Source organism: Nisaea acidiphila, assembly GCF_024662015.1.
GTDB classification, from domain to species: domain Bacteria; phylum Pseudomonadota; class Alphaproteobacteria; order Thalassobaculales; family Thalassobaculaceae; genus Nisaea; species Nisaea acidiphila.
Genome location: NZ_CP102480.1, coordinates 2333800 through 2782115 on the forward strand (window position 1 = coordinate 2333800; position 448316 = coordinate 2782115).

442 protein-coding genes, 4 tRNA genes, 1 other RNA gene and 3 pseudogenes (2 of these 450 only partly in view) are annotated in these 448316 nt (G+C 63.9%); 265 read left to right on the plus strand and 185 right to left on the minus strand.

The window, feature by feature from the left end; genetic code table 11:
- A protein-coding gene (locus NUH88_RS10695; protein ID WP_257772055.1) for an adenosine kinase crosses the window boundary here: on the minus strand, nucleotides 1–756 show its 5' portion. 237 nt of this gene lie to the left of the window's left edge; 756 of the gene's 993 nt are visible here — the first part of the coding sequence; it begins with the start codon at nucleotides 754–756; its stop codon lies beyond the left edge, outside the window.
- Nucleotides 757–983: 227 nt separating this feature from the next.
- Here NUH88_RS10695 and NUH88_RS10700 point away from each other — a divergent pair, with 227 nt between their 5' ends.
- From NUH88_RS10700 to NUH88_RS10710, 3 genes are all read left to right on the plus strand, one after another.
- Complete coding sequence (locus NUH88_RS10700; protein ID WP_257772057.1) at nucleotides 984–1652, plus strand: EI24 domain-containing protein; 669 nt, start codon at nucleotides 984–986, stop codon at nucleotides 1650–1652.
- Nucleotides 1653–1882: 230 nt separating this feature from the next.
- Nucleotides 1883–2341 (plus strand): bactofilin family protein, encoded by a 459-nt coding sequence (locus tag NUH88_RS10705; protein WP_257772059.1) that lies wholly within the window; start codon nucleotides 1883–1885, stop codon nucleotides 2339–2341.
- 10 nt (nucleotides 2342–2351) lie between these two features.
- Nucleotides 2352–2816, plus strand: coding sequence for a hypothetical protein (locus tag NUH88_RS10710; protein ID WP_257772061.1), 465 nt, complete (start codon nucleotides 2352–2354; stop codon nucleotides 2814–2816).
- Between the two features lie 23 nt (nucleotides 2817–2839).
- Here NUH88_RS10710 and nth read toward each other — a convergent pair whose 3' ends face one another.
- Nucleotides 2840–3481, minus strand: a complete 642-nt coding sequence (gene nth, locus NUH88_RS10715; protein WP_257772186.1) for an endonuclease III — start codon at nucleotides 3479–3481, stop codon at nucleotides 2840–2842.
- 128 nt (nucleotides 3482–3609) lie between these two features.
- Here nth and NUH88_RS10720 point away from each other — a divergent pair, with 128 nt between their 5' ends.
- The gene (locus NUH88_RS10720; protein WP_257772063.1) at nucleotides 3610–4107 is read left to right on the plus strand and encodes a DUF2244 domain-containing protein; all 498 of its coding nucleotides are present in this window, start codon (nucleotides 3610–3612) and stop codon (nucleotides 4105–4107) included.
- Nucleotides 4108–4123: 16 nt separating this feature from the next.
- Here the strand turns inward: NUH88_RS10720 and dapB are convergent, their stop codons facing one another.
- On the minus strand, nucleotides 4124–4921 hold the full coding sequence (gene dapB, locus NUH88_RS10725) for a 4-hydroxy-tetrahydrodipicolinate reductase (RefSeq protein WP_257772188.1): 798 nt from the start codon (nucleotides 4919–4921) through the stop codon (nucleotides 4124–4126).
- A gap of 155 nt (nucleotides 4922–5076) precedes the next feature.
- Between dapB and NUH88_RS10730 the strand changes: the two genes are divergently transcribed.
- The gene (locus NUH88_RS10730) at nucleotides 5077–5616 is read left to right on the plus strand and encodes a PadR family transcriptional regulator (RefSeq protein ID WP_257772065.1); all 540 of its coding nucleotides are present in this window, start codon (nucleotides 5077–5079) and stop codon (nucleotides 5614–5616) included.
- Between the two features lie 140 nt (nucleotides 5617–5756).
- On the opposite strand, the gene dnaJ is transcribed toward NUH88_RS10730, so the two are convergent.
- Both dnaJ and dnaK read right to left on the minus strand, forming a co-directional pair.
- On the minus strand, nucleotides 5757–6884 hold the full coding sequence (dnaJ, locus tag NUH88_RS10735) for a molecular chaperone DnaJ (protein ID WP_257772066.1): 1128 nt from the start codon (nucleotides 6882–6884) through the stop codon (nucleotides 5757–5759).
- 125 nt (nucleotides 6885–7009) lie between these two features.
- Nucleotides 7010–8962, minus strand: coding sequence for a molecular chaperone DnaK (dnaK, locus tag NUH88_RS10740; RefSeq protein ID WP_257772067.1), 1953 nt, complete (start codon nucleotides 8960–8962; stop codon nucleotides 7010–7012).
- Between the two features lie 179 nt (nucleotides 8963–9141).
- Here dnaK and NUH88_RS10745 point away from each other — a divergent pair, with 179 nt between their 5' ends.
- Nucleotides 9142–10032 (plus strand): DUF1848 domain-containing protein, encoded by an 891-nt coding sequence (locus tag NUH88_RS10745; protein WP_257772069.1) that lies wholly within the window; start codon nucleotides 9142–9144, stop codon nucleotides 10030–10032.
- Nucleotides 10033–10043: 11 nt separating this feature from the next.
- Here the strand turns inward: NUH88_RS10745 and grpE are convergent, their stop codons facing one another.
- Both grpE and hrcA read right to left on the minus strand, forming a co-directional pair.
- Nucleotides 10044–10685: a nucleotide exchange factor GrpE gene (gene grpE / locus NUH88_RS10750; RefSeq protein WP_257772071.1), complete on the minus strand. Its 642-nt coding sequence runs from the start codon at nucleotides 10683–10685 to the stop codon at nucleotides 10044–10046.
- A gap of 134 nt (nucleotides 10686–10819) precedes the next feature.
- Nucleotides 10820–11863 (minus strand): heat-inducible transcriptional repressor HrcA, encoded by a 1044-nt coding sequence (gene hrcA / locus NUH88_RS10755; protein WP_372743567.1) that lies wholly within the window; start codon nucleotides 11861–11863, stop codon nucleotides 10820–10822.
- A gap of 204 nt (nucleotides 11864–12067) precedes the next feature.
- Between hrcA and rph the strand changes: the two genes are divergently transcribed.
- Genes rph through hemW form a run of 3 tightly spaced genes read left to right on the plus strand, consistent with a single transcriptional unit; the run spans nucleotide 12068 to nucleotide 14636 of the window.
- Nucleotides 12068–12793: a ribonuclease PH gene (rph, locus tag NUH88_RS10760; RefSeq protein WP_257772075.1), complete on the plus strand. Its 726-nt coding sequence runs from the start codon at nucleotides 12068–12070 to the stop codon at nucleotides 12791–12793.
- 3 nt (nucleotides 12794–12796) lie between these two features.
- Nucleotides 12797–13432 (plus strand): RdgB/HAM1 family non-canonical purine NTP pyrophosphatase, encoded by a 636-nt coding sequence (gene rdgB / locus NUH88_RS10765; protein ID WP_257772077.1) that lies wholly within the window; start codon nucleotides 12797–12799, stop codon nucleotides 13430–13432.
- Nucleotides 13433–13439: 7 nt separating this feature from the next.
- The gene (hemW, locus tag NUH88_RS10770; RefSeq protein WP_257772079.1) at nucleotides 13440–14636 is read left to right on the plus strand and encodes a radical SAM family heme chaperone HemW; all 1197 of its coding nucleotides are present in this window, start codon (nucleotides 13440–13442) and stop codon (nucleotides 14634–14636) included.
- Here hemW and NUH88_RS10775 read toward each other — a convergent pair.
- Nucleotides 14633–16039, minus strand: a complete 1407-nt coding sequence (locus tag NUH88_RS10775; protein ID WP_257772081.1) for a penicillin-binding protein activator — start codon at nucleotides 16037–16039, stop codon at nucleotides 14633–14635. The genes hemW and NUH88_RS10775 overlap by 4 nt on opposite strands.
- A 170-nt stretch (nucleotides 16040–16209) precedes the next feature.
- Between NUH88_RS10775 and rsmI the strand changes: the two genes are divergently transcribed.
- The 5 genes from rsmI to gshB all read left to right on the plus strand — a co-directional run bounded on the left by rsmI (nucleotide 16210) and on the right by gshB (nucleotide 19945).
- Nucleotides 16210–17088, plus strand: a complete 879-nt coding sequence (gene rsmI, locus NUH88_RS10780) for a 16S rRNA (cytidine(1402)-2'-O)-methyltransferase (protein WP_257772083.1) — start codon at nucleotides 16210–16212, stop codon at nucleotides 17086–17088.
- Nucleotides 17085–17480 carry a YraN family protein gene (locus tag NUH88_RS10785; RefSeq protein ID WP_257772085.1) on the plus strand — a complete coding sequence of 132 codons (396 nt, stop codon included), beginning with the start codon at nucleotides 17085–17087 and terminating at the stop codon, nucleotides 17478–17480. The genes rsmI and NUH88_RS10785 overlap by 4 nt, the downstream gene beginning before the upstream one ends.
- Nucleotides 17481–17490: 10 nt before the next feature.
- On the plus strand, nucleotides 17491–18081 hold the full coding sequence (locus NUH88_RS10790; protein ID WP_257772087.1) for a BON domain-containing protein: 591 nt from the start codon (nucleotides 17491–17493) through the stop codon (nucleotides 18079–18081).
- Nucleotides 18082–18084: 3 nt separating this feature from the next.
- On the plus strand, nucleotides 18085–18906 hold the full coding sequence (locus NUH88_RS10795) for a SirB1 family protein (protein ID WP_257772089.1): 822 nt from the start codon (nucleotides 18085–18087) through the stop codon (nucleotides 18904–18906).
- Between the two features lie 97 nt (nucleotides 18907–19003).
- Complete coding sequence (gshB, locus tag NUH88_RS10800; protein ID WP_257772090.1) at nucleotides 19004–19945, plus strand: glutathione synthase; 942 nt, start codon at nucleotides 19004–19006, stop codon at nucleotides 19943–19945.
- Nucleotides 19946–19948: 3 nt separating this feature from the next.
- Here the strand turns inward: gshB and NUH88_RS10805 are convergent, their stop codons facing one another.
- From NUH88_RS10805 to NUH88_RS10815, 3 genes are all read right to left on the minus strand, one after another.
- Nucleotides 19949–20776 (minus strand): DNA/RNA non-specific endonuclease, encoded by an 828-nt coding sequence (locus tag NUH88_RS10805; protein ID WP_257772091.1) that lies wholly within the window; start codon nucleotides 20774–20776, stop codon nucleotides 19949–19951.
- A 75-nt stretch (nucleotides 20777–20851) separates the two neighbouring features.
- Nucleotides 20852–22378 (minus strand): YifB family Mg chelatase-like AAA ATPase, encoded by a 1527-nt coding sequence (locus tag NUH88_RS10810; protein WP_257772092.1) that lies wholly within the window; start codon nucleotides 22376–22378, stop codon nucleotides 20852–20854.
- Between the two features lie 53 nt (nucleotides 22379–22431).
- Nucleotides 22432–23688, minus strand: coding sequence for a pentapeptide repeat-containing protein (locus tag NUH88_RS10815; RefSeq protein ID WP_257772093.1), 1257 nt, complete (start codon nucleotides 23686–23688; stop codon nucleotides 22432–22434).
- A 327-nt stretch (nucleotides 23689–24015) separates the two neighbouring features.
- On the opposite strand from NUH88_RS10815, the gene NUH88_RS10820 reads away from it, so the two are divergent.
- Entirely contained in the window at nucleotides 24016–24414 is a 399-nt protein-coding gene (locus NUH88_RS10820; RefSeq protein ID WP_257772095.1) for a DUF427 domain-containing protein, read from the plus strand.
- 12 nt (nucleotides 24415–24426) lie between these two features.
- On the opposite strand, the gene NUH88_RS10825 is transcribed toward NUH88_RS10820, so the two are convergent.
- The 7 genes from NUH88_RS10825 to hisB are packed head-to-tail and all read right to left on the minus strand — an operon-like array spanning nucleotide 24427 to nucleotide 28495.
- Nucleotides 24427–24792 carry a histidine triad nucleotide-binding protein gene (locus tag NUH88_RS10825; RefSeq protein ID WP_257772097.1) on the minus strand — a complete coding sequence of 122 codons (366 nt, stop codon included), beginning with the start codon at nucleotides 24790–24792 and terminating at the stop codon, nucleotides 24427–24429.
- Nucleotides 24793–24827: 35 nt separating this feature from the next.
- On the minus strand, nucleotides 24828–25148 hold the full coding sequence (locus NUH88_RS10830) for a phosphoribosyl-ATP diphosphatase (RefSeq protein WP_257772099.1): 321 nt from the start codon (nucleotides 25146–25148) through the stop codon (nucleotides 24828–24830).
- The gene (hisF, locus tag NUH88_RS10835; protein ID WP_257772101.1) at nucleotides 25145–25906 is read right to left on the minus strand and encodes an imidazole glycerol phosphate synthase subunit HisF; all 762 of its coding nucleotides are present in this window, start codon (nucleotides 25904–25906) and stop codon (nucleotides 25145–25147) included. Before hisF ends, NUH88_RS10830 begins: the two co-directional genes overlap by 4 nt.
- The gene (gene hisA, locus NUH88_RS10840) at nucleotides 25906–26649 is read right to left on the minus strand and encodes a 1-(5-phosphoribosyl)-5-[(5-phosphoribosylamino)methylideneamino]imidazole-4-carboxamide isomerase (protein WP_257772103.1); all 744 of its coding nucleotides are present in this window, start codon (nucleotides 26647–26649) and stop codon (nucleotides 25906–25908) included. The genes hisF and hisA overlap by 1 nt, the downstream gene beginning before the upstream one ends.
- Entirely contained in the window at nucleotides 26646–27200 is a 555-nt protein-coding gene (locus tag NUH88_RS10845) for a GNAT family N-acetyltransferase (RefSeq protein ID WP_257772105.1), read from the minus strand. The genes hisA and NUH88_RS10845 overlap by 4 nt, the downstream gene beginning before the upstream one ends.
- A gap of 12 nt (nucleotides 27201–27212) precedes the next feature.
- Nucleotides 27213–27890, minus strand: coding sequence for an imidazole glycerol phosphate synthase subunit HisH (hisH, locus tag NUH88_RS10850; RefSeq protein WP_257772107.1), 678 nt, complete (start codon nucleotides 27888–27890; stop codon nucleotides 27213–27215).
- Nucleotides 27887–28495: an imidazoleglycerol-phosphate dehydratase HisB gene (gene hisB / locus NUH88_RS10855; protein WP_257772109.1), complete on the minus strand. Its 609-nt coding sequence runs from the start codon at nucleotides 28493–28495 to the stop codon at nucleotides 27887–27889. Before hisB ends, hisH begins: the two co-directional genes overlap by 4 nt.
- Before the next feature lie 158 nt (nucleotides 28496–28653).
- On the opposite strand from hisB, the gene hslV reads away from it, so the two are divergent.
- Both hslV and hslU read left to right on the plus strand, forming a co-directional pair.
- Nucleotides 28654–29220 carry an ATP-dependent protease subunit HslV gene (gene hslV / locus NUH88_RS10860; RefSeq protein WP_257772111.1) on the plus strand — a complete coding sequence of 189 codons (567 nt, stop codon included), beginning with the start codon at nucleotides 28654–28656 and terminating at the stop codon, nucleotides 29218–29220.
- A gap of 49 nt (nucleotides 29221–29269) precedes the next feature.
- Nucleotides 29270–30580 carry an ATP-dependent protease ATPase subunit HslU gene (gene hslU / locus NUH88_RS10865; RefSeq protein WP_257772112.1) on the plus strand — a complete coding sequence of 437 codons (1311 nt, stop codon included), beginning with the start codon at nucleotides 29270–29272 and terminating at the stop codon, nucleotides 30578–30580.
- Here hslU and NUH88_RS10870 read toward each other — a convergent pair whose 3' ends face one another.
- The 4 genes from NUH88_RS10870 to NUH88_RS10885 all read right to left on the minus strand — a co-directional run bounded on the left by NUH88_RS10870 (nucleotide 30581) and on the right by NUH88_RS10885 (nucleotide 33708).
- The gene (locus tag NUH88_RS10870) at nucleotides 30581–30952 is read right to left on the minus strand and encodes a helix-turn-helix domain-containing protein (protein ID WP_257772114.1); all 372 of its coding nucleotides are present in this window, start codon (nucleotides 30950–30952) and stop codon (nucleotides 30581–30583) included.
- Complete coding sequence (locus NUH88_RS10875) at nucleotides 30949–31557, minus strand: Smr/MutS family protein (protein WP_257772116.1); 609 nt, start codon at nucleotides 31555–31557, stop codon at nucleotides 30949–30951. Before NUH88_RS10875 ends, NUH88_RS10870 begins: the two co-directional genes overlap by 4 nt.
- 261 nt (nucleotides 31558–31818) lie before the next feature.
- Nucleotides 31819–32994, minus strand: coding sequence for a murein transglycosylase A (mltA, locus tag NUH88_RS10880; protein WP_257772117.1), 1176 nt, complete (start codon nucleotides 32992–32994; stop codon nucleotides 31819–31821).
- Between the two features lie 39 nt (nucleotides 32995–33033).
- Nucleotides 33034–33708, minus strand: coding sequence for a Tim44/TimA family putative adaptor protein (locus NUH88_RS10885; protein ID WP_257772118.1), 675 nt, complete (start codon nucleotides 33706–33708; stop codon nucleotides 33034–33036).
- Nucleotides 33709–33870: 162 nt separating this feature from the next.
- Here NUH88_RS10885 and NUH88_RS10890 point away from each other — a divergent pair, with 162 nt between their 5' ends.
- Genes NUH88_RS10890 through secB form a run of 3 tightly spaced genes read left to right on the plus strand, consistent with a single transcriptional unit; the run spans nucleotide 33871 to nucleotide 35548 of the window.
- The gene (locus NUH88_RS10890; RefSeq protein WP_257772119.1) at nucleotides 33871–34392 is read left to right on the plus strand and encodes an FxsA family protein; all 522 of its coding nucleotides are present in this window, start codon (nucleotides 33871–33873) and stop codon (nucleotides 34390–34392) included.
- Between the two features lie 41 nt (nucleotides 34393–34433).
- A complete protein-coding gene (locus tag NUH88_RS10895) occupies nucleotides 34434–34988 on the plus strand; it encodes a histidine phosphatase family protein (protein WP_257772120.1) in 555 nt (184 codons plus the stop codon).
- A 41-nt stretch (nucleotides 34989–35029) separates the two neighbouring features.
- A complete protein-coding gene (gene secB, locus NUH88_RS10900) occupies nucleotides 35030–35548 on the plus strand; it encodes a protein-export chaperone SecB (RefSeq protein ID WP_257772121.1) in 519 nt (172 codons plus the stop codon).
- Between the two features lie 26 nt (nucleotides 35549–35574).
- Here the strand turns inward: secB and dnaQ are convergent, their stop codons facing one another.
- The 4 genes from dnaQ to NUH88_RS10920 are packed head-to-tail and all read right to left on the minus strand — an operon-like array spanning nucleotide 35575 to nucleotide 38323.
- The gene (gene dnaQ / locus NUH88_RS10905) at nucleotides 35575–36267 is read right to left on the minus strand and encodes a DNA polymerase III subunit epsilon (protein WP_257772122.1); all 693 of its coding nucleotides are present in this window, start codon (nucleotides 36265–36267) and stop codon (nucleotides 35575–35577) included.
- Entirely contained in the window at nucleotides 36260–36856 is a 597-nt protein-coding gene (coaE, locus tag NUH88_RS10910) for a dephospho-CoA kinase (protein WP_257772124.1), read from the minus strand. Before coaE ends, dnaQ begins: the two co-directional genes overlap by 8 nt.
- 4 nt (nucleotides 36857–36860) lie before the next feature.
- Nucleotides 36861–37499 (minus strand): Maf family protein, encoded by a 639-nt coding sequence (locus tag NUH88_RS10915; RefSeq protein ID WP_257772126.1) that lies wholly within the window; start codon nucleotides 37497–37499, stop codon nucleotides 36861–36863.
- A complete protein-coding gene (locus NUH88_RS10920) occupies nucleotides 37499–38323 on the minus strand; it encodes a pyruvate, water dikinase regulatory protein (protein WP_257772128.1) in 825 nt (274 codons plus the stop codon). The genes NUH88_RS10915 and NUH88_RS10920 overlap by 1 nt, the downstream gene beginning before the upstream one ends.
- 406 nt (nucleotides 38324–38729) lie before the next feature.
- Here NUH88_RS10920 and hemE point away from each other — a divergent pair, with 406 nt between their 5' ends.
- The 3 genes from hemE (at nucleotide 38730) to rho (ending at nucleotide 41688) form a co-directional block, all read left to right on the plus strand.
- Nucleotides 38730–39758 (plus strand): uroporphyrinogen decarboxylase, encoded by a 1029-nt coding sequence (gene hemE, locus NUH88_RS10925; protein WP_257772130.1) that lies wholly within the window; start codon nucleotides 38730–38732, stop codon nucleotides 39756–39758.
- Between the two features lie 27 nt (nucleotides 39759–39785).
- On the plus strand, nucleotides 39786–40217 hold the full coding sequence (gene hemJ / locus NUH88_RS10930; RefSeq protein ID WP_257766443.1) for a protoporphyrinogen oxidase HemJ: 432 nt from the start codon (nucleotides 39786–39788) through the stop codon (nucleotides 40215–40217).
- 208 nt (nucleotides 40218–40425) lie between these two features.
- Nucleotides 40426–41688 carry a transcription termination factor Rho gene (gene rho, locus NUH88_RS10935; RefSeq protein WP_257766444.1) on the plus strand — a complete coding sequence of 421 codons (1263 nt, stop codon included), beginning with the start codon at nucleotides 40426–40428 and terminating at the stop codon, nucleotides 41686–41688.
- Between the two features lie 68 nt (nucleotides 41689–41756).
- Here rho and NUH88_RS10940 read toward each other — a convergent pair whose 3' ends face one another.
- Nucleotides 41757–42494 (minus strand): SDR family oxidoreductase, encoded by a 738-nt coding sequence (locus NUH88_RS10940; protein ID WP_257766445.1) that lies wholly within the window; start codon nucleotides 42492–42494, stop codon nucleotides 41757–41759.
- A gap of 98 nt (nucleotides 42495–42592) precedes the next feature.
- Here NUH88_RS10940 and NUH88_RS10945 point away from each other — a divergent pair, with 98 nt between their 5' ends.
- Nucleotides 42593–43486 carry a LysR family transcriptional regulator gene (locus NUH88_RS10945; protein WP_257766446.1) on the plus strand — a complete coding sequence of 298 codons (894 nt, stop codon included), beginning with the start codon at nucleotides 42593–42595 and terminating at the stop codon, nucleotides 43484–43486.
- 51 nt (nucleotides 43487–43537) lie between these two features.
- Here NUH88_RS10945 and NUH88_RS10950 read toward each other — a convergent pair whose 3' ends face one another.
- The 4 genes from NUH88_RS10950 to NUH88_RS10965 form a co-directional block, all read right to left on the minus strand.
- On the minus strand, nucleotides 43538–44512 hold the full coding sequence (locus tag NUH88_RS10950) for a quinone oxidoreductase family protein (RefSeq protein ID WP_257766447.1): 975 nt from the start codon (nucleotides 44510–44512) through the stop codon (nucleotides 43538–43540).
- A gap of 26 nt (nucleotides 44513–44538) precedes the next feature.
- Nucleotides 44539–45237, minus strand: coding sequence for a dienelactone hydrolase family protein (locus NUH88_RS10955; protein WP_257766448.1), 699 nt, complete (start codon nucleotides 45235–45237; stop codon nucleotides 44539–44541).
- Between the two features lie 89 nt (nucleotides 45238–45326).
- Entirely contained in the window at nucleotides 45327–45815 is a 489-nt protein-coding gene (locus NUH88_RS10960; RefSeq protein ID WP_257766449.1) for a methylated-DNA--[protein]-cysteine S-methyltransferase, read from the minus strand.
- Entirely contained in the window at nucleotides 45812–47839 is a 2028-nt protein-coding gene (locus tag NUH88_RS10965; protein ID WP_257766450.1) for a thioredoxin domain-containing protein, read from the minus strand. The genes NUH88_RS10960 and NUH88_RS10965 overlap by 4 nt, the downstream gene beginning before the upstream one ends.
- A gap of 101 nt (nucleotides 47840–47940) precedes the next feature.
- Between NUH88_RS10965 and mnmE the strand changes: the two genes are divergently transcribed.
- The 5 genes from mnmE to NUH88_RS10990 all read left to right on the plus strand — a co-directional run bounded on the left by mnmE (nucleotide 47941) and on the right by NUH88_RS10990 (nucleotide 53739).
- Nucleotides 47941–49278 (plus strand): tRNA uridine-5-carboxymethylaminomethyl(34) synthesis GTPase MnmE, encoded by a 1338-nt coding sequence (mnmE, locus tag NUH88_RS10970; protein ID WP_257766451.1) that lies wholly within the window; start codon nucleotides 47941–47943, stop codon nucleotides 49276–49278.
- 118 nt (nucleotides 49279–49396) lie between these two features.
- On the plus strand, nucleotides 49397–51256 hold the full coding sequence (gene mnmG / locus NUH88_RS10975) for a tRNA uridine-5-carboxymethylaminomethyl(34) synthesis enzyme MnmG (RefSeq protein ID WP_257766452.1): 1860 nt from the start codon (nucleotides 49397–49399) through the stop codon (nucleotides 51254–51256).
- Nucleotides 51253–51873 carry a 16S rRNA (guanine(527)-N(7))-methyltransferase RsmG gene (rsmG, locus tag NUH88_RS10980; RefSeq protein WP_257766453.1) on the plus strand — a complete coding sequence of 207 codons (621 nt, stop codon included), beginning with the start codon at nucleotides 51253–51255 and terminating at the stop codon, nucleotides 51871–51873. The genes mnmG and rsmG overlap by 4 nt, the downstream gene beginning before the upstream one ends.
- Nucleotides 51851–52678, plus strand: coding sequence for a ParA family protein (locus NUH88_RS10985; RefSeq protein ID WP_257766454.1), 828 nt, complete (start codon nucleotides 51851–51853; stop codon nucleotides 52676–52678). The genes rsmG and NUH88_RS10985 overlap by 23 nt, the downstream gene beginning before the upstream one ends.
- Before the next feature lie 2 nt (nucleotides 52679–52680).
- On the plus strand, nucleotides 52681–53739 hold the full coding sequence (locus NUH88_RS10990; protein WP_257772190.1) for a ParB/RepB/Spo0J family partition protein: 1059 nt from the start codon (nucleotides 52681–52683) through the stop codon (nucleotides 53737–53739).
- A 27-nt stretch (nucleotides 53740–53766) separates the two neighbouring features.
- On the opposite strand, the gene holA is transcribed toward NUH88_RS10990, so the two are convergent.
- The 4 genes from holA to NUH88_RS11010 all read right to left on the minus strand — a co-directional run bounded on the left by holA (nucleotide 53767) and on the right by NUH88_RS11010 (nucleotide 58525).
- Complete coding sequence (holA, locus tag NUH88_RS10995) at nucleotides 53767–54810, minus strand: DNA polymerase III subunit delta (protein ID WP_257766455.1); 1044 nt, start codon at nucleotides 54808–54810, stop codon at nucleotides 53767–53769.
- Between the two features lie 12 nt (nucleotides 54811–54822).
- Nucleotides 54823–55215, minus strand: a complete 393-nt coding sequence (gene lptE, locus NUH88_RS11000) for an LPS assembly lipoprotein LptE (RefSeq protein ID WP_257766456.1) — start codon at nucleotides 55213–55215, stop codon at nucleotides 54823–54825.
- A 121-nt stretch (nucleotides 55216–55336) separates the two neighbouring features.
- Entirely contained in the window at nucleotides 55337–57898 is a 2562-nt protein-coding gene (gene leuS / locus NUH88_RS11005; protein WP_257766457.1) for a leucine--tRNA ligase, read from the minus strand.
- 96 nt (nucleotides 57899–57994) lie between these two features.
- On the minus strand, nucleotides 57995–58525 hold the full coding sequence (locus tag NUH88_RS11010) for a DUF3576 domain-containing protein (RefSeq protein ID WP_257766458.1): 531 nt from the start codon (nucleotides 58523–58525) through the stop codon (nucleotides 57995–57997).
- A 337-nt stretch (nucleotides 58526–58862) separates the two neighbouring features.
- Here NUH88_RS11010 and NUH88_RS11015 point away from each other — a divergent pair, with 337 nt between their 5' ends.
- From NUH88_RS11015 to NUH88_RS11035, 5 genes are all read left to right on the plus strand, one after another.
- Nucleotides 58863–59969 (plus strand): porin, encoded by a 1107-nt coding sequence (locus NUH88_RS11015; protein ID WP_257766459.1) that lies wholly within the window; start codon nucleotides 58863–58865, stop codon nucleotides 59967–59969.
- Between the two features lie 151 nt (nucleotides 59970–60120).
- Nucleotides 60121–61308: a JmjC domain-containing protein gene (locus NUH88_RS11020; RefSeq protein WP_257766460.1), complete on the plus strand. Its 1188-nt coding sequence runs from the start codon at nucleotides 60121–60123 to the stop codon at nucleotides 61306–61308.
- A 19-nt stretch (nucleotides 61309–61327) separates the two neighbouring features.
- On the plus strand, nucleotides 61328–62173 hold the full coding sequence (locus NUH88_RS11025; RefSeq protein WP_257766461.1) for a sulfotransferase domain-containing protein: 846 nt from the start codon (nucleotides 61328–61330) through the stop codon (nucleotides 62171–62173).
- A 17-nt stretch (nucleotides 62174–62190) separates the two neighbouring features.
- Entirely contained in the window at nucleotides 62191–64101 is a 1911-nt protein-coding gene (locus NUH88_RS11030; protein ID WP_257766462.1) for a tetratricopeptide repeat-containing sulfotransferase family protein, read from the plus strand.
- 4 nt (nucleotides 64102–64105) lie between these two features.
- A complete protein-coding gene (locus tag NUH88_RS11035) occupies nucleotides 64106–64807 on the plus strand; it encodes a YggS family pyridoxal phosphate-dependent enzyme (RefSeq protein WP_257766463.1) in 702 nt (233 codons plus the stop codon).
- Here the strand turns inward: NUH88_RS11035 and NUH88_RS11040 are convergent, their stop codons facing one another.
- The 3 genes from NUH88_RS11040 to ribA all read right to left on the minus strand — a co-directional run bounded on the left by NUH88_RS11040 (nucleotide 64808) and on the right by ribA (nucleotide 67486).
- Nucleotides 64808–65335, minus strand: a complete 528-nt coding sequence (locus NUH88_RS11040; RefSeq protein ID WP_257766464.1) for a L,D-transpeptidase family protein — start codon at nucleotides 65333–65335, stop codon at nucleotides 64808–64810.
- Between the two features lie 36 nt (nucleotides 65336–65371).
- A complete protein-coding gene (locus NUH88_RS11045) occupies nucleotides 65372–66244 on the minus strand; it encodes a hypothetical protein (RefSeq protein WP_257766465.1) in 873 nt (290 codons plus the stop codon).
- A 90-nt stretch (nucleotides 66245–66334) separates the two neighbouring features.
- Nucleotides 66335–67486 (minus strand): GTP cyclohydrolase II, encoded by a 1152-nt coding sequence (gene ribA, locus NUH88_RS11050; protein ID WP_257766466.1) that lies wholly within the window; start codon nucleotides 67484–67486, stop codon nucleotides 66335–66337.
- A 100-nt stretch (nucleotides 67487–67586) separates the two neighbouring features.
- Here ribA and NUH88_RS11055 point away from each other — a divergent pair, with 100 nt between their 5' ends.
- From NUH88_RS11055 to NUH88_RS11080, 6 genes are all read left to right on the plus strand, one after another.
- Nucleotides 67587–68456, plus strand: coding sequence for an alpha/beta hydrolase (locus tag NUH88_RS11055; RefSeq protein WP_257766467.1), 870 nt, complete (start codon nucleotides 67587–67589; stop codon nucleotides 68454–68456).
- 14 nt (nucleotides 68457–68470) lie between these two features.
- Entirely contained in the window at nucleotides 68471–68776 is a 306-nt protein-coding gene (locus tag NUH88_RS11060) for a DUF427 domain-containing protein (protein ID WP_257766468.1), read from the plus strand.
- Between the two features lie 69 nt (nucleotides 68777–68845).
- Nucleotides 68846–69535, plus strand: a complete 690-nt coding sequence (locus NUH88_RS11065; RefSeq protein ID WP_257766469.1) for a response regulator transcription factor — start codon at nucleotides 68846–68848, stop codon at nucleotides 69533–69535.
- A gap of 121 nt (nucleotides 69536–69656) precedes the next feature.
- Nucleotides 69657–70490: an MBL fold metallo-hydrolase gene (locus NUH88_RS11070; protein WP_257766470.1), complete on the plus strand. Its 834-nt coding sequence runs from the start codon at nucleotides 69657–69659 to the stop codon at nucleotides 70488–70490.
- Nucleotides 70491–70575: 85 nt separating this feature from the next.
- The gene (locus NUH88_RS11075; RefSeq protein ID WP_257766471.1) at nucleotides 70576–71355 is read left to right on the plus strand and encodes a class I SAM-dependent methyltransferase; all 780 of its coding nucleotides are present in this window, start codon (nucleotides 70576–70578) and stop codon (nucleotides 71353–71355) included.
- A gap of 11 nt (nucleotides 71356–71366) precedes the next feature.
- Nucleotides 71367–72710, plus strand: a complete 1344-nt coding sequence (locus NUH88_RS11080) for an adenylate/guanylate cyclase domain-containing protein (RefSeq protein ID WP_257766472.1) — start codon at nucleotides 71367–71369, stop codon at nucleotides 72708–72710.
- Between the two features lies 1 nt (nucleotide 72711).
- Here the strand turns inward: NUH88_RS11080 and NUH88_RS11085 are convergent.
- A tRNA-Gln gene (locus tag NUH88_RS11085) sits at nucleotides 72712–72786 on the minus strand.
- A 124-nt stretch (nucleotides 72787–72910) separates the two neighbouring features.
- Here NUH88_RS11085 and NUH88_RS11090 point away from each other — a divergent pair.
- The 3 genes from NUH88_RS11090 (at nucleotide 72911) to NUH88_RS11100 (ending at nucleotide 76734) form a co-directional block, all read left to right on the plus strand.
- Nucleotides 72911–73309, plus strand: a complete 399-nt coding sequence (locus NUH88_RS11090) for a magnesium transporter CorA family protein (RefSeq protein WP_257766473.1) — start codon at nucleotides 72911–72913, stop codon at nucleotides 73307–73309.
- Between the two features lie 174 nt (nucleotides 73310–73483).
- A complete protein-coding gene (locus NUH88_RS11095; protein WP_257766474.1) occupies nucleotides 73484–74302 on the plus strand; it encodes a hypothetical protein in 819 nt (272 codons plus the stop codon).
- 104 nt (nucleotides 74303–74406) lie between these two features.
- Nucleotides 74407–76734 carry a peptidoglycan-binding protein gene (locus tag NUH88_RS11100; protein WP_257766475.1) on the plus strand — a complete coding sequence of 776 codons (2328 nt, stop codon included), beginning with the start codon at nucleotides 74407–74409 and terminating at the stop codon, nucleotides 76732–76734.
- A gap of 7 nt (nucleotides 76735–76741) precedes the next feature.
- Here NUH88_RS11100 and NUH88_RS11105 read toward each other — a convergent pair whose 3' ends face one another.
- Genes NUH88_RS11105 through NUH88_RS11115 form a run of 3 tightly spaced genes read right to left on the minus strand, consistent with a single transcriptional unit; the run spans nucleotide 76742 to nucleotide 81037 of the window.
- On the minus strand, nucleotides 76742–77620 hold the full coding sequence (locus tag NUH88_RS11105) for a 4-(cytidine 5'-diphospho)-2-C-methyl-D-erythritol kinase (protein ID WP_257766476.1): 879 nt from the start codon (nucleotides 77618–77620) through the stop codon (nucleotides 76742–76744).
- Complete coding sequence (locus NUH88_RS11110) at nucleotides 77613–79343, minus strand: tetratricopeptide repeat protein (protein ID WP_257766477.1); 1731 nt, start codon at nucleotides 79341–79343, stop codon at nucleotides 77613–77615. The genes NUH88_RS11105 and NUH88_RS11110 overlap by 8 nt, the downstream gene beginning before the upstream one ends.
- Nucleotides 79344–79402: 59 nt before the next feature.
- On the minus strand, nucleotides 79403–81037 hold the full coding sequence (locus NUH88_RS11115; protein ID WP_257766478.1) for an electron transfer flavoprotein-ubiquinone oxidoreductase: 1635 nt from the start codon (nucleotides 81035–81037) through the stop codon (nucleotides 79403–79405).
- 111 nt (nucleotides 81038–81148) lie between these two features.
- Here NUH88_RS11115 and NUH88_RS11120 point away from each other — a divergent pair, with 111 nt between their 5' ends.
- The 3 genes from NUH88_RS11120 to moaB all read left to right on the plus strand — a co-directional run bounded on the left by NUH88_RS11120 (nucleotide 81149) and on the right by moaB (nucleotide 84626).
- Entirely contained in the window at nucleotides 81149–81985 is an 837-nt protein-coding gene (locus tag NUH88_RS11120) for a uracil-DNA glycosylase (RefSeq protein ID WP_257766479.1), read from the plus strand.
- Nucleotides 81986–82321: 336 nt separating this feature from the next.
- Entirely contained in the window at nucleotides 82322–84088 is a 1767-nt protein-coding gene (locus tag NUH88_RS11125) for a lytic transglycosylase domain-containing protein (RefSeq protein WP_257766480.1), read from the plus strand.
- Nucleotides 84075–84626 carry a molybdenum cofactor biosynthesis protein B gene (gene moaB / locus NUH88_RS11130; protein ID WP_257766481.1) on the plus strand — a complete coding sequence of 184 codons (552 nt, stop codon included), beginning with the start codon at nucleotides 84075–84077 and terminating at the stop codon, nucleotides 84624–84626. The genes NUH88_RS11125 and moaB overlap by 14 nt, the downstream gene beginning before the upstream one ends.
- On the opposite strand, the gene NUH88_RS11135 is transcribed toward moaB, so the two are convergent.
- Entirely contained in the window at nucleotides 84608–85201 is a 594-nt protein-coding gene (locus NUH88_RS11135; protein WP_257766482.1) for a TIGR04282 family arsenosugar biosynthesis glycosyltransferase, read from the minus strand. The two genes, moaB and NUH88_RS11135, sit on opposite strands and share 19 nt — an antisense overlap.
- Nucleotides 85202–85204: 3 nt before the next feature.
- Nucleotides 85205–85999 carry a TIGR04283 family arsenosugar biosynthesis glycosyltransferase gene (locus NUH88_RS11140; RefSeq protein WP_257766483.1) on the minus strand — a complete coding sequence of 265 codons (795 nt, stop codon included), beginning with the start codon at nucleotides 85997–85999 and terminating at the stop codon, nucleotides 85205–85207.
- A gap of 111 nt (nucleotides 86000–86110) precedes the next feature.
- On the opposite strand from NUH88_RS11140, the gene NUH88_RS11145 reads away from it, so the two are divergent.
- The 3 genes from NUH88_RS11145 (at nucleotide 86111) to NUH88_RS11155 (ending at nucleotide 88597) form a co-directional block, all read left to right on the plus strand.
- Entirely contained in the window at nucleotides 86111–87169 is a 1059-nt protein-coding gene (locus NUH88_RS11145; protein WP_257766484.1) for a phosphotransferase, read from the plus strand.
- A 34-nt stretch (nucleotides 87170–87203) separates the two neighbouring features.
- Nucleotides 87204–87413, plus strand: coding sequence for a DUF4169 family protein (locus tag NUH88_RS11150; protein ID WP_257766485.1), 210 nt, complete (start codon nucleotides 87204–87206; stop codon nucleotides 87411–87413).
- Between the two features lie 62 nt (nucleotides 87414–87475).
- A complete protein-coding gene (locus NUH88_RS11155) occupies nucleotides 87476–88597 on the plus strand; it encodes a PA0069 family radical SAM protein (protein ID WP_257766486.1) in 1122 nt (373 codons plus the stop codon).
- Between the two features lie 6 nt (nucleotides 88598–88603).
- Here the strand turns inward: NUH88_RS11155 and NUH88_RS11160 are convergent, their stop codons facing one another.
- On the minus strand, nucleotides 88604–89200 hold the full coding sequence (locus tag NUH88_RS11160; protein WP_257766487.1) for a LysE family translocator: 597 nt from the start codon (nucleotides 89198–89200) through the stop codon (nucleotides 88604–88606).
- Nucleotides 89201–89467: 267 nt separating this feature from the next.
- Here NUH88_RS11160 and rnhB point away from each other — a divergent pair, with 267 nt between their 5' ends.
- Complete coding sequence (gene rnhB / locus NUH88_RS11165; RefSeq protein WP_257766488.1) at nucleotides 89468–90109, plus strand: ribonuclease HII; 642 nt, start codon at nucleotides 89468–89470, stop codon at nucleotides 90107–90109.
- Between the two features lie 147 nt (nucleotides 90110–90256).
- Nucleotides 90257–91345, plus strand: coding sequence for a site-specific DNA-methyltransferase (locus NUH88_RS11170; RefSeq protein ID WP_257766489.1), 1089 nt, complete (start codon nucleotides 90257–90259; stop codon nucleotides 91343–91345).
- Here NUH88_RS11170 and NUH88_RS11175 read toward each other — a convergent pair.
- Entirely contained in the window at nucleotides 91311–92603 is a 1293-nt protein-coding gene (locus tag NUH88_RS11175) for an MFS transporter (RefSeq protein ID WP_257766490.1), read from the minus strand. The genes NUH88_RS11170 and NUH88_RS11175 overlap by 35 nt on opposite strands.
- Nucleotides 92604–92619: 16 nt before the next feature.
- Entirely contained in the window at nucleotides 92620–97479 is a 4860-nt protein-coding gene (locus NUH88_RS11180; protein WP_257766491.1) for an NAD-glutamate dehydrogenase, read from the minus strand.
- Nucleotides 97480–97778: 299 nt separating this feature from the next.
- Here NUH88_RS11180 and NUH88_RS11185 point away from each other — a divergent pair, with 299 nt between their 5' ends.
- Complete coding sequence (locus NUH88_RS11185; protein ID WP_257766492.1) at nucleotides 97779–101087, plus strand: response regulator; 3309 nt, start codon at nucleotides 97779–97781, stop codon at nucleotides 101085–101087.
- Between the two features lie 4 nt (nucleotides 101088–101091).
- On the opposite strand, the gene NUH88_RS11190 is transcribed toward NUH88_RS11185, so the two are convergent.
- Nucleotides 101092–101328: an HP1242/YdcH family protein gene (locus tag NUH88_RS11190; protein WP_257766493.1), complete on the minus strand. Its 237-nt coding sequence runs from the start codon at nucleotides 101326–101328 to the stop codon at nucleotides 101092–101094.
- 179 nt (nucleotides 101329–101507) lie between these two features.
- Here NUH88_RS11190 and NUH88_RS11195 point away from each other — a divergent pair, with 179 nt between their 5' ends.
- Entirely contained in the window at nucleotides 101508–102416 is a 909-nt protein-coding gene (locus NUH88_RS11195) for a DMT family transporter (RefSeq protein ID WP_257766494.1), read from the plus strand.
- 409 nt (nucleotides 102417–102825) lie between these two features.
- On the plus strand, nucleotides 102826–104331 hold the full coding sequence (locus NUH88_RS11200; protein WP_257766495.1) for a DNA cytosine methyltransferase: 1506 nt from the start codon (nucleotides 102826–102828) through the stop codon (nucleotides 104329–104331).
- 1 nt (nucleotide 104332) lies between these two features.
- Here NUH88_RS11200 and NUH88_RS11205 read toward each other — a convergent pair whose 3' ends face one another.
- Nucleotides 104333–105451 (minus strand): hypothetical protein, encoded by a 1119-nt coding sequence (locus NUH88_RS11205; protein ID WP_257766496.1) that lies wholly within the window; start codon nucleotides 105449–105451, stop codon nucleotides 104333–104335.
- A gap of 45 nt (nucleotides 105452–105496) precedes the next feature.
- Between NUH88_RS11205 and NUH88_RS11210 the strand changes: the two genes are divergently transcribed.
- Nucleotides 105497–105991, plus strand: a complete 495-nt coding sequence (locus NUH88_RS11210) for a very short patch repair endonuclease (RefSeq protein WP_257766497.1) — start codon at nucleotides 105497–105499, stop codon at nucleotides 105989–105991.
- A 264-nt stretch (nucleotides 105992–106255) separates the two neighbouring features.
- On the opposite strand, the gene NUH88_RS11215 is transcribed toward NUH88_RS11210, so the two are convergent.
- Nucleotides 106256–106330, minus strand: a tRNA-Gly gene (locus NUH88_RS11215).
- Between the two features lie 213 nt (nucleotides 106331–106543).
- Between NUH88_RS11215 and NUH88_RS11220 the strand changes: the two genes are divergently transcribed.
- From NUH88_RS11220 to NUH88_RS11240, 5 genes and pseudogenes are all read left to right on the plus strand, one after another.
- Complete coding sequence (locus NUH88_RS11220) at nucleotides 106544–107083, plus strand: prolyl-tRNA synthetase associated domain-containing protein (protein WP_257766498.1); 540 nt, start codon at nucleotides 106544–106546, stop codon at nucleotides 107081–107083.
- Between the two features lie 69 nt (nucleotides 107084–107152).
- On the plus strand, nucleotides 107153–108058 hold the full coding sequence (trxA, locus tag NUH88_RS11225; RefSeq protein ID WP_257766499.1) for a thioredoxin: 906 nt from the start codon (nucleotides 107153–107155) through the stop codon (nucleotides 108056–108058).
- Nucleotides 108059–108124: 66 nt separating this feature from the next.
- On the plus strand, nucleotides 108125–108751 hold the full coding sequence (locus NUH88_RS11230) for an LON peptidase substrate-binding domain-containing protein (protein WP_257766500.1): 627 nt from the start codon (nucleotides 108125–108127) through the stop codon (nucleotides 108749–108751).
- Nucleotides 108738–108944, plus strand: a pseudogene (locus tag NUH88_RS11235) (Trm112 family protein); the annotation flags it as partial. The gene NUH88_RS11230 and the pseudogene NUH88_RS11235, both read left to right, overlap by 14 nt.
- A 73-nt stretch (nucleotides 108945–109017) precedes the next feature.
- Complete coding sequence (locus tag NUH88_RS11240; RefSeq protein WP_257766502.1) at nucleotides 109018–109392, plus strand: gamma-butyrobetaine hydroxylase family protein; 375 nt, start codon at nucleotides 109018–109020, stop codon at nucleotides 109390–109392.
- Between the two features lie 10 nt (nucleotides 109393–109402).
- Here NUH88_RS11240 and NUH88_RS11245 read toward each other — a convergent pair whose 3' ends face one another.
- Nucleotides 109403–110635: a UbiH/UbiF/VisC/COQ6 family ubiquinone biosynthesis hydroxylase gene (locus NUH88_RS11245; RefSeq protein WP_257766503.1), complete on the minus strand. Its 1233-nt coding sequence runs from the start codon at nucleotides 110633–110635 to the stop codon at nucleotides 109403–109405.
- A 341-nt stretch (nucleotides 110636–110976) separates the two neighbouring features.
- On the opposite strand from NUH88_RS11245, the gene NUH88_RS11250 reads away from it, so the two are divergent.
- The 5 genes from NUH88_RS11250 to NUH88_RS11270 all read left to right on the plus strand — a co-directional run bounded on the left by NUH88_RS11250 (nucleotide 110977) and on the right by NUH88_RS11270 (nucleotide 117353).
- Nucleotides 110977–111315 (plus strand): P-II family nitrogen regulator, encoded by a 339-nt coding sequence (locus NUH88_RS11250; RefSeq protein ID WP_028466168.1) that lies wholly within the window; start codon nucleotides 110977–110979, stop codon nucleotides 111313–111315.
- Nucleotides 111316–111327: 12 nt separating this feature from the next.
- Nucleotides 111328–112650: an ammonium transporter AmtB gene (gene amtB / locus NUH88_RS11255; RefSeq protein WP_257766504.1), complete on the plus strand. Its 1323-nt coding sequence runs from the start codon at nucleotides 111328–111330 to the stop codon at nucleotides 112648–112650.
- 223 nt (nucleotides 112651–112873) lie between these two features.
- On the plus strand, nucleotides 112874–114064 hold the full coding sequence (locus tag NUH88_RS11260) for an aminotransferase class I/II-fold pyridoxal phosphate-dependent enzyme (protein WP_257766505.1): 1191 nt from the start codon (nucleotides 112874–112876) through the stop codon (nucleotides 114062–114064).
- Nucleotides 114065–114093: 29 nt separating this feature from the next.
- A complete protein-coding gene (locus NUH88_RS11265; RefSeq protein WP_372743517.1) occupies nucleotides 114094–116547 on the plus strand; it encodes a DNA translocase FtsK in 2454 nt (817 codons plus the stop codon).
- Between the two features lie 182 nt (nucleotides 116548–116729).
- Nucleotides 116730–117353, plus strand: a complete 624-nt coding sequence (locus tag NUH88_RS11270; protein ID WP_257766506.1) for a LolA family protein — start codon at nucleotides 116730–116732, stop codon at nucleotides 117351–117353.
- A 9-nt stretch (nucleotides 117354–117362) separates the two neighbouring features.
- Here NUH88_RS11270 and NUH88_RS11275 read toward each other — a convergent pair whose 3' ends face one another.
- Together NUH88_RS11275 and NUH88_RS11280 are read right to left on the minus strand one after the other, a co-directional pair.
- Nucleotides 117363–117806: a hypothetical protein gene (locus tag NUH88_RS11275; RefSeq protein ID WP_257766507.1), complete on the minus strand. Its 444-nt coding sequence runs from the start codon at nucleotides 117804–117806 to the stop codon at nucleotides 117363–117365.
- Nucleotides 117807–117913: 107 nt separating this feature from the next.
- Nucleotides 117914–118684 carry a sterol desaturase family protein gene (locus NUH88_RS11280; protein WP_257766508.1) on the minus strand — a complete coding sequence of 257 codons (771 nt, stop codon included), beginning with the start codon at nucleotides 118682–118684 and terminating at the stop codon, nucleotides 117914–117916.
- Nucleotides 118685–118779: 95 nt separating this feature from the next.
- Between NUH88_RS11280 and NUH88_RS11285 the strand changes: the two genes are divergently transcribed.
- Nucleotides 118780–119568 (plus strand): gamma-glutamyl-gamma-aminobutyrate hydrolase family protein, encoded by a 789-nt coding sequence (locus NUH88_RS11285; protein ID WP_257766509.1) that lies wholly within the window; start codon nucleotides 118780–118782, stop codon nucleotides 119566–119568.
- A 38-nt stretch (nucleotides 119569–119606) separates the two neighbouring features.
- Nucleotides 119607–120395 carry an exodeoxyribonuclease III gene (xth, locus tag NUH88_RS11290; RefSeq protein WP_257766510.1) on the plus strand — a complete coding sequence of 263 codons (789 nt, stop codon included), beginning with the start codon at nucleotides 119607–119609 and terminating at the stop codon, nucleotides 120393–120395.
- Nucleotides 120396–120541: 146 nt separating this feature from the next.
- On the opposite strand, the gene NUH88_RS11295 is transcribed toward xth, so the two are convergent.
- The 4 genes from NUH88_RS11295 to NUH88_RS11310 all read right to left on the minus strand — a co-directional run bounded on the left by NUH88_RS11295 (nucleotide 120542) and on the right by NUH88_RS11310 (nucleotide 125321).
- Entirely contained in the window at nucleotides 120542–121627 is a 1086-nt protein-coding gene (locus NUH88_RS11295) for a metal-dependent hydrolase (protein WP_257766511.1), read from the minus strand.
- 67 nt (nucleotides 121628–121694) lie between these two features.
- Complete coding sequence (locus NUH88_RS11300; RefSeq protein WP_257766512.1) at nucleotides 121695–122189, minus strand: class I SAM-dependent methyltransferase; 495 nt, start codon at nucleotides 122187–122189, stop codon at nucleotides 121695–121697.
- A 9-nt stretch (nucleotides 122190–122198) separates the two neighbouring features.
- A complete protein-coding gene (locus NUH88_RS11305; protein ID WP_257766513.1) occupies nucleotides 122199–122654 on the minus strand; it encodes a cyclic nucleotide-binding domain-containing protein in 456 nt (151 codons plus the stop codon).
- Nucleotides 122655–122684: 30 nt separating this feature from the next.
- On the minus strand, nucleotides 122685–125321 hold the full coding sequence (locus NUH88_RS11310) for an ABC transporter transmembrane domain-containing protein (RefSeq protein ID WP_257766514.1): 2637 nt from the start codon (nucleotides 125319–125321) through the stop codon (nucleotides 122685–122687).
- Between the two features lie 225 nt (nucleotides 125322–125546).
- Between NUH88_RS11310 and NUH88_RS11315 the strand changes: the two genes are divergently transcribed.
- From NUH88_RS11315 to NUH88_RS11380, 14 genes are all read left to right on the plus strand, one after another.
- Complete coding sequence (locus tag NUH88_RS11315) at nucleotides 125547–126776, plus strand: glycosyltransferase family protein (RefSeq protein WP_257766515.1); 1230 nt, start codon at nucleotides 125547–125549, stop codon at nucleotides 126774–126776.
- A gap of 48 nt (nucleotides 126777–126824) precedes the next feature.
- A complete protein-coding gene (locus tag NUH88_RS11320) occupies nucleotides 126825–128090 on the plus strand; it encodes a glycosyltransferase family 4 protein (RefSeq protein ID WP_257766516.1) in 1266 nt (421 codons plus the stop codon).
- Between the two features lie 62 nt (nucleotides 128091–128152).
- The gene (locus tag NUH88_RS11325) at nucleotides 128153–129229 is read left to right on the plus strand and encodes a glycosyltransferase family 4 protein (RefSeq protein ID WP_257766517.1); all 1077 of its coding nucleotides are present in this window, start codon (nucleotides 128153–128155) and stop codon (nucleotides 129227–129229) included.
- Complete coding sequence (locus NUH88_RS11330; protein WP_257766518.1) at nucleotides 129226–129819, plus strand: histidine phosphatase family protein; 594 nt, start codon at nucleotides 129226–129228, stop codon at nucleotides 129817–129819. Before NUH88_RS11325 ends, NUH88_RS11330 begins: the two co-directional genes overlap by 4 nt.
- A complete protein-coding gene (locus tag NUH88_RS11335) occupies nucleotides 129816–130976 on the plus strand; it encodes a glycosyltransferase family protein (RefSeq protein WP_257766519.1) in 1161 nt (386 codons plus the stop codon). Before NUH88_RS11330 ends, NUH88_RS11335 begins: the two co-directional genes overlap by 4 nt.
- Nucleotides 130973–131746 carry a polysaccharide deacetylase family protein gene (locus tag NUH88_RS11340; protein ID WP_257766520.1) on the plus strand — a complete coding sequence of 258 codons (774 nt, stop codon included), beginning with the start codon at nucleotides 130973–130975 and terminating at the stop codon, nucleotides 131744–131746. The genes NUH88_RS11335 and NUH88_RS11340 overlap by 4 nt, the downstream gene beginning before the upstream one ends.
- A gap of 10 nt (nucleotides 131747–131756) precedes the next feature.
- Nucleotides 131757–132257 carry a hypothetical protein gene (locus tag NUH88_RS11345; RefSeq protein ID WP_257766521.1) on the plus strand — a complete coding sequence of 167 codons (501 nt, stop codon included), beginning with the start codon at nucleotides 131757–131759 and terminating at the stop codon, nucleotides 132255–132257.
- Between the two features lie 28 nt (nucleotides 132258–132285).
- Complete coding sequence (locus NUH88_RS11350; RefSeq protein ID WP_257766522.1) at nucleotides 132286–134181, plus strand: ABC transporter ATP-binding protein; 1896 nt, start codon at nucleotides 132286–132288, stop codon at nucleotides 134179–134181.
- Complete coding sequence (locus tag NUH88_RS11355) at nucleotides 134178–136091, plus strand: ABC transporter substrate-binding protein (protein WP_257766523.1); 1914 nt, start codon at nucleotides 134178–134180, stop codon at nucleotides 136089–136091. Before NUH88_RS11350 ends, NUH88_RS11355 begins: the two co-directional genes overlap by 4 nt.
- Before the next feature lie 11 nt (nucleotides 136092–136102).
- Entirely contained in the window at nucleotides 136103–137101 is a 999-nt protein-coding gene (locus NUH88_RS11360; RefSeq protein ID WP_257766524.1) for an ABC transporter permease, read from the plus strand.
- The gene (locus NUH88_RS11365) at nucleotides 137098–138270 is read left to right on the plus strand and encodes an ABC transporter permease (RefSeq protein ID WP_257766525.1); all 1173 of its coding nucleotides are present in this window, start codon (nucleotides 137098–137100) and stop codon (nucleotides 138268–138270) included. Before NUH88_RS11360 ends, NUH88_RS11365 begins: the two co-directional genes overlap by 4 nt.
- Before the next feature lie 79 nt (nucleotides 138271–138349).
- Nucleotides 138350–139552: a phosphoglycerate kinase gene (locus NUH88_RS11370; RefSeq protein WP_257766526.1), complete on the plus strand. Its 1203-nt coding sequence runs from the start codon at nucleotides 138350–138352 to the stop codon at nucleotides 139550–139552.
- Between the two features lie 85 nt (nucleotides 139553–139637).
- A complete protein-coding gene (locus NUH88_RS11375; protein WP_257766527.1) occupies nucleotides 139638–139877 on the plus strand; it encodes a hypothetical protein in 240 nt (79 codons plus the stop codon).
- Between the two features lie 105 nt (nucleotides 139878–139982).
- Nucleotides 139983–140519, plus strand: coding sequence for an NUDIX hydrolase (locus NUH88_RS11380; protein WP_257766528.1), 537 nt, complete (start codon nucleotides 139983–139985; stop codon nucleotides 140517–140519).
- Between the two features lie 134 nt (nucleotides 140520–140653).
- Here NUH88_RS11380 and ftsY read toward each other — a convergent pair whose 3' ends face one another.
- The 3 genes from ftsY to dapF all read right to left on the minus strand — a co-directional run bounded on the left by ftsY (nucleotide 140654) and on the right by dapF (nucleotide 143802).
- Entirely contained in the window at nucleotides 140654–141601 is a 948-nt protein-coding gene (gene ftsY / locus NUH88_RS11385; protein ID WP_257766529.1) for a signal recognition particle-docking protein FtsY, read from the minus strand.
- The gene (gene mtaB / locus NUH88_RS11390; RefSeq protein WP_257766530.1) at nucleotides 141598–142887 is read right to left on the minus strand and encodes a tRNA (N(6)-L-threonylcarbamoyladenosine(37)-C(2))-methylthiotransferase MtaB; all 1290 of its coding nucleotides are present in this window, start codon (nucleotides 142885–142887) and stop codon (nucleotides 141598–141600) included. Before mtaB ends, ftsY begins: the two co-directional genes overlap by 4 nt.
- 84 nt (nucleotides 142888–142971) lie before the next feature.
- Nucleotides 142972–143802: a diaminopimelate epimerase gene (gene dapF, locus NUH88_RS11395; RefSeq protein ID WP_257766531.1), complete on the minus strand. Its 831-nt coding sequence runs from the start codon at nucleotides 143800–143802 to the stop codon at nucleotides 142972–142974.
- A gap of 92 nt (nucleotides 143803–143894) precedes the next feature.
- Here dapF and NUH88_RS11400 point away from each other — a divergent pair, with 92 nt between their 5' ends.
- From NUH88_RS11400 to NUH88_RS11410, 3 genes are read left to right on the plus strand one after another with little or no spacing between them, the layout of a single operon-like run.
- The gene (locus NUH88_RS11400; protein ID WP_257766532.1) at nucleotides 143895–144965 is read left to right on the plus strand and encodes a malate/lactate/ureidoglycolate dehydrogenase; all 1071 of its coding nucleotides are present in this window, start codon (nucleotides 143895–143897) and stop codon (nucleotides 144963–144965) included.
- 39 nt (nucleotides 144966–145004) lie between these two features.
- Nucleotides 145005–145826 carry an FkbM family methyltransferase gene (locus NUH88_RS11405; protein WP_257766533.1) on the plus strand — a complete coding sequence of 274 codons (822 nt, stop codon included), beginning with the start codon at nucleotides 145005–145007 and terminating at the stop codon, nucleotides 145824–145826.
- Between the two features lie 46 nt (nucleotides 145827–145872).
- Nucleotides 145873–146199: a hypothetical protein gene (locus NUH88_RS11410; protein WP_257766534.1), complete on the plus strand. Its 327-nt coding sequence runs from the start codon at nucleotides 145873–145875 to the stop codon at nucleotides 146197–146199.
- 2 nt (nucleotides 146200–146201) lie between these two features.
- Here NUH88_RS11410 and NUH88_RS11415 read toward each other — a convergent pair whose 3' ends face one another.
- Nucleotides 146202–147419 (minus strand): mandelate racemase/muconate lactonizing enzyme family protein, encoded by a 1218-nt coding sequence (locus NUH88_RS11415; RefSeq protein WP_257766535.1) that lies wholly within the window; start codon nucleotides 147417–147419, stop codon nucleotides 146202–146204.
- Between the two features lie 338 nt (nucleotides 147420–147757).
- On the opposite strand from NUH88_RS11415, the gene ffh reads away from it, so the two are divergent.
- From ffh to rplS, 5 genes and pseudogenes are all read left to right on the plus strand, one after another.
- Entirely contained in the window at nucleotides 147758–149206 is a 1449-nt protein-coding gene (gene ffh / locus NUH88_RS11420; protein WP_257766536.1) for a signal recognition particle protein, read from the plus strand.
- A gap of 48 nt (nucleotides 149207–149254) precedes the next feature.
- Nucleotides 149255–149623: pseudogene (rpsP, locus tag NUH88_RS11425) on the plus strand (30S ribosomal protein S16); the annotation flags it as partial.
- Between the two features lie 117 nt (nucleotides 149624–149740).
- The gene (gene rimM, locus NUH88_RS11430) at nucleotides 149741–150286 is read left to right on the plus strand and encodes a ribosome maturation factor RimM (protein WP_257766538.1); all 546 of its coding nucleotides are present in this window, start codon (nucleotides 149741–149743) and stop codon (nucleotides 150284–150286) included.
- Nucleotides 150279–150989: a tRNA (guanosine(37)-N1)-methyltransferase TrmD gene (gene trmD, locus NUH88_RS11435; RefSeq protein ID WP_257766539.1), complete on the plus strand. Its 711-nt coding sequence runs from the start codon at nucleotides 150279–150281 to the stop codon at nucleotides 150987–150989. The genes rimM and trmD overlap by 8 nt, the downstream gene beginning before the upstream one ends.
- A gap of 165 nt (nucleotides 150990–151154) precedes the next feature.
- Nucleotides 151155–151565, plus strand: a complete 411-nt coding sequence (gene rplS / locus NUH88_RS11440; RefSeq protein WP_257766540.1) for a 50S ribosomal protein L19 — start codon at nucleotides 151155–151157, stop codon at nucleotides 151563–151565.
- A 61-nt stretch (nucleotides 151566–151626) separates the two neighbouring features.
- Here the strand turns inward: rplS and NUH88_RS11445 are convergent, their stop codons facing one another.
- Nucleotides 151627–152340 (minus strand): sulfite exporter TauE/SafE family protein, encoded by a 714-nt coding sequence (locus NUH88_RS11445; protein WP_257766541.1) that lies wholly within the window; start codon nucleotides 152338–152340, stop codon nucleotides 151627–151629.
- 248 nt (nucleotides 152341–152588) lie between these two features.
- Between NUH88_RS11445 and leuC the strand changes: the two genes are divergently transcribed.
- The 14 genes from leuC to NUH88_RS11515 all read left to right on the plus strand — a co-directional run bounded on the left by leuC (nucleotide 152589) and on the right by NUH88_RS11515 (nucleotide 162101).
- Nucleotides 152589–153998, plus strand: coding sequence for a 3-isopropylmalate dehydratase large subunit (gene leuC, locus NUH88_RS11450; protein WP_257766542.1), 1410 nt, complete (start codon nucleotides 152589–152591; stop codon nucleotides 153996–153998).
- A gap of 15 nt (nucleotides 153999–154013) precedes the next feature.
- On the plus strand, nucleotides 154014–154631 hold the full coding sequence (gene leuD, locus NUH88_RS11455) for a 3-isopropylmalate dehydratase small subunit (protein WP_257766543.1): 618 nt from the start codon (nucleotides 154014–154016) through the stop codon (nucleotides 154629–154631).
- A gap of 128 nt (nucleotides 154632–154759) precedes the next feature.
- Complete coding sequence (gene leuB / locus NUH88_RS11460) at nucleotides 154760–155878, plus strand: 3-isopropylmalate dehydrogenase (RefSeq protein WP_257766544.1); 1119 nt, start codon at nucleotides 154760–154762, stop codon at nucleotides 155876–155878.
- Nucleotides 155879–155978: 100 nt separating this feature from the next.
- Entirely contained in the window at nucleotides 155979–157004 is a 1026-nt protein-coding gene (locus tag NUH88_RS11465) for an aspartate-semialdehyde dehydrogenase (RefSeq protein ID WP_257766545.1), read from the plus strand.
- Nucleotides 157005–157244: 240 nt separating this feature from the next.
- Complete coding sequence (locus tag NUH88_RS11470; protein WP_257766546.1) at nucleotides 157245–157919, plus strand: RNA polymerase sigma factor; 675 nt, start codon at nucleotides 157245–157247, stop codon at nucleotides 157917–157919.
- Between the two features lie 115 nt (nucleotides 157920–158034).
- Complete coding sequence (locus NUH88_RS11475) at nucleotides 158035–158367, plus strand: RebB family R body protein (protein WP_257766547.1); 333 nt, start codon at nucleotides 158035–158037, stop codon at nucleotides 158365–158367.
- A gap of 209 nt (nucleotides 158368–158576) precedes the next feature.
- Nucleotides 158577–158909 carry a RebB family R body protein gene (locus tag NUH88_RS11480; protein WP_257766548.1) on the plus strand — a complete coding sequence of 111 codons (333 nt, stop codon included), beginning with the start codon at nucleotides 158577–158579 and terminating at the stop codon, nucleotides 158907–158909.
- Nucleotides 158910–158999: 90 nt separating this feature from the next.
- Nucleotides 159000–159350 (plus strand): RebB family R body protein, encoded by a 351-nt coding sequence (locus NUH88_RS11485; protein ID WP_257766549.1) that lies wholly within the window; start codon nucleotides 159000–159002, stop codon nucleotides 159348–159350.
- A gap of 26 nt (nucleotides 159351–159376) precedes the next feature.
- The gene (locus NUH88_RS11490; RefSeq protein WP_257766550.1) at nucleotides 159377–159604 is read left to right on the plus strand and encodes a RebB family R body protein; all 228 of its coding nucleotides are present in this window, start codon (nucleotides 159377–159379) and stop codon (nucleotides 159602–159604) included.
- Between the two features lie 126 nt (nucleotides 159605–159730).
- On the plus strand, nucleotides 159731–160051 hold the full coding sequence (locus NUH88_RS11495) for a RebB family R body protein (protein ID WP_257766551.1): 321 nt from the start codon (nucleotides 159731–159733) through the stop codon (nucleotides 160049–160051).
- Between the two features lie 48 nt (nucleotides 160052–160099).
- Nucleotides 160100–160345: a RebB family R body protein gene (locus NUH88_RS11500; protein WP_257766552.1), complete on the plus strand. Its 246-nt coding sequence runs from the start codon at nucleotides 160100–160102 to the stop codon at nucleotides 160343–160345.
- A 41-nt stretch (nucleotides 160346–160386) separates the two neighbouring features.
- On the plus strand, nucleotides 160387–160881 hold the full coding sequence (locus NUH88_RS11505) for a hypothetical protein (RefSeq protein WP_257766553.1): 495 nt from the start codon (nucleotides 160387–160389) through the stop codon (nucleotides 160879–160881).
- A gap of 172 nt (nucleotides 160882–161053) precedes the next feature.
- A complete protein-coding gene (locus NUH88_RS11510) occupies nucleotides 161054–161428 on the plus strand; it encodes a hypothetical protein (protein WP_257766554.1) in 375 nt (124 codons plus the stop codon).
- A gap of 25 nt (nucleotides 161429–161453) precedes the next feature.
- The gene (locus tag NUH88_RS11515) at nucleotides 161454–162101 is read left to right on the plus strand and encodes a hypothetical protein (RefSeq protein WP_257766555.1); all 648 of its coding nucleotides are present in this window, start codon (nucleotides 161454–161456) and stop codon (nucleotides 162099–162101) included.
- On the opposite strand, the gene pdxY is transcribed toward NUH88_RS11515, so the two are convergent.
- A complete protein-coding gene (pdxY, locus tag NUH88_RS11520) occupies nucleotides 162052–162891 on the minus strand; it encodes a pyridoxal kinase (protein WP_257766556.1) in 840 nt (279 codons plus the stop codon). The genes NUH88_RS11515 and pdxY overlap by 50 nt on opposite strands.
- A 139-nt stretch (nucleotides 162892–163030) precedes the next feature.
- Here pdxY and NUH88_RS11525 point away from each other — a divergent pair, with 139 nt between their 5' ends.
- The gene (locus NUH88_RS11525) at nucleotides 163031–163912 is read left to right on the plus strand and encodes an HpcH/HpaI aldolase/citrate lyase family protein (RefSeq protein WP_257766557.1); all 882 of its coding nucleotides are present in this window, start codon (nucleotides 163031–163033) and stop codon (nucleotides 163910–163912) included.
- Between the two features lie 21 nt (nucleotides 163913–163933).
- On the opposite strand, the gene NUH88_RS11530 is transcribed toward NUH88_RS11525, so the two are convergent.
- Nucleotides 163934–164455, minus strand: coding sequence for a pentapeptide repeat-containing protein (locus tag NUH88_RS11530; RefSeq protein ID WP_257766558.1), 522 nt, complete (start codon nucleotides 164453–164455; stop codon nucleotides 163934–163936).
- A 700-nt stretch (nucleotides 164456–165155) separates the two neighbouring features.
- On the opposite strand from NUH88_RS11530, the gene sdhC reads away from it, so the two are divergent.
- From sdhC to lpdA, 15 genes are all read left to right on the plus strand, one after another.
- Entirely contained in the window at nucleotides 165156–165539 is a 384-nt protein-coding gene (gene sdhC, locus NUH88_RS11535; RefSeq protein WP_257766559.1) for a succinate dehydrogenase, cytochrome b556 subunit, read from the plus strand.
- A 44-nt stretch (nucleotides 165540–165583) separates the two neighbouring features.
- Nucleotides 165584–165973 carry a succinate dehydrogenase, hydrophobic membrane anchor protein gene (gene sdhD / locus NUH88_RS11540; RefSeq protein ID WP_257766560.1) on the plus strand — a complete coding sequence of 130 codons (390 nt, stop codon included), beginning with the start codon at nucleotides 165584–165586 and terminating at the stop codon, nucleotides 165971–165973.
- Nucleotides 165974–165978: 5 nt separating this feature from the next.
- Nucleotides 165979–167769 carry a succinate dehydrogenase flavoprotein subunit gene (gene sdhA / locus NUH88_RS11545; RefSeq protein WP_257766561.1) on the plus strand — a complete coding sequence of 597 codons (1791 nt, stop codon included), beginning with the start codon at nucleotides 165979–165981 and terminating at the stop codon, nucleotides 167767–167769.
- 35 nt (nucleotides 167770–167804) lie between these two features.
- Nucleotides 167805–168587 (plus strand): succinate dehydrogenase iron-sulfur subunit, encoded by a 783-nt coding sequence (locus tag NUH88_RS11550; RefSeq protein ID WP_257766562.1) that lies wholly within the window; start codon nucleotides 167805–167807, stop codon nucleotides 168585–168587.
- A 379-nt stretch (nucleotides 168588–168966) separates the two neighbouring features.
- On the plus strand, nucleotides 168967–169671 hold the full coding sequence (locus NUH88_RS11555) for an SIMPL domain-containing protein (RefSeq protein WP_257766563.1): 705 nt from the start codon (nucleotides 168967–168969) through the stop codon (nucleotides 169669–169671).
- A gap of 45 nt (nucleotides 169672–169716) precedes the next feature.
- Entirely contained in the window at nucleotides 169717–170466 is a 750-nt protein-coding gene (locus NUH88_RS11560) for an SDR family oxidoreductase (protein ID WP_257766564.1), read from the plus strand.
- 103 nt (nucleotides 170467–170569) lie between these two features.
- Entirely contained in the window at nucleotides 170570–171694 is a 1125-nt protein-coding gene (gene zapE, locus NUH88_RS11565; protein WP_257766565.1) for a cell division protein ZapE, read from the plus strand.
- 198 nt (nucleotides 171695–171892) lie between these two features.
- The gene (locus NUH88_RS11570) at nucleotides 171893–172897 is read left to right on the plus strand and encodes a hypothetical protein (RefSeq protein WP_257766566.1); all 1005 of its coding nucleotides are present in this window, start codon (nucleotides 171893–171895) and stop codon (nucleotides 172895–172897) included.
- Nucleotides 172898–172926: 29 nt separating this feature from the next.
- The gene (locus NUH88_RS11575; RefSeq protein WP_257766567.1) at nucleotides 172927–173970 is read left to right on the plus strand and encodes a hypothetical protein; all 1044 of its coding nucleotides are present in this window, start codon (nucleotides 172927–172929) and stop codon (nucleotides 173968–173970) included.
- Between the two features lie 152 nt (nucleotides 173971–174122).
- Nucleotides 174123–175076, plus strand: a complete 954-nt coding sequence (gene mdh / locus NUH88_RS11580; RefSeq protein WP_257766568.1) for a malate dehydrogenase — start codon at nucleotides 174123–174125, stop codon at nucleotides 175074–175076.
- 180 nt (nucleotides 175077–175256) lie between these two features.
- Nucleotides 175257–176453, plus strand: a complete 1197-nt coding sequence (sucC, locus tag NUH88_RS11585) for an ADP-forming succinate--CoA ligase subunit beta (protein WP_257766569.1) — start codon at nucleotides 175257–175259, stop codon at nucleotides 176451–176453.
- Nucleotides 176453–177328, plus strand: a complete 876-nt coding sequence (sucD, locus tag NUH88_RS11590) for a succinate--CoA ligase subunit alpha (protein WP_257766570.1) — start codon at nucleotides 176453–176455, stop codon at nucleotides 177326–177328. Before sucC ends, sucD begins: the two co-directional genes overlap by 1 nt.
- A gap of 228 nt (nucleotides 177329–177556) precedes the next feature.
- Nucleotides 177557–180475 (plus strand): 2-oxoglutarate dehydrogenase E1 component, encoded by a 2919-nt coding sequence (locus NUH88_RS11595; protein WP_257766571.1) that lies wholly within the window; start codon nucleotides 177557–177559, stop codon nucleotides 180473–180475.
- Nucleotides 180476–180566: 91 nt separating this feature from the next.
- The gene (odhB, locus tag NUH88_RS11600) at nucleotides 180567–181844 is read left to right on the plus strand and encodes a 2-oxoglutarate dehydrogenase complex dihydrolipoyllysine-residue succinyltransferase (protein WP_257766572.1); all 1278 of its coding nucleotides are present in this window, start codon (nucleotides 180567–180569) and stop codon (nucleotides 181842–181844) included.
- A gap of 69 nt (nucleotides 181845–181913) precedes the next feature.
- Nucleotides 181914–183320 (plus strand): dihydrolipoyl dehydrogenase, encoded by a 1407-nt coding sequence (gene lpdA / locus NUH88_RS11605; RefSeq protein ID WP_257766573.1) that lies wholly within the window; start codon nucleotides 181914–181916, stop codon nucleotides 183318–183320.
- 167 nt (nucleotides 183321–183487) lie between these two features.
- Here lpdA and NUH88_RS11610 read toward each other — a convergent pair whose 3' ends face one another.
- Nucleotides 183488–184855 carry an NAD(P)/FAD-dependent oxidoreductase gene (locus tag NUH88_RS11610; RefSeq protein ID WP_257766574.1) on the minus strand — a complete coding sequence of 456 codons (1368 nt, stop codon included), beginning with the start codon at nucleotides 184853–184855 and terminating at the stop codon, nucleotides 183488–183490.
- Nucleotides 184856–184981: 126 nt separating this feature from the next.
- On the opposite strand from NUH88_RS11610, the gene NUH88_RS11615 reads away from it, so the two are divergent.
- The gene (locus tag NUH88_RS11615) at nucleotides 184982–185497 is read left to right on the plus strand and encodes a hypothetical protein (protein ID WP_257766575.1); all 516 of its coding nucleotides are present in this window, start codon (nucleotides 184982–184984) and stop codon (nucleotides 185495–185497) included.
- 7 nt (nucleotides 185498–185504) lie between these two features.
- On the opposite strand, the gene NUH88_RS11620 is transcribed toward NUH88_RS11615, so the two are convergent.
- The 4 genes from NUH88_RS11620 to NUH88_RS11635 form a co-directional block, all read right to left on the minus strand.
- Complete coding sequence (locus NUH88_RS11620; protein ID WP_257766576.1) at nucleotides 185505–186452, minus strand: tyrosine recombinase XerC; 948 nt, start codon at nucleotides 186450–186452, stop codon at nucleotides 185505–185507.
- Nucleotides 186431–187177, minus strand: a complete 747-nt coding sequence (locus NUH88_RS11625; RefSeq protein ID WP_257766577.1) for a DUF484 family protein — start codon at nucleotides 187175–187177, stop codon at nucleotides 186431–186433. Before NUH88_RS11625 ends, NUH88_RS11620 begins: the two co-directional genes overlap by 22 nt.
- Before the next feature lie 17 nt (nucleotides 187178–187194).
- On the minus strand, nucleotides 187195–187848 hold the full coding sequence (fsa, locus tag NUH88_RS11630; protein WP_257766578.1) for a fructose-6-phosphate aldolase: 654 nt from the start codon (nucleotides 187846–187848) through the stop codon (nucleotides 187195–187197).
- 160 nt (nucleotides 187849–188008) lie between these two features.
- Nucleotides 188009–188302 (minus strand): YciI family protein, encoded by a 294-nt coding sequence (locus tag NUH88_RS11635; RefSeq protein WP_257766579.1) that lies wholly within the window; start codon nucleotides 188300–188302, stop codon nucleotides 188009–188011.
- Between the two features lie 94 nt (nucleotides 188303–188396).
- On the opposite strand from NUH88_RS11635, the gene NUH88_RS11640 reads away from it, so the two are divergent.
- The 7 genes from NUH88_RS11640 (at nucleotide 188397) to NUH88_RS11670 (ending at nucleotide 196711) form a co-directional block, all read left to right on the plus strand.
- Entirely contained in the window at nucleotides 188397–189260 is an 864-nt protein-coding gene (locus tag NUH88_RS11640) for a LysR family transcriptional regulator (RefSeq protein WP_257766580.1), read from the plus strand.
- A gap of 72 nt (nucleotides 189261–189332) precedes the next feature.
- Nucleotides 189333–191558 carry a primosomal protein N' gene (locus NUH88_RS11645; protein WP_257766581.1) on the plus strand — a complete coding sequence of 742 codons (2226 nt, stop codon included), beginning with the start codon at nucleotides 189333–189335 and terminating at the stop codon, nucleotides 191556–191558.
- Nucleotides 191559–191769: 211 nt separating this feature from the next.
- Nucleotides 191770–192321, plus strand: coding sequence for a F0F1 ATP synthase subunit delta (locus NUH88_RS11650; RefSeq protein WP_257766582.1), 552 nt, complete (start codon nucleotides 191770–191772; stop codon nucleotides 192319–192321).
- Entirely contained in the window at nucleotides 192321–193856 is a 1536-nt protein-coding gene (atpA, locus tag NUH88_RS11655) for a F0F1 ATP synthase subunit alpha (RefSeq protein WP_257766583.1), read from the plus strand. Before NUH88_RS11650 ends, atpA begins: the two co-directional genes overlap by 1 nt.
- A 32-nt stretch (nucleotides 193857–193888) precedes the next feature.
- On the plus strand, nucleotides 193889–194773 hold the full coding sequence (locus NUH88_RS11660; protein ID WP_257766584.1) for a F0F1 ATP synthase subunit gamma: 885 nt from the start codon (nucleotides 193889–193891) through the stop codon (nucleotides 194771–194773).
- 76 nt (nucleotides 194774–194849) lie between these two features.
- Nucleotides 194850–196274: a F0F1 ATP synthase subunit beta gene (atpD, locus tag NUH88_RS11665; protein ID WP_257766585.1), complete on the plus strand. Its 1425-nt coding sequence runs from the start codon at nucleotides 194850–194852 to the stop codon at nucleotides 196272–196274.
- Nucleotides 196275–196306: 32 nt separating this feature from the next.
- Nucleotides 196307–196711, plus strand: coding sequence for a F0F1 ATP synthase subunit epsilon (locus NUH88_RS11670; protein WP_257766586.1), 405 nt, complete (start codon nucleotides 196307–196309; stop codon nucleotides 196709–196711).
- Between the two features lie 53 nt (nucleotides 196712–196764).
- On the opposite strand, the gene NUH88_RS11675 is transcribed toward NUH88_RS11670, so the two are convergent.
- The 14 genes and pseudogenes from NUH88_RS11675 to rplU form a co-directional block, all read right to left on the minus strand.
- Nucleotides 196765–197994 carry a hypothetical protein gene (locus tag NUH88_RS11675; protein WP_257766587.1) on the minus strand — a complete coding sequence of 410 codons (1230 nt, stop codon included), beginning with the start codon at nucleotides 197992–197994 and terminating at the stop codon, nucleotides 196765–196767.
- A gap of 107 nt (nucleotides 197995–198101) precedes the next feature.
- Nucleotides 198102–198581: an RNA pyrophosphohydrolase gene (locus NUH88_RS11680; RefSeq protein ID WP_257766588.1), complete on the minus strand. Its 480-nt coding sequence runs from the start codon at nucleotides 198579–198581 to the stop codon at nucleotides 198102–198104.
- Between the two features lie 27 nt (nucleotides 198582–198608).
- On the minus strand, nucleotides 198609–199850 hold the full coding sequence (locus tag NUH88_RS11685) for a divergent polysaccharide deacetylase family protein (protein WP_257766589.1): 1242 nt from the start codon (nucleotides 199848–199850) through the stop codon (nucleotides 198609–198611).
- Nucleotides 199847–201172, minus strand: coding sequence for a S41 family peptidase (locus NUH88_RS11690; RefSeq protein ID WP_257772194.1), 1326 nt, complete (start codon nucleotides 201170–201172; stop codon nucleotides 199847–199849). Before NUH88_RS11690 ends, NUH88_RS11685 begins: the two co-directional genes overlap by 4 nt.
- Nucleotides 201172–202494: a murein hydrolase activator EnvC family protein gene (locus tag NUH88_RS11695; RefSeq protein WP_257766590.1), complete on the minus strand. Its 1323-nt coding sequence runs from the start codon at nucleotides 202492–202494 to the stop codon at nucleotides 201172–201174. The genes NUH88_RS11690 and NUH88_RS11695 overlap by 1 nt, the downstream gene beginning before the upstream one ends.
- A 9-nt stretch (nucleotides 202495–202503) precedes the next feature.
- Nucleotides 202504–204063, minus strand: a complete 1560-nt coding sequence (gene gpmI, locus NUH88_RS11700; protein WP_257766591.1) for a 2,3-bisphosphoglycerate-independent phosphoglycerate mutase — start codon at nucleotides 204061–204063, stop codon at nucleotides 202504–202506.
- A 34-nt stretch (nucleotides 204064–204097) separates the two neighbouring features.
- Nucleotides 204098–204556 carry a 23S rRNA (pseudouridine(1915)-N(3))-methyltransferase RlmH gene (rlmH, locus tag NUH88_RS11705; RefSeq protein WP_257766592.1) on the minus strand — a complete coding sequence of 153 codons (459 nt, stop codon included), beginning with the start codon at nucleotides 204554–204556 and terminating at the stop codon, nucleotides 204098–204100.
- A gap of 79 nt (nucleotides 204557–204635) precedes the next feature.
- Nucleotides 204636–205046 carry a ribosome silencing factor gene (rsfS, locus tag NUH88_RS11710; RefSeq protein ID WP_257772196.1) on the minus strand — a complete coding sequence of 137 codons (411 nt, stop codon included), beginning with the start codon at nucleotides 205044–205046 and terminating at the stop codon, nucleotides 204636–204638.
- An 88-nt stretch (nucleotides 205047–205134) separates the two neighbouring features.
- Complete coding sequence (locus tag NUH88_RS11715) at nucleotides 205135–205767, minus strand: nicotinate-nucleotide adenylyltransferase (RefSeq protein WP_257766593.1); 633 nt, start codon at nucleotides 205765–205767, stop codon at nucleotides 205135–205137.
- Between the two features lie 33 nt (nucleotides 205768–205800).
- Nucleotides 205801–207090: a glutamate-5-semialdehyde dehydrogenase gene (locus NUH88_RS11720; protein WP_257766594.1), complete on the minus strand. Its 1290-nt coding sequence runs from the start codon at nucleotides 207088–207090 to the stop codon at nucleotides 205801–205803.
- A 38-nt stretch (nucleotides 207091–207128) separates the two neighbouring features.
- Nucleotides 207129–208259 (minus strand): glutamate 5-kinase, encoded by a 1131-nt coding sequence (gene proB, locus NUH88_RS11725; RefSeq protein ID WP_257766595.1) that lies wholly within the window; start codon nucleotides 208257–208259, stop codon nucleotides 207129–207131.
- Between the two features lie 11 nt (nucleotides 208260–208270).
- Nucleotides 208271–209368 (minus strand): GTPase ObgE, encoded by a 1098-nt coding sequence (gene obgE / locus NUH88_RS11730; RefSeq protein ID WP_257766596.1) that lies wholly within the window; start codon nucleotides 209366–209368, stop codon nucleotides 208271–208273.
- Nucleotides 209369–209479: 111 nt separating this feature from the next.
- The gene (gene rpmA, locus NUH88_RS11735) at nucleotides 209480–209746 is read right to left on the minus strand and encodes a 50S ribosomal protein L27 (protein WP_257766597.1); all 267 of its coding nucleotides are present in this window, start codon (nucleotides 209744–209746) and stop codon (nucleotides 209480–209482) included.
- Between the two features lie 111 nt (nucleotides 209747–209857).
- A pseudogene (rplU, locus tag NUH88_RS11740) lies at nucleotides 209858–210166 on the minus strand (50S ribosomal protein L21); the annotation flags it as partial.
- A 286-nt stretch (nucleotides 210167–210452) separates the two neighbouring features.
- On the opposite strand from rplU, the gene NUH88_RS11745 reads away from it, so the two are divergent.
- The 3 genes from NUH88_RS11745 to NUH88_RS11755 all read left to right on the plus strand — a co-directional run bounded on the left by NUH88_RS11745 (nucleotide 210453) and on the right by NUH88_RS11755 (nucleotide 212226).
- Nucleotides 210453–210542, plus strand: a tRNA-Ser gene (locus NUH88_RS11745).
- A gap of 286 nt (nucleotides 210543–210828) precedes the next feature.
- Nucleotides 210829–211053 carry a hypothetical protein gene (locus NUH88_RS11750; RefSeq protein WP_257766598.1) on the plus strand — a complete coding sequence of 75 codons (225 nt, stop codon included), beginning with the start codon at nucleotides 210829–210831 and terminating at the stop codon, nucleotides 211051–211053.
- 270 nt (nucleotides 211054–211323) lie between these two features.
- Nucleotides 211324–212226, plus strand: a complete 903-nt coding sequence (locus tag NUH88_RS11755; protein WP_257766599.1) for a DUF5677 domain-containing protein — start codon at nucleotides 211324–211326, stop codon at nucleotides 212224–212226.
- Nucleotides 212227–212512: 286 nt separating this feature from the next.
- Here NUH88_RS11755 and NUH88_RS11760 read toward each other — a convergent pair whose 3' ends face one another.
- The 3 genes from NUH88_RS11760 to NUH88_RS11770 all read right to left on the minus strand — a co-directional run bounded on the left by NUH88_RS11760 (nucleotide 212513) and on the right by NUH88_RS11770 (nucleotide 214464).
- Entirely contained in the window at nucleotides 212513–213187 is a 675-nt protein-coding gene (locus tag NUH88_RS11760; protein ID WP_257766600.1) for a hypothetical protein, read from the minus strand.
- Between the two features lie 10 nt (nucleotides 213188–213197).
- Nucleotides 213198–213743, minus strand: coding sequence for a recombinase family protein (locus tag NUH88_RS11765; protein ID WP_257766601.1), 546 nt, complete (start codon nucleotides 213741–213743; stop codon nucleotides 213198–213200).
- A 157-nt stretch (nucleotides 213744–213900) separates the two neighbouring features.
- Nucleotides 213901–214464, minus strand: coding sequence for a hypothetical protein (locus tag NUH88_RS11770; protein ID WP_257766602.1), 564 nt, complete (start codon nucleotides 214462–214464; stop codon nucleotides 213901–213903).
- A gap of 98 nt (nucleotides 214465–214562) precedes the next feature.
- Here NUH88_RS11770 and NUH88_RS11775 point away from each other — a divergent pair, with 98 nt between their 5' ends.
- Complete coding sequence (locus tag NUH88_RS11775; protein WP_257766603.1) at nucleotides 214563–215120, plus strand: hypothetical protein; 558 nt, start codon at nucleotides 214563–214565, stop codon at nucleotides 215118–215120.
- 146 nt (nucleotides 215121–215266) lie between these two features.
- Here the strand turns inward: NUH88_RS11775 and NUH88_RS11780 are convergent, their stop codons facing one another.
- Together NUH88_RS11780 and bhcR are read right to left on the minus strand one after the other, a co-directional pair.
- On the minus strand, nucleotides 215267–216697 hold the full coding sequence (locus tag NUH88_RS11780) for a DUF6538 domain-containing protein (protein WP_257766604.1): 1431 nt from the start codon (nucleotides 216695–216697) through the stop codon (nucleotides 215267–215269).
- 170 nt (nucleotides 216698–216867) lie between these two features.
- Nucleotides 216868–217689, minus strand: coding sequence for an HTH-type transcriptional regulator BhcR (gene bhcR / locus NUH88_RS11785; RefSeq protein WP_257766605.1), 822 nt, complete (start codon nucleotides 217687–217689; stop codon nucleotides 216868–216870).
- A gap of 221 nt (nucleotides 217690–217910) precedes the next feature.
- Between bhcR and bhcA the strand changes: the two genes are divergently transcribed.
- The 4 genes from bhcA to bhcD all read left to right on the plus strand — a co-directional run bounded on the left by bhcA (nucleotide 217911) and on the right by bhcD (nucleotide 222288).
- Nucleotides 217911–219101, plus strand: coding sequence for an L-aspartate--glyoxylate aminotransferase BhcA (bhcA, locus tag NUH88_RS11790; RefSeq protein ID WP_257766606.1), 1191 nt, complete (start codon nucleotides 217911–217913; stop codon nucleotides 219099–219101).
- 22 nt (nucleotides 219102–219123) lie between these two features.
- Entirely contained in the window at nucleotides 219124–220077 is a 954-nt protein-coding gene (gene bhcB / locus NUH88_RS11795) for a beta-hydroxyaspartate dehydratase BhcB (RefSeq protein WP_257766607.1), read from the plus strand.
- 15 nt (nucleotides 220078–220092) lie between these two features.
- On the plus strand, nucleotides 220093–221256 hold the full coding sequence (gene bhcC, locus NUH88_RS11800) for a 3-hydroxy-D-aspartate aldolase BhcC (protein WP_257766608.1): 1164 nt from the start codon (nucleotides 220093–220095) through the stop codon (nucleotides 221254–221256).
- 66 nt (nucleotides 221257–221322) lie between these two features.
- A complete protein-coding gene (gene bhcD / locus NUH88_RS11805) occupies nucleotides 221323–222288 on the plus strand; it encodes an iminosuccinate reductase BhcD (RefSeq protein ID WP_257766609.1) in 966 nt (321 codons plus the stop codon).
- A gap of 101 nt (nucleotides 222289–222389) precedes the next feature.
- Here bhcD and NUH88_RS11810 read toward each other — a convergent pair whose 3' ends face one another.
- Nucleotides 222390–222764 carry a DUF1622 domain-containing protein gene (locus tag NUH88_RS11810; protein WP_257766610.1) on the minus strand — a complete coding sequence of 125 codons (375 nt, stop codon included), beginning with the start codon at nucleotides 222762–222764 and terminating at the stop codon, nucleotides 222390–222392.
- Between the two features lie 186 nt (nucleotides 222765–222950).
- On the opposite strand from NUH88_RS11810, the gene NUH88_RS11815 reads away from it, so the two are divergent.
- The 4 genes from NUH88_RS11815 (at nucleotide 222951) to NUH88_RS11830 (ending at nucleotide 226083) form a co-directional block, all read left to right on the plus strand.
- On the plus strand, nucleotides 222951–224117 hold the full coding sequence (locus tag NUH88_RS11815; protein WP_257766611.1) for a pyridoxal-phosphate-dependent aminotransferase family protein: 1167 nt from the start codon (nucleotides 222951–222953) through the stop codon (nucleotides 224115–224117).
- 24 nt (nucleotides 224118–224141) lie between these two features.
- A complete protein-coding gene (locus tag NUH88_RS11820; protein ID WP_257766612.1) occupies nucleotides 224142–224930 on the plus strand; it encodes a maleate cis-trans isomerase family protein in 789 nt (262 codons plus the stop codon).
- A 25-nt stretch (nucleotides 224931–224955) separates the two neighbouring features.
- Nucleotides 224956–225492, plus strand: coding sequence for a PAS domain-containing protein (locus tag NUH88_RS11825; RefSeq protein WP_257766613.1), 537 nt, complete (start codon nucleotides 224956–224958; stop codon nucleotides 225490–225492).
- 138 nt (nucleotides 225493–225630) lie between these two features.
- Nucleotides 225631–226083, plus strand: a complete 453-nt coding sequence (locus NUH88_RS11830; RefSeq protein ID WP_257766614.1) for a hypothetical protein — start codon at nucleotides 225631–225633, stop codon at nucleotides 226081–226083.
- 9 nt (nucleotides 226084–226092) lie between these two features.
- Here the strand turns inward: NUH88_RS11830 and NUH88_RS11835 are convergent, their stop codons facing one another.
- From NUH88_RS11835 to NUH88_RS11860, 6 genes are all read right to left on the minus strand, one after another.
- Nucleotides 226093–227343: an SAM-dependent methyltransferase gene (locus NUH88_RS11835; RefSeq protein WP_257766615.1), complete on the minus strand. Its 1251-nt coding sequence runs from the start codon at nucleotides 227341–227343 to the stop codon at nucleotides 226093–226095.
- 220 nt (nucleotides 227344–227563) lie between these two features.
- A complete protein-coding gene (locus tag NUH88_RS11840; protein WP_257766616.1) occupies nucleotides 227564–228715 on the minus strand; it encodes a TIGR04372 family glycosyltransferase in 1152 nt (383 codons plus the stop codon).
- Nucleotides 228716–228813: 98 nt separating this feature from the next.
- The gene (locus NUH88_RS11845) at nucleotides 228814–230145 is read right to left on the minus strand and encodes a B12-binding domain-containing radical SAM protein (protein WP_257766617.1); all 1332 of its coding nucleotides are present in this window, start codon (nucleotides 230143–230145) and stop codon (nucleotides 228814–228816) included.
- Between the two features lie 376 nt (nucleotides 230146–230521).
- Nucleotides 230522–231328, minus strand: a complete 807-nt coding sequence (gene phnE / locus NUH88_RS11850; RefSeq protein WP_257766618.1) for a phosphonate ABC transporter, permease protein PhnE — start codon at nucleotides 231326–231328, stop codon at nucleotides 230522–230524.
- Complete coding sequence (locus NUH88_RS11855) at nucleotides 231318–232073, minus strand: phosphonate ABC transporter ATP-binding protein (protein ID WP_257766619.1); 756 nt, start codon at nucleotides 232071–232073, stop codon at nucleotides 231318–231320. Before NUH88_RS11855 ends, phnE begins: the two co-directional genes overlap by 11 nt.
- A gap of 51 nt (nucleotides 232074–232124) precedes the next feature.
- Entirely contained in the window at nucleotides 232125–232988 is an 864-nt protein-coding gene (locus tag NUH88_RS11860) for a PhnD/SsuA/transferrin family substrate-binding protein (protein WP_257766620.1), read from the minus strand.
- A gap of 334 nt (nucleotides 232989–233322) precedes the next feature.
- Here NUH88_RS11860 and serA point away from each other — a divergent pair, with 334 nt between their 5' ends.
- Nucleotides 233323–234576, plus strand: a complete 1254-nt coding sequence (gene serA, locus NUH88_RS11865; protein WP_257766621.1) for a phosphoglycerate dehydrogenase — start codon at nucleotides 233323–233325, stop codon at nucleotides 234574–234576.
- A 60-nt stretch (nucleotides 234577–234636) separates the two neighbouring features.
- Nucleotides 234637–235335, plus strand: a complete 699-nt coding sequence (locus NUH88_RS11870; RefSeq protein ID WP_257766622.1) for a DUF599 domain-containing protein — start codon at nucleotides 234637–234639, stop codon at nucleotides 235333–235335.
- Here NUH88_RS11870 and NUH88_RS11875 read toward each other — a convergent pair.
- Nucleotides 235332–237371, minus strand: a complete 2040-nt coding sequence (locus NUH88_RS11875) for an NADH:flavin oxidoreductase (RefSeq protein WP_257766623.1) — start codon at nucleotides 237369–237371, stop codon at nucleotides 235332–235334. The two genes, NUH88_RS11870 and NUH88_RS11875, sit on opposite strands and share 4 nt — an antisense overlap.
- 125 nt (nucleotides 237372–237496) lie before the next feature.
- Nucleotides 237497–237961: a flavodoxin family protein gene (locus NUH88_RS11880; RefSeq protein ID WP_257766624.1), complete on the minus strand. Its 465-nt coding sequence runs from the start codon at nucleotides 237959–237961 to the stop codon at nucleotides 237497–237499.
- Between the two features lie 185 nt (nucleotides 237962–238146).
- On the opposite strand from NUH88_RS11880, the gene NUH88_RS11885 reads away from it, so the two are divergent.
- The 4 genes from NUH88_RS11885 to NUH88_RS11900 all read left to right on the plus strand — a co-directional run bounded on the left by NUH88_RS11885 (nucleotide 238147) and on the right by NUH88_RS11900 (nucleotide 243070).
- A complete protein-coding gene (locus NUH88_RS11885) occupies nucleotides 238147–238920 on the plus strand; it encodes a nitroreductase family protein (protein WP_257766625.1) in 774 nt (257 codons plus the stop codon).
- 42 nt (nucleotides 238921–238962) lie between these two features.
- Entirely contained in the window at nucleotides 238963–239832 is an 870-nt protein-coding gene (locus NUH88_RS11890) for an isocitrate lyase/PEP mutase family protein (protein ID WP_257766626.1), read from the plus strand.
- A 368-nt stretch (nucleotides 239833–240200) separates the two neighbouring features.
- A complete protein-coding gene (locus tag NUH88_RS11895) occupies nucleotides 240201–242195 on the plus strand; it encodes a PAS domain-containing sensor histidine kinase (RefSeq protein WP_257766627.1) in 1995 nt (664 codons plus the stop codon).
- 116 nt (nucleotides 242196–242311) lie between these two features.
- Nucleotides 242312–243070 carry a TVP38/TMEM64 family protein gene (locus NUH88_RS11900; protein ID WP_257766628.1) on the plus strand — a complete coding sequence of 253 codons (759 nt, stop codon included), beginning with the start codon at nucleotides 242312–242314 and terminating at the stop codon, nucleotides 243068–243070.
- Here the strand turns inward: NUH88_RS11900 and NUH88_RS11905 are convergent.
- Nucleotides 243067–243375, minus strand: a complete 309-nt coding sequence (locus tag NUH88_RS11905; RefSeq protein ID WP_257766629.1) for an HNH endonuclease — start codon at nucleotides 243373–243375, stop codon at nucleotides 243067–243069. The two genes, NUH88_RS11900 and NUH88_RS11905, sit on opposite strands and share 4 nt — an antisense overlap.
- A gap of 89 nt (nucleotides 243376–243464) precedes the next feature.
- Between NUH88_RS11905 and NUH88_RS11910 the strand changes: the two genes are divergently transcribed.
- Nucleotides 243465–244442, plus strand: coding sequence for a DUF2333 family protein (locus tag NUH88_RS11910; protein ID WP_257766630.1), 978 nt, complete (start codon nucleotides 243465–243467; stop codon nucleotides 244440–244442).
- Between the two features lie 9 nt (nucleotides 244443–244451).
- Here the strand turns inward: NUH88_RS11910 and phaR are convergent, their stop codons facing one another.
- On the minus strand, nucleotides 244452–245141 hold the full coding sequence (gene phaR, locus NUH88_RS11915; protein ID WP_257766631.1) for a polyhydroxyalkanoate synthesis repressor PhaR: 690 nt from the start codon (nucleotides 245139–245141) through the stop codon (nucleotides 244452–244454).
- 501 nt (nucleotides 245142–245642) lie between these two features.
- Between phaR and NUH88_RS11920 the strand changes: the two genes are divergently transcribed.
- The 5 genes from NUH88_RS11920 to NUH88_RS11940 all read left to right on the plus strand — a co-directional run bounded on the left by NUH88_RS11920 (nucleotide 245643) and on the right by NUH88_RS11940 (nucleotide 250644).
- Complete coding sequence (locus NUH88_RS11920; RefSeq protein ID WP_257766632.1) at nucleotides 245643–246944, plus strand: alpha/beta fold hydrolase; 1302 nt, start codon at nucleotides 245643–245645, stop codon at nucleotides 246942–246944.
- Nucleotides 246941–248062: an alpha-hydroxy acid oxidase gene (locus NUH88_RS11925; protein ID WP_257766633.1), complete on the plus strand. Its 1122-nt coding sequence runs from the start codon at nucleotides 246941–246943 to the stop codon at nucleotides 248060–248062. The genes NUH88_RS11920 and NUH88_RS11925 overlap by 4 nt, the downstream gene beginning before the upstream one ends.
- Before the next feature lie 131 nt (nucleotides 248063–248193).
- Complete coding sequence (locus tag NUH88_RS11930) at nucleotides 248194–249369, plus strand: acetyl-CoA C-acetyltransferase (protein ID WP_257766634.1); 1176 nt, start codon at nucleotides 248194–248196, stop codon at nucleotides 249367–249369.
- Nucleotides 249370–249461: 92 nt separating this feature from the next.
- Nucleotides 249462–250184 (plus strand): acetoacetyl-CoA reductase, encoded by a 723-nt coding sequence (gene phbB / locus NUH88_RS11935; RefSeq protein WP_257766635.1) that lies wholly within the window; start codon nucleotides 249462–249464, stop codon nucleotides 250182–250184.
- A gap of 58 nt (nucleotides 250185–250242) precedes the next feature.
- Complete coding sequence (locus NUH88_RS11940) at nucleotides 250243–250644, plus strand: carboxymuconolactone decarboxylase family protein (protein WP_257766636.1); 402 nt, start codon at nucleotides 250243–250245, stop codon at nucleotides 250642–250644.
- A 24-nt stretch (nucleotides 250645–250668) separates the two neighbouring features.
- On the opposite strand, the gene NUH88_RS11945 is transcribed toward NUH88_RS11940, so the two are convergent.
- A complete protein-coding gene (locus NUH88_RS11945; RefSeq protein ID WP_257766637.1) occupies nucleotides 250669–251472 on the minus strand; it encodes an N-acyl homoserine lactonase family protein in 804 nt (267 codons plus the stop codon).
- A 231-nt stretch (nucleotides 251473–251703) separates the two neighbouring features.
- Between NUH88_RS11945 and NUH88_RS11950 the strand changes: the two genes are divergently transcribed.
- A complete protein-coding gene (locus NUH88_RS11950; protein ID WP_257766638.1) occupies nucleotides 251704–253716 on the plus strand; it encodes a methyl-accepting chemotaxis protein in 2013 nt (670 codons plus the stop codon).
- A gap of 18 nt (nucleotides 253717–253734) precedes the next feature.
- Here the strand turns inward: NUH88_RS11950 and NUH88_RS11955 are convergent, their stop codons facing one another.
- The gene (locus tag NUH88_RS11955; RefSeq protein WP_257766639.1) at nucleotides 253735–254910 is read right to left on the minus strand and encodes an MFS transporter; all 1176 of its coding nucleotides are present in this window, start codon (nucleotides 254908–254910) and stop codon (nucleotides 253735–253737) included.
- Nucleotides 254911–255032: 122 nt separating this feature from the next.
- Here NUH88_RS11955 and NUH88_RS11960 point away from each other — a divergent pair, with 122 nt between their 5' ends.
- Together NUH88_RS11960 and NUH88_RS11965 are read left to right on the plus strand one after the other, a co-directional pair.
- A complete protein-coding gene (locus NUH88_RS11960; RefSeq protein WP_257766640.1) occupies nucleotides 255033–255794 on the plus strand; it encodes an AraC family transcriptional regulator in 762 nt (253 codons plus the stop codon).
- An 86-nt stretch (nucleotides 255795–255880) separates the two neighbouring features.
- Nucleotides 255881–257701 carry a methyl-accepting chemotaxis protein gene (locus NUH88_RS11965; protein ID WP_257766641.1) on the plus strand — a complete coding sequence of 607 codons (1821 nt, stop codon included), beginning with the start codon at nucleotides 255881–255883 and terminating at the stop codon, nucleotides 257699–257701.
- Nucleotides 257702–257718: 17 nt separating this feature from the next.
- Here NUH88_RS11965 and NUH88_RS11970 read toward each other — a convergent pair whose 3' ends face one another.
- Nucleotides 257719–259428 (minus strand): adenylate/guanylate cyclase domain-containing protein, encoded by a 1710-nt coding sequence (locus tag NUH88_RS11970; protein WP_257766642.1) that lies wholly within the window; start codon nucleotides 259426–259428, stop codon nucleotides 257719–257721.
- Nucleotides 259429–259589: 161 nt separating this feature from the next.
- Here NUH88_RS11970 and NUH88_RS11975 point away from each other — a divergent pair, with 161 nt between their 5' ends.
- Genes NUH88_RS11975 through NUH88_RS11990 form a run of 4 tightly spaced genes read left to right on the plus strand, consistent with a single transcriptional unit; the run spans nucleotide 259590 to nucleotide 264094 of the window.
- Complete coding sequence (locus NUH88_RS11975) at nucleotides 259590–260315, plus strand: ABC transporter ATP-binding protein (RefSeq protein ID WP_257766643.1); 726 nt, start codon at nucleotides 259590–259592, stop codon at nucleotides 260313–260315.
- Complete coding sequence (locus NUH88_RS11980) at nucleotides 260308–261042, plus strand: ABC transporter permease subunit (RefSeq protein ID WP_257766644.1); 735 nt, start codon at nucleotides 260308–260310, stop codon at nucleotides 261040–261042. The genes NUH88_RS11975 and NUH88_RS11980 overlap by 8 nt, the downstream gene beginning before the upstream one ends.
- Nucleotide 261043: 1 nt before the next feature.
- Nucleotides 261044–263002 (plus strand): GldG family protein, encoded by a 1959-nt coding sequence (locus NUH88_RS11985; protein ID WP_257766645.1) that lies wholly within the window; start codon nucleotides 261044–261046, stop codon nucleotides 263000–263002.
- Between the two features lie 9 nt (nucleotides 263003–263011).
- A complete protein-coding gene (locus tag NUH88_RS11990; RefSeq protein ID WP_257766646.1) occupies nucleotides 263012–264094 on the plus strand; it encodes a DUF4340 domain-containing protein in 1083 nt (360 codons plus the stop codon).
- Nucleotides 264095–264147: 53 nt separating this feature from the next.
- Here the strand turns inward: NUH88_RS11990 and NUH88_RS11995 are convergent, their stop codons facing one another.
- Together NUH88_RS11995 and NUH88_RS12000 are read right to left on the minus strand one after the other, a co-directional pair.
- Nucleotides 264148–264945 (minus strand): delta-class carbonic anhydrase, encoded by a 798-nt coding sequence (locus NUH88_RS11995; RefSeq protein WP_257766647.1) that lies wholly within the window; start codon nucleotides 264943–264945, stop codon nucleotides 264148–264150.
- A 162-nt stretch (nucleotides 264946–265107) separates the two neighbouring features.
- Nucleotides 265108–266136, minus strand: coding sequence for a trans-3-hydroxy-L-proline dehydratase (locus tag NUH88_RS12000; protein WP_257766648.1), 1029 nt, complete (start codon nucleotides 266134–266136; stop codon nucleotides 265108–265110).
- Between the two features lie 134 nt (nucleotides 266137–266270).
- Between NUH88_RS12000 and greB the strand changes: the two genes are divergently transcribed.
- The 6 genes from greB (at nucleotide 266271) to ffs (ending at nucleotide 270231) form a co-directional block, all read left to right on the plus strand.
- Nucleotides 266271–266825: a transcription elongation factor GreB gene (greB, locus tag NUH88_RS12005; protein ID WP_257766649.1), complete on the plus strand. Its 555-nt coding sequence runs from the start codon at nucleotides 266271–266273 to the stop codon at nucleotides 266823–266825.
- A gap of 28 nt (nucleotides 266826–266853) precedes the next feature.
- Nucleotides 266854–267825 carry an amidoligase family protein gene (locus tag NUH88_RS12010; RefSeq protein ID WP_257766650.1) on the plus strand — a complete coding sequence of 324 codons (972 nt, stop codon included), beginning with the start codon at nucleotides 266854–266856 and terminating at the stop codon, nucleotides 267823–267825.
- Nucleotides 267822–268505 (plus strand): gamma-glutamyl-gamma-aminobutyrate hydrolase family protein, encoded by a 684-nt coding sequence (locus NUH88_RS12015; protein WP_257766651.1) that lies wholly within the window; start codon nucleotides 267822–267824, stop codon nucleotides 268503–268505. Before NUH88_RS12010 ends, NUH88_RS12015 begins: the two co-directional genes overlap by 4 nt.
- 113 nt (nucleotides 268506–268618) lie before the next feature.
- Complete coding sequence (locus tag NUH88_RS12020) at nucleotides 268619–268999, plus strand: carboxymuconolactone decarboxylase family protein (protein ID WP_257766652.1); 381 nt, start codon at nucleotides 268619–268621, stop codon at nucleotides 268997–268999.
- A gap of 3 nt (nucleotides 269000–269002) precedes the next feature.
- On the plus strand, nucleotides 269003–269923 hold the full coding sequence (locus NUH88_RS12025) for an NAD(P)-dependent oxidoreductase (RefSeq protein WP_257766653.1): 921 nt from the start codon (nucleotides 269003–269005) through the stop codon (nucleotides 269921–269923).
- A gap of 210 nt (nucleotides 269924–270133) precedes the next feature.
- An RNA gene (gene ffs / locus NUH88_RS12030) (signal recognition particle sRNA small type) lies at nucleotides 270134–270231 on the plus strand.
- Here the strand turns inward: ffs and NUH88_RS12035 are convergent.
- Together NUH88_RS12035 and NUH88_RS12040 are read right to left on the minus strand one after the other, a co-directional pair.
- Entirely contained in the window at nucleotides 270231–270785 is a 555-nt protein-coding gene (locus NUH88_RS12035) for a GNAT family N-acetyltransferase (protein WP_257766654.1), read from the minus strand. The two genes, ffs and NUH88_RS12035, sit on opposite strands and share 1 nt — an antisense overlap.
- Entirely contained in the window at nucleotides 270782–271957 is a 1176-nt protein-coding gene (locus tag NUH88_RS12040) for a GntT/GntP/DsdX family permease (protein ID WP_257766655.1), read from the minus strand. Before NUH88_RS12040 ends, NUH88_RS12035 begins: the two co-directional genes overlap by 4 nt.
- Nucleotides 271958–272036: 79 nt before the next feature.
- On the opposite strand from NUH88_RS12040, the gene NUH88_RS12045 reads away from it, so the two are divergent.
- From NUH88_RS12045 to NUH88_RS12070, 6 genes are all read left to right on the plus strand, one after another.
- Complete coding sequence (locus NUH88_RS12045; protein ID WP_257766656.1) at nucleotides 272037–272951, plus strand: LysR substrate-binding domain-containing protein; 915 nt, start codon at nucleotides 272037–272039, stop codon at nucleotides 272949–272951.
- A 113-nt stretch (nucleotides 272952–273064) separates the two neighbouring features.
- Nucleotides 273065–274867 carry a DNA polymerase III subunit gamma/tau gene (locus tag NUH88_RS12050; protein WP_257766657.1) on the plus strand — a complete coding sequence of 601 codons (1803 nt, stop codon included), beginning with the start codon at nucleotides 273065–273067 and terminating at the stop codon, nucleotides 274865–274867.
- A gap of 4 nt (nucleotides 274868–274871) precedes the next feature.
- The gene (locus NUH88_RS12055; protein WP_257772198.1) at nucleotides 274872–275195 is read left to right on the plus strand and encodes a YbaB/EbfC family nucleoid-associated protein; all 324 of its coding nucleotides are present in this window, start codon (nucleotides 274872–274874) and stop codon (nucleotides 275193–275195) included.
- Between the two features lie 27 nt (nucleotides 275196–275222).
- Nucleotides 275223–275810 (plus strand): recombination mediator RecR, encoded by a 588-nt coding sequence (recR, locus tag NUH88_RS12060; protein ID WP_257766658.1) that lies wholly within the window; start codon nucleotides 275223–275225, stop codon nucleotides 275808–275810.
- 2 nt (nucleotides 275811–275812) lie between these two features.
- Entirely contained in the window at nucleotides 275813–276730 is a 918-nt protein-coding gene (yddG, locus tag NUH88_RS12065) for an aromatic amino acid exporter YddG (RefSeq protein ID WP_257766659.1), read from the plus strand.
- A complete protein-coding gene (locus NUH88_RS12070) occupies nucleotides 276730–278343 on the plus strand; it encodes a glycosyltransferase family 4 protein (RefSeq protein WP_257766660.1) in 1614 nt (537 codons plus the stop codon). The genes yddG and NUH88_RS12070 overlap by 1 nt, the downstream gene beginning before the upstream one ends.
- Here the strand turns inward: NUH88_RS12070 and NUH88_RS12075 are convergent.
- The 3 genes from NUH88_RS12075 to gloB form a co-directional block, all read right to left on the minus strand.
- On the minus strand, nucleotides 278340–278783 hold the full coding sequence (locus NUH88_RS12075) for a cupin domain-containing protein (RefSeq protein WP_257766661.1): 444 nt from the start codon (nucleotides 278781–278783) through the stop codon (nucleotides 278340–278342). The genes NUH88_RS12070 and NUH88_RS12075 overlap by 4 nt on opposite strands.
- A gap of 5 nt (nucleotides 278784–278788) precedes the next feature.
- Nucleotides 278789–279400 (minus strand): glutathione S-transferase, encoded by a 612-nt coding sequence (locus NUH88_RS12080; RefSeq protein ID WP_257766662.1) that lies wholly within the window; start codon nucleotides 279398–279400, stop codon nucleotides 278789–278791.
- 72 nt (nucleotides 279401–279472) lie between these two features.
- Entirely contained in the window at nucleotides 279473–280243 is a 771-nt protein-coding gene (gene gloB / locus NUH88_RS12085; RefSeq protein WP_257766663.1) for a hydroxyacylglutathione hydrolase, read from the minus strand.
- A gap of 114 nt (nucleotides 280244–280357) precedes the next feature.
- Here gloB and NUH88_RS12090 point away from each other — a divergent pair, with 114 nt between their 5' ends.
- The 5 genes from NUH88_RS12090 (at nucleotide 280358) to NUH88_RS12110 (ending at nucleotide 284579) form a co-directional block, all read left to right on the plus strand.
- Nucleotides 280358–281140 carry a class I SAM-dependent methyltransferase gene (locus NUH88_RS12090; protein WP_257766664.1) on the plus strand — a complete coding sequence of 261 codons (783 nt, stop codon included), beginning with the start codon at nucleotides 280358–280360 and terminating at the stop codon, nucleotides 281138–281140.
- Nucleotides 281137–281454, plus strand: a complete 318-nt coding sequence (locus NUH88_RS12095) for a putative quinol monooxygenase (protein ID WP_257766665.1) — start codon at nucleotides 281137–281139, stop codon at nucleotides 281452–281454. Before NUH88_RS12090 ends, NUH88_RS12095 begins: the two co-directional genes overlap by 4 nt.
- A 195-nt stretch (nucleotides 281455–281649) precedes the next feature.
- Nucleotides 281650–282441, plus strand: a complete 792-nt coding sequence (locus NUH88_RS12100; RefSeq protein ID WP_257766666.1) for a chorismate mutase — start codon at nucleotides 281650–281652, stop codon at nucleotides 282439–282441.
- 60 nt (nucleotides 282442–282501) lie between these two features.
- A complete protein-coding gene (locus NUH88_RS12105) occupies nucleotides 282502–283608 on the plus strand; it encodes a pyridoxal phosphate-dependent aminotransferase (protein ID WP_257766667.1) in 1107 nt (368 codons plus the stop codon).
- Nucleotides 283605–284579, plus strand: a complete 975-nt coding sequence (locus NUH88_RS12110; protein WP_257766668.1) for a prephenate/arogenate dehydrogenase family protein — start codon at nucleotides 283605–283607, stop codon at nucleotides 284577–284579. Before NUH88_RS12105 ends, NUH88_RS12110 begins: the two co-directional genes overlap by 4 nt.
- Here the strand turns inward: NUH88_RS12110 and NUH88_RS12115 are convergent.
- The gene (locus NUH88_RS12115) at nucleotides 284556–285641 is read right to left on the minus strand and encodes a DUF2125 domain-containing protein (protein ID WP_257766669.1); all 1086 of its coding nucleotides are present in this window, start codon (nucleotides 285639–285641) and stop codon (nucleotides 284556–284558) included. The two genes, NUH88_RS12110 and NUH88_RS12115, sit on opposite strands and share 24 nt — an antisense overlap.
- Nucleotides 285642–285677: 36 nt before the next feature.
- Here NUH88_RS12115 and NUH88_RS12120 point away from each other — a divergent pair, with 36 nt between their 5' ends.
- Nucleotides 285678–286304: a gamma-glutamylcyclotransferase gene (locus tag NUH88_RS12120; RefSeq protein ID WP_257766670.1), complete on the plus strand. Its 627-nt coding sequence runs from the start codon at nucleotides 285678–285680 to the stop codon at nucleotides 286302–286304.
- 4 nt (nucleotides 286305–286308) lie between these two features.
- Here the strand turns inward: NUH88_RS12120 and NUH88_RS12125 are convergent, their stop codons facing one another.
- From NUH88_RS12125 to NUH88_RS12135, 3 genes are all read right to left on the minus strand, one after another.
- A complete protein-coding gene (locus tag NUH88_RS12125) occupies nucleotides 286309–287157 on the minus strand; it encodes an NUDIX hydrolase (protein WP_257766671.1) in 849 nt (282 codons plus the stop codon).
- Nucleotides 287158–287185: 28 nt separating this feature from the next.
- Nucleotides 287186–287503, minus strand: a complete 318-nt coding sequence (locus NUH88_RS12130; protein ID WP_257766672.1) for an ACT-like domain-containing protein — start codon at nucleotides 287501–287503, stop codon at nucleotides 287186–287188.
- Between the two features lie 196 nt (nucleotides 287504–287699).
- Nucleotides 287700–288410, minus strand: a complete 711-nt coding sequence (locus NUH88_RS12135) for a J domain-containing protein (RefSeq protein WP_257766673.1) — start codon at nucleotides 288408–288410, stop codon at nucleotides 287700–287702.
- A 287-nt stretch (nucleotides 288411–288697) separates the two neighbouring features.
- Here NUH88_RS12135 and NUH88_RS12140 point away from each other — a divergent pair, with 287 nt between their 5' ends.
- From NUH88_RS12140 to NUH88_RS12165, 6 genes are all read left to right on the plus strand, one after another.
- Complete coding sequence (locus tag NUH88_RS12140) at nucleotides 288698–288892, plus strand: twin transmembrane helix small protein (protein WP_257766674.1); 195 nt, start codon at nucleotides 288698–288700, stop codon at nucleotides 288890–288892.
- Between the two features lie 40 nt (nucleotides 288893–288932).
- The gene (locus tag NUH88_RS12145; protein ID WP_257766675.1) at nucleotides 288933–289502 is read left to right on the plus strand and encodes a cob(I)yrinic acid a,c-diamide adenosyltransferase; all 570 of its coding nucleotides are present in this window, start codon (nucleotides 288933–288935) and stop codon (nucleotides 289500–289502) included.
- A 126-nt stretch (nucleotides 289503–289628) separates the two neighbouring features.
- Complete coding sequence (locus tag NUH88_RS12150; protein WP_257766676.1) at nucleotides 289629–290378, plus strand: electron transfer flavoprotein subunit beta/FixA family protein; 750 nt, start codon at nucleotides 289629–289631, stop codon at nucleotides 290376–290378.
- Nucleotides 290378–291313, plus strand: a complete 936-nt coding sequence (locus tag NUH88_RS12155) for an FAD-binding protein (protein WP_257766677.1) — start codon at nucleotides 290378–290380, stop codon at nucleotides 291311–291313. Before NUH88_RS12150 ends, NUH88_RS12155 begins: the two co-directional genes overlap by 1 nt.
- A gap of 101 nt (nucleotides 291314–291414) precedes the next feature.
- Nucleotides 291415–292290: a 3-hydroxybutyryl-CoA dehydrogenase gene (locus NUH88_RS12160; RefSeq protein ID WP_257766678.1), complete on the plus strand. Its 876-nt coding sequence runs from the start codon at nucleotides 291415–291417 to the stop codon at nucleotides 292288–292290.
- A 136-nt stretch (nucleotides 292291–292426) separates the two neighbouring features.
- Complete coding sequence (locus NUH88_RS12165) at nucleotides 292427–292654, plus strand: hypothetical protein (protein ID WP_257766679.1); 228 nt, start codon at nucleotides 292427–292429, stop codon at nucleotides 292652–292654.
- An 86-nt stretch (nucleotides 292655–292740) separates the two neighbouring features.
- Here the strand turns inward: NUH88_RS12165 and NUH88_RS12170 are convergent, their stop codons facing one another.
- Entirely contained in the window at nucleotides 292741–293775 is a 1035-nt protein-coding gene (locus NUH88_RS12170; RefSeq protein ID WP_257766680.1) for a TAXI family TRAP transporter solute-binding subunit, read from the minus strand.
- Between the two features lie 49 nt (nucleotides 293776–293824).
- A complete protein-coding gene (locus NUH88_RS12175; RefSeq protein WP_257766681.1) occupies nucleotides 293825–294394 on the minus strand; it encodes a TlpA disulfide reductase family protein in 570 nt (189 codons plus the stop codon).
- A 15-nt stretch (nucleotides 294395–294409) separates the two neighbouring features.
- Between NUH88_RS12175 and argH the strand changes: the two genes are divergently transcribed.
- From argH to NUH88_RS12195, 4 genes are all read left to right on the plus strand, one after another.
- Nucleotides 294410–295825 (plus strand): argininosuccinate lyase, encoded by a 1416-nt coding sequence (gene argH / locus NUH88_RS12180; RefSeq protein WP_257766682.1) that lies wholly within the window; start codon nucleotides 294410–294412, stop codon nucleotides 295823–295825.
- A 21-nt stretch (nucleotides 295826–295846) separates the two neighbouring features.
- Nucleotides 295847–295993 carry a hypothetical protein gene (locus NUH88_RS12185; protein ID WP_257766683.1) on the plus strand — a complete coding sequence of 49 codons (147 nt, stop codon included), beginning with the start codon at nucleotides 295847–295849 and terminating at the stop codon, nucleotides 295991–295993.
- A gap of 20 nt (nucleotides 295994–296013) precedes the next feature.
- Nucleotides 296014–297270: a diaminopimelate decarboxylase gene (gene lysA, locus NUH88_RS12190; RefSeq protein WP_257766684.1), complete on the plus strand. Its 1257-nt coding sequence runs from the start codon at nucleotides 296014–296016 to the stop codon at nucleotides 297268–297270.
- Nucleotides 297271–297429: 159 nt separating this feature from the next.
- Nucleotides 297430–300087, plus strand: a complete 2658-nt coding sequence (locus NUH88_RS12195) for a TIGR02302 family protein (protein WP_257766685.1) — start codon at nucleotides 297430–297432, stop codon at nucleotides 300085–300087.
- Here the strand turns inward: NUH88_RS12195 and NUH88_RS12200 are convergent, their stop codons facing one another.
- On the minus strand, nucleotides 300088–300900 hold the full coding sequence (locus NUH88_RS12200; protein ID WP_257766686.1) for a zinc-ribbon domain-containing protein: 813 nt from the start codon (nucleotides 300898–300900) through the stop codon (nucleotides 300088–300090). It abuts the gene before it with no gap.
- A 61-nt stretch (nucleotides 300901–300961) separates the two neighbouring features.
- Here NUH88_RS12200 and ftsE point away from each other — a divergent pair, with 61 nt between their 5' ends.
- The 4 genes from ftsE (at nucleotide 300962) to NUH88_RS12220 (ending at nucleotide 305871) form a co-directional block, all read left to right on the plus strand.
- Nucleotides 300962–301828 (plus strand): cell division ATP-binding protein FtsE, encoded by an 867-nt coding sequence (ftsE, locus tag NUH88_RS12205; protein WP_372743518.1) that lies wholly within the window; start codon nucleotides 300962–300964, stop codon nucleotides 301826–301828.
- A 4-nt stretch (nucleotides 301829–301832) separates the two neighbouring features.
- Nucleotides 301833–302738, plus strand: a complete 906-nt coding sequence (locus NUH88_RS12210; protein WP_257766687.1) for a cell division protein FtsX — start codon at nucleotides 301833–301835, stop codon at nucleotides 302736–302738.
- Nucleotides 302735–303406, plus strand: coding sequence for a YdcF family protein (locus tag NUH88_RS12215; protein ID WP_257766688.1), 672 nt, complete (start codon nucleotides 302735–302737; stop codon nucleotides 303404–303406). Before NUH88_RS12210 ends, NUH88_RS12215 begins: the two co-directional genes overlap by 4 nt.
- A gap of 128 nt (nucleotides 303407–303534) precedes the next feature.
- Nucleotides 303535–305871 (plus strand): adenosylcobalamin-dependent ribonucleoside-diphosphate reductase, encoded by a 2337-nt coding sequence (locus tag NUH88_RS12220; protein ID WP_257766689.1) that lies wholly within the window; start codon nucleotides 303535–303537, stop codon nucleotides 305869–305871.
- 146 nt (nucleotides 305872–306017) lie between these two features.
- Here NUH88_RS12220 and NUH88_RS12225 read toward each other — a convergent pair whose 3' ends face one another.
- Together NUH88_RS12225 and acdA are read right to left on the minus strand one after the other, a co-directional pair.
- On the minus strand, nucleotides 306018–307625 hold the full coding sequence (locus NUH88_RS12225; protein ID WP_257766690.1) for a thiamine pyrophosphate-binding protein: 1608 nt from the start codon (nucleotides 307623–307625) through the stop codon (nucleotides 306018–306020).
- A gap of 10 nt (nucleotides 307626–307635) precedes the next feature.
- Nucleotides 307636–308871, minus strand: a complete 1236-nt coding sequence (acdA, locus tag NUH88_RS12230; RefSeq protein ID WP_257766691.1) for a 3-sulfinopropanoyl-CoA desulfinase — start codon at nucleotides 308869–308871, stop codon at nucleotides 307636–307638.
- A 135-nt stretch (nucleotides 308872–309006) separates the two neighbouring features.
- Between acdA and NUH88_RS12235 the strand changes: the two genes are divergently transcribed.
- Together NUH88_RS12235 and NUH88_RS12240 are read left to right on the plus strand one after the other, a co-directional pair.
- The gene (locus NUH88_RS12235; protein WP_257766692.1) at nucleotides 309007–309891 is read left to right on the plus strand and encodes a LysR substrate-binding domain-containing protein; all 885 of its coding nucleotides are present in this window, start codon (nucleotides 309007–309009) and stop codon (nucleotides 309889–309891) included.
- A gap of 117 nt (nucleotides 309892–310008) precedes the next feature.
- Nucleotides 310009–311112 (plus strand): porin, encoded by a 1104-nt coding sequence (locus NUH88_RS12240; RefSeq protein WP_257766693.1) that lies wholly within the window; start codon nucleotides 310009–310011, stop codon nucleotides 311110–311112.
- Between the two features lie 75 nt (nucleotides 311113–311187).
- On the opposite strand, the gene NUH88_RS12245 is transcribed toward NUH88_RS12240, so the two are convergent.
- Complete coding sequence (locus NUH88_RS12245) at nucleotides 311188–312186, minus strand: 2-hydroxyacid dehydrogenase (RefSeq protein ID WP_257766694.1); 999 nt, start codon at nucleotides 312184–312186, stop codon at nucleotides 311188–311190.
- Nucleotides 312187–312354: 168 nt separating this feature from the next.
- On the opposite strand from NUH88_RS12245, the gene NUH88_RS12250 reads away from it, so the two are divergent.
- Nucleotides 312355–313875, plus strand: a complete 1521-nt coding sequence (locus tag NUH88_RS12250; RefSeq protein WP_257766695.1) for a gamma-glutamyltransferase family protein — start codon at nucleotides 312355–312357, stop codon at nucleotides 313873–313875.
- Nucleotides 313876–313881: 6 nt separating this feature from the next.
- On the opposite strand, the gene NUH88_RS12255 is transcribed toward NUH88_RS12250, so the two are convergent.
- Nucleotides 313882–314088, minus strand: coding sequence for a hypothetical protein (locus tag NUH88_RS12255; RefSeq protein WP_257766696.1), 207 nt, complete (start codon nucleotides 314086–314088; stop codon nucleotides 313882–313884).
- A gap of 101 nt (nucleotides 314089–314189) precedes the next feature.
- Here NUH88_RS12255 and cobU point away from each other — a divergent pair, with 101 nt between their 5' ends.
- Nucleotides 314190–314720, plus strand: a complete 531-nt coding sequence (gene cobU / locus NUH88_RS12260; protein WP_257766697.1) for a bifunctional adenosylcobinamide kinase/adenosylcobinamide-phosphate guanylyltransferase — start codon at nucleotides 314190–314192, stop codon at nucleotides 314718–314720.
- Between the two features lie 15 nt (nucleotides 314721–314735).
- Here cobU and NUH88_RS12265 read toward each other — a convergent pair whose 3' ends face one another.
- Nucleotides 314736–314969, minus strand: coding sequence for a hypothetical protein (locus NUH88_RS12265; RefSeq protein ID WP_257766698.1), 234 nt, complete (start codon nucleotides 314967–314969; stop codon nucleotides 314736–314738).
- Between the two features lie 332 nt (nucleotides 314970–315301).
- Between NUH88_RS12265 and cbiB the strand changes: the two genes are divergently transcribed.
- Entirely contained in the window at nucleotides 315302–316282 is a 981-nt protein-coding gene (gene cbiB / locus NUH88_RS12270; RefSeq protein WP_257766699.1) for an adenosylcobinamide-phosphate synthase CbiB, read from the plus strand.
- A gap of 126 nt (nucleotides 316283–316408) precedes the next feature.
- Nucleotides 316409–317725 (plus strand): MATE family efflux transporter, encoded by a 1317-nt coding sequence (locus NUH88_RS12275; protein ID WP_257766700.1) that lies wholly within the window; start codon nucleotides 316409–316411, stop codon nucleotides 317723–317725.
- On the opposite strand, the gene NUH88_RS12280 is transcribed toward NUH88_RS12275, so the two are convergent.
- Nucleotides 317726–318385: a glutathione S-transferase family protein gene (locus NUH88_RS12280; RefSeq protein ID WP_257766701.1), complete on the minus strand. Its 660-nt coding sequence runs from the start codon at nucleotides 318383–318385 to the stop codon at nucleotides 317726–317728.
- Nucleotides 318386–318543: 158 nt separating this feature from the next.
- Between NUH88_RS12280 and NUH88_RS12285 the strand changes: the two genes are divergently transcribed.
- Both NUH88_RS12285 and NUH88_RS12290 read left to right on the plus strand, forming a co-directional pair.
- A complete protein-coding gene (locus NUH88_RS12285; RefSeq protein ID WP_257766702.1) occupies nucleotides 318544–319932 on the plus strand; it encodes a leucyl aminopeptidase family protein in 1389 nt (462 codons plus the stop codon).
- A gap of 107 nt (nucleotides 319933–320039) precedes the next feature.
- On the plus strand, nucleotides 320040–320405 hold the full coding sequence (locus NUH88_RS12290) for a MarR family transcriptional regulator (RefSeq protein WP_257766703.1): 366 nt from the start codon (nucleotides 320040–320042) through the stop codon (nucleotides 320403–320405).
- A gap of 29 nt (nucleotides 320406–320434) precedes the next feature.
- On the opposite strand, the gene NUH88_RS12295 is transcribed toward NUH88_RS12290, so the two are convergent.
- Nucleotides 320435–321367 (minus strand): 2-hydroxyacid dehydrogenase, encoded by a 933-nt coding sequence (locus tag NUH88_RS12295; RefSeq protein ID WP_257766704.1) that lies wholly within the window; start codon nucleotides 321365–321367, stop codon nucleotides 320435–320437.
- A gap of 161 nt (nucleotides 321368–321528) precedes the next feature.
- Here NUH88_RS12295 and NUH88_RS12300 point away from each other — a divergent pair, with 161 nt between their 5' ends.
- On the plus strand, nucleotides 321529–322035 hold the full coding sequence (locus NUH88_RS12300; protein WP_257766705.1) for an SET domain-containing protein: 507 nt from the start codon (nucleotides 321529–321531) through the stop codon (nucleotides 322033–322035).
- Between the two features lie 90 nt (nucleotides 322036–322125).
- On the opposite strand, the gene NUH88_RS12305 is transcribed toward NUH88_RS12300, so the two are convergent.
- Both NUH88_RS12305 and NUH88_RS12310 read right to left on the minus strand, forming a co-directional pair.
- Nucleotides 322126–322905 (minus strand): inositol monophosphatase family protein, encoded by a 780-nt coding sequence (locus tag NUH88_RS12305; protein ID WP_257766706.1) that lies wholly within the window; start codon nucleotides 322903–322905, stop codon nucleotides 322126–322128.
- A gap of 75 nt (nucleotides 322906–322980) precedes the next feature.
- The gene (locus NUH88_RS12310) at nucleotides 322981–323583 is read right to left on the minus strand and encodes a c-type cytochrome (RefSeq protein ID WP_257766707.1); all 603 of its coding nucleotides are present in this window, start codon (nucleotides 323581–323583) and stop codon (nucleotides 322981–322983) included.
- 249 nt (nucleotides 323584–323832) lie between these two features.
- Here NUH88_RS12310 and NUH88_RS12315 point away from each other — a divergent pair, with 249 nt between their 5' ends.
- The 6 genes from NUH88_RS12315 (at nucleotide 323833) to NUH88_RS12340 (ending at nucleotide 328920) form a co-directional block, all read left to right on the plus strand.
- Nucleotides 323833–324588 carry a 3-deoxy-manno-octulosonate cytidylyltransferase gene (locus NUH88_RS12315; protein WP_257766708.1) on the plus strand — a complete coding sequence of 252 codons (756 nt, stop codon included), beginning with the start codon at nucleotides 323833–323835 and terminating at the stop codon, nucleotides 324586–324588.
- 17 nt (nucleotides 324589–324605) lie between these two features.
- Complete coding sequence (locus NUH88_RS12320) at nucleotides 324606–325481, plus strand: prephenate dehydratase (RefSeq protein ID WP_257766709.1); 876 nt, start codon at nucleotides 324606–324608, stop codon at nucleotides 325479–325481.
- Between the two features lie 35 nt (nucleotides 325482–325516).
- Nucleotides 325517–325813: a YciI family protein gene (locus NUH88_RS12325; RefSeq protein WP_257766710.1), complete on the plus strand. Its 297-nt coding sequence runs from the start codon at nucleotides 325517–325519 to the stop codon at nucleotides 325811–325813.
- Between the two features lie 193 nt (nucleotides 325814–326006).
- Nucleotides 326007–327062, plus strand: a complete 1056-nt coding sequence (locus tag NUH88_RS12330; RefSeq protein WP_257766711.1) for a Gfo/Idh/MocA family protein — start codon at nucleotides 326007–326009, stop codon at nucleotides 327060–327062.
- Between the two features lie 586 nt (nucleotides 327063–327648).
- Nucleotides 327649–328098, plus strand: coding sequence for a winged helix-turn-helix transcriptional regulator (locus NUH88_RS12335; protein WP_257766712.1), 450 nt, complete (start codon nucleotides 327649–327651; stop codon nucleotides 328096–328098).
- A 474-nt stretch (nucleotides 328099–328572) separates the two neighbouring features.
- On the plus strand, nucleotides 328573–328920 hold the full coding sequence (locus NUH88_RS12340) for a hypothetical protein (protein ID WP_257766713.1): 348 nt from the start codon (nucleotides 328573–328575) through the stop codon (nucleotides 328918–328920).
- A gap of 55 nt (nucleotides 328921–328975) precedes the next feature.
- Here NUH88_RS12340 and NUH88_RS12345 read toward each other — a convergent pair whose 3' ends face one another.
- The 10 genes from NUH88_RS12345 to NUH88_RS12390 form a co-directional block, all read right to left on the minus strand.
- A complete protein-coding gene (locus NUH88_RS12345; protein WP_257766714.1) occupies nucleotides 328976–329653 on the minus strand; it encodes a fumarate hydratase C-terminal domain-containing protein in 678 nt (225 codons plus the stop codon).
- The gene (locus NUH88_RS12350) at nucleotides 329617–330579 is read right to left on the minus strand and encodes a fumarate hydratase (RefSeq protein WP_257766715.1); all 963 of its coding nucleotides are present in this window, start codon (nucleotides 330577–330579) and stop codon (nucleotides 329617–329619) included. Before NUH88_RS12350 ends, NUH88_RS12345 begins: the two co-directional genes overlap by 37 nt.
- A 135-nt stretch (nucleotides 330580–330714) precedes the next feature.
- Nucleotides 330715–331320 carry a hypothetical protein gene (locus NUH88_RS12355; protein WP_257772318.1) on the minus strand — a complete coding sequence of 202 codons (606 nt, stop codon included), beginning with the start codon at nucleotides 331318–331320 and terminating at the stop codon, nucleotides 330715–330717.
- A 91-nt stretch (nucleotides 331321–331411) separates the two neighbouring features.
- Nucleotides 331412–332698 (minus strand): DUF3422 family protein, encoded by a 1287-nt coding sequence (locus NUH88_RS12360; protein ID WP_257766716.1) that lies wholly within the window; start codon nucleotides 332696–332698, stop codon nucleotides 331412–331414.
- 114 nt (nucleotides 332699–332812) lie between these two features.
- Complete coding sequence (locus NUH88_RS12365) at nucleotides 332813–334567, minus strand: L-aspartate oxidase (RefSeq protein WP_257766717.1); 1755 nt, start codon at nucleotides 334565–334567, stop codon at nucleotides 332813–332815.
- Nucleotides 334564–334905, minus strand: a complete 342-nt coding sequence (locus NUH88_RS12370; RefSeq protein ID WP_257766718.1) for a succinate dehydrogenase/fumarate reductase transmembrane subunit — start codon at nucleotides 334903–334905, stop codon at nucleotides 334564–334566. The genes NUH88_RS12365 and NUH88_RS12370 overlap by 4 nt, the downstream gene beginning before the upstream one ends.
- Entirely contained in the window at nucleotides 334902–335231 is a 330-nt protein-coding gene (locus tag NUH88_RS12375; protein WP_257766719.1) for a succinate dehydrogenase, read from the minus strand. Before NUH88_RS12375 ends, NUH88_RS12370 begins: the two co-directional genes overlap by 4 nt.
- On the minus strand, nucleotides 335231–335965 hold the full coding sequence (locus tag NUH88_RS12380) for a succinate dehydrogenase/fumarate reductase iron-sulfur subunit (protein WP_257766720.1): 735 nt from the start codon (nucleotides 335963–335965) through the stop codon (nucleotides 335231–335233). The genes NUH88_RS12375 and NUH88_RS12380 overlap by 1 nt, the downstream gene beginning before the upstream one ends.
- Before the next feature lie 93 nt (nucleotides 335966–336058).
- The gene (locus NUH88_RS12385; protein WP_257766721.1) at nucleotides 336059–337483 is read right to left on the minus strand and encodes an amidohydrolase family protein; all 1425 of its coding nucleotides are present in this window, start codon (nucleotides 337481–337483) and stop codon (nucleotides 336059–336061) included.
- Between the two features lie 64 nt (nucleotides 337484–337547).
- Entirely contained in the window at nucleotides 337548–337754 is a 207-nt protein-coding gene (locus NUH88_RS12390; protein WP_257766722.1) for a hypothetical protein, read from the minus strand.
- 181 nt (nucleotides 337755–337935) lie between these two features.
- Between NUH88_RS12390 and NUH88_RS12395 the strand changes: the two genes are divergently transcribed.
- The 6 genes from NUH88_RS12395 (at nucleotide 337936) to NUH88_RS12420 (ending at nucleotide 343876) form a co-directional block, all read left to right on the plus strand.
- Nucleotides 337936–338769, plus strand: coding sequence for a nitroreductase family protein (locus NUH88_RS12395; protein ID WP_257766723.1), 834 nt, complete (start codon nucleotides 337936–337938; stop codon nucleotides 338767–338769).
- 160 nt (nucleotides 338770–338929) lie between these two features.
- Nucleotides 338930–340183: an amino acid ABC transporter substrate-binding protein gene (locus tag NUH88_RS12400; RefSeq protein ID WP_257766724.1), complete on the plus strand. Its 1254-nt coding sequence runs from the start codon at nucleotides 338930–338932 to the stop codon at nucleotides 340181–340183.
- 111 nt (nucleotides 340184–340294) lie between these two features.
- Complete coding sequence (locus NUH88_RS12405) at nucleotides 340295–341191, plus strand: branched-chain amino acid ABC transporter permease (protein WP_257766725.1); 897 nt, start codon at nucleotides 340295–340297, stop codon at nucleotides 341189–341191.
- The gene (locus NUH88_RS12410) at nucleotides 341188–342246 is read left to right on the plus strand and encodes a branched-chain amino acid ABC transporter permease (RefSeq protein WP_257766726.1); all 1059 of its coding nucleotides are present in this window, start codon (nucleotides 341188–341190) and stop codon (nucleotides 342244–342246) included. The genes NUH88_RS12405 and NUH88_RS12410 overlap by 4 nt, the downstream gene beginning before the upstream one ends.
- A complete protein-coding gene (locus NUH88_RS12415; RefSeq protein WP_257766727.1) occupies nucleotides 342243–342992 on the plus strand; it encodes an ABC transporter ATP-binding protein in 750 nt (249 codons plus the stop codon). Before NUH88_RS12410 ends, NUH88_RS12415 begins: the two co-directional genes overlap by 4 nt.
- The gene (locus NUH88_RS12420) at nucleotides 342992–343876 is read left to right on the plus strand and encodes an ABC transporter ATP-binding protein (RefSeq protein WP_257766728.1); all 885 of its coding nucleotides are present in this window, start codon (nucleotides 342992–342994) and stop codon (nucleotides 343874–343876) included. The genes NUH88_RS12415 and NUH88_RS12420 overlap by 1 nt, the downstream gene beginning before the upstream one ends.
- On the opposite strand, the gene NUH88_RS12425 is transcribed toward NUH88_RS12420, so the two are convergent.
- Genes NUH88_RS12425 through NUH88_RS12435 form a run of 3 tightly spaced genes read right to left on the minus strand, consistent with a single transcriptional unit; the run spans nucleotide 343873 to nucleotide 345860 of the window.
- On the minus strand, nucleotides 343873–344343 hold the full coding sequence (locus tag NUH88_RS12425) for a GFA family protein (RefSeq protein WP_257766729.1): 471 nt from the start codon (nucleotides 344341–344343) through the stop codon (nucleotides 343873–343875). The genes NUH88_RS12420 and NUH88_RS12425 overlap by 4 nt on opposite strands.
- The gene (gene rsmD / locus NUH88_RS12430) at nucleotides 344333–344926 is read right to left on the minus strand and encodes a 16S rRNA (guanine(966)-N(2))-methyltransferase RsmD (protein ID WP_257766730.1); all 594 of its coding nucleotides are present in this window, start codon (nucleotides 344924–344926) and stop codon (nucleotides 344333–344335) included. The genes NUH88_RS12425 and rsmD overlap by 11 nt, the downstream gene beginning before the upstream one ends.
- Nucleotides 344877–345860 carry a pseudouridine synthase gene (locus NUH88_RS12435; RefSeq protein WP_257766731.1) on the minus strand — a complete coding sequence of 328 codons (984 nt, stop codon included), beginning with the start codon at nucleotides 345858–345860 and terminating at the stop codon, nucleotides 344877–344879. Before NUH88_RS12435 ends, rsmD begins: the two co-directional genes overlap by 50 nt.
- 87 nt (nucleotides 345861–345947) lie before the next feature.
- Here NUH88_RS12435 and NUH88_RS12440 point away from each other — a divergent pair, with 87 nt between their 5' ends.
- Both NUH88_RS12440 and cobB read left to right on the plus strand, forming a co-directional pair.
- Complete coding sequence (locus NUH88_RS12440) at nucleotides 345948–346415, plus strand: nucleoside deaminase (RefSeq protein ID WP_372743519.1); 468 nt, start codon at nucleotides 345948–345950, stop codon at nucleotides 346413–346415.
- An 11-nt stretch (nucleotides 346416–346426) separates the two neighbouring features.
- The gene (gene cobB / locus NUH88_RS12445; RefSeq protein ID WP_257766732.1) at nucleotides 346427–347152 is read left to right on the plus strand and encodes a Sir2 family NAD+-dependent deacetylase; all 726 of its coding nucleotides are present in this window, start codon (nucleotides 346427–346429) and stop codon (nucleotides 347150–347152) included.
- A gap of 123 nt (nucleotides 347153–347275) precedes the next feature.
- On the opposite strand, the gene NUH88_RS12450 is transcribed toward cobB, so the two are convergent.
- Nucleotides 347276–348037, minus strand: coding sequence for an SDR family NAD(P)-dependent oxidoreductase (locus NUH88_RS12450; protein ID WP_257766733.1), 762 nt, complete (start codon nucleotides 348035–348037; stop codon nucleotides 347276–347278).
- 127 nt (nucleotides 348038–348164) lie between these two features.
- Here NUH88_RS12450 and NUH88_RS12455 point away from each other — a divergent pair, with 127 nt between their 5' ends.
- Together NUH88_RS12455 and NUH88_RS12460 are read left to right on the plus strand one after the other, a co-directional pair.
- The gene (locus NUH88_RS12455; RefSeq protein ID WP_257766734.1) at nucleotides 348165–348662 is read left to right on the plus strand and encodes a DUF3429 domain-containing protein; all 498 of its coding nucleotides are present in this window, start codon (nucleotides 348165–348167) and stop codon (nucleotides 348660–348662) included.
- A 96-nt stretch (nucleotides 348663–348758) separates the two neighbouring features.
- Complete coding sequence (locus tag NUH88_RS12460; RefSeq protein WP_257766735.1) at nucleotides 348759–349781, plus strand: hypothetical protein; 1023 nt, start codon at nucleotides 348759–348761, stop codon at nucleotides 349779–349781.
- Nucleotides 349782–349805: 24 nt separating this feature from the next.
- Here the strand turns inward: NUH88_RS12460 and NUH88_RS12465 are convergent, their stop codons facing one another.
- Together NUH88_RS12465 and NUH88_RS12470 are read right to left on the minus strand one after the other, a co-directional pair.
- Nucleotides 349806–350768 carry a DMT family transporter gene (locus tag NUH88_RS12465; protein ID WP_257766736.1) on the minus strand — a complete coding sequence of 321 codons (963 nt, stop codon included), beginning with the start codon at nucleotides 350766–350768 and terminating at the stop codon, nucleotides 349806–349808.
- A gap of 161 nt (nucleotides 350769–350929) precedes the next feature.
- A complete protein-coding gene (locus NUH88_RS12470) occupies nucleotides 350930–351475 on the minus strand; it encodes a GNAT family N-acetyltransferase (protein ID WP_257766737.1) in 546 nt (181 codons plus the stop codon).
- A 185-nt stretch (nucleotides 351476–351660) separates the two neighbouring features.
- Here NUH88_RS12470 and NUH88_RS12475 point away from each other — a divergent pair, with 185 nt between their 5' ends.
- The 3 genes from NUH88_RS12475 to NUH88_RS12485 all read left to right on the plus strand — a co-directional run bounded on the left by NUH88_RS12475 (nucleotide 351661) and on the right by NUH88_RS12485 (nucleotide 355044).
- The gene (locus tag NUH88_RS12475; RefSeq protein ID WP_257766738.1) at nucleotides 351661–353622 is read left to right on the plus strand and encodes an acetoacetate--CoA ligase; all 1962 of its coding nucleotides are present in this window, start codon (nucleotides 351661–351663) and stop codon (nucleotides 353620–353622) included.
- Between the two features lie 76 nt (nucleotides 353623–353698).
- Nucleotides 353699–354658 carry a diguanylate cyclase gene (locus NUH88_RS12480; protein WP_257766739.1) on the plus strand — a complete coding sequence of 320 codons (960 nt, stop codon included), beginning with the start codon at nucleotides 353699–353701 and terminating at the stop codon, nucleotides 354656–354658.
- Between the two features lie 110 nt (nucleotides 354659–354768).
- Entirely contained in the window at nucleotides 354769–355044 is a 276-nt protein-coding gene (locus tag NUH88_RS12485; RefSeq protein WP_257766740.1) for a hypothetical protein, read from the plus strand.
- Between the two features lie 9 nt (nucleotides 355045–355053).
- Here NUH88_RS12485 and NUH88_RS12490 read toward each other — a convergent pair whose 3' ends face one another.
- Both NUH88_RS12490 and purD read right to left on the minus strand, forming a co-directional pair.
- The gene (locus tag NUH88_RS12490) at nucleotides 355054–356847 is read right to left on the minus strand and encodes a GGDEF domain-containing protein (protein WP_257766741.1); all 1794 of its coding nucleotides are present in this window, start codon (nucleotides 356845–356847) and stop codon (nucleotides 355054–355056) included.
- A gap of 150 nt (nucleotides 356848–356997) precedes the next feature.
- Nucleotides 356998–358278 carry a phosphoribosylamine--glycine ligase gene (gene purD / locus NUH88_RS12495; RefSeq protein ID WP_257766742.1) on the minus strand — a complete coding sequence of 427 codons (1281 nt, stop codon included), beginning with the start codon at nucleotides 358276–358278 and terminating at the stop codon, nucleotides 356998–357000.
- Between the two features lie 51 nt (nucleotides 358279–358329).
- Here purD and xseA point away from each other — a divergent pair, with 51 nt between their 5' ends.
- Both xseA and NUH88_RS12505 read left to right on the plus strand, forming a co-directional pair.
- Nucleotides 358330–359913, plus strand: a complete 1584-nt coding sequence (xseA, locus tag NUH88_RS12500) for an exodeoxyribonuclease VII large subunit (protein ID WP_257766743.1) — start codon at nucleotides 358330–358332, stop codon at nucleotides 359911–359913.
- Nucleotides 359910–360722, plus strand: coding sequence for a M23 family metallopeptidase (locus NUH88_RS12505; protein ID WP_257766744.1), 813 nt, complete (start codon nucleotides 359910–359912; stop codon nucleotides 360720–360722). The genes xseA and NUH88_RS12505 overlap by 4 nt, the downstream gene beginning before the upstream one ends.
- On the opposite strand, the gene lpxK is transcribed toward NUH88_RS12505, so the two are convergent.
- The 5 genes from lpxK to NUH88_RS12530 form a co-directional block, all read right to left on the minus strand.
- Nucleotides 360709–361680: a tetraacyldisaccharide 4'-kinase gene (gene lpxK, locus NUH88_RS12510; protein ID WP_257766745.1), complete on the minus strand. Its 972-nt coding sequence runs from the start codon at nucleotides 361678–361680 to the stop codon at nucleotides 360709–360711. The genes NUH88_RS12505 and lpxK overlap by 14 nt on opposite strands.
- Complete coding sequence (locus NUH88_RS12515; protein ID WP_257766746.1) at nucleotides 361677–362954, minus strand: 3-deoxy-D-manno-octulosonic acid transferase; 1278 nt, start codon at nucleotides 362952–362954, stop codon at nucleotides 361677–361679. Before NUH88_RS12515 ends, lpxK begins: the two co-directional genes overlap by 4 nt.
- Complete coding sequence (locus tag NUH88_RS12520) at nucleotides 362951–363664, minus strand: lysophospholipid acyltransferase family protein (protein WP_257766747.1); 714 nt, start codon at nucleotides 363662–363664, stop codon at nucleotides 362951–362953. Before NUH88_RS12520 ends, NUH88_RS12515 begins: the two co-directional genes overlap by 4 nt.
- 113 nt (nucleotides 363665–363777) lie before the next feature.
- Nucleotides 363778–364824, minus strand: a complete 1047-nt coding sequence (locus tag NUH88_RS12525; RefSeq protein ID WP_257766748.1) for a glycosyltransferase family 4 protein — start codon at nucleotides 364822–364824, stop codon at nucleotides 363778–363780.
- 12 nt (nucleotides 364825–364836) lie between these two features.
- A complete protein-coding gene (locus NUH88_RS12530; RefSeq protein WP_257766749.1) occupies nucleotides 364837–365607 on the minus strand; it encodes a UDP-2,3-diacylglucosamine diphosphatase in 771 nt (256 codons plus the stop codon).
- 227 nt (nucleotides 365608–365834) lie between these two features.
- Between NUH88_RS12530 and NUH88_RS12535 the strand changes: the two genes are divergently transcribed.
- The gene (locus NUH88_RS12535) at nucleotides 365835–366818 is read left to right on the plus strand and encodes a diacylglycerol/lipid kinase family protein (RefSeq protein ID WP_257766750.1); all 984 of its coding nucleotides are present in this window, start codon (nucleotides 365835–365837) and stop codon (nucleotides 366816–366818) included.
- Here NUH88_RS12535 and NUH88_RS12540 read toward each other — a convergent pair.
- Both NUH88_RS12540 and NUH88_RS12545 read right to left on the minus strand, forming a co-directional pair.
- The gene (locus tag NUH88_RS12540) at nucleotides 366815–367300 is read right to left on the minus strand and encodes a YHS domain-containing (seleno)protein (protein WP_257766751.1); all 486 of its coding nucleotides are present in this window, start codon (nucleotides 367298–367300) and stop codon (nucleotides 366815–366817) included. The two genes, NUH88_RS12535 and NUH88_RS12540, sit on opposite strands and share 4 nt — an antisense overlap.
- A 133-nt stretch (nucleotides 367301–367433) precedes the next feature.
- Nucleotides 367434–368780 (minus strand): TldD/PmbA family protein, encoded by a 1347-nt coding sequence (locus tag NUH88_RS12545; protein WP_257766752.1) that lies wholly within the window; start codon nucleotides 368778–368780, stop codon nucleotides 367434–367436.
- Nucleotides 368781–368950: 170 nt separating this feature from the next.
- Here NUH88_RS12545 and NUH88_RS12550 point away from each other — a divergent pair, with 170 nt between their 5' ends.
- Nucleotides 368951–369505 carry a hypothetical protein gene (locus tag NUH88_RS12550; RefSeq protein ID WP_257766753.1) on the plus strand — a complete coding sequence of 185 codons (555 nt, stop codon included), beginning with the start codon at nucleotides 368951–368953 and terminating at the stop codon, nucleotides 369503–369505.
- A 1-nt stretch (nucleotide 369506) separates the two neighbouring features.
- Here NUH88_RS12550 and NUH88_RS12555 read toward each other — a convergent pair whose 3' ends face one another.
- Complete coding sequence (locus NUH88_RS12555; protein WP_257766754.1) at nucleotides 369507–371015, minus strand: UbiD family decarboxylase; 1509 nt, start codon at nucleotides 371013–371015, stop codon at nucleotides 369507–369509.
- 163 nt (nucleotides 371016–371178) lie between these two features.
- Between NUH88_RS12555 and NUH88_RS12560 the strand changes: the two genes are divergently transcribed.
- From NUH88_RS12560 to NUH88_RS12605, 10 genes are all read left to right on the plus strand, one after another.
- Nucleotides 371179–371553 (plus strand): DUF4170 domain-containing protein, encoded by a 375-nt coding sequence (locus NUH88_RS12560; protein WP_257766755.1) that lies wholly within the window; start codon nucleotides 371179–371181, stop codon nucleotides 371551–371553.
- A gap of 6 nt (nucleotides 371554–371559) precedes the next feature.
- Nucleotides 371560–371985: a hypothetical protein gene (locus tag NUH88_RS12565; protein WP_257766756.1), complete on the plus strand. Its 426-nt coding sequence runs from the start codon at nucleotides 371560–371562 to the stop codon at nucleotides 371983–371985.
- Nucleotides 371986–372054: 69 nt separating this feature from the next.
- A complete protein-coding gene (locus NUH88_RS12570) occupies nucleotides 372055–372477 on the plus strand; it encodes a ribonuclease E inhibitor RraB (protein WP_257766757.1) in 423 nt (140 codons plus the stop codon).
- Between the two features lie 75 nt (nucleotides 372478–372552).
- Nucleotides 372553–372981 (plus strand): hypothetical protein, encoded by a 429-nt coding sequence (locus tag NUH88_RS12575; protein ID WP_257766758.1) that lies wholly within the window; start codon nucleotides 372553–372555, stop codon nucleotides 372979–372981.
- An 18-nt stretch (nucleotides 372982–372999) separates the two neighbouring features.
- Nucleotides 373000–373431, plus strand: a complete 432-nt coding sequence (locus NUH88_RS12580) for a hypothetical protein (RefSeq protein WP_257766759.1) — start codon at nucleotides 373000–373002, stop codon at nucleotides 373429–373431.
- Nucleotides 373432–373578: 147 nt separating this feature from the next.
- The gene (locus tag NUH88_RS12585; protein ID WP_257766760.1) at nucleotides 373579–374502 is read left to right on the plus strand and encodes a glycine--tRNA ligase subunit alpha; all 924 of its coding nucleotides are present in this window, start codon (nucleotides 373579–373581) and stop codon (nucleotides 374500–374502) included.
- A complete protein-coding gene (glyS, locus tag NUH88_RS12590; protein ID WP_257766761.1) occupies nucleotides 374495–376561 on the plus strand; it encodes a glycine--tRNA ligase subunit beta in 2067 nt (688 codons plus the stop codon). Before NUH88_RS12585 ends, glyS begins: the two co-directional genes overlap by 8 nt.
- 10 nt (nucleotides 376562–376571) lie before the next feature.
- On the plus strand, nucleotides 376572–379226 hold the full coding sequence (gene ppdK / locus NUH88_RS12595; RefSeq protein WP_257766762.1) for a pyruvate, phosphate dikinase: 2655 nt from the start codon (nucleotides 376572–376574) through the stop codon (nucleotides 379224–379226).
- A gap of 267 nt (nucleotides 379227–379493) precedes the next feature.
- On the plus strand, nucleotides 379494–380468 hold the full coding sequence (locus NUH88_RS12600; protein WP_257772202.1) for a cytochrome-c peroxidase: 975 nt from the start codon (nucleotides 379494–379496) through the stop codon (nucleotides 380466–380468).
- 132 nt (nucleotides 380469–380600) lie between these two features.
- Nucleotides 380601–381653, plus strand: a complete 1053-nt coding sequence (locus NUH88_RS12605) for an SDR family oxidoreductase (RefSeq protein WP_257766763.1) — start codon at nucleotides 380601–380603, stop codon at nucleotides 381651–381653.
- A 111-nt stretch (nucleotides 381654–381764) separates the two neighbouring features.
- Here NUH88_RS12605 and NUH88_RS12610 read toward each other — a convergent pair whose 3' ends face one another.
- Nucleotides 381765–382676: an NAD(P)-dependent oxidoreductase gene (locus NUH88_RS12610; protein ID WP_257766764.1), complete on the minus strand. Its 912-nt coding sequence runs from the start codon at nucleotides 382674–382676 to the stop codon at nucleotides 381765–381767.
- A gap of 23 nt (nucleotides 382677–382699) precedes the next feature.
- Nucleotides 382700–383617: a 2-dehydro-3-deoxygalactonokinase gene (locus NUH88_RS12615; RefSeq protein WP_257766765.1), complete on the minus strand. Its 918-nt coding sequence runs from the start codon at nucleotides 383615–383617 to the stop codon at nucleotides 382700–382702.
- 100 nt (nucleotides 383618–383717) lie between these two features.
- On the opposite strand from NUH88_RS12615, the gene NUH88_RS12620 reads away from it, so the two are divergent.
- From NUH88_RS12620 to NUH88_RS12645, 6 genes are all read left to right on the plus strand, one after another.
- Entirely contained in the window at nucleotides 383718–384566 is an 849-nt protein-coding gene (locus tag NUH88_RS12620) for a fumarylacetoacetate hydrolase family protein (protein ID WP_257766766.1), read from the plus strand.
- A gap of 7 nt (nucleotides 384567–384573) precedes the next feature.
- On the plus strand, nucleotides 384574–385320 hold the full coding sequence (locus NUH88_RS12625; protein ID WP_257766767.1) for an SDR family NAD(P)-dependent oxidoreductase: 747 nt from the start codon (nucleotides 384574–384576) through the stop codon (nucleotides 385318–385320).
- A 39-nt stretch (nucleotides 385321–385359) separates the two neighbouring features.
- Nucleotides 385360–385776 carry a nuclear transport factor 2 family protein gene (locus NUH88_RS12630; RefSeq protein WP_257766768.1) on the plus strand — a complete coding sequence of 139 codons (417 nt, stop codon included), beginning with the start codon at nucleotides 385360–385362 and terminating at the stop codon, nucleotides 385774–385776.
- Between the two features lie 88 nt (nucleotides 385777–385864).
- Nucleotides 385865–386353, plus strand: coding sequence for a DUF302 domain-containing protein (locus tag NUH88_RS12635; protein ID WP_257766769.1), 489 nt, complete (start codon nucleotides 385865–385867; stop codon nucleotides 386351–386353).
- A gap of 10 nt (nucleotides 386354–386363) precedes the next feature.
- Nucleotides 386364–387539 (plus strand): YeeE/YedE family protein, encoded by a 1176-nt coding sequence (locus NUH88_RS12640; RefSeq protein WP_257766770.1) that lies wholly within the window; start codon nucleotides 386364–386366, stop codon nucleotides 387537–387539.
- Nucleotides 387540–387709: 170 nt separating this feature from the next.
- Nucleotides 387710–388627: a DMT family transporter gene (locus tag NUH88_RS12645; RefSeq protein WP_257766771.1), complete on the plus strand. Its 918-nt coding sequence runs from the start codon at nucleotides 387710–387712 to the stop codon at nucleotides 388625–388627.
- A gap of 13 nt (nucleotides 388628–388640) precedes the next feature.
- Here the strand turns inward: NUH88_RS12645 and NUH88_RS12650 are convergent, their stop codons facing one another.
- Nucleotides 388641–390479, minus strand: coding sequence for a metallophosphoesterase family protein (locus NUH88_RS12650; protein WP_257766772.1), 1839 nt, complete (start codon nucleotides 390477–390479; stop codon nucleotides 388641–388643).
- Between the two features lie 146 nt (nucleotides 390480–390625).
- On the opposite strand from NUH88_RS12650, the gene NUH88_RS12655 reads away from it, so the two are divergent.
- Genes NUH88_RS12655 through NUH88_RS12670 form a run of 4 tightly spaced genes read left to right on the plus strand, consistent with a single transcriptional unit; the run spans nucleotide 390626 to nucleotide 394361 of the window.
- On the plus strand, nucleotides 390626–391579 hold the full coding sequence (locus NUH88_RS12655) for a Bug family tripartite tricarboxylate transporter substrate binding protein (protein ID WP_257766773.1): 954 nt from the start codon (nucleotides 390626–390628) through the stop codon (nucleotides 391577–391579).
- Between the two features lie 37 nt (nucleotides 391580–391616).
- Nucleotides 391617–392078, plus strand: a complete 462-nt coding sequence (locus NUH88_RS12660) for a tripartite tricarboxylate transporter TctB family protein (RefSeq protein WP_257766774.1) — start codon at nucleotides 391617–391619, stop codon at nucleotides 392076–392078.
- 2 nt (nucleotides 392079–392080) lie between these two features.
- The gene (locus NUH88_RS12665; protein ID WP_257766775.1) at nucleotides 392081–393589 is read left to right on the plus strand and encodes a tripartite tricarboxylate transporter permease; all 1509 of its coding nucleotides are present in this window, start codon (nucleotides 392081–392083) and stop codon (nucleotides 393587–393589) included.
- A 40-nt stretch (nucleotides 393590–393629) separates the two neighbouring features.
- A complete protein-coding gene (locus NUH88_RS12670; RefSeq protein WP_257766776.1) occupies nucleotides 393630–394361 on the plus strand; it encodes a GntR family transcriptional regulator in 732 nt (243 codons plus the stop codon).
- A gap of 19 nt (nucleotides 394362–394380) precedes the next feature.
- Here the strand turns inward: NUH88_RS12670 and NUH88_RS12675 are convergent, their stop codons facing one another.
- The 10 genes from NUH88_RS12675 to NUH88_RS12720 are packed head-to-tail and all read right to left on the minus strand — an operon-like array spanning nucleotide 394381 to nucleotide 404279.
- Nucleotides 394381–394968: a uracil-DNA glycosylase family protein gene (locus NUH88_RS12675; protein ID WP_257766777.1), complete on the minus strand. Its 588-nt coding sequence runs from the start codon at nucleotides 394966–394968 to the stop codon at nucleotides 394381–394383.
- Entirely contained in the window at nucleotides 394961–395479 is a 519-nt protein-coding gene (locus NUH88_RS12680; protein ID WP_257766778.1) for a DUF2937 family protein, read from the minus strand. Before NUH88_RS12680 ends, NUH88_RS12675 begins: the two co-directional genes overlap by 8 nt.
- An 11-nt stretch (nucleotides 395480–395490) precedes the next feature.
- Nucleotides 395491–396714 (minus strand): phosphopentomutase, encoded by a 1224-nt coding sequence (locus NUH88_RS12685; RefSeq protein ID WP_257766779.1) that lies wholly within the window; start codon nucleotides 396712–396714, stop codon nucleotides 395491–395493.
- A complete protein-coding gene (gene deoA / locus NUH88_RS12690) occupies nucleotides 396711–398024 on the minus strand; it encodes a thymidine phosphorylase (RefSeq protein ID WP_257766780.1) in 1314 nt (437 codons plus the stop codon). The genes NUH88_RS12685 and deoA overlap by 4 nt, the downstream gene beginning before the upstream one ends.
- 10 nt (nucleotides 398025–398034) lie before the next feature.
- Complete coding sequence (gene deoC, locus NUH88_RS12695; protein WP_257766781.1) at nucleotides 398035–398775, minus strand: deoxyribose-phosphate aldolase; 741 nt, start codon at nucleotides 398773–398775, stop codon at nucleotides 398035–398037.
- Nucleotides 398768–399592 carry a purine-nucleoside phosphorylase gene (locus tag NUH88_RS12700; protein ID WP_257766782.1) on the minus strand — a complete coding sequence of 275 codons (825 nt, stop codon included), beginning with the start codon at nucleotides 399590–399592 and terminating at the stop codon, nucleotides 398768–398770. The genes deoC and NUH88_RS12700 overlap by 8 nt, the downstream gene beginning before the upstream one ends.
- Nucleotides 399589–400566: an ABC transporter permease gene (locus NUH88_RS12705; protein ID WP_257766783.1), complete on the minus strand. Its 978-nt coding sequence runs from the start codon at nucleotides 400564–400566 to the stop codon at nucleotides 399589–399591. The genes NUH88_RS12700 and NUH88_RS12705 overlap by 4 nt, the downstream gene beginning before the upstream one ends.
- Nucleotides 400567–401682 carry an ABC transporter permease gene (locus tag NUH88_RS12710; RefSeq protein WP_257766784.1) on the minus strand — a complete coding sequence of 372 codons (1116 nt, stop codon included), beginning with the start codon at nucleotides 401680–401682 and terminating at the stop codon, nucleotides 400567–400569.
- Nucleotides 401679–403241 (minus strand): ABC transporter ATP-binding protein, encoded by a 1563-nt coding sequence (locus tag NUH88_RS12715; RefSeq protein WP_257766785.1) that lies wholly within the window; start codon nucleotides 403239–403241, stop codon nucleotides 401679–401681. Before NUH88_RS12715 ends, NUH88_RS12710 begins: the two co-directional genes overlap by 4 nt.
- Before the next feature lie 45 nt (nucleotides 403242–403286).
- On the minus strand, nucleotides 403287–404279 hold the full coding sequence (locus tag NUH88_RS12720; RefSeq protein WP_257766786.1) for a BMP family lipoprotein: 993 nt from the start codon (nucleotides 404277–404279) through the stop codon (nucleotides 403287–403289).
- Nucleotides 404280–404437: 158 nt separating this feature from the next.
- Here NUH88_RS12720 and NUH88_RS12725 point away from each other — a divergent pair, with 158 nt between their 5' ends.
- Nucleotides 404438–404779 carry a DUF1491 family protein gene (locus NUH88_RS12725; RefSeq protein WP_257766787.1) on the plus strand — a complete coding sequence of 114 codons (342 nt, stop codon included), beginning with the start codon at nucleotides 404438–404440 and terminating at the stop codon, nucleotides 404777–404779.
- 127 nt (nucleotides 404780–404906) lie between these two features.
- Nucleotides 404907–405572: a cupin domain-containing protein gene (locus tag NUH88_RS12730; RefSeq protein ID WP_257766788.1), complete on the plus strand. Its 666-nt coding sequence runs from the start codon at nucleotides 404907–404909 to the stop codon at nucleotides 405570–405572.
- A 12-nt stretch (nucleotides 405573–405584) separates the two neighbouring features.
- Here NUH88_RS12730 and NUH88_RS12735 read toward each other — a convergent pair whose 3' ends face one another.
- The 3 genes from NUH88_RS12735 to NUH88_RS12745 are packed head-to-tail and all read right to left on the minus strand — an operon-like array spanning nucleotide 405585 to nucleotide 408149.
- Nucleotides 405585–406049, minus strand: coding sequence for a peptidylprolyl isomerase (locus NUH88_RS12735; protein WP_257766789.1), 465 nt, complete (start codon nucleotides 406047–406049; stop codon nucleotides 405585–405587).
- A 51-nt stretch (nucleotides 406050–406100) separates the two neighbouring features.
- The gene (locus NUH88_RS12740; RefSeq protein WP_257766790.1) at nucleotides 406101–406631 is read right to left on the minus strand and encodes a peptidylprolyl isomerase; all 531 of its coding nucleotides are present in this window, start codon (nucleotides 406629–406631) and stop codon (nucleotides 406101–406103) included.
- Between the two features lie 48 nt (nucleotides 406632–406679).
- Nucleotides 406680–408149, minus strand: a complete 1470-nt coding sequence (locus NUH88_RS12745) for a cobyric acid synthase (protein WP_257766791.1) — start codon at nucleotides 408147–408149, stop codon at nucleotides 406680–406682.
- Nucleotides 408150–408503: 354 nt separating this feature from the next.
- On the opposite strand from NUH88_RS12745, the gene NUH88_RS12750 reads away from it, so the two are divergent.
- On the plus strand, nucleotides 408504–408698 hold the full coding sequence (locus NUH88_RS12750; RefSeq protein WP_257766792.1) for a (2Fe-2S)-binding protein: 195 nt from the start codon (nucleotides 408504–408506) through the stop codon (nucleotides 408696–408698).
- A 129-nt stretch (nucleotides 408699–408827) separates the two neighbouring features.
- Complete coding sequence (bfr, locus tag NUH88_RS12755) at nucleotides 408828–409310, plus strand: bacterioferritin (protein WP_257766793.1); 483 nt, start codon at nucleotides 408828–408830, stop codon at nucleotides 409308–409310.
- Between the two features lie 72 nt (nucleotides 409311–409382).
- Here bfr and NUH88_RS12760 read toward each other — a convergent pair whose 3' ends face one another.
- Together NUH88_RS12760 and NUH88_RS12765 are read right to left on the minus strand one after the other, a co-directional pair.
- Entirely contained in the window at nucleotides 409383–409817 is a 435-nt protein-coding gene (locus tag NUH88_RS12760; RefSeq protein WP_257766794.1) for a hypothetical protein, read from the minus strand.
- Nucleotides 409818–409953: 136 nt separating this feature from the next.
- A complete protein-coding gene (locus NUH88_RS12765) occupies nucleotides 409954–411186 on the minus strand; it encodes a glycosyltransferase (protein WP_257766795.1) in 1233 nt (410 codons plus the stop codon).
- 81 nt (nucleotides 411187–411267) lie between these two features.
- Between NUH88_RS12765 and NUH88_RS12770 the strand changes: the two genes are divergently transcribed.
- From NUH88_RS12770 to NUH88_RS12780, 3 genes are read left to right on the plus strand one after another with little or no spacing between them, the layout of a single operon-like run.
- Nucleotides 411268–412197 (plus strand): VOC family protein, encoded by a 930-nt coding sequence (locus NUH88_RS12770; RefSeq protein ID WP_257766796.1) that lies wholly within the window; start codon nucleotides 411268–411270, stop codon nucleotides 412195–412197.
- Between the two features lie 60 nt (nucleotides 412198–412257).
- Entirely contained in the window at nucleotides 412258–412551 is a 294-nt protein-coding gene (locus tag NUH88_RS12775; RefSeq protein WP_257766797.1) for a hypothetical protein, read from the plus strand.
- 28 nt (nucleotides 412552–412579) lie between these two features.
- On the plus strand, nucleotides 412580–413278 hold the full coding sequence (locus NUH88_RS12780; RefSeq protein ID WP_257766798.1) for a protein tyrosine phosphatase family protein: 699 nt from the start codon (nucleotides 412580–412582) through the stop codon (nucleotides 413276–413278).
- Nucleotides 413279–413291: 13 nt separating this feature from the next.
- On the opposite strand, the gene denD is transcribed toward NUH88_RS12780, so the two are convergent.
- Entirely contained in the window at nucleotides 413292–414284 is a 993-nt protein-coding gene (gene denD / locus NUH88_RS12785) for a D-erythronate dehydrogenase (protein WP_257766799.1), read from the minus strand.
- Nucleotides 414281–415060, minus strand: a complete 780-nt coding sequence (otnI, locus tag NUH88_RS12790; protein ID WP_257766800.1) for a 2-oxo-tetronate isomerase — start codon at nucleotides 415058–415060, stop codon at nucleotides 414281–414283. The genes denD and otnI overlap by 4 nt, the downstream gene beginning before the upstream one ends.
- A gap of 131 nt (nucleotides 415061–415191) precedes the next feature.
- Between otnI and otnK the strand changes: the two genes are divergently transcribed.
- Nucleotides 415192–416460 carry a 3-oxo-tetronate kinase gene (otnK, locus tag NUH88_RS12795; protein WP_257766801.1) on the plus strand — a complete coding sequence of 423 codons (1269 nt, stop codon included), beginning with the start codon at nucleotides 415192–415194 and terminating at the stop codon, nucleotides 416458–416460.
- 18 nt (nucleotides 416461–416478) lie between these two features.
- On the opposite strand, the gene NUH88_RS12800 is transcribed toward otnK, so the two are convergent.
- From NUH88_RS12800 to NUH88_RS12830, 7 genes are all read right to left on the minus strand, one after another.
- Nucleotides 416479–417219 carry a sensor histidine kinase gene (locus tag NUH88_RS12800; RefSeq protein WP_257766802.1) on the minus strand — a complete coding sequence of 247 codons (741 nt, stop codon included), beginning with the start codon at nucleotides 417217–417219 and terminating at the stop codon, nucleotides 416479–416481.
- A gap of 202 nt (nucleotides 417220–417421) precedes the next feature.
- Nucleotides 417422–419170, minus strand: coding sequence for an L-arabinonate dehydratase (gene araD / locus NUH88_RS12805; protein ID WP_257766803.1), 1749 nt, complete (start codon nucleotides 419168–419170; stop codon nucleotides 417422–417424).
- A 118-nt stretch (nucleotides 419171–419288) separates the two neighbouring features.
- Complete coding sequence (gene argE, locus NUH88_RS12810; RefSeq protein ID WP_257766804.1) at nucleotides 419289–420458, minus strand: acetylornithine deacetylase; 1170 nt, start codon at nucleotides 420456–420458, stop codon at nucleotides 419289–419291.
- Nucleotides 420459–420482: 24 nt separating this feature from the next.
- Complete coding sequence (locus NUH88_RS12815) at nucleotides 420483–421940, minus strand: TrkH family potassium uptake protein (RefSeq protein WP_372743520.1); 1458 nt, start codon at nucleotides 421938–421940, stop codon at nucleotides 420483–420485.
- 115 nt (nucleotides 421941–422055) lie between these two features.
- Nucleotides 422056–422700, minus strand: a complete 645-nt coding sequence (gene folE / locus NUH88_RS12820; RefSeq protein WP_257766806.1) for a GTP cyclohydrolase I FolE — start codon at nucleotides 422698–422700, stop codon at nucleotides 422056–422058.
- A gap of 81 nt (nucleotides 422701–422781) precedes the next feature.
- On the minus strand, nucleotides 422782–423174 hold the full coding sequence (gene apaG, locus NUH88_RS12825) for a Co2+/Mg2+ efflux facilitator ApaG/CorD (RefSeq protein WP_257766807.1): 393 nt from the start codon (nucleotides 423172–423174) through the stop codon (nucleotides 422782–422784).
- Between the two features lie 196 nt (nucleotides 423175–423370).
- Nucleotides 423371–424588 carry a calcium-binding protein gene (locus NUH88_RS12830; RefSeq protein WP_257766808.1) on the minus strand — a complete coding sequence of 406 codons (1218 nt, stop codon included), beginning with the start codon at nucleotides 424586–424588 and terminating at the stop codon, nucleotides 423371–423373.
- Between the two features lie 170 nt (nucleotides 424589–424758).
- Here NUH88_RS12830 and NUH88_RS12835 point away from each other — a divergent pair.
- The 8 genes from NUH88_RS12835 (at nucleotide 424759) to NUH88_RS12870 (ending at nucleotide 430356) form a co-directional block, all read left to right on the plus strand.
- A tRNA-Gly gene (locus NUH88_RS12835) sits at nucleotides 424759–424832 on the plus strand.
- A gap of 322 nt (nucleotides 424833–425154) precedes the next feature.
- Nucleotides 425155–425724 carry a DJ-1/PfpI family protein gene (locus tag NUH88_RS12840; RefSeq protein WP_257766809.1) on the plus strand — a complete coding sequence of 190 codons (570 nt, stop codon included), beginning with the start codon at nucleotides 425155–425157 and terminating at the stop codon, nucleotides 425722–425724.
- A 112-nt stretch (nucleotides 425725–425836) separates the two neighbouring features.
- Complete coding sequence (locus tag NUH88_RS12845) at nucleotides 425837–426082, plus strand: DUF1289 domain-containing protein (RefSeq protein ID WP_257766810.1); 246 nt, start codon at nucleotides 425837–425839, stop codon at nucleotides 426080–426082.
- Nucleotides 426083–426084: 2 nt separating this feature from the next.
- The gene (locus NUH88_RS12850) at nucleotides 426085–426495 is read left to right on the plus strand and encodes a RidA family protein (protein WP_257766811.1); all 411 of its coding nucleotides are present in this window, start codon (nucleotides 426085–426087) and stop codon (nucleotides 426493–426495) included.
- Between the two features lie 270 nt (nucleotides 426496–426765).
- Nucleotides 426766–427278, plus strand: a complete 513-nt coding sequence (gene speD, locus NUH88_RS12855; RefSeq protein WP_257766812.1) for an adenosylmethionine decarboxylase — start codon at nucleotides 426766–426768, stop codon at nucleotides 427276–427278.
- Nucleotides 427275–428129 (plus strand): polyamine aminopropyltransferase, encoded by an 855-nt coding sequence (gene speE, locus NUH88_RS12860; protein WP_257766813.1) that lies wholly within the window; start codon nucleotides 427275–427277, stop codon nucleotides 428127–428129. Before speD ends, speE begins: the two co-directional genes overlap by 4 nt.
- A 267-nt stretch (nucleotides 428130–428396) precedes the next feature.
- Nucleotides 428397–429446 (plus strand): glycosyltransferase family 2 protein, encoded by a 1050-nt coding sequence (locus NUH88_RS12865; RefSeq protein WP_257766814.1) that lies wholly within the window; start codon nucleotides 428397–428399, stop codon nucleotides 429444–429446.
- Nucleotides 429433–430356, plus strand: a complete 924-nt coding sequence (locus NUH88_RS12870; protein ID WP_257766815.1) for a glycosyltransferase family 2 protein — start codon at nucleotides 429433–429435, stop codon at nucleotides 430354–430356. The genes NUH88_RS12865 and NUH88_RS12870 overlap by 14 nt, the downstream gene beginning before the upstream one ends.
- Here the strand turns inward: NUH88_RS12870 and NUH88_RS12875 are convergent.
- From NUH88_RS12875 to NUH88_RS12890, 4 genes are all read right to left on the minus strand, one after another.
- Nucleotides 430353–431636 carry an adenylate/guanylate cyclase domain-containing protein gene (locus tag NUH88_RS12875; protein WP_257766816.1) on the minus strand — a complete coding sequence of 428 codons (1284 nt, stop codon included), beginning with the start codon at nucleotides 431634–431636 and terminating at the stop codon, nucleotides 430353–430355. The two genes, NUH88_RS12870 and NUH88_RS12875, sit on opposite strands and share 4 nt — an antisense overlap.
- A 20-nt stretch (nucleotides 431637–431656) precedes the next feature.
- Nucleotides 431657–432103: a YqaA family protein gene (locus tag NUH88_RS12880; protein ID WP_257766817.1), complete on the minus strand. Its 447-nt coding sequence runs from the start codon at nucleotides 432101–432103 to the stop codon at nucleotides 431657–431659.
- A 66-nt stretch (nucleotides 432104–432169) separates the two neighbouring features.
- Nucleotides 432170–434746: a DUF4347 domain-containing protein gene (locus NUH88_RS12885; protein WP_257766818.1), complete on the minus strand. Its 2577-nt coding sequence runs from the start codon at nucleotides 434744–434746 to the stop codon at nucleotides 432170–432172.
- Between the two features lie 177 nt (nucleotides 434747–434923).
- Nucleotides 434924–435793 (minus strand): glycosyltransferase family 2 protein, encoded by an 870-nt coding sequence (locus NUH88_RS12890; RefSeq protein WP_257766819.1) that lies wholly within the window; start codon nucleotides 435791–435793, stop codon nucleotides 434924–434926.
- A 121-nt stretch (nucleotides 435794–435914) separates the two neighbouring features.
- Here NUH88_RS12890 and rfbC point away from each other — a divergent pair, with 121 nt between their 5' ends.
- The 7 genes from rfbC to asnB all read left to right on the plus strand — a co-directional run bounded on the left by rfbC (nucleotide 435915) and on the right by asnB (nucleotide 443113).
- The gene (gene rfbC / locus NUH88_RS12895; protein WP_257766820.1) at nucleotides 435915–436475 is read left to right on the plus strand and encodes a dTDP-4-dehydrorhamnose 3,5-epimerase; all 561 of its coding nucleotides are present in this window, start codon (nucleotides 435915–435917) and stop codon (nucleotides 436473–436475) included.
- 21 nt (nucleotides 436476–436496) lie between these two features.
- Nucleotides 436497–437561: a dTDP-glucose 4,6-dehydratase gene (rfbB, locus tag NUH88_RS12900; protein ID WP_257772203.1), complete on the plus strand. Its 1065-nt coding sequence runs from the start codon at nucleotides 436497–436499 to the stop codon at nucleotides 437559–437561.
- A 4-nt stretch (nucleotides 437562–437565) separates the two neighbouring features.
- The gene (gene rfbD / locus NUH88_RS12905) at nucleotides 437566–438444 is read left to right on the plus strand and encodes a dTDP-4-dehydrorhamnose reductase (protein ID WP_257766821.1); all 879 of its coding nucleotides are present in this window, start codon (nucleotides 437566–437568) and stop codon (nucleotides 438442–438444) included.
- A gap of 21 nt (nucleotides 438445–438465) precedes the next feature.
- Nucleotides 438466–439332 carry a glucose-1-phosphate thymidylyltransferase RfbA gene (gene rfbA / locus NUH88_RS12910; protein ID WP_257766822.1) on the plus strand — a complete coding sequence of 289 codons (867 nt, stop codon included), beginning with the start codon at nucleotides 438466–438468 and terminating at the stop codon, nucleotides 439330–439332.
- A gap of 21 nt (nucleotides 439333–439353) precedes the next feature.
- On the plus strand, nucleotides 439354–440484 hold the full coding sequence (locus NUH88_RS12915) for a M23 family metallopeptidase (protein WP_257766823.1): 1131 nt from the start codon (nucleotides 439354–439356) through the stop codon (nucleotides 440482–440484).
- An 83-nt stretch (nucleotides 440485–440567) separates the two neighbouring features.
- Nucleotides 440568–441242, plus strand: a complete 675-nt coding sequence (locus tag NUH88_RS12920; protein ID WP_257766824.1) for a hypothetical protein — start codon at nucleotides 440568–440570, stop codon at nucleotides 441240–441242.
- 20 nt (nucleotides 441243–441262) lie between these two features.
- On the plus strand, nucleotides 441263–443113 hold the full coding sequence (asnB, locus tag NUH88_RS12925) for an asparagine synthase (glutamine-hydrolyzing) (RefSeq protein ID WP_257766825.1): 1851 nt from the start codon (nucleotides 441263–441265) through the stop codon (nucleotides 443111–443113).
- Here asnB and NUH88_RS12930 read toward each other — a convergent pair.
- The 3 genes from NUH88_RS12930 to NUH88_RS12940 form a co-directional block, all read right to left on the minus strand.
- The gene (locus NUH88_RS12930; protein ID WP_257766826.1) at nucleotides 443110–445824 is read right to left on the minus strand and encodes a glycosyltransferase; all 2715 of its coding nucleotides are present in this window, start codon (nucleotides 445822–445824) and stop codon (nucleotides 443110–443112) included. The genes asnB and NUH88_RS12930 overlap by 4 nt on opposite strands.
- A 7-nt stretch (nucleotides 445825–445831) precedes the next feature.
- A complete protein-coding gene (gene aspS / locus NUH88_RS12935) occupies nucleotides 445832–447607 on the minus strand; it encodes an aspartate--tRNA ligase (RefSeq protein WP_257766827.1) in 1776 nt (591 codons plus the stop codon).
- Between the two features lie 98 nt (nucleotides 447608–447705).
- Nucleotides 447706–448316, minus strand: partial view of a matrixin family metalloprotease gene (locus tag NUH88_RS12940; protein ID WP_257766828.1) — the 3' end only. Its footprint extends 673 nt past the window's final position; 611 of the gene's 1284 nt are visible here — the last part of the coding sequence; the start codon falls outside the window, past its right edge — the gene reads right to left on this strand; its stop codon occupies nucleotides 447706–447708.

The following is a 448316-nucleotide window of genomic DNA, read 5'->3' on the forward strand; positions in this document are numbered from 1 at the left end:
GGAACCCTTGGGACCGCGCGTCACGCCGGCGGACTCGCAGCTCCAGCGCAGCTTCTGCAGCGCATCGTCGAAATCCTCGGTCTGGTAGAGCGACAGCAGCTCCTGCTCGTTGGCGAACAGGATGTCGATATGGTGGTCGACCAGTTCCATGAAGGCGTCGCGGTGCCGGTCGACGCAGAACGGGTCCGAGAGGGTCAGAGAGACCTTGCCGCCGCTCGCATGGGTCTGCTTCGCGGCCTCGACAAAGGCTTTCTTCGCTTCCGGCGGATCGAACAGGTAGCCTTCGAGATAGACCACCTTGCTGGCGGCGATCCTGTCCTTGTCGATATCCTGCGGGCCGAGCTGCACGCAGGCGCCGAGGAAGGTGTTCATGCTGCGCTGCGCGTCCGGCGTCACCAGGATGAGGCTGCGCGCGGTCGGCGGACCGTCGAGGGTCGGCGGGGTCTCGAAGCTGACGCCCATCGCCGTGATGTCGTGCCGGAAGACCTTGCCGAGCGTGTCGTCATGGACCTTGCCGATATAGGCGGTGGCGCCGCCCAGGGCTGCGATCCCGGCGGCGGTGTTCCCTGCCGATCCGCCGGACATCTCGATCCCGGGGCCCATCTTGCCGTAGAGCGTCTCCGCGCGATCCGCGTCGATCAGGTTCATTGCGCCTTTCTCGATGCCGTTCTCTGTAAGAAACGCGTCATCGGCACGAGTGATGACGTCGACAATGGCGTTTCCGATGCAGGTAACGTCGAGGGACTTGGCTGACATGCGCGGGCGGCTCCCGAAAGCAGGGTGAGGGACTGGATCGCGGAACTTCCGTCCGCCTGAATTCGGCCGACAAGGTACTGGAGCGACGATGGCATTGGAAGACGCTTCACCCGAGAAGCCTTGTACTCACCAGGGCACTGTGCTCTTAGAGGCACGAAATGCTTGGTCCCCGCGCACGCAACCCCATCTATTCCGTCGCGGTTCGGACAGAAGAGAAGAGAGGATCGATGTTTTCAGCCCTGACGGCCACTCTCGGCCAGCTATCCGATCCACGCTTGCGCAATCCCATAATCCTCAGCGTCATCGGCTCGCTCGCGACCATCTTTCTGTTAGGCGCGGCGGTCTGGTTCGTGCTCGACTTCTTCGCCTTTTTCGGCGGCTGGCTCGACGAACTCGCGGCCTGGGTCGCGAGCCTGATCGTCGTCATCCTAGGCCTTGTTTTTTTCCCCGGTGCGTCAAACGCGATATCGAGCCTGTTCCTCGACTCCGTCTCCGGCGCGGTCGAAGCCAAACATTACCCGACGCTTGGCCCGGCACGGCCGCAACCGCTGAGCGAGGCCATCCTTGAGGGCCTGCGCTTCCTCGCGATCACCGTTGCCGTCAACATTTTGTTGCTGCCCGTCTATCTCCTCGTACCGGGGCTCAATATCGTCATCTTCTATGGGGCAAACGGCTATCTGCTCGGCCGAGAATTCTTCGAGATGGTGGCGATGCGGCGGATGGAACCGGCGGAGGCGAAAGCACTCCGAAAACGCAAATCCGGCGCCGTCTTCATCAGCGGCGTATTGATCGCGGCGATCATGACCATCCCGATCCTCAACCTTGCCGGACCGGTTATTGCGACCGCTTTTATGCTCCATCGTTTCGAATACTTGCGGAACGACATGAAGAAATGATAATAAACCATTGAGTATTAAGGTCGATGACCTGAAATTCCTGCAAAAACATATGAGTTGACGATCAGATGTTTCGGCGTAAAAAATCCGGCTCCGAGGCTACGACCGGCAGCAGCGGAGCAACCAATCCCGGCGCGAACGCAGCTATGCCTCGCGCGGAGGACCGCTTGGAACCGGCGGCGCCGTCCTTCACAGGGGTCAAAGCAGACAAGCCGGACGGGGAGTCCATCATGCAGCCGAGCAAACCTTCCTCATCCGGTTTCGTCCCGGAAATCCCGCGCAGGACCCTCGATCTGCCTGGCGCGCAAAGCCGGCGGGCCGCAGCGCCGCGCGGCGGCGAAGCCAAGAAACTGACCGTCGGTCCGGAGATCTCGCTGACCGGCGAAATCACCGCCTGCGACTCTCTCGTCGTCGAGGGCAATGTCGATGCGACGCTGGAAAACAGCCGCCATCTGGAGGTGACCGAATCCGGCCGCTTCAAGGGCAAGGTGATCATCGATGAAGCCGTCATCGGCGGAAAATTCGAAGGCACCCTGACGGTGCGCGACACACTCACCGTCCGCAGCACCGGCCATGTGACAGGGTCGGTCCGCTTCGGCAGGCTCGAAGTCGAGCTCGGCGGCAGGATCGAGGGCGACATCTCGGTTTTCAAGGAAAGCGACAGCTCGGGACCCGCAGCCGCGGAGTGATGAGGTTCCCGTGCGTTTCGTTCCGACCATCCTGATTGCCGCCGCGCTATATGGCTGCGGCGGCGAAGTGCAGAAAGCCTCCGAAACGGGCCGGGCCGAACAGACGGCCGCGGTGAGCCCCGCGCCGGCGGCTGCCGAGCCGGCCGAAACGGCCAGGCGGAATGAACCGGTCGCGCCGGAGAAGCCGAAACGCTTCAGCCAGGCGGAACGCGATCCGAGCCGGCTGCTCGACCTGCATCAGGCGGATCTTTCCGTCATTCTCGGCGAACCGTCCTTCATTCGCCGGGACATGTCGGCGGAAGTCTGGCAATACCGGACGGAAGCCTGCGTGCTCGACCTGTTTCTCTACGAGCTCGACCGGGGCTATGCGGTCACTTACTACGAGTTCCGTGCGCGCAGGGACACCGATGTGGCGCGCGACGAATGCTTCGTGACACTGCTCCGTCAGGGCATCTCACGCGCCGCGCAGAGCTGACCCGCCCGGACCGTGGGCAAGCCCTAGGCCGGCTCGACCGTCTTGTCCTTGAAATTGCAGAGATCGCTGACCGGACAGACCGGGCAAGCGGGCTTGCGCGCCTTGCAGATATAGCGGCCATGCAGGATCAGCCAGTGATGGGCATGGAGCAACCACTTCTCCGGGATCCGCTTCTCCAGCGCCTTCTCGACCGCGAGCGGGGTCTTGCCCGGCGCCATGCCGGTTCGGTTCGAAACCCGGAAGAGATGGGTGTCGACCGCAATGGTCGGCTGTCCGAAGGCGATGTTGAGCACGACATTGGCGGTCTTGCGTCCGACGCCGGGAAGTTGCTCCAGCGTCTCGCGGTCCTCCGGAACCCGGCTCTCATGCTCGCGGATCAGGATCTCGGAGAGAGCGATGACGTTTTTCGCCTTCGAATTGAAGAGGCCGATGGTCTTGATGTAGTCCCGCACCTTCTCGAGCCCGAGCGCGACCATCTTCTCCGGCGTGTCGGCAACCTTGAAAAGCGGACCCGTCGCCTTGTTCACCCCGACATCGGTCGCCTGCGCCGACAGAACCACGGCCACCAGGAGGGTATAGGGATTGACGTAGTCCAGCTCCCCCACCGGCTCCGGATCGCGGTCGCTCAGCCGCTGGAAAAAGGCATCTACCGCCGCGTTGGTCATTCGTTTGGCCATGTGCCAGCACTCTCCTCGGCAAACCGCCGCGCTTTCTTGTCTATTGCCTTTGGTGCGCGGCGGCCACAGGTTAAAGCCTTCGGAAATCGCCATGCAACAGAGCCGGACGCGACAGAGTGAGCCAGTCTGGAAATTCAGTAAGGGACAGGGAAGAAGAGCCGCTCTTCGACGCGGTGCTCTATCCGCACCGGAGCCTCTCCCCCACTGGGTTCCTGATACTGATGCTCGCGATCGCAGCCTGCAGCACCGCAATCGGGATCGTGTTCTGGATCGCCGGCGCCTGGCCGGTGGTCGGCTTCCTCGGGCTCGATGTCCTGCTGATCTATATCGCCTTCCGGCTCAGCTACCGGGATGCACGGCGCTACGAAACCCTGCACCTGACCCGGGAGCGGCTCTCGGTCGAGCGCTTCGTGCGCGGCCGGCGGGTGCTGCAGAAAAATCTTCAGCCCTATTGGCTGAATGTTCTGGTGGAGGAGGAGCGCAGCGGCGCGAACCGGCTCATTCTCCGCAGTCACGGACAGACCCTGGAGATCGGCGCTTTCCTCTCCCCGCCCGAGAAGACGGACCTCGCGGACAATCTGCGATCAGCCCTCGCCGCGTTGCGGCCGGCCTGACGGGCCTTTCTTCCGTCTAAAGCCCCAAAACGTCCGGCATCGCATAGAGACCCGGCTTGCGGCCAGCGGCCCAGAGCGAAGCCTTGACCGCGCCCGCGGCGAAAATCTCACGGCTCGCCGCCTTGTGGGTAAGCTCGATCCGCTCGTTCGGGCCAGCGAAAATCACCGTGTGATCGCCCACCACGTCGCCGCCGCGCAACGTCGCGAAGCCGATCTGCCCGTCTTCCCTGGGTCCGGTCACGCCTTCCCGGGAGAGCACGCCCTTTTCCTCCAGCGTGACCCCGCGCCCCTCCGCCGCCGCCTTGCCGAGACCCAGCGCGGTGCCGGAGGGGGCATCGACTTTACGGCGGTGATGCATCTCGACTATTTCGATATCGAAACTTTCATCCAGTGCAGCCGAAACCTTCTTCACCAGATCGAACAGCAGATTGACGCCAAGGCTCATGTTCGGCGCATAGACCAGAGGGATCGACTTTGCCGCCTCCGCGAGGCGGGCTTCGTCCTCTGCCGTCAGCCCCGTGGTGCCGACCACGAAAGCGGTCCCGCTCTCCGCGGCAAGGCCGGCATGGGCGACGGTCGCCGCGGGCGAGGTGAAATCGATCACCACGTCGGCTGCGGCGAACACCGTAGCGGCGTCGGAAACGGTTGTTGGACTCTCGGCATCGAACCCACAAAGTTTCGCGATTTCAATACCTTCTTCCGCACTACCTGGCAAAACAGTACCGCCCGCGAGGGCTGCGTTTGCGGTCTGGTGGACCTGTTTGGCAATCATCCGGCCCATAATTCCGGCGACGCCCATGATTCCGATCTTCACATTGCCCATCGCGGGCCCTCCCCAGCCTTCCAGCGGTCGAGATACAGGCGTAGCCCGCTTTTCCGGGCCTGTCGAGACCGCAAGGGCGAGCGCGGGAAATTCCTTCCACGAGGTCTCGATTTTCCGGTCTCTGTATGATATATCGAGCTGAGAATATGTTTGAAATCAGTCATATTATCCTTGGCGCACTTGTGAAAGGTCCGGCGAACGGCTACCAGATCCGGCGCCGCATCAACACCGATTTCGCGCACTTCCAGTCGGTCAGCACTGGTGCGCTCTACCCTGCGCTCGCAAAACTGAAAGCCCGCGGCGCGGTGATCGAGGTCGGAGCCCCGACACAGTCTCTGGAACAGCGAAACTTCGAAATCACCGATCTCGGACGCGATGAACTCCGGCGGCAGGTCGAAATGTCCGGTTCCGGGGAACGGCTGAAGTCCGATTTCCTCGCCGCCGTGAATTTCGCCGATCTCGCCGGACCGGACGAGGTCGAGCGACTGCTGGAGGAGCGTGTCGGCGTCCTGAACCAGGAGATCCGGTCGCTGCTGGCCTTACCGCTGCGGGACATGTCCAATACCGAGCGCTTCACGGTACGATACGCATTGGCAGTACGCCGCGCCGCTCTGGAGTTCCTGCGTCACGAGGGTCGTGCCATCGTAACGGCGATTGATATAGAATCAAGAAAATCAATAAGTTAATAGAGGCATACCGGTAGTATGCTCCGGCTTCTCCATGGTCCGCGAGATCCCTGTCGCTATCGTTGTGCTACCGGGTTCAGCACAAAAAACGCCGGCCTAAGGGCCGGCGTCGTCGGTTCAGGATAAGACGGAAAGAGCCGTCACTCCCGCAAGTCGTCCCAGAGTTCCTTCACCCGATCGAAAAATCCGGCCGATTGCGGACTGGTCTTCTCATTCTGCTCGCCGGCGAATTCCTCGAGCAGCTCGCGTTGCTTCTTGGTGAGGTTCACCGGGGTCTCGACCGCGACTTCCACATACTGGTCGCCGCGGGCCGGGCTGCGCAGAACCGACATGCCCTTGCCCTTGAGGCGGAACTGCTTGCCGCTCTGGGTGCCGGAGGTAACGTTGATACGGGCACGGCCGCCCTCGATGGTCGGCACCTCGATCTGGCCGCCGAGCGCCGCCGTCGTCATCGGCAACGGGACGCGGCAATAGATGTCGGCCCCGTCCCGCTTGAAGATCGGATGTTCCGCGATCGTGAGAAAGAGATAGAGATCGCCCGGCGGGGTGCCGCGCGGGCCTGCTTCGCCCTCGCCGCTGAGCCGGATCCGCGTGCCGTCCTCGACGCCGGCCGGAATATTGACCGACAGCGTCTTTTCCTTCTGGGTCCGGCCGGTCCCGCCGCAATTCTTGCACGGCTTCTCGATCCGCGTGCCGTTGCCGCCGCAATGGGGACAGGTGCGTTCGATCGTGAAAAAGCCCTGCTGGGCCCGGACCTTGCCGTGCCCCTGGCAGGTCGTGCAGGTGACCGGCTCGGACCCCTTTTCGGCGCCTGAGCCGTTGCATTCCTCGCACTGGACGGAACTCGGTATGTGGATCTCGGCCTGTTTGCCCTTGAAGGCCTCTTCAAGCGTGATCGCCATATTGTAGCGCAGGTCGGAACCGCGCCGGCTTGCGCCGCGCCGTCCGCCCATGAAGTCGCCGAACATCTCGTCGAAGATATCGGCGAAACCGCCGAAGCCCGCACCGCCGAAACCGGCGCCGCCACCGCCGCCCATGCCGCCCTCGAAAGCATCATGGCCGAAACGGTCATAGGCCGCACGCTTCTGCTCATCCTTCAGGACGTCATAGGCCTCGTTCAGTTCCTTGAACTTGGCTTCGGCTTCGGGATTGTCTGGATTGCGGTCCGGGTGATACTGCATCGCGAGCTTGCGATAGGCGGATTTCATTTCCGCGTCCGAAGCGCCGCGCTGGACCCCCAGAACTTCGTAATAGTCTCTTTTTGCCATAGCGCGTCATCGTCCCCGCAACGGTGTCGGCAGTCCGGCAATGTTATGAGCCGCCTGCCTTTCCGGATCGGAACCGGGCGAAGGGAACCGAATGGTCATCGGCCCCTCCGCCCGAACCGTTGGGATCAGGCGGACTTGTTGTCGCGGTTCTGATCGTCGACTTCCTCGAAATCCGCGTCGACCACGTCGTCGCTGGACGCGCTGCCCTCGCCGCCGCCGGAGCCGCCCGCATCGCCGCCCATGTCCGGGCCGGCTTCGCCGCCGGCAGCATCCTGCTGCGCCTTGTACATCGCTTCGCCGAGCTTCATCGAGGCCTGCTGGAGCGCTTCCATCTTGGCCTTGATCTCAGCGCCGTCCTCGCCTTCCATCGCGGTGCGCAGGGCGGTCATGTGCTCGTCGATCTCGCGCCGGTCCTCCTCGGAGATCTTGTCCCCGTGGTCGGCCAGCATCTTCTCGGTGCCGTGGATCGCGGCATCGGCCTGGTTCTTGGTTTCCACCAGCTCGCGCCGGGCCTTGTCGCTTTCGGAGTTGGCTTCCGCTTCCTGGACCATCCGCTCGATATCGTCGTCGGAGAGACCGCCGGAGGCCTGGATGCGAATCTGCTGCTCCTTGCCGGTCGCCTTGTCCTTGGCCGAAACATTGACGATGCCGTTGGCATCGATGTCGAAGGTGACCTCGATCTGCGGCACGCCGCGCGGTGCGCCCGGGATACCGACCAGATCGAACTGGCCGAGGATCTTGTTGTCCGCCGCCATCTCGCGTTCGCCCTGGAACACCCGGATGGTCACCGCCGTCTGGTTGTCCTCGGCGGTGGAGAAGGTCTGACTCTTCTTCGTCGGGATCGTCGTGTTCCGGTCGATCAGGCGGGTGAAGACACCGCCCAGGGTCTCGATGCCGAGCGACAGCGGGGTCACGTCGAGCAGCAGGACATCCTTGACGTCGCCCTTCAGCACGCCGGCCTGGATCGCCGCGCCGAGCGCCACGACCTCGTCCGGGTTCACGCCGCGATGCGGCTCACGGCCGAAGAAGTCCTTCACCGTTTCGGCGATTTTCGGCATCCGCGTCATGCCACCGACCAGGATAACTTCGTCGATCTCGCCGGCACTGACGCCCGCATCCTTGAGCGCTGCCTTGCACGGATCGACCGTCCGCTGCACCAGATCGTCCACCAGCGCCTCGAGTTTGGCCCGGGTCAGCTTGATGTTGAGGTGCTTCGGACCGGACTGGTCCGCGGTGATGAAGGGAAGGTTCACTTCGGTCTGCATCGAGCTGGAGAGCTCGATCTTGGCCTTCTCGCCGGCTTCCTTCAGACGCTGCAGGGCAAGCTTGTCCTGGCGCAGATCGATGGTGTTCTCTTTCTTGAACTCGTCCGCGAGATAATCGATGACGCGCTGGTCGAAATCCTCACCGCCGAGGAAGGTGTCGCCGTTGGTGGATTTCACCTCGAACACGCCGTCGCCGATCTCCAGAATCGAGACGTCGAAGGTACCGCCGCCGAGGTCATAGACCGCGATGGTACCGGTGTTCTTCTTGTCGAGGCCGTAGGCCAGCGCGGCCGCGGTCGGCTCGTTGATAATGCGCAGCACTTCAAGGCCCGCGATCTTACCGGCATCCTTGGTCGCCTGGCGCTGGGCGTCGTTGAAGTAAGCCGGGACGGTGATCACCGCCTGGTCGACCGTGTCGCCGAGATAGGCTTCCGCGTCTTCCTTCAGCTTGCGCAGGGTGAAGCTGGACACCTGACTCGGGCTGTATTTCTCACCCCGCGCCTCGACCCACGCATCGCCGTTCTCGCCGGCGACGACCTTATAAGGGACAAGATCGTTGAAGCGCTTGGAGGCCTTGTCGTCGAAGCGGCGGCCGATCAGGCGCTTGATCGCGAAAAGGGTGTTTTCCGGGTTCGTAACCGCCTGGCGCTTCGCGGCCTGGCCGACGAGCCGTTCGCCGCTTTCGGCGAAAGCCACCATCGACGGCGTCGTGCGCGCGCCCTCGGCGTTCTCAATCACTTTCGCGTCCTTGCCGTCCATGAACGCGATACAGGAATTGGTCGTTCCCAGGTCGATACCGATAACTTTGCTCATGTTTTCCTCGTCTTTCAGCAAACGCCGACGGCCTCCTCGAAGCGCCGTCCCCGTTCCCGATTGGTTCGTTCAAGCCATCCGCTATATAGGCTTGGTGTGGCCGCGCTGCAACCAAGTGGAATAGGATTCCGCTGCTCAGGAGCCGCAAAAACGCTCATTTTTCGGGAATCGGCGCCGCAATGATCATTTCCGCCAGCTATCGCACCGACATTCCGGCCTTCTATAGCGACTGGCTGCAGGCGCGAATTGCCGCCGGCTCTGCGGTCGTGCGCAATCCTTATGGCGGCAAACCCTCGCGGGTGAGCCTCCGGCCCGAGGACGTGGACGGGTATGTATTCTGGACCCGCAATGCCCGGCCGGCACACGGTATCTTCGATGCCCTGGCGGCAGCCGGCATCCCCTTCGTGATCCAGTATACGGTGACCGGCTATCCAAAAGCGCTGGAGCAGAGCGTGCCGCCGCTCAAGGCCGCGATCGGCGATATCGTTGCTCTCTCGCAACGGTTTGGCCCGCGCGCTGTCGTCTGGCGCTACGATCCGGTCTTCTGGTCCAGTCTGACGCCGCCCGATTTTCACCGCGAACAGGTTGCCGGGCTGACGAAGGCGCTCCGCGGATGCGTCGACGAAGCAACGTTCTCGGCGGCGCACATCTATCGCAAGAGCCGGCGCAACACCGAGGAAAGCGCGCGGCACAGCGGCTTCACCTGGCGGGATCCGGGCCCGGAGGAAAAAGCCGCCTTGCTCGCAGAACTCGGCGCGATCGCGGCCGATGCTGGCCTGAAGCCGACGCTCTGCTGCCAGACCGACTTGCTCGGCGGCGCCCTGGAGCCCGCCCGCTGCATCGACGCCGAGCGACTCGCCGACATTGCCGGCCGGCCATTCAAAGCGCGGCAGAAAGGGAACCGGCCCGGCTGCCTCTGTGCGGAATCCCGGGATATCGGCAGCTATGACAGCTGTCCGCACGGATGTGTCTATTGCTATGCGGTGGAGCGGCGGGAGCGGGCAAAGACCGCCCTGAAGCGCCACGATCCGGCAGGCGAGGCGCTCCTGCCCCTCGACCCGGCCGTCTGATCCGAAAGCGCTCAGGCCGTCGTGTCGACGCTGTCCTGCTTCTCTTCCGGGCTCTTGGAAACACCCACCATCGCGGCGCGCAGCAGACGATCCTGCAGGACGTAACCCGGCTGCATAACCTGGACGACCGTGCCCGGCTCGCTCTTCGCGTCCGGCACCTCGAACATCGCCTGGTGCAGGTTGTAGTCGAACTTCTCTCCGAGCGGCTCGATCTTGCGGATGCCGTGCTTCTCGAAGACGCCGAGCATTTCCTTCTCGGTCATCTCGATGCCGATAACGAGGTTCTTCAGCGTGATGTCCAGCTCGTCCCGGTCTTCCGGCGCGGATTCCAGCGCCCGGCGGAGATTGTCCGAAGCGCTCAGCAGATCGCGCGCGAAATCCGTGATCGCGAACTTGCGCGCCTGGGCAATGTCCCGCTCCGCGCGCTTACGCGTGTTATCGAGCTCGGCAAGCGTCCGCATCAGCTGCTCCCGGAGCTGCTGCGCTTCATCCTCGGCCCCGCCTTCGTCGGCGTCGTCCTCGGCGTCCCGGTTGGCGGCCTCGCCCATCAGCGCGTCCATGTCGAGAATGCCGTCGTCCGGATTGACAAGCGGCTCGTCGCCCGACGCGTCCTGGTTGGCTTGTTGCTCGTTTTTCTTGTCTTCATCGGCCATCGGTCTGGCTCTTTCCCGTCTACAGATCCTGAAAGTCAGGCCCAAATGTGGGCGGCCGGAACGGGAAATCAATCATTCCGGGCCCGGAGCGCCTGCTTTAGCGCGCCTCGGCGCACGGATCAACGCCCGTCTGGTCAACCGATGACGCGACCGATCAGTCGAGCCGTGTAGTCGACCATGGGAATGATACGGGCATAGTTCATGCGCGTTGGGCCGATCACCCCGATCGCGCCGACCACCCGCTTCTTTGTATCGCGATAGGGCGAAAGGATCATCGAGCAGCCGGTATGCTCGAAGAGCTGGTTCTCGGCCCCGATGAAGATTTGGACGCCGTCGGCATCGCCCGTGGCCTGCAGAAGCTTGAGCATTCCCTGCTTCTGCTCCAGCTGGTCGAACAGCAGCCGGATCCGCTCCAGATCCTCGACCGCGGTGACATCCTCCAGCAACCGCGACTGGCCGCGGACAATGAGCGACCCGTCGTCCGGGCCGCCGGAAAGCAGCGCGAGCCCGTCCTCGACCACACGGGCGGTCAGCCCGTCCAGCTCGATCTTGCGCTGATCGATCTCCGCCTTGATGTCCCGCAGCGCCTGATCGAGGGAAGCGCCGTGAAAGCGGGTATTGAGGAAATTGGTCGCCTGGACCAAAGCCGAGGCTGGCAGATCAACGGGCAGTTCGATGACCCGGTTTTCCACCAGACCGAGCTCGTTCACCAGCACGACAAGCGCCCGACCGGCGGCGAGCGGGACGAATTCGATATGGCGCAGCGAGGGCTCGGATTTTGGAGAGATCACGAGACCCGCGCAAGCGGACAATCCGGCCAGCGCGCGCGTCGCCTCGTCGAGCACCTCGTCATAGCCGCGGCCGCTCGCCCCGAGCAGGGAGTCGATCTTGACCCGCTCGTCCTCGGAAAGGTCCCCGCCGATCTCGAGAAGGCCGTCTACCACGATCCGCAAACCGCGCTCGGTCGGCAGCCGCCCGGCCGAAGTATGCGGGGCGTAGAGCAGCCCCGCCTCCTCGAGATCCGCCATCACGTTGCGGATGGTGGCAGGGGACAGCACCTCGCCGAGACGTCTGGAAATGGTGCGGGAGCCGATCGGCTCCCCGGTTTCCACATAAGTGTCGACAATCTGCTGCAGGATTTCCCGCGAACGGGCGTTCAGCGCCCCGATGCCTAACATATGTTCCATGAGGAAAAATTTAGGCAGCACCCGTCGCAGCGTCAATCCGCCACGATGCCGAAGCTCAAGCCTCCGCCTCCGGCAAAGCGATGGACGCACCGGATCGCCGATAGTAGGTTGCGCGCGATTTCACAGAGAGATGCAAATGACCGGACACTTTCCGCACGGTGCGGACACTCGCGGTCATTCGAAAAGGAGACCTCCATGGCCGCCGACCGCCCCTCGGGCCGCAATGCCGACAAGATGCGCGACGTCAGTCTCGAGCCGGGTTTCGCCAAATATGCCGAGGGATCCTGCCTCGCCAGATTCGGCGATACCCACGTGCTCTGCACCGCCTCGATCGAGGACCGCGTACCGCCGTTCCTGCGCAATTCCGGCAGCGGCTGGGTAACCGCGGAATACGGCATGCTACCGCGTTCGACCCACACGCGGACCGACCGCGAAGCCGCACGCGGCAAGCAGAGCGGCCGCACCCAGGAAATCCAGCGCCTGATCGGACGCTCCCTGCGCGCCGTGACGGACCTGAAGGCGATGGGCGAACGGCAGATCAAGGTCGATTGCGACGTGCTGCAAGCCGACGGCGGCACCCGGACCGCCTCCATCACCGGTTCTTTCGTCGCCCTCCATCTCGCATTCCAGAAACTGGTCCAGCTCGGCACCCTGCCGTCGGTCCCGCTGATCGACCATGTCGCCGCCGTTTCCTGCGGCATTTACAAGGGCACGCCGGTACTGGATCTCGATTATGCCGAGGATTCGAGCGCCGAGGCGGACGCGAATTTCGTGCTGACCGGCCGCGCCGGGATCGTCGAGATCCAGGCCACGGCGGAGGAGGATCCTTTCGGAGACGAACCGTTCTTCGAGATGCTCAAGCTCGCACGGGCCGGCATCGCGGAACTGGTCGACCTGCAGAAGACAGCGATCGGAGGCTGATCCATGGGCCGCGCCTTCACGGAGAAAAAGCTGGTCATCGCCAGCCACAATCAGGGCAAGGTCCGTGAAATCCGCGATCTGGTCGGGCCGCTCGGCATCGAGGTGGTCTCCGCGGGAGAACTCGACCTTCCGGAACCGGAAGAGACCGGCACCACCTATATCGAGAATGCGGAACTGAAGGCGCGCGCCGCGGCCGAAGGATCGGGCCTTCCGTGCCTTGCCGACGATTCAGGTCTCAGCGTCACCGCGCTGGACGGCGATCCCGGGATCTATTCGGCACGCTGGGCCGGGCCGGGAAAGGATTTCTCCCTCGCGATGCGCAAGGTCGAGGATGCGCTCCGCGAGAAGGCGGCCGCCGGCAATCCGGACCGCTCCGCCGCCTTCGTCTGCGCGCTGACGATCTGCTGGCCGGACGGGCACACCGAATCCGTCGAGGGCCGTGTCCACGGCGATCTGGTCTGGCCGCCGCGCGGCGAAAACGGCTTCGGCTACGATCCGATGTTCGTGCCCGAAGGCCATGACCGGACCTTCGGCGAGGTCGATTCGGATTGGAAACATTCCGTCAGTCACCGGGCCATCGCTTTCGAGAAGCTGCTCGAACTGGTCGGCCTGGACCGCCGTTCCGCCAAGGCCGGCTAGGGTCCAGATGGACAGCGCCGCGGCGGAGCCGTTCGGGGTCTATGTCCACTGGCCCTTCTGTTTGTCCAAATGCCCCTATTGCGACTTCAACAGCCATGTCTCCTCCCGGATCGACCATGCGCGCTGGCGCGCCGCACTGAAACGGGAACTCGCCCATTTCAGGGAGCTGACGCCTGACCGGACGGTCTCGAGCATCTTTTTCGGCGGCGGCACGCCATCGCTGATGGAACCCGAGACCGTGGCAGAAGTGATCGACGAAGTCCGCCGGCTCTGGCCCTGGACCAACCGGGTCGAGATCTCGCTTGAGGCCAACCCGACTTCCGTCGAGGCGGAGAAATTCGCCGGCTTCCGCCAAGCGGGAGTCAACCGCGTTTCCCTCGGCATCCAGGCGCTGAACGACCGGGATCTCGACTTTCTCGGCCGCGCCCACGACGCGGAGCAGGCGCTCGGCGCGATCGCGATCGCCCGCGAGAACTTCGAGCGCATGTCCTTCGACCTGATCTATTCCCGCCCGAAGCAGACCGTCGCGGCCTGGCGCGCCGAGCTCAAAGAGGCGCTCGCACTGGCGGCCGATCACATTTCGCTCTACCAGCTCACCATCGAGCCGGAGACCCCTTTCTTCGCCCGGCATGCAAGGGGCGAGATCGCCTTGCCGAAAGACACGCGGCAAGCGGAACTCTACGAGACCACCCAGGAAGTGCTCGAAGCGGCGGGCATGCCCGCCTACGAGGTTTCGAACCACGCGCGCACCGGCGCGGAATGCCGGCATAATCTGGTTTATTGGCGCTATCATGATTATGCGGGCATCGGCCCCGGCGCCCATTCCCGGCTCCGCCGCCGCGGACCGGCGGGCGGAACCGTCACCCATGCGATCCAGACCGTCCGTGCGCCCGCGATCTGGCTCGACCGGGTCGACAGGAACGGGCACGGCATCGCCGAACAGGAGCCGGTCGGACGGGCCGGAAGGCTTACGGAAATGCTGATGATGGGGCTCCGGCTCTCCGAGGGGATCGAGCGCGAGCGCCTGGAGGCGGAAGCCGGGACAGAGATCGAGGCCCTGTTCGGCCGCCCCCTGCTGCAGGATCTAGAGGCCGCCGGTTATATCGAGCCTGTGTCGGACCGGCTCGCCGCGACCCTCGAGGGCCGGCAGCGTCTCAACGCGGTGATCGCCGCACTGAGCGCGCGTTTGCCTGAAATCGACTAGTTCGTCAGATCGTCAAACCGTTCCGGCGCCGAATCTATTTGTTCGAGCGCCCGGTCCTTGATCTCGAAGATCGCGAGACCGCGCTGGTTGCTGCCGTCGGCAGCGAAGCGGAAGAGGCCGTTGAGAGCGACGAAACCGCTTTCCGCAGTCAGCGCTGAGCCACCGAAATCCGCGCCCGCTTCACCCCGTTGCAGGGACACCGAAAGCGCGATGGAATCGTAGGCGAGGGCAGCAAGCCCGGACGGCTGACGGCCGAACGCCGCCTCGTAGCGCAGCGCGAAATTCTCCCGGTAGAGCGCCGGCGGGGCGGAAAACCATCCCCCGACCAGGCTCGGCTCAGTGCCGAGGCTCGGATCCTCCCATTGCGCCGTGCCGAGCAGTTTCACCCGGCGCGTGTCGACATCGTAGAATGCGAGCAGCGGCGCGATCGAACGCAGCACATTGCCACCCTCAGGGATTAGAACCGCGTCGTAAGGCGGGTCTCCGAGCGTATCCATGGTCTCCAGCCGGGCGAGGGTCTGCCGGGAAATCTCGTCCGTGCGCCCCGCAAGCTCATCCTTCTGCACCTTGAGGGATTCACGCCGGCTGTCATATTCCGCAAAGGCGCGCGCCGTTTCAGTAAAATCGCTCGCGAGCGAGTCGTAATAGGCGATCCGCGTTATTTCCGCGCCCGAGGCAAAAGCGGCCGACCGCGCGCTCTCCAGCACAAGATCGCCGTACCCGCCATGGGGCAGCAGCAATCCGATCCGCCGGTAGCCCTTTCCGACGGCGTAGCGAATGACGCGCTCGATCTGCTGTGCCGGCATCAGTCCCATCAGATAGACGGGCGGACCGGCCACGCTGCGATCGTTGGAGAAAGCAACGGCATTGATCCCCGCTTCCGCGACAATCGGACGGACCGCCTCCGCCGAACGGCCATAGAGCGGGCCGAGGATCAACCGCGCACCGTCGGCGACCGCGAGGCGCGCCGCGTCCTCGGCGCCGTTCGGCGTGCCTTGTGTGTCGTAGACCATCAGGTTGTAGTCTTCGCCGGCAATATCGAAGAGTGCCATCTGCGCCGCGTCGAGCATGGCCTGGCCGACCGAGGCCCGCTGGCCGCTCAAGGGAAGCAGCAGGGCGATCCCCGCCGGCGCGCCCGGCTCCTGGATCAGCGGAGGTTCCGGTTCCGGCCGCTCGAAGGAAAGTTCTGTATCCGCAATGGCTCCCGGGCCGGATTGCAGGGACTGGTCCGGCGGCAAGCTCTCGGGTCCCGCCGGAGACGGCGCAGACTGGCTGCTCTGCCGGGGCGGGCTGACCGGCTCACGCTGCAATCCCGGCAATCCGGGTGTCTGGCAACCTGCCAGCACCAGCACGATCAGCAGCGCCGGCAGGAGCGCGATCCGGCGACCGGGCGTGAAAAGCACTTGGAGAAAGCCGTCGCTTCCTCCCATAACTCGACTATTGCCCAGAACATCGCTCCGTGGGTTTCCGGTACGGTATGAAAACGCGCGCACCTCAGACCTCCTCCCGCTCGTCGGCGCCAAAGGCTAATCAAGGCGCGGACGAGAGTAAACCGCCGCAAGATGGCACCAATGTGACTTCGGTCCCTGTGGAGATGGCGCAGGAGCCGGAAAAGATTCACATCGACGGTCTCGTTCTGGTCGCCACACCGATCGGCAATCTCGGCGATATCTCGCGCCGCGCGCTGGAAACCCTGGCCGCCGCCGATATCGTCGCCTGCGAGGACACGAGACTGACCGGCCGCCTGTTGCAGCGTTTCGCGATCAGGACCCGCCTGCTCGCCTATCAGGATCACAATGCGGAAAAAAGCCGTCCCGAGCTGCTCCGGATGCTCGCGGAGGGCAAGAGCATCGCGCTGGTAACGGATGCCGGTACGCCCACCATCTCCGATCCCGGTTACAAACTGGTTCGCGAAGCGGCTGCACAAGGCACGCCGGTCACCTCGGTTCCGGGACCGGCCGCGCCGGTGGTCGCGCTGTCTATTTCCGGCCTGCCGACGGACAGGTTCTTTTTCGGCGGCTTCCTGCCGACGAAGAAAGGCGAGCGCCGCCGGGTGCTGGAGGAGGTGGCGCGGTTGCGGGCCACCCTTATATTCTTCGAGGCCCCACGCCGATTGGCGGAATCTCTCGCCGACGCCGCCGAGATCCTCGGTTCGAGGGACATGGCCGTGGCGCGTGAACTGACGAAACGTTTCGAGGATGTAACGCGCGGCCGGACGGACATGCTGGCCCGTCACTATGCGGAAACGGAGCCGCCGAAAGGCGAGGCCGTGCTGCTTTTCGGGCCGCCGGAAGCGGAGGAACGGCCGAGCGCCGAGACGCTCGACGGCATGCTCTCGGACGCCCTCGGCCGGGTCAGCCTCAAGGACGCGGCCAAGGAAATCGCTGCGAAGACCGGAGTGCCGCGCAAGGAAATCTACGAGCGTGCGCTGCGTCTGAAGGAGCCGGGATGAGGCCCCGCGGCGTCAGTGGCGAAGCCGTCGCGCGGCGCAGGGCGCAGCGCTTCGGGATCCTCGCCGAGGCGCTCTGCCGTTTCATCCTGCGGCTGAAGGGATACCGCATTCTGGCCAGCCGGCTGCGCACAAAGGTCGGCGAGATCGACATCCTTGCGGAACGCGGCCGCACCCTCGCCATCGTCGAGGTGAAGGCCCGGCCGACGGAGCGAGCGGCGCGGGAGGCTGTTACGAATGTGCAATGGCGGCGGCTGCAGCGGGCGGCGCTCTGGGTCCAGCGGGGAAATGCACATCTCGCGCAGCACCGTCTCAGATTTGACCTATTCGCAGTGGCACACTGGCGCGTTCCCCGCCATATTCAGAATGTCTGGATCGCCGACCACAATATATAGAGTAACCAGCATGCCGAGAGCCGCTCTCCTTCTTCTGCCTCTGTTCCTTCTCCCGCTCGCCGCCGGTGGCTGCACGCCGGTCGGAGTCGCCGTCGGCGCCGGCGCCACCGCAGCGACCGCCAGCCAGTCCGAGCGCGGCCTCGAAGGCACAGCGCGCGACATCGCGATCAAGACCGAGATCAATCACTATCTCTTTCAAAAGAACGTGGACCTGTTTTCCGCGGTCGGTCTCTCGGTCGAGGACGGACGCGTGCTGCTGACAGGTTCGGTGCCGAGGCCGGAAGACCGGATCGAAGCGGCCCGGCTCGCCTGGAAGGCCGACGGCATCCGCGAAGTGATCAACGAGATCCAGGTGGTCGACAATTCCGACATCGTGGATAAAGCCCGCGACACCTGGATCGAGACCCAGCTGGAAACCCAGATGCTGTTCGACAGCGGCATCAGCTCAATCAATTACGATGTCGATACGGTCAACGGCACGGTCTATCTCTTCGGCATCGCCCAGAGCAATGCCGAACTGCAGCTGGTCATCAACCATGCCCGAAATCTCGACTATGTGCGCAACGTCGTGAGCTACGTCAGGGTCAAGGGCGCCTCCTGATCCATGATCCCCGATCCGGAGAGCACCCGCGCTAGCCTCGAGAGGATCGGCAAGGAGGGCCTCGCGGCAGAGGGTCTCGCCGAAGCGGCACTGCTGCTGGCCTCCCTCGACCGCCCTGGCGTGCCGCTGGACCGCTATCGCGAGCAACTCGACTCCTTCAGCGAGAGCGCGCGGGCCCGCGGCGAAAGCAGCCCTGCCGCGGCGCTCGCTGAGACCTTCGCCGGGGAATTCGGCTTTGCGGGCGACGAGAAGACCTATGACGACCCGCAGAACGCCAACCTGATCCGCGTGATCGACCGGCGCAAGGGCCTGCCGGTCGCGCTCGGCATTCTCTATATCGCGACGGCACGGGCGCTCGGACTCGATGCCGGAGGGCTTAATTTCCCGAACCATTTCCTGATCCGCGTCCAGGACGGCGGTGCCCGGCAGATCATCGACCCCTTCAACGGCGGTGCGGTCCTCGATGCCCGCGATCTCAGGCGCCTGCTGACAAGTTTTCAGGGTGAGCAGGCCGAGTTGAGCCAGGCGCATTACCGCGATGTCAGCGACCTCGATATTTTGTTGCGACTCCAGAACAATATCAAGCTGCGCCTGCTCCGCAACGGCAAGCTGGAGCCGGCACTCCGGGTGATTCGCGACATGCGGCTTCTGGCACCCGGCCTCCCGAGCCTGATGCGCGAGGAAGGCCTGTTGCTGGCCCGCAAGGGCGAGCGCCGCGCCGCGATCGGCTGCCTCAGGGATTTCCTCGCCACGGACAATATCCCCGAGCCGGAACGGCTGGAGGTCGCGCGCATGCTTCAAGTTCTGGAAAGTCAATTGAACTGAGCCGGAAAGGCGGTTGATCGGACGGCGCCAATCGCCACATAGTCGCCGCTCGGAACATTCGCGCCTGCCTGACTGGCGCACCCGCACGGAGGAAAGCATGGGGCTCGGCGTCGCCATCCAGATGGACCCGATCGAGGCAATCGACATCAACGGGGACAGCAGCTTCGTCATGGCGCTCGAGGCCAAGCGCCGGGGCCACAAGCTCTATCATTACCAGCCGAAGGATCTGAGTTTCCGGGACCGCAAGGTGCTGGCCCGGGTCCGCGCGCTCGACGTGCGCCGCGAGCTCGGCAACCATTACAGTCTAGGCGAGCCGGAGACGGTGGATCTCTCGGAGATGGACGTGGTCCTGATGCGTCAGGATCCGCCTTTCGACATGTCCTACATCACCGCGACCCACATCCTGGAGCATATCCACCCGAAGACGCTGGTGGTGAACGACCCGGTGCATGTACGGAACGCACCGGAGAAACTCTTCGTCACCCATTTCGAAGACGTGATGCCGCCCACCCTGATCACCAACGACCGGGAGCAGATCCTGGAGTTCCGGGCCGAGCACGAGGACATCATCGTCAAGCCGCTCTTCGGCAATGGCGGCGCCGGGGTCTTTCACCTGAAGCCCGGCGACGAGAACCTGAACTCCCTGCTTGAGCTTTTCACCGAGATGTATCGCGAGCCGGTGATCGTGCAGCGCTATCTGCCGGAGGTCCGCCAGGGCGACAAGCGGGTGATCCTGATCGACGGCAAGGCGGTCGGCGCGATCAACCGCGTGCCGGCAGCGGGCGAGGCCCGTTCCAACATGCATGTCGGCGGCCGCGCGGAAAAGGCGGAGTTGACCGCGCGCGACCGTGAAATCTGCGAAATCATCGGCCCGACCCTCGCCGAGAAGGGGCTGATCTTCGTCGGCATCGACGTGATCGGCCGCTATCTGACCGAGATCAACGTCACCTCTCCGACCGGCCTGCAGGAGCTCGGCCGTTTCGACGGTCGTTCGATCGAGGCGGAACTCTGGGACGCGATCGAGTCCAAGCTCGGATAAGACTCAGTCCGGCAAGGCACCGACGCTGACAGGGGCAGTGCAGCCAAGACGGGTGCGGAGATCGCCCGCCGGAGCAGAGACCGTTCCGGGGGCGAAGACAAGCCCGCTGCGCCGGGCTATTTCCGATACCGATACGTCGTGGCGTCCGTCGCAGTAATCGGCACGCCTTGACGTTTCCTGGTCCAGTACGAAGCCGGCCGCCAGCACCGTCCCCTCGCGCGTCAGCAGCACGATCTTCCAATATCCGCTCGGCACCCGATGCGGCTCGTCGGCTTCGGGCAGCGCCGGCATCTCGTGCTCGTAGAGCGGCCCGGTGAGGACATGGACCGTTCCCGCGTCCGATTTGGCCAGCGTACGCACCGCGCTTTCCAGGTTCTTCCAGGGGCCCTGATTGAGCGCACTCTTCTGCGGCGTGATGTTGGAGAGATAGTTTGTCGTCGCCCAATCGGGGGCGTTGGAAAAACTGGCGAGCGGCGCTTGGTGGCCGCGGTCGGTCTTCAGCGCCTTGTGGGCCCCCTTATAGTCCGCCGGCTCCAGAGTCTCCTCCGGCGGGATCTCCGGGTCCGCGCGCCAGACCCTCTTCTTCGACTTGCCGATATCGGCAGGCGCGACCTCGTAAGCGACCCAGTCCGCAAATTTGGTCGCCGCGTTGTTCGAGAGCGTGTGGCTCTCGCGGCGGACGAGCAGGTTTTCGCTCTGCGCCTTCGGACAGGCTTGCAGACAGTTCGGGTCCAGGAGCGGCTCCGCCAGAAGCGGCGCGCGGGGAAAAATGAGTAGCAGGAGCAGGGCCGAAAGCCCGGACAGGCGGCACTGCCGCGGAAAGCCGTACATGTCCAATCGCACCGAAGGTTATCGATGCGATTGAATAACATATTACTCTAACGGATGAGTAGAAAATTATTCAACTCATGCAGCCTGCTTCAGCACGATCCCCCGATAGGCAAGCGCCTCGGCCACATGGGTGCGGCGGACCGGTTCCGAGCCTTCCAGATCGGCGATGGTCCGGGCGACCCGGAGGATGCGGTGATATCCGCGGGCGGAGAGCGATAAGCGATGCGCCGCCTCCTCCATCAGCGCCTGTCCCGCCGGCTCGGGCCGCGCCGCCTGCTCCAACAGCCTTCCGTTCAGCCCGGCATTGGTCTGCTGGATGCCCTCTTCCCCCGCCGCCTCGAAGCGGCGTTTCTGCATTTGCCGGGCGCGCGCGACCCGCGCCGCGACGGTTTCGGACGGTTCGGCCTCCGGCGGCGCGGCCAGCGCGCGGGCGGACACGGGTTCGATCTCAATGCGGAGATCGAACCGGTCGAGCAGCGGGCCGGAGAGCCTTGCCTGATAGTCGAGGCCGCATTTCGGCGCCCGGCCGCAGGCGTGCGCCGGGTCGGAGAGATAGCCGCAGCGGCAGGGATTCATCGCCGCGATGAGCTGGAAGCGCGCCGGATAAGTCACCCGGTTGTTGGCCCGGCTGACCACCGCCTGGCCGGTCTCGATAGATTGGCGCAGCGAGTCCAGCACAGTGCGCGGAAATTCCGCCAGCTCGTCGAGAAAGAGCACCCCGCAATGGGCGAGCGACACCTCTCCCGGCCGGGCCTGCAACCCGCCGCCGACCAGGGCCGGTATGGAACTCGAATGATGTGGATCGCGATAGGGGCGGGTGCGCGAAATACGCCCGCCCTTCAGGTCCCCGGCGACGCTTCGGATCATCGCGACCTCCAGTGCCTCCCGCGGCTCCAGCGGCGGCAGCAGGCCGGGCAGCCGTGCGGCGAGCATAGATTTTCCGGCTCCGGGTGGCCCCGTCATCAGGAGATTGTGGCCGCCTGCCGCGGCGATCTCCAGCGCGCGCTTGGCGCTTTCCTGGCCTTTCACGTCGGCGAGGTCCGGCAGCGCGCCCGCCGCCTCCGGCCCCGCCGGATCGGGCGGCGTCAGCACCTGACTGCCTTTGAAATGATTGATCAGCGCCAGCAGGTTCCGTGGTGCCAGGACCTCGATATTGCCCGCCCAGGCCGCCTCGGGCCCACAGCTCTCGGGACAGATGATCCCGGCACCCCGGGCCGAAGCGCCGAGCGCGGCCGGGAGAATGCCGGAGACCTCGGTCAACTGACCGTCCAGCGCCAGCTCCCCCAGCACAAGATAGCCCGCGATCTCGTCCGCCGGCAGCACCCCCATCTGCACCAAGATGCCAACGGCGATCGGCAGGTCGTAATGGCTACCTTCCTTGGTGACGTCCGCGGGCGCCAGATTGACCGTGATCCGCTGCGGCGGCAGGGCGAGGCCGAGCGCACTCAGAGCCGCCCGCACCCGGTCCTTGCTCTCGTCCACCGCCTTGGCCGGCAGGCCGACGATGGAAAAGGCGGGCAGGCCGTTTCCCATATGCACCTGAACGTCGATATCGAGGGTATCCACCCCCCGGAACGCCACCGTCCGAACCCGCGCGACCATAAGACTTCCCCCGAGATTGCCTCCCGGGGGTTATGGAGCGCCTAGAGAAGGTTTTACTGCTCGAGCAGGGCCGGGTCGCCGCCGCGGACATCGTGGAAGGAGCAGGACCGCACCGCCACCTCGGTGAAGCAGGCATGGGTGACGTTGGCATGATCGAAGCAGGTCTGCTCGACCAGGGCGCCGGCGAAATCGGCCCGCTGAAGATCGGCACCGACCAGTTTGGCACCGCGCAGATCGGTCGGCCACTCGCGCAGTACTTCGAGCGTGCCGGGTTTGAGGATGGCAATGCGGGAAAGCCGGGCCGAGACCAGGGTGGCGCCGCTCAGATCCGCGTCTTTCAAATTGGCGCCGCGGAGATCGACCCGGGTGAGATCGGCCTGGGTCATGCAGGCGCCCTCCAGGTTCGACAGCCGGAGGGACGCGCCCTTCAGCTTGGTGCCGTTCAGGTTGGCACGGGAAAGTTCGGACGCGCTCAACTCCGTCCCGCTCAGGTCAAGTCCGGAGAGATCGAGGCCGCGGAAGTCACCGCGCGTGCCTTTGACCCCGCCGGAGGAAACCCAGTGGAAATGCTGCACCAGCCGCTCGCGGACTTCTTCCGGCAGGTTCTCCATGCCGCTGGCGATCCGGCAATCCGTCAGATCCGCATCGGTCAGATCGACGCCGTCGAAATTGCACGAGCGCAGATCGGCACCGGAGAGATCGCTGTCGCGAAGCTGGGCCTGGCTGAGATTGGCGCCCTGGAGATTAGCCCCCTGCAGCACCGCTTCCCGGAAGACCGAGCGGGTGAGATCCGCGTGATGCAGATTGGCGCTTGTCAGTTTCGCGGAGGAGAAATTCGCCCCGACGGCGATCGCGCCCGAAAGATTGGCATTGCTGAGATCGGTGCGGACCAGTTTCGCCTCGGACATGTCGCTGTTCTGCAGATCCGCCACCTGCTCGATCGCGTGGTGCACATCGCGCAGTTTCATCGGCCGGAGATCGGCATTGGTCATGTCCGCCGCCATCAGCTTCGCACCGGCGAGCGAGGCGCCGCGGAGATTGGCGCCGACCAGGCGGCAGCCGGAAAGATCAGAGTTACTGAGACGCGCGGTGATCATCTGCGCGTCGGAAAGATTGGCGCCGGCAAAGACGCCGTTCTGAAGGTTGGCGCCGGCAAGCAACGCCTGGCGCAGATCCGCTCCCGGAAGACGCACGGCGCGCAGATCGCGCTGGCGCAGATCGGCAATCTCGCCGCCCGGATAACGCCTCAGGAAGGCCTCGTGTTTGGAGACAATCTTGGCGAGTTCTTGCTGCAGTTCGTCGACTAGCATAGTCCCGTCCCGGACCACCTGCGGCAGTGCCGCTCTTTCACTCACAACATATAGATAAAACAGCAAAGGTTTTCTCTACATATTGGACGATTATTTATGCCTTTACTCTATCGAAATCAGAACTCTCGTTCAATCAATAAAAACAAAGCCCTACGACCATTCGTAAAAGTTTGTCCTTAATATTTGTATTTTAGGAAAAGTCGGTATGTATGTCGGTGAGTTCCGCCACACCAAAATGTGACGGCCTTGATCGCCGCCGTAAGAGTTGCAACGGCAGGCGGAATGACGAAATGGAATCCCGTATGACACCCGAGGAAGGAGCCGAGCATGTCGACCACGGAAGCCGCCCCGGAGACCGCTCCTGTGGAAGGAGCGATCCGCAATCCGGCCAATGCGGCCCACTTCATGGTCATTCAGCCGGCTGGCCGCCGCGCACGGATCTATATCGGCGACATTCTCGTCGCCGATAGCCGGGATGCAGTGCGTGTCATCGAGATCGGCCGCAAGGTTTACGAACCAAGGCTCTATTTCCCGCCCGCGGCTCTAACGGCCCGGCTGGAGAAGCTTGAGAAAACGACCCATTGCCCGCTGAAAGGCGATGCAGAGTATTACGCACTCGACGGGTGCGAGGTCGGGTGGGCCTACCGAGCGCTCGATTTCGCGGCGGCGCTCGACGGGCTCCATTCCTTCTGGGGCGACGACATGAGGATCGTGGAAGGGGACTGATCCCCTCTCCGGTCAGTCCGCCTTCTGCAGCATCCGGCCGAGACGGCGCCCGCCCAGCACGTGGATATGCAGGTGCGGCACTTCCTGGATGGCATCCTCGCCGTTATTGACGATCAGCCGGTAGCCCGGCTCTTTCGCCTCGACGATCTCCGCCACCTTGCCGATCGCACGCACCCAGGCGACGATCTCGGCGTCGCTCGCCTCGGCGGAGAATTCGTTCATCGACTTGTAAGGACCCTTCGGGATCACCAGCACATGCACCGGCGCCTGCGGCTGGATGTCTTCGAATGCGAGGACGTGATCGTCCTCATAGACGGTCTTGTTCGGAATTTCGCCGCGCAGGATCTTGGCGAAGATATTCTGGTCGTCATAGGACATCGGATTTCCCTCTCCCAACAATCCGGCGCCGGACATCAGGTATTGCGGCGCGCCTTTTCCTCAATCCCGGACATCCCCTGGCGCCGGGCCAATTCCTGCCAGACCGCGTCGGGCTTCACCCCGGCGGCGCTCCAGAGCACCAGCAGATGGTAGAGCAGGTCGGCGCTCTCGGCGGTCAGCTTCTCCGCATCCCCGGTCACCCCCTCGATCACGGTCTCGACCGCTTCCTCGCCGAGCTTCTCGGCGATCTTCTTCTGTCCCTTGGCAAACAGCTTGGCCGTGTATGAGCTCTCCGGATCGGCGCCCTTGCGGCTGTCGATCACCTCGTAAAGCCGGTCCAGGACATGCTCGCTCATTGCAGCCTCACGGGAATGCCTGCCTTCGCCATCGCTTCTTTCGCCTCGGCGATACGGAAGGTGCCGAAATGGAAGACCGAGGCGGCCAGCACCGCGGAGGCATGACCCTCGAGCACCCCCTCGGCGAAATGCTCCAACGTGCCCACGCCGCCGCTGGCAACGACAGGGACGCTGACCGCGTCCGAGATCGCTCGGGTGAGCGGCAGGTTGAACCCTTGTTTCGTACCGTCCCGGTCCATCGAGGTCAGCAGGATCTCGCCCGCGCCGTACGCTGTCATCCGGCGCGACCATTCGACCGCGTCGATCCCGGTCGGCTCGCGGCCGCCATGGGTGAAGATCTCGTAATGGTCCGGCCCGACGCTTTTCGCGTCCACCGCGACGACGATGCACTGGCTGCCGAACTTCTCCGCCGCGCGGCGCACGAAGTCCGGATCCTTCACAGCCGCGGTATTGATCGAGACCTTGTCGGCCCCTGCCAGCAGCAGCTTGCGAATATCCTCGAGAGTTCGCACCCCGCCACCGACGGTGAGCGGCATGAAGCATTGCTCCGCCGTCCGGGCAACCACGTCGAACAGCGTGTCCCGCTCCTCATGGCTCGCGGTGATGTCGAGGAAGCAGAGCTCGTCCGCGCCCTCGCGGTCGTAGATCTTGGCCTGCTCGACCGGATCGCCGGCATCGATCAGGTCGACGAAATTGACGCCCTTGACGACCCGGCCGTCCTTCACGTCGAGGCAGGGGATGACGCGCGCGGTCAGCATCAAGCGCTCTCCTTCGCCGGTTCCGCCAGAAGCTTCACGGCCTCGGCGAGATCGATCCGTCCATCATAGAGTGCCCGGCCGGAAATCGCACCGGCAATGCCGGGAGCCCCCGCTGCCTTGAGCGCGGCGAGGTCCTCCAATGAGGCGACACCGCCGCTGGCGATCACCGGCGTCGAGATCGCATTGGCAAGATCCGCGGTCGCCTGCACATTCACCCCGCCGAGCGCTCCGTCCCGGTCGATATCGGTGAAGATGATGGCGGCGACGCCGCAGCCCTCGAACTTCCGGGCGAGATCCACCGCAGAGAGAGACGAGGTTTCGGCCCAGCCCTCGACGGCGACCATTCCGTTCCGTGCGTCGATGCCGACGGCGATCCGTCCCGGGTGGCGGGCGCAGGCCGCCTTCACCAGCTCCGGCTCGCGCAGTGCGACGGTGCCGAGGATCACCCGGGCGATACCTTTTTCCAGCCAGGCGTCGATCGCCTTCATGTCGCGAATGCCGCCGCCGAGCTGCACCGGCACGTCGACCGCGTCGAGGATGCGCCCGACCGCATCGCCGTTCCGGGTCTCCCCGGCGAAGGCGCCATCGAGATCGACCACGTGGATCCAGGCACAGCCCGCATCCTGAAACAGTTTCGCCTGGGCGCCCGGGTCGTCGTTGAAGACCGTCGCCGAGTCCATCTCGCCTTTCAGAAGACGGACGCACTGGCCCTCCTTCAGATCGATCGCGGGAAACAGGATCATACCGCGTCCAGTTCCTTGTAATAGAAGTGACCGGCGACATAGCCGTCGCGCACATAGGCATAGTGCGGCAGGGTCCCGAAGCGGACGAAACCCAGCCGCTCATAGAGCCGGATCGCCGCATGCTGGGTCTCGCGCACATCGAGGGTCAGCACCTTGAAGCCTTCGTCCCGGGCGTATTTCTCCGCGATCTCAACCAGGTCGCGGGAGAGTCCGTGGCCACGGCCCCAGGGTGCGACGAAGGTCGTCGTCAGATTGCAGGTATGGCGCTGCGCCTCGTTATTCCGGGCCGGGCGCTGGATCTGGCAGGAGCCGGCGATCACGCCATCGAGCCGGCCGACGAAGAGATGACGCTCGGGAATGAGCAGTACCCCGCGCCAGAAAGCTTCCAGCGTCTCGCGCGGCGGCGGGGAGATCCAGCCGAAGCCGCCGCCGTCGATGATCGCAGCCTCGGCGGCGTCCGACAGATCCTGCAGGTCGCCGGGGCCGAACTCGGTCAGCTCCTCCACCGTCGCTTCCGGCGGAGGACGCGTATCAACGTCCGTTTCTTTCATCGCCGTTCTCCCTCAGGGGCGCCAGTCGAGGAAATTGCGGATGAAGGCAAGTCCGTTCGCCTGGCTCTTTTCGGGGTGGAACTGGGTTCCGAAGTAATTTTTCCGGCCGACAATAGCCGCGATCTCGCCGCCGTAATCGCTCACGGCCGCCAGATCCGACCTGTCGGCGACGTCGAAGAGATAGGAATGCACATAGTAAACGAAGGCGCCCTCTTCGATCCCTTTCAGCAGCGGATGCTCCGGTTGTAGCAGGGAAAGGCGGTTCCAGCCCATATGCGGAACCTTGCGCGGCAATCCGTCTTCCGTCGGCGCCGGCTCGATCAGCTTCACTTCGCCGCCGATCCATCCGAGGCCTTCGGAGACCACGTGCTCAAGGCCGCGATCCGCCATCAGCTGCATGCCGACGCAGATCCCGAGGAAGGGCGTGCCCCGCTCGATCACCGCGTCCGTCAGCGCCTCGACCATGCCCGGTAAGCCGTAGAGCCCGCCGCGGCAATCCGCGAATGCGCCAACGCCCGGCAGCACGATCCGCCCGGCCCGGCGGACCACCGCCGGATCGGATGTCACCTGCACGTCCGTTCCCGGTCCGCGTTCCGACGCCACCCGCTCGACGGCTTTCGCCACCGAGCGGAGATTGCCGGACCCGTAATCGACGACCGCGACGGAAGTGGGCCCGCCGGCGGCGGTCACAGGGACCCACCGAGGGTGCCTTTGGTCGAGGGCACGGCATCGGCGCGGCGCGGATCGATCTCGACCGCCTGGCGCAGCGCCCGGCCGACGCCCTTGAAGATGGACTCGACGATATGGTGCGTGTTGTCGCCGTAGAGATTCTCGATATGCAGGGTCAGCCCGGCCGCCTGGGAGAAGGCCTGGAAGAACTCGCGGAACAGCTCGGTATCCATCTCGCCGAGCTTCTGCGCCGGCAGGCTCGCTCGCCAGACCAGGAACGGCCGGTTCGAACAGTCGAGCGCCACCCGGCTGAGGGCCTCGTCCATCGGCAGATAGGAGGAACCGTAGCGGGTGATCCCCTTGCGGTCCCCAAGCGCCTTCGAAAACGCATCGCCGATCGCCCAGCCGCAATCCTCCGTCGTGTGGTGCGCGTCGATATGCAGATCGCCCTCGGCCCGCACTTTCATGTCGATGAGCGAATGCCGCGACAGCTGCTCCAGCATATGGTCAAGGAAACCAACGCCTGTTTCGATATCGAAACGGCCGGTCCCGTCGAGGGTCAGTTCGGCGGAAATGGTGGTCTCATTGGTCACGCGCTTCACGGTCGCGCTGCGGCTGTCGGACATGGATTTCTGCTCCGAGAAAATGCACGGCGGCTATGTAGCAGGAACCACGGGAGAATGCCAATCTCCGGGGCTCTGCCCCCGCGGGTTGCGGAGCGAACCGTCTTGACGTTATTCCCCGCATGCCCCACTTGGACGGGCACGCATTCAATGGAGTTCTCATGGACAGACAGGGCACGGACCCGATCCAGTGGCACGGCACGACAATCCTCTCGGTGCGCAAGAACGGCCGCGTGGTGGTTGCCGGAGACGGCCAGGTCTGTTTCGGCAACACGGTGATGAAGGCCGAGGCGCGCAAGGTGCGCCGGATCGGCGGCGGCGACGTGATCGCCGGCTTCGCCGGTGCCACCGCGGACGCCTTCACGCTTTTCGAGCGGCTTGAGGAGAAGCTGGAGAAGCATCCGGGCCAGCTTACCCGCGCCGCGGTCGAGCTCGCCAAGGACTGGCGCACCGACCGATACCTGCGCCGGCTGGAAGCCATGATGGCGGTCGCCGACAGTTCCGCCTCGCTGGTGCTGACCGGCAACGGCGACGTGCTGGAGCCGGAAGACGGGCTGATCGGCATCGGCTCGGGCGGGTCCTTCGCCCTGGCCGCCGCCCGTGCGCTGGTCGACCGCGACGACATGGATGCCGAGGCGATCGCCCGCAAGGCGATGAAGATCGCCGCCGATATCTGTATCTATACCAACGAGAACCTCACCCTCGAAGCTCTCGACTCCGACAACTGATTGAAAACGCCCGACAGAGTGGCGCTACCGAAAGCTGGTAAATCACCCCATGACCGCCTTTAGCCCGCGTGAGATCGTCTCAGAACTCGACCGCTTCATCATCGGCCAGAAGGACGCCAAGCGCGCCGTCGCGATCGCGCTCCGCAACCGCTGGCGCCGGCAGCAACTCGCGGACGATATCCGCGAGGAGGTACAGCCGAAGAACATCCTGATGATCGGTCCGACCGGCGTCGGCAAAACCGAGATCGCGCGACGCCTCGCCAAGCTGGCCGAGGCACCCTTCATCAAGGTCGAGGCCACCAAGTTCACCGAAGTCGGCTATGTCGGCCGCGACGTGGAGCAGATCATCCGCGACCTTGTCGAGGTTGCTATCGGTCAGGTGCGCGAGAAAATGCGCAAATCCGTGCATGCCAAGGCCGAGCTCGCGGCGGAAGACCGCGTGGTGGATGCCCTTGTCGGCGAGACCGCGAGCGCCGAGACCAAGCAGAAATTCCGCAAGATGCTGCGCGAGGGCCAGCTCGACGACAAGGAAATCGAGATCGAGACCGCCGATCAGGGCGGCGGTGGCATGCCGACCTTCGAGATCCCCGGCATGCCGGGCGCGCAGATGGGCATGCTCAATCTCAACGACATGCTCGGCAAGGCTTTCGGCGGCCGGACCAAAAAGCGCCGCATGACAGTCGCGGAATCCTACAAGGTCCTGGTCGACGAGGAAGCGGACAACCTGCTCGACGAGGAAAAGGTCGTCCGCGAGGCCATCGAGTCCGTCGAGCAGAACGGCATCGTCTTCCTGGACGAGATCGACAAGATCACGGCCCGCGCCGAGCGCAGCGGCGCCGATGTCAGCCGCGAGGGCGTGCAGCGCGACCTGCTGCCGCTGATCGAAGGCACCACGGTGGCGACCAAGCACGGCTCGGTGAAAACCGACTTCATCCTCTTCATCGCCAGCGGCGCTTTCCATCTCGCCAAGCCGTCCGACCTGCTGCCGGAACTGCAGGGACGCCTGCCGAACCGGGTCGAGCTGAAAGCGCTCACCCGCGACGATTTCCGCCAGATCCTGACGGAACCGGAAAACAGCCTGATCCGGCAATACACGGCGCTGATGGCGACGGAGGAAGTGACGCTCGACATCGCCGACGAGGCGATCGACGCGCTTGCCGACCTCACCGTCGACATCAACAAGAATGTCGAGAATATCGGCGCCCGCCGGCTGCACACGGTGATGGAAAAGCTGCTCGACGAGATCAGCTTCACCGCCTCCGACCGCGGCGGCGAGACGGTCAAGATCGACGCCGCCTACGTGAAGGAACATGTCGGCGACCTGGCGCAGGACACCGACCTCAGCAAGTTCATTCTCTGATCAGTACCGCGGCCCCTTGCCGGGCGGGGCCAGTTCGGCGAGCAGGGTATCGATCCTGGGGTCGTCGAGTTCGCGGATCCGGTCAGCCAGTGTGTTGGCGAGCTCCGTCGCCTTCGGGCTGAGCCCGGCGGTGTCGATGACGACGCGCGGGTTGGAGCGTTTGGCGAGCTTCTTCAGATCCTCCGCGTCGTCCCAGATCAGGCCGAAATACTGGCAGATCTGGTGGATCAGCCCGACCGTCGGGCGGCCCTTGCGGCCATGCTCAAGCGCCGAGAGATAGGCCGACGAGACCTGCAGGGCCGCTGCCATCTGCTTCAGGGTAACGCCGCGCTCCGCCCGGAGCGCACGGATCTTCGCGCCGAACGGTGTCATTTCCGCTCCCTCCGCCGCCTCAGCATGACATAGAGCGCGCCGCTGCCGCCGTGCTGCGGCTGGGCCGGGGAGTAAGCGAGGACTTTTTCCTTGTTGCTCCCGTCGGTCAGCCAGCGCGGCGTCATCCGGCGCAGCACCCCGGCCTCGCGTTCGCCGTCACCGGAGCGGCTGCCCTTGCCGGTAATCACCAGCACGCAGCGGTCTCCGCGCTTGTAGGCGCCGTTGATGAAAGCATTGAGCGCGCGGTGCGCCTCGTCCTGGCGCATGCCGTGCAGGTCGATCCGGCCGTCGATCTGCTGCTTGCCGCGCTTGATACGCAGCGAGGTGCGCCGGTCGATGCCTGGCGCCTTACCCGGATCATGCTCGGCAAGTGCGCTCGGGACCTTGATCCGGTCGAGCGCGGGATCTCCGTTCGGGCGGGAATGATGGCGCGGAGCAATCCCGTCTTTGGGCTTTGTGCTCTTTCCGGCCGCTTTCTGCATTATCTGTGGCACCTCGGGCGTTTCCGCATCGAGGGCCTTTCGCCGCTCCGGCGTCAGGGGCTCGGCGTCGGCGACGACCTTACGCCAGAGATCGAGCTCATCCGGTGTCGGCCGCCGCGCCATGCCGCCGCTCAGCCCCGCACCGGGCCGACGGACCGGCAAAAAACAGGTAGCGCCAACTGCTTTTCCGCTCCGGAAATACCGTGGAGCATAAGGCACATGAGGTATGTCCCCGGAGAGGAGTCCGCGGAAAAACCGGGGGTAGTCCCATCGGGTTTCGCGGGTGTCGTCGCGTAGTGGGTCAAATCGAGAACTCGGTGCGCGGTCACGGCTGGGTCCCGGGTCGGTATCGGTCGTCGCGGAGCACCGGCGCGGCTCGGACGGCTACTGCCTTAAGGCAATATCGAGATTTTTCGGCAGAAGCACGAAATATCGTCCCTCCGCAGCCATGGGACCGGCTTTTTCCGCCGCCGATGCGCCATGCCCCCAGAACACGTCGCCGCGCACCGCGCCCTTGATCGCGCCGCCGGTATCCTGCGCGACGACCAGGCGTTTCAGAGGTTTTCCGCTCTCGTCCGGGTAATCGATATCCAGCCAGACAGGCGCGCCGAGCGGGATGTAGCGGCGGTCGACGGCAAGAGAACGTCCGGCTGTGAGCGCCACGCCCTGTGCGCCGATGGGACCCTCGCCATCGATCGCGCGGAAGAAAATGTAAGAGGGGTTGCGGTTCATCACCCCGTGCATCTGCGCGGGATTGGCCTTCAGCCAGGCCCGGATGGTCTGCAGCGAGATCGCGTCCTTGTCGATTTCCCCGCTCTCCACCAGATAGCGGCCGATCGGATAATAGATATGTCCGTTATGGCCGTCATATCCGACACGAAGGATCCGGCCGTCCTCAAGCCGGATTCGTCCGGAGCCCTGGATATGCAGGAAGAAGGCATCGATCGGATCGTCGAGCCAGACCAGCGGCTGCGCGGCCTGGCCCAGCGCCCCGGACTCGATTTCCGCCCGGCTCTCGTACGGCACCAGCCGTCCGCTGCGGAGCCGCCCCGCGATGCGCTCGCCGCGCAGGCCGGAGCGCCAATCGCCGAGATTGACCAGAACGAGATCGTCCGGACGGGCAAGCAGCGGGGTCTCGAAGCCTTGCCGGGGCTGGAGCGCGCCGTTGAGTTCCGGCTCGTAATATCCGGTGAAAAGCCCGGGTCCGGGTTTGACCGCATAAGCGTCGAACCAGTCGCCGAGGAACGCGCGTACCGCGGTGTCGCCGCTGCTGTCCGAGAGGCGGGACAGTGCATCGCAGGCCCCGCGCCAGTCCGCGACCGTGCCGCCGATTTCCGCCGGTGCGACTGTGCTGCTATCGGATTGGCGGCGCATCTTGCCGCAGGACCGTTTCAGCGCCGGGAGCGCTTCCTGCAAACGGTCCTCGGACCAGCCCGGAAGCGAGGAGAGCGCAACCTTCTCATAACTGACCTGTTCCGGCGCCGCAGGCTCCGGGGGCTGTTCCGGCGTGCAGCCGGCCAGTACGAAAAAGATCAGGAGCCAGAGAGTGCGAGCGGACAAAATGTCTTCCCGTCAGTTCCGGACGTGCGCCGGGCGCCGTTACTCGTCTTCCGGCACGCCAGTCGCGACGAGGCGCCAGTTCGGATCACGGGAGCTTATGTCCCGCTCGAAGGTCCAGAGATCGGTCACTGTCTCGATCCTGTCCGGATCGCCGTCGACCACGGAACCGTCCGAAGCATGGGTCACCTTGACCTGGTCTGTGATGAATTCGACGGTCACCCGGGCGACCGAACCGGCCAGCGTGACGTCATTGATCAGCGCGGAGCGGAAGGAGGAGATCGTGGTCTCCTGGCTCTCGCCCGCCTTTTCGCGCTCCTCGACAGCGCCGGCAAAGGCACTCATCAAATCGTCGCCAAGCAACGGACGCAGCCCGTCGAGATCGCCTTTCGCAAAGGCCTCGACGATCCATTCGAACGCGGTCCGGGCACCTTTCAGGAACTCGATCTCGTCGAAGGAGGGATCCGCCATCTTCACGCGCATCAGATCGGAGAGCTCTCCGTTCTCCTGATCTCCGGGCACGGTTTCATGCTCCCGGTCGGGGAGCTTGATGACATTGTCGGAGTTCGCGGGACGCTCGGGTGCCGGGGAGAACGGATCGGTATGCCGTTCCTCATGTCCGGTGCGTTTGCCAAGCACGTTACGCAGCTTGAAAACCAAGTATCCCGCAAGCAGTGCGAAAAGAATTATGTCGAAGAAAGCGAAGCCGTCGCCCATATCGCCCTTAACTACGGGTTCGAAAACCCTTATCCACCCTAGGAGAAGATCACCAACGCCCGGTTCGGCTTACCCTTGCCCGAAAGGCAACGACCTGCCGCTTTTGACCGTCCGGCGACCGTACTACAGCATAGATAGGCTGTCACTTTTGAAAGAACAACTATGGCCCTCGTCTTCCTATTGATCCTGATCGGAATTCCGGTTCTCGAGATCTATGTCTTCGCGGAAGTCGGCGGAATCATCGGCGGCTGGGCGACCGTCGGCCTCACGCTGCTGACCGCGGCCCTCGGCGCGCTGATGTTCCGTAGCCAGGGAACGGCGGTTCTGAGGCGGGCGCAGGAAAATCTGCGCCAGGAACAGACGCCGCTCGCGGAGATCGTCGACGGTGTCGGCCTTCTGCTGGCCGCAGTCTTGCTTTTCATTCCGGGTTTCGTCACGGACATCGCCGGTTTCCTGCTCTTCGTTCCGCCGCTCCGGGTCGTCTTCATCGGCTATCTGTTTCGCGGCCTCGGCCGGTCTGCTCAGTCAAACGTCTGGATCGTCCGCACGGACCCCGGCAAGACGCCAGGCACTGCCGGGAACCGGACCGTCATCGACGGTGACTACGAGGACCTCACCGAAGACGCGGGGGACAGCACATCCCAGCAGGACAAGGATGCAGACAGGAAACTCCCGCCGCGCTAAGCCCACCGCATAGGTACAATCAAAAGGAAAAGACAGGGATCATGCTGTTCGTCCGCCACGGGCAATCCGAATTCAACGTTCACTACGGCGCCACCGGGGAGGATCCGGGGATCGAGGATCCCGCTCTCACGGAACTGGGACATGCGCAGATCCGGCACTCTGCGGAGGCGCTCAAGGGAAGCGCGATCGATCATATCGTTTCCAGCCCCTACCGGCGGGCGCTGGAAACCGCGCATATCCTCTCGGACGCACTGTCTCTTGAGATCCGCATCGACCCCCTGATCCGCGAGCACAAGCATTTCGTCTGCGATATCGGCCGCACCCGGTCGGTCCTGCGGCAGGACTGGCCGCATCTTTCCTTCGACCATATCGACGAGCAATGGTGGACCGATCATCACGAGCAGGAGCACGAGGTCTTTGCCCGGGTCGACGCCTTTCTCGACGGCAATTCCGCGCGCGAAGACTGGGACCGCGTTCTCTGCGTCAGCCACTGGGGCTTCATCCGACGCCTGACCGGCATCCCGGTTCCCAACGGTACCGTGGTCAAGGTCCAGCGGGACGGCGCCGGAGAGGTTGTTCATACCCCCGATCCGTGATACCCACGCGCCTTCGAATTCCTCCGGCAGAGACAAGACCGATGACCGATACCGAGACCGGCAACGCGACCGACGAGGCGGGGAACGCCATCAACACCTTCTCGATGACGGTGAAGGCGCAATACATAAAGGACCTCTCCTTCGAGAATCCAAAGGCGCCGTGGAGCCTGCGTGCCGATATCCGCCCCGAAATCGAGATCGGCGTCGATGTCCGCGCCGAACGCATGGCCGACAATGTCTACGAAGTCATCCTTCAGCTAAACGTGAACGGCATCCATGAAGGCGAGAAAGTCTTCATCGTGGAACTCGCCTATGCCGGGGTCTTCCAGTTCGAAAATGTCCGTGCAGACCAGGTGGAATATGTGTTGATGGTCGAATGCGCGCGACTTCTCTTTCCATTCGCACGGCAGATCATCGGTCAAGTCACGGCGGATGGCGGCTACCCGCCGCTGCATATCCAGCCGATCGATTTTCTCGGCGTGTTCCAGAAGAACGAGCTCCAGCGCGGGGAAAATGGCGGCGTGGATGTCGCCGCGATCGAGCCCGAAGGCAACGCCTGACCGCTCTGTCCAATCACTCGGCCCAATCACCCGGCGGAGTCGGAGCGGTTCCAGATCGGGTCCTTTAGTTTTTCGAGCAGCGCGGCATGGGCCGAGAGTTCATCCGCGCTCGGTGCGTGGGGCCGCGGTGGACGTGCCACGGACGCGCGGATCTCCGGCGCAGCGCTCTCCGCAGAGCTTTCCTCGCGCGCCAGCTCAAGACCGGGCTGCCTCCCGCCGATCAATTCCAGATAAACCGAGGCCAGCAAATCGGCATCGATCAGCGCGCCGTGCAGGTCGCGGTGCGTATTGTTGATTTCGAAACGGCGACAGAGCGCATCCAGGCTCGCCTGCGCGCCGGGAAACTTCCGGCGCGCCATTGCAAGCGTGTCGATCGCACGCTCCATGGGCATTGCGGGATGGCCAAGACGTGTGAGCTCGGCATTCAGAAAGCCCATATCGAACTTCGCGTTATGGATTACGAAGGTGGCGTCGCCGACGAATTCCAGAAACTGGTCGACGATGCCGGCAAAGTTCGGAAAGTCGGCGAGAAACTCCGTCGAGAGGCCATGCACCTCGAAGGCGCCCTGCTCCACCTCGCGTTCCGGGTTGATATAGACGTGATACTTCTGGCCGGTCGGCACATGGTTCACCAGCTCGATGGCCCCGATCTCGATCACCCGATGGCCTTGCTTCGGATCGATCCCGGTGGTTTCCGTATCGAGCACCAGTTCACGCATGTCGCACTCCCAGTCGGTTCAGTATCTTCTTGATCGCCCGCGTCGTGAACGCCCGCCCGAGACCGGTCGGCAGCACGATATCTGCGCGCAGACGCTTTTCCCGGTCCGGCATCTGTTTCTGAAGAATAGAAGAGAGCCGCGACTCTGTCATGCCGGGACGGGCCAGAACCCGCTGACGCTGCAGAAAAGCCGGAGCGGAAACAACGAAGACGTAATCGCAGACAGTCTCGCCGCCGGTCTCGAACAGCAAAGGGACGTCGAGCACGGCCGCTTTGCGGCGGTTCCGCCTTTGCAACGCCAGGAACCGGTCACGGTCCCGCCTCACCAGCGGATGTACGATGGCTTCGAGGTCTTTCAGCGCCGCCGCGTCGCCGAAGACCAGCTTCCCAAGAGTCTCGCGGTCCACCGCGCCGGCCCGGACGGCCTCCGGAAATCTTCGGGAGATCGGCGCCACCGCCGCCCCGCCGTTTCGGAAGAGCTTGTGCACCGCGGCGTCCGCGTCGTGCACCGGCAGGCCAAGGCGGCGGAACAGGTTTGCCGCCGTACTCTTGCCCATGCCGATCGAACCGGTCAGCCCGAAAACCAGCATCGCCTCAGACCCTGAGCGCGCCGTGCGTACGCATGAAATCGAGCAAAGGGAGAAGTGGCAGGCCGAGCACGGTAAAGAAGTCTCCCTCGACCGAGGTAAAAAGCTGGGCGCCGACGGATTCGAGCTGGTAGGCACCGACGGAGTCCAGCGCCCGATCACCGATCGCATCGAGATAAGCCGAGATAAAGTCTTCTGAAAGCGGGCGGACCAGCAGGCTCGCCGTCGCGACATGGTGCCAGATCCGCGTTCCTCCGGCCGAAACCACGACGGAACTGATCAGCGTGTGCCGCTTTCCGGATAGCTTGCGCAGATGGTCCGCCGCACCGTCGCGGGTTTCCGGCTTGTCGAACCAGCTCCCCTCCAGATCGAGCATCTGATCGGCGCCGATCACCAGCGCCTCCGGCCGGGCGCGCGAAATGGTATTGGCCTTCATCTCGGCGAGAAAGGTCGCGACTTCCGCCGCGCTCGCCCCTTCGGCCCGGAGGCTGCGCTTGAATTCGGACTCGTCGACCGACGGTTTCCGGATCTCCACGGGAAGGCCGGCGGCGCGCAGCATCTCGGCGCGGGTCCGGCTGCCGGAAGCCAGGACAACCGGTTTCTCGCCCGCACCGGCAAGGCGTGTCGGATCGATTTCGGCGGACATCAGGACTCCAGCCCGTGGAACTTCGCGTATTTCTGTAGCACCGCCGCTGCCGTCTCCTCGATCGAGCGGCGGGTGACGTCGATCACCGGCCAGCCCGCTTTGGTGAAGGTCTTGCGTGCCTCGACCACTTCCTCGCGCACCTTCTCCGGATCCACATAATCGGTCTCGTTGCTGTGCTGAAGCATCAACATCCGGTTGCGGCGGACCTGGGTCAGCCGATTGGGATCGTTGGTCAGAGCCACCACAAAGGGACGCTTCAAGGAATAGAGCTCCTTCGGCAAGGGAACGCCCGGCACAACGGGAATGTTTGCGGTCGCGTAGCCGCGGTTTGCGAGATAGAGGGAGGTCGGGGTCTTGGAAGTACGCGACACGCCGACGATCACGATATCCGCATCCTCAAGGTCGTGGATCATCTGCCCGTCGTCATGGGCCAGCGTGTAGTCCATCGCCCGGATACGATTGAAATAAGCGGCATCCAATTCGTGCTGACGTCCAGGCCGGCCATGGCTTTCCTGGCCGAGAAAATTGCCAAGTGCGTTGACCACGGTGTCGAGTACCGAGATGCAGGGCACCCGCCTCTGCTGGCAGCCGACCTCCAGCTGCTCGCGCAGTTCCGGATTGACCAGGGTGAAGAGTACCGGTCCCGGATAGACGGTCACCGCAGCCAGGACTTTCTCGATATGCCCGGACGTGCGGACCAGCGACCAGACATGCTCGCGGGCGCGCACACCCTCGAACTGCACCAGGCAGGCGCGGGCCACCTGATGGTTCGTCTCGCCCGTCGCGTCCGAGACCAGATGAAGATGGATGTCCGTATCGGTCACCGTTCACACCCTGCTGGGGATAAATGCGTAGCACCTGTTTACAGAATGCGGATTCCCATCCGAAAGAAAAATTACGCCACGGAACCCATTCGCTTCCGGCCGGATTATCCTTCGGGGGACAACGTTATCCCGTTTTCCCAAGATCGTGAGTAACGGCCCGGCGGATCGAGATATCCCCACAATCCACGCATTCAAGAATGCACGTGCTCCGGGCTCTTGCGACATTTTTACCGCTGCTTGTCCCCGATACCGCACTGTAGACTCTTGCCGTATCCGTTCTGTGGATCACCTGTGTTCAGATGCTAATCCACAGGACTCACAGCACCACAACAATCACTTCCTACTTATTTCTAATAAGATTCTTTGTTAGGGAGTGCCCGCGTCGATGTGAACAGACAGGCGATCCATGACCGAGAAACCGATCCTCAAAGCACTGGCAGGCCAAGTGTCAGACATTCCCCCGATCTGGCTCATGCGGCAGGCCGGACGCTATCTGCCGGAATATCGGGAAGTCAGAAAGCAGGCGGGATCCTTCGTCGATCTCTGTCTCAATCCGGAAATGGCGGCAGAGGTTACCTTGCAGCCGATCCGGCGCTTCGGCATGGACGGTGCCATCCTCTTCTCGGACATCCTGATCGTGCCCTACGGTCTCGGCCAACCCCTGAAGTTCGTCGAGGGCCGGGGGCCGGTGCTCGATCCGGTCAAGGACAGGCAGGCGCTCTCCCGTCTGGACCTCGCGGGCCTTACGAAGCGCGTGGGCAATGTCTATGAGACAGTTTCCAGGGTGCGCGAGGCGCTTCCGGCAGAGACCACCCTGATCGGCTTCTCCGGAAGTCCCTGGACGGTCATCACCTATATGGTCGAAGGGGGAAGCAGCAAGGACTACGCGGCGACGAAGCAGTGGGCCTACAGTGACCCCGAAGGCTTTCAGGCTCTGATCGATATCGTTGTCGAAGGCACGATTACCTATCTGCTCGGCCAGGCGAAGGCGGGGGCCGAGGTTCTGAAGCTTTTTGACTCCTGGGCCGGAGTGCTTTCACCCCGGCTCTTCCGCATGGCCGTGCTGGAGCCGACCAAACGGATCGTTTCCGCGGTCAAATCCGCTTATCCGGATCTTCCGGTGATAGGCTTTCCGCGTGCGGCCGGCGCCAACTATCTGGATTACATCGCAGAAACCGGAGTCGATGCGGTTGCGGTCGATACCGCCATGCCGATCCGCTGGGCGGTCGAGAACATTCAGAGCAAGATGCCGATTCAGGGCAATCTCGATCCGATTGCGCTGCTTGCCGGTGGCGCGGGTCTCGAACAGGAAGTGAAGAGCATCCTCGATGTCGCGGCCGCGGGACCCTTTATCTTCAATCTTGGTCACGGCATCCTGCCGACGACGCCGATCGAGCATGTGGAACAGCTATTGCGGCATGTGCGCGGCAAATAGCCGCCGCCCGCGGAACAGGAGCACGTGATGAGCTACGAATGGGTGAAGGCGCTCCACGTCATCAGCATGGTCGCCTGGATGGCGGGCATGTTCTATTTGCCCCGCCTTTATGTCTATCACGCCGACGCGGCTCCCGGCTCCGATCTCTCCGAAACCCTCAAGGTAATGGAACGGCGGCTTTTGAGAGCGATCATCAATCCGGCGATGATCTCGACCTTTGTGTTCGGAATATGGATGCTTGTGCTGATCCCTGAATTCCTGACGGAAGGCTGGTTTCATGTGAAACTGACTTGCCTTGTCGTCATGACCGGCTTTCACGGATTTATGGCGCGTTGGCGCCGCGATTTCGCCGCGGATGCGAATAAACGTCCCGCCCGTTTCTATCGGATCGCGAACGAAGTTCCGACGATCTTATTGATCGTTATCGTAATCATGGTGATCGTGAAGCCGTTTTCCTGATCTTTTCCATTTTTATCAAATATTGTTGTTTGACACTTGGCGGGAAACTGCTGTATCTCACGATTGCGCTGATCGCCGTGGGGCATGGCATCAGGTCTTTCCCGCACAGAACGAAATTAAACAGTCAGCTAAACAAGCGACACACGTGCGGCCTGTCTACGCGGCCGACCTTCCAGGACAATCGTTTTACCTTGTCATCGACAGGACGATGCATCTTCAAGAATTGAAATCAAAGTCACCCCAAGATCTTCTTGCTTATGCGGAAGAATTGGAGATCGAGAACGCAAGTGTTCTGCGCAAGCAGGACATGATGTTTGCTATTCTCAAGCAGTTGGCCGACAACGATCTTCCCATCTATGGCACAGGAGTTCTCGAAACTCTGCCGGACGGGTTCGGTTTCCTACGATCCCCTGAATCGAATTACCTGCCGGGTCCGGACGACATTTATGTCTCTCCCAGCCAGGTGCGCCGCTTCGGTCTGCGCACCGGTGATACGGTCGAGGGACAGATCCGGGCACCGAAGGATGGCGAGCGGTACTTCGCGCTGCTCAAGGTCAACAAGATCAATTTCGAGGACCCGGATGCGGTTCGCCACCGGATCAATTTCGACAATCTGACACCGCTCTATCCCGAGCAGCGTCTGAATCTCGAACTTGAGAAGGCGGAGAACAAGCAGCAGGACGTGACCACGCGGGTGATCGACCTGATCTCGCCGCTTGGCATGGGTCAGCGCGGTCTGATCGTGGCGCCGCCGCGGACCGGTAAGACGGTCATGCTGCAGAACATCGCCCATGCGATCGCCGAGAACCATCCGGACGCCTACCTTCTCGTGCTCCTGATCGACGAGCGCCCGGAGGAAGTGACGGATATGGACCGGTCCGTGAAGGGGGAGGTTATCAGCTCCACCTTCGACGAGCCGGCCGCGCGTCACGTCCAGGTCGCCGAGATGGTGATCGAGAAGGCCAAGCGCCTCGTGGAGCACAAGCGCGACGTGATCATCCTGCTGGACTCGATCACGCGTCTCGCGCGCGCCTACAACACCGTTGTTCCGTCCTCGGGCAAGGTGCTGACCGGCGGTGTCGACGCGAACGCGCTGCAGCGCCCGAAGCGCTTCTTCGGCGCGGCCCGGAACATCGAGGAGGGCGGCTCGCTGACCATCATCGCGACCGCGCTGATCGATACCGGATCCCGCATGGACGAAGTCATCTTCGAAGAGTTCAAGGGCACCGGTAACTCCGAGATCATTCTCGACCGCAAGCTCGCCGACAAGCGGACCTTCCCGGCCATCGACATCACCCGGTCGGGTACCCGCAAGGAAGAGCTCCTGGTGGATCGTGCGACCCTCAACAAGATGTGGGTCCTGCGCCGCATCCTGACGCAAATGGGCACCGTCGACGCGATGGAGTTCCTGCTCGACAAGCTGAAGGTCTCGAAGAACAACAACGATTTCTTCGACGCGATGAATTCCTGATCCCGGTCTTTGGGATCAAAGGAAAGGGCGGAGCCAGCGGCTCCGCCCTTTCTGTTTGAACAAGGCCGTCAGACCATGCCGCCATTGGCGCGGATCGTCTGGCCATTGATCCACCCGCTATCGGGACCGGCAAGAAAAGCGACGGCGGTGGCTATGTCCTCGGGATCCGCGAGGCGTCCGAGCGGGATTGAGCGGGTGATGGCTGCGACAAGCTCATCGGACTTACCGTCCAGAAAAAATTCGGTCGCCACCGGTCCGGGAGCGATTGCGTTGACGGTGATGCCGCGGGGCCCGAGTTCCTTCGCGAGAACATGGGTCAGGGCTTCGACAGCGGCCTTGGTCGCCGCATAGATTCCGTAGCCAGACTGATAGAGGCCGACCACGCTGGAGGAGAGGCTGATGATGCGCCCGCCGTCCCGTAACCTGCTGGCGCCGGCGCGCATGCCCCGGAACGTGCCGCCGAGATTGACGGCGCATTGCTGCTCGAAATCCTCATCCGAAGCATCCTTGAGCACCGAGAGACGCATGATGCCGGCATTGTTGACCAGAATATCGACCGCGCCGAAGGCGGTTTCGGCGGCGTCGAACAGGCGGTCCATGCCATCGGGTTTGCCGACATCGGCGCGTGCCGCAGCGGCCCTGCCGCCGCCAGCGCGGATTTCCCCGGCGAGTGCTTCTGCGGCACCGGCATTGCCGGCGTAGTTCACCAGGATGGCGCAGCCCTCGTGGGCCAGACGCCGGGCGATCGCGGCGCCGATCCCTTTGCTGCCGCCGGTCACGATCGCTGTCTTTTCTTTCAGAGTCATCTCTTGCTCCAGTCAGGTTCGGACAAGAGATACGCGGGCAAACGAGCTGTATAATCAGGGTATATTCGGAAAGATAATTCGGATAAGACGAACAGATTATGGATCGCCTCGATGCCATGCGTCTCTTTGTCCGGGTCGTCGAGCGCCGCAGCTTTACGGCGGCGGCGGCCGACCGCGCGATCCCGAGATCGACCGCGACGGAGGCCATCCGCCGGCTCGAAGACGTGCTTGGCACCAGGCTGCTCGACCGGACCACCCGGCAGGTGGCTCCCACGCCGGACGGCGACGCCTATTATCAGCGCTGTCTGAAGATCCTCGCGGATGTCGATGAGGCCGAAGGCGTGCTCCGGGGCAGCGCGCCGGCCGGATTGCTGCGGGTGGATGCCCATGGGGCACTGACACGGGCCTTTTTGCTGCCGAGGCTTCCCGAGTTTCTCGAGAGATACCCGCTTCTGAGACTGCAGATTAGGCAGGGTGACCGGCTGGTCGACCTGGTGCGCGAAGGCGTCGATTGCGTGATCCGGGCGGGCGCGCCTGAGGAGAGCGGATTGATCATGCGGCGGCTGGTGGATATCCCGGAGATCACCTGCGCCGCTCCTGCCTATCTGGAGCGCTTCGGCACGCCGGGCGGTCCCGGTGACCTCGCCGGTCACGAGACGGTCGGTTTCGTCTCGTCGCGGACCGGCAGTGTGCTGCCGCTGGAACTGTGTGCCGGAGGCCGGGTAATGGAGTTCGATCTGCCGAGCAGGGTCACCGCCAACGATGCCGAGACGGTTCATCATCTGGCACGGCTCGGTTACGGGCTGATCCAGGCGCCGCGCTACCGGTTCAGGGAAGATCTGGCGCAGGGACGCCTGGTCGAGGTCATGGCCGGTTTCCGGCCGGAACCGCTGCCGCTGGTCGCGCTCTATCCGCAGAACCGCCAGCTCTCGCCGCGCGTGAGAGTGTTTCTGGACTGGGCGGCGGAGGTATTTAGGGACGCAGATCTCTGAGGCGCCCGCCGAATGTCTTCAGCGGACGCCCTGTTGCCTGGAAGTGCAATGTTACGGAAGCAGAATGGTAGAACCTGTTGTCTTACGGGCTTCCAGCGCCTCGTGGGCCGCGCGGGCCTCGGCCAGCGGGAAGGTCTGGTCGATATGGATCTTCACCGCGCCGGATTTGACGGCGTCGAACAGGTCGCTTGCGGTTGCCCGGAGGTCCTCGGCCGTCGAGATGTAGTTGAACAGGGTCGGCCGGGTGAAGAAGAGCGAGCCTTTCTGCGCGAAGATGCCGAGATTGACCGGCGGGATCGGGCCGGCGGCCTGTCCGAAGCTGACCATCAGGCCGCGCGGACGCAAGCAGTCGAGGGATTTCTCAAAGGTGGTGGCGCCGATCGAGTCATAGACCACGGGCAGCATCTTGCCGTCGGTGATCTCCTTTACCCGCTCGACGAAATCCTCGTCGTTGTAGAGCACCGGGTGATGGCAGCCGTTGGCCTTGGCGATCTCCGCCTTTTCCTTGCTGCCCACGGTGCCGATCACGGTCGCTCCGAGGCTGCTGGCCCACTGGCAGACGATCTGCCCGACGCCGCCCGCGGCCGCGTGGATCAGGATCGTGTCGCCCTTTGAGACCTTGTAGATCTGCCGGATCAGATACTGCGCCGTCATGCCTTTCAGCATCATGGCGGCCGCGGTGCGGTCTTCGACCCCGTCCGGGATCTTCACGACCCGGTCGGCGGCGATGTTGCGGGCCTCCGCATAGGAGCCCGGCGGCGGGGAGGCGTATGCCACCCTGTCGCCTTCCTTCAGGTCCGTGACGCCGCTGCCGACGGCCGCGACCGCGCCGGCGCCCTCCATGCCGATGCCGGAAGGCAAAGGCAGGGGATAGAGGCCGCTGCGGTGATAGGTGTCGATGAAGTTGAGCCCGATTGCGGTGTGCTTGACCTGGATCTCGCCCGCGCCCGGCGCCGCGAGGTCGACATCGGTCATTTCGAGAACTTCAGGTCCGCCTGCGCTCTTGAACTGTATTGCCTTGACCATCTTGGTGTTTCCCTTGTGAGCCGTTGTTATCCGAGATTGGCTTTGAAAAAGCCCGCCGTGCGGCCATTGGCGAGCTTTGCAGATGGGTCGTCGTAATGCGCGCCTCCTTGGCGCGCGAAGGCATGATCCTGACCCTCATAGACATGCAGAGTGACCAGCGGATTGCCGGAGAGACCCGCCTTGATCTTCTCCTGCGCCTCTTTCGGCACGAAACCGTCTTCCGAGGCGATGTGGGAAATATAAGGCATTGAAATATTTGATGATTCGCTGAGAAGCTCATCCAGTCCGACACCGTAATAGGAGACGTTGCAGTCCGCGTCCGAACGGGTGGCCATGAGATAGGCGAGCTTGCCGCCGAGGCAGTAGCCGACGGACCCGGCCTTGCCGCTGCAGCCCTCCATGGATTTGAGCTGCGCCAGCGTCGCCTTCAGGTCCTCGACGCCTTTGTCGACATCGAAGGCGTTGAAGAGCTCGAAGGCCTTGTCCCATTCGGCCTGGCTCTGGTCGGTGATGTCGATGCCGGGCTCGATGCGCCAGAAGATGTCGGGGCAGAGCACGTGATAGCCGAGCGCCGCATAGGCGTCCGCCTGGTCACGCATCACCTTGTTCACCCCGAAGATCTCCTGGATGAGGACAATCCCCGGAGCCTTGCCGCCGCCCGGAGGCGCGGCGTGATAGGCCTGGAAGCTGCCGCCGTCGGCGGCGGTCACGGTTACATAGGACACGGGTCTCCCTCCCTTGTGATGCACCGGTTGGCCCGAGACTAGGCGCGGGCATCGCGGCCTGTCCACGGTTCCGGTGGAACGAGTGTTCTTCAAAAGAGGGAGAGTTGATCGGACTCGTGGTCGAGCAGTCTCTGCTTCGTTGCGATGCCGCCGTCGCCGGAGAAGCCCGTCAGCTTTCCGTCGCTGCCGACCACCCGGTGGCAGGGGATGATCAGCGGGATCGGGTTGGCGCCGCAGGCGCCGCCGACGGCGCGGGCGACGCCGCCGATCCGCTCCGCGATATCGCCGTAGGTCAGCACCTTGCCGAACGGGATCTCCTTCATCGCGTCCCAGACGGATTGCTCAAAGGCGGAGCCGCGGTCATAGGCGAGGGGAAGCTCGAAATTCTTCAGGTTCTTGTCGAAATAGGCATGGATCTGTCGCTCGGCCTCAAGCAGGACGGGGCTTGTTTCTGAATCGGAATAGTCGCCGGATGTTTCACGTGAAACCCATGTAAGGCGGGTGATGAATCCGTTTTCCTCCGTCAGATGGATCCTGCCGATCGGGCTGGCGAAGTTGTGGTGGCGGGCAACGCTCATGGCCGGGCCTCCAGGACCCGGCGGAATTGTTCCGGATCCGATTCGGCTGGAGAGCAGGTCTGCCCGGCACAGAGATAGGCGGCCGGCTTGCCGTCAATCATGCCCTTGCCGCGTGCCGGATGACCCTCGGGCAGGCTTTCGTCTCCCGTCACGATGTCGAGCACCCCAAGGGCCCGTCCCGCGGTCCGGGCGGTATCGAGAAGGGCCTGACACACCTCATCCGCCGGATCGCCCGCGACAACGATCTGCCGGCCGTGCCGGAGCCATTCGAGGCCGTTGAGCAATCCGGGGAACCCGAGCGGCTGTTGCCCGAAGGATCCGGCGAAAGCTTTCGTTATTGCCTCCGCCCGCTCGGCATAGGCCGCGTCCCCGGTCTTTAGCCAGAGCCGTGCGAGGACTTCGACCATGGTGCTGTTTCCGGCCGGCGTTACATTGTCGATCGCGGTCTTGGTGCGGATCATCAGATCGGTCTGGTGGTCCGCGGTGAAGAAGTAGGCGCCGTCCTTGAGGTCGAGGAAATGGTCCTCCAGAAGCGCGGCCCATTCGATGGCCTTGTCGAGATAGGGGCGTTTTCCGGTCGCGGCTTCCAAGGCGAGGGCGGCGAGGCTCATATTGGCGTAATCGTCGAGGGTCGCGGTGTGTTTAGCCTGTCCCGCGCGCCAGGAATGCAGGAGCCTTCCGTCCTTTTCCATCTGCGCGACGATGAACGCGAAGGCGGTCTCGGACCGGTCGAGCCATTGAGGCTCCGCCAGGAGGATTGCGGCGTCGGCAAGCGCCGCGATCGTCAGGCCGTTCCAGTCCGCCAGCACCTTGTCGTCCCAGCCGGGCCGGATCCGATCCTCCCGGATCTTGAGGAGGTGCGCCCTTGCGGCTGAGAGCCTTTCCTCGGTCTCCGCGTCGAAAGGCCCCTTGCGATGGCTTCGGTTCAGGATCACGGAACCTTCCCAGTTGCCGCCTTCCGTCACGTCGTAATGGGACGCGAAAAGCGCCGCATCGTGGCCGCCTTCCGTCAGCGCCCGTTCGATCTCCTCGACGCTCCAGACATAGAATTTGCCTTCCTTGCCCTCGCTGTCGGCGTCGAGCGAGGACGCAAAGCCGCCGCCCTCCGAAAGCATTTCCCGGAAAAGCCAGTCCACGGTCTCGCGGATCCGCTGCTCATAGAGCGGGTTCGGCTCCTGGCGCTGCATCTCGGTCATCAGCGCCAAGAGCTGGGCATTGTCGTAGAGCATCTTCTCGAAATGCGGCACCAGCCATTCGGCATCGGTCGAATAGCGTGCGAAACCGCCGCCGAGATGATCGTAGATCCCGCCCTCGCACATCGCGGTCATGGTCGTGCGGACCGCCTGCAGCATCTGGCCGTCGCCGGTGCGCTGGCCGGTACGCCAGAGGAACTTGAGGATCGTCGGCTGGGGAAATTTGGGCGCGTCCCCGATCCCGCCAAGGACCGGGTCGTGGTCGGAGAGGAAATGCCGGGCGACCTCCGGCGCGGCCTCCAGCGGAATCCCGTCGCCCGGATTGGCCGCGAAGACCGCGTCTAGACGCTGCGAGATGGCGGTGACGTTCCCGGCGACGCGGCCCGGCGCCTCGCGATAGACGCCCTCGACCTGGTGCATCACCTCGCGAAAGGACGGCCGGCCGTAGCGTTGTTCCGGCGGGAAATAGGTACCGCCCCAGAAAGGTGCGCCTTCCGGCGTCAGAAACATGGTCAGGGGCCAGCCGCCCTGCTGCCCGGTAATGGCCAGCGCGGTTTGAAAGATCATGTCGAGATCCGGGCGCTCCTCGCGATCGACCTTGACGTTGACGAAGAGCTCGTTCATCACCGCCGCCGTGTCCGGATCCTCGAAGCTCTCGTGGGCCATCACGTGGCACCAGTGGCAGGCCGCATAGCCGACCGAGAGCAGGATCGGCTTGTCGGCGGCGCGGGCGGCGGCGATGGTGTCCTCTGACCAGGTCTGCCAATGCACAGGATTGTCCTTGTGCTGCAGCAGATAGGGGCTGGTTTCCTTGTCGAGCTCGTTGCGCATCGCGGGTCCGGTCCGGAATGAAAGATGGGTCCTTACTCCCAAGGTGAGGGCTTGGGCGTCCGAGGTCCAGCGCCGCGAACGGCAAGGGAGTCCGCCGGCTGATGAATGCATCGCCAACCGATACGATCTACGCGCTCGCTTCGGCGACGGGGCGCGCCGGCGTTGCCGTTTTCCGGGTCTCCGGTCCCGCGGCCTTCGAAGGTCTGCAGCGTCTGACGGGCCTCGTCGGGATCGAGCCGCGATATGCGGTGCGGGCAAGCGTGCGGGACGGGGAGGAGGTCGTCGATGACGGGCTCGTCCTCGCCTTCGCCGCACCGGCGAGCTTCACCGGCGAGGATGTGGTCGAATACCAGCTCCATGGCGGCCGTGCGGTGGAAAGCGCGATGCTCCGGGCCCTCGCACGGATGCCGGGATATCGGATCGCGGAACCCGGGGAATTTTCCCGCCGCGCGGTTCTCAATGGGAAAATGGATCTGACGGCCGCAGAGGGCATCGCGGACCTGGTGGACGCGGAAACGGGCGCGCAGCGCTTGCAGGCGCGGAGGCAGAGCCGCGGCGCGCTGGGTGCTCTTTATCGGGACTGGCGGGCGCAGATCGTCAGGATCCTTGCCTATATCGAAGCGCTGGTGGATTTCCCGGACGAGGATCTGCCGCCCGAGGTCTGGGAGGAGATCCGGCGCCGGATGGATACGCTGGAAAGTGGGATTTCGACCCATCTGGACGATGGCGGGCGCGGGGAGCGCCTCCGGGACGGACTCCGTATGGCCATTGTCGGTCCCCCGAATGCGGGTAAGTCATCCCTGCTGAACTGGCTCTCCAAAAGGGATGCGGCGATAGTGTCCGATGTAGCGGGTACGACTCGCGACGTCATTGAGGTTCATCTCGATATAAAGGGATTCCCCGTGTTGGTAGCGGATACCGCCGGGCTCCGGGAAAGTATGGATTCGGTCGAAACGGAGGGGATACGCCGGGCGCTGGCCTGGGCGGAGAGTGCGGATCTGGTGCTCGATCTTCGTGAGGCGGGCGAGGAGGGGCCTTTGGACCCCGGGGACGGTCCGGAGCGAATCCTGGTGGCCACCAAGATCGATCGCGCAGATCATTTGGAGGCGGGGCCACGGATCGGAATATCCGTAAAGACCGGGGAGGGGACCGATCGGCTGCTCTCCCGGATAGGCGAGGCTGCGTCCCGCCTGATGGATGTCGGCGAAGCGCCGGCTTTGACTCGCGCGCGTCACCGCGAAGGGCTGACGGATTGTCTGGATCATCTGCGGCGCGCGGCGGCCCTGGCGGAATTCGAAGAAGGCGAGGAGGATGTGGAATACGGTCTCGTCGCCGAGGATCTGCGCCTCGCCGCGCGGTCGCTCGGACGGGTGACCGGCGCGGTCGATATTGAAGAGATACTGGATCTTGTGTTTGCGGAGTTCTGCATCGGCAAATAGCCGATCCTGTTTCACGTGAAACATGCAGGGCCGCTATCGCGAATGAGCCGTTGCCTTTTCGGAGGCGGAACCGCATTTTGTGCGGCATCGAATGACATGCGATCCGGAGACGGGATCAATGTATGACGTGATTGTCGTGGGTGGCGGCCATGCGGGCTGCGAGGCGGCGGCAGCGGCGGCCCGGATGGGTGCACGCACGCTTCTTGCCACCCACAAGATCGAGACCATAGGGGAAATGTCCTGCAACCCGGCCATCGGCGGTCTGGGGAAGGGTCATCTCGTGCGCGAGGTCGATGCGCTGGACGGTATCATGGGCCGCGCCATCGACCGTGCCGGTATCCAGTTCCGGATGCTGAACCGGAGCAAGGGCCCGGCCGTGCGCGGTCCGCGTGCCCAGGCGGACCGGGCGCTCTACCGCAAGGCCATTCAGGAGCTCCTGGCGGAGCAGGAGAACCTCACTGTCGAGGCCGCTTCCGTCGAGGATTTGCTGCTGGACGAAAGCGGCGCCATCGCGGGGATCGTCGTCGAGGGCGGGCACGAGATTCCGGCCGAGGCCGTGGTGCTGACGACCGGGACTTTCCTGCGCGGCGAGATCCATCTGGGCGAGGATCGCCGTCCTGCAGGCAGGGTGGGCGATGCGCCCTCCGTCGCGCTGGCCGAGACCCTGGCGCGCTTCGCGTTCCGCCTCGGCCGGCTGAAGACCGGCACGCCTGCGCGGCTCGACGGCACGACCATCGACTGGTCGGGGCTGCAGGAGCAGAAGGCGGACGATCCGCCGGAGCCCTTTTCCTATCTGACGGACCGGATCGAGGTGCCGCAGATCAGTTGCTTCATCACCTATACCAACGAGCGCACGCACCAGCTCATCCGCGACAACCTTCACCGCTCGGCGATGTATGGTGGGCGGATCGAAGGTGTCGGCCCGCGCTATTGCCCCTCGATCGAGGACAAGGTGGTCCGTTTCGAAGACCGCTCGCAGCACCAGATCTTTCTCGAGCCCGAGGGGCTGGACGATCCGACAGTCTATCCGAACGGAATCTCCACTTCTTTGCCGGAAGACGTGCAGCGCGAGATGTTCAAGACCATTCCGGGCCTTGAGAACGCGCGCATCATCCGCCCGGGCTACGCGATCGAGTACGATTACGTGGATCCGCGCGAGCTCTCGCATACGCTGGAAACCAAGCGCGTGCCGGGCCTCTATTTCGCCGGCCAGATCAACGGCACGACCGGCTACGAAGAAGCGGCGGCGCAGGGCCTGATGGCCGGCGTGAACGCCGCGCTCCGCACCGGCGGCCGGGACGAGCGTTTCGTGCTTGACCGGGCCGACGCCTATATCGGCGTGCTGATCGACGATCTCGTCACCAAGGGTGTCAGCGAGCCCTACCGCATGCTGACCTCGCGTGCCGAATACCGGCTGCGGCTGCGGGCCGACAATGCGGATCAGCGGCTGACCGCGAAGGGTGTCTCGATCGGCTGCGTGGGCACCGCGCGGGCAGGGGCTTTTAAGAGGAAGCTGTCCGCGGTGGAAGAGGGACGCGAGCTGGCCCGGACGCTTGGCGGCACGCCGAGCGCGTTGCAGCGGGCCGGTATCAAGGTCAACCAGGACGGCGTCTGGCGCAGTGCCTTCGACATTCTCGGCTACCGCACGGTGAGTTGGGAGAGCCTGACCCAGCTCTGGCCGGAGTTGGGCGGGCTTGAGCCCGCAGTGGCGGAGCAGGTGCGGATCGACGCACAGTACGCGGGTTATATCGAGCGCCAGGAAAGCGACGTTGCCGCCTACCGCCGCGACGAGGCGCTGGAGATCCCGGCGGATCTCGATTACGCCGGCATCCCGGGCCTCTCGAACGAAGTGCGGGAAAAGCTGACCCGCGTCGCGCCCCGCACGATCGGTCAGGCGGCCCGTATAGACGGGGTCACGCCCGCCGCCGTCATCCTGCTGCTGCGCCATGTGCGCCGTCTCGGCAGGTCAGCCGCGTGAGTCCAGAAGAATTTGCCGCACGTGCAGGCGTTTCACGTGAAACGCTGGAGCGGCTGAAAATCTATGCCGGCATGGTGGAGCGCTATCAGCGCGCCATCAATCTCGTCTCCCGGAACACGCTGAAGGATATCTGGCTGCGTCATTTCCTCGATTCCGCGCAAATCTTTCCCGAGCTTCCGCCGCATCATCAAAGATTGCTCGATATCGGCAGCGGCGCGGGCTTCCCGGGACTGGTTCTGGCGATCCTCGGGGCCCGCGACGTCCATCTCTGCGAGTCCGATCAGCGCAAGGCGGTCTTCTTGCGTGAAGCGGCGCGTGCGACCGGCACGGAGATCACCGTTCACGCTAGTAGGGTAGAATCGGTCAGCCCACTAGATGTTGATATTGTTACCGCGAGGGCACTCGCGACCGTCGATGTATTACTCGACTACTCCAGGCCGCATATGAAGGATGACGCGATTTGCCTTTTCTTGAAGGGTAGGGCGGTCGAGAAGGAATTGACTACCGCGCGAGAAAGATGGAATATGGCGGAAACCCTCACCCCGAGCTGGTCGGACCCCGAGGGATGTCTCTTGCGCTTGGAGGGCATATCTTATGTCGGAAGCCATGATGCTTAGGGGTGATGCCGCCGTAGCGCCCCGGATTCTGGCCGTTGTGAACCAGAAAGGCGGGGTCGGCAAGACCACCACCACGATCAACCTCGCGACCGCGCTGGCCGCTTGCCAGAAAAAAGTGCTGGTGATCGATCTCGATCCCCAGGGCAATGCGAGCACCGGGCTCGGCGTGCCGCGGAAGAACCGGGACGAGGATTCCTACTCGGTGCTGATCGGCGCCTCGGCAATCGCCGACGCGACGCTGGAGACCGAGGTGCCGCGTCTTTCCATCGTGCCGTCCTCGCAGGACCTTTCCGGCGCCGAGATAGAACTGGTCACCATCGAGGATCGTGAGTTCCGTCTGCGCGAGGCTCTGGTCCGACACATGGCGCCGGGCACGAACACCTATGACTATATTCTGATCGACTGCCCGCCCTCGCTTGGCCTGCTGACGCTCAATGCGCTGGTCGCCGCTGATGCCGTGCTCGTACCGCTGCAATGCGAGTTCTACGCGCTGGAGGGTCTGAGCCAGCTGATGCGGACGGTGGAGCGGGTCCGCACGGCTTTCAATCCGGATCTCGAGATCCAGGGTGTCGTACTGACGATGTTCGACCGCCGCAACAACCTGTCGCTGGCTGTCGCCGAGGATGTCCGAGAGCATTTTGGCGACAAAGTCTATCGCACCGTGATTCCCCGCAACGTCCGGGTCTCGGAGGCGCCTTCGCACGGACTGCCGGTGATCGTCTATGATATGCGCTGCACCGGGTCGCAGGCCTATATCCACCTGGCCAGCGAGGTCATGAAGCGCGAAAGGAGCATTGCCGCGTGAGTATGGAAAACGGCAGCGCCAAAAACCGCCGTCTCGGCCGCGGGCTCGCTTCGCTACTCGGAGAGGATGCGGCCGAGGGCGGTTCCGTTGACCGGCTGCAGCAGAGCCGGGCCGTTCCGATCGAGAAAGTGCATCCGGGCCGGTTCCAGCCGCGCCGCGTCTTCGACGAGGCGGAACTCGATGCGCTTGCGGACAGCGTGCGCGAGAAGGGCGTCATTCAGCCGATCCTGCTGCGCCGCGACCCGGACCGGGAAGGCACCTTCGAGATCATCGCCGGCGAACGCCGCTGGCGGGCTGCCCAGCGGGCCCAGCTGCACGAGATCCCGGCCCATATCCGCGAGTTCGACGACCGCGAGGCGCTCGAGATCGCGATCATCGAGAACGTCCAGCGCGAGGACCTCAACCCGCTGGAAGAGGCCGAAGGCTATCACCGCCTGGTCGAGGAGCACGGGCACTCCCAGCAGGAGGTGGCAAAGGCCGTCGGCAAGAGCCGAAGCCACATCGCCAACACGATGCGGCTCCTGGCGCTACCGACGGAAGTGCGCGGTTATCTCGATGCGGGCGAGATCACGGCGGGCCACGCCCGGGCTTTGCTGACGGCGGAGAATCCCGCGGCGCTCGCGGCGGAAGTCGTGCGGCGCAAGCTGAATGTCCGCGAGACCGAGCGGCTGGTACAGAAAGAGAAGCAGCCCACGACTTCGGGCGGCTCCAGGCAGCCGCGCCGCAAGGGTTCCGTGGAGAAGGATGCGGATACCCGCGCCCTGGAGAACGATCTCTCGCAGAAGCTGGGCATGCATGTCGAGATCGCGTCCGGAATCGACGGTCAGTCCGGCGCGCTGATGATCCGCTACGAGAGCCTGGAGCAACTTGATGCTTTGCTCGCCATCATGTCCGCGCCCCGAACGGTTGCGGCCGATCTGGGGTCTTCGGCGATGACCGGTTTCCTCGCTGATGTGCCGGACTATGATCAGGAAACGGCCGACGAGATTGCTAAGGCTGACGGCAGCTCGATCGATTTCAGCGAGATTCCCGCGAGCGGCGACACCACCCAACCGGCCTGAACCCGCATAATCCTCTTGAGGAACCTGTCAGCGGGCCGGCGCGCGTGTTCGGCCACGGGATGCGCTATAGGCAAGTCCCAGCAGCGTCTGTCCGGCAACGGATAGATCCGGAGTGCCTGTCGACTTGCATTGGGTTTCCGCTTCGGCAAGCCGGGAGAGGGCAAGTCGCAAGCGCTGGATCGGCCAGGCCCGGAGCTGGGCCATAAAGGCGGGCTTCACGGCGAAAAAAAGCGGCGGACGGAGTTTCTGAACCGCCTGATCCGCACTGTCGCCGGCCGCCATATGGGATGCCGCCTTGTGCAGGCGCTGGAAGTGGCGCAGCACCGCGCGAAGGACGGCAATGGCATTGAGCCCGTCAGCATAGCCGCGCTGCAACAGACGGTCTGCCGCAGCGATATCCCCGTTGGCGACCGCAAGCGCGATCTGGTCGAGGGCCAGCGCACTACTGTCGCCGACAAGCTGTTGCGCGTCTTGCAGGGTGGCTTCGCCGCCAGGCCCAACATAGAGCGCGAGCTTTTCCAGTTCCGAACGGGTGATTCTCCGGTCGCCCCCCAAATGCTCGACCATATAGGCGAGCGCATCCGGCGTAGCGCGGACTTCGAACGCGGAGAGCGTTTCGCGAATTACCGCGTCCAGTCCCGCCCCGCTGTCGAGATAGCAGGGGATCGCGGCCGCCCGGCTTTCGGATTCGAACAGCTTGCGCAGTTTGGAGCGGGCTTCCAGCGCACCGGCCTCCAGAATGACGAGACTGTCCCCGGTCTCGGCCCCAAGCGCCAGTTCCGCTGCCGGGGTGACGACGTCCGTAGCGCCCCGCAGCCGCACCAGCCGCCGCCCGCCGGTGAGCGAGATGGCCGCCGCCTCGTCGGCAATCCTGCTCGGTTCTTCCTTCAGGTTTTCCGGAGTAAGGTCGGCAACCTGAAACGGGTCCGACAGATCCTCGACGACGGTCTTCGCAATCCTGTCCGAAACCTCGCGCACCTGGCCGCCATCCGGTCCGTAGATCAGGACGGCCCGGACATGTTCGGGCGGGCGGCGGATGAAACCGGCAATCTCATTGGATTTCAGCTTCATCGATCCTCCGGATCAGGTGCCGCGGAGACGGTTGAAATAGAGTCCGAGCCGGAGCCGGATGTCCTCGCTGATCTCGTCGGCGGCGCGCCGGCGGGCGTCCTTCTCCGCGGCAAGGTCGGCGAAATCGGAATCCACCCGGTTGAAGGTCGTGGTTGATTCCGACTGGCCGCGCTGCACCGGTTTTCCGGTCTGCAGGTCGACCAGGGCAAAAGTGGCGACCATCCGGAGCTTGGAATAGGTCGAGGTCGCGTCTTTCAGGATGACCAGATTGGTCCGGGTCTCGTTGAGCCCGATATCCAGCCGGTAGCGCGGTTGCGACGGAACTCCGCGCGGCGTCAACTTGTCACGCAGACTGTTCCGCAACAGCTGTCCGGCGCGGTCCGGAATCGGAGAGATTTTGATCACGGCCAGATCCGACGTCACCGCACTCTGCCGCCCGTTCTCTCCGGCCCGCTTTCCGTATACCGGCTGAAAGCCGCAGGCCCCGAGAACCAGGAGCAGCAGGAGGGCGGCGGAGGGAAGAACTCTAGGCAACGATATTCACAATCTTGTTCGGGACCACGATCACCCGGCGCGGCGGCTTGCCATCCAGGATCTTCTGGACATTCTCAAGGCCAAGGGCAGCCTCCTCCACACCGGACTTATCCGCATCGCGTGCAGCTTCTATGGTTCCGCGCAACTTCCCGTTGACCTGTACGGCGATGGTAAGCGTGTCATCGCGTACCAAATCCTCGTTAAAGGCGGGCCAGGCCACGTCCGTCAGCAAGCCTTCGCCGCCGAGTTCGACCCAAAGCTCCTCAGCGATATGCGGAACCATCGGCTCGATCAGGCGAACAAGGGTCTCGTAACCGTAACGGCGGGCCCAGGCGGAACCCTCGTCATCGCCGTCGAGATCGGCGAGCGTGTTGCTGAGCTCGCGGACCTGGGCGACGGCGGTGTTGAAGCGGAACCGTTCGACCGCCTCGCCGATGCCCTTGATTGCCTTGTGCACGGCCTTTTCGGCGGATTCCGCCTTGCCGGACAGCTCGGCCGGTCGAGCTGTCCCATGTGGTGCGAAGGGTTTCGCCGGTTCGGTGATCAGGCGCCAGAGACGGCTGAGATACCGCCACGCGCCCTCAACCCCGGCTTCCGTCCATTCCAGATCCCGCTCGGGCGGGGAGTCGGACAGCATGAAGAGGCGTGCAGTATCGGCACCGTAGGCGCCGATGATATTTTCCGGGTCGACCACGTTGCGCTTCGACTTGCTCATCTTCTCGATGCGGCCGGTCTTGACCGGAGCGCCGTCGGCGACGGTCACATACCCGGAACCTTCCTTGCGCACCTCGGTCGGGAACAGCCAAGCGCCGTTCTGGTCCTTGTAGGTCTCGTGGCAGACCATGCCCTGGGTCATCAGACCCGCGAACGGTTCGTCGAGTTCGAGATATCCGCACTTTCTCAGTGCGCGTGTGAAGAAGCGCGAATAAAGCAGGTGCAGGACCGCATGCTCGATGCCGCCGATATACTGATCGACCGGGAGCCAGTATTCCGCCGCTTCCTTGGAGAAAGCATTCTCCGCCTTGGCATCTGCGAAGCGCGCGAAATACCAGGAGGATTCGAAGAACGTGTCGAAGGTATCGGTCTCGCGCTCGGCCTTGCCGCCGCATTTCGGACAGGAGACATGCTTCCAGGTCGGATGTCTGTCGAGAGGATTGCCGGCTCCCTCGAAATCGACGTCTTCCGGCAGCTCGACCGGCAGGTCGGCTTCCGGAACCGGAACTTCTCCGCAATCCGGGCAATGGATGAACGGTACCGGGCAGCCCCAGTACCGCTGGCGCGAGACGCCCCAGTCGCGCAGCCGGTAGGTCGTGGTCTTCTCGCCCTGACCGTTCTTCTGCAGGCGCTCGGCGACCGCACTTTTCGCCTCGTCGACAGCAAGCCCGTCCAGAAAGTTCGAATTGTAGATTTTGCCAGGCCCCACATAGGCCTCCGTCCCGACCTCGAAGCTCTCCGGATCGGCATCCGGCGGCAGAACCACCGGGGTGACCGTGAGATCGTATTTGCGGGCGAAATCGAGATCGCGCTGATCGTGCGCCGGGCAGCCGAAGATGGCGCCGGTGCCGTAATCCATCAGCACGAAATTCGCCACATAGACCGGCAGCTCCCAGGTGTCGTCGAACGGGTGCACGGCTTTCAATCCGGTATCGAAACCCTTCTTCTCGGCCGTCTCGATCTCGGTCTCACTGGTTCCCATCCGGTTGCACTCGGCGATGAACTCGGCCAGTGCCGGATTGTTCTCGGCAACCTTGGCGGCCAGTGGATGGTTCGCGGCGATGGCGCAGAACGAGGCGCCGAAGAGCGTGTCCGGACGGGTGGTGAAGACCTCGAGCTTCTCGCTGTCATCTTTGATGTCGAAGAAAACGCGCGCGCCGTCCGATTTGCCGATCCAGTTGTGCTGCATCAGCGTGACCCGGTCAGGCCAGCGATCGAGCCCTTCGAGCGCATTCAGAAGATCGTCGGCATATTCGGTGATCTTCAGGAACCATTGCGACAACAGCCGCTTTTCGACCGGCGCGCCGGAGCGCCAGCCCATGCCGTCGATCACCTGCTCGTTGGCGAGCACCGTGTTCTCGACGGGATCCCAGTTGACCCAGCTCTCCTTCTTGTAGGCGAGGCCCGCCTTGTAGAAGTCGAGGAACATCTTCTGCTCGTGCTTATAATAAGAAGGATCGCAAGTCGCGACCTCACGCCGCCAGTCATAGGACAGCCCCATGCTCTTGAGCTGGTCGCGCATGGAGGCGATGTTCTCATGCGTCCATTTGGCCGGATGCACGCCGCGTTCGAACGCGGCATTCTCCGCCGGCAGTCCGAATGCGTCCCAGCCCATCGGATGCAGAACGTTGAAGCCTTTCGCTTTCTTGTAGCGCGCCACGAGGTCGCCGAGGGTGTAGTTGCGCACGTGACCCATATGGATGCGCCCCGACGGATAGGGGAACATCTCAAGCACGTAATATTTCGGCTTGTCCGGGTCTTCGCTTACTTCGAAGCAGTGCTCTTCATCCCAGATGCGCTGCCACTTCGCCTCGGTTTCGCGGAAATTGTAACGGGACATCTCTCGGCCTTGATCATTGGCGCCGGTGCGCCTGCTCGTTCTTGTAGCCCGGTTCCCCGCCGGAACCGGGCAATCTCAGTTGTCACACGGCGGCACTCAGTTTCCGGTGCTGCCGATCCGGAGCTGGCGTGCGCGTGTAAGAATAGCGTCTTCGAGGTCCCGGTGGAGCTTCTCCTGCGTTCCCATATCCTGCCATTGCCCCTCGGCGCCAAGACGCTGCTTGAACACCTTTGCGCGCACACCGTCGGACCGGAGTGCGCGATCGAGAATGAAGATGTTGATCTTGAAGCGCTCGCTCGGGGTATCCGGCGGGGAGTACCAGTCTGTGATGATTACCCCGCCGAACGGGTCCGCGGAGGCAAGCGGCATAAAGGAGATCGTGTCGAGCGAGGCGCGCCAGAGAAAGCTGTTGACCGCGATACCCGAGCCGAGCGCGGCCTGCTGCTGATCGTCATTGTCCTCGCCGAACAGGACGAACCCGTCATCGCCGAAGATCTTCTCGTCTTTCTCGTAAGTCGGTCTGCCGCCCGGACCGGACTGCGGATACTCATATTCGATATCCGCGCCCTCGCAAGCGGCGAGCGCAAACACACCGAGCAGAGCTACGAGCCGTAGCCGTCTGCCCATCACGGAAAATGCCGGAACCCTCAAATCAGCCAAGATTTGTACTCGCCTTTATCATACGGTCGAGACGCCTTTTACCGTTTCTGCTGCCTGTGAACAACTTGCCATATGGTGCATCCGCCCCTGACCGCAAGAAACCGGATAAATCCGTTGTCTGGCACGGGTTTGTGGCATTTTCGCCACATTGAGACAGATTTGCATAAATGCCCGGCGTGTCTTTCTTGACGGTCATTGGGCGACAGAATAGTGATGCTGTGACGTCAGGTTAGGGGGTTAAGCAGATTATCTGCATTCATCTGACCGCGTTACTTCAACCGATGACTCTCGGGAGTAGGGGAAAATGAAAAAGGTTCTTCTCGGAACGACCGCGATTGTTGCCGCTGGCATGATCGCTTCGCCGTCCGCGGACGCTGCTGAAAAGCTCAAAGTGTCCATCGGCGGTTACATGGAACAGTGGTTCGGTTACGTCTCTCAGGACGAGCAGGACAGCAACACCGCTGACTACAGCGGCTTCGACGTCAAGTCCGACGCCGAACTGCACGCCAAAGGCATGACCACCCTGGACAACGGCATCTCTGTCGGCATCAACGTCCAGCTGGAAGCCAACAGCAACACCAGCGACCAGATCGACGAATCGTACATGATCATCAAAGGCAACTTTGGTGAAATCAACATCGGTTCCGAGAACTCCTCGCTGTACAAGATGAACTATGCTCCGGCTGAGTATGGTATCGGCATCAACTCCGGCGACCAGTCTTCCTGGGTCACCAAGCCGTCCAACATCTCCGGCTCGTTCTTCCGCAGCCCGTTCGGCTCCACCAACGTCGAGCCGGCCCGGACCAACGACTCCGAAAAGCTGACCTACTACACGCCGCGTATCGAAGGCTTCCAGCTTGGTGTGTCCTACATCCCGACCACCAGCCAGGACAGCAACGCGCAGCCGGATCGTAACTCCGACATCACCGACGGTTACACCATCGGCGCCAACTTCAAGCGCGACTTCGGTGGCTTCGACCTCGGCATCTCCGGCGGTTACGGCACCTTCACCGATGGCCCGTCCGGTCAGGACGATCCGTCGGCTTGGTCCGCTGGCCTGACCGTTGGCTTCGGTGGCTTCTCCCTCGGCGCTTCCTACGCCGGTTCTGAAGGCACCACCGACGCCGACGAAAACGAAGGCTTCAACATCGGTGCTGCTTACGCGAGCGGCCCGTGGGGCGTCAGCCTCGGCTACTTCCATGGCGAGCGTGACGGTTCCACCACTGCTGGTGTGACCTCCGGCCAGGCCGACCACGACACCTTCGCTCTGTCCGGCAAGTACGCGCTGGGCCCGGGCGTCACCGCCGCCGGTACCCTCGGTTACACCGAGTACGAAACCGACGACACCGGTGTTGCCGACAACTCCACCGACGGCACCTACTTCGTCGTTGGTCTGAAGCTGTCCTTCTAATCCGGCTTCGGATAGAGACTTTCGGAAAGGGGCCGCCTCGCGCGGCCCCTTTTCATTTGGCGCGAAGAAACGAATTACCGCGCGCCCCTATGGAACTCACCGCACCCCTGATATACACATCCCGTCGGGACCGAATTCAGGGGACACAGCCGTGCAGTTCGAGAATTTCTTCAAGAAAATCACGCGCGACCAGTTCTTGAGTGATTACTGGGACAAGGCCTTTTATTTCGAGGAAGGTGCCTTCGATCCGGTCGATGCGCTCTTCAGTTGGGATCAGATGAACGATCTGATCAACCGGTCGAAGCTCTGGAATGCGAATTTCATGGAAATGGCGGTCGACGGCAATGTCTTGCCGTCCGAGCAATATTGCCGTCCCGGCCGCGACCGGCGCGGGGCGAACCTGCCGGTTCCGGATCCCGAGCGCGTCCGTTTCCTGATGTCGAAGGGCGCGAGCCTCGTGCTCGATTTCATCGAAGGCATCCATCCCTCGGTGCAGGATGCGACCCGGTTCATCGAGCGCCTGACGGGTACCCACGCTTCCTGCAATGCCTATTGTTCCTGGAAGAGCGTCCAGGCCTATCATTCGCATTTCGACACCATGTGCGTTTTCGCCATTCAGATCGAGGGCGAGAAGACTTGGAATATCTACCAGGGGCGCGTGAACGAGGCGATCGACGTCCCGCGCGTGCGGCCGGGCGATTTCTCGCGCGAACAGCATGACCAGCAAAAAGGTCCGATCCTGAAGCAGATCGTGATGCGGCCGGGCGACGTCCTCTATCTCCCGCGCGGCCAGTATCATGACGCGATGACGACGGACACCGCCTCGCTGCATCTCTCCTTCGGGGCGACCTATGTGGACGGTCATGCCTCGCTGAACATGCTGATGCCGTTCCTGCACCAGGACGAATTCTGCCGGAAACGAATCCCACATTTTGACGATGGTCAGGAGCTGGAGACTTATATCACGGAGCTCGGCCAAAATGTTGCGGAACATATGGCTCGTCCTGAGTTCCATCAGCAGATCCGCGGCTATCTGATGTCCCAGGTTGCGGACAAGGTGGTGCGGCACACTCTGCCGGACCGCACGCCGGACATCTATTTCATGGTCACGCGCCGACCGGTGAAGCTTACCCGCCGGGGACCGGCTGCGAGCCTCAGCGGCGAGGGCTTCAGCCTCGATATCGCAAAGGAAGATTATCCCGTCGTCGAGCACATTGTCGGCAGCGAGGAGATCTGGCTCTCGGATCTGCGCGCCGCATTTCCGGACAGAGTCCCTCAATTCGAGGCGTTGCTCGGCGCCCTGGTTCAGAACGGCGTGATCTGGCGCTTGCGCGGATGAGCGGGCCCGGTACCACGACATGAGCGGTATTCTCTGGCTCGCCTCCTTCCCGAAGTCGGGGAATACCTGGCTTCGCATCTTCATCGAGAACCTGTTCCGCAACAGTGTGGAGCCGGTCTCGATCAACGATCTCGGAGTCGTCCGCTACGGCGATATGATGGGCCCGCTCTACGAGCAGCTTGCCGGTAAGCCGCTCGACCAGTTGAACGACGCGGAAATTCATGCGCTCCGGGGGCCGTTACAGAAGTCCTGGGCATCGCAGCCGGAAACCGCGATCGCGAAGACTCACAACGCTCTGATGCTGCATGAGGGTGCGCCGCTCATTCACCTGGAACATACTGCGGGCGCAGTCTATGTGGTGCGCAACGTCTATGACGTAACGGTTTCTTATGCCGATCATTACCGGCTCGGCCTCGACGACGCGGTGGAGGCGATGACCTCCGATCTCCAGACCACGAAAACCAGCAAGGCCGCCGTGTTCCAGATTCTTGGAACCTGGACCGACCATTACCGAAGCTGGCATGCCGTGGAGAATTTCGAGCCGCTCACGCTGAAATACGAGAGCATGGCGAGAAGTCCGGTCAAGGCGTTCGGATCCTTCATGCGCTATCTCGGCGTGCCGAAGGATCCGGAGCGACTGAAACGGGCGATCCGCAACAGTAGTTTCTCCGTGGTCGCCGGGCAGGAGAAGAAGACCGGTTTTCGCGAGCGGGTCCATCAGTCGCAGAAATTCTTCCGTACCGGAGGGGTCGGCGGTTATCGCCGGGTCCTGAGCGAGGACCATGTGAAGCGGCTGACCGAGCGCCACTACGACCTCCTGCTGGAACTCGGATATATTTCCAAGTCCGGCACACCTAGGATCTGAGGCCCTGAACCGACGCCATGAGCGATCCCTCGTCCGATTTCGATCCCGTTCGCCGGCTCGCCGCCGCCGGGCGCTGGCGTGAAGCGCGTGAGCGCTATCAGCGGATCCTGAAGAAGGCGGGACGTGACTGGCGGCCTTATTATCTGGCCGGCATGCTCGAGGCGTCCGGCGGCGATTTCGACCGGGCGGAACGTGCGCTGACCAAGGCCAGCGCGCTTGCGCCAGAGGAGCCACAGGTCGCTATCAATTTCGCTCAGGTCCTGATGCATCGCGGAGAGACAGGCCGGGCCCTTGAACTGCTGGATCCCTTCGGGCGCCGGCTGCGCGCGAGTCCGCCGGTTCAAAAGCTCTACGGAACGCTTCTTCTCGAAGCCGGCCGCGAGCCGGAAGCAAAAGAGGCGCTGGAGACCGCCCTTGCCGGGGGAGACGATCCGGCGGTTCTGAACAATCTGGCCTTGATCGCGCGGGCCGGAGGCGATCTGCACCGTGCGGCAACATTGCTGGAGCGGGCGCTTGGAAAGGACGAGGGGTTTGAAGTCCGCAACAACCTCGCGGCCGTCTATGTCGCGCTCGGCAGGTTCGATTCCGCGCGCGCGCTGTTTGACGCGATCCGGGCAATGGCCGGACTCGATCCCAGGGCGCATCGGGCGCTCGCAACCTATCTTCGGGATACCGGGCAGCTGACGGACGCCGTGACGGCGGCGCGACGGGCGGTCGCCGCCGATCCGTCTGCGGCCTCTTCCTATGCGATGCTCGCCGAACTCGAGGATCGGAAATCGTCACTCGACGAGGCGCTTCTGGTGTCCCGACGCGGCCTGAAGCTGTCGCCGTCCGATCAGCATCTGACGGCACTGTCGGGACGTTCGCTGCGTCGCCTGAAACGCGCGGACGAGGCAAGGCAGTTGCTGGAGCCGGCGGCGAAATCTGCAACGCCGGGACCCGATACCCATCGCCTCGGCTTCGAACTGGCACAGAGCCTGGATGCACTCGGCGACTATGACGGCGCCTTTTCGTGGTTCGAGAAGGCGAACCGCGTGCAGCTGGAGCAGGCGAGGGGCGCCCTTGCCGATCCGGCGAAAGCCTTCGCGGAAGTGGCCGCGCTTACGGTCGCATTCGAGAGCGCTCCCACCTGGTCCGGAGCGACGCCGGAAGAGACCGACAGCGAGACGGATCCGGTGTTTCTGGTCGGCTTCCCGCGCTCGGGTACTACCTTGCTCGACCAGGTCCTGGATGCTCATCCCCGGGTCCAGGTGCTGGAGGAGCGGCCGCTGATCACGGGGCTTGCCGCCAATCTCGGTGCGGATGGCGGTCTTTATCCAGGAGCGCTCGAAACGTTGTCCGAGGACCGGCGGAAGGAGCTGCGGGAAGGTTACTTTGCCGCCCGTAACAGGTTCCTCAAACCTGCCGACGGCGCCATTTTCGTCGACAAGATGCCTCTGAACATCGTCCATGCCGGGCTCATCCTGCACATCTTCCCGAAGGCTCGATTCATTCTCGCGTTGCGTCATCCCTGCGACGTGTGCCTGAGTTGCCTGATGCAGAGCTTCGCGCTCAATCACTCGATGGCAGTATTCTGTTCGCTTGAGGATACGGCCCGCTTCTACCGCGGGGTCTTCGCGCTCTGGCAGCTTTATCGGACGCACTTGAACCCGCCGGTGGTCACGGTGAAATATGAGGACATGACGCGGGACCTGCAGGGCGCCGCCGGACCCGTGCTCGAGTTTCTCGGCCTGGACTGGGATGACAGACTGGCCGAGTTCCACATACATGCCCGCTCGCGGGGGCATATCGCGACACCGAGTTATGCCCAGGTGACGCAACCGCTCTACAATCATGCGGTCGCCCGCTGGAAACGTTACGGAACCGTGATGACAGAATTAGCCGCAACCCTGGAGCCTGAAATTGACCGGCTCGGCTATGGAGAGTGACAGGATGGATCAGGCACCCAACGAGGTTGCGGTAGACATTGCGGCGAACCTGCAGACCGTGAGGGATCAGATAGCGGCTGCGGCGAAAACCGCCGGGCGCGCGCCGGACGAAGTCACGCTTGTCGCGGTCGGCAAGGTCCAGCCGGTCGAGCGGGTGGAGGCGGCGCTTGCTGCGGGCCAGCGGATCTTCGGTGAAAACCGGGTACAGGAAGCGCAAGGCAAATGGCCCGCGCTGAAGGAACGATTTCCCGACGTTACGCTTCATCTGATCGGGCCGCTTCAAACCAACAAGGCGGCGGATGCGATAGCGCTGTTCGATGTCATCGAGACCGTGGACCGCCCGAAACTGGCCCGTGTCCTGGCGGCGGAAATGACAAAGCAGGGCCGCGCGCTGGAATGCTTCATTCAGGTCAATACTGGCGAAGAGGAGCAGAAGGCCGGCGTGCTTCCCGCTGAAGCGGATGCGTTCATCGCGACTTGCCGGGATGAGCACGGCCTCAATGTGACCGGGCTGATGTGCATTCCCCCGGCGGACGAGGAGCCGGCGCTGCATTTCGCGCTGCTGCGGGAGATTGCCCGACAGCACGGGCTCGAAAAGCTCAGCATGGGAATGAGCGGCGATTACGAGACTGCCATCGAGTTCGGCGCCACCCATGTCCGGGTCGGCACGGCCATATTCGGGCAGCGTCAGAAACCCGCGGGATAGCTAGCCGGTTGCGAGGTGGGCCGGCACGACGATTGCGCCCGTGCCGCCGCATTGCCTTAGGATATCGAGGAGGTCCGGCAGGGCGAGGGCGATGCAGCCCTCAGTTCCGGAAAAATCGGGACGCGCGACATGCATGAAGATGGCGCTGCCCCGGCCCGGGACCGGCGGATCGTCATTATATCCGAGTTCCACCACCACATCGTAGACCGCATCCTCGCGCATGAGCCGCTCGTGGGAATGCGCGTAAGGCAGGGCGACGAGGCGATTGTAGTTCTCAGGATCTGCCGGATCGTCGCTCCAGCCGTGCGTCTCCCGGATGGCAATCGGGTCCGGACATCCCGCCGGCGGCTGCATGCGGTCTGCGCGAAAGAAGATCCGCTGTAGTGGAAACCGGCCGACCGGTGTGGCGCCGTCGCCTTCCTGCTTTTTCGTGCGGATGCCGCCCTTGCCGGTGGCGCAGCGTAACCGTCTTCCCTCAATCTCAAGTGCATAAGTCCCGCCGTCACAGGCCCTGAGAACGAGGTCCACCGAGTTTCTCCATCATCGGGAAGGGCCGATGCGGCGTTAACCCGTCTGCTGGCCCGGAACCTTCATGGTTTCATATTTGTCGAGGGCCTTCATCATCCAATCGGCCAGGCCGGCACGGTTCGCAGGCGGGGCCGGAGCGACAGAAGCGGTTTCGGTCTGTCCCGCGCCGCGGTTCTTCAGGCCCGGCTGGGTCAGGGAGGGGAGCGAAGGTCCGCGCTTGCGGGTGGCGGCCTTGGCCTGGCTCTCGCGGATCAAAGCGTCGAGGCCGCTGCCGGAAACGCTCTGGAGGGAGGGCCCGGACTCCTGTTTCTGCGTGATCACGCCGCTCGTCCAGTCGACGGCGCCGCCGGCGCGGCCGGGCGTGCCGAGAGCGCTGGCCTGGGCATAGGCGGCAAGGGCCTGCGGGGACGGCAGATTGCCGAGATCGGCTTTGGGCTGCGGTACGGTTTGCGGTTGTGGGGCGATCTCCGCCGGTGCTTCGGCGAGCAATGTTTCCGTCTGCGGAGTTTCGATAGTGGAAGGTGCGGCATCGTCGCCGGTGAGCTGCGCGACCATTGTACTGCCGATATCGGCGCCGGCCTCGGCTTCGACGAAGAGATTGGCCGCGCTTGCGATCAGTCCGGCCGGTCCGCCATAGAGCGTCCCGCCGGCCATGCGTGCCGCGGGTTCGATGGTGTCGCCGGTGATCTCGCGATAGAGCGTGGAGATGAAAGGCAGATGCTGGAGCGGATTGACGATGTCGAGGAAGTCATCGAACCCGAAGCCGTCCGAACCCCAGCCGTCGTCACCGCTCGCGCCGGCGGCGGTCTCGACGTAATCGCTCCGGACATCCTCCTTCACGTCGCGTTCCCCGGACGGGAAGGACTGGGACCACCAGGCAGGTTGTGCCGCAGCTTGAGTGACTTCCATTGCAAGGCTCCTTTTGCCTCGCAGGGAATGCAAGCCTCGTACCAGCTAGCGGAGACTTTTCCGAAGTCTGCGTAGGGTCGGCGGAATCGCTCAGAAAAGATGTCCCGTGCGGGACGCCTTGGTGCGGAGATAGCCTTCGTTGTGACTGTTCGACGGGAAGATATGAGCCACCCGTTCGACGACATCGACACCGCTGTTCCGGAGCTGGGAAATCTTTTCCGGATTGTTGGTCATCAGGCGGACCGATCGCACGCCAAGCTGGCGCAGCATTTCGGCGGCGGTGAGATAGACGCGCTCGTCGGCTTCGAAGCCAAGCTGTTCGTTCGCGTCAACCGTATCGCTGCCGAGGTCCTGTAGCTGGTATGCGCGCAGTTTGTTTATGAGCCCGATATCCCGGCCCTCCTGAGCGAGGTAGAGCAGGATGCCGGAGCCTTGGCTGCCGATTTCCTTAAGTGCTCCACGTAGCTGATCGCCGCAATCGCAACGCAGGCTGCCGAGCAAATCGCCTGTCAGGCATTCGGAATGCAGGCGTACAAGTACGGGGGCTTCCAGGTCCGGGTCGCCGACAATGATCGCAAGATGCTCCTCGCCGCCATCGGCGGGACGGAAGGCGACGATACGGGAATTTTCCGCGTCGGCGAGCGGGACCCGGGCGGTGGCGACCCGACTGAGGCGCCGGGCACTGGCTTCCACGTAGCCCTCGACATCTGATGCGCTCAGAGACAGCAGGCCGCTCGCATGTGCCCAGCGCGCCGCCTCGGCGGCTTTCACGTCGCTCACCCGGGCAACGACGACGGACGGCAGGAGCCGAGCCCATTTCGAGAGCTGCACGGAGGCGGGTCCGAGCCGGCCGGCGCGGACCGGCACGATGGTCAGGCTCTGGCGCAGGGTTCCGAGTTTCTCCGGCTCGAAAAGCGGGTCGGCGATCTGCCGCACCAGGGCCGCGTCCACGCCATGCGGCAGGGCCATGCTGGAATAGGGGGGAATGGTCTCGTTGCCGGTGATGTCGCGCGCCCGATTTTTCGGCACGATCACCGATGGCAGGCTGCCGGCAAGCCGCACCATGGCGGCGAGCGCCACCTCGTTCGCCATCTCGGCGGCGAGTACGAGCAATACGCTCTCGTCGGCGGAACCGTGGAGCAGCACCAGACCGCCCCGGCGGAGTTCCGAGATCGCGCGGTCGACGGAGGTCTGGGTCGAGGCGGCGGCTTTGCCGCCGGCCAAAGGCTGTGTGTCTTCCATGGCCGCATCATCTTCCGCGCGCGGCCAAGGTCAAGTTCCTTGAACCATCGCGGCGCGTAACGCACTGTTTCCGAAAAGCGAGGGGAAAGGTGGGACGGCCATGGCGCTTTTCAAATCCTATGATCGCGCGGGGCTCGATCGGGAATATGACAACCGGAAAAAGGTCGCCAACAGCGCGGAGATCTCGGCCGCCTGGGAGGCGAAGGGCGCCGAGGTGCGCGGGCAGTTCTCCTCCGACCTGGACATTCCCTACGGAACGCACCCCCGCCAGCGTGTCGACATCTTCCCGGCCGCCAAGCGCGATGCGCCGGTTCTGATCTTCATTCATGGCGGTTACTGGCATATGCGCGACAAGAGCATTGCGCATTTCCTGGTTCCGACCTTCATCGCTGCGGATATCCATTTCGTCTCCGTAGGCTACCGGCTGTGCCCGGAGGTTTCGGTTTCGGACATTGCCGACGATATCCGTGCAGCGATCGGATGGGTGTCCGAGAAGGCCGGAAGCTTCGGCGGCAATCCCGCGAGGCTTTACCTCGCCGGGCATTCGGCGGGCGGTCATCTTGCCGCCTTTATGGGAGGCCCGGCGGGCATGGCTCCAGGGGTTCTGAAAGGTGTCTGTTCCGTGAGCGGGCTGCACGATCTGGAGCCGATCCGGCTCAGCTACCTGAACGACGTTCTTTCGCTGACGGAGGGTGAGGCAAAAGCCCTGTCCCCGGTCGCCCGGGTCCGGGAAGCGGAAGGCGCGGGCCTCCGGCTGCCGCCGCATTTGCTCACCGTCGGCGCGAAAGAGGGGCCGGAATATCTGCGTCAGCGCGATGCGCTTGCCGGCGCCCTGAGGGAAAAGCGACAGCCTGTCGAGCTGGTTGATTTGCCGGATCGCGATCATTTTACCGCGCTTGAGGCGTTCGGCGACCCGCACCATCCGCTTTGCCAGAGCATGCTCCGGCTGATCCTCGCGCCGTCCTTCTGAGGAGGGAGACAGTCATGTTCGATCAGGTTCTGGTGGCGCGGATCGGCGATACGGAGATCGCCCGGGCAGCGGAGCGGGAAACGCTGACAATCGAGGGAAGCGTCTATTTTCCGCCGGAAACCGTCAATTTCGAGCTGTTGCGGGAGAGCGAAATGCGGACCCGTTGTCCCTGGCGCGGCGAGGCGCTCTATTATGACGTTTTGGATCAGGACCGTATTGTCACGAATGCCGCGTGGTCCTATCCGAGGCCGACCAAGAAAGCGGCAAGGATCCGGAACTTCGTCAGTTTCTGGAAAGAGGTTATTGTCTCACCACTTTAAGCCTCTGGTATTCGGGCCTCGTTCTACTTAAGTGTGGGTTTCTATTCATTGCATGGGTCGTTGCGGGTGATGGTGAACGGAAAAAAGGTCCTGTTGGTCGAGGATGACGAAGCCCTTCGGGTCACGTTGAGCGAGCAACTGGAACTGCATGAGGAATTTGCGGTGCACGCGGTGGAAAACGGCGCCGAGGCGCTGGAAACCGTCAAATCCGCCCATTTCGATCTCATTTTGCTCGATGTCGGCCTGCCGGACATGGACGGGCGCGATGTCTGCCGCTTGATCCGGCGCAACGGCGTGAAATCTCCGATCGTCATGCTGACCGCCCAGGACGGCGATGCCGATACGATCCTCGGGCTCGATGCCGGGGCGAATGACTATGTCACCAAGCCATTCAAGATCGCAGTGCTTCTGGCCCGCATGCGCGCCCATCTGCGCCAGCACGAGCAGAGCGACGATGCGGTCTTCACCATCGGTCCCTACAGCTTCCGTCCGAGCGCTAAACTGCTGATAGACGAAGCGAAGAACAAGAAGGTGCGCCTGACGGAAAAGGAAACCGCGATCCTTAAATATCTCTACCGGACGGGCGGACGCATGGTGAAGCGCGAGACCCTTCTGAACGAGGTCTGGGGCTACAATGCCGGTGTCACCACGCACACGCTTGAAACCCATGTTTACCGGCTACGGCAGAAGATCGAGACGGATCCGTCAAATGCGCAGATTCTGGTGACCGATCCCGGCGGTTACCGTCTTGTTCCCTAATCCTGCTATGATCAAATAGAGGCTTGTCCCGATTTGATCTTTTCAGGTCGCCGCCGGTCATGCAGACTTCAGCTCCAAATAAACCGGCAATTTAGCCAGAAAGTGGCTGGGGGGATCGATCTTGTCGCCGGGAGCGGAATTTTACGTCCGGATCTGGGGTGCCCGCGGGAGCCTTGCCTGCCCGGGACCGGATTTTGTGCGCTACGGCGGCAACACAGCTTGTCTTGAGGTCCGCTGCGGCGAGCGTCTCTTCATCCTCGATGCCGGCACGGGCCTGCGCAATCTCGGCATTGCGCTCGACAAGGCGGGCCCGGTGGACGCGGACCTGCTCTTTACCCATTCTCATCTCGATCACATCGGCGGCCTCCCGTTCTTCACCTCCGCTTTCAAGAAGGGGAACGTGTTCCGGGTCTGGGCGGGACATCTTTCCGGCGACCAGGATATGCGCGACGTGATCGCCCGGTTGATGTCTTCTCCGCTCTTCCCCGTGCCGCTCGAGGTGTTCCAGTCGGAACTTGCCTTCAACAATTTCGCACCCGGCGACACGCTTGAGTTCGGGCCGGGGATTTCGGTGCGCACGGCCATGCTGAACCATCCGCAAGGCGCCATCGGGTATCGCTTCGATTTCGGCGGCAAGTCGATCTGCTACATCACCGACACGGAGCATCGCCCGGGCGAGCTGGACCGGAATATCCTCGAACTGGTCCAAGATGCGGACGTGATGATCTACGACGCCTGCTACACGGATGAGGAATTTCCGAAATATGTCGGCTGGGGGCACTCGACCTGGCAGGAGGGAATTCGTCTCGCGGACGCGGCAGGCGTCCGGCAGCTGGTCCTCTTTCACCACGATCCGAGTCACACGGACGAGATCATGGACGAGATCGTGCGCCGCGCGGACGAGCGCCGTCCCGGGACCATTGCGGCCCATGAAGGTCTGACGATCACACCTTGATATGACCCAGTTCTCTCGCCTTTCAGCGGGCCATACCTGGCGCCGGCTCAAGCTGGGCCTATGTACAATTCTTGGCATTAAACCAATGGGTTACTTCATGCCCTACCGCTATGCCGCGGAAGTTCCGAATAGCGGTAGTCGGTATGAGTGGGTCGAAGAGCGCTTCAGAGGCGGGGCGCTACCGCACATGATGGCGACGCTGACGGAAATCGAGAGCTACCGGGAGGCGCTCCTCGCGATTGGAAGTTCGCCGCCGCCGGAGCCGCGCTGGGCGCAGGACTGGTTCCCCGCCCTCGACGCGGCGGCGGCCTATGTGTTCGTGCGTACGCGGCGGCCGGCGCGGATCCTTGAGATCGGGTCCGGACACAGCACGCGGTTTCTTGCCCGGGCTGTCCGGGACGGCGGCCTCGCGACGGAGATCACTTGCATCGATCCGGCGCCACGGGCGGATCTCTCCGGCACCGGCGTCCGGTTCCTGAATCAGACCATCCAGCAGACCGCGATGGCGGATCTGCCGGAACTCGGCCCCGGTGACATCCTGTTCCTGGATTCAAGCCACCTGGTGCTGCCGGGCTCGGATGTCGATCTTGTGCTCAATCATCTCCTGCCCACGCTTCCGGCGGGGCTGCTGGTGCATATTCACGACATAGTGTTGCCCGATCCCTATCCCGAAGCCTGGGCCTGGCGCACATATAACGAACAGCAGTTGGTTGCCGCTTTGCTTTCGGGAGGTGGTTTCGAGGCGCTCTTCTCGAGCCACTTCGCGCGCTCGCGGCTGCTCGGCAAGGCGGATTGTCCGGATCTCGGGTGGCTCCCGCTGCCGGATGGCGCGCTGGAGACCTCGCTCTGGCTCGAGAAACGCTAGAAAAGGCCGGAATGGCGGAGACGACGCGACAGCAGGTTCAGGATAAGGCTCAAGACCGTCTGCCCGGCAGGGTGGAGGCCGCGATCCGCGAGCAGGAGGCTCAGAACGAGGTCCTGATCGGCTGGGTCCAGCTGACCGTGGTCTCGATCTGGGCCATCCTTTATGGGCTTTCGCCGAAAACCTTCGCTGAGACCGCGCGTTTCGAGCCCATCCCGTGGGTACTCAGCGCATATTTCGGCTTCACTGTTCTGCGGCTCGTGCTGTCCTATCGCCGGTTGCTGCCGCCTTGGTTCCTCGCACTCTCGGTGATCGGCGACATCGCTCTGCTGATGATCACGATCTGGAGCTTTCACCTGCAATACGAGCAGCCGGCCTCTTTCTATCTGAAAGCGCCGACGGTGCTTTATGTTTTCATCTTCATCGCTCTGCGCTCCTTCCGGCTGGAGGTCGGCTATGTGCTGCTCGCCGGGATCGGCGCGGCTCTCGGCTGGCTGGCGCTGGTCGCTTACGCCATGATCGTCGATCCGTCGGATCCGATGGTCACGCGCGACTATGTGCACTACCTGACTTCCAATTCGGTCCTGATCGGCGCCGAGTTCGACAAGGTGCTCTCGATCCTGATGGTGACGGCGATCCTCGCGGTGGCGATCCATCGCGGCCGGCGCCTTCTGGTGCGGGCCGTGGCGGAAGGCATGGCGGCGCGCGAGCTCTCGCGCTTCTTCGCGCCGGAAGTTGCGCGCAAGATCACCGGTGCGGAGGCGGAACTGGCCGCCGGCAGCGGTGACCATCGCGACGCGACCATTCTCTATATCGATATTCGGGGCTTCACGGCTTTGAGCGCGCGGCTGGAACCGCAACAGATCCTGCGGATTCTAGCGGACTACCAGGCACTGGTCGGTCCTGTCCTGCGGCGGCACCGCGGCAGTATCGACAAGTTTCTAGGCGACGGTGTGCTCGCCACGTTCGGCGCGGCGGTGCCGGATGCCGATCATGCCGCGAACGCCTTGCGGGCAATGCGGGACATGCTGAAGGCCACAAGGGATTGGACGCCCGATTCCGCGCTGCTGGCGCCCGGCGAGCTGCGGATTTGCATGGCGGCCGCAAGCGGACAGGTCGTCTTCGGTGCGGTAGGCGATGCAGAGCGGCTTGAATATACCGTGATCGGGGATGCGGTGAACCGGGCCGCTAAGCTTGAGAAACATACCAAGAGGCTTGGTGTACGTGCTGTCTGTGACCATGCGACGCGCGCGCTCGCCGGAACGGCGCCAGACCTCCCCGTACTTGTCACAAGTGGTGAGCACGCGGTCGAGGGCATTGATGGCGGGGTCGAGATTTTCGAGGTCAGGGAAGCCTGAATGGCTGGGGCGGCAGGATTCGAACCTGCGCATGGCGGTACCAAAAACCGCTGCCTTACCGCTTGGCTACGCCCCAATCGCGGCGGAAGATAGTCAGAAACGGTAATCCTTGCAACTGCTTCGATCCGGGAGCCTTAACATATCGCGGTTGAGCAGTTAGACTCTTCAGATCCTTTGGCTTTTCGAGGTTGAAGACGGAAATGGCCAAGTCGGTACTGCCATGGAGCCTGAAAGGCGTCTCGCCCGAGGCGCGTGAGATCGCAAAGAAGGCTGCCGCACAGCAAGGCATGACGATCGGCGAATGGGTCAGCGCGGCGATCCGCGATGTCGGCCCGAACCACGATGCATCCTCTCCGCCGGTTCCGGTTTCGGCCGTAACCGATGAGGCTGTTCCGGTGGCCGTGGACGAAGACGCGTTGCGTGCCGCCGTCCGTGAACGGATCTATGAGGCGGAGGAGCAGGTCGCTCATATCGTCGGTCCGCTGCAGGATATCATTGAGCAGATGTCCCGCCGCCTGACCCGTCTCGAAGAGCAGGTCGAGGATAGTGCCGGTGAAGAGGACCGGTCTCCGCCACCGCGTCGGCTCGACGGCTGGTAAGCGGCACTTCCGCCGACTCAACGACCGCAAATCTACCCGGTCATATCGAGTGCTGCATATCCTTGCAAAAGCGCGGAATATATTGCGCTACCGGGTAACCTTTGGTATTTTTCCGTCACTTGTTGACCACATGATTGGTCCGGCTCCGGAAATGAGGCAAAGGCGGGTTATCGGTTGTCAGGTAAATCTCCCTGGAGCGTGAAAGGGGTCTCTGCCGAAGATCGCGAGGCGGCGAAGATCGCCGCGCGCAAGGCCGGTATGCCGATCGGTGTCTGGTTGAGCGAACAGATCCGTCTGGCGGCGAGCGATAAGCCGGCGCCCGAGCCTGCAGACATGGCCGAGCCGGAGACCCGCATGGCACCGGAACCGGAACATGATGCGCCGCATCCCGGTACTGGCGGCGGTTCGCGCGAGCGACATCGAGGCGGTCAGGTCGATCCGCGCTTCGCATTCGGGCGCGGGCAGTGGAGCGTTGCGGAAGAAGCGGTCGATAGCGGCATGGTCGCGACCGCGTCGGCCGGGTATCCGTGGCAGTTTCGCGGCCACGCGCAGGCTGCGCCCCCGGCCGTAGCGCATGCGCCGATGCCGGCCAACACCAGCTACGCCCCCCCTGTGCCACAGATGCGGCATCCGGTTCCGGCCCCGGTACAGCCGGGACTTTCCCAGCCGGAGGGCGATGCGCTCGTCAAACGGGTCGAGAGTCTGGAAGGTCGGCTGGAAGATCTCGCATCCCGGATCGATGCCGTGGAAGAGAGGACACTTTCCCGTTTCGAGCCCGTGCTGGGCAAGATCGAAGCGCTTACGGCCGAGGTCGATGAGTTGAATGCCCGCCCTGCTGCCTTGCCCGCATCCGATGAAGCGGCCTTCTCTACTGCCCCGATCGAGCGCGCCGTCATGCGGCTCTCGGAACGCCTCGGGCGCGTCGAACGTCGTGTGATGCCCGGGCAGAAGTCCGGTGGCGGCTTCTTTTCCCGTCTGTTTCGTCGCGGGTAGCGCTACCGCGATTTTGCGTATAAATTGTTTTAAAGCGGCAAGTTAGAGGGTATTGATCTGATCACTACTCATGTGCCTGTCGATTGTGAACCTGAGGAGTGCCGGTGGCACGAAAGGCGACAACCTGGAGCGTGAAGGGCATCGAGGAAGATGTCCGCGACATCGCACGCGCCGCAGCGGAACGGGACGATCAGACGATCGGCTCCTGGATCGACCACGCCATCAGGGTTCACGGCGGTCAGCGTCCTCGGGACGAAAGCCCTGACACTGCGGAAACAGGCTCCCCTCCGGAGCGTATCCTCGCCGAAAGCCAGTCGTCCCCGACGCCCCCGCAAGCGGATATCGGCGCGCTGCTCGATATCATAGACGGTGAACTCGACGCATCCTCTCACAGACTGAACACCGCACTGCGCCCGATGGGACTGGCTCTGCTCGATCTGGCCGAGCGTATGGTCGCGCTCGAACGCGCGGATCCCGGACCCAGTGCAAGCCAAGCCCGGATTGCGTACGAGCCTGATGCGGACGAAAGTTCCGATACCACGCCCGAAGAGGAATTCGACGACGACTTCGGCCCCGAGGCGCCGCCGGACGCGGATATAGCCGATCTCAATGCTCTGAGCGCGCCGATCCCGCAGCCTCCTTCGCGCGAACGGGACGACGAGTTTCCCCCGGAGCCGCTGCACGATCTGGATGAAGGTCTCGACGATCTCGACATGCCGATGGTCGCGGCAGAAAGCTCCGGACAGTCGGATCGCGCGCGGGAGATCGATCGGCGCCTGCGGGCGCTGGCCGGCGTGGTGGACGCGGTAGAGACCGATCCGCCGCCGCCCACGGGAGACCTCGGCCCGACCGAGTTCGACCTGGAACCACCGGCGGAAATCCCGGCAGCGGGAGCGCCGGATCTCCCCAAGGCTTTTCGGGGCGTACAGCAAAGCGGATACGAGTCTCACCCGGGAGAGGCCGCAGCGGAGACGGTTCGCATGCCTCGCCGGGCGCGCCGGGGCCGCGTGCGCAAGGTTCTTCTCGCCGCATCGATCATTCTCGCAGTGACGGCAGGAGGCCTCTATGCAACCGCGGACCGCATCGGTCTCGGGCCGCTCCGCATGGAAATCGACAGAAGAGTGCAGCCGGCGATCGAGCTGGCCGCGTACGAGGCCGCCCATTTCTGGGAAAGTGCCGGCGATATCCTAAAGCCCCTGAGAGCGCAGCTCGAGGCCATATTGTTCGGCCCGGAAACTCCGGACGAGATGCGGAAGGCCGGGGAACCATCCGAACAGGCACGTCCCGAGCAGCCCGGCCCGCCGAGCATGCCCGAAACCGTGACGCCCATGCCGGAGGCGGAACCTGAGCAGGCGTCGAGCCCTGCAAAAGATCCCGTGACGACAGCCGAAATTCCGGCGACCGAACCTGCGACGCCCGCCAGCGAACCCGCGCCTGCCGAAACGGAACCGGCGCCGCCGGAACCGCAGACCGCGGCGGAGATCGCGCCCGAGCCTGCGCCGTCCGCGCCGGTGCCTGTCCCGGAAGCAGCTCCGGCGGAGACGGTGACCGAAGTGGCTCCGCCCGCGGCTCCGGTGCTTCCGCCCAAACCCGCCGAGCCCGCGACCACCGCCACGCCGTCCGGCGGTCAGATCGCAGCTCTGCCGCCGTCCGGCGTGCCCGCGACGGGATCCGGACGGGAAGAGCTGCTGCAGCGGGCCGAGGCGGGGGACGCGACCGCGCAGCACGATCTCGCGATCCTCAATCTGACCGGCAAGGGCGGTCCGAAGGATGTTGTGCGCGCCGCCGAGCTGTTGCGGGAAGCTGCTATTCAGGGACTTGCAAGCGCGCAATACAATCTCGCGGTGCTCTATGAGACCGGTCAGGGCGTGCGCAAGGACGATGTCCGCGCGCTGCTCTGGTATCACAGCGCCGCCGAACAGGGACATCCGAACGCGCAGTACAATCTCGGCGTGATGTATGCAGAAGGCCGCGGGATTCCGCTCAATTTCGAGGAGGCGGCCCGCTGGTTCCGCGCTGCCGCGAACCAGGGGCTGGGCCGAGCGCTTTACAATCTCGCGGTGATGACCGACGAGGGTCTCGGAGTCACACAGGACAAGACGGCGGCGCTCGAACTCTACCGGGCCGCAGCGGGGGCCGGCGACGAGCGGGCGATCGAGCTGTTGGCGGGAAGCGGCGACGGCGGATCCGAGGCGGGCTCGCCCCTCAGCGGTGCCGAGGGCGTGCAGATCGTAACCGCGACACCGGCAAGTCTGGTTGCGGATATCCAGGCCGAACTCGCGCGCCTTGAATTCTATGAGGGCCGTCTCGACGGGCTGATGGGCCCCAAGACCCGTGCCGCGATCCGCGCCTTCCAGAAATCCCAGTCGGTCTCCGAGACCGGCGAGGCGAGTCCGGAGCTGCTCCGGCAGCTGAAGGGCGCGGCTCCCTGAAGCGGCGTCAGGCGACGCTTTCCAGCTCGCCCGCCTCCCAGTTTCTCAGCATCCCGGCATGCAGCCACCAGTCCGGGTGGACCGCTGTGATCTCCGCGGCTGCCCGGTCCCGTGCGGTTTCGTCCGAGAACAGCGCGAAACAGGTCGCGCCGCTGCCGGACAGTCCGACTGCACGTGGCGATGTCAGTCCGCGCAGGACATCAAGGACTTCACCGACCTCCCGCGCCACCTTGCGCGCCGGCATCTCCAGATCGTTCCGTTCTTCCTCTGCAGATAGTGCTGCGAAGCCGTCTGAGAGTGGCCCGGCCCCGAGCACAGTGAAGACGGCTCCGGTAGGCACCGCCACGCCTGGATTGACCAGCAGCACCGGCTGTTCTGGAAAGTCCTCGCGCGGAGGATCAAGCTTCGTTCCGGTTCCGCGCATTGTGCGGGACACCGGCTCCAGGCACACAGGCACATCTGCGCCGAGCGTCGCAGCAATGGCCTGGATACGCGGATTCATCGGATCGCAGTTCGCAAAGCGGGCAAGATGGCGCAGCATCGCGGCTGCGTCCGCCGAGCCGCCACCGAGGCCGGCCGCAACCGGAATGTGCTTCTTGAGGGAGATCCGTAGCGGCGCAAGGCTGGGAAACGCTTCCCGAAAGCGGGCGACGGCGCGGAGGATCAGGTTGTCCGGCTCCAGCGTCCCAGCGAACGGTCCCGAGAGATCGAGGGTGTCCTTCTCGCCGGCCCGGGCGGGGCCGACGACGATCCTGTCATGCAGATCGGCGAAAGCGACGCGGCTGATCAGCTCGTGGTATCCGTCCTGGCGGCGACCGAGGACCCGGAGACTGAGATTTACCTTCGCCGGGGCCAGCAGCAGACGCGCGTCGGAACGCTCAGCCATTTCCCGGCGCGGGTGCCTTGCTCCCGCCGACGAGACCGCCTTGGAGCTTACGCTCGATCTCTGCCGCCAGACCGGGCTCGGGTCCCATCTCCAGGGAGCGGCGCCATTGGTAAGTCGCTTCCAGGCGGCGGCCGACGCGCCAGTAGGCGTCGCCGAGATGGTCGTTGATCACCGCATCTCCCGGCCGGAGCTGAACCGCGCGTTCCAGATGCGGCACGGCCTCGTCATATTGGCCCGTTCGGTAGAGGACCCAGCCAAGGCTGTCGACGATATATCCGTCGTTCGGCCGCTGCTTCACGGCACGCTCGATCAAAGACTGCGCCTCTGCGAGATTACGGCCCTGCTCCACCCAGGAATAGCCGAGATAGTTCATCACATAGGGTTGCTCGGGGGAGAGCTCCAGCGCTTTCAGGAAATCCTTCTCCGCCCGTTCCCAGCGCTTGGCCCGTTCCAGCGCAATGCCGCGCGTGTAGTAGAGCGTCCAGTCGTCCTCGGCCGCCGCGCCCAGTTTTTTAAAGGCGGCGTCATAGGCATTGATGGCCTCGCCCCAGCGTTCGTCGGTGCGCAATGTGTCCGCCAGCCGGACCAGCACGGTGCCGTTATCCGGATAGGCCTTCGCGAGAGCCTTCAGCTCGGATAGCGCTCCCGCCTTTTCGTCGAGCGCATCGAGTGCCGCCGCGGTCCGCAGGCCGGCCATCATGTGATAGATCGAGTCCCGGCCGATCCTCCGATAAATCGCAAGCGCGTCGCCGTGCCGGCCCCGGTCGTCGAGAATTTCGCCGACCAGCAGGCTCGCGAGCGGAAAATCCGGCCGCATATAGAGAGCGAGCTGAGCATAGATCAGAGCGATCTCGCTTCCACGGTCGCGTTGCAGTGCGCTGGCAATATCGAACAGCGCCTCGGCAACGCCGTCCGACGCCGAGGAAACAAGCCCCTTGGCTTTCCCTCCGGTCAGAGCGGCGGCGAGCGCGGCATCGATCGCGGCGCGGTTCTGGTCGGTGAAATCGCCGCCCGACAGAATCTCGCGGGCCTGCGCCTCGCGGCCAAGCTGGGCGTAATGAAGCGCGGCTCCGATTCGCAGGCGCGCCGGAGGACGGTCGATGGCCGAAAGTGCCGCTTGGAACGCCGTGTCGAGAGCCTCCGCATCGCCCTTCAGCGCGGCGATATAGCCAGCATGAAGGTCGGCCAGCAGGACGAATCCGCCTTGCTTGCGGATTGCGTCGAGGTGGATCTCCGTCAACTCCCAGTTTCCGCTCCCGGCCTCGACCCAAGCCAGGAGAAGCGGCCGCAGAATTTGGGTCAGCCGCGACTCCTCCACGGCTTCAAGCTGGCGGCGGGCGGTGTCGTAGTCGCTGTCCTTCAGGGCCGCCAGGGCGAGAACGAGGCGCCCGAAGGCGTAACCGCTCTGCCGCCCGACAAGATCCGCCGCCATCGTGATCGCAGCGTCGGTCTGGCCGTCTGAGATGCGGGCAAGGAAGGTTCTCTGGGTCAGACCCGGGTTTCCCGGATCGGCCTCGAGCACCGCGCTGAAATTCTGCGCCGCGGCACCGAGATCGCTGCTTCGATAGGCGTGCAGGGCCTTCAGATAATCGCCTGAGGTCGTGTCGCGCGTCGGAACTTCCGGGAGATCTCCGCCACCGCCTGTCGCGGCGCAGGCAGAGAGCATCGCCGCCGCCAGAACCGCGCAGATGCGGCGTCCGTTTCGCGAAGCGAACGATTTCATGGGGCGGCCCCCTCTCTCTTCCGGAAGTCAGTCGTCAAAGGCATCGGGCGTCGGTTTGCTTACATGTTCGGGTAGTTGGGTCCGCCTCCGCCTTCGGGAACCACCCAATTGATGTTCTGGGTCGGATCCTTGATGTCGCAGGTTTTGCAATGGACACAGTTCTGCGCGTTGATCTGCAGGCGCGGATTGGTGCCGTCATCGTCGCGCACGATCTCATAGACGCCGGCCGGGCAATAGCGCTGCTCCGGCGCGTCGTAGAGTGCGAGATTGTGTTCCACCGGGACCGACGGGTCCTTCAGCGTCAGATGCGCCGGCTGGTTTTCCTCGTGGTTGGTGTTGGAGAGGAAGACCGAGGAAAGCCGGTCGAAGCTTACTTTCCCGTCCGGGCGCGGATAGGTGATCTTCTCGCAATGATCAGCCGGCTTCAGGCATTCGTGGTCATGATGGTGATGCAGGGTCCAGGGGCTCTTACCCTTGAACAGGGTCTCGAAACCGGCATTGGCCATCCCCATCAGGAAGCCGGCCTTGAAGCCCGGGCGGATATTGCGCACCGCCTTCAGCTCGTCCCAGACCCAGCTGTTTTCCATGCGGGCGCGGTAGTCGGCGATCTCCATGCCGGCGCCGGCGCCGTCCTTCATGGCATCGTACAGCGCTTCGGCGGCGGTCATGCCGGATTTCATCGCGGTGTGCGAGCCTTTGATCTTCGGCACGTTCAGGAAGCCCGCCGAACACCCGAGGATGGCACCGCCCGGGAAGGTGATTTTCGGGATCGACTGGAAACCGCCCTCGTTGATCGCGCGCGCACCGTAGGAGATACGCCGGCCACCCTCGAAGAAGTGCCGGATCTTCGGATGCGTCTTGTAGCGCTGGAATTCCTCGAACGGGCTCAGATGCGGGTTCTCGTAATCGAGGCCGATGACGTAGCCGACCGCCACCTGACAGTTTTCCAGGTGATAGAGGAAGGAGCCGCCATAAGTGCCGCTGTCCATCGGCCAGCCGACCGTATGGACCACGAGGCCCTGCTGGTGCACGGCCGGATCGACCTCCCAGAGTTCCTTGATGCCGATGCCGTAGGTCTGCGGGTCGACGCCGTCGCGGAGACCGAAACGCTCGAACAGGGTCTTGGTCAGCGAGCCGCGCACGCCCTCGGCGAAGAGGGTCTGCTTGGCATGCAGCTCGATCCCCTGAGTGTAGTTGGCCGTCTGCTCTCCGTCCTTGCCGATGCCCATGTCGCCGGTCGCGACGCCGCGCACGGCGCCGTTCTCGTCATAGAGCACCTCGGCGGCGGCGAAGCCCGGATAGATCTCGACGCCCATCCCTTCGGCCTGTTCGGCCAGCCAGCGGCAGACATTGCCGAGGCTGATGATGTAATTGCCATGGTTGTTCATCTGCGGCGGGCAGGGCAATTGGTAGCCGCCGTTCCGCGTCAGATACATGAAGCGGTCCTGGGTGACCGGCGTGTTCAGCGGAGCGCCGCGTTCCTGCCAGTCCGGGAAAAGCTCCATCATGGCCCGCGGTTCCATCACCGCGCCGGACAGGATATGGGCGCCGACTTCGGAGCCTTTTTCGATTACGCAGACACTCAGATCCTGGCCATGCTGCTCACAGAGCTGACGCAACCGGATCGCGGCCGATAGGCCGGCAGGACCGGCCCCGACGATGACGACGTCGTATTCCATCGACTCGCGTTCCATGAACTTCTCCAAATCGTTTCTTACACAGGTTAGTGTCTTACTTGGCACAGCTCCCCGGTCCCGACAAGCGACGCGAGAGGGAGCGAGTCACGATTGAGAGATGAGGATCGCGTGAGCCTATCGTTGAACGAGACAGAACCGGCCCCGGAAGCTCTGCTCCAATTATATGTCGAGTGGGGCGCGGACGAGGCGATCTCCGAGGAGACGGCGGACTGGTTTGCTGCCGCCGGAAAAGCGGAGACGATCCGCCCGGTACCAGCAGATCCGCCACATGTTTCGATCTCGCAACAAACTCCCACGGCACCGGCGGAAGCGCCGAAACGCGCGCCGTCCGTGCCGGAACCGCCGTCGGACAAGGCGGCCCGGGCATTGGCCGGCACGGCGCAGACGCTGGAGGAATTGCGCGCCGCACTTGAGAGCCTGGAAGGATTTCCGCTCAAGGTTACGGCCACCAATCTGGTCTTCGGCGAGGGTGTCGAGCGTCCTGAAGTCATGTTCATCGGCGAGGCTCCGGGAGCGGACGAGGACCGGCAGGGCCGCCCTTTCGTCGGCGCGAGCGGGCGGCTGCTTGACCGGATGATGCAGTCGATCGGCCTCGACCGAGCGGAAAACGCCTACATCACCAATATCTTACCCTGGCGCCCGCCGGGGAACCGCGAGCCGACGCCGGCCGAGATCGCGACCTGCCTGCCTTTCATCCGGCGCCATATCGCGCTGGTGAAGCCGCGCCTTCTGGTCCCGGTCGGAGGCACCTCGGCGAAGACCTTGTTGGATCAGCGCCAGGGCATCATGAGGCTACGCGGACGGCAGTTCGAATACACCGATCCGGCGCTTGAAGCGCCGATACCGGCGGTTCCGTTTTTTCACCCAGCGTTCCTTCTCAGATCGGCGGGTCAGAAGGCCCTTGCATGGCGGGATCTATTGACAATTAAGCAAATTATTCAGTAATTTATGGAATCTTTTTCATTTAAATTGGTGAGAATTTACCGCCTTGGCGTGGTTAAAGAGTTATACCACGTAAGCAATTGAAATATATGAAGGTATTACCCTGTATTCAATCTTTACATCAAAATCCATATTTAAGTAGTTGTGGTGATTGGCGGGATGCAGTTACCCGAAATCGCTGCTTGAGATTGCCTTCTTCTTGCCCTACTTAGCGTGGTCATGAACAGAGCTGAGAAACCGACTCCGCAGCTTCGGAGGTGGCTCTCCGCCCACGCAGTCGCAGGTGCGATTCTGGGCATAGCCGCGGGAATATTAACCAATTTCGGATCTGCCGACGCTGTGGCGCGTGGCGACGCGTCCCTTTCGCGCGCGTCCTCTTATGGCGTTTTGGAGTCCGATTCGGTTGCGCCGCGCATTCGGTTCGACGTTATCGGCGAAAGAGACGTTGCCCGTTACCGCGAAATCTTCGAACTGCAGGACGACGGCAAATGGCGCGCGGCGGACAAACTGATCGCCGACCTCGATGACGACATGCTGATGGGGCACGTTCTTTATCAGCGTTACATGCACCCGACGGCCTATCGCTCCAAATACAAAGAGCTGAAGGACTGGATGGCGCTTTACGCGGATCATCCGGGCGCGCGCAGGATCTATCGGCTGGCCCTGAAGCGGAAGCCGGGCAACTGGAAAGCGCCTGCGCGTCCGCAGAAGGGGTATTTGACCGGCAGCGGCGCATCCCAGGTGAATGGCGCGGTCGAGCCGCAGCAGCACCTGTTCCGCAACGGTCCGAAAGTCTCCCGTCAGGGGCGTGCGGTGATCCGCGAGATCCGCCGCTTCGTTCGCAACGGTTATCCGACGGGCGGTCTGAAATATCTGAATTCGAAAGCGGGCAAGGGGCTCGGCAAAACGGATCGGGCGCATGCGCTGGCCGAAATTGCGCACGGCTATTTCGTCTTTAATGTGGATGAGAAGGCGATCCGCTACGCGAACGAGAGTCTGGAGCTTTCTGGCGACAAGATTCCGACGGCGCACTGGACGGCGGGCCTCGCGCTGTGGCGCCAGGGGAACTATGACGCCGCTTCAAGCCACTTCGAGTCCCTCGGACGCGCGCCGGACGTTTCCCGCTGGGTGAAAGCCGCCGGTGCCTATTGGGCCTCCCGGGCGCATCTCGCCGAACGCCGTCCGCGTCAGGCGACGCTCTGGCTCGCCCAGGCGGCGACCCATTCGGCCACTTTCTACGGCCTTCTCGCGCGCCGGGCGCTTGGCATCGACATGCCGCTCGACTGGACGCTGCCGGAACTGGACGCGGATACCAAGGACGTGCTCCTGAGCGCTCCGGGCGGCCGCCGTACCTTCGCGCTGCTGCAGGCCGGCCAGATGGACCTCGCGGAGAAGGAACTCCGCCGGCTCTATCCCAACCTTCCGGACTATATGCACGGCGCGATCATGACCATCGCGGCCGGCAACGGCATGCCGGGGCTTGCCATGCGGATCGCCGGCATTCTGCGGGCACGCGGCGACCGGCCCTATTACGCGGCCTTCTATCCGCTGCCGGACTGGCAGCTCGACTCCATCGCCGGGATCGACAAGGCCCTGATCTATGCGATTGCCCGCCAGGAATCGAAATTCAACGCCAATGCGCGCAGCGGACGGGGTGCCATCGGGGTGATGCAGATCATGCCGCGGACCGCCGCCTGGGTCGCGAACGACCGCAGCTTCCGCAGCCGCGACGGCCGCAAGGCGCTGATGGACCCGAACCTGAATCTCCGCCTCGGACAGGAATATGTCGGCCACCTGCTGAAGCAGGACAGCGTCAACGAGGGCCTGTTTCAGCTGCTCGCGGCCTACAATGCCGGACCGGGCACCTTGCGCAAATGGACCCGGAACGTCGATTTCAAGGAAGATCCGCTGCTCTTCATCGAGTCCATTCCGCGGCACGAAACGCGCGAGTTCATCGAGCGGGTTCTGACCAATCTCTGGATGTACCGTCTGCGCCTCGGCCAGCCGGCACCGTCGCTGGATCACATTGCCGCCGGGTCCTGGCCGCGCTATGAGTCGATCGACCTTTCAGAGAAGCCAGGCGACCCGAAGCATGCCCGGAATTGACGAGACCCGTCCTTTCGTTCCCGTCCATATCGCCGTCCTGACCGTCTCCGACACCCGCAGTCTGGAGACCGACCGTTCCGGCGACACGCTGGTCGAGCGCCTGACCGGCGCCGGCCACATCCTCGCCGACCGGAAGATCGTGACCGACGATATTCCGGCGATCTCTGATCAGCTGAAGAGCTGGATCGCGGATGACGGGATCGACGCGGTGATTTCAACCGGCGGAACCGGGCTCACCGGCCGGGATGTGACGCCGGAGGCCTTCAGGTCCGTCTTCGAAAAGGAGATCGAGGGCTTCGGGGAACTGTTCCGCTGGATCAGCTTCCAGAAGATCGGCACCTCGACGATCCAGTCCCGCGCCATCGCCGGCGTTGCGCGGGGAACCTATCTCTTCGCTCTTCCGGGCTCGACGGGTGCCTGCAAGGACGCCTGGGACGAGATTCTGAAGAACCAGCTCGATATCCGCTTCCGGCCCTGCAATTTCGTCGAGATCATGCCCCGCCTGCGCGAGCACGAACTCTACGGCCGCTCCGACTGAGCCGCCGCCGAGAGGTCGGCGCCGGTATCCACGTCCCGCAAGGTCCCGATCAAACCGATGCGCCGCCCGGCGGGAAATCCCCGCAGCGTGTCGGCGAGCGCATGTTCGGTCGACCAGCGGACCTCCCCGAAAGGGTTGCCCGCATAACGCGGCGAAAAGCCGACGAGCCAGTAGCCGCCATCCGCGGACGGACCGAAAACCGCGTCGCTTCGCCCGAGTTCCTTGAAGGCCGCCGAAATATGGCGCGGCTCTATGCCGGGAATATCGCTGCCGATCAGCACCGTCGGCCGGTCCTTGAAGGCATGCAGGGCGGCTCCCATGCGGCGCCCGAGATCGCCCCGGACCTGCTGGCGGAAGCCCCAGGGATTCGGCCAGGGCCAGCGCGCGGCATGGTGCGGCGTTCCGAAGACCCAGCAGTCCCAGAGCGCGTGCTTCCCGAGGCGCCGCAGCGTTTGGGCGAGATTGTGCCGGTACCAGCGGGTTGCGGGTCCGAGGCCTATATCGCGGGCGAGGCGGCTTTTCACCAGCCCGGCGCGCGGCGTTTTCGCAAACAGGATCAGGGTTCGGCGGGACATGGCTCAGCTGTAGATACGGGCGATCAGGCGCGGCGGAACGCGGCAGAAGAAGAGGGTGAGGCAGAAAAGGTTGCGCAGCGCCCGGCGCAGATAGCCGGATCGGACATAGCGCTCGGCCGAGGTGATCGCCTTCACGTCGAAAATGGCAAGGCGGCCTATGCCAATGCGGCGGATCATGTCGACATCCTCCATCAGCGGAATCTCCTTGAAGCCGCCGAGCCGGCGGTAAAAGCGCCGGTGGATCAGCAGGCCCTGATCACCATAAGGCAGGCCGAGCCAGCGGTTACGCCAGCGCACCATGGCCTCGAGGCGCCGTGCCGCCCGGCTGTCGTCGTCGAGTGCGAAGCTGAAGACCGCGGCTCGCTCCCGGTTGCGGTCGTTGCTGGCAAAGACCATGACAGTCGCCGCCCAGCCCCGGTCGAGCGCAGTGTCGCCATGCAGGAACAGCAGCCAGTCTCCCTTGGCCGCTCGGGCGCCGGCGGCGAGTTGCTGTCCGCGCCCTGGCGGCGCCTCGACGACCCGGGCGCCGCCTTCGAGGGCGATCTCCCTCGTTCGGTCTGTGGAGCCGCCATCGACGACAACGACCTCCGGCGTAAATCCGGAGCGAGCGGAGGTGGCAAGTGCGTCGAGCGTGCGCTGCAGACCGCGTGCCGCATTCAGACAGGGGATCACAACGCTCAGATTGAGATCCGGCGCGGGCGCGCCGAGCCGGCGGCCGTGTTCGTCGAGCGGCCCGAAGGCACCAGGAGGCGGTACGCGCCAGAGATCCTCTTCTTTCGATGCGCCGGACTTAACCAAGACTCGACCTTATTTTTCCGCAACTTCGCCCGCTGTGCTAACAGAGGGTCCGAGGGACGCTCCGCCGGTGACCGGCAGACCAGAATAGACCATTTAAGAGTTCTTGCGGCCATGACGACCGATCTCGATCTGCGCAATCTCCACGCAGAGCTGATGAAGCTCAATATCTTCCATGGGCTCGCTCTCGAAGATCTGATCAAGCTGCCGGCACGCGGCCTGACCCACGACCATGTCCTGCTCGGCGACCGGGCCTGGAAAGGCCGGCGCCTGCTTGCCCGGGTGCCGCGTCTGGCGCGGCGCGACATGACGCCGGAAGAAGCGCTTTTTCTTCAGGCGGAGAGTTTCCGCCGTGCGGCGCCCAGTCGGCACACGCCGGAGCTTCACTGGTTGCTCGACCCGTGTCCGCGGCTGCCGAACGGGGCGCTTGTCGTGGATGCGGTGGAGGGCAAGCCGGCGCAGCTTCCCCGTGACCTGCGCGAGATCGCAGAGACGCTCGCGAGCGTGCACCGGCTTCCGGTGCCGGAAAAGACGGCCCCGCTGCCCCGCGTGGTCCGACCGATCGAGGCATTGGTGGGATTGATCGAGGCGCAGGCCGAGTTTGTGCCCGCCCTTGTCGCGGGACGGGATGCCCGCGCGATCCTGGAAGAAGAGTGCAAATGGGCCCGGTCCTTTGCTGCCGAGCATGGCGAGACGCCGCTGCCGCCCACCTTGGTGCTGACCGACACCCATCCGGGCAATTACGTGCTGCAGAAGGATGGGCGGGCGATCTTCGTCGATATGGAGAAGACCCAGTATGGCAGCCCGGCGATCGATCTCGCCCATGCCTCGCTTCATACCTCGGTGACCTGGGATCCGGATGTGAGCGGAGAGGTTAGCCGCGACGATGTCGTGGAATTCTACGAAACCTACATGACGGCGGTACCGCCTTCGCTCGCGCGATCCCTTGAGCCCTGGCTGCTGCCGTTCCGGCGGCTGACCTGGCTCAGGACCACGACCTGGGGCTGCAAATGGTACGCGGAAAACGAGGCCCAGGTCTCGCGCAGCGGAGACGGACAGCGGGAACGGATGCTGAAAGGTGTGCTGGAGCGCTTGCGCGCGATGGTCCGGCGCGAGACCATGGAGCGGGTGCGCGGCGAGTGGCTGGGCCCCGACCGGCTGGAGCTGGAGTGAGCCCGGGCGGCATCAGGCAAATCCGGAGGCACGGATGAGCGCCAAGATAGTCAATCTGCGGCAGCACCGAAAACGCAAGGCCCGCGCGGACGAGGCGCGCAAGGCCGAGGAAAACCGCTCGAAATTCGGCCGGAGTCGAGCCGAGCGGGCGGAAGACGAGGCTGCCGCCACACGGCGCGAAAAGCAGGCGGAGCGCCTTGAGGAGCACCGCATCGGCGAAGAGGATCCCGACGGGGAAGCCTGATTGTTCTTGTTTTGTTCCATTCCTTGCTCTACCATCCGGACATGGTCGAGACAGAGCGACATATGCCGGATGCGGCGGATCCAGAGATCCTTTTCCGCACCCCCCTGAAGGGCCGGGGCGCCGTCACCAATCAGACCGGCCGGTTCGAACGGGAGCGGCGGGAAAGGGTGATTGGCGCCTGGCCGGGCGACAATCCGTTTCAGGGCAGCGCGGGAGACTGGGACAAGGAGGCGCGGCCGAAGACGGAGGTCTCGGTGGATGCCTCGCGCACCGTCATCGCCCGCAACCAGTCGCCCGACGTGCCCTTCGACCGCTCGATCAATCCCTATCGCGGCTGCGAGCATGGCTGCATCTACTGTTTCGCCCGCCCGACCCATGCCTATCTCGGTTACTCACCGGGTCTCGATTTCGAGACCAGGCTGCTCGCGAAGCCCGATGCCGCGGGTCTCTTGGATGCAGCGCTCCGAAAGCCCGGTTACCGCCCGGAAGTGATGGCGCTGGGCACCAACACGGATCCCTATCAGCCGATCGAGAAGGAGCGTGGGATCACCCGCGAGATCTTGCAGGTGCTCTCGGAGTTCGGCCATCCCCTCTCCATCGTCACCAAATCCGCCCTGGTGACCCGCGATATCGACATCCTGGCGCCGATGGCGGCACGGGGCCTCGCCTCTGTCGCGATCAGCATCACGACGCTCGACCGGGATCTCGCCCGGATCATGGAGCCGCGGGCGGCAACTCCCTCGCGCCGCCTCGATGCGGTGCATGCGCTGAGATCGGAAGGCGTTCCGGTGCACATGCTCGCCGCTCCGATCATCCCGGCGATCAATGATGGGGAGATCGAGGCGCTGGTCGAGGCGTCGGCGGAAGCGGGGGCGCGCGGGATGGGGCATATCCTTCTGAGGCTGCCTTTGGAAATCAAGGAGCTGTTCCTGGAATGGCTGGAGGAGCACTTCCCCGACCGGGCGGAGCGGGTCTATTCGCTGATCCGGCAGACGCGGGACGGAGCTCTCTACCGCGCCGAATGGGGCGAGCGCATGCGCGGGACAGGACCTTATGCAGCATTGATCCACCGCCGTTTCGAAGTGGCGAAGAAGCGTCTCGGCCTCGCCTCGAAATTTCCGCCGCTCCGGACCGATCGGTTCCGGGTACCGCCGCGCAAGGGCGATCAGTTAAGCCTGCTTTGAGAATCTTCAGGCGAGGAAGAGCGAGGAAAGCAGGAGCAGGGCGAGGGCGATATTCGCGATCCGGAGCCGCGTGCCCTGCAGCCAGCGGGAAAGACCCGCGCCGATCCCGGCCCAGGTGAAGCCGGAGATGATCACCGCGGCAAAGAACAGGATGCACATGACGGGCAGGCGCGCCGCGATCGCCGAAGATCCGTCCGCGAGGGCGCCGCCGAAGGTGGTGATGGCGCCGGCGGCGATCAGCCAGGCTTTCGGATTGACCCACTGGAACGCGGCCGCCTCGTGAAACCGCATCGGCCGCGCAGGCCGGCCGAGATTATCGGCGGAGCCGCCTGCGATCTTCCAGGCGAGATAGACGAGGAATGCCATGGAGGCATAGTGCAATGCTTCCAGAAGACCCGGCACCGCTTCCAGCAGGGACCAGAGGCCGAGCGCCACGGCTGAGATCATGACAGGGAAACCGATCGCCACACCGAGAATGTGCGGCACCGATCGCGCGATGCCGAAATTCACCCCGGACGTGGCGAAGAGCGTGTTGTTCGGACCGGGCGTGATGCTCAGTGTCAGCGCAAAGATGGCAAAGCCGGCAATCCAGTCTTCCAGCATGTCGATATCCCGGTAACAGCCTCGGCGATTATCTCGGCGCGGCGGCGTACCGGAGCAAGCCGAATCATGTCACCAATACAATATTTCGGGGGTAGCAATGGACTGGCACCTATCTGTAGCGCTCGGGCGGACCCTGATGTAAGTCTGGGTCGGAAATGGCGGCGGACCCGGGCTGTCCGGGTCGTGGTCCGCCCGGTAAACCTCATGAAACAAAAGGGTAAACCGGGTAGCTTCGAAAACCGCACTTTGTATCTCAGGAATGAGTTTTTGCCGGACCTGACACTCGAATTTGCCGCCGGGGCGGCGGCCGGAAGGAAGATTGCGGGGATCGACGAAGTCGGACGGGGGCCGCTCGCCGGACCGGTGGTCGCGGTCGCCGCCTGCATTCCGCCGGCGCTCTTCTCCGATTCCCTGATCGCAGAAGTGAACGACTCGAAAAAGCTCTCTCCGGCGAAGCGGGAGCTCATCGCCGCGCAGCTTCGCGAGGCGATCCCGCACGGCATCGGCCTTGTCGAGGTCGCGGAGATCGACCGCATCAACATCCTGCAGGCAACCTTCGCCGCGATGGAGCGCGCGGTCGAGATCCTGGCGGACAGGCTCGGCGCCATGCCGGATCATTGCCTGGTCGACGGCAATCGTCTGCCGAAGCTTCCGGTGCCGGCCGAGCCGGTGATCAAGGGAGACCAACGCTCGGCCAGCATCGCGGCGGCCTCGATCATCGCCAAGGTGCACCGGGACGGGATCATGGCGGCGCTTGCGGAACGGCACCCGGGTTATGGCTGGGAGCGCAATGCGGGCTATGGGACGGCGGAGCATCTGGCCGCGCTCGCAAAGCTCGGGGTGACGCCGCATCACCGCCGTTCCTTTCGGCCGGTCCGCGAAGCCGTTTCGATCGTTCCGGTTCCCTAGAGACGTGCGGATGGTCCACAGCTCACACAAGATCTTGTGTTTATCTCGTAAGTATTTGACTCTATTTAGTAAAAAGACATCGCTGTCTTGACGCGATTCCGCGAATACCGGAGACTCCGCCGATCTTTCCTTGGCACGGACGGAAAAATGACGGCGCAAATCAGGCTGCCGCTGGACCAGATTCTGGTCGGCGACTGCATCGAACAAATCAACAAACTGCCGGAGAATTCGGTGGATCTGGTCTTCGCGGATCCGCCCTACAATCTCCAGCTCCAGGGCGAACTCGTCCGTCCGAACAATTCCGTGGTCGACGCTGTGGACGATCATTGGGACCAGTTCGAGACGTTCCAGGCCTATGACCGCTTCACCCATGACTGGCTCCGGGCCGTGCGCCGCGTGCTGAAGGACGATGGCGGGCTCTGGGTGATCGGCAGCTATCACAATATCTTTCGTGTCGGCGCCGCTTTGCAGGATCTCGGCTTCTGGATCCTGAACGATGTCATCTGGCGCAAGACCAATCCGATGCCGAATTTCCGCGGCAAGCGCTTCACCAACGCGCACGAGACGCTGATCTGGTGTTCCAAGAGCGAGAAGAGCAAGCGCTACACCTTCAATTACGATGCGATGAAGGCGTTCAACGACGATCAGCAGATGCGCAGCGACTGGCTGCTGCCGCTCTGCACCGGTTCCGAGCGCCTGAAGGTCGATGGGCGCAAGGCGCATCCGACACAGAAGCCGGAAAGCCTGCTGGCCCGCGTGCTGCTCTCGACCTCGCAACCCGGCGACGTGGTGCTCGATCCGTTCTTCGGCTCCGGCACCACCGGTGCCGTGGCGAAAAAGCTCGGCCGCCGTTTCATCGGGATCGAGCGGGAGCAGGATTATGCTGAGATCGCGATGGACCGGATTGCCCGGGTCAAGCGGATCGAGGACGAGAGCCTGCTGAAGATCGAGAGCAAGCGGACCGAGCCGAGGGTGCCGTTCGGCAATATCGTCGAGCGCGGCATGCTGCGTCCGGGCGAGGTGCTGTTCGATCAGCGCAAGCGCTGGTTCGCCAAGGTACGGCCGGACGGCTCGCTCGTTTCCGATGCCGCCAAAGGCTCGATCCACTCCGTCGGTGCGGCGGTTCAGGGGGCGCCGGCCTGCAACGGATGGACCTTCTGGCATGTCGACCGCGGCGGCAACACGGTGCCGATCGACGTCTTCAGGCAGCAGGTCCGTGCGGAGATGCGGGCCTGACGAAGGCGAGCAGCGCGAGGCCGGCGATCCAGAACAGCAGGATCGTCGCCATGCCCCAGCGCTGGCTGTCGAACGCGACCGTGGCCCAGCCGAGCAGGGCGGGGCCCAGGAAACTCGTTGCTTTACCAGAGAGCGCGTAGAGGCCGAACATCTGTGCTCGCGCCGCTTCCGGCGCCATCTGCGTCAGCAGCGTGCGGCTCGCCGCCTGTGAGGGGCCGACGAAGATCCCGAGCGCCAGCGCAAAGATCCAGAACCAGGCCACCTCCTCCACCACGAGCACCGCGATCCCGAAACCGATCAGTCCGACGAGCGAGATCGCGATGGTCGGTTTCGGGCCGATCCAATCGTCGATCCAGGCGAAAAGGAAGGCGCCGATCCCGGCGGTCACATTGAGGGCGATACCGAACTGGATGATTTCGGCGAAGCTCATCCCGAAAGTGCCGGCCGCGTAAAGTCCGCCGAACTGGAAGAGCGTGGCGAGCCCGTCCGCGTAAAGCATGCGGGCGATCAGGAAGATCCAGATGTCCCGATGATGGCGCAGCGAGCAGAGCGTTCGCCAGAGAGTCCCCAGGCCCTCGCGGGCGGCTTGCAGCAGCGGTGCCGGCGTATGTTCGTCGTCCGGCACCCAGAGCAGCAGCGGCAGCGAGAAGATCACGAACCAGCCTGCCGCGAGCAGGGCGGTTGCGCGCACATGCTCCGCCTCCGCCTTGTCGAGCCCGAACGGCGGTGTCTCCGCCTGCACGAAACCGAGGAGCGCGATCAGCAAACAGACGATGGCGCCGAGATAGCCGAGCGCCCAGCCCCAGCCGCCGATACGGCCGAGCTTCCCTGGCGGCGCAATCCCGCCGAGCATTGCGTTGTAGAAGATGTTCGCGAACTCGGTGCCGATCAGCACCAGGCCGACCGCGACGAGGGCCAGCAGTGTGTCGCCGGGATCGGGATGGACGTACCAGAGCGCGCCCGCTGCGAGGATCGCCAGCAGCGAGAACCCGGCGATCCAGGGCTTCTTGGGGCCGGAACGGTCGGCGATCGCGCCCAGTACCGGCGCCAGGATCGCGACCGCGAGGCCGGCGATGGTCAGCGCCCGGCTCCAGAGCACGGTGCCCTCGACCTCGTCCCCGACCACACCGCGCGCGAAATAGGCCGAAAAGACGAAGGTGATGATCACCGTCGGCAGCGGCGAATTCGCCCAGTCGAAAAGGCACCAGGACATGGCCGCCCGCCGGCCGCCCGGCTGTCCTGCCTCCGGGGCACTCACCTCCGGTCCCGCCCCTCTAGTGAGCGAGCAGGGAGCGGAACTGGCCGTTGGCGACGGCCAGCATGGAAAGATCGACGCCGTCGGCCGCCCGCAGATCGGCGAGCAGGCGACTCATCCGCTCCGAGGCTTCTTTCCGCGAGTCCGTCCATTTGCCGATCAGCTTGGCGGCGGAAGCCTTCTTGGACTTGCCGCTTGCGCATTCCGCCAGCACGTTCTGGGCGAGTTGGAACTGGTGGTTATAGAGATCGTCGACCACGGCCGAGACCGCCATTTTCTGCCAGTGCGACTCGGCGACCACCTGGTCGGCCCGCTCCCGCAGCCAGTCGATGGAGAACTGGTTGCCGAGGGCGAAATAGACTTCCGCGACGCGCGGCACGGTCTCTCCGGTCTGCCGCGAGAGGCGGACGATGTCGCAGCCCGAGACCAGGATGTCGGCGCCGGCGACCCCGCGCGCGAGTTCCTTCGGCACTCCTGCGGCTTCATGTTTCGCGGCTTTCTTCGCGACGGCCTTGCGATGCGTGTCGGTCAGAACCTTGTCCAGACCCTGGGTCAGCTCCGCGATGCCCTCGATATAGGTACCGGTCAGGCTTTGCAGGTCGAGCGGACGGCGCTCGTTGCGCAGGAACCAGACGGCGGCCCTCTCCACCAGATGCTTGATGTCGAGCAGCATTTCCGTCTGCACCTCGGCGGAGACCTTGTTGTCGAGCGCCTCGACGGCGGACCAGAGCTGGCGGATCGCAAAGACGTCACGGGCCACGATATAGGCGCGGGCAATATCCGGCGAGCCGTCGCCGGTCTGCTCGCGTACCGCATTTACGAAGGTCGCGCCCACGCGGTTGATCATGCTGTTGGAGACGTAGGTTGCGATGATCTCGCGTTTCAGTCTGTGTTCCCGGATCACTTCCGACAGGCCTTTGTGCAGGCGCGCCGGGAAGTAGCGCACCAGATCTTCGGCCAGCATCGGATCGTCCGGCAGTTCCGATGGCAGAATCTCGTCGTATAGTTCCATCTTGGCATAGGCCAGAAGGACGGCGAGTTCCGGCCGGGTGAGGCCGCTTCCGGCCGCCATGCGCTCCGCCAGCGTTTCGTCGTCCGGCAGGAACTCGACATCCCGGTTTAGCTTCAGGTGGCTGCGTTCCAGCTCGCGGATCAGCCGGGTCTCGGCATCGAGCAGGGCAGTACCCTCGACCTGCGCCATGGTGAGTGCCTGGCTCTGGTCGTAATTGTCCTTCAGCACGAGATCGGCGACCTCGTCGGTCATCTCCTCCAGCAACTTGTCGCGTTGCTTGCGGGTCATGTCGCCTTCCGTGACCACTCCGCCAAGCAAGATCTTTATGTTCACCTCGTGGTCCGAGCAGTCCACGCCGGCGGAATTGTCGATCGCGTCGGTGTTGATCCGGCCGCCCTTCAGGGCAAACTCGATGCGGGCGCGTTGAGTGACGCCGAGATTGGCGCCCTCGCCGACGACCTTGGCTCCGACCTCGCTCGCATTGATGCGCAGCGCGTCGTTCGCGCGATCCCCGGCATCGAGATTGTTCTCGCCGCTCTCCTTGATGTAGGTGCCGATACCGCCGAACCAGAGCAGGTCGACCTTGGCCATGAGCATGGCGCGGATCAGGTCGTTCGGCGTGATCTTGTCGCCCTTGATGCCCAGAACTGATTTCATTTCGGCCGTGACGTCGATCGACTTGGCCGAGCGCGGATAGATGCCGCCGCCTTTGGAGATCAGCTTCTCGTCATAGTCGGTCCAGGCGCTGCGCGGCAGATCGAACAGCCTCTTTCGTTCGGCCCAGCTTTTCGCCGCATCGGGCGTCGGATCGAAGAATATGTGCATATGGTTGAACGCGCCGACCAGTTTGATGTGCTTCGAAAGCAGCATGCCGTTTCCGAACACGTCCCCGCTCATATCGCCTACACCGACCACCGAGAAATCGGTGGTCTGGATGTCCACGCCGATTTCCCGGAAATGCCTTTTCACGGATTCCCAGGCCCCCTTGGCGGTGATGCCCATCTTCTTGTGGTCGTAGCCGGCCGACCCACCCGAGGCGAAGGCGTCGTCGAGCCAGAAGCCGTAATCCTGGGAGACGCCGTTGGCGATGTCGGAGAAGGTCGCGGTGCCTTTGTCCGCGGCGACGACGAGATAGGGATCGTCCTCGTCGTGGCGCACGACTAGCTCGGGGGGAATGATATCCGCGCCGGAGATGTTGTCGGTGATGTCCAGCATCCCGCGCATCATCGTCTTGTAGCACTCGATCGCCTCGGCCTGCATTTCCTCGCGGGTGCCGTCGACGGGCGGGCGCTTGACCACGAAACCGCCTTTCGAGCCGACCGGCACGATAACGGCGTTCTTCACCTGCTGCGCCTTCATCAGACCGAGGATCTCGGTTCGGAAATCCTCGCGCCGGTCGGACCAGCGGATGCCACCACGGGCGACCCGGCCGCCGCGCAGATGGACCGCCTCGGCACGCGGCGAATAGACCCAGATCTCCACCAGCGGGCGCGGCAGCGGCAGATCGTCGATCGACTGGCTGTCGAGCTTGAAGGAGATGTACGGCTTTGGCGAACCGCTCTCGTCCGGCTGGTAATAGTTGGTGCGCATCGTGGACTGGATCAGGTTGAGATAGCGGCGAATGATCCGGTCCTGGTCGAGGTTGGCGACATTGTCGAGCGCAGCCTCGATCTCCGCGGTAATCCGCTCGCTTTCCGCGATCCGTTGCGAGTCTTCCACCGACGGGTCGAACCGCGCGTCGAAAAGCTGAGCTAGAAGCTGCGCGATCGCCGCATTCTCCGCCAGGGTTTCCTCCATGTAATCCTGTGAGAAGGTGAAGGCCGCCTGGCGGAGATACTTCGCATAGGCCCGCAGCATGGCGACTTCGCGCCAGGTCAGACCCGCCTGCAGCACGAGGATGTTGAACCCGTCATCCTCCATCTTGCCGGTCCAGACGGCTTCGAAAGCGTCGTGGAAGGGCCTGCGGATCTTCGCGACGTCCACCGCGCCGCTGCTCTTCATCTGCATCTCGAAATCGTGGATCCAGACGGCGTTGCCGAGAAACTTGGAGGAAACCTCGTAGGGCCGCTCGCTCAAGACCCGCACGCCCATATTCTCGATCATGGGCATGACGTCGGAGAGCGGAACCGGTGTGTCGCGGTGAAAGAATTTCAGGTGCAGCCTCCGGTCCTCGGAGCCGACGGGCCGGAAGAGGTTGATCGCCAGCCGTCCGTCGGAAAGCGTTTCCTCGATCCGGTCGATATCGAAGATCGCGCCTTGCGCCGAATAGTCCTCGCGGTAGGAGGACGGGAAGGCGTTGCGGTAACGGCGCAACAGCGCGTTCCCCCGCTCCTCTCCGCGGGCCTCTACAAGTGCCTGGTGCAGTTTGTCGGACCAGGAACGCGCGGCGTCGGCGAGCCGGTGTTCGAGCTCTTCCAGATCGACTTCGGGTACCGCACCTCGTTCCGTTTTGACAATGAAATGCAGCCGCGCCAGAACGGATTCCGAGACCTGCGTGTAGAAAGCCGTGATGCTGCCGTTGAACGCCTTGCCGAGAATGTCGGCGAAGCGTTCGCGGATGGGTGTGTTGTAATGGTCGCGCGGGACGAAAAGGATCGCCGAAATGAAGCGCTCGAACGGATCCGCCCGTATGAACAGGGCTGTCTTCTGGCGCTCCTGGAGATGGAGAATCCCGATCGAGGTGGTCAGCAGTTCGTCTTCGGTCGCCTGGAACAGCTCGTCGCGGGGATAGGTTTCCAGGATATTGAGCAGCGCTTTTCCGTTATGGCTGTCGGGGGCGAAGCCGGCGCGCGCGACAATGTGGCTGATCTTCTGCCGAAGCAGCGGAATGTCGGACGGACTCTGGTTATAGGCGACCGACGTGAACAGACCGATAAAACGGTGTTCCCCGGTCACCTTGCCATGATTGTCGATCTTTTTGACGATGATCGCGTCCATATGGACGGGACGATGGACCCGCGCCTTGTGATTGGCCTTCATGATCAGCAGCAGGTCTGGGCTTGTCAGGAACACGCGGACATCCTCGGGCAGCTCGCCGAGGTTGCGCAGCCCGTCGAACACACCGACTTCCGGAGACCGCAGGATGCCGAGACCGGAGCCGTCGACCACTTGCATCTTCGCGGTTTTTCCGCTGCCGACATAGTCGAGCTCGCGATATCCGAGGAAGGTGAAATGGTTGTCCTCGATCCACCGCAGGAAATCGACGACCTCGCTCACCTCTTCCCGATTATGAGGGGTTTCCCGTACGCCGATCTCGGTCACGACGTCGAGCACCTTTTCCCGCATCGTACGCCAGTCCTCGACGGACGACCGGACGTCCTGAAGCAGCGAATGCAGATCCTGCTCGATCCGCTCAAGCACCGTGGCGGAGGATTGCTCCGAGATGCGAAACTGCATGTAGGATTCCCGGAGCTCCCCGTTGCCCGGTGCTGCGCTATCAAGCACGCGTTCCAGCTCGCCTTTAGAGGAGCGTTCGACCGCGAAGATCGGGTGGATGACGAGGTGGACAGTCAGATCCTGCGAGTTCAGGGCCGTGGTTACAGAGTCCACGAGAAACGGCATGTCGTCGTTGACGATCTCGATCACCGTGTGCGGCGACTGCCAGCCGGTCGAATCGAAGCGGGGATTGTAGGCCCGGATCTTCGCTTTCCCGGGTTCGCGAAGTTTGCCGAATTCCCAGACCGAAAGCACGGCGCCGAGCAGGTCTTCAGGTTCTTCCGAGAGGATGTCCTGTGGCGCGACGTTCGCGTAGAACTGCCGGACGAAACTTTCGGCTTCCGCCTGTTTGTCTTTAGCGATCCGTTCCTGCAGATCTGCGATCAGCCTGTCGATCAGCTCTTGCTTCAGGGTGTGCAACTTATCGCGCATGCGATTTCCTCCCGCGACCATAAGGCAGTCCCCATTGCATCCGAGGCTACTCTATTTGGAGTCGCCTAAGAAGGGGCAAATTATTGAATTTCAGGGACATACCGGTATCCGTGCCCCTGACGAAAGCGGCCGGACACCGTATCCATCGGCGTCGTCCCCGGGCGTGCGGTTCCACGCCTGTTGGTAGTCTACGCATCCAGTCTTAAGGGATTGGTAACGCGCCTTTGTGCACAGTGCCTGGAAATCTTGGATTTATTTCAAACCCGGCACCGGCGCGTTGCGCCGTTGAACGAGACGGAATGAAGGTTCGGATATTAGCTCTGGCGCCGGCCGCGATGATTGTCGCAGCCGCAGTGGGAATTGGGGTCTTTCTTTCGGCGGAGGCTCGCAGGACGCATCTTGCGGAAATCCGTATCGAACTGACGCAGGATCTCACCCTTCTGCGGACCCGGCTGGAAGGCCTGATCACCGCGAACGTTCGCTTGGTGGGCGGGATGGCGGCTGCCGTTTCGGCGGATCCGGATCTGACGGAAGAGCGCTTCGCCCGGATGGGCGAACGGATATTCACGAAGCGCCTGCAACTCCGCAATATCGGCGCTGCGCCGGATCTGGTGCTGCGTTACGTCTATCCGCTGGAAGGCAACGAAGGCGCGATCGGGCTCGACTATCGCAAAAATGAAGTGCAACGCGCGGCGGCGTTAAAAGCGCGCGATGCGCGCGACCTTGTCCTGGCAGGCCCGCTTAAACTTGTGCAGGGGGGCCTTGCCGTCATCGGCCGCTATCCGGTTTTCGTTAAAGAGCCGGACGGAAAGGAATCGTTCTGGGGCCTGGTTTCCGCCGTGATCGACATGGAGGAACTTTACGCCGCGGCGAAAATCGACCGCGACCCCGGCAAGATGGCGTTCGATCTCGCGATCCGGGGCCGTGACGGTCTCGGCATGGATGGCGCGGTGTTTTTCGGAGACGAGACTCTCTTCGAAGGAGAGTCTGTTCTGCAGCTCGTCAATCTGCCGGTCGGGGAGTGGGTTCTGGCGGCACGGCCGAAGGGCGGATGGATCGTGCCGTCTTCTGTCTATTGGCAGATCCTGCTGCCGGTCATGCTCATCGGTCTTTCCATTGCAGTGCCGGTCGCGGGCCTGGGGATATATCACGAGCGTAGACGCCGCGACTTGCAGTTTCTCGCGGCTCAGGAAGCGGTCCTGGTCGAAGCGAAAGAAAAGGCGACCGAAGCCGAGCGGCAGTTGCGCATCGCGCTGGAGGCAATGAACGGAGCGTTCGTGCTGTATGACCGGGACATGCGGTTCGTCCTCTGCAATGAGAGCTTTCTGGAACTCTATCCAAGTACCCGCCGGACCATGGTTCCGGGCCGGAAGCTTGAGGATATTCTGCGCGTTGCGGCCTATGAAGGCGATGTCAAGGAAGCGGCGGGCCGCGAGGAGGAGTGGGTCGCGATGCGGCTGCGGCAGTTCCACGAGCCCGGACCGGCGACCGAGCAGGAGTTGCCCGACGGACGCTGGGTCCGCATCCAGGATTCGAAGACACCGGATGGGGGCTTTCTGTCCTTCCGCGTCGATGTCACGGAATTGAAGCAGCGCCAGGAGGAAGCCGAGGCGGCCAGCCGGACAAAGTCCGCCTTCCTTGCCAATATGAGCCACGAGATCCGGACTCCGCTGAACGGCATCGTCGGGCTGGGGCGCCTTTTGCAACGGACGCAACTGGATACGGCGCAGAAAGACTTCGCCGACAAGATCGTTTCCTCGTCGCAGATCCTGCTCGGCATCATTAACGACATTCTGGACTTCTCGAAGATCGAGGCGGGTCAACTGGAGATCGACGCAACCGACTTCAACCTGAGGCAGGTGATCAATCAGGTGGGAAGCCTCGCCAGGGACAGGGCCGACGAGAAAGGCCTCGAGTTCGCAATCCATATCGATCCGGATACGCCGCTCGACCTCTATGGCGATCCGCTCAGGATCGCACAGATCCTGACGAATTTTTGCAGCAACGCGGTCAAGTTCACCAAAGCCGGGTCGGTAAAACTGTTCGTGCAGCCGGCCAACCTGACGGAACGCAGTGTCGAACTGGATTTCCGGGTCGAGGATACGGGCATCGGCATGACGGCCGAGCAGCGCGACAAGATTTTCAAACCCTTCGCGCAGGCGGACGTTTCGACGACCCGGCAGTATGGCGGAACCGGTCTCGGCCTTTCGATCTGCCTCGATCTCGTCGAGCGCATGGGTGGCAGGATCTGGGTCGAAAGTGCCTTCGGCAAGGGAAGCACGTTCCACGCGAGCCTGCCGCTCACGATCTCCTCCGGACCGGCGCATATGTCGGATCTGGAAAACGCGCCGTTCCATGATTGGCGCGTTCTCGTCGTCGATGACAGTGAAACGGCGCGGCTGGTGCTTATGGGCATGGTGCGCTCTCTTGGCCTCGAGGTGCAGGAAGCCGAGTCGGGCGAAGCGGCCTTGGACCGGATCGACAAGGAGCATTTCGATCTCATTGTGCTGGATTGGCTGATGCCGAATCTCGACGGCATCGATACGGCCCGCCGTATCTGCGAAATGATTCCCGAGGAAGGGGCGCGGCCGAAGATCGTGCTGACTACGGGAGCAAGTGCGGATGGCCTGACGGACGAGGCGCTCAAGGCTGGCGCCAGCGGAGTTCTCACGAAACCGTTTGCCCAGGATCGTTTTCTGCGGCTGTTGAACGTGCTGGGCGCCGACGGCGCCCTGGAAGAGGATGCCGATCAGCCCTTGGCGGCCAGCCTTGCTGGAATGAAGGTTCTCGTTGCCGAGGACAATGCAATCAACCAGCAGGTCGTCGAGGCCCTGCTTCGCCGGGCGGGCGTCGAGGTCGAACTTGTCGGCAACGGGCGGCTTGCGGTGGACGCGGTCTCGAGGGCCGGACCGCTTGGATATGACGCCGTTCTGATGGATATCCAGATGCCGGAAATGGACGGGATCGCGGCAACCCGGGCGATCAGGGAAGATCTTGGATTCGGCGACCTACCGATCGTCGCGGCAACGGCGCACGCGATGATGTCCGAAATCGAACGATGTTTCGAAGCCGGAATGAACGAGCATATCGCAAAACCGATCGATGAAGACAAGCTCTACGACGTGCTTGCCGGCGTTCGTGCCGGTCATTTTGACCAGATGGTCTTCGAGCCGGAAGACAAGGCGGAATCAGGCAGGCCGGAAACAGACGCGGCGGCGCCGGACGGGAAATCGGAGGAATTCGCGCCGTTCGCGCGGATGAAGAATCTTCTCGGCGACGACGAACTGGCCGCGCGCCTCTTCAATGAGTTCTGCCGCCAGAATTCGCGCACAGCCGGAAGGCTCGGGGATCTGCTCGCCGCGAACGACGGGGCCGAGGCGGCACGCCTTGCGCATCAGGTCAAGGGAGTCGCAGGCAACCTGGGACTGACCGCGCTGAGTGCAGCCGCGGCTGAACTGGAAACGCTGCTGCGTGACGAGACACGGACCGGATCGATACTCGACCCGGCCCGTGTTCGTTTCGAGGAAGCGCTTGAAGCCGCGCTTGACGGGGTTCGGACCTGTCTTCTCTCAAAGAACCTGCTCGAAGAAGACTCCTTCGAGGCCTGATCGGTCAGGCGGACAGGAAGCCTGCAACCTCATCCTTGAGCGCCAGACGCTTTTTCTTAAGGTCTTCGGCATAGGCATCGGAGGTGGTTTCGACTTCCGCCTCGATCCGGTGAATCTCCCGGTTCACCTCATGATATTCGTCGGCGAGCTTGGCGAAATGAGCGTTGCTCTGTTTCAGCTCGTGGATCTTCTGGGCCGCATCCGGGAATTCTTCTGCGAGCTCGTGCGGAACGTGGGACATTTTTGCTCCTGAATTTGCCGTTGTCCTCATTGACTGAAGGGATAGGAGCACGCGGCCAAGAGCGTTTCTTTGATCCAGGTCAAGTTGCTGTGCGGAGCGCGACACTTTTCGGCCTGCTGGCCAATCCCGGACCGCCACTATACCCTGCCCGGGTCACCTAGTTCCCGGGCCGCACCGTCATGCAACTCATCGCCGCCTTTTCCGCATTGCCGGCCCCGGTCCGCGCGACCCTGCTGATGTGCTCGGCGATGGTGTTCTTCACCTCGATGGGGATCTTCATCCGGCTCGCCTCGGAACACCTGCATGTTCTCGAGGTCGTGTTCTTCCGCAACTTCCTGGCGGTCGTGCTGATGGCACCCTGGATCATGCGGCAGGGGCTGGGTGCGCTCAGAACCGAGCGTTACGGGCTTTACAGCTTGCGGGCGGCGATCAATCTGGTCGCCATGGCGGCGGGCTTCGCGGCCATCACCATGATCCCGCTCGCCGAGGCGACGGCGCTGGGTTTCACCGCGCCGCTTTTCGCTACCATCGGCGCGGTTCTGGTGCTGGGAGAGGTCATTCGCGTACGCCGCGTCGCGGCACTCGTGGCGGGTTTCGTCGGCATGCTCATCGTGCTCCGGCCGGGCATGGAGGCGATCTCCGCCGGGGCCCTGCTCGCGCTCGGCAACGCGCTCGGAATCTCGGTGACCGCACTGGTGGTGAAGAAACTGACGGCGACGGAACGGCCCGAGGCGATCGTGCTCTGGATGGTCCTGCTGCAGAGCCCGCTTTCGCTGGTTCCCGCGCTCTTCTTCTGGACCTGGCCGGACGCGATGACCTGGCTCTGGCTCTTTTGCCTCGCCGGTGCCGGCACGCTCGGCCACATGTGCTGGACCCGGGCCTGCGGGCTGGCGGAAATCACCCAGCTGCAGCCGCTCGAATTCGTCAAGCTGCCGCTGATCGCGGTGATGGGGTTTCTGTTGTTCGGAGAGGGGCCGACGCTCTGGGTCTGGCTCGGCGGCGCGGTCATCTTCTGTTCAACCGCCTATATCAGCCACCGCGAAGCGGTCATGGCACGGCGCAAGGCCCGCGAGGCTGCCGGGAGGTAAGTGTTTCGTAATGGAACTGTTTATCGGAGTAGGGCCATGACGGCGTGTTTTGCATAGTCGAAGCTAGATGGACGGACGACCGACCTTCGTCTCGAGATCGTTCGGATGGCCGGCCGAAAAACGTCCAACGGCTTCCATAAGGTCCAAGTAGAGGAATCTTTCCAACTGCTCAAAAGTGTGCAGTAATGCGCAGCGTGGCAGTGTGGAAAGAGCCGTGAGCACGACTGAAGGCAAAACCGTTCGTTTGCAGGTCCTGTTGGACGAGGATGAAGCGGCTCGGTTTCAGCGATATTGCGACGAGCGTGGGTTCAAGAAATCCACCTTGGCCGCTCGGCTGATACGTGAGCACCTCGACAGTGAGATTGGGCCAACCCAACGGTCTCTGTTTCGCGTTGGAGAGCAATGAAACATGACTGCTACTGGTCCTGACAATGCGTTGGTGCGGAAGCTGATTCGGGCGAATTCGGGCGGCCAGCTACGTGTCCTCGACCTCTTTTCCGGGTGTGGGGGCCTGTCCCTCGGTTTCGACGCCGCAGGTTTTAACATCGCAGGTGCCGTCGAGTTCGACCCCCACGCAGCTCAGTCACACGGTCTGAATTTTCATGGCGGGGACGCCAAGCACTCGAACCCATATGACATTACCGATACTGACCCAAAGAGGTTCGCTGACGACCTTGAGCTTGGGCCAGTGGATGAGGCTATTGATGTTCTGGTTGGTGGCCCTCCGTGTCAGGCATTTGCAAGAGTGGGAAGAGCTAAGCTTCGAGAAGTGGACGAGCACCCGGAAGCATTTCTTCATGATCCCAGGGCACAACTGTACAAGTCTTACCTGGACTATGTTGAAGCCTTTAAACCTCTGGCACTTCTCATGGAGAATGTTCCGGATGTCCTGAACCACGGCGGGCAGAACATCCCGGAAGAAATTTCCGATGTGCTTGAAGCCAAGGGATATGTCTGTCGGTACACGTTGCTCAATTCGGTCTTCTACGGCGTACCCCAGATGCGGGAACGGATGTTCCTCGTGGCATATCGAAGAGAGCTTGGCATCAATCAACCCAGTTTTCCTGAGCCGACCAATGCACACCGGCTTCCGCCAGGATATGACGGCTCACGTGCTGTCGCACTGAAACTTCTCAATGGTCTGTTTGCAGGTGCTCACGACTATCTGGAGCCCCCCGCATCATCGGGTGATCTTGCCCCGGCTGTGACAGCTCATGAAGCTATAGGGGACCTTCCGCCGATACTTGCGAGGGAGGCTTTGGCTGACGGTAGTCTAAAACGGGGTGCTCGGCGGTTTGATATCCCAACCGTGGGCTACGAGATCGATCGGCCCTTGTCCGACTATGCGGCGATCCTGAAGCAATGGCCTCGGTTCGAAGCTCCGGCGGCCGGACTGTTCGACCACCAAATTCGGTACCTGCCACGAGACTACGATCTGTTCGCCTTGATGCGGGAGGGGGCCGAGTACCCTGAACTTCATCGCATGGCGACGTTGCGGTTCGAGAAGCAAGCCGTGAAACAGGGGCTTCGAGCAAACTCGCCCGAATGGGACGAACTCAAGGCCGCGATGGTGCCACCCTATGACCCTGGAAAGTTCCCGAACAAATGGTGGAAGCTCCAGAGAGACAAACCGGTGCGGACACTGATGGCCCATCTGGGAAAGGACAGCTACAGCCACATCCACTACGACAGTGCTCAGGCTCGGACCATATCGGTTCGTGAGGCTGCCCGCCTTCAGTCGTTCCCGGACGGTTTCCGATTCTGCGGAACCATGAACCCTGCATTTCGTCAGATCGGAAATTCGGTTCCACCTCTTCTGGCCAAACGGGTTGCGGAGGAGATGCGGCGAACGATTAAGAATGCGGTAACCGGACTAGCCTCGCCTCAGACAACAGCGTCTCAGGCAGCTGAGTAGGTCAATCTGTTGGTTCGTCTGGCCGATCCACTCTGATGGGTTCGTTCCACGCCAGTCCACTTGGATGAATGGTGAAGCCCGTTGGCCGAACCTCTGGCGGAAGGGTTTTACTGCTTTCGAGAATGGACTTCGCCAGCTCGTTCATCGGTTCGGAAATCCGGACGTTCGCACCGTCTTCATCCAGATCGAAGACCCGGATGATGCGATAGGGCGTCTCTTCCGCCGCCGCTGCGACTTCTGCACCGGATATGTGGAATGGATTCTCAAATCCATAGGTCGTCGATTTTGCGTCGAAGCGGGTTGGGTCGTCGCCGGTTACCTCGAAGTCCCAGGGTGCGGCAGCGTTCTCCGTGGACGTCCATTCAAATGCAGCAAACTCCCCGTTTTTCTGCATCTGCGTAAGCAATTGGTTCGCCAGCGTTTCACCATCACTCCCGACCCGCTCCGCTTTCTCGCGGGCTGACGTCAACTCCTCTCTTGAGATTATGCGACCTTTACGTGCCCGCAGTCTCCGGGCGGTCTCATCCGTGCCGAGGCTCCCTTCTTCAAGGGTCTTCTGAAGCTCCTCATCTTTCAGAAGTGCCTGAATGGGATGTTCAGGTCCGACGCCTGCGTTGGTCACAATTTCGTCGAGCAATGAGCGAGTTGTTGACCACATTGATCTGGCCGCAGGCTGTGTTGCTTGTAGGCGGGAATGCAGCTCTGCATCGTCTCCAGATTCGATGAGGACGATCCGAACTGCTTCTGGCCTTGCATCTCCGATGAATTCAATGACGGCGATATCGTTCGGAGACAACGAATCGAAGCGTCCGTCGTCTCCCTCCGGATCGGGGACCGCCGCACCGTTCAATCGCCAGTTTTTGTAGGCACTCTTCTTGGTGACTGATCTCGGGAATTTGTACGGATCAGACTCGCCGGGGCCAAATACCGTGACACGAACTGGCAGTTCTACGTCAACTCCATGCGAAGCTTCGGCAAAATCTGGGTAGTGTTCCTTCGCAAACACGTCGGCATTGAGGTTAATGGCCTTCTGATTGCTCTTCTTGTTCTGCTTATAGAAACTGTCAAAAAACGTCAGGTCTGATGCGGTCAGGACCTTGATCGTCAATTTTTCAGGCATTCTGCTCCCCCGAAAGGCCGACCTGGATGAATGCGGGCTTTCTACATGAAACCGTCGAAACCTCTAACGCGTTCTGAGGTCATGTCCCGGATCAGAGGCAAAGACACCCGCCTTGAGGTCCGGCTTCGAACCGCACTGCACGCAAAAGGATTTCGATACCGGCTTCATGATAAACGTTTACCGGGAAAACCTGACCTTGTCTTTCCCGGTAGGAAGGCCGTTGTCTTCATTCACGGCTGTTTCTGGCACGGGCATGATTGCCATCTCTTCAAACTTCCCAAGACCAACAGCGAGTTCTGGAGCGAGAAGATCGCGGCAAACCGTTCACGAGACCGGGATCACCTGAGCCGATTAACGGCAAGTGGATGGAACTGTCTGGTGGTCTGGGAGTGTGCTGTTCGAGGGAAAGATCAGCAATCGTTCGAGCGAGTGATCGACACCCTCGCAGATTGGCTAAACGAATGTGGAAAGGTCAATGGAGGTACCGCACCGTCGGCCACAAGAGCTATTGGAGGGGTTACTGAAGTGCAGGGTCAGTAAGCAAGTGCTGGGAGGCCATGCAAACGATTTCCGCCTCAAACTTAGAAATTGCTGACCCGCAGAATGGATCGCCCTACATAGCGGTAGCCTTGGAAAGGCTCCACCTATGTCGTACGTGTAGAAAGCGAAGTGCTTGGTTGCGGTTGGCCAACACAACAGACCTCGACTACCGACTGGTAGCCCCATGGTAGCCGGACCCACAAGCGAAAAGCGGCCCCCGAAGGAACCGCCTTTTCATATTCTTGACCTCCCTTGGAGGGAGATTGGAGCGGGCGATGAGATTCGAACTCACGACCCCAACCTTGGCAAGGTTGTGCTCTACCCCTGAGCTACGCCCGCGTCCAGCGGCGTCTGACGACACCGTCAAGAGGCCGCGATAATACAAATTGCTCTTCGCAATGCAAGCCTCGAAATGACATTTTTTTTGCCGGCACCGGCGGGGCTGCCGTTCGCCTACGAAACCCTTGGTTTTTCCGGCTTTTCCGGCTATTTCCTGTGCCCTTGGGCAGCGCCCGTCTCGGCGCGCTGGCGGAGCGGCAAGCGGAAGGTTTCATGGCTGAGGGTGAATCCAGCGGCGAAGACGGCAAGCAGGGCCCGATGGCGCCGGACGAATTGCTGGCGCATCTCGATGCATGCGGGATCGCCTACGACCTGCACCGGCATCCGCCGCTTTTCACCGTCGAGGACAGCAAGGCGCTCCGGGGCGAGCTCCCGGGCGGGCACTGCAAGAACCTCTTCCTGCGCGATCGCAAGGGCAAGATGTGGCTGGTGGTGACGCTGGAGGACCGGCCGATCGACCTGAAGCAGCTCGGCGCGGCGTTTGGCGGCGCGCGTCTGTCCTTCGGCAGCCCGGACCGGCTGATGCAGTATCTCGGCATCATCCCCGGAGCGGTCTCGCCTTTCGCGCTGATCAACGATACGGGCCGCGCAGTGAGCGTGGTGCTCGACAAGGACATGCTGGCGCACGATCCGCTGAACTATCATCCGCTTTCGAACGAGATGACGATCGCGGTCTCGCCCGCGGGTCTGCAAGCGTTTCTCGCCGATCTCGGCTATGTCCCGGAGATTCTCGATTTCGGATCGCTCGGCTGATCCGGCCAGGCCCTTGTCAAGCGAAGCCACCGGTCAATCTTTACCCTTAAGCAAAGAACGGACGACCCAATGGAAACCCTCATCAACGCGGCGCCAGATCCCGCCGATCTGATCAAGGACTCTGACCAAAACAGCTTCATGGCCGACGTCATCGAAGCCTCCCGCGAGACCCCGGTCATCGTCGATTTCTGGGCGCCCTGGTGCGGTCCCTGCAAGCAGCTGGGTCCGGCGCTGGAGAAGGTGGTAAAGGATGCGGGCGGTGCGGTCCGCATGGTGAAGGTCAATATCGACGAGAACCCGGCCATTGCGCAGCAAATGCGGGTCCAGTCCATCCCCGCCGTCTTCGCCTTCTTCCAGGGCCGCCCGGTGGACGGTTTCCAGGGGGCATTGCCGGAAAGCCAGATCCGCGAGTTCGTCAAACGCCTGACCGGCGGCGCGGCCGGCGATTCGCCGCTCGACGAGGCGCTGGACGCCGCCGATCAGATGATGGAGGCGGGCGACGCGCAGGGCGCTGGCGGGATCTACAGCCAGGTTGTCCAGCACGACCCGGAGAATATCCGCGGCAATGCCGGTTTGATCCGCGCGCTGGTCGCCATCGGCCAGGTCGAGCAGGCGCAGCAGGTGATCGAGCAGCTGCCTGACGCGGTGAAGAAAGCCCCCGAGGTCCATGCCGCCATCTCCTCGCTCGAACTGGCAAGCGAAAGCGTCGACGCGGGCGAGGAAGCGGAACTGCTGGCCGCAATCGATGCGGATCCCGACAATCATCAGGCGCGCTACGATCTCGCGATGGCCCGATTTGCAGGCGGTGACCGGGAAGGCGCGGTCGAGGCCCTGATCGAAAGCATCCGCCGGGACCGCGAGTGGGAAGAGCAGAAGGCGCGCAAGCAGCTGGTGAAGTTCTTCGAGGCTTTCGGCCATACGGATCCGGTCACCATCCAGGGCCGCCGCAAGCTGTCCGCCGTACTGTTTTCCTGATCCGGGAGGTAAGAGGAAATGCCGGATACCCTGTCGCGCAGCCCTTTTTCTCCAAACCTGGAGGATATGCCTGCCTGCATTCCGGTTTTTCCCCTGCCCGGCGTATTGCTGCTGCCGGGCGGCAAGCTCCCGCTCAATATCTTCGAGCCGCGCTATCTCGTCATGACACAGGATGCGCTGGCGACCGACCGGCTGATCGGGATGATCCAGCCGGCCGAAGCGGGCGAGGCCGATACTCCCTGCCTGCAACGGACCGGATGCGCGGGCCGGATCACATCCTTCTCGGAGACCGAGGACGGGCGTTTCCTGATCACGCTGACGGGTGTCGCGCGCTTCCATGTCGAGCAGGAACTCGAGAGCCGCTCCGGTTACCGGCGCGTGGTGGCGGACTGGTGCAGCTTCGCCGACGACTTCAAGGCCGCGGGGGACAATCTGGTACTGGACCGGCAGCGCTTGATGCGCGGTCTGAAAGAGTATTTCGAGATCCAGGGCATCCGCGCCGACTGGGAGTCGATCCAGAATGCGGAGGATTGCCAGCTCGTGACCACGCTCGCCATGGTCTGTCCCTTCGGACCGTTGGAGAAGCAGGCGCTACTGGAGGCGCCGACCCTGCAGGAACGTGGCGAGACCATGCTGACCCTGCTAGAGATGGCGGTCCACGATCCGAGGGACGAGGATTATGCACGGCACTGACAAGCCCGCCGCCGGCGCGGCCGAGCGCGAGGTCGATCCGAAACTTCTGGAAATTCTTGTCTGCCCCGTGACCAAGGCGCCCCTGACCTATGATCGGGAACGCTCGGAGCTGGTGAGCGAGCAGGCACGGCTGGCCTATCCGATCCGTGACGGCGTGCCGATCATGCTGCCCGACGAGGCACGGCATCTGGACGATGACCGCGATCCGGTCGCCGAGGGCGCGGCGGCGATCAAGATCGTATCGGACCAGTCCGCGGAGGCCTCGCGTGAGTGAGAGTTTCGCGACAGAGATCTGGCCGACGGAGATCCGTGTCCAGTCTGCGGAAAAACGCATCGAGATCGATTTCGATACCGGCGAGAGCTTCAGCATTCCGGCCGAACTGCTGCGCGTCGAAAGCCCGTCGGCGGAAGTCCAGGGGCATGTGCCGTCGCAGAAAAAGCTCGTCTCCGGCCGCGCCCACGTGAACATCATCGGCATGGAACCGGTGGGAAATTACGCCGTGCGGATCAAGTTCGACGATCTGCATGACAGCGGCATCTATACTTGGCGCTATCTGCACAAGCTGGGTGCGGAGAAAGACCAGATCTGGACCCGGTATCTGAAGGAACTGGCCGAGGCCGGCCTCAGCCGGGAACCTTGACGGCTCAGCCTTAGTTCCGCGACGGATCCTGCATCAGGCGCGGCAGGTTGCCGGTCGTCCCCATGGCACTGCGCATAAAGGCCCGTTTCAGAGGGCCGATGCGCTGTACCAGCCCGAGCCCGACATCCCGCAAAAGCTTTATGGGCGCCGAGTTGTTCGAAAACAGCCGGTTGATTCCGTCGGTAGCCGCAATCAGGCTCATTACGTCGAAACGGCGCCAGCGCTGGTACTTCTCCAGCACCGGCGCTGAGCCGAAATCGATCCCGAGCCGCATCGCGTCCTCGATAGTGTCTGTCAGCGCTGCGATGTCTCTTAGGCCGAGATTGAAGCCCTGGCCGGCGATCGGATGGATGCCGTGCGCGGCATCTCCGACCAGCACCAGGCGCGGGCCGATATAGCGTTCGGCATGGATCAGGCCGAGCGGATAGGCCCAGCGCTTACCGGAGACGTGGAGGGTTCCGAGCGTGTCTCCGAATGCCTCCTGCATCTCCAGATCGAACTCGGCATCGGATAGTGACAGCAGGGCGTCGGCGGTCGCGGTCCGCTCGCTCCAGACAAGGCAGGAGCGGTGCGCGCCGTCCTCGTCGTCGAGCAGCGGCAGCATGGCGAAAGGCCCGGCCGGCCGGAAATGCTCGAAGGCGATATTGTCATGCGGGCGGCTGTGCCTGACCGTGCAGGTGATGGCGGTCTGGCCGTAGGAAAGCTCGGTGGTCCGGATCCCCGCCCGGCGGCGGGTCGGCGAGGGCCGTCCGTCCGCTGCGACGGTGAGGCGCGCCGTCAGTTCCGTTCCATCCTTCAGGGTCGCCGTCACGTGGCCGGCGCTCGCCGCGAGGGCGGCGACCGAAGCCGGCGCGACCACCCGGAGCCGTTCCTTTCCGGCGGCCTCGCGGTAGAGACCGGCTTTCAGAGGGCCGTTATCGACGATGAACCCCATTGCATCCGATCCGGCATCCCCGCGGTCGAATTGCAGGAAAAGGGGTGAGCCGCCCTCGCGCACCCGAATATCTCCGATCGGGCAGGGCGGGACCGGCATCGCGTCCCAGACGCCGAGCCGTTCGAGCATTCGTTTGCTACTTTGGGAGATCGCCGTGGTGCGCCCGTCATGCGTCGCTGCGGTCTGAATTTCGGCCGGAACGGGATCGATGACGATGACGTCGAGGCCGATCGCCCGAAGCGCAAGGGCGGCGGACATGCCGGAGAGGCCCCCGCCGACAATCAGAACATCGCAATCCGGTTGAGTCATGACGCCGTTTCTCCGCAGTGATCGCGTCTCGATGGATGGATGCGAAGATACAAGCCGCTGGCACGCAAACAAGGCCTCGCGCGCTTTGTCGCAGGCCTTTTGCGATGCACAAAATTACATCACGGTTACGTTAGTGCCTAAAAAATGTGCATAAAATATATGCTCAAAGTTTCTGAGGATTCAAGGTTTCTCGAATAAGAAATTGATTCTAATTACAAATTCGGCCCGAGAGAATCTCGGCACACAATTTGTAATGTTTCCGCCGATCTGCGTTGAGCAGACAACCGCGCATGCCCGGAAACGGGCTGACGGTAAAGCACAACAGGAGAAGGTTGGGCGGCATGAAACTGATCATGGCAATCGTAAAGCCCTTCAAGCTTGACGAGGTCCGCGAATCACTGACCGCTCTGGGGATCCAGGGGCTGACGGTTAGCGAAGTCAAGGGCTTCGGACGGCAGAAGGGGCAAACTGAAATCTATCGCGGCGCGGAATACGCCGTGAATTTCCTTCCGAAGGTCAAAGTCGAAGTGGCGGTGCCGGACGACTTGGCGGAACAGGTGGTGGAAGCCATCCAGAAGGCAGCGAATACCGGTCGCATCGGCGACGGCAAGGTCTTCGTGCTGGATGTCTCCCAAGCCGTCCGGATCCGCACCGGCGAGACCGGCAACGACGCGCTTTAAGGAGTTCACCAGATGAGAAAATTTTTCGGCTTTTCCGCTCTGGCGGCTGTCACCGCGTCGGTTACGATCGCGCTGACCGAGTCCGCATCCGCGGCTGTTGAACCAGAGACGGCCTTCATCTTCAACACGCTGTCCTTCCTCATGCACGGGTTCCTCGTGATGTGGATGGCGGCCGGTTTCTGCATGCTCGAGGCGGGCCTGGTCCGCACCAAGAACACGACCATGCAGTGCGCCAAGAACATCACCCTCTACTCCGTTGCCGGCATCATGTATTGGCTCGTCGGCTACAACCTGATGTACATGGATGTCAGCGGCTTCATGGGATCCTTCGCGATCTGGTCCGCTTCTGACGACGTGATCACCGACGCCGGCTTCACCGGCGACGGCAGCGGTTATGCGGCGGCGTCCGACTGGTTCTTCCAGATGGTCTTCGTAGCGGCCACCGCCTCCATCGTGTCCGGCACCGTTGCCGAGCGTGTGAAGGTGTTCCCGTTCCTGATCTTCACGGTCCTGCTGACCGGCATCATCTATCCGATTCAGGGCTCCTGGACCTGGGGCGGCGGCTGGCTCAGCGAAATGGGCTTCTCCGACTTCGCCGGTTCCACGATCGTGCACTCCGTCGGTGGCTGGGCGGCGCTTGCCGGTGCCATCATCATCGGTGCGCGTACCGGTAAGTACGGCAGCGACGGTTCCGTCCACCCGATGCCGGGTGCGAACCTGCCGCTGGCGACCCTCGGCACGTTCATCCTGTGGCTCGGCTGGTTCGGCTTCAATGGCGGCTCCCAGCTCGCCATGGGCTCCGCCGCCGACGTTCGTGACATCGCGACCATCTACGTGAACACGAACATGGCTGCTGCCGCCGGCGTCGTTGCCGCGGTCATCCTGACCCAGATCATCTACAAGAAGCTGGACCTGACCATGGCCCTCAACGGTGCCCTCGGCGGTCTGGTCTCCATCACTGCCGAGCCGCTTGCCCCGAGCATCGGTCTGGCCGTGATGATCGGTGCGATCGGCGGCATCCTGGTCGTTGTCACCGTTCCGCTTCTGGACAAGCTGAAGATCGACGACGTTGTCGGTGCGATCCCGGTTCACCTGGTCTGCGGCATCTGGGGCACCATCGCCGTGGTGTTCTCCGGTGCGAGCTTCGCGACCCAGGTGATCGGCATTGTCGCCATCGGCGCCTTCGTCCTGATCACCAGCGCCATTGTCTGGGTGGTCCTCAAGCTGACCATCGGGCTTCGGGCGAGCGACGAAGAGGAAAGCCTCGGCCTCGACCGCGCCGAGTGTGGCCTCGAAGCCTATCCGGAATTCGGTTCGGGCTCCCAGCGGGTCTAAGACTTCCGAGAGTACCTTTCCAGGCGGGCCCGGATGGCAACATCCGGGCCCGTTCTCTATTTAAAACAATATTTTATTCGAATTTCGAACTATATGGCTTGAACGGTTCCTCAGGTGAGGATTTGCATTAAAGTTGCTCCATAACTATCGGGCTTATATTATAGATTCCCGATGAGATACGAACGGCACGGGTCCGAAGCCCGGCCGGACAGGGCAGCAATCGATGATTAACCCGGCGCTTCAACCGCTTAGCGACTATACCTTCGCGCGCCTGAACAGGATGTTGGAGAATGTGGAACCGGCCGCGGACAAGCGGCCGATCCTGCTCTCCGTCGGAGAACCGCAGATCCAGCCGCCGGCCTTCCTCAGCGAGATCGTTGCCGCCAACGGGAACCTCTGGAACAAGTACCCGCCGCCGAAAGGCGATCTCGCCTTTCGGGAGGCGGTCACCGGATGGCTGAACCGGCGTTACGGCATGCCGGACGGGATGCTCGATCCCGAACGCCACGTGACTTCGATCTCCGGGACCCGCGAAGCGCTCTACCAGCTCGGCTTCCTCGCCGTGCCGGAACGGAAGAACGGGCAGCAGCCGGTCATCCTGATGCCCAACCCGCTCTACCACTCCTACCGCGGCGCGGCGATGCTCGGCCGAGCCGAGCCGGTCTATATGAACGCGACCGAGGAGAACAATTTCCTGCCGCATCCGGAGAACGTGGCGCCTGAAATCCTCGAGCGCACAGCGCTCTGCTTCCTCTGCACGCCAAGCAATCCGCAGGGGCGGGTGGCGACGCTTGATTATCTGAAGCGGGCGATCGAACTGGCGCGGCAATACGATTTCATGCTCGCGGTCGACGAATGCTACGCCGAGATTTATCGCGGCGACCCGCCGCCCGGCGGCCTGCAGGCCGCGGCGGCGCTTGGCAGCAGCCTTGAGAATATCGTCGTCCTGCACTCGCTCTCCAAGCGCTCCAGCGCGCCGGGCATGCGTTCCGGCTTTCTTGCGGGCGATCCGGAGCTGGTGAAGCGCTATGGCGAGTACATCATGTTCGGCAGCGCCTCGACACCGCTGCCGGTGCTGCACGCGGCGACGGCGCTTTGGAAGGACGAGGCGCATGTCGAAGCGAACCGCGCGCATTATGCGGAGAACTGGCAGATCGCCAGCCGGGTGCTCGGCAACAAGGCGGGCTACCGGGAGGCGGAGGCCGGCTTTTTCGTCTGCATGCCGGCGGACGACGCGGCCGGGCTGACGAAACAAATCTGGCGCGAGCAGGCGGTGAAGATCGTGCCGGTCGGGCTGATGGCCCGCGAGGATGCGGACTGCGTCAATCCGGGCGATCCTTATGTCCGGATCGCACTGGTCTATGACACGGAAACCACGGAGGAGGGTTTGCGCCGGATCGCGCCTTACTTCTGAGGCGGCGGCGTGCCCGCGGGGACGAACGCATGAGCGCATCGACGAAGAGTGCCGGTAACGAGATGACGGGCGGTTTCCTGCCAGAGAATGTGCGCCTCTATCTGCGCCGTCGGGCGGCGGAGCTTTCCGGACTGCTGCTGCTCGCGCTCGCCGGTCTCGGCGCGGCGCTGCTGTTGAGCTATGCTCCGGCGGACCCATCCCTGAATGCCGCAGGGTCCGCGGAGGCGGCCAATCTGCTCGGCCATGCCGGCGCGATCGTCGCCGACGTGCTGGTGCAGACCATCGGCCTCGTCAGCGCGGTGCCGGTGCTGCTTTTCGCGGTCTGGGGCTGGCGCCTGCTGGCGCACCGGCCGCTGGAGCGGATCGCGCTCCGCATTGCCCTGCTGCCGTTCGCCCTGATCGCAGGCTGTCTCGCGCTTTCGGTGCTGCCGGTACCCGAAAGCTGGCCGCTCCGGGCCGGGCTCGGCGGCGCGGTCGGGACCCTCGTCCTGACCAAGATCTCCGCCCTCGGCGTGCTGGCGGCGTTCGACGCGGTCTGGATCGGCGCGGTTGCCGGGCTGCCCGCGCTCGGCCTGCTGCTCTGGACCTTCGGCGCTTCCTGGCGCGAATGGCTTGCGCTCGCCCGTGGCGCCGGTCGCGGCGTCGGAACCGCGGCCGCTCTTGGCGCGAAGGGTGGCGCGCTCGGCGGACGTGCGCTCGGCTCCGGCCTGGAAGCGACGGCGAGCCTTGCGCGCAAGGGATTCGATTCTGTCGGCCGCAAGGAACCCTCGCTCTCCGGAAAGAAATCGGAAGAGGCGCCGCGTCTCAATCCGGCACCGCGGAAGGCGCCCGAGGTGGAATCCTCCGCTCCCGTCCTGAAAGCGACCCCGGACGAGGCACCGGCCCCGCGCAAGGAGAAGGCGCCGGCGAAGAAGCCGGCCAAGGTCGCGCAGGCCAGCCTCGACCTGCCCAATGCCGGCGATTACGAGTTGCCGGCGATGGACCTCCTCGCCGAAGCGCAGGAAGGTGCCGCCGGCCCCGCGCCGGAAGCGCTGCAGGAGAATGCGCGGATGCTGGAATCCGTGCTCGGCGATTTCGGCGTGAAGGGCGAGATCGGCAAGATTCGTCACGGTCCGGTGGTCACGCTCTACGAGCTGGAGCCGGCGCCGGGGACGAAATCCTCCCGCGTGATCGGACTCTCCGACGATATCGCCCGCTCGATGAGCGCGGTCTCGGTCCGCGTGGCCGTGGTGCCGGGCCGCAACGTGATCGGCATCGAGCTGCCGAACGCGCGGCGCGACACGGTCTATCTGCGCGAGATCCTCGAGTCCGACATCTATGAGCGCTCCGGTGCCAAGCTCGGCATCGCGCTCGGCAAGGATATCGGTGGCACCCCGGTGGTGACCGATCTCGCCCGCATGCCCCACCTGCTGATCGCCGGCACCACCGGGTCCGGTAAATCGGTGGCGGTCAACACCATGATCCTCTCGCTGCTCTACCGGCATTCGCCGGAACGCTGCCGGATGATCATGATCGACCCGAAGATGCTCGAACTCTCGATCTATGACGGGATCCCGCACCTACTCTCGCCGGTCGTGACCGATCCGAAGAAGGCGGTGGTGGCACTTAAATGGACCGTGCGCGAGATGGAGAGCCGCTACCGGGCCATGTCCAAGCTCGGCGTGCGCAATATCGATGGCTACAACGCCCGCCTCGCCGAAGCGCGCAAGAAGGGCGAGGTGCTGAAGCGCCGGGTGCAGACCGGTTTCGACAGCGAGACCGGCAAGCCGGTCTTCGAAGAGGAGCCGCTCGACCTGACGCCGCTGCCCTATATCGTCGTGGTGATCGACGAGGTCGCGGACCTAATGCTGGTCGCCGGCAAGGATATCGAGGGCGCGGTACAGCGTCTCGCCCAGATGGCCCGGGCCGCCGGCATCCACGTCATCATGGCGACACAGCGCCCCTCGGTCGACGTCATCACCGGCACCATCAAGGCCAACTTCCCGACCCGGATCAGCTTCCAGGTCACCTCCAAGATCGACAGCCGCACCATCCTCGGCGAGCAGGGTGCGGAACAGCTCCTCGGCCAGGGTGACATGCTCTACATGGCCGGCGGCGGCCGCATCACCCGCGTGCACGGCCCCTTCGTTTCCGACGAGGAGGTGGAGGACGTGGTGCGCCATCTCCGGGCCCAGGGCGAGCCGGAATATGACGACAGCGTCACCGAGGACGACGGCGAGGGCGGCGGCGACGGCGGCTTCGGCGATCTCTCGGGGCTGGCCGGCGGCAATACCGACAGCGGCGACGCGCTCTACGACCAGGCGGTCGCCATCGTCGCCCGCGAACGCCGCGCCTCCACCAGCTTCATCCAGCGCCACCTGAAAATCGGATATAACCGGGCGGCGACTCTGATCGAGCGGATGGAGAGCGAGGGCGTCGTGAGTTCCGCCAACCATGTGGGCAAGCGCGAGGTTCTGGTGCGGAATCCGAACGAGGACGAGTAGGGGGCGTTCGCTCCTTCCTTATCCAACAATAACCATCGTCATCTCCATGCAAATGGGGACCCAGGGATCGTAGAGCGACCACCTGCATCCCTAGGTCCCCGCATTCGCGGGAATGACGACCGTTGAAGTTGCCCCAAAATCGCCGCTTGCACCCAAGCCTGCCGCCTGCCATTTGAAACCTTATGAAAAAGTTCCTCGTCCTCGCCGCCCTGACCGCCTGCATCCTGCTGCCGCAGCCCTCATGGGCGCCGCCGCTGAGTGCCGCGGACAAGGAAGCGCTGAAAAAGGTCGAGGCCTATTTCAACGGGCTCACAACCCTGCAGGCCCGTTTCCTGCAGGTTTCCAGCCAGGGTGCGACGGCGCAGGGGATCCTCTCGCTGAAGCGGCCGGGGCGGATGCGGTTCGAGTACGATCCGCCCTCGCCGGTGCTGCTGGTCTCTGACGGGATCTGGCTGATCTTCCAAGACAACGAGCTGCAGCAGACCACACACGTGCCGCTCGGCAGCACGCCGCTTGCGGTGCTGGTGGAGGATCCGGTGGATCTGACCGGCAATCTCGAGGTGCTGGACGTGCGTCACGATCCGGGCGTCATCCGCCTTCTGATGCGGATGCGCGACGATCCGGAGGCTGGTTTCATTCAGATGGTGTTCTCAGACGCGCCGATGGAGCTCCGGCAATGGACCATCACCGACGCCCAGGGCATCGAGGTGAAGGTGGCGCTGCTGGAAACCCGCAAGGGGATGAAGCTGGAGGACGACCTCTTCAAGCCGCGGGACTTCGAGAGCGGCAATTTCGTCGATAAATAAGCCTATCTGTCAGTGTGCTGGTTTGCGATCCCGCCAGAAAAAAATTACCAGCAAATACAGAATATTATTGGTGGCCGGGATCGATATCAGCAGGTTCCACCATTTTGAAATGCCGATCCGATTTGTTCGCTGAATTCCGAGATAGATCAGATAAATCTGCCAAGCCATGAAGAGCGAGAGGAACATCCAGAGCGAATTCGGCTGGATCTCCTCGCCGAAGAGCGAACTGGATACGATTTCTGAGAAAGCAAAGCCGATAATCGAGGCGGTGAATGCGCGCGTGAGGAAGCTCTGGCGATCCAGCGTTCGTTTCGTCCGGATCGAGTAGACGAAGATTGAGTGAATCGCAAACCAAGCGGCCATAATCAGCACGAACGTGCCCAAATCATCGAGAAGAACTTGGCTCGCACGCGTCAGTTCCTCGAAGAGATAAGCTAACTTCTCTGATTGCATCCGGAGTTCCCGTAGCCGTTGCCGGTTCCTTCCCGGCGACTGGACGTCAAGCTCACCGTAAGTACATGCTAATGACAATTTTTGTGGGAGGCAAAGCGCCGTTAGCCTCAGTGGCGCTCCCGGAACGGCAAGGCGATCAGCGGCAGCGCCTCCTCGTCCCGCCGGTTCTCCACGCCGATTTTCATCTCCGGCGTGCGCCGCGTGGCGCTGCGGGAGCGGAAGACGAGGTCCCACCAGCTGAAGATCGTCGCGTAGTTCGAATCCGTGTCGCGGCGGATCGCGTGGTGATGGATCCAGTGGATCGACGGCGTGACGATGACGCGGGAGAGCGCGGCCTCGAGGCGCGGGGGCAGTTTCAGGTTCGAATGGTGGAAGATCGCCGAGAGCAGTACCAGCACCTCGAACAGGATCACCGAGGTGAAAGGGATGCCGAGCAGGATGATGACAATCGCCCGCGCCCCGGCGCTCAGCAGCACCTCGCCGAAATGGAAGCGCACGGCCGAGGTGACGTCGAGGAACTCGTCCAGATGGTGCACCTCGTGGAAGCGCCAGAGGAACGGGATCTCGTGGTTCAGCCGATGCCACCAGTAGATCAGCATGTCCAGCACCAGAACGTCGAAAACGAGACCCTGCCAGCCTCCGAGCCAGTCCGGCCGCCAGCCGAGCGCGTGGCTCGCCGCCCAAAGCGAGACCGGCACGACGATCAGCGGCGAGAGCGCGCCGTTCAGGACCCAGAGCACGGCGTTGCGCAACACCCGCACCCAGCCGCCCCGGCGCGGCACGGCCGGCGCCAGCCGTTCGGCGGCGAAGAGCAGCGCGATCCATGCAAGGATCAGCAGGCCTTTATGCTGGAGTAGCTGTTGCGCGGGGAGGTCCATGTGGAGGAATATGGCAACAGCGCTGCCGCGCCGCCAGCGCCATGCTGTCACGGCCGCGAGAGCGCGATGTCAGACACAAACTTGAGGAGCCCCATATGCTGTCCGTCCCGAGCCTGCCCCTGATCGGTGTGACCGCCTGTCACCAGGAGGGCGAGGACCATTCGACGCAGCGGGTTTCCGAGAAATACGTCACCTGCGTTCCGGAGCCGACCGGCGGTCTGCCGCTGATCATCCCGGCGCTCGAAGAAGGCCAGCTCGATCTCGACAGCCTGGTCGCCCATCTCGACGGATTGCTGCTGACCGGCAGCCCCTCCAACGTCGAGCCGCACCATTTCAACGGCCCGGAGAGCGTCGAGGGCACGCAGCACGATCCGCGCCGGGACGGTGTCACCCTCCCGCTGATCCGCAAGGCGATCGAAGCCGGCGTTCCGGTGCTGGGCATCTGCCGCGGGATCCAGGAGATGAACGTCGCGCTCGGCGGCACGCTGCATCAGCGCATTTTCGATTTCGACGATACTTTCGACCATCGCATGCGCCGCGACGTGGAGTTCGACCGCAAATACCGCCCGGCGCACGAGATCCGCATGACCTCCGGCGGGCTGCTGGCGCGGATTGCCGGGTCCGAAACCGCGCTGGTCAATTCCCTGCATGCCCAGGGCATCGACAAGCCGGGCGAGAATGTGGTGGTCGAGGCGGTGGCGCCGGACGGCATCGTCGAGGCGATCAGTATGCCCTCCGCCAAGGCCTTCGTGCTCGGCGTCCAATGGCATCCGGAATGGCCGCGCCCGATCGAGGGGATCAACAGGAAGATCTTCGAAGCCTTCGGCGAGGCCTGCCGCGCCCATCTTCGTGCCCGCCTCGGACTGGCCGACGCCGCCGAATAACGTTTTCCCTTTCCTCCGACCGAGAGAGTTTTCCATCCATGCGGATTGCCACCTGGAACATCAATTCCGTGCGCCTGCGCCTGCCGACGGTGCTGCGCTTCCTCCAGGAACAGGCGCCGGACGTGCTCTGCCTGCAGGAAACCAAGACCGAGGACCAGCATTTCCCGGCCGAGGCGCTGGCGGAGGCCGGTTACGCGCATCAGGCGATCCGCGGCCAGAAGAGCTATAACGGCGTTGCCGTGGTCTCCCGCGTGCCGTTCGCCGAGAGCGACAGCCGCGACTGGTGCGGCAAGAGCGACTGCCGCCATCAGGCGGTCCGGCTCGAGGGCGGGATCGAGGTGCATAATTTCTATGTGCCCGCCGGCGGCGACGAGCCGGACCCGGCGGTGAACGACAAGTTCGCCCACAAGCTCGCCTTCCTCGACGAGATGGTCGAGTGGTTCGGCTCCGCCCGCAAGTCGAGCGAGCCGATGGTGCTGGTCGGCGACCTCAATATCGCGCCGCTGGAGACCGATGTCTGGTCGCACAAGCAGCTTCTGAAGGTGGTCAGCCACACGCCGGTCGAAGTCGAGGCCCTCGCGAAGGTTCAGGACGGGCTCGGCTGGGTCGACGCGGTGCGCCATTTCGTTCCCGAAACGGAAAAACTCTATTCTTGGTGGAGTTACCGCTCCCGCGACTGGGAAAAAGCCGACAAGGGCCGCCGTCTCGACCATGTCTGGGTCACAGAGCCGCTGAAACCGCGGCTGAAAGGCGCCTCGATCGCCAAAGCCCTGCGCGGCGGCGAAAAACCGTCCGACCACGCGCCGGTGATCGTGGATCTGGATTGAGTACAGTTCGCGCAATCCATCAATGCTGAGCTAAATACGGGTCGTCATCCCCACGAAAGTGGGGACCCAGAGAGCGTAGAGCAGTGACCTGGAACCCTGGGTCCCTGCTTGCGCGGGAATTACGGTTGTTTGGGTTGAGTGAACTGTTACCCGCAGCTAGGCACATCGGGCAGGGCGGCAAGAACCTTCCGCTCGGCATCGAACAGGCTCGCGGCCTCGGCCGGACGCACGGCGGTATCGCCGAACATCGCGCTCAGCAGCCAGGCCACATCCCCCTCGGCCGAGCGCGGTGCGCGGATACGCTCCGGCAGGATCTCCTTCCACACCTCTCCCTCCGGCGCCGCCACGCGGAAATCGAACACGAAGCTCGGCGTCACGCCCATGCGGAGATCGGCGATCCGGAGGCCGTCCTCGTCCCGCAACGTGCGGTAATAGCCTTTCGAGAAGGCGGCCACCGTCGCGGCATGGGGCAGGGTGTCGAGGCAGGGGCTTTCCGGCGCAAGGCGCGGATGGGCGTGGATGCGGGCGCTCGCGGCATCGCCGAAGACCGGCTGGTAGATATTGTAATAGACCGCTCCGTCCACGGCGATGGTCCGCCAGAGCAGCGTATTGAATGGCATCGGTGTGGCCAGGACCTGCTCCGCGTCGAGTCCCGCCGCGGCCAGAGCCTCGCGGGCCTTGCCGTCGGCGATCCGCTGGGCGGCGAGCGACCAGCCGAGATAGAGCGTGGAGAGCACCAGTGCGCCAGCGGTAACCCGCTTCAACCGTTCCGACCAGCCGCCAGCCGTCAGCGCCCAGATCGCCGCACCCAGCAGCGGCAGGGTGTAGAGCGGGTCGATGATGAAGACCGAGCCGACACCGAAGGGCGTGTCCGTCAGCGGCCAAAGCAGCCGCGTGCCGTAGATCGTCATGGCATCGAGCAGGGCATGGGTCGTTAGGCAGAGGAAGACGGTGGCATAGGCGGCCATGCGCCGGTCGCGCAGCCCGCGGAAGAGCCGCATCAGAGCTTCGCCGATCAGCGGCGTGAGCGCGGCATGGACCAGCAGCGAATGGCTCCAGCCCCGGTGCAGGACGAAATTGCTGACCGGATCGCCGTGTTTGTAGAGCACGTCGAGGTCGGGAAGCGTGCCGAACACGGCGCCCGCGAGGGCGGCCTTGCGCGCTCCGATCTTCGGTCCTGCGACGGCGACGGAGATCGTGGCTCCAAGTACGGCCTGGGTCAGCGAGTCCAAGAAAGCCACCTTTCGTGCGGAAAATCGACCTGCAAGAGATGTTGCCGGGCGGGTGCCCGATCAAGTGTCACGCGCGACCGATCTCATAGAGATGGATGCGGCCCGGGCCGATGCCGTCCGGCAGCGCGGCCGCTTTCCAGCGCGGCAGATCGACCGGCTGATCGCTCACCACGACAGCCCCGTCCGCGAGCAGGGCATCGACCAGAGGGGCGATGGCGGCGGCCAGCGCCATGCTGGCCTGTTTCTCGCCGGTGCCGATATCGAGATGCGCGAGCAGGGTTTCGCGGCCGAGCCGTTCCGCCGCAGCCGGCAGGGTTTCCCGGAAATCGCCGAGAAAAAGCCTGTCCTCGGCCGGAATGCAATCCGGATGCGCCGCGACCTGCCGGTCGAACACATAGAACGGGCGCTCCGGCATCAGGCTGCGCAAATGGTCGAATGTCCGGCCGTTGCCGAGACCGAGTTCTATTGCGTTACCGGAACGGTCTCCGATGGCCGCAACGGCCCAATCCAGGCTGAGTTTCTGCGCCTGAAGACGGCGGATCGCACTGTCTAAACGGCTCACGGTCCGGCGTTACCCATCCTTGTCGGAGAGGGCCGCCCGCAGACGGATATTCGTCTGCTCAAGGCGGGCCGCCAGCTCGCGCATGATCTCGACGGCGATCTGCGGAAAGTCGGTGACGAGCCGGAAGAACGCTTCCTTGGAGATTTTCAGGGTCGTCAGGGATTCTTTCGCCTGCACCGTCGCGGTGCGCGGCACGTCGCACAGGATGGCGATTTCGCCGACCACGTCTCCCTTGCTGAGCTGGGCCACTTCAAGCTTGCCGTCGTCCGTGTCGATCAGGACCGACGCCGTTCCGCCGATGATGATATAGGCGGCATCTCCCGAATCGCCCTGGTTGAACAGGACCTGACCGTCCGCATAGCTCAAGCGTTCGGAGGTGAAGGCAAGCAACTTCAGCTTCGACGGCTCGATCTTGGCGAAGAGCGGTATGTTTTTCAGCAGCTCGACTTCTTCATTCAGACTCATGGGATGATCCCTTGGATTTCCGGCTCCGGTCTATTCCTCGTCCAGCAGCGCCCGGAACGCGGTGCCTTCCTCGTTGAGACTATCAAAGCTGCCGTCCTCGATCACGCGGCCTCCGCGCATGACCAGAACGCGCCCGAAAGGCTGTGCAAGCCGCGCCCGATGCGCGACGAAGATCACCGTGCGGCCGGCTGCCTCCTCGCAAACTCGCGCAAGCGTCGGTGCCTGCATGCCGGAATCGAGTGCCGCGACGGCCTCGTTGAGGACGATGACGTCCGGCCGGCGGAGCAGCATCCGCGCCATGGCGACCTTTTGCCGCTGCGCGGTCGTGAGGCGCGAGCCGGCAATCCCCGCCTCGGCATCGAGACCGACCTCGATCACCGTGGCTCTCAGCCCTTCCGACTCGATGACTTCCGCAAGCACCTTGCCGACCTGGTTGCCGGCATCGGCCTGGCCGTAGGCGATCTTGCCGAACAGGATATTGTCCTGCACCGAGGCGGCGAGATTGAACTGGTCGACGGAGAAGAATTCGAGATCGGGCTTGCGGTCTTCCGGCAGCTCCTCGCGGAACAGCTTGCGGGCCTCGAGGATGCGGGACTGCAACTCGTCGGAGATCATTCCGAGGCGGTGACGGGCCGGAATGAGTTTGAACGGCAGGTCGAGGAAGCGATCGCGGTCCTCCGTCTCCATGCCGTCGAGACCGAGGCGGTCGGCGCGCTGCAGCAGGAGCTGGAAATCCGGCAGGTCATCGGCCGAAATGAAGGAATACTGCGCGAAGAACTCGTGGTCCGGAGGCAGGTCCTTGAAGAGCTCCACCATGGTCGAAGCGACCTCGCGGCCGATCCGGACGAAATCCTCGGTTAGCCCGACCTTGTCGAGCAGGCTGCGCACATAGGGGTCGGAAGCGAGGTGATCGAGCGCGAAGGCATCGCCGACCGGCGTTCCGAACAGCAGGTTTTCCGCCACGCTTGCATTGGTGTTGAATTTCTCCTCGTCGAAAGCTTCGACCAGGCTGGCGAGACCAAGTTCTTCCAGCCGCGAGCGTAATTGGGTTCTCGCGCCGAGGATACGGTCGCCGATTTCATCCCGGCTTTCGGCACTGAGCGAGCCGCGCAGACCGAATGCATATACCTCGTCCTCGAGCCCGACGACCTTGAGCAGCTGCGCGATCCGGTCTTTCAGGCCCGCCTCGTCGGTTCCGATCGCCTCATAGTCGACCCAGTTGGCAGAGAGCGGGTCGAGAGAATTTCCCGAGGCTTCCGCATCCGCGCGCTGGCTCGGCGAATCGGGGAAGAAGTCAGGATCCGGGTCGCCCGAGGGTGCATGCTGCGCGCCCATCAGAAGGTTCTGCCTGATCGTATTGGAGAAGACGAAAGCGACCGGGCCGACATAACCAATCCGGCGGCCGGTGACGGATTCCGGCAGAGGCGCGATGTCGACACCGTTCATCGTAACGCTGCCGGAGGTCGGCGGCAGCAGGCGGGCGGCGACCATGGCCAGCAGGTCCTTGCCCCCGCCGCCGGGGCCGGTGATCGCGACATGGTCTCCCTTGGTGACTTCGAAGGAGATCCCGTCGAGTAGCACCTCTCCCTCGTCGTCGGTCAGGCCGACATTGCGAAAGGCGACAGGGCCGTCGAGGGAAACCGGCGTCTCCGGTTCCCCAATCTGCTGCGCCTCGGTGAGGCTGCCCGCGGGATCGAACTGCTCGATCACCTGCTCGTACTTGATCCGGGAATCTTCCTTGCGCTGATAGTAGGTCAGCAGCTCCTTCCACGGCGCCGAGAGATCCTTGTAGGCGGCAAGGATGGCAACCAGCGCGCCGAAGGTGAGATCGCCCTGGATCACCAGCACGCCGCCGATCGAGTAGAAGAAGAACGGCGTCAGTTGGGCGATGAAATTATTGAGGAACTTGATGAAGAACTTTCGGCGGTAGATCTCGTAGCGGATCGTGTAGATCTCGCCGAGCCGCGAGGTGAAGCCGGCAAGCGCGAAGCGCGAGGAATCGTTCGCATGGATCTCCTGTACGCCGGAGATGCTCTCGCCGATCCGGTCGGAGAGCTTGCGTACCGCCTTCACGCGTTCCTTGCCGAGCGCGTTCACACGGCGTTGCAGCTTCGGGATGATATAGCCCTGGATCGGATAGAGCGCGATCGCCGCGGTCCCGAGGATCGGGTCCTGCACGAACATGAAGACGAGAATCGTCAGCAGCGTGCCGCCCTGGAAGGCGGGTAGCGAGATCGCGTCGCCGATGAATCCGCCGAGCGGCTCGACCTCGGCAGTGATCATCGGGATCACCTCACCCTGGCTGACCCGGCGGAAATGCGGCAGCGGAAAGCGCAGGACGCGGGCATAGAGATCGTAGCGCAGGCGCCGGAGCATCCGCTCGCCGAGCTGGCCGCGATAGACGTTGATATAATATTTGAACCCGCCATTGACGCAGACCAGTGCCAGGAAGATCCCGCTCAGCAGCAGCAGGTAGGGGATCTGGTCGAGCTGGTATCCGAACACTTCCGCCGGAAACTGCTTCCCGCCGATCGCCTCGTTGATGATGGTCTTGGGCAGATCGAGCGAATAGTAGAGAAACGGAAAGGAGAGACCGGTCAGCACCAGGAGAAAGATCTGCTCTTTCTTGCTGTGCCGGAAGATGAACCGGAAAATCGTGGGTTCCATGCGGAGCGTCTGTCCGTACCGGTTGGCGTTGGCGTCAAAAACCGTTTGCGCGCAAAACAGTAACCGAACAGTGTCGGCAGGTAAACGTGCCTCCGGTCAAACGGGTTTTGCCGCACTGCACTGTGTGGCATAGTGCACAGCCAAGGGGATATGGTGGGGAGCAGCCCCGCTCTTCAGGCGGGACTTTCCATTAAACAAAGGCCGAAGAATCAAGTGGACGGGCGTATGACCTACGCTAGCAGCAAGCGCGGCCAAAAACGTGTCCTGATGTACAGTCACGACACGATGGGTCTGGGCCATCTGCGCCGGTGCCGGGCGATTGCGCATTCGCTCGTCGAAAATCAGTCGGACCTGACGGTTCTGATCCTGTCGGGTTCGCCGATCATCGGCAGTTTCGATTTCAGGACCCGGGTGGACTTCGTCCGCATTCCGGGCGTCATCAAACTGCGCAACGGCGATTACACCTCGCTCAACCTGCATCTCGATATCGAGGAGACGCTCAATCTCCGCTCCTCGATCATCAAGCACACGGCGGATGCCTTCGACCCGGATCTCTTCATCGTCGACAAGGAGCCCTGGGGGCTGCGCGGCGAGGTGCGGCCGACGCTGGAAATGCTGAAGGACCGGGGCACGCCGCTCGTGCTCGGCCTGCGCGACGTGATGGACGAGCCGGAAAAGCTGCTGCCGGAATGGGAGCGCAAAAACGCGGTCGAGGCCCTGCGGGACGTCTATGACGAGATCTGGGCCTACGGATTGCAGTCGGTCTGCGACCCCTATTCGGGCATGCCGATGCCGCAGTCGGTGCATGCCAAGACCCGTTATACCGGCTACCTGAAGCGCAAGGTGCCGAGCCACGTCCATCCGGTCTCCAGCACGGATCTCGACGATCCCTTCATCCTGGTCACGGCCGGCGGCGGCGGCGACGGCGACGGGCTCATGGACTGGGTGCTGAAGGCCTACGAGGCGGACGATCACCTGCCGTATCGCGCTTTGCTCGTGCTCGGCCCGTTCATGCCGGCGGAGCTGCAGAACGATTTCATGGAGCGGGCGGCAGAGCTCGACCGCGTCGACGTGATCACCTTCGACGCGCGGATCGAGAGCATGATGGCGCGTGCCGCGGGGATCGTCGCGATGGGGGGCTACAATACCTTCTGCGAGATCCTGTCCTTCGACAAACGTGCCCTGATCGTGCCGCGGACCGAGCCGCGGCTGGAGCAGTTCATCCGCGCCTCGCGGGCGCAGGAGCTGGGGATGACGGCGATGCTGGTCGACGACGGAAGCCGCGAGCCGCATGTGATGGCCGACGCGCTACGGCGCCTGCCGAGCCAGCCGCGCCCGTCGGAGAGCATGGCGGCCTCGCTACTGGACGGTCTTGACGAAGTGAACCGTCTGACCCATCGCTGGCTCTACGAGCATCCGGGGTCCAACGTCGCCGTGCTGCGCCGCGAGGCGTAGGCGGCACGCTCCGGCAACTCCCCGCGGCCCGACAGCAAGCGAGACGGCATGACCATTCCAGGTGCAAGCGTTCCGACGGCGATCGTGCTGAAAGGCTATCCGCGCCTCTCGGAAACGTTCATTGCTCAGGAGATTCTGGAACTGCAGACGCGCGGCCTCGACTTCACCCTCGTTTCGCTCCGCCATCCGACCGACAAGGCAACCCATCCGGTGCACGGCAGGATCCGTGCTGCGGTGAATTATCTGCCGGAATATCTCTATCAGGAGCCGCTCCGGGTGCTGAGGGCCTGGTGGAAGGTCCGCCGCCTGCCCGGTTACGGCGCCGTGTTCCGGCTCTGGCTGAAGGATCTCCGGCGCGACCCGACTCCGAACCGGGGGCGCCGTTTCGGTCAGGCAATGGTTCTCGCGGCGGAGCTCGACCCGCATTACCGGCATATCTACGCTCATTTCCTGCACACGCCCTCCTCGGTCGCGCGCTACGCCGCGCTGATGACCGGACGGAGTTGGTCGGCCTCGGCGCATGCCAAGGACATCTGGCTCAGCCCCGAATGGGAGAAGCGGGAAAAGCTGGAAGACGCCGCTTGGGCGGTAACCTGTACCCGATACGGTCATGCGCATCTGGACGGGCTGGTGCCGGGAAAGACGCGGCTGGTCTATCACGGGCTGGATCTCTCCAGTTTCGCCTCTCCGGTGAGGGAGCCGTCCGAACGGGACGGCAGCGGCGATCCCGTGCGGCTGCTTTCGGTCGGCCGCGCGGTGCCGAAGAAGGGCTTCGATCGCCTGCTCGAGGCGATGGCCCGCCTGCCGGAGGGACTTGCCTGGCACTGGACCCATATCGGTGGTGGCAAGGAGCTTGGCGCCTTGAAGGAGCAGGCCGGGCGTCTCGGGATCTCCGGCCATGTCACCTGGCGCGGCGCGGCGGCGCAGAGCGCGGTGATCGAGGCCTGCCGGGAGGCGGATCTCTTCGTGCTGCCGAGCCGGGTCGCCGAGGACGGCGACCGCGACGGGTTGCCGAACGTGCTGATGGAGGCCCAGAGCCAGCGGCTTTGCTGTCTCGCGACCGAGGTGTCCGCGATCCCGGAGTTGATCGAGGATGGGGTGACCGGCGCGTTGGTTCCGCCGGATGACGGGACGGCGCTGACCTCGGCGCTCGAGGGGCTGATCCGCGATCCGGTACGGCGCGCGCGGCTCGCCGCCGCCGGCGAGGAGCGGGTCCGCGGCCGGTTCGATCACCGTACGGCCATCGCCACTCTCGCGGATCTGCTGGGGCTCGGGCCGGCCGAAGCGGAGTCCGGCACGGACGCGGCGGCGTGAGGATTGCCTTCTACGCGCCTTTGAAAGCTCCCGACGCGCCAATCCCGTCGGGAGACCGGCGGATGGCCCGTCTTTTGATGGCCGCGCTCTGCCAGGCGGGGCATGAGGTTATTCTCGCTTCCCGGCTGCGCAGCCGGGACGGCAAGGGCGACCCGGATCTGCAGAGGCGGATCGCCGAACGCGGAATCCGCTTCGCCAACCGGTTCGCTGATTGTTGCGAGGGCGGAAAGATCGCGTCTCCGGATCTCTGGTTTACCTACCACCTCTATTACAAGGCGCCCGATCATATCGGCCCGCGCGTGGCGGAGCGGCTCGGCATTCCCTATGTCGCGGCAGAGGCTTCCAACGCCCCGAAACGCGCTGTCGGCCCATGGGCGGCTTCTCACGCGAGGATTATCGACGCGCTCGGGCGAACGGATCTCGTGGTCGGTTTCAACAGCCGGGACAAGGCCTGCCTGCTGCCCTGTCTCGGCCCGAAGGCCGCCTACCTCGACCTGAAACCGTTCGTCGACGGCCTGCCGTATCCGCCGCGCCCGTCATATGGCGCACTCGCGCGGGAGCTTGGCCTGGCGGAGGGAACCCCGATCCTCCTAGCGGTCGGCATGATGAGGCCGGGCGCGAAAACGGAGTCCTATGCCTTGCTCGCGGAAGCGCTCCGCCTGCTACCGCAGGATCGGCGTTGGGCGCTCGTGATCGCCGGCGACGGACCTGCCCGCGTCTCCGTAGAGCGCGCTTTTGCACCGCTTGGTGCGTGCGTGCAGTTTCTTGGCGCCGTCGATCCCGCGCGTCTGACGGGGCTCTATCTCGGCGCCGACATTCTTGCCTGGCCAGCGATCAACGAGGCCTTCGGGATGGCGCTCCTGGAAGCCCAGGCCGCGGGCCTTCCGGTGGTTGCGGGCGATGTCGGCGGGGTTCCCGATATCGTCACGAACGGAGAGACGGGGCTTCTGTCGCCTGAAGGCGATGCGCAAGCGTTCGCAGCCAACCTCGACTTACTCCTGACCGACCCGGCGCGCGCCCGCCGGATGGGAACAGCCGCTCGGGAGCAGGCGAACCGGCTCCACAGCCTGGAGGCGGCCTCGGCCTGCCTTGACGAAGCGCTCGGCGGGGTTTTGGCCAGGCACGGTGCGGGGCGATGAGGATCGGGTTCCTGCGTCACGGGCCGACGGACTGGAACGCGGAGAAGCGTCTTCAGGGACGTGCCGATATCCCGCTTTCCGCTGCCGGCCGGGCACAGGCCGGGCGTTACCGGCTTCCGGTGGATTTTCGCGGCGTTCGCGCATTCGTCTCCCCGCTCTCCCGGGCGCGGGAAACGGCGGAACTTGCAGGGATCGCGGCTTTTTCTGAAGAGTCCCAGTTGATCGAGATGGATTGGGGGCGCTGGGAGGGAGAGCGTCTCGCGACTCTGCGAGAACGTTTCGGTTTAGAAATGGAAGCCAATGAACAGCGCGGCCTCGACTTCCGTCCTGAAGGCGGGGAAAGCCCGCGGGAGGTGCAGGCGCGCCTCATTGAATTCTTCGGCAGGCTGAACCGGCTGGAACCTCGTCCGGAATGCTGCTTAGCCGTGAGCCACAAGGGTGTGATCCGTGCGGCGCTTGCGCTTGCTTACGGTTGGGACATGACGGGAAAGCCGCCGGTGCGGCTTGACTGGAGCGCGTTGCATGTGGTCCGTCTCGGCCCCGACGGGGCGCTCGAGCCCGACGTTATGAATGTGAGCCTGCTTCCATGACGGACAATCGGTCCAGATCGCTCTTCCTATATGTCCAGAACCTCCTCGGGATCGGTCACCTCCGCCGCGCGGCGGCGGTGGCCCGTGCCGCTGCGGAGGACGGTTTCGAAGTGCATTTCGTCTCCGGCGGCATGCCGGTGCCGCATCTCGATATCGGCGCCGCGGCCTTCCACCAGCTGCCGCCGGTCCGGGCCGCGGACAATCTCTTCAAGGTGCTCGCGGACGAGAACGGCCGGGAGATCGACGATGCCTGGCGCGCCGCGCGGCGCGACAAGCTGCTGGCGCTGTTCGAGGATCTCAAGCCGGGCATCCTCTTCACAGAACTCTTTCCCTTCGGCCGCCGGCAGATGCGCTTCGAGTTGCTGCCGCTGCTGGAGAAGGCGAAAGCGGCGTCCTGGCAGCCGAAGATCGTCTCCTCGATGAGGGATATCCTGGTCACCAAGCCCCGGGCCGACCGCAATCGCGAGATCGTGGAGACCGTTGATCGCTATTACGATCTGGTGCTGGTGCATGGAGACGAGAGCGTGATCAGCCTTGCCGACACCTTTCCCATGTATGGCGAGCTGACGCCGCCGGTGCGCTATACCGGCTATGTGCTGAACCCGATCGACACCGGCTCGGCCGACGGGGACGGTGCCGGTGAGATCCTGGTCTCGGCAGGCGGCGGCGCCGTCGGCGGCAATTTCATGACCGCACTGGTGCGCATGCAACCGGAACTCCCATTTTCCGACCGGACCTGGCGTTTCGTCACCGGCCCGCACATGCCCGAAGAGGCCGCGCGCGAGATCGAGGCGCTTGCGGGGCCGGGCGTGATCGTGGAGCGGAGCCGCCCGGATCTCGCAGCGCTCATTTCGCGTGCGTATCTTTCCATCTCCCAGGCCGGCTACAACACGCTTGCCGAGATCCTGACTGCGGGAACCGCCTCGGTGGTGATCCCCTTCGAGGGCGGGGTCGAGACGGAACAGCGCGTGCGGGCGGATCTGCTGGCGGGGCGCGGCCGTCTCTCCGTCGTTCCCGAGGAGGCGCTCGCCGTTGATACGGTGTCCGCCGCGATGGAACAGGCTGTTGCCGGCAAGGATCGTGGCGTCGCAGGCGTGGATCTCGACGGCGCGGCGGGCACCGCGCGTATCCTGGGTGATCTTCTGGAGCAGGCGTGACTGTCGGGCCTGCCTCTGCGGAAGACCTCGTTCGCGCGCTGGATGCGGCCGCGCAGCGGGGCCGCGTGCTCGACTTCTGGTGGCGCGACGACGATTTGCAGGAACCTGCCCCGGCGCTTGAGCCGTTGCTGTCCTTCGCGGCCCGCACCGGCTGGGCACCCGGTCTGGCCGTGGTGCCGGAGGGTATGGACGCGGACGGCCTGGCCGCCCGGCTTGACACCACGGGGGCCGAACTCCTCGTCCACGGCTTTGCGCACCGGAACCACGCCGCGCAGGGCCAGAAGAAATGCGAGTTTCCCGCCGGGCGGAGCGTTGCGGAGATGCGCGCCGATGCGACAGCCGGGCTTCGCGCGCTGATAGCGGTCTTCCCCGATGCCGCCCTGCCGATTTTCGTTCCGCCATGGAACCGAATTGCGCCCGGGTTTGTTGCGGAGCTTACCGCATGCGGCTTCTCGGGGCTTTCCGCCTTCACGCCGCGCCGCAACGCCGAACCGGCGCCGGGTCTCAAATGTGTGAACACTCATATCGATGTTATCGATTGGCGTGGTACCCGTCGCTTCGTCGGCATCGGGGCCGTGCGGGAGGCGATCATCCGTCATCTCGCGGTCTGCGCGGCCGGGGCGGTGGATCCCGAGGAGGCGTGCGGACTCTTGACCCATCATCTGGTAATGGTGGAGGAAGATTGGCGCGAACTCGGCGCGCTCGCCTCGGAGCTTGCGACCCATGAGGCGGTCCGGCTCCGGGCGCCGAGTGACTGTTTTTGTTTCTGAAGGACCGCTCATGAGCCTGCATGCCTACCAGAAAAGCGCACTGACGGCGGACTATCTCCGCGGCGGGCTCGGGTTTGCGGTGACTGCGTTTCCGGTGCTCTTCGCGCCGATGCTGGGCACGTTTCAGATCATCTTCGGCCTGATTTCGCTTGTATTCGCCGGCTTCGTCGTCAAGACATGGCTGCGAGGGCAGAGCCAGGTAGAGCTCGCGCCGGAGGGAATTCGTACACTCGGCCCGCTTGGCAAGGCCATCGCCTGGCCGGATCTGGCGGAAATGGAGTTGCGATACTACTCGACCCAGAAGGACAAGGCGAAAGGCTGGATGCAGCTTGTCCTAAAGGACGGGAACGGCACGAAAATCTCCATCGAATCGACACTTGACGGTTTCGATACGGTGCTTGAGCATGCCGCTGCCGCCGCCGGTCGGAACGGCGTCGCTCTCAACCAGACGACAACGGACAATCTGGCGGCTGCGGGCGTATCCGTGGGGCTTGCCGCGAGGGACCAGTAGGTGCCCGTGGTATCGGGGGATTAAAGGCATGGACGACCAGCTGACACCGCTATTGCGGGTCAGGGATCTGCAAGTGGCATTCGACCTTCCGGGCGGAGAGCTGCTTGCGGTCAACAAGGTTTCCTTCCAAGTGCGCGCGGGCACGACGGTCGCGCTGGTCGGGGAGTCCGGCTCGGGCAAGAGCGTGGTCAGCCAGGCCATCATGGGCCTGTTGCCGCAGATCGCCGAAATCCGCGGCGGCTCAATCCTGTTTTCCGACGACAGGGCCAAGGGCACGATCACCGATATCGCGCGCCTGAAGCGCAACAGCCGGGAAATGCGCGACATTCGCGGCGGCCGCATCTCGCTCATCTTCCAGGAGCCGATGACCTCGCTGTCGCCGCTGCATACGGTGGGCAACCAGATCCGCGAGGCGCTCGAGCTGCATCGGAACGTCTCCGGCCGCGAAGCGGACGAGCTGACCGAGGACATGCTGCGGATGGTCGGTTTCCCGGATCCGGCCCGGGCGCTCCGCACATATCCGTTCGAGCTTTCCGGCGGGCTCCGCCAGCGTGCGATGATCTCGATGGCGCTGATCTGCCGCCCGGCCTTGCTGATCGCCGACGAGCCGACGACCGCTCTGGACGTCACGATCCAGGCGCAAATCCTGAAGCTGATCAAGGATCTGCAGGGTGAGCTCGGCATGGCTGTGCTGATGATCACCCACGATCTCGGTGTTGTCGCCAATATGGCCGACGACGTCGTCGTGATGTATCGCGGCCGGATCATGGAGAGCGGGACCAGGGACGAGCTCTACCGCAATCCGCAGCATCCCTATCTGAAAGCCCTGATGGCAGCGGTTCCGCGTTTCAACATGGAGCCGGGCGAACGTCTGGTGCCGATCCGCGAGATCAAGAGCGAGACCGGCCACCTGCTCGCCCCGACCGGCGAAGAGAAAAAGGCTGCGACGCACAAGCCGATCCTCAAGGTCGATAACCTTTCGAAATGTTTCACCATCCGTAAGGGTTCCTGGCTGTCCAGCGAGGAATCCAAGGTCTATGCGCTGGACGATGTCAGCTTCGAAGTGAAGCCGGGCGAATGCCTTGGGCTCGTCGGCGAGTCGGGCTGCGGCAAGACCACGCTCAGCAAGACCATCATGCGGGCGCTGACGCCTGACCAGGGCTCGGTGAGCTATTGCGATCCGGATGGCGAGATCGATGTGCTGGGGCTTTCCGGCGACGATCTCACCGGTTTCCGGCAGAAGCTTCAGTTCGTCTTTCAGGACCCGTTCAGCTCGCTCAATCCGCGGATGACGGTGTTCGATATCGTCAGCGAGCCGCTTGTCATCCACGGTATCGGCGACGATGCTTACCGCCGGGAGATGGTGTCCGAACTGATGAAGCTGGTCGGGCTCGATGCGCGGCACCTGAACCGTTACCCACACAGTTTCTCCGGCGGCCAGCGCCAGCGCATCGGCATCGCCCGCGCGCTCGCTCTGAAGCCGCGGATGCTGATCTGCGACGAGCCTGTCTCGGCCCTCGACGTCTCGATCCAGGCCCAGGTGCTGAACCTGCTAAAGGACCTGCAGGAAAAGCTGAACCTCACCTATCTCTTCATTTCGCACAATCTGGCGGTGGTCGATTACATCGCCGACCGGATCGCGGTGATGTGTGCCGGGCGGCTGGTGGAGCTGGCGCCGCGCGAGGAGCTGTTCCGCAATCCCGTGCATCCCTACACGAAGGCGCTGCTCCGGGCGGTTCCGGATCCGAGCCTCGACAGCCCGCTTGATTTCGATTCCGTAATGGATGGCCGGTGCTCGGTGCCGTCCGAGTGGCCCGCGCCGTTCACGGTGAGCGAGGAAACCCATCCGCGCCTGATCGATCTCGGCGGCGGACATTTCGTGCGCGCCGATGAATCCGCTCTGACCCTGAGGCTGGCATCGTGAAACTCCGGTACCTGATCCCGGCCCTTGTGATGGCGGTCTGGACCGCAGCCGCTTCCGCCGAAGAAATTCCCTCTCTCGCCGAACAGGTCGCGAACGGCACCCTGCCGCCGCTTGCCGAGCGTCTCCCTCAGCCGCCCATGACGGTCGATTTCGGGAGCCGGGGCAAATCGCTCGGGCGCTATGGCGGCACCATGCGCATGTTGATGGCGCGCAGCAAAGACACGCGGCAGATGACGGTCTACGGCTACGCCCGTCTCGTCAGCTACCGTCCTGGCGATTTCGAGCTCTTCGCCGACATTCTGGAGAAATTCGAGGTCGAGGACGAGAAGGTCTTTACCTTCACGCTCAGAAAGAATCATCGCTGGTCGGACGGCCATCCGTTCACGGCGGAGGACTTCCGCTATTTCTGGGAAGATGTGGCCAATAACGAGGCGCTTTCGCCGTCGGGTCCGCCGAACATCTTGCTGGTGGACGGCGAGGCGCCGCTTTTCCAGGTGCTCGACGAGCGGACGGTGCGCTACAGCTGGTCGAAGCCGAACCCGGATTTCCTGCCGTCCCTCGCCAAAGCGAGTCCGCTCTATCTCTACCGACCGGCGCATTATCTGAAACCGATGCATGCGGCCTTTGCCGATCCGGAGGCGCTCGCCAAGCTCGTGGAGGATGCCCGCCAGAGGAACTGGGCGGCCTTGCACAACAAGATGGACAATCTGTACCGGATGGATAATCCGGATCTTCCGGTCCTCCAGCCCTGGCGGGTGACCGGCAATGCGACCTCGACCCGGTTCCGCTTCGAGCGCAATCCCTATTTCCACCGTGTTGACCCGAAAGGCCGCCAGCTTCCCTATATCGACGAAGTGATCTTCAACGTCGCGAGTCCGGGACTGATCCCCGCCAAGGCGGGCGCCGGCGATACGGATCTCCAAGCGCGTTATCTTTCCTTCGACGATTACACCTTCCTGAAGGAAGCGGAGGACCGCTTCCCCTTCGACACCCGGCTCTGGCGCACCGCCAAGGGCTCGCACATGGCGCTCTTTCCCAACCTGAACGCGGAAGATCCGGCCTGGCGCGGCCTGTTCCGAGACGTGCGGTTCCGCCGGGCACTGTCGCTGGCGATCAACCGCTACGAGATCAACCAGGTGATCTATTACGGGCTGGCCTACGAAGGGAACAACACGGTCCTGCCGGACTCGCCGCTTTTCGAGAAGGATTACCAGACCCGCTGGGCGGGATTCGATCTGAAGCAGGCGAACCGGCTGCTGGACGAGATCGGCCTTGAGCGGGGTGAAGACGGCATTCGGCTCCTTCCGGACGGGCGGCCGCTGGAACTGATTGTCGAGACCGCCGGCGAGAGCACCAAGCAGACGGATATCCTTTCGCTGATTCACGATTCCTGGCTCGATGCCGGGATCAAGCTCTTCACCCGCCCGTCCCAGCGGAACGTCTTCCGCAACCGGATTTTCTCCGGCCAGACTCTGGTTTCCGTTTGGTCGGGCGCCGAAAACGGGTTGGCGACCGCCTTTACCAGCCCGGCGGATTTCGTGCCCTACACCCAGCAGCAGCTGCAATGGCCGCAATGGGGCCAGCATATCGAGACCGGCGGGCAGGCGGGCGCGGCGATCGACATGCCGGCGGCCGAGCGGCTGCGGGATCTCTATTTCACCTGGCGCGACGCCTCGACCCGGGCCGCCAAACTCGCGGCCTGGAAGGAGATCCTCGAGATCAACGCGGATCAGGTTTTCACCATCGGGTTGGTCTCGGGCGTGTTGCAGCCGGTCGTGGTGCACGACAATCTGCAGAACGTGCCGGAAAAGGCGATCTACAACTGGGATCCGGGCGCCCATTTCGGCGTCTATTTGCCGGATACCTTCTGGTACGGCGAGGCGCCGACCAAAAGCGCTAGCGCGGACTAGGGAGAGATTTAGTGCTGACCTACCTTGTCCGCCGCATCCTGATTATGATCCCGACGCTCATTGCGATCAGCGTGATCACCTTCGTCATCATCCAGTTGCCGCCCGGCGACTACCTGACGACGATGATCAACGAGATGCAGAGCCAGGGCGAAAATGTTGATCAGTCGAAGATCGAAGCCCTGCGCGCGCAGTACGGTCTCGACCGGCCGATGTACGAGCAGTACTTCCTCTGGGTGACCGGCCTGCTGCAGGGCGATTATGGTTATTCCTTCGAATACCAGCTGCCGGTAGCGGATGTCGTCGGCGACAGGGTGTTCCTGACCTTCGTGCTCAATTTCGCGACCATCATCTTCATCTGGGCGGTCGCCTTTCCGATCGGCATCTATTCCGCGACCAACCAGTACAGCATCGGCGATTACGGCCTGACCTTCATCGGTTTCATCGGGCTCGCCACGCCGAACTTCCTGCTGGCGCTGATCCTGCTCTACCTTGCCAACATCTGGTTCGGGACCTCGATCGGCGGACTGATGGACCCGAAATATCTCGATCAGCCCTGGAGCGTCGAGAAGGCCCTGTCGGTGCTTGAGCATCTCTGGGTCCCGGTGGTCGTGATCGGGACCTCCGGCACAGCAGCGATGATCCGCCGGCTGCGGGCAAACCTGCTTGACGAGCTGCAGAAGCAATATGTCATTACCGCCCGCGCCAAGGGGCTGCCGCCGTTCCGCGCGCTGATGAAGTATCCGCTCCGGATGTCTCTGAACCCGTTCATCGCCGATATCGGCAATATGCTGCCGCAGGTGATCTCGGGCTCCGCCGTGGTTTCCATGGTGCTCTCGCTGCCGACCACGGGACCGATGCTGATCGGTGCGCTGCAGAGCCAGGACATGTATCTCGCCGGCTCCTTCCTGATGTTCCTGGCGCTGCTGACGGTGATCGGGATGTTCATTTCCGACCTGCTGCTGGCGGTACTCGATCCGAGGATCAGGCTCGGCGGGGGGGCGAACCGATGAGCGTCACCTCGGGCGAGGGTCCGCGCACGGACCATTACGTCAATCGCGAGCCGTTCAACCCGAACGAGGACTCGGTCCTGACGCCGGAGCAAGAACGCTACTACATGGCGTCCCAGTGGCAGATGATGTGGTGGAAGCTGAAGCGCCACCGCGTCGCGGTCATTTCCGGGCTCTTCCTGCTGCTGCTCTATTTCTCGACCATCATCAGCGAGATGATCGCGCCTTACGCTCTAGCGACCCGGCACACCGACCATATCTACGCGCCGCCGCAGCGGGTGCACCTGTTCCACGAGGGCAGCTTCGTCGGCCCCTTCGTCTACGGGCTCGACTACACGCTGAACATGCGCAACCTGAAGCGGGAATACAGTCCGAACCCGGAAAAGGTGCAGGAGCTGCGCTTCTTCTGCTCGGGCGATCCCTACAGGTTCTGGGGCGCGGTGGAGACCGATTTCCATCTGGTCTGTCCGGCGGAGGACGGGACGCTCTTCCTGCTCGGCACCGACCGGCTCGGGCGCGATATGTTTTCGCGTATCGTCTACGGCACCCGGATCTCGCTCACCGTCGGCCTGATCGGCATCGCGGTCAGCTTCGTGCTTGGCATCGTGATCGGAGGCGTCGCCGGCTATTACGGCGGCTGGATCGACAGCCTGACCCAGCGCATCATCGAGATCATCCGCTCCTTCCCGGAACTGCCGCTCTGGATGGCGCTCTCTGCCGCCCTGCCGGTGACCTGGAGCCCGATCCTGATCTATTTCGGCATCACCATCATCCTCGGCTTGCTTGACTGGACCGGTCTCGCGCGGGCGGTGCGCTCCAAGCTGCTGGCGCTGCGCGAGGAGGATTTCGCCGTTGCCGCCCAGCTGATGGGCGCAAAGCCGAAGCGGATTATCGGCCGCCATCTGCTGCCGAGCTTCATGAGCCACCTGATCGCCTCGGCGACGCTCTCGATTCCGTCCATGATCCTCGGCGAGACCGCGCTCAGCTTCCTCGGCCTCGGACTGCGTCCGCCGATCACCTCCTGGGGGGTCCTGTTGACCGAGGCGCAGAACATCAATGCGGTCGAACTCTATCCCTGGATCATGGCGCCCGTGGTGCCGGTGATCCTGGTCGTTCTCGCCTTCAATTTCTTCGGCGACGGGCTTCGGGACGCGGCAGATCCGTACAAGTAGGCCTCACGGTCACGAGCGCGCTTGAAACCGCGCTCCGACTGTGATTGAAAGCGCCGGAAATCCGCGGGGAGTACCAACCATGTCAGCCTATCGCACTCTCGATGCCCTCGATGCCAAGGGCCGCACCGTCCTGCTGCGCGTGGACCTGAACGTTCCGATGAAGGACGGCAAGGTGACCGACGCAACGCGGATCGAACGGGCCGCGCCGACAATCCTGGCGCTGCGCAAAAAAGGCGCGAAGGTCGTGGTGCTGTCCCATTTCGGTCGGCCAAAGGGCGAACGGGTGGCGGAAATGTCTCTGGCACCGGTGGCCGCGCCGCTCGCGCAGGCGCTGGGCGACGTGTCGGTGGCCTTTGCCGACGATTGCGTCGGTGCGCCGGCCGAGACCGCCGTCGCCGCGATGTCCGACGGCGATGTTCTGCTGCTGGAAAATCTCCGCTTCCATAAGGGCGAGGAGAAGAACGAGGCGGAATTCACCAAGGCGCTGGCCAAGCTCGGCGATATCTATGTGAACGACGCCTTTGCCACCGCGCATCGCGCCCATGCCTCGACCGAAGGGCTCGCCCATCACCTGCCGGCCTATGCAGGCCTTCTGATGCAGGCGGAGCTGGAAGCGCTCGGCAATGCGCTCGAATCCCCGAAACGCCCGGTCGCGGCCGTGGTCGGCGGCGCCAAGGTGTCCACCAAGCTGGATCTGCTCGGCAACCTGCTGCCCAAGGTCGATTACCTGATCATCGGCGGGGGCATGGCCAATACCTTCCTCTTCGCCCAGGGCCATGAGGTGGGCAAATCGCTGGCCGAGCGGGATCTCGCGGACACCGCCCGCAAGATCATTGCGAAAGCGGAACAGGAAGGCTGCACGATCTGCCTGCAGACGGATTGCGTGGTGGCCGCCGAGTTCGCCGCGAACGCGCCCTCCGAGGTGGTCCCGGTCACCGCCGTGCCGGACGACAAGATGATCCTCGATGCGGGTCCGGAGAGTGTGGCGGCTTTCGCGGAAATCCTGAAGGACAGCGAGACGCTGGTCTGGAACGGTCCGCTCGGCGCTTTCGAGATCGCGCCCTTCGATGCCGGGACCGTCGCGCTCGCGCGGACGGCGGCGGAGCTGACCGACCAGGGCGCGCTTCTCAGCGTTGCCGGCGGCGGCGACACGGTGGCCGCGCTGGTGCATGCGGGGGTGGCGGACCGTTTCAGCTACGTCTCGACGGCCGGTGGCGCCTTCCTCGAATGGCTCGAGGGCAAGACCCTTCCGGGTGTCGCGGCGCTGATGACGGACCGCTGATCCCAAATCGCGAATCGGCGAAAAACCGGGAGATATTGACTATTTACCCTTTTTAACCCATATTTACGGGAGTTGGAGAAGGTAAATGATACCCGCTGTCCCGGTAACTGTTCCTCTGAATGCGACGCTCCCGACCCTGGTTGCCCCCCGGCCGGTGGAGCAGGAGCGCGACCGGAACAACTCGCCGCTGACGGCGGCTGCCGTATCCAGTTCCGATGAAAACAGCGAAGTTCAGGGCGATAACGAGCGCGCAACGGCGCTGCGGAATCAGGCCCGCAGGGAAACGCAACGCGAACGTGGGGATGCTATCGACATCCTCGTTTGAGTTCGGAATACGCCCGGAAGTTTCAGCGCGGTCCTATACGGGCCGCGCTTTCTTTTGGAGCCGGCTCTGCTAGGCTTTTTCCGGCAGCCTGCGACGGGGAGAAAGATGGTCGACGAGCGGAGCGAAGCGAAAGGGCCGGTTACCAAACTGGTCCCCGAGGGCGACGAGCGGGAACGTCTGGTCTGCACCGATTGCGGCTTCATCAATTACATCAATCCGAAGATCGTCGTGGGCGCGGTGGCAACCTGGGAGGACAGGTTCCTGCTCTGCAAGCGCGCGATCCCGCCGCGGCTCGGTTACTGGACCCTGCCCGCCGGCTTCATGGAGGAAGGCGAGTCGACCCAGGACGGTGCCGCCCGCGAAGCCTGGGAGGAGGCCCGGGCCCGGATCGAGATCGGTCCGCTGCTCGGCGTCTACAACATCCCCCGGATCAGTCAGGTGCAGATGATCTACCGGGCAAGGCTGCTCTCGGACGAGATCTCCGCTGGCCCTGAGAGCGAGGATGTCGGGCTCTTTACCTGGGATGAGATCCCGTGGGACGAGATCGCCTTCCCGACCGTTCACTGGGCCTTCGCGCATTATCGCGAGACGCTGGGCCAGGGCGAGTTCGCGCCGCGCTCGGAAATGCCGATGGGGGTTTGAGCGCTGATCCACCGCTCTCAACCCTTTACTGTCGTCATTCCCGCGAACGCGGGGACCCAGGGAACATAAAGCTGGGTCTGTCATCTCTGGGTCCCCACTTTCGTGGGGATGACAACTGAAGAAATGAGTAGGGCCTACTCAAGCCCCATCAGATCGCGGGCGAAACGATCGGCCTCGAAAGGCTGCAAATCTTCCGCACTCTCGCCGACGCCGACCGCATGGACCGGCAGGCCGACTTGGTCGGCCAGTGCCACCACGACCCCGCCGCGGGTGCTGCCGTCGAGCTTGGTGACGACGAGGCCGCTGACCTCGACCATCTCCTTGAAGGCCTTCACCTGACTGTGCGCGTTCTGACCGACGGTGCCGTCCAGCACCAGCACGCAATCGTGCGGCGCCGTCTCGTCCTGCTTGCGGATGACGCGGATCACCTTGGCGAGCTCTTCCATCAGCTCGGCCCGGTTCTGCAGCCGTCCGGCGGTGTCGATCAGCAGCACGTCGGTCCCGGCGGCTTTCGCCTCGTCGATCGCATCGAAGGCCAGTGCCGCTGCGTCAGATCCTTGCGGTTTCGCAATGACCCGTGTGCCGGTGCGCTCGCCCCAGACCTGGAGCTGCTCGATGGCGGCGGCGCGGAAGGTGTCGCCGGCCGCCATCATCACCGAGAGGCCGCGATCCCGAAACTGTTTGGCGAGCTTGCCGATCGTGGTGGTCTTGCCGCTGCCGTTCACGCCGACCATGAGCACGATATGCGGCTTGCGGCCGGTCGCGACCTCGAGCGGCTTGGCGACGGGACCCAGGATTTCGGCGATATCCTCGGCGAAGGCGGTGCGGACCTCCTCGTCCGTCACGTCCTTGCCGAACTTTTCCTTGGCGAGATTGGCGATCAGTTTGGCGGAAGTCTCGACCCCGAGATCCGCCGTGATCAGGACCTCTTCCAGCTCTTCCAGGCTCTCGCCGTCGAGCCGTTTCTTGGTGAAGACCCCGGAGATGCCGCCGACCAGCTTGCCGGAGGATTTGGCAAGCCCGTCTTTCAGGCGCCGGAACCAGCCGCGGCGCTCTTCCGTTTCCGCTTGTTCTTCGCTCATGCGGCGGATTTCCGTTCGATCTGACCGATAAGGTGGGTGCCGTCGCTGCCGGTGATGCGGACAGGGACGATCTCGCCGGGAACGCCTCCCTCGAGGCGGACCGGCGCGAAATTCTCCGCGCGCCCGAGATCCGGTTTCTCGACCAGCACGGATTGCAGGCTTCCGCTGAGGCCGTCGAGGAACCGGGCGAGGCTGCGTTCTCCGGCAGCGCGGAGCATTGCCGCACGTTCTTTCCGGAGCGGTCCCGGAACCTGCGGCATCTTCGCCGCCGGGGTGCCCGGACGGGCGGAATAGGGGAAGACATGCAGGTAGGAGAGGCCGCATTCCTCGACCAGTGCGAGGCTGTTGGCGAACATCTCCTCACTTTCGGTCGGGAAGCCGGCGATGATGTCGGCGCCAAAGGCGATGTCGGGCCGCGCCGCCCGCATCTCGCGGCAGAACGTTATGATGTCGGAACGGTTGTGCCGGCGCTTCATGCGCTTCAGGATCATGTCGTCCCCCGCCTGCAGGCTGACATGCAGATGCGGCATCAGGCGCGGCTCGTTCCTGACGAGCTGCAAGAGGTCGTCGTCGATCTCGACCGCGTCGATCGAGGAGAGGCGGAGGCGTGGCAGTTCCGGCACCAGTGCCAGCAGGCGGCGCACCATCTGCCCGAGTTCCGGCTTGCCCGGCAGGTCGGCGCCGTAGGAGGTGATGTCGACCCCGGTCAGTACGATCTCGCGGTAGCCGTTCGCCACCAGCTCGCGTATCTGGCGCACGATCTCGCCCATCGGCACCGAGCGGCTGTTGCCGCGGCCGAACGGGATGATGCAGAAGGTGCAGCGATGGTCGCAGCCCTGCTGGACCTGTACGAAGGCCCGGGCGCGCCCTTCGAGACCGGCGACGAGATGCGACGCCGTCTCCTTCACGCTCATGATGTCGTTGACGAGGATCCTGGCCTCCCCTGGAGCGTTCCAGGTCTCGGCTTTCAGCTTCTCCTCGTTGCCGACCACCCGGTCGACCTCTTCCATCGCCGCATAGGCGGCGGGATCGATCTGCGCGGCGCAGCCGGTGACCACGATCTCGGCCGCCGGATTGGCGCGGCGGGCCTTGCGGATCGCCTGGCGGGCCTGGCGCTCGGCTTCGCGTGTGACGGCACAGGTATTGATGACGACGACATCCTCGCGCCCGGCACGGGCGAGATGGTCGCGGATGACCTCGGACTCATAGGCATTCAGACGGCAGCCGAAGGTCTCGACCGGCCGGCCCGTAGTGCGCCCGTCCGTGTTGTCGTCAGTCTCGTTCATGGGGCGAGAAATGGCCGGAAACGCCCCCGAATGCAAGCGTTGCGGGCGGCGGGGTGCCATGCGCGCGCCGCATGGTGCGGGCGCTCAGGTGAGCGTATCGAGGTCGAGCGTGCCTTTGAAACTGAGCGCGACCGGGCCGGTCATCAGCACGTGTCCGTCCTCGCGCCACTCGATCGTGAGGGTGCCGCCGTCGAGTTCCACATCCGCTTTGCGGCCGGAAAGGCCGCGCCGTGCCGCCGCCACCAGCACCGCGCAGGCGCCGGAGCCGCAGGCCTCGGTGATGCCCGCGCCGCGTTCCCAGACCCGCATGCGGATGTCCTCCGGGCCGCGCACGGTAGCGAACTCGATATTGGCCCGGTCCGGGAAGATGTCGCTGGTCTCCAGCTTCGGCCCGATCTCGGAGAGCGGGATCGCGTCCGCGTCCTCGACGAAGATGACCGCGTGGGGATTGCCCATATTCACACAGCAGGCGGGGCCGTAGGGATTGCCCGGGATCTCGACATTCAGCGTGTCGACGCTCTCTGCCAGCGGGATCTCCGCCGCGTCCAGCCGTGCCGGGCCCATATCGACCCGGACCCGCCCGTCGTCCAGGCGCTCGCAGATCAGCGTGCCCGCAACCGTTTCGAGACCGATTCGATCCTTGCCGAGTTCCGCCATCACCAGATCCGCGACGCAGCGCGTGCCGTTGCCGCAGGCGCCGGCTTCGCTGCCGTCCGGATTGTGGATGCGCATGAAGGCGTCGCCGCCGTTCTTCGGCGCCTCGATGGTGAGGAACTGGTCGTAGCCGACGCCCCGCCGCCGGTCGCCCACGGCGCGGTAATCCCGCTCGCTGAGGGCGGGGCCGGGCTCGCGGCCGTCCAGCACGACGAAGTCGTTGCCGAGACCGTTCATCTTGAGGAATGCGATCTGTCTCATGGCGGCATATATATCGGCTGCATCGGGCAATTCCAATAAGCGACGGCGCCCGCTACCGTGTCCGCCGTGAGATTGAGTCGAGGGAGTGGAACATGATCACGGTTGCGCATGACGCGCTCGAGAAACTGGTCGCGGAGATGATCGGCCGGGCGGGCAGCAATCCGGAAGAAGCGGGCAAGGTCGCGCGCAATCTGGTCGAGGCCAACTGTCTCGGGCATGACAGCCACGGCATCGGCCTGGTCGCGCAGTACATGGACCATGCCCGCACCGGCGCGCTGACCGTGAACGGACATATCAGCCTGGTTTCCGACAACGGGGTCTATCTGCTGCTCGACGGCAACATGGCCTACGGGCAGGTCACGGGCATCGAGGCGATGGAACTCGGCATCGACCGGGCGCGCACGGCCGGGGCCGCGATCGTCGGTTTGCGCAACTCGCACCATCTCGGCCGCATCGGCGCCTGGGGCGAGATGTGCGCCAAGGCGGGCTTCATCTCGATCCATTTCGTCAACGTGGTCGGCCACCGCCCGCTCGTCGCCCCATGGGGCGGGGCCGAGGCGCGCTACTCGACCAACCCCTATTGCACCGCCGTTCCGGCGACGGACAGGAACCCGATGTTCGTGCTCGACATGGCGACCAGCCGGGTCGCGCTCGGCAAGGTCCGGGTCGCCTACAATGCCGGCAAGGAAGTGGTCGAGGGGGCGCTGATCGATCACCAGGGCCGGCCGACCCGCGAGGCGGCGGTGATGTACGAGGAGCCGACCGGCGCCCTGCAGGCCTTCGGCGAGCACAAGGGCTACGGCCTCGCCCTGCTCGGCGAGATCCTCGGCGCGGCCCTGCTCGGCGGTCCGGTGACCGATCCGAAGCACCAGGAGCGCAACACGATCTGCAATTCCATGCTGACGGTGATCATCGACCCGAAGGGCTTCGGCAAGGACATCCCGTTCGGCGACCTGATCGACTCCATGCTCGCCTACGTCACCAGCGCGCGCCCAGCGGAGGGCATCGACAAGATCCGCATCGCGGGCGAGCCGGAACGGGAGACCTCGGCGGAGCGCAAGGCGAACGGCGTCCCGATCGATCCCGGCACCTGGGCGCGCCTGGTCGAGGCGGGCGTCAATGCCGGCCTGGACCGGCATCAGTTCGACGGGATCGCGAAGTAAAAGGGTTGAGAGGATCCGGCGCATGAGTCCGGTGCGACAATGACCGCGCAATCCGCACAGATCAGGCGGGAGTTCGAGCATTGCGTTTCGCTGGTCCGCAGCGGGAATTACGCCGAGGCGCAGCCGCTTCTGGAGCGCACCGATTTTCTTGAAAGGTTCCCTCTTGCCAAGAGGATCCGCGAATTTGTCCGGTTCAGGCTGGCAGGGACCTCACTCGCAACGGTAACCCATCTGGGCGAGACCGCGACCTTCCGTGTCAGCGACCGCAATCTGGGCATGGACATCTTTCATGCCGCCGGCGAGTTCTTCGAGATCGAGGAGCTGGAATATTGCCGCCAGCGGGTAAGCCCCGGTGGCGTCATCGTCGATGTCGGTGCGAATGTCGGGAATCACTCAGTCTTTTTCGGGCGGTTCCTCAAGCCGTCGCGCCTGATCCCGGTCGAGCCGAACTCCGAGGCCCTGCCGTTCCTGATGGAGAATCTCACGCTCAACGATATTGATACCGACGAGCGTGGTTTTGGCATCGCGCTCGGCAGGGCGAGTGGTCAGGGCGGGATCACGAGCGACAAGGGCGATTTAGTGGAAAGCCGCATGGCTTCCGGCACGGGCATTCCCGTCGTCGCGCTCGACACGCTGGTCGAGGGACCCGTCCATTTCCTGAAGATCGATGTGGAGGGAATGGAGTTCGAGGTCCTGCGTGGCGCACAGCAGATCATCGCCCGCTCCCGGCCCCATATCCTGATCGAGGTTGCGGATGCGAAAGCGGACGCTTTGAAGCAGGCGTGCGCCGACCTCAACTACCGGATCGACAGGGAGTTCGAGGGATACAGGTACAGGAACTATTTCTTGAGCCCGGTTTGATGCATACGGCTATCGGAAATCCAACGCGATCCGTAACCTGAACCGAATGAAAACGACGCTCAGTCTTCTCACCCTCGTTCTGCCGGCGGCCATCGTCGTCTTTGCCTACGCTGCTTGCCTTTGGCGTGAGGTCCGGGTCTACAAACTGAGGAAAAGATTCAACCGGTTCCACGAGAAGCATGGTGGAACGATCGGGTTGTTCTCGCTCTACTTCTCCCTGAAGCCCCGGGTGAGCAACGAGAACGCGCGCAAATACGGTCTTCTACTCGCTCAATATCGCGTCTGGTCGATCATCCTTTTCGGCGCCTCTCTTATCATCGCAATGATTGTTGCGGTCGGAGGCCCGTTGCTGCTGCAGAAGCTTTTCGGCTGAGATCATCCGCCCGCGAAGGGCTCCCCCGCAACCTCGAACGGCTCCTGGCTCATTTGCAGATGTAGCTGGTCGCCTTCGTAGGGATGCGCCAGCGCGACCTCCTCGTTTAGCTCGACCCCGAGGCCGGGCGTCTTCGGCGGAATGACGTAACCCTCCTCCCAGCGCATCGGAGTTTTGAGGATGTCTGCGTGGAAATCGTCCCATTTGCGGATGCTTTCCAGCACCAGGAAGTTCGGGATCGAGGCGGCGAGCTGGACGTTGGCGGCGCCGACCACCGGGCCGCAATAGAGATGCGGCGCGACCTGGGCGTAGAAGGCTTCCGCCATGCCGGCGATCTTCTTGCCTTCGAGCAGGCCGCCGACCCTTCCCATATTCATCTGCAGGATTGAGGCGGCGCCGGTCTCCAGGACGCGGCGGAATTCCCATTTCGTTGTCAGCCGCTCTCCGGTCGCGACCGGGATCGACGTGGCCGCGGCCACCTTCGCCATCTCCTCCGGCATGTCCGGCGGGGTGGGTTCCTCGAACCAGAGTGGGTCGTAGGGCTCCAGGCGCCGGGCGAGGCGCCTGGCGCCGGCGGCGGTGAATTGGCCGTGGGTGCCGAAGAGCAGGTCCGCCTTGCCGCCGACCGCCTCCCTTATCAGCCGGCAGAAGGCTTCCGAACGGTCGAGGATCTCCATGTCCGGCTGATGCCCGCCGAAGGCGGTATAGGGGCCGGCGGGATCGAACTTCAGGGCGGTGAAGCCCTCGGCGACGCAGGCGGCGGCCGCCTCCGCGCTTTTCTCCGGGCTGTTGTAGAAGGTCGCCGGATCGTCCTCCGGGCGGGGATAGAGATAGGTATAGGTGCGCAGGCGCTCGTTCACCATGCCGCCGAGCAGTTCGTAGACCGGCTTGTCCGCCGCCTTGCCGATAATGTCCCAGCAGGCCATTTCCAGCCCGCTGACGACGCCCATCATCGAGGGGTCGGGGCGCTGGGTGAAGCCGGAGCCGTGGGCGCGGCGCCAGAAGCGCTCGATATGATGCGGGTCGTTTCCTTCGAGATAGCGCGCGAAGACGTCCTCGACCATCGCCGCGACGACCTTGGGCCCGAAGCTGGCGGCATAGACCTCGCCGACGCCCTCGATGCCGCAGGCGGTACGCAGTTTCAGGAAGAGGAAATAGCGCCCGCCGAAGCCCGGCGGCGGGTTGCCGACGATGAAGGTCTTCAGGCTTTCGAGCTTCATGGGAGGTCTCCGGAACGCGCTTTCGGCAAGAGTGAATCCCGCAATCGGGTTGCGGGTCGGAAGCCTAGCGACCACATGGCCTGATGCTAAGGCAAAAGCGACAGATCGCGGTGCTCCCTTGTCCGGAACGGACGAGCGCGGACTCGAACCGCCCGGAACCCGGCGGGAATGCTTGACTCGCAGGCGCGGCGCCCATATGTTCCGGCGCTCTCGGCAAAAACCAGTCTGCTGAGACCTTCACGGGTTCCGTCCGTCCTCGAGTGTTCGAGCACGGGCGCGCAACTGCTTTGGGCCTTCGACCGACTGGCAAACCGGGATGAATTGGAGTTAACGGACGCATGTTCGACAGTTTGCAGAACCGGCTCGGCGACGTTTTCGATCGCCTGAAGAAACGCGGCGCGCTGAAAGAAGCCGACGTGACGGCTGCGCTGCGCGAAGTGCGCGTGGCCCTGCTTGAGGCCGATGTCGCGCTGCCGGTGGTGAAGGACTTCATCGACAAGGTGCGCGAGCGCGCGGTCGGCCAGGAAGTCATCAAGTCCGTCTCCCCCGGCCAGCAGGTGATCAAGATCGTCCACGACAATCTCGTGGAGATGCTCGGCACCGAGGCAGGCACGATCAATCTCAACGCCGTTCCGCCGGTACCGATCCTGATGGTCGGCCTGCAGGGCGGCGGTAAGACCACCAGCACAGCCAAGCTCGCCAAGCGGCTGAAGGAAAAGGACCGCAAGAAGGTCCTGATGGCCTCGCTCGACATCTACCGTCCGGCGGCGCGCGAACAGCTCCGCGTGCTGGGCGAGCAGATCGAGGTCGCGACCCTGCCGATCGCGGAGAACGAGACTCCCGTTTCGATCGCGAAACGGGCGATGGCCGCGGGCAAGCTGCAGGGCTACGACGTGGTCATGCTGGATACCGCCGGCCGGCTCTCCATCGACGAGTCGATGATGGACGAGGTGATCCAGGTCCGCGACGCGGTGAACCCGGTCGAGACCATCCTCGTCGCCGACGCGATGACCGGCCAGGACGCCGTCACCACGGCGCGCAATTTCCACGAGCGGGTCGGGCTGACCGGCATCGTGCTGACCCGGATGGACGGCGATGCGCGCGGCGGCGCGGCGCTCTCCATGCGCGCGGTCACCGGGGTGCCGATCAAAGGCGTCGGCGTCGGCGAGCGGGCCGACGCGCTGGAGGATTTCCACCCGGAACGGGTCGCCGGCCGGATCCTCGGCATGGGCGACGTGGTCAGCCTGGTCGAGAAGGCCGCGGAGACCATCGAGATCGAGGAAGCCGAGCGCATCGCCAAGAAGATGCAGAAAGGCGCCTTCGACCTCGAGGACATGCTCTCCCAGCTCCGGCAGGTGAAGAAGATGGGCGGCCTCGGCGGCGTCATGTCGATGCTCCCGGGCATCGGCAAGCTGCAGAAGCAGATGGCGAACGCCAATGTCGACGAGAACGTCATAAAGAAGCAGGAAGCGATCATCCTCTCCATGACCAAGACGGAGCGGAAGAACGTGAAGCTTATGAATGCCTCGCGCCGCCGCCGCATCGCGGCCGGTTCGGGCACCAGCGTTCAGGAGGTCAACAAGCTCCTGAAGCAGCACCAGGACATGACCCGGGTCATGAAACAGATGGGCAAGATGGGCGGCATGAAAGGCCTCGGGGCCCTGCTCGGCGGTGGTGGAGGCGGCGGTATGCCGGCACCCGGCCAGCTCCCGCCCGGCCTCTCTGGCAAAGGCATGCCGAAGCTTCCGGGAGGCATGCTGCCGCCCGGTTTCCCCGGTAAGAAGTAATCGAATTCAAGCGAACAGCACTGAGTTTACTGGAAAGGAAGAAACCACATGGCACTTCGCATTCGTCTGTCGCGCGGCGGCGCCAAGAAGCGTCCGTTCTACCGCATCGTCGTCGCCGAGGGCACGTCCCCGCGGGACGGCCGCTTCATCGAGAAGCTCGGCACCTACAACCCGATGCTGCCGAAGGATCACGCCGATCGCCTCGTGATCAACGCCGAGCGCATCAAGCACTGGGTCTCCGTCGGCGCGACCCCGACCGACCGCGTCCACAAGATGCTCGCCGCCATCGAGCTGATGGACAAGTTCGAGTATCGCGACCAGCCGAAGAAGTCCGCCCCGGGCCGCAAGCGCCAGGAGCGTGAAGAGGAAGAGGCCGCGAAGGCCGCCGAGGCTGCCGAAGCCGCCGCCGCCGAGGAAGCTGCCGCTGCCGAAGCTGCCGCTGCCGAAGCCGAAGCCCCGGCCGAAGAGGCTCCGGCCGAGGAAGCCGCTGCCGAGGCTCCGGCCGAGGAAGAAAAGTCCGAGGGCTAAGCACCAATGGCCGAGCCGGTCACTCTCGGTGTCATTGTCGGCGTGCATGGCGTGCGCGGCCTGGTCCGGGTGAAAAGTTTCACCGAGGATCCGGACGATATCGCCGCCTACGGCCCGCTGAAGGATGACGCCGGAAAGAGCTACAAGCTCGAGGTGACCGGCCGGGCGAAGGGCGTGCTTCTTGTGCGCATCGCCGGTGTCGGCGACCGGAACGCGGCGGAGGCCCTGAAGGGCACCGAGCTGCTGATCGACCGGGACCGGCTGCCGGAGGCGGACGAGGACGAGTTCTACCATGCGGACCTGATCGGTCTTCAGGCGGATCAGGTCGCGGGCGGGACGCTTGGTACGGTGGCCGCAGTGCAGAATTTCGGTGCCGGCGATCTCCTGGAGATCCGCCTGCCGGACAGCCGCAAGACCGTGCTGGTGCCGTTCGACGAAAGCACGGTGCCGGAGATCGATCTCGAAGGCGGACGGCTTCTGGTCGATCCGCCGGCGGGGCTGCTGGACGAGGCGTCGGACGAGGACCGCAAGGCCGAAGCGGACCATGGCTGACACGCCCGCTCCCTGGCAGGCGACCGTGCTGAGCCTGTTCCCGGAAATGTTTCCGGGGCCGCTCGGGCATTCGATCGCCGAAAAGGCCCGTCAGAGCGGTCTCTGGTCCCTGAAAACGCTGGACATCAGGGACTTTGCGAGCGATAAGCACCGCTCCGTGGACGACACCCCCTTCGGGGGCGGTTCCGGAATGGTGATGCGGCCCGATGTGGTCGACGCGGCTCTGGCCAGCGTCGAGGACGTTCCGGGCCGCAGAATTTATTTGAGCCCGCGCGGCGTCCGGTTCGACCAGGCGATGGCGCGGGAACTCGCGGACGGCCCCGGCGTGGTGCTGCTCTGCGGGCGGTACGAGGGACTGGACCAGCGGGTGATCGACGCCCGCGGCCTTGAGGAGGTCAGTCTCGGGGATTTCGTGCTTTCGGGCGGCGAGATCCCGGCCCTGGCGCTGCTGGATGCCTGCATCCGTCTGCTGCCGGGCGTGCTCGGTACGGCGGCGACGCTGGACGAGGAGAGTTTCGAGGAGGGGCTGCTGGAGTATCCCCTCTTCACGCAGCCTCGGGAGTGGAACGGAATGTCCGTCCCCGAGGTGCTGCTGAGCGGCCACCACGCGAAGATCGCGGAATGGCGGCGGGAGCAGGCGGAAGAGATCACGCGCGAGCGGCGCCCGGACCTCTGGGAACGCTATCGCGGATCGAAAGAGTGAGCGGAGCGGACGGCGCGCCTGTCCAGCCTTCGTTTTTGACATGCGGCATGCCGCTCCTCTGCGGCCCGGTGGTCGGGCAGGTCAAGAGCTGCATGTGTTTCGAGCGCCGGTATTCACCGGGCCCTGGTTGGTCCGGTCGCCACCGGCATGAACTGGAGAAGAAGAATGAACATCGTACAACAGCTCGAAAAAGAGCAGCTTGATAAGCTCGTTGCCGAGCGCCCGGTTCCGGAATTCGGCCCGGGCGACACCGTGAAGGTCAATGTCCGCGTCGTCGAAGGCACGCGCGAGCGTGTGCAGGCCTATGAAGGCGTCTGCATCGCGCGCAAGAATGACGGCCTGAACTCCTCCTTCACCGTGCGCAAGATTTCCTACGGCGAAGGCGTCGAGCGTGTGTTCCCGCTCTACTCGCCGCGTCTCGACAGTATCGAGGTTACCCGCCGCGGTAAGGTCCGCCGCGCGAAGCTCTACTATCTGCGCGGCCGTCGCGGCAAAGCGGCGCGTATCGCCGAGAAGACCATGCGCGCCAAGCCGAGCGCTGCCGCTGCTCCGGAAGCTCCGGCGACCGAAGCGTAAGCTTCCAAGGCATGAGATTTTATGGAACGGGAGCGCTCCGGCGCTCCCGTTTTTCTTTGCCCTAGCCGAACAGCGTGCCGCCGCCGATCACGGCGAGCAGGATATAGGCGATCCGCCGGAAGGTGCGCTCGCTCGCTTTGTAGAACAGCTTTCCCCCGAACCAGATTCCGCCGACATAGCACGGCGCGATGAGCGCGCCGAGCAGCATGCGCTCCGGGGTCAGCACGCCGAACCAGAAATAGCTCGCCACCACGAAGACGAAGCCGATCTGGAAGAAGGCGGTGATGTTGGCGCGCACCGCTGCGGGCGCGTAGGGACCCGATAGCAGGTAGAAGATGATCGGCGGACCGCCGAGCCCGGTCGAGCCGTTGAGAAATCCGGCTACGCTGCCGACCGCGACATCAACGCCGAGCCGGCGCGGGACATTATGCCGGTAGCCGCTTGCCAGCAGTGCCACCAATGCCAGCACGATCACCGAGATCGCCTGCCTCAGGACTTCCTGATCGATGCTGACGAGGATCCAGGTCCCGAGCGGCAGCGCCGCAATGCCGCCGAGCGCCATCGGTGCCGCCTGTTTCCAGTCCGCTTCCCGCCGCGACATGCGCAGGAGCTGGATCTGCGCCGGCATTTCCATCGTCGTCAGGGTCGCGAGCGCGGTCTGCGGGCCGAAAAGCAAGCTCAGCAGCGGGATCGAGATCATCGCCGCACCGAAGCCGGAGAAACCGCGCACCAGTCCGGCGAGTCCGACCGCTCCCGCGGCTAAAGTGAGGTTCAAGAGACCAAATCCTTCCAAAGTGGAAGCAATAGAGCTCAGATCCATTCGAATTTGGCCTTTATCGGTTCATAAATTTCGGAAAAGCCCGTTTTCCCCGCAAGATTCAGCTTTTTTCCGCAGGATCGAGTCGCTATGCTCCGGGCCCGTCCGAGGACGAGAGATATGTCGCGCCATAAACAAGAAGAGCGCTCGCCCGATTTTCCGGCCGAACGCCAACGGCGCTCAAGATGAGAGGAAGCATAGCAGCGATGTCAAAGCCGCGTACGCTGTTCGATAAGATCTGGCAGGACCATCTGGTTGACGTTCAGGACGACGGAACGTGCCTTATCTATATCGACCGCCACCTGGTGCACGAAGTCACCAGCCCGCAGGCCTTCGAGGGACTCCGGAATGCCGGCCGCAAGGTGCGCCGCCCGGAATTCACGCTCGCAGTCGCCGATCACAACGTGCCGACGAAGGATCTCGACAAGGGGATCGCCGACGAGGACTCCCGGATCCAGGTCGCGACGCTTGAGCAGAATGTCTCCGATTTCGGCGTGCCCTATTTCGATATGAAGGACAACCGGCGCGGCATCGTGCACATCATCGGTCCGGAGCAGGGTTTCACCCTGCCGGGCACGACGATCGTCTGCGGCGACAGCCACACCTCGACCCACGGCGCCTTCGGCGCACTCGCCTTCGGCATCGGCACCTCGGAGGTCGAGCATGTGCTCGCCACCCAGACCCTGGTGCAGAAGCCGGCCAAGAACATGCGGATCACGGTCAAGGGAGAGCTGCCCAAGGGCGTGAACTCCAAGGATATCGTGCTCGCCATCATCGGTAAGATCGGCACGGCCGGCGGCACCGGCCATGTGATCGAGTTCGCGGGCGAGGCCGTCCGCGGGCTTTCCATGGAAGCGCGGATGACGATCTGCAACATGTCGATCGAGGCGGGCGCCCGCGCCGGCCTGATTGCGCCGGACGAAACTACCTTCGAATATCTGAAGGGTCGTCCCTTCGCCCCGAAGGCCGGTGCCTGGGAGCAGGCCGTCGCCTACTGGAAGACGCTGCCGTCCGACGAAGGCGCGGTCTACGACACCGAGGTCGAACTGAACGCGGCCGATATCGTGCCGCAGGTGACCTGGGGCACGAACCCGGAAGAGGTCGTTCCGATCACCGCGAACATTCCGGATCCGGAACAGATGTCCGATCCGGTCCGCAAGGCGAAGATCGCCCGCTCGCTCGAATATATGGGCCTCACCGCCGGCACGCCGATCAACGAGGTCAAGATCGACAAGATCTTCATCGGCTCCTGCACCAACGGGCGCCTCGAGGACCTGCGGATCGCCGCCGGCGTTCTCAAGGGCCGCAAACTGGCCGACGGGGTACAGGCAATCATCGTCCCGGGCTCCGGCCTGGTGAAGGAGAAGGCCGAGGAAGAAGGTCTGGACAAGGTCTTCATCGAGGCCGGCTGCGAATGGCGCGAGCCGGGCTGCTCCATGTGCTTGGCGATGAATGCAGACCGGCTGGAGCCGGGCGAGCGTTGCGCCTCGACCTCGAACCGGAACTTCGAAGGCCGGCAGGGTCGCGGCGGGCGAACCCATCTGGTGAGCCCGGCAATGGCGGCAGCGGCCGCCGTGGCCGGTCACCTGACCGATGTCCGCGATCTGCTGAACTAAGGGAGGAGAGAGAAAATGGATAAATTCACCAAGCTCTCCGGTGTCGCCGCGCCGATGAACATCATCAATGTCGACACCGACATGATCATTCCGAAGAACTATCTGAAGACGATCAAGCGGTCGGGCCTCGGCAAGCACGCTTTCGCCGAGATGCGCTATAACGACGACGGCAGCGAGAACCCGGATTTCGTGCTGAACAAGCCGGCCTACCGCAAGGCGCAGGTGATCGTCGCAGGCGACAATTTCGGCTGCGGTTCCTCGCGCGAGCACGCGCCCTGGGCGCTGCTCGATTTCGGCATCCGCTGCGTGATCTCGACCAGCTTCGCCGACATCTTCTTCAACAACTGCTTCAAGAACGGGATCCTGCCGATCAAGGTGACCCAGGAGCAGCTGGACGAGCTGATGGACGATGCCGAGAAAGGCGCGAATGCCGTGCTTGAGATCGACCTGCAAAACCAGCAGATCGGCCGCCCGAACGGCGAGAAGATCGCGTTCGAGGTCGACGAGTTCCGCAAGCACTGCCTGCTGAACGGCCTCGACGATATCGGGCTGACCATGGAAAAGGGCAGCGCGATCGACACGTTCGAGGACAAGGAGAAGACCGAGCGCCCTTGGCTCGCGGCCGCCTCCTGACGGAATTATCGACGGCTTACGGAACCAATCCGGCGCTCGGGGCTTTCCCAAGGGCGCCGGGCTCTCTATAAGAAGCACGCAATATCCGGCCCGCACGAAGGCCGGTCTCATTAGGGTAAGCGGAATTCATGGCCTCCAATCGTAAAATGCTTGTGCTCGGCGGTGACGGGATCGGTCCCGAAGTCGTCAAGGAAGTGCTCCGTGTCGTCGACTGGATGGCGAAGAAGCGGTCCGTCAGCTTCGACCTCCAGGAAGGTCTTGTCGGCGGGGCTGCCTACGACAAGCACGGCACGCCGCTGACCGACGAGACTCTGGCCGACGCGGTGGATTCCGACGCGGTGCTGTTCGGCGCGGTCGGCGGAACGCAATATGACGATCTTCCGTTCGAGGTGAAGCCGGAGCGCGGCCTGCTGCGTCTGCGCAAGGAGATGGACCTTTTCGCCAACCTGCGGCCGGCGATGGTTTTCGACGCGATGGCGGACGCTTCCTCGCTGAAGCGGGACCTCGTCTCAGGCCTGGACATCATGATCCTCCGGGAGCTGACCGGCGGCGTTTATTTCGGCCAGCCGCGCGGGATCGACGATCTGCCGGACGGCACTAAGAAGGGTTACGACACCCAGGTCTACACGACCCCGGAAATCGAGCGCATCGGCCGTGTCGCCTTCGATCTCGCCCGCAAGCGCGACGGCCGGGTGACCTCGGTCGAGAAGGCCAATGTCATGATGTCCGGCGTGCTCTGGCGGGAGGTGATGACCAACCTGCACAAGGCCGAGGGCGAAGGTGTCGTGCTGGATCACATGTATGCCGACAACTGCGCCATGCAGCTGGTGCGCAACCCGAAGCAGTTCGACGTGATCGTCACGGACAACCTGTTTGGTGACATTCTCTCCGATTGCGCGGCAATGCTGACAGGCTCTCTCGGGATGCTGCCGTCCGCCTCGCTCGGCGCGGTGGACGAGGTCACCGGCAAGCGCCATGCGCTTTACGAGCCGGTGCACGGCTCCGCACCGGACATCGCCGGGAAAGGCATTGCCAACCCGATCGCGGAGATGCTTAGTTTCGCCATGGCTTTGCGCTACTCCTTCGATATGGGTGAAGAAGCGGACATGCTCGAACAGGCGATCCAGAACGTTCTGAAATCCGGACTGCGGACTGCGGATATCATGCAGGACGGCATGGCGCGCGTCTCGACTACCGTGATGACTGACAGCCTGCTCAAAGAGCTGGACAAACTCGTATCGGGATAGCCCCCCCAACCAGCATTGCTTGAATTAAGTCGGCGGGGGGCGTAAGTCTCCCGCCGAAGTCGTTTATGGACTTCAACAACCAGAGGAATGGACCAGAACCATGGGCTACAAAGTTGCCGTTGTCGGCGCGACGGGCGCCGTTGGTCGTGAAATGCTTACAACCCTTGCCGAGCGCGATTTTCCGGCGACCGAAGTCGTCGCGCTGGCTTCCGAGAAATCGGCGGGCACCGAGGTGTCCTACGGCGAGGACAAGACACTCAAGGTCCAGAACTTGGCGACTTACGACTTCACCGGCACCGACATCGCGCTGTTCTCGGCCGGCGGCACGATCTCAGAGAAGTTCGCGCCCAAGGCCGCGTCGGCAGGCTGCGTCGTGATTGACAACAGTTCCCATTTCCGGATGGATCCGGACGTGCCGCTGGTCGTGCCGGAAGTGAATGCAGGCGCGCTCTCGCGCTACGGCAAGCGCAACATCATCGCCAATCCGAACTGCTCCACTGCGCAGCTCGTCGTGGCGCTGAAGCCGCTGCACGACGCGGCAAAGATTAAGCGTGTCGTGGTCTCGACCTACCAGTCGGTTTCGGGCGCCGGCAAGGAAGGCATGGACGAACTCTTCACGCAGACCCGGGCGATCTACGTGAACGATCCGGTGGAGAACGAGAAGTTCACTAAGCAGATCGCCTTCAACGTCATTCCGCATATCGACAAGTTCATGGATGACGGCGCGACGAAGGAAGAGTGGAAGATGACCGGCGAGACCAAGAAGATCCTCGACCCGGCCATCGAACTCGTCGCCATGTGCGTCCGCGTGCCGGTCTTTATCGGCCATGCCGAGGCGGTATTCGTCGAGACCGAAAAGTCGCTGAGCGTCGAGGAAGCCCGCGCCGCCATGCAGGACTTCCCCGGTCTCGTGGTGGTCGATCACCGGGCGGACGAAGGCTATGTCACGCCGCATGAATGCGCCGGCGAGGATGCGGTCTATGTCAGCCGGGTCCGCAAGGATCCGACGGTGAAGAACGGCCTCATCTTCTGGTGCGTCTCGGATAACCTTCGCAAAGGGGCGGCGCTCAACGCCGTGCAGATCGCCGAGACCCTGGTGAAGGAGCATCTCGAAAAAGCGGCCTGATCTCCTCCGCATACTCATCTCCGAAAAGGCGGCCGGGCTTTCCCGGCCGTTTTTATTTTCCGAATTTCAACTATTGCGTTCACAATTCGGCCCCGATCCTCGTCCCTCATGCATGGGCGTGAGTAAAAAACTACTCACCCCGTTGCATACCAAGCACAGAGCACTTTCAACGTGTCGGGGCTTCACGTGGGGACTGGAAATCAGGACAGCGGCAATGGCCGGACTGAGCCTGGAGCAGGCTTGTCCGGCGATCTTTTCGCCGAGGCGACGCGCAGCGCGGTCGATCTCATCGCCCGTTCCGCCGAAGGGTTTTCCCGGCAGGTTCCGGTACGCGAAATCCCGCCACCCCCGATATCGCCGAAAGGCGAACGCCGCACCCCCCAACCTCCGGAGGCCTTCTGGGAACTCTGGTCCGAACATCAGAGCCAGCTACTCAGACAATGCATGCGGCTGATGTCCGGCAATATGGCGGATGCCGAAGACGCTCTCGGAAACGCTTTGGTCCGGGCCTCTTCCCACTTTGCCGAGGGCGGCGGCGAGGGGATCGCGAACCAGCGCGCCTGGCTTTCCCGCCTGGTGCATAATTCCTGCATCGACTTCTACCGTGCCCGGTCGCGCCAGAAGCGCTGGACCGACGAGGTGATGGCCATGGCGGACGGGGACGATATTCCCTCCGCGCCGACACCGGAGCCGACGCCTGAAGAAATCGCGGAAACCGGGGAGTCCATGCGGAAGCTGCAGACGGAGCTCAACAAGCTGCCGGAGCTGTTGCGCGTGCCGCTGATCCTCCGTTTTCTCGAGGGCCTTTCCTACGCTGAGATCGCCGAGCGGCTGTGCATCCCGAATTGCACCGCCCGCAAGCGCGTGCAGCTCGCCCGCGAGCGGCTGCGCCGGAACGGCGCCGCGCCAACCTGAGATTTCTTGTTCACACCTATTGCGGGTGGAGCGTCATGGAATTGTTCGCGCCCAGTTGAGAGCAAGGAGAGACGGGGCGGACGGTCCTGAAACCACCAGTATCGAGGAGACAGAGATGGCAATCCCAACTCCGGTCAACGGTCAGATCACCGACTCCGTCACCCAGGCCAATGTGAAGGTTCTGGGCGACTCGCCGGCCATGGCCATGGGGGCGATTTACCAGTCGCTCGCGCATTCCACGGGCATTCTCTACGAGAACGCCGTGAGCTCGCAGCAGCAGCTCGGCATCGCCGCTCAGGCCGCGACCAACCAGGGCGTGATCCAGATCTACAGCATCGACACCATGGCCGACGCGGTCGCGACGTCGAAGATCGGCAACAGCGATGTGCCGAACAACATGCTGTCGCTGCTGACCGCCCTGAAGGCGACCAGCGCCGGTCCGGTCTAAGACCGCGGCCAAGACGCAACCCTCGCGCCCGGGACGATTTCCTGAGGAATGAGTCCCGGTGTGCGGAAATCTCAACCAGCCGAGAGGATCGGACGCACCAGCGCACCCGGTAGCAGGCCAACGGCAATGGGGGGTTTGGTTCCATTGTACGAGCGCATGACAACTGCCGGTGCCCGGATGTCTGCCCCTGCGGCGAATGGAGTGATGCAATGGCAGACAATACACCGGTCAACGGCATGATCACCGACTCCGTTACCCAGGCCAACGTGAAGGTCCTGGGCGACGCACCGGCAATGAGCATGGGAGCGATTTTCCAGTCGCTCGCGCATTCCACCGGCATTCTCTACGAAAATGCCGTGAGCTCGCAGCAGCAGCTGCAGATCGCGGCCCAGGCCTCCACCAACCAGGGTGTGATCCAGATCTACAGTGTGGACACCATGGCCGGGGCGGCCGCGACCTCGAAGATCGGCAACAGCGACGTGCCCAACAATATGCTGGCGCTGCTGTCCTCGCTGAAGGCGGCGTCGCCGGCGGTGTCCTGAGGCCCAACAGTCGAAGAGTGAGGAGGCGGCGCGACGGTGCGGCGCCTCCCCCTTCCCCACACGCTAGACGTGTCATTAGGAGAGAGCGAGATGTCAGACCGAAACCGTGTCAACGACCTGGTCACCGACTCGGTCACACAGACCAACACAATGGATCTGGGAGTCGCGCCGGCGCTGTCGGCACTGCCTGTCTATACCTCTCTCGCGGAAGCGACGAGCGTGCTTTACGCCAACATGGTGGCGAACCAGCAACATAACTCCGTGGTCGGCACAACGTCTTTGGTCGCAAGTGTGGACAAGCTGCTCAGCATTGACCAGCGCTCCGCCGAATCGACTCAGGATCAGATGATGAAGAAGGTTCTGGATACGCTGAACGAGATGGATCGGCGCAGGACGCTCGCGGCTGCGGGCGAGGATGCTTTGAAGACGCTTGTGCAGTGATCCGGCGTTCCCGGAGGTAGCGAGTCATGGCAGAGACGGTCAACGGCCAGATCACGGACGCGGTCACGCAGGCCAACGTCAAGGTGCTTGGCGAAGCGCCGGCGGAGGCGGTGGGCATGTCCTTTCAGGCCCTGTCCCACGCAATAGGCCTTGCAATGGAGAATGCCACCTCGACCCAGGGCGGAATGCAGCAGGTCGCCAATACCGCAACGTCCTCGATCTGCGCCTTGATCGTCGAACAGGCGGGTAAGTGAGGCACGCCGAACGGAAGAATTCACGAGCCGGCCTGCGGGGCCGTCTCCGATATGGCGGGCCGGCTGTCAGCCGGTCCCGGGATCTACCGGCGGTCATGAAGCCGCCGCTCAGGAAGGAGCAAGGATATGGCTATACCGACGCCGGTGAACGGACAGATCACGGATTCCGTTACCCAGAGCAACGTCCAGACCCTGGGCGCGGCCCCGTCAGTCGCGATGGGGGCGATCTACCAGTCGCTCTCACATTCGACGGGAATCCTCTATCAGAACACCGTCCAGCAGCAGCAGCAGGCGGCGATCTGCGCGCAGGCGGCGACGAACCAGGGCGTGCTGCAGATCTACAGCGTCAATTCCATGGCCGCCGCCACGGCGACCAGCAAACTGGCGCAGTCGGATACTACGGACACGCTGATGACGCTGCTCGTGGCGCTTGCGGCTCTGAAATAGGGCGCTAGAGAGCTTGATGATTTTGGCTTGTGAGCAGGGGCAAGAGCAATGGCAGATGAAACGCCCGTCAATTCACAGATTACGGATGCCGTAACCCAGACCAATGTGAAGGTTGTCGGTGAGGCGCCCGCCCAGGCCATGGGCATGGTCTACCAATCGATGGCGCATTCCATCTCGTTGTCGATGCAGAACGCAATGCAGGCGCAAGGCGGCCTGCAGCAAATAGGAAACGCGGTTACGTCGAGCGCCTGCCGGCTCATTCTCGACGCGACCAAGGGCGGGATGGGAAGCTGAACCGGATCTCGATGCCCGCTGCGGAGTTTGGAGATTGACCGATGACCGACGATAGCGAGTTCGGAAGCGAAGACACTATATTCGGCGCTAGCAACAACGACACGGTCTCCGGCGGTGGTGGCAACGATACGGTCTCCGGCGGTGGCGGCAACGACACCGCCTCGGGAGGAGGAGGAACCACGAACTTGCCTGCCGGTCCGGGTGTGAACTCGATGATTCTCGACGCGGTCAAACAGTCAAACAGTGCCGTGCTTGGGGCGTCTGGCGAGAATGGAGCCTCGATCGCCTATCAGAAAGTAGCGCAGGCGGCGGCGTTCGCGGTCCAGGATTCGACTGACTACTTGCGCAATATCATGGCGATGAGCGCGGCCGCGACGGGTGTGGCATTGCAGAAAATGGTCGCGAATCCGTCGGAGGCGACACTGTACGAACCGATCCTGACCCAAGCCAATTTGGCGGTTACCAACGCGAGAACGAATTTTACTGACGTCGGAAGCGCGGCCGGAACGATCGTAAAGGATTTCCCGTCCAGCTGATTTGACATCGAATTTCCGCTGCCTCCGCAGGCCAGCCGACTGGGCTCCGTTAACGGAGCCCGTTTTTTTGTTCACGTCGCGCTTTCCTCGAGCGTCCGCAGAAAGGAGGCGAGACATTCCGCGTCACGAGAGTCTTGGCGCGCCCGCCTTTCAGGGACTCGAGGAGACCGAAATGGCCAAGAAACCGAGCAGTGGACGGCGATCGGTGCGCCAGCGCGTGCGCGACCGTGCCGAGGACTATATCGACAAGAAAATCGACGAGGCGATGGATCGGCTGGATGAGACGCTGGAACCCGATCCCGAAGAGTCTGTCGCGGAAGCATTCATCGAGGCGGAAAGCCAGTCCGTAGAGATCGCCGGACCGGACGCCGTGGAGGCGGTGACTGAAGATGAGACGGTGGAGGTCGTTATCGAGGTCGACGCCGATAACCCGCCCACTCCGGATCCGGAAGCCGCCGCCGCGGCAGCCGAGGTCAGCGAGGCGGAAGCGGTCGAGAAAGAGGCCCGAGCGCTGCAGGACCTGGCGACAAAAGTCTACGGCGCGTGAAAGACCGCCGCCGAAAGGGCGCGTCATGAGCGATGAGGAACATTCGAAGAAGCCGCCGGATCCGGTCGTCGACCAGGTCGCGGCGGCGACCGACGGCGCGCTCCAGGGCGCGCTCAACACGCTTGCGGCCGCTGCCGTAGAGCGGGACCGGATTCTCGACCAGTTCCGGGAGCAGAAAGAACGGCTGGAATTCCAGCTGCAGCAGCAGAGGGCGCACGCAATGAATTATGTCGAGCAAGCGAGAGCGGAGACCCAGCAGCGGACCGGCGGTCCGGCCGGGCAGTCTTCCGGTCAGGCCGATGCGGAAAATGGATTGAATCTCTCACCGGACCAACAATTCATCGCTGGGGTGAAGATGCTGATCTACCAGGATACGCGGCCATTCGAGGTTTCGACCGAGACGCAGAAGCAGGCTGCATTGCTCTTGCTCGACGCACTAAAGAAAATCGTTCATCAGGAAATCAACGTGCTCTTCGAGCGCGCGCAGGCCCAGGAGACGGCGAAGCAGGAAGCCGCGAAACAGGAAGCTGCATCTCCGGCGACGGCAGAGCAGAGCGCCGCGGAACAGTCTGCAGCCGGGAAGACCGAGCCGGACTCGGGGACGGAAGATCCGGCCGGCAATTCTAAGGATGAATTGTCAAAGCAGCCGGACGGCAGCTCTTCAGCCCCTTGAGGATCGCCGGGAGAAAAAGCTCCCGGCGGTCCGCCCGGTCCGTTACGCGCGTTGCCAGCTCAAGTCCCCCGGCGGCGCGGGCAAAGGCCGATCTAGCGTCTTCCGTCTTGACGAACCATGCTGCGAGCAGGGCGGCGAAGAGATCGCCGGTCCCGTTGAAGCCGCGCGCCAGCCGCGGCGAGGATGCCTCGCAGCAATGCTCCGCCGTCACCAGCAGATTGGAGACCCGGTCCGGCCGCTCGATCCCCGTGACGGCGACGGCGGTCAGCCGGTTGGCGGAGATCAGGGAGCGTGCCGCTCCGACAATCGCAGGAAGTTTCTCCTCGATCTCCTGACCGGCAAGCACGCCAAGTTCGAACAGATTCGGCGTTATGATATCCGAGAGCGGCAGCAGCTCGTCGCGGATCGCTTCGGCGACCCCGTCGGCGACGAAGCGTCGCCCATGATCGCCGATCACCGGATCGAGAATATAAGGCAGGTCGGGCCGCACTCGCCGGGTGCGAAGAACGGCGTCGGTTATGGCCCGGGCGCTCCCGGGGTGCCCGAGATAGCCGGAGAGCGCGGCCGAAAGCCCGTCCAAGACACCGAGTGCGTCAAGCCCCTCCAGCTCAGCCTGAAGTTCCGCAGGATCGCGTGTCCGACCGCGGAACTGACCGTGGCCCGGATGGTTCGAGAAGGAGACGGTGTCGAGCGGCCAGACCTCTAGCCCCGCGGCCTGGATCGCAGGCACCGCGATGCTGTTGCCGACATAGCCGTAGCTGACCCGCGACTGGATGGAAAGGATGGCCATGCGATTTTCCCGAGCGGACCCCTTGTCAGTTCCGAGATGATCGCGAGGTTTGCTCCCGGTCAAGGGGCAAGTCACTCATGCCGCTTGGTTTTCGTCCGCTATCCTCTAGGATGGCGGCGGCAGCAAGAGGAGATCTTCCATGGCCGCATCCGTCAGACCGCGCCGCTCGGCGCTCTATATGCCGGGCTCGAATGCGCGGGCGCTCGAGAAGGCGCGGAGCCTGGAGGCAGACGTCGTGATCATGGATCTCGAGGACGCCGTTTCCCCGGACAAGAAAGCGGCGGCGCGTGAGGCGATCGGCGCGGCGCTGTCCGAGGGCGGTTACGGCGATCGCGAACTCGTCATCCGGACCAATGCGCTGGAGGGCGATTGGGGCACGGAGGATCTTGCTTTCGCCGCCAAGGCCGGCGCCGATGCGGTGCTGCTGCCGAAAGTCGAGCATGCGGAGCAGATCTGGCAGGCGGAGGAAATGCTTTCCGCCGCTGGCGCGCCGGACAGTCTTTCGATCTGGTGCATGATGGAAACCCCGCTTGGAATGCTGCATGCCGAGGAGATTGCCGCAGCTAGCCCGCGGCTCGGATGCCTGGTGCTGGGCACCTCTGATCTCGCGAAGGATCTCCATGCACTGCATACCCGAGACCGGTTTCCCTTCATTACCAGCCTCGGGCTCTGCATCCTCGCGGCCCGGGCCTACGGGCTCGCGGTGCTGGACGGGGTGCATCTCGATCTGGACGATGCCGAGGGGTTCGAGGCTTCCTGCCGTCAGGGCTTGGAGCTCGGTTTCGACGGCAAGACGCTGATCCATCCGAAAACGCTAGCCGCCGCCAACCGGATCTTCGCGCCGAGCGGCGAGGAGATCGCCTGGTCGCGCAAGATTATCGACGCCCATGCCGCTGCCGAAGCGGAAGGCAGTGGAGTGGTTCTGGTGAACGGAAAACTGGTCGAGGCCCTGCATGTCGAAAATGCGCGGCGGATCCTTGCGCTCGCCGAGATGATCGAATACCGCGAATCGAACAGCTGAGCGCTTATCGGCGCGGCGCGCCTAGCGGCAAAAGCTGATCGACCCTTCGGCGCAGACTCTATCGCCGTCGGTCCATGTCGCTCCGGACAGGTCCGCCCTGAAAAAATCCGCGTTGCGGATCCGGGCGCCGGTCAGGTTTGCGCCCCTGAGCACCGCGCTCTGAAAACGTACATCGGCGAGATCGGCGCCGGTGAAATCTGCACCGTCCAGCTTGGCCTGACTGAAGTCGGCACCCCGGAAGCTTGCGCCCCGGAAAGTCGCGCCTTTCATGTTCGCACGGGCGAACCTGACCCGGCCGCGCGCGCCGTCGAGATTGGCTCCGCCGAGGTCCGCCCAGTTGAAGCTCGCGTCGTTCAGGTTGGCGCCCGTCAAGTTGACACCGGTCAGTGGATAATTGTCGAAATTGCATCCGCGCCAGTCGACCCGCGGACCCGGCGGATCGGTACAGGCCGCTTCACCGTCGGTCGGCCAGAGCGCGATGGCCACGAGGAAAGCGGCGGCGACGGCAGCGAACGCGAATCTGGATTTATCAGTTGCAGACACGAGACAGTGCATCCAACGGGTTTCTCGGGGCAGCGCGGCGTAACCGTAGCAGATGACCGGACCGAATCCAGCTAACAGTTCGTCGCAGATTCAAACGGATCCGCGCGGCGGGGAGCGGGTGTAACGGGGCGAGAAAGACGGTCCGAAAACGAACGGACCGCGCGTCGGAGACGCACGGTCCGTCGGACACGGGAGGAAGACGCCGATAGTGACCAATGCGACTGTCTTGGCACGGACTCCGCCGGTATATCTGGTGGCGTCCTGTCCGCCGCCTGCCTTGGAACCAGGGCCGGGGCAGACAATGCTCCCATGTCTTGAGTAAAACTATCGCTCTTTCAGTGGCCGAGATCAATAAAAATATTGCTTAACTTTCATATTGAGCGATCGCTTGAAGATATTCAATTTTATTATAAAGTAATCAACAAGTTTTAGCGCTGTAACAATATTTTTTATACACAATATGTGTATCTTAAATTATTGAAAAACAGCAATTTTAAGGGTATCGTGATTGTTGCGCACAAATTATCCACAGTTTAATCAGATTTCTTTCCCGGCGGTTTTGCGCTGGCTGTGAACGACTTGGGCGGAAAATAGCGCTCGGGCTGGACAGTGCGCCGCCGCGACCAAAATGAATTGAGCTCTTGTTCGCACTGCAATATGGTGCGGCCTCATCTTTGATGTTCCTTAGGAAAGGTGCGCTATGAGCGTTTCCAATCGCCCTCTTTCCCCGCATCTTCAGATCTACAGGCTTCCCCTTACCGCTATTACGTCGATCCTTCACCGCGCGACCGGCGTTGCGCTCGGCGCCGGGACGCTCCTGCTGGTCTGGTGGCTGATGGCGACCGCGACCGGCGGGTCCTACTTCGAATTTGTGCAGGGCATCATGGGCTCCTGGATCGGGCTTCTGGTCCTTTTCGGGTTTTCCTTCGCTCTGTTTTTCCATCTCTGCAACGGCATCCGGCACCTCTTTTGGGACGCCGGCTACGGCTTCGAGATCGAGTCCGCGGACCGCGCGACCAAACTGGTCATCGCCGCGTCGGTGGGCCTGACCGCTCTGGCCTGGATACTTGCCTGCGTCCTCTAAGAGGCGCGGCCAACGAAAAAAGAGACTCTTTTGAGAGGCTGGTAATGACTGACAACTCCATGCGTACGCCGATCGGACGTGTGCGGGGCCTTGGCAGCGCCAAGGCCGGGCTGCATCACTGGTGGATGCAGCGGCTCACGGCCATCGCGCTGATCCCGCTCACGCTCTGGTTCGTGGCGTCCCTGATCTCGCTTGCCGGTGCCGGTTACGAGGAAACCGCCGCCTGGCTCGGCTCGCCGCTCGTCGCCGTGCTGATGGTCTCGCTGATCGTGGCGACCTTCTATCACGCCGCCCTCGGTTTGCAGGTTGTGATCGAGGACTATGTCCATCACGAAGGCATCAAGCTGACGCTCTTGATCGGCGTGAAGCTACTCTCCGCCTTTCTCACAATTGCCGCGCTGTTCGCGGTACTGAAACTCGCTTTCGGAGGCTGAGCTCCATGGAGTCCTACGAGATCATCGACCATACCTACGACGTCGTTGTCGTGGGTGCCGGCGGTGCCGGCCTGCGCGCCACGTTCGGCATGGCGCAGGAAGGTCTGAAGACGGCCTGCATCACCAAGGTCTTCCCGACCCGCTCCCATACTGTGGCCGCGCAGGGCGGCGTTGGCGCTGCGCTCAACAATATGGGTGAGGGCGACAACTGGAAGTTCCACATGTACGACACCGTTAAGGGGTCGGACTGGCTGGGTGACCAGGACGCGATCGAATATATGTGCCGCAACGCCATTCCCTCGATCATCGAGCTGGAGCATTTCGGCGTGCCGTTCTCGCGGACCGAGGAGGGCAAGATCTACCAGCGCCCGTTCGGCGGCCACACGCTGGATTTCGGCAAGCGTATGGCAAAGCGCGCCTGCGCGGCGGCGGACCGGACCGGTCATGCCATCCTGCACACTCTCTATCAACAGAGCCTGCGGGCGAACGCCGAATTCTTCATCGAGTATTTCGCCATCGATCTCATCATGGATGAGGAAGGCGCCTGCCGCGGCGTGATGGCGATCGATCTCGCGACCGGTACGATCCACCGTTTCCGCGCCCACCAGACGGTGCTGGCCACCGGCGGATACGGCCGGGCCTATTTCTCCTGCACCTCGGCTCATACCTGCACCGGCGACGGCGGCGGCATGGTTGTGCGCGCGGGTTTGCCGATGCAGGATCTGGAGTTCGTCCAGTTCCACCCGACCGGGATCTACGGCTCCGGCTGTCTGATCACCGAGGGCGCGCGTGGCGAGGGCGGTTACCTCACAAATTCCGAGGGCGAGCGCTTCATGGAGCGTTACGCGCCGACCGCCAAGGATCTCGCCTCTCGTGACGTGGTCAGCCGCGCCATGACCATCGAGATCAACGAGGGCCGGGGCGTCGGACCGCAGAAGGATCACATCTTCCTGCATCTCGAGCATCTGGACCCGGACGTCCTGGCGCTGCGTCTGCCGGGGATATCCGAAACGGCGAAGATCTTCGCCGGCGTCGATGTCACCAAGGAGCCGATCCCGGTACTGCCGACGGTGCATTACAATATGGGCGGCATCCCGACGAACTATCACGGCGAGGTTCTGTCGCCGACGAAGGACGATCCGGACCGCGTCTGCCCGGGCCTGATGGCGATCGGCGAGGCGGCCTGCGTTTCCGTCCACGGCGCCAACCGTCTCGGCACCAACTCGCTGCTCGACATTGTCGTGTTCGGCCGCGCCGCTGCCTTCCGGGCGAAGGAAACCGTGCGTCCGGGCGAGACCCACAAGCCGCTGCCGGCGGATGCGGGCGAATTCGCCATCGCGCGTCTCGACAAGATGCGCCATGCCAAGGGTGAGCGGAAAACCGGCGAGATCCGCCTCGAGATGCAGCGTGCCATGCAGCAGCACGCTGCGGTCTTCCGCACCACCGACCTGATGCAGGAAGGCGTGACGAAGATCCAGGACGTGGCCGCGACGATGCCGGATATCGGCGTCGCCGACCGCTCGCTGATCTGGAACTCCGATCTGGTCGAAGCGCTTGAGCTGGAGAACCTGATGACCCAGGCGGTCATCACCCTGACCTCCGCGGATCTCCGCCACGAGAGCCGCGGCGCCCATGCCCACGAGGACCATCCGGATCGCGACGACGAGAACTGGATGAAGCACACGGTCATGTGGCTCGACGACAAGTACAAGCACGACGTGATGTATCGCGACGTGCACATGTACACGCTGTCGAACGAGGTCGAGGTCGTGCCGCCGGTGGCGCGCGTCTACTGATCGCTAGAGAACAAAGAAAAGATCGGAAGTGAGAGATGGCTGAATTTTCTTTGCCGGCGAACTCGAAGGTCAAGATCGGCAACACGCACAAGGCTCCGGAAGGGGCGAAGCGGGTCAAGGCCTTCAAGATCTACCGCTATGATCCGGACAGCGGTCAGAACCCGCGGGTCGATACCTATGAGATCGATCTCGACGAATGCGGGCCGATGGTTCTGGACGCGCTGATCAAGATCAAGAACGAGGTCGACACAACGGTCACCTTCCGCCGCTCCTGCCGCGAAGGCATCTGCGGTTCCTGCGCGATGAACATTGACGGCACCAACACGCTGGCCTGCCTGAAGAGCATCGACGACGTGCAGGGCGAGGTGAAGGTCTACCCGCTGCCGCACATGCCGGTGGTGAAGGACCTGGTGCCGGACCTGACCCGGCCCTATGCACAGCTCGCCTCGATCGAGCCGTGGCTGAAGTCGAAATCGCCGCCGCCGCCGACGGACGAGGAGCGGCGCCAGAGCATCGAGGAGCGCGAGAAGCTCGACGGTCTCTGGGAATGTGTTCTCTGCTTCTGCTGCTCGACCTCCTGCCCGAGCTACTGGTGGAACGGCGACCGCTATCTCGGCCCGGCCATTCTGCTGCAGGCCTATCGCTGGATCGCGGACAGCCGCGACGAATATACCGGCGAGCGGCTCGACGCTCTGGAGGATCCGTTCCGGCTCTATCGCTGCCACACCATCATGAACTGCACCAAGACTTGCCCGAAGGGCCTCAACCCGGCCAAGGCCATCGGCGAGATCAAGAAGCTGATGGTTCAGCGCATGTAGCGCCAGCAAAGCTTCGCGTGGAAAAGAAAACGGCCGCTGGAAACAGCGGCCGTTTCGATTTCAGGCACTCTGCCCGGCGGTGTCGTCAGGACGAGACCGGCGAGCTTTGCTTCGCAGTCTGGTGACCGCACTGCGCAAAGGCGGCGGGAGCCGTAAAGGCGACCACGGCAGCCACGAGCATCAGCAAACCAATCATCTTACGCATCTCTGAACCTCCACGGTCAGTTGCAAGGATACCTTATCGCGTTTCCGGAGGCGGAGCCAGTCGCGAGTCCGTGAAAGCAGGCAAAAGGATGGAACAAATCGCCCGCAGACGTCATTTTACCGACGCAATTCGCGGCGATGCTGCGCCGGTTCCATGTTTTTCGGAGTCCGATCCATGATCCGAGACTGTCTCTCCCTCGCGCTTGCCGTTCTGATGTTGCTCGCAGCGCCGCAGGTGGTCCATGCCGACACGGTGCGCGACGATATCGTGACCCTTGATCTCAGTTTGGAGAAGTGGGTCGAAACCGACTCCGCGACCGTGACCGTCGCCGCCGACCTCGCGGTGAAGGCCGGCGGGTTCGGTGCGGCCCGGCAGGCCGTAAAGGACGATCTGGCGAAAATCTCCGGCAAGGCGGCCTGGCGGCTTACCGGCTATAACCGGTTGCGCGACGAAGCCGGTTTCGAGCGTTGGCGGATCGTCGCCGAGGCGCGCCTGCCGAGTACCGAACTCGGCGGTCTCGGCGGCACCGTGAAGGGTCTCGGCGAGGCCGGTCGAAGCTATGCCGTTCTGGGGATCGACTTCACGCCGACCCTGGCCGAGCGCGAGGCCGCGATGGCCGATCTCCGGGCGGAAATCTACAGAAGCGCCGCCGAGGAGCTGGAGCGGCTCAAGGCCGTTTACCCCGACCGCGGATATCGTGTGGCGACCATCAATTTCCAGACCAGCGGGGTTCCGCGGCCGATGCCGGCGCAGATGATGCGGGTGGAGTCGGCCCCGAAACTTGCCGCCGACGGCGCAATGGCCGGGGACAGCGTGGCGCAGAGGGCCGAGTTGCGCGCTTCCGTACGTTTCGCCGCCGAAGTTCGCTCCGACGACTGAAGCGCGCTAAGATCTCCCCCAATAAAAGCCTGAGGGGGGAGATCGATGAGCAAGGGACTTTGCATCGTCACCGGTGCGAGCCGTGGCATCGGGGCGGCGACGGCCGTCCGCGCGGCGCGCGACGGCTGGGACATCGCGGTCAATTACGTCGGCAACGAGAGCGCGGCCCGCGCTGTTGCCGGCAAGGTCGAGGCCGAGGGCCGGCGTGCGGTGGTGATTCAGGGCGATACCAGTAGGGAGGCCGATATCGTCGGCCTGTTCGACGCGGCGGAGGCCGCGCTCGGGCCGGTGCGCGGACTCGTGAACAATGCCGGGATCACGGGCAGGATCTCAAAGGTCCGGGACATGAGCGCCGAAGCGATCGCAGAGGTGATGAACCTGAACGTGGTCGGTCTCATCCTCTGCTGCCGGGAGGCGGCACGGCGGATGTCGGTCGCCGACGGCCGAGACGGCGGGGCGATCGTCAATCTTTCCTCCATTGCCGCCCGGCTGGGCGCGCCGAACGAATTCACTCATTACGCCGCCTCCAAGGGGGCGGTGGATTCCTTCACAATCGGATTCGCCCGCGAGGCGATCGCCGACGGGGTCCGGGTCAACGCGGTCGCGCCCGGCATGATCGACACCGACATTCATGCCAGCGCCGGCGCGCCGGACCGCGCGGCCCGTCTCGGCCCGACGACGCCGATCGGCCGGGCGGCTGCGCCGGAAGAGGTGGCTGAGGCCATTGTCTGGCTTCTGAGCGATGCGGCCGGCTATTGCGCAGGGTCTATCCTCGAGGTCTCGGGCGGGCGATGATGTCATATCCGCTCCGCCGCCTGCTTGACCTCGGCGCGCAAAAGCGCGAGTTCTTGGCGCTGGGGGAGCGGGCCGTCCGGCCTGTCCGGCAGGAGAAAGCATTGTGAAACACGATGGGCCCCTGGCCCGCTACGAAGCCTTGGTCGCCGACGGCTCCATCGCGAAGGATCCGGCGCAGGAGGCGGCCGCCGCGAAGCTGCAATGGCTGCACGATCAGCTCATCGATTACCGGCCGCCGCAGGCCAAGACCGGATGGACCGCCAAACTCGGCTTTGCGCGCCGGCGGCCGACCAACCCGCCGAAGGGGCTCTACATCTACGGTTCCGTCGGACGCGGTAAGTCCATGCTCATGGACCTTTTCTTCGACGGCGCTCAGGTCGAGTGCAAGCGCCGGGTGCATTTCCACGAATTCATGCGCGAGGCGCATGAGCTGATCCACCAATGGCGCCAGGAGAACAAGGTAACCAAGACGGCGGAGCCGATCCGCCCGACGGCGCAGAAACTTGCCGACAGTGCCTGGCTGCTCTGTTTCGACGAGTTCGAGGTGCGCGATATTGCCGATGCGATGATCGTATCGCGCCTGTTCTATGCCATGTTCGAGCTTGGCGTCGTCGTCGTCGCGACCTCTAATCGGGCGCCGGACGATCTTTACAAGGACGGTCTGCAGCGCGACTTGTTTCTGCCGTTCATCGGAATTCTGAAGGCCCGGCACGAGATTTTCAGGCTCGATGACGGTGAGGACTATCGGCTCGGAAGGCTCCGCGGGAAGACCGTCTATCACGTGCCGAGCGGGGTCGAGGCGGACCGGGAGCTCGACGAGGCCTTTGCCGATCTGACCGATGCCGCCACGCCCGAGCCGGATGCGATCAAGCTCAAGGGACGCGAGATACCGGTGCCGGCCGCCGCCGCGGGTGTTGCCCGCTTCGGGTTCCGCGATCTTTGCGACACCCCGCTCGCCGCCGCCGATTTCCTTGCGGTAGCGGAACGATTCCATACCGTGATCCTTTCGGACATCCCCGTGCTTGGAGCTTCGAACCGGGATCAGGCGCGGCGCTTCATGACCCTCATCGACGCGCTCTACGACCAGGGCGTACGCCTGATCGCCTCCGCCGCCGCGAGCCCGGAAGAGCTCTATGACGGTGAGGATTGGGGCTTTGAATTTGACCGGACGATATCACGTCTGATGGAAATGCAATCTTCAGATTACTTTGAATCCAGGCGGCGCTGAGCTTGAGAATAGCATTTGGCGCAACGATCTATCCAGATACATAAAAATCAGCATAAATTTAAATCGCAATCTTAAGAGTAACTTAAGATAGAGCGTGATACTCCGCTCTGTGGGCAGAAAGCTTAGGTTCGTTTCCAGACCCACGGGAGAGGTGATATCGCTTACGCTATCGATTATTCCGCCGGGCGCGACGCATTGGTGCCGGACGGAGATAAGGATTCCCTCCATACGCTCGATTGCAGCATCCTGCCTCTGCGAAGCCATGCAGCAATGAAGCTCCGGCTGATCAAGAATGTCCGCATGGAAACGCGCATTGAATTGTACCGTGAGGCCGGCATGGGCAGCGGACAGGTCGCCATCGAGGAGCTGCCGGGTTTCATCGGCGGTACGGACGATCTGACCGAGCACGATATTCCGATGCTGGAACAGATCGGCCAGATGGACAGTTTCGATCCTTACTCGCTGCGGCGTGGACTGCGCGCTGCGGGGATTGAGATGAACGACCTGTCGCCGTTTTCCCTGAGCGATGCGAAGAAGCGCGAGCTGCGCCCGCACATGCGCAATCTCACCCGACCGCTGGTCCAGTATGTTTTCGGTGCTAACGAGGTCGAGCTGAACAATCCAGAAGCGATCCGCGAGGTGATTGGAAATGCGGAAGGAATTGCGGTCCGGATGCGGCTGGAACGCCTCGCCGCATCCTTGAAGACAAGTACGGACCTGTTGCCGGACTTGTTGGAGGATTACGGCGACATTTTTCTCTCGCTCGGTTTCTACAAGCAGCATCTGATCGATCTCGGGCCGCGGATCGCCGCGCTTCAGGACTGGATCGACGAGGCGAGCCGCGCGTCCCATATCGGTAACGATCCGGTCACCGGGCCCGCCTTGCGCAAGACGGTACGTATCCTCGGCGTGCTTTCCCAATCGTTGAAGCTGCGTTTCGAGAATTTCGAGAACAGAACCCAGATCCGCTGGGAGCGAGTAACGATCGGCACCTTCAATCAGGTTCGCACGCTGATCTCGGATCATCAGGCGACGCTTGCAGCCGTGCTCTGCGGCCTGCTGGTGAAAATCTACGAATGGGAAAGCCAGTTTCCCGGTGGAGGCGGAAGCCTGGAGCGGCGGGTCGAGTTTGCGATGACAGATCTTCGCTCGGGGCTTGACCATCTTGCGGGAATCGAGCGGAAAGCGGCGACCTTTGCCTGACGGGCGGAGGCGCTGCGCTGTGGGGATCGATGTCTGAAACGCTCCTTCAGAGCGCCACGACCCGCAAAACGATCGACCGGGAAGACCGCGATTCCATCAACACCTTCGCCTGCGCCGCCCTGCCGGTCCGCAGCAAGGGTCTCTTCAGGCTCCGTCTGATCAAGAACGTCCGATTGGAAACCCGGGTAGAGGCTTTCCGGGGCACCGGCACCGGCAGCGGGCAATTCGACATTGACGAACTGCCGCACTACGTCGATCCGGGCCAGGATTTGACCCGGCACGATGTCCCGATGCTGAAGAAAGTCGGCCAGCTGCCGGCCTTCGACTGCTATTCCCTGCGCCGCGCCGTACGGTCGAGCGGGATCGATGTCGACGCAACCGAGGTCCTCTCTCTTTCCGACGAGAAGAAGCGGGAACTGGCGGGGCATATGCGGAACCTGACCCGTCCGCTGGTCCACCATGTCTTTGGCGACGAAAATCTGGACATCACGGATCCGCGCAACCTGCGCGACATCATGCAGATGGCGGACAAGGACAAGGCGCGAAAGAACCTCGCTCAGCTCTCGGCCGTTCTCGAAACGGATCTCGACGGGCTTCCGGAGTTGCTGGAGGATTACGGCGACGCTTTCCTGTCGCTTGGATATTACCGCAGCTATCTCAATCTCATCATCCCGCGCGTCAAGGAGCTGCACGGCTGGATCGAGGAGGCTGGCGAGCGCGGCTCGTTCCGCCAGGGCGACCCGGCGATGAAACGCCTGAAACAAGTATCCGGCGCCATCGACCTGATCATGAAGAGCGTGACCGAACGCTTCCGGAGGTTCGACGGCACGGCGGCGTTCGACTGGGAGAAGCTCACGCTGAATGAATTCAGAACCAGCCGCGATCTCATTCTCGCGCACCAATCGAGCCTCGCTGAGGTGCTCTGCGGTCTGACCGTAAAGGTCTATGAATGGCGCTCCCGTTTCGCGAAGCCGAATGTGGGAATCCAGCAGCGTGTGGACTTCGTGCAGTCCGATCTTTTTCCGGGCCTCGATCATCTCCTGAAAGTCGAAAGCGGCGCCCCGAATTTCTGAATACCGGCTCCGAAGTCCGCACGGCCCGGCTGAGGCCTTGCGGGGGGTCGGGAAACGCGCTACACCGCGCCTCGGTTTTCCGCCGCCTAGGAGGAGGCCGGAGCCTTGTCGGCGCGGCGGATCTGTCCCGAACCAGAGGAGTGGGGAACAAGATGGCTCGCAACAAGATCGCGCTTGTCGGCGCAGGCAATATCGGCGGCACGCTGGCGCTGCTCGCCGGTCTCAAGGAACTCGGCGACGTAGTGCTGTTCGATATCGTGGAGGGCATCCCCCAGGGCAAGTCTCTGGATATCGCCGAAGCCTCCCCGGTCGAAGGCTTCGATGCCAACATGCTCGGCGCGAACGACTACAGTGCGCTCAAGGGCTCCGACGTCGTCATCGTCACCGCCGGCATCCCGCGCAAGCCGGGTATGAGCCGCGATGACCTGATCGAAACCAACACCAAGGTCATGCAGGCGGTTGCCGACGGCATCAAGGCGAACTGCCCTGACGCGTTCGTCATCTGCATCACCAACCCGCTCGACGTCATGGTCGGCATCCTGCAGAAGCTGAGCGGCCTGCCGGCCAACAAGGTCGTCGGCATGGCCGGTGTGCTCGACAGCGCCCGCTTCCGTTACTTCCTCGCCGAGGAATTCAAGGTCTCCGTCGAGGACGTGACGGCCTTCGTGCTCGGCGGCCACGGCGACACCATGGTCCCGCTGACCCGCTATTCCACCGTCGCCGGCATCCCGGTTCCGGATCTGGTGAAGATGGGTTGGACCACGCAGGAAAAGGTGGATCAGATCGTGCAGCGCACCCGTGACGGCGGTGCCGAGATCGTCGGCCTGCTGAAGACCGGCTCCGCCTTCTACGCGCCGGCCTCGTCCGCCATCCAGATGGCCGACTCCTACCTCAAGGACAAGAAGCGGGTCCTGCCCTGCGCGGCCCAGTGCTCCGGCGAATACGGCCTCGACGGTCTCTATGTCGGCGTGCCGTGCGTGATCGGAGCGAACGGCGTCGAGCGAATCGTCGAGATCGAGATGAACGCCGACGAGAAAGCCATGTTCGACCACTCGGTCAACGCGGTGAAGAGCCTGAACGAAGTCGCGGCGAAGCTCGGTATCTAAGAGAGCGCCGGTGGTATACGGTATACCACCATTTGTGATCTTGGGGTTCGGTGCTACAGTGCGGCTGCGGCACCGGGCCGCTTCCCGCGAGTGGGGGATTGAGCCGGCCTTTCGGGCCGGCTGCCGCAACGAGTTCGGCGCCTGCTGCGCCAGACCCGGGGCAAGGGAAATGGGAGAGCCATGAACATCCACGAGTATCAGGCTAAGCAGCTGCTGGCCAAATTCGGTGTGGCGGTGCCGCGGGGCGGCGTTGCCTACACCCCTGAGGAGGCCGAGAAGGTCGCCAATGACCTTGGCGGTCCGGTTTGGGTCGTGAAGTCTCAGATCCATGCGGGCGGACGCGGTGCCGGCCGTTTCAAGGGAAATGAGAACGGCGCCGGCGGTGTCCGCGTGGTCAAGTCGGTCGACGAGGTGAAGTCGAATGCCGGCGAGATGATCGGGTCTGTCCTCGTCACCAAGCAGACCGGTGCGGAAGGCAAGGAAGTCAGCCGCGTCTATATCGAGGAAGGCTGCGATATCAAGCGCGAGCTTTACCTTAGCCTTCTGGTCGACCGCGATACCAGCCGTGTCACCGTGATGGCCTCGACCGAGGGCGGCATGGAGATCGAGGAAGTCGCCGAGGCGACCCCGGAAAAGATCATCACCATCGCGATCGACCCGGTCACCGGCATGCAGGGCTTCCATGCCCGCCGCATCGCCTTCGCGCTCGGTCTCGAGGGCGACCAGGTGAAGTCGGCGGTCAAGTTCCTGATGGCCATGTACAAGGCGTTCACCGATCTCGACGCCGCCATGGTTGAAGTGAACCCGCTGGTGGTTACCGGCGCCGGCGACGTGATCGCGCTCGATGCCAAGATGGGCTTCGACGACAACGCGCTGTTCCGCCACAAGGACGTGGCCGAGCTGCGGGACGAGACCGAAGAGGATCCGGCCGAGCTCGAAGCCGGCAAGTACGAGCTGAACTACGTGAAGCTCGACGGCTCGATCGGTTGCATGGTCAACGGTGCGGGTCTCGCCATGGCCACCATGGACATCATCAAGCTCTACGGCTCCGAGCCGGCGAACTTCCTCGATGTCGGGGGATCTGCGACGAAGGAGCGGGTCACCGCCGCCTTCAAGATCATCCTTTCCGATCCGAACGTCGAAGGCATTCTGGTCAACATCTTCGGCGGCATCATGCGTTGCGACGTCATTGCCGAAGGCGTGGTCGCAGCGGCCAAGGAAGTCAGCCTGCACGTGCCGCTGGTCGTGCGCCTCGAAGGCACCAACGTCGATCTCGGCAAGCAGATCCTTGCCGATTCGGGCCTGCCCATCACCTCTGCGGACAATCTCGCGGACGCGGCGGAGAAAATTGTCAAAGCGGTGAAGGAGGCAGCCTGATGGCCGTTCTGGTTGACGAGAATACCAAAGTCATCTGCCAGGGCTTCACCGGAAGCCAGGGCACGTTCCACTCCGAGCAGGCGATCGCCTACGGCACAAAGATGGTCGGCGGCGTGACTCCGGGCAAAGGCGGCCAGACCCATCTTGGTCTGCCGGTCTTCAATACCGTGCACGAAGCCCGCGAACGCACTGGTTGCGACGCCTCCGTGATCTATGTTCCGCCGCCGTTCGCCGCGGACTCGATCCTGGAAGCGATCGATGCGGAGATCCCGCTGGTGGTCTGCATCACCGAAGGCATTCCGGTGCTGGACATGGTGAAGGTCAAGCGGGCCCTTGGGAACTCCAAGACGCGCCTGATCGGCCCGAACTGCCCGGGTGTGATCACCCCGGACGCCTGCAAGATCGGTATCATGCCGGGTCATATCCATCGCCGCGGCAAGGTCGGGATCGTTTCCCGCTCCGGTACGCTGACCTATGAGGCGGTGGCCCAGACCACGGCGGCCGGCCTCGGCCAGTCGACCTGCATCGGCATCGGCGGCGATCCGGTGAATGGCACCAACTTCATTGATGCGCTGGACCTGTTCCTCGGCGACCCGGAGACCGAAGCGATCATCATGATCGGTGAGATCGGCGGCTCGGCGGAAGAGGACGCGGCCGAATTCCTCAAGCAAAACAAGGTGAAGAAGCCGATGTGCGGCTTCATCGCCGGCGTCACCGCCCCTCCGGGCCGTCGCATGGGCCATGCCGGTGCGATCATCTCCGGCGGCAAGGGCGACGCGAACTCCAAGATGGACGCCATGCGTTCCGCGGGAATCCTCGTGGCGGACAGCCCGGCATCCCTCGGCACCACTATGGTGAAAGCCATCAAGGGCTAAAATCGACGGTTCGGGCGGCGGATTTTTCCCGCCGCCCGGACTCACCATTGCGATTTTTTGCCATCAGCCATGCAGAACGGCTTCAAGTTCGTAAATTCTTAAGTAGTATAAGAACATGGTTACCGGTGCGGCGGTCTGTCGCAACGGTAACGAGGCCCTGCGCGAGGGGCGCGCGGAGCCGGATCAGACAGAACCGAACAGCCACTTTGCAAAGGGGCAGGTTCCAAAATGGCTACGGCAGTGAGCGATCAATCCTTTCTCTCGGGTGCGAACGCACCTTTTATCGGCGAGCTCTACGAGCGTTTTCTTCAAGATCCTTCCCAGGTAGACGAAAGCTGGCGCGACTATTTCGCGACGCTGCACGACGAAGTCGGCTTCGTTAAAGGCGACGTGCACGGGCCGAGCTGGGCGGACCGGGGCAACCGGGTCATCGGCGGCGAAGGAGAATCCGCCGACGGCAGCGGGCCGGTCGGAGAGGTGAAAAAGGCCAAGGGTGCGGCGCCGTCGGACGGCGCCGATGTACGTCAGGCCACCATGGACTCGCTTCGGGCGATCATGTTGATCCGGGCCTACCGGATCCGTGGCCACCTGAAAGCGAAGCTCGACCCGCTGGGTCTCGAGCCGCCGACCCCGCATCCGGAACTCGACCCCGCCGAATACGGTTTCACCGATGAGGACTGGGATCGCCCGATCTTCATCAACCACGTGCTCGGTCTCGAGACCGCGACCCTGCGCCAGATCATGGATCTGCTGGAACGGACCTATTGCGGTTCGATCGGCGTCGAGTTCATGCATATGCAGGATCCGGCCCAGAAGCTCTGGATCCAGGAGCGGATCGAGCAGATCCGCAACCGCACCGAGTTCACCGAGCGCGGCAAGCACACCATCCTCGAGCGGCTGACGGCAGCCGAGACCTTCGAGCAGTTCCTCGGCCGCAAATATGTCGGCACGAAGCGCTTCGGCCTCGACGGCGGCGAAAGCCTGATCCCGGCAATGGAGCAGATCCTGAAGCGGGGCAGCCAGCTCGGCCTCGAAGAGGTCGTGATCGGCATGCCGCACCGCGGCCGCCTGAACGTGCTCTGCAATTTCATGAGCAAGCCGTTCCGGGCCATCATCTCCGAGTTCCTCGGCAATCCGGCCAACCCGGAAGATGCCGGCGGCTCGGGCGACGTGAAATACCATATGGGCGTCTCGGCGGACCGCGAGTTCGACGACAAGCAGGTCCACCTGACCCTGAACGCGAACCCGTCGCACCTCGAAATCGTCAACCCGGTGGTGATCGGCCGCGTGCGCGCCAAGCAGGCCCAGCGCAAGGATCCGGAGCGCCGCAAGGTGCTCGGCATCCTGCTGCACGGCGACGCCGCCTTCGCCGGCCAGGGCGTGGTGGCGGAGACCTTCGCCTTCTCCGATCTGCGCGGCTACAAGACCGGCGGGACGATGCACATCATCGTCAACAACCAGATCGGATTCACCACGGCACCGGCCTTCTCGCGCTCCTCGCCCTATCCGACGGATGTCGCGAAAATGGTGGCGGCACCGATCTTCCACGTGAACGGGGACGATCCGGAAGCCGTGGTGCATGTCGCCCGCATCGCAACTGAATTCCGTCAGGAATTCGGCGTCGACGTGGTCATCGACATCTTCTGCTACCGCCGTTTCGGCCACAATGAGGGGGATGAGCCGATGTTCACCCAACCCCTCATGTACTCGAAGATCGCGACCCAGAAGACGACCCGGCAGATCTACGCCGAGCAGCTGGAGCGCGAGGGCGTCATCAAGGCCGGCGAGGCGGACAAGATGGTCGAGGACGCGAACAGCTACCTCGACACGGAATTCGAGGCCGGCCTGAACTACAAGCCGAACAAGGCCGACTGGCTCGAAGGCAAATGGTCCGGCTTCACCAAGGCGCACGGCGATGCGCGCCGGGGCGAGACCGCGGTCTCCAAGGAGACGCTGCGCGAGGTCGGCATGAAGCTGACCGAGGTTCCGGACGGCGTGAACGTGAACCGCAAGCTGAAGCGCGTCATCGACCAGCGCCGCAAGGCCATCGAGACCGGAGAGGGCATCGACTGGGCCAATGCCGAAAGCCTCGCTTTCGGCACCCTGCTGGTGCAGGGCGACGGGGTCCGGCTCAGCGGCCAGGATTCCGGCCGCGGAACCTTCTCCCAGCGCCATTCGGTCTGGATCGACCAGAAGTCCGAAGAGCGTCACATCCCGCTCAATCATATTGCGGAGGAGCAGGAACATTACGAGGTTATCGACAGCCCGCTGTCCGAGGCCTCGGTGCTTGGCTTCGAATACGGCTTCAGCCAGGCCGAACCGAACACGCTCACCCTCTGGGAAGCCCAGTTCGGCGACTTCGCCAATGGCGCCCAGGTGGTGGTCGATCAATTCATCAGCTCCGGCGAGCACAAGTGGCTTCGCATGTCCGGTCTGGTGATGCTGCTGCCGCACGGCTACGAAGGCCAGGGTCCGGAGCATTCCTCCGCCCGTCTCGAGCGCTATCTGCAGCTCTGCGGCGAGGACAATATGCAGGTGGTGAACATCACCACACCGGCAAATTATTTCCACGCCCTGCGCCGCCAGCAGTGCCGCGATTTCCGCAAGCCGCTCATCGTGATGTCGCCGAAATCGCTGCTGCGTCACAAGCTTTGCGTCTCGACCCTCGACGAGATGTCGGAAGGCACCACCTTCCACCGGGTCATGTACGACAACGAAGTGCTGTGCGACGATAAGGACGTCAAACGCGTCGTGATCTGCTCCGGCAAGGTCTATTACGACCTCTACGAGGAGCGCGCCCGGCGCGGCCAGACCGACGTCTTCTTCCTGCGTCTGGAACAGCTCTATCCTTTCCCGCGCAAGGCCCTGATGCAGGAGCTTTCCCGGTTCCCGCAGGCCGAGGTGGTCTGGTGCCAGGAAGAGCCCTGGAACATGGGTGCCTGGTCCTTCGTCGATCGGAGGATCGAGAGCGTGCTGCTTGAACTGGACGGCGTCTGCAAGCGCCCGCTTTATGCGGGCCGCGCGGAGGCTGCCTCGCCCGCGACCGGCAACCACGGCCGTCATGTCCGCGAACAGGAGGCCCTGGTGGCGGACGCTCTCGCGGTCGGCGAGGAGATGAGCAAGGGGAGCCGCTTCGCGGCCGAATAACCGGAAATAGAGACATTGCCGCCGGCCCATCCCCGGCGGCAATTCACATGACGCGCCGGTCATGGCGCATTTAAAGGGAATGGACGGAGATATGGCGACGGAAATCAAGGTCCCGGTTCTGGGCGAATCGGTGTCCGAGGCAACGGTGGCGCGCTGGATGAAAGCCGTCGGGGACGCGGTCGCGGCCGACGAGCCCCTGGTCGAGCTGGAAACCGACAAGGTGACCCTTGAGGTGCCCGCTCCCGCCGCGGGAACCCTTCAGGAAATCGTTGCCGATGTGGATGCGACCGTCGGTGTCGACGCGCTGCTCGGCGTGATCGCCGAAGGCGCCGCCCCGGCGAAGAAGGCGGAGCCCGCCGCCAAGCCGGCCGAGGCCAAGAAGGAAGAACCAGCTCCGGCGCCTGCCAAGGAAGCGCCGAAAGCAGCTCCTGCCGCGCCCGCTGCCGCCGCTGGCGCCTACGAGGTGAAGACCCTGTCGCCGGCCGTGCGCAAGCTGGTCGAGGACAACAATCTCGATCCCGCCAAGATCAAGCCGACCGGCAAGGACGGCCGTCTGGTGAAGGGCGACGTGCTGGCGGCGATCGAGGCCGGCACCGCCAAGGCGACCCCGTCGGCCCCGGCCGGCGCGGCGCCGGCTGCCGCGGGTCCGCTGCCGCCGCGCGCCGAGGATCCGCGCGAGGAGCGGGTGCGGATGACGCGCCTGCGCCAGTCCATCGCAAAGCGTCTGAAGGACGCGCAGAACACCGCGGCCATGCTCACCACCTTCAACGAGGTGGACATGACCGAGGTCATGGCGCTGCGCAATCTCTACAAGGACGGCTTCGAGAAGAAGCACGGCGTGAAGCTCGGCTTCATGTCCTTCTTCGTGAAGGCCTGTATCGCCGCCCTGCAGGAACTCCCGGCGGTGAACGCGGAGATCTACGGCGACGAGCTGATCTACAAGAACTACTACGATATCGGCGTCGCGGTCGGCACGCCGCAGGGCCTGGTCGTTCCGGTGCTGCGCGATGCGGACAAGCTGAACTTCGCCGGCGTCGAGAAGGGTATCGGCGATCTCGGCCGTAAGGCCCGCGACGGCAAGCTCACCATGCAGGACATGACGGGCGGCACCTTCACCATCACCAATGGCGGCGTCTACGGCTCGCTGATGTCGACCCCGATCCTGAATCCTCCGCAGTCCGGCATCCTCGGCATGCACAAGATCCAGGAGCGGCCGATGGTCGTGAACGGCAAGGTCGAGGTCCGGCCGATGATGTATCTGGCGCTGAGCTACGATCACCGCATCATCGACGGCCGCGAGGCGGTGACCTTCCTGGTCCGCGTCAAGGACGCGCTGGAAGATCCGCGCCGTCTGCTGATCGACATGTAATCCGGTTCGCGCGCGGGTCCGACCCGCGCGCGTCTTTTCACGAACGCGCTGACAAGAAAGCAATTCATCATGGCTGACAGCTACGATCTCGTCGTCATCGGTGCGGGCCCCGGCGGCTATGTGGCCGCGATCCGCGCCGCGCAACTGGGCATGAAAGTGGCGTGCGTCGAGAAGCGCGCGACCCTCGGGGGCACCTGCCTCAATGTCGGCTGCATCCCCTCGAAGGCATTGCTCTCCTCCTCGGAGAAATTCGCCGAGACCCAGGATCACCTGAAGGAGATCGGCGTCGATGTCGGCTCCGTGAAGCTGAACCTGAAGCAGATGATGGCGAACAAGGCGAGCGTGGTCGAAGGGCTGACCGGCGGCGTCGCCTTCCTCTTCAAGAAGAACAAGATCGACTGGAAGACTGGTACCGCGGTGGTGAAATCCGCGACCGAGGTCGAGGTCACGCCGGCCAAGGGCAAGAAGGAATTGCTCAAGACCGAGCGTATTCTGGTCGCCACCGGCTCCGAGCCGACCCCTTTGCCGGGCCTCGAGATCGACGAGAAAAAGGTCGTCACCTCTACCGGCGCCCTCGAGATCGCCAAGGTCCCGGGTCATCTCGTGGTGATCGGCGGCGGCGTCATCGGGCTCGAGATGGCTTCCGTCTGGTCCCGCCTCGGCGCCAAGGTCACGGTGGTCGAGTTCCTCGACCGGATCGTGCCGGGCATGGATGGCGAGATCGCCAAGAAGTTCCAGCGCGTGCTGCAGAAGCAGGGTATCGAGTTCAAGCTCGGCACCAAGGTGACGGCCTCGAAGAAGACCAAGACCGGCGTCAGCCTGACCGCCGAGCCGGCCAAGGGCGGCGATGCCGAGACCATTAATGCCGACGTGGTGCTGGTCGCCATCGGCCGACGGCCCTTCACCGAAGGCCTCGGCCTCGACAAAGTCGGCGTGAAAATGGACGAGCGCGGCTTCATCGATGTCGACGCGGACTTCGAGACCAATGTCGAGGGCATCTTCGCCATCGGCGACGTCATCAAGGGCCCGATGCTGGCGCACAAGGCCGAGGAAGACGGCGTCGCCGCAGTCGAGACCATGGCGGGCCAGTCCGGCCATGTGGACTATAATCTCGTTCCGGGCATCGTCTACACTTGGCCGGAAGTCGCGAGCATCGGCAAGACCGAGGAGCAGCTGAAGGAGGCGGGCGTCGAATACAAGGCCGGGTCCTTCCCGTTCAGCGCCAATCCGCGCGCCAAGTCCGTCGGCATGACCGAGGGCTTCGTGAAGATCCTCGCCGACAAGAAGACCGACGCGGTGCTCGGCGCCCACATCATGGGCCCGGAAGCCGGCAACCTGATCCACGAGGTCGCCGCCGTGATGGCCTTCGGCGGCTCGGCCGAGGATATCGGCCGGATCTGCCACGGCCACCCGACCCTGGCCGAAGCGGTCAAGGAAGCGGGCCTCGCGGTGAACAAGGCCGCGATCCATATGTGATCCGATAGATCTTTTCGGAACCGAAGCGGAACCGCGGCCGTTTGGCCGCGGTTTTTGTTTGCCCATTCACTCACAAACGGTCGTCATCCCCATGCAAATGGGGACCCAGGGAAGACGGACTCGGCTCTATGATCCCTGGGTCCCCGCGTGCGCGGGAATGACGACCGTTAGTTCGCAGAACCCCTCAAATCCTTCGCATCCTGGCGCCGGCTGAAGGGCAGCCACACCGAGAAGGCGAGTGGCGCCAGCTTCGGCAGGAGCACCGGGTCCGGGTCGGTGACCGGTAGCGGCAGTTCCTCGTTCGAGCCGCCGTCGAGCCAGAGTGCGAGCTTGCGGCCGAGCGCCGTGGTCATGGCGATGCCGCGGCCGTTGCAGGCGATGGCGGAGAACGCGCCGTCGCCGAGCCGCATCAGCCGGGGCATGTAGTCGCGCGCGGCGGCGAGCCGGCCCTGCCAGGCGAATTCGGCATGGAGCTCCGGCAGTTGCGGCAGCAGGGCCTGCAGGCGGCCGAGATGGTGCGTGCGCCCCCGCTCGACGGAGCCGAGCGGATTGGCGAGCAGGCCGCCGGTGACGATCCGGTTGTCGTCGGTCCAGCGGTAGGCGATCAGGTCCTTGCGGGTATCGGCAGAGCAGCGGTCGTTTGGCAGCACGCTTTTCCGGAGCTCCGGGTCGAGCTGCTGGGTCGCGACCTGGAAGAGGGTGATCGGGAACTGGGTGCCCTCCGCTTTCGGCGCGAGCCCTCCGCCGGTGCTGTTGGTGGTCAGCAGCACGCGGTCGGCGACGAGGGTACCGCGATCGGTCGAGAGATGCCATTCGGCGCCCTTTCTCTCGATCCCGTTCGCCCGGCTGTCGCTATAGAGCGTGACGCCCGCCTTGACCGCTGCGCCGGCGAGGCCGCGCACGAAGGCGAGCGGGTTCAGATGCCCGCCGGTCGGATCTAGGAAGGCGCCGTGATAGGCCTCCGAGCCGGTCTCCGCGATCGCCTCCTCGCGGGAGAGCAGCTTCACGGGGCGGCCGAGATCCTGCCACTGCTTCACCCGATCCTTCAGCCATTCGACCTTGTTGGCGGCATGGATCGGCTGCATCCAGCCGGTCTGCTTGCCCCAGCAGTCGATTCCGTGGCGCCGGATCAGGTCGAACACCAGCTCGCCGCCCTCGCCGAGCATGCGGACCAGCAGATCGCCTTTTTCGTCACCGAACTTGGCCTTCGCATAGCGTGGGTCGAGCCCGGTCAGAAGGTTGGGCACAACAAATCCTGTATTGCGGCCCGACGCGCCGAAACCGGCCTCGTCCGCTTCCAGCAGCGTCACCTTGTGGCCCGCCTCGGCCAGATGCAGTGCGGTGGAGAGCCCAAGGAAGCCGCCGCCGACAATGGCGATCTCCGTCCGGTCCTCGCCCTCCAGGCGCATTTGCGCGGGGCCGGCCGGAGCGACGGAATGCCAGAAAGAGCCCTGGAAGCTCAGGGACGGATGCGGCGCGCCGGCGAGGCTTTCCCAGATGGTGGGCGCGTAGCCCTTATGCGCGATTTCCGCCATCGGCTCTTCCCTGTTCGGACCGGTTCGTTAATGTGGCGGCCGAACCGTACGATGCTGACGGCGGCCGCGATGGGATTGACTGGAAAGAGCATGTCGGAGCAGCCGAACGCGCGCAAGAGGAGTGAAATGGGTCAAACGATACGAATGCTCTGTCTCGCGGCGGCAGCGGCCATCTTCTCCGTCTCCGGTGTACTGGCGCAGGATGTCACGGAAGGGGAACTGAATGCCGAAATGCGCTTTCAGGGCGGCCAGCATGTCTTTCACTACGATTGGCAGACCGTGGTCGGCGACGTCACCTGCGACGGGTATCAGGACCGGATCGCGGGCTATGTCGATCTGGACAATCCCGAGGGGGTCAATTTCTTCCTCGTGGTGACCGCGCGGGAGAATGGCGATCTGGTCTCCGAGGCCATGCTCGCCTTTTTCGACGACCGCCATCAGGACGGTCTTTGCGGCGACGGCGATCCGCCGCCCGTGCTGAGCCTCGAACGCTTCACTCCCCGTGAGGCGCGAGTCTTCACCGGTATCGAAGGCGCCTGTCCGCTCGCCATCAAGATCGATGACGGCATGTGCGACGTGCACCGCTATTTCTGGGTGCCGGACTGGGAAGAGGACAGAAAGCTCGTCCTGGTGCGGAACTGACGGCGCGCTAGCGGTCTCGCGGATGGGCCCGGCGGTGGACGTCCATCAGCCGCTCCGCATCGACGCTGGTATAGCGCTGGGTGGTCGCCAGCGAGGCATGTCCGAGCAGTTCCTGGATCGCCCTTAGGTCGCCGCCTCCCGCCAGCAGGTGCGTCGCGAAGGAGTGCCTGAGGGCGTGCGGGGTCGCGCTTTCGGGGAGGGCGAGCCAGCCGCGGGCGTGGCGCATGGTGCGCTGGGCGACGCCGGCCTGCAGGCGTTTGCCGCGCGCGCCGAGAAAGAGCGGGTCATCCGGCCCGCCCTTGTACGGGCAGCGGGCGAGGTAATCCTCGATGGCGGAGCGGACGGCGGGCAGGATCGGTACGATGCGCTGCTTGTTGCCCTTGCCGGTGACGGAGAGCGTGTCGCCTTTCGGCACGTCCCCGCAATTGAGCGAGAGCGCCTCGCCAATGCGCAACCCTGCGCCATAGAGCAGCGAGACCAGGGCGACGTCGCGTGCCGCGATCCAGGGCTCCGAGGCGAGCTCGCCGACCGACTGGAGTGTGTCGGCGGCTTCCCCGACGGTGAGCGCCTTCGGGACCGAGGCGGGAATGCGCGGTCCGCGAATCGCGAAGATCGCGGCGTTGGAGAGCACCTCCCGGCGTTCGAGAAAGCGGAAAAAGCCGCGGACCACGGAGAGTGCCCGGGCCGTCGAGGTCTTGGCATAGCCGCCGCCGGCGCGGCGCGCCAGCCAGGCCCGGAAGTCCGCGGGTTTCAGCGCGGCGAGATCGGCGATCTCCGGCACTTCGCCGAGATGGCCCTGCAGGAAGTCCAGAAAGACTTCCAGATCGCGCTCGTAGGCATCGATGGTATGGGCGGAGGCGCGTTTCTCGCTTGCCAGCCAGTCTCTCCAGGCGCGTACCGCGCCCGTCAATGTGCTGGGGCGGTCGGCGGCCGCTAGCCCGGCAGGTTCAGCCATTGCCGGATGGTCAGTTCCGTGGTGCGGGCGAGGAAGCTGAGGAGCTCGGTCGCCTGGCCGTGGTGATAGGCCTCGCTGTCCCGCGTGCCGAACGCCATCAGACCCATCGGCGAGTGCGGGCTGACCTGGATACGGGCGAGCGCCATGGAGGAGACGAGACCCGCGGCCGAGCCGAAGATCTCCTCGTCGCCTTCCACATTGGCCGCCAGCAGCACGTCCTTGCCGGTGCCGATCTTGCGGTCGATGGTTCCGGCCGGGATTGAGCGTACGCCGGAGGCATAGGCCTTCGGGATCGGCACGTCGCCCGCTTCGATGCAGATCGTCACCACGTCGATGCCGAGCATGACCGGCAGGTCTATGGTGACGGTCTGGATCAGGTTGTCGAAGGAGGTGGCGGCGACGATCCGGAGAATCGCCGCATGGATCCGGTTCTGCGTCGTCTGGTTGCCGCGCGCGGTGGCGATCAGACCGGCATGGGAATCCTTGAGGCGCTGGTTTTCCGAGCGCAGCCGCTCCAGCATGAAATGCTGCATGTCGACCACCGCCTCGCCGCTGGTCCGGCTCGGCGGGGTCAGGATGTCCATCAGTTCCGGATGGCTGACGAGGAAATCCGGATGGGCCGTCAGGTAGTCCGCGACCTGTTCTGCCGTGAGAGGAGAGGCCGGCTGGTTCGCTGCCTGCTTCACGCTCTTGCCCGGCTCCGCCGCGGATCCCTTGCCTGTCATTGGCCCGTCCTTCCTGCTCAGAGGATGCTCTGCCCCGTCTTCGCCCAGTCCTTCAGGAAGGCGTCGAGGCCCTTGTCGGTGAGCGGGTGGTTATAGAGGCTGCGCAGCACGCCCGGCGGCACTGTGGCGACGTCGGCGCCGATCTTGGCGGCCTCGATCACGTGCTGCGGGCCGCGCACGGAAGCTACCAGGATCTCTGTGTCGAAATCGTAATTGGCGTAGATCTCGGCGATCTCGGCGATCAGCTCCATGCCGGGGGTGCCGATATCGTCGAGCCGGCCGACGAAGGGCGAGATGAAGGCGGCGCCCGCCTTGGCGGCGAGCAGGGCCTGGCCGGCGGAGAAGCAGAGCGTCACGTTGACCGGAATGCCGTCGTCGCTGAGTGCCTTGCAGGTCTTCAGGCCGTCGACCGTCAGCGGCACCTTCACCGCGATATTGTCGGCAAGCTTGGAGAGGAACAGACCCTCTTTCAGCATCGTCTCGTAATCGGTCGCCGTCACTTCGGCGCTGACCGGACCCTCGACGATGTCGCAGATCTCCTTGATGACCTCGAGGATCGGGCGGCCGGATTTCGCGATCAGGGAAGGGTTGGTGGTGACCCCGTCAACGAGACCCGTCGCGGCCAGATCCTTGATCTCTGCGACATCGGCGGTGTCGATGAAGAATTTCATGTCGTCCTGTTTCCTCGGCAGGTGGTGAATCCGGGCTCCGTATGACCGAATCGACGAGGCGAGTCTAGCGCATACAAAGGTGCTGTGCCAGAGACGCCAAGCGACGGTCGGAAGCTTTTCGCATTGCCGCTGGGAAACAGGCGCGGGCGGTATCGCCGCGTCAGATCAGGCGCCGGCCGCCGGCGAAGACCTGCTTCCATGCAAGCACCTGGACGGACTTTCTGAGCCCGGTCGGCCAGAACGGGTCGGCATGGACGAGCGCTTCGGCGGCGGCGGCATCCGGTGCCTCCACGATCCAGAGTCCGCCGGAGCCTGCGCCGAACCGGGGGAGCGGCCCGGCCGCTTCGATCCGGTCGCGATGCGTTTCCAGAAAGGCGAGATGGGCCGGCATGTGTTTCGTGCGGATGTCGGGATCGGCGGACGGGTTGTCTTCGAACAATATGGCGAACTTCATGCTGTGCTCCTTTTTGCAGGCGATCGGGGAAGGCGATCCTGTTCCGGCATGTTTGCGAATTGAACTAGGAAGTTTGACGGTTTATTCTGCAAAAGTGCAGATATTGGATTGGTACGAGTTGCAGGTTCTGGCAGCGGTGCGGCGAAGCGGGTCGATTGCCGGTGCGGCGCGTCTGCTCGGCGTCGATCAGACGACGGTGTCGCGCCGTCTCGCCCGGTTGCAGGAGGCGGCGGGGATGGACCTGCTGGTGCGCGGCCCCGGGCGGCGTCTCTCTTTGACCGCGCTCGGCGAGGAACTGGCGGTGCGGGCGCAGCGCATGGAGGCGGAGTCGGAGGCCGCCGCCGCTCTGCTCGGCGAAAGGCACGGTGCCGTCGCCGGAACCGTAAGGCTGACGGCGGTTCCGGTGCTGGTGAACCGGCTGCTGGCGCCCGCCGCCGGTCCGCTTCTCGCGGCCCATCCCGATCTCGCGCTCGAACTCGTGCCGGAGAATCGCGACCTCAGCCTGACCCGGCGCGAAGCCGATCTCGCCCTGCGCCTCGCCCGGCCGGTCACCGGCGGCAGCGAGGTCAAGGCCAGGCGAATCGGAACGTTGTCCTACAAGGTTTATGAAAGGCGGTCCGGAACTCATTCCGAGGGTTGGGTCCTGTATGAAGAGGCGATGGCGCACCTGCCCCACGCCCGCTGGCTCGCGCGGCAGGCGCGGCGTCCTGGCGAAGCGGCTGCCGGGCTGCATGTCGGTGACGCCGAGACCGCGCAGGAAGCGGTCGCCTCGGGTACGGGACGCTCGATTCTCCCCGTTCAGGTCGCTGAAGGCGATGCACGACTCCGCGCCGTGGAGCGTGCCTGGGAGGAGGCTTTGCCGGAGCGCGAAATCTGGCTGCTGTCGCATGCCCGGCAGCCGAACGCGGCGGCAATCGGCGCTGTCTCGGTCTGGCTTGAGACCCTGTTTTCCGCCTGAGCGGACGGGCGCGGCGCAAGGCGGCGCGCGGCGCCGTTGCAGAGCGCCGTCCGGCCCGCCACACTCCGCCCCATGTCCGACCTCTTCGAAGACGATCTCCGCCGCATCCAGGTGCTGATCCCGCTGCCGCTCGCGGGTCCCTACGACTATCTGGCGGACGCCGGGTCCGACCTCGTGCTCGGCAGCATCGTCGAGGTACCGCTGGGCAACCGGCGCACGACCGGCGTGGTCTGGAACGTGGAGGTTCCGGAGGCGCCGGAGAGCGGCCAGGTGGATCGTTCCAGGCTGAAGCCGGTGATCCGCCGGCTGCCGGTCCCGGCTCTTCCGGAGCCCGTCATCAGGCTGGTGGACTGGGTGGCTTCCTATACTCTGTCGGCGCAGGGCGCGGTGCTGCGTATGGCGATTAGCGTGCCTGACGCGTTCGAGCCGGCGAAACCGGTGATCGCCTATACCGCCCTTCCGGGCGGAGCGGATGCGGTTGAGGCACTCGGTCTGAGGATCACCCCGGCGCGCCGCCGGGTGCTGGACTTGCTGGAAGACGGCCCGCCGCGGACGGCGCGGGAGATCGCGGACGAGACCGGCACCGGTACCTCCGTCGTCAAGGGGCTCGCGGACGGGGGCGGACTGGTCTCGGTCGCGCTGCCCGCCGACGCGCCCTTTCCCGAACCGGATCCCGATCGTCTGCGCGAGACGCCGCTCTCGGAAGAGCAGGCAGAGGCGGCCGGTATTTTGACCGAGGCGGTGCGCGCGGAGTCCTTCTCCACAATGTTGCTTGACGGTGAGACCGGGGCGGGCAAGACCGAGGTCTATTTCGAAGCGGTTGCCGAGGCTCTACGCCATGGCAAGCAGGTGCTGGTATTGCTGCCGGAGATTGCGCTCTCGGCGGAATGGCTGAACCGTTTCGAGGCCCGTTTCGGCGTGCGCCCGGCGGAATGGCATTCGGATCTGAAACCGCGCCGCCGTCGCCATACCTGGCGGGCGGTCGCCGAAGGCAAGGCGAAGGTCCTGGTCGGGGCCCGCTCGGCGCTCTTCCTGCCGTTTCCCGATCTCGGCCTGATCGTCGTCGATGAGGAGCACGAGTCCGCCTACAAGCAGGAGGAAGGCGTGGTTTATCACGGCCGGGACATGGCCGTGGTGCGGGCCAACCTGACGCCCTGTCCGGTGGTGCTGGTCTCTGCCACGCCGGCGCTGGAGAGCATGCGCAATGCCGAGCAGGGCCGATACCGCCATCTCCGCCTGACCGCGCGACATGGCGCCGCGACCCTGCCGTCGGTGGAGCTGGTGGATCTCCGCCGCCATCAACCCGAACGCGGCCGCTGGCTTGCCAGGCCGCTGCTCGATGCGATGACGGGCGCGCTGGAGGCGGGGGAGCAGTCGCTGGTCTTCCTCAATCGGCGCGGCTATGCGCCGCTCACCCTCTGCCGTGCTTGCGGGCACCGGCTCGAATGCCCGAGCTGTTCGGCCTGGCTGGTCGAGCATCGGCTGCTCGGCAAGTTGCAGTGTCATCATTGCGGCTACAGCGCGCGTCTGCCGAAAGCCTGTCCGGCCTGCGGCGAGGAGGACAGTTTCATCGCCAGCGGACCTGGCGTGGAACGGATGGCGGAGGAGGTTGCGGCGCTTTTTCCCGAGGCCCGCTTCCAGATCGTTTCCAGCGACACGTTGAACGGGCCGGCGGCGGCGGCGGAGTTCGTGCGCAGCGTCCGCGACGGCGAGGTCGACATCATCCTCGGCACGCAGATCGTGGCCAAGGGCTACCATTTCCCGAAACTGACCGTGGTCGGCGTGGTCGATGCCGATCTCGGGCTCGCCGGCGGCGATCTCCGCGCGGCTGAGCGGACTTACCAGCTGCTGCATCAGGTCGCAGGCAGGGCGGGGCGGGCGGAGCATCCGGGCCGCGTGCTGCTGCAGACCCACCAGCCGGAGAACCCGGTGCTGCGGGCACTGGCCGACTGGGACCGGGACGGCTTTCTTGCCGAGGAGGCGGCGGCCCGGGAGCGGCAGGGCATGCCGCCTTTCGGCCGGCTCGCGGGCCTGATCGTCAGTGCCGCCGACCCGAATCTGGCCGATATGGTGGCGAGCCGGATCGGCCGTGCGGCGCCGGATTTCGATGGCGTTGCGGTACTGGGGCCGGCCCCGGCTCCGCTGGCGCTGCTGCGCGGACGACACCGCCGGCGGCTGCTGGTCAAGACCAGGCGCGACATTAATATCCAGGCGGTGCTCAGGGATTGGCTTGGCCGGATCGACATACCTTCATCGGTACGTCTGACGGTTGATATCGACCCCTATAGTTTCCTCTGAGTTCCGGGTTGCCCGGTACGGGGCTCTGCACCATGCGGGAAGCGGCAAGCGACCGCTTGCACGGTCTGAACCACTATGCTAGAGAACCGCCGCGCTCGGCGGAAACTGCCGTCGACGAGGGTAATTTTTGGTCAATATTCGCCGAGAGCGGCACGGTTCCTCAACGGGCCCCGTAACACGGTGAAATCTCAGGAAGAAGAGGCGTTCTCTGGTGGCTTCCGAAACGACAGGCTTGGCCGGACGATATGCTTCCGCCCTCTACGAGCTGGCGGAAGGCGAGAAGGCTCTGGATGCCGTCGCGGGCGACCTCGCGTCCCTGCGTCAGGCCCTGATCGACAGCCCCGAACTCTCGCGCCTGGTCCGCTCCCCGGTTCTGACCCGGGATGAGCAGACGCGCGGTATCACGGCTGTTCTCGAAAAAATGGGTGCCAACGCGCTGACCCTGAAATTCATGGGTACCGTCGCGGCGAACCGGCGACTCTTCGCGCTGGACTCGATGATCACTGCATTTCTGGCAGAACTCGCCGCGCGCCGCGGCGAGATCACGGCCGATGTGACCTCCGCCGTCGAACTCTCCAAGGAGCAGCTCGATGAAGTGACCGAAGCGCTGAAGAAGGCGGTCGGTCAGAAGGTCGCCGTCAATCTCTCCGTCGATCCGGCTCTGATCGGCGGGCTTATCGTGCGCGTCGGTTCGCGCATGATCGACAATTCAATCCGCTCCAAGCTGCAGCGACTGCAACTTGCCATGAAAGGTGTTGGCTGATGGATATCCGCGCCGCTGAGATTTCTTCGATCCTGAAGGAACAGATCGCGAATTTCGGAACCGAAGCAGAGGTGGCCGAAGTCGGTCAGGTTCTCTCCGTCGGTGACGGTATCGCCCGTGTCTACGGTCTGGACCAGGTGCAGGCCGGCGAAATGGTCGAGTTCCCGGGCGGCGTCCGGGGCATGGCGCTGAACCTCGAAGACGACAATGTCGGTATCGTTATCTTCGGCGAAGACCGCGGCATCAAGGAAGGCGACACCGTCAAGCGGACCGGCGCCATTGTGGACGTGCCGGTCGGCAAGGGTCTGCTCGGCCGCGTGGTCGACGGTCTCGGCAATCCGATCGACGGCAAGGGTCCGCTGGAAAATGTCGAGCGCAAGCGCGTCGAAGTGAAGGCACCGGGCATCATGCCGCGCAAGTCCGTGCACGAGCCGATGCAGACCGGCCTGAAAGCCATCGACAGCCTGATCCCGGTCGGCCGTGGCCAGCGCGAGCTGATCATCGGCGACCGCCAGACCGGAAAGACCGCGATCGCCGTCGACACCTTCATCAACCAGAAGGCCGTCAACGAAGCCGCCGGCGACGACGACAGCAAGAAGCTGTTCTGCGTCTACGTCGCGGTTGGCCAGAAGCGCTCCACTGTCGCCCAGATCGTGAAGACGCTCGAGGATTACGGCGCGATGGAATATTCCATCGTCGTCGCCGCGACCGCCTCCGAATCCGCGCCGATGCAGTACATCGCGCCTTATACCGGCTGCGCCATGGGCGAGTTCTTCCGCGACAACGGCATGCATGCCGTGATCGTGTATGACGATCTCTCCAAGCAGGCCGTCTCCTATCGTCAGATGTCCCTGCTGCTTCGCCGTCCGCCGGGACGTGAAGCGTTCCCGGGCGACGTCTTCTATCTTCACTCCCGCCTGCTCGAGCGCGCGGCGAAGCTGAACGACGACAACGGCGCCGGCTCGCTCACCGCCCTTCCGGTCATCGAGACCCAGGCCGGTGACGTGTCCGCCTATATTCCGACCAACGTGATCTCGATTACCGACGGTCAGATCTTCCTCGAGACCGAGCTGTTCTACCAGGGCATCCGCCCGGCGGTGAACGTCGGCCTTTCGGTCAGCCGTGTCGGCTCCGCCGCTCAGATCAAGGCGATGAAGCAGGTTGCCGGTACCATCAAGCTGGAACTCGCCCAGTATCGTGAAATGGCCGCGTTCGCCCAGTTCGCGTCCGACCTCGATCCGGTGACCCAGAAGCTGCTGGCCCGCGGTTCCCGCCTGACCGAGCTGCTGAAGCAGCCGCAATACTCGCCTCTCAAGGTCGAGGAGCAGGTTGCGGTCATCTTCGCCGGCGTGCGCGGTTACCTCGACAATCTGCCGCTGGGCGACGTGACCCGGTTCGAGCAGGCCTATCTCTCCGAGATCCGTGCCAAGGGTCAGGACATCCTCGATGCGATCCGCACCGAGCAGGCTCTGTCCGCGGAAATCGAAGAGAAGCTGAAGGCGTTTCTCGACGGCTTCGCCAAGACCTTCGCGTAAGGATTGGCATCTAACGAAGCCGGGGAGCAGACATGCCCAGCCTCAAGGACCTAAAAAACCGGATCAACAGCGTCAAGTCGACGCGGAAGATCACGTCGGCCATGAAGATGGTCGCCGCCGCCAAGCTGCGCCGCGCGCAGGAACAGGCGGAAGCGTCCCGTCCCTATGCCGATCGCATGAACCGGATGATCGGCTCGCTTGCCGGTGCCGCGAGCCAGAACGGCGGCCCGAAGCTGCTGTCCGGAACCGGCAAGGACGACACCTATCTTCTCGTCGTCTGCACCGCGGATCGCGGCCTTTGCGGCGGCTTCAACAGCTCGATTATTCGTGCTGCCCGCCGCCGCGTGACTTCGCTTCGCACCCAGGGCAAGACGGTCAAGCTCTATTGCGTCGGCCGCCGTGGCCGGGATGCCCTGAAGCGGGAATTCGGCGATCTGATCGTCGAGTCCGTCCAGGACGTCACCCGCAAGGGCGTCGCCTTCTCGTCGGCGGACGAAATCGCCGCGCACATCCTGAAGATGTACGAGGGCGGCGAGTTCGACATCTGCTCGGTGATCTATAACCGCTTCCAGTCCGCGATGACCCAGATCGTCACCGATCAGCAGATCGTCCCGGCGAGCATTCCGGAAACGGAAGAGGGTGCCGCGGACAGTGAAAGCGGAGCGCTCTACGAGTACGAGCCGGACGAAGAAGCGATTTTGGCGGCGCTGTTGCCGCGCAATGTCGCGACGCAGATCTTCACCGCGCTGCTCGAGAACAATGCGAGCGAGCATGGCGCCCGGATGACTGCGATGGACAATGCCACGCGGAACGCCGGCGACATGATCGACAAGCTGACGCTGAACTACAACCGGGCGCGTCAGGCGGCCATTACGAAAGAACTTATCGAAATCATCTCCGGTGCCGAGGCCGTCTAGGCCGCGCCGGAGAAGAGTTCGATTGACGGAATTAACGAGGATCCGGATTTCCCGGATAGAGGTTTGGAGCTGACTTATGGCTAAGAATGCGACAGGCAAAGTCACACAGGTTATCGGCGCCGTCGTCGACGTTCAGTTCGACGGCGAAATCCCGGCGATCCTGAACGCCCTTCACACGAAAAACGGTGACAACCTGTTGGTTCTCGAGGTCGCTCAGCACCTCGGCGAGAACACTGTCCGTACCATCGCGATGGACGGCACCGAAGGTCTGGTCCGCGGCCAGCCGGTCGAAGACACGGGCGCCCCGATCAACGTTCCGGTCGGACCGGAAACGCTCGGCCGCATCATGAATGTCATCGGCGATCCGGTGGACGAAGGCGCGCCGGTCAAGGCGAAGAAGACCTACCCGATCCACCGTCCGGCCCCGGAATTCGCGGAGCAGTCCACGGAAGCCGAGATCCTGGTCACCGGCATCAAGGTCGTCGACCTTCTCGCCCCATACGCCAAGGGCGGCAAGATCGGCCTGTTCGGCGGCGCCGGCGTGGGCAAGACCGTTCTGATCATGGAGCTCATCAACAACGTCGCGAAGGCGCACGGCGGTTACTCCGTGTTCGCGGGTGTCGGTGAGCGGACCCGTGAAGGTAACGATCTCTATCACGAGATGGTCGAATCCGGCGTTATCGTGCCGGATGGCGAGGGCTCCAAGGCCGCGCTGGTCTACGGCCAGATGAACGAGCCGCCGGGTGCCCGTGCCCGCGTCGCGCTGACCGGTCTGACCCAGGCCGAGTATTTCCGCGACGAGGAAGGTCAGGACGTGCTGTTCTTCGTGGACAACATCTTCCGCTTCACCCAGGCCGGCTCCGAAGTGTCCGCGCTTCTCGGCCGTATCCCGTCGGCGGTGGGCTATCAGCCGACCCTCGCGACCGACATGGGCGCCCTGCAGGAGCGGATCACCACGACCAAGAAGGGTTCGATCACCTCGGTGCAGGCCATTTACGTGCCGGCCGACGACCTGACCGACCCGGCGCCAGCCACGTCCTTCTCGCACCTTGATGCGACCACCGTTCTCAGCCGTCAGATCGCCGAGCTCGGCATCTACCCGGCGGTTGACCCGCTCGACTCCACGTCCCGGATGCTCGACCCGCGGATCATTGGTGACGACCACTACGCGGTCGCCCGTTCGGTGCAGGAAGTGCTGCAGACCTACAAGTCCCTGCAGGACATCATCGCCATTCTCGGCATGGACGAACTGTCGGAAGAAGACCGTCTTACCGTGGCCCGCGCCCGGAAGATCCAGCGCTTCCTCTCCCAGCCGTTCCACGTCGCGGAAATCTTCACCGGTTCCCCGGGCAAGCTTGTTTCCCTCGAAGACACCATCAAGGGCTTCAAGGGCATCGTTGCCGGCGAATACGACGATCTTCCGGAAGCGGCCTTCTACATGGTCGGTACCATCGAGGAAGCTATCGAGAAGGCCAAGAAGATGGCGGCGGAAGCGGCCTGATCGCATCCGCCTAACGGAGTGGAGCCATAAAGATGGCCGAGACGACAGAGTTCGAACTGGTATCGCCGGAAAAGCTTCTCTACTCGGAAGCGACCGAAATGGTCGTGGTCCCGGGAGCGGAAGGCAATTTCGGTGTGCTGCCGCGCCACGCGCCGATGATCTCGACGCTGCGGCCGGGCGTGATCGACATCTATCAGAACGGCTCGGTCGCCGAGCGCATCTTCGTTGCCGGCGGCTTCGCCGAAGTCACCGAAACGCGCTGCACGGTTCTGGCCGAGGAGGCGCTGCCGCTCGCCGATATCGATGCGGCGAAGGTGGATAGCGACATCTCCGACCTGCGGGACGATCTGAAGGATGCGGGTTCCGATCTCGATCGCGAGCGGATCGAGGCACGGATCGTGGTTCTTGAGGCCATGCGCGCCGCGGCGACGCACTGATCCATCCGACAGACTGATTTGAAGCGGCCGGCTTTATAGCCGGCCGTTTTCTTTTAGGAGGCTTCCCAGCGCGACCCTGTCTCCTCGCTCTTGGTCTTGCCTCTCTCGACCCGGTCCTGCAGCTCGAAATCCATCTCGTCCGTTTGCCAGGAATGCATCTGGCTGACCAGTTTGACGCGTGCCCGCTCGACGGAAGACTGTGCGTCGAATGCATCGCCATGCAGTTCCTTGTAGGGGATCATGGGCAGGTGCCAGAGAATGTGGCCGATTGCCCTTTCCATGCCCTGCTCGCCGCCGATCAGGTGGCTGTTCTCGACCGCGTCGAGCCAGATCGAGACAAGATCGTCCCAGCCGTCCAGACCATAGGCCACGTCCCGCCGCAGCTTCTGAAGCTGGTCAAGGGAGTTTCTGACCTGACGGAACATCCCGGCAATGCTTGCGAGCAAGGCGTCCAGACGGACAATTCGCTCGCTCACATAGGTGATGGTCTGATCGAGGACTTTCAGGATCAGCTCGGCCGAATCGGCGACTTCGGGCCGCGCCTGGGTCGCGTAGGCCTTCAGTGAGCCGCGAAATTCCAGCAACCGCAGATGCTGGCGGAAGAGAAAACCGTCGGTCCTCGTCTCCTGTTCCGAAGCGACGGATCCGAACGGCGCGATCAGCCCGACCAGCGGCTCCAGCCAGTCGCGCACGTCTTCTACCGAGCAGCCCGCTCTGAGCGCCGTGTGCGACATCACCTTGGCGATCAGCTCCTCCATTCGAAAGTCGGCGATCGCGCTTTTGCCGGACATCAGGTTGAGCAGGGACTGCGTGCTGGCCCGAGCCATGAACGAATCGCCTTGAGCGACGCCACATTCCCGGGTCATCTGGGCGATGCAGGACATGCGGACGATTTCCTGTTCTTCGAGGTCGCGCTGGGTCTGTTCGCGGGCTTTCCGGCGGCGTTCCTCGTCGGGATTATAGGCGGCGTCCGCGTGCTGCAGGATCGACCTGACATTGATCGGATCGAGGTCGAGCGCGCTGCGCGATTCCATGATTCGGGCATGTACTTCGGAGTCTCGCTCCGAGAGCGTGGCCATAGAGGGAAGCTGCTTCCAGTCGACGATGGCAAACTCGCCGCGCCTCGTGCCGGAGAAATTCGGAATGGTCGCTTCCAGGAGACGGCCGCGGCTTGTGACGTATTCGCGCACGCGTAGGTGGTTGAATGTCGGCACCGATATCAGCGGAACGCAGGTTCCCCGGCGCTCGAAAGTCTGCGGAAGAGTGTCGCTGCCCGCGGCCATCGAACCTCTGTTTCATCTGTCCTGTCGCTGGCCGAAAGCGCAACTCAGCGCGGAGAACGGCTCCTGAAGACATCAGCCTAGCAGCACCGTGACCGAAGGCAAGGAGGCTAACGTTTCAGGTATTCCGCGAATTGCTCCATGATGACTTGATAGACCGGCCGTTTGAAATCGACGATCAGCTCCAGGACATCGTCGGAGCCGGCCCAGCGCCAGGCATCGAACTCAACATTGTCCGCCGCGAGGTCGATGTCGGCGTCCTCTCCGGTGAAGCGGGCGAGGTACCATTTCTGCTTCTGGCCGCGATACTTGCCTTTGAGAGCCTTTCCCATGAGTTCCGCAGGCAGGTCGTAAGTCAGCCAGTCCGGCGTCTCGGCAATGATCTCGCAGTCCGTGACACCGGTTTCTTCGGCGAGTTCGCGTAAGGCAGCTTCCCGTGGAGACTCATCCTCGTCTATCCCGCCCTGGGGCATCTGCCAGGCTGCGGGACGCATATCGGCCCGACGCCCAATGAAGATGCCGCCGTCACTGTTGATCAGGACAATTCCGACGTTCCGCCGGTATGGCAGGGTAGAGGGATCGACGGTCATGCAGCAGCCCCCGGCTGGTTGCGTAGCTTAGCGAAGGCTCTGTTTATTCGCGATTGCCGTGGCCGGCGCAAGCGCGATCCCGCGCTCGGGGAGGGTCTCCGCCCAGGAGGCGATGAGATCGATCGTCAGCGGGAGCGGGGGGACAACACCAAGCGCGAAGCCGGTGCGTTGTGCCGTGCGCTCCAGCGCGGCGAGACGGCGCTGGATCTCGGCGAGTGCGGGACTGTCATCGATCCGCCAGTTGGCGATCGCCCTTGGCAGCTGCAGCGTTCCGGCGAGCTCCAGCGCGATGGTGCGCGAGCTGGCGGCGCTGTCCACATACATGAGGCCGCGTTCCTTAAGAACGGAGAGCACCGGCGTGAGAGCTTCCTCGTCGGTCGTGAACTGAGAGCCTTTCACGCCCATGACGCCGGCGTAGCCGACGGTCCGGCCGAGAACCGTCTCCAGCCGGTTGAGATTGTCGACCGCGCTGAGGGACGTGAGCAGGGTTGTTGGCCCCGGATCGTTCGTCGGATAGCCGAAAGGTTCCATCGGGATGTCGAGAAAGACCTCATGCCCGGCCTTCTGGGCCGCGGCGACCTGATCGTCGAGATCTGCCGCCGTCGCAGCGAAGGAGAAGGAGATTTCCGGAGGCAGGACCTCAATAGCGGCTTCTGTCAGGGAGCGGGAAACCCCCATCCGGGTCATGACGATTGCGATGCGCGGGAGACGGCTGTCGGCTTCGAACGGGCGGGCATAGGTCTCCCAAGCCTTGCGGCCGTCAGGCGCAATCACCGGGAGCATGCCCTTTTCGGTTTCTTCCACCAGCGCGAGCTCGAAGCGTGGGCCTTTTTGTTCCTCGGGCATGATCTCGTCCGGCATACCTTTGCCGGTAGCAGGCGCGCTATTGCCGTCGTCATGGGCCACGTCCTCGCCATGCCCGTCGTTCGGCATCTGGCCATGCTCGTCGGCCATCTTCCTCGCCATGGTGTCGAGGCTCGAATTCGGCGCGGCTTCCTCGCCGTCCCGCAGGATGGAGACCGTCAGCTCCGGCCGCCGCGCCTCACGGTCCGCGACCGTGTCCGCGCCGTTCACCACGAGCCAGCCGACGGTCGCGCCGAGGCCGCCGATCACGGAGATTCCGAGCACGGCCATTCCGGCAATGCGAAGGATATGGCCGACGCGGCTTCCAGGCCGCTCCGGCCCGATCTCGGCCTCGCCATCCGGGCTCCCCTTGCGGAAGGGGAGCGCCGGAAGCTTCAGGCTTATTTTTGGTAGCGGGAGTTTCAATTCACGATGCGTTGGCGATAGAGATCGATCCCACGGAGCAGATCGATCGCCCGGGCGAGCTGGTAGTCGACCTGCTCGGGCGGCTGCGCCGCCGCCTCTTCGCCGTCCTCGGCCGATGTCTGGTTATCGCCGTTTCCGCTCGGATTGTTCAGAGCGCCGCGCAGATCCGCTTCGCGCCGTGATTTACCGTTGTCGAGCTTCTCGATCCGGGCCAGTGGCACGTCGATATCCGGCGCGATGCCGGTCTGCTGGATCGAGCGGCCGGACGGCGTGTAATACCGCGCCGTGGTCAGGCGCATCGCCACCTGTCCCGAGAGCGGGATGATGGTCTGCACGGAGCCTTTGCCGAAGCTCTGGCTGCCGAGCAGGATCGCCCGGCGGTGGTCCTGCAGAGCCCCGGCGACGATTTCGGAGGCCGAGGCGGAGCCGCCGTTGATCAGCACCACCAGCGGCTTGCCGTCGGTCAGATCGCCCGGCTTGGCGTGGACGCGGGAGGCGTTTTCCGGGTCGCGGCCGCGGGTCGAGACAATCTCGCCTTGCTCGAGGAAGGTATCGGATACCGAGATCGCCTCGTCCAGGAGACCGCCCGGATTGTTCCGGAGATCGATCACATAGCCGGTGAGCTCGTCGCCCTTCTCGGCCTTGATCTCCTCGATCGCCTTGTGCAGGCCTGACGTTGTTTGCTCGTTGAAGGTGGTGATCCGGACATAGCCGACATCGTCGATCACGCGCGAGCGCACGGAGCGGATCTTGATGACCGCGCGGGTCAGCGTCACGTCGAACGGCTCGGCGTCCTGGCGGCGGATGGAAATCGTCAGGTCGGAATCCACCGGACCGCGCATCTTTTCGACCGCCTGTCCGAGGGTCAGGCCGAGCACCGGCTCGCCGTCGAGATGGGTGATCAGGTCGCCCGGCTGCAGGCCGGCCTTGGCGGCGGGCGTGTCGTCGATCGGCGAGACCACCTTAACGAGGCCGTTCTCCATCGAGACTTCGATGCCCAGACCCCCGAACTCGCCCTTGGTCTGGACCCGCATGTCGCGGAAACTCTTGGAATTCAGGAAGCTCGAATGGGGGTCGAGCGAGACCAGCATGCCGTTGATCGCGGCCTCGATCAGTTCCTGATCGCTCACTTCCTCGACATATTCCGCACGGACCCGCTCGAAGACGTCGCCGAACAGGCTGAGCTGGCGATAGGTGTCGGTGTCGTTTTGCGACTGGGCGTCGGCACGTTCCATCGAGGGTACCGCCAGCAGGGCGGTAGCGGCGACGGCGCCCAGCAGGGCGGCCCGGGACCAGGATTTCATCTGACGGATCGATTTCATCATCGCCTTACCTTGTTCGTACGCGCGGACCACCATGGTAGCGGATTTATCGGGGCACCATTGTGGCGAAACTCCACATAGAGTCCGTCGGTCCCGTCCGCTCCCGTTCCGGCCGGTCCCATACGGGCAACCGGCTCTCCTGCGAGCACACCCTGTCCAACCTGAACATCAACCGAGGACATACCTGCCATCAAGGTAAGGTAGCCGCCGCCATGTTCAATCATCACGATTTGACCATATCCGCGAAACGGCCCCGCATAAACGACTTTTCCGTCGAAAGGCGCCACGACCTGCGCCTGTTCCCGGGGCGAGATCACGATCCCGCGTTCGGTAAGCCCGAGGGCGTTCGGCGCGCCGAATCGCTGACTGATCCGGCCGGCGGCGGGATAGGTGAGGTTGCCCTTGTTTCGGGCGATATCCGGGCCTTCGGGCAGGCGGGCGACGAATTCCGTCGTGCCGGGCACGGTAGCTGAAGAGGGCGCCGGCACCGATCCGGGCGCGACCGCGCTTTCGTTCGAGGGCTGGTCTGCGCCGACAATCGAATTCAGCCGCTTCCGCGCCGAATCGCTCTCGGCCCGATGCTGCTCGACGCGTTGCATCAGCTCGCGGAGATCGCGCGCCGAGGCGGCGAGTTCGCTCAGCCTTTCGGCCACGGCCGAGCGTTCTTTCGCCATCGAACTTCGCGCGGCCTGCTTCGCCTCCAGCAGAGCGGCGACCCGGGCTCGTTCGCCGGCGAGCGCCGCGCCCGCCGCGGCGAGCCGTTCCTGTTCGCCGCGGATTTCCCGTTCGACCGCCGCATGGCGGGCAATCTCGCCGCTGAGGCGGGCCGCCTCGCTCTGCAGGTCCGGAACCACGGACCCAAGCAGCATGGCGGTATGGACCGTATCGAGCGGATCGGCGGGCGAAGCGATCATGGCGAGCGGCGGCCGCGCGGCCAGCCGCCGCAGCGCGCCGGAAACGCGGGTCAGTTGCAACTTCTTGCCGGCCAGCGACGCGGCGCTCTTCTCCCGCTCGGCCTGCAGGTCCGCGAGTTTGGTTTCGACGGCGGTCAGTTCCGCTTCGCGCTGCTGGGTCGCCTCGGCCGCGAGCACCAGGGCCTGACGCAGCCGTTGCAGTTCCTGCTCGACGCTGTCGGCGAGCTTGTCGAGGTCGCGCTTGCGGGCCGAGCCCTCGTCGAGTGCGCGTTCGACCTTCTTCAGATTCTCGTCGAGCTGTTCCGGATCGGGCAGCGGCTCGGCGGCATGGGCTCCTGGAAAGGCGAGGGCGACCAGAAGCAGTGCGGCCGCGGAGGGCGGGAGCTTGCTGCCGATCGCCGTCCGCATCGGCTGCGGTTACTCCGCCGCGCTTGCGGCGCTGGCGCGGAGCATCGAGCGGCCCGTCATTTCCGCCGGCTGCGTCACGCCGAGCAGCTCAAGCAGGGTGGGTGCCACATCGGCGAGGCGCCCGGTCGCGAGCGCGCCGATTCCGTCAGGCGCATTGACCAGCACGGTCGGCACGAGATTGGTCGTGTGCGCCGTGTGCGGGCCGCCGGTTTCGGGATCCAGCATTTGCTCGCAATTGCCGTGATCCGCCGTCAGGAACGTGCAGCCGCCGACCTTTTTCAGTGCGGCCTCGATCTGCCCGACCGCATCGTCGACGGTCTCCACCGCCTTGATCGCGGCATCGAGGCTGCCCGTATGACCGACCATGTCCGGATTGGCGTAATTGACGACGATCAGGTCGTATTTCCCGCTCTCGATCGCCCCGACCAGCTTCGCGGTCACTTCCGGCGCCGACATTTCCGGCTGCAGGTCGTAGGTCCGGACTTTCGGGGACGGCACCATGATCCGGTCCTCGCCCTCGAAGACCTCCTCGCGGCCGCCATTGAGGAAGAAGGTGACATGCGGGTATTTCTCGGTCTCGGCCATGCGCAGCTGGGTCAGGCCGGCATTCGCCGCGACTTCGCCCAGCGTGTTCTTCAGGTCGATGGCCGGGAACAGCACGGAGAGGAACCGGTCCAGCTCGGATGAGTAGCTCACCATGCCCGCCGCGGCGGCGAATTTCAGGCAGCGGGAGCGTACGAACCCGTCGAAGGCGGGATCCAGCAGGGCGGCGAGGATTTCCCGCATCCGGTCGGCCCGGAAATTGGCGGAGAGCAGGACGTCGCCGTCCTTCACCCCGTCATAGCCCGGCAGCGCTGCCGGGGTGACGAACTCGTCGGTCTCGCCGGCCGCGTAGGATCGGTCGATCTCGGCGAGCGGATCCTCGGCGCGATTTCCTTCCGCTTCCGCAATGACCTTGTAGGCTTGCTCCACGCGTTCCCAGCGCTTGTCCCGGTCCATGGCGTAGAACCGCCCGGAAACAGTGGCGATGCGGGCGCCTTCCGGCAGCTCCGCTAGCAGGCGCTCGATATCGCCTTTGGCGCTTTTCGGCGGCGTGTCGCGGCCGTCGAGGAAAGCATGCACCAGCACTTCGACGCCTTCCGCTGTCAGGATGCGGGCGAGGGCCGCGATATGGGACTGGTGCGCATGCACGCCGCCCGGTGACGTCAGGCCGAGCAGGTGGCAGCGCCCGCTGCCCGCTTTCGCGGCCGCGATCAGTTTCCGCAGCTCCGGATTGGTCGCGAGCGAGCCGTCCGCGACGGCGGCGTCGATCCTCGGCAGGTCCTGCATCACGACACGGCCGGCGCCGAGATTCATGTGCCCGACCTCGGAATTGCCCATCTGCCCATCCGGCAGGCCGACATCGCCGCCGCTGGCGCGCATGAAGCCGCTCGGGCCGGCGGCGGTCAGACGGTCGACATTCGGGGTGTTGGCGAGCTGGACGGCGTTGTTGTCGCGCTCGGCGCGCTGGCCCCAGCCATCCATGATGCAGAGGATAACGGGACGCGGTTTCTGTGTCTGATCTGTCATGATTTGGCGGTTATAACGCGTTCCCCGGCGCCGGTCATTCCCGATGATAGGGATGTCCCGCCAGAATTTGCTGCGCACGGTAGAGCTGCTCGGCGATCATCCCGCGCACCAACATATGCGGCCAGGTGGCGCGGCCGAGCGAGAGCAGCAGGTCGGCGCGCTTGCGGCAGCTTTCGTGATGCCCGTCCGCACCGCCGATCAGGAAGACGATGTCCCGCACGCCGTCGTCCCGCCAGGCGCCGATCCTGTTGGCGAATTCGGCGCTGGAAAGGGTCTTGCCGCGCTCGTCGAGGACCACGGCGATAGCGCCGTCGGGAACCTGGGCGAGTAGCTGGGTTGCCTCTTCCTCCTGCAGCTGCTCCGGCGGCAGCTTGCGGCGGATATCCACTTCCTTGAGGTCCAGCGGCCAGGAGAGGCGGGCGCGGTAATGCGCGAACAGCTCGGCATGCACGTCGCGGCGTGCCTTGCCGACCGCGGCGAGGGTCAATTTCATGCGATCACGCTCCCGGACCGACGCTTTCGGGCGGGCGCCGGTCCGTGCCTCCGGCGCCGCGCCCCATTCCGGTCAGGTCTCAGGCGTGGGCCATCTCGCGGGCCTCGGCGGCATCGCCGATCTGGACGACCCTGCCGCGGGCCGGCGGTTCGCTGCCCCACATTTTCTCAAGCGCATAGAATTCGCGGACTTCCGGGCGGAAGAGATGCACGATGATGTCGCCGGCATCGATCAAAACCCAATCGCCCTGCGACTGGCCCTCGACAGAGATGCCTTTCACGCCAACGGATTTCAGCTTTTCGATGAGATGTTCCGCCATGGCGGCGACTTGACGGGTGGATCGCCCGCTTGCGATCAGCATGTGATCGCTGATGGAGGATTTGCCTTCGAGGTCGATGACCACGATATCCTCTGCCTTACTATCGTCGAGCGAGCGGGAGGCCAGATCGACGAGGCTTTCCCGGGACGGGAGAGCGGCTTTTTTCGGTATGACTGTCTCCTTCCGCGCCTGAGGCGCTTGACCGATGAAGTCTCGGCACCGCCGTTCCGGAGCGGCACCAGTTCTGCATTGTACAGGTTCAGCGTCTCCGGTCCGGCCAGTCCGATCCGTATCGGATGCTGGTCGCGGACAACGGATTCAGCGGGGTGTGAAAGAACACCCACGCCGGTGCCCGTCGCTTACCGAGGCTTTCTCCGGCGCGCTGCCGGATGCGTGCCTTGGCAAAACGGCGGGCCGCCGGGCCCGACAAGGCCCTTAGAGAATAGGTTGGCCGGTCGAAAACTGCAATGACGACACTGTTGAAGATTTGTTTCCATTCCGCCCAGCGGTGGAAGCCGACCAGATTGTCGGCGCCCATGACCCAGATGAAGCGGGTGAACGGCGCGCCGGAAACCAGGGTAGAGAGCGTGTCGGCGGTATAGCGGGTGCCGAGCAGCACCTCTATTTCCGTGACCCGGATCCGGGGATGACCGCGGGCGAGCCGAACGGCAGAGGCCCTGCGTTCCTCGAACGGGGCCATGTCGTCCGCCGTTTTCAGCGGGTTCTGAGGCGAGACCATCCACCAGACCTCGTCCGCACCCAGCTTCTGCAGCGCCAGCAGGGCGATGTCGAGATGGCCGCGATGCGCCGGATTGAAGGAGCCGCCCATCACCGCGACGGTGCGGCCGCGGACAGAGGCGAGGAGGCGGCGTGCCTTTGGATTCTGGATCATGGGGTCACTGCCGGCAGGACGGCCGGACCGCGCTCACGGACGGGTCTGGCCGGTGCCGGTCACGACGTATTTGAAAGAGGTGAGCTGCTCCGCGCCGACAGGTCCGCGGGCGTGCATCTTGCCGGTCGAAATGCCGATCTCCGCCCCCATGCCGAACTCGCCGCCGTCGGCGAACTGGGTCGAGGCGTTGTGCAGCACGATCGCGCTGTCGACACGCGCGGCGAAACGCGCCGCGGCGGCGGCGTCCCCTGTCACGATACTGTCCGTGTGGTGTGAGCCGTAGCGGTTGATATGGTCGATCGCCGCGTCGAGGCCGTCGACCACGCGCACGGACAGGATCGCGTCGAGATATTCGGTCGACCAGTCCTCTTCCGTCGCCTGTTGCATATCCGGAACGATTTTCCGGGCGGCCGCATCCCCCTTGAGCGCACAGCCCGCGCCGCTCAAAGCCGCCGCGATGCCGGGCAGTTGTGTCTCGGCAATCTTCCGATCCACCAGCAAGGTCTCGGCCGCGCCGCAGACGCTGGTCCGGCGCATCTTGGAGTTCAGCACGATCTCACGCGCCATCTCGGGATTGGCGGCGCCGTCCACATAGACATGATTGACGCCGTCGAGATGGGCGATCACCGGAATGCGGCTCTCTTTCTGCACCCGCTCGATCAGGCTCTTGCCGCCGCGCGGCACGATGATGTCGACGGAATCCGTCATGGTCAGTAGGGCGCCGACCGCGGCCCGGTCGCGGGTCGGGACGAGTTGCACCGCCGCTTCCGGCAGGCCCGCGGCCTTCAGGCCCCGGTGCAGGCACTCGACCAGAGCGTTCGAGGAGTGGAAGCTCTCCGAGCCGCCGCGCAGGATCGCCGCGTTGCCCGATTTGAGGCAGAGGCTCCCCGCATCCGCGGTTACGTTCGGACGCGATTCGTAGATGATGCCGATCACGCCGAGCGGCACGCGCACGCGGGCGATCTTCAGCCCGTTCGGCCGCTCCCATTCCGCCATCACGCCGCCGATCGGATCTGGCAGCGCGGCCACATCCTCGATGCCCTTGGCGATGGCCTCGATCCGTCCTTCGTCGAGCTTGAGGCGATCCATCAGGGACTCACGCACGTCTTTCTCGCGGGCGAAGGCGAGGTCCTTCTCGTTCGCCGCGAGAATTTCGGGCAGCGCCTTGCGGATCTCGGCCGCCGCATTGGTCAGGGCGGCGTCCTTCTGCTCCGTGGTGGCGAGCGCAAGCGCTGCCGACGCCGCGCGGGCGGCCTTGCCGAGGCCGGTCATCATCTCCGCGATGCCGGCGTCGTCCGTCCGGTCGAATTCAAGAATGGCCATGGGTCCGTTCGCTCCCAATTCTCTCCGGCGCTCGCGCCTCAGCGCTCCAGCACCAGATCGTCCCTGTGGACCAGTTCGTCGCGGCCACGGTAGCCGAGGATCCGCTCTATTTCACGGGATTTGTGGCCCGCGATTCTTCCGGCGTCGTCCGCGCCGTAGGCCGAAAGGCCACGCGCGACCGGGCGTCCCGCCGGATCGAGGATCTCGATCAGATCGCCGCGCTCGAACTCGCCGGAAACCTTGGTGACGCCCGCCGGCAGCAGGCTCTTGCCCCGCGCGAGCGCTTTCAGGGCGCCCTCGTCGAGGGTGACGCTGCCTTTCGGTGTGAGCGAGCCGGCAATCCAGTTCTTGCGCGCGCCGCGCGGCGAGGTGGCGGCGGCGAACCAGGTGACCCGTGCGCCTTCCTCGATCGCTTTTAGCGGATGCGGATCGTGGCCCTTCGCGATCGCCATGCGGCAGCCGGCCGAGGACGCGATTTTCCCCGCCGCGAGCTTCGTGACCATGCCTCCCGAGGCATGTTCGCTGCCGACGGCGCCGGCCATCGCCTCGACGCCCTCGTCAATTCGTTCCACATGCGGAATATGCTCTGCCGCCGGATTGCTCCGCGGATCGGCGGTATAGAGCCCGTCAATGTCCGAGAGCAAGATCAGCGTGTCGGCGCTCACCATCTGCGCGACGCGGGCGCCGAGCCGGTCGTTGTCGCCGTAGCGGATTTCCTCGGTCGCGACCGTATCGTTCTCGTTGATCACCGGAACCGCGCCGAGGGCGAGCAGGGCGTTCAGCGTCGCGCGGGCATTCAGATGCCGCCGCCGCTCCTCTGTGTCTCCCGGCGAGAGCAGGATCTGCGCCGCCGTGATCCCGTGGCGGGCGAGCGCTTCCTGATAGGCATGGGCGAGGCGGACCTGACCGGTGGCGGCTGCGGCCTGCTTGTCTTCCAGCTTCAGCGCACCTTTCGGCAGGCCGAGCAGGCGGCGGCCGACAGCGATGGCGCCGGAGGAGACCACCAGCACCTGCTTGCCGCGGGCTTTCAGATTGGCGATGTCGTCGGCGAGCGCGTTCAGCCAGTCGCGCCGGATCTCGCCGCCTTTCTCGTCCACCAGCAGGGCGGAGCCGATCTTCACGACCACGCGCTCGGACGTTTCGAGTCCGGAACGGGTGAGGTTTTCCACACCTTCGGGGCTCACAGCGGCGACCAGCCGGGGGCGCTCTCCCCGGTTTCCTTTGTCTCTGCCTCTTCCTCTTCCTCGAAATCCTCGCCGTCGACGGCGGTTTCGACCTTGCGGGCGGCGCGGGCCTCCAGCACGGGTTCGAGAAGGATCTGCAGCGCCTCGTCGAGGCCGGCGCCGGAGATTGCGGAGAGGGTGATGACCTTCTTGCCGATCTCCTGCTCGACCATCTCGATCAGAACGGGGATGTCCTCCTCCGCCATCGCGTCGATCTTGGACAGGGCGACGATCTCGGGCTTGTCGGCGAGGCCGCCCCCGTAATCCTCGAGTTCCTGACGCACGGTGCGGTAGGCCGCCGCCGGGTCGTCCTGGGTCGCGTCGACCAGATGCAGCAGCACGGCGCAGCGCTCGACATGGCCGAGGAAACGGTGGCCGAGGCCGGCGCCTTCGGACGCGCCCTCGATCAGTCCCGGAATGTCGGCGATGACGAATTCCTGCCCGCCGACCGAGGCGACGCCGAGACCGGGATGCAGGGTGGTAAAGGGATAATCGGCGATCTTCGGCCGTGCGCGGGTGACGCTGGAGAGAAAGGTCGACTTGCCGGCGTTCGGCAGGCCGACGAGACCGGCATCGGCGATCAGCTTCAGGCGCAGCCAGACCCACATTTCCTCGCCGGGCCAGCCGGGAAGGGCCTTGCGGGGGGCCTGGTTGGTCGAGGTCTTGTAATGCGCGTTGCCGAAGCCGCCGTCGCCGCCTTTCAGCAGGACGACGCGCTCGCCGACCTTGGTCAGGTCGGCGATCACCTGCTCGCGCTCCTCGTCGAGGATCTGCGTGCCGACCGGCAGACGCAGCACGGCGTCGCCGCCCTTGGCGCCCGAGCGGTTGCGCCCGGCGCCCGGACGGCCGCTCTCGGCCTTGAAATGCTGCTGGTAGCGGTAGTCGATCAGCGTGTTGAGGCCGTCGACGCACTCCGCGATCACAGCGCCTCCGCGGCCGCCGTCGCCGCCGTCCGGCCCGCCATATTCGACGAAGGCTTCGCGCCGGAAACTGACCGATCCGGGGCCGCCGTCGCCGCTCTTCAGAAAGATCTTGGCCTGATCGAGGAACTTCATCTCATGCAATCTCGAAATGCGGGCCCGAAATGCGGGCACGAAAAAAGGGAACAGCCGCAGGACCGTTCCCTCATCCGCTGTCGCTGGGCCCGCACGTTAGCGGGCGCGACGTTATTCCGCTGCTTCGGCCAGCGCCACTTCCACGAAGGTGCGGCCCTTGGCCCTCCGACGGAAGGCAACCTTGCCGTCGGTCAGCGCGAACAGGGTGTGGTCACGTCCCATGCCGACATTCTCGCCCGGATGGAACTTGGTGCCCCGCTGGCGGACGATGATGTTGCCGGCAATCACGGCTTCGCCACCGAACTTCTTCACGCCGAGACGGCGGCCTGCACTGTCGCGGCCGTTACGGGAACTACCGCCTGCCTTTTTATGAGCCATCGATTACTCCTTCGTCTCGGCTTCGGCCGCCGGAGCTGCGTCTTCGGCCTTCGCCTTCGGCGCGGCTTTCTTCGCGGCTGCCTTCTTCGGCGCGGCCTTCTTCTTGCCGTCGGCCAGGATGTCGGTCACGCGCAGTACCGTCAGCTCCTGACGGTGACCGCGGGTCCGGCGATAGCCCTGACGGCGCTTCTTCTTGAAGACGACGACCTTGTCGCCCTTGGTCTGCTCAAGCACTTCGGCGCGGACCACAGCACCCTCGACGGTCGGCGCGCCGACCTTGAGATCGTCACCTTCACCGAGCATCAGGACGTCGGCGAGATCGACGGAAGACCCGGCTTCGCCGGCGAGCTTCTCGACCTTGATGACGTCGTTCGGGGCGACCTTGTACTGCTTACCGCCGGTTTTAACGACTGCGAACATTGTCATTACTCTGGCAATGAAAACTGAGCGCGCGAACATTTCGTCCGCGTCGGAGCGGCGGACTATACTCGCGGCGCCGCCCAAGTCAACAGGGAAACTGGCCGTACAACCATAGAATCTTTCCCTCCCGGAGCGGGCCCGGAATCGTCCCGCCCACACTCCTCGATGCGGCGCTATATATAGTATCTCCGAACGGCCGGCGCCAGAGAGCGCACGGCGTACGGCGAACACGCATTTCCCCTATTGAATCCGGCAACCCACATCGTTATGGTCCGGCCCTCGGTGCGGAGAGGTGCCGGAGTGGTTGAACGGGGCGGTCTCGAAAACCGTTGTGCGCGCAAGCGTACCGAGGGTTCGAATCCCTCTCTCTCCGCCAGTTTCCCTCAAACTGACATGATTGCACAATAAAATCAGTCAGTTATGTGATCCTAAAAATTTGGCCTTGTAGGAACCGTTGTAGGAACGGTTGTGAGTGCTGCTCGATGCGATGCGCGAGACTCGGTGTCCGTGTGGTGGCGTGTCGAATGACGTGGTATTCTTGACTCTCCCTGACACCTCTCGGCTGCTCGTCTTTGACTAGGTCGCACAGATGAGCTGTCGTCGCGTCGCGAAGGCGTGACGAACCTGACAGCCGTTCCGGCCTCGCTTAAGAGGAGATGGTCGTGGGAGTAGAGATCACTGATAGGATCGAAGCTGAAGGCGAAGACGGCACGCTCTACGTTGTCCTAGAGCTGACCACTATGATCGGCGGGAGATCGCTGGACCAGCGTGGGGGAGCGCTCAAAGGAAGTTATCGGTACGTACTGGAGGACGGGGAGCTGGTGAACCGTCTCGATGACGGGAGGTTTCAGGTCTTCCAGACAGACGAGGTCCTCACTCCAATCTAGCCTAGGCCTCAGATATGATGCCGGAATCACAAAAACAGGGGCGTGAAAGTGAACAGGCGTTTCTGCGCCCCCTGAGTACACGTCGCCGCGACGCAGTGACCTCTAGGCGCTGGTGCTTGGTGTGCTGGCAGAGTCCAGCCTCCTCCTCACGGGTGCGAGACGTCTTACTGGGCGCTGCGTCGCGGTTATCGCCGACCACTCGTACGGCATGACTCGGTGAGATGTCCTGATATCCTCTGACTAGTCGAACGAGAGAATGTGAGGCGATCCATGGATGCCGGATTGACCGTTGAGGAAGCCGTTTCCCCGCTACCCCGCGTCGAAGTTGATGCGGACCTGATTGGTGGCTTCTGTTCTGAAGAGGACTTCAACGAGCTTGCCGTGAAGCTGGGAGTAGAGCTGGGCAACTTAGTATGCGTTGTTGGGTCAGTTGTTCCGGGTAACGGATCTCACTGGACGCGCAATGAGGCGATAGTAGTCGGTCTCTTGGTGCGGTTTCAAAAGCTGCTCCAATCTATACTCGATGAAACGTGCCAACACCGACGGGAGACGGCCTACATTCTGTGTAGGCTGGCTTTCGAGAGCCTCGTCAATCTTCGGTACTTGATGGGGACCAGAGATGAGGCCGTATATGACGGCTATGTACTCGCATCGCTCAGGCACGAGAAACGCCTTGTGGAGACCATCGAACGCAATATTGAAGAGCGGGGCGGAGAAGTCTGGCCCATAGAACAGCGGATGATGAGGTCCATCGAGCGCGCTTTTGAAAGATCAGGAGTAACGCGTACTAGCGTAACGCGTGACGGTATGAGGCCGTGGTCTGATACGAACGTCTATCAACGGGCGGAGGCTGTGGGGTGGGGGCCCAACTACCTAGGCCTATTCGCTGGCCCGTCTCATTCTGTGCATGGAAACTGGATGGACCTCTTAGAGTACCACCTGTCCGAGCACGAAGGCGGCTTCATGCCCGACTATGAATGGCACCACCCCAGACCTCAACTTCTACTGGTTCTAGGGCTCTTCGGCTGCACAGCGCTCGGCGAGTACATAGCTCGCTTATCTGAGACGCACGAGGCGGGTCACGAAGCTGCGCCTTTGATGGACTTGGTTCACGATCTCCAAGAACGCATAGCCATCGCCAACGAGGGCCACGAGGCTTTTCTTCAGAGATGACTGTCGCCGCGACTCAGTGAGTCGACCAGAGCAGTAAGGCATGGACGAGCGTCGTCTGATATGAAGGGGGATCTGGATCATGATCCCCTACCTCTTAGTGGCTACATTAGGTCCTCCTAATGATCTCGTAAGGTACCACTAAGTGTTAACTATATGATCCCCGGAGCGTTTCTCATAGGTGTCCATAAACTGGTCGTCACGTCTCTTCGAGCGGCAGGGGGGGCGGTTGGATCGGCGAGGAGCCGTCTTGTCGTATGGTGAGACCGGCCCCTATCGAGGGTGTCCGTTAAGTGGGTCTCTTAGCTGCCTTCGCTAGATCGGCCAGCGCATGAAGTTCAATCAAGATAGGGGTCGGGTAATGTCTCCTGTCGGCATAGAAGCACAGCCCGTGGCCGACCAGCTGATGCAGTACGCCAGCTAGGTCATTCGATGTGGCGAACTCTTTCGGAACCAGTTCGTCGTAGAGCGCTTCAGCTGCTTTGTCCCTGTTATCTTCTCGTCGTCGGTGATCTTCCTTGGTCATGTCGACCCCGTTTAGGTCTGCGTGGCCGACGTACTCGATCAACAGGGTCGCAAGCCGACCCGCTACGAACATCTGGTCGCGGGTCATTCTAGAAAGCAGATCAGCGTATTTACTGAACTCGTCGGCGCTGAGGACGTGGCGGTGCGCCATGTTGGCTATCGCCTCCGACATGACACGAAGGTTCCGTCGCGCTGCGCCGTCCCGAGCGGCTGCGACGTACTTGACAAGAATGGTGGGGAAATCCGGATGTGTGCGTAAGCGCTGTTCATCGACTTCGCCTCGCTCTAGTGCACTAAGGAGTTCGTTCCAGACCTCTTGCTGCTTCTGCTCCCACCAGCGCTGGTAGAGACGCCCGAGCAAGGAAGTAGGGGTTCCGCCAACGACGAGCGCTCCGGCATCGTCGACGAACTCCTTGAGCGGTGGTGGCGAGTTATCCAAAGTCCACCTCCTAGCGGGCTAGCGCCCGGTACACGCTTGCACGTCCAATCCTGAGCCTCTTAGCGATCTCAGTGGGGCCCATGCCTTCCTGAGTCAGTCTCGTGATCTCGTCCTTCTTCTCCATCGCGGTCGGTTTCCGCCCCTTGTACTTGCCCTCGGCCTTCGCCTTTGCGATCCCCTCGCGCTGTCGCTCCAGCATCATTTCGCGCTCGAACTGGGCCACTGAGGCCATGACGTTCAGCATCAGCTTCCCTGTAGCATCGCTCGTGTCCACATTCAGGGCGACGATCTTAAGGTGCACTCCCTTCTCCGTCAGCGCCTCCAAGATCGACCCGAGGTGCACCACGGATCGCGCCAGCCTGTCGAGCTTCGTCACGACAAGCGTGTCGCCTTCCCTGACGAACTCCAGAGCGGCCTCCAGAGCCCGTCTAGTGGCCACTGAGGACACCTGCTCAGAGAAGACCTTCTGGCACCCGAGGGCCTCTAGGTCCCGTCTCTGAGCCTCCAGACCGGCCTCCTGTTCGAGTGTCGAGGTGCGGGCGTATCCGACAAGCATTGCGTTCCCCTGTGAGGCGTTGTATGTCTCACAAGGGTCTATAATGTTATGTATCAAAAATCAAGAGCATGTGTGTGAGACACCCTTGGTGGGCTGTGAGACGTCTCGTTGAGGCAGGGTCGTTTGGGACATCTCAGGCCCGAGTGCGGCACGATGTTTAGCGCATCATCCAGTTGCTTCTTCGCACCCTAACGCCCTTCGAAACCACGCGGCGCTTCTTACGGACTGATTGGTCGAAGTTGATCTCACATCTTGCCGGGATCTGTTTAGGCACTCCGGTTTGGTCGGTCCGGTCGTAGTAATGCACTCTGATGCTAACTTCTTGCGGACCTTCTGACGTGGCGACTGCCAACACCAAAAACTTCCCGCTTTCACCGGGTTCAACAGGCTCCCCAAATCCGACCCGCTCGACCTCGTTATCCTCATGCAGAAAGGTCACAGCTCCGGGATTTAGGAGTTCGACCTCGGCGACCTTGATGCCCACACGCTGGGGATTTCGAACGGTAACAATGAGACGGCGCATCAGTGGTTCCCACGGCACTGAGGAGAGTTCCGCGACGGGCTCCCGCTCGGCGAGGGTGTCGCGGCGGTTCCGGGAGGCGATCCCAGTGTTCCACCCGGATATACCGACATGCATGACCGAGAGAAACAGGGCGAACCACGCCGCCATCGGAGCGTAGTCCGTTAGTGCTTTGAGGACGTCGTCGATGAACTCTGACATCGTTTGATGATGGCCATGAGAGGACTCAGGAGTGTACCTATGATGCGAGGGTGGGTCGGGTTTGACAACCTATATGCGGTATGGCTTCGGAGGAGTGGGTGCTGGGTATCAACGTGGTTGGAGACGCGGGTGTCGATCAGGTGCGTGACGTAGTTGTACCTCTTGCCGCCGCCGGTGTCGGAGCGCTGATCGGTGGTTTGGCGACGTTGGTGGGTACGCTCTTCTCGATGAGAGTGAAGAGGAGAGACGAGCGTCGGTCCATCGCTGCGATGTTGGCTGCCGAGATCGAGTCGGTTGTCAGGGGAGCCATCAACAGGGGCCATATCGAGTACTACGAAGGTTGGGCGAAGGCTCTGGAAGAGGGGACGGTCGATCCGTCTAAACATCGTCCCGGCCTCTTTGGACTGAATGCTGACATGCCTGATATCGCCAAGGCCGTGCTGCCACGAGTGGGATTGCTTGGTTCTGAACTCGTACGGGACGTAACGGTATGGTACGCCGCATATCGGGGCGTACTCCACGACCTTAAATCCATTGACGACGGGACGACGTCCCCCGAGCGTGTGCCTTCCTTGATCCGGGAAGATCTCAGGATTTGGTACGAGGACGTCGAGGGACGAGCTCCTGATCTTGTTCGGCGCCTTCGCAAGGTCTGAGGCCCTCCCCGCCACTCTCGGCCTGCGGCTGATGCCCCGGTACGGGGGCATATGAGGCCGTAGCGGGAGCGGAGGTGGGCAGACAAATCTACGCCAAGATTTTAAGGCGCATGAGAGGCCCTCAGCGAGTCACTGACGGCCGTTCGTCAATCACAGCCTATGTGAGCGCTTGAAGAGTCTGTTGCCGCCTCTGGCGGCTCCTGAGTGCCTCCCGGCGTCAGACCCAAAGCTGCTCTCAGCCAGCGCGCTGACACCTCCAGAGGCAGGCCGTCCCCATAAACCTCTTTAGCGGCCCCCGAGGAGTGCCCCATGATCTCGTCGATGACCGATGCGGGAGCTTCGACGGCCATGAGCTTCTTCTTCATCGTATGCCGGGAGGAGTTCACCGACACGTTCCCGTCTGACAGACCGTTCTCCCTGAGGAACTTGTTCGTCGCTGTGGAGAAGTTCGTGGGGCCGTCCTCGGCATGATACCTAGAGGGACCATCCGGGTACTTGCGGATCAGTTCGAGCGTCTCTGGATCGACGATGGGGACGCGCCGAGCAAAGGAGCCCTTCACCAGCCAGCCGTTGCGCTCGTTGGGCCGGATATGGATATAAGCGATCTCACCATCCAGAACGATATCCTCGGCCACCAAGTGACATGCCTCTGTCTGGCGGCAGCCCGTCGTCATCAGGAGCCGCAGCACTAGCTGAGCATCCTCGTTCATCTTTGGTAGCAGGGATCGAACGTGGTCTTCCTGCGATGGCGTGAACGGCAACCGGTTGTCCCTAGCGAGTCGCTTCTTCGACTTCGGTATGTCGAGGCTCTCGAAGGGGTTGCGTCGGTCGATGTCGTGGGTCTCGTAGAGGCGCCTGAACTGGGCACGGAGGGCCTTCAGGTGCTTATCGACGGTCCCTGTATCCAAGAAACCCAGCGCGTGTGTCCGCCACCGCAGGGCGTCTTCCCTCGTGATCTTGTCTATAGGGGTTCGGTCACCCAGTGGTGTGAGGACCTCTGCCAATACGGTCGCAACGCGATGCTGAAAAGCGCCATACCGTTTGTCCCGTAGGGAAGCGTTCGGCTCCCGCCCACGCTCTACCAGATAGATCTCGATACCTTCGCGAAGCGTCGGGGCAATCTTGAGCGCGCTGTAGCCGTTGATGAGGATCTCGGCTTCCGGCTGCGCGGCCGGATCGTAGAGTCGCCATTCGTCGCGAGGAAGTTGCTCGCCGTCAGGCCCAGACCTGTCGTGTAGGTCCTCGTAAGCCTCGATCCGAAGTTCGCGTTCGAGGGGAGAAACTGCGGGGTCGTTGAGTGGCAAGTCGGCCTTGAAGCCCCTGTTGTTAAGGTGCTCGCGTGCCACCCTCGCTACCGCGCCGGGCGACGACTGGGAGCGGGCATCCTTAAGCAGCCGTTCGGCCTGTTGATGCACAGGATGGTACTTACGGAGCGCAACCGCCCGGTCTTTCGTGCCGAGGCTGTGGTTGATCTCACGGCGCCCGAGGGCCTCGCGGAGGTCCTTTGGAACCGCTCGACGATAGGTGTAGTTGCCTGTCTTGCGGTCGGAGGTCAGGTAGGGAAGCCGGAGGATCATTCAGAGGGGCCGATGTAGGTCGGAATGGGGGATGTGTTGTAGGAACTGGACGCTGATTAAGCAACTAAATCAAGGCTTACGGCCCATTCGGTCGGTTTGGTGGCTCCCTCTCTCTCCGCCAGTTTCCCCAAGATTAAATTTGCCAGCCGCACGCTCCGCCTTTTTCCTGGCTAGCGATCCCGCCCGCCGGCGCCGATCAGATGCGACACTGTCGCCGCCGCGTCCCTCACCGCCTCTCCGAGAGTTTCAATCTTGTCCCCCGGCATCCGTGCCGTCGGTCCCGAGACGGAGATCGCCGCGATGGCTTCGCCGAAATCGTTGTAGATCGGGGCGGCGACGCAGCGCATGCCTTCGGTCCGTTCCTCGTCGTCGACGACATAGCCCCGCGCACGGGACTTATCGAGGTCCGCGGACAGCTCCGCGACCGATGTCAGGGTTTTCTCCGTGAAGCGTTCCAGTTCGGCTGTTTCCAGATAGGCCGCGAGCTTTTCCGCCGGATAGGTGGTGAGCAGCGCCTTGCCGATGCCGGAAGCGTAGAGCGGGGCCACGGTGCCGGGGCGGAAGAAAGCGCGGATCGGCTGGTGGGTTTCCATCTGGCTGACGAACAGGACCCTGTCGTTCCACTCCACGCCCAGATTGGAGGTCTCCCCGGTCCTCTGCATGAGTTCGCGCATGATCGGGCGGCTGCGCTCGACGACGTTCCGCCGGCGCAGGAAGGCCGACCCGACGCGGAAGGCGGCGGGGCCGATATGCCATTCCTGGCTTGCCGCGTTGGTTTCCACGAACTCGCGCGCTTCCAGCGTCGAGAGCACGCGGTGGATGGTGGCGACCGACTGGTCGAGCTCGCGGGCGATCTCGCTCAGGGTGATGCCCTCGCGGGTCTGGAGCAGGATGAGCACGTCGAGCGCCCGGTCGAGCGCCTGGATCGTGGGCTGGCTCGGCTCTCCCGAAAACCGTTTCGGGCGCCCCTTGCGGCGGAGTTCCTCCGGCATGACCTCACCTCGTCTCTGCGAAAAAAATCTGTTGATGAAAAACTTATTCAATCAATGAAAAAAAGAAAAACTATTAAAAACATATGAGTGGCTTATTTTTTCATTCAATAAAAATGTTTTTCAAGAAAATATACCTCCGTTTTGGCCTGTGCTAGAAACCGCTCATCAACGATCGGTTGCCCGGGCGCTCCATGCTGCCGGCGCCGGGTGCGGAGGAAAGAATGAACCAGCAGAACCCTGTTTTCATCCCCGGTCCGACCAACGTGCCGGAAAGCCTGCGCAAGGCGGTGGACATGCCGACGATGGATCATCGGTCCGCCGCGTTCAGCGACATCCTTCACCCGGCATTGCAGGGCGTGAAGCAGGTTCTGAAGACGCGCGAGGCCGAGATGTTCCTGTTTCCGGCAAGCGGAACCGGCGGGTGGGAGGCCGCGATCACCAACACTCTGTCTCCCGGCGACAAGGTCCTCGCCGCGCGCAACGGCGTCTTCAGCCACCGCTGGATCGATCTCTGCCAGCGCCACGGTCTCGAGGTCGAGATCGTCGATACGCCCTGGGGCACGGGCATTCCGGCCGCCCGCTTCGCTGAGATCCTCGCCGCCGACGGCTCCCACGGCATCAAGGCGGTGCTGGCGACGCACAACGAGACCGCGACGGGCGTCTGTTCCAGCATCGCGGCGGTTCGCGAGGCGCTCGACGCGAGCAGGCATCCGGCCCTGCTCCTGGTCGACGGCGTCAGCTCGATCGGCTCGATCGATTTCCGGATGGACGAGTGGGGCGTGGATGTCGCGGTCACCGGCTCGCAAAAGGGTTTCATGCTGCCGAGCGGCCTGGCGATCGCGGCGTTTTCCCCGCGGGCAAGGGCGGCCGTCGAAAGCGCCAAGCTGCCCCGGACGTTCTTCGATATCCGCGACATGGCGGAGAGCTACGCCGGCAACGGTTACCCCTACACCCCGTCGGTCGGGCTGCTGAACGGTCTGAAATGCGCGACGGAGATGCTGCTGGCGGAGGGGCTCGACAATGTCTTCGCTCGCCATCGCCGGATCGCCGACGGGGTGCGTGCCGCGGTCGGTGCCTGGGGACTGGAGCTCTGCGCGAAATCGCCGGATCTCTATTCCGACACGGTCAGCGCCATCTGCACGCCGGAGGGCTTCGACGCAGGGCGGATCGTGAGCCACGCGGCAACGGTCTATGACGTCGCTTTCGGGGCCGGGCTCGGAGAGGTCGCCGGCAAGGTGTTCCGCATCGGGCATCTCGGCAGCCTGAGCGATGTCATGGCGCTCTCCGGAATTGCGACGGCGGAAATGTGCATGGCCGATCTCGGGCTGGATGTCCGGCTTGGCTCCGGCGTTGCCGCGGCGCAGGACGTCTACCGCGCCGGTGCCGACCCCCAGCGCATGGCGGCGCAGTAAGATGCGGGCCATGGAGACGGAGATGTACATCCCGGATCTGGACGACATGCTCGCGACGCATGCGCGGATCCGGCCCCATATCAACAGGACGCCGGTCTTCAGCTCGCGCATGCTCGACGAGATGAGCGGCGCGCAGCTGTTCTTCAAATGCGAGAACCTGCAGAAGGCGGGCGCCTTCAAGGCGCGCGGCGCGTCAAATGCCGTGTTCGGTCTGACTGATGCCCAGGCCGCCAGAGGCGTGGCGACGCATTCCTCGGGCAATCACGGCACCTGCCTCAGCTACGCCGCCGGCCGGCGGGGCATTCCCTGCACGGTGGTGATGCCGCGGACCGCGCCGCAGGCCAAGAAGGATGCCGTGATTGGCTATGGCGGGCGCGTCGTCGAATGCGAGCCCTCCACCTCGTCGCGGGAGGCGGTCTTCGCCGAGGTGGTCGCGGAGACCGGACAGGAATTCGTGCATCCCTACAACGATCATCGCGTGATCGCCGGGCAGGGCACCTGCTCGAAGGAGCTGCTGGAGCAGGTCGAGGGGCTGGACGCGGTTATCGCGCCCATCGGCGGCGGCGGGATGGTCTCCGGCACCTGCCTCACGCTCTCCAATCTCGCGCCGAAGGTGGAGATCTACGCGGCGGAACCGGAGCAGGCGGACGACGCCTATCGCAGTTTCAAGGCCGGGCACATCATCGCCGACGACGCTCCCGAAACCGTGGCGGACGGGCTCAAGGTGCCGCTGAAGGAGCTGACCTGGCATTTCGTCAGCACCTGCGTGACCGACATCCTGACCGCCTCGGAACAGGAAATCGTGGATGCCATGAAGCTCATCTGGAAGCGGATGAAGCTGGTCATGGAACCCTCGAGCGCGGTGCCGCTCGCGACCATCCTCAAGAATCCGGACGTCTTCGCCGGCAAGAGGGTCGGAGTCGTGATTACCGGCGGCAATGTCGATCTGGACAGGCTGCCCTGGATGAACACCTGACGGGAGGAACGCCCCATGAACATGGAATCGAAATTCGCCAATCTGGAAGTCGGCTACGACGTTCCGGCGGTGCCGGGAATGGACGCGGCGGACATCCAGACCCCGTGCCTCGTCCTCGACATGGACGCGCTTGAGCGCAACATCAAAAAGATGGGGGATTACGCGAAGGCCCACGGCATGCGGCATCGCGTTCACGGCAAGATGCACAAGTCGGTCGATGTCGCCAAACTCCAGGAGAAGCTCGGTGGAGCCGTCGGCGTCTGCTGCCAGAAGGTGTCCGAGGCGGAGGTTTTCGCCCGCGGCGGGATCAAGGATGTTCTGGTTTCGAACCAGGTGCGCGATCCGGCCAAGATCGACCGTCTGGCGAAGCTGCCGGGTTACGGCGCGCGGACCATCGTCTGCGTCGACGACATCGCCAATGTCGCCGATCTTTCCGAAGCGGCGGTCCGTCACGGAAACCAGCTCGAATGCTTCGTCGAGATCGATTGCGGCGCCGGCCGATGCGGCGTCGTGACCAGTGGGGACGTGGTCCGGATCGCCAAGGCGATCGACGCGGCGCCGAATCTGAAATTCACCGGCATTCAGGCCTATCAGGGCGCGATGCAGCACCTCGACAGCTACGCGGCCCGCAAGGAAAAGCTCGATGCCGCGATCGCCATGGTCAAGGACGCGGTCGACGCGCTCAAAGCCGAAGGGCTGGAGCCCGAACTGGTCTCCGGCGGCGGCACCGGGTCCTACTATTTCGAGAGCAATTCCGGCGTCTATAACGAACTGCAATGCGGCTCCTACGCCTTCATGGATGCCGATTACGGCCGCATCCTGGACGAACAAGGCAAGCGGATCGACCAGGGCGAATGGGAGAACGCGCTCTTCATCCTGACCAGCGTGATGAGCCACGCCAAACCGGGGATCGCCGTTTGCGACGCGGGCCTGAAAGCCCAGTCCGTCGATAGCGGCCTGCCTTTCGTGTTCGGCCGCGACGACGTCAAATACATCAAGTGCTCGGACGAGCACGGCGTGATCGAGGACCCGGACGGCAAGCTCAGCGTGAACGAGAAGCTCCGTCTCGTACCCGGTCACTGCGATCCGACCTGCAATGTGCATGACTGGTATGTCGGCGTGCGCGACGGCAAGGTCGAAGTGGTCTGGCCGGTTTCGGCGCGCGGCAAGGCCTATTAAGGTTAGCTCCCACTGAACGCCCCGCCCTCGGCGGGGCTCTTTTCTTCAATTGTCTGGTCTGTCCCGATGTATCTGGTTCCCGAACGCGCGATTGCGGAGCTTATCTCTGCCCGCGACTGCTTCACCGCCGTCGAGCAGGTCTTCGCCTCGATGGCCCGGCGCAGCGCCTATAATTTTCCGGTGATACGGGAGGCGATCGGTCACCGGGACGCGCTTTACGGCTTCAAGTCCGGCTTCGACAGGGACAGCCTCGCGCTCGGCCTGAAATCCGGCGGCTACTGGCCGCACAATCACGAGCGGGGCCTGATCAATCACCAGTCGACGATCTTCCTGTTCGATGCCGATACGGGAAAATGCAAGGCGGTGGTGGGCGCGAACCTGATCACGGCCCTGCGAACGGCCGCTGCCGCCGCGGTTTCGGTCGCGCATCTGGCGCGTAAGGACGCGCGGACGCTCGGGATCGTCGGGGCGGGACATCAGGCGGGTTTCCAGCTCCGGGCGGTTCTGGAGCAGCGGCCCTTCGGAAAGGTGGTCGCCTGGAACCGGACGCCCGATAAGCTCGCCGCGCTCGAAAAGATCGCGGTCGATCGCGGCCTGGAGTTCCAAGCGGTCTCCCTTGAGGAATTGGGGGCGCAGTCCGACGTCATCGTAACCATCACGTCGAGTTTCGCGCCCGTCCTCGAGAATGCGGTCGTGAAAGACGGGACGCATGTCGTCTGCATGGGAACCGACACGAAAGGCAAACAGGAAGTGTCCGCGGATCTCGTCGCGCGTGCGGCCACCTTCACGGACGAGGTCGCGCAAGCAGTCACGATCGGCGAATGCCAGCACGCGCTCGCGCTCGGAGCAAAGACGGAAGCGGAAATCATCGAGATCGGTGCCGTCATCAACGGAACCCATCCGGGACGGACATCGGAACGCGAGGTCACCCTGTTCGACGGCACCGGGGTCGGATTGCAGGACCTGGCGGTGGCGGAAGTCGTCCTGCGGAGCGCCATCGAAAAGGGCGCCGCGACCGAAGTCGAGATGTAGCTGCCGGCTCCGGCGGCAAACCGAAAACTGCCGGGTTTCCCGCTTTTACGCTTTCAGACGCCGAATGCCGTCCTTTGCAGGCGTCGTTTCGCCGTTCGTCGTCATTTAGCGCTTTCCTGTTGTTTGCGCGCCGCTTCGTCGCGCTCTTCGACCCGGGTGATCTCGTGGTCGAGGAAATAGGCGAGTGCCGTCCTGATCGCGACGATGGCCCCCAGGATGCCGATCTCTTCCAGGGTACGGCGATAGATCGAGTGCAGGACGTCCGAGACGATCAGCGCTTCCAGGCCGGCCAGAAGCCAGCGTCCGAGCGTGATCCGGAACGTGATGAGGAATGATCCGGACAGCCGTTCGGCCCAGCTCCCTTCGGACCAGAAACACTCGCGCAGCGCGAGAATCGTAGCCATCACGATTCCGGCGAGCAGCAGGCAGACCGCGACGAAATCGATGACTTCTGCGGCAAGTTCCAGAATTTCCACTGAGTAACACCCGTTCCGGGAAAATCAATCGCCTTTCGGTCAATGGATCGTATCGCTGTATGACAGTGGTTCAACGTTAATTTATGTCCGGTGTCGTCGGTGCGATTGCTCTATTGCGTTGCCGGCTCCGCGCTGCTTCCATGGGCCTGCCTCCCGTTCGGGGAGTTCCATTTCAAGAGCACAGCCATGTCCGTTTCCAATTCAGGGGCCTCGCTGCCCTACCGTCTCCGCCTGCCCGGTCCGACCGCGGTTCCGGGCCGTGTCCTCCAGGCCGCCGCGCGGCCGATGGTGGCGCATCGGGGCCCCGAATTTCTCGCCCGCTTCAAATCGATCCAGCAGAGGCTGCAGCCGATCATCGGACGTGGCGGCGTTCCGCCGTTCCTCTTCGCCTCGACCGGGATCGGGGCAATGGAATCGGCGATGGTGAATGTCGCGGGGCCGGGTAAGCGGGTGCTGATCACGACCAACGGACAGTGGGGCCCGGTGTTCCGGCGGCTGGCCGAGGGGATCGGGGCCGAGGCGGACGAGGTGATCTCGCCGCTCGGCGCGCCGGTGGATCTCGACGGCGTGCGCAAGGCGCTCGCCGAAAAGGACTATGCGGCGGTCTTCACGGTGCATAGCGAGAGCTCGACCGGGGCGCTGACGGATCTGGAGGCGCTCGGCGCGATCGTCGCGGAAAGCGATGCCGTGCTCTGCTGCGACAGCGTGAGCGGGCTCGCCGGCACCGAGATGAAGGCGGATGCGTGGGGCGTCGACGTGGTGGTCTCGGCCTCGCAGAAATGCCTGATGTGTCCGCCGGGGATCGGCATCGCCAGCATCAGCGAGAAGGCCTGGGGGGTGATCGACCGCGACGACCGCGGGCCGCGCGGCTATTTCGATTATCGCAAGTTCCGGCCGATGGCGGAGAAGGGCGAGCCGACCTATACCGCGCCGGTCGCGATGCTGAACGCACTCGGCGAGGCGCTGGCGATGATCGGCGAGACCGGTCTCGCGAAGACGCTGGCCCGGCACAAACGGCACAATCGCGCCCTCACCGCCGGCCTCGAAGCGCTCGGCTTCTCCGTCTTCCCGACGGCAACACCGAGTCCGACGCTTGTCGTGGTGCGGACGCCGGAGGGGATATCGGCGCCGACGCTGATCGACCATCTGCTCAAGCGTTACAATTGCGTCGTCGCGGGCAGCCGCTTCGAGGAGCTTAAGGACCGGCTGGTGCGGATCGGCACGATGGGCTGGGTCGGCGACGAGGATATCCGGACCGATCTCGGGCAGATCGCGGCGGCGCTCCGGGATCTCGGCGGCGCGGCGGACGACAAGGACGCCCTCGCGGCGGCCGACGCGGCGCTCGCCGCTTAAAAAAACGACTGGGGGAGACGGCAGGTGACGCAGCGGGACAATTGGGGCTGGAAGGCCCGCTTCGGCATGTTCATCGTCTCCAGCGAAGCCGTTCCGGAAGCGGAATGGTGGGCCATGGCTCCGGAAGGCATCTCCGTCCACGCGGCGCGGGTCACGGCCTCCGCGCCCTGGGTGGCGTGGGACGCGGAGCGGCGCCGGGTGACGCTCGCGGACGATCTCAAGCGCGGGGCAGAGCAGTTCGCGGCGATGCGGCTCTCCGCCGTGGTGCTCGGCCATAGCTCCTCCAGCCTAGTCGGCGGCGCGGGATGGGATGAGGCGGTGATCGAACGTCTCTCGGAAATCCTCGGTCCCGAAATCTCGGTCAGCACGAACGGGCTCGATTGCCTCGCGGCCCTCGGGGCGTCCGGCGTGACGCGCCCGTTTCTTGTCTTCCCGCCCTGGTTCAACGACGCGACCCTGGAGAAGGGCCTCGCCTGGTTCGGCGCGCACGGCGTCACGCGGGCAGGCCACATGCGGCACGATCCGGGGCCCGGCTGGCGCGAGGTGCCGTTCGCGGAGATGTATCCGGAGGGTCTCGGCTTCGAACAGCAGATCGAGCCGCTCTATGCCGCGATCCGGACCGCCTGCCCGGCGGAGGCGGACGGCGTGCTCATCCTTGGCACGGGTTTCCGCTGCGTCGGGATCATCGATGCGCTGGAGCGGGATCTGGCGCGCCCGGCAATCACCGCCAATCAGGCCAGCCTCTGGCAGTGTCTCAGGCTTGCGGGGATTCGGCCGGAGATCGATGGATACGGTAGCCTTTTCGCCCGGTGACTGTTACAGCTCCGGCTGTCGTGGCATGATTGACGCCGTTGCGGCCGACCTCCGCGCCGGTTCGGCCGAGACGGACTCTCTGGCGGCGGGCGCAGGTGTGAGCTGGGAATACGAAACCTTTACGACGAGTGACGATCCGGCGATCAGCCGGTTCATGCAACTTTGGGAGGACCGCCGCCGCCCAGACCAGTCCATTCCATCGCGGCAGGCTTTCGAGATCGAGGACTTGATGGAATGGCTCGGTCATATCCTGATCCTCGACGTAATCGATGGCGGCGCCGATTTTCACTACCGGCTGGTTGGTACCGAAATCGCGACCGCGTTGGGACGTGACTATTCCGGGCGCAGGATGTCCGAATGTACCTTCGGCGTGTCGGCCGCAGATGTGATTGGAGAGTTCGGCGAGGTGGTAGCGGCCCGGCGGCCGCTGGTGCGGCGGGGTCATATCACCTGGGCTCCGGACAAGAGCTGGCGGACCTTCCGCTCTGTCCACGCCCCGCTCGCCACCGATGGGGAGACCGTCGACAAGACGATGGGAGTCCTGCTTATCGGGGATCTCTGACAGGCGCCGCCCGGCGGGGCACCAGCGAGTGTTCCCGAACTCGCCGGAAGATGCGCCCCATGGTCCGCTTCTTGCTTTTCCGTCTCTCCGTGCCCGGTGTAAGCCCGGGCCGATCCAGAAAGGTGAGAACGGGACAGTATGTCGATCGTGTTCAATGCGGACTATCCGGGTTCCGGCTTTGTTGCACCCGCCCGGAGCGTGCAATGGAATATGGGATTTGCACCTGGCGAGGGCGCGGCGGGGATCGTCGAGCGGCAGCTCGCCGGCGCGCGTCCGGCCCGCCGTGCGACCGATCGGGACGGCGCCGATGCCGCTCCCCAAACGCCGGCGGAGATGGCCGGTGCGCCGGACACGCAGGAGGCGATCCGCAGGCTATTGGCAGTCTATGGGGAGGATGAGGCCCGCGACCATTTCGGGGTACGGAGTGTGGAGTCGCGGGATCCGATCGCCAGCTACGATATCGCACTGATCGACCCGGCGCGCGAGTCCGCCGGGAAACTTGAAGGCGGAACCGCCCTCTCCGCATTCGAGTCCGTGCCGGCTCACGCTCAAACGGCGATCATGAGCGCGGAGGATTTCCTGCTTCTCTGAGGCGGAAAATCAATTCGCCTTCGCCTTCGCTTTCGGGTCCGGGACGCTGCGCAGGGCCGGCGTCGAGGCCTTTTCGAACGCGCCGATATAGTCCCGCGTCAGTGGAACGGCCTCGATATCCTTCGCGAGCTGGATCTGAAACACCATATGCCCCATCAGCCGAAAGGAGAGTTCCGAGCCGATCAGGTAGAGCTCCCACATCCGGCAGAACCGCTCGTCGTAGAGCGCGGCCATTTCCGCGCGGTGTTTCTCGAACCGCTCCCTCCAGTGACGCAGGGTCTCCGCGTAATGCAGGCGCAGGATCTCGATGTCTGTCGCCCAGAGCCGTTCCGTCTCGATCACCGGCAACACTTCCGACAGCGCGGGAGAATAGCCACCGGGGAAGATGTAGCGGCGGATCCAGGGATTGGTGACGCCCGGTCCGTCATGCCGGCCGATCGAATGCAGCAGGGCGACACCATCCGGCTTCAGCAGCGTGCGGACCTTACCGAAGAACTCGCCGTAATGGCCGACGCCGACATGCTCGAACATGCCGACCGAGACCACACGGTCGAATTCCTCGTCGAGCAGCCGGTAATCGCGCAGTTCGAACCGGACCCGGTCTTCGAGCCCGGCGGCGCGCGCCCGTTCGGAAGCATATTTGTGCTGTCCGACCGAGAGAGTGACGCCGAGCACCTCGACATCCGCCATGCGGGCCAGCGCCAGCGCGAGCCCGCCCCAGCCGCAGCCGATATCCAGCACCCGTTGCCCCGGTTTCAGCAGCAGCTTGGCGGCGATATGTCGGATTTTCGCCTCCTGCGCTGCGTCCAGTCCCATTTCCGGATGGGTGAAATAGGCGCAGGAATACTGCCGTTGAGGATCGAGGAAGCTTTCATAGAGCCGATCGGAAAGATCGTAGTGGTGCGTCACGTTTCGCTGCGCGCGATGCAGCGGGTTGTGTTGCTGCACCCGGCGCAGGAAGGCGGAGACGCCATCGATCACACGCTGAACCGGGTGCGATGCGAGATCGTCCAGATTCCTTGAGGCGATCTCTACGAAGTCATAGAGGGTGCCGTCCTCGATCGTCAGCCGCCCGTTCATATACGCTTCACCGGCGGCCATTGTCGGATGCACGGCGAGGTGCAGATCTGTGCGCCAGTCATGCACACGCAGCGTGACTTTCGGCATTCCGGATCCCACGGTCCGGGACTTTCCGGCGGGATCGATGACGGAGATCGTTCCCTTGCTGACCACTCGGGCCAGTAGTTTCGCAAAAAACATCTGACCACCCCACCCCTGGATGGCGATGGCGCGGACCGGGACGCAGACGATCGCTCCGGCCTCGCAATCGCATGTTTCACGGATGTGATATGGTTAATATTGCTTTAGTTCGGCCGAAATTTCAAATCGCCATAGCAAATTTGGGGAATCCTGGACGGAGTCCCGGGAGTCATTACCTGTCAATGCCGCCATTCTTGGTTAGGCGCGAAACATGACCCGACTATTGATTATCCGCAAACAGGCTTGTGTTGAATGCAGGTTGTAGGGGTTGCGGCATGTAGTTGGGACGCTTGGCCGGTAACGTGCCTACGGGATCGGGGATGCGCCAACCTGAGCAACCCTCCGTTTTTTCATACATGAGGTCCGCACAGCGGATGATCTCTTCGGCCGTATTCTGGAAGAGCTCAAAACCTTTGCCCGATTTCAATATCTTGTTTTTCAATAAGCCATGATGAAGGAAGCCGGCACGAAAGAATTGCTCGCCGGTCAGCAGCTGTCCGTCTCCGGTACGAAGTGTTTGAGTGAGGCAAATATCGTCGGGATTCCAGACCGCATCCGCTCCCAGCTGATTTGTGATCAGGCTCGGTGTGCCGAAAGCCGACCCCAGTACATTGGGTCCCGTGCAGCTTCCGATGAAATACCTGGCCCGGCTGATTGCAAAACATTGCAGATCGAAAGAGTCCGGGATGTCGGACAGATCAATGACGTTGCCGAGATCGTTCGGCAGCTGGCTCGATCCATGATGCCCGATGCGGACGACTTGCCCGCCCTGTTTCGCGATTATATGCCGTATCGTGTCATGAAAACTGGAAACGTCTTTGACATCTCTCAGTATCTCGTCCGGGCGATCGAGATATCCGGGCTCTCGCCAATGAATAACGGTGAACCATCGATCAGGATCAAGACCTCGGTCTTTCAGGATCTGACTGCTCTGGTCGATCTTGGATTCAGGATAGGCAAATCGGGCCTTGTAGGGGAGGCTGGGTATGATTTCGACACCGACATTGTATCCGGCGAGAAAAACATTGGTGAACCGGCCGCCGAGACGGTTCCACTCCTCGGAATTCACCGTCAATGCTCCGGAATGGACATCGAATGCGGCCATCGGCACACGGTGACCTCTCGGGAGTTCCAGGTGGCAATCAATATGTTGATTATATCCCAGGATTGTCCGTTGGATTGCAGTCGCAACGGTGGCCTCGGCAAGAAGGCTGGCCGTATTGAAAAGGTGCTTGATTGAAGCGGCCGCGATGTGCTGGCCGACCAGGTCGCCGAGATTTCTTGACGTCAGGGATGCGAAAATTCGAACGGGCCGTGGATTAAATCGAACGATACCGCCTTTCTTGGCGCGTGCCTTCGATTGATCATTCACAGTAAAGCTCCAGAATCACTAATGACCGCATCGGAATCTTCCGGCAGCAGGTCGCACTGCCGGTTTTCGGATGGCTCAAGTTATGAGAAGAGGCCCTATCAGGCTGCAAACACGTGCAGGTCCCGACGCTTGAAGTACGCCACATATTCTTTGATTGTTGCCTCGAGCATGGCGCGTTCCTCATCAGGGCGGACGTCCGGCATGATGAAATCTTTCACAGGCTCACGACAGAAGTCGTCCCAATGGTCCCGCTCGAACTTTCCTTCGGAGAGAAGCTGGCTGTAGTAAGGCGTCTCCGCCAGAGGCGAAAGGATATTGAAGTAGGGGATCCGGATATTGAGATCCGCAATAACTCCTGGGAGTTTCTGACGGTACTCTTCGGTTTCACCGGGCGCACCGAGAATGAAATAACCGAGGATATCGATCCCGTGCTTCGCGCAGTGATCGGCGAATTTTTCCACATGTTTAACGCGTTGCGACTTCTTCAAAGTCTGAAGCAGGGTGTCGTCAAGGCACTCGATCCCGACGTGCAGCCGTTTGCAGCCTGCGGCCGCAAGCTCGGCGATGACTTCCTCCCGAACCTCGACAGTGCCGCGCGCGCTCCAGTCGATATCGATGCCCCGAGACGCCAATTCGCGGCTGATATCGACGACGCGGCTTTTACGGATATTGAAAGCGTCGTCGAGAATGTGGATCGAGGTAGCTCCGTACTCAATCAGGTCCTCGAACTCATCCCCCACCCTTTCGGGGGATTTGAAGTTGAAGGTCTTCTGCTGCACGTCGCAATAGATGCAGCTGAACGGGCATCCCTTTGAGGTGAAGAGAGGCAAGCGCAAACGACCGACGTCGAAAAGCAGATCGTCGTTCTTTTCGATGTAGTAATCTTCTTTGTTCAGAAGCTTCCGGGCCGGCATGGGCAGGTTGTTCAGGTCGGCCTGGCCGCCATCGAAAACGCCTTTGGGGCAGCCATCGGCCAGCCACTTGGGAAAGGTAACTTCCGCGTCGTCAATGAACACGGCATCGGCGCCCTGTTCGAGAATATAGGCGGAACTCTTCGTCGCGTGCGGTCCGCCAACGACCTTCACAGGCGCGGTGCAGCGATTCAGGATCTGCACCATCGACCAGGCGCGGTAGGTGACAACGGAAAGCCCCAGGATGTCGGGTTCGAATGCCTCGATCTCTTCGATCGTCTCTTCTAGCGTGAGGCCACGGCTGGCGGCGTCGAGAACCTTGACTTCGTAACTCGGAGGAATGCACGCAGCAATGCTCAGCACGCCGAGCGGCATGTATTTAACAGCGCTGTTCTTATAGAACTTGTCCGTTACCTTGTCGCGCACTTCGCCTTCATAAGGCATTACGGCGAGGAGAATTTTTCTCGGCCGGAGACCCGGTATCCAGCTCACCGGAACGATCGTGGAATCTTGGTTCATGGACTAGGTTTCTCAATCAATCGCTAATTTGTCGCCGACCGTATCAGACGCAACTTAGAACGTTCGTTACTCAAAGCGAGCCTGACCTTCAGGAAACTCTCTCCCAAATACCACTGAGAACGTTGATTCTAAGTAGCTTTCCAAACAGCATAACCTACTCTGCATAGCAAAATCGCGCAACCTGGGAAATTGGGAATCTAAGCAGAACTCTCGGCTCGCCGAGACGTGAAAGTCGGGTTGCGGGTAATTATGACTCGAATGGTGGTCTAGAAGATCGTGCGGGATTTCCGGCGAATGCCGAAATCACCCGGCGGGATTAAGAAAACTTGTTTGGCGCCTTTGAAGAATCGATCTCACCGATAGCTGTGTGACGTGTTCAGCCGATGCGCTGCCGTAACCAGTCCGTAAGCCGTTCCATCACCAGCACGATAACGAAAATCGCGAGAATGATCGCCGAGGCTTTCGGGTATTGGAAGAGCTCGAAGGCGGTCTTCAGTTCCTGTCCGATTCCGCCGGCGCCGACAATCCCGAGCACGACGGAGGAGCGCACTGCCAGCTCGAGGCTGAACAGGCTGGTATTGACGAAGGACGGCATGCAATCCGGCACGACGGCGGAGAAGAGGATGTCGACCTTCCGGGCGCCCGCGGCGTCGAGGGCCTCGCGGGACTGACGGTCGGATTCCTCCATCGCCTCGGCGAAGAAACGCCCGCAAAAGCCGGCGGTATCGACGATGATGGTCAGCGTGCCCGCGACCGCGCCGAGGCCGACGGCGGAGACGAAGAAGAGCGCCCAGACCAGGTCCGGTACCGTGCGGAAAAGCGATACCACGGCACGGGCCGCCCAGCGGAACGGGCCCAGCGGCGAGAGGCCGGCGGCGCCGCACCAGGCGAGCGGAAAGCTCAGCAGAATCCCGAAGAAGGTGCCGGCAATGGCGATTTGGATGGTTTCCAGCAACCGCACCGCCATCCGTCCGAGAAAGGCGGGATCGGTATCCGGGGGCAGCATGCGGTCGAGCAGGGAGCCCATGCGCGGGAAGGCGCCGGCAAGCCTTTCCGGCGACGGCGTGACCTCGGTGATCGAGGCCACGAGAAGCGCGCCGACCGCGACCGCCAGCGCGAAGCGCAGTGGGTCGAGTTTCGCGACGCGGGGCAGGCGTCCGGCGGCGGATTGGTCACTGGCCATGGAAAATTGGCTCCAGATCGCACCGCTTCAGGCTGCCACTTGAGGCATCCAGCACAATGCGGCCCTGGCGCAAGGCAATCACCCGGTCCGAGTAGGCAAGTGCGTGGTCCATATCGTGGGTGGTGAAAAGCAGGGTGCTGCCGCGTTCGACGGCAAGCCTGTGGAAGAGAGTCATGACTTCGGCCCCGGCTGCCGGGTCAAGACTGGCGGCGGGCTCGTCGGCGATCAGCAGCTCGGGCTTGTGGACGATGGCCCGTGCGATGGCGACCCGCTGCGATTGTCCGCCGGAAAGGGTGTCGGCGCGTGCATTCCATTTCTCCTCGAGCCCGACGGCCTCCAGTGCGTTCAGGGCCTCCGCGCGCAATGACGCCGGAGCCAGGGCCTGATGCCAGGCGCGCCAGCCGATGTCCTGTCCGAGATAACCGTTCACCACGTTGGAAAGCGCGCTGGTGCGGCGGACCAGGCCGTGGAACTGAAAGACGAAGCCGAGGCGCTTGCGCAGGGCGCGGCGCTGGCGGGCGCTCGGCTGGGTGGAAAAGTGCTCGTCGAGGATCCCGATCGAGCCGCCGGTAATCGGCAGCAGTCCCGCGAGGCAACGGAGCAGCGTGGATTTCCCGGCGCCGTTCGGGCCGATCAGCGCGACGCGCTCGCCGCGCGCAATGGCGAGGGAGACACCGTGCAGCACCTTGAGACCGCCCGAAAAGATCTTCTCGGCCCGCTCGACCTGGATGATGGATGAAGACATGGGTACTTGCCGGACCCGGCGCAGGAAAAGGCGCCGGGTCGACCGATCCGATCAGTCGCCAACGAAGCTGGTGAAGCTCTCGACCCCGATCGTCTTGTACATGGAGCGGACATAGTCGTAATCCGCGTCATTGACCGAGGAGAGGAAGAAACCGCCCTCGTATTTCTTGTTGTCGTCGCCTTTCAGGACCGCGGCGAGCAGGGACTGACCGTCCTCGGCGAAGGCCTTGCGGACCTTGGCGACGACGTCCTTGTCCGCGCCGGCACGGGCGACGAGGATGTCGTTCGGCAGGTCGCGGCCGCGGGCGATCACCGTGAAGGCAACGTCCGGATAGGCTTTGCGGGCCTTCTGCAGATGTCCGAAATTCATCCCGATGGCGCTGATATCGCCGCGGATCAGGGCTTCGATGGCGACGTTGCGGGAGATGATCTTCGGCTCGTAGTCGCGGCCGTAATCGAGGCCGAGATCGGCGAGCGCCTGCGCCGGGCCGAGATGCTGGGAGGTGGAGCCGACCGAACCGAAGGAGATCACCTTGCCTTTCAGGTCCTGCACCTTCTTCACCGGACCGCTCGCGAGCGTGACGATCTGCGCGAAATAGTCGGGCCGCTGCCAGGCGACGACGATCTCCGGCTTGGTCAGTTCCTTGAGCACGACATATTCGGCCGGGCCGGTCAGCACGAAATCGACCTGGCCCGCATTCATCGCCTCGACGGCGGCGGTGCGGTTGCCGACCGGGAACAGTTCGAGATCGAGACCGGTGCTCTTTTCGATCGCTTTCTCGAAGGCACCGAATTCCTGCTGCAGGGCTTCAAGACCCTCGATATCGGTGACCGCAAAACGGATCGGGTCGGCCGCCTGGGCCAGGGTGGGGAGAGAAACGGCCATGATCGCGGCCGCTAGAATCCTGCGCAGCATCGGTTACGCCTCCATAGTGCGGGCCTTTGCCCGGATTGCCAGATAGGCGGACGGTAGCGAGGCACATGTATCGTCCTGATGTTGGGTGTGTGGCGGCTTGGTGGCGGTTTAATGACTCTTGAGTGTCATCCGGCGGCGGAGCGGACGCGGCCGGTCTAGTCCGGCATAACGAGATCTTCGAACCCGCCGGCGACGTGGAACCCGAAACACCGGTGCCTTGCGAATTGACCGGTGCCTCTATATGTCTACGGCCCCGCTGCGGAGTGCATCGTTTTTTCCGCTGCGAGCGAATGCGTCCCGAAGACGCCGGTAACCGACCCGGACCCGTTGCCAGATGAGCACAATCCAGAATCCGTCTCTTCCCAAAGACAAGATCAAGTTTCTCCTGCTCGAGGGAATTTCCGAAACCGCCGTGCGCCAGCTCGAACTGGCAGGATATCCGTGCATCGAGCGGCACGCGAAGGCGCTTGAGGAAGATGCCCTGAAGGAGGCGCTGGCCGATGTCCGTCTGCTTGGCATCCGCTCCCGGACCAAGATGACGGAGAGCGTGATCGCCTCGACGGACAAACTCATCGCACTCGGTTGTTTCTCTGTCGGAACGAACCAGGTGGATCTCGAGGCGGCGAAGCGCAAGGGCATTCCGGTTTTCAACGCGCCGTTCTCGAACACTCGCAGCGTGGCGGAACTGACAATCGCCGAGATCGTGATGCTGTTCAGGCAGACCTTTCCGCGCTCGGTCGGCGCACATGAGGGGCGCTGGCAGAAATCGGCGGTTGGCAGCCGTGAGGTGCGGGGCAAGACGCTCGGCATCGTCGGTTATGGCAATATCGGAACCCAGCTCGCGGTCCTCGCCGAAGCCATGGGCATGCGGGTGATCTTCTTCGACCGCACCGACAAGCTGCGTCACGGCAACGCGGAGCCGGCGGAGAGCCTGGACGCGCTGCTGGAAGCCTCCGACGTGGTCTCGCTGCATCTGCCGGAAACGCCCGAAACGAAGGACATGATCGGCGCGCGCGAGATCGGCAAGATGAAAAAAGGCGCCCATCTGATCAATAACGCCCGGGGCACCATCCTCGATGTCGATGCGCTCGCGGCGGCGCTGAAGAGCGGCCATCTGGCAGGAGCTGCGGTGGATGTCTTCCCGGTCGAGCCGAAATCGAACGCGGACAGTTTCGCCTCGCCGCTGCAGGGCCTCGACAATGTGATCCTGACGCCGCATGTCGGCGGATCGACCGAGGAAGCGCAGGAGCGGATCGGCGAGGAAGTGATCCGCAAGCTGATCGAATATTCCGACGTCGGGTCGACCGCCGGCGCGGTGAATTTTCCAGAGGTCCAGCTGCCGCCCCGTCCGGCGGGGACCCGTTTCATCCAGGTTCAGCGCAACCTGCCGGGAGAACTCGGGCGTCTGAACGACGTCTTCGCCGCGTACGACATCAATATCGCCGCCCAGCATTACCAGACCGACGGCGAGATCGGTTATGTGGTGCTGGATGCGGAGGGGCATGTCGAGAAGGCGGACGAGGTGATCCGCGCGGTGCGCGCGCTCGACGGCACGATCCGCGCTCGGGTTCTGAACCGGGTCGCCTGACCGAACGGCTTGGTGCCGGGCCTTGCCCGGCGCTAGAATGCCGCCGGGTAGGGGATCTGAATGCAGTCTGTGCTGGACATCCTGCGGCGCGACGATCTGATCGCGCTCGCGCTCTTCATGACCTGCTGGCTCGGCTACGAGACGTTCGTCGCCGTCGCGGTGCGGCGCGGCAAGGGCCTGCCGGCGGCCATGCAGGCCTGGCGGCGGGATTGGTTCAGTGCGGCGGTGGAGCGCGAAAACCGCATCATCGACGTGCAGATCGTGCGTTCTCTCGCGGGAAACTCCGCCTTCATGGCCTCGACCAGCATCTTCGTCGTCGGCGGTCTCGCCGCCGTGTTCGGCGCCTCGGAGCAAGCGGTGGCCGTGCTCAACCGGTTTTCCTTCCTGATCGAGACCACCCAGGACCGCTTCGGTCTGAAGATCGCACTGTTGATCTTCATTTTCACCTTTGCCTTCTTCCGGCTCGCCTGGTCGATCAGGCTGCACAACAACGCGGCGGTGGTGCTCGGTGCGATCCCGCAGCCGGAACTCGCTGATCAGCGGGAGACCGGGATCGCCCGCGCCGCGGTCGCGGCGGAACTCGCGAGCCTCGCGGCCCGGCACTACAACGGCGGTGTGCATTCCTATTATTTCGGGCTAGCGGTCTGCACCTGGTTCCTGCATCCCTTCGCCTTCATGGCGGCCTCGCTCTGGGTCGTGGCGATCCTATATCGCCGGGAGTTCCGCTCCCGAGCGCTGAAGACGGTCCGGCGGGGCTAGAGATCCTTGGCGAAACGCAGCCCGTCGTAGATCGCCGCGTGGATGTTACGCGAGGCGACGGCGTCGCCGATACGGGCCAGAACGAAGGTTCCGTTGGGATTGCGTAGCGGATAGGCGTTTTCCGACCGGATCAGGGCCTTGTAATCGACCGTTCCGAGATTGCTGGAGAGGGGTTTCAGCGCAAAATAAAGTTCGTCCAGCGGAAGCGTGCCGTGCTCGACCACGACATGGTCGACCTCCCGCGCCGTCGTGCCGGGGTCGTAATCGGAGCCGAGCGTCGCGGTCAGAACGTTGCCGTTCCTGGCGACGCCGGTCAGGCGCGTATTGATCGTGATCCGGCTGGCGGAGCGGTGTAGCGCGCCCGCATAGGGTACGTGATTGAGGCCGCCGATCTCCGGCGCGAAAAAGCGCTCCGGCGTTACGATCTCCACCTCGGCGCCTTTCTCGATCAGCATTTCGGCCGCCTGCAGCGCGGGATGGCCGCCATTGTCGTCATAGACCAGGACGCGGCCAGTCGGGCTTACCTCGCCGGAAAGGATGTCCCAGGTCGAATGCACCAGTTCGTTGCCGGCCTCCAGGATATCCGTGTTCGGCAGGCCGCCGGTCGCGACGAAGACCATGTCCGGCGCTTCGGCGGTCACGTCCGTTTCTTCAGCGTAATGATTGAAGCGGATTTCCACGCCCGACGCTTCGAGCTGTTCCAAGCGCCAGTCAACGATGCCGATCAGCTCAGAGCGGCGCTTGCTCTGCGCGGCAAGGCGCACCTGTCCGCCCGCTTCGGGCCCGGCTTCGAAGACAGTCACCTCATGACCGCGCGCGGCGGAGACGCGGGCCGCTTCCAGTCCCGCGGGACCGGCGCCGACAACGACCACGCGCTTGCGAGTCCCGTCGCTCGAGGCAATCACATGCGGCATGGTGAGTTCGCGCCCGGTGGCGGCATTGTGGATGCAGAGTGCCTCGTGCCCCTCATAGATCCGGTCGAGGCAGTAGGTCGCGCCGACGCAGGGGCGGATATCCTGCTCCCGACCCTGGGAGAGCTTCAGCGCGATATGCGGCTCGGCGATATGGGCGCGGGTCATGCCGACCATGTCGAGTTTGCCCTCGGCCACGGCGTGCCGGGCGGTGGCGACGTCCTGAATGCGGGCGGCGTGGAAGACCGGGAACTTGGTCTCGGCGCGGACCTCGCCTGCGAAATCGAGATGCGGGGCGGAGGCCATGCCCTGGACCGGGATCACGCCGGAGAGCGCGGCGTCGGTATCGATATGGCCGCGGATGACGTTCAGGAAATCAACCTGTCCGGTGGCGACGAGGCGGCGGCAGATCTCGATCCCCTCCTCGCGCGAGAGGCCTTTCTCCCACTGCTCGTCGGCGACCAGGCGGAGCCCGACGATGAAGTCCGGCCCGACCCGCTCACGAATGCCGTCGAGAACGTGCCGGGTGAAACGCAGGCGATTGTCCAGGCTGCCGCCATGCTCGTCGGTCCGGAAGTTCGTCGCCGGGGACCAGAACCCGTCGAGCAGATGGCCGTAACATTCGAGCTCGATGCCGTCGAGACCGGCCGCCTGCATGCGCTCGGCGGCGGCGGCATAGTCCCCCGCGATACGGTCGAGATCCCAGTCCTCCGCCTCTTTCGGAAAGGCCCGATGCGCCGGCTCGCGCACCGGCGAAGGGGCGAGCACCGGTAGCCAGTCCGCCTTGTTCCAGTTCGTCCGGCGTCCGAGATGGGTCAGCTGGATCATCACCGCCGTGCCGTATTCGTGGCAGTCGTCGGTAATCCGTTTCAGATGCGGAACGATCTCGTCCTTATAGGCATAGAGATTGCCGAAAGCGGCGGGGCTGTCTTCCGAGACCACGGCTGAGCCCGCCGTCATGGTGAGCGCGATCCCGCCTTTCGCTTTTTCCAGGTGATAGAGCCGGTAGCGGTCCGTCGGCATCCCGTTTTCGGAGTAGGCCGGTTCGTGCGAGGTCGACATCAGCCGGTTGCGCAGGGTCAGGTGCTTCAGCTGATAGGGCTGCAGCAACGGATCGTTGGACATGGCAGATCTCTCCGGCTCGGACACTTCTTGCTTGGCCTTAGGCTAGCAGCCCGGCCAGGGGGGACTCGTTCCGGGCCGACAGTTTGCTGACGTTCCCAGAAAACTCCGGTCCGGAAAACTCCGGCCTAGAAAATTCCGGCTTCCAGCCCGGCGGCCATGCCGGCGCCCAGCTCGCGGCATTGAGCGACGAAACCCGGGTCGAACGGTCCCCGGCAGACCAGCGGCTCCTGTACGGCACGCCAGCGCAATCCCGTGGTGATACTGTCAACCGCCCGGCAGGTTCCGGTGCCGTCATGGCCGGCGCGTACGAAGAGCGCATAGGGGAGGCCCTGGGTTTCCTCGAGGCAGGGATAATAGATCCGGTCGAAGAAATCCTTCAGGGCGCCGCTCATATAGCCGAGATTTTCGGTGGTCCCGAGCAGGATGGCATCGCAGGACATGACCTCTTCCGGACCCGCGTCGAAGGGACTGAGGCCGGTGACGGCGATCTCTCCGCCGCTGGCCTCAACGGCTCCGTGCCGGACCGCTTCAAGCAAGGCGCGCGTGTTCTCGGAGGGCGCGTGGGCGACGATGAGCAGCGATTTTGTCATGCGGGTAATCCTAGCAAATCGGAGGCGCACCGCACGGCTCCATTCGTGCCGTCGCGGAACCGCTGGTTTTCTCGCTCAAGACACTGCATTGCGGGAGCACGGCTTGCGGCCGGCCCGCTTCCAAGTAGAGTCGCGGGCCAAAGGCGCGGCTCGGCCGCGCGACCGGAACCGGAGAAAGACCCGACATGCCCGACTTCCAGAAGATTCCCTCGAACGACGTTATCGATACGCTGCTCAAGCGGGTGAGCGTCCGCAAGTTCACCGACGAGCAGATCAGCGACGAGACCCTCGACCTCATCCTGAAAACCTCTTTCCGCGCCCCGACTTCGTCGAACATTCAGGCCTACAGCGTGGTCGTGGTGCGCGATCAGGAGAAGCTCGACGCGCTTGCGGCGGCTTCGGGCGGGCAGCGTCATGTCGCGCAGGCGCCGGTTTTTCTCGCCTTCTGCGCCGATATCTCGCGGATCGAGGATGCGCTGGTTCGGAATGGCCACAGTATCGACAGCAACAATCTGGAAACCGGTCTGGTTTCGGCGATCGACGCCGCACTGGTCGGAATGTCGGCCTATCTCGTTGCGGACAGTCTCGGGATCAAGGGCGTGATGATCGGCGGAGCCCGCAACAAGCCGCATGAGGTCGCGCACATTCTCGGACTCCCGCAGCGCGTGTTCTGTGTCTTCGGCATGTCTCTCGGCTGGCCGGCGGAGGCGCCGGCGCAGAAACCGCGCATGGACTATGACGGGCTGGTGCATTTCGAGCAGTACGGCAAGAGCCGCAGCGGCGCGGATGCGAAGAAGGTCGTTGACGATTACGACGTTGCGCTTGCGGAACATTATCGCGGGCAGGGACGCCAGACGACGGACGCATCCTGGTCGGACGACATGGACAAGAAGTTCCATCCCTGGCTGCGCGACGATCTGCGCGAACGGCTGAAGGAACTCGGATTCGATTTCCGCTAGAGCGGGCAAACCGCCGGACGGAACATAAGGGGAGGATCGAAAATGGACTGGAAAGACCGCCGCCGGAAGTTCCGGCAGGTGATCGGGAGCGAGCGCTGCATCCGTCCCGGATCGGTACATGACGCGCTGTCAGCGCGGATCGCCGAGGATCTCGGTTTCGAGGCGGGCATGCTCGGCGGCTCGGTCGCCTCGCTCGCCGTGCTCGGCGCACCGGATGTCATGGTGTTGACCCTGAGCGAGCTGGCGGGCCTTGTCCAGCGGATCAACCGGGCGGGAAACCTGCCGCTGATGATCGACGCGGATCACGGCTTCGGCAATGGGCTGAACGTCCGGCGTACGGTTGAAGAACTGGAGACCGCCGGCGCCGCCGGGCTTTCCATCGAGGACACGGACCTTCCGGAACCCTATGGCAGCGGCGGCAAGACCCGGATCCTCTCCATCGAGGAGGGTGTCGGCAAGATGCGCGCGGCACTGGCCGGCCGGCAGGATCCGGATCTGGTCATCGCGGGACGGACCAGCGCCGCCTCGGTGAATGGGCTCGACGACGCGATCGCCCGGGCGAAAGCTTACGAGGCGGCAGGCGTCGACGCGATCTTCCTGATCGGACTCAAGACCCGAGCGGAGCTCGATGCGGCCTCGGAAGCGGTCGGCCTGCCGCTGATCATCGGCGGGGTGCCGCCGGAGCTGAACGACTGGGATTACCTCTCGGCGCGGCGGGTCCGGATTGCCTTGCAGGGACACCAGCCGATTTCCGCCGCGATTGCTGCTGTCGAAAAAACTCTGCGGGCGCTCAAGGAGGGCGCACACCCGTCCGAGATCGACGGACTTGCGGCGCCCGATCTGATCCGGCGCGTGACACGGGCGGACGATTACGAGGCCCTTGCGGAGCGGACGCTCGGCAGGTCCGACTGAGCGGCGGCCGGACCTTCTCCAAGATCGCGGGTTTTCGCCAATATGCAGGCCGTCCTCCGGCGTGCGCTGCTATCACTGCGCGAAGGTCTGCACTTGGCACCGAAAGAAGCGGTCAGGCGCATGCGGGACGGAATGGAGCTCGGCGCGCTTAGGAAAGTTGCCATTCGGTCAGAGGGTTACTTGCTCCGGTCGCCGCCAGCCTGGCCATGTTCTCCAGCAAATGGGGGACAGCCTGGAGTAGGGCTGAAAAAATCTCGGACGGGCGGATTCCCTTTGTGGCCCGGATAAGGCAGTCTGCTCCGTTCGCGCGAGCAGGAAAATCGGGCGCGCGGCGGATTGGATCAAACCTGGGGAATCGAACTCGCGCCATGGACAATATGGCGGATATTGCCGCTCTTTCGCGCCGGGAGGTTTTCGCGGACGCCATTCCGTCGGAGCAGCGTGGACCCGACCTGACGGTTCTGCATCGCACGCCCGGTTTCGAGAGCCTTCTCGGCGAACTTGCCATTCCGGCACTCGAGGACGCGGACCCGGCCTATTTCTCGATGCTGAAATCGGTTCTGGCCAACGGCGAGACACGTAGCCGGACCTTGCGGGTGGATGCCGGCGACAGACAGCGGTTTCTCAGGGTCGATGCCTATCCGTGCCGTGAAGAGAACGGAGCGGTCGCCGCCATTGTTGTGACTGTGTCGGACAATGCATCCGCTGCCCGGCGCGAGAACGCGATCCTGCGCAACCTGGAGCTCGAACGCTCCCGCTTCGACGATTATCCGGTCGCCACCACGGACGAGGACTGGACCGGTGCCCGCCGCGTTCTCGAGCGCCTCGCTCGCGAGGGCCATACCGACATCGAATCCTATGTCCGCGAAAAACCGGAGATCCTGACCGACCTCGTCGCCGGCGCCCGGGTGGTCGACCTGAACGACGCGGCCGTACGCACCTACAGCGCGCCTGATAAACGTGCGCTCATCGATCGTTTCAACGAAGCGCCGGATCTCACGACCTATAACCCGGAAACCGGTTACTCCGACATTTTCGTGTCCCTGCTCGCGCGCTTTCTTGCCGGCGACAACAAAGTCGTGCTGGAAGGTTGGGATCGAACCTTCGACGGTCGGGACATCTATCTGCGCACGACCACGAACGTCATGCCCGGCTTTGAGTCGAGTTGGGGCTGGGTGCTGCAGACGGTCGAGGACATCACCGATCGCAAGCAGATTGAGGATAAGCTGCGGGAGGCGCAGGAGCGCTACGAACTCGCCGTGGAGGGCGCCAGGGACGGACTCTGGGACTGGAATTTCGGTGAGAACGAGTTCTTCGCCTCGGCGCAGATGTGCCGGACCGTCGGATGGGGCGATGAGCCACGCACGATGATGTCGCGGGACTCCGCGAGCCACATCCATCCCGACCAGCGGCGGGCCGTGCGCCGCGCTCTGGTGCGTCACTTGCGATCCGGCGCGGATGCCTTCTCGCTTGAGTATCGTGTGTCGGACAACGACGGCGATCCCGTTTGGGTTTCCAACCATTGCAGGGTGGTGCGCGACAAGGCTGGCAAGGTGGTCCGGATGGCGGGGTCGGTCACCGATGTGACCGCGCGCAAGCGGCACGAGGACGAGCTGCGCGCAGCGAAGGAACAGGCCGAGATCGCCAACCGGGCAAAGACCGAGTTTCTCGCAAATATGAGCCACGAGCTCAGGACACCGCTGAACGCCATACTCGGATTCTCGCAGACGATCGAATCCGAGATGTTCGGAGCCCTGCCTAACGAGAAGTACAAGGAATATGCCGGCGACATTCACAGCAGCGCCGCGCATCTGCTTGAGGTGATCAACGACATTCTGGACATGTCGAAGATCGAGGCGAACGAGTTCGTGGTCGGTGACGACCTGTTCGATGCGACCGCGGCGGCGCAGCGGTGCGTTCGCTTCATGAGCGAGCGCGCGTCCCGAAAGGAAATCGAGATTTCCGTCTCGATCGAGGCCGAGCGGATCGCGATCGAGGCCGACCAGCGGATGTTCCGGCAGATTCTCCTGAATCTGCTGTCGAATGCCGTCAAATTCACAGAGCGGGGCGGGAAGGTCTGGGTCGAAGGTGGTGCGATCGTAGACGGGTATCTTGAGTTCCGGGTCGGCGATACCGGCATCGGCATGGCGCCGGAGGACGTGGATGTCGCGCTGACGCCCTTCGGCCAGGTCGGCCGCGGCCGCATGGTCGCGCAGGAAGGCTCGGGTCTCGGGCTCTCGATCGTCTCCCGGCTCATGGAATTGCATGGCGGCGATCTCGCCATCGACAGCGAGCCGGGCAAGGGTACGCTCGTCACGCTTAGATTCCCGGAAGACCGTTACCGGGCCGATATCTCGGTCTGAGAGTCGCGATTGGCGCGGGTTCAGGTCACGCCGGTGTGAAATCGTTTCATGTGCCGTCCGGTACCGGATGTATTACGTCCAAGCTGAGCCCATCGGCAAAACGGACGAGGTCTGAAGTGGTCGAGGAAACAGAGGTGCGTAACGGTCTCGAAGAGCAACGCGGCGGAAGCGGTTGGCTGTCCCGCCTCCTGCCGGTGCTCCTCCTTGTGCTCGCAACTGGTCTGTTCTTCGGTCTCGGCCTCGACCGCTATGTGAGCCTCGAGCTGCTGCGGGAGAACCGGGACCTTCTGACCGGCTTCGTGACGGATCATTACCTCGTCGCCGCACTCGTCTTCATCGGGCTCTATGCCGTCGTGACAGGCCTTTCCGTTCCGGGTGCGGCCGTACTGACCCTGAGTGGCGGCTTTCTCTTCGGCACGGTCGGCGGGACCGCCTATGCCGTCATCGGTGCCACGCTCGGCGCGACGGCGATCTTCCTTGCGGCCCGCACGGCTTTTGCCGACGTGCTGCGCCGCCGCGCCGGACGGGCGATCGGTATGATGCGCGAAGGCTTCCGCAAGGATGCCTTCAACTATCTGCTTTTCCTGCGGCTGGTCCCGGCCTTTCCATTTTTCCTCGTGAACCTGGTTCCGGCCTTTCTCGGGGTCTCCACGCGGACCTACGTGCTCGCGACGGTGATCGGCATTATCCCGGGCGGTTTCGTCTTCGCCTCTGTTGGGGCCGGCCTCGGCAGTATCTTCGATCAGGAGGGCGAGATCGGGCTCGCCGACGTGATGACGCCGGAGATCATCCTCGCGATGGTCGGTCTCGGAGTTTTGGCCCTGGTGCCTGTCGCGGCCAAGCGTTTCCTCGGCCGCAAGGATCCCCGGGGCTAGCGCCGCCGCCGCGGCCGCTTGTGCCAGTCATTGTATTCCGGCGGCCGCCGTTTCACCCATGCGACGAATTTTTCCATTTCGGGATGGCTCAGGATCTCGCTCGCCGTGCTGTAGCGCCGGGCGAGGTCGCTCTCGCTGAACAGCGCATGGATTTTGCGGTGGCAGATCTGGTGCATCCAGCCCCATTCCCGCCCGCCATACGCGCGCGGGACCCAGTGATGGCGGTCGACCGAGCTTCCGGGGACCATCGGGCGGCCGCAGATCGGGCAGCTTTCCGTCAGTTCCGGTGCCGACCCGGTCCGCATGGCGGACGATCCGCGATTCCTCAAAGCGATTGCGCTCCGTTCAGATCCTTCCCATGTTTAGCGGGAAGTAGAAGGAGCGGAAAATACCGATGGCGCAAAAACACGAGCTCAACTGGGACGACGATGCTCCGGCTCGGCGGGCGCTGACGCCCTGGATCCCCCGTGCCGGCGGCTACGGGTTCGTTCTGCTCATTCTGGCCATCGCCGCCTATTACCTCATCGGCATGGCGCTGACCCACCGGATTTCCGACGATGTCGATCAGGCGCTGAGCGAGACTCCAGCCGGTGCCAGCCGCGCGGTGCAGATGGCGGCGGATCTGATCCATCGCGAGACGGAGCAGAATTCCTGGACCGCCAACAATCCGTTCTTCCTGCCGGGCTCGATGCTCGACAACATGCCGAATTTCCAGCAAGGCGTGATCTACGCAATCAGCCGTTTCGCAATCGAAATGTCCGACCAGCTTGGCCGGACACGCGGATCGAGCGAAGTGGACGGGGACCTGGAGAAGGCGGCCGGTCTGCTGAAATACCCGGGCACGATCTGGCATTTCGACTTCTCGACCACCTGGGCGCCGACGCCGCCGGCGGACCGGCAATATGCCGCCGCCCGGCGCTCGATGATTGCCTATAACGAGCGGCTTGCGGCCGGCGATGCGGTGTTCGAGCGGCGCGCGGACAATCTTCAGGCGACGCTGGAGCGCATGACGGCAGATCTCGGCTCGTCCTCGGCGGTGATCGACCGGCATCTGGAACAGGCCGGCGGCTGGGGCATCGATACCAAGGTCGACGACATCTTCTACAACGTGAAGGGCCGCCTCTACGGCTATTACATGCTGCTGCGCGAACTGGGCGTCGATTTCGAGCGCGTTATCCGGGACCGCGAACTGGGTGCCGCCTGGAACCAGATGCTCGACTCCATGCGCTCCGCCGCAGCGCTCGATCCGCTGATCATCATGAACGGCGCGCCGGACGGAATCGCTTTCCCGAGCCACCTGTCGGTTCAGGGCTTCTACCTGCTCCGCGCCCGTACGCAGTTGCGGGAGATCGTCAATATCCTGCAGAAGTGAGGACCGGAGCTACTTGCCCCCGTCCTTTTTCTGGTTCGCGGTTGCGGAACTGAGCGCCGAGAGTTGCTGCTGCAGCTGCACCACCTGTTCCTGCAGGTTCTGCAGCGCGTCGGTCGCTCCCTTCGCGACGTCCGCGGGCGATTTGGCGGAAGAGCTTTCCGGCGCTCCCGTTCCCTCGGCGTCCTGCGGGCGATAGGGATTGAACAGCCGCATGGTCTGCTCCAGCATCGCCATGTTCTGCTTGCCCATCTCCTCGAAATGGGAGAACGGGAACAGGCCGCCGAGCGCCTCCTGCATGTAGTCCCGGGTGCGGTCCTGCTCTTTCGAGAATGCGGCCATCGCGAATTCCAGATAGCGCGGCACGACCATCTGGAGGTTGTCGCCATAGAAGCTTATGAGCTGCCGCAAGAAACTGATCGGCAACATGTTCTGCCCCTTGGCTTCTTCTTCGACAATGATCTGGGTGAGCACCGGGCGGGTGATGTCCTCGCCGGTCTTGGCGTCGTAGACCACGAAATCCTGACCGTCCTTCACCATCTGGCACAGATGGTCGAGGGTCACGTAACTGCTCGTCGCCGTGTTGTAGAGACGCCTGTTGGCGTACTTCTTGATCGTGATGACCCCGGAGGCATCCTGAGCCGATCCTTGGGCTCCCGTGTCGGGGGTATTATGGGCTGCCCGTTTACGCTGAGTTGCCATGCCGGATTCCCTCTTGCTTCCACCCTTTTTGGACCGCGGTGTTTTCCCGCACCGCGGAAATTGGCGATTTTGCATCGCACAGCGGAAAAGCCTATTCGGAAATTCCTTCGTTGCAATGCGAAATATTGCGACGATCTTTCCGGCAATTGAAATTTTACCGCGGCGATTGCAGAAACCGGGCAGGTCGTTCAGGATTTGCCGCGCACTGCACGGGCGCTCGAAAGCGGCGGACAAATTACGGTTCGGGACGGATGCCGAAACAAATCGACTATGATGCTTTGGCTCGCAGTTTTCTTGATCTGTGGCAGGATCAGGCGAGCCGCATGGCACGCGATCCCGAAATGCGGGCGATGGGCGAGCAATGGATGTCGATGTTCATGCCATTCGTCCACGCTTCGGCCACCCGGCAGGAGCCGGAGCCGCGCCAGGAGGGTTTTTCGCCGGACTACCGTGCCGGCGGTTCGGGCCGCGCCCGGCGCGCGGGCGGAATAGGAGACGCGAGTGTCGACGACGGGAATGGCAGCAGACAAGGCGGCGGCGCCGAACCGGCTGGGACCGCGCCCGCTGCCGCTGTATCTGACGACCGCGATGCTGAACTGGAGCGGCTCGCGGCTCGCGTCCGAGAGCTTGAGGAGCGGCTTGCCGGCCTGGAATCCCGCCCTCGAGAGCGTTCAGCAGGATCTGGAACGGCAGCTGAGAGACAGCGCCGAGGCGATAGCCGGAAGCGGCGCCTCTGACAATTCCGACGAGAAATCCGCTTGGCACGATTTCGTCGCCGCAGTGGACCGGGCGATCCTGGAGCGCAGCCAGGATCTGCTCGATGCGATCCGGATCTACCGGCGTCATCCCTATGCGAGAGAGGTTGAGCCGGCGCCGGTCGCGTGGAGTGCCGGAACCACAACGCTTCTCGATTACGGCACCCGCAATCTGGACGGTCCCCCGGTCCTGGTCATCCCATCCCTGATCAACCGGTTCTATGTACTCGACCTGAAATCCGACCGCTCCCTCCTGCGCTATCTCGAAGCGCGGGGCTTCAGGCCGTTCGTCATCGACTGGGGCCGCCCCGGCGACGACGAGGCGCGCTTCCACATGACCGATTATGTCGCCGGTCGGCTGGAGGAATGCCTCGATGCGGTCCGGGCGATCACGGGGCAGCCGCCGCTGGTGCTGGGCTATTGCATGGGCGGCCTGCTTGCGCTCGCTTTGGCAGCACGGCGACAGCAGGATATGCGCGCGCTGGGTTTGCTGGCGACACCGTGGGACTTTGCAGCGGGGGCGCCACCTGTCGCTTCTTTCCTGCCGCTGATCCGGCCGATGCTGCTGATGGCCTCGGACCAGGGGCGGACGATCGGCACCGATCTGCTGCAGGCGCTTTTCCACATGCTCGACCCGATGCTTGTCATCAAGAAGTTCCTGCGGTTCGGCGAGCTCGAGGCGGATGGCGCGGAGGCGGAGGATTTCGTTGCGCTGGAGGACTGGTTGAACGATGGCGTGCCGCTGTCCGGTCCGGTCGCCGCCGAGGCGTTGCTCGGCTGGTATGGTGAGAACCTTCCCGGCCGCCAGCTCTGGCGGATCGCCGGACGGACGGTGTTGCCGGGCGACATAAACCTGCCTTCGAAGGTCATCATCCCCTCGCGGGACCGGATCGTTTCGCCGTCCTCGGCGGAGCCGCTCGGAGAGCTCTTGCCGCATGCCGAAACTCTGCATGTGCCGCTCGGCCATGTGGGCATGATGGCAAGCACGAATGCGAAGAAAGCGGTCTGGGAACCGCTCGGAGCGTGGATGGAGGAGTACGCACAATGACTATCGCGGTGACCGGCATGAACGAGGCGGACAACACGGATCCGAGCGAACGGTTCCTGTGCCTGCACGAGTTTGTCGCGGCGGCGGAGGAGAGGCTCGACAACAATATCTGGAACTATCTGCGCGGTGCGACCGAAACCGAAACGACCGCGAAACGGAACCGGCAGGCGCTGGACAGCGTCGCGTTCCGGCCGCGGGTCCTTAACGATATGCGCGAGGTATCGGTCACCGGGCGGTTTCTCGGCAGAGAGATGGAGTTGCCGGTGCTGCTCGCGCCGGTCGGTTCGCTTGAGAGTTTCGAGTCCGGCGGCGGCAAGACCGCGATGCGGGCGGCGGCCGGTTTCGGAAATGCGCTGATGCTGAGCAATGTCGGCACCATTCCGATCGAGGAAGTGTCGGCGACAGCCGACGGACTGTTGATCTCGGCGCTCTACAAGCGCGGCGACGACGCTTGGCTCGACGAGCAGGTCCGGCGGGCGAAGGATGCGGGTTGCTTCGCTGTCTCGCTCACGGTCGACAGCGCCTATTACAGCCGCCGAGAGCGCGATATTGCCGCGCGCTTCGTAAAGCCCTGGCGGGCCGGAGCGGGCGCGGACTGGCAGGCGGCGCTGAACTGGAAAGACGTGGAGCGTTTCAAGGAGCGCTACGACCTGCCGTTGATCCTGAAGGGTATTGCCACGGCGGAAGACGCCGCGATGGCGGTCGAGCGCGGTGTCGATGTGGTCTATGTCTCCAATCATGGCGGACGCCAGCTCGATCATGGACGGGGGGCCCTCGATGTCCTGCCCGAAGTGGTGGACGCGGTGGCCGGGCGGGCCGAGATCGTCGTCGATGGCTCGATCCAGCGCGGGACGGATCTGGTGAAAGCGATCGCGCTCGGTGCCAATGCGGTCGGCATGGGCCGGCTGTTCTGCTGTGCGCTGGCGGCCGGTGGCGAAGCGGGCGTCGTACGGATGTTGTCGTTGCTTCGGGACGAGGTGCGGACCGCCGTCGCGCTGCTCGGGGTCAATTCGCTCTCCGAGGTCGGGCCTCGGCATGTGCACGCGGCGGCGCCCGTCAGGGAGGCGAGCGTCTTCAGCGCATTTCCGCTGTTATACCCCGAGACGACACAATTTTGATCTGGCGCAAAGCCGTGGTCATGTATTGCTTGTAAGACGTTCCGGTATGACGGAGCGTCTGAGAGGGACCCGCCGGAAGGCGGTCCCACCTTTGGCTAGGAGCGCCGGGGCCGGCGCGAGGGAGAGACACTATGACCGAAGTGGTGATTGCCGGGGCCGCACGGACCCCGATCGGGGCGTTTGGCGGCGGCCTGAGTTCACTTTCCGGTGCCGATCTTGGCGTCATCGCCATCAAGGAGGCGCTCAGTCGGGCGAAGGTCCAGGCCGAAGAGGTCGACGAGGCGATTCTCGGGCAGGTGCTGACTGCGGCGGCGGGTATGAATCCGGCGCGCCAGGCGGCGATCGGGGCCGGCATTCCGAAGGAGCGCACCGCGCTTACCATTAATCAGGTCTGTGGTTCCGGTCTGCGTGCCGTCGCTCTCGGCGACCAGGCGATCCGCGCCGGCGACAGCAAGATCGTCGTCTGCGGCGGCCAGGAGAGCATGAGCAACGCGCCGCACGCTCAGAGCCTGCGCAACGGCTACAAGATGGGCGACGTCCAGCTGATCGACACCATGATCAAGGACGGGCTCTGGGACCATTTCAACGGCTACCATATGGGCAATACGGCGGAGAATGTCGCCGCTCAGTGGCAGATCACCCGCGAGGAGCAGGACGCCTTCGCTCAGGCCTCCCAGGCGAAGGCTGAAGAGGCGCAGAAAGCCGGCAAGTTCAAGGATGAAATCGTTCCCGTAACGATTGCGACCCGCAAGGGCGAGACGGTCGTCGATACCGACGAGCACCCGCGTCATGGCACGACTCTGGAGGCGCTGGCCAAGCTGCGTCCGGCCTTCTCCAAAGAAGGCACGGTCACGGCCGGCAACGCTTCCGGGATCAATGACGGCGCGGCGATCACGGTTCTTATGACCGCAGACGAGGCGGTGAAGCGCGGCATCACCCCGCTCGCGCGGATCGTTTCTTTCGCCACCCGCGGCGTCGATCCCTCGATCATGGGCACCGGCCCGATCCCGGCGAGCCGGGCCGCTCTGGAAAAGGCCGGCTGGTCTGCCGACGATCTCGATCTGGTCGAGGCGAACGAGGCCTTCGCCGCGCAGGCTTGTGCCGTGAACAAGGACCTCGCCTGGGATCCGGCAAAGGTCAATGTGAACGGCGGTGCGATCGCGCTCGGCCATCCGATCGGCGCCTCGGGCTGCCGCGTGCTGATCACTCTGTTGCACGAGATGCAGAAGCGGGATGCCAAGAAGGGGCTCGCCACGCTCTGCATCGGCGGCGGCATGGGCGTCGCGCTTTGCGTCGCCCGCGACTGATACTGGACAACCGGATTGGACTCGGAACCGGAGGGGCCGGTTCCGTGTTCTGCCAATCTGTGCGTGACTGAAGGAAAAAAACGGAGGGGACAATGGGACGCGTTGCAATCGTTACGGGCGGAACCCGGGGTATCGGTGAAGCCATCAGCCTCGGTCTGAAGGAAGCGGGCTGTACCGTCGCGGCCAATTATGCGGGCAACGACGAGCGGGCGAAGGCCTTCACCGAGCGGACCGGCATCAAGAGCTACAAGTGGGACGTCTCGGATTTCGAGGCCTGCGCCGCCGGCGTACGCCAGGTCGAGGCCGATCTCGGCCCGGTCGACATCGTTGTGAACAACGCCGGTATCACCCGCGACGGCACGATCCACAAGATGGATCACAAGATGTGGCAGGACGTGATCGATACCAATCTCGGCGGCTGCTTCAACATGTGCCGCAATGTGATCGACGGCATGCGCGAGCGCAAATTCGGCCGCATCGTCAATATCGGTTCGATCAACGGTCAGGCAGGCCAGTACGGCCAGGTGAACTACGCCGCCGCCAAGTCCGGTATCCATGGATTCACCAAGGCGCTGGCGCAGGAAGGTGCGCGCTACAACATCACCGTGAATGCCATCGCGCCGGGTTATATCGATACCGACATGGTCGCCGCGGTGCCGGCGAACGTGCTGGAAAAAATCGTCGCACGGGTGCCGGTCGGCCGCCTCGGCCATGCCGACGAGATCGCGCGGGGCGTGGTCTTCCTCTGCGCCGACGATGCCGGATTCGTCACTGGATCGACCATGTCGATCAATGGCGGCCAGCACATGTACTGATCCGGCGGGCGGGCCGTACACCGGCCCGCCGCCCACCTGGAAACCTGGAGAATTAGCGATGAGCGCAACGGTCACGCCGGTGGCGTACGAGGATGCGTCGGACGAGGTGCGCGCGGTCTATGACGACATCATGTCCAGCCGAAACATCGATTTCGTGCCCAATGTCTGGCGCACTCTGGCGAGCCATCCGCCGACCCTGGCGCGGGTTTGGTACGGTCTGGAGGAAATCATGGCGCCGGGCGCGCTCGACGCCCGGACGAAGGAGATGATCGCGGTCGCGGTCTCGGCCACCAACGGCTGCGAGTATTGTATCCGCTCCCATACCAGACAGGCGCGTGGCCACGGCATGACCGAGGAAATGTACGGCGAGCTGATGGCCGTGATCGGCATGTTCAACCAGACCAACAAGCTGATCGAGGGCTACCAGGTCGAGGTCGACGACTTCCTGAAGGAAATATAGGTCCCGGGCTCCCGTCCCGGATCGTCAGGTCTTCGGCATCACGTCCAGCCGGACCACCGCGCCTTCCAGCTCAGGTGAGGGCGCGGGGTAGTAATCCATCACCAGCGGGTCGTGCCCCGGAACGATATGGTCCGGGCTGTCCGCCAGCAGTTCGATGGTGTTGAAGCCGTTCATCATCGCGCCGAGGTCGTAGCAGATCACGAAGGGCTTGCGCTCGCGGATGTTCTCGTAGAAATGCGCGCAGTCCGAGGCGAGCACGACCCAGCCGCGCTCGGTCCAGACGCGCACGCACATCAGGCCCGCCGAATGGCCGCCGATCTTGTGGATCGAGACGCCCGGCGCCAGTTCCGCGTCGCCGTCATGGAACTTCGCCTGTCCGCCATAGATCTTGCGGACCATCGCGACCACGTCCTCGACCTCGAACGGGCGCTGGATCGCCTCGAAACACATGCAGCGGCCGGTGGCGAACGCCATCTCGGAATCCTGGATATGGAAGGTGGCGTTCGGAAATTCGCCGATGCCGCCGGCATGGTCGTAATGCATGTGGGTGAGGATGACGTCCTCGACCGATGCGGCCTCGATACCGAGCAGTGCCAGGGCCTCTGTCGTGGAGCGCAGCAGCGGCGCCCCGCGCTTCAGCGAGGCGACCTCGCCGAACCCGGTGTCGACGACGAAGGTTCTGTTCTGGTTGCGGATGACCCAAACGAAGTAATCGAGCGGCATCGGGACGTCATGCGCGTCCGCGAACACGAAGTTCTCGTTCCGCATGCGCTTGGCATTGTGCGCATACCGTATGGCGAAAACCTCGTAGACTTCCTTACCGCTCATTCCCGTCACTCCCCTATACTTCGTTGCTTGTCCGAATTGTTTTGGGCAGCAGAGCACGTCGTGGCATTGCATGGCGAGAGAAAATATGGGAGAAATCCAGATAATAATTGAAAATCAGTAATTTAGAGCATTTTCATTAAATGTTTTAGACCTGATCGAATCAATGAACGGTATCTAAAAATAAAACGCGTAATACCGGCGCTAAGACCAGCAACGGAGGAGACGGGAGAAATGTTCTCCAAGTTCAACGACATGAAGTTCGGCGTGAAGCTGCTGATCGGCATCGGGGGCATATTGATGCTGCTGGTCCTGAGCAGCCTGGCCTCGTTTTTCGGCCTCTGGGAAGCTGGCAAAGCGTTGTCGCGCTATGAAATCCTGACCGGCCAGGCCGGCCAGGTGACGAGCGCACGGGCCGATCTGTTGCTGGCCGATAGCAGCGTGAAGCAGTTTGTCATCGACGGCCGTGAGGAATCCGCCGACTCCGCGCTTTCCAAGATCTCCGCCGTTCGTCGCGATCTCGAGGTTGCGGAGAACAGCGCGCAGACGGATCGCCGGCGCGAGAGGATGGCAAGTATCCAGACCGGTCTCGGGGAGTATCGAGCCGCGTTCGACACGGTCGTCGAAATCCGCCAGAAGCGGGACGTCGCCATCGGCGAGGTCAACCGGCTCGGTGCCGGACTGGAGCAGCAGCTCTCCGATATCATGGCGGAGGCAAACGAGGCTTACGATGCGGAAGCGGCATATAAGGCGGGCCTCGTGCTTCGGAGCATGCTGATCCAGCGTGCCGACTTGAACCGATACCTGCTCGATAACGACCCGGAAACATTCAAGCTTGTCGAAGCAGAAATCGAGCCGCTCGCTGTCGCCCTTGAGGATCTCATCGGCAATCTTCAGTTCGGACAGGACGAGTCCCTTATCAAGGCGTTGCAGGATCGGGTGGCGGCTTACCAGACTGGTCTGACAACGGTGCGCGACCTGTTTGTCTCTCTCAATAGCGTTCTTGAGGAGCAGCTGAAGCCGGCGGGCGATGCTATTCTCGCGTCCTCCGAAGAGGCGAATGTCGCGATCCGCGACGAGCAGGACGCGCTTGGCTCGGAGGCATTGCAGGGCATCGAGAACACGGAGATTTTGACCGTGGCGGTGACCGCGGTCTGCGTTCTGCTCGGTCTTGTGGCTGCCTTTGTCATCGCGCGCGGAATTTCGCGGCCGGTTAAGGCCCTGACCGAGATCATGGCACGGCTCGCGGACGGCGACTCGAGCACGGAAGTGCCGATGACGGAACGCGGCGACGAGATGGGGGAGATGGCCAAGGCCGTCATGGTATTCCGCGAGGGCATGTTGCGGAACGAGGAGCTGCAGCGGGAAAGCCAGGAGGCGCAGGAGCGCCGGGAGGTACGCACCCGCAAGATCGAGGAACTGACGCGCGATTTCGACAGTACCGCGTCCGAGACCCTCAAATCGGTGTCGGACGCGGCGGAGACGCTACGCGGTTCCGCCAACAGCCTGACCGAGACCGCGGACCGTTCCAGCAATATGGCCGGAATGGCATCCTCGGCGTCTAACCAGGCGACGGAGAACGTGCAGACCGTGGCGAGTGCGGCCGAGGAGCTCTCGGCCTCGATCACGGAAATCTCGCAGCAGGTCACGCGCTCGACCCAGGCCGCCGACAAGGCGGTCTCGGACGCGGAGCAAAGCCGTCAGCTGGTCGGCCGGCTTGTCGACAGTTCCGCCAAGATCGGCGAGGTAGTGAAGCTGATCACCGACATTGCCGAGCAAACCAACCTGCTGGCACTGAACGCCACCATCGAGGCGGCCCGCGCCGGGGAGGCCGGTAAGGGATTCGCGGTCGTGGCGAGCGAGGTGAAGAATCTCGCCAATCAGACGGCGCAGGCAACCGACGAGATCGCGAGCCAGGTGCAGACCATTCAGGACGATACCCAGGAAACCGTTTCCTCGATCCAGCAGATCGCGGAGCAGATCGAGGAGATCAACACGATCTCCGCCGGTGTCGCCGCGGCGGTCGAAGAGCAGAGCGCGGCAACCCAGGAAATCGCCCGCAACGTGGCGGACGCGGCGGCGAGCACCGGGAGCGCCAACGAGAATATCGGCGGGGTCAGCGACGCGACGCGCGAGACCACGGCGATTTCCGGCGAGGTGCTGAGCGCTTCTGAAATGGTCTCCGCCAAGTCGAGCGACCTGGACCAGGTCGTGCAGCGCTTCCTGGCGGAGATGCGGAAGGTCTGACGCGGCGGACCGCGCGGCTTACTCTGCCGCCGCGACGGTCGCCGGCCGGCGGCCGGGGAGAAGCATCACGGTTGCGGTGATGATCGCGGCGGCGGCCGCGCCGGTCAGGAACATCGCCGGGAACCCGCCGCCTTCGTCATAGAGCCAGGACAGGCCCGGCACGACGGCGGCGGAGACCGTGAAGGTGAGCACGTATTTCACCGCATAGACCCGTCCGCGCCAGCGGTCCGGCGTGTAGCGCGCGACCAGCGTGTCGTTGATCGGGATCTGGCCGAACACCAGCACCATCACCGCCGCCGACGCGGCCACCATGGCCCAGCCATCGAGATTGACGGCGATAAAGAGGGCGGCGGCCTGTCCGGCGGTGACGGCCAGGAAGATCGGCTTGATCGCGTGGCGGTCGATGGCGCGGCCGACGACGATCTGCGAGAAGGCGGCGGCAGCGTATACCGCGCTGGCGATCGCGCCGATCTCGGTCGCGGAGAAGGCAAAGCCGGCAAGCCGGTCGTCGAGCACCTTCGGCAGAGCGACCGTCATGGCGTTGAAGATAAAACCGCCGATCGCCGCCGAGATGCCGATAACCAGCAGAACGCGTTGCCAGCCGAGCGCCGGCGGGCCGTGATCCGCGCTCTTCGTCGCCGCGCTCTCGGGCGCCGGCGACGCACCGAGGCGGCTCCAATAGAGTCCGGCGCAGATAGAAACCGCACCGAGCAGGAAAAAGGCGGCGCGCCAGCCGGCGAAATCGGCGAAGGCGCCGATCGCTAGCGCCGAGGCGGCCACGCCCATATTTCCCCAGACGCCGTTGACGCCGAGCCGCCTGCCCACATTGCCGCCGCCCTTGGCGACCATAGCGATGCCGACCGGATGATAAATAGCCGCGAAGACGCCGAGGAGCGTGAGGCTGGCAGCGAGATGCCAGTAAGAGTCGGCCAGTCCCGTCAGGATGCTGGCGCCACCGATGCCGGTGAAGAAGATCGACATCATGCGCTCCCGGCCCCAGCGGTCGCCGAGCCAGCCTGCGGGCAGCGAACAGGCGCCGAAGGCGATGAAACTGCCGGTGGCCAGAACGAGTACGGAGCCGTAGCTGTCCCCGATATCCGCCGCGGCCAGCGCCGCGACCGCCGGAAACAGCAGCATGAACAGGTGGTCGAGCGCGTGCCCCAGATTGAGCAGCAGCAAACGGCGCGAATTCATCGAACTCCTCCCAAAGTGGCTGGTCAAAGGATTGCACAGCCCTTACCGTCTGTCTTGCGATGAAAAGTCAGAAAATATCTGCAAACGGACAAATTTCCCCTATTCGGGCGGCGCTGGACGCGTTGCCTGCGGACTCGCCGCAAATCGTCGTGCTAGGGGCGTTTTTCGCGGCGGGGCACGATACGGGCCTGCACGACCATGACCGCGCGCAGTTCGTGCATGCGAAGAGCGGCATGCTGCAGGTCTGGACAGAGGACGGGCAATGGTCGGTGCCGTCCGGGATGGCGGTCTGGGTCCCGGCCGGCGTGACCCATCGTGTCCGCGCGGTTGGCGATGCGGAGTTTCTCTCACTCTATATTCGACCCGCAGCCCCCGGAGAGCGTGACGTCCCGGTGCCGGATCGCTGCGTCGTCTGCACGGTGCCGCCTCTGGTGAGGCAACTCATCCAGCGCTTGAGCGCTCTTGCCGAAGGCGGCGACCCGGCCCGGGCGGCGCGTGTCGCCGATGTGTTGGCCGACGAACTCGGCGATCTCGAACGCACCGATCTGCATCTTCCCATTCCGTCCGATCGCCGGGCGGCCGGTGTTGCCCGTGCTCTGCTCGACCATCCGGGGGACGATCGCAGCATCGCGGCCTGGGGACGCGAAGTCGGGGCGAGCGGGCGCACCTTGACCCGCCTGTTCCTGGCGGAGACCGGAATGAACTTTTCGGAGTGGAGAGCGCGTTGCCGGCTGATCGCGGCGCTCGAGCTGCTCGCCGCGGGGACGAGCGTGACCTCTGTCGCGCTGGAAATCGGCTACCAGAGCCCCAGCGCCTTTGCCGCCGCCTTCTCCCGCACCTTCGGCATGGTGCCGCGAGAATATCGAGGAGGTAGAATAGGTTAGGAACGATTAAGCGTTGCCCATAAACCAATCGTTAAGTGTCGAATGAGATTATCGTCGGTCTCAGTCTGGCTCCGGAGCAGATAGAAATGTTGAATAACTATTCCATCAGGGCGCGTATGTTCGCGATTTTGGCGATCAGCATCGCCTTTCTGATCGCGCTTGCGGCCTTCTTTTCCGTGCAACTGCGCTCCATCGGGGACGAGATCGAGGAGATCGCCGAACTCGACGTGCCGATGACGGCGATGCTGACTCGGGTCACGACCCATCAGCTCGAGCAGGCAATCCATTTCGAGCGTGCGGTCCGCTATGGCGAAGAGATGAACAATTCTGCGCTCGCGGACGATATCCGGAAGAAAGCCAGAGAGCATTTCGCCCGCGAGGTCGAGGCGTTCCTGAAACACTCCAAGCTGGTCGACGAAGAATCCGAGGCCGCGCACGGGATGCACGACATCGCGGTCGAGCGCACGCTGAACGAGGCGGCTCTCGCACACTATGACAGGGTCGACGAGCGGATTGTCGCGATCTCGGCGGCGCACAAGGAATACGACGCGCATGTCATGGAACTCGTCGGGCGGCTCGAAGCCGGCGAATCGGGCGCCGACATCCTGCAGGCGATCGAGCTCGTGGCCGAGGAGGAAAACGTCTTCATCCGCGATCTGGAGGAGCTCAACCAGTCCGTCATCGCCTTCACCCGGCAGACCGCTGTCAGCGCCGAGGAACATGAGCATCAGACAGAACAGATGCTCCTGATCGCGACGGCGCTCGCGGTTCTCGTCAGCGCCGTGCTCAGCATTCTCGTCGCCAATTCCATCCTCGGTCCGATGAAGGTCGCGGTCGGTCTCATCGACAAGGTAATCTCCGGTGACACCGCCATCAGCGTTCCGTCGGGATACCGCGCGGAGATGGGACGGCTGATGGAGGCGGTTCAGAAGCTGCGGGATTCCACGGCGGAGATCGCTGAAGCGCGTGCCGCGCAGGAAGAGGCCGAACGCGCCGCCGCAAGCCAGCGCAATGCGTCGCTGAACGACATGGCCAACACCGTCGAGATCGAGACCAACACGGTCTGGGAGAAGGTGCAGGGCGAATCCCAGCACCTGAACGACATCGCCGAGCAAATGTCCGGTTCGGCGCAGAGCCTCGGGGAAAACGCGACCGCGGTGAGCGCGGCGTCGGAAGAGTCCCTCGTCAATGCCGAAGCGGTGGCCTCGGCGGCGGAGGAACTGGCGGCTTCGATCACCGAGATCGCGAGCCATGTCGATCAGAGCGCCGAGATCGCGCGGTCCGCGGCTTCCCAGGCCGAGAACTCACGAGCCGTCGTCGAAAGCCTCTCTGAGGCCGCGAACAAGGTTGGCGAGGTGGTCGGGCTGATCAACGACATTGCCGAGCAGACCAATCTGCTGGCGCTCAATGCCACGATCGAGGCGGCCCGCGCGGGCGAGGCCGGCAAGGGGTTTGCCGTCGTCGCTTCGGAAGTGAAGAACCTGGCCACGCAGACGCAGAATTCGACCGCGTCGATCACCGGCGAGGTAAACCGTATGCAGGAGGTAACCTCCGAGGCCGTCCAGACGATCACTCACATCATCGAGACGATCGCGAGCATCAACGAGAAGAGCGACGAGATCTCGGCCGCGGTACAGAGCCAGGATCAGGCAACCCGGGAGATCGCCAGCAACGTGACAGAGGCGGCCGCCGGAGCGCGCGAGGTTTCCGAGCGCATCTCGGTGGTGTCCCGGGATGCCCAGGGCGTCGGTTCGCTCTCGGGAGATGTATCGAGCGCGACCCAACTCCTGGGCAAGCAGGTCGAGCAGCTCAAGGCGACGGTTATCCGCGTCGTGCGGACGGCAACGCCGGAAGTCGACCGCCGCTCGAAATCCGTGCCGGTCGCGCACGACCGCCGGAAGGGTTAAGCGTCACGGACGGCCGTTCAGTCCGCTCTGTGCGGATCCGGTAGTTCGGCCGCATTCTCGATCAGTCGCACGTGGACGCGTTCTTCGCGTCCACGTGCGCTGATTTCTACAGATTCTCCGTTTTCCATCTCCATCCCGGCCGCCGCGATGACGGCTTCCGAGAGGATCAGCTGTACGCCGTGCTCCTTGGTGAGCGCTTCCAGGCGGCTCGCCGTATTGACCGTATCGCCGACGGCCGTGAGCCCGCGTGTCGCCCGGTAGCCGAGTTCTCCGACAATCGCGGGGCCGCCATGGATGCCGATGCCGATGCGCAGCGGCTCGCTCAGATCCGGCGCCAGGCTCTCGTTCAGCCGCTTCAAGTTCTCGCCCATCCCCCGGGCGGCGGCGATCGCATTCCGGGCGCCCGTTTCGATGCCGCGATCGATCCCGAAGAGCGCCATGATCCCGTCGCCGATGAACTTGTCGATCCGCCCGCCGGCGGCCTCGATCGCATGCCCCATCTCGGAAAAGTAACGGTTGAGAATGAAGACGGTATCGTAGGGCAGGCGCTGTTCCGTCAGCTTGGTGAAACCGCGGATATCGGCGAAGAGCACGACGATGTCCCGTTCCTGCCCGGCAAGATAGTCCGGCCGCGCGCCGGTATCCTCGACGCTGGCCTGGGTCGGCGGCAGCAGTGGGGTCACCTCGATATCGGTTTCCGGATAGGTCTGGCAGGCGAGGCGGACATTGTCCGGCGCTCCGACCCGATGCAGGACCCGGGCTTCCAGTTCGGAAGGCGGCGGCAAAGAGCGGAGGCCGGCGCCGATCCTGACCCGGCAGGTCGAGCACCGGCCGCGGCCGCCGCAGACCGATGCGTGCGGGATCCCGGCGAGCTGGCTCGTTTCGAGAATGCTGGCGCCGGCGCGGTGTCCGACTTTCTGGCCCGTATGGTAGGTCAGTGTCACGTCGGGTTCGCTCCGCTTCAAAAGAAAGAGCCGCACGGACCGGGCGGCGAAAGCCATTACGACCAGGCCGTAATAGCCGTACTCCGCCGCGTCGACGACGAACAGTGCCTGCTTCAGATCCGCCCCGCGCGGGAGCTCGAAGGAGGCGACCGTATTGGCGAGCCAGGCCCGGTCCTCGGCCAGCCGGATCACCTCCATTCCCGAGGCGACGTGACCGGCGAGGGACAGCGTCGGCACGATCACGGCGAGCACCAGCCAGAGCGGCAGCAGCCGCCGGTACTCCGGCTTGTACCGGAGCCAGAGATGCAGGCCGATACAGCCGTGGATCCAGGCCGCGAGCAGCAGCACCGTCTGGTTCAGCGCGTAATGCGGCACGAACTTCCAGACCGTGAGCTGGACATAGAGATAGGACGGATCGGCGCCGAAGAACTCGTCCAGAACCCGGGTTCCGACGGTGTGATTGATAAGGAAGACGGGAATTGTGAGGCCGAGCGCGAGCTGAGCGATCTCGGCCCGGCGCATGTCCCGCAGCGAATCGCGACGGTAGATCGCGAACAGCGCAACGATGAGGTGGATGGCGAAACCGCCATAGAGGGCCGCGGTGGCCGGCGGGCTGTGCCAGACACGTTTGAACCAGGTCCCACTCTCTTGCAGCAACTCGATCGACAGGATGCCGACGGCATGGTTGAGAAGATGTGTCGCGACATAGACGAAAAGAATCAGGCCGGAAATCGTTCGGGCGCGGCGCCAGAGGGGGGTGTTCTGGCCGCGAGGTCTCGTCATAGGCGCGCTCAAGAACTCGCTCCGGATGTCCGCGTCAGCCCAAAAGATATTAGATAGGATCGCCTTAGAAAAACCCAATTCTTTGAATCTTCTCAGAGATCGGGTACATGGCTGGGGTTGGGGAAACTCGCTGCTGTAGATAGGGACCAAGTTCGCAAGAGATGAGCGCGTTACTATCGATCCAGAAGCTGACCAAGCGCTTCGGACCGTTCACGGCCGTCGACGGCCTCGATTTCGAGGTCGGCCGCGGCGAGGTGCTCGGTTTTCTCGGCCCGAACGGGGCCGGCAAGTCCACGACAATGAAAATGATCTCGGGCTTCCTCGCACCGAGTGCCGGGACCGCGGTAGTCGCCGGACATGACGTGTGCAAGGCGCCGCAGGCGGTGAAGGCGGCGATCGGCTACCTGCCGGAAGGCGCGCCGGCCTATCCGGACATGACGCCGCTCTCCTTCCTCTCTTTCGTTGCCCGGATCCGCGGTCTGCCGGACGGCGATGTCGGAGACGCGGTCGAGCGTGTGATCGCGCAGACCCGGCTCTCCAATGTCGTGCTGCAGCCCATCGAGACTCTCTCGAAGGGTTACAAGCGGCGCGTCGGACTGGCGCAGGCACTGGTGCACGATCCGGAGGTGCTGATCCTCGACGAGCCGACGGACGGTCTCGATCCGAACCAGAAGCACGAGGTCCGCAACCTGATCATGAGCATGGCGGCGGAGAAATGCATCGTCGTCTCGACCCATATCCTGGAAGAGGTCGACGCGGTCTGCAGCCGGGCGATGATCATCGCCCGCGGCCGCGTCCTCGCCGACGGCACACCGGAAGAGCTGAAGGCCCGCTCCGGCGCCGCGAGCCTCGACGACTATTTCCGCGAGGTGACCGGCCATGCGTAACATCGGCCTTATCTTCCGGCGCGAGTTCGCCGCCTATTTCGCGACCCCGCTCGCCTATATCTTCATTGTGATCTTCCTGGTCATGGCGGGCACGCTGACCTTCTTCGTCGGCGGCTTCCTCGCCCGCGACCAGGCCGATCTCAGGCCGTTCTTCGGCTTCCATCCCTGGCTCTATCTCTTCCTCGTGCCGGCGCTTTCCATGCGGCTCTGGGCGGAGGACCGGCGGCTCGGGACGATCGAGCTCTTCCTGACCCTGCCGATCACCATGTTCGAGGCGGTGGTCGGCAAGTTCCTCGCCGCCTGGGCCTTCACCGGGGTCGCGCTGGCGCTTACCTGCCCGCTCTGGATCAGCGTCAATTATCTCGGCAACCCGGATAACGGCGTGATCCTCGCCTCCTATATCGGCAGCTACCTGATGGCGGGCGCCTATCTCGCGATCGGCTCGCTGGTCTCGGCGACGACCAAGAACCAGGTGATCGCCTTCGTGGTGGCAGCCGCGGTTTGTTTCCTCTTCACCGTCGCGGGCTCGCCGATCCTGCTGAACTATTTCGAGAACTGGGCGCCGGGCGGGCTCGTCGAGGCGATCGCGAAATTCGGCTTCCTCACCCATTTCGACGCGATCCAGCGGGGCGTGATCGACCTGCGCGACCTGATCTTCTTCGGCTCGACGATCGTCATCGCGCTGATCGCGAATGCCTATGTGATCGACTGGAAGAAGGCGGAATAGGATGCGCGCGCTCCACACCCTCTTCAGCCAGAGCCGTATCGCCGTCACCGCGCTGGCGCTGCTGCTGATCCTCTTCCTTGCGCTCAACATTCTGAGCGCGAACCTGTTGACCTCGACCCGTCTCGATCTGACGGAGGAGGGGCTTTATTCGCTCTCGGACGCGACGGAGACCCTGATCGAGAACATCGAGGAGCCGGTCACCCTCAAATTCTATTACTCCCAGTCGCTCGGCCGGAACGTGCCGTTCTACGGCATCTATGCCGGCCGGGTACGCGACCTGCTCGGCGAATACGAAGCGCGCTCCGGCGGCAAGATCAGGGTCGAGATCTACGACCCGCAGCCTTTCACCGAGCTTGAGGACCGCGCGGTCGCCGACGGCCTGCAGCAGATCCCGCTGCAGGAGGGCGGCGAGAATGTCTTCTTCGGTATCGCCGGCACCAACCTGACCGACGACCAGGAGGTCATCCCGTTCCTGCAGCCTGAGCGGGAAACCTTCCTCGAATACGATATCTCGCGCCTGATCCATGCGCTGGCGACGCCGAAGCGCACCGTCGTCGGGATCGTCACCAGCCTGCCGATGGACGGCACGGTCAGGATGAACGCGATGGGCCAGCAGACGCCCGTCCCGCCCTACGTGATCGCGGACCAGATCGGGGCCACCTACGAGACCCGTTATCTCGACGCCGACCTGGAAAAGGTGCCGGAGGACGTCACCGTCCTGATGCTGGCGCATCCGGGCGAGCTCGGCGAGAAGGCGCAGTTCGCCATCGACCAGTTCCTGCTCGGCGGCGGCAAGGCGCTGATCTTCGTCGACCCTTATTCCGAGTCCGAGGGCGGGCAGGCGCAGTTCTTCGGCCGCAGCGCGCCGGATTCGAGCGACCTGCCCATCCTCTTCGAGCATTGGGGAGTGGACTACGACCCCACCAAAGTCGCGGCCGACCGGCTGACCGCGCGCAAGGTGCAGCCGGGGCAGGGGCGCCGTCTGGTGGATTATGTAGCCTGGCTGGAGCTGCGCGGCGGCAATATCGACAAGAGTTCGCCGATCACCACCAATGTCGACACGATCGCGGTGGCGAGCGCCGGCCATATCGCGCTTGCGGAGAATGCCCGCGTCCGCATGACGCCGCTGGTCTCGACCTCCCTCGGCTCGATGGAACTCGATGCCGAGCAGGTGAAAGGCATGCGCACGCCCGAGACGCTGCTGAAGAACTATCAGCCGGGGGCGAGTTCCTTCGTCGTCGCGGCGCGGCTGACCGCCGACGCCCTGACGACGGCATTTCCTGACGGCCCGCCGACGCCAAAGTCCGCTGAGGGCGAAGAGGCGCCGAGCGAAGAGACCGGCGCCGCCTACAAGGCCCAATTCCCGACCGTGCTATCCGAAGCCGCTGTGCCGCTCGATGTGATCGTGGTGGCGGACAGCGACGTGCTGGCCGACCGCTTCTGGGTTCAGGTGCAGCAATTCTTCGGCCGCCGGGTGCCGGTTCCGGTTTCCGGCAACGGCGACTTCGTATTGAACGCGCTCGACGCGCTCTCCGGCAGTTCCTCGCTGCTCGGCCTGCGCGGCCGCGGTTCGACCGCCCGCCCCTTCGAGGTGCTGGACCGGATCGAGCGCGAGGCGGAAAAGGAATACGCGGCGCAGGAAGAGCGGCTGCAGAAGACGCTGGCGGAGACGGAGCAGCGCTTCGAGCAGCTGCGCCGGGGCATGCCGGAAGGCGCGGCAGCCATCGTTTCGGATTCGGAACGGGCGGAGATCGAACGCTATCGACAGGAGATCCTGCGCATCCGCAGCGAGCTGCGGGCGGTGCAGCGCTCCGTGCGTGAAGATGTGGACCGGCTGGAGAGCGAGCTCTGGTTCTACAATATCGCTTTGGTCCCGCTCCTGGTGACGGTCCTGGCACTATTGCTGGCGCTCTGGCGGACGATGCGACGGCGTCGCCGTCTGCATGCGGCGGCGGGCTAGGAGGGACCGATGCTGAACTTGCGCACCCTCGGAATACTTGCCGCCGTGACCGGCCTGGTCCTGCTCGGTGCCGTGGTCGCCGTGATCCTCCGCCAGGACGCGACGGTGACGGCTTTGCAGGACGCTCCGGCCTTCCCCGGTCTTGAGGCGCAGATTCCGGATATCGCCCGGATCGAGATGTCCTGGAACAAGGAGGGCGCGGTCGAGCAGGTGACGATCGCCCGCGAGGAGGGTGTCTGGCGGATTCTCGAACAGGGCGGTTATCCGGCCGATACCGGCAAGGTGCGCGATTTCATCCTCTCGCTGTCGGAACTGAAACTGGTCGAACCCAAGACCGCCGACCCGGCGCGCTATGACCGCCTTGGCGTTGCCGACGTCACCGAAGCCGGGTCGGAAGCGACCCGCGTCCGGCTGCTCGGACCGCAGGAGGATGTGCTCGCGGATGTCCTGATCGGCAGCGAGCGGGCGAGCGGAACCGGCGCGCCGATGGTCTATATCCGCCCCGGAGACGAGACGCGTTCCTGGCTCGCGCTCGGCCGGTTGGACGACGTACAGCGGGTGACGTCCTGGACGGAAAATACCGTGATCGACATCGGCGCCGACCGGATCCAGGAGATCCATCTGACCGGTCCGGACGGCAAGGTGCTCGAGATTCGTCGCACCGGCGAGGGCGAGAAGCCGTTCGAGCTGATGAACATGCCGGAAGAACGCGAATTCGCGACCTTCTACACCATGAACGAGATCACCGATGGGCTGGCCAGTCTCGTTTTCGAGGAAGTGCGCTCGATGGGCGAGATGGCGTTCGAGCCGTCGCTCGGCAATGCGATTTACCAGACCCGCAGCGGTCTCACCGTGATTGTCGATTTTGCCGAGACGCCCGGCACGGACGGTGAGATAGAGACTTGGGCACATTTCTCTATCAATGTCGCCCCCGACGCGACGGAAGAGGCCAAGAGTTTCGCCGACGCGCATGCCCAGCGCCTGTCGCAATGGGCCTACCGGCTCTCCGACAGCCGTCTGCAGCGGCTCCGCCATACGCTCGAAACGGCGACCAAGCCGGCCGAAGAGAAACCCGACGCGCCGAAAGGCTAGGCGCCCGGCCTGATCCGGTATCCCCGATGCGATAGCCGCGCGGTTATCGACCGCTACTCGATCTTCGAGAGTAGTTCCGGCGCAGTCACGAGCTGACGCACGCCGTGCGATTTCGTTTCCTTGAAGAATCTGTCGTTTTCGGCCCAGCGATAGATCGAGTTGATATCGACCTTGGCGCAATTCGGCCGGACGCTCCAGGTCACTTCAAGGGGCGAGCATTTCGCCTCCGTGAAGCTGGGGCCGGTGGTCGATCCCCTGAATACGACCGGGGTTCCCGTATTGCCCGGAATGGCCTTCGCCTGATGGAGGCCGTTAACAGCCGTTCCGCGATAGTCGAAGCTGGTGAAATCGAGTGCATTCGGGTCGTTCACGACGAGGAACACCTGTGCCTCGACCCGAAGCTGCGGGTTGTCGCAGCCTTTCGGAAGGCAGGATCCGAGCCCGTGGGCCGGCACCGCGTCACAGGTCGTGTGTACCCAGTGAACCTCGATCGTATCGCCGGGCTTCACGTGGCTGAACGCGCCGCCGCCGGCGGGCATGGCCAGTTCTGCCGCGGTCAGGCTGGCGCTCTCGTTGCACTGGTAGCGTCCGTAGGTGCCGCTACCCGCGAAAACCGCGTATCCGGGACCTTTGTGCTCCGCGTTCGTATGGGTATGGATGTCGCAGAGATTCATTTCGGACGCGGCCGGTGCCAGCGCGAAGGTGCGGGTGTTTTTGCCGTCCAGCCGTGTGATATCGCGCGGCGTCTGCGGACCGTAGCCCTGACAGAGCTCCTCGGCCGTCGAGCATCCGGCCAATCCGGCGACGGCGAGCAGGACCGCCGCGCCGATAACTGAAGTGACCTTTTTCATCTTTGGACCTTTACCTCCCGAACGGCATTCGGACCGTCTGGATCTCATTGCAGGTCCTTGCGCCGCATTTACGACGTTGCGTCATATTATCTTGTGACAGGATAAAGCATTCGTCCTGTAAAAATCTACTGTCAGTAGAAAAATATAAGGAAACACGATGCTTCAGGTAGACGGCCATGTATCGGTGATCCGGTAGCCGCGCGGCCACGGATCGCCCGGATCGAGCAGATATTGATGAGTACCGGTAATCCAGGCGCTGCCGATGATCGAGGGAATGATGGCCGGCACATCGCCGAGCGGGCAGGTCTCCTCGATCCGCCCGGAGAATTCGGAGTCGATGATCGACCGGGCGGTCAGCCGGTCGCCGACGCCCATGCGGTCCGTCGCGTGCAGCAATGCCATGCGGGCGGAGATCGCGGTGCCGGTCGGCGAGCGGTCGATCTTTCCCGGCTCGATCGTGACCGCATGCCGGGTCTGCAGTCCGTTCGCTGTTTCCTCAAGAGGGCCGGCAAAGAGGCAGAAGGAGATGTGCTTCCAGTCGGGATTCGTCGGATGGGAAAAACCGATCTGTTCGGTGGAGGCCTTTGTGAGCCGCGCACCGAGATCCGCGAGATCGCGTCCTTCGTCCGGACGGAGCGCAAAGCCGAGCGCTGCGGCGTCCACGACGACGAAACTGTCGCCGCCATAGGCGGTCGAGACGGCGAGCGTGCCATGCCCCTCGACCTCCATTGGCACTCCGATCCTGTCCGCGAAGGAGAGATGGTTGCGCACGGTGATACGCTCCGCCTTTCCGTTCCGGCAGGCGGCCTCGACCGCGACCACACCGCCCGGCGCCTCCAGCATGAAACGGGTGACCGGCTCTTCCATCGGCACGATGCCGGTCTCCAGCAGCACGGTGGAGACGCAGATCGCGTTCGAGCCGGACATGGGCGGTGTATGCACCGGCTCCATGATGATCCAGCCCATGGCGGCGCGCGGATCCTTCGGCGGGACCAGCAGGTTCACATGCCGGAAGACGCCGCCGCGCGGCTCGTTCAGCATAAAGTCGCGCAATTCCCCGTTCTCCGCGATCCAGCGTGACTGCTCCCAGAGCGTCCCGCCCGGCGGCGGCGCCACTCCGCCGACGATCACGTCGCCCACCTCGCCCGCGGCATGGCAGCCGACGACATGGATCTGTTTCTTGCTTTGCATCGGAAAGGTCCGCTACCAGATCGACATCCGGAACAATTAGCGCATGGCGGCGTTGAGTCTGGCAATTGGCCAATGCGTGTGCCTGCGCGTGATCTGCTAGACTTGTCCGGGATAGTGAGCAGAGTTGGCGGGAAATGAGTAAGGCCTTCGTCAAGGAAAGCGACGCCGATTTCGAGGAGGAGGACGAGGTTCCCGACCCGTCCCCGAAAGGCGTCAAGAACTACATCACGCCGCGCGGTTTCAAGGCGCTGCAGGACGAGCTGCGTCAGCTCCGCCGGGTCGAGCGGCCGAAGATCGTCGAGATCGTCTCCTGGGCGGCCGGCAACGGCGACCGTTCGGAGAACGGCGACTATATCTACGGCAAGAAACGGCTGCGCGAGATCGATCGCCGCATGCGGTTCCTGCTGAAGCGGATGGAGGCGGCGGAGATTGTCGACCCGCTGCAGCAGCCGAACAAACACAAGATCTTCTTCGGTGCCACGGTGACTTATGCCGACGAGGAGGACAACGAGCGCACGGTCCGCATCGTCGGCGTCGACGAGGCCGATCTGGAGCGGGGCGAGGTCAGCTGGGTCTCGCCCATCGCCCGCGCGCTGCTGAAGGCGGAGGTCGGCGATCTGGTCGAAGTCCGCACGCCGCGCGGCCCGCAGGAAATCGAGGTCGTCGCGATCGTCTACGAGGAACGCTGACGCCGGCCATCGGAAAGGACAGCGAAAGATGCAGCAGCCGAAGGCGCCGCCCCGGCAGGTCAACAAGGACGGAGACGAGCGACGTGTCGGCGTCGAGCTGGAATTCGCCGGCCTCACGGTCGAGGAGACGACGCGGCATCTGCATGCCGAATTCGGCGGTACGGTCGAGCGCCGCGATGCGCACCGAAACATCCTGAAGCACCCGAATTGGGGCGAGGCGACAATCGAGCTCGACCTCCAATACGTTCATCGCAATGACCGGGAGGGCGAGGCCGAGAAATTCGGCTTTCTCGACGTCCTCGATTTCTCCGATGCGGTCAGGGCGCGCCTCGGCGATGCGCTGACCGGTCTCGTTCCCGTCGAAATCGTCTTCCCGCCCATCGCCTGGTCCAAGCTCGGCGAATTGAACGCCGTCTTCGAGGTGCTCCGCCGTCACGGGGCGCTCGGCACGCGGGAAAGCCCGCTCTACGCTTTCGGCCTGCATCTGAATGTCGAGGTCGCCACCGGTTCCGCCGCGGAAATCCTCGACACGCTACGCGCCTACATGGTCATGGCCGACAGCCTGCACGAGGAAGTGGACGTCGATCTGACGCGCTGGGTCCTGCCGCACGCGGACCGGTTTCCTGATCAATACGCAAAAAAAATCTGCGCGCCGGACTATCCGGCGGAACTTTCCCGCATGATCGACGATTATCTGGAGATGAACCCGACACGGAACCGCGAACTCGACATGCTGCCGCTTTTTGCCCATCTCGATTCCGGGCGGGTCAAGGCGCGCATCTCTGACGCTCTGGTCAAGCCCCGACCGACCTACCATTACCGGCTTCCGAACGCGGATCTCGGAGATCCGGACTGGTCGGCTGCGACCGAGTGGAACCGCTGGGTCGCGATCGAGGAATTGGCCGAGGACAAGGACCGCCTCAAGGATGCCACCTCTCATTTCCTGAACGAGGATCGTGGCCTCGGCGCCCGCCTGCAGCGCTATCTCGGTCTCAAATGAGCGAGTCCGCACGGCCTCTCATCGGCATATCCACGTCGAAAAGAGCCGGCCGTATCCCGCTCGCTTTTCATCATCTTGCGGTCTGGCGCGCCGGCGGGCGCGGCGTGCGCCTCGGCCCCGGCCGCCCGCTCGACGCGGAGGCGCTGGACGGGTTGATCATCGGCGGCGGCAGCGACCTCCATCCGACGCTCTATGGCGGCGAGGTCGCGTTGGAGGAAGGCATCGACGAGGAACGCGACGCTTTCGAACTCGACCTTCTCGACCGTTTCAGAGACGGCAAGCGGCCGGTGCTCGGAATCTGCCGCGGCGCGCAGATCCTCAATGTGTATTTCGGCGGCTCCCTGCACGAGGAGATCTCCGAGGCCTATCCCGGCGCCCGGGCGCGCCGCACACCCCTACCGGTGAAGCGGATCGAGATCGACGAGGGCACGCGGCTGCGCGAGATGCTCGGTGTCTCCTGGTGCAGGGTGAACAGCATCCATCACCAGTCGGTCGACCGGGTGGGCGAAGGGCTGCGGGTTTCGGCCCATGACCGCCGCGGCATGGTGCAGGGGATCGAGAGCGTGAACGGACAGCTATTCTTCGGCGTTCAGTGGCACCCGGAATTCCTTGTCTTCAACCGCTCGCAGCAGCGTCTCTACCGCGCCCTGATCCGCGCCGCCGGACCTCTTTGCGACTGATGCCCGCTCTTGCCGTTTGCCGCAGCGGCTCGTGCCGAGGGGCCGCTGGTCAGGCCCGCTCCCGCTGACTAGTCTCGTATACAATTTCCGAATGACAAGGGAGGAGGACCCCGATGGATTTGGACCAGATGTTCGAACAGGGCATGGAGACCCGCAAGAAGGTGCTCGGCAAGGAATATGTCGAGAACAGCTTCAACAACGCGGACGAGTTCTCGATGATCCTGCAGAAGTTCGTCACCACGCATGCCTGGGGCGCCTGTTGGGGCCGGGAGGGGCTGGATCTGAAGACCCGCTCGATGCTGAACCTCGCCATGCTTTCCGCCATGGGCCGCGAGCACGAGCTGCGCCTGCACCTGGTCGGCGCGCTGAACAACGGCGTCACCAAGAACGAAATGGCGGAGATCTTCATCCAGGTCGCGACCTATGCCGGCTTCCCGGCCGCGGTGACCGCGTTCAAGGTCGCCCGCGAGGTCTTCAAGGAACAGGGTGTCTGAGCGATGAGCGGCGAAAAGAAGCCGGTGATCGGCTGGATCGGTCTCGGCATGATGGGCTGGCCGATGGCCCGCCACATGGTCCAGGCCGGCTACGACGTGCGCGTGTTCGATCTCAAACCCGAGGTTTCCCAGCGATTCGCCGGCGAAATCGGCGGCGAGGTGGCGCCGACGCTTGAGGCGCTCGGCGCGGCCTCCGACATCGTCGTCACCATGTTGCCGGACGGCAAGGCCGCCCGCATGGCGCTGATCGACGGGGCGGACAACGCATCTAAGGGGATGAAATCCGGCGCGGTCGCCATCGACATGAGCTCGTCGGAGCCGACCGGCACGGTGGAGCTCGGCGCGGCGCTGAAGGAAAAGGGCATCGCGCTTTGCGACGCACCGGTCTCCGGCGGCACCTGGCGGGCCGAGGAAGGCTCGCTCGCGATCATGCTCGGCGGCGGCGACGCGGCGGCGCTCGACGCGGCGGAGGCGATCATGGGGCCGATGAGCCGGGTGGTGATCCGCACCGGCCCGCTCGGCTCCGGCCACGCCATGAAGTGCCTCAACAACTATCTCTCGGCCATCGCCCTCAGCGCGACCAACGAGGCGATTCTCGTCGGCGCCAAGTTCGGCCTCGACCCGAGCGTGATGATCGACGTCATCAACGTCTCGACCGGGCGCAGCAACAATACCGAGACCAAATTCAAGCCCTCGGTGCTGACCCGCAAGTTCGACGCCGGTTTCGCCACCGCGCTAATGACCAAGGATGTCGGCATCGCCGCCGGTCTTGCAGAGGCGCAGGACCAGGACATGCCGATCCTTAAACTGCTGACCGGCATCTGGCGCGACTTCAACGAGGCCCATCCCGGGAGCGACCATTCCGCTTCGATCCAGTACTGGGAAGAGCGGAACGGGGAAAAGCTGGAGCCAACGAAGGGCTGATTCGGACGAGTTCGGTGCCTGCCATCCCTGGGTCCCCGCGTTCGCGAGGATGACGACTGTCTTTGAGAACCCATCCCAAATTTCGTCATTCCCGCGAACGCGGGGACCCAGGGAACACCAAAACAAATTGTCGTCGCGTAGCGCTTGGTGCGGCCGATTCGCGGTTTCATCCCTTGCATTCCGCCCCGTTCCCCCGATATAGAAGCGCCAGGAAGGCTGGGACGGACGAGCTCCTCGCCAACCCGGTCAGGTCCGGAAGGAAGCAGCCGTAACGAGTTTCGGTTCGGGTCGCTTCCCAGTCTTCCGCCTATTTCTTGTTCAGCGTCGAAAAGTGGGGTGGTTCCGTCCGACGTGCCGGAACGGAAAGGCTTTTCTGCATGTAGACGACGTCGACCGGCTGTCCGAATTTCCAGCCGATCCCGCGGGCTGTCCCGACATGACGGAAGCCGAGTTTGCGATGCAGGCCGATCGAGCCTGCATTTGTACTGTCACCGATGACCGCAAGCATCTCCCGGAAGCCGATCGCGGAAGCGCGGGCGATGAGCTCGCCAAGCAGGCGTGTGCCGATGCCTATGCCGCTGGTTTCCGGACGGAGATAGATCGAGTCTTCGGCAGTGAACCGGTACGCCGAGCGCGCTTTGTGTTGTGTCGCGTAGGCATAGCCGACAACGGCCTCGTCCCGTTCGGCGCAAAGCCAGAAATGACCGGAAGCGAGAACGGCGGCGAGGCGCCGTGCCATCTCCGCTTCGTCGGGTGGGGTTTCCTCGAAAGTGGCGGTCCCAGACAGAACATGGGTTCGATAAATCGCGGCAATTTGGGGGATGTCCTCTTCCCGGGCGTCGCGAATTCGGGTCTCGCTCATATTAGCCCGACCCTCATCAGGACTAGTAGGCAAAACAATCCTGTCAGCGCCTGCAGAACCGATCCGACTGTCAGGGTGACGATGCTCCGGTCCCGGCCTTCTGTGAAACAGCTATTCCGGACGATCCAGTAGAAACTGTCGTTCGGCAGAATGGCGATGAAGGAGCCAAGACAGATCGCGAAAACCGCCGCGGTGCCGGGCAGCCCCAATTCGGCGACCGCAGGGGCGGCGACAGGCGCGACGGCGGCGAAAGTCGCCATACTGGAGCCTTGCAGCAGCTTGAAGACGGCACTCAGCAGAAACAGGCCAAGCAGGCCGGCGGTACCGGTGGCCGCGGGCAGGAATGCTGCGACTGGCAGGACCTCGGTCAGCATGGCCCCGAAAGCCGAGGCGCAGCCAATCAGAAGCAGCAAGCCGCCAGTGCGCCGGACAGCGCGATCGAGACACTCCCGCCGTTTGGCCGCTTTCAGCTGGGCAAGGGCGAAGATGGAAGCGGCAAGAAGAGCGCCTTTCGGATCGCAGAGGAAACCCGCAAGGGGCCATGCGGAAACCCCGGGCAGCGCGCCGAAGGCAAGCAGTGATCCCAGAAGGCCGAAAGGAAGCAGCGTCACGAGCCCGTTCACGTCGAGCGGTCGGTTCGGTCTCCGGGCAGCGGTTGAGCCGCTCCTTTCCAGAAACTTCCGCCAGAGTAACCCCGAGAGCCAGACCGGCGGGACCAGCAGCAATCCGGTCAGGACAAGCGCGTCATTCGCGATGCCCAATCCGGTGGCGACGATGAGCGGTCCTGCCGGGTACAGCAGTTTGAAGCCCGTATAGGCGCCGAACGCGACATCAAGCTTGCGCTGACCTGCGATGGGCGAGAGGGATGCGAAGGCGGTGTCGGGGCAGATCATCCCGGCGCCGGCGACCGGCGATGCCAGGACAGCGATGCGTCCGTCGAGGGACAGAGCTTGCCCCTCCATTGCGGCGGCAAGAACGAAGGACGGCAGAAGGATGAGCGCGAATTCCCCGAGTGCCAGACCGAAACCGGTATTGAAAACGCCGACGAGCTCCGGAGCGTTCATGCCGCCCGCGATCCCGATCGCGAGGCTGATCAGCGCCATCCAGATAGGTAGGGGAAGGTCCGGAAGCTTCCGGCGGGAGATGGCGGCAACTGACGAGGTATGTCCCATGGCGCTACCCTTATGATAATTTATCATCATGCTAAGAGTGCAGTGTGATCCGGAAAAATGATTAAAATGGCGAAGTTGCATGAGTTTTAATCATGATATTTTTCACCGTATCCCGGTCCGCGGTCTGCAGGTTTTCGAAGCCGCGGCGCGCCATTTGAGCTTCACGCGGGCGGCGGACGCGCTTGGCATCACGCAAAGCGCCGTCAGCCGGCAGATGAGTGACCTGGAAAAGCGGCTCGGCGTGTCGCTATTTGTCCGCTCCGGTCCACGGATCGTGCTTACTCGCGCCGGTGAAGTGCTCTTCGATCGGGCCTCCCGGGCCTTCGCCGACCTCAGAGCTGGAGTCGCGGATTGCCGCGTGGCAGATGGCCTTTCGAGCGTGGTGACCCTTTCCATGCTTCCATCAGTTGCCGCGCTCTGGCTGGCACCGCGTCTGGAAGCTTTCGCGGAGGCACATCCGGAGATCGATCTGCGGGTCTCTGCGTCGCGTCATCTGGTATCCTTCGAAGCCGAGGGCATCGATCTCGCGATCCGCTACGGGACCGGAAACTGGCCGGGCGTGACGGCGGAGTTCCTGGCGTCGGAGACGGTGCGGCCTGTCTGTACCCCCGATTATGCGAGGCGTATCGGGATCGGGCAGCCATCCGATCTCCTGAAAGCGACGTTGATTCATCCGGATACCGAGGAGGGCTGGTCTGCCTGGTTCGTGGCCGCCGGTGTCGTGGTCGACGCGGTTCCGTCGGGCCCCCGCTTCAGCGACGACACGGCGGCGCTGAATGCCGTCCTCGGTCATCAGGCCGTTTTCCTCGGGCGGTCGGTGCTGACGGCCCGGGAGCTGGAAGCCGGCCGGATCGTCGCCCCTTTCGACATCGAGGTCCCGGCCAGTTTCAGCTACTGGCTCGTCCGTCCGGTCGGACAGGAACCGAGCGTGGCCTGCGATTCGGTGCGCAAATGGATCCTTCGGGCATTCGGCCGGCCTGCGCCGGACTCTTGAATTGGGAGGCTTGGAACGCGTTTCGGAGCGCTGCGCCGCCGGTTGCAAGATTGTTGTTGCCGGAATGCCCGGGTTGCTTCCCTGTCCCCCGTCACTCCCCTATGATCCCCCGCATGGATGATCTGACACCTCCCCAGACCCAAGAGGCGCCGGGCGAGTATCGTGTGCTCGCGCGCAAATACCGCCCGCAGACCCTGGACGATCTGAAAGGCCAGGACGCGCTGGTACGCACGCTCCGCAATGCGCTCGCCTCCGGCCGTCTGGCGCATGCCTTCGTGCTGACCGGGGTGCGCGGGGTCGGCAAGACGACGACGGCGCGGATCATCGCCAAGGGTCTGAACTGCATCGGGCCGGACGGCTCCGGCGGACCGACCGTGACTCCCTGCGGTGTCTGTGAGCCCTGCCGGGCGATCACAGAGGACCGCCATGTCGATGTGATGGAGATGGACGCCGCCTCGCGGACCGGCGTCGACGACATCCGCGAGATTATCGACGGCGTACGCTACAAGCCGGTCTCGGCGCGCTACAAGGTCTACATCATCGACGAAGTGCACATGCTCTCGCGCAATGCCTTCAACGCGCTGCTGAAGACGCTGGAAGAGCCGCCGGAGCATGTGAAGTTCATCTTCGCGACCACCGAGATCCGCAAGGTGCCGATCACCGTGCTGTCGCGCTGCCAGCGCTTCGATCTCCGCCGTTTCGACGTCTCCGAACTGATGGAGCTGTTCGGCACGATCTGCGGCAAGGAAGGGGTCGAGGCCGACGAGGAGGCGCTCGCGCTGATCTCCCGCGCCGCCGACGGCTCGGCCCGCGACGGGCTCTCGATCCTCGACCAGGCGATGGCGCTGTCCGACGGACGGATCGCCGCCGCCCAGGTGCAGGAGATGCTCGGCCTCGCCGACCGGGCGCTGATCTTCGACCTGTTCGAAAAGGTGATGGGCGGCAAGTGCGCGGAGGCGCTCGGCGACGTGCGCTCGATGTATGCCTCCGGCGCCGACCCGGTCGTGATGCTGCAGGACCTGCTCGACCTCACCCATCTCATCACGCGCCTCAAGACCGCGCGGGAATCCGCGCTGGAAGGAGCCTCCGAGCTGGAGCGGACCCGTGGCGTCGAATTCTCCGACAAGCTGAGCCTGCCGGTTCTGGCACGCACCTGGCAGATGCTGATGAAGGGTCTTGGCGAGGTCCAGAACGCGCCCTCGACGCTGGCCGCGCTCGAGATGGTGCTGATCCGGCTTGCCTACACGGCGGACCTGCCGCCGCCGGGCGAGCTGGTGAAGGCGATTAAATCGGGAAAGCCTGACGCGGCCCCGACCCGCCAGCCGGCGGCCGCGGAAACAAGAGTGGCGGATCCCCGACCGGAACCGGTGGCGACAATGCCGCCTCCCGAGCCTGCATCTGTCCCGTCATCCACGCCGGTGCCGGAGGCGCCACTCGCATCGCCTCACGTCCCGGAAGAACCAGCCGCTCCGGAAATCCCGGAGACATTCGAGGGGGTTGTCGCGCTGTTCGAGGAGCATCGTGAAGCCGTGCTGCATGCGACGCTCAGCCGGTCCGTCAGGCCGGTATCGGCGGCGCGCGGCCATCTCCACATCATTCTCGATCCGGGTGCGCCGGAAACCCTGCCGGGACAGGTCGCCTCAAAGCTCAAGGACTGGACAGGGATCCCGTGGCACGTGGAGGCGAGCGATGCCGCGCCCGGCGACGAGGAGATCGCGACACTGGCCGAGCGCAAGGCCAATGCCGAGGCGGCGAAGCGCAAATCGGTCTCCGAGCATCCGGTGGTGGCCGCTGTGCTTGAAGCCTTCCCGGAAAGCACGATAGAAGCCATCAGACCGTTGGTGCGGGAACAGGAAGAGGCGGTGCGCGAGGCGGCCGTCTACCGCGACGAGGATAGCCAGGCGAACGAGGCGTGAGATGATGAAGAATCTCGGCAATATGATGAAACAGGTCCAGCAGATGCAGGAGCGCATGCAGGAGATGCAGGCGCAGCTGCAGGAGCTGGAGGTCGAGGGCTCCAGCGGGGCCGGGATGGTCAAGGTCAGCATGACCGGCAAGGGCGAGATGAAATCGATCAAGATCGATCCCTCGCTCGTCGATCCTTCCGATACCGAGGTGCTGGAAGACCTGATCCTCGCGGCGGCCAACGACGCCAAGGCGAAGGCGGACGAAAAGATGCAGGAAGAAATGCAGAAGCTGACCGGCGGGATGCCGCTTCCCCCGGGCTTCAAGCTGCCGTTCTGATCGCGGTTCCGCTGACGGCCCCCCGGCATGGATGAACTCGACCGCGTGATGCATTACCTGGCGAAGCTGCCGGGGCTCGGGCCGCGCTCGGCGCGCCGGGCGGTGCTGCATCTGCTGCGCAAGCGCGAGACGCTGATGCGTCCGCTTGCCGACGCGCTCGGCCAGGCGGCGGAAGCGGTCACCGAGTGCTCCGTGTGCGGCAATCTCGATGCCTCCGATCCCTGCCATATCTGCCGCGACGACAAGCGCGACGGCGCGGTGATCTGCGTGGTCGAGGATGTCGGCGATGTCTGGGCGCTGGAGCGGGCGGGCGCCTTTTCCGGCCGCTATCACGTGCTCGGCGGCCTGCTCTCCGCGCTCGACGGTGTCGGGCCGGAGGATCTCAATATCGAAAGCCTGATTGCGCGCGCCGGATCGCCCGAGGTGACGGAGATCATCCTCGCCATGGATGCGACCGTCGACGGCCAGACGACGGCGCATTACATCTCCGACCGTCTTGCCGGAACCGGGGTGTCGATCACGCGTCTTGCCCGCGGTGTCCCGGTCGGCGGCGAGCTTGATTATCTCGACGACGGGACGCTGACGCAGGCGCTGAAAGCGCGCCGGGAAGTCTGATCATGGACGAGAATGCGGCCCGGCTCCGGGCCACCGCGATCGGCTTCACCGCCGTTCTGATGTGGGCGACGCTCGCGCTTTTCACCGCGCTCTCGGGCAAGGTGCCGCCGTTCCAGCTGCTCGCCATGTGTTTCGGCGTGGCGACCCTGATCGCTTGCGCCTTCTGGCTGGCGCGGGGGCAGAACCCGCTCGCCTATATGCGCCATCCGCCGCTGGTCTGGCTGCTCGGGGTCGGCGGGCTGTTCGGCTATCACTTCTTCTATTTCCTCGCACTGCGCAATGCTCCGGCGGTGGAAGCCGGGCTGATCGCCTATCTCTGGCCGCTGCTGATCGTGGTGTTCTCGGCCCTGCTACCGGGCGAGCGGCTGCGCTGGTTCCATATCGCGGGCGCCGTACTCGGGCTCGGCGGAGCGGCATTGCTGGTCACCCGGGGCGAGACGCTTGAACTCGATCCGCGCTACAGCTTCGGTTATCTCGCGGCCTGCGTCTGCGCCGTCACCTGGTCGAGCTATTCGGTGCTCTCGCGCCGTTTCGGCTCCGTTCCGACCGAGGCAGTCGGCGGATTCTGCGCCGTCACGGCCGTGCTCGGCGCAATCTGCCACCTCGCGTTCGAGCAGACGGTCTGGCCGGAAGGCGCGCTCGAATGGTCGGCTGTGGCCTTGCTCGGGCTTGGGCCCGTCGGTGGAGCTTTCTTCACTTGGGACTACGGCGTGAAGCGCGGCGACATTCAGGCGCTGGGCGCATCGTCCTATGCCGCACCTCTGCTCTCGACCCTGCTGCTCATCCTCGTCGGTCTTGCACCTTTCACGCTCGTGGTGGGCGCGGCCTGTCTGCTGATTGTCGGAGGTGCGGTGCTGGCTTCGAAAGATATGATCCTGCGGCCGAAGCGCGTCGCGCCCGAGACCGTGGAGGATTCCTGATGGGTCGCCGTACCGCCTTGTTTTTCGCCCCGGAGCGGGGCGACTCGTCCCGCTTGGTCGGCCGTCAGGTCGCGAATGAGGGATTTCTGAAAGCCTATATGAAGCATGGCGCGCCGGGCGCGGTCCCCGTGTATGCGATGCCGGCCGATTTCGATCGCTTCGAGGCGGCTTTTCCAACCGGTCGGGAACTGATGCAGGTTCCCGCGAGTCACCCGAGGGCACTCGCCGATTGCAGTGGACTTTTCATGCCGGGGCCGGCACTGGCGAAACGGGCCTGGCACCGCCGCGGGGTTGGGCGCGGGCGTTACAGTCTCTCCGGCGTGACGCACGCAATGTCCTCCGAACGTGCCGCGGAGGCGGTCCGCGACATGCTGATCGCGCCAATGGCCGAGTGGGACGCGCTGATCTGCACCTCTGAGGCAATCCAGAGGCTGGTGCAGAAACTCGCGGGAGACTATGCGGATTCGCTCGGCGCCATTACCGGCGGGCGCCCCCCCTTCCTGCCGCAGCTCCCGGTGATTCCGCTCGGCGTCGATACGGAGGCGCTCGCGTCGATCGGACCGGTCCCTGGAGAGAATTTCCGAAAGACGCACGGGATCGGCGAGGACACGTTCGTCCTGCTGTTTCTTGGGCGCCTCAGCTATCACACCAAGGCGCATCCGATCCCGATGTACCGCGCACTCAACCTGCTCACGCAGCGGCTGCAGCGTCCTGTTACGCTGATCGAGGCGGGCTGGTACTACAATTCGGAAACCGAAGCCGCGTTCGACGCGGCGGCCCGCACCTTCGCGCCGCAAGTGCGCATTCTGAAGATCGATGCCCGCGACCGGACAGCCAAGGACAAAGTGCTCTCCGCGGCCGATGCATTCATTTCGCTCGTCGACAACGCGCAGGAGAGCTTCGGGATCACACCTGTCGAGGCGATGGCGGCGGGTCTGCCCGCAATCGTCAGCGACTGGGATGGCTATCGGGATACGGTCGTCGACGGCGAAACGGGGTTCCGGATCCCGACGCTGATGCCGCCGTCGGGTGCCGGTTACGAATATGCCTGGCGCCTGGCCTCGGAGCAGGACGATTACGACCTCCATATGGGGCTGATCGCGCAGCATGTGGCCGTCGACATTCCGAAGACCGTCGAGGCCCTGTCAGCTCTGGCGGAGCAGCCGGAGAAGGCCCGGGCCATGGGTGTTGCCGCCGCGGCCCGGGCGCGTGCGGTCTATGACTGGCGTGTGATTGTCGGGGCCTATGACGCGCTCTGGCGCGAGCTGGAGGAACGCCGGGCTTTTTATGCCGAGGAAGAACCGCATCTGGTGCCTCAGATCACGGATCCCTTCGCGACCTTCGCAGGTTTCGCAAGCGGAACCATCGCACCGCCCTTCGGTGTCCGCCCCGTGGATGGCGCCGAGATGCTGCTGGAACAACTGGCGGGCTCTCCGATCGCGGCGGTGGACAGGCGCAGTCTTGAGGACGGGAAAGCTTTGGTCGCGGGAATGCGCGAACAGGGCCCGATGGTGATGGAACAGGAATTCACGGAACAGCAGGTGGCCGAGAGTGCCCGCACCTTCCGGGCGCTCGCCTGGCTGCTGAAGATGGGCGTGATCGAACGGATCTAGCTGCTGCGCGGCGTCGGCCGCCAATCGGGTGGCGCCATTTCGAAGCCGGAAAACTCGAAGGCAGGCGCGACGGTGCAGCCGACCAGGGTCCATGCGCCGAGACTTTCCGCGGTCTGCCACCAGCCTTCCGGTACCACGACATGCGGTTTCTGTCCCGCAAGGACATCCGGGCCGAGATGATGCGCCTCGGCATCGTGGCCGTTCGGCGAGAGCGTGAGGGCGAGCGGGGCGCCGGCATAGAAGTGCCAGATCTCCGTCGCGTCCGTCACCCGATGCCAGGCGGAAAGCTCGCCGACCGGAAGCAGATAATAGATCTGCGTCACCGTTCCGCGGCCGCCCTCCGCAGGGTTGTCGCGATAGGTCTCGGCGTAGTAGCCGCCCTCGGGATGCGGCTGCATCCCGAGTTTTTCGACGATGGCTTTCCAGTCGGCGCTGCTCATTTTCGTCAGGACGGCGGTTGGGTTTCCTTCATGGACGGCCGCTCGGAGAAATTCGCGTACCATGCGGCAAGCGACGGGTAGCTCTCGCGCCAGCCCATGTCGCCATAGCGGAAGTCGAGATAGCCGCAGGCGCAGGCCACCGCGATGATGCCCGCATCGACCCGGTCCCCAAAGGACGCCGCTTCGCCGTCGAGCGCCTTCAGCGCGCCCTCGACCTTCTTCATCTGGCCGTCGACCCAGTCGTCCCACTGTTTTTCGGCCGGCCGCAGGCCGCGTTCGTAGCGCGCATTGACCGCGGCATCCATCAGGCCCTCGGCGGTGGCCTCCAGCCGCAGTACGTCCCAGCGCGCCTCGCCGTCCGCCGGATAATAGCCGCAGTCCGGCGCAAGCGAGGCGAGATACTGGGTGATGATCCGGGAATCGTAGAGCGGCTTGCCGTTATCCATCACCAGCGTCGGGATCTTGGTCACCGGGTTGGCGGCGGCGAGCTCGGGACTCTGGTCGACGACGGATGTGGCGACCTTCGCGAACTCCACCTTATCCTCGAGCCCGAGCTCTTTCAGATGGACCAGCACCTTCCGCACGAAGGGCGAGGCGGGGGAATAGATCAGTTTCATGCGTTTTCGCTCCCTTGCATGATCCGGTTCCGGGAACCGGTCTTTTTAGACGCGTCGACTCAGACGCCGGGGTCAGAAATTGTCCTTGCGCTTACGGACCTCCGCGAAGACCGCGACCGGGTCGGCGCCCTCCATGCCGACGGCGGCGGCCAGCGCGGGGCTGTCCGCGCGCAGGAAAGGATTGGTGTCGAGCTCGTCGCCGATGGTCGACGGCACCGTCGGCTGGCCGTCGGCGCGCAGCCGGTCGATCTCCGAGGCTTGGGCCTGCAGCTTGGCATTCTCGCCGTCGACCGAGAGGGCGAAGCGGGCGTTCGACTGGGTATATTCGTGACCGCAATAGATCCGGGTCGCAGGCGGCAGGGCTCGCAGCTTCTTCAGCGAGCTCCACATCTGTTCCATGGTGCCCTCGAAGACCCGGCCGCAGCCGAGCACGAAGAGCGTATCGCCGGAAAGCAGGATGTCGGAATCCGGGAAGAAGAACGCGATATGGCCGCTGGTATGGCCCGGTGTCTCGAAGATCTCGGCCTTGTGCCCGGCGAAGTCGAAGCTGTCGCCCTCGGCGAGCGTGATGTCCATGCCGGCGATCCGTGCGGTTTCCGATTTCGGGCCGGCCAGTTTGCAGCCGTATTTCGCTCGCACCGCCTCGTTGCCTTCCGTGTGGTCGCCGTGATGGTGGGTATTGATGATCAGGTCGGCTTTCCAGCCGCGAGCCTCCAGGGCCTCGATGACCGGAGCGGCAGCGCCCGGATCGACCACGGCGGTGGAGCCGCTGTCGGCGTCGTGTAGCAGGTAAACGTAATTATCGGATCGGGCGGGGACCAGCACGACATCCAGCTTGGACATGACCTTCGCTCCTCTGGCGGGGGATAGGGTGGGCGGACCGTAGCATCAACCTTTTGACGCGGCCAAGCGGCGCACTATGATCCCTTCGCGACAAGTGAACTGCCGGCTTGGAACATGTTCAACGACGCCGTCGATCTCTGGGATTTTTACGGCACGCGCGTGGGGCAGGTCGCCCGCCGCATGATCCGCCGCCGTATCCGCGAGCTGTGGCCGAACACCAGGGGCGAGACCGTCCTCGGGCTCGGCTACGCCACGCCGTTCCTGCGTCCGTTCCGGGACGAGGCGGAGCGGGTGATCGCCATCATGCCATCGCAGCAGGGCGTGCTGCACTGGCCGCGCGACGGAAAGGGCCTGGTCTGCCTCGCCGACGAGGCGGAGCTGCCGCTGCAGGATGTCTCGGTCGACCGGGTGCTGCTGGTTCATGCGGTGGAATGCACCGAGCAGCTCCGCGCGATGCTGCAGGAGGTCTGGCGGGTGCTCGCGGGCAACGGCAAGGTCCTGGTGGTGGTGCCGAACCGGCGCGGAATCTGGGCCCGACTGGACCGCACGCCGTTCGGGCACGGGCATCCCTATTCGCCGTCCCAGCTCTCGCGGCTGCTGAAGGACAATATGTTCGCACCCTCCTTGACGGCGCACGCCCTCTACATGCCGCCCTCGAATTCGCCGCTTCTGCTGCGCTCCGCGCCGGCCGTGGAAAAACTCGGGGAGCGCTGGTTCAACCGCTTTTCCGGTGTGGTATTGATCGAGGCAACGAAGCAGATCTATGCCCGTCCGAAAGGCCGGGCGGTGCGCATTCGCCAGTTGCTGCCGATCCCCGGCAGGAGGGTTCCGGCCCTCAATGCCGCCGGGAGCAGCAGAGGCGTAGCGTTCGGATACCAAGGGAGGACAGAGAAATGATCGTGATTGCCGTCAACCTCGTGGTCGATGCAGCCGACGCGGACGCGTTCGAGACCCGTTTGCGCAAGCATGCCGCCAACAGCCTGACCCAGCCTGGCTGCAAGGGCTTCCTCGTTGCCCGCGACCAGGAGAATGCGGGCAGTTTCCATCTCTGGGAAAGCTATGACGACATGGATGCGTTCGAGGAACACAAGAACGCGGGCTTCATGGCCGATTTCCGGGAGTATTCGACGCCGCTGGTCAAGGAGCGCCACCTCGCGATCTGCGACCTGGTGCCCGGCGGCGTGGCCGAGCACGAGGGTCTGGTCGTTTAGACACGGCCTTTCTCATCCCGCACTTTGCAGCGCGGCAGGCGCCGATTTCCGCCTGCCGGTCATCAGCTTGCTTGAATTCGCCGTCCGCCGCCGCTATTGCTGTCCGCCGCGCCGAAATCGGGGTTTCGGCGTTGCACGGTTTCTTTCGCCGGCGGTTTTGAGGCTGGCCCCTGCTTGGATTGGAAGGCACGTCCGGTGAGCACGCTCGATGACTTGAGGCGCGAGATCGACGGGATCGACGAGGCCCTGCACGATCTGCTCATGCGCCGCGTCGAGATCGGCAAGCAGGTCGCCGAGGCCAAGGGCGGCGACCGCGGCCCCTATTTCCGTCCCGGCCGCGAGGCACAGATCATCCGCCGCCTCGTCGCACGCAACGAATCCTTTCTGAACGTGCCCACGCTGATCCGCTTCTGGCGCGAGATCCTGAGCGCGAACCTCAATATGCAGACCCACGTCCACGCGGCCGTCTTCATGGCGGAAGGGGCGGAGAGGGTCTACGACCTGGCGCGCGACCATTGCGGTATCTCGGCATCGATCGAGTGCATGGACGGCGCCGGCAAGGTGCTGGACGCGGTGTCGTCCGGCGCGGCGACGCTCGGCGTGCTTCCGGGCGTTGCGATGAAGGCTGCGCGATGGTGGCCGCTTCTGCTTTCCGACAGGGCAGAAGGTATGGCGCCGCGCATCATTGCGCGGCTTCCTTTTTGTGAGACCGGTCCCGAGGCCGGGATCAACGGTTTTGCGGGCGATGCCTTCATTGTCGCGGCGCAGGAGCCGGAGGAGTCCGGAGAGGACCGGACGCTCTTCGCGGTCGAGACCGGCCACGCCGTCGACGGCGAAATCCTCGACGAGGCGGACGGCTTCAGGTTGGTCGAGCAGGCGGGCTTCCTCGAGGCTCCCGAAGGTCTGGAACGACATATGGGCGGCCGCGAAGGCGAGGTGCCCTATTACCGCATCGGCGCTTACGCGGCCCCGGTTCACGCCGGATGATCCTTCCGGCCACCGGCCGGTCAGCAGCCCGTTCCCGTTTCCAGATGAATTGACGATCCGATGTCCACGATCAAACCGAAATCCTCCATCGCGACCATGGTCTCCTACACGCCGAACCATGGCGGGGCGAAAAAACCCGGCAAGGTGATCCGGCTTTCCGCCAACGAAGGCGCGCTCGGCATGAGCCCGAAGGCGCTCGCGGCCATGCACAGCGCCGATCCCGACCTGCACCGGTACCCGGCGCTCGGCGCCAGCCGCCTCGCCGAGGCGGTCGGGCGGCGCAACGGTATCGATCCGGCGCGGATCGTTTTCGGTTGCGGCTCCGACGAGCTGATCCAGGTGCTTTGCCTCGCTTATCTCGAACCGGGCGACGAGGCGATCTACACGCAATACGGATTTCTGGTCTATCCGATGGCGACGCGGATCGCCGGCGGTGTGCCCGTGGTGGCGCCCGACGACGAATACACCGTCTCCGTCGATGCGATCCTGAACGCAGTCACGGCGCGGACGCGGATGGTGTTCCTCGCGAATCCGAACAACCCGACCGGGACCTACATCCCGCAGGAGGAGGTGAAGCGCCTCAGGGCCGGGCTCAGGGACGACATCCTGCTCGTGCTCGATGCCGCTTATTGCGAATACGTAACGAAAAACGACTACGACAGTGGGATCGAGATGGTCGAGAGCCATGACAATGTGGTCATGCTGCGCACCTTCTCGAAACTCTACGGCATGGCCGGCCTCCGGCTTGGCTGGGCCTACGGTCCGAAGGAGATCGCCGCGACGCTGGAAAGCATCAAGCAGCCGTTCGGCGTGAACTCGCTCGCCATCGCGGCCGGGATCGCCGCGGTCGAGGATCTCGCCTTCCAGGAGGCCGTTTTGGAGAGCAACAACAAATGGCTTCCCTGGTCGGTCGAGAAGTTCACCGAGCTGGGGCTCGAGGCGCTGCCGACGGTGACCAACTTCCTGATGCTCCGCTTCCCGGAGACGGACGGAAAGACGGCCGAGGACGCCCGCCGGTTCCTGGCGGAGCGGAACATTCTGGTGCGCGAGATGGCGGGCTACGGTGCGCCGGACACGGTGCGGCTCTCCATCGGCACTGGTGAGGAAATGCGCGACGTGGTCGACGCTCTGGCGGACTTCCTCGGCAAGGAAAGGCCGGCATCATGAGCTCGGACCAGTTCCCGCAGGACGAGCCGCTCTTCCGGCGGCTCGCGGTCATCGGCTGCGGCAATATCGGCTCCTCCGTCGTCCGCGCGGTGCGTGCCGCCGGCAACGGGGCAGCCCATGTCGCGGTCTTCGATCCTGATCCGGAAGTTCGGGCCCGGGTGCGCGAACTCGGGATCGCGGATTCCGTCCAAGACAGTCTGGCCGGTGCGGTGGAAGGCGCGGACTGTGTCGTGCTCTGCTCCCCGGTTCGCACCTACGGAGCGATCACGAGGGAAATGGGCCCTCATCTCGCCGAGGGCGCGATCCTGACCGATGTCGGTTCTGTGAAGATGGCGGTGGTCAAAGACGTTGCGCCGGAGGTGCCGGAACGCGTCCATTTCGTGCCGGGCCACCCGGTGGCCGGCACGGAGAAGTCGGGCCCGGATGCCGGTTTTGCGGAGCTGTTTCATGGCCGGTACTGGCTGCTGACGCCGGAGGAGGGCACGGATGCCGGGGCGGTCGCCCGGGTCGAGGCGCTCTGGTCCCGCGTCGGCGCCATCGTCGAGGTGATGGATGCCGCCTATCACGACAAGGTTCTGGCTCTCACCTCGCACCTGCCGCACTTGATCGCCTACACCATCGTCGGGACCGCTTTCGACGTAGAGGAGCAGGAACGACAGGACGTGATCCGGTTCTCCGCCGGCGGCTTTCGGGATTTTACCCGCATCGCCGGCTCGGACCCGACCATGTGGCGCGATATCTTCCTCACCAACAAGGACGCGGTGCTGGAGATGCTGCAGCGCTTCACCGAGGACCTGACCGCGCTCCAGCGGCAGATCCGCTACGGGGAAGGCGACAAGCTGTTCGACTTTTTCAGCCGCACGCGCGACGTGCGCCGCCGCGTCGTGGAGGCGCATCAGGAAGGCACCAGTCCCTGGGGGCCGGACGCCAATGGCGGCAAGCCGGCTTCAGAAGGCGGGGATCCGGAATAGGGTAAAGGGTCCGGCGCTCACCCGCCCGTCCTGGGCGGCGACCGGCAGGCTGACGATCCGCGTGCCGTCGGACGGGCTGGTACGGCTGAAGGCGGCAAGCACGAGCTTGGCGATCTCTGCCGCGTCCTGCTTCATGTGACCTGCCTTGACGAGGTCCTGTATGGCCTCGTCGAACCCTTTCACTTCAAGCGTTCCCGCACCTTCGGGGCGCAGCAGCGGGTCGAGCGCCAGGGTCGCGTTGAGCCGGAGCCCGACCGGATCCATTGCGAGCGTGAAACGGTTGATGTCGAGGGTGCCGCCGCTGTCCCGCCAGAGGGCGAGATCGTCGCTGCCGGTACCGTTGAGTGCGCCTCTCAGGGTCGCTTCCAGGGCAAGCGCCGCATGCTCCGCCCGTGTTCCAAGAGTGGAAAGGATGGGACTCTCGACCCGGGTCGCCGTCAGATTCAGGACTGCGGAGGCGTCCGTGTGATCGCCGATCTCTTCCGCCTGATCGATGGTGAGCGATGCGGCGGTAAAGCGGGCAGCGTCCCTTGGTCCCTTGCCGTCGCCGGCCCGCTCCGAGGTGATCTGACCGCCGAACGCGGTCAGCCGTGCATGTTCAAGGATGCCGGAGCCGTAGAAACGCGTGTCGAGCTGGCTGCGAGGCGCTGCAACCATGGTAACCAAAGTGTCCTGATCGAGATTGCGTTGCGTCGCGGTGACGTCGGATTCCGCGGTGAGCGTGTAATCCAGCGGGGCCCAGGGTTTTGCCACGGCGCGCAATGCGCCGAGCGACACCGCTTCTTCCAGTCGGCCGCGTGTCCGCTTGTAGGAGACGTCGCGGGCGAGAATCGACATCTCGAACGGGAAGCCTTCGAAGCGCAGGTCCCGATATGCGATCTCGTTGCCGCGCGCCTTTTCCTCCGCCGCCCAGTCCTGGATCTTGCCTTCGAGCCAGTAGGCGGCGGCGAACCAGTTGCCGACATAGGTCAGCACCGCAAGCGCGACGACGAAGGAGAGAACGGTACCGATGCGTCTCTGGCGCTTGTGCGGCGGCGGTGTCGGAATTAAGTCGGAACTCATCTGCTGCAACTGCTTTTCAGGGTGACGGCCAAGGATATGACCTCCGAATGTGGCGATCTATGGGTATTCGGTTACGGCTCGCTGATGTGGCGGCCCGGCTTCGACTATCTGGAGCGGGTTCCGGCCCGGCTCAATGGCTATCACCGCGATTTCTGCGTCTGGTCGCATCGTTACCGCGGTACGCCGGAAAAACCCGGTCTGGTGCTCGGCCTCGATCGCGGCGGCTCGTGCAGGGGTATCGCCTACCGGGTCGCCGACGGCAAGAAAGAAGAGGTCCTCGCTTATCTGCATGAACGCGAGATGATCACGGGGGTCTACGCGCCGCGCATCCTTCCGGTTGCCGTACCGGAATCGGGCCGGCAAGTGGCGGCGCAGGCCTATGTCGTCGATCGCAGCCACGCCCAGTATGCAGCCGGTCTGACGCCGGAAGAGCGGGCGGCACTGATTCTCCAGGGCCACGGTACCGCGGGCCCGGGCCGGGATTATCTTGCAAACACGGTCGGCCACCTCGCGGAGCTCGGTCTCACTGACCGGCGATTGTCGCATCTGCTCGCGCTCGTGGACGGGATGCTGGCAGGCACCTTGCCGGTCCCGGTGCCGCCCGCCGGTCCTCCGGCGCATCCGGCCAACCGACCGGGCGCGCGGCCCGATACCGCGATCTGAGGTCTCAGACGTTCCGAAGCCGCAATCCGTTGGCGAGCTCGAAATAATCCGGATGGTCCGGGGCGATGAAGCCGTGGCGCAGCAGGAAATCGATGATCGCGAGATTGCAGTTGTACTTGAAGGCGCCCGGTTCGCTCTCGACGATGCGCATCACCTCGCCGACCGGCAGCAATTCGAAACTCTCGACCTCGCCGTCCACCGCCTCCGGCACGAAGTCCGGGTCGAGCTCGAGATCGTAGGTGTAGAACATGTGCCGCCGGAGCCCGGCCGGAACCGCCATCCGGTAACTGATGACTCCGGTCGGCCGGGCCGTCGCGGCGATTTCCGCCGGAATGCCGGCTTCTTCGGCGCATTCCTTCAGCAGATTGTCGAAGGCCGAGATGCCGGCCGGATGACCGCCCGCGACCATATTGTCCAGCTTGCCGGGATAGGTCGCCTTGTCCCGCGCCCGGCGCGCAACCCACATGAAGGTGCCGTCCATCCGACGGACGATGCCGTTCAGGTGGAAGCCCTTGTTCACGATCCCGAACTCGGTGGCGACGCCGCGGTCGATGACGGCCAGCGGCTCGGCGTCCGGGTGGGTCAGCACGGGATAGAACTCGCCGCGCGCCCTGGCGGCCAGTCCTGCTTCGCGCAATCGTTCCGAAACCTCAGCGAGCTTTTTGCTCACGTCTTCGAACGGGCCCGCCGGAAGGGCGAGACCGGAGCCATTTTCCGAGAAACCGCACTGGAGCAGTTTGTCCGCGATGGCATGCGGCACCATGCCGACCTCGGAAGCGCCGATCGACCAGGAACGGTAATCCTCAGGATTGTGCGCGTTGCAGATCCTAAGATGATGCAGATAGCCGCTCATCTCGTGGGTTCTCCTATCGCCGGACGGCTCAGGAAAAGCGCTTTTCCGTGACCAGTACCGAGGTGACCGAGACCATGTTCCGCAGCAGCGCGGCCGCGTGGTCGCGCTGGGAGTCGGTCAGGCCCTGCACCTGCAAGTCGATGGTGAGCTCGTCCCGGCGCCGTCCGCCGAGATCGCTGTGCCAGCGGGTCGGGATCAGGCCGAGTTTGGCGAAGAGTTCCAGCACGCGCGGCATGACCGACGGTTCGGCCGAAGCCTGCACGGAGAAGCAGGCCGTCACCTCCGCATCGGCGGGCGTGTCGGACAAATTCGGGTGAAAAGATTGAGACGCAACAACGTCTTGCATGACTAAACCACTCCGGTCGAGGGGGTCGAATAAGGGAAATCAGCACTGGCCCGGCCCTGTCAGAGGACCGGGTTGCTAATTCGCCCGATAATTCGACCGGCCAGACGCCGGAGAGGTTGGCTGCTCATGTGCGGGACCCTATTGCGGCGCCGTCATGCCGTCAAGCATGGCGCGTTTTTGGGTGTCGGAGGGGGCGTCAGGCGCGGGTAAGCTTCTCCAGCGCCTCGTTGAGTTGGCTCATGCGCTGATGGTCGCCGAACGGGGAGTCCGGATGGAACACCAGAGCGAGCCGGCGGTAACGCCCGCGAATCACCTTCTGGTCTGGAACTGCGGTCGGGGCGAAGCCCATGACATGCAATGCTTCGCTCCGGCTGGTGACACCGTCGCGCAGCGGTTCAAAGGCCAGGTCGCCGATAATACGCTGTAATTGCTCGATATCTTCTTCAAGCCGGTTGCGAACGGCGCGATCGTCCTGACGTTGTTGACGGTCTTCCGTGCTCTCGACTGCAAGCTGACGTTCGCCTTCCGCCATCTTGATGGAGAGAGCCAGGGCGCGGCGTAGCCGGGCGATGTCGTAACCAATCGGCAGGCGAAGCTGCAAACGTGGTTTCCGGCGCAGAGTGCGGCCTTTCGAGGGGCCTGACTGCAGTTTCACCACCTCCCGGTCGTCCGGGGCGGGCTCGCCCGGGTCGTCCGTCGCCATGACAGTCTCATTGGGCACCAGCATGAGCACGGCGCGCGCCAGATCGGCGACGCTGGCGCCTTGTGAATCCGCAAGTGCAGTTACGCGATCCCGAAAAACGCTCGAGCAAGGCACAATGTAGGATTGGCTTTTTTTATAATTGATTGATATTGCGTCGTTTTTCTGGCTGGAAGCGGTGTAGGCGCGGACAGAATCGTCAGGCATTTGGGATCACGAATCCTACTACAAATTGCGGTTCAGGCGCCCCGCATACCAAATCTTAGGGGCTTTCGGGAAGTTTATTTCGGTTGAACGGGCCGAATCAACTGACAAAAGAGTTACGAATTGTAAATTCTGTTTCGCTTTCGGTCCGATTCATTAACGCGAGGTAAATTTTGCTCCGGAATTGAGGCGCATTTTTGTCAAATCGTTTCGTCTCTGGCGATGTGACCGATTGACGCCGGATACGCTTCTGACTGGTCTTCGCCGATGCGTCGTTCTATATCGGCGGCATGTCTGTATTCGTCATCATCCTCATGGTCATCGCGCTGCTGCTCGTGCTGGGGTCGCTCTTCGGCGGCTTGCTGTCGATGGCGCGCGGCGGGCCCGGCGCGCCCGAGCGTTCAAATCGTTTCATGCGATATCGCGTGTTATTTCAATTCCTTGCGGTCGCGCTCTTCATGATCGCGCTGGCCCTCTCCCGCTAGCGGCCGAGCGCCTTGGGCAAATAGTTTCGGAGGCGTTCAGATGGTCCGGCTGACCAAAATCTATACCCGCGGAGGGGATGCCGGAGAGACCTCGCTCGGCGACGGCAGCCGGGTGAAGAAGCATTCTCTGCGTCCCGCAGCCTACGGAACGGTGGACGAGGCCAACAGCGTGATTGGTCTCGCCCGTCTGCACACCTCAGGTGATCCGGAGGTGGATGCGATGTTGGCCCGCATCCAGAACGATCTGTTCGATCTGGGCGCGGATCTGGCAACGCCGGAGCAGGAAAATCCGAAATGGGAGCCCTTGCGCATCTGCGCCGCCCAGGTCGAGCGTCTCGAGCAGGAGATCGACGCTCTCAACGGGAACCTGAAACCGCTTGATTCCTTTATTCTTCCGGGCGGAAAACCGGCCGCCTCCTATCTCCACCTCGCGCGTACCGTGATCCGGCGGGCGGAACGTACCATGACGGCACTTGCCGAGGAGGAGCCGGTTGGCGGCGAGGCGATCAAGTACGCCAACCGTCTTTCGGACCATTTGTTCGTGCTTGCTCGGCACATCAATGATGACGGTGCGGCGGACGTTCTCTGGGTCCCGGGTAAAAACCGCTGAAATGATAAGACTTTGGCTGATGTCGCTTAGAGGTCAGAACTTGGCGGGGTTAGCTTGACAGGCGAAAATCGCTTCGCCTATGACCGTGCTGCCTTAGATGAAACTGAAATTTCCCACGGGGTCGCCATGAAGGTTCTCGTACCCGTTAAAAGGGTCATCGACTACAACGTCAAGGTTCGCGTGAAGGCGGACCAGACTGGGGTCGAACTCGCCAACGTCAAGATGTCCATGAACCCCTTCGACGAAATCTCCGTCGAAGAGGCGATCCGCCTGAAGGAAGCCGGCACCGCGACCGAGGTCGTCGCCGTCTCGCTCGGCGTCCAGCAGTGCCAGGAAACGATCCGCACCGCCCTCGCGATGGGCGCGGACCGTGGCATCCATGTCCAGCACGATGGCGATCTCGAGCCTTTGGCCGTCGCCAAGATGCTGAAGGCCGTTGTTGAGAAGGAGCAGCCGGAGCTGGTCATTCTCGGCAAGCAGGCGATCGACGACGATGCCAACCAGACCGGCCAGATGCTGGCCGCGCTGCTCGGCTGGGGTCAGGCCACCTTCGCCTCCAAGATCGAAATGGGATCCGGCGAAGCCAAGGTCACCCGCGAGATCGACGGTGGTCTCGAGACGATTTCGGTCAAGCTGCCGGCCATCGTCACGACGGACCTTCGTCTGAACGAGCCGCGCTACGCGTCGCTGCCGAACATCATGAAGGCGAAGAAGAAGCCGATCGATCAGATGACGCCGGCCGATCTCGGTGTCGATCCGGCGCCACGCCTCGAAACCCTGAAGGTCGAGGAGCCGGCCAAGCGCGAGGCTGGCGTGACCGTCGCCGACGTTGCCGAACTGGTGTCCAAACTTCGCGATGAAGCAAAGGTGATCTGATGAGCGTTCTCGTCGTTGCCGAACACGATAATTCGGAAATCGCTCCCGCCACCCTGAACACCGTAACCGCGGCCGGCCAGATCGGCGGCGACGTCACCGTGCTGGTTGCCGGCAGCGGCTCCTCCGCGGCGGCCGATGCCGCTGCCAAAATCGCCGGCGTTTCCAAGGTTCTGCATGCGGATGCCGCGGAATATGCCAACGGTCTTGCCGAGAACGTCGCGCCGCTGGTCGTCGCACTCGCATCCGGCTACAGCCATGTCCTCGCCCCGGCGACGAGCTTCGGCAAGAACGTGCTGCCGCGCGCGGCGGCACTGCTCGACGTGCAGCAGATCTCCGAGATCTCCGCTGTCGTCGACGCGGATACCTTCGTGCGTCCGATCTATGCCGGCAACGCCATGGCGACCGTAAAGTCCTCCGACGCGGTCAAGGTCATCACCGTCCGTACCACGGCGTTTGACGCCGCTGCCGCCGAGGGCGGTTCGGGCGCTGTTGAAGCCGCCGACGCGAAGGGCGATGCCGGTCTGACCTCCTATGTCGGGGCCGAACTCAGCAGCTCCGAACGTCCTGAACTGACTTCCGCCAAGATCGTCATCTCCGGTGGCCGCGGCATGCAGAACGGCGAGAACTTCGCCATGCTGGAAGAGGTCGCGGACAAGCTGGGTGCCGCCGTCGGCGCCTCCCGTGCGGCGGTCGATGCCGGTTTCGTGCCGAACGACTACCAGGTCGGCCAGACCGGCAAGGTCGTTGCGCCGGAACTCTATATCGCGGTCGGGATCTCCGGCGCGATCCAGCACCTTGCCGGAATGAAGGACAGCAAGGTCATCGTCGCGATCAACAAGGACGAGGAAGCGCCGATCTTCCAGGTCGCCGATTACGGCCTCGTCGCGGATCTGTTCGAGGCCGTGCCGGAACTCAGCAAGGCACTGGACGGCTAAGAGCCGCTAGTACTTGACAGCTAACCGGTGCCGGGCGTCCCATGCGTCCCGGCACCGGCCGGCCGCCCGGCCGGTGCCCCGATAGAGCGGGGAGAGCAGATATGGACGTGCGCACCGTCGGTGTGATCGGAGCCGGGCAAATGGGCAGCGGGATCGCGCATGTGAGCGCGCTTGCCGGCCTCGACGTCCACCTCCTCGACATTGAACAGGAACGGCTCTCCGCTGCGGTCGAGAAGATCGACCGCGACATGAACCGTCAGGCCGCCCGCGGGAAAGTCGCCGAGGGCGATGTCGCGGCGGCGCTCGGGCGCATAGCGACCGGGACCGACTACGCGATCTTCAAGGATTGCGACCTCGTCGTCGAGGCGGCGACCGAGGACGAGTCGATCAAGCGGGAGATCCTGAAAACCCTGGTGCCGTATCTCTCCGAGAGTGCGATCATCGCCACCAATACCTCGTCGATCTCGATCACCCGTCTTGCCGCCGTGACCGACCGGCCCGGCCGGTTCATGGGCATGCATTTCATGAACCCGGTCCCGGCCATGCAGCTGGTCGAACTGATCCGCGGCATCGCGACGGAGCAGGACACGTTCGAGACGGTGAAGCGGTTGGCGGAAGCGCTCGGAAAAACGGTCTCCGTCGCCGAGGATTTCCCGGCCTTCATCGTGAACCGGATCCTGCTGCCGATGATCAACGAGGCGATCTACACGCTCTATGAGGGCGTCGGCTCGGTCCATTCCATCGACACCGCGTTGCGTCTCGGGGCCAATCACCCGATGGGACCGCTGCAGCTCGCCGATTTCATCGGTCTCGATACCTGCCTTGCGGTGATGCATGTGCTCTATGACGGGCTGGCGGACAGCAAGTACCGTCCGTGCCCTCTGCTGGTGAAATATGTCGAGGCCGGCTGGCTCGGGCGGAAGACCGGCCGTGGCTTCTACGACTATTCGGGCGAGGAGCCGGTGCCGACGCGCTGACCCGCTCGGATCTGTCGCCGGGAAATATTTGCCGGGTAGGCAGGAATTTCCTTGCAATTAGATCGAATTTTATATAATTCTTACGAGCCTGCCAAAAAGGCGGGAAATATATCCTTTAGAAGGAAGGATCCTACCAATGACCGATACGGTTGCCGAAAAGGCATTGCGCCTTCTCCAGATATCCGTCGCTGACATAACCGGCCGGGAGAGCCAGGTGGCTCTCGCGCTCAGTACTGCTGTCCACTCGGGCAGTGCGATCGACCGGATTTTCGCCCAGCAGCGGTTCGATAATCTCGACCTCTACACAAGAAAAAGAATCAAGGGGCGCGCCATTTACGAAGCCCAGATGTTCTCGGTGCACTGACAGAGAGAGGTTAGTAGCGCTGTTGTCGGGGGTCTGGCAGCCGGCGACGCTCTTATCGAGCCGCCGATTTCTCGGTCCGTATGCGCCTAGTGCAGGATACCGAGATCGCGATAACAGCGCTCTGCCCCGCTATGTAACGGGATCGCGATCCCGTCGAGAGCAGAGTCCGGCTTGACATTCCGCCCCTGGGGATGGGCGGTTGCGAGCGCTTCCAGCGTGGCCTCGTTCCAGAGGGCGCGGCAAATATCGTAGACCAATTGCTCCGGCATGCTTTCCGGGACGATCCACTGGCTTCCGACCGAAAGCGTGGTGACTTCTCCGACACTCTCATACGTGTCGGCGGGAATGATGTAGCGGCTGAGGAACCTGTGCTTGTCGAGCAGGGCGTTGACCTTCGGCCCGTCCAGCGTCAGCAGGTCGACATCATTGTCCTCGGCCGTGACCTCCACGAGCTCGCTCGGCATTCCGGAGATCTGGAACAATGCATCGAGTTCATCGCGGACCAGCATGTCGACTGCGGGCCCCGGCTTGAGGTAGGACGCGATCATCTGGTTCTCATCGATGCCGTAGGCCTCGAAGATGTCCCGGACCATCACCAGAAGACCGGAGCCCGGCTCGTCGATCGAGACCCGCTTGCCGACCATATCGTTGATCGTCTCGATCCCGGCATCGCGCCGGACCAGGACATGCAGTACTTCCGGGTAGAGATGCGCCAGCGCCCGTATATTCTTCATCGGCGGCTGGCCGTCGAACGGTCCCGTACCGAAATAGGCCGCATAGACGATGTCCGCCTGAGCGAATCCGGAACTCATCCTGCCGCTATCGACGGCGGCCACATTGTCGACCGAACCGCTTGAGCTTTGTGCCGCGGCGACCAGGTTTTCCACCCCGCAGATCGAGCCTTCGGCGCACTCGGGCGACCCCGGAGGACGGGAGATTGCATTGGCGATTGCCGTGCCGAGCGGATAATAGGTACCGTCGACGCCGCCGGTTGCGATCTGGAAGAAGATCATCTTGTCCTGCGCCGCCGCCGTGCCGGCCGCGAAGGCCATGTTGCCTGCAAGGACCACAGCCTGAACCATCGCGAGAAGGGTCAGGTGCGGGCGGGTGAGGTGCGGCATCGTCGTCCGGTTTCGGGCAGGAAGCGTCGGTTGCTCTCGACTATACCGACTATGAGTTTGAAGTGTAATACATAATCAGCTCTTTCGCAGCTGCGGAATCCCACTCTGCATCGCCGACTAGCCGGCCTTTGATCGTGCCGTCGGGTCCGATCAGGTAGGTGGTCGGAAGGCCGGGCGCCTTGAAGGCCCGCATCAGGGCTGCCTTGCTGTCGGCGGATGAGCGGAGCTCCCGGATCCCGAGCTTTTCCAGAAACGGCTCGAACACGCGTGCGCCGCCGCGGTCGATGGATACCAGGACGACCTCGAAGTTCTTGTCCGCCAGTTCCGCGTTGAGTCGGTCGAGCGAGGGGAGCTCTTTCACGCAGGGCGGACACCAGGTAGCCCAGAAATTCACCAGAACCGTCTTCCCGCGATACGAGTCCAGCTTGATGGGCTCGCCATCGGCGCTTATGAAGGGGGTGTCCGGCGCGGAGCGGTCTTCCGAGGCGGGCACGAACTTGACCATATCGCCCCGCTGCGGCGGCTCGGCGCTGGCATCGACGGCCAGGGCCGCCAGTCCCGCGACGAGCAGACCGGCAAGCGCCATCGTCTTGACCGTCATCGATGTAATCCAGGACACAGGGTATCTCCCTCAATGAACAAACGGCACAACGACCCCCAGCACGAAGGCGCCAGCACGATCTGGGGCGGCCGCTTCGCGTCCGGCCCGGCGGCGATCATGGAGGAGATCAACGCCTCCATCGGCTTCGACAAGCGCTTTTCGGCTCAGGACATTCAGGGCTCGATCGCCCATGCCGAGATGCTGGTCGCCCAGGGTGTGCTCAGCGCTGAAGATGGTAAGGCGATCCGCCTCGGTCTAGAGCAAATCGACGCGGAGATCCGCGACGGCAGCTTCAAATTCTCGCGCGCGCTGGAAGATATCCACATGAATGTGGAGTCGCGCCTGTCCGAACTGATCGGCGATGCCGCAGGCCGCCTGCACACCGCGCGCTCGCGGAACGATCAGGTCGCGACCGACTTTAAGCTCTGGGTCCGGGGTGCGCTCGACTCCGTCGATGACAGCCTGACCCAGCTGATCTCCGCCCTGGTGGAACAGGCCGAGAAGAATGCCGAGGTGGTCATGCCTGGTTTCACGCACCTGCAGACGGCCCAGCCGGTGACCTTGGGCCACCATCTGCTGGCCTATGTCGAAATGTTCGGGCGCGATCTCGGCCGTTTCCGCGATTGCCGTGCGCGGATGAACGAATGCCCGCTCGGCGCGGCGGCGCTCGCCGGCACCTCGTTTCCGATCGACCGGCACAAGACCGCCGCGGCGCTCGGCTTCGACAGGCCGGCGGCGAACTCGCTGGACGCCGTTTCGGACCGGGATTTCGCGCTCGAGTTCCTCTCCGCAATGTCGATCTGCGCGACCCACTTCTCGCGTCTCGCCGAAGAGTTCGTGATCTGGACCAGCGCCCAGTTCAACTACGTCAAGCTCTCCGACGCCTTCACCACCGGCAGCTCGATCATGCCGCAGAAGCGCAATCCGGACGCGGCCGAACTGGTCCGGGCCAAGGCCGGTCGCATCATCGGCGATCTCAACGCATTGCTGATCGTTATGAAAGGCCTGCCGCTCGCCTACGGTAAGGACATGCAGGAGGACAAGGAGCCCGTGTTCGATGCCGTCGACTCCCTCGGGCTCTGCATTGCTGCGACCGCGGGCATGGTCCGCGACATGCAGGCCAACCCGGAGGCCATGCGTGCCTCGCTGAAGGATGGTTTCCCGACCGCGACCGACCTTGCCGACTGGCTTGTGCGGGCGATCGGCATGCCGTTTCGCCGTGCGCACCATGTCACCGGTACCATCGTCAAGCTGGCCGAGGACAAGGGCTGCGGGATCGAGGCGCTCAGCCTTGCCGACATGCAGGCGGTCGAGCCGAAGATCCATGAGGGCGTGTTCGAGGTGCTGACGGTAGAGGCCTCGGTTTCCAGCCGGACGAGCTACGGCGGCACCGCCCCGGCCAATGTGCGCGAGCAGGTCGCAAGGGCGCGGGAGCGGTTCCTTGGCTGAGGAGCCAATGGGAGAGATGCCATGCTGAGACGGATGACACGGATCGGAATGCTTGCCTTGCTTTTTGCGGGCCTGGCGCTGACCCAGGCGGCGTGCGGGAAGAAAGGCAATCTCAAACCGCCGCAGGACAAGCCGTCCGACTATCCGCGCAGTTATCCGACCAGCTAAGAAGATCAAGGTTTCAGTCAATGAGTGAGCAAGTGTCCTACCGGGACGGCGCGCTGCATGTCGAGCAGGTTCCGTTCGCGCGTATCGCCAAGGAAGTCGGCACTCCCGCCTTCGTTTATTCCAGTGCCGGAATGACGGCCCGCTACCGCGCGCTGGAGACGGCTCTAGAAGGCCTGCCGGTATCGATCTATTACGCCATCAAGGCCAATTCGAACCTTGCTGTGATCAAGCTGTTCGGCGATCTCGGCGCGGGCGTCGACGTGGTTTCCGGCGGTGAGCTGGCGCGCGGCCTCAGGGCCGGGGTTCCGGCGGACAAGATCGTCTTCGCCGGCGTCGGCAAGACGGAAGAGGAGATCGCCTTCGCGCTGGAATCCGGAATCCACCAGTTCAACGTGGAATCCGAGCCCGAGCTGCGCCTGCTGAACCGGGTTGCCGCGTCCAAGGGCGTGGTGGCGCCGGCGGCGATCCGGGTCAATCCGGACGTGGATGCCAAGACCCACGCCAAGATCACGACCGGGCGCAAGGAGAACAAGTTCGGCATCGATATCGCCCGCGCGACCGAGATGTTCGAACTGGCCGCGACACTCGACAATGTCTCGCTCACCAGCATGTCGGTCCATATAGGCTCGCAGCTGATGGACGTCACGCCCTATCGCGACGCCTATGCGCGTCTGCGCGGTGCGACGCTGGCGCTTCGCCAGGCAGGCCATGTGGTCGATCACCTCGATCTCGGCGGCGGCATCGGCGTCTCCTATGACGGCAGTGCACCGCCGGATATCGCCGACTATGCCGACATCGTGAAGGAGACGGTGGGCGATCTCGATTGCCGCCTCTCGATCGAGCCGGGGCGCTACCTTGTCGGCAACGAAGGCTACTTCCTGACCAAGGTCCTTTTCGTCAAACACGGGGCCGAGCGTCGATTCGTAATCGTGGACGGGGCGATGAACGACCTGATTCGTCCGACCCTCTACGAGGCCCATCACGACATTGTCACCGTGGCCGAAGCAGCCGCCGGGGAGGCGGGAAGCCTTGCGGATATCGTCGGTCCGATCTGCGAGAGCGGTGACTATCTCGCCCGTGGCCGGATCTTCGGAGACGTTGGCGAGGGGGCGCTTATCGTCTTGAAATCGGCGGGCGCCTACGGTGCGGTGATGAGCTCCAACTACAATTCGCGTCCGCTGGCGCCGGAGGTCATGGTCGAGGGCGACAGCTTCCGTACCGTGCGCCGCCGGCAGACATTCGACGAGATGCTCGCCCTTGAAGAGGGCCTCGCCTGAACCACCTTTCCTAGCGAAAACCTTGACCCCCCGGGCGCGTCCGGGGGAGTATTCAGGGATCGACAGGTTCCCGTGCCGCCGCGGGTTGAGAGGCCAGCGGGGGAGGCGGTCGGGATCCGTCCCTCAAGACACGGCAAGCTGCCGGGGATGGGTCTTTGTATGCGTGACGGTGCCCGGACGTTTCTGCCCTACCCGATAAAGGTCTGGATGGCCGGCTTCGTGCTGGCCTGGGAGCAGTTCTTCCCGGCCTTCAAATGGCCGTTGGGCCTGATCGGTCTGTTCGTCGGCCTTTCCCTGATCGAGCTGCCGCAGGCGCTGGGTGAGATCAGCGGCGGGTGGCTCCAGGCGGGCCTGCTCGCGCTCTTCCTGATCCTGTTCCTCTGGTCGCTCCGCACCGCCATGCGCGATTTTTCCTGGCCGGACGAGGACCGCATCCTGCGCCGGCTGGAGAGCTGGTCCGGGCTGAAGCACCGCCCGCTTTCGGCCCTGAGCGACGCGGTCGCCGGGGGCGGCCGCACCGAGAATGCACTGTGGCGCGCCTATCTCAAACGCCTCGGCGATGTCCGGGCGCGTGTGCGTGTCGGAAGTCCCGCTCCGGTGGCGGCGGTCGCGGACCCGTTCGGCGCCCGCGTCGTCGTCGGTCTGGTGCTGATCCTCGGTCTTGTCGCGGGATGGCAGAATCCGGGCGAGCGTCTGCGCGCCGCGATGTTGCCGGACCTTAGCGGCACCGGGCCGGGCGCGGTCTCTCTTGCCGATGTCTGGGTGAGCCCGCCGGACTATACAGGTCGTCCTCCGATCCTGCTGACCCGCCCCGTCGCGGCGGCCGACGATGCGGTCGAGGCCGAGCCGGAAACGATCGCCATTCCGGTCGGCAGCCGGTTCCTCGCGACCGTCAATGGCGGTGAGGAGACGCCGGTCCTGGTAATCGAGGACGGAACCGAGGCGGGAACTGCGGACAAGAGCGCCGAAGGTGCTCTTGAAGGCCGCTCCGAACGAGTCGCATTCGAAACGATTGCTCCGGAAAGCCATCAGATCCAGGCGCCGATCTCCCGTGGCACGCGCCTTTCGGTGACCCAGGACGGCGACGCACTGGCGGCCTGGCAGATCAACGTACTCCCGGATCTGGCGCCGAGTGTCTCCTTCCCCGAGGCGCCGGCATCCTCCGAGCGCAACGCGCTGGTCATGCGCTACGAGGCGAAGGACGACTATGGCGTAACGGTCGTCAGGGCCCGGATCCACCGGCTGGAGGAAGGCGCTGTGACGACAGACGATCCGATCGAGATCGTCATGCCGGCCGTTTCCGGCGAACGGAAGAATATCGCCGGGCGCAGCTTCAGCGACCTCACCCCGCATCCGTGGGCCGGCCAGCAGGTGCGGATCACGCTTGAGGCCGAGGACGATATCGGCCAGACGGGCGCGAGCGATCCGGTCGACATGCTTCTGCCGGAACGGGCCTTTACCCATCCGGTCGCGCGCGCCGTGATCGAACAGCGGAAAAGACTGGTCACGGAGCCGGAGGAGCGGATCGACATTTCGGAGATCCTGCTGACGCTCGCCGCACGGCCGCATCACTATTTCCATGACACGGTCGTTTTTCTCGGCCTGAAATCCGCCGCCAGCCGACTCTATTTCAAGGCGCCGGACGCCGAGGGGATCGAGGCGTTGCAGAAACTGCTCTGGGACGTCGCGCTCCGGATCGAGGACGGCGATGTCTCGACGGCGCTACGTGATCTGCGGGAGATCGAGCGCAAGCTGCAGGAAGCGCTCGCCGGCGATGCAAGCGACGAGGAGATCGAGCGCCTGATGGAGGAGATGCGCCAGGCGATCGACAAGTATCTCCAGGCCATGGCCGAGCAGATGATGAAACAGGCTCAGCGCGGCGACCAGATGGAGCGCCAGCAGGTCGACCCGAACCAGATGCTGCGCCGGGACGACCTGATGAAGATGCTCGATCAGATGAAGGACATGGCGAAGACCGGCGCGCGGGATGCGGCGCGCCAGATGCTCTCGCAGCTCCAGCAGATGATGGAGAACCTGCGTATGGGCATGCAGCAGCAGCAGATGTCGCCGCAGCAGCAGGCCCTGCAGGAGATGATGCGGCAGCTGAACGAGCTGTCGCAGCAGCAGCGCGAGCTGATGGATCGCACATTCAAGGAAGGCCAGCGCCAGCGCGGACAGATGCCGGGCCAGCAATCCCAGCGCGGGCAGCGCCCGGGCCAGATGCCGGGGCAGCGACCCGGTCAACAGGGGCAGCAGGGTCAACAGCCGATGCCAGGTCAGTCGCCGGGCGACGGCGGTGGCGAGATGAGTGCCGAGGAACTCGCGGCGGAGCTTGCGGAGATGCAGGAGCGTTTGCGCAAGCAGCTCGGCGAGTTCATGCGCAAAGTCGGCGAGGGACTCGGCCAGATCCCGGAAGGCTTCGGGCAGGCCGAGCAATCGATGCGTGACGCGACGGAAGCGCTCGGCGAGAATGCGCCCGGGCAGGCGGTCGGGCCGCAGGGCGATGCGCTGAGCCAGATGCGCCAGGGCGCCGACACCCTGAACGAGGCTTTGCGCGAGATGGCCAACGGCCAGGGCCAGGAAAACCCGAATGCGCAGGCCGGCGAGGATGACGATCTCGATTTCGACGACGGCGATCCGCTGAACCGCCGCCGCACCGGCTACGGCTTCAACGACAACAGCGATGTGGAGATCCCGGCGGAGACCGATATCCAGCGTGCGCGCCGGATCTTCGACGAGCTTCGGGAACGCTCCGGCGACCGCTCCCGTCCGACCCTCGAGCTGGACTATATCGAGCGGCTGCTCAAGCGGTTCTGATCAGTAGCCGAGCCCGCCGCCGAGCGCGCGTTCCGAGAAGGTCACCGTCACTTCGGCGGCATCCGCTCCGGGCTGCGGCAATTCATATTCGAAAGTCGTCTTCTCGCCCGGCAAAATCACCTGGTTCTCCGCCTGAAAAAGCCATTCCTGCATGATGTCGCCCTGCGCACCGGTCAGCCTGCCGGAAAGGGTCGGCACGGTCTGCAACTGCTCGGTCGGATTGCGCACCTCGCCGCGGATTACCAGCAATTCGATCGATTCTTCGGCCTTGCGCCAGGCGCCGACATTCTGGATCACCAGTCCTTCACCGATGACCGGTACGCCGAGGCCGACCGACTGGTACAGCCGGTCGATCGGCGGCCAGGCGCCGACCAGGGCTGCGCGGGCGCCAAACAGGGTCCCGAGCCCGATGACGAGCAATATCGCCGCGGCGGCCGCGATCAGGCCTTTCCGTCCGCGCTTCGGCTTGCCCGAAAGAGGCATGCGGCCGCGCGGGATCGGCGGTGCGCCGAAGACGCCTTCGTGTTCTTCTCCGTCCTCCTCCTCGAAGGCGGGCGGTGCATCGGGGTCGGCTTCGCCGCTGCCGAAGCGGGCGAAAGGCGCCGCGTCCTCGTCATCGGCGGGAGCCTCGCCCGGAGCTTCAAGAACCGGCTCCGCCGGGGCGGGCTTCGGCTTCTTCTTGGCGGGCTCGGCCTCGAGCATCTGGTGCCACTGGTGGCCGCACTGGCTGCACCGGAGCTTGCGGCCCTTGGGGCCGATCGCCTTGTCCGGCACGCTGAAATGCTGGGCGCATTCGGGGCAGCTGACTTTCATGGGGCTCGCGTGTCCAAGGGGCCGTCGTACACTCTCTCGCGCGGTAGTATAGGACAAAGCCGTGCAGGCCGCATACTGCTGCCACAGCTTTGGCCCGGCCCGCACTTTTCATGGCGACGGCGATCTGAAATCATGGGACGGAGCGATACCGGCCGCATTGGGGGCGTCCGGCAACCGGGTGAGGGAGGCGCGGCGCGCCGTGATCCAGTTTGACAGAGTGGAACTCCGCTATCCCGGGAGCCCGGCCATCCTGCGCGATGTCAGTTTCGCGGTCGAGGAAGGTTCCTTCCAGTTCATCACCGGGGCCAGCGGGGCCGGAAAATCCAGCCTTCTCAAGCTGATGTATCTCGGCCTGAAGCCATCCCGCGGGCGGCTCTCGCTCTTTGGAGAGAACGCCGAGGCGATTTCCCGCGACGGCATTCCGGCGCTGCGCCGGCGTATCGGCATCGTTTTTCAGGACTTCCGGCTGATCCCGCATCTGAGCGCCCTCGACAATGTGGCGCTGCCGCTCCGGATCGCGGGCGCGCGCGAATCGGCGATTCGCGAATATGTGCCCGAGCTTCTGGAATGGGTCGGGCTCTCCGGCCATCTCGACGCCCTGCCGCATACCCTGTCCGGCGGCCAGCAGCAGCGCGTGGCCATCGCCCGGGCGGTGATCGGCCGCCCGCAGCTGCTGCTGGCGGACGAGCCGACGGGCAATGTCGACGATGGGGTCGCCGTGCGCTTGCTCTATCTCTTCGAGGAGCTGCACAAGATGGGTACCACGGTGCTGATCGCGACCCACAACCGGGCTCTGGTCGAGCGATTCTCCTATTCCTGTCTGAATGTCGAGGACGGCCGCGTCTCGATGGTGCGCGGGCCGGGGATGCGCCGTCCGGTCCCGCGCCCGGTCGGCGACAGTCCGGCCGAGCGGCAGCGGGGAGGGTGAGGCGATGGCGCTGATTGCGCGCGGCGACATTCCGCTTTCCGAGGATCCGTCCGCCCGCTACCTGCCGTGGCTGCTCGGCATCATGTGCTATTTCGCGGTGCTGGCGACAGTGGGGGCGGTGACCTCGCACCGGCTGGCGGCGCGCTGGGACTTCGCGCTCGCCAGCGTGGTCACGGTACAGATCCCCGCCGCCGATCCGGATGTGGACGACACCAGGAAGATGGAGCAGGCGATCCGCATGATGCGCGGACTGCCGGATCTGTCGCGGCTGCAGCGGGTCGACCCGGCGGAGAGCGCCGACCTGCTGGCGCCATGGATCGGGCCGGATCTGGTCCGCGACCTCCCGCTGCCAAGGCTTTTCGACCTGCATTTCGCGCAATCTCCCGCCGCCGCTCTGCCGCAATTCGAGAAACGGCTCGCCGAGCTCTATCCCGGGGTCACGGTCGATGCGCACAGCCGCTGGATGGGACATGTCGCAAGGTTGACCCGGGCCGTGGAGGCGATGGGACTCACAGTGCTCGTGCTGGTGATGGGGGCCTCTGTCATTGCGGTCATCTTCGCGGTGCGCACTTCGGTTTCGATTCACCGCGAGGTGATCTCGATCCTGCATCTGATCGGCGCCCGGGACGGCTATATCGCGTCCGAGTTTCAGGCCCACGTTCTGAAGATGGCGTTGCGCGGAGGCGCCGTCGGAGCCTTGCTGGCGCTCGGGACCCTGGCTGCAATGTCGGCATTACTCGATCCGTCGGCGGCGCGCAGCCCGGGCCTGCTCGGCGCGGTCGTCGGCGGCCTTCCGGCGGATGCCGTCGAGTGGGCCTTGATCGTCGCAGCGCCTTTGCTGGTCGCCTTCGTCGCCTGGATCGCGGCGCGGTTCTCGGTGCTCGGCGCGCTCCGAAAGTTGAACCCGTGAGCGCCGGGCAGCGCGACGGAACCCAGACCGGCGGGACGGGGTTTCTGACCGTTTCGGTCCGGGCCTGGCTGCTGCGCGCCGCAATCGGTGCGGTCGCCGTCACTCTGCTCTGGATCGGCGGTTTTCTCTGGTTTCTTGCCGCCATGCCGGAGGACGCGCCCCGCGTGGACCTCAAGGCGGATGCCATCGTGGTTCTGACCGGCGGCAGCCGGCGAGTGCCGGTTGCGGTCTCGCTGCTGCTCGATGGGCGTGCCCGCGCCCTGCTGGTGACCGGGGTGAACGATATCGTTGGCCCTCCGGCCTTCCGGGCGGCAATGTCCGAGAGCGGGATTTCCGTCGATCCGCAGCTCATGGCCTGCTGCATCGCGCTCGGCTACGGCGCGCACGACACGATCGGCAATGCCGAGGAGGCGGCGGCCTGGATGAAATCGGGCGGATACCGCTCGATGATTCTGGTCACCTCGACCTATCACATGGCGCGCTCGGCGATGGAGTTCCACGCCGCCATGCCGGAGATCGAGATCCACGAATATCCGGTTCGCCCGGCTGCGCCGGGCCTGACGGACTGGTGGACCTCGCCCGACTCGCGGCTGCTCATGTTCTCGGAGTTCGTCAAATATCAGGCGGCGTGGCTCCGGGTGACGGCGCGGCGCTTGATGCCCGGATAGGAGTCACTTCTAGTCGCATGACGGCGTTCCAAATGATAGACTTCGGAACAAGTCGCATATATGTTGTGCGTCCGCTGTGAGTGCTCACAAGATATAGTGTTTCAAAGAACGAGACGGACACGACCGGAATGACGTCCATTGCGCCGATTTCCCAGCAGATCTGGGACATGAAGTACCGCCTGAAGACCCCCGACGGCGAGCCTGTCGATCGCACGATCGAGGAGAGCTGGCAGCGCGTGGCGCGCTCGCTCGCCGCGGTCGAGAAGGATCCGGAGGTCTGGACGGAGAAGTTCTATTCCGCGCTGGAGGATTTCCGCTATCTGCCCGCCGGCCGCATCTTCGCGGGCGCCGGTACCGGGCGGCAGGTCACACTGTTCAACTGTTTCGTTATGGGAACGATTCCGGACGACATGGCCGGGATTTTCGAGGCGCTGAAGGAAGCGGCGCTGACGATGCAGCAGGGCGGCGGCATCGGCTATGACTTCTCGACCATCCGTCCGCGCGGCGCACGCGTGCACGGGGTCGGCGCGGACGCCTCCGGCCCGCTCTCCTTCATGGATGTCTGGGATGCGATGTGCCGCACCATTATGAGCGCGGGCTCACGCCGCGGCGCGATGATGGCGACCCTGCGCTGCGACCACCCGGACGTCGAGGCCTTCATCGAGGCCAAGCAGGATCCGGCGCGGCTGCGCATGTTCAATCTCTCGGTGCTCGCGACCGATCCTTTCATGGAAGCGGTGAAAGAGGATGAGCCCTGGGATCTCGTTTTCGACGGCACGGTCTACAAAACGATCCAGGCGCGCGAGCTCTGGGACAAGATCATGGCCGCGACCTATGCCTATGCTGAGCCGGGCGTGATTTTCATCGACCGCATCAACAAGCGGAACAACCTGCATTACTGCGAATCCATCGCCGCCACGAACCCCTGCGGCGAGCAGCCGCTGCCGCCCTACGGCGCCTGCCTGCTGGGCTCGATCAACCTCGCCCGCTTCGTGAAGAACCCGTTCGAGGAGAATGCGGAGCTGGATCTGGACGAGCTTGCCCGCGTCGTGCCGCTCGCCGTCCGCATGATGGACAATGTGGTCGACGCCTCGAAGTTTCCGCTGCCCGAGCAGAAGCACGAGGCGGAAACCAAGCGCCGGATCGGTCTCGGCGTCACCGGGCTTGCCGACGCCCTGATCTTCTGCGGGCTGCGCTACGGCTCCACGGAAGCGGTGGAAGCGACGGAGAAGTGGATGGCCGCGCTGCGCCGCCACGCTTATCTCGCCTCGGTGGACCTCGCCAAGGAAAAGGGCGCTTTCCCGCTCTTCGATAAGGAAAAGTATCTCGCGAGCGAATCGGTGAAGGAGCTGGACCGGGACGTGCAGGACGCGATTGCCGAGCATGGCATCCGCAACGCCCTGCTGACCTCGATCGCGCCGACCGGCACTATCTCGCTCGTCGCCGACAATGTCTCCTCCGGCCTCGAGCCGGTCTTCAGCTTCGCCTATGACCGCACCGTTCTGATGCCGGATGGCAGCCGCAAGACCGAGGAGGTCTCGGACTATGCCTACCGGCTCTACCGCCATATCAAAGGCGAAGAGGCGGAGCTGACCGACGCCTTCGTCAATGCCCAGACGCTGGAGCCGAAGGACCATGTCGCCATGCAGGCGGCGGTGCAGAAATACATCGACAGCTCGATCTCCAAGACCATCAACGTGCCGGTCGACATCTCCTTCGAAGACTTCAAGGATGTCTATCTCTCGGCCTACGAGCAGGGCTGCAAGGGCTGCACGACCTACCGTCCGAACGAGATCACCGGCTCGGTGCTGAGCGTCTCCGACGACAAGAAGAAGGCCGACGCGAAAGCGCCGGCGAACACGAACGAGTCCGCGCCGGTTGCCGCTGCCAAGACCGATCCCGCGCTCGACCCGCATGTGGTCTACATGTCCGAGCCGCTGGACCGGCCGGAGGAACTGCCGGGCAAGACCTACAAGATCAAGTGGCCGGAGAGTAACCACGCGATCTACATCACCATCAACGACGTGATCCAGGCCGGCCGCCGGCGTCCGTTCGAGGTCTTCATCAATTCCAAGAACATGGAGCATTACGCCTGGACCCTGGCGCTGACCCGCATGGTGAGCGCGGTGTTCCGGCGCGGCGGCGACGTCTCCTTCGTGGTCGAGGAGCTGAAGGCGGTGTTCGATCCGCGCGGCGGCTGCTGGATGGGCGGCAAATACGTGCCCTCCCTGCTCGCGGCCATCGGCGAGGTGATCGAGCAGCACCTGCACGCGATCGGCTTCCTGAAGGACCCGGACACGCTGGAAATGGATTTCGGCGACAAGAAGAAGGCGGTCGCGGTGAATGACGGTCCGGCCGCCGGCGGCCCGGTCCCGAACCAGTGCCCGAGCTGCGCCTCCGTCTCGCTGATGAAGCAGGAAGGGTGCGATTTGTGCACCTCCTGCGGATACTCGAAGTGCGGGTGAGGGGTTAGCCGCACTTCACCTGATCTCCCAAATCAGGCCGTCATTCCCGCGAAAGCGGGGACCTAGGGATCGTAGGGTTCAGCTCGTCTTCCCTGGGTCCCCATTTGCATGGGGATGACGACTGTTTATTGGATTGGCGCTAAGAGCTAGATCCGCCCGTCATAGCTCTGCCGGTCGATCCGGCAGGCGCAGAGGGTTAAGGTGTCGGCTTCGAGGCCGGTGCGGATCGCGGTCGCGAGCGTTTCCCGGTCCTCGCAGAACACCCCGATGCCGCCGAGCGCTTCGGCGATGGCGACGAAGTCGGTCTCCTGCATATCGACCCCGGCATTGCCGTAGCGCATTTCGCGCTGCTTCTTCTCGATCAGGGCGAGCGAGGCGTCGACGAAGACGACGACGATGACCGGCAGCTTCAGGTCGCGGAGCGTCACCAGCTCGCCCAGCACCATCTCCAGCCCGCCGTCGCCGGTAAAGGCGACCACGGCGCGATCCGGGGCGGCGAGCTTGGCGCCGGTGGCGAGCGGCAGGGCGCAGCCCATGGTGCAGAGGCCGGTCGATTGCAGCACCGCGTGCGGCACCTGCGCCTCCCAGACCTGGCTCGCGAGGATGCGGTGGGCGCCGCTATCCACGGTCAGCACGGTCTCGGGCGGGGTGTTGGCGCGCACCGTCGTAGTGATCGCCGCCGGGCCCCAGGCCTCGTTCTGGCCGAAGGCGCCGGCGAGCGCGGAGCGGGTATCGGCGATGACGGAGCCCGGCCAGGTCGCGCGCGGTTCCACGCCATCGCCGAGCGTCTCCAGGCTCTCGCCGACATGCGCGTGGAACGTCATGGAGGCCGTGTGCATGTAGGAATATTCCGGCGCCGCCAGAAGTTCGACGACGGTTTGCCGCTCCGGGTCCCAGAGATTGCGCCAGCCGGTCCGCATTTCGATCGGGTCGTAGCCGGCGAGCAGGATGAAATCGGCCTGCTCGATCACCGGCTTCAGGTGCCTGTCGGCGAGTGGCGACAAGCCGGCGCCGCCGAGGGCAAGCGGATCGTCCTCCGGCAGCACGCCCTTCGCCTTGTAGCTGGCGATCACCGGCGCGCCGAACTTGTGGGCGAAATCCGCCAATGTGTCTGACGCTTCCTGATTGACCACGTCGAGCCCGGCGACGATCAGCGGCCGCTCCGCCTTCGCCAGCGCGGCGCGGGCGGCCTCCAGCTCCGGTCCCGGCGCGGGGGTTGCAGGCAGCGGGGCGGGGCGGCGCACCGGTTTCGCCTCGGGAACCTCCGCGTCGGCGACGGCGATGGGCAGGTCGAGATGCACCGGGCCCGGCCGGTCGGCCAACGCGAGCCGCACCATTTTGTCGATCAGCGCGTCGGCATTCTCCGCCGGCACCGTGACACTTGCCTTGGTGACCGGGCCGAAGACCTTTGTGTGGTCGAAGATCTGGTGGTTGTAGGTGACCGCCTCGCCGCCATCGACGCAGCCGGTCAGCACGATCAGCGGCACCCTATCCTGTTCGGCATTGGCGGTGACGTTGACCGCGTTCGCCGCGCCCGGCCCGACGGTGCAGACCAGCACGCCCGGCGCACCGGTCATGTGCCAGACGCCTTCGGCCATGAAGCCGGCCGCGTTCTCGTGCTTCGCCAGCAGGAAGCGGATCCCGGCCTTCTCCAGCGCATCGACCAGGGTCAGCACCTCGCCCCCCGGCACGCCAAAGGCATAGCGGACCCCCGCCTCGTAAAGGCGGCGGGCAATCACATCGGCAACACGCATCGGAAGGTCCTTATTCGGCGGCGAGACGGCTCGCGTTTTCCTTCTCAGCAAGCCGCAGATGGCCCTCGCGGGTCTGCGGCAGCTTGCGTTCGAGGATGCGGGAGGCGACAACCGTGCGCAAGATCTGCGCCGTGCCTCCGCCGATCGTGAACATGCGTGCGTCCCGCTGCATCCGCTCCATCGGGAAGTTGCGCGAATAACCGCGCGCGCCGAACACCTGCAGCGCGTCGGTCGTCACCTTGATCGCCATTTCCGAGGCCATGATCTTGGCCTGCGCGGCGAGCGTCACGTCCGGGAAGGGGCCGTTCGGGCCTTCGGCGCTGGCCGCGGCGCGATAGATCAGCGATCGGGCAGCCTCGAGCTGCACCGACATGTCGGCCAGCATCCATTGCAGCCCCTGGAACTCGGCGATCGGGCGGCCGAACTGCTCCCGCTCGCCGGCGAAAGCGAGGGCATGGCGGTAGGCGCCGGCGGCGACGCCCATGGCGACGGTTCCGGCGCCGACGCGCTGGGCGTTATAGGCGCTCATCAGGTCCGCGAAGCCGCGCTTGTAGCCGCTCGGCGGCAGCAGCGCCATGGAGGCCGGAACCTCGAGGTCCTGGAAGATCACTTCGGTCTCCGGAATGCCGCGCAGGCCCATGGTGGGCTCGCGGGTGCCGATGATCAGGCCGTCCGACTTGTCCTTGTCGGCCAGGAAGCCGCCGATCCCGAGTTCGGTCCCGTCCTCGTCGAAGACGCGGGCGAAGATCAGGTGCAGGCGCGAGACGCCGCCGCCGGTGATCCAGTGCTTCTTGCCGTTGAGGATGAAGGTGTCGCCGCGCTTGTCCGCGCGTGTGGTCATCTGCGTCGCCGCGCTGCCGGCATCCGGCTCGGTGATGCAGATGGCGAGCTTGTCGCCTTCGAGCACATGCTCCGCGCCGAGCTTCTTCTGCGCGTCCGAGCCGTAGCTCATGATCGCGGAGATCGCGCCCATATTGCCCTCGACCACGATGCGGCCGGTGACGCCGCAGGCGGCCGCCATCTCCTCGATCACCAGAACGGTGTCGAGATAGGAGCGGCCGGGACCGCCATATTCTTTCGGTACCGTCATCCCCATGAAGCCGGCCTCGGTCAGCGCCTTCACATTGTCCCAGGGATATTGCTCGGCGCGGTCGACCCCGGCGGCGCGGGGGGCGATGACCTCCGCCGCCAATGCGCGGGCGCGGGCCTGAAGATCCTTCTGGTCGGCGGACAGATCGAACAGCATGGGGGCGTTTCCTTATTTTCCGGGCGCGATGCTCACGCGCTCCTCACGTCGCCGTGAAGTCTGGCGGCGGGATTATCTTCAGGCAAGCGCATTAATCTGATAATTAAATTCAGAAATACTGAAGAAAAGGCTCCAATGTCCCTTCGCCGCCTGCAGATCTTTCTCGAAGTCGCCGCGCGCGGGAGTTTCGCCGCCGCGGCGGACCGGCTCGGGCTTGCCCAGTCGGCGGTTAGCATGCAGATGCGCAATCTCGAGGAGGAACTCGGCGCGGACCTGTTCGACCGCTCCCGCCGCCCGCCGGTTCTCAACGACCGGGGGCTTGCGCTGGTGCCAGAGGCCCGCGAGGTGCTGACGAAATACGACGATCTGAAGCGCATTGTGCGCGGCGGCGGCGCGATCGCGGGAACGCTGCGCCTCGGGGTGATCCAGACCGCGAGCACCGGGGTCCTTCCGGGCGCGCTGACCGCGCTGCACGAGCACTATCCGGATCTCAGGGTGCGCATCGAGAGCGGACTTTCCGCCGGACTTCTCGGCCGTGTGGTTCATGGCGAGCTGGACGCGGCGATCCTGACCGCGCCCGAACGGCTGCCGGGGGAATTGAAGGCGCATCTCGTCTTCGAGGAGCCGCTTTCGGTGATCGCGCCAAAGGCCTTCACGGGCGGGAGCGACGCGGATCTTCTGACCCGGCATCCGTTCATCCGCTTCAACCGCCGGACGGGCGTCGGCAGGATCATCGAGCACGCGCTGCGCGACCGGGCGCTGTCGGTCGACGAGGCGATGGAACTGGATGCGATCGAGCCGATCATCGAAATGGTGAGTTGCGGACTTGGGGTCGCCGTGGTGCCGGACTCTGCGCTCGGCAGGGAAACGCGGGAGGCGATCCGCGTGCTGCCGTTCGGCGATCCGGTGGCGACGCGCCAGGTCATCGTCGTGGAGCGCCACGCCTCGCCGCGGGCGGCGCTGACGGAGGTGCTTGTCGCTGCATTAACCGGCTTGCTTTTATGTAATATTATAACATAACATGCAATATCCGTAGAGAATGATATTGCGAGGCAATCGCATTTCATTCAGATTGCCCGATGTTTCGACGACCGCTCGCATTCGCGACCGGACCGTTCCGTTCCAAGGAGTAAGATTTTGACCCCGTTTCTGAAGCGCACTGGCGCGCCGATCGCGCTTGCGGCCCTCGCTGCCGCCTGGGCCGTTCCCGCCGAGGCTGCCGACAAGCTTTCCGTCGGTATCGAAGGCTACATGACCCAGTATTTCGGCTATGCCGACAATGACGATAATGGCGGCACGACCGACTACACAGGGTTCGATGTGAAATCCGACGCGGAAATCGGATTTGTCGGCGACACCACCCTGGACAACGGTTTGCAGTTCGGGCTGGAAGTCGTCCTCAACGGCAATACCGATTCCGGCGAGCAGCTCAAGGACAGCTACAGCTGGGCCGAAGCCGAGTTCGGCCGTTTCGAGCTTGGCAAGCGCGACAACGCCGCGGCCCAGATGCACTATTCCGCGCCGGATGTCGGGCTCGGCATCAACGATGCGGATATCGACGACTGGATCGACAACCCGACCGGCGGCGATTCGGATTCGGCGTTCAAGTCGACCTTCCTGTTCCTCGGAGAGGACAAGGGCACGAAGCTGACATATTACACGCCGCGCTTCATGGACCTGCAGGTCGGCGTCTCCTACATCCCGGAATTCGAGCGCGACAGCAATGCCCAGCCGGCGGGCGACCTCTACCATGACGGTTTCGCGGTCGGCGTGAATTATGTCCGCGACTTCGGCGAGGAGACCTCGCTCGCCCTCGCGGCTGGTTTCCTGACCGCTTCGGCGCCGGATAACAGCAGCGCGGACGAGGCGGAAGGCTACAGCTTCGGTTTCGAGATCAGCCATGCCGGCTTCACCGTCGGCGGCTCCTATGCCAGCACCGACGGCAACGCCGCGCAGGGCACCGACACCGCGACCTCGCTCGACGGCCACGGCTTCGATATCGGCGTCTCCTACGCCTTCGATCCGGTGACCGTCAGTCTTTCCTACTACAGCGGCGAGTTCGAGGATCAGGTCGCGGTCGCCGGCGAGAGCGAGAACGACACCGTGATGCTGTCGGCGAATTACGAGATCGGTCCGGGCGTCAGCCTGCTTGGAACCCTGTTCCACAGCGAGTTCAAGGACGAGACCGGCACCGAGAACGAGGGCACGGCCGCGCTCGTCGGCATGACCCTCGAGTTCTGATCCCGCAAGGGAGAGTCATCGGGAAGAAGAGAGGCCGGGCGTTATGCCCGGCCTTTTCGTTTCCGGCGCGTGGCGTCAGCCCTGCCGGGTGCCCTCGAAGCAGAAATTCTGCAACTCCTCGCCGCGCGCGAAGCGGTCGAGATTGGCAGCGACGAAGGCCCAGCGGCGCTCGCTCATCTCGTTCGTCCAGGCCGAGTTGTGCGGCGACATGATGATGTTGTCGAGCTTCTGGAAGGGGAATTTCGACGGCCACGGATTGGGCTCGTCCTTGGACGGATAGACGTACCAGACATCGATGATCCCGCCGCGGATCCGCTGGGTCGAGAGCGCCTCGTAGAGCGCTGCCTCGTCGACCACCGCGCCGCGGCCGACATTGCAGATCACCGCATCCGGCTTCATTTTGTTGAAGGCCTCGCGATCGATCATGCTGCGCGTCTCTTCGCTGAGCGGCGCGGTCACCACCACGAAATCGCTTTCCTGCAGCAGATGGTCGAGTTCGTCCGTCGTGCCGTACCAGTCGACCAGGCCCGGCTCATCGCGCTTCGTGCGGGAGACCGCCATGACCTTCATGTCGAAGGCCTTGCAGCGTTTCGCCACCTCGCGGCCGATATGGCCGTAGCCGACGATGCCGACGGTCGCGCCGCGCATCTCGCGATGCATCGGACCCTTGGAGATGTCCCGCCCGTTATAGGACTCGGTCTTCATCATCGGATGGGTCTCGCGCATCAGGCCGGTCTGGAACTCCAGCATGCCGTTCAGCACATGTTCGGCGATCGTGGTCTCGTGCTCGAAGGTGTTGCAGAACACGGCGCCCGCCGGAACCTTCTCCGGACCGGTCCAGTCGTAGCCCGTGAAGGGGATCTGGAAGAGCTTCAGCGGAATGCCTTTCGGCAGCTCCGGCACGCCGCCGCCGACCAGCACGTCGACATCCTTTACGCGCTCCTGGAACGCGTCCTCGCCCTCGTCCTTCGACCAGGTACGGATCTCCCAGTCCGTCGTCAGGAACTTCTTCAGCAGCTCGTAGCGCGGGCTGTGCTTCGGCAGGGTCAGGAGCAGGCTCAGGGACTTGGACACGGGGAAACTCTTTCGTCAGGACACCGCGGAAAAAGCGGTCGGGAAGCATCCGGAATAGACTGCCGCCGGGCGGGCGGCAAGTGCCGGGACGGTGAATATTTATATACAGACCCTGAGGAAATCGCACACACTCCCGGTCCCTCCCGAGTTGAAACATCAGAGTGTGACATGGCCGAGCCGGATCCCGTTTCCTCCACCTGGCAGCAAGGCACCCCCAAAGTCGGCGCGGCGGCGACCGGCAACGCGGATGCGACGCGGGCCGCCCTCGACATCCTTGAGGCGGGCGGCAATGCAATCGATGCGGCGGTGGCGGCGGCCTATGTAATGGGCACGGTGGAACCGCTCGACAGCGGCATCGGCGCCGGCGGTTTCATGATCCTGCACGACGCGGAAAGCGGCCGGACCGAGAGCATCGACTTTCTCGGGACCTGTCCGGCGGCGGCGAAATACGAGCTCTACGCGTCGACGGACGCCGCCATGGACTACGTGATCCGGGTAAAAGGGCGCGAGAACGAGCGCGGGCATCGTTCGGTCGCGGTTCCGGGATCGGTGCGCGGCCTCGGCGCGGCGCAGGCGGAATTCGGTAAGCTGGCGATGGCGGACGTGCTGGCGCCGGCCATTTCGCTCGCCGAGGGCGGGTTCCGGGTCGGCCACAAGGCCGCGCTCCGCATGGCGCGGACGGAAGCGCTGCTCAATCTGACCGAGGCGACGCGCAAGCTTCTGCTGAAGCCTGATGGCAGTCTGTTCCGCGCCGGCGACGAGATGGCGAACCCGGAATATGGCGCCGCGCTCCGCCAGATCGCGAAAGAGGGACCGGACTGTTTCTACAAGGGCGCGCTCGGCGACCGGCTGATCGCCGAGATGGAGGCCCATGGCGGTTTCCTCTCCAAGGCGGACCTCGAAGGCTACGACGCGATCTGGCGCGCGCCGGCGACGGCCAGCTTCAAGGGGCATGACGTCGCCACCATGCCGCCACCCTCGTCCGGCAGCCTGGTCTTCGCCGGTCTCGCCGCGCTCGCGGAAGAGACGGTGACCGACGGCGCGCATTACGGACTTCTCGCGGACGCGATGCTGGCGATATTCAAAAAGCGCGCGGCCAGCTTCGGCGATCCCGCCTTTCTGAAGGCGGCGCCGGGCGAGTCGAGCGAGACCACCAGTCTCGCCGTTGTGGACAAGCATGGCAACGCAGCCTGCATCACCTATTCGAACAACAACCATTCCGGCGTGGTGTTGCCGGGTACCGGCATTCTCCTGAATAACCAGATGATGTTGTTCAGCCCCTGGCCGGGCAATCCGAACGAGGTGGTCGCCGGCAAGCGGCCGGTCTCGAGCATGATGCCGAGCCTTCTTTTCCGGGAGGGCAAGGTGCGGATGGCGATCGGCGCCTCAGGCTCGACCCGGATCCCGACTTCGATCATGCAGGTGCTCTTCAACCGCCTGGTACTCGGCGACACATTGCCGGAGGCGGTCGGACGGGCCCGGGTGCATGCCGAGACCGAAAGCATGCTTGCCGACGAGGAACTGGCGGAAACGGCGCAACCGCTCGCCGACGCGCGCGGCCTGCAGCTGAAGCTCAGCCCGGGACGGGATCCGATGCTGGCCTCGGTGCAGGCGGTCGGACTGGATGCGGACGGAAGCGCGGCGGCCGTCGGCGACCCGCGGGCGCGGGCCTCCGGAATGGTCCGCTAGGCGGGATCAGCTCTTCTCGCCATTCTCCTGCGCGAAGTCGGCCAGCATGCGCTGCTCGAGCTTCAGCAGGTCTTCGGGCGGCTGTAATCCTTCGGCGCGCATGGTGTTCAGAATCTGCTCAAGCTGGGCCCACGCCTCCTGCAGGTCGGCGTTGTCCTCCTCGACCGATTCCAGGAGCAGCTGCGCGCTCATGGTCAGATCGTCCTGTGGCATGTCTTACTCCCGTTTGCGATGCCGGCCGGTTGGGTTTCCCCTTGGCCTGAGTGTACTCTCCCGGCCATGGTCGGGAACAGGCGATTGATCGTGAGGCCAATATGACGCAGGACGCGGCGAGGATAACGCTGGTGCTCGGCGGTGCCCGTTCGGGCAAGAGCCGCTATGCGGAGGGACTGTGCCGCGCCCATGGCGGAGAGCGAGTCTATGTCGCGACGGCGGAGGCGCGCGACGAGGAGATGCGGGTGCGGGTCCGGCAGCACAAGGCAGACCGGGCAGGAGACGGCTGGCGCACGATCGAGGAAACGCTGGATCTCGCCGGATTGCTGGAGCGGGAGGCGGCACCGGGCCGGGTGCTGCTGGTCGACTGTCTGACCCTTTGGCTGACCAACCATCTGCTCGGCGGTTCGGATATCGTCGGGGAGACCGATGCCCTGACAGATGCGGTGTCGGTCTTTCCCGGCCGCCTGGTTCTGGTCGCCAACGAGGTCGGGTTCGGGATCGTGCCGGAAAACAGGCTGGCGCGGGAGTTCCGCGATCACGCAGGACGGCTCAACCAGCGCATCGCTGCGGCGGCGGACGAAGTCACGCTCGTCGTCGCCGGTCTGCCGGTTGTCGTGAAGGGAAAGTAGGGAGAAGCGGGGCCGTCAGAAGAAGGTCCATTCGCCGGAGAGGCCCCGTACCCGGAGCACCGAGACAAGATAAATGGCGGCCAGCACCGCGATGATCGCGAAGGCCGTCATGTCCAAAGTCCCCTGCGAGACCACCTTGTAACCGAGCCACATGGCAAGGCACGGAGCTGCGATCCAGCTCGTGGTCCTGATCCAGAGAAGGTTCGCCTTTATGGCGTGCCTCCTGCGTGTGAAATATCGCCGTTTCATCAACATCCCTTTCAAGCGTAAATGAATGGGCTGGAAGACTAACTAAACGAAATGTGTTTACGTATTGTAAATTAAAATCGAAAAGTTCATACTCGGTGTTGGTGAGTCCCTTAGCCGATTCTCCTTGTGAGAACTCACTTCAAATTAACGGCCCGGTCGCCCTGACCGGGCCGCTTTTTGTCATCAGCAAGTATGCGGAATCATTGATCCTTTGTCAAGAAGGCCGCATTTTTCCTGTGGATTTAAATAAATTTGTATGGAAATTGACGGCTTTCTCGTGGCAGACGGGCCGGCGATAGTGGCCCCGAGAGAGAGACGTGAGAGGCATGGAAATGAGCGAAGACATCTTCGCAAGCGCGGGGGGCATTCTCTTTCTCGCCCTGATCCTCGATGCCCTTGTCGGCGATCCTCCCGCACTCTGGAAACGGGTGCCGCATCCCGTCGTGCTCTTCGGCAATGCCATCGGATGGGCGGAGACGCGCTGGAACGCCGGGACTGAGACGGATGAGGAGCGCCGCCGCAACGGCGTCATTCTTGCCGTCTGTCTGCTGGTGGCTGCCGCGGCGCTCGGCTGGCTGCTGCACCGCGCGGTCTCGTTCCTGGCCTATGGCTGGCTGCTGGAGGCCGCGATCGCTTCCGTCTTTCTCGCCCAGCGTAGCCTTTACGATCATGTCCGCGCGGTCGCCATCGGCTTCGGCGAGGACGGATTGCCGGGCGCGCGGCGGGCGGTCTCCTTGATCGTCGGCCGCGATCCGGAACAGCTTGACGAAGCCGGGGTCTGCCGGGCCGCGATCGAGACCGCGGCGGAGAATTTCTCCGACGGGGTCGTTGCGCCGGCCTTCTGGTACCTGCTGGCGGGGCTGCCGGGCCTGCTTGCCTACAAGGCGCTGAACACGGCCGACAGCATGATCGGGCACCGGAACGCGCGCTATATCGATTTCGGCCGGGCGGCGGCGCGGCTCGACGATTTTGCCAATCTCGTCCCGGCCCGGATCTCCGCCGGACTGTTCTGGGCCGCCGCGTTCGTTCTCCCGGACGCCGATCCCCGCGCTTCGTTCCGGGCGACATTCAGGGACGCGGGCAAGCACCGTTCGCCGAATGCCGGATGGCCGGAAGCGGCGACGGCCGGCGCCCTCGGTCTCCGCCTCGCGGGACCGCGCGTCTATGGCGGGGAGACGGTGGAGGATGCCTGGATGGGAAACGGCCGCGCGGCGGCGGCTCCGGCGGATATCCTGCGCGCCCTCTCGCTCTTCCGGCTGGCCTGCCTGGCGCTGCTGCTTGCCGTCGGGGGCTGTACCCTGCTGTCTCTCTGAGCGCGTCTCCGGACCGACATTCATGAGACCTCGGGGTTCGAAAATGTTCCGATTAACCTGCGGGCCTTGCCTCTATGGTCGTGCCGGACTACATCGCGCCGGCCCTTGCCCCGGGAGTTCCGATACTTGCCCAACGAGACGACCATGAACCGGCGGGTCTGGAAGCTGGCCTGGCCGGTCGTGCTCTCCAACCTCACCATCCCGTTCGTCGGTGCGGTCGACACGGCGGTGGTCGGCCATCTGGACGCGGCCTTCTATATTGGCGGGGTCGCGCTCGGCACGCTGCTCTTCGACTATATCTATTGGGGGTTCGGGTTTCTTCGCATGGGAACGACCGGGTTCGTCGCCCAGGCCAAGGGCGCGGGCGACGGCACGGAAGTGATCGCTTCCCTCGGGCGGGCGCTGATCCTTGGCCTTATCTTCGGAGGGAGCTGCATCCTGCTCTCGGCGCCGATCGAGGAGACTGCCTTCGCACTGCTTGAGGGAAGCGCGGAAGTGGAAGAGGCGGCGCGGACCTATTTCGCCATCCGGGTCTGGGCGGCGCCGGCTGCGCTCTGTAATTTCTCGCTCCTCGGCTGGCTCTTCGGGATGCAGGCGATGCGGGCGGGGCTGGTGCAGCAATTGCTGATCAATTCCGTCAATGTCGCCCTCAACCTCTATTTCGTGCTGGTTCTGGATTGGGGGATCGAGGGCGTCGCCCTGGCGACGGTGATCGCGCAATATGCTGGCCTCGCGGTCGGTGCCGCCATCGTCTGGCGTCTCGCTCCGCGCGATGCGCGGGTGCCGACGCTGCGCGAGCTGACGGATTTCCGCCGCCTGAAGGCCATCATGGCGGTCAACCGGGATATCTTTCTGCGCACCCTCGCAGTGCTGACCGCCGGCGCCTTCTTCATGAACGAGAGCGCGAAGCTCGGCGACACGGTGCTGGCGGCCAATGCCGTCTTCGGCGTCTTTAAGAGTTTCGCCGGTTACGGGCTCGACGGCTATGCGCATGCCGCAGAAGCGCTTGTCGGCGAGGCGATCGGCCGGCGCTCGCGCTCCCGGCTGCGCGAAGCGGTGATCGCGACGACGAAAGGGGCGGGCGTACTCGCGCTTCTGATCGCCGGGATTTTCTGGTTCGGCGGCGGGCTGATCGTCAACACCATCACCAGCATCGAAACCGTGCGCGAGACCGCGCGGGTCTACCTGCCCTGGGTCGCGGCCTTCCCGGTCCTCGCGGTCTGGTCCTTCCAGCTGGACGGTGTGTTCATCGGCGCGACCCGCGGGCAGGAGATGCGGAACAGCATGATCTTCTGCCTGGTACTGTTCGTCATTGCCGCGATTCCGCTGGTCGCCCAGTTCGGCAATCACGGGCTTTGGGCCGGCTACAGCCTCTTCCTGCTCGTCCGGGCCGTAACCCTGCTCGGATACTATCCCCGTCTGGAGCGCGGGCTCGCCGACTGATCAGAACTCGTGCCGGTCGATGACCATGGGCTCCTTGCGGGCATCCTCGACCCAGGCCTTTACCGCCTCGTGCTCCCATACCGCATCGGCATAGGCCGCGGCCTCGTCGGCGAGCTCCACGCCGAAGGTGCGGAAACGGGAGACGACCGGGGCGAACATCGCATCGGCTATGGTAAAGCGCCCAAAGAGATAGGGACCGGCGGCCGGATCGGTTACCCGCCGGCGATGGTTGCGCCAGATTGCTGTGACGCGGTTGATATCCTCCTGCACGCCGGGACCGCGGCCGAGCCCGGGAAAGCTGGAGCGGACGTTCATCGGCATGTTCTGGCGCAACGCCTGAAAACCGGAATGCATTTCAGCCGAGACCGAACGCGCCCGGGCACGGGCCATCGGATCGTCCGGCCAGAGCCCCGCATCGGGGTGTTTTTCGTTCAGATACTCGCCGATCGACAGGCTGTCCCAGACATTCAGCTCGCCGTCCTTCAGGACCGGAACCTTGCCCGAGGGCGAGTGCCGGAGGATCTCCTGCCGGGTGTTCGGGGTGTCGAGCGCGATCACCGTTTCCTCGAACGGAATGCCGGCGGCTTTCAGCATCAGCCACGGCCGCATCGACCAGGACGAGTAGTTCTTGTTTCCGATTATCAGGCTGTATTGCGCCATTCTGGTGTTCCCTCCGAACCCTGAGGGCATATTTGAACCGCCACGGCCTCCGTGCGCAACCTCTGTCTCTCCGCCGCTCTGCCCGCTATGCGGTGGCGCTTGAAGGGCTCCGGAGTGCGGGCTAGAAGAAAAGAGCCTTTTCCGTTCAGGAGCTTCCCATGCCGTTCCGCTTTGTCGCCAAGGCGACCCCGAAATCCATTCCGCTGACACCCGTGACCGCCGGATCTCTTGCCGGTTGGCTCAAAACCGCCGAGGCGCGGACCGCACGCTGGGTCAGGGATTCGGGTTTCAAGGCGGACGCGGGTACGGTCTGTCTGGTTCCGGACGCCGACGGCGGGCTGGAACGGGTGCTGTTCGGCGCCGGTGAAAGCGCGCAGCCGGGCGGCGGGCTCTGGGACCTGGCACCGCTTCCGCCGCTCCTGCCGAAAGGACGCTATTATCTCGACGCGGATCTCGCGCCGGAGGCCGCGACCCGCGCGGCGACCGGTTGGGCGCTCGCCCATTACCGGTTCGACAAGTTCAAGGAAAAGACCGTCTTCAAGGCCGAACTGGTCTGGCCTGAGGGGGCCGACCAGGCGGAAGTGACGCGGCTCGCCGAAGCGACGGGCCTCGCCCGCGACCTGATCAACCGGCCGGCCAACGATCTCGGCCCGGCCGAGCTTGCCGAGGCGGCGGCGGAGCTGGCGAAACGCTACAAGGCGAAGGTCGCCGTGACCGAGGGTGAGGCGCTGCTCGCCGAGAACTACCCGATGGTGCACGCGGTCGGACGGGCCGCGGACCGGGCGCCGCGCCTGATCGACATCCGCTGGGGCAAGAAGAACCACCCGAAGGTGACCATCGTCGGCAAGGGCGTGATCTTCGACAGCGGCGGGCTCGACCTGAAGCCGGCTTCCGCCATGCTGATGATGAAGAAGGACATGGGCGGTTCGGCGCAGGCCCTCGCGCTGGCGCAGCTTGTTATGGACGCCAAATTGCCGGTGCGCCTGCGCGTGCTGGTGCCGGCGGTGGAGAACGCGGTCTCGGGCAACGCCTTCCGGCCGATGGACATTCTTTCCTCGCGCAAGGGCCTGACCGTCGAAGTCGGCAATACGGATGCCGAGGGGCGCCTCGTGCTGGCCGACGCGCTGACCGAAGCCGACAGCGAGGCGCCGGAGATGATTCTCGATTTCTCCACCCTGACCGGCGCCGCCCGGGTCGCGCTCGGCACCGAGGTGCCGGCGCTGTTCGCGAATGACGACGCGCTGGCGGCCGACCTGCTGGAAGCGGGCGAGGAGGTCGAGGACCACCTCTGGCGGCTGCCCCTGCATCAGCCCTACAAGGCGATGCTGAAGAGCCCGAACGCGGATCTCTCCAGTACCGGGTCCGGCGGTTATGCGGGCGCGATCACCGCGGCCCTCTTCCTCGAGCATTTCGTTTCGCCCAAGACACGGTGGGCGCATGTCGATCTGATGGCGTGGAACCTGAAGGCGCGGCCGGGCCGTCCGGAAGGCGGGGAGGCCATGGGTGTCCGGGCTTTTTATAAAATGTTGCGTAAACGTTATGGTTAACGCGTTCCAGAATCGGACATTTGTTCCGGATCTGTGATTGCGCGGGGCCGCGCGGGCCTGTATAGTCAAATCGACTTCGAAACAAATGCAGCGCTGCCGGAACCGATATGGCCGTCGATTCGATTCAAGCCCTCAGCATCTGGCGCAAGGCCCTGGTGGAGAGCGTCCGGCGCGACACGCCGGATCTGACGGCACGTCAGCTTGCCGTGCTGCTGACCGTCTATATCGAGAGCCCGCCGCATACGGTACGGGGTCTGGCGGCGACGCTGAACGTGTCCAAGCCGGCCATCACCAGGGCGCTGGACCGGCTCGGCGAGTACGGCTTCGTGCGCCGCAAGGCGGATGAGAACGACCGCCGCAGCGTGCTGGTGCAGCGCACGGTCAAGGGTTCGGTGTTTCTGACCGAGTTCGGCGATCTCGTGGTCGGGGCCTCCAAGGGGACCCGCTTCGAGCAGTCCGACGCGGCCGACTGACCGCGCCCTTCTGCTTCCTCAATACCGCCTTAATACTGGGTCTTCGGATCGACGAGATTGTTCGGCGCCTCGCCGCGGAACACCTTGGTGATCGCGTCCGCCACCTGCTGGGCGCCGCTCAGCGGATTGGTCTGCGCCGAGACATGGGGCCAGAGATCGACTTTGGGATGTTCCCAGAAGGGGCTCTCCTCCGGCAGAGGTTCGGTGCGGAAGACATCAAGCGCGGCATAGGCGATATGCCCGCTGTCGAGGGCCGCCAGCAGATCCTCCTCGACCACATGTCCGCCGCGGCCCGAATTGATCACGAAGCTTCCCGCCGGCATCGCCGCCAGCGTCTCCGCGTTGATCACGCCTTCCGTTTCCGGCGTCAGCGGCAGAAGGCAGCAGAGGATCTCCGTCCGTTGCATGAACGGAATGAGCTGGTCCGCGCCGTGATAGCTCGTTACGCCTTCGATGATTTTTTCGCTCCGGCTCCAGCCAGCGGTGTCGAAGCCGAGCGCGGCGATCTTGGAAGCGGCATCGGCCCCCAGCGCACCGAGTCCGAGAATACCGACCTTGCGGCTCGCCGTGTCCGGCGCGGGCAGCGACTTCCAGGTCTTGGTCCGCCGCAGTTCCTCGTATTCCGGCGCCTGACGGTGGTAGCGCAGCACATGCAGCAGCACCCATTCGCTCATTGCCTGGGACATCCACGGGTCGACCAGCCGCATGATCTGCACGCCCTCGGGCAGCTCCGGATCGGCGAAGATATGATCGACGCCCTGACCGAGGGAGCAGACGCATTTCAGGTTAGGAAACTGCTTCAGCGAACCCGGCGGCATCTTCCAGCCCAGCACGAATTCGACATCCTCCGGATTGCCGACCTCCGGCCAGGCGCGGAAATCGAGATCGGGGATCAGCTCCTTCAGGGATTTCTCCCAACCGGTGGCGGTATCGCTCGAGGAGCGGAAAAAGACGGCGGGCATGGGACGCTCCGGAGATGTGTGGTCGAGGTGGGATCTTGGTCCTAGCATGGCATCGGCCGTCCCGGCCAGTGCGGGCAAACCGCGCGCCGTAATATGCCCGTCACGACTATCGTCTAGTGTGCGCGCCCTTTTCCCGAACCGGATCCAGGAGGTAGGCCGGAATGTTCGCGTGGTTCTCAGACAAGGTCGAAAAACATCGGAGCGGGATCGAAGGCACGGGCCTGCGGGCCGTGCGTGCGATCTCCGCGGGCGAGCTGCTGGTCATCAAGGGCGGCCATGTCTTCACGCGGGACCGCCGCGACGAACTGGCGAAGACGCTCGGTCCGTCCGAGATCCAGATCGACGATGGCCTCTTCATCGGCCCGGACCGGCCGGAGGACCGGGATGCTGGGATGATGTATCTGAACCATTCCTGCGATCCCAATGTTGGCATCGTCGGGCAAATCTCGTTCCATGCGATGCGCGACATCGCGGTCGGAGAGGAGCTTGCCTTCGACTACGCGACGGGCGACGACGACGATTGGAGCATGGAGTGCCGGTGCGGGGCGGAAAACTGCCGCGGGACCGTGACCGGAGAGGACTGGAAACGGCCCGAGCTTCAGGTGCGCTACGAAGGCTGGTTCTCCGCCTATCTCGCGCGGAAGATCGCGGCGCTGAAGGGTGGTTGAACCGCCACATTTACCCCGAACAAAAGTCGTCATCCCCGCTTTCGCGGGAATGACAACTGTTTTGGTTCGTGAGAAGGCGAGCGCGCTCGCTCAGGCCTTCGAAAGAATCTCGAGCGCGGCGTCGTGCACCCGCTTGTCCCCGGAGGCGAGGATACGGTTGGTCGACCCCGGGGCCGGGCGGTCTCCCTTCCAGTCGGTGACGATCCCGCCGGCGGCCTCGATCACCGGAACGATGGCGAGGAAATCGTAGTCCTGCAGGCCGGCCTCGACGCAGAGATCGACATGGCCGCTCGCAAGGGTCGCGAAATTGTGGCAGTCGCCGCCGAAGACCTGGTAGCGCGTTACGTCGCGGAGCGCGGCATAGGTTTCCTCGACACCGTCGAACATGCTCGGCGAGGTGGCGGCGAGGATGGCGTCCGACATGGCGGCACAGGACCGGACCGTCACCGGCGAGCCGTTCTTTCGCGTCATGAAGTCCGCGCCGCCGACGAAACGCTCGTCCAGCACCGGCATATCGATCACGCCGAGAACCGGCGATCCGTTCTCGACCAGGCCGATCAGCGTGCCGAAACGGGGGCTGCCGGTGATGAAGGCCTTGGTGCCGTCGATCGGGTCGAGCGACCAGACGAACTCCGCGTCGCCGCGCACCGTGCCGAATTCCTCGCCGGCGATGCCGTGCTCCGGATAGCGCTCCTCGATCAGGGCGCGCATGACCTTCTCGGCCGTGCGGTCGGCGATGGTGACCGGACTCTCGTCGGCCTTGGCCTCGATGCTGACGCCGAAATTATGATAGCGGCGGATCACGCCGCGCGCGGCATCGGCGAGGGAACAGGCGAAGGCTGCGAGTTCGGCGGTGGAGGGGCGGGTCATGTCTTCACTCCGGAATTGAAAAAGCCGGGCAGCGGGTGCCCGGCTTCGTCAGACAGTCTCGATCGATAGACGGGATCAGCCGCCGGAGGCCGCGTTGTAGGCGTCCTGGGCCGCCTGGATCTCTTCGGTCGTCGGCAGCGCCGCCGGGCTGTCGGCCAGCGAGCGCAGATAGGCGACCAGATCGGCGCGGTCGGAGGCTTTTTTGATGCCTGCGAAGTTCATCTTCGTGCCCGGCGCGTAGTCCTTCGGCTTTTTGAGGAACTTGTTCAGCGAGCTGTAGGTCCAGTTCGGCGTCTCGCCGGAGGACTTGATGGCATCGGAATAGGCGAAGCCGTCAATATGGCCCTTATCGGCATTCACGACGTTCCAGAGATTCGGGCCGACCTTGTTCGGGCCTCCCTTATCGAAGCTATGGCAAGCTGCGCATTTCTTCGCATCTTTCTGACCGGCGGCGACATCCGCTGTCGCCAGCAGTCCGAGAATCGGTTCGACCGGGGCCGGGCCGGAGGGCGCCGCGGCAGGTGCCGCGCCGTTGCCGCTCAATTCGATCGGATAGGCATTCTCTTCGAGGTCCGTCGGATGGACCAGCACGCCCGCGAACTTGCCGACGCCCATCAGAAGCAGGCCGCCACAGAGAACGCCCGCGGCGATCTTGTTGAATTCAAGAGAAGATGACATGCCGAACCCTCGTCCCGCCTTTGTTTCCCGCCGCTGCGGCGCCTCGTTGGACGTCGCGCGGACCAGCTTATCTCACATTCCGGCCGCAGTGCCAAAATCGGTGGCGACAGGCCGGGAACAGTTTCCTATAAGGTTCCGCCTCTTAAGACGCAAGTCCGGACATGGAGTTGCGTTCAAGAGGGGGAAGAGCGGCGCGCGACATTTCGCCGCGCCGCGGGCATGAAATCGTGTCCGGGAGGAAGGACCGCGATGGCGGCGAATGCGAAACCCAGCAACCCGATCGTGCTGATTCCGGCGCGCATGAAATCAGAGCGCCTGCCGGACAAACCGCTGGCGCCAATTGCCGGCGAGCCGATGATCGTGCACGTGATCCGCCGGGCCGAGGAGGCGAAGCTCGGCCGGGTCGCGGTCGCCTGCGCCGAACAGGAGATCGCCGACGCGGTGCGCGCGGCGGGCGGCGAGGCTGTGCTGACGGACCCGGGCCACCCCTCCGGCTCCGACCGGATCTGGGAAGCTTTGCTGAAGCTCGACCCCGAGGGCAAACACGATGCCATCGTCAACATCCAGGGCGACCTGCCGGTGCTCGATCCGGCGGTGCCGCGGGCGACGCTGGCTCTGCTCGACCGGGCGGAGGTGGATATCGGCGGCCCGGCCGCCCCGATCGTGGACGAGGACGACATCACCAATCCGAGCGTGACCAAGCCGGTCGTCGCCTGGGAAGCGGACGGCAGCCGGGGCCGCGCGCTTTATTTCAGCCGCGCCACGGTGCCTTACGGGCCGGGGCCGCTGTTTCATTTCATCGGTCTCTATGCCTATCGCCGCGCCGCGCTGGAGCGTTTCGTCGCCCTGCCGCCCTCGCCGCTGGAGCTGCGCGAGAAGCTGGAGCAGCTCCGCGCGCTGGAGGCCGGGATGCGGCTCGACGTGGCCCGCGTTGACACCGTTCCGCTCGGTGTCGATACTCCCGCGGACCTTGAGAAGGCCCGAAAAATCCTCGAAAAACAGTAAGTCCGAAAGTCAGTCCCGTGACCGAGCAGAAACAGAAGATCGCCTTCCAGGGCGAGCCAGGCGCAAACTCCCACATGGCCTGCCAGGCCGCCCGCCCCGACCTGGAGCCGCTGCCCTGTCAGAGCTTTGAGGACATGCTGGAAGCGGTGAAGACCGGCGAGGCGCTGCTGGCCATGGTCCCGGTCGAGAATTCCGTCGCCGGCCGGGTCGCCGACATCCACCACCTGCTGCCCGAATCCGGTCTCTACATCATCGGCGAGCATTACCAGCGCATCAACGCGATGCTGCTCGGCGTGCCGGGTGCGAAGATCTCCGACGTGAAGGAGATCCGCTCCCATGTCCATGCGCTCGCCCAGTCGCGCAAACTGATGGCCGAGCTCGGCGCCAAGCCGGTGCAGCATGCCGACACCGCCGGTGCCGCGCGCTTCATTGCGGAGCAGGGCGACAAGTCCATCGCCGCCATCGGCCCGCGTCTCGCGGCCGAACTCTACGGTCTCGACATCCTGCGCGAGAGCGTGGAGGACGCGGAGCACAACACAACGCGCTTCCTGATCATGGCCCGCGAGGGGATCATGCCGCCCGCCGATAACGGGCCGTGCGTGACCACCATCATCTTCCGCGTGCGCAGCGTGCCCGCCGCGCTCTACAAGGCGCTCGGCGGCTTCGCCACCAACGGCATTAACCTGACGAAGCTGGAATCCTATCTCGTCGACGGCAAGTTCACCGCCGCCCAGTTCTATGTCGACGCCGAGGGCCATCCGGAGGAGACGCCGCTGAAGCTGGCGCTCGAGGAGCTGCATTTCTTCTGCCCGAAAGGCGCGGTCCGCATCCTCGGCACCTATCCGGCGCACAAGTTCCGCATCGAACAGATCATCAACGGCCCCGTCGCCTGACCGGCGGCGCGACGCCAATTCAAGGGAGCCCATCCATGCCTTATGCCGTCATCGCCCGCGACAAGCCCGGCGCGCTCGAGGAGCGCGTGAAGCACCGCCCGGCCCATGTCGAGTATCTGAAGTCGAAGATGGACCTTATCCTCTGCGGCGGCGCCACCCTCGGCGGCGCGGACGAGAGCATGGACGGCAGCCTCTTGATCCTCGATACCGAGGACCGCGCGGTGGCCGAGGATTTCGCCAAGAACGACCCCTTCGCCCTGAACGGCGTGTTCGAGGCGGTGATCGTCACCCCGTGGCGGAAGACGATCTGGGACAAGGCGCTGCAGGGCTGACGCGAACCGCACGCCCCCCTCTTACCCTAACGGTCGTCATCCCCATTTGCATGGGGATGACGACCGGGTATGGGTTCGCGCCACGCGCTTATCCAATCCCAACCCCCTGTCGAAGCGATAGACGATCCCCCGCCGATCCCCGACACTGATCCCGCGCAAGGGCCGCGAAGACGGTCCCGCAAGGGAGGTACGGATGGCGAAGACAAGGATCGCGGTGGCCGGGGCCGGCCTGATCGGGCAGGAGCATTGCAAGCTGATCGCGGCCTCGGACGCGGCCGAGCTTGCCGGCATCGCCGACCCGGCGCCGGCGGCGCGGGGCTACGCGGCGAGCCTCGGCGTCCCGCATTTCGACGATCTCGAAACGATGCTGGACGAGACCGGGCCCGGCGGCGCGGTCGTCGCCCTGCCGACCGGCCTGCACCTGTCGGCGGGCCGCGCCTGCATCGCCCGTGATATTCCTTGCCTGATGGAGAAACCGGTCGCGGCGACCCTGAAGGAGGCGTTCGAGCTGGCAAGGGCGAGCGAGGCGGCGGGGATCCCCGTCCTTGTCGGCCATCACCGGCGCCACAGCGTCGATATCCGGTTGGCCCGCGAGACCGTCGCGAGCGGCGGGCTCGGCCGCATCGTGACGGTGAGCGGCATGTCCTGGGTCGACAAGCCGGACAAATATTTCGACGTCGCCTGGCGCCGGCAGGAGGGCGGCGGCACGCTCTTGATCAACCTGATCCACGATATCGACTGCCTGCGCTTCATCCTCGGCGAGATAAGCCGGGTCAGTGCCTTCACCTCGAATGCGGTGCGCGGCCTCGATGTCGAGGATACGGCGAGTGTCTCTTTCGAGTTCGAGAGCGGCGTGCTCGGCGGCTTCACCATCAGCGACGCGGTCGCCTCGCCCTATAGCTGGGAGCGGACCTCGGGCCAGGCGCTCTATTTCCCGCACCAGCCGGAAAACTACCTCTTCATCGGCGGCCGCGACGGCGCGCTCGAGGTGCCGACCATGGAACACTGGCATCACGGGGCCGGCGGCGGCGACTGGCAGAGCGAACTCTTCCGCGAGACCCTGCCGCTCGACGGCAGCCAGACCTACGAGAACCAGCTCGCGCATTTCCTGAAGGTGATCGACGGCGACGAGCCGCCGGTGATCGATGCCGAGGACGGCGCCCGCACGCTCGCCGTGCTGCTCGCTGTGAAGACGGCGGCAAGAGAGGGGCGCGTGGTCGAGGTCGCGGAGATGCTGGAGGGACTTTAGGGGAGTGAGCGATCGATTGAGGCGTATTTTACCATGGGCTCGCTTTCCTTCCCATTTCCACTGGTCGTCATTCCCGCGAAAGCGGGGACCCAGCGAGCATAGAGCCGAGCCCGTCTTCCCTGGGTCCCCATTTGCATGGGGATGACGACCTGGGTCTGGGGGGTAAGTGATTGCCCTCGTTCCCCCTCGAAAGTCGCCGTCCCGGACCCCGATCCGGGATCCACTCTCCGACGCGTCATTCCCGTCGCCAGTGGTTCCCGACCTCCGTCGGGATGACGGTCACAATGCGTGTCTCATCATTTCCTGCTCCCCGGGGTCCCACTGTCCGTTCGTTCGGTCCGGCGACGGAACCGACGGAGCCCGCGACCGGAGGTAGCGGAGCATGTCGGCCGCGCCGGCCGCCGACGCGCCCCTGAACCTCAGGCGCTGTTCGAACGTCGTCTCGATATTTTCCGGACTGGGTACGCGGTCGTCCATGGCGGGTGCTCCCGTTTCTGCGGCGAAGGAAAAAAACTTGTCTTTTGCAAGTAAAAATCAGATAGAACGACAACTTGCTTTTTGCAAGTGATTTTCCTAAATTGGGTCCATGGAAAACACGAACAAGCTCCGCACGAGCGGATGTCCGGTCGCCTTCGGTCTCGATATTTTCGGGGATCGCTGGAGCCTGCTGATCATCCGCGACATGATGCTGCACGGCAAGAAAACCTACGGGGATTTCCTCGAAGGGGGCGAGGGCATCTCCACCAACATCCTCGCCGCCCGCCTGAAGCAGTTCGAGGCCCAGGGGATCGTCGCGAAGTCACGCGACCCGGACAGCGGCCGCAGCTATCTCTACCACCTGACGGACAAGGGCCGCGATCTGGCGCCGATCCTGTTCGACATCATTCTCTGGAGCGGCAAATACGACGCGCGGCCTTTCGCCCGCAAGGGCGTGCTGAACAGACTGAAGGAGGACAGGCCGGGCATGGAGGCGAGGGTGCGGTCCGGTGAACTTGCGCCGATTCAGCCCGAACCGGTGAACGGGGCGGAGGACTGAGCCGAACCGAAGGAACGGGCCGCCGAGGGCGCGGAATTGAGTTGTGTGTCCCCTTAACTCGTCCCCTTAACTCCCAGTGATTGCTTCTTCCATCCCATTCCAATCTGTCGTCATTCCCGCAAACGCGGGGACCCAGGGAGCGTAGAGCGTCACCCGTCTTCCCTGGGTCCCCATTTGCATGGGGATGACGACATGAGTTTGGGGGAGTGAGATGTCCCCTCGTTTCACCCTCGAAAGTCGCCGTCCCGGACTCCGATCCGGGATCCATTCTCTGACGCGTCACTCCCGTCCCCAGTGGATCCCGACGTTCGTCGGGATTATGGGTGGAAAGTGCGGGAAATTAAGTGATGTGTCCCCTGAATTCGCTGAATTCGCGCTTGTTTCCCTCAAATCGGACTTTTGTATGGATGACGGTTGGTGCCGGCCGACGCGTCCTCCATAGTTCAGCCTTCGGCAATTGATGGAGGAGCCGCCGTGTCGAAAACAGGGGCGTCCGAAAGTGATGAGGAAAATGCAGCTCGGAAGTTTTTTGGGTGGGAGTGCTCTCGATTAAGGAAAGATTTTTTTTCATTCGGATGGCTTGGACCGATTGTGTTGGCGCTGGGGATCGCTGCGTTTGCCGTCGGACTTTCGTGCCCTAAATGGCAAGGCTCCATGGCGGGGAGCTGTGCTTTACTGGTCGTGATTGCAATGGCCTTCGACTACTTCTTTTTTCCAAAGCCGGGCGACGGGATCAAGGCGCCCAATCCGTGGCTGCGGATTCCAAGTGGAATTTTGGCGTCTGGGTCGGCAATTCTCTGGATACTTGACGGTTGGCCGTAGTGATATTTGGTCAAGCCAATTGCGCCGTGATTGGCTTGGATCGGCACGATGCTCCTCAAATCAGCTCCTGCTCCCGATCGTCCGTCTCCCCATACCGCTGCAGCGACGGCTTCTTCAGCCCCTCGTAGAGTTTCTCGATCCCGGCATTGATCTCGCGGTTGTTGCGCTCGAAGAGCGAGTTGCCTTGGAGGTCGCTCTCGACCAGCAGCGGGCCGAACTTTTCCACCTCCAGCACCCACATCGCCTGGGCGATGCCGAGTTCGTCGAGCCAGTGGGCCGCGCGAACCTGATTGATGCCGCGTCCCAAGAGCGCGCCGGTGCCGTAGCCGACGGTGGTGAGATAGACCGCGCCGGCGGGCACGAAGAGGGCCTTGTAATCCTCCTCCGACATACCGCCCTTGCCGACGATCAGCTTGGCGCCGGAGGCGGCGAACCAGTCCTTCATCCATCTCGAGAAGCGGAAGCTGGCGGTGGCGGTGACGGCGCTGACCTTCAGGCTGCCGTCCTCCTGCTGGGCCGCGGCGGGGGAGCAGTGGAAATTGACGTTGCCGATCTCCGCGAAGGGGGCGGGCGGCGTCTCGCCATTCTCGAGCATTCGTCTGTAGACGCCCTCGCGCGCCGTATAGATCAGGCCGTCGAGATAGACCACGTCGCCGAGTTCCAGCCCGGCCAGATCCGCGTCCGTGACCGGGGTCTTCAGGCGGACCGTTTTGCGCTCGCGGGCATTTCCCATGAGACACTCTCCCGTCGCATATAGGGGGTGAACCAGTTCGGGTCGGTGCGGAATTCCGTCCGGCCGTCGGCATGGAGGCGCACGGTGGCGCGGCGCGAGGAGAGGCAGAAGGCGTGCAGGCTCATCGGCATGCCGCCTGTATGGGTATAGCCGACCTCGATATGGCAATCGACCACCATGCTCTTGCCGACGAAGCCCATCGCGCCCATGCCGATGCTATTGCCGAGTTCCTGCAGCTCCAGCTCCAGCTCGGCGATCTTCGGGTCCGGGTTGCGGTCTCCGACGGTGCGCAGGCACGCGGCCTGCTTGCCGAGCACCATGCAGGTATCCTTGGAGCCGCCCAGCCCGACGCCGACGATCGCCGGCTGGCAGGCGAGGCCCCTTTTTCCGAAGGCGATCATGCCGTCGAGGAAGAAGCGCTTGATGCCGTCGATCCCGTCGCCGGGGAAGAGCATGCGGTAGTCGGTGCCGAAGAGCCCGCCCTTGTGCACCGTGGTGATGTCGACCCAGTCCGCGTCCGGCTCGAAGCTGTATTCGATCTCGGGCGCGTTGATGCCGACATTGTTGTTGTGATCGGTGCGCCAGAGCGGATGGACCCGGTTGGGGCGGAGCGGAATGTCGTGGGTGGCCCGCGCGGTGGCGCTGCGGAGCGCCTCCTCGAGGGCTATAAACCCGCCTTCCAGTTTGGCCTCGTTGCCCGCCTTCACGTAGTAGCGCGGCACGCCGGTATCGGCGCACATCGGCCGGCGGTCTTCCTTCGCCGCCTCGTAATTCTCCAGCATGGCCTCGAGCACGAAGGCGGAAAGGTCGCCATCCTCCGCCGAGGCCATCTGTTTGATGCCCGCGAGATAATCGTCGGGGATATCGATCCCGGCCTTGAACATGATCTCGTAGGCAGCCTGTTCGACTGCTTCTTTTGCGATCACCGGCGCTCCTCCCTTTAGACACGAGGCCTGGCTGGGGAGAAGCCTAGCTGCTTTCCGGAGAGTTGGGGAAGGGGAGATCCGGAAAAGGAGCCGTGTCGGGAGGGCGCCGGTGAACCTCGGAAACGGAGTGGGGCGTCAGGGTTTCGTGCTCACGATCTCCCAGACCTCGCCCGGGCGGAGGCACGCGGTGCCGGTCTGGACCTGCTCGGCTGGACCGACCGTCACGCTGCGCTGGAACTCGCGGCAATAGTCGCTCTTCGCGGGCAGCTTGCCCTGGCGGATCTTCCAGTCGCCGTCCGGCATCAGGCAGGCCGTGCCGTAAGCATCGACCTCCGCGCCGCCGACGCGGATGCGGTCCTGGTATTCCCGGCAATAGGGCGCTTCCTTGGCCACGGCCGGCGTGACAGGCGTGACCGGGATCACCGGCGCCGCTTTCGGCGCATGGCGGCTCAGCCTCTGCGGGCTCGGCGGCCCCTCGATCCAGAGGCAGCGGCCTGCATCCATGCGGAAATAGCCGAAACCGCCGTGATGGGGGTGCCGCATCATGTGGAACTCGGGATAGCTGGCGCAGAAGCCGGGCCTGAGGTCGAAGGCGGGCTCGGGGCTCTTGCCGTGCTGGGGCGGCTTGCCCGGCGGATGTCCCGGGCCGGAGGCGGCAAGCGCCTCGGCGGCCGCGACGGTGAGGAGCATCGCCGTCAGTCCGGCGGCGATGCGGAGAAGAAGGGTTCTGGCAGTGGCCATGGGTTCGGTCCCGTTCGATCGTTCTGATCCCTAGAACGGGCCCGGCGCCCGCGATCCGTCGCGCGGCGCTGTAAAGTTTTGTGAATGTGGCCTATTTGCCGTCCGGTTTCTTCAGCGCACGGCGGGTCAGGCGGTGCAGGAAGAACCAGAGCGCGACGACAAGCAACGGCAGCAGCGCCGCCGAGGCGACGGTCGTGTCGAGCTTGACCAGACCCGTCTTCACCATTCCGTCGAGCAGGTATTTCAGCAGGTTCACCGCGTAATAGCTGATCGCCACCACGGAGAGCCCCTCGACCGTGCGCTGGATCGCGAGCGACTGGGCGGCGCGGCGGTTCATGCTGTCGAGCAGGTCGCGGTTCTGCCGCTCGACCTTCACCTCGATCCCGGTGCGCAGCAGGCTGGAGAGGCGCGAGGCGCGTTTCGAGATCGCCTCCTGACGGCTCTGCACCGACCAGCAGGTGCGCAGCGCGGGATCGATCCGCCGCATCAGATAGTCGAAGAGATGGATATAGCCGTTGAAGCTGATCGCGCCGAGCTGGCGCAACCGGCTTTCGACGATCTCGAAATAGGCCGTGCTGGCGCGGTAGCGGTAGCTCGAATCCGCGATGATGGTCTCCAGCTCGGCGGAGAGCTGGGCCAGCGGGTCGAGCAGGCTCTCGTCGGAGCGTTCGGGATCGCCTTCGGCCAGCTCCGCGGCGATCTTGGCGAGCCCGCGCTCGATCCGTTCCAGCTTCGGGCTGGAAGCGCGGGCGATCGGCAGGGAGAGCAGGGAGAGGCGCCAGTAGGTCGCGAGCTCCAGCACGCGCTGCACGGTCTGCCCGAGCAGTTCGGGGCCGAGGTCGCCGGCGCGCAGATACATCCGGTCGAACCCGTCGTCATGGGTGCGCAGATCGCCGTAGATCTCGACCCGCTCCTTCTCCATGAGGTTGGCGAAGACCTCGTTGCCGTCGAACCAGCGCGAGAGCCGGCCCGTGTCGAGCGGCGCGTCGATACCGTCGGAGACCGCGAGATGGACCGCGACCAGGACCTCGCCGAACTTGGCTTCCTTCCAGTCCGCCGGCAGCAGGTTGAAGACGGTCTCCTCGAAGGGCGCATCGAAGGTCTCGGAGCGCAGGAAGGTGTAGGTCGAGAACTCGGTATGGCGTTCCCACTTGACGGTGAAGGGGCCGAGATTGGCGGTGAAATGCTTCATTTCGGAGGAGGGCTCGGGCTTGCCGTACTTGCGGCAGAGCGCGACCAGATCCTCGAAATCGCGCTCGCCGCCATGCTCGCCGGTGCCGAAGGCGAGGTGGCTTATGCGCAGGGGCGCTTTCGCCGGCCGGATCGGGCGGGCGTGCAGTTCCAGGGTCAGCTGATCCCGTTCGGGATGAAATTTCACGTCTCGTGCCCTCCGTCGGAGCAGGACCGGTCCCGATCTCCCTTACAGTTTCGCGGCGCGTTCCCCAATGAGGCACCTTGCCGCGCTCATCCGGTCGCGTCTATTCCGCCGGACTCATTCCGCTGCCGTGGGCGGCGCCCCCGCCTCGTCCTCGATCAGCGACTGGCCCGGCGCGACGACGGAGAAGTCGACCGGCACCATGTCCAGCGCCAGACCGGCCTCGCTCTGCGTCACGCGGGTGAAGCGCGTCTCCTCCAGCGATCCGGTCTCAGGGAAATCCTCGCGGTAATGCGCGCCGCGGCTGTCCTCGCGGCCGAGCGCCGCCGATGCGATGACCGTGCCGATATCGATCTGGCTTTCGAGGTTCATCCAGTCGTGCCAGGTGAGATTGAAGCTGCGGTCGCCGTCGGCGAGGCCGGTCTCGTGCAGTTCGGCGCGAAGATCGCCGAGCCCTGTCATCGCCTCCGCCAATCCGGTCCGGTCGCGCAGGATGCCGACCTTGTCCCACATCAGCCGCCAGAGCCGCTCGCGCAGGTCGGAAAGGTCGCCGCCGCCGGCCGCGAAGGGCCGCTCCGCGCGGTCGAGCCCTGACTCGATCACGTTCCGGTCCGCCTCCTTCCAGCTTGCACCCGCCTTCACGAAGGCCGCCATGCTCTCGCCCGCGATGCCGCCGAAGACGGTGGAGTTCGCGACCCCGTTGCCGCCGAGCCGGTTCGCGCCGTGCACGCCGCCGCAATCCTCGCCGGCGGCGAAGAGGCCGGGCAGGGCGGTGGCGCAATCCAGCTCGAACTCGACGCCGCCCATCATGTAATGCGCCGTCGGCACCACCTCGACGCGGCCGCCCGCGAGATCGAAGCCGCAATCGGCGCAGCGCTCGACCATGCCTTTGAAACGCTGGCGGACGCTGTCGGGCCCAAGATGCGCCATCTCGATATAAACCCCGCCGTTCGGCGTCGTATTTCCGTCCCGCATCTCGGCATAGATCGCGCGGCTGACGATGTCCCGGGTCGCCCGCTCGCCATGGGCATGGTAGCGGGTCATGAAGCGCTCGCCGTCGCCGTTGAGAAGATAGCCGCCGGCGCCGCGCAGCCCCTCCTCCAGAACCGTGCCGGTCATCCGCGTGTCGGTCCCGGCGAGGAGGCCCGTCGGGTGGAACTGCACCATCTCCATGTCGCGCAGCGGCAGGCCGCGGCGGAGTGCCATGCCCATGCCGTCGCAGGCCTTGTCGCCGGAGGGCGTGTGGTAGAGATACATGGTCGGCCCGCCGCCGCTCGCGAGCAGCACGGCCTTGGCCTCGACATAGCGGTAGCGGCCCGTGCGCATGTCGATCAGCAGCACGCCGGCGATGCCGCTGCCGTCGCGTGCCGGGACCAGCTCGATCGCCCGGTGCTCCTCCAGCTTGTTCACGCCGCGGGCCCAGACCTGTTCCATCAGCCGGTTGACGATCTCGATGCCGGTGAGGTCGCCCTTGTGCACGGTGCGGTCGAAGCTCTGCCCGGCGAAGGCCTTCTGGTGCAGCGAGCCGTCCGGATTGCGGTCGAAGAAGCAGCCGAGCTCGTTCTCCAGCTCGTGGATCCGTTCGACCGCCTTCTCCACCAGCTTCCAGGCGAGGTCCTGGCGCGGCAGCCACTTGCCGCCGACGATGGTGTCCATGAAGTGCCGCTCGACGCTGTCGCCGGGCGCGAGCGCGACGTTGTAGCCGCCCTGCACCATGCGGGTGCAGCCGCATTTGCCGATCAGCCCCTTCACCGCGATGGTGACGTCGAGCTCCGGATCGGCCTGCAGCGCGTGCAGGGCCGCCATCAGCCCGGCCCCGCCGGAGCCGATGATCAGGATGTCGGTGCGGAGGGTATCGATCTCGCGGCTCATGCGACCATGATCCAGAAGACAAGGCCGGCCAGCACGGAAGCGCCGGCGCCGAGGGAGATCAGCATTTTAAGCGGGTCGCGCCAGGGCAGGAACTCAAGCGCCAGAACGCGCAGCCCGAACCCGAGATGCAGGGTCAGCAGCATGACGAGGCCCCACTCGGCCACCTTCACCAGCGGCCGGTCGGTCCAGACGAGCATGCCGTCGAGCGCGTCGCCGCCCTCCAGCGCGAGACCGAGAACGAGGAAATGCGCCGGCAGGAAAAGAGCGAGGGCGAGGCCGGACAGCCGGTGCCCGAGCGCCGCCCACCAGCCGGGATGATTGCGCGAGGCCCGGATCATGCCGTCACCGCCCAGATGGCGCGGAGGCCGAGCGCGAGCAGCAGCAGGGCGAAACCGCCTGTCGCGAGATCGAGGGAGCGGCCGCGCCAGCGGGTCCATTCGCGGAGAATGTTGCGCAGCCCGATCGGCGCATGCAGCGATGCCGCAAGCACGAAGAGGCCGTAGAAGCCGGCCCAGAAGAGGTTGCCTTTCGTCCGGCCGAGGATCTCGCCCGCCGAGAGCCCGCCCTCGACGGCGTAGAGGATCAGGCCGAGATGCACCAGCACCAGCGGCGCCAGCAGCATGGCGCTTGCGCGCTGCAGCAAATAGAGCCGCGCCTCCAGCATCAGAGCTCTCCCCGCATGAGCGCGGCGAGCGTCATCCGCTTCAGCCCGGCGATCCCGGCGGTCGGGTTGATCCCGACCGGGCAATGCTCGACGCAGCTTCCGTGGCTGTGGCAGGAATGGCAGCCGCCGCTTTCCGAGACCGCGCGCAGCACCGAGGAGCTGTCCGCGTCGCGCTCGTCATTGGCGAGCGTCCAGGCCCGGTTGAGGGCGGCGGGCCCGAGATAGCTCTCGTCCCAGCTGACGACGTCGCAGGCGGCGTAGCAGACCGCGCAATTGATGCATTCGATCCCGGCATCGGCCGCGGTGCGGGCCGGGCTTTCCGGCGAAACCGGTGCCATCGGCTCGTGCCTTGTCCGGGTCGGTTCGTGCCGGCCGCGGGCGTCCTGCCACTTCTCGAAGAAGGGCGCCATGTCGGTCGCGAGATCCTTGATCTTCGGGAGATTGGCGAGCGGCTCGATGCGGAGTTTGCCGCTCTCGGCGACTTTCGCCACATGGGTCCGGCAGGTCCAGCGCGGCTTGCCGTTCACCTGCATAGCGCAGGAGCCGCACATCCCGACCCGGCAGGCGAAACGGTAGGCCAGCGCGGGCTCGGCGTTCCGCTGCACCCAGGTCACCACGTCCAGCACGGTCTGGCTTGCCTGGCGAGGCACGCGATAGGTCCGGAGCGCGCCGTCCTCGGCCCCGCGCCAGATCTCGACCTCCAGCATTTCCTCCGTATCGGCGGTGTCTTGCATGCCACCACTCCTTAGCTTTGGGATGGAGTGTGGCGCCTATTCGGAGTGGCGGAAAGGGGCGGGCGTGGAAAAAGTCCGGTTCGGCCCCGGCGCCTAGCTGTAGCGGCTTTGGCCCCAGAAACCGGGCCGGGTTTCCAGCAGATGCTGAAGGCCGGTGCGCTCCAGCGCCTTGGCGATGGCGGCGTCGGCCGCGTCCAGCACCGCGTCCTCGTCGAGGCTCAGCACCTTGCGGCCGCGCATCAGGATGCGGCCGTCGACGATGGTGGTGTCGATGTCGGCGGCGTTGGCGAAATAGATCGCCCGGTGCAGCGGCATGTTGGCCGGCACCAGATGTGGTTTCCTGAGGTCGAGCAGCACGATGTCGGCCTTCTTGCCGGTTTCGAGCGAGCCGATTTCCGTCTCCATGCCGATGGCCTTCGCGGCGTCGATGGTGACCATCTCCAGCGCCTTGCCGGGCGGCAGGATCTGATCGTCGCGGAAATGGCGGCGGTGGTAATGCATCGCCTGCTGCATGTGCCGGAACATGTCGCCGGAACGGTCCGGCGCCGGCGCGTCCGAGCCGATGGCCACGGTGACGCCGAGATCGATCAGTTCCGGCGTCGGACAGCGGCCGCGCACCGAGGCGATGGCAGAGGGATTATGGACGACGCTGGCGCCGCTCTCGCGGAGCGCCGCGATATCCGCTTCCGTCAGGTTCGTGCAGTGGGAAAGGTAGGCATCCGGTCCGAGGATGCCCTGTTCCCGGTGGGCATAGGCGATGCTGCCCTCGCGGTGGCCGTCCTGGGTGAAACGCAGCCCGAGCTCGCGCGAAAGGGCGCGCACCTGGCGGGCATCGTCCGTGACCTGCTCGGGCGTGACGCCGTCGGGAAGTGCCTGCTTTTCGTGGCTGACGGGATAGGTGAGGGCGACGGAGAGGCGCCCGTCGGCGCCGCCGTTCCATCTGTCGGCCAGCGCTCTGCTGACCTCAAGCTGACGCTCGAAGCCGATTTCCCGGTTCGTGCCGGTGTCCCAGTCCTTATAGATCCAGGGGAAGGGCGGACGGTTGCAGCCGACCGCGACGACGGCGCGGGTGCCGGCCGCGGAGATGGCCTCGCAATGGGCCGCGGCATGGCCCGGATGGTCGGTCCGGCTGATGCTGTCGCCGCCGCCGAGCATCGATACTCCCGTGGTGACGCCGGCTTTGATCCGCTCCAGCGCGAAGAGCGCGGCGTCCGCGCCCCAGAAATCAGCGTCTGAGCCGCGCGTGTAGATCTGCTTGCAGGCATCGAACCAGCCCTGGCTGTCGTCGCTCGCCAGCGTTTTCACCAGCGCATGGCCGGCATGGGCATGAGCGTCGATCAGGCCGGGCAGCACCAGCATGCCGGAGGCGTCGATCCGTTCCGCATCCTCCGGCGCATGCAAATCGGTGCCGATATCGGCAATGCGCCCATCGCGGATCAGGACGCTCGCGCCTTCCAGAACGCGGCGTTCCGCATCGAGTGTGACGACTATGCCGCCTTCGATCAAAAGTGGATGCATCAATGTCTTGCTGTGCGCAACCGGAAGTTAATTTACGAACGCGCCACTGCGGACGCCGTCGCCATTATGACCGGTGGGAATTCCAGAGCACAAAGAAAAGATCCTGGCCGAGAGGATGTTCCGGGCAGGCGGTTTCCGAGACCGGCTCGCGACGCCTTTCGTCCGAACCATCTGTTTTTTCGGAAAAGTGAAATTTTTCAAGCTCCTGCATGCCAAGACGTTGCAGGACGGAACCGCGGTTTCTGTTCTCGAAATCCGGTTCGTTGGACAAAATGTCTCTCCTTCTGTGAGATTCCCCCGTTACTGGGCAGAGCTATTTCCTCACCAAATCACGGGTTGAGTCAAGGAATGGCCCCTCCTTCGTGAACCGCCCCGTGCGACACCGGTGGTTGCGGCGCGGAGGCCTCTGCGCCTAGTCTCGCTCTCGGCTCATCTGAAGGGACTCCGCGCTCATGAAAACCATTGCCGATCTGATCGAGGACCGTTTCGGTCTGGAGACGGAGGCCGGCCGGGACATGCCGGCTGAAGGCGATCTCGCGAACATTCTCGGCCACCGGTCGCACCGCCGCTACAAGCCGGATCCGGTTCCGGAGAATCTGCTGGAAGTGCTGCTGTCCGCGGCTTTCTCGGCACCGGCGAAATCGGACCTGCAGCAATCCGGAATCCTGATCGTCCGCGACACGGAAAAGCGGAAGAAGATCGAGGCCCTGATGCCGGCCATGCCCTGGATCGCCGAGGCGCCGGTCTTCATGGTCTTTCTGGCCGACAACCGGCGGATCCGGCGGATCTCCGAGATGCGCGGAACGCCCTTCGCCAACGATCACCTGGACTCGGTTCTGAACGCGGCGGTCGATGCGGGTCTGGTCCTGATGAACTTCATCCGGGCCGCGGAATCCGTCGGGCTCGGATGTTGCCCGATCAGCGTGGTGCGCAATCACATCGAGACGGTCTCCGAGCTGCTCGAACTGCCGGAGCATGTCTTCCCGCTCTGCGGCTTCTGCCTCGGCTGGCCCGCCGGCGAAGGCCATATCAGCCTCCGCCTGCCGCCGAGGGTGATGGTGCATACTGATCGCTACGACGACAGCGGGCTGGAGGCGGAGGTCGCCGGATATGATGCGCGCCGCAGCGCGCGCTACCGGATCCCGGACGAAAAGCAGAGATTGGTCGATGAATACGGGCTGGCGCAAGATTACGGCTGGTCGGAGGACAAGGCGCGACAAGTTTCCAAGCCGGAGCGCATGCAATTGGCCAAATATTTACGCAGCCAAGGATTCAATCTTGAGTGAGCAAGCATTTCCGCTTTCGCGCATCCCGGAAAAAGGGCTGGCGTTGGATACGCGGATTTCCTAACGTTTTTCCCGTCGGGGATACCGCGCCGCGAGAAAAACAAAAAATGCGGTTCGGGCACGGGCCTGCGGTCTCCCTGGATGACAAGGGAGGAACTAGATGCATTTCGTGAAAACGGAACTGCGCGCCGCTGCCATTGCGGCCGCTCTGACAGCATCGCTCGGTCTCGCCGCGGCTCCGGCCGAAGCGAAGGTCGACGGTGACACGATCATCCTGGGTTCGGCGATCTCGCTGACCGGGAAGTACTCGACCAACGGCATTCACGCGCAGAACGGCTATGAGCTCGGCGTGAAGATGATCAACGACAATGGTGGCGTGACCGTCGGCGGCAAGAGCTACAAGTTCAAAGTCGTCTATTACGATGATGAGTCGACGCCGGCCCGCGGTGCCCAGCTCGCCGAGCGCCTGATCAATCAGGACGGCGTCAAATATATGCTTGGCCCGTACAGTTCCGGCCTGACCAAGGCGATCGCGCCGGTCACCGAGAAATACAAGATTCCGATGGTGGAAGCCGAAGGCGCCTCGCGTTCGCTCTTTACCCAGGGCTACCGCTACCTCTTCGCCGTGCTCTCGACCTCCGAGCAGTATCTCGCGAGCTCGATCGCGCTCGCGGCCGAGATCGCGGAGCAGAACGGCAAGAAAGCCTCCGACGTGAAAGTCGCGATGGCGTTTGAGAACGATCCGTTCTCGCTCGACGTGCGGGCCGGCGTGGTCGAAGACGCGGCGAAATACGACATGAAGATCGTGATCGACGACAAGCTGCCGCGCGATCTTTCTGACATGACCTCGACTCTGACCAAGGTCAAGGCGCTGAAGCCGGACCTGCTGGTCGTCTCCGGCCACTCCAAAGGGGCCGCCACCGCGGGTCGCCAGATCTCGGAGCTGAAAATCAGTACGCCGATGATCGCCATGACCCACTGCGAGGCGGCGAAGGTGGTCGAGAAATACGGCGCCGATGCAATGGAAGGTCTTCTCTGCCCCACCCAATGGGCCGAGACGCTCAGCTACAAGGACGACCTGTTCGGGACCGCTGCCGAGTACGACGCGCTCTTCAAGAAGACCTTCGAGGGCTACAAGACCGTGCCGTACCAGTCGGCACAGGCGACGGCCGCGGTCATGGTCTGGAAGGACGCGTTCGAGCGCGCCAACAGCTTCGATACCGAAGCGCTGCGGGACGCGATCGCGGATACGAACATGACGACCTTCTATGGCGGCATCAAGTTCTCGCCGGAAGGCAACAACATCGCCAAGCCGATGGTGCTGCGTCAGATCCAGGACGGCGAATACAAGGTGGTTGCCCCGGTGAAATGGGCCTCCTCCAAAGCGCGTCATCCGCGTCAGCCGAAATACTGATCGCCTAACCGAGAGGGGAACGGCGGAAGGGCTTCGCTCTTCTGCCGTTTCCTATCCGTCGGACGCGTGCGGCGCGTCCCGACGCCTTTGCGGGAAGGGTTGCGACCTTAAATGCTCGACAATATTTCAATTCTGTTCCAGGCGCCGATCTTCGCCGTGGACCTGCTGGTGCAAGGGTTGCTGATCGGCGGGATCTTCGTCCTCGCCGCCTACGGCCTCGCGCTGGTCTGGGGCGTGATGAACGTGAAGAATCTCGCCCAGGGCGACATGGTGATCCTCGGCGGTTACGTCGCCTACCAGTGCACGCTCTGGGGCATGCATCCGATCATCGCGCTGCCGATTGCCTTCATGCTGCTCTTCGCGCTCGGCTGGGGCATCTACGCGACCATCATCCGACGCGTCGTCGACCGCGACATGTTCACGTCGCTGCTCGCGACATTCGGGCTCAGCCTGCTGATCCAGCAGGCGCTGAATCTGCGCTTCGGGCCGGAGGTCAAGATCGCGGAATCCGGTTTCGGCACGCTCGATTTCGGCGATCTGACCATTCCCGCGATCCGCTTCGTCGGGCTCGGACTGGCGGCGGTACTTGCGGTCGGACTGGTGCTGTTCATGCGCAATTCCCGCATGGGCCAGGCGATCCGCGCGACGGCGCAGGATCCGCGTGCGGCCCGCGTGCTCGGGATCAACACCGACCGGGTCTACGCCTTCACTTATGCGCTGAACGCCGCGATCTGCGGCGCCGCGGGCGTACTGGTGGCGATGATCTGGAACATCCAGCCCTTCTACGGGATCGTGCATTCGATCCGGGCCTTCATCATCGTGACCGCGGCCGGCCTCGGCAACCTTCCGGGCGTGGTCGTCGCCGGCTTCGGGCTCGGGGTTTGGGAGAACTATTCCGGCTTCATCTTCGGGGCCGAGTTCGCCGTCGCGGCCGTCGTCATCGTCCTCGTGCTGGTGCTGATGGTCCGGCTCTTCCAGATGTACCGGGTAAGGCAGGTGGTCCGATGAGCCCGCGGAAACTCGATCTCTCGATCTACGGCGCGCTGATCGCCGCCGGGATCCTGGTGCCCCTGCTGGCACCGGCCTTCACCAGCCAGATGGCGGTGCTCTGGCTGATGGTGCTGATGGCCGTCACCTGGGACATGACCGGCGGCCAGATGGGTTATAACTCGCTCGGCAACATCACCTTCTTCGGGATCGGGATGTATGCCTCTGCGGTGGTGCAGATCGGCCTCGTTTACGATGTCGCCGAATACACCTCGGCGTTCGGCGCCATCAAGGTGGACTTCACGGAAGACCAATACTGGACCGGTCTTTTCCTCGGGATCGGTTTCGGCGGCGTGATGGCGACGATCTTCGCGATGATCGTCGGCCCCTTCATGCTCGGCCTGCGCGGTCCCTATTTCGCCATCGGCACCCTCGGCCTCGCGGTCGCGGTCGCCGAGATGGTGAGCGGCTGGCGCTATGTCGGCGGCGGCAGCGGGATCTCGATGCCGGTCTTCCCGGGGGCGGCGGGCACCGGCTCGCTGGTCTTCTACATTCTCCTTTTCGCGCTTGCGATCCTCTCCCATCTGGTGGTCCGGGCGGTCCTGAAGACCCGTTTCGGTCTTGCCATCAACGCGATACGGGACGACGAGGACAAGGCGGAGGCGATGGGCATCCACACCACCCGCTACAAGGTGATCGCCTGGATGATTCCGGCTTTCTTCATGGGCATGGCGGGCGCCGTTTTCGGCAACATGTCCGGTTTCATCGAGCCGCTCGAGGTTGCCTTCCCGACCGCGACTTTCGGCATCTTCATGGTCGCCATGGCACTGCTCGGCGGCAAGGGAACGATCTGGGGGCCGGTGCTCGGCGCCATTCTCTTCCACATCATCAAGGAAGTGACCTGGACCCATCTGCTCGGCTGGCAGTGGGTGGCGCTGGGCGCGATCATCATCATCAACATCGTCTATTTCCAGCAGGGCATCCTCGGCTGGGCGCAGGACCGCTGGCCGGCGCTCTTCGGCCTCACGGTGGACGAGCGAATGACCCGGACGGGACAGGCGGAGGCGGCGGAATGAGCGGCAACCTTATCGAAGTGCGCGGCGTCTCCAAGAGCTTCGGAGGCGTCGTCGCGAACAAGGGGGTCAGCATCGACGTTGCCGAAGGCGGCATCACCGGGCTGATCGGGCCGAACGGATCGGGCAAGACGACGCTCTTCAATTCGATCGTCGGTTATCACCCGATCGACGAGGGCTCGATCCAGTTCAAGGGCCGGGAGATTTCCAAGCTCCGGGTGCCCGAGATCGCCCGGCTCGGCCTGCTCCGCACCTTCCAGCAGACCCGCATCTACTCGAAGATGGACTGCATGAAGAACATGCTGATCTCCGTCTCGCACCGGGACGAGGGCCTCGGCACCATGTTCGGCTCCATGCGGGACCGGGAAACAGAGGAGTTCGCGGAGGAACTGCTTGAGTTCGTCGGGCTCTACCAGAAACGCTTCCTGATTGCGGGCGAACTTTCCTTCGGGCAGCAGAAGCTGCTGGAATTCGCCATGGCTCTGATGAACCGGCCCGAGGTCCTGCTGCTTGACGAGCCGACGGCGGGGATCAACCCGACCCTGATCAACGGCCTGATCGATCGCCTGAAACGGGCGAACGAGCAGTTCGGCATCACCCTCTTCGTCATCGAGCACAACATGCGGGTGATCATGAACCTCGCCGACCGGATCTCCTGCCTCGCCCATGGCGAGCTGCTGGCGACCGGGACGCCGGACGAGATCCAGAACGACCCGCGCGTGGTCGACGCCTATCTGGGAGCCCACTGATGAGCGATAACGAACATGAGGTATCCGTCACGGTGAGCGAGGCCAGGATCAGCGGCTACGGCAGCGGCGGCGTCGAGACGGTGATTTCCGTCGAAGAGGTGGTCAAGCAGGTCGAGGCGATCGCGGATGGCCCCGACCAAGCCAGGATCGATGCGTTGGCGGGGCCGGATCCCTATCTCTCGATCGAACACCTGAAGGCCGGCTACGGGAAGATGCAGATCCTGCATGACTTTTCGCTCAAGGTCGGCAAGGGGCAGTCCTGCTGTCTGATCGGTCCGAACGGGGCCGGCAAGTCGACGGTGCTGCACTCGATCTTCGGCTTCACGAATATCTTCTCCGGCAAGGTCGATGTCGGCGGCCAGGATGTGACTCACTATTCCTCGAACGAGAAGCTGAAGAACGCGGGCATCGCCTACATCCTGCAGGACAAGTCCGTCTTCGGCGGCATGACCGTCGAGGAAAATCTCTGGATGGGCGGCTACCTGAAGGAGACCACGGCGGAGGCGAAGGAGGCGGCGGAGAAGATTTTCGAGAAGTACCCTCGCCTCGCCGCCCGCCGGAACCATCAGGCCAAGGTGCTGTCCGGCGGCGAGCGCCGCCTTCTCGAGATCAGCCGGGCATTGGTCATGGAGCCGGAGGTGCTGCTGGTGGACGAGCCCTCGATCGGTCTCGAGCCGCGCTTCATCGACATGGTGTTCGAGATCCTCGACGATTTGCAGCGGGTCGAGGGCAAGACCATCCTGATGGTGGAGCAGAACGCCAAGAAGGGGCTCGAATTCGCCGATATCGGCTACGTGCTGGTCTCCGGCCAGACCGCGATGGCGGGCACCGGCGAAGAGCTCCTGGCGAACCCGGAGGTCGGGCGGCTGTTCCTCGGGGGCTAGCGTTCCAGCCCGAGCCGTTTGTGCCAGGCTTCGATGCTTTCTTCCGGATAGCCGTCGAAGCACTGGTCCTTCGGGCCTTCATGCAGCGGCACCCAGTCCGGTTTGCTCCCGAGCATCAGGTGGGTGCGTTCCGGTGCGGCCGGCAGCGGGGTGTCGATGGCGCCGGCCTGCGGGTGCACGAGTTCCGGCCAGCGCGGGTCCCAGAGCCAGAGAGCTGAGCCGCATCTGCTGCAGAAACTGCGCTCGGCGGGACTCTCGTCGCCTTCTATCCTGGCGTTGTATTTCGTGATGTGTTCCGCGCCCTCGATCTCGAGGCTTTCGAAATCGCCCGAGAGATTGATCGCGTAGCCGCCGCTGCCGGCGGTCTTGCGGCAGATCGAGCAGTAGCAGAGATTGAACGGATAGGGGTGCCGGCTCTCCAGGCTGAAGCGCACGGCGCCGCAATGGCAGGAGCCTTCAAGCTTCACCGAGTTTCTCCGTTCCCGCATCGACGCTGAAGTTAGGCCGGAAGAAATTGACCCGGGCACGGCCATAGATGCGGCTCTCGACCTCGTCCAGCCATTCGGGAACTTCCAGCTCTTCCGACTTCTCGCATTCGACGACGACCAGCGTGTTTCCGTCGATCCAGCCGCGCTCGTGCAGCCGGTCGATTGCCGGGGCGGCCAGACCGCTGCGGTAAGGCGGATCCATCAGCACAAGTGAGACCGGACGCGGGCTGGTCCGTTGCAGGGTGAGCACGTCGCCCTCGATCACGGTCACGTCGCCCCCGGCTTTCAGGCGGGAAGTATTCTGGTGCAGCGCGGTCACCGCCTCCCGGTCGCTTTCGATGAAGAACACTTCCGCCGCACCGCGTGAGAGGGCTTCGAGGCCCAGCGCGCCGGTACCGGCGAAGACATCGACCACAAGGCCGTCCGAGACGGGATCGCCATGCTTGCCGCCGGCGAGAATGCCGAAAAGCGACTCGCGCGTCCGGTCCGCCGTCGGCCGGGTCGTCCAGTTCTCAGGGGCGACGAGTTTGGTTCCGCGATGTTTTCCCGCGACGATCCGCATGTTTCTCTCCACGAGCCGGCCGCGGTTTTGCATTTCCCCGGGCCGTATTCTGCTTGGACGCCGTGCCGCGCGTCGAGCGTTTTTCGCCGCCGCTTGCGGCTTGCCCCTGTTCCTTGCCCGGCTGGCGTCGCGGACCTTTGAACGGTGCCTTCGGTTTTGCCGTCGCGGTGCCGGTCTTCTTTTCTTCCTTGAGGCCGAGCTGTTCCTTCAGCGTCGCCTGCCGAACCTCCGCGACCTCTCCTGCCGGCAGTTCGCCAAGCTGGAACGGGCCGTAGGAGACCCGGATCAGCCGGTTCACCTTGAGGCCGACATGGTCCATCAGCTTGCGGATCTCGCGGTTCTTGCCCTCGCGGATGCCGAGGGTGAGCCAGGTATTCGACTTGCCCTCGATGTCGCGCTCGACGGTGACCGGGCCGTACTTGATGCCGTCGACCGTCGGTCCCTTGCGGAGCAGGGCGATCGATTTCTCGGTGATCGAGCCGTAGACCCGGACCCGGTATTTACGCAGCCAGCCGGTGGCCGGAAGTTCCAGAAGACGCGAGAGTTCGCCGTCATTGGTCAGGAGCAGCAGCCCCTCGGTGTCGAAGTCGAGCCGCCCGACGGTCACCACGCGCGGAAGGTCGGGAGGTAGCACGTCGAACACGGTCTCCCGGCCTTCGGGGTCCTTGTTGGTCGTCACCACGCCGCGCGGCTTGTGGAAGCGCCAGAGCCGGGTGGGCTCCAGCACCGGCAGGTCGCGGCCGTCGACCCGGATGCGGCTTTCCGCCGTTACGGTGATCGCGGGGCTGTCCAGCACCTTGCCGTCCAGCTCGACCCGGCCGGCGGCGATCCATTGCTCGGCCTCGCGGCGCGAGCAAAGCCCGGCGCGGGCGAGCCTTTTCGCGATCCGCTCGGCGCCGCGATCCTCGGTGAAGACTTTGCTGAAATCGGTCATGGATCAGGTCTTACGCGCGGGCGCGCGCGGATGCAACGCGCATCCAAATCAGTTGGAGGCGGGCGTGCTTGCCGCTAGGAAGGAAAGATGGACGAGACACGCGAAAATCCGATGGCGCTCGCGCTCGCCGAGGCCGAAGCGGCGGCGGCACGGGGCGAGGTGCCGGTTGGCGCCGTGGTGACCGATGCGGAAGGCCGGGTGCTGGCCTCCGCCGGAAACCGGGTCGAGGAGCTGAACGACCCGAGCGCCCACGCGGAAATCCTGGCGATCCGCGCCGCCGCGGCGAAGACCGGTTCGCCGCGCCTGACCGGCTGCGACCTTCACGTCACGCTCGAGCCCTGTCCGATGTGCGCGCAGGCGATCAGCTTCGCCCGCATCCGCCGGCTCGCCTTCGGCGCCTACGACCCGAAGGGCGGCGGCGTGGAGCATGGGCCGCGCATCTATCACCAGACGACCTGCCACCATCAGCCGGAAGTGGTCGGCGGCGTCGAGGAACGCCGCGCCGGCGATCTGCTTCGGGAGTTCTTCCGGGACCGCCGCCCGGACCGCAGCTAGGGGAAGCTGACATGCAACTCAATCTTTCGCCGGAGGCCTCCATCGTCATCCTGACGGGGGCCGGCATTTCCAAGGAAAGCGGCCTCGATACTTTCCGCGACGCGGACGGGATCTGGTCGAAGGTCAATCTGGAGGATGTCGCGACGCCGGAGGGCTACCGGCGCAATCCGGTGATGGTGCACGAATTCTACAATGCCCGCCGACGCTCCCTGCTGAACGCCAACGTGACGCCGAACGCGGCCCATGCGGCACTGGCGAAGCTGGAGAAGGAATGGCCGGGAACGGTTTTGCTGGTCACGCAGAATATCGACGATCTGCATGAACGCGCGGGCTCGTCGAACCTGCTGCACATGCATGGCGAGATGCTGAAAGTGCGCTGCGAGCGCACCGGAGAGATCTTCGAGTGGCGCGAGGATCTCGGCCTCGAGAGCCGCAGTCCGACCACGAACGAGGCCGGAACGCTGCGCCCGCATGTGGTCTGGTTCGGGGAGATGCCGCTCTATATGGAAGAGATCTACGAGGCGCTTTCCGACGCCGACCTCTTCATCTCCATCGGCACCTCCGGCAACGTCTATCCCGCCGCCGGCTTCGTCCAGGAGGCCCGCATGCACGGCGCCCACACGATCGAGCTCAATCTCGAGCCGTCCGAGGGCGCGACCCTCTTCGCCGAGAAGCGCTACGGCCCCGCGAGCGAGATCGTGCCGGATTATGTGGAAGAGTTGCTGGGAGCTTGCTAGCTACGCCAGCTACACTCTGTCGTCATCCCCATGAAAATGGGGACCCAGAGACGACGGGCTGCGCTCTACGAGCCCTGGGTCCCCGCTTTCGCGGGAATGACGACATATTTGGCGAGAGACCGATCAGCGCGGCTGCATGCGGATCGCGCCGTCCAGCCGCACGGTCTCGCCGTTCAGCATCACGTTGTCGATCATCGCGAGTGCCAGTTTCGCGTATTCCTCCGGCGTGCCGAAGCGCGAGGGATAGGGCACGGTGGCGGCGAGGCTGTCCTGCACCTCCTGCGGCATGCCGAGCAGCATCGGGGTGCCGAAGAGGCCCGGCGCGATGGTGTTGAAGCGGATCCCGGCCTTGGAGAATTCTCGCGCGCCGACGATGGTCAGCGCGTGCACGCCGCCCTTGGAGGCGGCATAGGCGCTCTGTCCGATCTGGCCCTCGAAGGCGGCGACGGAGGCGGTGGAGATGACGATGCCGCGTTCGCCGTCCTCAAGCGGGTCCATCTCAGCCATGTCGGCCGCGGCGAGCCGCATCATGTTGAAGGTGCCGATCAGGTTCACCTCGATGACGCGGCGGAAATTGTCGAGCGGCATCGGCCCGTTGCGGCCGACGATACGCTCCGCAGGCGCGATGCCGGCGCAGTTCACCAGGATGCGGGCCGGGCCGTGCGCCTCACGGGCCTTGGCGATGGCGGCTTCCGCCGAGGCGGCGTCGGCGACGTCGCAAGCAACCGCGATCCCGCCGATCTCCTGGGCGACCTTCCCGGCACCCTCCGCGTTGACGTCGAACAAAGCGACCTTCGCTCCCGCCGCCGCCAGCGCCCGCGCGGTGCCCGCGCCGAGCCCGCTGCCGCCGCCGGTCACGATCGCGGCTTGCCCCTGAACCTGCATCTCATTGCTCCCTTGAGGTGTTTTCTCCGCCACGGTCTTTCTCGACCGTGTCCGGCAAGGCTATAACTGGCGGCAGTGAAACCGAAACCCGCCCGTGCGTCCAGCGCGGCAAACGGAAGCACTGCCGATGTTCTCATTCCTCCGAGACGTTCCCCGCCCGGCCCTGGTCCTCGGTCTCGGCGGCGTCATCCCGTTCTACATTCTCTCCCTGCCGCTCTGGCTGACGGACCCACTCTACGGCTACGTCCTGATCGACAGCATGATCACCTACGGCGCGGTCATTCTGTCTTTCCTCGGTGCGGTCCACTGGGGGGCGGCGATGTGGCAGGGCGAGCTCGAGGAGGCGCGCGAAGAGGACGAGGAGGAAATGGATCGGGCCTCCTGGGCGCGCTATGGCTGGAGCGTGATCCCGGCGCTGATCGCCTGGATCGGCACCCTGCTGATCCCGTTCGCCGGTCTCATGCTGATCGCGGTCGGCATCGCGCTGGCCTATTTCATCGACCTGCGCGCCTGCCGGGCGGGGTTCTTTCCGGAATGGTACGAGGGTTTGCGGAAGGTCCTGACGATCCTGGTGCTCCTCGCCTGTGCCAACGCCGCGGTCAGCGGCGTGATTCAGCCATACTGATCAAGGCGGGATATCTTCCCCGCCGATGCAATTCCGGGTTGGTGTGCCTGTCCCTCTCTGCTATGCCGGTTCCATACTGATCTGACGGGGACCGGAATGTTTCAGAGAATTGGGGTGCTTGCGGTTTGCGGGGTTCTCTCCGCTTGCGTCGTGACGAACGGGCCGTTCAATTCGGACGGGCAGCTTCAGCTTCAAAAGGGGCACGGCGCCGTCGGGTTTACGCTGGACTTCGCCCATCAGGGCGCGACCAGCCCCATGTCGGTCGAGATCCAGCGCTACGACCCTCTGACCGGACGGATCGTTCCGGTCGAAGAGGGCGGCGCGACCGCGCGGGCCGCATTCTCCTATCAGCCGGAGCTCGGGCGTCCGGACCGGTACTGGACCTTCGGCCTTCCCGCAGGCGAATACGCGATCACCCGTATCGGCGAGACCGAAGCCGTCGGCGCGCTGGTGCCGCAAGGCGGCGACCCCCTGGCCGCGCTGCTGATCATCGGGGTCTCGCTCGCCGTGACCACGGCGATCGCGGAGGCAATCCCGGACAACGAGGTCAATTTCGTGGAGGACGGCCAGTTGCTGGCGGACGCTCCGAAATTCACCGTCAGCAGGGGCGAACTCGTCTATCTCGGTACCATCCGCCTCGATGCGGAAGAAAGGATGACGACGGTTGTCCGCACGGAGTCCGACGGCGTGGCGAACGAGATGACCTCGTTCGATGCTTCCCGCACCGTCGAAACCCAGGTTCCGGAGTACCGGGTGCTGATAGACTATCAGCAGGATCAGGCCTCGCTTGCGGAATACCTGGCGAACGTGAACACCGGCTCCGCCGCTGTCGGGTCGATGACCCTCGATAGCTTTGCCCCGCAAATTTATGTGATGAAAGAATGGGACGACGTCACGAACGGTCCCCGTTCCATCGCGCGCGCGGCCTATGACGGGCCGGCGCTGAACGGACCGCGGCCCCGGTTCTCCTATCAGAAAGGCGTGACGCCGGCGCCTCCACCCGCTCCCGCGCCGGGTGCGCATCTCTCGAAGACCGACCGGCGCACGCTTCAGGAGCAGTTCCTGGGCGGGCAGATCACGGAAGCAGAATATCGGGCGGCCACGGCCAAACCGGAGTAACGATTGACGCGGATGGGCCGACCGTCAATGTCGGCCTGACTGCTCGTCCGTCAGTACGACCGGATGATGGTCGGTCTTGTTGCGCACGGGTTTCTTGCCGAGCTGTGCTTCGCGGCGTGCGATATAGAGTGTCGACGCGACGATAAGGGCCGCACCGGCCATGGTGTGAGGGCCCGGGATGTCCGCGAACAGCCAGTAGCCGATGAAGCCGGCGAATATCAGGCGCGAATAGTCGAACGGCACCACTGCCGTTGCTTCCCCGACCTTGAAGCCGCGCACCGCGCAGGCCTGTCCCGCCGAGCCGAGCGCGCCGACCGAGAGCAACAGGCCGAGTTCCGTCCAGGTCGGCTGCTGCCAGACCAGAAGCGCCGGTATCGTCATGATCGATGTCGAGATGATGCCGAAACTGAAGAGAATTGTGAGCGGGGATTCCGTCTCGCTGAGTTTCTTCACCACGACCACCACGAGGGCGACGAACATCGTCCCGAGCAGCGCGATCCCCGAGGCGAAGCCGATCTCAGAGGAGCCGGGCCGCACCATGATCAGCACGCCGAGAAAGCCGACTGCGGTGGCCGACCAGCGCCGCCAGCGGACTTTCTCGTTCAGGAAGAGGACCGCCAGCACGATCATGAAGAGCGGTTTGGCGAAGCTGATTGCCGTCGCATCGGCGAGCGGCATGTGGGTGACCGAATAGAAGCCGCAGGCCATTGCGCCGGCGCCGAGGCAACCGCGCAGCAGGTGGGCGAAGGGGCGTCTGGTCTTGAAGACCTGCGGCCCGGCCCGGAACATGAAGGGCAGGATCACCGCGAGGCCGAAGGCGCAGCGGAAAAAGGCGATCTGAAAGGTGTCGAGGCGGGCGCCGAGCAGCTTCACATTCGCCTGCATGATCGAAAAGATGACGCAGGAAACGGCGATCCAGAGCGCACCCTGGGTGTTGGGCGACAAGGCGGCCCAGCGGGCGGACAGGGATGTTTCGGCCAAGGCCATAGGGAGATATCGGGCGCCTTCTTGGCGCCGCGTCCATAATCTGTGGAGTCAGACGAGAATACGCCGCGGCCCTCTGTCTACCAGCGCTGATTGCGCATTGCTGCCTTGCCGTTAGCGGGACCGGGACCGCAAGGCGGCGCAAATCCGGGACTGCCGCCGGTTCAGGACGCGCTCTCTCCGCCAGGCCAGACGACGAGGATATTGCTGGATTTCCAGATCGGCCCCGGATCCTCGAACGTGCCGCTCTCCGTCCCGCCGAGGGACTTGTAGAATTGCCGCGCGGCGGCGTTCTGCTCCACGACAGAGAGACCCGCGCCCTCGAAATCCAGTTCGCTCATCTGTTGCAGCGCAAGCCGGAGAAGATGCGCGCCGAGCCCTCGTCCGCGCTGGCTCGCATCGACGTATAGATGCTTGATCTCGCCCCTCCTGCCGAAGATCCGGGCGTTTGGAGGGGCATAGCTGACGAGCCCGACGATCGTGCCGCCATCCATGGCGAGCAGCGTTTTCTTGCGGGGATCCGGCGAGCCGAGGGACTCGATCCAACCGGGCAGGCGGCGCGACTCGTCGAGAACGGCGATCGCCTCTGCCGGCGCGATGTCGCCGTAGGTCTCGCGCCAGACCTTGACGTGGAACGAGGCGATGTCATGCGCGTCGGCGGGAACCGCGTCACGGATCTCGATACCTTTCGGCATTCCTGCGGCTTTCATGGATTGCGCTCCGGTCTTGCCTGCTTCGGTACAGTAATTCGGTGCCCGCCGCGCCTCACCAGCGCCGATTGCGCAATGCAGCATTGCCCGCAGTACGGCGCCTCGCTATAGGTTTGGGCGAAGAGGCAAGACGCCGTCCGGTTGAAAGCCGGCAGAAGGGCGCGGCAAACAGGGGACGCCGAGAGATGACGACCGACAGCACACCGCTTTGGCAGCCGAGCGCCGAGCGCATCGCGAATGCGAACATCACCCGTTTCATCGATTTCGTGAACCGGGATCGCGGCGCCGGTCTGACCGATTTCGACAGCCTTTACGATTGGTCCGTCACGGAACTCGAGAGCTTCTGGGACGCGCTCTGGGATTTCTCCGGCATCGTCGGCGACAAGGGCAGCGACGTCATCCTGAAGGATGGCGACAAGATGCCGGGCGCCGCTTTTTTCCCCGATGCGAAGGTGAATTTCGCCGAGAACCTGCTGCGCCGCCGCGACGATGCCGACGCGATCGTCTTCTGGGGCGAGGACAAGGTGAAGCGTCGGCTGAGCTTTGCCCAGCTCTATGACGAGGTCTCGAAATTCGTCCAGGCCCTGAAGGCCGAGGGTGTCGGTCCGGGAGACCGGGTCGCGGCCTTCATGCCGAACATGCCGGAAACGATCATCGCCATGGCTGCGACGGCGAGCCTCGGCGCGGTCTGGTCCTCCTGCTCGCCCGATTTCGGCATCCGCGGCGTGCTCGACCGGTTCGGGCAGATCGAGCCCAAGGTCTTCGTCGCCGTCGAGGGCTATTATTACGGCGGCAAGGCGTTCGACACGCTGGACAAGGTCGAGGGCATCCTTGCCGAACTGCCGAGCGTGAAGAAGACGGTGATCGTGCCTTACACCCGCGAGGAGCCACCGATCGGCGCTCTCAAGAACGCGGTCAGCTACGGCGATTTCACGGGGGCTTTCCAGCCGGGCGACATCGACTTTGTCCGCATGGGCTTCAACGAGCCGCTCTACATCATGTTCTCCTCGGGGACGACGGGCGTGCCGAAATGCATCGTGCACGGCATCGGCGGCACGCTGATCCAGCATCTGAAGGAGCATCAGCTCCACAGCGACGTGAAGAAGGACGATAGGGTCTTCTATTTCACGACCTGCGGCTGGATGATGTGGAACTGGCTGGTCAGCGGCCTCGCCTCCGAGGCGACACTGCTGCTCTATGACGGCAATCCGTTCTACCCGAGCGCCAACATCCTCTTCGACTATGCCGACGCCGAGAAGATGACCCTTTTCGGCACCTCGGCGAAATATATCGACGCCCTGAACAAGGCCGGGGTGACGCCGAAGGAGACCCACGATCTCTCGACCGTGCGGGCGATGACCTCGACCGGCTCGCCGCTTGTGCCGGAGGGCTTCGACTATGTCTATGCCTCGATCAAGTCGGACCTGCAGCTCTCCTCGATCTCGGGCGGCACCGACATCGTCTCCTGCTTCGTGCTCGGCAACCCGGTCGGTCCGGTCTGGCGCGGCGAGATCCAGACCCGCGGCCTCGGCCTCGCGGTCAATGTCTTCGACGACGACGGCAAGCCGGTCGTCGGCGAGAAGGGCGAGCTGGTCTGCACCCGGCCCTTCCCCTGCATGCCGATCATGTTCTGGAACGATCCGGACGGCTCCAAGTACAAGGGCGCCTATTTCGAGAGCTATGACAATATCTGGTGCCATGGAGATTACGTGGAGCTGACTCCGCGCGGCGGCATGGTGATCTACGGCCGCTCCGACGCGGTGCTGAACCCGGGCGGCGTGCGCATCGGCACGGCGGAGATCTACCGCCAGGTGGAGAAGCTGCCGGAGGTGCTGGAAGGCCTCGTGATCGGGCAGGACTGGGACGACGACGTGCGCGTCGTGCTCTTTGTCCGTCTCGCCGAGGGTGTGACCCTGGATGACGCGCTGGTCAAAAAGATCAAGGACAGCGTCCGCAAAGGCGCTTCGCCCCGTCACGTGCCGGCGAAGATTTTGGCCGTCGCCGATATCCCGCGCACCAAGAGCGGCAAGATCGTCGAGCTCGCCGTACGCAACGTCGTGCATGGCCGTCCGGTGAAGAATGTCGAGGCGTTGGCCAATCCGGAAGCCCTGAAGCTTTACGATGGGCTTGCTGAACTTTCAGCCTGAAGCCGGTAAACCGGAATACGGCACCGCGCAGAATGCTTGGCCGCGCGTCCGGCCCCCGATAGGCTGACCCCGGGGCTTGGCGGGGATAACCGAGGAAAAGGCGATTTCGGCCCAGGACATCAGTACGGATCGGGACCTTCCGGACGCGGAGTTTTCCCGCCGCCAGCTTGAGGAGATCGTACGCGAACTGGAGTCCGCGATCGAGGAGACGCGGCAATGGCTGGCGCTGTTTCACCGCGCGCTGGTCTGCCACCTGCGCCCGGACCCCGAAGTGATCACCGAGGACGCGCACCGGATGAGCCGTTTCGGGCGCTGGTACTCGACGAACCGGGACGACGACCTTTTCTCCCAGCCGGCTTTCGCCGCGCTCGTCGGGATGCATCAGGCGATCTATGCGCATGCGGCGATCCTGGCGGTCCGTGGCTGGAAGGATTCGTCGATACCGCCGGGCGAATACGACGCGCTCCTACACAAGATCGAAAGCTTCAACGAGCAGGCCGGGCGCATGGCACGAGCTTTCCGGGCCGCGCTCTCGGATCTGGATCCGCTGACCGGTACCAATACGCGCCGGACGATGGAGAAGGAACTGCTGCGGGAGCAGCAGCGGATCCGCCGTACCGGCCGCCCCTGTTCCGTTGCCATTGCCGATATCGATCGCTTCAAGTCGGTGAACGACACCTTCGGGCACCATGCGGGCGATCGCGTGCTGTCCCGTGTCACCCGTATGATCGAGGACTCGCTCCGGCCCTATGATTCCATCTACCGCTTCGGCGGCGAGGAATTTCTGATTTGTCTGCCGGACTCGGACCCGGAAGAGGCGCGCCGCGTGCTTGACCGTGTGCGCAAGAAGATCGCCGAGACCCCGATCGAGATCGATAGCGACGAGCCTCTCCTCGTGACCGTGTCCTTCGGAGTCGCCCAGCTGGTGCCGCGGCGCCGGTTGAAAGAGATCACCGAGCGCGCGGACCGCGCCCTCTACGAGGCGAAGAATACCGGCCGTGACAGGGTCGTGGTCTGGACCGCCGAGCTTGGCTGACGCCTGTACCGGATGTTTCCGGTTTCGCCGATTGGGATTGCCGCCATGCCTGAGCCGGGTATGATCCCGTGCAACGTTTAAATTGATGAAAACGCCGGGGAGTTGGTTCAGTGGCACTAGACAAGGGACGGGCTACCGAGCTTGAGCATATGGTCCGCAAGATGGGCGGGATCATTTCGGTATTTGAAGTCCGGTCGGACCCTGTCGGAAATGCGCGCTTCAGTGCTTTCCGGGACCTGATGGACGTGTTCCACGCCATGTGCGAGCGCCAGCTGAAGGAGCAGAAGGATTTCATCGACGAAATGGGCGACCTGACAGAAGAGGAAAGCGAGCGTGTGAAGGCCGCGTTCGAAAAGATCTACGGCAAACCGCCGAGCGGGGTCTGATATCAGGTCTTACTGAATATGGTGGAAGGCGAAGCCGCCTTCCTCCTTGGCCCGCTTCTTCAGTTCGGCGAAAGCCGTCAGAACGGTTTCCAGGTCCGAATGACGCCGGCCCGCCTCGATCACCAGCATGGCGGCACTACAGGTGAGAAGCGGATAGCTGCGCAGCTTACCGTCGCGGCCGCGGGCCTCGATCGAACCGCGCTCCCGCGCATCCTTGTCGTAGAAGCTTTCCACATCCTCGGCGAATTGCTGCCGTGCCGCGTAAGTCAGCTTGCTGACTTCGGACATGTCGGCTCCGCGTGTCCCGACGAAGAAATCGTCTCCACCGATATGTCCGACGAAGTATTCGGGACCGGCAAAGGTCTGGCGCAGATTTTCCGCGAAGAGCAGCAGGGCCCGGTCGCCCTGGCGGAAGCCGTAGGTGTCGTTGAAAGGCTTGAAGTTATCGAAATCGAAATGCAGCAGAGCGCAACTCTCTTCGGTGTCGGTCAGGGCATCGGCGATATAGTCCGAGATCGACGTGTTGCCGGGCAGCTTGGTGAGCGGGTTCATCTCGCGTGCGATGATGAGGTTTTTCTCGTTCAGCACCCGCAGTAACGACGAATTGTCGAGGAAGCCGACATAAGACGCATTCTCGACGATGATCACACCGTTCAGCGTGTCGTTGTGGCTGTAGATCTGCAGGATGCGCTCTGCCTGGGTATGGATATCCGCGATCGGGCAGGGACGCACGAAATCGCCGAGCCTCTTGCCGAAGCTGCGGTTGACGATCAGGTCTTTTCCGTAGGGCGAGAAGGCATAGGCCTTTAGATCGACGTCGCGCACGATGCCGAGCGGCCGCCCGTTGACGTCGAGCACCGGAAAGAGCCGTGCGCTCTGGTTGGTGCGGAATGCGTCGAACACATCCTGCATCGGAGTGTCGATATCCAGTGTCGGGACCTCGATGATCTGTTCCCGCAGAATGTGCTGGTCCGAGGTCCTGGCGCGCCGGTCCCGCCGCCGCGCCGAGAGCAGGGTTTCGTAACTTCGGCTGAGGCTCTCATGCTCGAGGGTCGGGCGGGCGACGAGGTACCCTTGCACCAGATCGAAGCCGAGTTCGCGACAGCTGCTGAGATCCTCGTCCGTTTCCACCCCTTCGGCGATGGTCTGGATGCCGAGCACCTCGAACATGTCGATCAGGCTGGAGACGAAGAGCTTCTTCTTCGGGTCGCGGGCTACGTTGTTGATGAAGTAGCGGTCGAACTTCACATATTCGGCATGCTCCTCGTGCAGCAGTCGCAGGCGGGCATAGCCCTCGCCGAAATCGTCGAGCGCGATCTGGATTCCATGTTCCCGGGCCTGCCGGAGCGCACTTGTCGCGTCACTGTCCTGTGAGATGTCGGATCTTTCCGAAACCTCGAGGCAGAGCTGGGTGCTCGATAGCCCGAGCTTGGCCATGCCGTCGAGGATTGCTGAGGTTCGCCGGCTGAGCGACGGCAGGCTGCGGGCGTCGATATTGAAAAAAAGATGCAGCCCCTCGGCGCAGGAGAGCGCGGCGAAATCCTTCAGGGCCTTGTCGAGCAGCCGGGCTTCGAGCTCTTCGACCATGCCGGCGGCAGCGGCTTTGTCGAAAACGTCCGCGATGCTCTCGAAGCCGAGCGCATCGCTGCCGCGGAGCAGCGCTTCGAACCCATGGGTGAGGCCGGTATCGAGATGGACAATGGGCTGGAATGCGTGGCGCAGTCCGGAGACGACACTTTCGAGCGGCGGGAAATCGCCGGTGGAGCCGAGCATTTCTGCACCGTCTGCAACGGCTGCTTTCATATCAAGCACTAAAACTCGCCACTGACGTCCAAAAGGATAAGCGAGAACCCTTTTTATTTCATTCCGCGCCTTTTTAAATCCTTTTGTATGTGAATGTTAAATGAATAAAAAATCAGATTTTTTGCTGTTTTTTTATAAAATTTTACCAATCTATACTTGAGATTCGCGGGCGACCGCGCGCCATCCGATGTCCTTGCGGCAGAATCCGTTCGACCAGTTGACCTTGCCGACACTCTCGTAAGCGCGCTTCTGCGCTTCGGAAACCGAGCCGCCGCGCGCGGTAACGACCAGCACCCGTCCGCCTGTCGCCAGCAGCACGCCCTTGTCGGTCCGCGCGGTGCCTGCATGGAAGGTGGTGACAGTATCGCTGTCCTTGGGCAGCTCCGCGATCAGCGTGTTTTTCTCGTAAGAGCCGGGATAGCCCTTGGAGGCGAGCACCACGCAGAGTGCCGTCTCGTCGCGCCAGCGCAGGGTAATCTGGTCGAGCTGGCCGTCGGCCGACGCGATCAGCGCGGGGAGCAGATCGCTCATCAGCCGCACCATCAGCACTTCGCATTCGGGATCGCCGAAGCGGACATTGTGCTCGATCAGCTTCGGCCCGTCGGCAGTGATCATCAGGCCCGCGAAAAGCACCCCCTTGAAAGGCATGCCTTCGGCCGCCATGCCGTCGACGGTCGGCTGGACGATCTCTTCCATCACCCGGCCGATCATCGCCTCGTCCATGACCGGCGCGGGCGAATAGGCGCCCATGCCACCGGTATTCGGCCCGGTATCGCCTTCGCCAACGGCCTTGTGGTCCTGCGCGGCGACGAGCGGCAGAGCGGTCTTGCCGTCGCAGAGTGCGAAGAAGCTGGCCTCCTCGCCGACGAGACATTCCTCGATCACCACCTCCTCGCCGGCGGCCCCGAAGGCCTTGTCGGACATGGCGTCTTCGAGTGCCGAGATCGCCTCGTTGACGCTCTGCGCCACGGTCACGCCCTTGCCGGCGGCAAGCCCGTCCGCCTTGATGACGATCGGTGCGCCCTGCTGGGTGACGTAATCCTTCGCCGCTTCCAGATCGGTGAAGCGGGCATAGGCGGCGGTCGGAATGCCATGCCGGTCGCAAATTCCCTTGGTGAAGGCTTTCGAACCTTCGAGCTGAGCGGCGGCCGCGTTCGGCCCGAAAGCCTTGATGCCGGCCGCATCCAGCTTGTCCACAAGGCCGGCGACGAGCGGGGCTTCCGGGCCGACGACGACGAAGTCGATGGCATTGTTCTGGGCGAACGACACCAGCCCGTCCAGATCCTCCGCCTTTACCTCGACGCATTCGGCAACGTCGGCGATCCCGGCATTGCCCGGCGCGCAATAGAGGTGATCGCAAAGCGGCGAGGCCGCGATGGCCCAGCACAAGGCATGTTCCCGTCCACCCGAACCGACGACCAGAATGCGCATTTTCCTGTCCCCATGCTTTCGTTCGGCGGCCTTGTAGCATAAATTTCGGATATGCAAGACGATAGCCCGCCGCCTTCCGGCAATATCCCCGAATTCTCGGTCAGCGAGATCTCCTTCCAGGTCAAACGGACCGTCGAAGGCGCTTTCGAACATGTGCGCGTGCGCGGCGAGGTTTCCCGTCCGACCCGGGCCGGATCCGGCCATGTCTATCTCACGCTGAAGGACGAGAAGTCGGTGCTCGACGCGGTCTGCTGGCGCGGCACGGCGCAGCGCCTCTCGGTGCAGCCGGAAGAAGGCATGGAGGTGATCTGCACCGGCAAGCTGACGACCTTCCCGGGGCGCTCCAAGTATCAGATGGTGATCGAGCAGATGGAACTCGCCGGCGAGGGCGCGCTTCTGAAGCTCCTGGAGGAGCGCAAGAAGAAGCTCGCCGCCGAGGGCCTCTTCGCCGATGAGCGCAAGCGTCCGCTGCCGTTCCTGCCGAAGGTGATCGGCGTCGTCACTTCGCCGACCGGTGCGGTGATTCGAGACATTCTGCACCGGCTCTCGGACCGTTTCCCGACCCATGTGCTGGTCTGGCCGGTGCTGGTCCAGGGAGAGGCGGCCAAGGACCAGGTCGCGGCCGCGATCGAAGGCTTCAACGCGATCGCGCCGGGCGGACCGGTGCCGCGTCCGGACCTGTTGATCGTGGCGCGCGGCGGCGGCAGTCTCGAGGATCTCTGGGCCTTCAACGAGGAAATCGTGGTGCGTGCGGCGGCGGCGAGCGAGATCCCGCTGATCTCCGCCGTCGGGCACGAGACCGACACCACGCTGATCGATTTCGCCTCCGACCGGCGGGCGCCGACACCGACGGCCGCGGCCGAGATGGCGGTGCCGGTGCGCGCGGAGCTGCTCGCCACGCTGATGCAGGACGAGTCCCGTCTCTTCAACGGGCTTCAGCGTAAGCTCGGCGAGGCGGAGACAAGGCTGACAGGTCTTGCGCGCGGGCTCGGCGATCCCCGGTCGATCATCGAGGCGAAGGCGCAGACGGTGGACTATCGTTGGCAGACGGCAAGTGCAGCGACCGATCGCATGCTTTCGCGTCTTTCCGAACAGGTACGCGATCTCGCTGCGCAGATCCCGGAGCCGGCGGCGGAACTCGGAAGGCTCGAAAACCGTTTCGTCACCGCGCGACAGAAACTGGACTCTGTGCTCGACAGTTTCCGTCAGACGGCGGCAAGCGATCTCCGTGCGGCCTCCGTGCGCCTCAGGCTGGAGCCGGTCGCAGACCGCATGACGCGCGGCGCACGCGATGCGGGGCGGGCCTGGGTGCAGATCGAACGCGCGGTGGACCGCATTCTCGTGCAGCAGAACGACCGGCTGACCTCGGTCGGCCGTATTCTGGAGAGCAATTCCTACGAGCAGACTCTGAAGCGCGGCTTTGCGCTGGTGCGCGACGCGGACGGCGCGCCGGTGACCCGCGCGGCGTCCCTCTCCGAAGGCGACGGGGTCTCGATCCATTTCGGCGACGGCAGCCGAGATGCGGTTATCGGCGCCGGTTCGCCGGATGGGCCCGAGGCGAAACCGTCGCCGCCAAAACAGACGGCGAAACCGAAGGCCGGTAAGACCGATCCGGCGCAGGGGAGCCTGCTGTGAGCCGGTTGCTTTTTCTGATTCTTCTCGTTCTTGCGGCCCGGCCCGCTGCGGCCGTTACCCTGGAAATGAACGGCGCCTTCACGCAGGGTGGAATTATCATGGGCCGCACCGATCCGGGTACGGAACTCACGTTGGACGGCAAGCCCGTGCGCGTAAGCCCGGACGGCATTTTCGTGCTGGGCTTCGGGCGCGAGGCGGAGCCGAAAGCGGAGCTGGTGGCGCGCGGTGCCGATGGCCGCGAGCAGCGCCGGACGCTTGACGTCGCCAAGCGGGACTACAAGATCCAGCGTATCGACGGTTTGCCGCAGAAATACGTCGCGCCGCCGGCCGACGTGTTGGCGCGCATCCGTCGAGAGAATGCCGAGATCAAGCGTGTCCGTCAGATCGACACTGAGCATGCCTATTTCGCCGAAGGCTTCATCTGGCCGGCCAAAGGCCGGATCTCCGGCGTCTACGGCAGCCAGAGGATCCTCAATGGCGAACCGAAGCGTCCCCATTACGGGGTCGACGTTGCGGCGCCGGCCGGCACGCCGGTGGTGGCCCCTGCGGGCGGCATCGTGCGGCTGGCAGAGAGAGACCTCTACTATACCGGCGGAACCATCATCCTGGATCACGGTCACGGTCTGACTTCGGCCTTCCTGCACATGCAGGACGTCACGGTGAAAGTCGGACAAGAGCTGAAGCGGGGCGATCCGATGGGTACGATCGGGAGCACGGGCCGTTCGACGGGCGCGCATCTCGATTGGCGGATCAATTGGTTCGACGTTCGGGTCGATGCCGCCGTGCTGGTGCCGCCTATGGGTGAATGAGCCGGTCGAGCAGATCCTCGAGCGCTGCCGCATTCTCCCAGACGAGATCCACGTCGACGCGCCGCACCATCAGGCGCAGTTCTTCCGGCAACCGGACGTGGTCCTTCGCTGTCGTCAGCAGCAGGGCGTCCTCCCTCTCGGCCCGCCCGATCAGATCGATCAGATCCTCGCCGCGATACGGCGCATGATCGCCGAAGGCACGGGTTTCCAGCAGTGAGACGCCGAGCTCTTCCAGGGTCTCGAAGAACTTTTCCGGCCGTCCGATCCCGGCAAAGGCGATCGCACGCTCACCTCTTAGGCCAAGCGCGTTCCGCGCGGGGGTGAGCCGCCCCCGAAGCACCGGAAGCGTCCGGGCCAGCGCCGGTGCAAGTTCGTGCCGGTCTTCGCCGAGCAGGATCGCCGCGTCGGCGCGGGCGAGGCCGCCCGCAACGCTCTCGCGGAGCGGGCCGGCGGGGATCACATGGCCGTTGCCGAACCCGTAGGCACCGTCGATGACGAGCACGGAGGCCGATTTCACGCTCGTCGGGTTTTGGAATCCGTCATCCATCAGGATGATATCAGCCCCCGCGGCGGCGGCCATTTCCGCACCCGCCGCCCGGTTCCTGGAGATCCAGGTCGGCGCGACCTCCGCGAGCAGCAGCGGTTCGTCCCCGACGTCGGATGCGGAATGCCGGTCCGGCTGCACCTGGAGCGGTCCCGCAAGGTTTCCGCCGTAGCCCCGGCTGAGAAAGGCCACCTTCAGTCCGCGTTTCGTGAAGGCGCGGCCAAGGGACAGCGCGACGGGGGTCTTACCGGCCCCGCCGGCGACGAGATTGCCGACGCAGATGACCGGAACCGGTGCGCGATATGGGCTCGCCGCGGCTGCGCGGAGGGAGGCGCCCGCCCGGTAGAGCCAGGAGGCCGGTGTCAGCAGGGCGGGCAGCAGGCCGGTCTTGCGCCAGAAGCTAGGGGCTTTCACCTTCGCGCTCCGCGCTCTGCGACGGCGGCGAAAATCCGCTCCGCCATCTCGTCCGCGATCGCGCCCTGCCCGAGCGCGAAGGTCTTCGCATTGGCGCCAAGCTCCGCACGCGCGGAATCGTCTCGCAGCAGGTCGCGGATCCGGCGGCCGAGATCCGTCGCATCGGCGATTTCGCGTGCCGCATGTGCCGCGATCATGTCGGAGGCGATATCCGCGTTCTTCGCCATCAGCTGGCCGAACAGCACCGGCTTGCCGAAATGGGCGGGCTCCAGCGGGTTGTGTCCGCCGACGGGAACCAGCGAGCCGGCGACGAACACGGCGTCGGAGAGGTCGAACAAGGTCCCCATCTCGCCGAGCGTGTCGGCGACGTAAATCTCCGTCTCCGTTCCCGGCAGTGCGCCGTCTGAACGGCGGACGCATTTGAAGCCCGCTGCTGTCAATGCGTCGGAGATTTCCACACCCCGTGTGGGATGGCGCGGCGCGATGATCGTCAGCAGGTCCTGACATTCGGCGGCGGCGAGCCGATGCGCTTCGGCGGCAGCCTTTTCCTCGCCCGGATGGGTACTGGCCGCGAGAAAGACCGGGCGTGTGCCGATCGCCGTGCGCAGCGCGGCGCGTTTGTCCGGATCCGCGGCTAGGGGCGCGGCGGCGCGTTTCAGGTTGCCGACCCAGAGCACCGGGGACCGGGTCAGGCTCTCGAAACCGGCCTTCTGCTCCGGGTTGCTCGCCAGGACCAGCGCGAATTCGCTGAACAGGCGCCCGGTGAAGGCGGAAAGGCGGCGCCAGCGTTCGAGGGAGCTTTCCGACATGCGCGCGTTGGCGAGGACCAGGGGAATGTCCCTCTTCGCGGCCGAAAGGACGAGGTTCGGCCAGAGGTCGGACTCGACGAAGATCGCCGCATCCGGCGCCCAGTGATCGAGGAAGCGGGCGATCCAGGCGGGCTGGTCGAGCGGCACGAATTGGTGCATCGCGCGCTTCGGCAGGCGGTCTTGCATCAGCCGGGCCGAGGTCAGGGTTCCGCTGGTGAGCAGGATGCTCAGGTCCGGGTCCTTTGCGAGCAGCCGCTCGATCAAGGCAAGTGCGGCCTGGCACTCGCCGACGCTGGCGCCGTGCACCCAGAACAGCCTTCCGGCCGGGCGCGCAAGGGAAGCCTCGCCGCGCCGTTCGCCGACCCGTTCCGGATCCTCCTTGCCGCGCGCGAGGCGTTTCCTCAGGAGGCCCTCCAGGATCGGAGCGGCAAGGCGCATGGCGCCGCTATAGAGATGAAAGATCATGCCGCCGCCGGTTCCGTATCGGCGGGCCGGATCGGCTCGGTTCCGAGCGCCCGGTCCGCCTCTTCGCAAAGCTGGTTGAGGCGGGTCTCTAGTTCAAGGCGGAGGCGTTCCTGCGTTTCGGCATCGGCGTCGCGCGGAACGTGGATCGGTGGGCCCCAGACGAAGATTCCGCGCGAGAAAGGCAGGGCGAGGATGAAGCGGTCCCAGCTTCGCAGCACCCGGCGGCGTGAGACGTTCCAGGTCACGGGATAGATCGGCGCGCCGCTCATGCGGGCGAGTGCGATGATGCCGTCGCTGACCCGCATCCGCGGGCCGCGCGGCCCGTCCGGCGTGATGGCGACGGAGCTGCCGTTCTTCAGCGCGCGCAGCATGGCGCGGATCGCCTGGGCCCCGCCCTTGCCCTTGCCGGCCGACCCGACGATGTCGTCGATGCCGAGATGCTGGATGGTGCGGGCGATCAGCCGTCCGTCGGGATGTTTCGACTGCAGCATCGCCATCGGGCGGCCGCGCGGCCAGATCTCGGTCATCAGCATGATGCGATTGTGCCAGAAGGCGCCGATCGCGGGCTGGTCGCTGCCAAGCGCCCGATCGCGAATTTCCGGGTTCAGGGTCTGCCAGCGGATGGTGCATGCAAGTAAGCGTATCAGGCCTGCCAGCAGGCGGCTTGCGACCTCGCGGCCAGTCTCCGTGCGCAACAGTCGCTTCAGCATGCTTTCCGTTCAGGTTCCGGGCCCGGCCGACCGCCGCCCGAAAGATCGGGCGAACGGTAGGGAATGCATACTAGCGCCCCGAACCGGCGCCAAGTTCTTATTGTCGCTGAAGGTCAGGCCGCGCGGCTGCCGCGCGTGTCGAAGCGCCCGAAGGCCGCATCGGAATCGAACGGTGCGAGATTGCCGAAAAACTGTTCGGCGCAGGCGCGCCAGCTGAAGCCGAGCGCATAGGCGCGGCAGTCTTCCGGCTTCAGCTCGAGCGCTTTCAGCGCGGCGTCCCGGAGATCTTCCGAGAGCACGCCGACCTTGTCGGAGGCGATCACGTCGAGCGGTCCCGGTACCGGAAAGGCCGCGACCGGCACGCCGGAGGCCAGCGCTTCCAGCATGACGAGGCCGAAGGTGTCGGTCCGGCTCGGGAAGACGAAGACATCGGCCGCCGCATAGTGGCGCGCCAGTTCCTCGCCCTTCTTGGCCCCGACGAAGATCGTCTCCGGGAACTTCTTTTTCAGCATGTCCATGTCGGGGCCGTCGCCGACGACGACCTTGGAGCCCGGGAGGTCCAGTTCGAGGAAGGCCGGCAGGTTCTTCTCCACGGCGACGCGGCCGACGAACATGAAGACCGGACGCTTGGCGTCGATCGCGTCCTTCGCCTGCGGGCGGAACAGCTCGGTGTCCACGCCGCGGCTCCAGTCCTTGATATTGTCGAAGCCGCGCGCTTCGAGATCGGCGCGGATGGATTTCGTCGCCACCATGACGCCCGCGGACTTGCCGTGGAAATGCCGCATGACCTTGTAGGTCCAGGCGACCGGCACGCCGAGACGCGGCTGGACATATTCCGGGAACCGCGTGTGATAGGCGGTGGTGAAGGGCAGCTTGTTGCGCACGCAATAGCGCCGCGCGGTCATCCCGAGCGGGCCTTCGGTCGCGATATGGATCGCGTCCGGCCGGGCCGCCTCGATCATCGCCGGGACCCGGAAGAACGGCCAGCAGGCGAGGCGGATTTCCGGGTAGGTCGGGCAGGGTACCGTCTTGAACTGGTCGGGCGTGATCGTCTCGACCTCGTGGCCCATCTCCCGCAGCTCGCCGATCACCGTGTTCAGGGTACGGACGACGCCGTTCACCTGGGGAAACCAGGCATCCGAGACGAGGAGGATTTTCATGGTAAAGGCCTCTCAGGCGAAGGTGAGATGTCGGATCTCGGCCCAGTTCAGGATTTCCATGCGGCCGTCGGTATGTTCGACAAGGGCGGTGCAGCTTTCCACCCAATCGCCGTCATTGCAGTAGGTGACGCTGCCGATCTGTTTCATTTCGGCCTTGTGGATATGGCCGCAGATGATGCCGTCGACCCCGCGCTTCATTGCCTCGTCCGCCAGCGCGTTCTCGAAATTCCCGATGAATTCGACCGCCCTCTTGGCCTTGTTTTTCAGGTAGGCCGACAGCGACCAGTAAGGGTAGCCCAGAAGACGACGGAGCTGGTTGAAATGGGTGTTGAGCGTGAGCGCGAGGTTGTAGGCGCCGTCGCCGACCAGGGCGAGCCACTTGTTGTATTTCACCACCACGTCGTACTGGTCGCCGTGCAGGATCAGGAATCGCCGGCCGTCGCGGGTGACGTGAATATGTTCGTCGCGGACCTCGATCTGGCCGAAATTCTCGCCGAGAAAACCGCGGAACATCTCGTCGTGATTGCCCGGCAGGAACATCACCTTCGTGCCTTTGCGCGCCTTGCGTAGCAGCTTCTGCAGCACGTCGTTGTGGCTTTGCCTCCAGGACCAGGAGCGCTTCATGCGCCAGATATCGATGATGTCTCCGACCAGGTAGAGATAGTCGGACTCAGTGTGCCTGAGGAAGTCGAGCAGGTAGTCCGCCTGGCAGCCCTTGGTTCCGAGATGAATGTCGGAGATCCAGATCGCCCGGTAGCGGTCGATGCCTTTCTGACTGTTCATCTCAGTCTTCCATTTCCTTATTTTGGCCAAATTCCCAAGGAAAACTTCAGCGCCGCAGTTTTATTCGCGCGATCTATTATGAAGGGTGCCAAATTTTGTAAAATGAACCTTGTATGACTTCACAAGACTGAAATAAAAAAAGTTTTTAAATCTGTTGGGCTAGAGGCGTCGCTTAATAAAACTGTCACTCGTCGGACCGCGAATTTCCCTGCACCCGGGAGTCTCATTTGGATCAAATAACCGGCGAATCGGGCCGGATGGTTGCAGGCGAGCCGCAGGGCTCCTGTCCGGACGGAGGGCGGCGGCATGTTGTCGTCATCTACAATCCGAAAGCGGGCCAGCGGCGCTATCCGCTTTATTCTGCCGTTCTGGAAGGGCTGAAACGCCGCGGGGTCAAGGTCACGGTGCTGGAGACCGGGGCGCGCGGCGACGCGGAAGCTTTCGCCCGGCATGCCCGCCAGCACAGCCTGATGCATACCGACGATGCGCCGGACGCGGTGGTGGCCGCAGGCGGCGACGGCACGATCAACGAAGTCGTGAACGGCATGAGCGGGGGCACCCTGCCGCTCGCCATCCTGCCGCTTGGGACCGCCAATGTGCTGGCGGCCGAGATCGGATTGGCGGTGAAGCCGGAAATCATCGCCGAGACGATCTGGCGCGGACCGGCGATCGAGGCGCGTCTCGGCGACGTCAACGGGCACCGCTTCACCCTGATGGCCGGAGTCGGGCTCGACGCGGACGTGGTCGCCAGCGTCGATACCAGGGTGAAGGCCTGGCTCGGCAAGGGCGCCTATGTGCTGACCACCCTGCATCAGCTCGCGACCTACCGGCCGCATTACTACCGGGTGGCCATCAACGGCGATACCTACAGGGCCGCGTCAGTGGTGGTCGCCAAGGCGCATTATTACGGCGGTACCTTCGTCTGCGCGCCCGATGCCCGGCTCGAATCTGACTTGCTGCATGTCTGTCTGTTCGAGCGGGCCGGGCGCTGGAATGCGATCCGTTATGCCGCGAATATGATGACGGGCCGTCTGCCATCCGCCGCCGGCTACCGGATCATTCAGACCCGCGCGGTCTCGATCTGGGCCGAGGAAGGCGCCTATAGCGGGGACCCGGTGCAGGCGGACGGCGACATTGTCACCAATCTGCCCGCCAGTATTTCCCTGCCGTCCGAGCCGCTCCGGCTGGTTATGCCCAAGCAGGGCTCCTAGCGTGCCTGGATGTCGCGCCAGTTATTTTCCGCGAGATCGATATAGCCCGCGGGGTTGCGCTGCCAGAGGTCGCGCACCTTCTCGTTGCGGCTGAGATAGAGCCGTCCGTCGATGATGTCGAACACCTCCGGATCCGCCGCGTAGAGCTTGCCCTTGGCGACGCCGTAGGTGCTGAACCCGCCGAACTGGGGCAGGAAGTGGCGCGGGTCGGTCAGGAAGCGGTCGCGATTTTCCCTGTTGGCGAACAGGAAGCGCGCGCCGTTGAACTCGACGGCGAGCGTTTCGTTTCCGCGAACGGCTTTGTGATCGCTGAAATAGGCGACGGGGTCATACCCATCGATGGCAAACCCATCCCGAATGCTCACGGACGGGTCGACAAGGGCGATATGCTCTTTCGTCTGGGGCTCGCGGGCGACCGCGGCGACCAGTCCGACGGCGGCGATTACGAGGAACAGCCGCGACAAGCCACTTTTGTAGCTCATCTGTGTCTCCGATCAGAATATGTCTCGATTGCCCCTCATCTGGGGAGCACCCGATCGAATTACCAATCTTTCGCTTCACGATCGGGTGAAACAGACCGTCGCCGGACGCGAAACAATGGATTGTTCGGGCGAATCAGCCGTTCGCGCCGGCCAGGGTCAGGCCTTCCACAAGCACCGTCGGGGCATCCGTTCCATACTTGAAGGTGAGGTCGCTCGCCGGTTTCAGGTTCTTGAAGATCTCGCTCAGGTGCCCGGCGACGGTGATTTCGGAGACCGGATAGGTGAGCTCGCCGTTCTCGATCCAGAACCCGCCCGCGCCGCGGCTGTAATCGCCGGTCACGGTGCTGACGCTGGAGCCCATCATGTCGGTGATGTAGAGCCCGGTGCCCACGGATTTGATCAGATCCTCGGGGCTGGTGTCGCCCGGCTCCAGAAAGAGATTGGTGGCCGACGGGCTCGGCGGCCCGCCGACGCCGCGGGAGGCCCGGCCGTTGCTCGACATGCCGAGCTGGCGCGCGGTGGAGAGATCGAGCAGCCAGGAGGCGAGCCGCCCGTCCTCTACGATCATCAGCTTTTTCGACGCGAGACCCTCGGCGTCGAACGGACGGGAGCGGAAACCGCGGTCGCGCAACGGGTCGTCGGCGATGCGGATGCCGTCGGCGAAGATCTGCTCGCCCATCTTGTCTTTCAGGAAACTGGTGCCGCGTGCGATCGACGCGCCGTTGATCGCGGAGGACAGATGTCCGAGGAGGGAGCGGCTGACCCTCGGGTCGAAAATGACTGGCACGCGCTGGGAGTTCGGCCGCTTCGGATTGAGGCGGCGGACCGTGCGCTCTCCGGCGCGGCGGCCGATCTCGGCCGGATCCTCGAGATCGGCGAAAAACACCTTGGCGGAATAATCGTAGTCCCGCTCCATGCCTTGGCCTTCGCCGGCGAGCAGGACGGCCGAGACGGAAAAGCTCGAACGGCGGTACTGGCCGGAAAACCCGTTGCTGGCCGCGACCGCGACCTCGGTGGTGCTCCAACCCGCGTCGCCGCCTTCGGAATTGGTGATGCCTTCAACCGCGAGTCCGGCTTCCTCCGCCTTTGCGGCGAGTTCCGTCAGATCCTCGGCAGAGGGCTCATAGGGATCGAACATCTCGATCCCGGGGCGGTCTGTGGCGATCTCGGATGCGTCGGCGATGCCGGCAAAGGGATCTTCCGGAGCCACTTTCGCCATGGCGACGGCGCGTTCGACAAGCTCGTCGAGCGCGTCCGGCGCGGTGTCGGAGCCGGAAACCGAGGCCTGCTGCTTTCCGATCAGGACGCGCAGCCCGATATCGTTGCCTTCCGAACGTTCGATCGCTTCCGGTTTGCCGAGACGCTGCGACGCGGAGAGCGAACGCCCGGTCAGATGCACCGCGTCCACAGAGTCCGCGCCCGCCTTGAGCGCCTTGCCGATCAGGCTGTCGAGCAGTTCCAGTCCGCCGATATCCGACATGTCATTCCCGCCAAAGTCTTGAGAACCGGCTGATGACATAGGGCGGATCGGCGGCGCACGCAACCGACGGCGTCGCGCCGAAATGAGATCCAATGTGGCGAAACCTGTCCTTATCCCGCCAAAGCCGGGGGGCAGAAAGCGGCAAACCGGAATTCATCGAGGAGAGAAAGATGAGACGGATTTTTGCCGCGTTGGCCATTGGTGCGGCCTTCGTCCCGGCGGTGGCCGCGGAGGCCGGAGCGCAACCTTTCAAGCTTTACCGGGCGGTCGACGAGGTCCGCGTCCAGACGGTCGATCATGTGGGGTTCGAGCACAGCCTCGCGAACGAATACCGCCTGCTTGCACTCTACGAGGCGGACGACATGGTGGATTGGGTGGATGCGGAGCGTTTCGCCGAGAAGACCCTCGCCTCGGCGCGGGGCGAGACCGTCCCGCCGGAGCGTCTGGAAGATTGGAAGCTCGCGGAGGCGTCGGTGCCGGCACTGCAATCCTCTCGCGCCCGTCTGCTGCGTGCCTTCGGGCGCGATGCGCGCATCCTGGCGCCGCATGCCTCGGCGCGAGCGCAGGCGCAGTTCGACTGCTGGGTCGAGCAGGCGGAAGAGGGACACCAGCAGGCCCATATCGCGGCCTGCCGGGACGGCTTCCTCGATGCCATGCTGGAGATCGATGCCGCGCTGGCGAATTACGAGCTCGACCGGATCGAGCGCGACTATCCGGCGAAGTAACCTACTTCCAGATCGCCTTGCCGCTTCCAGGGAGCCCGAGCGAGGACCATTTCCGGTCGACCAGATCGATGATGTCCTGGTCCATCCGGATCTCTTCCCCCCACTCCCGCTTCGTCTCGGGCTCCCATTTGTTCGTGGCGTCGAGGCCGATCTTGCCTCCGAGACCGGATTCGGGACTTGCGAAGTCGAGATAGTCGATCGGGGTGTTCTCGATCATGGTCACGTCGCGGACCGGGTCCATGCGGGTCGAGACCGCCCACATCACGTCCTTCCAGTCCCGCGCGTTGATGTCGTCATCCACGACGATCAGCCATTTCGTGTACATGAACTGCCGAAGATAGGACCAGGCGCCCATCATCACCCGCTTGGCATGGCCGGGATACGCCTTCTTCATCGAGACGACAGCGATCCGGTAGGAGCAACCTTCCGGCGGGAGCCAGAAATCGACGATCTCCGGAAACTGCTGCTGGATCAGCGGAATGAACACCTCGTTGAGGGCTTCGCCGAGTATCGAGGGCTCGTCCGGCGGCCGTCCGGTGAAAGTCGTGAGATAGATCGGGTCGCGCCGCATGGTGATGGCGGAGACCTTGAAAACCGGAAATTTCTCGACCGAATTGTAGTAGCCGGTGTGGTCGCCGTAGGGCCCTTCGTCGCCATATTCGTCGAGCGAGACATGACCCTCGATGACGATTTCGGCCTCCGCCGGAACTTTCAGCGGCACCGTCTTGCAGTCCACCAGGTCGACCTTCTTGCCGCGCAGCAGGCCCGCGAACTGGTATTCGCTGAGCGTGTCCGGCACCGGCGTCACGGCGGCGAGGATGGTGCCCGGATCGGCGCCGATCACGACGGCGGCCGGCAGCGGCTCCGGCTTCTCGTTCTTCCAGCGCTGGTAATGCTGCGCCCCGCCGCGATGCTTCAGCCAGCGCATCAGCGTCCGGTCCTTGCCCAGCACCTGCATGCGGTAGATGCCGAGATTGAAATCGTCTTCCTTGCGCCTGCCCGGTCCCTTGGTGACCACCAGCGGCCAGGTGATGAGCGGCGCCGGCTCGCCCGGCCAGCAGCTCTGGATCGGCAGTTGGGAGAGATCGATCTCGTCGCCCTGCAGCACGACATCCTGGCAGGATCCATACCCGACCGTGCGTGGCTTCATCGCCATCACCGTCTTTAGCAGCGGCAGCATGTCGAGCGCCTCGCGCCAGCCGCCCGGCGGTTCCGGCTGGCGCAGGAAGGCCAGGGTCTCGCCCACCTCGCGGAGCTGTTCCGGCTCCCGGTCCATGCCCCAGGCCACCCGTTCAACGGTGCCGAAAAGATTGGCCAGCGCCGGCATCCCGTATTTTCGCCCGTCCGGCCCGACGACATTCTCGAAGAGAACCGCCGGTCCGCCTTCGGCCAGAAGCCGGGTCTGGATCTCCGTCATTTCGAGAACGGGGGAGACCGGTTCGGTGACGCGACGAAGGCGGCCCTTGCTTTCAAGCTGGGCCATGAAATCGCGCAGGGAGGAAAAAGGCATGACGCACTCCGCAGGTCGGCGCGCCGCTTGACGCGCCGGTCAGATATAGCTTCGGGATGCCTCCGGGGCCAGCGGCGCGGGCATTCGGAATTGCTGCACTGCGATTGCGGGCGAAAGCTGTCGGCGGTATACCGTCAGCTGACATTCGGCACGGAGAGTCCTCATGGCTTTTTGGGTTATCGGCGGCGAGTATACGGATACCAGCTTCACCCATATCAAGGGCGGTGACGCTGAAACCAAGATCGGCCCCTTCCCGGACTATGAAACCGCGAAATCGGTCTGGGGAAAGCTCGCCTGGGAGCATGTCGACGACGCGCATACGCGCTACCGGATCTGGGACGACGGCTCGGAGCAGTTCTGGGTTGTTGGCGGCACCTATAAATCGACGGATTTCAGCGAGACCGTCGACGGTTCTCCGGAAAACCGGATCGGTCCCTTCGAAAGCTACGAAGCGGCCAAGGCCGAGTGGCAGAAGCGCGCCTGGGAAAGTGTCGACGACGCGCACACCCGGTATCGCATCGAAAAAGTCAGCGGCTGACCCCACGTGCCCGATTACGCGCCGCACGGCAATTACGAGATCGCTCTCGATCCGCGGTACGATCATGTGATCCGGGTCGCCGCATCAGGCTCGGTGAATATTGAGATGCTGCGCATCCATAACGACCGCACCAACGAGATCGTCGAGGGTTTCAGGGGACGGCCCTACGGTATGGTCTGCGATTTCAATGGCGGCATGATCATGACGCCGGACGCGGAAGATGCCTGGATACGGAGCGCGGCGAGCCGCGTCGCGCGTGGCTGGTCGGCCGTCGCCTATCATTTCGACGATACGGCCGATTACAGGTCAATGGTTCGGGCGCAGGTGACGCGCGTATTCGACAGTATCGGCGTTCCCTGGTTCGAAGCGGCGGACGAAACATCCGCCCTGGCCTGGGTGCTCGAGCAACTTGGCCAATCGACCGGCACCTGATTCACTCTTTATTCTGAATTTGTTGTTAAGCAGAATTCCGAGGGGCTTGCGATTCCGGAGGTCAGGCCAATGCCTGTATTCGAGCAGCATGGCAAATACCGTCTAGAGCGCGACGGCTTTATTCTGAAGCTCGATGCGTCGGGGCAGGTGAACGACGAAACCATCTTAGCCTATACGCAAGAGGTTCTCGATGCCGTTCAAGAATTTGGCGGGGAACCGTTCGCGATTTATTCCCGGTATGACGGCCAGGTTCTCCTGACCCACGAAGCTGAATCCCGGCTCAGAGATAATATCGCTGAACGTGTTGCGGCGGGAATGTGCGCCGCAGCGCTCAATCTCAATAACTCGGATTATCGGCTGATCGTCGCTGCGCAGATCGGCGGACTGTACGAAGAAATGGGCGTCCCGTGGCGGGAATTCGAAAAATACGAAGATGCGAAGTCATGGCTTGAGGCTCATATTGCCGATGCGCGTCAGCGGGCCAGTGGCTGAGCTTGTATTTGCTGAAAATCAGGAAACTATTATTTGTAGTAGCGTGACAATCATTGTTCGGGCGGCGTTTTCTCGATGACCAGTTTTCCACCGCATGGAGAGGCGACGGTTACATTCGATGACCGGTTGATACATATCTTTGCTTCCGGTTCTACGAATATCGAGCAGATCGAAATGGTCGGATCGGCAATAGACGATTATCTGGATCATTTGAACGGGCGGCCCTGCGGCGCACTAATCGAACTCGGCGAGGAGGCGATGCTGACCCAGGAGGCGGGCGATCGCGCGGTCGAGTTTATCAGCGGTCAGATTCCCCGAGGCCTTTGCGCGGTCTGCTATGTGATCCATACGCGGGAGTTCCGCGAGACGGTGATCGCCGGAGTCCGTGAAATATACGACAGGCTCCCGGTCGCCTGGACCTTTGCGGATAACGCGGACGAAGCCATCTCATGGTTATCCGGACGTATCGGCCAAGTGGAAGCTTTGGCGCAGGCGAGCGATTGAGGTCATTCGGGCGGCAAGATGTCCGAGCATGGAGGAAGCGTGCAGGAGTTTCAGCCACACGGCACCTACCGGATCGAGCGGGACGGAAGGATCCTGAAGGTCTTTGCTGCGGAAACCGCCAATCGCGAGATGATGGAGGCTTATGCCCGCGAGATTAACGAGCAGGTATCCGCTCTGGAAGGACAGCCGTTCGCGACATATCTGGAATTCCTGACCGATGCGGTCTTGATCGACGAGGCCATGTATCGGCTGAGAGAGAATGTCGCCGAGCGCAAGGCAATGGGGCTCTGCGCCGCGGCGCTCAACGTCAGCAGAACCAGTGCGCCGTTCCTGATCAGTGCTCAAATGGGCGCCGTCTACGAGAATGCGGGCCTGCCTTGTCGGCAGTTCGATGCCTACGATGCGGCGGCCGCCTGGCTCAACCAGCAAATTGAAGCCGTTACAGGCTGAGCGAAGGGCCGGCGATGACCTTGGCGAGGCCTGCCTGGCTAGCCGGAAACGGATGAGCGGAACGCCTTGAACTCACCGCTTGCCGTGGCGGTGGCGCTTCCATTACTTTGCCGCACCGCAAAACCCCAATGATGCGAGCGATTTTTCATGTCGATACCCGGCGAAGCGGTTCCGCGAACCGACTTTCAGTCTCTCATCCTGACCTTGCAGAGCTACTGGGCAAGCAAGGGATGCGTGATCCTGCAGCCCTATGACATGGAAGTCGGCGCCGGTACCTTCCATCCGGCGACGACTTTGCGCTCGCTCGGTCCGGACGAGATCTGGAAGGCGGCCTATGTACAGCCGTCCCGCCGTCCGACCGACGGCCGCTACGGCGAGAACCCGAACCGTTTGCAGCACTATTATCAATTTCAGGTGCTGGTGAAGCCGTCCCCGGCGGATAGCCAGGAACTCTATCTCGGCTCCCTGAAAGCGATCGGCCTCGACCCGATGGATCACGACATCCGTTTCGTCGAGGACGATTGGGAAAGCCCGACACTCGGCGCCTGGGGCCTTGGCTGGGAGGTCTGGTGCGACGGGATGGAGATCTCGCAATACACCTACTTCCAGCAGGTCGGCGGTATCGACTGCGACCCGGTTCCGCTGGAACTGACCTACGGGCTGGAGCGCATTGCGACCTATATCCAGGGCGTGGACTCGATCTACGACCTCGACTGGGACGGTGTGCCGAAGGAGCAGGGCGGCAAGACCTACGCCGACATTTACCAGCAGGCCGAACGCGAATTCTCCACCTGGAACTTCGAGATCGCGGATACCGAGACCCTGTTCCAGCACTTCAAGGATGCGGAAGCCGAGTGTGAGCGCATCCTCGCCGATGCACGGCCCCTGCCGCTGCCGGCCTATGACCAGTGCATGAAAGCGAGCCATGTCTTCAACCTGCTGGATGCGCGCGGCGTGATCAGCGTGACCGAGCGCCAGGCCTATATCGGCCGCGTGCGGGCGCTGGCGAAGAGCTGCTGCGAGCGCTGGGTCGAGGCGGGCAAGGCCCAGAAGGAGGCCGCAAATGTCTGAGCTTCTCGTCGAACTCTTTAGCGAGGAAATTCCGGCCCGCATGCAGAAGAAGGCGGCGGACGACCTGCTCCAGCTGCTGACGGACAAGCTGAAAAAGGCCGGGCTGGAAGGCAGCTCCTCCGCCGCATATGTCACTCCGCGCCGGCTGGTGGCGGTCATCGACGGTCTGCCGGAGAAGCAGCCGGACACGCGCGAGGAGCGCCGCGGCCCGAAGGCGGATGCACCGGAGAAAGCCCTCGAGGGCTTCCTCGGGTCCGTCGGCCTGACGCTGGAGCAGTGCGAGAAGCGGGAAACCCCGAAAGGCACTTTCCTCTATGCCGTGGTCGAGACCAAGGGCGCGGAGACGATATCCGTATTGCCGGGCATCGTCGCTGAGGCTGTGAAGGATCTCGCCTGGCCGAAAAGCATGCGCTGGGGGCGCCACGCCTTCCGCTGGGTGCGTCCGATGCACGGCGTGCTCGCGGTCTTCGGCGGCGAGACGCTCAAGGGCGCGATCGATCTCGGCGGCGGTGAACTCAGTTTCACCAACGAAACGAAGGGCCATCGCTTCCTCGCACCGGACGCGATCGCCGTCACCGGTTTCGCCGATTACGCCGCCAAGCTGCGCGACGCCTACGTGATCGTCGATCGCGAGGAGCGCAAGTCGATCATCATGGAAGGCGCGACGGCACTCGCTGAATCGGAAGGGCTCACGCTCAAGCCGGATCAGGGCCTGCTCGAGGAGGTTTGCGGTCTCGTCGAATGGCCGGTGCCGGTGATGGGCCGGATCGACGACGCTTTCATGGACGTACCGGCGGAAGCGCTGGTCACCTCCATGCGCAGCCACCAGAAGTATTTCTCCGCCGAGAAGGCCGACGGCAGCCTGGCTGCCCGCTTCATCACCGTCTCCAACATGAAGGCGGACGAAAAGCGCGACGAGACGATCCGGGCCGGTAACGAGAAGGTGCTGCGCGCCCGTCTCTCCGACGCCAAGTTCTTCTGGGATCAGGACCGGGCGGCGAAGCTGGAAAGCCGGAGGGCGAAGCTTTCCGACATTCTGTTCTATCAGAAGCTCGGAACCGTCGCGGACAAGGTCGCGCGAATGGAGAAGCTGTCCGGCTGGCTCTCGGACCACGTTCCGGGCGCCGACGCCGCCAAGGCCGGACGTGCCGCCGCGCTCTGCAAGGCGGATCTCGTGACCGAGATGGTCGGCGAGTTCCCGGAATTGCAGGGCATCATGGGCCGCTACTACGCGCTGCATGATGGCGAGGCGCCGGAAGTCGCCGACGCGATTGCCGATCACTATGCGCCGCAGGGACCGAACGACCGCTGCCCGACGGCACCGGAAAGCGTTGTCGTGGCGCTCGCCGACAAGATCGACACGCTGGCGGGCTTCTTCGCCATCGACGAGAAGCCGACCGGCTCGAAGGACCCCTTCGCGCTCCGCCGTGCGGCGCTCGGCGTCATCCGGCTCATCGTCGAGAACAAGCTGCGCCTGCCGCTGGCGCAAGTCTTCGAACAGGCGGCCCGTCTCTATGAGGGACTAGGCGCGCCGGACGGTATCCTCGATTTCTTCGCCGATCGCCTCAAGGTGCATCTGCGCGAGGCGGGCGTGCGCCATGACCTGGTGTCCGCCGTCTTCGCGCTCGGCGGCGAGGACGATCTGGTGCGGCTGCTCGCCCGGGTCGAGGCGCTGCAGGCGGTGCTCTCTACGGACGACGGCGCCAATCTGCTCGCGGGCGTCCGCCGGGCCGGCAATATCGTGAAGGCCGAGGAGAAGAAGGACGGCACCTCTTACGAAGGCACGCCCGACGACACTCTGCTGGATCAGGCCGAGGAAAAGACGCTGTCTCAATCTCTCGTGATTGCGGAGGAAGGCGCGGACAAGGCGCTTGCCGACGAGAATTTCGAGGGCGCGATGGCGGCCATCGCCGGGCTGCGCGGTCCGGTCGATGCCTTCTTCGACAAGGTCACGGTGAATGTCGACGACGCGTCTGTCCGGAAGAACCGTCTCGCCCTGCTGGCGCGGGTCGGCGCGACGGCCAACAGGATTGCGGACTTCTCCCGGATCGAGGGATAGCGACGGCGCGATGGAAAAGTGGATCTACACATTCGGGGAGGGCGCTGCGGAAGGCTCTGCCGGTATGGAGGATCTGCTCGGCACCAAGGGCGCGAATCTCGCCGAGATGAGTGCCATCGGCCTGCCGGTGCCGCCCGGCTTCACCATCGCGACCGGCGTCTGCGGCTACTATCACGGCCATGACGGCAGCTTCCCGCCGGATCTGGAGGAAGCCGTCGCGACCGCGCTCGCCAAGCTGGAGGCGGACCGGGGCGCGCGTTTCGGCGACCCCGCGAACCCGCTGCTGGTGTCCGTACGCTCCGGCGGTGCCGCATCGATGCCGGGCATGATGGATACCGTGCTCAATCTCGGTCTGAACGACGACGTGGTTCAGGGGCTTGCCAGGAAGACCGGCGACCAGCGCTTCGCCTGCGACTGCTACCGGCGCTTCATTCATATGTACGGTGAGGTGGTTCTCGATATCGACGGCTTCCTCTTCGAGGAGGCGGGCGACGAGATCAAGGAGGATCACGGCGCGGTCTTCGACCGGGATCTTTCCGCCGAAGCCTGCGCCGAGATGGCGAAGCGCTTCCGGGAGATCGTCAAGGCCGAGACCGGCGAGCCGTTCCCGGACGACCCGCAGGCACAGCTCTGGGGTGCGATCGGCGGGGTGATCCGCTCCTGGAACAACCAGCGGGCCGTGATCTACCGCTCGCTGCACAATATCCCGGACGATATCGGCACCGCCGTGACCGTGCAGGCCATGGTGTTCGGCAATCGCGGTGCCGGGAGCATCACCGGCGTCGCCTTCACCCGCAATCCCTCGACCGGGGAGAAGGCGCCATACGGCGAGTATCTCCCGAATGCCCAGGGCGAGGACGTTGTCGCCGGCCTGCACACGCCGCTTCCGCTCGTGGAGAGCGCCGCGCATGGCGAAATCGGCGAGGCGACGGCGCTCGAGGCTCATGCGCCCGAGGTGTTCGACAAACTGATCGGGCTCTGCGACCGGCTTGAGCGGCACTATGGCGACGTGCAGGACATCGAGTTCACGGTCGAGGAGGGGCGGCTCTTCCTGCTGCAGACCCGTCCGGCCAAGCGGACCGTCGAAGCCGGACTGAAGTTCGCGGTCGACATGCATCGCGAGGGGCTGATCAGCCGCGAGCAGGCGGTGGTGCGGGTCAATCCGGACGATCTCGACAGCCTGCTCTATCCGTCGGTCGATCCGGCGGCAAACGCACATCCGGTTGCCCGCGGCCTGCCGGCCTCGCCCGGTGCGGCCAGTGGCGTCGCGGTATTCGATCCGGACGATGCGATCAGGCGCTCCCGGGAGGGCGAGGATGTCATCCTGATCCGCAAGGAGACCAGCCCGAACGATATCCACGGCATGCATGCCGCGGTCGGGATTGTCACGGCGCGCGGTGGGCTCACCAGCCATGCCGCGGTGGTCGCGCGCGGCATGGGGCGCCCCTGTATCTGCGGTGCAAGCTCCGTTCGCATCGCTCCTGAGCTGGATTCCTTCACCGTTGGGGACGTGACGGTGAAGGACGGGGACGAGATCACCCTCGACGGAACCGGCGGCGGGATCTTTCTCGGCCGGGTTCCGACCGTCGAGCCGGAGCTGTCCGAAGATCTGAAGACCCTGGTCAGCTGGGCCGACGAGATCCGTCATCTCGCGGTGCGCGCGAATGTCGAGACCATGGACGATGCGAGTGCCGCCCGACGTTTTGGTGCGGACGGAATCGGACTGGTCGCGACAGAGCATACCTTTTTCGCGCCGGCCCGGATCATGACCGTGCGGGAGCTGACGCTGGCCCGCAACGAGCGGGAACGGCGTCCGTCCCTCGACAGGCTGTTGCCTTTGCAGCGCGCGGATTTCACCCGTCTCTTCCGTGAGCTGCGCGGCTTCCCGGTGGCGGTCCGACTGCTCGATCCGCCGCTCGACGAGGTCCTGCCGGAAACCGACGCGGAATACGAGGAGACCTCTGAAGCGCTCGGGCTGCCGGTCGAGGCGGTGCGAAAGCGTGTCGCCGCCGTGCGCCAGATCGTGCCTGTGCTCGGCCATCGCGGTTGCCGGCTCGCGATTTCCTATCCCGAGATCACCGAGATGCAGGTCCGCGCGATGTTCGAGGCCGCAAGCGCGGTGATGCAGGAATTCGGCGAGACGGTTACGCTGGAGATCACTGTGCCGCTTGTCGTCGGCAAGCGGGAGTTCGACTTCGTGCGTGTCATCGTCGATCGGGTCGCGGCCGAAGTGGAGCAGGAGACCGGTTGTACGATCGCCTATCGGGTCGGCACGCTGATCGAACTGCCGCGCGCGGCGCTCCGGGCCGGCGAGATAGCGAAAACCGCGGATTTCTTCAGCTTCGGTACCGACGATCTGACGCGTACGGTCTTCGGTATGTCCCGCGACGACGCGGATGCGTTTCTCACGACTTACATGAACAATTCCGTGGTCGATCTGGATCCCTTTGTCACGCTCGATATCGAGGGCGTCGGCGAACTGGTGCGGATCGCGACCGAACGCGGCCGCTCGGAAAACAAGGAGCTGCTGATCGGGATCTGCGGCGAACATGGCGGCGATGCAAAGACCGTCCGCTTCTGCCACTCGATCGGGCTCGACTATGTCTCCTGCGCACCGAACCGCCTGCCCGTCGCCCGCATCGCGGCCGCCCAGGCCTCGATCTGATTCACATCAAAATCCCAAAAAACTTAAGCCTATTGATCTAGCTCAATGCTTTTTAATTAGAATGGTTCTAAAAACTGTCCTGGCTCAAATAACAAGAAGAAAAGTGAGCTTTCTCAGTCGTGTACGCCTTTTCGCCGTCCTAGTGAATGCATGACAATTGAAAGGACAGATACTGTGTTTGGGAATGCAATCCGTGCCTGCTCCGTCGCAGGCCTCTTCTCCCTGGCCCTCGTTTCGGATCCCGCAGCCGTCCGCGCGGACGAGCTGATGGAAGAAGCTCAGGGGATGTTCGAGCCGATCCCGTCCGTCGTACCGGCGGTCAAGGACAATGCCGTCACGCACGAGAAAGTCGAGCTCGGCAAGATGCTGTTCTTCGAGCCGCGGCTTTCCTCCAGCCACCTGATCAGCTGCAACACCTGCCACAATCTCGGAATGGGCGGTGACGACAATCTTGAAACCTCCATCGGTCATGGCTGGGCCAAGGGCCCGCGCAATGCGCCGACCGTGCTGAACGCCGTCTTCAACATCGCCCAGTTCTGGGACGGGCGCGCCGAGGACCTGAAGGCCCAAGCCAAGGGTCCGATCCAGGCCGGTGTCGAGATGAACAACAAGCCGCACGCGGTTGAGGTGACGCTCAACAGCATGCCCGAGTACCGCGAGCGTTTCGCGCGCGCCTTCCCGGGCGAGGACAAGCCGGTGACCTTCGACAATCTGGCGAAGGCGATCGAGGCCTTCGAGGCCACGCTGATCACGCCTGCCTCGCGCTTCGACCAGTATCTCGAGGGCAATGACCCCGTGCTCACCGCCGAGGAGAAAGAAGGGCTCCGCCTGTTCATGGACAAGGGCTGCGCGGGGTGCCACGCCGGCCGCAATCTCGGCGGCGAGGGCTATTTCCCGTTCGGCGTGATGGAGAAGCCGGGTGCGGACATTCTGCCGCCGAACGATCAGGGCCGCTTCCAGGTGACCCAGACCGCGGACGACAGCTACGTCTTCCGGGCCGGTCCGCTTCGGAACATCGCGCTGACCGCGCCTTACTTCCATTCCGGCATGGTCTGGGAGCTGCGCCAGGCGGTGGCGGTAATGGGCGAAAGCCAGCTCGGAGAGAAGCTCTCCGACAAGGAAATCGACCTGATCACCACCTTCCTGCACACGCTGACGGGCGAGCAGCCGCGGGTCGAATATCCGATCCTTCCGGTCAGCACGCCGGAAACGCCGCTGCCGCAGGAAATGGTCGCGCAATAAACATCGACCGGGACCGGCCGGTGCGAAGAGAGCGGGAGGGGTTCGCCCCTCCCGTTTTCTATGATCCGGGAGCCGCGTTGACGGAGCCCGGCCCGCCTCTCACACTTCGCTTCAGGAGCAAGTGGAGGGGACATGGCAAAGAAAAAGGCACTTGTCGTCGGGGCGCTCGGCGTGATCGGGCGGCGCCTCGTGCAGCATCTGGAAGAGGTTGGCGGCTGGGACATTGTCGGGCTCAGCCGGCGGGTGCCGGATTATCCGAGCAAGGCGGAGCATATCTCGGTCGACCTGCTGGACCGGGCCGACGCCGAGGCCAAGCTCGGCGCGCTTGGCGACATCACGCACATCTTCTACACGGCCTTCCAGGCGCGCCCGACCTGGGCGGAGCACGACGCGCCGAACCTCGCGATGCTGGTCAATTCGGTGGAACCGGTGGCGGCCGCCTCAAAAGGGCTGGAGCATGTCCAACTGATCGAGGGCAACAAGATCTATGGCAGCCATCTCGGCCCGTTCCGCACCCCGGCGCGGGAGGAAGACCCGCCGCACATGCTGCCGAATTTCTATCACACGCAGGAAAGCTGGCTGCGCGACGCACAGAAAGGCCGGGCCTGGAGCTGGTCGGCGCTCCGCCCGCACACGGTCTGCGGCTTCGCCGTCGGCAATCCGATGAACATCTCCACCTGCATCGCGGTCTATGCGGCGATTTCGAAGGAGCTCGGCCTGCCGCTGCGCTTTCCGGGCAAGCGGGGCGCCTACGAGGCGGTCTATCAGGTGACGGATTCGGCTCTGCTGGCGCGCTCCATGGTCTTTGCCGCGACCGCGGAAAGCGCGCGGAACGAGGTTTTCAATATCACCAACGGCGACTTCTTCCGCTGGAAGAATGTCTGGCCGAAATTCGCCGCCTATTTCGGCATGGAACTTGGCGACGTGCAGACCATCCCGTTGACCGAGTTCATGGCCGACAAGGCGCCGCTCTGGGAGCGGATGGTCGAGAAATACGGTCTGATGCACACGCCCTATGCCGATATCGCCGCCTGGCCGTTCGCCGATTACGTCTTCGGCACCGACTGGGACGTCATGACGGACACGCTGAAGATCCGCATGGCCGGGTTCCACGATTATGTGCGTTCGGAGGAGATGTTCCTCGAACTGTTCGAGGAATTCCGGGCGCGGAAGGCGATCCCTTGATCAGTCGATCGTCATCCCGGCGAAAGCCGGGATCTTGTCGAACGAACGGTGGAGTCCGTCTGCGCGAGGTCCCGGATCGGGGTCCGGGATGACGAAAAAGGGAAAGTGGATTTAAGCGTCCGGCCCGCTATCCGGTTTCTCGCCGACCCGGTGCGGTGCGTTCCGGCGCTCAAGTTCGAGCAGTAGGGCGGTCTGGTCGTGCTCGGCGAAGCCGCGGGTACTGAGCTGGTTGTAGAAGTCCCGGGCCAATGAGAGAAACGGCAGTTCGAGTCCGCAATCCTTCGCCGCGGTCAGGACCGTATCGAGGTCCTTCAGCATGTTGCGAACCGGCGCGCCGGGACTCCAGTTGCGCTCCAGGATCCGGCCGCCATGCTCCTGCAACACGCGGCTCTCTGCGAAGCCGCCGCGCAACGCGTCGCGCACCGAGGCGGGATTGGCGCCGCCGGCTTCCGCCAGCAGCATGGACTCGGAAAGGCCCGCGATGGAGATCGCGACGATCACCTGGTTGCAGAGCTTGGTGAGCTGGCCGGCGCCGCAGGGTCCGACCCGGAACGGGCGGCCCATGGCGGCGAGTACCGGGGTCGCCTCGACAAAAGTGTCTTTCTCGCCACCGACCATGATCGCGAGGCTGCCGAGTTCGGCGCCCTGGGTTCCGCCCGAAACCGGCGCATCGATATGGCGAAGGCCGAGCCTGGTGAGCTCGGTGTCGAACTCCTGTTCCGCCTGGGGGGCGATCGAGCTCAGGTCGCAGAAGATCGCGCCCGGCTTCATCGCCTCCGCAACGCCGCGATCGAACAGGATTTCGCGCACCGCGGCCGCGTCGGTCACGCAGGCACACACGATATCCGCTTCCGCGACCGCTTCGGCGGCGCTCTCGGCGATGACGGCGTGATGCGTGACGAGTGATTCAGATTTTCCCGGGGTCCGGTTCCAGACCGTCAGGGGGAAGCCGGCGCGGGCGATGTTGGTGGCCATGCCAAGGCCCATCCGCCCGATGCCGAGGAAGGCGACATTCGGCGTCATTCCCAACCCTTCATCGCTTTGCTCTATGCGCGTTCCCGAACGCTGTGCGCGAACCGAAACATTCCCTGCGCGGCCATGGTCTCCGCCAGTTGGCGCGAGCGTATACCATGGCGGGAAAGGGTTCGCACGTAGAGTTCGGTGAGAGCAGGGTTGCCGATTATGCAAACCTCCCCGCCGATCTCGTATAGGCGCTGTGCTTCGAGCACTTCGGATCCGATGAGCAGGCCGGACAGAAAAGCGCCGCTTTCCTCCACCGGCAGGGCGTTCAGGAGAGTGCGCGAACGAACCGCGAAGAGTTCTCCGAGAAGCCCGCGGTCCGCCTCCGCCGCATCCAGGCCGTGATCGAAACCGGAATCGGACCAGGCATCGTGCTCCATCATTCGCCCGATGATGGTGTGTCTGCGCGTGGCCTCGAAAAGCTCCCCGGTCATATAGGTCCGGAAATCGAGGATGACGCCGTCCTCGACGACGGCCCATTTGCTGTGCGTCCCCGGAAGGCAGACGAACTGGCGCCCTGTACCCAGACCGTCTACAGCGCCGAGAATCTGCATTTCCTCGCCGCGAATGACGTCGTACTTGCCGTCGATCGTTGTCGAAAGCCCCGGCGAGAACCAGATTTTGCGGCCGTTTTTCGTCTCGTGGGGAATGGCGAGGGCCGCGAGACTCCTTGGGTCTGCCGGACACGGAGCATAAGGCGATTCGATCCAGCCCTGCCGGCTGGTGACCATGCCGCTCAGGACGATGACAGGCGCGTCGTCACCTGCTTCCTCAAGCCAGTCTTTCGTAACCGCGGCGAAGATACTCTCGAAATCTCCCGTTCCGAGATTTCCGATACCGGCCTGCGGTTGGCTGGAGGCCAGGATCTCACCTTCCGCCGACATTCTGTAGGCCCTCAACCAGGTCGTTCCCCAGTCAAGGGCGATCAGCCCCTTATCCAGCATACTCGGTTCCTCCCCTTGCCAAGCCTTTGCTTGACTTGGTCGAGACCGATTGTAACCCTCCCGGCGGCCAAATAAAAATCGATGGGAAGGAGCAGCCCCGATGAAGTTGTTGCGGTATGGCGCGCCAGGTGCCGAAAAGCCGGGAATTCTGGACGGTGACGGAAAGATCCGTGACCTCTCGGGGATCGTGGAGGATATCGATGCGGCGGCGCTGAGCCCGGAGGGGCTGGCGAAGATCGCTGCGGCCGATATCGGCTCGCTTCCGGTCGTGGATGGCGACCCGCGTCTCGGTGCCTGCGTCGGCAAGGTCGGCAAGATGATCTGCGTCGGCCTCAATTACAGCGACCACGCGGCCGAGTCCGGCATGGAAGTGCCGCCGGAGCCGATCATCTTCATGAAGGCGACCTCCGCGATCTGCGGGCCGAACGACGACACGGTCGTGCCGCGCGGTTCGAAGAAGCTCGATTATGAGGTCGAACTCGGCATCGTCATCGGCAAGAAGGCGAAATATGTCTCCGAGGCGGAGGCGCTGGACTATGTCGCCGGCTACTGCGTCGTGAACGACGTTTCCGAGCGCGAGTTCCAGGCGGAGCGCTCCGGTCAGTGGACGAAAGGCAAGAGCTGCGACACCTTCGGGCCGACCGGTCCCTGGATGGTGACCCGGGACGAGATTCCGAACCCGCAGGAACTCGGCATCTGGGCCAAGGTGAACGGCGAGTTCCGGCAGAACGGCAACACCAACACCATGGTCTACGGCCCGGCCTTCCTGGTTCATTATCTGAGCCAGTTCTTCACGCTTGAGCCGGGCGACGTGATCCCGACCGGTACCCCGCCGGGCGTCGGCATGGGCTTCAAGCCGGAGCCGAAATACCTGAAGGCCGGCGACGTCGTGGAGCTCGGCATCGACGGTCTCGGCGCGCAGCGCCAGACCTGCGTCGCCGACAGCTGACGCCGTCATGGTCGATTACGATTTCTCCGGGCGTGCCGCCGTCGTGACCGGCGGCGCGCGCGGGATCGGCAAGGCGATCGGGGCCCGGCTTGCCGCCGCTGGTGCCAATGTCAGTCTCTGGGATGCAGACGCCGACAAGCTGTCTGAAACCGCTTCCGGCCTCGGCGGCGGGTTCCACACCGCCCAGGTCGATGTCACCGACGACAGTGCGGTCGATCGTGCCGCCGCCGAGGTCGAACGCGAGTTCGGGCGGCTGGACATCATGGTCAACAGCGCCGGCATCACGGGCCCGAACACAACGACCTGGCAATACGGCGTCGCCGATTGGCGCAAGGTCATCGATATCGATCTGACCGGCACCTTTCTCTGCTGCCGTGCAGCGGTGCCCTACATGTTGCGCAACGACTACGGCCGGATCGTCAACATCGCCTCTGTCGCGGGCAAGGAGGGCAATCCCAACGCGCCCGCCTACAGCGCTGCGAAGGCCGGCGTCATCGGTCTCACCAAATCGCTCGGCAAGGAGCTTGCGGAGAGCGGGATCACCGTCAACTGCGTGACGCCTGCGGCGGTGAAGACCGATATCTTCGACCAGATGACCGAAGAGCATATCAACTTCATGCTTTCGAAGATTCCGATGAAGCGGTTCGGTCTGGTCGAGGAGATCGCCAATCTCGTCGCCTGGCTGTCATCGGAGGATTGTACCTTCAGTACCGGCGGCGTATTCGATTGCTCCGGCGGCCGGGCCACTTACTGAGGCTCGCCGCTCCGGATTTGGGGAACGGGATGTGAGGCCATGAGCAGGGCCCGGCAGTCTGACGTGCTGATCCGCAACGAGGCGTTTTACAATGCCTTCACGACGCGTGACCTGGACGCGATGGAGACGCTCTGGGCGGGCGAGATGCATGTGAGCTGTATCCATCCGGGCGCGACCCCGATTTTCGGGCGCGACGCGGTGATGGAGAGCTGGGCGCGGCTTCTCTCCGGCCCGGTGAAAAGCTCGCTGCAATGTCTCGAGCCGAAGGTGCATTTCCTGAGCGAGGATCTGGCGCTCGTGATCTGCTACGAGTTGCTTGGCGGCGAGACCCTGGCCGCAACCAACATCTTCGCCCTCGAGGCCGCCGACTGGGTGCTGGTGCATCATCAGGCGGGGCCGCTGGCGAGTGATATGGAAGCCCATGCGGATGTGCCGACGCCGCGTCTCCTGCAGTAGCTCTCGGCATCGTCACGCGCTCTTTATTTCCCGTTTCCGCCATGGCGTGGCTAATCGAGCCTGACATCTCCACGGGAGGACAGACCCGATGAATCGCATCCTGGCCGCACTGGTCGCATTTCTGCTGCTCGCGGGGGCGGACGCTTCGACACTCCGGGCAGCGGTCGAGAAGCCCTATTCCGGAACGTTGACCGTCGAGACCGGCAAGCCCTTTGGTCCTTTCGTGAAATCGCTGCCGGCGGCGATCAAGCAGCGCGGCATGAACATCGTCGGCATCGCCTGCGCGACTTGCGCCGCCAAATCCCAGGGCGTCACGGTGCCGGGCAACCGGGTTTTCTTCTTCTTCAAGCCGGCCTATGCCGTGCGCATGCTCGCCGCTTCCGAGGCGGCGGGGATCGAGGCGCCGATCCGGATCTATGTGACGGAGGCGGGCGACGGCACGGCCAAAGTCACGTACCGTCTTCCGTCTCACGTCTTCGGTGCCTACGAGGTTCCGGCGCTCGACGAACTGGGGGCGGAACTCGACGAAGACGTTCGTGCCATTCTCGAGATTGCGAAGTCGGGGAGCGGCGGGTAAGAGGGGCGCCATGAGCATCGCCGTCCCGACCTATCCGCTGCCGCAGAAACCGCTGGCTTTTACCCTCGGCGCGATCTTCGCGGCCATAGCAGCCTCGCATCTTCTTGATGGGGATCTGCGTCGCCTTGCCCTTTTCGCCATTGGCGGGGGCCTTGGCGTGGCGCTCTATCATGCGGCGTTCGGTTTCACTGCCGCTTACCGGAATTTGATCCAGCAACGGGATCTTAGTGGAATCGTCGCGCAGGCGGTGATGCTGACGGTCGCGATGGTTCTGTTTGCGACCGTGCTGAGCGACGGCGAGGCCTTCGGGTTCAAAGCGGGCGGCGCGGTGGCGCCGCTGAATGTCGCACTGGTGACGGGCGCCTTCATTTTCGGCCTCGGCATGCAGATCGCGGGAGGTTGCGCCTCCGGCACGCTCTTCACGGCCGGCGGCGGAAACGCGCGCATGGTCGTGGTGCTGATCTTTTTCTGCGCCGGCTCCTTCTGGGGCTCGCTCGATCTTCCCTTCTGGCGCGGCCTGCCGTCACTCGGCGCGGTCTCGCTCGGCCGCGCGTTCGGGTATCCGCTGGCGGTCCTGATGCAGGTCGGCGCGCTTTGCGCGATCCTCGGCCTGCTCTGGCTCTGGGGCGCGCGGATGAAGAAACCGCTCTGGGATCGTTCCCGGCCATTCGGCGCCCGCGCCTTCTTGCAGGGGCCGTGGCCGCTCTTGCTGGGAGCCATCGCGCTGGCGGTGCTGAATTACGCCACCCTGCTCGCCAAGGGGTTCCCCTGGGGCGTGACCTGGGGCTTCACGCTCTGGGGGGCGAAGGCGGCGGAGATGCTCGGCTGGGACCCGAACGGCAGTGCCTTCTGGGCCGTGAACTGGCGCCAGGGCGCGCTGCATGCCGGTGTGCTCGAGGAAAGCACATCGCTGATGAATATCGGCATCATCCTCGGTGCCGGGATTGCCGCGTCGCTCGCGGGCAAGGTGGCGCCGGTCCTCAGGATGGGATGGCGGCCCTTCGCGGCGGCGGTGATCGGCGGGCTGATGCTCGGCTACGGCGCACGGCTCGCCTATGGCTGCAATATCGGCGCCTTCTTCTCCGGCATCGCCTCGACCAGCCTGCATGGCTGGGTCTGGATCGCGGTCGCGATCGTCGGCAACGTGATCGGAGTGCGACTGCGGCCGTTCTTCCGGCTCGGATGATGTCCGGAATGGCCTGAATGCGACCGTGGCATTCAGGATGCGACAAATTTTTATTATTTATTAAGGCGTTATCGATTACTTAGGCGTCAGGGTCCCGTTCTTCGCATGCCTCAATCGGGAGTTGAGGGCGTAGGGTAGTGAGGTATTTTGCCGCATCCGGGACGGTTCACATGTCCGCCGCCCTTCCAGCAGTTGCCGTATCCGCCGGCTATGGACGCGGCATCGCCTGTCAGCTGACGGCGATCTTCCTGTTCTCCATCATGGGTGTGCTGGTCAAGGGCCTCGGCGACGCCTACCCGACCTCGCAGATCATCTTCTTTCGGAGCCTTCCGGCGCTGATCCCGCTGATGCTGTATCTGCCGAACCAGGGCGGCTGGCGCGCGCTTCTGACGAAACGTCCCGATCTCCAATTTCTTCGGGCAAGCATTGGCGTCGTCTCGATGTTCGTCGGCTTCTATGCGCTCGCCAACATGGACTTCGCCTCCTACGTGACCATCAGTTATTCGGCGCCGCTCTTCGGCACCCTGCTGGCGATCCCCTTCCTCGGCGAGAAGGTCGGTATCCGCCGCGTCACGGCCGTCCTGATCGGTTTCTCCGGCGTGGTGCTGGCCGCGGCGCCGGACGACAGCGGGATCAGCCTCTATGCCCTGCTGGCCCTTGCCGCCGCCTTTGCCTATGGCTGCATCATGGTCGTGATGCGCAAGCTCGGAACGATCGACCGCAGCGCCGCGACCGTATTCTATTTCACCCTTGCCGGTGTTATTGCCGGCGGCGTGCTGATGCCGTTCGAATGGGTGACGCCGGAGCCGGTCGACCTTGCCCTTCTCGCCGGTGTCGGCGTGATCGGCGGCGTGGCCCAGATCTTCATGACCGAAGCGTTCCGGCAGGCGCCGACGGCCGTCGTCGCGCCGTTCGACTATACGGCCATGATCTGGGCGGTGCCGCTCGGCTATCTGGTCTTCGGCAGCGTGCCGTCGGTCCAGGTCATCGCGGGCGCCGGGATCATCGCCGCGGCCGGCCTCTTCATCCTCTATCGCGAAACCCAGCTCGGCCTGAAGAAGCCGCGGCTCAAGCGCTCCAGTCTCTAGGCCCGGATCGCCGTCAGGGCTTTGCCCCGATCAGCGCTGCGTGATGTGCGAGGAAGCGTTCGCTCGTTTCCGTCGGGTTCATGCGCCGGTCGAACAGACCGAAGCGTGGAAAATAGCCGCGGTCCACGTCGCTCAGTGTGTCCAGGATAATTTCCCCTTTGCCGACGTTCCGTGCGGCGTCGAGCGCATCGACAACCATCGCTGACACATCCTTCCTGTTGCCGGCCAGCGCGGCCGGGTTCGGACCGCCCATCTTGACGGTCAGACTGAGACTGAGTCCCCGCGCATCGGTGGCGGCCAGGATCGGCTCGATGACGTTGCAGGGAAGGGTCTCCCGCACGGTCTCGAAGACCACGCCGTCAACATAGGGATCGCCTCCTTCGCCGAGCCCGAGCCGGTCCAGCAACGCAAGTTCGACGGGCGCGAAGCCGTGATCGATCACGTGGGCGAAACGTCCATCGACGGAATGGCCGTGATCGGCGGAAGAACGCAGCGGCGAAAGATAGACGCGAAGACCGGTGACGTCGCGCAGCGTCCGCAAGCCGTCCGCCGCCCCGGCCACCTCGTCGATCGGCAGGATGATATTGACCTGTTCAAGGAAATCCTGCGCCTCCACGAGCTGCTTCCGCGCCGCCTCCGAGGGAAGGCGGAAGAGGAAAGTCGAGAAGCGGAATCCGCAGGCATTCAGAGCCCGCGCCCGGGCCCGGCTCTCGGGATTGCGGATGTCTTCGAACGGGATGCGCAGGCGGGACAATCCGGTTTCCCAGAGGGCGAGCAGACGGTAATCGTCCCGCGCCGGTTTCCGCCCGAACGCATCGACCACACCCGAATAGGCGATTTCGATCGGGAGCGCCCAGGGGTCGCGCAACTCGACGCCGATCGGCAAGAGCGTACCGAGTTTCGAATGCAGACGGGGCGAAAGCGGTGCTGCGGGCGGAGCGCCGCCGTCAACGTGCGTTTCCCCGTTGCTCCGGATGTGGTGCAGGATGTGGCCGTTCTCGAATATCTCGACGAAGACGAAGCCGAGCTTGGGGGCATCGTTCCGGCCGAATTCGTCGGGGCCAGACGGGGGCACCTTGAACAGTTCCGAATAGTCGAGACGCAGGGCGCTGACCGCCGGTAGGACATAGAGTTCCGTGTTGCCGTCGCGTTCGTAGAAGAAGGTATGGATGTGGCCGGACATCCAGGCCTCAACGCCGTACTTCTTGAGCAGAGCCCGCATCCGGCTGCGCCCCGGTTCGGCGGTGTTGTCGTAATGCTCCTCCTCGTCCGAGCTGGCGACCCAGAGAGGCTGGTGACCGAACAGGAAGAGGCGCTTGTCCCGGTTTGACTCGAGCTCCGTCTCAAGCCAGTCCCATTGCACTTTCTCGCGCTCGGTTCCGGTATTGATGATCTGGCTGTTCACCATGATGAAATGCGCCGGACCGTGGCCGAACGCTCCGAAATCGGCGCCGAACTGCTCCCGGTAAAGGCCGATGAAATCTTCGGTGCAGCATTTTGCCGGTGTCCAGATCGCCGGTTTGTCGCCGATATCGTGATTTCCCGGAACCAGATGGAGCGGTGCCTCCAGATCGGTGAAGATCTCTCGGAACCGCTTTGCCGCCGCGCCGTATCCGGGCTGGTCCGGGGTCGGATGGATCATGTCTCCGAGGTGGATGACGAAATCGGGCGAGAGCGCGTTGACCCGCGCGATGGCGGCGCGGGCCCTGTCGTTCGCGAGGCCGTTCGACTGCCAGGGCGACGGGGTGACTCCGTCCACCGGTCCGATATGGGTGTCGGAAACGACGGCGAAGGTGAAGAGCGGCTTTTCCGTCCGTGCGCGCGTTGCCTTCCCGGCTTGAGTTCCTGTCATTCGTCGATGCCTTCCCTGTCGATCCCGTGTTTCTGCCGTCATCGGGCTTGACAATCACCCAAGACATTATGTTTTCATAATGACATAATCATTCGAAATCAAGATGGCGGTCAACGCCGTTGGGATCACCGAACAGGAGTGCAGACATGATGAAGAGATTACTGGCCGCGGCAGGCCTTTTCCTGGCGGCAACGGCCCCCGTCCCGGCCGCCGACTTCCCGACCAAGCCCGTGGAGATGATCGTCAATTTCGGTGCCGGCGGCTCGACCGACACAGTCGCGCGGCTGCTTGCCGACAAGATGGGCGCCGTGCTCGGACAGAATGTGGTTGTCTCGAACACGGGCGGCGCCGGCGGGACGCTTGGCGTGGCCGCGACGGCGGAGAAGTCGGCCGACGGCTATCACATCGGAACGGCCAACATGCCGGCTCTGGCGATTCTGCCGCAGCTGCGCGAACTGCCCTACAAGCCATCGGACGTGGTCCAGATCGCAGGTGTGATGCCTTACGATTACGGCATCTTCGCCAAGCAGGATGCGCCCTACGATACCTGGGAGGAGCTGGTCGCGTACGCGAAGGCCAATCCCGGAAAGGTGACCTACGGCAGCGTCGGCACCGGCACGACCAATCATCTGATGATGGAGAGGATCGCCAAGGAGATCGGGATCTCCTGGCGGCATGTTCCTTTCAAAGGAGGGGCCAAGGCCATTGCCGCGCTCGTCGGCGGCCATGTCGATATCGTCAACAACACCATCGGCCCGATCCTGCAGCCGGTGAAAATCGGCAAGGTCAAGCCGATCCTGGTGACAAGTGCCCGTCCGTTCAAGCAGATCCCGGACATGCCGGTGATCCTCGACAAGGGCTTCTCCTTCGCCCAGGTGTCCTACATGTCGATCATCGCGCCGGCCGGCATTCCTGACGATGTCCGCAGCAAGCTCGAGGGCGCGGTCAAGGCGGCGGCGGAGGATCCCGAAGTCCTTGCATCCGCCGCCAAACTCGACCTCTACCCGGCTTTCCTGCCGGGAGCGGAATACGAATCCATGCTGGCCGAAATGGGTAAGGACTGGGGCCTGCTGCTAAAAGAGCTCGGTCTCCCGAAGTAAGCCGCGCGAGATCAAGGGCAGAGAGGAGCGAGGTGGAATGCGGATATGTCATCCGGACGTCCTGATCGGGTTCGGGCTCGCCCTGTTTGCAGGGATGGTGCTCTGGCTGATCAGACAGGGCATCGGTCCATTCGACTACGAGGCATCGATCCTTCCGAGCATGGGCGCAGGCTGTCTGCTGTTCCTTTCGGTCGCTCTAGCCGCCTCGGCGCTCGGCGGTGCCGGGAAATCCCTTGAGGACGGGGCGTCGGATCATCCGCTCCACCGCACCCGGCTGCTGCGACTGGTCGCGGCAGCCGGAATCGCGGCGCTGCACGCTTTCCTGCTTGAGAGCTTCGGCGTCCTGCTGGTCGGCTTCAGCCTCCAGCTCTGTCTCTACCTCCTGCTCGGCCGCCGCCCTTTTCCCGCCGCCGCGGTTTCCGCCGCGACCGTGGCCGCGCTCTACGGCGCGATCGACCTGCTGCTCGGCGTGCCGCTTCCGAAAGGGGACCTCTGGTAGTCATGGATGTGTCGATCCTTGGCATTCTTGCCGACGCGTTCGGCACCGCTTTGCTGCCCGCGAACCTTCTTGCCGTCGCGCTCGGGGTCGGGGCAGGCGTGATACTCGGTGCCATTCCGGGACTCTCCGGAACCATGGCGATCGCCTTGATGATCCCGCTTACCTTCCACTGGTCCCCGTTGTTCTCGATCTCGATCCTGATGGGCTGCTGGAAAGGCAGCGTCTTCGGCGGCTCGATATCAGCGATCCTTCTGAATACGCCCGGCACGCCGGAAGCGGCGCCGACGGCGGCGGACGGATATCCGCTCGCCCGCCAGGGCAAGGCCATGCAGGCCATGACCATGGCCCTGGTCGCTTCCGTTTTCGGCGCGCTCTTCTCGGATGGCCTGCTCTTCATCGGAGCGCCCGCGATTTCCGAGCTGGCGGTGAAGTTCGGTCCGGCGGACCTGACTTCGCTTATCCTGATGTCGCTGGTGATCGTCGCCGGAACCGGTAGCCAGTCCATCCTGAAAGGCCTGATCGCGACCGCGATCGGCCTGGTTCTCGGATCGATCGGACTCGATCCGATGACCGCCGAGCGCCGCCTTACGCTCGGCATCCACGATCTGGACCAGGGCCTCGACCTGCTTGCGATGACGATCGGGCTGCTGGTCATGTCCGAGGTCTTCGTGCAGTTCCGCGAGGTGCTTGCCGAGCGCGGCTCGGCGGCGGCGCCGGTGCCGACGCGTTTCGGCGGAGCGTGGCTGTCGTTCCGCGACATCAGGAGATCGGCCGGCGTCATTTTCCGCTCCAGCATCATCGGCTCGATCTGCGGCGCGCTGCCCGGTGTCGGCAGCATTACCGCAGCCTTCATGGGATACGATCAGGCACGGGTCACCTCCGGACATCCCGAGACTTTCGGCAAAGGCGAGCTCAAGGGCGTCGCGGCGGCGGAATCGGCGAACAACGCGGTCTGCGGCACGGCTCTTGTCCCGATGATCACTCTAGGCATTCCGGGATCGCTCTCGGTCGCGATCATCATGGGCGCGTTCATGATCCACGGGCTCGCCCCCGGACCGCTGCTGATGACCGAGGAGCCGGAATTCGTCTATGCGCTGTTCGCGCTGCTGCTGATCTCAGACATTTTCCTGCTTCTGATCCCCCTGCCGCTGCTGCCGCTCGCGGCTCGTCTCGGATCGCTTCCCAGGGCATTGCTGTTGCCGCCGATCGCGTTCTTCTGTCTCGTCGGAGCTTACAGCACCAACCAGAGTATCTTCGACGTGAAGGTCATGGTCGTGTTCGCGGTAATCGGGTATTTCTTCAAGCGTTGGGGAATCAGTCCGGCCGCCCTGCTTATCGCTTTCATCCTCGGACCGCTGGCGGAGGGGAACCTGCGCCTGGCCCTGACACTTTCTGCCGGCGACGCCACGGTTTTCCTTACGCGTCCTTTCAGTGCCCTTTTCCTGGCGATCGGTGCGGCGTCGCTGATCTGGATGAGTGTGGGGCGTCGGCGTTATGTTGAAGCCGGGTAGGGCGTCGCGAGAACGGCCACCGGGGAGAAAAGCCGAGAGAATGGCAGTGACGAGAGTGGGTGACGTCAAACTTTACGGGCTGGTCTGCGACGGGCTTCGTCGGCAGATCCGTTCCGGGATGCTCAAGCGGGGCGACAGGCTCCCCTCTCTCGAGCAACTTGCGGTCGATTTCGGGGTTTCGCTGATCACCGTGCGCAAGGCGGTGGAGATTCTTGAAGACGAACGTCTTCTCGAACGGCAGCAAGGACGCGGCACCTTCGTCGCCGACACGGGCAACGCAAGGGAGTGGCTGCGCCTCAGCACGACCTGGTCGGACCTGATGCAGGGCTACGCGGACACGCGCGGGACGATGGAAAACGAGGTCCTGCTCCTGCGTGAAGACCAACACCCGGTGTTCCGGGACAGGTCAGCGGGCGATCTCGCGGAAAATTATGTCTTCATGCGGCGGCGTCACTTCGTCGAGGGACTGGCCTACGCCTATACCGACCTCTATCTAGATCAGGATCTCTATCGCCGTGCGCCGGAGGCGTTCCGAAACGATATGGTGCTGCGCGTGCTCGGCGGCCTGGATGGCTTCGAGATCGGCGAGGCAACCCAGAGCGTGACGATCGGGAGCGCGGGGCCGGAGACAGCGGACATCCTGAACCTCATCGTGGGCGCGCCGGTCGGAGAACTGTTGCGCGAGGTGATCGGCGTCGATGGCCGGCTGGTCTATCACGGCGAGGTGGTCTATCGCGGGGACCTCGTCAGGATCGACACCCGCCTGATCTGAAACGGCGGGCCGCTGTTTCCTAACCGAGCAGCCGCGCCACCTCGGCGCGGAGATGCGGCAGGATTTCCGCCTCGATCCAGGGATTCCTCTTCAGGATATTGCCGCTGCGCCAGCTCGGATGCGGCAGCGGCAGGTAGCGCGGGCCGTACTCCCGCCAAGCCCGTACCGTTTCCGTCAGCGTCTTCTTCCGTGCTTTGCCGAGGTAATGCGCCTGGGCGTACATGCCCGCCAGCACCACCAGCTCGATACTGGGCATATGGGCGAGCAGCGGATCGTGCCATTTCCTGGCGCATTCCGGCCGCGGCGGCGCGTCTCCGCCGTTCGGCAGGACCCCCGGATAGCAGAACCCCATCGGCATGATGGCGAGGCGTTCGGAGGTGTAGAAGGTCTCCCGATCGAGCCCGAGCCAGTCGCGCAGCCGGTCGCCGGAGCGGTCGTTCCAGGGAATGCCGCTCTCGTGCACCTTGGTGCCCGGTGCCTGCCCGACGATGAGGATGCGCGCCTCGGGCCGCGGGACGACGACCGGGCGGGGGCCGAGCGGCAGGTGTTGCTCGCAGATCCGGCAGGCCGCGATCCGCTCTCTCAGGGCGGGCAGGTCCTCAGGCACGGCGGAACCGGTTCTTCTCCTTCGGCGGGCGGCGGAACAGGGCCCGCCAGAGCAGTGCGAGCAGCGCGTGGAGGATCCAGCCGGCAAGGATGCCGGCAATGCCGAAGCGGATATCGAGGGTCAGCGTCGGCCGGAAAGAGGACCAGGTGGCCTCGGCGATGCCGGTCTCGAGATGGGTGAAGGCGACCCAGGGCCGGAGGAGATAGGGCGCAGCGCCCAGAGCGGCATAGGCTTCGTCGAGCCGTTCCGCCCGGTCGCGCCGTTGCAGCATGCGCTCGGCTCCGGCCTGCACCGCCTGGTCTTCCGAGGCGCGGTAGCGCTCGGCGAAACCTTCCAGAGTCAGACCAAAAGCCTTGGCTTCGGCGACATCCTGCCGGTGCGCGGCCTGCGCCTCGTCGCGCGCGCCGCCGAGCCGTTGCTCGTATTCCTGCACGAGCTGCGGCAATTGCGAGCCGCCGACGGCGCCGCAGGCGATCATGGCGATGAGAAAAAGGTCTCGAAACATCTTCATCGCCGTCCCCCTCAGGCCGCTTTCAGGAAGGACCGGCCGTGCGGCATGTCGGATATCCCGAGATGCCGGGCCAGGCTCTGGCCGACATCGGCGAAGCTGGCGAGATGGCCGACCGGGCCGGCAGGCTTCGCGCCGCCGAGCAGCAGCACGGGCACGTTCTCGCGGGTATGGTCGCTGCCTTTCCAGGTCGGATCGCAGCCATGGTCGGCGGTGATCGCGGCGAGGTCGCCGGGCCCAAGGAGCGCTTCGAATTCCGGCAGGCGGCGGTCGAACTGTTCCAGCGCCGCGGCATAGCCCGCCGGGTCGCGGCGATGGCCAAAATGCACGTCGAAATCGACGAAATTCACCACCATCAGTGCGCCGTCTCCCGCGCTTTTCGTCTCATCGAGCATGAGGTCGAACATCGCGTCATTGTCCGGCGCCTTCACCTCGCGGCCGGTGCCGTCATGGGCGAAGATATCGCCGATCTTGCCGACGGAGATCACCGGTCCGCCGCGATCCGCGTGGCGGCGGAGCAGGGTTGGCTCCGGCGGCAGAACGGAATAGTCCCGCCGGTTCGCCGTCCGCTTGAACGTTTCCTGTGTGTCGCCGACGAAGGGCCGGGCGATAACCCGGCCGATATTCAGCGGATCGACGAGTTCGCGCGCGGTCTCGCAGAGCTTCAGAAGCCGTTCCAGGCCGAAATGCTCCTCGTGCGCGGCGATCTGCAACACGCTGTCTGCCGAGGTATAGACGATCGGCTTGCCGGTGCGGATATGCTCTTCGCCGAGTTCCTGGATGATGACGGTGCCGCTCGCGTGGCGGTCGCCGAGCCAGCCCGGTAGGTCGCCGGCCGCGACCAGGCTCTCCATCAGGTCGCGCGGGAAGCAGGGTTCGGTCTCGGGGAAATAGCCCCAGTCGAACGAGACCGGCACGCCGCTGAGCTCCCAGTGTCCGCTCGGCGTGTCCTTGCCGTTGCTGGTCTCCGAAGCGTAGCCCCAGGCCGCGTCCTTTGCCGCACGTGAGAGGCCCGGGGGCAGGCGTCCGGTGCTCGCCTCGGCAGCGCTGCCGAGGCCGAGGCGGCAGAGGTTGGGGAGACGCAGCGGCCCGTTCCGTTCCGTATTGTCGGCGTGCCCGGAAGCGCAGGCCTCTGCGATATGCCCCACCGTGTCCGATCCCGTGTCGCCGAAAGCGGCGGCGTCGGGGGCACCGCCGATGCCGACGGAGTCGAGCACGATGAGGAAGGCGCGTCTCATCCGGTCACCGTTTCCACGACGACTGGGCCGGGTTCCGGTGCGTCGCCGACGGCGAAGGCCTGTTTGAGCGTTTCCGCTGCCTTCGCCGCGTCCGCTTCGCTCTTCGCATGAACGAGGGCCAGCGGACGCTCAGGGCCGACTTCATCGCCGAGCCCGGCAATCTCGGTCAGTCCGACGGAGTGGTCGATCCTGTCTTCGGCGCGGCGCCGTCCGCCGCCAAGTTCGACCACGGCAAGGCCGACCTTCCGCGTGTCGATCCTGGCGACAGTTCCTGTCTCGTCCGGAAGGGCGGCCAGCGTTATCGGGGCGGATCTGAGGGCCGAGGTTTCGCGCAGCAGGTTGGTCGGGCCGCCGAGACCGGAGACCATGCGCTCGAACCGTTCCGCCGCCGCGCCGGAGGCGAGGGTACGGAGCAGGGCGGCGCGGGCGATGTCCCGGTCCGCCGCGAGTCCGCCGGTGACAAGCATCTCGGCGCCGAGTGCGATCACCACTTCGTGCAGCCGCTCGTCGCGGCGCTCGCCGGTTAGGTAATCGACGACCTCGCCGATCTCGACCGCATTGCCCGCCGAATGGCCGAGCACCTGGTTCATGTCGGTGATCAGCGCCGTCGTTGGCAGCCCGGCGCCGTTCGCAACGTCGACGATGGAGCGGGCCAGGGCGCGGGAATCGTCCAGATTGGACATGAAGGCACCGGAGCCTGTCTTCACATCCATCGCGAGACCCTGCAGACCAGCGGCGAGCTTCTTCGAGAGGATGGAGGCGGTGATGAGAGGGATCGACTCGACTGTCGCAGTGACGTCCCGGACTGCATAGAACCGCCGGTCGGCGGGGGCGAGGTCCTCGGTCTGGCCGATGATGGCGCAGCCGGCCTGGGCGACGATCTGGCGGAAGCGTTTCACCGTCGGCGCCGTGTCGTATCCGAGGATCGAATCCAGCTTGTCGAGCGTGCCGCCGGTATGTCCGAGGCCGCGCCCCGAAATCATCGGCACGAAGCCGCCGGCGGCCGCCACCATCGGCGCCAGCATGATGCTGACCTTGTCGCCGACGCCGCCGGTCGAATGCTTGTCGAGCACAGGGCCGGCCAGCTCTTCAGCGTCCCAGCTCAACACGTTCCCGCTGTCCCGCATCGCCAGCGTAAGGGCGACGGTTTCTTCGGTTTCCATGCCGTTCAGGAAGGCGGCCATGCCGAAAGCCGCGATCTGTGCCGGGCTCGCTTCGTCCGTCGACATGCGTTCGACGAAGAGAGATATCTGTTCCGCAGTCAGGGTCTCGCGGTCTCGTTTCCGGCGGATGATTTCCTGCGTCAGCATGCGTCTGGCCTTATCTCTCGCCGTCAAGCGCGGCCAGCAAATCATCAAGCAGGCTGCTGGCTCCGAAGCGGAAGGTCTCCGGAGTCGCCCAGTCCGGCCCCATAACCTTGTCGGCGAGATGCAGGAAAGCGGCCGCCTGCGCCGACGTGCGAATGCCGCCTGAGGGTTTCAGGCCGACCGGTTTTCCGCTCTCGCGGATCGCATCCAGCATGATGTGCGCGGCTTCCAGCGTGGCCGAGATCTTGGTTTTGCCGGTCGACGTCTTGATGAAGTCGGCTCCGGCCGCGATCGCATCGCGCGCGGATCCGGCGATGGCGTCGTCAGTCTGCAGCCGACCGGTCTCAAGGATCACTTTCAGGTGGGCCCTGTCGCCGCACTCTTCCTTGCAGGCCGCGACCAGATCGCGGGCAATTTCCCTGTTGCCGGAGAGCCATGCCTCGTAGGGCCAGACCACATCGACCTCGTCCGCGCCGTCGCGCACGCATTGATGCGTCGTCTCCACGGCACCGGCGACGTCAGGGCGGCCATGCGGAAAATTGGCGACCGTCGCGACCCGGATGCCGGTGCTTTCCAGCGCGCTCTTCGCCTGGGCGACGAAGCGCGGCCAGATACAGACGGCGGCGACATTGCCCGCGGGCGTTTCCGCGCGCTGCAGAAGCGCCGCGACGATGTCCGGGCAATCCTCCTCGCCAAGGCTCGTCAGGTCGAGCATGGAGAGCGCCCGGGCGGCGTCTTTCACCGCGTCACTCATGGAACGGGTCCTTCAGGAAATGCAGCAGCAGCTTGGTCATCGACTCGGCGATCGTCTCCCCCTGCGCCAGGGTGTGCTCATGGTCGAGGATCTCGTTCGCGACCATCCCGGCACCGAAATTGGTTATACCCGAAATTGCGGCAACCTTGAGGCCCGCATGGCGCGCGGCCAGCACCTCCGGCACGGTCGACATGCCGACCGCATCTGCGCCGAGCATGCGGAAGGCGCGGATTTCCGCCGGGGTCTCGAAATTCGGCCCGAGCGCCCAAAGGTAGACCCCTTCGTGCAGAATGACGCCCTCCGCCTCCGCGCTGCGGCGGAGCACCTCGTGCAGTTCCCGGTCATAGGCCCGCGTCATGTCGAAGAAGCGCGGGCCGAGCGAGGCGTCGTTCGGGCCGATCAGCGGGTTGGCACCGGACCAGTTGATATGATCCGTCAGCATCATCAGGCTGCCGGGCGCCATCTCCTCGCGCAGGCTGCCCGCGGCGTTGGTCAGCACCAGCGTGGTGACGCCGAGCGCCTCCATGGTGCGCACGGGCAGGACCACATCGGCGAGATCGTGACCCTCGTAGGCGTGAGCGCGGCCCTGCAGGACGAAAACCTGGCGGCCGGAGAGCGTGCCATGCACCAGCTTGCCGTGATGGCCGTCGACGCTCGGTTTCGGAAAGCCCGGGATATCTGCAAAGGAGACGCTTGCGGCGTCCTCGACGGCGTCGGCGATCGAGCCGAGGCCGCTCCCGAGAACCAGGGCGATCTTCGCGTCACGGCCGGGCAAGGCTTTCCGGACCGCTGCGGCAGCATCGTAATAGGGTGTCACGTGCGCTCCTTGACGTAGGGGGTGCCGCTTGCCTTCGGGGCCACCGCTTTGCCGATGAAACCGGCAAGCAGAACCACCGTCAGGATATAGGGAAGTGCCTGAATGAGCTGTACCGGGAAGACGCCGATCACCGGTAGCTCGACGCCCTGCAGCCTGACGGCAAGCGCGTCGAGAAAGCCGAAGAGCAGGCAGGCGAAGAGCGCCGGCACCGGTTTCCATTTGCCGAAGATCATCGCCGCCAGCGCCATGTAGCCCTTGCCCGCCGTCATGTCGCGCACGAAGGCGGCGGAATGAGCGGTGGAAAGATAGGCGCCGGCGATACCGCACAGCAGACCCGCGATGGCCATTGCGCTGTAGCGCAGCCCGGTGACGCTGATCCCGGCCGTGTCGACCGCTGCCGGGTTCTCGCCGACGGCGCGGAGCCGGAGACCGAAGCGCGTGCGGTAGACCACCCACCAGGTGAGCGGGACCACCGCGAGGGCCAGATAGACGAGGAAGTTGTGGCCGCTGATCACCTCGTAATAGAGCGGGCCAAGGACCGGGATGCCGCGCAGGGCCTCGGCGAGCGGCAGGGCATGCTCGGTGAAGCGAAATTCGGCATCGAGCGTCGGCGTGCGGCCGCCCTGATGGAACCAGGCGATGCCGAGCACCACGGTCAGGCCGGAGGCGATGACGTTCACCGCGACGCCGCTGACCACCTGGTTGCCCCGGTGAGTGATACAGGCGAAACCGTGCAGCAAAGCAAGCGCAACGGAAACGAGGATGGCGACGACCAGTCCGAGCCAGGCCGACCCGGTCACGGCGGCGGTCGCGGCGGCGGCGAAGGCGGCCGCCAGCATCTTGCCTTCGAGACCGATATCGATCACCCCGGAGCGTTCGGCGAAAAGGCCGGCCATCGACGCGAGGATCAGCGGCGTCGCGACCCGGAGCGTGGCGTCCAGTGTGAGCAGGACGAGAAGATAGGATTCCGCCATCTAACCCTCCTGGCCCCGCGCCGCTGCGAAGCGGCCGGCCAGCCGCGCCACCATCGGGTTGAACATGTAGGCGAGCGCGCCCGAGAAGAGGATGATCAGGCCCTGGATCACCACCACCATGTCGCGCGTGATCTGTTCGAACTCGAAATCGAGCTCGGCGCCGCCCTGGTAAAGAGCGCCGAAGAGCAGGCTGGCGAGCACGATACCGAAAGGATGGTTGCGTCCCATCAGCGAGACCGCGATTCCGGTGAAGCCGTAACCCGCCGTGAAGTTCAGCAGCAGCTTGTGCTGCACGCCCATGATCTCGTTGATCCCTACCATTCCGGCGAGCGCTCCGGAGAGCGCCATGGTGAGGAACACGGTTTTCTTCGGATCGATCCCGGCATAGACAGCCGCGGTCTCGTTGCGTCCGACGGTGCGGATCGCGTACCCCCAGCGGGTGCGCCAGATGAAGATCGCCACCAGACCGGAGGCGAGGAGTGCGATCAGGAAAGAGAAGTTTAGAGGCGAGCGGGAGAAGTCGATCCCGAGCGCGGCAAACATCTCGTGCCCCAGAGGCAGCCAGGCGCTCTCGGCGAATTCCCGGCTTTCCGGCGACATCTGGCCCGGCTTGATCAGCACGTTCACCATCAGATGCACCATCAGCGCCGAGGCGATGAAATTGAACATGATGGTGGTGATGACGATGTGGCTGCCGCGATAGGCTTGCAGCCAGCCGGGAACCGCCGCCCAGGCACCGCCGAAAAGCGCGGCGGCGACGATCGCCAGCGGCAGGATCGCGTACCAGGGCAGCCAGCGGTCGAGGGCGAGAATCAGCAGCCCGACGCCGAGCCCGCCGATATAGGCTTGGCCCTCGCCGCCGATATTGAAGAGACCGGCATGGAAGGCGACCGCGACCGCGAGCCCGGTGAAGATGAAGTTGGTTGTATAATAAAGCGTGTAGCCGATCGCCTCGTCATATCCGAACGCCCCGTAGAGCATGACGTCGAGGGCCTCGATGGGATCCTCCCCGAGGGAAAGAATGACCAGCGCGGAGACCGCCAGGGCGGCAAGGATGTTGAGTGCCGGGATGACGCCGATATCGACCCAGCGCGGCAATTTGATCGGCTGGCTCATGCGGCTTTTCCGTCCCATGGGGCCTCTTCGGGAATGTCCGCCATCATAAGGCCGATGCGGCGCGGGTCAGCTTCCGCCGCCTCCATCTCGCCGACGATCCGTCCCGCCGACATCACCAGGATGCGGTCGGAAAGCGACATGATCTCGTCGAGCTCGACGGAGACCAATAGCACCGCGGCCCCTTGGTCGCGCATCGAAACCAGCGTGTTGTGGATGAACTCGATGGCACCGATATCGACGCCGCGGGTCGGTTGGCCGACCAGCAGCAGCTTCGGCTTTGTCTCCAGCTCGCGCGCCAGCACGATCTTCTGCTGGTTGCCGCCGGAGAACATGGCGGCGGTCAACTGCGGGTTCGGCGGGCGCACGTCGTAGCGTTCCATTTCCGCCGCGCAGTCGGCGATCGCCGCTTCACGGTCGAGCAGCAGGCCGCGATTGAAATCCGGCCAATCGTGATGCCCGAGGATGTGGTTCTCGTGCGCGGTGAAGGCGGTGACCAGTCCCATATGATGGCGGTCCTCCGGTACATGGGCGATGCCGAGCCGGCGTGCCTCGTGCGGATCGAGCGCGTGTCCAGTATCGACAATCCTTGTGCCGTTCACGCTGAAGGAGCCGCCGGAAAGCGGCCGGATCCCGGCGAGCGCCTGGAGCAGCTCGCTCTGTCCGTTGCCGGCGACCCCGGCGATGCCGACGATCTCGCCGGCCCGTACCTGGAAGCAGGCATTCTTCACCCGCTCGACGCCGCGCGCGTCGGTCACCGTGAGTCCGTCGGCCGAAAGGACCATGCCTTTCGCCTCGGCCGGCTTCTTGTCGACCCGGAGTAGTACCTTGCGCCCGACCATGAGTTCCGCGAGCTCATCGGCGCTGGTCTCGGAGGTGGTTCGGTGCGCGACCATCTCGCCCTGGCGCATGACCGAGACCGTATCCGTCGCGGCCAGGATCTCGCGCAGCTTGTGGGTGATCAGGATGATGGTGACGCCGCGTTCTTTCAGCGCGGCGAGAATTTCGAACAGCCGGTCGGCCTCCTGCGGCGTCAGCACGCCGGTCGGCTCGTCCAGCACCAGAATGCGGGCGCCGCGGACCAGCGCTTTCAGGATCTCGACCCGCTGCTGCTGGCCGACCGAGAGATCGGAGATCAGCTCGTCCGGATCGACCGTGAGGCCATAGTCGCTGGAGAGCCGCGCCAGCTCCTGCCGCGTCGCCTTTTCGCCGGCATCCAGCAAGGCGCCGCCTTCGGAACCGAGCATCACGTTATCGAGTACGCTCATCGTCTCCACCAACATGAAATGCTGGTGCACCATGCCGATCCCGAGGTCGATCGCGGCCCGGCTCGACTCGATGATCACGCCTTTGCCGTCGACCAGAATCTCCCCCGCATCGGCCTGGTAGAAACCGTAGAGGATGGACATCAGCGTCGACTTGCCGGCGCCGTTCTCGCCGACGATGCCGTGAATCGTTCCGGGCATGACCCGGAGCGTTACGTCACGGTTCGCCTGGACCGGTCCGAAGCTTTTCGAGATGCCCTTCAATTCGATGGCGGGCGGCTTGCCGCCGCCCGCCACGGGCCGAGTGTTCCCGGATGTCATTCTGAAAGGTGAGCCCGGGCGTCAGTACGGGCAGGTATTGTCGGCCATGTAGTCATGGACCTTGATGTCGCCCGACTTGATGCCGGCTTCCGCCTTGGCGACCAGCGCTTTCATGTCTTCCGAGACGAGCGATTTGTTGTGCTCGTCGAGCGCCCAGCCGACACCGTTCTCGCCGAGGCCCAGCACGTTGATGCCCGGTTTCAGCTCGCCCTTCTTGCCGGCCATGAAGACGTTGTAGGCGGCGATGTCGACGCGTTTCAGCATCGAGGTCAGCATGGTGCCCGGATGCAGGTAGTTCTGGTTGCTGTCGACGCCGATCGCCAGCTTCTTGGCGTCGTCCGCGGCCTGCAGCACGCCGAGGCCGGTCGAGCCGGCGGCGGCGAAGACCACGTCGGAGCCGCGGTCGAACTGGCTGCGGGCGAGTTCCGCACCTTTGGTCGGATCGTTCCAGGCGGCCGGCGTGCTGCCGGTCATGTTCTGGATCACCTTGATGTCCTTGTTGGCCCATTGCGCGCCGCCGACATAGCCGCAGGCGAAGCGGCGGATCAGAGGGATGTCCATCCCGCCGACGAAGCTGATGGTACCCGACTTGGAGGCCTTGGCCGCGAGCACGCCGACGAGGAACGAGCCTTCATGCTCGTTGAAGACGATCGACTGGACATTGGGCACGTCCACGACGCTGTCGATGATGGCGAAGCTGGTGTCCGGATATTCCTTCGCGACCTTCTCGATCGCCGGGCCCTGGGCGAAACCGACACCTAGGATCGGGTTCGCGCCACGGCGCGCCATGCGGCGGATCGCCTGCTCGCGCTGGGTCTCGTTGGTCACCTCGAATTCGAGATAGCTGTCGCCGGTTTCCTTCTTGAAGCGCTCGGCCCCTTCGTACACGCCCTCGTTGAAGCTCTTGTCGAATTTGCCGCCCATATCGAAGACGACGGCCGGTTTGAAGTCCGCGGCCTCGGCAGCAGCGCCGATACCGATCGCGGCAACCGCCGCCAGTACCCACTGTTTCATTTTGTGCCATCCCTGTTTATTGAGGTCTTTCAGACCTGTTCACGGATTGCGTTCCGTGACGGCAGTGTAAAAAAGAAAGACTTCGGAGTCCTGTAGTCTTTTACCAATTGGTCGAACCGCGCGCGCGGGCCGTTCCGGCGCCCGCGGGGGAGTAACCGATGAGCGCATCGCGTCTCAAGTCGAAATTGCTGGTCCAGGCGGGTCTCCGCCAGTGTATGGCTCTCGGAATCATGGCCACGGTGGTGCGTTCAGGCGACGACGACGCGGGTGCCGTGTATCTCAAGATCAATCGGCTTGGGCCCGGATTCACGATCCTGGCATTGGCTCGTGAACTCGATGGCGGGCTTTCCTGGCGCTCGCGGACCGGCGACGAGCCGGTGTCGGAAGAAGAGGCCGACGCGGTTCTCGAGAAGGAGCGCCGGATCGATCCGGACATCTGGGTTCTTGAGATCGAGGACCGTGAGGGGCGCAATCCGCTCGAAGACGCGCTGTTCTTCTGACCGGGGCGTTGTAGCCCTGCCACACGAACGGGATTCGTGCAGGCCCGGAACGGTCCGCGATATTGCAAATCCGCTCTCCGTCCATACCTCTCAGACGGTCGAAAATGTCCCGAGAGGTGCGATCCGGATGGAAATCAACGCCGATTTTTCGAGCTTTGTTGCGACTGACAGCAATCTGCTGCCCTGGGTCCCCTCGCCGATGGCCGGCGTCGACCGGCGTATGCTGGACCGGATCGGGGACGAGGTCGCGCGGGCAACGACGATCGTGCGCTATGCGGCCGGCAGCAAGTTCTCCGCCCATACCCATGGCGGCGGTGAGGAGTTCCTCGTTCTCGACGGCACGTTTTCGGACGAGCACGGAGATTACGGACCGGGCATGTATGTGCGCAATCCGGTCGGCTCAAGCCACTCCCCGTTCACCCGTGCCGGCTGCACGATCTTCGTGAAGCTCTGGCAGATGCGCGAGGACGATCAGGAATTCGTGCGCATCGACACCCGCGCGCAGGATGCGCGCTGGGAAGAGGGGGCCGCCGAAGGGATTTCCGTCCTGCCGCTCTTCGATGCGGAGGACGAGCATGTTTATCTCACCCGGTACGGGGCCGGCGCGGCCCAGCCGCCTTTCGAGATGCCGGGCGGCGGTGAATTTCTGGTTCTGGAGGGGGCTGTGGAAAGCGACGGCGTGCGGCACGAGACCGGGAGCTGGCTGCGCTTTCCGAAAGGCGCGCGGGCGACTTTCACTGCACCTGAGATGGCGCTGGTCTGGACCAAGACCGGCCATCTGGCCGGTCTCTGATCCGAAAGGTTTCTACTCTGCGTCGGCCGCGACCTGGACCTTCACCATCTTGTCCGGGTCCGCCGGCGGCTCGCCCTTCTTGATCTGATCGACGAAATCCATCCCTTCGATCACCTCGCCCCAGACCGTGTACTGGCCGTCGAGGAAGCGGGCATCCTTGAAGCAGATGAAAAACTGGCTGTCGGCACTGTTCGGGTTCTGCGCCCGGGCGGCGCCCACGGTGCCGCGCTTGAACGGGGCGTCGGAGAATTCGGCGTCCAGCTTCTGGCCGGAGCCGCCCATGCCGGAGCCGGTCGGATCGCCGGTCTGCGCCATGAAACCGTCGATCACGCGGTGGAAGACGATGCCGTCATAGAAGCCCTCGCGGGCGAGTTCCTTGACCCGCTCGACATGTTTCGGCGCCAGATCCGGCTTCAGCTCGACGACCACGCGGCCATAGTCGAGATCGATATAAAGTTGGTTTTCCTGATCGCTCACGTTTCGATCCTTTTTCTTTTTCGTGTTCGGGTCCCAGAGACTTGAGCCGGTTTACTTGGCGTCTGCCGCGACACGCAGCGAGACGATGTGGTCCGGGTTCGCCGGCGGTTCGCCGCGCTTGATCATGTCGACATATTCCATGCCCTTCGAGACCACGCCCCAGACTGTGTACTGGCCGTTCAGGAACTGGCAGTCCTGAAAGCATATGAACCACTGGCTGTCCGCACTGTTGGGATTGCGCGCCCGCGCCGCTCCGACCGTACCGCGTACGAAAGGCTCATTGCTGAACTCGGCGTCGAGCTTCTTGCCAGAGCCGCCCATGCCGGTCCCGGTCGGGTCGCCGGTCTGCGCCATGAAGCCGTCGATCACCCGGTGGAAGATGATTCCGTCATAGAACTTCTTGCGCGCCAGTTCCTTGACCCGCGCGACATGGTTCGGCGCCAGGTCCGGGCGCAGAACGATCTCTACGCGTCCGTATTCCAGATCGAGATAAAGCGTGTTTTCCGGGTCCGCAGCGCGCGCCGGTCCGCCGAAGGCGGTTGCGGCAAGCAGCACAAGCAGGACGAAGAGACGTCGGGCCATGCAAGCCTCCGTGGTTGAGCATCTCCGGCGCACCATAGACGACCGCGCTCAGCGGGCAAGCGCGAACAGACGCGCGGTATCGATGTGGGCCTCGAGATGATCCGCCAGACGGTCCAGCACGGTGTCGATCTCTACCTCGAAGTTGGTTCCGGAAAACTGCCGGGCGCCCAGCTCCTTCAGATAGGCGCGCCGGAAGGCGTCCGACGTAAACATGCCGTGAAGGTAGCTGCCGGCAATCCGGCCGTCCGGCGAGGCGGCTCCGTCGGCATGCGGACCGCTGCCGCCGTCGATCCAGGCAAACGGACGCGCGGTATCGGGCCCGTCCGTCCGGCCGATATGGATCTCGTAACCGGAAAGCTCCGATCCCCCGCTGCTTCGCCCGGAGATCCGGGTCAGGGCCTTTTGCGGTGTCAGCACGGTCTCGACAGCGAGGAAGCCGAGTCCGTCGGCACTGCCTGGCGGCCCTTCGAGGCCGTCCGGGTCGTGCACCTTTCGGCCCAGCATCTGGTAGCCGCCGCAGATCCCGAGGACGCGGCCGCCGCGCCGGACATGTGCGGCAATGTCGATATCCCAGCCCTGCCTGCGGAGGTCCGTCAGGTCGCCGATTGTCGATTTCGATCCCGGAATGAGGATGAGGGCGGCGTCGCCCGGCAGGCAGCGGCCGGGCTCGACGATATCGACCGTGACCTCCGGCTCCAGGCGCAGCGGGTCCAGATCGTCGAAATTGGCGATCCGGGAAAGCTGCGGCACGGCGATCTTTATCAGACCGGCATCTGCCCGGACGGCCTGTTCGAGCGCGACGGCATCTTCCGCCGGGAGCTTGCGTGCTTCCGGGAAGTAGGGGACGACACCGAGCGAGGGCCAGCCGGTATGGCTTTCGACGATGCGGAGCCCGTCATCGAAGAGCGAGATATCGCCGCGGAATTTATTGATCAGGAAAGCGGCGATCCGTTCCCGGTCGGACGGGGCGATGACGGCATGGGTGCCGACGAGGGATGCGATAACGCCGCCCCGGTCGATATCGCCGATCAGCACGACGGGACAGCCGGTCGCCTCCGCGAACCCCATATTCGCGATGTCGCCGGCGCGGAGATTGACCTCGGCCGGGCTGCCCGCACCTTCGACCAGCACGAGATCCGCATCGGCGCGGAGCCGGTCGTAACTTTCGCGCACGGCGTCCAGTAAATCGCCTTTCATCGCCTGGTAGGCGCGTGCTTTCGCATGGCCGCGTACCTGGCCCTGCACGACGACCTGTGCGCCGAGATCCGTTTCCGGTTTCAGGAGGACCGGGTTCATGTCGGTATGCGGCTCGATCCCCGCCGCGCGTGCCTGCAGCGCCTGCGCCCGTCCGATCTCTCCGCCATCGACGGTGACGGCGGCATTATTGGACATGTTCTGCGGCTTGAAGGGCCGCACGCGCAGGCCGCCGCGTGCGGCCACCCGGCACAGGCCGGCCACCAGTACGGATTTCCCGACATCGGAGCCGGTTCCCTGGAACATCAGCGTTTTTGCGGTCATGACTGGGGCCTCATCGCATATGCGGGGACAGGCTGTCACGACTTTCGCATTTTATGTGTTCTGTTTACGAAATGTTCAGGTTTCGGGCGTAAAAACGGTATCAGGCCAGCGAGTATTGCTGGCGAAGTGGTTCGAGCCATCCGACTTCGCTCCCTCCCTCTCGGCTCGGACTGGGGCGGCCTTTCGGGGCCGCCCTCTTAATTTTTTCCCGCGACATCGACGCCGAAAACCGCAGCCTTCTGGGGTTTTTTGCCGTTGCATTGATATAGAACAAATCCGGTCTGATTTTGCGTATTGACAATCACTCGCAACGACCTTCATATGCGAATGACTCTCAATCGCGGAATTCGCACTATGTATGTGTGTCTTTGCAACGGATTTACGGACCGATGTGTTGACCGGGCGATCGATTCCGGTGCGCGAACTGTCGGACAGGTCTACCAGAATGTCGGATGCCGGCCGCAATGCGGGACCTGCATGAACACGATCCGCGAGCAGCTAGCCGCGCGTACGAGCGAGGTCGAGCTTTCGGTGACAGACGCCGGCTAGACCGGAAGTTTTCGATTAAGTCTTTGTAATACTGAAATTTATTCGCAATATTGATTTTGCGAAGCCCCTTGGAATTATTCTAATCGGTGGTATCTTCGGCTCCGGGACAGCAATTCTGGAGCTAGGCCGATGAAGGGCGACAAGAAGGTTCTCGAGTTTTTGAACGCCGGTCTGAAAGGCGAACTGACCGCGATCAACCAGTATTTCCTGCACGCCAAGATGTTGCAGGACTGGGGGTTTTCGAAACTCGGAAAGCATGAATATGACGAGTCCATCGACGAGATGAAGCATGCGGAGAAGCTCGTTGCCCGCATCCTGTTCCTCGAAGGTGTTCCCAATCTTCAATATCTGGACAAGCTGCTGATCGGCGAAGACATCCAGGAGATGTTCAAGGGCGATCTGAAGCTCGAGCTGGACGGCATTGCGAACTACAAGGCCGGGATCAAGCACTGCGAGAAGGTCGGCGACTATGTCACCCGCGACCTGTTCCTCGAGATCCTTGAGGACGAGGAAGGGCATGTCGATTACATCGAAACCCAGCTCGGCATGATCGAGAAAATGGGGATCCAGAACTACATGCTGCTTCAGTCCGAAGCAAACGAGATGGACTGACCCTCAAGGTCAACTCTGTCTTTCAGCGGCAAGGCATCGCGCTCGAATAAAGGGCGGGATGCCTTTTTGCGTTTATGTGCTGGCGGTGGCCATGCATCCTGCTCGCCGGGACGGCCGGTAAACCGCTTCGGCGAGGCTGAGCGCCGCTTGTGCCGCCGCGGCCGCGTTCCCCGTCTCCATCCACATGCCAAGCCGGGATTCCGCGACGTCCCTCTGGCCGTTTCTGGCGGCGTTCAGAATACGGAGGAGCACCAGTTCGTCGATGCTCAGCGGCGCGCTTGCGCTCGTCGCGATCGCGAGCCGACGCCGGCTTGCAAGGGTCAGCAGGGTCATCATCCGGTTGAGCGGCGTGAGGGCGGCGACCAGTCCGGAGAACTCGAACGCTTCCAGAACCGACCCGGTCGCGCAGCAGCGCTCCCGGTGAGCCCGCATCCACTGGCGCATGGCCCAGAGAATAAGGCTTTCGAATTCATCGATCTTCGACTCCGCTCTGTCGAGCGTAGGCACGCTATTTCCTGCGCGGGCGCTTAAGACGCTCTCTCCCGTAAGAAACTGCAGCACAACCTGATCCTCCCACAGTCTGATAGAGGAAAGGTAATGATTTTGCGAATGAGTTGCAATTCAAATATATCTTGTCGAATCTTCACGGCGCCGGTGTCCGGGAAAGCTCCATCCCGGCATCGACAATTGTGCGAAGCGTCATGTCCGGATCACCGAGGTCGACGCTCTTCGCCGCTGCGAGGGCCTGTTTCGCCAGACCGGTATCCCGGGCGAGCTTGACGAAGAGCTGGCCCAATGCCTTGCCCGGGAATTCCTTGTCCGGGTTGTTGATCAGTTTGATGCCGCCAAGCGCCTCGATCCGCCGTGCCGTCACGAGATGTTCCAGATTCCACGGAACTATCGCCTGGGGCGTACCCGCCATGGCACCGGCGACGGCGGTGGAAAGGCCGCCGTGATGCACGAGCAGCCGCGCCTTCGGCATGACCTCGTTGAACGGGAGGGGCGTGGGACTCACCTGAAAGCTCGCCGTCGAGATCTGCCGTGCTTGATCGGAACCGATACCGCTGATGAAAGCGGTGACCGGAAGATTGCTCCGCTTCAGGGCGTCCATGACCGTCTTCAGGGACGGGTGGTTCCGGGGCATGTAGAAGAAAACGCTGTCGTCCGAACGCTCATTCGCCGGAAGCGGGCTGATGTCGCGTGGCATGTTGAATGGCGGAAGGGTCGCGCTTTGCCGATGTTCGGCGTAGGGGTCGACAATCGGCAGGGTCAGCGGAAAGGACCGATCGCCATGGAACGCGTCGCTCAGGAAGGCGAGCTGCGGTTCGCCGCGCAGCCGGAGCACCTTGTTGATGATCCCGAGCAGGTTCGCTTCATGGGTCTTCGAGAATTTCTCCAGTTTGCTCTGCCAGGGCCGGATCGGCGGCAGTTCGCGGCCTCCGGGCGGCATTGTGTAGCCGTTACCGATGGTGAGCGACGGGATCCGGCCGCGTGCGGCGATATTCAGGGTCGGGCTGAAATCGCCGATAACGAGGTCGGGACTGACCGCCGAGAGCAAGCCGGTCCATGATTCCAATCGTGCCGCGAAGCCGATTTCGCTGCCATATCCGATGAGGTTGAGAACGTCGGCGAAGGAGTGGGTCGGAATCTGCCGGGCCTTGGGGTCGGACGGCATGCGCCAGTTCGGGATCGGGAGCAGATGGTAACCGTCCGGCAGCCGTGCCGTTGAAGGATTCCAGAAGGCATCCGCGCGCTCTTGCTCCTGCAGCGCAAGGAAGATCTCCGCGCCTTGATCCCGGAATGCCCTGGCTATCGGTTTGATGCGGTTGACGTGGCCGAGACCGGCGCCGAATTCCCACCCGAACAGAATACGCATGAACCTGTATCTTTTCAGTGCTTTGAATTCTTCGCATAGTGACGCTGAGGATTCGGAAAGCAAGCCGGGAAAGAAACCGAGATGAAACAGGCGCGGCAATTGCCCGGCGGAGACGAGATTTTTCTCGATCACGTGGCGCATTTCGTCCCAGACATGGCCGAGGCGCACCGCGATCTCAACCGCCTGGGGTTCGTGCAAACGCCTTATACCGAGCACCGGCACCAGACAGACGAGGGTGCTGCGCCGGCGCCGTCCGGGACCGCGAACCGCTGCATCATGCTGCCGGAAGGCTATATCGAGGTGATCGCGGTTTCGGACGCCGCGACCGAACTCGGCAAGCGGACCCAGGGGCAGATCGACCGCTATGTCGGTCTGCATCTGATCGCCTTCTCCTGCGTCGACCCGGAAAGTGTCCAGGGCCGGCTCACCCTGACCGGGTTCCATCCCCAGCCGCTCGTCCATCTGAAGCGTCCCGTCACCATGCCGAATGGTGGCGAGGAGGAGGCCGCCTTCACCGTGTGCCGGGTGCGACCGCAGGACATGCCTGAGGGACGGGTGCAATATCTGGCGCACCATACCGAGGAGATCGTCTGGCAGGACCGCTGGATGCAGCATGGCAACGGTATCGTCGCCTTGCGCGACGTGGTGATCGGCGCCGAAGTGCTGGATAAGACGGCGGCTCGCTATTGCTGGTTTCTGGACCGCGGCGGGCCGAAGCCTGTGAACGCGCACATCTGGCGGATTCCGCTCGATCGTGGCGGCGTGGTGATTGCCGACGAGGAAGGGCTCGGCGAGCTCCTGCCGAACGTGGACTTTCCGGACGAGGGGCCGTTGATTGCCGGCTACGGTGTCCTCTCGGCAGACCTCTCCGCGACCGAAAGTTTTTTCCGCGAGCGGGGTTTTGCGCCGGAGCGCATCGACAATTATCTTGAATTAACTCTGCCGGAGTCGCTCGGCGGGACACTTTTCATTGCGGAAGAGGACACGGATTTTCCCTGGATGCGGCAGTAGATTCATAAATCGTTCAGGCAATCCCGTGAGTGAAAACCCCGAATTGCGGGAGAGATAGCAATGTCGAAGACGTTGGTCGCGACCATGATGAGCGCCACCGGGGACACGCAGGAGGATTACGTCTTCACGACCGAAGATGACGATATCTGGCACAAGACACCGATCAATATCATCCGTGTCTTTGCCGAGTACGTCGACGAGAAGGTGTTTCCCCGGGAGCTGGTCGATTTCGAGATCAATGCGTCGTTCAAGAACGAGGAACACAAATGCGTCACCGCCATGGGCCACATGGTCTTCGAGCGCGGCCGCATTCCCTTCACGCTGATGATTGGCGAGCCGAAGGCTTCGAAATAATCCCCGGTTCCGGCGCGGGTTACGCTATATGGACCCGATGACAGACAGCACGCCAGAGAATGTATCCGCCCTCCAGCCGCTCGAGGGCGCCGAACGGCTCCGTGCGTGGTGGCATCTGATGGCGACCGATCATGGCTTCGTCCGTTCGATCTATCTCAACATGCACAGGGTCAGCGACGAGCTCTGGCGTTCCGCTCAGCCATCTCCGTGGCACCTCGAGCGCATCGCCGCGCGGGGGTTCAGGACCGTGCTCAATCTGCGCGGTGCGGAGGAAGAGAACTACCGCTACCGACTGGAGCGTGAGGCCTGCGAACGTCTCGGGCTCAAGCTGATCAGCCTGCCGGTCCGCTCGCGCAACCCGCTGAAGCCCGAGGTCCTGAAAGAGGCGATCGGGGTCTGGGACAGGCTGGAAGGGCCGACCCTGATGCACTGCAAGTCGGGTGCCGACCGCACGGGACTGATGAGCACGCTCTATCTGCACCTGGTCAAAGGATTGCCGATGCGCGAGGCGATGGATCAGCTTTCCCTGCGCTTCGGGCATTTCCGGCACGGCCGGACCGGCATCGTCGACCATGTCTTCGAACAGTTCGCGGCACGGCACGATGAGACCGGGATCTCCTTCCGGGACTGGGCGGAAAGGGAATACGACCCCGATGCGCTCCAGGCCGGGTTCCGCGCGGACTGGTTCGAGTCCCTGATCGTCGACAAGATCCTCCGCCGCGAATAGGCAGAGGCTTTCGTCAGGCCGCGATCGTGCCGCCCAGCTCGTCCTCGATGAAGGCACGGATCACGCTTTCCATACCTTCGTCTTGCGAGAAGCCGAGCGCCGCCGCCCTTTTCGTGTTGAATTCCGGCGGCCAGCCACGGACGATCTTTTCGATGAAGGGATCAGGGGTCCAGTCGATCCGGCCGGCGACAGCCGGCCCCGCGACGGATTCCAGCGCTTTCGCCATTCCGGCGACGGTCACCGAGAATCCGGGCAGCGACACCGTGCGCGAAGCGCCCCAGGCATCGGCCGCGAGATTATGCGCGTGGACCGTGTTCTCGACGATGCTGCGTGGCGAGGCGAGCCACATGCGGGCATCGCCGGCGACCGGGCAGACCGCCGTCTCGCCCTGCAGTGGCTCGCGGATGATTGAGCTGGCGAAGGTGGAGGCCGCCTTGTTCGGTTTTCCGGGGCGGACCACGACGGTCGGAAAGCGCAGAGACCGGCCGTCGACGAAGCCCTTGCGGCTGTAGTCGGATACCAGCAACTCGCCGATCGCCTTCTGTGTGCCGTACGAGGTTTGCGGTGTTGTTGCGGTCATGTCCTCGACGATATGCGGCAGGTCTCCGCCGAAGGCCGCGCAGGAACTCGCGAAAACCATTTTGGGAACGCCGTCGGCTTTCCGCAGGATCTCGAGGATCGCGCGTGTCGCATCGAGATTGACGGCCATGCCGAGGTCGAAGTCTTCTTCCGCGCCGGCGCTGACGATGGCGGCGAGATGGAAGACGCTGTCGGTGTCGCCGGGGATAGCTTCGGCAAGCAGCGTCTCGTCGGTGATGTCGCCGGCGAGGCTGCGCACGCGGGCGTCCGAGGTGAGCGCGTCCGGTGCGTTCACCACATCGAGCAGGGTCAGCTCGGTGACGGGCTTGCGGCTGCCGTCCGAGGCGACGAGCGCGTTGCTGTCGAGAAGGCGCCGGGCCAGTTTCTGGCCGATGAAGCCGGAGGCTCCGGTGATGGTGACCTTCATTCCGTCCACTCCTTCATCCAGCCGAGCCCTTCGACGGTTCCGGCTTGCGGCCGGTACTCGCAGCCGACCCAGCCCTCGTATCCAAGGTCATCCATGAGCCGGAAGAGATAGGGGTAATTGATCTCGCCGATATCCGGTTCGTGCCGTTCGGGCACGCCGGCGATCTGGATATGCTCGATCGCGGCCAGATTGTCCTTGAGGTGAACCGCGAGGTCGCCCTCCATGATCTGGCAGTGATAGAGGTCGAACTGCAGGCGGACGTTGTTTTCGCCGACCGCATCGATGATCGAGAGCGCCTGATCCTGATAATTCAGGAAGTAGGGCGGCATGTCCCGGTTGTTGATCGGCTCGAGGATCAGGGTTTTGCCGCGTTTTCCTGCAATCGGTGCCGCCTGTTTCAGGTTGGCGATCAGGGTTTCGGTGCAGGCCTCCCGGGAGACACCGTCCGGGACCATGCCGCTCATCACGTGGAGGCGCGGGCAATCGAGCGCGTCCGCATAGTCGAGGGCTTTCTCCAGCGCCGCCAGGAAGGCGTCCTGTCGCCCCGGAATGGCTGCGAATCCCCGGTCTCCGGCATCCCAGTCGCCGGGCGGAAGGTTGAAAAGCGCCTGTGTAAGTCCCGCGTCTTCCAGCTTGGCCCGGATCTCGCCAGCCGGAAAATCGTAAGGGAAAAGGAATTCGACACCCCGGAAACCGGCCTCGGCGGCCGCCTTGAAGCGGTCGAGAAACGGCAGTTCCTGGAACATCATGGACAGATTTGCTGCCAGTTTTGGCATGGAGCCTCCCCTGTCGCCATTCTTGATGGGCGGTGCGTGTCGCACGGACGTGCGCTTGCTTGAGGGCGCAGCCTACAGCAGACTGCCCGGCCCGATCCATAGAGTCGTATCATTCAGGGAGGAAAGCGGTCATGGCGCCCATACTCGGCTGCATTGCCGACGATTTTACCGGAGCCACCGATCTTGCGAACATGCTGGTGCGGGGCGGCATGCGCACGGTTCAGCTCATCGGCGTACCGGGCGCGGCGACCGAAATACCGGAGGCGGACGCCATCGTCGTCGCCCTGAAATCGCGCACGAACCCGGCTGCGGAAGCGGTGGCGCAGTCCCGGGAATCGCTGCGCTGGCTGAAGGGTGCCGGCTGCCGGCAGTTCTTTTTCAAGTATTGCTCGACCTTCGATTCCACCGATGACGGCAATATCGGCCCGGTCACCGACGCGCTGATGGAAGATCTCGGTACCGGCGTCACCGTCGCCTGCCCGGCTTTTCCGGAGAACGGCCGGACGATCTTCAACGGCCATCTCTTTGTCGGAACTCAGCTTTTGTCCGACAGCCCGATGCGGAATCATCCCCTGACGCCGATGACGGACAGTAATCTCGTATCGGTCCTGCAACGACAAACTAAAAAGCAAGTTAAATTGCTCCAATTCACTACCGTCGATGCCGGCGGCGAGGCCATTTCGGCCGCGCTGAAGGTTATCGAAAGCGATGGTGGAGGAATCGCGATCGTCGATGCGATTCTGGATAATCATCTGGAATCAATCGGGTACGGCGTGCGCGATCTGCCTTTGATCACCGGTGGATCCGGTGTTGCGATCGGTCTTCCCGAGAACTACCGGCGTCAGGGCCTGCTGGCGGATTCCAGCGCAGCGGACCGGTTGCCGTCGATCGAAGGCAAGGCCGCCGTGCTCGCCGGAAGTTGCTCGGTGGCGACCCTGGGTCAGATCGAGCGCTTTCGCGAGGAGCATCCGGCTCTCGCGGTCGATGCGCTGCGTCTCGCCCGGGGAGAGGATGTGGTCGGCGAAGCGCTCGACTGGGCTTACGGCAAGAGTGCCGAGGGCCCGGTGCTGATTTATGCGAGTCAGCCTGCCGAGAAGGTGCGGGAGATCCAGAGCGAACTCGGTCGGGCGGAAGCGGGCGCGTTGATCGAGGACGCGATGGCCGGGATTGCACGCGGTCTGGTCGATGCCGGTGTCCGGCGGCTTGTCGTCGCCGGCGGCGAGACGTCGGGCGCGGTCGTTTCCGCCCTCGGGGTCAAAGGCTTGCAGATCGGAGCGCAGATCGATCCGGGTGTCCCGGCGACCGTCTCGCTTGGTGGCGAGCAGATCGCGCTCGCTCTGAAGTCCGGCAATTTCGGCGGTCAGGATTTCTTCGCAAAAGCGCTCGCGGAGATGCCGTGAGGCGCAGTGTGCGGCGCCTCAGACCTTGTCGGGAGAGAACACCAGGGAGACCGAGGTTCCGAAATTGGGATTGCTCCGGATCTCGATATTGATGCCGTAAGGCGCGAGTTGCTTTTTCACGATCGAGAGCCCGCGGCCCGACCCCATCTCGCCCTGAAGACCCTCGGCCGGTTTCACCGGGAGGAATTTCAGGACTTCCGAGAGTTTGTCGGCGGACATGCCGGTTCCGGTGTCCCGGATCACCATGATCACGGCACCCGATACCGGATCGCGCTTGCCAATCACGGCAACGGTTCCGCCCGCAGGGGTGAATTTGATCGCATTGATGACCAGATTGCCCAGCACGTCCTCGATGACACTGGCCGGGACAGGCACTTTTGGAAAGTCCCGGTCGAATCGGATGTCGAGGGTGATCTTCTTCTCTTCCGCCATTGCGCTGTAGCGCGCAATCGTGGTTTTCGCGACGGCGTGTGCGTCCGTCTGTTCGGCCGCCGGGCTCTTCGCATCGCTCTCCTCCGTCAGAAGACGGTCGCAAATCCGCACCAGCGCTTCTGCGGCTTCATTGGCGATCTCGGAATACTGCTTATATTTCGGATGGCTGTGCGGACCGTGCTTTTCCGACATGAGCAACTGTGTGTAGGCGCGTAGAGCACTTAGCGGATTGCGCATCTCATGGGCGATATCGGCGACAAAGTCGCTCTTGGAGCCAAGGGCATTTGTCTCGGGGATATCGTCCGACGAGGTCCGACGGTCCGTCATTTGCGCCTTCCGCATACCCATATGCAATCGCGTTCCATCACATTGCGGGCCACGCATCATGCGACAAACTTCAGGTTGATTGTTGTCTGTCGTAGATAGCGCTGCCCGGCGTTGCAATCAATCTCCCGGGCAGAAATTCAGTGTCTCACACTTCGGAATAAATCCGCAGTCCAGATTTTCGCCTGAAAACGAAAACAATTCTTTAATGCGACTCCCGCATTATCGGGGTTCCGCTTTTCCCGACGAGGAAGTCGAGGTCGGCGCCCTTGTCGGCCTGCTGGACATGTTCGACATAGAGCTTGGAATAACCCCGGTCGTAGGGAGAATCGAAGCCGGTCCAGGCCGCACGGCGTTTCTCCAATTCCGCATCCGAGATGTCGAGATGCATGCGGCGCGCCTCGACATCGACCTCGATCATGTCGCCGTTCTGTACGAAGGCGAGCGGGCCTCCGGCCGCCGCTTCAGGCGCCGAATGCAGGATCACCGTCCCGTAGGCGGTGCCGCTCATCCGCGCGTCCGAAATCCGGATCATGTCCTTGATGCCTTTTTTCAGGACCTTCGGCGGTAGCCCCATATTACCGACCTCGGCCATGCCCGGATAACCTTTCGGGCCGCAATTCTTCAGCACCATGATGCAGCTCTCGTCGATATCGAGATCCGGATCGTCGATCTTCGCCTTGTAGTCCTCGATGGTCTCGAACACGACGGCACGGCCGCGATGTTTCATCAGTTCGGGCGAGGCGGCGGACGGTTTGATAATGGCGCCGTCGGGCGCGAGGTTGCCGCGCAGCACCGCGATACCGCCATTCGGTTTGAACGGCTTGTCGACTGGGAAGATCACGTCCCGGTTCCAGCATTCCGCGTCCTTGGAATTCTCCCAGAGCGTCTTGCCGTTGACCGTCATCGCGTCCTTGTGGATGAAATCCCCGAGTTCGCGGATGATGGCGGGCAGACCGCCGGCATAGAAGAAATCCTCCATCAGGTAATCGCCAGACGGCATCAGGTTCAGCAGGCAGGGAACGTCCCTGCCGAGCCGGTCCCAGTCGTCCAGCGTGATGTCGATCCCCATCCGCCCGGCAATGGCGAGCAAATGGACGACGGCGTTGGTCGAGCCGCCGATGGCGCCGTTGACCATGATCGCGTTCTCGAAATTCTCCCTCTTCAGCACGTCGGAGAGGCGGATGTCCTGACGCACCATCTCGACGATGCGGCGGCCGGCCATCTGGGCCAGAACGTTGCGCCGGGAATCCGGGGCCGGAATGGCGGCGTTGTGGGGCAGGCCGGCGCCGAGGGATTCCACCATGGAGGCCATGGTCGACGCGGTTCCCATGGTCATGCAGTGACCGGTGGAACGGGAATTGTCCTGTTCCGCATCCATGAACTCCTGCAGCGTCATCTCTCCGGCTCGGACCATCTCTGAGAATTTCCAGACATGGGTTCCGCTGCCGACCAGTTCGCCCCGGTAATGGCCGTTCAGCATCGGCCCGCCGGAAACGGTGATCGTCGGCAGGTCGCAGCTCGCCGCGCCCATCATCAGCGACGGCGTGGTCTTGTCGCAGCCGACCAGCAGCACGACGCCGTCCATCGGCAAGCCGCGGATCGCTTCCTCGACATCCATCGAGGCGAGGTTGCGGTAGAGCATCGCCGTCGGCCGCAGCTGGCTTTCCGAGGTGGAGAAGACAGGGAATTCGACCGGCATGCCGCCGGCTTCGTAGACGCCGCGCTTCACGCGCTCCGCGATGTCGCGAAAATGGGCATTGCAGGGATTGAATTCGGACCAGGTGTTGCAGATCCCGATCACCGGGCGCCCGTCGAACATGTCCGCCGGGATGCCGCGGTTCTTCATCCAGGAGCGGTGCGCCCAGCCGTCCTTGTCCATCTTGCCGTACCAGTCGGACGAACGGCGCTTGCCCTTGTTCGGATCTTTCGGGTTCGAATTGTCTTCGGCCATCCTGCCAGCTTCCCCCACGTTATCGGCCCGGCTCCGTGTCCGGACCTCGTTTTCGCGTTTCGTTAACCGTCTCACCGGTTTGGCGGACGGTCAAGCGGGGGTAGCGCGAAAGGACAGATCAGCCGTTTTCGGAGGCCCAGTCGGTCAGCTTGGCCATGAACTCGACGCATTCCCGCATCTGCGAGCGCTCGATGAACTCGTCCGGCTGATGGGCTTGCTGAATATAGCCCGGCCCGAAGATCACGCCCGGAACGCCGGCTTCCTGGAAAAAGCCGGCCTCGGTGCCGAAGGATACGGCACCAGACTGGTTGAGCCCGGTCAGATAGCGGACCAACTCCTCGGCGGCGGACTCCGTGTCAGGGATCAGCGGCGGCACGACGTTGACCAGTTCCATGGTGATCCCGGCCTCCGGCGAAACCGCCTTCAGCTCCGGGTTCAGTTCGTTTTCGATATAGTCGCGCACGCGCTGCTCGATCGCTTCACCGTCATCGCCCGGATGGATCCGCATGCCCCAGCGAAACTTGGTGAATTCCGGGATGATATTGTGCGCCGTGCCGCCCTCGATGATGCCGAGATCGATCGTCGTGTAGGGCGGGTCGAACGGGCTGTCCTCGTGCGGATTGTCCCGCATCTCCTGCTGGATCTTCTCAAGGAGGTTAATGATGCGGGCGCCGTACATGATCGAATTGGCGCCGCGATGCGGCTCGCTCGAATGTCCCGGGACCCCGCGGATGGTGGTCCAGAGACCGCGGCTGCCCTTGTTGCCGCCGATAATCTTCATGCCGGTCGGCTCGCCGACGATCACGGCGGTCGGCAGGGGGAGATTCTCCGCCATGTCCTTGATCAGGCCGCGCACGCCGATGCAGCCGATTTCCTCATCATAGGAGAAGGCGAAATGGATCGGCGTCTTCAGGTTCCGTTTTTTCATTTCCGGCGCCATGGCGAGCGCGATCGCGCAGAAGCCTTTCATGTCCGCCGTTCCGCGGCCGAAATATTTTCCGTCCGCTTCCCACATCCGAAACGGATCGCGGCTCCAGTCCTGACCGTCTACCGGAACCACGTCGACATGACCCGAGAGTACCACGCCACCCTTGTCCTCCGGTCCGACCGTCGCCCAGAGATTGGCCTTGGTGCCGTCCTCGTTGAAGGTCGTCCGGGTCGGGATCCCCATGTCCTCGAGATAGTCCCGCGCGAAATCGATCAGTTCCAGGTTGGAGAGCCGGGAGGTCGTGTCGAAGGCGACAAGGCGTTCCAACATGGAAACGGACTGGGAGAGCAGGTCGCTCATGGACGGGTACCTTTCGGGTAACGCTCAGCGGCGCCAGAAGGAGGGAGAGAGCATCACCAGGACGGTGAAGAGCTCCAACCTGCCGAGCAGCATGCCGAATGACAAGAGCCATTTGGCGCTGTCGGGCAGGGAGTCGAAATTGCCGGCGGGGCCGATGATCGGGCCGAGGCCCGGGCCGACATTGCTGATCGCGGTCGCGGCGCCGGAGACCGCAGTGATGAAGTCGAGCCCGATGGCCGCGAGCAGAGCGGCGAGAATGCCGAAGCACAGCATGTAGAGAAAGAAGAAGCCCATTACGGACTCCGAGACCGATTCCGGGATCGGCTTGCGGTTGTAGTAGGGAATGAAGACACCGTGCGGGCGGAGCAGGCGCTCGATCTGCACCTGGGCGGTGGCATAGAGCACCTGGATGCGGAAGATCTTGATCCCGCAAGTGGTTGAGCCGGCGCAGCCACCGACGAACATCAGGCAAATCACCAGCGTGACCGGAAAGCCGCCCCAGATGCCGTAGTCGGTCGTCGCGTACCCGGTTCCGGTCATCACAGAGATGATATTGAAGGCGGCATAGCGGAACGCGTCATGCAGGGCGTAGTCGAGCTCGTGCCAGTTCCAGAGCGTGGTCGAGCCGACCACAAGGGTGACGATGGCGAAGAACCATTTCACCTGGCTGTCCCGGAAGATCGGGCGGAACGAGCCCCGCATCATACGCAGGTAATAGACGAAAGGCAGGCTGCCCACGATCATGCCGCAGACCACGATCCAGTCGACCACAACACTCTCGAAATGCCCCACCGAGCCGTCCTTGGTGGAATAGCCGCCGGTCGCGATGGTGGTCATGGCGTGGGCGATGGCGTCGAAGCCGGGGAGGCCCGCGGCCCAGAGGCCGGCCGCCCAGGTGGCTGTCAGCGCAAGGTAGATGCCGCTGATTCCGCCGGCGAGCTGCGCCGCGCGCGGCACCACCTTGTCGGGCGTATCGAAGGCCTCTGTCTGGAACAGCTGCATCCCGCCGACGCTCAGCATCGGGAGAACGGCAAGGGCCATGACGATAATGCCGATGCCGCCGAGCCATTGCAGCAGCGCCCGCCAGAGCAGGATACCGGGCGGCGCGTGATCCAGCCCGACGATCACGGTCGACCCCGTCGTCGTCACACCCGACATGCTCTCGAAGAATGCGTCCGCGACGGTCATGTCGAGCTGGGAGAAGGCAAAGGGAAGCGCCGCGACAGTGGCGATCGTGAACCAGCTGAGCGTGGTCAGCAGAAAGGCCTGCCGGAGACTCAGGGTCGAGACAGAGGGGCTGTTCGTCGTCAGCATCAGCGAGACGCCGATGAAGAGAGACAGGGCCGAAGCGCCGGTAAAGACCTCCCAGTCCGGATTCCCCACGGCGAGATCCACGCCGGCGGGGAGAAGCATGGCGACCGCCATGATGGACATCAGAAGCCCGACGATATGAAGGACCGGACCAAAAGCGACCAAGTCCACGCTCCAGTTGCGTTGCGCACAGAGCGTGGATCATTGGACCGCCATTGCCGCGATGTCCAGTCCGGAAACCGGCCGGAAGCGAAACGGCACCGTGACGGTCGCCGGTTTGCCGGCGTCAATCGTCGCGTGAAACCAGGTCGAAGAACTCCTTGCGAAGCTCGGCGTCGTCCTTGAAGCAGCCGGTCAGGGTCTTGGTGACCATGCTGGCGCCCGGTTTGCACACCCCGCGCGTCGTCATGCACTGGTGCTCGGCCTTGACCAGCACGGCAACGCCTTTCGGCTGCAGTACGTCCTGAATCGAGTTGGCGATCTGCGCCGTCATCTTCTCCTGGATCTGCAGGCGCTTGGCGAAGGTCTCTACGACCCGCGCCAGCTTGCTGACACCCACGACCCGGTTGTGCGGCATATAGGCTATGGAGACCTTGCCGATCACCGGAAGCATGTGGTGCTCGCAGTGCGATTCCATGCGGATGTTCTTCAGCAGGACCATCTCGTGATAGTCCTCGGTCTCCTCGAAAACGCGCTCCAGATAGACCCGCGGATCGCTGGAATAGCCTTTGAACAGTTCCTCATAGGACCTTACCACCCGTTCGGGAGTTTCCAGCAGGCCCTCCCGGTCCGGATCGTCGCCGGCCCATTCGATCAGGGTACGAACCGCCGCTTCCGCGTCTTCGCGCGAGGGGCGCTGCCGGACCACCTTGACGTCGACGTCGTGGCCGGCCGCGTCTTCCGAGCGCAAGGCGTTGTCATAAGGCGACATAGTGAATTCCTTTTCAATCAAGGGCGCATGAATTGTTATGGGGTTACGCCCTAAGTGTTCCCATGGATGACCCGCATCCGCTCAGTGTGGCCGTTCGGCCGCTTTCGGAAGGTCCAGAGAGAAACTGGGCACCGAAACTTGAAACATCTGTCCGTCCGGTCCGGTCATGTCGTAATGGCCGCTCATGAAACCGGATGACGTGCCGAGCGGCGTCCCGCTCGTATATTCGAAAGATCCGCCGGGCTGGATCATTGGCTGTTCGCCCACCACGCCCGGCCCGTCGACGGTCTGCTCGCGCCCGAGCGCGTCGGTGATCCGCCAGTGACGCGCACGCAGTTGAACGGTCTCCTCCCCGATGTTCTCGATCTTGACACTGTACGCCCAGACGAACCTGTGTTCGTCCGGATCGGAGTGGTCGGGGAGATACTGCGGCTGAACGACAACCCGGATCGCGCCTGTCACTTCGCTATACAATCAATCTGCTCCGTCGCCGCGTCTCGCGCGCTGTCGCGCCGGGTCTCTTCGGGACCCGAGGCTAAATGTGGCGCGCTTTGCGGAAGAGTCCATAGACCCGCACCCTGCGCCGCCGCTCGCGGAGGGGCAAGCGGAGCGGGCCGCACAAAGACTCACCATGTCGTGACCGGCCCAAACTGTAAAGCCGGGCGCCGACTTAGCCGAAGATGAACAGGTTGTCGCTGACCGCGCTGTCGGAGACGCCGACGAGGGTGATTGTGCTGCCGTCGCTGAGGGTGACCAGGGCGTTACCACCGGACAATGCCGCGGAGAAGGTCGTACCGGTGTTCACGAGAATCTTGTCCTCGGCGGTATTGAAATCGTTGAAGACGTCGTTGCCCTGATTCCCGCCGAGCATGGAGATCGTGTCCGCGCCGTCGCCGCCGACCACGGTATCGTTCCCGCCATTCCCGACCAGCACGTCCGCGCCGGCATCTCCCATAAGGAGGTCGTCGCCCGATCCGCCATAGAGTGCGTCGTTTCCGTCCCCGCCGGAAATAGTGTCGTTGGACTGGTTGCCGTAAACGATATCGGATCCGCTGTCGCCGAAGATCAGGTCGCTGCCTTCGCCTCCGGACAGGGTGTCGGCATCATCCCCGCCATAGAGCGTGTCGTCGCCCGCATGCCCTTTGACGAGATCCGCACCGGCTTCCGCCGACACAAGATCGTTCCCGGCTCCGGCAGCAACGGTATCGTTTCCGGCCCCGGCCGATATCGTGTCCGCATCCTGGCCGCTGAAAAGGCCGTCATTGCCGGTCCCGCCGACAAGCAGATCGGCCCCGGTGTTTCCATACAGAAAATCGTCGCCGGAATTACCGAAAAGAGAGTCGTTTCCGGCTCCGCCTATAATCCTGTCGGTTTCGCCGCCCCCGAAGGCCGAATCGTCGCCTTTGCCGGCGAAAATCGTGTCTGTACCTGCATTTCCGTACAGGAAGTCATTACCGGTATTTCCGTAAAGCAGGTCATTCGCCCCTCCGCCATAGAGCAGGTCCGCGCCGAGGCCGACGCCTCCGTAGAGGACGTCATTGCCGTCCCCGGCCGTGACGGTGTCGTTGTCGGGGCCGCCGCTGAACGTATCCTCCGCCGAAGTCAGGCTCGCGTTAACCTTGGTCTGCGTGCCAAGCAGATTGACGCCGGACACTGTGACGCCGAGCGTGCTGTTGAACGAAATCGTGATGGTTCCGGAGGAACTGAAAAGATAGTTCTGCGCGAACGTGATCTCGTGCGCAGCGTTGCTGTTTACGGTGATTGTCGCATATCCGCGGGCACTATCCAGACTGCTTGCCACCAGGGTTCCCGACGTGATCGTCAAGGTTCCGGTGTCGGCGGTCAGTGTTGCGAGACTACCTAAGTCGTCTACTGTAGAGGAGACCATTCTTTCCTCCGTCAAAGCCGATTTCTTCGACTCTTCCTACAATGCCGTCGGGCCCACCTGTCAGAGCGAAGATGCGGGCACCGCACAATCGTAAGAGGATTTAGCGCGAAATACTTAACAAAGAATTTCGCTTGTAAGCAAGTCGGAGCTTGCGCATGTTGTGGGCATATGCGGGTGTAGTTCAATGGTAGAACATCAGCTTCCCAAGCTGAATACGTGGGTTCGATTCCCATCACCCGCTCCAGCAATCCCGGATTGGTTGGCTGCTCGCGCGCCGCTCCCGGGGCGCGCAGTTCCTGTGCAAGGCAGCCATGCGTATCTCGCGACTTGAATTTTTCGCCGGATCTGGTTATGTCCCTCCCGCGAGCTAAGGCTCGTCGGCTTCACGTAATTCGATCCCGCCGCCGGCTTAGACCGAACGGACCGGGATCCAGCCCAAATTCGGCGTTTGAATGAGATCCGGCTCTCGGTGCCCGGCTTTCCGGCATTTCCAGGGAGTCTCTCGTTAGGACCGCGTTTGGTCTCGCCGCTCCAGCCGACGAGTCTCTGACAAAAAGGAGAACTAAATGCAGGACAAGCCGCTCACCGGAAAAAATATTGCAATCATGGTCGCCAACGGGTTTGACGAGATCGAGTTCGTCGAGCCGCAAAAGAAATTGTTGGGCGCCGGCGCGACGGTGAAAGCCGTTTCTCGCGCCAATGGCCTGGTCAATGGTTGGTACGATGGCTCCTGGGGCCATTTCTTCCCGGTTGACGCGGATCTGGCCGATACTCTTGCGGTGGATTACGACGGCCTCGTCGTCCCGGGCGGTGTTCGCGGCGTCGAGAAACTGGCGGAAGACCCCCACGGCCAGCGCATTGTGAAAGCCTTCCTGCGCGCCGGCATGCCGGTCGCGCTGATCGGTGACGCGGTGTCCCTGCTTGTGACCGTCGAAGACGCGAAGGGCCGGACCGTTACGTCGTCCGCCGATGCGCGCGAAGCCCTTGAGGCTGCCGGCGCGAGCTGGGAAGAGACCGCTTCCGTGACCGAAGGCAACCTCGTGACCGCGAACGGCAGCGAAGGCATCGCCGACCTCGTGCAGAGCTTCTCCGAGCTCGTTGCCGCCTATGATAGCGAGGTCACCGAGGCCGCCTAAGGCGCTTTCGGACCATTTCCTGACGAAGACGGCGCGGATTTTCGGATCCGCGCCGTTTTTATTTCTGGCATGCTCCGGTCACACCGGAGTTGAACACAGGTACAGGCCGTAAATGTCCGATATTCCCTCCCCCTGCGTCGCCGTCTGTCAGATCGACCGCGAGAGCGGCTACTGTCTCGGTTGCTGGCGCACCATCGAGGAAATCGCGGGCTGGGCACGGTTGGACAATGCCGAACGGCTCCGGATCGTCAGTGAGTTGCATGACCGCAGGGGCGCTGTGGCGCCGCGGCCGAGGCGGCGTAATCGGCGCAGGGCGGGACGCGATACGGATACGGGCACGGCAGATCTGGGAGACTGAGAATGACAGCACCGGTATTTCACCTGATGGACCGGGCACCGGCGCCCGTCGCGCCTTACAGCCATGCGGTCGAGATCGACGGCTGGTGCCTGATCACGGGGCAACTTGCGACAGACCCCGACGAAGACGCGAAACCGCTCCCGGACGGGATCGAGGCGCAGACGCGGCGCACGATGGAGAATCTCCGCCTCGTGCTCGAGGGGCTTGGGCTCGATTTTAGCCATGTTGTCTCGGCGCGCGTGTTCCTGACCGAATTCGAACGCGACTACGAGGCGATGAACACCGTTTATGCGGAGTATTTCGGTGCCGATACGCGCCCGGCGCGGACCTGTATCGGGGTCACGGGCATTGCCCGGAAAGCGCTTGTCGAGATCGACTGCATCGCATACCGGCCAGCGAAAAAAGTGAGGTAGAATCCCCTTGACTCAGGCGCACATAATGCGCACGTTTCGAGCACGAAATCCGGCCGGGAAGGCGCCGCGAAATCGCGGAGCAAGCCCGGTCGAATTTTTTTACGCGAAATCTGAGAATTCTCTTGCGGAACAAGGGAAAAAGCCTCAGAAACCCGCGCCTATATCCGCATCGTGCGGAAACGAAAGGAACGCCAGACCATTCCGCCCAACGGTGTGCGGCAAGCGGGATGCGACGGGGTAACTGGGACATCTACTGGATAGGAGGGGTTGATGGATCGCAACATCGCCTTCGCTGATTTGGGGATGGACTCGGATACTCAGCCGAGCAGAACCAATTCCGACACCACCGGCACGGCCTACGATACGAATGGCACGGTCGTTCAACTTTCGCCGACCCATTCCGATGAGTCGCTCGATCATTTCGTGAAGAAGGACGGGCTGGTCTTCGCCGGCACGCACCTGATCATCGATCTGGTCGGTGCCTCCCGTCTCGACGAGCTCGAGCATGTGGAGGAGACGCTGAAGGAAGCCGTCGAGGTTTCCGGCGCCACGCTTCTGCATATTCACCTGCACCACTTCACGCCGAATGGCGGGGTGTCCGGTGTGGCGGTACTGGCGGAGTCGCATATCAGCATTCACACCTGGCCGGAGCGGGGCTATGCCGCGCTTGACGTCTTCATGTGTGGCGATGCCGAACCGCACAAGGCCATTGAAGTGCTGCGCCGGGCGTTCCGTCCGGACACGATCCAGCTAAATGACCTGAAGCGGGGCCTGACCGTATGAGTGAGTGGTTCAACGAAACCCTCCACAGCGGATACGGCCAGCGGCTGACTATGGACAAGGTGCTCTTCCGGGAGCGGACGGAGCACCAGGATCTCGTCATCTTCGAGAATGCGGTCTTCGGGCGCGTCATGGCGCTCGACGGCATCGTGCAGACCACCGAGGGTGACGAGTTCGTCTATCACGAGATGCTGACCCACGTGCCGATCCTGGCCCATGGCCGGGTGAAGCGCGTGCTGATCATCGGAGGCGGCGACGGCGGCATGGCCCGCGAGGCCCTGCGTCACGCTTCCGTCGAGCAGGTGACGATGGTCGAGATCGATCGCAGCGTCGTCGACATGTGCGTCAAACACCTGCCGTCGATCAGCAATGGCGCCTTCGACAATCCGCGGCTCGACCTGCAGATCGCCGACGGAGCGAAGTTCGTCGAGGAGACGGACGGCAAGTGGGACGTGATCATCGTCGACTCGACCGATCCGATCGGCCCCGGCGAAGTGCTGTTCCGCGAAAGTTTCTACAAGGCCTGCAAGCGCTGCCTGACCGATGGCGGGATTCTTGTGACCCAAAACGGTGTTCCCTTCGTCCAGGGCAGCGAGGTCACGAACAGCTTCGACCGTCTCGGCCCGCATTTCGACGATGTCTGGTTTTACACAGCGGCCGTGCCGACCTACCAGGGCGGCCTGATGGCCTTCGGCTGGGCGACGGACGACAGCGCTTTGCGCCAGCGGCCTGTCGCGGAGATCGCTTCCCGTTTCGCCGGTGCGAGTCTCGACTGCAATTACTATACACCCGAGGCTCATGTTGCCGCGTTTGGACTGCCCGCCTTTATCCGCAGGTTGATGCGGGCAAAGTAGCCCGCATTTTTCAACCCGCGCTTAAACCTTTCTTTACGCATCGCCCCTAGAGTGGACCTCAAGGAAGAGCCGTTTCCCCAATACGGCGACAGCTCACTGCCAGGTGCGACTTCCCCCGCATTTTCCCCTAACCTGGCATGTGCCGCTTCCGGGACTCCCTGACGGGGCTCGTCAAAGACGGGCCCCTTTTGTTTTGTCTGATCCGGCCTCGAAAGCTCTGCGCCGCGCGTGTTATGGTGCATTTGAATAAGCGACTTGCAGGCAAATATGGCCTCCGGCACTCCGATAATTTCCGTTCTCGTCGTCGCCTATAATTCGGGCGCGCATCTGCCGCGCTGCCTTGCGGCGGTGGAGGCGCAGACCTGCCGCGATTTCGAACTCCTGGTGCTCGATAACGGATCGACGGATGGAAGCGTGATCGATCTTTCCGCGATGACCGTGCCGGCTCGGCTTGAGCGGAGCGCCGAGAATCTCGGATTTGCCGCCGGTAATAACAGGCTTGCCGGGACCGCGAACGGGAAGTGGCTTGCCTTGCTCAATCCGGACGCCTTTCCGGAGCCGGATTGGCTTGAGGCGGTTATGAAGGCGACAGCGCAATATCCCGGCGTCTCGGTTTTCGGCTCGACCCAGCTGCTGGACGAGGCGCCGGAGCTGCTCGATGGCGCGGGCGATCATTACAGCCCGCTCGGACTCGCCTGGCGAGGCGACCGGATGAAGCCGGCTTCGATAATGACGCAGGACGGAGAGGTCATGGGCCCCTGCGCCGCTGCCGGGATTTACCGGCGCGACGCGTTCCGCGCCGTCGGCGGCTTCGCCGAAAGCTTTTTCTGCTACTACGAGGATGTCGATCTGGGGCTCCGCCTGCGTCTCGCCGGCGAGCGCTGTATCCAGCTCGCAGGCGCGCGGGTCCGGCACGTCGCCTCCGCGATCACGGGGCAGAACTCGGATTTCTCGCGCTATCACATCACGCGCAACCGGATCTGGACCTTCCTGCGATGCATGCCGTTCCCTGTCTTCCAGCTCGTACTGCCCCTGCTGTTGGCGCAGCTCACGCTGATCGTCGTGCTGGGCCCGGTGCGCGGCGACGGTCCGGTGCGGCGGCGCGCGATTCGTGACGCCTTCGTGAATTTCCGCACTGTCATGAAGCAGCGGGCGGAGATACAAGGAAACCGGAAAGCAAGCCTCCGCGCGTTTCTCGGCGCGCTGAGCTGGAACCCGGCGAAGCTGTTCGGGGCAAAAGGGGACCGGCGGCCGATACGCCGGGAGAATAAGGCGGGCGCGGTCCCGCCAACCGGGGTGGAGCATGCAGCAGACTAGCGTTGTCGCGGTCGTTGTTTCCTACAGGCCTGACGAGCGACTGTTCCGCGCGCTGGATGCGCTGGCGCCGCAGGTTGCGCGGATCGTCGTGGTGGATAACGGCTCCGGCGTTGAGACGGTCGACCGGTTGCGCGCCGCGGCGCGCGCGGGTGCGGACAAGCTGTCGCTGATCCTGAACGAGGAGAATGCGGGCCTTGCCGCCGCGCAGAACCAGGGCATAAGGCAGGCGCTGGACGAGGGCGCGGACTGGGTGCTGCTGATGGACGACGACAGCATCCCCGGTCCGGAGATGGTCGCGTCCCAGCTCTCCGCGCACGCGGCACATTCCGCGGCGGACAGTATCGGTCTCGTCGCGCCGCTGATCGGGGACGCGGAAGGCACGCTCAAGGCCCGGGCCTATGTCTCGAAGCATGCCTTCGATTTCCGCCCGGTCCGGTTCGGCGCCGGCGACGTGCTGGACGACGTCGCCTTCGCCATGGCTTCGGGAAGTCTGATCCGGGCCGATGTGTTCCGCGACGTCGGACTGATGCGCGAGGATTTCTTCGTCGACTATATCGATTTCGAGTTCGCCTTCCGCATGCGGCGCGGCGGCTGGAAACTGATCGCGGTCGGCGATGCCCGCCTGCAGCACCGGCTCGGCGAGTTCGAGCAGAAGACGCTGTTCGGCCGCCAGTTCTGCTTCAACAGCCATTCGAGCTTTCGCCGCTACCACATCTACCGCAACCGGATGCGGGTCTGGTGGGCGCACGGTTTCCGTCTGCCGGCCTTCTTCGCCTTCGAGGCGGCCTCCATTGGGATCGATCTCGCCAAGCTGATCCTGCTGGAGGACGACAAGCTTGACAAACTGGGCGCGATTGGGCGCGGGGTGATGCACGCGCTGCTCGGAAGGAGCGGAGTGAAGGCGGGTTAGCCTTCCGGAACGAACAGCCTCACAGGCTCGCTGACGCCTTTCAGACGATATGCGCCGAGATCGCGTAGATCACGCGAGAGAAGGTCTGCGACCGCTTGGGTCAGTAGTAGCGGCCGACCGAGTTCCTTGCAGAGACTCTCGACGCGCGCGGCCGCGTTGACAGCCGGTCCGATAACCGTGAAGTCGAGACGTTCTGGAGATCCCATATTGCCGAAGAAGACGGAACCGGCGTGAAGCGCGATACCGGTTTCCAGCGGGCGCCATTCAGGTATTTCCGGGTAAGGATCCGGCGTTGCGACGTTCAGCTCTGCAAGTGCGCTTTGCGCCGTGTTCGCTGCGGTGAGCGCCGCGTCTGCCGCGGCACTCTTGCTGCTGTAGGTTTGGTAGGGAAACACGGCCAGAAGGCCGTCACCGATGAACTTGAGCACTTCGCCCCGATTGGCGGTGACCGCGCCGACGAGCTGGTCGAAATAGGCGTTCAGTATCTTCAGCATTGCCGGACCTGGCAGCCGGTCTGCGCGCGCCGTGAAACCACGTAGGTCAGAGACCCATATAATCGCGTCGATTGGCGCGCCCGAGCCGCGTTTTATTGTGCCCTGCAATACTTGCGCGCCTGCAGCCTGTCCGAGATATGTGTCGAGCACATTGCCCGAAATCAGCGTGGCGACATGGCGTTCGACATGAAGCGCGAGAAAGCGGTAAAGCCTTTTAAGCAGGGCCGCTTGCTCTTTGGTGAAGCCACCGTCCTGTTTAGTCGCGAGAGTTACCGCATTATGCAGGCTTGTCGAGGCTCGGAGCGGCGCGGCTGCATACTCCGTATACCCAGCGCCCGCCAACTCGGCCAAAAGCGGTGAATCCCCGCGATCTTCCAGCCTATCGACCCGCTTGTAGACCGATTCTCCGAACTCGATTACTCGGAAAATCGGATTGCGCCGATAAGCATCAGTATTCAGGCTCTCTTCGGCGACCTTGATCTCGTCGCATATTCCGGTTTCGCGATCCCAGTTCCATGCATATCCGAAGACTTGCGGATGCAGCGTGCCGACATGCAGGCTCGCCCGGTCTATCGGCAAGCCGGCGGCACCGAGGCGCCATACGAAGGTCTCGAAAAGAGCGAGCATGTCTGAGGCCTCGACCGCATCTCCCAGCAGCCAATCCTCGAGTCCCGAGAGGGCGCACGGCGCGAACTCATCCTGCCTCCGGCAACTTCGCCTTAGCAGGGTGACAAAGGGCGGATAGATCCGGCCCGGTGGATCGCCATTGGTAGCAGGCGCGTTCATCTTGCATGGTAATCATGCTCTCAGAAGCCGGACAAGCCCCCCGCAGCCCAGGCGACGATGATGTAGCGCCCGGTTTTCGCGATCGAGACGAGCAGCAGAAACATCCAGAACGGCTCGCGCAGGATGCCGGCCGCGAAGGTGAGCGGGTCGCCGATGAAGGGTGCCCAGCTGAGCAGCAGGCTCCATTGCCCGTATTTCCGGTACCAGCCGCAGGCTCGGTCCATCTGTTTCTGCGAGAGCGGAAACCATTTGCGGCCGCTGAAACGGTCGACGAAACGGCCGAGCACCCAGTTCACTACCGAGCCGAGCGTGTTGCCGAGCGACGCGACCGCGAGCAGGAGCGGAAGCGAGTAATCCTCCGTCAGGATCAGGGCGACGAGGCCGATTTCGGACTGCGCGGGGAAAAACGTGGCGGCGGCGAAGGAGATCAGGAAAAGCCCGCCATAGGCGCCGAGTTCGGAAATCAATCTGCCTGCCCCGGCTCACATTTCGTCGGGGTCAGTCTAACCATGCATGGGAGATTTGTCTCTCCGTCAGGCGAGATCCCACCCTGCGGTGGCCGCCAGGCCGAGACTGGATTTGGAGACTCCGATCAGCGTGATGGTCCCGCCGTCCGACGTGGTGATCACCGTGTTGCCGCCGCTGTCGGCCGCGCTGTAGGTGAGGCCGCTCTCAAATGCCAGTGTGTCCTCGCCGGCGGTGAAGTCACTGACCTGGTCGTTACCTCCCTCGAATTCGAAATAGAAGGTATCGGCACCGCTGCCGCCGACAAGCGTGTCGTCGCCCTTGTTGCCGGCGATGAAATCGTTCCCCTCGCTGCCCGAAACGATATCGTTGCCTTGACCGCCATAGAGCTGGTCGTCGCCGAGATTGCCGGCGAGGGTGTCTTCACCCTGGTTCCCGTAGACGATGTCGTTGTCCTGGCCGCCGAAGACCGCGTCCTCGTTCTCGCCGCCGAACAATGTATCGCCGCCGCGATTGCCGTAGAGCACGTCGTCGTCGTTGTTTCCGAGCACGGTATCGCCATCCTGGCCGCCATAGAGCGTGTCCATGCCGCCGCCGCCGAAGACGCTGTCCGCGCCCTGGTTGCCGTAGAGGATGTCCTCGCCGTAGCCGGAGCCGATCGTGTCGTCGCCGCCGCCGCCCATCAGCGTGTCGTCCTCGGCTCCGAGCGAGATGAACTGGCTTGCATCGTCGCCGGTCACGAAATTCTGGCCCGCCCCGCCGCTCACCGTGGCCTGACCGATCACCGAGGCGAACTCGATATTGTCGAGCTGCAGGGTGGTGCCGGAGGGCATCGAGCGAAGGTCAATGACGAAAGCTTCCGATTGCCCGCTGCTGCTGCTGCCGCTGATCACGATCGGATCGCCGGATGAGGTCGTGGAGGTCGTGGTCGGGATCAGCGTCCGGATATCGAGCGTCGAGTTCGTCGCCAGCTTGTTCAGATAGGTCTGGGCGCCGCTGATCAGCTGGCTCTCGCCGCTTGAATCCCTGCCGTCGATCGCGCTGACGAGAGTTGTTACGGCGTCGGTACCGGTCTGCGCCGAGGCCGGTCCTTCCGAGAGGATGCTGGTGGATGGCGGCAGTGTCGCGGTCACGACATTGCCGCCGTTTCCGGTATTCTCGACGATCGCCGCACTTCCGGAGCTGGAGCCGCTGTTCGTGATGGTGCGGGCGCCGCCGGTCGTATTCTCCGTGGAACTGTCCGACACGGTTACCGAGCCCGAACCCGAGCCGCCTGATCCTGATGCAGCCGGTACGGCCGTTATGGTCAGAACCGAGTTTCCGCTGCTGACAGAACCGGAAATCTGCAGGTTGGCGGCGGAGCCGGAGAGATTGATGGTCTCGGAGCCGAGGCTGATTGTGGAGCCGACGGTGTTGCCGTTGAGCGAGGTCGCGAGGCTGGTGTTGCCTGAAACGATGATCTGGTCGCCGGCCGCAAGTCCCGAGATGGTGTCGCCATTGAATTGCGCCGCGGTCCCGAAATAGGTGTCGTTGCCGCTGCCGCCGACGAGAATATCGGTTCCGTCGCCACCGGCGAGGCTGTCGTCGCCGTCACCCCCCGAGATCACGTCCGACCCGCCGAGGCCGAAAATCGAGTCGCTGCCCGCTTCGCCGGAGATCGTGTCCGCGCCGCTGCTGCCCGATATGACGTCGTTCCCGCCGCCGAGCGCATAGTTCTGTGCGGTCGAGGCATGGGCGGTGATCGTGTCGCCGCCCGAGCTTCCGGAAATCGTCTCGACGTTGGAAATCAAGGTGTGCGTAAAGATGTGGGAACCGCTGCCGAGGGTAAGCACGTCGTTTCCGGCGCCGCCGTCGATGACTTCGGCCAGTCCGGCGGAGGTCGGCAGTTCTCCGGTTGCGAGGACGAGAAGGTCATCGCCATCGCCGCCGGACATCGTATCGATACCGCTTCCTCCGGAGAGGGTGTCGTTTCCGCTGCCGCCCCTCAGAACGTCGTTTTCGGCGAAGCCCTGAAGCAGGTCGTTGCCGCCATAGCCTGAGATGAAGTCGACGCCGGATCCTCCGGTGAGCGTCTCATCGGTTGCAACAATCTGATTTCCCTCGACCAGATTGGAAAGCCGGTGCGGATAGGCTGCCAGAGCCGCGGTATTTATGTGGTTCCGCACTGCCGGCAGCGCTTCCCAGCCCATTGCCCCGCCGATTTCGGAATTGGCGCCGTGGACGGTCGCGTTGAGAGAATCCTCGAGAGTTCTGAGGAATGCTCGTCCGATCGCGCCGGCGCCTGCGGCGCAGGCCATCAAGGTGATCTCCGCATCCTGCGCGAGCGCCGATCGGATCCGCTTCAGGCGCCTCACATCCCGCCTGAGCGCCCGGATGTCGATCTTGCGTCCGCATAGCCGCAGCATTCCGGTGGAGCCATGCGAGAGCAGGACCAGCTTGCGGGCGCCATGCTCGTGCGCTTCCACGGCCGCTGCGATCGCATCGAACGGATTGCCGACCGGGGGCAGGTAATGAACGGTTGTTCCCGAGGCCAGCCCGGAAATCAGGATTTCCGGATCGAGGACCTCGTGGTCGATGAAGAAGAGGGTCTGCGCGGCTGTGTGTTTTGCAATCGGAACGGCAGGAGCGAGCTGGGCGTCGAGCATGGTCTGAACCGGTCCTTTCTGGGGTACAAACCTGGGTGAACTCAGAGTTATCGCCGTTGTGGCAATAATCACAAATTCACACTAAATTCATATTAAATCAAGTTGGAAATTCGTGTTTTCTGCCTACCCGTGTATGCGGGCTCGACGCTCCGTGCAATGACTGCGCTTTTGGAAAATTCAAAAAATAGTGCGGATACGGAGCAGCAAAAAACGCGTCCAGAGCGCGATGTTTACTAATAATACCAATGGGTTGGGCCATCCGCCGAAATGCTTGGAGAAATAAAGAACGCCGCCCCGCGTTTTCTGTTCCTCGATAAACAGGCTCGTCGCCTCGCTGGTGCCCTGCACGTGACTGGCGGAGAGCGTGGGGTCGAACCAGATACTGCCGCCGGCGGCGCGGACGCGAAAACAGACATCCACGTCTTCCATGTGCAGGAAGTAATCCTCGTCCATGCCGCCGATGGCCTCGAAGACCTCGCGGCGGAACAGGAGGAAGGAGCCCGAGATACATTCGACCTCTTCGAGGTCCTCCGGCGGGGGCGTGCCGTGCAGGTTGATTCGCTTGAAACCGAGCCGATGGAGACCGGAGACTTCGACCAGGCAGGTCCAGGGCGTCATCAGGTTGCGCCGGCAGCCGCGCTGCTCGCTGCCGTCGGGATCTTCGATCCGGACGGTGTAGAGCGAAATGTCCTGCCGACTGGCGAGCCGGTCCATGGCGCCGTCGAGGCTCCCGGGCTTCAAAACGCTGTCGGGGTTGAGCAGCAGCAGGAACGGGCTCGTCGTACGTGCCGCGCCCATGTTGCAGGCGCGCCCGAAGCCGACATTGCCGTGCCCGGTGAGCAGCGTGAGGCGCTCTTCGGTTTCTGCAAGCGCCCGGAGCGCCGAGACCATTTCAGCCGGATTGCCGTTATCGACGACGACGATCTCGCGTGCCGACATTTCGCCAAGCACGGAGCGGATGCACTCCATCAGGCAGGGGCCTGTCCGGTAGCTGACGATGACGACGGCGCAGTCGGGCCGCTCCGTCGGGGGGATGGGGACGCTCATGGCCGAGATGTGCCACGATTCGCGGGCCGCGCCAAGGGCGCGCCGCTTGCCGCCGTCACGGGCCGCATGCTATAGCCCCGCAGGCCGCAAAGGCCGCGTCAATCCAAGGGGAGACAGGGCCTTGCAGGTCGAGCCGCTAGAGATCACGGACGTCAAGATCATCACGCCGAAAAAGTTCGGCGACCATCGCGGATTTTTCTCCGAGACCTATAATCGTGACGCCTTCGAGGCCGCCGGTCTCGATCTCGCTTTCGTGCAGGACAACCACTCCTTCTCCGCTCCGAAAGGGACGCTCCGCGGGCTACATTTCCAGACACCGCCGCACGGCCAGGACAAGCTGCTCCGGGTGATCCGCGGTGCGATTTTCGACGTTGCCGTCGATATCCGCAAAGGCTCGCCGAGCTACGGTAAATGGGTCGGACGGGTGATCAGCGCCGAGGAATGGAACCAGATTCTGGTGCCGGTCGGTTTCGCGCACGGTTTCTGCACCATCGAGGAAAATACCGAGGTGCTCTACAAGGTGACCGATATATACGCACCGGACTGTGAGGGCGGTCTTACCTGGAACGACCCGGCGATCGGGATCGACTGGCCGCTCGACGGCGACCCGATCCTCTCCGCGAAGGACGAGGCCTACCAGCCCTTCGCCGAATTCGACAGCCCGTTCACTTACGAAGCCTGAGGGATCCCGAGCGTGAGCGACATCAAGACAGTCATCGTCACCGGCGGCGCCGGCTTCATCGGCTCCGCCGTGGTCCGCCACGTGATCGCCGATACCGGCGTCAAGGTGGTCAATCTCGACAAGCTGACCTACGCCGCGAACCTCGCTTCGCTGAGCGAGGTCGACGGCTCCGACCGCTATGTCTTCGAGCAGGCCGACATCTGCGACGGCGCGGCACTCGACCGGATCTTCGCCAGGCACAAGCCGGACGCGGTGATGCATCTTGCCGCCGAGAGTCATGTCGACCGCTCGATCGACGGCCCGGCCGACTTCATCCAGACCAACATCGTCGGCACCTACACGATGCTGGAAGCGGCCCGGAAATACTGGAGCGCGGCGCCGGCGGAGGTGAAGGCGAAGTTCTGCTTCCACCACATCTCGACCGACGAGGTTTTCGGCTCGCTCGGCGACGAGGGGCTTTTCACCGAGACCACGGCCTACGATCCGCGCTCGCCCTATTCCGCGAGCAAGGCCTCCTCAGATCACCTGGTCCGCGCCTGGATGGAGACCTACGGCCTGCCGACCGTGCTTTCCAACTGCTCGAACAATTACGGGCCCTACCATTTCCCGGAAAAGCTCATCCCGCTGATGATCATCAAGGGGCTCGCGGGCGAGCCGCTGCCGGTCTACGGCAAAGGCGAGAACGTGCGCGACTGGCTCTATGTCGACGATCACGCCCGCGCGCTCTGGACCGTCTGCTCCAAAGGCGTGCCGGGCGAGAGCTACAACATCGGCGGCAACGAGGAGCGGAAGAACATCGATGTCGTGACCGGCATCTGCTCCCTGCTGGACGAGCTTGTGCCGCAGCAGGGCGGGAAGAAGTATTCCGAGCAGATCACTTACGTGACCGACCGCCCGGGTCACGATTTCCGCTACGCGATCGATGCCTCCAAGATCAAGGCCGAGCTCGGCTGGGAGCCGTCGGAGAGCTTCGAGAGCGGGCTCCGGAAGACCGTTCAGTGGTATCTCGACCGCAAGGATTGGTGGCAGCCGATCCTCGACCGGAAATATTCCGGCCAGCGTCTCGGCACCGGCTCCAAGGGGTAGGGACATGATCCTCGTCACCGGCGCCGGCGGACAGGTCGGGACCGAACTGCTTGCCCGCGCCGCGCGCCACGGACACGAGGCGAAGGGGCTGGTCCGGGCCGATCTCGACATTTCCGACGCTGACGCGGTGCGTGCGGCGGTGAAGGCTGTCAATCCGTCGCTTATTGTCAACGCGGCGGCCTACACGGCGGTCGACAAGGCGGAAGAGGACAGCGACGCGGCCTACGCGATCAACCGGGACGGTCCCGCAAATCTCGCTGCCGCGGCGAAAGACGCGGGCATTCCGCTGATCCATATCTCGACCGACTATGTCTTCGACGGCAGCAAGGACGGTCCGTATCTGGAGAGCGATCCGGTGGCGCCGCTCGGAATCTACGGCGCCTCCAAGGAAGCGGGCGAAGAGGCGGTGCGCGCGATACTCGCCGAGCATGTCATCATGCGGACCTCCTGGGTCTATGCGGCCCATGGCGGGAACTTCGTGAAGACCATGCTGCGCGTCGGCAAGGACCGGGACGAGCTGCGCGTGGTCGCCGATCAATTCGGCGCGCCGACTTCGGCGGGCGATATCGCCGACGCGATCCTCACCATCGCGACGCGGATCAAGGACGGTAAGACGGACGGCTGGGGCACCTACCATTTCACGGCGGCCGGCCGGACCAGCTGGCACGGTTTCGCGGAGACGATTTTCGTCCGCGCAGAGAAGGTCTGGGGCCGGCGCCCGTCGGTCGCGGCGATCCCGTCGAGCGAATATCCGACGCCGGCGAAACGGCCGACAAATTCCGTGCTGGATTGTGCAAAGATTCTCGCGGCCTTCGACGTGCCGCGGCGGCCCTGGCAGGACGGCCTCGACGAGGTGCTCGATATCCTGCTGGCCGAAGAGTGAGCGACTAGGAAAGGGAAAGGGATGAAAGGGATCATCCTCGCCGGCGGGTCCGGCACGCGGCTCTATCCGCTGACCGTCAGTGTCAGCAAGCAGATCCTGCCGGTCTACGACAAGCCGATGATCTATTATCCGCTGAGCACCCTGATGCTGGCAGGGATCAAGGATATTCTGATCATCACCACCCCGGCGGACCAGGAAGGCTTCAAGCGCCTGCTCGGCGACGGCAGCCAGTGGGGCATCTCGCTGGAATACCGCGTCCAGCCCTCGCCCGACGGCCTGGCGCAGGCCTTCATCATCGGCGAGAGCTTCATCGGCGACGACCGCTCCGCCCTGATCCTCGGCGACAACATCTTCTACGGGCATGGCCTGACTGAGATGCTGCAGCGCTCGGCGGATCGCGAGAGCGGCGCCACAGTTTACGGCTACTATGTCAGCGATCCGGAACGCTACGGCGTCGTCTCCTTCGATGAGAGTGGGAAGGCGGACGAGATCGTCGAGAAGCCTGCCGACCCGAAATCGAACTGGGCGGTCACCGGGCTCTACTTCTACGACCGGGACGTCGTCGAGATCGCCAAATCGATCAAGCCCTCGCCGCGCGGCGAGCTCGAGATCACCGACGTCAACAAGGTCTATCTCAAGCGCGGCGACCTGCATGTCGAGCGCATGGGGCGCGGCTATGCCTGGCTCGATACCGGCACGCACGACTCGCTCTTGCAGGCCTCGGAATTCGTGCGCACCGTCGAGGAACGCCAGGGTCTGAAAATTGCGTGCGTCGAGGAAATCGCCCACCATATGGGCTATATCGACGACGAGCAGCTTCTGAAGCTGGCCGACCCGCTGGCGAAGTCCGGCTACGGTCTCTATCTGCGCTCGTTGGTCAAAGGGTAACACCAGACAACGGAGCCAGTCTTGGGCCGTCTGATCGCTCTCTATTCCGCTTTTGTCGTGCTCCTCGGCGGCGGCTTCGTATGGCTGGTCGCCAGCTTGCTGGAGCCCCGAGATGGACCCGCGCCGACCGAGGCCATTGCTGCGACGCTCTCGAGCCTTACCGTCGAGGGGCATTCCGAACAGGCGCCGCTCGATCTCTCCGGCCTGCGCCCCTCCCCCCTGCCGCTCTCGATGCCTCTTTCCTGCGATCCCGGCGAGGATTGCTGGGTGCTGAAATATGTCGACCGCGATCCGGGCAAGGGCCGGCGGGACTACCAATGCGGGGCGATGACCGTGGACGGGCACAAGGGGGTCGATTTCGCGATTTCCGATCCGCGCCGGCTGAACGAGAACGAGGTTCCGGTCCTGGTTTCCGCGCCCGGCAAAGTGGTCGGCATCCGAGACGAGATGCCGGACATCAATATCCGCATCGCCGGCGAGGAGTCTCTCAAGGGACGTGATTGCGGCAACGGGGTCCGGATCGATCACGGCGGCGGCTGGGCGAGCCAGTATTGCCATCTGAAGCGCGGCAGCGTCGCGGTCCGGGCGGGCGATACCGTGGTGACCGGAGATCGGCTCGGTCTCGTCGGGCTCTCGGGCTCGACGGAATTCCTGCATCTCCATGTCCAGTTCGAGAAGGACGGCAAGGTGGTCGATCCTTTCGTCGGACTGGAGAACGATGCGGATTCCTGCGGACTCGGAGCGGCCCCGCTCTGGAACGAGACGGTCTTGCGGAAGTTTCGCTATTCGGCGCCGCTAATCCACGCGGCCGGGATCGTCGGTGAGGTGCCGGACGGGCTCGGCGCGGCGGAAGGCAAGTATGCCGATCCGGATATCCGGCGGGATGCGCCGCTGCTCGTCTTCTGGGCCGATGTTTACGGGCTGAGGACGGGAGACCTGATCTCGATGCGCTTCAGCGATCCAGACGGCAAGGTGATCGCCGAGAAGGACTGGAAAAACGGCAAGGATCAGCTGAGATGGTTCCAGTATCTCGGCAAGAAATCGCGCGCGGGATGGACGGCGGGTACCTATCGCGGCGAGATCGAGGTCCGGCGCCCGGGCGGCCCGGGTAAGAGCCGTACGGTCAGCAGGGTCGACGTGACGGTCAGGTAGCTTGTTGTACGTGCCGTCGTCAGCTCTTATGGTCCGCGCGACGGCGCGGGTGCGCCCCTAACCTCCTTTTTTGTGGCTCCGCCATGATCGTCTCCGTCCATATTCCGAAAACGGCCGGAACCAGCCTTCGCGAGGCGCTGGAGGAGAACTTCGGTGAGCGTTTGCTTCTCGATTATGGCGACCGTCCCCTGGCGCAGGGCGCTGCGGCAGAGGAGCAGCGCGCCCGTTCGGCCGAGGAGGCACGGACGCGTTCCGCCGATATCCTGCGAGATTACGACGCGATCCACGGTCATTTCCTTGCGGCCAAATACGACGTGCTCGGCCCTGCCGCGCGCTTCGCGACATTCTTTCGGGATCCCGCGACGCGGGTGCTGTCCCATTTCGGGCAATGGCAACGCCTGCCGCATGCGCCCAATCCGATTGCGGCCAGGATCGGCTCCGGAGAGCTCGATGTCTTCGGATTTGCAGCCCTGCCGGAAATACGGGACCTCTATCGGACCTTTACTTCCGATTTCGATCTGGATCGCTTTACCTTTATCGGGATCACGGAGGAATATGACCGCAGCATCGAGCTGTTCAATGCGATCTTCGGTACCGGGATTGCGACGCGCGAGTCCAACATCGGTCCGGAGCAGTCGAACGGTGCGGAAACGGACGCCGATGTGCTGAAGCGCCTTAGGGAACTGCAGCCCGTCGACGCGAAACTCTATGATCTCGCACTGAAGCGGTTTGATAGACTGTGCGAACAGTTTCTGTGATCTGAGTAGGAACGAACGGGATGTGTGGAATCTGCGGAGTCGCAAATCACGCGCGGGGCGCCGAAGCGACCGGAAGCATGATCGCGGCGATGGATCATCGCGGTCCGGACGATTCCGGAATCCATACGCAGGGTCGATATTCGCTCGGAATGACACGTCTTGCGATCCAGGATCTGAGCGCCGCCGGTCACCAGCCGATGAGTGCGGCCGATGGCAAGATCTGGATGGTCTATAACGGTGAAATGTACAATACGCGCGAACAGCGCGAGGTCCTTGAGCAGCGCGGCTACACGTTCCGGTCCCACTCCGATACCGAAGTCATCCTGAAGCTCTACGCCGAGTTCGGGACCGCATGCTTTGCCCGGATCCGGGGCATCTTCGCCATCGCGATCTACGATTTCCGGGAAGGCTCCGAAACACCGAAAGTCGTCCTCGCGCGCGATCCGCTCGGCGTGAAGCCGCTGTTGCTGGCACGCGGGTCCGGTGGCGCCTTCGTCTTCGGGTCCGAAATGAAAGCGGTACTGGCGAGCGGGCTTGTCGACCGTGTGGTCGATGGCGACGCGCTGCGCGGGCTTTTCGAGAACGGCTCCGTGTTCCAGCCGAAGACGCTCGTCCGCGACGTGCGCATGATCGAACCCGCCGAAATGCTGACGATCGAGAACGGGAAGATCACGGCGGAGCGCTACTATACGCTTCGGGACGATCTGTTCCCCGAGCTCGCCAAGGCGGATTACCGCGAGCAGGTCGCGGTGCTCGGCGATGCGCTCCGGGAGACCGTGCGGGCTCAGCTCGTCAGCGATGCGCCGATCGGGGCCTTCCTTTCCGGCGGGGTCGACAGCGCGACCCTGTGTGCCCTGATGGCGGCCGAGGCCGGGCAGGGGATCCGGACCTATTCGGTCGGTTTCGGCAGCGAGCTCCGGTCAATCGACGAGACCGAGCTCGCCTCCGAATTCGCCCGCCATATCGGAGCGCAGCATGAGCGCTTCCAGGTCGATGCCGATCTGATCCGGGACGATCTGATGGAGATCGTCGGAGGACTCGATCAGCCGTCCGTCGATGGGCTGAACACCTATTTCGTCTCGAAGATCGCGAGCCGGGACGTGAAGGTGGCGATCTCCGGGACGGGAGCGGACGACCTCTTCATGGGGTATCCCTGGCATGCCGACATGCTCCGGCGCGCTCCGGCGCCTTCGGGCTTCCTTGAGGATTATGCCGAGCGCTCCGGCAATTTCCACGCGACGTTCAATGCGAAGGAGGTCGACCAGATCCTTTCCGACGGACTCCGTCGGTCGGCCGCGCGGGTCGCCCTGGAGGAATACAGGTCCATCGACGAGCTGCCGGAGTCCGATGCCGTGGCGCGGCTGACGGCGCTGACGCTGCGCGGCTACACGAAAAACCAGCTTCTGCGGGACATCGATGCGATGTCGATGGCGCATTCACTTGAAGTCCGGGTGCCCTATCTTGACCCGACGATCATCAATCTGGGGCTGTCCCTGCCGGCCGGCGCGAAGATCGCCGGGACGCCGTCCGGATCGCCGATGCGGCTCAGCTACAAGGATAGCGGCATCAAGCGGATCCTGATCGACATTGCCCGGCCACTGCTGCCGAAAGGCTTCGACGAAGTGCCGAAGCGCGGTTTCGGGATTCCCCTGACGCCGTGGCTCAACGGTCCGCTGAAGGATATCGTCGGCGATATCCTGCGGCCCGACCGCGTCCAGGCTACCGGACTTCTCAATCCGCGCGTCATGGTCAATTTGCAGAAGTCGCTCGCCGAGGGCCGGACCATTTCCGGCTGGCGCCTTTGGTTGCTGATGAACGTACAGCTCTGGGCAGAGATGACCGGCGTGGAACCGGAACAGCGCGCGGCCTAATCGAGAGGATCCGGCGCGGTTTTGACGGGCATGCCTGTTCGTACGATAACGTTCAACGGACGCGGCTCCTCCGGCAATGCGAATGCGGGACGCTCCGGCGTGATCGAGAGATTGGGATTGTAGGCCGGATCGTCCTCCAGCAGCGCGCCCCAGCGCTCCACCATGAAGGCGCGTTCCTTATCGTATAGCTGCGATTTTTCCGGGGTGATGACAGTGCCGCGCGAGGCCGACTCGTGATGGATCAGGACAGAGTGCGGCGTCCACAAAACCCGGTATCCGGCACGGCGGACGCGCAGGCAGAGGTCGATATCGCCGAAATCGACCGCCAATGCTTCGTCGAACCCGTCGACTTCCCGAAACACCTCGCGGCGCATAAGCATGCAGGCGCCCGTAACGGCTGAGAGACTTTGCGTCTGCATGGCTCGTCCCCAGTACCCGCCGCTCGTCTCCGAAATCCGGAGATTCGTATGCCGTGCGACATGTGCGCCGGCGAGCGCGATACCGGCATGCTGCACGGTGCGGTCCGGGTAGAGCAATTTCGCGCCGACAAGACCGACTTCGGGGCGGGCGGCTTCCGCCACCAGTTCCTCGAGCCAGACGGCACCGGCCGGCTCGATGTCGTTGTTGAGGAAACAGAGAAAGTCGCCTGTGGCCTCCCGCGCGCCGCGATTGCACAGACGGGAGAAATTGAAGGGTCCGGAATCTCTCAGTACTTCCACATTGGGCCTGTGTGAGAGCCTGTCCAGATAGCGTTGCGTGGCCGGATCGTCACTGCCGTTGTCGACGATCTGGATTTCCATATCGGCATAGTCGGTTTGTGCGGTCAGGCCTTCGATACAGGTACGCAGCAGCGTCAGCCGGTTCTTCGTCGGGATGATGACCGAGACGCGCGCGTCCTCGGGGAGGGAGCGGGTCACGCGCCATCTGCCGTTTCTGAACTCGGCCGCTGCTCCCACCGCGCGACGTTTGAGCGTGTCGCGGATGACGCGCCCGGTGGCGGCGATCGCATAGGGTTTGGTTTCCGTCGATATGGCAGTCGAGGTCGTGGCGGACCGCCAATGGTAGAGGATCTTGGGAATGTGCCCGATACGTTCCGGCGCAGTCCTTTCCGCTATACGCTGGACGAGATCGTGGTCTTGCGCGCCTTCGAGGCCGAGGCGGAATCCTCCAATCTCATTCGCGAGCCTCCGGCGGATAACGCTGAAATGGCAGATATAATTGGAGACGAGGGAAAGATCCGGGTCCCAGGCCGGTTTGAAATGCGGTGCATACCGGTATCCCGCATCGTCGATCTTGTCCTCGTCGGAATAGATCAGGTCGAGCTCCGGGCGGGCATTCAGCGCACGGGCCATCTCCGCCAGGGCTTCGGGCGCCAGCATGTCGTCATGGTCGAGCAGTCCGATATAGGTCCCGGTGGCGAGATCGAGAGCCGAGTTCGACGCGGCGGAGATATGGCCGTTCTCGGATCTGAGAACCTGCTTAACGCGGGGGTGGTCCGCGGCCTCCTCGAGCATCCGGCTAATATCTGGGTCGGTTGACGCGTCGTCGGCGATGCAGAGTTCCCAGTCGCTGAAACTTTGCTCGAACACGGAGCGGATAGCCTGCCGGAGATGCGCGGGCTCTGGATTGAAGACCGGCAACAGGATCGAGAAAAGCGGCGCGCCGCCCTGCTGCACCGTCGGCGCATCCGGACGCTCGTCGGGCGAGGCGGCGCGGCGCTCCAGCCATTCCCGATACTGAGTCTTTGGTAAAGCGGCATCGCTCGAACCGGCCCGGCGATGAACTTCCGCTGCAAGCAACAGGAGTTCGTCGGGCGGCGTGACCTCGCTTGAGAGTTCGCGAAGGATCAGGAGCGCCTGTCGCGGGCGCCCGGCGGTCAGGAGCGCCCGCAAATAGAGTATCCCCGGTTCGAGCTCCCGCTCGCTCACGCACCACCAACGTCCGGCTGCGGATGCGTTTCCGGTCCGCGCCGCTCCTGTCAGGGCCCGTGCCGCCGACGGGTCGGCGATCTGTGCTTTGCGTGTGGCGGCCTCAACACCCGGCCGTCCGAGGCGCCGGCGGAGCTGCGCCTGCCGGGCGAGCGCGGGACCGTCCGCCGGTCCGATCGCAAGGCATCGGTCGAGGAAAGCCAGCCCTTCGGCGCGGGCGCCGAGCGCCGGTTCGACGACGGAGAGGTTGAACCAGACGCCCGCTTCGTCCGGCCGCAGCGTTGCCTCGCGACGGAAAGCGCGGATCGCTTCGGCGAGTCGGCCGGCGCCGTGTAGCGCGGACCCGTGGCGGGCATGGGCCGAGGGATTGAGGCCGTCGAGCCGGGCTGCTTCCTCGTAACGGCGCAGGCTCTTGCCGGGTTGTCCGATCCGGCCATAGATCCGGCCGAGCAATTCGGCGGTTCCTGGGTGGTATGGAAGCAGAACGCGGACGCGCTCGTAAAACTGCGCGGCTTTCGGCGACGGGCCCGGCGCACCTTCGAGATCGGCGTAATAGGCAAGCGCTGTCAGGTTGCCCGGTTGCCTTACCAGAGCTTCACGCCATGCGGAGCGGGCTTGTTCGGCCCGTCCGCTTCTTGCTTCGATCTGCCCGAGATGGATGAGCGCGGCCGCATCGTCGGCCGTCGACCGGGCGACATGCCGGAACAGCTCCGCCGCCTCGTCCGGCCGGCCTCCTGCCAGTGCCGCCTGTGCGCGTCGGAACGCCTCGGCGGGGGCTAGCATGAAGGTGTTATCCGGCAGCCGGCTTCGGCGGCAAGGCGAGGCGAATGCTGAGTTCCTTCAGGTGCTCCGGCGAGGCTTCGCTCGGCGCGCCCATCATCAGATCCTCGGCCCGCTGGTTCATCGGGAACAGGATGACCTCGCGGATGTTCGGCTCGTTCGCGATCATCATGACGATCCGGTCGATGCCCGGCGCGATACCGCCGTGCGGCGGGGCGCCGTACTTGAAGGCGTTCAGCATGCCGCGGAACTTGTCTTCCAGAACCTCGGCATCGTAGCCGGCGATCCCGAAGGCCTTGTACATGACTTCCGGAAGATGGTTCCGGATCGCGCCCGAGCTGAGTTCCACGCCGTTGCAGACGATGTCGTACTGATAGGCGAGGATATCGAGCGGGTTCTCGTTCTCCAGCGCGTCCAGGCCGCCCTGCGGCATGGAGAATGGGTTGTGCGAGAAGTCGATCTTGCCGGTGGCCTCGTCCAGCTCGAACATCGGGTAGTCGACGATCCAGCAAAAGCGGAACGTGTCCTTCTCGATCAGGTCGAGATCCTCGCCGAGCTTCACGCGGGCGGCGCCAGCGAGCTTGGCGGCATCGCCTTCCTTGCCGGCCGAGAAGAAGATGGCGTCGCCATCTCCCATGCCGGTCTGTTCCTTGAGGGCGGCGATCTTCTCGGCCGGCAGGCGGTTCGCGATCGGGCCGCGGGCCTCGCCGTCGCCGAAGATGATGTAGCCCATGCCCGGCGCGCCTTCGCCCTGGGCCCAGCTGTTCATCCGGTCGCAGATCGCGCGGCTGCCGCATTTCGGCCCCGGCACGGCGCGGACCACGCCACCGCCGGCCACGACCTTGGCGAAGACCGCGAAGTCGCTGTCACGGAAGATCTCGGTGACGTCGGAAATTTCGAACGGGATGCGCAGGTCCGGCTTGTCGTTGCCGTATTTGAGCATCGACTCCTTGAACGGAATGCGCGGGAACGGGCCCGGCACCTTCCAGTCGGAGAATTCCTCGAACACGCCCGCCATCACCGGTTCGATCGCCTGGAAGACGTCTTCCTGCTCGACGAAGCTCATCTCGACATCGAGCTGGTAGAACTCGCCCGGCGAGCGGTCGGCGCGGCTGTCCTCGTCGCGGAAGCAGGGCGCGATCTGGAAGTACCGGTCGAAGCCGGACACCATGATCAGCTGCTTGAACTGCTGCGGCGCCTGCGGCAGGGCGTAGAACTTGCCCGGATGCTGGCGTGCCGGCACCAGGAAGTCGCGCGCGCCTTCCGGCGAGGAGGCGGTCAGAATCGGCGTCTGGAATTCGAAGAAGCCCTGCTCGATCATACGGCGGCGGATCGAGGAGATCACCTGGCTGCGCAGCATGATGTTGTTGTGGATGCGCTCGCGGCGGAGATCCAGGAAGCGGTAGCGCAGGCGGGTTTCCTCGCCGGCATCCTCATCCGCATTGACCTGCAGCGGCAGCACGTCGGCCGTGGACTGCACCTCGATCCCGTCGATGCGCAGCTCGATATGGCCGGTCGGCAGTTTTTCGTTGATCGTTTCGTCGGTCCGCTTCACGACGCGGCCGGTGATCGTCACCACGCTCTCGACACGCAGTTTCTCGACCGTCTTGAAGGTCTCGTCCTCGATGTCGACCACGCATTGCGTGATGCCGTAATGGTCGCGCAGATCGATGAAGACCAGCTGGCCGTGATCGCGCTGGCGGTGGATCCAGCCCGAGAGGCGGACGGTCTCGCCGACATGGTCTTCGCGAAGATCGTTACAGGTATGGCTGCGATAGCGATGCATGGGTGATCAATCTTTTACGGTAAGTCGCGCGCGGCATCTCCTAGCGCGCGAGACGGCGGCCCGCAAAGGAAAAATGACGGAAACCGCGTGCTTGCGGGTCAGATGACCTCGAATGTGACGCTACCGGAGTCGGAATAGCCGATCAGGTCGATCCGGGTGCCGCTGCTCAGATTGATCACCGTATCGCCGGAACTGTCGACCGATAGGCCTGTCACCGAAACGCCGCCGGCGAGCTGGATCGCATCCTCAGCCTCGTAGTTGTAGATGTAGTCCCAGCCCTCGTTCCTCGCGGCATATCTGAAGCGGTCGCTGCCGAGATTGCCGTAGAGATCGTCAAAGCCTGCACCGCCGGAAATCGTGTCCGAATCCTGGCCGCCGAAAATCGTGTCGGCGCCGCTATCACCGAGAATGATGTCGCCGCCGTGGTTGCCGTAGAGGATGTCGTTGCCGTCTCCACCGGAGATCGTATCAGCGCCCTGGCGGAACGCCAAAGGCGAGCCGCTCTCGGGCGCGTCATTCTGTCCTCCGAAGATGGTGTCGGCACCGCTGCCGCCGATGATGAGGTCGGTTTGCTTATTGCCATAGAGAATATCGTCTCCGGCACCGCCGGAAAGCGTGTCGCTGCCGTTGCCGCCGCTCAGAATATCGTCTGCGGAAGTGCCAAAGAGGCTGTCGGCGGCGTCGGTCCCGACCGCCACGGTTGTTGTGG

Excerpts from the sequence above, each read along its gene's own strand:
- NUH88_RS12725 (WP_257766787.1), top strand. The coding sequence starts at position 404,438 with ATGAGCGCATCGCGTCTCAAGTCGAAATTGCTGGTCCAGGCGGGTCTC.
- NUH88_RS12765 (WP_257766795.1), bottom strand. The coding sequence starts at position 411,186 with ATGCGTATTCTGTTCGGGTGGGAATTCGGCGCCGGTCTCGGCCACGTC.
- NUH88_RS12335 (WP_257766712.1), top strand. The coding sequence starts at position 327,649 with ATGGAAAACACGAACAAGCTCCGCACGAGCGGATGTCCGGTCGCCTTC.
- rph (WP_257772075.1), top strand. The coding sequence starts at position 12,068 with ATGGCCGCCGACCGCCCCTCGGGCCGCAATGCCGACAAGATGCGCGAC.
- mnmE (WP_257766451.1), top strand. The coding sequence starts at position 47,941 with ATGAATGCATCGCCAACCGATACGATCTACGCGCTCGCTTCGGCGACG.
- hslU (WP_257772112.1), top strand. The coding sequence starts at position 29,270 with ATGACCGCCTTTAGCCCGCGTGAGATCGTCTCAGAACTCGACCGCTTC.
- otnI (WP_257766800.1), bottom strand. The coding sequence starts at position 415,060 with ATGCCAAAACTGGCAGCAAATCTGTCCATGATGTTCCAGGAACTGCCG.
- odhB (WP_257766572.1), top strand. The coding sequence starts at position 180,567 with ATGGCGACGGAAATCAAGGTCCCGGTTCTGGGCGAATCGGTGTCCGAG.
- NUH88_RS11485 (WP_257766549.1), top strand. The coding sequence starts at position 159,000 with ATGTCAGACCGAAACCGTGTCAACGACCTGGTCACCGACTCGGTCACA.
- NUH88_RS10915 (WP_257772126.1), bottom strand. The coding sequence starts at position 37,499 with ATGTCCGCCGAAATCGATCCGACACGCCTTGCCGGTGCGGGCGAGAAA.
- NUH88_RS12635 (WP_257766769.1), top strand. The coding sequence starts at position 385,865 with ATGAATCGCATCCTGGCCGCACTGGTCGCATTTCTGCTGCTCGCGGGG.
- NUH88_RS11945 (WP_257766637.1), bottom strand. The coding sequence starts at position 251,472 with ATGAGCGGTAAGGAAGTCTACGAGGTTTTCGCCATACGGTATGCGCAC.
- NUH88_RS11090 (WP_257766473.1), top strand. The coding sequence starts at position 72,911 with ATGGCCAAGTCGGTACTGCCATGGAGCCTGAAAGGCGTCTCGCCCGAG.
- NUH88_RS12520 (WP_257766747.1), bottom strand. The coding sequence starts at position 363,664 with ATGCTGAAGCGACTGTTGCGCACGGAGACTGGCCGCGAGGTCGCAAGC.
- moaB (WP_257766481.1), top strand. The coding sequence starts at position 84,075 with ATGCCCGGAATTGACGAGACCCGTCCTTTCGTTCCCGTCCATATCGCC.
- holA (WP_257766455.1), bottom strand. The coding sequence starts at position 54,810 with ATGAAGCTGAAATCCAATGAGATTGCCGGTTTCATCCGCCGCCCGCCC.
- speD (WP_257766812.1), top strand. The coding sequence starts at position 426,766 with ATGGATCGCAACATCGCCTTCGCTGATTTGGGGATGGACTCGGATACT.
- NUH88_RS10790 (WP_257772087.1), top strand. The coding sequence starts at position 17,491 with ATGCCGAGAGCCGCTCTCCTTCTTCTGCCTCTGTTCCTTCTCCCGCTC.
- rpmA (WP_257766597.1), bottom strand. The coding sequence starts at position 209,746 with ATGGCTCATAAAAAGGCAGGCGGTAGTTCCCGTAACGGCCGCGACAGT.
- NUH88_RS12625 (WP_257766767.1), top strand. The coding sequence starts at position 384,574 with ATGGTCGATTACGATTTCTCCGGGCGTGCCGCCGTCGTGACCGGCGGC.
- hisA (WP_257772103.1), bottom strand. The coding sequence starts at position 26,649 with ATGATCCTGTTTCCCGCGATCGATCTGAAGGAGGGCCAGTGCGTCCGT.
- NUH88_RS12405 (WP_257766725.1), top strand. The coding sequence starts at position 340,295 with ATGCTCGACAATATTTCAATTCTGTTCCAGGCGCCGATCTTCGCCGTG.
- NUH88_RS11380 (WP_257766528.1), top strand. The coding sequence starts at position 139,983 with ATGGTCGACGAGCGGAGCGAAGCGAAAGGGCCGGTTACCAAACTGGTC.
- NUH88_RS12120 (WP_257766670.1), top strand. The coding sequence starts at position 285,678 with ATGACCTCCGAATGTGGCGATCTATGGGTATTCGGTTACGGCTCGCTG.
- NUH88_RS12710 (WP_257766784.1), bottom strand. The coding sequence starts at position 401,682 with ATGAGCCAGCCGATCAAATTGCCGCGCTGGGTCGATATCGGCGTCATC.
- NUH88_RS12415 (WP_257766727.1), top strand. The coding sequence starts at position 342,243 with ATGAGCGGCAACCTTATCGAAGTGCGCGGCGTCTCCAAGAGCTTCGGA.
- NUH88_RS12010 (WP_257766650.1), top strand. The coding sequence starts at position 266,854 with ATGCAGCAGCCGAAGGCGCCGCCCCGGCAGGTCAACAAGGACGGAGAC.
- NUH88_RS11150 (WP_257766485.1), top strand. The coding sequence starts at position 87,204 with ATGAGCGCCAAGATAGTCAATCTGCGGCAGCACCGAAAACGCAAGGCC.
- NUH88_RS12195 (WP_257766685.1), top strand. The coding sequence starts at position 297,430 with ATGCGTGACGGTGCCCGGACGTTTCTGCCCTACCCGATAAAGGTCTGG.
- NUH88_RS12680 (WP_257766778.1), bottom strand. The coding sequence starts at position 395,479 with ATGAAGATGTTTCGAGACCTTTTTCTCATCGCCATGATCGCCTGCGGC.
- NUH88_RS11375 (WP_257766527.1), top strand. The coding sequence starts at position 139,638 with ATGATACCCGCTGTCCCGGTAACTGTTCCTCTGAATGCGACGCTCCCG.
- NUH88_RS11465 (WP_257766545.1), top strand. The coding sequence starts at position 155,979 with ATGGGCTACAAAGTTGCCGTTGTCGGCGCGACGGGCGCCGTTGGTCGT.
- NUH88_RS12220 (WP_257766689.1), top strand. The coding sequence starts at position 303,535 with ATGACGTCCATTGCGCCGATTTCCCAGCAGATCTGGGACATGAAGTAC.
- NUH88_RS11875 (WP_257766623.1), bottom strand. The coding sequence starts at position 237,371 with ATGTCCAACGATCCGTTGCTGCAGCCCTATCAGCTGAAGCACCTGACC.
- NUH88_RS12775 (WP_257766797.1), top strand. The coding sequence starts at position 412,258 with ATGTCGAAGACGTTGGTCGCGACCATGATGAGCGCCACCGGGGACACG.
- NUH88_RS10990 (WP_257772190.1), top strand. The coding sequence starts at position 52,681 with ATGGAAAACGGCAGCGCCAAAAACCGCCGTCTCGGCCGCGGGCTCGCT.
- hslV (WP_257772111.1), top strand. The coding sequence starts at position 28,654 with ATGGACAGACAGGGCACGGACCCGATCCAGTGGCACGGCACGACAATC.
- NUH88_RS11620 (WP_257766576.1), bottom strand. The coding sequence starts at position 186,452 with ATGGCTGAACCTGCCGGGCTAGCGGCCGCCGACCGCCCCAGCACATTG.
- NUH88_RS11320 (WP_257766516.1), top strand. The coding sequence starts at position 126,825 with ATGACCATTCCAGGTGCAAGCGTTCCGACGGCGATCGTGCTGAAAGGC.
- amtB (WP_257766504.1), top strand. The coding sequence starts at position 111,328 with ATGAGAAAATTTTTCGGCTTTTCCGCTCTGGCGGCTGTCACCGCGTCG.
- NUH88_RS10700 (WP_257772057.1), top strand. The coding sequence starts at position 984 with ATGTTTTCAGCCCTGACGGCCACTCTCGGCCAGCTATCCGATCCACGC.
- aspS (WP_257766827.1), bottom strand. The coding sequence starts at position 447,607 with ATGCATCGCTATCGCAGCCATACCTGTAACGATCTTCGCGAAGACCAT.
- NUH88_RS11895 (WP_257766627.1), top strand. The coding sequence starts at position 240,201 with ATGGACAATATGGCGGATATTGCCGCTCTTTCGCGCCGGGAGGTTTTC.
- dnaJ (WP_257772066.1), bottom strand. The coding sequence starts at position 6,884 with ATGGCAAAAAGAGACTATTACGAAGTTCTGGGGGTCCAGCGCGGCGCT.
- NUH88_RS12865 (WP_257766814.1), top strand. The coding sequence starts at position 428,397 with ATGGCCTCCGGCACTCCGATAATTTCCGTTCTCGTCGTCGCCTATAAT.
- NUH88_RS12365 (WP_257766717.1), bottom strand. The coding sequence starts at position 334,567 with ATGAGCCGCGAGATCGATACCCTCCGCACCGACATCCTGATCATCGGC.
- NUH88_RS11625 (WP_257766577.1), bottom strand. The coding sequence starts at position 187,177 with ATGACAGGCAAGGGATCCGCGGCGGAGCCGGGCAAGAGCGTGAAGCAG.
- NUH88_RS12075 (WP_257766661.1), bottom strand. The coding sequence starts at position 278,783 with ATGAGCAGCGCCGACTGGAAAGCCATCGTCGAAAAACTCGGGATGCAG.
- NUH88_RS12020 (WP_257766652.1), top strand. The coding sequence starts at position 268,619 with ATGGATTTGGACCAGATGTTCGAACAGGGCATGGAGACCCGCAAGAAG.
- NUH88_RS12185 (WP_257766683.1), top strand. The coding sequence starts at position 295,847 with ATGCTGAGACGGATGACACGGATCGGAATGCTTGCCTTGCTTTTTGCG.
- hemE (WP_257772130.1), top strand. The coding sequence starts at position 38,730 with ATGACCGAGAAACCGATCCTCAAAGCACTGGCAGGCCAAGTGTCAGAC.
- NUH88_RS12235 (WP_257766692.1), top strand. The coding sequence starts at position 309,007 with ATGTCCCTTCGCCGCCTGCAGATCTTTCTCGAAGTCGCCGCGCGCGGG.
- bhcD (WP_257766609.1), top strand. The coding sequence starts at position 221,323 with ATGTATCTGGTTCCCGAACGCGCGATTGCGGAGCTTATCTCTGCCCGC.
- NUH88_RS12110 (WP_257766668.1), top strand. The coding sequence starts at position 283,605 with ATGAGCTCGGACCAGTTCCCGCAGGACGAGCCGCTCTTCCGGCGGCTC.
- rlmH (WP_257766592.1), bottom strand. The coding sequence starts at position 204,556 with ATGAAATTGACCCTCGCCGCGGTCGGCAAGGCACGCCGCGACGTGCAT.
- NUH88_RS12105 (WP_257766667.1), top strand. The coding sequence starts at position 282,502 with ATGTCCACGATCAAACCGAAATCCTCCATCGCGACCATGGTCTCCTAC.
- NUH88_RS10810 (WP_257772092.1), bottom strand. The coding sequence starts at position 22,378 with ATGGTCGCGCGGGTTCGGACGGTGGCGTTCCGGGGGGTGGATACCCTC.
- NUH88_RS10820 (WP_257772095.1), top strand. The coding sequence starts at position 24,016 with ATGTCGACCACGGAAGCCGCCCCGGAGACCGCTCCTGTGGAAGGAGCG.
- ribA (WP_257766466.1), bottom strand. The coding sequence starts at position 67,486 with ATGGAAGACACACAGCCTTTGGCCGGCGGCAAAGCCGCCGCCTCGACC.
- cobU (WP_257766697.1), top strand. The coding sequence starts at position 314,190 with ATGACGCAGGACGCGGCGAGGATAACGCTGGTGCTCGGCGGTGCCCGT.
- NUH88_RS11830 (WP_257766614.1), top strand. The coding sequence starts at position 225,631 with ATGTCGATCGTGTTCAATGCGGACTATCCGGGTTCCGGCTTTGTTGCA.
- NUH88_RS11980 (WP_257766644.1), top strand. The coding sequence starts at position 260,308 with ATGCGTAACATCGGCCTTATCTTCCGGCGCGAGTTCGCCGCCTATTTC.
- NUH88_RS11515 (WP_257766555.1), top strand. The coding sequence starts at position 161,454 with ATGAGCGATGAGGAACATTCGAAGAAGCCGCCGGATCCGGTCGTCGAC.
- speE (WP_257766813.1), top strand. The coding sequence starts at position 427,275 with ATGAGTGAGTGGTTCAACGAAACCCTCCACAGCGGATACGGCCAGCGG.
- grpE (WP_257772071.1), bottom strand. The coding sequence starts at position 10,685 with ATGGCCGATGAAGACAAGAAAAACGAGCAACAAGCCAACCAGGACGCG.
- NUH88_RS12515 (WP_257766746.1), bottom strand. The coding sequence starts at position 362,954 with ATGATCTTTCATCTCTATAGCGGCGCCATGCGCCTTGCCGCTCCGATC.
- NUH88_RS12255 (WP_257766696.1), bottom strand. The coding sequence starts at position 314,088 with ATGCCACAGGACGATCTGACCATGAGCGCGCAGCTGCTCCTGGAATCG.
- NUH88_RS12145 (WP_257766675.1), top strand. The coding sequence starts at position 288,933 with ATGGTCCGGCTGACCAAAATCTATACCCGCGGAGGGGATGCCGGAGAG.
- bhcC (WP_257766608.1), top strand. The coding sequence starts at position 220,093 with ATGAACATGGAATCGAAATTCGCCAATCTGGAAGTCGGCTACGACGTT.
- hemW (WP_257772079.1), top strand. The coding sequence starts at position 13,440 with ATGGACAGCGCCGCGGCGGAGCCGTTCGGGGTCTATGTCCACTGGCCC.
- NUH88_RS12265 (WP_257766698.1), bottom strand. The coding sequence starts at position 314,969 with ATGAAACGGCGATATTTCACACGCAGGAGGCACGCCATAAAGGCGAAC.
- NUH88_RS11645 (WP_257766581.1), top strand. The coding sequence starts at position 189,333 with ATGTCCGACCTCTTCGAAGACGATCTCCGCCGCATCCAGGTGCTGATC.
- NUH88_RS10830 (WP_257772099.1), bottom strand. The coding sequence starts at position 25,148 with ATGAGCGAGCATGTCCTGGACCGGCTTTACGAGGTGATCGACAGCCGC.
- NUH88_RS12850 (WP_257766811.1), top strand. The coding sequence starts at position 426,085 with ATGACAGCACCGGTATTTCACCTGATGGACCGGGCACCGGCGCCCGTC.
- trxA (WP_257766499.1), top strand. The coding sequence starts at position 107,153 with ATGGAAACCCTCATCAACGCGGCGCCAGATCCCGCCGATCTGATCAAG.
- NUH88_RS10985 (WP_257766454.1), top strand. The coding sequence starts at position 51,851 with ATGTCGGAAGCCATGATGCTTAGGGGTGATGCCGCCGTAGCGCCCCGG.
- NUH88_RS11310 (WP_257766514.1), bottom strand. The coding sequence starts at position 125,321 with ATGGAACCCACGATTTTCCGGTTCATCTTCCGGCACAGCAAGAAAGAG.
- NUH88_RS12170 (WP_257766680.1), bottom strand. The coding sequence starts at position 293,775 with ATGCCGCACCTCACCCGCCCGCACCTGACCCTTCTCGCGATGGTTCAG.
- NUH88_RS12730 (WP_257766788.1), top strand. The coding sequence starts at position 404,907 with ATGGAAATCAACGCCGATTTTTCGAGCTTTGTTGCGACTGACAGCAAT.
- NUH88_RS12045 (WP_257766656.1), top strand. The coding sequence starts at position 272,037 with ATGAGTTTTAATCATGATATTTTTCACCGTATCCCGGTCCGCGGTCTG.
- NUH88_RS10890 (WP_257772119.1), top strand. The coding sequence starts at position 33,871 with ATGGCCCTCGTCTTCCTATTGATCCTGATCGGAATTCCGGTTCTCGAG.
- mtaB (WP_257766530.1), bottom strand. The coding sequence starts at position 142,887 with ATGAACGAGACTGACGACAACACGGACGGGCGCACTACGGGCCGGCCG.
- NUH88_RS11505 (WP_257766553.1), top strand. The coding sequence starts at position 160,387 with ATGACCGACGATAGCGAGTTCGGAAGCGAAGACACTATATTCGGCGCT.
- NUH88_RS11190 (WP_257766493.1), bottom strand. The coding sequence starts at position 101,328 with ATGTCCCACGTTCCGCACGAGCTCGCAGAAGAATTCCCGGATGCGGCC.
- NUH88_RS12080 (WP_257766662.1), bottom strand. The coding sequence starts at position 279,400 with ATGAAACTGATCTATTCCCCCGCCTCGCCCTTCGTGCGGAAGGTGCTG.
- NUH88_RS11885 (WP_257766625.1), top strand. The coding sequence starts at position 238,147 with ATGCCCGACTTCCAGAAGATTCCCTCGAACGACGTTATCGATACGCTG.
- NUH88_RS12305 (WP_257766706.1), bottom strand. The coding sequence starts at position 322,905 with ATGACCCGCCCCTCCACCGCCGAACTCGCAGCCTTCGCCTGTTCCCTC.
- NUH88_RS11815 (WP_257766611.1), top strand. The coding sequence starts at position 222,951 with ATGTCCGTTTCCAATTCAGGGGCCTCGCTGCCCTACCGTCTCCGCCTG.
- lysA (WP_257766684.1), top strand. The coding sequence starts at position 296,014 with ATGAGTGAGCAAGTGTCCTACCGGGACGGCGCGCTGCATGTCGAGCAG.
- NUH88_RS12435 (WP_257766731.1), bottom strand. The coding sequence starts at position 345,860 with ATGACCGATTTCAGCAAAGTCTTCACCGAGGATCGCGGCGCCGAGCGG.
- sucD (WP_257766570.1), top strand. The coding sequence starts at position 176,453 with ATGGCCGTTCTGGTTGACGAGAATACCAAAGTCATCTGCCAGGGCTTC.
- NUH88_RS11415 (WP_257766535.1), bottom strand. The coding sequence starts at position 147,419 with ATGAAGCTCGAAAGCCTGAAGACCTTCATCGTCGGCAACCCGCCGCCG.
- NUH88_RS12115 (WP_257766669.1), bottom strand. The coding sequence starts at position 285,641 with ATGAGTTCCGACTTAATTCCGACACCGCCGCCGCACAAGCGCCAGAGA.
- bhcB (WP_257766607.1), top strand. The coding sequence starts at position 219,124 with ATGTACATCCCGGATCTGGACGACATGCTCGCGACGCATGCGCGGATC.
- NUH88_RS11675 (WP_257766587.1), bottom strand. The coding sequence starts at position 197,994 with ATGGCCGCGGGCAGCGACACTCTTCCGCAGACTTTCGAGCGCCGGGGA.
- NUH88_RS12670 (WP_257766776.1), top strand. The coding sequence starts at position 393,630 with ATGGCAGTGACGAGAGTGGGTGACGTCAAACTTTACGGGCTGGTCTGC.
- NUH88_RS11250 (WP_028466168.1), top strand. The coding sequence starts at position 110,977 with ATGAAACTGATCATGGCAATCGTAAAGCCCTTCAAGCTTGACGAGGTC.
- NUH88_RS12300 (WP_257766705.1), top strand. The coding sequence starts at position 321,529 with ATGTTCGCGTGGTTCTCAGACAAGGTCGAAAAACATCGGAGCGGGATC.
- NUH88_RS12885 (WP_257766818.1), bottom strand. The coding sequence starts at position 434,746 with ATGCTCGACGCCCAGCTCGCTCCTGCCGTTCCGATTGCAAAACACACA.
- obgE (WP_257766596.1), bottom strand. The coding sequence starts at position 209,368 with ATGAAGTTCCTCGATCAGGCCAAGATCTTTCTGAAGAGCGGCGACGGC.
- NUH88_RS11115 (WP_257766478.1), bottom strand. The coding sequence starts at position 81,037 with ATGGAACGCGAGTCGATGGAATACGACGTCGTCATCGTCGGGGCCGGT.
- NUH88_RS11695 (WP_257766590.1), bottom strand. The coding sequence starts at position 202,494 with ATGCGGACGGCGATCGGCAGCAAGCTCCCGCCCTCCGCGGCCGCACTG.
- NUH88_RS12550 (WP_257766753.1), top strand. The coding sequence starts at position 368,951 with ATGAGACGGATTTTTGCCGCGTTGGCCATTGGTGCGGCCTTCGTCCCG.
- NUH88_RS12930 (WP_257766826.1), bottom strand. The coding sequence starts at position 445,824 with ATGCTAGCCCCCGCCGAGGCGTTCCGACGCGCACAGGCGGCACTGGCA.
- NUH88_RS11170 (WP_257766489.1), top strand. The coding sequence starts at position 90,257 with ATGACGGCGCAAATCAGGCTGCCGCTGGACCAGATTCTGGTCGGCGAC.
- NUH88_RS10875 (WP_257772116.1), bottom strand. The coding sequence starts at position 31,557 with ATGGCGCGGCGGCCGACACCGGATGAGCTCGATCTCTGGCGTAAGGTC.
- sdhA (WP_257766561.1), top strand. The coding sequence starts at position 165,979 with ATGGAGTCCTACGAGATCATCGACCATACCTACGACGTCGTTGTCGTG.
- dnaK (WP_257772067.1), bottom strand. The coding sequence starts at position 8,962 with ATGAGCAAAGTTATCGGTATCGACCTGGGAACGACCAATTCCTGTATC.
- NUH88_RS12745 (WP_257766791.1), bottom strand. The coding sequence starts at position 408,149 with ATGACCGCAAAAACGCTGATGTTCCAGGGAACCGGCTCCGATGTCGGG.
- secB (WP_257772121.1), top strand. The coding sequence starts at position 35,030 with ATGACCGATACCGAGACCGGCAACGCGACCGACGAGGCGGGGAACGCC.
- NUH88_RS12325 (WP_257766710.1), top strand. The coding sequence starts at position 325,517 with ATGCCTTATGCCGTCATCGCCCGCGACAAGCCCGGCGCGCTCGAGGAG.
- NUH88_RS11940 (WP_257766636.1), top strand. The coding sequence starts at position 250,243 with ATGAGCGCAACGGTCACGCCGGTGGCGTACGAGGATGCGTCGGACGAG.
- argE (WP_257766804.1), bottom strand. The coding sequence starts at position 420,458 with ATGAGCGACCTGCTCTCCCAGTCCGTTTCCATGTTGGAACGCCTTGTC.
- NUH88_RS11670 (WP_257766586.1), top strand. The coding sequence starts at position 196,307 with ATGGCCGAGACGACAGAGTTCGAACTGGTATCGCCGGAAAAGCTTCTC.
- NUH88_RS12250 (WP_257766695.1), top strand. The coding sequence starts at position 312,355 with ATGGCCGAGCCGGATCCCGTTTCCTCCACCTGGCAGCAAGGCACCCCC.
- NUH88_RS11985 (WP_257766645.1), top strand. The coding sequence starts at position 261,044 with ATGCGCGCGCTCCACACCCTCTTCAGCCAGAGCCGTATCGCCGTCACC.
- denD (WP_257766799.1), bottom strand. The coding sequence starts at position 414,284 with ATGAAGGTCACCATCACCGGAGCCTCCGGCTTCATCGGCCAGAAACTG.
- NUH88_RS11045 (WP_257766465.1), bottom strand. The coding sequence starts at position 66,244 with ATGGAAGTCACTCAAGCTGCGGCACAACCTGCCTGGTGGTCCCAGTCC.
- NUH88_RS12225 (WP_257766690.1), bottom strand. The coding sequence starts at position 307,625 with ATGCGTGTTGCCGATGTGATTGCCCGCCGCCTTTACGAGGCGGGGGTC.
- NUH88_RS11265 (WP_372743517.1), top strand. The coding sequence starts at position 114,094 with ATGAGCGCATCGACGAAGAGTGCCGGTAACGAGATGACGGGCGGTTTC.
- NUH88_RS11755 (WP_257766599.1), top strand. The coding sequence starts at position 211,324 with ATGGATGCCGGATTGACCGTTGAGGAAGCCGTTTCCCCGCTACCCCGC.
- fsa (WP_257766578.1), bottom strand. The coding sequence starts at position 187,848 with ATGAAATTCTTCATCGACACCGCCGATGTCGCAGAGATCAAGGATCTG.
- NUH88_RS11210 (WP_257766497.1), top strand. The coding sequence starts at position 105,497 with ATGAAACCGTCGAAACCTCTAACGCGTTCTGAGGTCATGTCCCGGATC.
- NUH88_RS11765 (WP_257766601.1), bottom strand. The coding sequence starts at position 213,743 with ATGCTTGTCGGATACGCCCGCACCTCGACACTCGAACAGGAGGCCGGT.
- gloB (WP_257766663.1), bottom strand. The coding sequence starts at position 280,243 with ATGTCCAAGCTGGATGTCGTGCTGGTCCCCGCCCGATCCGATAATTAC.
- NUH88_RS10940 (WP_257766445.1), bottom strand. The coding sequence starts at position 42,494 with ATGACTCTGAAAGAAAAGACAGCGATCGTGACCGGCGGCAGCAAAGGG.
- NUH88_RS12000 (WP_257766648.1), bottom strand. The coding sequence starts at position 266,136 with ATGCAAAGCAAGAAACAGATCCATGTCGTCGGCTGCCATGCCGCGGGC.
- NUH88_RS11880 (WP_257766624.1), bottom strand. The coding sequence starts at position 237,961 with ATGACAAAATCGCTGCTCATCGTCGCCCACGCGCCCTCCGAGAACACG.
- NUH88_RS12645 (WP_257766771.1), top strand. The coding sequence starts at position 387,710 with ATGTCCGCCGCCCTTCCAGCAGTTGCCGTATCCGCCGGCTATGGACGC.
- NUH88_RS11690 (WP_257772194.1), bottom strand. The coding sequence starts at position 201,172 with ATGAAATCGATCCGTCAGATGAAATCCTGGTCCCGGGCCGCCCTGCTG.
- dapF (WP_257766531.1), bottom strand. The coding sequence starts at position 143,802 with ATGAGACAGATCGCATTCCTCAAGATGAACGGTCTCGGCAACGACTTC.
- NUH88_RS10945 (WP_257766446.1), top strand. The coding sequence starts at position 42,593 with ATGGATCGCCTCGATGCCATGCGTCTCTTTGTCCGGGTCGTCGAGCGC.
- NUH88_RS12130 (WP_257766672.1), bottom strand. The coding sequence starts at position 287,503 with ATGCAAGACGTTGTTGCGTCTCAATCTTTTCACCCGAATTTGTCCGAC.
- NUH88_RS12420 (WP_257766728.1), top strand. The coding sequence starts at position 342,992 with ATGAGCGATAACGAACATGAGGTATCCGTCACGGTGAGCGAGGCCAGG.
- NUH88_RS12740 (WP_257766790.1), bottom strand. The coding sequence starts at position 406,631 with ATGGCCCGACGTCTCTTCGTCCTGCTTGTGCTGCTTGCCGCAACCGCC.
- NUH88_RS11080 (WP_257766472.1), top strand. The coding sequence starts at position 71,367 with ATGGCGGAGACGACGCGACAGCAGGTTCAGGATAAGGCTCAAGACCGT.
- NUH88_RS11930 (WP_257766634.1), top strand. The coding sequence starts at position 248,194 with ATGACCGAAGTGGTGATTGCCGGGGCCGCACGGACCCCGATCGGGGCG.
- mnmG (WP_257766452.1), top strand. The coding sequence starts at position 49,397 with ATGTATGACGTGATTGTCGTGGGTGGCGGCCATGCGGGCTGCGAGGCG.
- NUH88_RS10745 (WP_257772069.1), top strand. The coding sequence starts at position 9,142 with ATGATCATTTCCGCCAGCTATCGCACCGACATTCCGGCCTTCTATAGC.
- NUH88_RS12380 (WP_257766720.1), bottom strand. The coding sequence starts at position 335,965 with ATGCAAGACACCGCCGATACGGAGGAAATGCTGGAGGTCGAGATCTGG.
- hisB (WP_257772109.1), bottom strand. The coding sequence starts at position 28,495 with ATGTCCGACAGCCGCAGCGCGACCGTGAAGCGCGTGACCAATGAGACC.
- atpA (WP_257766583.1), top strand. The coding sequence starts at position 192,321 with ATGGATATCCGCGCCGCTGAGATTTCTTCGATCCTGAAGGAACAGATC.
- purD (WP_257766742.1), bottom strand. The coding sequence starts at position 358,278 with ATGCGCATTCTGGTCGTCGGTTCGGGTGGACGGGAACATGCCTTGTGC.
- NUH88_RS12580 (WP_257766759.1), top strand. The coding sequence starts at position 373,000 with ATGTCCGAGCATGGAGGAAGCGTGCAGGAGTTTCAGCCACACGGCACC.
- phaR (WP_257766631.1), bottom strand. The coding sequence starts at position 245,141 with ATGGCAACTCAGCGTAAACGGGCAGCCCATAATACCCCCGACACGGGA.
- NUH88_RS12875 (WP_257766816.1), bottom strand. The coding sequence starts at position 431,636 with ATGAACGCGCCTGCTACCAATGGCGATCCACCGGGCCGGATCTATCCG.
- leuC (WP_257766542.1), top strand. The coding sequence starts at position 152,589 with ATGTCAAAGCCGCGTACGCTGTTCGATAAGATCTGGCAGGACCATCTG.
- rdgB (WP_257772077.1), top strand. The coding sequence starts at position 12,797 with ATGGGCCGCGCCTTCACGGAGAAAAAGCTGGTCATCGCCAGCCACAAT.
- NUH88_RS12070 (WP_257766660.1), top strand. The coding sequence starts at position 276,730 with ATGGGTCGCCGTACCGCCTTGTTTTTCGCCCCGGAGCGGGGCGACTCG.
- mdh (WP_257766568.1), top strand. The coding sequence starts at position 174,123 with ATGGCTCGCAACAAGATCGCGCTTGTCGGCGCAGGCAATATCGGCGGC.
- NUH88_RS12095 (WP_257766665.1), top strand. The coding sequence starts at position 281,137 with ATGATCGTGATTGCCGTCAACCTCGTGGTCGATGCAGCCGACGCGGAC.
- NUH88_RS10870 (WP_257772114.1), bottom strand. The coding sequence starts at position 30,952 with ATGACACCGTTCGGCGCGAAGATCCGTGCGCTCCGGGCGGAGCGCGGC.
- greB (WP_257766649.1), top strand. The coding sequence starts at position 266,271 with ATGAGTAAGGCCTTCGTCAAGGAAAGCGACGCCGATTTCGAGGAGGAG.
- NUH88_RS11680 (WP_257766588.1), bottom strand. The coding sequence starts at position 198,581 with ATGACCGTCGATCCCTCTACCCTGCCATACCGGCGGAACGTCGGAATT.
- NUH88_RS12555 (WP_257766754.1), bottom strand. The coding sequence starts at position 371,015 with ATGCCTTTTTCCTCCCTGCGCGATTTCATGGCCCAGCTTGAAAGCAAG.
- NUH88_RS11490 (WP_257766550.1), top strand. The coding sequence starts at position 159,377 with ATGGCAGAGACGGTCAACGGCCAGATCACGGACGCGGTCACGCAGGCC.
- NUH88_RS11910 (WP_257766630.1), top strand. The coding sequence starts at position 243,465 with ATGGCGCAAAAACACGAGCTCAACTGGGACGACGATGCTCCGGCTCGG.
- rfbA (WP_257766822.1), top strand. The coding sequence starts at position 438,466 with ATGAAAGGGATCATCCTCGCCGGCGGGTCCGGCACGCGGCTCTATCCG.
- NUH88_RS11990 (WP_257766646.1), top strand. The coding sequence starts at position 263,012 with ATGCTGAACTTGCGCACCCTCGGAATACTTGCCGCCGTGACCGGCCTG.
- NUH88_RS11560 (WP_257766564.1), top strand. The coding sequence starts at position 169,717 with ATGAGCAAGGGACTTTGCATCGTCACCGGTGCGAGCCGTGGCATCGGG.
- NUH88_RS12545 (WP_257766752.1), bottom strand. The coding sequence starts at position 368,780 with ATGTCGGATATCGGCGGACTGGAACTGCTCGACAGCCTGATCGGCAAG.
- folE (WP_257766806.1), bottom strand. The coding sequence starts at position 422,700 with ATGTCGCCTTATGACAACGCCTTGCGCTCGGAAGACGCGGCCGGCCAC.
- serA (WP_257766621.1), top strand. The coding sequence starts at position 233,323 with ATGAGCACAATCCAGAATCCGTCTCTTCCCAAAGACAAGATCAAGTTT.
- NUH88_RS11970 (WP_257766642.1), bottom strand. The coding sequence starts at position 259,428 with ATGACGAGACCTCGCGGCCAGAACACCCCCCTCTGGCGCCGCGCCCGA.
- NUH88_RS12610 (WP_257766764.1), bottom strand. The coding sequence starts at position 382,676 with ATGACGCCGAATGTCGCCTTCCTCGGCATCGGGCGGATGGGCCTTGGC.
- dnaQ (WP_257772122.1), bottom strand. The coding sequence starts at position 36,267 with ATGCGTGAACTGGTGCTCGATACGGAAACCACCGGGATCGATCCGAAG.
- NUH88_RS11660 (WP_257766584.1), top strand. The coding sequence starts at position 193,889 with ATGCCCAGCCTCAAGGACCTAAAAAACCGGATCAACAGCGTCAAGTCG.
- sdhC (WP_257766559.1), top strand. The coding sequence starts at position 165,156 with ATGAGCGTTTCCAATCGCCCTCTTTCCCCGCATCTTCAGATCTACAGG.
- NUH88_RS12660 (WP_257766774.1), top strand. The coding sequence starts at position 391,617 with ATGCGGATATGTCATCCGGACGTCCTGATCGGGTTCGGGCTCGCCCTG.
- NUH88_RS12605 (WP_257766763.1), top strand. The coding sequence starts at position 380,601 with ATGGCAAAGAAAAAGGCACTTGTCGTCGGGGCGCTCGGCGTGATCGGG.
- xth (WP_257766510.1), top strand. The coding sequence starts at position 119,607 with ATGCGGATTGCCACCTGGAACATCAATTCCGTGCGCCTGCGCCTGCCG.
- sdhD (WP_257766560.1), top strand. The coding sequence starts at position 165,584 with ATGACTGACAACTCCATGCGTACGCCGATCGGACGTGTGCGGGGCCTT.
- NUH88_RS11855 (WP_257766619.1), bottom strand. The coding sequence starts at position 232,073 with ATGTCTTCATCCATCATCCAGGTCGAGCGGGCCGAGAAGATCTTTTCG.
- NUH88_RS11205 (WP_257766496.1), bottom strand. The coding sequence starts at position 105,451 with ATGCCTGAAAAATTGACGATCAAGGTCCTGACCGCATCAGACCTGACG.
- NUH88_RS11410 (WP_257766534.1), top strand. The coding sequence starts at position 145,873 with ATGAAAACGACGCTCAGTCTTCTCACCCTCGTTCTGCCGGCGGCCATC.
- NUH88_RS11510 (WP_257766554.1), top strand. The coding sequence starts at position 161,054 with ATGGCCAAGAAACCGAGCAGTGGACGGCGATCGGTGCGCCAGCGCGTG.
- NUH88_RS11965 (WP_257766641.1), top strand. The coding sequence starts at position 255,881 with ATGTTGAATAACTATTCCATCAGGGCGCGTATGTTCGCGATTTTGGCG.
- rplS (WP_257766540.1), top strand. The coding sequence starts at position 151,155 with ATGAACATCGTACAACAGCTCGAAAAAGAGCAGCTTGATAAGCTCGTT.
- NUH88_RS11025 (WP_257766461.1), top strand. The coding sequence starts at position 61,328 with ATGAGCGGTATTCTCTGGCTCGCCTCCTTCCCGAAGTCGGGGAATACC.
- phbB (WP_257766635.1), top strand. The coding sequence starts at position 249,462 with ATGGGACGCGTTGCAATCGTTACGGGCGGAACCCGGGGTATCGGTGAA.
- NUH88_RS12845 (WP_257766810.1), top strand. The coding sequence starts at position 425,837 with ATGTCCGATATTCCCTCCCCCTGCGTCGCCGTCTGTCAGATCGACCGC.
- NUH88_RS10960 (WP_257766449.1), bottom strand. The coding sequence starts at position 45,815 with ATGAGCGTTGCCCGCCACCACAACTTCGCCAGCCCGATCGGCAGGATC.
- NUH88_RS12315 (WP_257766708.1), top strand. The coding sequence starts at position 323,833 with ATGGCGGCGAATGCGAAACCCAGCAACCCGATCGTGCTGATTCCGGCG.
- ftsY (WP_257766529.1), bottom strand. The coding sequence starts at position 141,601 with ATGAGCGAAGAACAAGCGGAAACGGAAGAGCGCCGCGGCTGGTTCCGG.
- hisF (WP_257772101.1), bottom strand. The coding sequence starts at position 25,906 with ATGCTGACCGCGCGCGTCATCCCCTGCCTCGACGTGAAGGACGGCCGG.
- NUH88_RS11400 (WP_257766532.1), top strand. The coding sequence starts at position 143,895 with ATGATCACGGTTGCGCATGACGCGCTCGAGAAACTGGTCGCGGAGATG.
- NUH88_RS12665 (WP_257766775.1), top strand. The coding sequence starts at position 392,081 with ATGGATGTGTCGATCCTTGGCATTCTTGCCGACGCGTTCGGCACCGCT.
- NUH88_RS11845 (WP_257766617.1), bottom strand. The coding sequence starts at position 230,145 with ATGAACCAAGATTCCACGATCGTTCCGGTGAGCTGGATACCGGGTCTC.
- NUH88_RS11905 (WP_257766629.1), bottom strand. The coding sequence starts at position 243,375 with ATGCGGACCGGGTCGGCACCGGAACTGACGGAAAGCTGCCCGATCTGC.
- NUH88_RS12150 (WP_257766676.1), top strand. The coding sequence starts at position 289,629 with ATGAAGGTTCTCGTACCCGTTAAAAGGGTCATCGACTACAACGTCAAG.
- recR (WP_257766658.1), top strand. The coding sequence starts at position 275,223 with ATGGATGAACTCGACCGCGTGATGCATTACCTGGCGAAGCTGCCGGGG.
- NUH88_RS12295 (WP_257766704.1), bottom strand. The coding sequence starts at position 321,367 with ATGCCCGCCGTCTTTTTCCGCTCCTCGAGCGATACCGCCACCGGTTGG.
- NUH88_RS11550 (WP_257766562.1), top strand. The coding sequence starts at position 167,805 with ATGGCTGAATTTTCTTTGCCGGCGAACTCGAAGGTCAAGATCGGCAAC.
- hrcA (WP_372743567.1), bottom strand. The coding sequence starts at position 11,863 with ATGTTAGGCATCGGGGCGCTGAACGCCCGTTCGCGGGAAATCCTGCAG.
- NUH88_RS11615 (WP_257766575.1), top strand. The coding sequence starts at position 184,982 with ATGGGTCAAACGATACGAATGCTCTGTCTCGCGGCGGCAGCGGCCATC.
- NUH88_RS12455 (WP_257766734.1), top strand. The coding sequence starts at position 348,165 with ATGTTCTCATTCCTCCGAGACGTTCCCCGCCCGGCCCTGGTCCTCGGT.
- NUH88_RS12140 (WP_257766674.1), top strand. The coding sequence starts at position 288,698 with ATGTCTGTATTCGTCATCATCCTCATGGTCATCGCGCTGCTGCTCGTG.
- deoC (WP_257766781.1), bottom strand. The coding sequence starts at position 398,775 with ATGAGTGACGCGGTGAAAGACGCCGCCCGGGCGCTCTCCATGCTCGAC.
- nth (WP_257772186.1), bottom strand. The coding sequence starts at position 3,481 with ATGACCAACGCGGCGGTAGATGCCTTTTTCCAGCGGCTGAGCGACCGC.
- gpmI (WP_257766591.1), bottom strand. The coding sequence starts at position 204,063 with ATGACAGATCAGACACAGAAACCGCGTCCCGTTATCCTCTGCATCATG.
- atpD (WP_257766585.1), top strand. The coding sequence starts at position 194,850 with ATGGCTAAGAATGCGACAGGCAAAGTCACACAGGTTATCGGCGCCGTC.
- leuB (WP_257766544.1), top strand. The coding sequence starts at position 154,760 with ATGGCCTCCAATCGTAAAATGCTTGTGCTCGGCGGTGACGGGATCGGT.
- NUH88_RS12135 (WP_257766673.1), bottom strand. The coding sequence starts at position 288,410 with ATGCCTGACGATTCTGTCCGCGCCTACACCGCTTCCAGCCAGAAAAAC.
- NUH88_RS10795 (WP_257772089.1), top strand. The coding sequence starts at position 18,085 with ATGATCCCCGATCCGGAGAGCACCCGCGCTAGCCTCGAGAGGATCGGC.
- NUH88_RS12460 (WP_257766735.1), top strand. The coding sequence starts at position 348,759 with ATGTTTCAGAGAATTGGGGTGCTTGCGGTTTGCGGGGTTCTCTCCGCT.
- NUH88_RS11285 (WP_257766509.1), top strand. The coding sequence starts at position 118,780 with ATGCTGTCCGTCCCGAGCCTGCCCCTGATCGGTGTGACCGCCTGTCAC.
- NUH88_RS12310 (WP_257766707.1), bottom strand. The coding sequence starts at position 323,583 with ATGTCATCTTCTCTTGAATTCAACAAGATCGCCGCGGGCGTTCTCTGT.
- NUH88_RS11525 (WP_257766557.1), top strand. The coding sequence starts at position 163,031 with ATGGCCGCATCCGTCAGACCGCGCCGCTCGGCGCTCTATATGCCGGGC.
- NUH88_RS12840 (WP_257766809.1), top strand. The coding sequence starts at position 425,155 with ATGCAGGACAAGCCGCTCACCGGAAAAAATATTGCAATCATGGTCGCC.
- trmD (WP_257766539.1), top strand. The coding sequence starts at position 150,279 with ATGGCTGACACGCCCGCTCCCTGGCAGGCGACCGTGCTGAGCCTGTTC.
- NUH88_RS12870 (WP_257766815.1), top strand. The coding sequence starts at position 429,433 with ATGCAGCAGACTAGCGTTGTCGCGGTCGTTGTTTCCTACAGGCCTGAC.
- coaE (WP_257772124.1), bottom strand. The coding sequence starts at position 36,856 with ATGCTGGTTTTCGGGCTGACCGGTTCGATCGGCATGGGCAAGAGTACG.
- hemJ (WP_257766443.1), top strand. The coding sequence starts at position 39,786 with ATGAGCTACGAATGGGTGAAGGCGCTCCACGTCATCAGCATGGTCGCC.
- NUH88_RS10730 (WP_257772065.1), top strand. The coding sequence starts at position 5,077 with ATGTTTGAAATCAGTCATATTATCCTTGGCGCACTTGTGAAAGGTCCG.
- NUH88_RS10705 (WP_257772059.1), top strand. The coding sequence starts at position 1,883 with ATGCAGCCGAGCAAACCTTCCTCATCCGGTTTCGTCCCGGAAATCCCG.
- NUH88_RS11825 (WP_257766613.1), top strand. The coding sequence starts at position 224,956 with ATGATTGACGCCGTTGCGGCCGACCTCCGCGCCGGTTCGGCCGAGACG.
- NUH88_RS11780 (WP_257766604.1), bottom strand. The coding sequence starts at position 216,697 with ATGATCCTCCGGCTTCCCTACCTGACCTCCGACCGCAAGACAGGCAAC.
- NUH88_RS11635 (WP_257766579.1), bottom strand. The coding sequence starts at position 188,302 with ATGAAGTTCGCCATATTGTTCGAAGACAACCCGTCCGCCGATCCCGAC.
- NUH88_RS11245 (WP_257766503.1), bottom strand. The coding sequence starts at position 110,635 with ATGACTCAACCGGATTGCGATGTTCTGATTGTCGGCGGGGGCCTCTCC.
- NUH88_RS12055 (WP_257772198.1), top strand. The coding sequence starts at position 274,872 with ATGAAGAATCTCGGCAATATGATGAAACAGGTCCAGCAGATGCAGGAG.
- NUH88_RS10965 (WP_257766450.1), bottom strand. The coding sequence starts at position 47,839 with ATGCGCAACGAGCTCGACAAGGAAACCAGCCCCTATCTGCTGCAGCAC.
- NUH88_RS11770 (WP_257766602.1), bottom strand. The coding sequence starts at position 214,464 with ATGTCAGAGTTCATCGACGACGTCCTCAAAGCACTAACGGACTACGCT.
- NUH88_RS12720 (WP_257766786.1), bottom strand. The coding sequence starts at position 404,279 with ATGAAACAGTGGGTACTGGCGGCGGTTGCCGCGATCGGTATCGGCGCT.
- NUH88_RS12650 (WP_257766772.1), bottom strand. The coding sequence starts at position 390,479 with ATGACAGGAACTCAAGCCGGGAAGGCAACGCGCGCACGGACGGAAAAG.
- NUH88_RS11370 (WP_257766526.1), top strand. The coding sequence starts at position 138,350 with ATGTCAGCCTATCGCACTCTCGATGCCCTCGATGCCAAGGGCCGCACC.
- NUH88_RS12640 (WP_257766770.1), top strand. The coding sequence starts at position 386,364 with ATGAGCATCGCCGTCCCGACCTATCCGCTGCCGCAGAAACCGCTGGCT.
- NUH88_RS11500 (WP_257766552.1), top strand. The coding sequence starts at position 160,100 with ATGGCAGATGAAACGCCCGTCAATTCACAGATTACGGATGCCGTAACC.
- sucC (WP_257766569.1), top strand. The coding sequence starts at position 175,257 with ATGAACATCCACGAGTATCAGGCTAAGCAGCTGCTGGCCAAATTCGGT.
- argH (WP_257766682.1), top strand. The coding sequence starts at position 294,410 with ATGAACAAACGGCACAACGACCCCCAGCACGAAGGCGCCAGCACGATC.
- NUH88_RS11720 (WP_257766594.1), bottom strand. The coding sequence starts at position 207,090 with ATGGCCATTCTTGAATTCGACCGGACGGACGACGCCGGCATCGCGGAG.
- rsmD (WP_257766730.1), bottom strand. The coding sequence starts at position 344,926 with ATGCGGATCGTCGCGGGAAAACATCGCGGAACCAAACTCGTCGCCCCT.
- NUH88_RS11610 (WP_257766574.1), bottom strand. The coding sequence starts at position 184,855 with ATGGCGGAAATCGCGCATAAGGGCTACGCGCCCACCATCTGGGAAAGC.
- NUH88_RS11595 (WP_257766571.1), top strand. The coding sequence starts at position 177,557 with ATGGCTACGGCAGTGAGCGATCAATCCTTTCTCTCGGGTGCGAACGCA.
- NUH88_RS11185 (WP_257766492.1), top strand. The coding sequence starts at position 97,779 with ATGAAGGTTCGGATATTAGCTCTGGCGCCGGCCGCGATGATTGTCGCA.
- NUH88_RS12890 (WP_257766819.1), bottom strand. The coding sequence starts at position 435,793 with ATGAGCGTCCCCATCCCCCCGACGGAGCGGCCCGACTGCGCCGTCGTC.
- ppdK (WP_257766762.1), top strand. The coding sequence starts at position 376,572 with ATGGAAAAGTGGATCTACACATTCGGGGAGGGCGCTGCGGAAGGCTCT.
- NUH88_RS12395 (WP_257766723.1), top strand. The coding sequence starts at position 337,936 with ATGAAAACCATTGCCGATCTGATCGAGGACCGTTTCGGTCTGGAGACG.
- cobB (WP_257766732.1), top strand. The coding sequence starts at position 346,427 with ATGCAACTCAATCTTTCGCCGGAGGCCTCCATCGTCATCCTGACGGGG.
- NUH88_RS12770 (WP_257766796.1), top strand. The coding sequence starts at position 411,268 with ATGAAACAGGCGCGGCAATTGCCCGGCGGAGACGAGATTTTTCTCGAT.
- NUH88_RS11715 (WP_257766593.1), bottom strand. The coding sequence starts at position 205,767 with ATGATCCAGAATCCAAAGGCACGCCGCCTCCTCGCCTCTGTCCGCGGC.
- NUH88_RS11495 (WP_257766551.1), top strand. The coding sequence starts at position 159,731 with ATGGCTATACCGACGCCGGTGAACGGACAGATCACGGATTCCGTTACC.
- NUH88_RS10815 (WP_257772093.1), bottom strand. The coding sequence starts at position 23,688 with ATGCTAGTCGACGAACTGCAGCAAGAACTCGCCAAGATTGTCTCCAAA.
- NUH88_RS12920 (WP_257766824.1), top strand. The coding sequence starts at position 440,568 with ATGATCGTCTCCGTCCATATTCCGAAAACGGCCGGAACCAGCCTTCGC.
- asnB (WP_257766825.1), top strand. The coding sequence starts at position 441,263 with ATGTGTGGAATCTGCGGAGTCGCAAATCACGCGCGGGGCGCCGAAGCG.
- NUH88_RS12585 (WP_257766760.1), top strand. The coding sequence starts at position 373,579 with ATGTCGATACCCGGCGAAGCGGTTCCGCGAACCGACTTTCAGTCTCTC.
- NUH88_RS11575 (WP_257766567.1), top strand. The coding sequence starts at position 172,927 with ATGTCTGAAACGCTCCTTCAGAGCGCCACGACCCGCAAAACGATCGAC.
- NUH88_RS12450 (WP_257766733.1), bottom strand. The coding sequence starts at position 348,037 with ATGCAGGTTCAGGGGCAAGCCGCGATCGTGACCGGCGGCGGCAGCGGG.
- NUH88_RS12470 (WP_257766737.1), bottom strand. The coding sequence starts at position 351,475 with ATGAAAGCCGCAGGAATGCCGAAAGGTATCGAGATCCGTGACGCGGTT.
- NUH88_RS11055 (WP_257766467.1), top strand. The coding sequence starts at position 67,587 with ATGGCGCTTTTCAAATCCTATGATCGCGCGGGGCTCGATCGGGAATAT.
- NUH88_RS12285 (WP_257766702.1), top strand. The coding sequence starts at position 318,544 with ATGCCGTTCCGCTTTGTCGCCAAGGCGACCCCGAAATCCATTCCGCTG.
- NUH88_RS12035 (WP_257766654.1), bottom strand. The coding sequence starts at position 270,785 with ATGAGCGAGACCCGAATTCGCGACGCCCGGGAAGAGGACATCCCCCAA.
- NUH88_RS11480 (WP_257766548.1), top strand. The coding sequence starts at position 158,577 with ATGGCAGACAATACACCGGTCAACGGCATGATCACCGACTCCGTTACC.
- phnE (WP_257766618.1), bottom strand. The coding sequence starts at position 231,328 with ATGGCCAGTGACCAATCCGCCGCCGGACGCCTGCCCCGCGTCGCGAAA.
- NUH88_RS12385 (WP_257766721.1), bottom strand. The coding sequence starts at position 337,483 with ATGCATCCACTTTTGATCGAAGGCGGCATAGTCGTCACACTCGATGCG.
- NUH88_RS11260 (WP_257766505.1), top strand. The coding sequence starts at position 112,874 with ATGATTAACCCGGCGCTTCAACCGCTTAGCGACTATACCTTCGCGCGC.
- acdA (WP_257766691.1), bottom strand. The coding sequence starts at position 308,871 with ATGCTGTTCGATCTGTCCGCCGACCAGAAGGATCTTCAGGCCCGCGCC.
- NUH88_RS11135 (WP_257766482.1), bottom strand. The coding sequence starts at position 85,201 with ATGTCCCGCCGAACCCTGATCCTGTTTGCGAAAACGCCGCGCGCCGGG.
- NUH88_RS12050 (WP_257766657.1), top strand. The coding sequence starts at position 273,065 with ATGGATGATCTGACACCTCCCCAGACCCAAGAGGCGCCGGGCGAGTAT.
- NUH88_RS10805 (WP_257772091.1), bottom strand. The coding sequence starts at position 20,776 with ATGTACGGCTTTCCGCGGCAGTGCCGCCTGTCCGGGCTTTCGGCCCTG.
- bhcR (WP_257766605.1), bottom strand. The coding sequence starts at position 217,689 with ATGCCGGAGGAACTCCGCCGCAAGGGGCGCCCGAAACGGTTTTCGGGA.
- NUH88_RS12575 (WP_257766758.1), top strand. The coding sequence starts at position 372,553 with ATGACCAGTTTTCCACCGCATGGAGAGGCGACGGTTACATTCGATGAC.
- otnK (WP_257766801.1), top strand. The coding sequence starts at position 415,192 with ATGGCGCCCATACTCGGCTGCATTGCCGACGATTTTACCGGAGCCACC.
- NUH88_RS11075 (WP_257766471.1), top strand. The coding sequence starts at position 70,576 with ATGGGTTACTTCATGCCCTACCGCTATGCCGCGGAAGTTCCGAATAGC.
- rho (WP_257766444.1), top strand. The coding sequence starts at position 40,426 with ATGCATCTTCAAGAATTGAAATCAAAGTCACCCCAAGATCTTCTTGCT.
- NUH88_RS12410 (WP_257766726.1), top strand. The coding sequence starts at position 341,188 with ATGAGCCCGCGGAAACTCGATCTCTCGATCTACGGCGCGCTGATCGCC.
- NUH88_RS11975 (WP_257766643.1), top strand. The coding sequence starts at position 259,590 with ATGAGCGCGTTACTATCGATCCAGAAGCTGACCAAGCGCTTCGGACCG.
- NUH88_RS11180 (WP_257766491.1), bottom strand. The coding sequence starts at position 97,479 with ATGCGCGATAAGTTGCACACCCTGAAGCAAGAGCTGATCGACAGGCTG.
- NUH88_RS11220 (WP_257766498.1), top strand. The coding sequence starts at position 106,544 with ATGGCTGAGGGTGAATCCAGCGGCGAAGACGGCAAGCAGGGCCCGATG.
- NUH88_RS11305 (WP_257766513.1), bottom strand. The coding sequence starts at position 122,654 with ATGAGTCTGAATGAAGAAGTCGAGCTGCTGAAAAACATACCGCTCTTC.
- NUH88_RS12280 (WP_257766701.1), bottom strand. The coding sequence starts at position 318,385 with ATGGCGCAATACAGCCTGATAATCGGAAACAAGAACTACTCGTCCTGG.
- NUH88_RS11280 (WP_257766508.1), bottom strand. The coding sequence starts at position 118,684 with ATGGACCTCCCCGCGCAACAGCTACTCCAGCATAAAGGCCTGCTGATC.
- NUH88_RS11145 (WP_257766484.1), top strand. The coding sequence starts at position 86,111 with ATGACGACCGATCTCGATCTGCGCAATCTCCACGCAGAGCTGATGAAG.
- NUH88_RS12620 (WP_257766766.1), top strand. The coding sequence starts at position 383,718 with ATGAAGTTGTTGCGGTATGGCGCGCCAGGTGCCGAAAAGCCGGGAATT.
- NUH88_RS12780 (WP_257766798.1), top strand. The coding sequence starts at position 412,580 with ATGGACCCGATGACAGACAGCACGCCAGAGAATGTATCCGCCCTCCAG.
- NUH88_RS12490 (WP_257766741.1), bottom strand. The coding sequence starts at position 356,847 with ATGAAAGCAGCCGTTGCAGACGGTGCAGAAATGCTCGGCTCCACCGGC.
- rfbD (WP_257766821.1), top strand. The coding sequence starts at position 437,566 with ATGATCCTCGTCACCGGCGCCGGCGGACAGGTCGGGACCGAACTGCTT.
- NUH88_RS11155 (WP_257766486.1), top strand. The coding sequence starts at position 87,476 with ATGCCGGATGCGGCGGATCCAGAGATCCTTTTCCGCACCCCCCTGAAG.
- NUH88_RS12155 (WP_257766677.1), top strand. The coding sequence starts at position 290,378 with ATGAGCGTTCTCGTCGTTGCCGAACACGATAATTCGGAAATCGCTCCC.
- glyS (WP_257766761.1), top strand. The coding sequence starts at position 374,495 with ATGTCTGAGCTTCTCGTCGAACTCTTTAGCGAGGAAATTCCGGCCCGC.
- NUH88_RS12540 (WP_257766751.1), bottom strand. The coding sequence starts at position 367,300 with ATGAGCTACAAAAGTGGCTTGTCGCGGCTGTTCCTCGTAATCGCCGCC.
- NUH88_RS11325 (WP_257766517.1), top strand. The coding sequence starts at position 128,153 with ATGGCCCGTCTTTTGATGGCCGCGCTCTGCCAGGCGGGGCATGAGGTT.
- NUH88_RS12615 (WP_257766765.1), bottom strand. The coding sequence starts at position 383,617 with ATGCTGGATAAGGGGCTGATCGCCCTTGACTGGGGAACGACCTGGTTG.
- NUH88_RS12015 (WP_257766651.1), top strand. The coding sequence starts at position 267,822 with ATGAGCGAGTCCGCACGGCCTCTCATCGGCATATCCACGTCGAAAAGA.
- NUH88_RS12160 (WP_257766678.1), top strand. The coding sequence starts at position 291,415 with ATGGACGTGCGCACCGTCGGTGTGATCGGAGCCGGGCAAATGGGCAGC.
- deoA (WP_257766780.1), bottom strand. The coding sequence starts at position 398,024 with ATGCTGACGCAGGAAATCATCCGCCGGAAACGAGACCGCGAGACCCTG.
- NUH88_RS11160 (WP_257766487.1), bottom strand. The coding sequence starts at position 89,200 with ATGCTGGAAGACTGGATTGCCGGCTTTGCCATCTTTGCGCTGACACTG.
- NUH88_RS12355 (WP_257772318.1), bottom strand. The coding sequence starts at position 331,320 with ATGGCCACTGCCAGAACCCTTCTTCTCCGCATCGCCGCCGGACTGACG.
- NUH88_RS11035 (WP_257766463.1), top strand. The coding sequence starts at position 64,106 with ATGGATCAGGCACCCAACGAGGTTGCGGTAGACATTGCGGCGAACCTG.
- NUH88_RS11955 (WP_257766639.1), bottom strand. The coding sequence starts at position 254,910 with ATGAATTCGCGCCGTTTGCTGCTGCTCAATCTGGGGCACGCGCTCGAC.
- NUH88_RS12570 (WP_257766757.1), top strand. The coding sequence starts at position 372,055 with ATGCCTGTATTCGAGCAGCATGGCAAATACCGTCTAGAGCGCGACGGC.
- NUH88_RS11835 (WP_257766615.1), bottom strand. The coding sequence starts at position 227,343 with ATGTTTTTTGCGAAACTACTGGCCCGAGTGGTCAGCAAGGGAACGATC.
- NUH88_RS11110 (WP_257766477.1), bottom strand. The coding sequence starts at position 79,343 with ATGAAATCGTTCGCTTCGCGAAACGGACGCCGCATCTGCGCGGTTCTG.
- NUH88_RS11555 (WP_257766563.1), top strand. The coding sequence starts at position 168,967 with ATGATCCGAGACTGTCTCTCCCTCGCGCTTGCCGTTCTGATGTTGCTC.
- bhcA (WP_257766606.1), top strand. The coding sequence starts at position 217,911 with ATGAACCAGCAGAACCCTGTTTTCATCCCCGGTCCGACCAACGTGCCG.
- xseA (WP_257766743.1), top strand. The coding sequence starts at position 358,330 with ATGCAAGACGATAGCCCGCCGCCTTCCGGCAATATCCCCGAATTCTCG.
- NUH88_RS11995 (WP_257766647.1), bottom strand. The coding sequence starts at position 264,945 with ATGAAAAAGGTCACTTCAGTTATCGGCGCGGCGGTCCTGCTCGCCGTC.
- ffh (WP_257766536.1), top strand. The coding sequence starts at position 147,758 with ATGTTCGACAGTTTGCAGAACCGGCTCGGCGACGTTTTCGATCGCCTG.
- NUH88_RS11275 (WP_257766507.1), bottom strand. The coding sequence starts at position 117,806 with ATGCAATCAGAGAAGTTAGCTTATCTCTTCGAGGAACTGACGCGTGCG.
- NUH88_RS11365 (WP_257766525.1), top strand. The coding sequence starts at position 137,098 with ATGAGCGTCACCTCGGGCGAGGGTCCGCGCACGGACCATTACGTCAAT.
- NUH88_RS11870 (WP_257766622.1), top strand. The coding sequence starts at position 234,637 with ATGCAGTCTGTGCTGGACATCCTGCGGCGCGACGATCTGATCGCGCTC.
- NUH88_RS11315 (WP_257766515.1), top strand. The coding sequence starts at position 125,547 with ATGACCTACGCTAGCAGCAAGCGCGGCCAAAAACGTGTCCTGATGTAC.
- NUH88_RS11925 (WP_257766633.1), top strand. The coding sequence starts at position 246,941 with ATGACTATCGCGGTGACCGGCATGAACGAGGCGGACAACACGGATCCG.
- NUH88_RS12475 (WP_257766738.1), top strand. The coding sequence starts at position 351,661 with ATGACGACCGACAGCACACCGCTTTGGCAGCCGAGCGCCGAGCGCATC.
- yddG (WP_257766659.1), top strand. The coding sequence starts at position 275,813 with ATGGACGAGAATGCGGCCCGGCTCCGGGCCACCGCGATCGGCTTCACC.
- lpdA (WP_257766573.1), top strand. The coding sequence starts at position 181,914 with ATGGCTGACAGCTACGATCTCGTCGTCATCGGTGCGGGCCCCGGCGGC.
- NUH88_RS10885 (WP_257772118.1), bottom strand. The coding sequence starts at position 33,708 with ATGGGCGACGGCTTCGCTTTCTTCGACATAATTCTTTTCGCACTGCTT.
- NUH88_RS12345 (WP_257766714.1), bottom strand. The coding sequence starts at position 329,653 with ATGGGAAATGCCCGCGAGCGCAAAACGGTCCGCCTGAAGACCCCGGTC.
- leuD (WP_257766543.1), top strand. The coding sequence starts at position 154,014 with ATGGATAAATTCACCAAGCTCTCCGGTGTCGCCGCGCCGATGAACATC.
- gshB (WP_257772090.1), top strand. The coding sequence starts at position 19,004 with ATGGGGCTCGGCGTCGCCATCCAGATGGACCCGATCGAGGCAATCGAC.
- NUH88_RS11475 (WP_257766547.1), top strand. The coding sequence starts at position 158,035 with ATGGCAATCCCAACTCCGGTCAACGGTCAGATCACCGACTCCGTCACC.
- NUH88_RS11335 (WP_257766519.1), top strand. The coding sequence starts at position 129,816 with ATGACGGACAATCGGTCCAGATCGCTCTTCCTATATGTCCAGAACCTC.
- NUH88_RS12210 (WP_257766687.1), top strand. The coding sequence starts at position 301,833 with ATGGCGCTGATTGCGCGCGGCGACATTCCGCTTTCCGAGGATCCGTCC.
- NUH88_RS11010 (WP_257766458.1), bottom strand. The coding sequence starts at position 58,525 with ATGGGCAGACGGCTACGGCTCGTAGCTCTGCTCGGTGTGTTTGCGCTC.
- NUH88_RS12655 (WP_257766773.1), top strand. The coding sequence starts at position 390,626 with ATGATGAAGAGATTACTGGCCGCGGCAGGCCTTTTCCTGGCGGCAACG.
- NUH88_RS12330 (WP_257766711.1), top strand. The coding sequence starts at position 326,007 with ATGGCGAAGACAAGGATCGCGGTGGCCGGGGCCGGCCTGATCGGGCAG.
- NUH88_RS12600 (WP_257772202.1), top strand. The coding sequence starts at position 379,494 with ATGGAAGAAGCTCAGGGGATGTTCGAGCCGATCCCGTCCGTCGTACCG.
- NUH88_RS10895 (WP_257772120.1), top strand. The coding sequence starts at position 34,434 with ATGCTGTTCGTCCGCCACGGGCAATCCGAATTCAACGTTCACTACGGC.
- NUH88_RS12525 (WP_257766748.1), bottom strand. The coding sequence starts at position 364,824 with ATGAAAATCCTCCTCGTCTCGGATGCCTGGTTTCCCCAGGTGAACGGC.
- araD (WP_257766803.1), bottom strand. The coding sequence starts at position 419,170 with ATGGCCGAAGACAATTCGAACCCGAAAGATCCGAACAAGGGCAAGCGC.
- NUH88_RS11330 (WP_257766518.1), top strand. The coding sequence starts at position 129,226 with ATGAGGATCGGGTTCCTGCGTCACGGGCCGACGGACTGGAACGCGGAG.
- NUH88_RS12290 (WP_257766703.1), top strand. The coding sequence starts at position 320,040 with ATGGCCGTCGATTCGATTCAAGCCCTCAGCATCTGGCGCAAGGCCCTG.
- NUH88_RS12800 (WP_257766802.1), bottom strand. The coding sequence starts at position 417,219 with ATGACGGACCGTCGGACCTCGTCGGACGATATCCCCGAGACAAATGCC.
- NUH88_RS11015 (WP_257766459.1), top strand. The coding sequence starts at position 58,863 with ATGAAAAAGGTTCTTCTCGGAACGACCGCGATTGTTGCCGCTGGCATG.
- NUH88_RS12560 (WP_257766755.1), top strand. The coding sequence starts at position 371,179 with ATGGCTTTTTGGGTTATCGGCGGCGAGTATACGGATACCAGCTTCACC.
- NUH88_RS12025 (WP_257766653.1), top strand. The coding sequence starts at position 269,003 with ATGAGCGGCGAAAAGAAGCCGGTGATCGGCTGGATCGGTCTCGGCATG.
- NUH88_RS12830 (WP_257766808.1), bottom strand. The coding sequence starts at position 424,588 with ATGGTCTCCTCTACAGTAGACGACTTAGGTAGTCTCGCAACACTGACC.
- NUH88_RS11950 (WP_257766638.1), top strand. The coding sequence starts at position 251,704 with ATGTTCTCCAAGTTCAACGACATGAAGTTCGGCGTGAAGCTGCTGATC.
- NUH88_RS11350 (WP_257766522.1), top strand. The coding sequence starts at position 132,286 with ATGGACGACCAGCTGACACCGCTATTGCGGGTCAGGGATCTGCAAGTG.
- cbiB (WP_257766699.1), top strand. The coding sequence starts at position 315,302 with ATGAGCGAAGACATCTTCGCAAGCGCGGGGGGCATTCTCTTTCTCGCC.
- NUH88_RS11195 (WP_257766494.1), top strand. The coding sequence starts at position 101,508 with ATGCAACTCATCGCCGCCTTTTCCGCATTGCCGGCCCCGGTCCGCGCG.
- NUH88_RS11030 (WP_257766462.1), top strand. The coding sequence starts at position 62,191 with ATGAGCGATCCCTCGTCCGATTTCGATCCCGTTCGCCGGCTCGCCGCC.
- NUH88_RS11860 (WP_257766620.1), bottom strand. The coding sequence starts at position 232,988 with ATGCTGCGCAGGATTCTAGCGGCCGCGATCATGGCCGTTTCTCTCCCC.
- NUH88_RS12400 (WP_257766724.1), top strand. The coding sequence starts at position 338,930 with ATGCATTTCGTGAAAACGGAACTGCGCGCCGCTGCCATTGCGGCCGCT.
- NUH88_RS12125 (WP_257766671.1), bottom strand. The coding sequence starts at position 287,157 with ATGAGCGGCTATCTGCATCATCTTAGGATCTGCAACGCGCACAATCCT.
- NUH88_RS10845 (WP_257772105.1), bottom strand. The coding sequence starts at position 27,200 with ATGAAAGAAACGGACGTTGATACGCGTCCTCCGCCGGAAGCGACGGTG.
- NUH88_RS11200 (WP_257766495.1), top strand. The coding sequence starts at position 102,826 with ATGACTGCTACTGGTCCTGACAATGCGTTGGTGCGGAAGCTGATTCGG.
- NUH88_RS11405 (WP_257766533.1), top strand. The coding sequence starts at position 145,005 with ATGACCGCGCAATCCGCACAGATCAGGCGGGAGTTCGAGCATTGCGTT.
- NUH88_RS10825 (WP_257772097.1), bottom strand. The coding sequence starts at position 24,792 with ATGTCCTATGACGACCAGAATATCTTCGCCAAGATCCTGCGCGGCGAA.
- NUH88_RS12200 (WP_257766686.1), bottom strand. The coding sequence starts at position 300,900 with ATGAAAGTCAGCTGCCCCGAATGCGCCCAGCATTTCAGCGTGCCGGAC.
- NUH88_RS12440 (WP_372743519.1), top strand. The coding sequence starts at position 345,948 with ATGGACGAGACACGCGAAAATCCGATGGCGCTCGCGCTCGCCGAGGCC.
- NUH88_RS11065 (WP_257766469.1), top strand. The coding sequence starts at position 68,846 with ATGGTGAACGGAAAAAAGGTCCTGTTGGTCGAGGATGACGAAGCCCTT.
- leuS (WP_257766457.1), bottom strand. The coding sequence starts at position 57,898 with ATGTCCCGTTACAATTTCCGCGAAACCGAGGCGAAGTGGCAGCGCATC.
- pdxY (WP_257766556.1), bottom strand. The coding sequence starts at position 162,891 with ATGGCCATCCTTTCCATCCAGTCGCGGGTCAGCTACGGCTATGTCGGC.
- bfr (WP_257766793.1), top strand. The coding sequence starts at position 408,828 with ATGAAGGGCGACAAGAAGGTTCTCGAGTTTTTGAACGCCGGTCTGAAA.
- NUH88_RS12090 (WP_257766664.1), top strand. The coding sequence starts at position 280,358 with ATGTTCAACGACGCCGTCGATCTCTGGGATTTTTACGGCACGCGCGTG.
- NUH88_RS12375 (WP_257766719.1), bottom strand. The coding sequence starts at position 335,231 with ATGCTGGAGGCGCGGCTCTATTTGCTGCAGCGCGCAAGCGCCATGCTG.
- NUH88_RS12750 (WP_257766792.1), top strand. The coding sequence starts at position 408,504 with ATGTATGTGTGTCTTTGCAACGGATTTACGGACCGATGTGTTGACCGG.
- NUH88_RS12530 (WP_257766749.1), bottom strand. The coding sequence starts at position 365,607 with ATGAACAGTCAGAAAGGCATCGACCGCTACCGGGCGATCTGGATCTCC.
- NUH88_RS11345 (WP_257766521.1), top strand. The coding sequence starts at position 131,757 with ATGAGCCTGCATGCCTACCAGAAAAGCGCACTGACGGCGGACTATCTC.
- NUH88_RS12370 (WP_257766718.1), bottom strand. The coding sequence starts at position 334,905 with ATGATCCGGGCCTCGCGCAATCATCCCGGCTGGTGGGCGGCGCTCGGG.
- NUH88_RS11105 (WP_257766476.1), bottom strand. The coding sequence starts at position 77,620 with ATGGCTGAGCGTTCCGACGCGCGTCTGCTGCTGGCCCCGGCGAAGGTA.
- NUH88_RS11890 (WP_257766626.1), top strand. The coding sequence starts at position 238,963 with ATGGACTGGAAAGACCGCCGCCGGAAGTTCCGGCAGGTGATCGGGAGC.
- rimM (WP_257766538.1), top strand. The coding sequence starts at position 149,741 with ATGGCCGAGCCGGTCACTCTCGGTGTCATTGTCGGCGTGCATGGCGTG.
- NUH88_RS11270 (WP_257766506.1), top strand. The coding sequence starts at position 116,730 with ATGAAAAAGTTCCTCGTCCTCGCCGCCCTGACCGCCTGCATCCTGCTG.
- NUH88_RS10950 (WP_257766447.1), bottom strand. The coding sequence starts at position 44,512 with ATGGTCAAGGCAATACAGTTCAAGAGCGCAGGCGGACCTGAAGTTCTC.
- NUH88_RS12165 (WP_257766679.1), top strand. The coding sequence starts at position 292,427 with ATGACCGATACGGTTGCCGAAAAGGCATTGCGCCTTCTCCAGATATCC.
- NUH88_RS12630 (WP_257766768.1), top strand. The coding sequence starts at position 385,360 with ATGAGCAGGGCCCGGCAGTCTGACGTGCTGATCCGCAACGAGGCGTTT.
- NUH88_RS12685 (WP_257766779.1), bottom strand. The coding sequence starts at position 396,714 with ATGAGACGCGCCTTCCTCATCGTGCTCGACTCCGTCGGCATCGGCGGT.
- NUH88_RS12465 (WP_257766736.1), bottom strand. The coding sequence starts at position 350,768 with ATGGCCTTGGCCGAAACATCCCTGTCCGCCCGCTGGGCCGCCTTGTCG.
- NUH88_RS11230 (WP_257766500.1), top strand. The coding sequence starts at position 108,125 with ATGCCTGCCTGCATTCCGGTTTTTCCCCTGCCCGGCGTATTGCTGCTG.
- NUH88_RS12040 (WP_257766655.1), bottom strand. The coding sequence starts at position 271,957 with ATGGGACATACCTCGTCAGTTGCCGCCATCTCCCGCCGGAAGCTTCCG.
- NUH88_RS11060 (WP_257766468.1), top strand. The coding sequence starts at position 68,471 with ATGTTCGATCAGGTTCTGGTGGCGCGGATCGGCGATACGGAGATCGCC.
- NUH88_RS10785 (WP_257772085.1), top strand. The coding sequence starts at position 17,085 with ATGAGGCCCCGCGGCGTCAGTGGCGAAGCCGTCGCGCGGCGCAGGGCG.
- NUH88_RS12705 (WP_257766783.1), bottom strand. The coding sequence starts at position 400,566 with ATGGCGGAATCCTATCTTCTCGTCCTGCTCACACTGGACGCCACGCTC.